The sequence below is a fragment of the Arthrobacter sp. UYCu723 genome (assembly GCF_054059215.1).
The window spans coordinates 3,401,744-3,858,483 of record NZ_JBSSBW010000001.1 but is presented as its reverse complement, the minus strand read 5'-3'; the positions used below and the strand labels follow the sequence as shown (position 1 = coordinate 3,858,483).

General features: G+C 65.6%; 417 protein-coding genes, 7 tRNA genes, 1 other RNA gene, 13 pseudogenes and 3 riboswitches (2 of these 441 running past the window's edge). Of the genes and pseudogenes, 154 read left to right on the top strand and 284 right to left on the bottom strand.

The features are described from left to right. A protein-coding gene (locus ACVWZ8_RS18045; RefSeq protein WP_426979919.1) for an FdhF/YdeP family oxidoreductase crosses the window boundary here: on the top strand, positions 1-1,423 show its 3' portion. 956 nt of this gene lie to the left of the window's left edge; 1,423 of the gene's 2,379 nt are visible here — the last part of the coding sequence; the start codon falls outside the window, past its left edge; the stop codon is at positions 1,421-1,423. Between the two features lie 272 nt (positions 1,424-1,695). Here the strand turns inward: ACVWZ8_RS18045 and ACVWZ8_RS18040 are convergent, their stop codons facing one another. After that, complete coding sequence (locus ACVWZ8_RS18040) at positions 1,696-3,873, bottom strand: elongation factor G-like protein EF-G2 (protein WP_456505390.1); 2,178 nt, start codon at positions 3,871-3,873, stop codon at positions 1,696-1,698. 139 nt (positions 3,874-4,012) lie between these two features. Further along, positions 4,013-4,489, bottom strand: coding sequence for a VOC family protein (locus ACVWZ8_RS18035; protein ID WP_456505389.1), 477 nt, complete (start codon positions 4,487-4,489; stop codon positions 4,013-4,015). 198 nt (positions 4,490-4,687) lie between these two features. Between ACVWZ8_RS18035 and ACVWZ8_RS18030 the strand changes: the two genes are divergently transcribed. After that, positions 4,688-5,116, top strand: a complete 429-nt coding sequence (locus ACVWZ8_RS18030; RefSeq protein ID WP_456505388.1) for a DUF3054 domain-containing protein — start codon at positions 4,688-4,690, stop codon at positions 5,114-5,116. 79 nt (positions 5,117-5,195) lie between these two features. Continuing rightward, on the top strand, positions 5,196-5,477 hold the full coding sequence (locus ACVWZ8_RS18025; RefSeq protein WP_144670379.1) for an Lrp/AsnC family transcriptional regulator: 282 nt from the start codon (positions 5,196-5,198) through the stop codon (positions 5,475-5,477). A gap of 48 nt (positions 5,478-5,525) precedes the next feature. On the opposite strand, the gene trpD is transcribed toward ACVWZ8_RS18025, so the two are convergent. After that, positions 5,526-6,584, bottom strand: coding sequence for an anthranilate phosphoribosyltransferase (trpD, locus tag ACVWZ8_RS18020; RefSeq protein ID WP_426978016.1), 1,059 nt, complete (start codon positions 6,582-6,584; stop codon positions 5,526-5,528). 147 nt (positions 6,585-6,731) lie between these two features. Between trpD and ctaE the strand changes: the two genes are divergently transcribed. The 4 genes from ctaE (at position 6,732) to qcrB (ending at position 11,091) form a co-directional block, all read left to right on the top strand. Further along, positions 6,732-7,370 (top strand): aa3-type cytochrome oxidase subunit III, encoded by a 639-nt coding sequence (gene ctaE / locus ACVWZ8_RS18015; protein ID WP_456505387.1) that lies wholly within the window; start codon positions 6,732-6,734, stop codon positions 7,368-7,370. Positions 7,371-7,472: 102 nt separating this feature from the next. Beyond that, positions 7,473-8,261: a cytochrome bc1 complex diheme cytochrome c subunit gene (gene qcrC / locus ACVWZ8_RS18010; protein WP_456505386.1), complete on the top strand. Its 789-nt coding sequence runs from the start codon at positions 7,473-7,475 to the stop codon at positions 8,259-8,261. Positions 8,262-8,363: 102 nt separating this feature from the next. Next, positions 8,364-9,434: a cytochrome bc1 complex Rieske iron-sulfur subunit gene (gene qcrA, locus ACVWZ8_RS18005; protein ID WP_426978021.1), complete on the top strand. Its 1,071-nt coding sequence runs from the start codon at positions 8,364-8,366 to the stop codon at positions 9,432-9,434. Continuing rightward, complete coding sequence (gene qcrB / locus ACVWZ8_RS18000; protein ID WP_456505385.1) at positions 9,412-11,091, top strand: cytochrome bc1 complex cytochrome b subunit; 1,680 nt, start codon at positions 9,412-9,414, stop codon at positions 11,089-11,091. The genes qcrA and qcrB overlap by 23 nt, the downstream gene beginning before the upstream one ends. Before the next feature lie 147 nt (positions 11,092-11,238). On the opposite strand, the gene ACVWZ8_RS17995 is transcribed toward qcrB, so the two are convergent. After that, entirely contained in the window at positions 11,239-12,027 is a 789-nt protein-coding gene (locus ACVWZ8_RS17995; protein WP_426978024.1) for a GntR family transcriptional regulator, read from the bottom strand. Positions 12,028-12,169: 142 nt separating this feature from the next. Between ACVWZ8_RS17995 and ACVWZ8_RS17990 the strand changes: the two genes are divergently transcribed. Next, complete coding sequence (locus ACVWZ8_RS17990) at positions 12,170-12,463, top strand: HPr family phosphocarrier protein (protein ID WP_456505384.1); 294 nt, start codon at positions 12,170-12,172, stop codon at positions 12,461-12,463. Between the two features lie 159 nt (positions 12,464-12,622). Here ACVWZ8_RS17990 and ACVWZ8_RS17985 read toward each other — a convergent pair whose 3' ends face one another. The 5 genes from ACVWZ8_RS17985 to ACVWZ8_RS17965 form a co-directional block, all read right to left on the bottom strand. Further along, the gene (locus ACVWZ8_RS17985; protein ID WP_426978026.1) at positions 12,623-13,024 is read right to left on the bottom strand and encodes a cytochrome c oxidase subunit 4; all 402 of its coding nucleotides are present in this window, start codon (positions 13,022-13,024) and stop codon (positions 12,623-12,625) included. Next, positions 13,021-14,745, bottom strand: coding sequence for an aa3-type cytochrome oxidase subunit I (gene ctaD / locus ACVWZ8_RS17980; RefSeq protein WP_426978028.1), 1,725 nt, complete (start codon positions 14,743-14,745; stop codon positions 13,021-13,023). The genes ACVWZ8_RS17985 and ctaD overlap by 4 nt, the downstream gene beginning before the upstream one ends. Positions 14,746-14,755: 10 nt before the next feature. After that, positions 14,756-15,628, bottom strand: a complete 873-nt coding sequence (gene ctaC / locus ACVWZ8_RS17975; RefSeq protein ID WP_426978029.1) for an aa3-type cytochrome oxidase subunit II — start codon at positions 15,626-15,628, stop codon at positions 14,756-14,758. A 197-nt stretch (positions 15,629-15,825) separates the two neighbouring features. Beyond that, positions 15,826-16,215 carry a HesB/IscA family protein gene (locus tag ACVWZ8_RS17970; RefSeq protein WP_354241172.1) on the bottom strand — a complete coding sequence of 130 codons (390 nt, stop codon included), beginning with the start codon at positions 16,213-16,215 and terminating at the stop codon, positions 15,826-15,828. A gap of 173 nt (positions 16,216-16,388) precedes the next feature. Next, entirely contained in the window at positions 16,389-17,819 is a 1,431-nt protein-coding gene (locus tag ACVWZ8_RS17965) for a M20/M25/M40 family metallo-hydrolase (protein ID WP_456505383.1), read from the bottom strand. Between the two features lie 105 nt (positions 17,820-17,924). On the opposite strand from ACVWZ8_RS17965, the gene ACVWZ8_RS17960 reads away from it, so the two are divergent. Continuing rightward, positions 17,925-18,524: a DUF3043 domain-containing protein gene (locus ACVWZ8_RS17960; RefSeq protein WP_426978031.1), complete on the top strand. Its 600-nt coding sequence runs from the start codon at positions 17,925-17,927 to the stop codon at positions 18,522-18,524. A gap of 81 nt (positions 18,525-18,605) precedes the next feature. Here ACVWZ8_RS17960 and ACVWZ8_RS17955 read toward each other — a convergent pair whose 3' ends face one another. Then, a complete protein-coding gene (locus ACVWZ8_RS17955) occupies positions 18,606-19,679 on the bottom strand; it encodes a quinone-dependent dihydroorotate dehydrogenase (protein ID WP_456505382.1) in 1,074 nt (357 codons plus the stop codon). Positions 19,680-19,746: 67 nt separating this feature from the next. On the opposite strand from ACVWZ8_RS17955, the gene ACVWZ8_RS17950 reads away from it, so the two are divergent. After that, positions 19,747-20,835: an alpha/beta hydrolase gene (locus tag ACVWZ8_RS17950; RefSeq protein ID WP_456505381.1), complete on the top strand. Its 1,089-nt coding sequence runs from the start codon at positions 19,747-19,749 to the stop codon at positions 20,833-20,835. A gap of 93 nt (positions 20,836-20,928) precedes the next feature. On the opposite strand, the gene ACVWZ8_RS17945 is transcribed toward ACVWZ8_RS17950, so the two are convergent. From ACVWZ8_RS17945 to leuA, 3 genes are all read right to left on the bottom strand, one after another. Next, positions 20,929-21,795 carry an isoprenyl transferase gene (locus ACVWZ8_RS17945; protein ID WP_456505380.1) on the bottom strand — a complete coding sequence of 289 codons (867 nt, stop codon included), beginning with the start codon at positions 21,793-21,795 and terminating at the stop codon, positions 20,929-20,931. A gap of 8 nt (positions 21,796-21,803) precedes the next feature. After that, entirely contained in the window at positions 21,804-22,559 is a 756-nt protein-coding gene (recO, locus tag ACVWZ8_RS17940) for a DNA repair protein RecO (protein WP_426978034.1), read from the bottom strand. 220 nt (positions 22,560-22,779) lie between these two features. Next, complete coding sequence (leuA, locus tag ACVWZ8_RS17935; RefSeq protein WP_456505379.1) at positions 22,780-24,519, bottom strand: 2-isopropylmalate synthase; 1,740 nt, start codon at positions 24,517-24,519, stop codon at positions 22,780-22,782. A 251-nt stretch (positions 24,520-24,770) separates the two neighbouring features. On the opposite strand from leuA, the gene ACVWZ8_RS17930 reads away from it, so the two are divergent. Then, positions 24,771-26,723 carry a M13 family metallopeptidase gene (locus ACVWZ8_RS17930; protein ID WP_456505378.1) on the top strand — a complete coding sequence of 651 codons (1,953 nt, stop codon included), beginning with the start codon at positions 24,771-24,773 and terminating at the stop codon, positions 26,721-26,723. Between the two features lie 29 nt (positions 26,724-26,752). On the opposite strand, the gene ACVWZ8_RS17925 is transcribed toward ACVWZ8_RS17930, so the two are convergent. From ACVWZ8_RS17925 to ACVWZ8_RS17880, 10 genes are all read right to left on the bottom strand, one after another. Further along, positions 26,753-27,757 (bottom strand): Rv1681 family radical SAM protein, encoded by a 1,005-nt coding sequence (locus tag ACVWZ8_RS17925; protein WP_456505377.1) that lies wholly within the window; start codon positions 27,755-27,757, stop codon positions 26,753-26,755. After that, positions 27,751-28,563: an Rv1680 family SBP-like protein gene (locus ACVWZ8_RS17920; RefSeq protein ID WP_456504270.1), complete on the bottom strand. Its 813-nt coding sequence runs from the start codon at positions 28,561-28,563 to the stop codon at positions 27,751-27,753. The genes ACVWZ8_RS17925 and ACVWZ8_RS17920 overlap by 7 nt, the downstream gene beginning before the upstream one ends. After that, entirely contained in the window at positions 28,560-29,711 is a 1,152-nt protein-coding gene (fadE16, locus tag ACVWZ8_RS17915) for an Rv1679 family acyl-CoA dehydrogenase (RefSeq protein WP_456505376.1), read from the bottom strand. Before fadE16 ends, ACVWZ8_RS17920 begins: the two co-directional genes overlap by 4 nt. Before the next feature lie 13 nt (positions 29,712-29,724). Next, positions 29,725-30,201, bottom strand: coding sequence for an Rv1678 family membrane protein (locus ACVWZ8_RS17910; protein ID WP_456505375.1), 477 nt, complete (start codon positions 30,199-30,201; stop codon positions 29,725-29,727). Then, positions 30,098-30,649 (bottom strand): DoxX family protein, encoded by a 552-nt coding sequence (locus ACVWZ8_RS17905; protein ID WP_426978043.1) that lies wholly within the window; start codon positions 30,647-30,649, stop codon positions 30,098-30,100. Before ACVWZ8_RS17905 ends, ACVWZ8_RS17910 begins: the two co-directional genes overlap by 104 nt. A 122-nt stretch (positions 30,650-30,771) precedes the next feature. Continuing rightward, a complete protein-coding gene (locus tag ACVWZ8_RS17900; RefSeq protein WP_456505374.1) occupies positions 30,772-32,325 on the bottom strand; it encodes an LCP family protein in 1,554 nt (517 codons plus the stop codon). Positions 32,326-32,446: 121 nt separating this feature from the next. Then, positions 32,447-33,406, bottom strand: a complete 960-nt coding sequence (gene era, locus ACVWZ8_RS17895) for a GTPase Era (protein ID WP_426978045.1) — start codon at positions 33,404-33,406, stop codon at positions 32,447-32,449. After that, positions 33,390-34,721 (bottom strand): hemolysin family protein, encoded by a 1,332-nt coding sequence (locus tag ACVWZ8_RS17890; protein WP_456505373.1) that lies wholly within the window; start codon positions 34,719-34,721, stop codon positions 33,390-33,392. The genes era and ACVWZ8_RS17890 overlap by 17 nt, the downstream gene beginning before the upstream one ends. Then, positions 34,718-35,191, bottom strand: a complete 474-nt coding sequence (gene ybeY / locus ACVWZ8_RS17885) for an rRNA maturation RNase YbeY (RefSeq protein WP_426978047.1) — start codon at positions 35,189-35,191, stop codon at positions 34,718-34,720. Before ybeY ends, ACVWZ8_RS17890 begins: the two co-directional genes overlap by 4 nt. Beyond that, entirely contained in the window at positions 35,188-36,276 is a 1,089-nt protein-coding gene (locus tag ACVWZ8_RS17880) for a PhoH family protein (protein WP_456505372.1), read from the bottom strand. The genes ybeY and ACVWZ8_RS17880 overlap by 4 nt, the downstream gene beginning before the upstream one ends. A gap of 478 nt (positions 36,277-36,754) precedes the next feature. On the opposite strand from ACVWZ8_RS17880, the gene ACVWZ8_RS17875 reads away from it, so the two are divergent. Then, positions 36,755-37,654: a GerMN domain-containing protein gene (locus tag ACVWZ8_RS17875; RefSeq protein WP_426978050.1), complete on the top strand. Its 900-nt coding sequence runs from the start codon at positions 36,755-36,757 to the stop codon at positions 37,652-37,654. 84 nt (positions 37,655-37,738) lie between these two features. Here ACVWZ8_RS17875 and ACVWZ8_RS17870 read toward each other — a convergent pair whose 3' ends face one another. The 3 genes from ACVWZ8_RS17870 to hrcA all read right to left on the bottom strand — a co-directional run bounded on the left by ACVWZ8_RS17870 (position 37,739) and on the right by hrcA (position 40,773). Beyond that, the gene (locus ACVWZ8_RS17870) at positions 37,739-38,545 is read right to left on the bottom strand and encodes a 16S rRNA (uracil(1498)-N(3))-methyltransferase (protein WP_426978051.1); all 807 of its coding nucleotides are present in this window, start codon (positions 38,543-38,545) and stop codon (positions 37,739-37,741) included. A 2-nt stretch (positions 38,546-38,547) separates the two neighbouring features. Beyond that, entirely contained in the window at positions 38,548-39,675 is a 1,128-nt protein-coding gene (gene dnaJ, locus ACVWZ8_RS17865) for a molecular chaperone DnaJ (RefSeq protein WP_426978052.1), read from the bottom strand. Between the two features lie 84 nt (positions 39,676-39,759). Continuing rightward, positions 39,760-40,773: a heat-inducible transcriptional repressor HrcA gene (hrcA, locus tag ACVWZ8_RS17860; protein WP_426978053.1), complete on the bottom strand. Its 1,014-nt coding sequence runs from the start codon at positions 40,771-40,773 to the stop codon at positions 39,760-39,762. Positions 40,774-40,998: 225 nt separating this feature from the next. On the opposite strand from hrcA, the gene ACVWZ8_RS17855 reads away from it, so the two are divergent. Together ACVWZ8_RS17855 and ACVWZ8_RS17850 are read left to right on the top strand one after the other, a co-directional pair. Then, entirely contained in the window at positions 40,999-41,850 is an 852-nt protein-coding gene (locus ACVWZ8_RS17855; protein WP_426978054.1) for a DUF3097 domain-containing protein, read from the top strand. Between the two features lie 129 nt (positions 41,851-41,979). Further along, positions 41,980-42,399 carry a DUF4870 domain-containing protein gene (locus tag ACVWZ8_RS17850; RefSeq protein ID WP_426978055.1) on the top strand — a complete coding sequence of 140 codons (420 nt, stop codon included), beginning with the start codon at positions 41,980-41,982 and terminating at the stop codon, positions 42,397-42,399. Positions 42,400-42,459: 60 nt separating this feature from the next. On the opposite strand, the gene hemW is transcribed toward ACVWZ8_RS17850, so the two are convergent. Further along, the gene (gene hemW / locus ACVWZ8_RS17845; protein WP_456505371.1) at positions 42,460-43,698 is read right to left on the bottom strand and encodes a radical SAM family heme chaperone HemW; all 1,239 of its coding nucleotides are present in this window, start codon (positions 43,696-43,698) and stop codon (positions 42,460-42,462) included. 42 nt (positions 43,699-43,740) lie between these two features. Then, positions 43,741-45,594, bottom strand: coding sequence for a translation elongation factor 4 (gene lepA / locus ACVWZ8_RS17840; RefSeq protein ID WP_426978057.1), 1,854 nt, complete (start codon positions 45,592-45,594; stop codon positions 43,741-43,743). 191 nt (positions 45,595-45,785) lie between these two features. On the opposite strand from lepA, the gene ACVWZ8_RS17835 reads away from it, so the two are divergent. Together ACVWZ8_RS17835 and rpsT are read left to right on the top strand one after the other, a co-directional pair. Beyond that, entirely contained in the window at positions 45,786-46,358 is a 573-nt protein-coding gene (locus ACVWZ8_RS17835; protein WP_426978058.1) for a type II toxin-antitoxin system PemK/MazF family toxin, read from the top strand. A gap of 181 nt (positions 46,359-46,539) precedes the next feature. Continuing rightward, entirely contained in the window at positions 46,540-46,800 is a 261-nt protein-coding gene (gene rpsT / locus ACVWZ8_RS17830) for a 30S ribosomal protein S20 (protein ID WP_090581023.1), read from the top strand. Between the two features lie 171 nt (positions 46,801-46,971). Here the strand turns inward: rpsT and holA are convergent, their stop codons facing one another. The 5 genes from holA to leuS all read right to left on the bottom strand — a co-directional run bounded on the left by holA (position 46,972) and on the right by leuS (position 54,635). Continuing rightward, a complete protein-coding gene (gene holA, locus ACVWZ8_RS17825) occupies positions 46,972-47,985 on the bottom strand; it encodes a DNA polymerase III subunit delta (protein ID WP_426978059.1) in 1,014 nt (337 codons plus the stop codon). Then, positions 47,919-50,090 carry a ComEC/Rec2 family competence protein gene (locus tag ACVWZ8_RS17820; RefSeq protein WP_456505370.1) on the bottom strand — a complete coding sequence of 724 codons (2,172 nt, stop codon included), beginning with the start codon at positions 50,088-50,090 and terminating at the stop codon, positions 47,919-47,921. Before ACVWZ8_RS17820 ends, holA begins: the two co-directional genes overlap by 67 nt. Before the next feature lies 1 nt (position 50,091). Next, complete coding sequence (locus tag ACVWZ8_RS17815; RefSeq protein WP_426978061.1) at positions 50,092-50,961, bottom strand: ComEA family DNA-binding protein; 870 nt, start codon at positions 50,959-50,961, stop codon at positions 50,092-50,094. A gap of 49 nt (positions 50,962-51,010) precedes the next feature. Continuing rightward, positions 51,011-52,024 (bottom strand): DegV family protein, encoded by a 1,014-nt coding sequence (locus tag ACVWZ8_RS17810; RefSeq protein ID WP_456505369.1) that lies wholly within the window; start codon positions 52,022-52,024, stop codon positions 51,011-51,013. 85 nt (positions 52,025-52,109) lie between these two features. After that, positions 52,110-54,635: a leucine--tRNA ligase gene (leuS, locus tag ACVWZ8_RS17805; RefSeq protein ID WP_456505368.1), complete on the bottom strand. Its 2,526-nt coding sequence runs from the start codon at positions 54,633-54,635 to the stop codon at positions 52,110-52,112. Between the two features lie 494 nt (positions 54,636-55,129). Here leuS and ACVWZ8_RS17800 point away from each other — a divergent pair, with 494 nt between their 5' ends. The 5 genes from ACVWZ8_RS17800 to ACVWZ8_RS17780 all read left to right on the top strand — a co-directional run bounded on the left by ACVWZ8_RS17800 (position 55,130) and on the right by ACVWZ8_RS17780 (position 64,509). Beyond that, positions 55,130-56,296, top strand: coding sequence for an ISAs1 family transposase (locus ACVWZ8_RS17800; RefSeq protein ID WP_456504820.1), 1,167 nt, complete (start codon positions 55,130-55,132; stop codon positions 56,294-56,296). A 458-nt stretch (positions 56,297-56,754) separates the two neighbouring features. Further along, entirely contained in the window at positions 56,755-59,931 is a 3,177-nt protein-coding gene (locus ACVWZ8_RS17795) for an efflux RND transporter permease subunit (RefSeq protein ID WP_456505367.1), read from the top strand. Further along, the gene (locus tag ACVWZ8_RS17790) at positions 59,928-60,380 is read left to right on the top strand and encodes a hypothetical protein (RefSeq protein WP_456505366.1); all 453 of its coding nucleotides are present in this window, start codon (positions 59,928-59,930) and stop codon (positions 60,378-60,380) included. Before ACVWZ8_RS17795 ends, ACVWZ8_RS17790 begins: the two co-directional genes overlap by 4 nt. 1 nt (position 60,381) lies before the next feature. Further along, entirely contained in the window at positions 60,382-63,525 is a 3,144-nt protein-coding gene (locus ACVWZ8_RS17785) for an efflux RND transporter permease subunit (protein WP_456505365.1), read from the top strand. A gap of 36 nt (positions 63,526-63,561) precedes the next feature. Then, positions 63,562-64,509 carry a hypothetical protein gene (locus tag ACVWZ8_RS17780; RefSeq protein WP_456505364.1) on the top strand — a complete coding sequence of 316 codons (948 nt, stop codon included), beginning with the start codon at positions 63,562-63,564 and terminating at the stop codon, positions 64,507-64,509. Between the two features lie 80 nt (positions 64,510-64,589). On the opposite strand, the gene glpK is transcribed toward ACVWZ8_RS17780, so the two are convergent. The 3 genes from glpK to ACVWZ8_RS17765 all read right to left on the bottom strand — a co-directional run bounded on the left by glpK (position 64,590) and on the right by ACVWZ8_RS17765 (position 68,819). Further along, the gene (gene glpK / locus ACVWZ8_RS17775; protein ID WP_456505363.1) at positions 64,590-66,104 is read right to left on the bottom strand and encodes a glycerol kinase GlpK; all 1,515 of its coding nucleotides are present in this window, start codon (positions 66,102-66,104) and stop codon (positions 64,590-64,592) included. A 54-nt stretch (positions 66,105-66,158) separates the two neighbouring features. Then, positions 66,159-66,908, bottom strand: coding sequence for an MIP/aquaporin family protein (locus ACVWZ8_RS17770; protein WP_426978070.1), 750 nt, complete (start codon positions 66,906-66,908; stop codon positions 66,159-66,161). A gap of 159 nt (positions 66,909-67,067) precedes the next feature. Next, the gene (locus ACVWZ8_RS17765; RefSeq protein ID WP_456505362.1) at positions 67,068-68,819 is read right to left on the bottom strand and encodes a glycerol-3-phosphate dehydrogenase/oxidase; all 1,752 of its coding nucleotides are present in this window, start codon (positions 68,817-68,819) and stop codon (positions 67,068-67,070) included. 172 nt (positions 68,820-68,991) lie between these two features. On the opposite strand from ACVWZ8_RS17765, the gene ACVWZ8_RS17760 reads away from it, so the two are divergent. The 4 genes from ACVWZ8_RS17760 (at position 68,992) to ACVWZ8_RS17745 (ending at position 72,984) form a co-directional block, all read left to right on the top strand. After that, complete coding sequence (locus tag ACVWZ8_RS17760; RefSeq protein ID WP_426979921.1) at positions 68,992-69,960, top strand: sugar-binding transcriptional regulator; 969 nt, start codon at positions 68,992-68,994, stop codon at positions 69,958-69,960. A 125-nt stretch (positions 69,961-70,085) separates the two neighbouring features. Continuing rightward, a complete protein-coding gene (locus ACVWZ8_RS17755; protein WP_456505361.1) occupies positions 70,086-70,955 on the top strand; it encodes an aldo/keto reductase in 870 nt (289 codons plus the stop codon). An 11-nt stretch (positions 70,956-70,966) separates the two neighbouring features. Further along, positions 70,967-71,893: an alpha/beta fold hydrolase gene (locus tag ACVWZ8_RS17750; RefSeq protein WP_456505360.1), complete on the top strand. Its 927-nt coding sequence runs from the start codon at positions 70,967-70,969 to the stop codon at positions 71,891-71,893. Further along, positions 71,890-72,984 carry a glycosyltransferase family 4 protein gene (locus ACVWZ8_RS17745; RefSeq protein WP_456505359.1) on the top strand — a complete coding sequence of 365 codons (1,095 nt, stop codon included), beginning with the start codon at positions 71,890-71,892 and terminating at the stop codon, positions 72,982-72,984. Before ACVWZ8_RS17750 ends, ACVWZ8_RS17745 begins: the two co-directional genes overlap by 4 nt. A gap of 316 nt (positions 72,985-73,300) precedes the next feature. On the opposite strand, the gene ACVWZ8_RS17740 is transcribed toward ACVWZ8_RS17745, so the two are convergent. From ACVWZ8_RS17740 to pyrR, 13 genes are all read right to left on the bottom strand, one after another. After that, positions 73,301-75,487, bottom strand: coding sequence for a primosomal protein N' (locus tag ACVWZ8_RS17740; protein ID WP_456505358.1), 2,187 nt, complete (start codon positions 75,485-75,487; stop codon positions 73,301-73,303). A 103-nt stretch (positions 75,488-75,590) separates the two neighbouring features. Continuing rightward, positions 75,591-76,826: a methionine adenosyltransferase gene (metK, locus tag ACVWZ8_RS17735; RefSeq protein ID WP_426978077.1), complete on the bottom strand. Its 1,236-nt coding sequence runs from the start codon at positions 76,824-76,826 to the stop codon at positions 75,591-75,593. A 79-nt stretch (positions 76,827-76,905) separates the two neighbouring features. Continuing rightward, positions 76,906-78,222: a bifunctional phosphopantothenoylcysteine decarboxylase/phosphopantothenate synthase gene (locus ACVWZ8_RS17730; protein ID WP_426978078.1), complete on the bottom strand. Its 1,317-nt coding sequence runs from the start codon at positions 78,220-78,222 to the stop codon at positions 76,906-76,908. Between the two features lie 25 nt (positions 78,223-78,247). Continuing rightward, positions 78,248-78,508: a DNA-directed RNA polymerase subunit omega gene (gene rpoZ / locus ACVWZ8_RS17725; protein WP_011692102.1), complete on the bottom strand. Its 261-nt coding sequence runs from the start codon at positions 78,506-78,508 to the stop codon at positions 78,248-78,250. A gap of 39 nt (positions 78,509-78,547) precedes the next feature. Beyond that, entirely contained in the window at positions 78,548-79,120 is a 573-nt protein-coding gene (gmk, locus tag ACVWZ8_RS17720) for a guanylate kinase (protein WP_426978080.1), read from the bottom strand. A gap of 41 nt (positions 79,121-79,161) precedes the next feature. After that, a complete protein-coding gene (mihF, locus tag ACVWZ8_RS17715) occupies positions 79,162-79,479 on the bottom strand; it encodes an integration host factor, actinobacterial type (RefSeq protein ID WP_426978081.1) in 318 nt (105 codons plus the stop codon). Between the two features lie 167 nt (positions 79,480-79,646). Then, positions 79,647-80,552, bottom strand: a complete 906-nt coding sequence (gene pyrF / locus ACVWZ8_RS17710; RefSeq protein WP_456505357.1) for an orotidine-5'-phosphate decarboxylase — start codon at positions 80,550-80,552, stop codon at positions 79,647-79,649. After that, a complete protein-coding gene (carB, locus tag ACVWZ8_RS17705) occupies positions 80,545-83,874 on the bottom strand; it encodes a carbamoyl-phosphate synthase large subunit (protein ID WP_426978083.1) in 3,330 nt (1,109 codons plus the stop codon). Before carB ends, pyrF begins: the two co-directional genes overlap by 8 nt. Continuing rightward, the gene (gene carA / locus ACVWZ8_RS17700) at positions 83,874-85,172 is read right to left on the bottom strand and encodes a glutamine-hydrolyzing carbamoyl-phosphate synthase small subunit (protein ID WP_426978084.1); all 1,299 of its coding nucleotides are present in this window, start codon (positions 85,170-85,172) and stop codon (positions 83,874-83,876) included. The genes carB and carA overlap by 1 nt, the downstream gene beginning before the upstream one ends. After that, positions 85,153-85,671: a PH-like domain-containing protein gene (locus ACVWZ8_RS17695; protein ID WP_456505356.1), complete on the bottom strand. Its 519-nt coding sequence runs from the start codon at positions 85,669-85,671 to the stop codon at positions 85,153-85,155. The genes carA and ACVWZ8_RS17695 overlap by 20 nt, the downstream gene beginning before the upstream one ends. Next, positions 85,671-87,041, bottom strand: coding sequence for a dihydroorotase (locus ACVWZ8_RS17690; RefSeq protein WP_456505355.1), 1,371 nt, complete (start codon positions 87,039-87,041; stop codon positions 85,671-85,673). Before ACVWZ8_RS17690 ends, ACVWZ8_RS17695 begins: the two co-directional genes overlap by 1 nt. Further along, entirely contained in the window at positions 87,041-88,099 is a 1,059-nt protein-coding gene (locus ACVWZ8_RS17685) for an aspartate carbamoyltransferase catalytic subunit (protein ID WP_456505354.1), read from the bottom strand. Before ACVWZ8_RS17685 ends, ACVWZ8_RS17690 begins: the two co-directional genes overlap by 1 nt. Next, the gene (gene pyrR, locus ACVWZ8_RS17680) at positions 88,096-88,695 is read right to left on the bottom strand and encodes a bifunctional pyr operon transcriptional regulator/uracil phosphoribosyltransferase PyrR (protein WP_426978088.1); all 600 of its coding nucleotides are present in this window, start codon (positions 88,693-88,695) and stop codon (positions 88,096-88,098) included. The genes ACVWZ8_RS17685 and pyrR overlap by 4 nt, the downstream gene beginning before the upstream one ends. A gap of 489 nt (positions 88,696-89,184) precedes the next feature. Between pyrR and ACVWZ8_RS17675 the strand changes: the two are divergent. Together ACVWZ8_RS17675 and ACVWZ8_RS17670 are read left to right on the top strand one after the other, a co-directional pair. After that, positions 89,185-90,920: pseudogene (locus ACVWZ8_RS17675) on the top strand (DUF222 domain-containing protein). Positions 90,921-91,564: 644 nt separating this feature from the next. Then, positions 91,565-92,821, top strand: coding sequence for a PrsW family intramembrane metalloprotease (locus ACVWZ8_RS17670; protein WP_426978089.1), 1,257 nt, complete (start codon positions 91,565-91,567; stop codon positions 92,819-92,821). An 82-nt stretch (positions 92,822-92,903) separates the two neighbouring features. On the opposite strand, the gene nusB is transcribed toward ACVWZ8_RS17670, so the two are convergent. The 15 genes and pseudogenes from nusB to ACVWZ8_RS17595 all read right to left on the bottom strand — a co-directional run bounded on the left by nusB (position 92,904) and on the right by ACVWZ8_RS17595 (position 107,263). After that, positions 92,904-93,314, bottom strand: a complete 411-nt coding sequence (gene nusB, locus ACVWZ8_RS17665) for a transcription antitermination factor NusB (RefSeq protein WP_426978091.1) — start codon at positions 93,312-93,314, stop codon at positions 92,904-92,906. Further along, positions 93,314-93,877, bottom strand: coding sequence for an elongation factor P (gene efp / locus ACVWZ8_RS17660; protein WP_136322650.1), 564 nt, complete (start codon positions 93,875-93,877; stop codon positions 93,314-93,316). The genes nusB and efp overlap by 1 nt, the downstream gene beginning before the upstream one ends. 167 nt (positions 93,878-94,044) lie before the next feature. Further along, the gene (locus tag ACVWZ8_RS17655) at positions 94,045-94,563 is read right to left on the bottom strand and encodes a tetratricopeptide repeat protein (RefSeq protein ID WP_426978092.1); all 519 of its coding nucleotides are present in this window, start codon (positions 94,561-94,563) and stop codon (positions 94,045-94,047) included. Continuing rightward, on the bottom strand, positions 94,563-95,654 hold the full coding sequence (aroB, locus tag ACVWZ8_RS17650; protein ID WP_426978093.1) for a 3-dehydroquinate synthase: 1,092 nt from the start codon (positions 95,652-95,654) through the stop codon (positions 94,563-94,565). Before aroB ends, ACVWZ8_RS17655 begins: the two co-directional genes overlap by 1 nt. Continuing rightward, on the bottom strand, positions 95,651-96,226 hold the full coding sequence (locus ACVWZ8_RS17645) for a shikimate kinase (protein WP_426979922.1): 576 nt from the start codon (positions 96,224-96,226) through the stop codon (positions 95,651-95,653). The genes aroB and ACVWZ8_RS17645 overlap by 4 nt, the downstream gene beginning before the upstream one ends. A gap of 29 nt (positions 96,227-96,255) precedes the next feature. Then, positions 96,256-97,455 (bottom strand): chorismate synthase, encoded by a 1,200-nt coding sequence (gene aroC / locus ACVWZ8_RS17640; RefSeq protein WP_426978094.1) that lies wholly within the window; start codon positions 97,453-97,455, stop codon positions 96,256-96,258. Between the two features lie 26 nt (positions 97,456-97,481). Beyond that, positions 97,482-98,474 carry a shikimate dehydrogenase family protein gene (locus ACVWZ8_RS17635; protein ID WP_426979923.1) on the bottom strand — a complete coding sequence of 331 codons (993 nt, stop codon included), beginning with the start codon at positions 98,472-98,474 and terminating at the stop codon, positions 97,482-97,484. Beyond that, positions 98,471-100,138 (bottom strand): endolytic transglycosylase MltG, encoded by a 1,668-nt coding sequence (gene mltG, locus ACVWZ8_RS17630; protein ID WP_456505353.1) that lies wholly within the window; start codon positions 100,136-100,138, stop codon positions 98,471-98,473. Before mltG ends, ACVWZ8_RS17635 begins: the two co-directional genes overlap by 4 nt. Continuing rightward, positions 100,119-100,733, bottom strand: coding sequence for a Holliday junction resolvase RuvX (ruvX, locus tag ACVWZ8_RS17625; RefSeq protein ID WP_456505352.1), 615 nt, complete (start codon positions 100,731-100,733; stop codon positions 100,119-100,121). The genes mltG and ruvX overlap by 20 nt, the downstream gene beginning before the upstream one ends. Before the next feature lie 10 nt (positions 100,734-100,743). Next, positions 100,744-103,422, bottom strand: a complete 2,679-nt coding sequence (gene alaS, locus ACVWZ8_RS17620; protein WP_456505351.1) for an alanine--tRNA ligase — start codon at positions 103,420-103,422, stop codon at positions 100,744-100,746. Positions 103,423-103,637: 215 nt separating this feature from the next. After that, positions 103,638-103,847: pseudogene (locus ACVWZ8_RS17615) on the bottom strand (hypothetical protein); the annotation flags it as partial. Between the two features lie 20 nt (positions 103,848-103,867). Further along, positions 103,868-104,242 (bottom strand): DUF948 domain-containing protein, encoded by a 375-nt coding sequence (locus ACVWZ8_RS17610; protein WP_354241058.1) that lies wholly within the window; start codon positions 104,240-104,242, stop codon positions 103,868-103,870. A gap of 145 nt (positions 104,243-104,387) precedes the next feature. Further along, on the bottom strand, positions 104,388-105,014 hold the full coding sequence (gene rpsD, locus ACVWZ8_RS17605) for a 30S ribosomal protein S4 (protein WP_354241056.1): 627 nt from the start codon (positions 105,012-105,014) through the stop codon (positions 104,388-104,390). A 196-nt stretch (positions 105,015-105,210) separates the two neighbouring features. Beyond that, the gene (locus ACVWZ8_RS17600) at positions 105,211-105,609 is read right to left on the bottom strand and encodes a cupin domain-containing protein (protein WP_426978098.1); all 399 of its coding nucleotides are present in this window, start codon (positions 105,607-105,609) and stop codon (positions 105,211-105,213) included. Between the two features lie 214 nt (positions 105,610-105,823). After that, positions 105,824-107,263, bottom strand: coding sequence for a replication-associated recombination protein A (locus ACVWZ8_RS17595; RefSeq protein ID WP_456505350.1), 1,440 nt, complete (start codon positions 107,261-107,263; stop codon positions 105,824-105,826). 64 nt (positions 107,264-107,327) lie between these two features. On the opposite strand from ACVWZ8_RS17595, the gene ACVWZ8_RS17590 reads away from it, so the two are divergent. Next, positions 107,328-107,975: an acVLRF1 family peptidyl-tRNA hydrolase gene (locus ACVWZ8_RS17590; protein WP_456505349.1), complete on the top strand. Its 648-nt coding sequence runs from the start codon at positions 107,328-107,330 to the stop codon at positions 107,973-107,975. Between the two features lie 69 nt (positions 107,976-108,044). Here ACVWZ8_RS17590 and ACVWZ8_RS17585 read toward each other — a convergent pair whose 3' ends face one another. The 3 genes from ACVWZ8_RS17585 to hisS form a co-directional block, all read right to left on the bottom strand. Further along, positions 108,045-108,851, bottom strand: coding sequence for a GNAT family N-acetyltransferase (locus tag ACVWZ8_RS17585; protein ID WP_456505348.1), 807 nt, complete (start codon positions 108,849-108,851; stop codon positions 108,045-108,047). Between the two features lie 79 nt (positions 108,852-108,930). Continuing rightward, the gene (gene aspS / locus ACVWZ8_RS17580; RefSeq protein ID WP_456505347.1) at positions 108,931-110,703 is read right to left on the bottom strand and encodes an aspartate--tRNA ligase; all 1,773 of its coding nucleotides are present in this window, start codon (positions 110,701-110,703) and stop codon (positions 108,931-108,933) included. A 159-nt stretch (positions 110,704-110,862) separates the two neighbouring features. Beyond that, positions 110,863-112,218 carry a histidine--tRNA ligase gene (gene hisS / locus ACVWZ8_RS17575; protein ID WP_426978104.1) on the bottom strand — a complete coding sequence of 452 codons (1,356 nt, stop codon included), beginning with the start codon at positions 112,216-112,218 and terminating at the stop codon, positions 110,863-110,865. 258 nt (positions 112,219-112,476) lie between these two features. Between hisS and ACVWZ8_RS17570 the strand changes: the two genes are divergently transcribed. The 3 genes from ACVWZ8_RS17570 to ACVWZ8_RS17560 all read left to right on the top strand — a co-directional run bounded on the left by ACVWZ8_RS17570 (position 112,477) and on the right by ACVWZ8_RS17560 (position 115,693). Then, positions 112,477-113,289, top strand: a complete 813-nt coding sequence (locus tag ACVWZ8_RS17570) for a peptidylprolyl isomerase (RefSeq protein ID WP_426978105.1) — start codon at positions 112,477-112,479, stop codon at positions 113,287-113,289. A gap of 61 nt (positions 113,290-113,350) precedes the next feature. Then, complete coding sequence (locus ACVWZ8_RS17565; protein WP_426978106.1) at positions 113,351-114,985, top strand: DUF349 domain-containing protein; 1,635 nt, start codon at positions 113,351-113,353, stop codon at positions 114,983-114,985. 96 nt (positions 114,986-115,081) lie between these two features. After that, positions 115,082-115,693, top strand: a complete 612-nt coding sequence (locus ACVWZ8_RS17560) for a hypothetical protein (RefSeq protein WP_456505346.1) — start codon at positions 115,082-115,084, stop codon at positions 115,691-115,693. Here ACVWZ8_RS17560 and ACVWZ8_RS17555 read toward each other — a convergent pair. The 9 genes from ACVWZ8_RS17555 to pdxT all read right to left on the bottom strand — a co-directional run bounded on the left by ACVWZ8_RS17555 (position 115,690) and on the right by pdxT (position 125,669). Then, positions 115,690-118,083: a RelA/SpoT family protein gene (locus ACVWZ8_RS17555; RefSeq protein WP_456505345.1), complete on the bottom strand. Its 2,394-nt coding sequence runs from the start codon at positions 118,081-118,083 to the stop codon at positions 115,690-115,692. The genes ACVWZ8_RS17560 and ACVWZ8_RS17555 overlap by 4 nt on opposite strands. Before the next feature lie 149 nt (positions 118,084-118,232). Beyond that, positions 118,233-119,243: a protein translocase subunit SecF gene (secF, locus tag ACVWZ8_RS17550; protein WP_456505344.1), complete on the bottom strand. Its 1,011-nt coding sequence runs from the start codon at positions 119,241-119,243 to the stop codon at positions 118,233-118,235. Continuing rightward, positions 119,244-121,019, bottom strand: coding sequence for a protein translocase subunit SecD (gene secD, locus ACVWZ8_RS17545; protein WP_456505343.1), 1,776 nt, complete (start codon positions 121,017-121,019; stop codon positions 119,244-119,246). 106 nt (positions 121,020-121,125) lie between these two features. Then, a complete protein-coding gene (gene yajC, locus ACVWZ8_RS17540) occupies positions 121,126-121,533 on the bottom strand; it encodes a preprotein translocase subunit YajC (RefSeq protein ID WP_426978112.1) in 408 nt (135 codons plus the stop codon). Between the two features lie 213 nt (positions 121,534-121,746). After that, positions 121,747-122,859: a Holliday junction branch migration DNA helicase RuvB gene (gene ruvB / locus ACVWZ8_RS17535; RefSeq protein ID WP_426978114.1), complete on the bottom strand. Its 1,113-nt coding sequence runs from the start codon at positions 122,857-122,859 to the stop codon at positions 121,747-121,749. After that, positions 122,852-123,496, bottom strand: coding sequence for a Holliday junction branch migration protein RuvA (gene ruvA, locus ACVWZ8_RS17530; RefSeq protein ID WP_426978116.1), 645 nt, complete (start codon positions 123,494-123,496; stop codon positions 122,852-122,854). Before ruvA ends, ruvB begins: the two co-directional genes overlap by 8 nt. 128 nt (positions 123,497-123,624) lie before the next feature. After that, positions 123,625-124,212, bottom strand: a complete 588-nt coding sequence (ruvC, locus tag ACVWZ8_RS17525) for a crossover junction endodeoxyribonuclease RuvC (RefSeq protein WP_426978118.1) — start codon at positions 124,210-124,212, stop codon at positions 123,625-123,627. Beyond that, entirely contained in the window at positions 124,209-124,964 is a 756-nt protein-coding gene (locus ACVWZ8_RS17520; protein WP_426978120.1) for a YebC/PmpR family DNA-binding transcriptional regulator, read from the bottom strand. Before ACVWZ8_RS17520 ends, ruvC begins: the two co-directional genes overlap by 4 nt. 3 nt (positions 124,965-124,967) lie before the next feature. Next, positions 124,968-125,669 carry a pyridoxal 5'-phosphate synthase glutaminase subunit PdxT gene (gene pdxT / locus ACVWZ8_RS17515; RefSeq protein WP_426978122.1) on the bottom strand — a complete coding sequence of 234 codons (702 nt, stop codon included), beginning with the start codon at positions 125,667-125,669 and terminating at the stop codon, positions 124,968-124,970. A 91-nt stretch (positions 125,670-125,760) separates the two neighbouring features. Between pdxT and ACVWZ8_RS17510 the strand changes: the two genes are divergently transcribed. The 3 genes from ACVWZ8_RS17510 to ACVWZ8_RS17500 are packed head-to-tail and all read left to right on the top strand — an operon-like array spanning position 125,761 to position 128,341. Continuing rightward, the gene (locus ACVWZ8_RS17510; RefSeq protein ID WP_456505342.1) at positions 125,761-127,110 is read left to right on the top strand and encodes a MurT ligase domain-containing protein; all 1,350 of its coding nucleotides are present in this window, start codon (positions 125,761-125,763) and stop codon (positions 127,108-127,110) included. Beyond that, positions 127,107-127,922: a type 1 glutamine amidotransferase gene (locus ACVWZ8_RS17505; RefSeq protein WP_456505341.1), complete on the top strand. Its 816-nt coding sequence runs from the start codon at positions 127,107-127,109 to the stop codon at positions 127,920-127,922. Before ACVWZ8_RS17510 ends, ACVWZ8_RS17505 begins: the two co-directional genes overlap by 4 nt. Before the next feature lie 14 nt (positions 127,923-127,936). Next, positions 127,937-128,341, top strand: coding sequence for a VOC family protein (locus tag ACVWZ8_RS17500; RefSeq protein ID WP_456505340.1), 405 nt, complete (start codon positions 127,937-127,939; stop codon positions 128,339-128,341). Positions 128,342-128,586: 245 nt separating this feature from the next. On the opposite strand, the gene ACVWZ8_RS17495 is transcribed toward ACVWZ8_RS17500, so the two are convergent. Further along, positions 128,587-129,456, bottom strand: coding sequence for a hypothetical protein (locus ACVWZ8_RS17495; protein WP_456505339.1), 870 nt, complete (start codon positions 129,454-129,456; stop codon positions 128,587-128,589). A 71-nt stretch (positions 129,457-129,527) separates the two neighbouring features. Here ACVWZ8_RS17495 and ACVWZ8_RS17490 point away from each other — a divergent pair. Continuing rightward, a pseudogene (locus tag ACVWZ8_RS17490) lies at positions 129,528-129,987 on the top strand (GNAT family N-acetyltransferase). 228 nt (positions 129,988-130,215) lie between these two features. On the opposite strand, the gene ACVWZ8_RS17485 reads toward ACVWZ8_RS17490, so the two are convergent. Then, positions 130,216-130,755 (bottom strand): alpha/beta fold hydrolase, encoded by a 540-nt coding sequence (locus ACVWZ8_RS17485; protein WP_456505973.1) that lies wholly within the window; start codon positions 130,753-130,755, stop codon positions 130,216-130,218. A gap of 44 nt (positions 130,756-130,799) precedes the next feature. Then, on the bottom strand, positions 130,800-131,651 hold the full coding sequence (locus tag ACVWZ8_RS17480; RefSeq protein ID WP_456505338.1) for an alpha/beta fold hydrolase: 852 nt from the start codon (positions 131,649-131,651) through the stop codon (positions 130,800-130,802). Positions 131,652-131,731: 80 nt separating this feature from the next. Between ACVWZ8_RS17480 and ACVWZ8_RS17475 the strand changes: the two genes are divergently transcribed. Next, complete coding sequence (locus ACVWZ8_RS17475) at positions 131,732-133,744, top strand: M3 family metallopeptidase (RefSeq protein ID WP_426978130.1); 2,013 nt, start codon at positions 131,732-131,734, stop codon at positions 133,742-133,744. 200 nt (positions 133,745-133,944) lie between these two features. On the opposite strand, the gene pdxS is transcribed toward ACVWZ8_RS17475, so the two are convergent. From pdxS to ACVWZ8_RS17445, 6 genes are all read right to left on the bottom strand, one after another. Beyond that, positions 133,945-134,871 (bottom strand): pyridoxal 5'-phosphate synthase lyase subunit PdxS, encoded by a 927-nt coding sequence (gene pdxS, locus ACVWZ8_RS17470; RefSeq protein ID WP_456505337.1) that lies wholly within the window; start codon positions 134,869-134,871, stop codon positions 133,945-133,947. A gap of 172 nt (positions 134,872-135,043) precedes the next feature. Then, entirely contained in the window at positions 135,044-135,682 is a 639-nt protein-coding gene (gene pgsA / locus ACVWZ8_RS17465) for a phosphatidylinositol phosphate synthase (RefSeq protein ID WP_426978134.1), read from the bottom strand. Further along, complete coding sequence (locus ACVWZ8_RS17460; protein WP_426978136.1) at positions 135,672-136,313, bottom strand: HIT family protein; 642 nt, start codon at positions 136,311-136,313, stop codon at positions 135,672-135,674. The genes pgsA and ACVWZ8_RS17460 overlap by 11 nt, the downstream gene beginning before the upstream one ends. Before the next feature lie 20 nt (positions 136,314-136,333). Beyond that, a complete protein-coding gene (gene thrS / locus ACVWZ8_RS17455; RefSeq protein WP_426978138.1) occupies positions 136,334-138,343 on the bottom strand; it encodes a threonine--tRNA ligase in 2,010 nt (669 codons plus the stop codon). 192 nt (positions 138,344-138,535) lie between these two features. Beyond that, on the bottom strand, positions 138,536-142,036 hold the full coding sequence (locus ACVWZ8_RS17450; RefSeq protein WP_456505336.1) for a DNA polymerase III subunit alpha: 3,501 nt from the start codon (positions 142,034-142,036) through the stop codon (positions 138,536-138,538). Further along, a complete protein-coding gene (locus ACVWZ8_RS17445) occupies positions 142,033-142,365 on the bottom strand; it encodes a DUF6504 family protein (RefSeq protein ID WP_456505335.1) in 333 nt (110 codons plus the stop codon). Before ACVWZ8_RS17445 ends, ACVWZ8_RS17450 begins: the two co-directional genes overlap by 4 nt. 136 nt (positions 142,366-142,501) lie before the next feature. Between ACVWZ8_RS17445 and ACVWZ8_RS17440 the strand changes: the two genes are divergently transcribed. After that, a complete protein-coding gene (locus ACVWZ8_RS17440) occupies positions 142,502-142,888 on the top strand; it encodes a hypothetical protein (RefSeq protein ID WP_456505334.1) in 387 nt (128 codons plus the stop codon). Between the two features lie 7 nt (positions 142,889-142,895). On the opposite strand, the gene ACVWZ8_RS17435 is transcribed toward ACVWZ8_RS17440, so the two are convergent. Then, a complete protein-coding gene (locus tag ACVWZ8_RS17435) occupies positions 142,896-143,222 on the bottom strand; it encodes a chorismate mutase (RefSeq protein WP_426978146.1) in 327 nt (108 codons plus the stop codon). Positions 143,223-143,236: 14 nt separating this feature from the next. Between ACVWZ8_RS17435 and ACVWZ8_RS17430 the strand changes: the two genes are divergently transcribed. Next, a complete protein-coding gene (locus tag ACVWZ8_RS17430; RefSeq protein ID WP_456505972.1) occupies positions 143,237-143,659 on the top strand; it encodes a VOC family protein in 423 nt (140 codons plus the stop codon). Positions 143,660-143,748: 89 nt separating this feature from the next. Here the strand turns inward: ACVWZ8_RS17430 and ACVWZ8_RS17425 are convergent, their stop codons facing one another. Further along, positions 143,749-144,495 carry an SOS response-associated peptidase gene (locus tag ACVWZ8_RS17425; RefSeq protein WP_426978147.1) on the bottom strand — a complete coding sequence of 249 codons (747 nt, stop codon included), beginning with the start codon at positions 144,493-144,495 and terminating at the stop codon, positions 143,749-143,751. 93 nt (positions 144,496-144,588) lie between these two features. Between ACVWZ8_RS17425 and ACVWZ8_RS17420 the strand changes: the two genes are divergently transcribed. The 4 genes from ACVWZ8_RS17420 (at position 144,589) to ACVWZ8_RS17405 (ending at position 147,324) form a co-directional block, all read left to right on the top strand. After that, the gene (locus ACVWZ8_RS17420) at positions 144,589-145,074 is read left to right on the top strand and encodes an AAA family ATPase (RefSeq protein ID WP_426978148.1); all 486 of its coding nucleotides are present in this window, start codon (positions 144,589-144,591) and stop codon (positions 145,072-145,074) included. Between the two features lie 120 nt (positions 145,075-145,194). Further along, the gene (locus tag ACVWZ8_RS17415; RefSeq protein WP_456505333.1) at positions 145,195-145,452 is read left to right on the top strand and encodes a mycoredoxin; all 258 of its coding nucleotides are present in this window, start codon (positions 145,195-145,197) and stop codon (positions 145,450-145,452) included. Between the two features lie 142 nt (positions 145,453-145,594). Beyond that, complete coding sequence (locus tag ACVWZ8_RS17410) at positions 145,595-146,680, top strand: S-(hydroxymethyl)mycothiol dehydrogenase (protein WP_456505332.1); 1,086 nt, start codon at positions 145,595-145,597, stop codon at positions 146,678-146,680. Further along, a complete protein-coding gene (locus tag ACVWZ8_RS17405) occupies positions 146,677-147,324 on the top strand; it encodes an MBL fold metallo-hydrolase (protein ID WP_456505331.1) in 648 nt (215 codons plus the stop codon). Before ACVWZ8_RS17410 ends, ACVWZ8_RS17405 begins: the two co-directional genes overlap by 4 nt. A 23-nt stretch (positions 147,325-147,347) precedes the next feature. Here the strand turns inward: ACVWZ8_RS17405 and ACVWZ8_RS17400 are convergent, their stop codons facing one another. Further along, entirely contained in the window at positions 147,348-148,097 is a 750-nt protein-coding gene (locus ACVWZ8_RS17400) for a lipoate--protein ligase family protein (RefSeq protein ID WP_456505971.1), read from the bottom strand. Between the two features lie 16 nt (positions 148,098-148,113). On the opposite strand from ACVWZ8_RS17400, the gene ACVWZ8_RS17395 reads away from it, so the two are divergent. After that, positions 148,114-148,497, top strand: a complete 384-nt coding sequence (locus tag ACVWZ8_RS17395; protein WP_456505330.1) for a DUF2177 family protein — start codon at positions 148,114-148,116, stop codon at positions 148,495-148,497. A gap of 100 nt (positions 148,498-148,597) precedes the next feature. Here ACVWZ8_RS17395 and ACVWZ8_RS17390 read toward each other — a convergent pair whose 3' ends face one another. Together ACVWZ8_RS17390 and ACVWZ8_RS17385 are read right to left on the bottom strand one after the other, a co-directional pair. Next, on the bottom strand, positions 148,598-149,401 hold the full coding sequence (locus ACVWZ8_RS17390) for a thioesterase family protein (protein WP_456505329.1): 804 nt from the start codon (positions 149,399-149,401) through the stop codon (positions 148,598-148,600). Between the two features lie 67 nt (positions 149,402-149,468). Beyond that, positions 149,469-149,669 (bottom strand): DUF427 domain-containing protein, encoded by a 201-nt coding sequence (locus ACVWZ8_RS17385; protein WP_456505328.1) that lies wholly within the window; start codon positions 149,667-149,669, stop codon positions 149,469-149,471. Between the two features lie 109 nt (positions 149,670-149,778). Here ACVWZ8_RS17385 and ACVWZ8_RS17380 point away from each other — a divergent pair, with 109 nt between their 5' ends. Continuing rightward, positions 149,779-150,489: an endonuclease/exonuclease/phosphatase family protein gene (locus ACVWZ8_RS17380; protein WP_426979926.1), complete on the top strand. Its 711-nt coding sequence runs from the start codon at positions 149,779-149,781 to the stop codon at positions 150,487-150,489. Positions 150,490-150,902: 413 nt separating this feature from the next. Here the strand turns inward: ACVWZ8_RS17380 and ACVWZ8_RS17375 are convergent, their stop codons facing one another. Continuing rightward, entirely contained in the window at positions 150,903-151,286 is a 384-nt protein-coding gene (locus ACVWZ8_RS17375) for a 2Fe-2S iron-sulfur cluster-binding protein (RefSeq protein ID WP_456505327.1), read from the bottom strand. A gap of 280 nt (positions 151,287-151,566) precedes the next feature. Here ACVWZ8_RS17375 and ACVWZ8_RS17370 point away from each other — a divergent pair, with 280 nt between their 5' ends. Next, the gene (locus tag ACVWZ8_RS17370) at positions 151,567-153,858 is read left to right on the top strand and encodes a putative transposase (protein ID WP_456504600.1); all 2,292 of its coding nucleotides are present in this window, start codon (positions 151,567-151,569) and stop codon (positions 153,856-153,858) included. Here ACVWZ8_RS17370 and ACVWZ8_RS17365 read toward each other — a convergent pair. Genes ACVWZ8_RS17365 through ACVWZ8_RS17355 form a run of 3 tightly spaced genes read right to left on the bottom strand, consistent with a single transcriptional unit; the run spans position 153,855 to position 156,850 of the window. Further along, positions 153,855-154,400 (bottom strand): ferredoxin reductase, encoded by a 546-nt coding sequence (locus tag ACVWZ8_RS17365; RefSeq protein ID WP_456505326.1) that lies wholly within the window; start codon positions 154,398-154,400, stop codon positions 153,855-153,857. The genes ACVWZ8_RS17370 and ACVWZ8_RS17365 overlap by 4 nt on opposite strands. Next, positions 154,381-156,081 (bottom strand): HAL/PAL/TAL family ammonia-lyase, encoded by a 1,701-nt coding sequence (locus tag ACVWZ8_RS17360; RefSeq protein ID WP_456505325.1) that lies wholly within the window; start codon positions 156,079-156,081, stop codon positions 154,381-154,383. Before ACVWZ8_RS17360 ends, ACVWZ8_RS17365 begins: the two co-directional genes overlap by 20 nt. Beyond that, positions 156,059-156,850: an IclR family transcriptional regulator gene (locus ACVWZ8_RS17355; RefSeq protein WP_456505324.1), complete on the bottom strand. Its 792-nt coding sequence runs from the start codon at positions 156,848-156,850 to the stop codon at positions 156,059-156,061. Before ACVWZ8_RS17355 ends, ACVWZ8_RS17360 begins: the two co-directional genes overlap by 23 nt. 228 nt (positions 156,851-157,078) lie before the next feature. Here ACVWZ8_RS17355 and ACVWZ8_RS17350 point away from each other — a divergent pair, with 228 nt between their 5' ends. Then, a complete protein-coding gene (locus tag ACVWZ8_RS17350; RefSeq protein ID WP_456505323.1) occupies positions 157,079-158,254 on the top strand; it encodes a cytochrome P450 in 1,176 nt (391 codons plus the stop codon). A 216-nt stretch (positions 158,255-158,470) separates the two neighbouring features. On the opposite strand, the gene ACVWZ8_RS17345 is transcribed toward ACVWZ8_RS17350, so the two are convergent. Further along, positions 158,471-158,938, bottom strand: coding sequence for an SRPBCC family protein (locus tag ACVWZ8_RS17345; RefSeq protein WP_456505322.1), 468 nt, complete (start codon positions 158,936-158,938; stop codon positions 158,471-158,473). Positions 158,939-158,955: 17 nt separating this feature from the next. On the opposite strand from ACVWZ8_RS17345, the gene ACVWZ8_RS17340 reads away from it, so the two are divergent. Continuing rightward, the gene (locus ACVWZ8_RS17340) at positions 158,956-159,195 is read left to right on the top strand and encodes a hypothetical protein (RefSeq protein ID WP_456505321.1); all 240 of its coding nucleotides are present in this window, start codon (positions 158,956-158,958) and stop codon (positions 159,193-159,195) included. A gap of 12 nt (positions 159,196-159,207) precedes the next feature. On the opposite strand, the gene ACVWZ8_RS17335 is transcribed toward ACVWZ8_RS17340, so the two are convergent. The 3 genes from ACVWZ8_RS17335 to ACVWZ8_RS17325 all read right to left on the bottom strand — a co-directional run bounded on the left by ACVWZ8_RS17335 (position 159,208) and on the right by ACVWZ8_RS17325 (position 161,736). Further along, positions 159,208-159,420 carry a YegP family protein gene (locus tag ACVWZ8_RS17335; RefSeq protein ID WP_456505320.1) on the bottom strand — a complete coding sequence of 71 codons (213 nt, stop codon included), beginning with the start codon at positions 159,418-159,420 and terminating at the stop codon, positions 159,208-159,210. A gap of 109 nt (positions 159,421-159,529) precedes the next feature. Next, on the bottom strand, positions 159,530-161,233 hold the full coding sequence (locus ACVWZ8_RS17330) for a DUF5671 domain-containing protein (protein WP_456505319.1): 1,704 nt from the start codon (positions 161,231-161,233) through the stop codon (positions 159,530-159,532). After that, on the bottom strand, positions 161,233-161,736 hold the full coding sequence (locus tag ACVWZ8_RS17325) for a hypothetical protein (protein ID WP_456505318.1): 504 nt from the start codon (positions 161,734-161,736) through the stop codon (positions 161,233-161,235). Before ACVWZ8_RS17325 ends, ACVWZ8_RS17330 begins: the two co-directional genes overlap by 1 nt. A gap of 88 nt (positions 161,737-161,824) precedes the next feature. On the opposite strand from ACVWZ8_RS17325, the gene ACVWZ8_RS17320 reads away from it, so the two are divergent. Beyond that, a complete protein-coding gene (locus tag ACVWZ8_RS17320) occupies positions 161,825-163,279 on the top strand; it encodes a DUF5129 domain-containing protein (RefSeq protein ID WP_456505317.1) in 1,455 nt (484 codons plus the stop codon). Between the two features lie 22 nt (positions 163,280-163,301). Here ACVWZ8_RS17320 and ACVWZ8_RS17315 read toward each other — a convergent pair whose 3' ends face one another. Both ACVWZ8_RS17315 and ACVWZ8_RS17310 read right to left on the bottom strand, forming a co-directional pair. After that, positions 163,302-163,493 (bottom strand): DUF1918 domain-containing protein, encoded by a 192-nt coding sequence (locus tag ACVWZ8_RS17315; protein WP_426978167.1) that lies wholly within the window; start codon positions 163,491-163,493, stop codon positions 163,302-163,304. Positions 163,494-163,582: 89 nt separating this feature from the next. Next, positions 163,583-164,710, bottom strand: coding sequence for a serine hydrolase (locus ACVWZ8_RS17310; protein ID WP_456505316.1), 1,128 nt, complete (start codon positions 164,708-164,710; stop codon positions 163,583-163,585). Positions 164,711-164,974: 264 nt separating this feature from the next. Here ACVWZ8_RS17310 and ACVWZ8_RS17305 point away from each other — a divergent pair, with 264 nt between their 5' ends. From ACVWZ8_RS17305 to ACVWZ8_RS17295, 3 genes are all read left to right on the top strand, one after another. Continuing rightward, the gene (locus ACVWZ8_RS17305) at positions 164,975-165,535 is read left to right on the top strand and encodes a dihydrofolate reductase family protein (RefSeq protein WP_456505315.1); all 561 of its coding nucleotides are present in this window, start codon (positions 164,975-164,977) and stop codon (positions 165,533-165,535) included. An 87-nt stretch (positions 165,536-165,622) separates the two neighbouring features. Further along, a complete protein-coding gene (locus tag ACVWZ8_RS17300; protein ID WP_456505314.1) occupies positions 165,623-166,888 on the top strand; it encodes an APC family permease in 1,266 nt (421 codons plus the stop codon). Between the two features lie 21 nt (positions 166,889-166,909). Then, positions 166,910-167,248 carry a YnfA family protein gene (locus tag ACVWZ8_RS17295; RefSeq protein WP_456505313.1) on the top strand — a complete coding sequence of 113 codons (339 nt, stop codon included), beginning with the start codon at positions 166,910-166,912 and terminating at the stop codon, positions 167,246-167,248. Between the two features lie 177 nt (positions 167,249-167,425). Here the strand turns inward: ACVWZ8_RS17295 and ACVWZ8_RS17290 are convergent, their stop codons facing one another. Further along, on the bottom strand, positions 167,426-168,175 hold the full coding sequence (locus tag ACVWZ8_RS17290; protein WP_456505312.1) for a hypothetical protein: 750 nt from the start codon (positions 168,173-168,175) through the stop codon (positions 167,426-167,428). A 4-nt stretch (positions 168,176-168,179) separates the two neighbouring features. Then, positions 168,180-168,378: riboswitch (cyclic di-AMP (ydaO/yuaA leader) on the bottom strand. Positions 168,379-168,545: 167 nt separating this feature from the next. Between ACVWZ8_RS17290 and ACVWZ8_RS17285 the strand changes: the two genes are divergently transcribed. Continuing rightward, on the top strand, positions 168,546-168,800 hold the full coding sequence (locus ACVWZ8_RS17285) for a hypothetical protein (RefSeq protein ID WP_456505311.1): 255 nt from the start codon (positions 168,546-168,548) through the stop codon (positions 168,798-168,800). A 15-nt stretch (positions 168,801-168,815) separates the two neighbouring features. On the opposite strand, the gene ACVWZ8_RS17280 is transcribed toward ACVWZ8_RS17285, so the two are convergent. Then, positions 168,816-169,490: a DNA alkylation repair protein gene (locus ACVWZ8_RS17280; protein WP_456505310.1), complete on the bottom strand. Its 675-nt coding sequence runs from the start codon at positions 169,488-169,490 to the stop codon at positions 168,816-168,818. A gap of 111 nt (positions 169,491-169,601) precedes the next feature. Between ACVWZ8_RS17280 and ACVWZ8_RS17275 the strand changes: the two are divergent. Next, positions 169,602-170,426, top strand: a pseudogene (locus ACVWZ8_RS17275) (DUF222 domain-containing protein); the annotation flags it as partial. A gap of 42 nt (positions 170,427-170,468) precedes the next feature. Here ACVWZ8_RS17275 and ACVWZ8_RS17270 read toward each other — a convergent pair. Further along, positions 170,469-171,679, bottom strand: a protein-coding gene (locus ACVWZ8_RS17270; RefSeq protein WP_456505309.1) for an IS3 family transposase whose coding sequence is annotated in 2 segments (ribosomal slippage) — positions 170,469-171,433 and positions 171,433-171,679 — 1,212 coding nt in all. Because the reading frame shifts where the segments join, the coding sequence is not laid out codon by codon here. Between the two features lie 49 nt (positions 171,680-171,728). Between ACVWZ8_RS17270 and ACVWZ8_RS17265 the strand changes: the two are divergent. From ACVWZ8_RS17265 to ACVWZ8_RS17255, 3 genes and pseudogenes are all read left to right on the top strand, one after another. After that, positions 171,729-172,373 (top strand): annotated as a pseudogene (locus tag ACVWZ8_RS17265) (HNH endonuclease); the annotation flags it as partial. A gap of 420 nt (positions 172,374-172,793) precedes the next feature. Further along, positions 172,794-173,876, top strand: a complete 1,083-nt coding sequence (locus ACVWZ8_RS17260) for a glycoside hydrolase family 16 protein (RefSeq protein ID WP_456505308.1) — start codon at positions 172,794-172,796, stop codon at positions 173,874-173,876. Between the two features lie 270 nt (positions 173,877-174,146). Further along, positions 174,147-174,323 carry a CsbD family protein gene (locus ACVWZ8_RS17255; RefSeq protein ID WP_426978179.1) on the top strand — a complete coding sequence of 59 codons (177 nt, stop codon included), beginning with the start codon at positions 174,147-174,149 and terminating at the stop codon, positions 174,321-174,323. Positions 174,324-174,410: 87 nt separating this feature from the next. Here ACVWZ8_RS17255 and ACVWZ8_RS17250 read toward each other — a convergent pair whose 3' ends face one another. Next, a complete protein-coding gene (locus ACVWZ8_RS17250; RefSeq protein WP_426978181.1) occupies positions 174,411-176,393 on the bottom strand; it encodes an aconitate hydratase in 1,983 nt (660 codons plus the stop codon). Between the two features lie 214 nt (positions 176,394-176,607). Between ACVWZ8_RS17250 and ACVWZ8_RS17245 the strand changes: the two genes are divergently transcribed. Further along, the gene (locus ACVWZ8_RS17245) at positions 176,608-177,078 is read left to right on the top strand and encodes a sensor histidine kinase (protein WP_426978183.1); all 471 of its coding nucleotides are present in this window, start codon (positions 176,608-176,610) and stop codon (positions 177,076-177,078) included. Here ACVWZ8_RS17245 and ACVWZ8_RS17240 read toward each other — a convergent pair. Next, a complete protein-coding gene (locus ACVWZ8_RS17240; RefSeq protein ID WP_456505307.1) occupies positions 177,075-177,599 on the bottom strand; it encodes a methyltransferase family protein in 525 nt (174 codons plus the stop codon). The two genes, ACVWZ8_RS17245 and ACVWZ8_RS17240, sit on opposite strands and share 4 nt — an antisense overlap. 106 nt (positions 177,600-177,705) lie before the next feature. Here ACVWZ8_RS17240 and ACVWZ8_RS17235 point away from each other — a divergent pair, with 106 nt between their 5' ends. After that, positions 177,706-178,620 carry a ribonuclease Z gene (locus ACVWZ8_RS17235; protein WP_426978186.1) on the top strand — a complete coding sequence of 305 codons (915 nt, stop codon included), beginning with the start codon at positions 177,706-177,708 and terminating at the stop codon, positions 178,618-178,620. Positions 178,621-178,632: 12 nt separating this feature from the next. Here ACVWZ8_RS17235 and ACVWZ8_RS17230 read toward each other — a convergent pair whose 3' ends face one another. Next, positions 178,633-179,427 carry a CPBP family glutamic-type intramembrane protease gene (locus ACVWZ8_RS17230; RefSeq protein WP_456505306.1) on the bottom strand — a complete coding sequence of 265 codons (795 nt, stop codon included), beginning with the start codon at positions 179,425-179,427 and terminating at the stop codon, positions 178,633-178,635. Between the two features lie 136 nt (positions 179,428-179,563). On the opposite strand from ACVWZ8_RS17230, the gene ACVWZ8_RS17225 reads away from it, so the two are divergent. Continuing rightward, positions 179,564-180,484 (top strand): hypothetical protein, encoded by a 921-nt coding sequence (locus ACVWZ8_RS17225; protein ID WP_456505305.1) that lies wholly within the window; start codon positions 179,564-179,566, stop codon positions 180,482-180,484. A 7-nt stretch (positions 180,485-180,491) separates the two neighbouring features. Here ACVWZ8_RS17225 and ACVWZ8_RS17220 read toward each other — a convergent pair whose 3' ends face one another. From ACVWZ8_RS17220 to ACVWZ8_RS17160, 13 genes and pseudogenes are all read right to left on the bottom strand, one after another. Next, on the bottom strand, positions 180,492-181,466 hold the full coding sequence (locus ACVWZ8_RS17220) for a dienelactone hydrolase family protein (protein ID WP_456505304.1): 975 nt from the start codon (positions 181,464-181,466) through the stop codon (positions 180,492-180,494). A gap of 82 nt (positions 181,467-181,548) precedes the next feature. After that, the gene (locus ACVWZ8_RS17215) at positions 181,549-181,836 is read right to left on the bottom strand and encodes a hypothetical protein (RefSeq protein ID WP_456505303.1); all 288 of its coding nucleotides are present in this window, start codon (positions 181,834-181,836) and stop codon (positions 181,549-181,551) included. A 105-nt stretch (positions 181,837-181,941) separates the two neighbouring features. Continuing rightward, a pseudogene (locus ACVWZ8_RS17210) lies at positions 181,942-182,259 on the bottom strand (aldo/keto reductase); the annotation flags it as partial. Between the two features lie 42 nt (positions 182,260-182,301). Beyond that, positions 182,302-183,087, bottom strand: a complete 786-nt coding sequence (locus ACVWZ8_RS17205; protein WP_456505302.1) for an amino acid ABC transporter ATP-binding protein — start codon at positions 183,085-183,087, stop codon at positions 182,302-182,304. Beyond that, positions 183,074-183,739 carry an amino acid ABC transporter permease gene (locus ACVWZ8_RS17200; protein WP_456505301.1) on the bottom strand — a complete coding sequence of 222 codons (666 nt, stop codon included), beginning with the start codon at positions 183,737-183,739 and terminating at the stop codon, positions 183,074-183,076. Before ACVWZ8_RS17200 ends, ACVWZ8_RS17205 begins: the two co-directional genes overlap by 14 nt. Before the next feature lie 34 nt (positions 183,740-183,773). Then, a complete protein-coding gene (locus tag ACVWZ8_RS17195) occupies positions 183,774-184,595 on the bottom strand; it encodes an amino acid ABC transporter substrate-binding protein (RefSeq protein WP_456505300.1) in 822 nt (273 codons plus the stop codon). Positions 184,596-184,725: 130 nt separating this feature from the next. Beyond that, positions 184,726-185,340, bottom strand: a complete 615-nt coding sequence (locus tag ACVWZ8_RS17190; RefSeq protein WP_456505299.1) for a hypothetical protein — start codon at positions 185,338-185,340, stop codon at positions 184,726-184,728. Between the two features lie 30 nt (positions 185,341-185,370). Further along, positions 185,371-187,347: an amino acid transporter gene (locus ACVWZ8_RS17185; protein WP_456505298.1), complete on the bottom strand. Its 1,977-nt coding sequence runs from the start codon at positions 187,345-187,347 to the stop codon at positions 185,371-185,373. 177 nt (positions 187,348-187,524) lie between these two features. Further along, positions 187,525-188,526, bottom strand: coding sequence for a carbohydrate kinase family protein (locus ACVWZ8_RS17180; protein WP_456505297.1), 1,002 nt, complete (start codon positions 188,524-188,526; stop codon positions 187,525-187,527). A gap of 56 nt (positions 188,527-188,582) precedes the next feature. Further along, positions 188,583-189,641 (bottom strand): NAD(P)-dependent alcohol dehydrogenase, encoded by a 1,059-nt coding sequence (locus ACVWZ8_RS17175; protein ID WP_426978205.1) that lies wholly within the window; start codon positions 189,639-189,641, stop codon positions 188,583-188,585. A gap of 42 nt (positions 189,642-189,683) precedes the next feature. Then, the gene (locus tag ACVWZ8_RS17170) at positions 189,684-190,601 is read right to left on the bottom strand and encodes a carbohydrate ABC transporter permease (protein WP_456505296.1); all 918 of its coding nucleotides are present in this window, start codon (positions 190,599-190,601) and stop codon (positions 189,684-189,686) included. Then, the gene (locus ACVWZ8_RS17165; RefSeq protein ID WP_456505295.1) at positions 190,598-191,566 is read right to left on the bottom strand and encodes a carbohydrate ABC transporter permease; all 969 of its coding nucleotides are present in this window, start codon (positions 191,564-191,566) and stop codon (positions 190,598-190,600) included. Before ACVWZ8_RS17165 ends, ACVWZ8_RS17170 begins: the two co-directional genes overlap by 4 nt. A gap of 62 nt (positions 191,567-191,628) precedes the next feature. Beyond that, entirely contained in the window at positions 191,629-192,978 is a 1,350-nt protein-coding gene (locus tag ACVWZ8_RS17160) for an ABC transporter substrate-binding protein (protein WP_456505294.1), read from the bottom strand. A gap of 274 nt (positions 192,979-193,252) precedes the next feature. Between ACVWZ8_RS17160 and ACVWZ8_RS17155 the strand changes: the two genes are divergently transcribed. After that, positions 193,253-194,176, top strand: a complete 924-nt coding sequence (locus tag ACVWZ8_RS17155) for an AraC family transcriptional regulator (RefSeq protein WP_456505293.1) — start codon at positions 193,253-193,255, stop codon at positions 194,174-194,176. Here ACVWZ8_RS17155 and ACVWZ8_RS17150 read toward each other — a convergent pair. Beyond that, positions 194,124-195,230 (bottom strand): hypothetical protein, encoded by a 1,107-nt coding sequence (locus ACVWZ8_RS17150; RefSeq protein WP_456505292.1) that lies wholly within the window; start codon positions 195,228-195,230, stop codon positions 194,124-194,126. The genes ACVWZ8_RS17155 and ACVWZ8_RS17150 overlap by 53 nt on opposite strands. A 203-nt stretch (positions 195,231-195,433) precedes the next feature. On the opposite strand from ACVWZ8_RS17150, the gene ACVWZ8_RS17145 reads away from it, so the two are divergent. Then, positions 195,434-197,581 carry a transglycosylase domain-containing protein gene (locus ACVWZ8_RS17145; protein ID WP_426978214.1) on the top strand — a complete coding sequence of 716 codons (2,148 nt, stop codon included), beginning with the start codon at positions 195,434-195,436 and terminating at the stop codon, positions 197,579-197,581. A gap of 38 nt (positions 197,582-197,619) precedes the next feature. On the opposite strand, the gene ACVWZ8_RS17140 is transcribed toward ACVWZ8_RS17145, so the two are convergent. Together ACVWZ8_RS17140 and ACVWZ8_RS17135 are read right to left on the bottom strand one after the other, a co-directional pair. Next, entirely contained in the window at positions 197,620-198,942 is a 1,323-nt protein-coding gene (locus tag ACVWZ8_RS17140; protein ID WP_426978216.1) for a hypothetical protein, read from the bottom strand. Between the two features lie 299 nt (positions 198,943-199,241). After that, the gene (locus ACVWZ8_RS17135; RefSeq protein ID WP_456505291.1) at positions 199,242-200,261 is read right to left on the bottom strand and encodes an LLM class flavin-dependent oxidoreductase; all 1,020 of its coding nucleotides are present in this window, start codon (positions 200,259-200,261) and stop codon (positions 199,242-199,244) included. Between the two features lie 208 nt (positions 200,262-200,469). Between ACVWZ8_RS17135 and ACVWZ8_RS17130 the strand changes: the two genes are divergently transcribed. Together ACVWZ8_RS17130 and ACVWZ8_RS17125 are read left to right on the top strand one after the other, a co-directional pair. Then, positions 200,470-201,027, top strand: coding sequence for a hypothetical protein (locus ACVWZ8_RS17130; protein ID WP_426978218.1), 558 nt, complete (start codon positions 200,470-200,472; stop codon positions 201,025-201,027). A 2-nt stretch (positions 201,028-201,029) separates the two neighbouring features. Beyond that, entirely contained in the window at positions 201,030-201,578 is a 549-nt protein-coding gene (locus ACVWZ8_RS17125; RefSeq protein ID WP_426978219.1) for a hypothetical protein, read from the top strand. A gap of 46 nt (positions 201,579-201,624) precedes the next feature. Here ACVWZ8_RS17125 and ACVWZ8_RS17120 read toward each other — a convergent pair whose 3' ends face one another. Further along, on the bottom strand, positions 201,625-202,137 hold the full coding sequence (locus tag ACVWZ8_RS17120; protein WP_456505970.1) for a mycothiol transferase: 513 nt from the start codon (positions 202,135-202,137) through the stop codon (positions 201,625-201,627). 147 nt (positions 202,138-202,284) lie between these two features. Between ACVWZ8_RS17120 and ACVWZ8_RS17115 the strand changes: the two genes are divergently transcribed. The 4 genes from ACVWZ8_RS17115 (at position 202,285) to ACVWZ8_RS17100 (ending at position 205,527) form a co-directional block, all read left to right on the top strand. Next, positions 202,285-203,214: a methionine ABC transporter ATP-binding protein gene (locus ACVWZ8_RS17115; RefSeq protein WP_456505290.1), complete on the top strand. Its 930-nt coding sequence runs from the start codon at positions 202,285-202,287 to the stop codon at positions 203,212-203,214. Further along, positions 203,211-203,912, top strand: coding sequence for a methionine ABC transporter permease (locus ACVWZ8_RS17110; RefSeq protein WP_456505289.1), 702 nt, complete (start codon positions 203,211-203,213; stop codon positions 203,910-203,912). Before ACVWZ8_RS17115 ends, ACVWZ8_RS17110 begins: the two co-directional genes overlap by 4 nt. Positions 203,913-203,970: 58 nt before the next feature. After that, positions 203,971-204,774: a MetQ/NlpA family ABC transporter substrate-binding protein gene (locus ACVWZ8_RS17105; protein ID WP_456505288.1), complete on the top strand. Its 804-nt coding sequence runs from the start codon at positions 203,971-203,973 to the stop codon at positions 204,772-204,774. 72 nt (positions 204,775-204,846) lie between these two features. Beyond that, complete coding sequence (locus ACVWZ8_RS17100) at positions 204,847-205,527, top strand: HAD-IA family hydrolase (RefSeq protein ID WP_456505287.1); 681 nt, start codon at positions 204,847-204,849, stop codon at positions 205,525-205,527. 270 nt (positions 205,528-205,797) lie between these two features. Here ACVWZ8_RS17100 and ACVWZ8_RS17095 read toward each other — a convergent pair whose 3' ends face one another. From ACVWZ8_RS17095 to ACVWZ8_RS17060, 8 genes are all read right to left on the bottom strand, one after another. Beyond that, complete coding sequence (locus tag ACVWZ8_RS17095; protein WP_456505286.1) at positions 205,798-206,766, bottom strand: GNAT family N-acetyltransferase; 969 nt, start codon at positions 206,764-206,766, stop codon at positions 205,798-205,800. A gap of 573 nt (positions 206,767-207,339) precedes the next feature. Beyond that, on the bottom strand, positions 207,340-208,278 hold the full coding sequence (locus ACVWZ8_RS17090; RefSeq protein ID WP_456505285.1) for a 5'-3' exonuclease: 939 nt from the start codon (positions 208,276-208,278) through the stop codon (positions 207,340-207,342). A gap of 15 nt (positions 208,279-208,293) precedes the next feature. Beyond that, positions 208,294-208,560: a hypothetical protein gene (locus ACVWZ8_RS17085; protein WP_426978229.1), complete on the bottom strand. Its 267-nt coding sequence runs from the start codon at positions 208,558-208,560 to the stop codon at positions 208,294-208,296. 113 nt (positions 208,561-208,673) lie between these two features. Then, the gene (locus ACVWZ8_RS17080) at positions 208,674-210,584 is read right to left on the bottom strand and encodes a plasmid pRiA4b ORF-3 family protein (protein ID WP_456505284.1); all 1,911 of its coding nucleotides are present in this window, start codon (positions 210,582-210,584) and stop codon (positions 208,674-208,676) included. Between the two features lie 347 nt (positions 210,585-210,931). Next, positions 210,932-212,338, bottom strand: a complete 1,407-nt coding sequence (locus tag ACVWZ8_RS17075) for an IS1380 family transposase (RefSeq protein ID WP_456503408.1) — start codon at positions 212,336-212,338, stop codon at positions 210,932-210,934. Between the two features lie 122 nt (positions 212,339-212,460). Continuing rightward, the gene (locus ACVWZ8_RS17070) at positions 212,461-212,859 is read right to left on the bottom strand and encodes a DUF898 family protein (protein WP_456505283.1); all 399 of its coding nucleotides are present in this window, start codon (positions 212,857-212,859) and stop codon (positions 212,461-212,463) included. A gap of 92 nt (positions 212,860-212,951) precedes the next feature. After that, positions 212,952-213,611, bottom strand: a complete 660-nt coding sequence (locus ACVWZ8_RS17065) for a DUF4352 domain-containing protein (protein WP_456505282.1) — start codon at positions 213,609-213,611, stop codon at positions 212,952-212,954. 45 nt (positions 213,612-213,656) lie between these two features. Further along, positions 213,657-214,316, bottom strand: coding sequence for a hypothetical protein (locus tag ACVWZ8_RS17060; RefSeq protein ID WP_456505281.1), 660 nt, complete (start codon positions 214,314-214,316; stop codon positions 213,657-213,659). Positions 214,317-214,552: 236 nt separating this feature from the next. Here ACVWZ8_RS17060 and ACVWZ8_RS17055 point away from each other — a divergent pair, with 236 nt between their 5' ends. From ACVWZ8_RS17055 to ACVWZ8_RS17045, 3 genes are read left to right on the top strand one after another with little or no spacing between them, the layout of a single operon-like run. Continuing rightward, complete coding sequence (locus ACVWZ8_RS17055) at positions 214,553-216,616, top strand: hypothetical protein (protein ID WP_456505280.1); 2,064 nt, start codon at positions 214,553-214,555, stop codon at positions 216,614-216,616. Continuing rightward, on the top strand, positions 216,616-218,247 hold the full coding sequence (locus ACVWZ8_RS17050; RefSeq protein WP_456505279.1) for a class I SAM-dependent DNA methyltransferase: 1,632 nt from the start codon (positions 216,616-216,618) through the stop codon (positions 218,245-218,247). The genes ACVWZ8_RS17055 and ACVWZ8_RS17050 overlap by 1 nt, the downstream gene beginning before the upstream one ends. A gap of 19 nt (positions 218,248-218,266) precedes the next feature. Beyond that, positions 218,267-219,121: a restriction endonuclease subunit S gene (locus tag ACVWZ8_RS17045; protein WP_456505278.1), complete on the top strand. Its 855-nt coding sequence runs from the start codon at positions 218,267-218,269 to the stop codon at positions 219,119-219,121. Here the strand turns inward: ACVWZ8_RS17045 and ACVWZ8_RS17040 are convergent. Next, positions 219,073-220,362, bottom strand: a complete 1,290-nt coding sequence (locus ACVWZ8_RS17040; protein ID WP_456505277.1) for an ISL3 family transposase — start codon at positions 220,360-220,362, stop codon at positions 219,073-219,075. The genes ACVWZ8_RS17045 and ACVWZ8_RS17040 overlap by 49 nt on opposite strands. Before the next feature lie 148 nt (positions 220,363-220,510). On the opposite strand from ACVWZ8_RS17040, the gene ACVWZ8_RS17035 reads away from it, so the two are divergent. From ACVWZ8_RS17035 to ACVWZ8_RS17025, 3 genes are all read left to right on the top strand, one after another. After that, entirely contained in the window at positions 220,511-220,858 is a 348-nt protein-coding gene (locus tag ACVWZ8_RS17035) for a hypothetical protein (protein WP_456505276.1), read from the top strand. Positions 220,859-221,140: 282 nt separating this feature from the next. Further along, a complete protein-coding gene (locus ACVWZ8_RS17030; protein ID WP_456505275.1) occupies positions 221,141-222,157 on the top strand; it encodes a PDDEXK nuclease domain-containing protein in 1,017 nt (338 codons plus the stop codon). A 27-nt stretch (positions 222,158-222,184) separates the two neighbouring features. Beyond that, positions 222,185-225,379, top strand: coding sequence for a type I restriction endonuclease subunit R (locus ACVWZ8_RS17025; protein ID WP_456505274.1), 3,195 nt, complete (start codon positions 222,185-222,187; stop codon positions 225,377-225,379). Between the two features lie 325 nt (positions 225,380-225,704). On the opposite strand, the gene ACVWZ8_RS17020 is transcribed toward ACVWZ8_RS17025, so the two are convergent. Both ACVWZ8_RS17020 and ACVWZ8_RS17015 read right to left on the bottom strand, forming a co-directional pair. After that, positions 225,705-225,965 carry a type II toxin-antitoxin system RelE family toxin gene (locus ACVWZ8_RS17020; protein ID WP_456505273.1) on the bottom strand — a complete coding sequence of 87 codons (261 nt, stop codon included), beginning with the start codon at positions 225,963-225,965 and terminating at the stop codon, positions 225,705-225,707. After that, on the bottom strand, positions 225,962-226,210 hold the full coding sequence (locus ACVWZ8_RS17015; RefSeq protein WP_354243501.1) for a type II toxin-antitoxin system Phd/YefM family antitoxin: 249 nt from the start codon (positions 226,208-226,210) through the stop codon (positions 225,962-225,964). Before ACVWZ8_RS17015 ends, ACVWZ8_RS17020 begins: the two co-directional genes overlap by 4 nt. A 600-nt stretch (positions 226,211-226,810) precedes the next feature. On the opposite strand from ACVWZ8_RS17015, the gene ACVWZ8_RS17010 reads away from it, so the two are divergent. From ACVWZ8_RS17010 to ACVWZ8_RS17000, 3 genes are all read left to right on the top strand, one after another. After that, positions 226,811-227,218, top strand: a complete 408-nt coding sequence (locus tag ACVWZ8_RS17010; protein WP_456505272.1) for a DUF2087 domain-containing protein — start codon at positions 226,811-226,813, stop codon at positions 227,216-227,218. Positions 227,219-227,854: 636 nt separating this feature from the next. Beyond that, on the top strand, positions 227,855-228,361 hold the full coding sequence (locus ACVWZ8_RS17005; protein ID WP_456505271.1) for a hypothetical protein: 507 nt from the start codon (positions 227,855-227,857) through the stop codon (positions 228,359-228,361). A 130-nt stretch (positions 228,362-228,491) separates the two neighbouring features. Then, on the top strand, positions 228,492-228,866 hold the full coding sequence (locus ACVWZ8_RS17000; RefSeq protein WP_354187900.1) for a hypothetical protein: 375 nt from the start codon (positions 228,492-228,494) through the stop codon (positions 228,864-228,866). A gap of 1,213 nt (positions 228,867-230,079) precedes the next feature. Here ACVWZ8_RS17000 and ACVWZ8_RS16995 read toward each other — a convergent pair. The 6 genes and pseudogenes from ACVWZ8_RS16995 to ACVWZ8_RS16970 all read right to left on the bottom strand — a co-directional run. Then, on the bottom strand, positions 230,080-230,352 hold the full coding sequence (locus tag ACVWZ8_RS16995) for a hypothetical protein (RefSeq protein ID WP_354243510.1): 273 nt from the start codon (positions 230,350-230,352) through the stop codon (positions 230,080-230,082). 89 nt (positions 230,353-230,441) lie between these two features. Then, the gene (locus tag ACVWZ8_RS16990; RefSeq protein ID WP_456505270.1) at positions 230,442-232,199 is read right to left on the bottom strand and encodes a thiamine pyrophosphate-dependent enzyme; all 1,758 of its coding nucleotides are present in this window, start codon (positions 232,197-232,199) and stop codon (positions 230,442-230,444) included. Between the two features lie 266 nt (positions 232,200-232,465). Next, complete coding sequence (locus tag ACVWZ8_RS16985; RefSeq protein ID WP_354243513.1) at positions 232,466-233,980, bottom strand: amino acid permease; 1,515 nt, start codon at positions 233,978-233,980, stop codon at positions 232,466-232,468. Positions 233,981-234,054: 74 nt separating this feature from the next. Continuing rightward, complete coding sequence (locus tag ACVWZ8_RS16980; RefSeq protein ID WP_354243516.1) at positions 234,055-234,999, bottom strand: glutaminase; 945 nt, start codon at positions 234,997-234,999, stop codon at positions 234,055-234,057. Further along, positions 234,996-236,594: a PucR family transcriptional regulator gene (locus tag ACVWZ8_RS16975; protein ID WP_354243517.1), complete on the bottom strand. Its 1,599-nt coding sequence runs from the start codon at positions 236,592-236,594 to the stop codon at positions 234,996-234,998. The genes ACVWZ8_RS16980 and ACVWZ8_RS16975 overlap by 4 nt, the downstream gene beginning before the upstream one ends. A 228-nt stretch (positions 236,595-236,822) precedes the next feature. Then, positions 236,823-237,128 (bottom strand): annotated as a pseudogene (locus tag ACVWZ8_RS16970) (fumarylacetoacetate hydrolase family protein); the annotation flags it as partial. Positions 237,129-237,351: 223 nt separating this feature from the next. Here ACVWZ8_RS16970 and ACVWZ8_RS16965 point away from each other — a divergent pair. From ACVWZ8_RS16965 to istB (ACVWZ8_RS16950), 4 genes and pseudogenes are all read left to right on the top strand, one after another. Continuing rightward, entirely contained in the window at positions 237,352-237,666 is a 315-nt protein-coding gene (locus ACVWZ8_RS16965) for a hypothetical protein (RefSeq protein ID WP_354243520.1), read from the top strand. 542 nt (positions 237,667-238,208) lie between these two features. Beyond that, on the top strand, positions 238,209-239,615 hold the full coding sequence (locus ACVWZ8_RS16960; RefSeq protein ID WP_456503408.1) for an IS1380 family transposase: 1,407 nt from the start codon (positions 238,209-238,211) through the stop codon (positions 239,613-239,615). 145 nt (positions 239,616-239,760) lie between these two features. Further along, positions 239,761-241,134: pseudogene (gene istA, locus ACVWZ8_RS16955) on the top strand (IS21 family transposase); the annotation flags it as partial. Continuing rightward, entirely contained in the window at positions 241,131-241,862 is a 732-nt protein-coding gene (gene istB, locus ACVWZ8_RS16950; protein ID WP_456505269.1) for an IS21-like element helper ATPase IstB, read from the top strand. The pseudogene istA (ACVWZ8_RS16955) and the gene istB (ACVWZ8_RS16950), both read left to right, overlap by 4 nt. A gap of 505 nt (positions 241,863-242,367) precedes the next feature. Here istB (ACVWZ8_RS16950) and ACVWZ8_RS16945 read toward each other — a convergent pair. From ACVWZ8_RS16945 to ACVWZ8_RS16895, 11 genes and pseudogenes are all read right to left on the bottom strand, one after another. Further along, on the bottom strand, positions 242,368-242,535 hold the full coding sequence (locus tag ACVWZ8_RS16945; protein ID WP_426978253.1) for a hypothetical protein: 168 nt from the start codon (positions 242,533-242,535) through the stop codon (positions 242,368-242,370). A 47-nt stretch (positions 242,536-242,582) separates the two neighbouring features. Then, complete coding sequence (locus ACVWZ8_RS16940) at positions 242,583-242,879, bottom strand: hypothetical protein (RefSeq protein ID WP_354243523.1); 297 nt, start codon at positions 242,877-242,879, stop codon at positions 242,583-242,585. Between the two features lie 177 nt (positions 242,880-243,056). Continuing rightward, on the bottom strand, positions 243,057-243,494 hold the full coding sequence (locus ACVWZ8_RS16935) for a DUF1003 domain-containing protein (protein ID WP_426978254.1): 438 nt from the start codon (positions 243,492-243,494) through the stop codon (positions 243,057-243,059). 288 nt (positions 243,495-243,782) lie between these two features. After that, positions 243,783-244,153 (bottom strand): annotated as a pseudogene (locus ACVWZ8_RS16930) (transposase); the annotation flags it as partial. 182 nt (positions 244,154-244,335) lie between these two features. After that, entirely contained in the window at positions 244,336-245,310 is a 975-nt protein-coding gene (gene nrdF / locus ACVWZ8_RS16925; RefSeq protein ID WP_354243525.1) for a class 1b ribonucleoside-diphosphate reductase subunit beta, read from the bottom strand. Positions 245,311-245,405: 95 nt separating this feature from the next. Beyond that, positions 245,406-247,526, bottom strand: a complete 2,121-nt coding sequence (gene nrdE, locus ACVWZ8_RS16920) for a class 1b ribonucleoside-diphosphate reductase subunit alpha (protein ID WP_426979699.1) — start codon at positions 247,524-247,526, stop codon at positions 245,406-245,408. Between the two features lie 56 nt (positions 247,527-247,582). After that, on the bottom strand, positions 247,583-248,059 hold the full coding sequence (gene nrdI, locus ACVWZ8_RS16915) for a class Ib ribonucleoside-diphosphate reductase assembly flavoprotein NrdI (RefSeq protein ID WP_456505268.1): 477 nt from the start codon (positions 248,057-248,059) through the stop codon (positions 247,583-247,585). Between the two features lie 27 nt (positions 248,060-248,086). Beyond that, positions 248,087-248,332 (bottom strand): glutaredoxin-like protein NrdH, encoded by a 246-nt coding sequence (gene nrdH / locus ACVWZ8_RS16910; RefSeq protein WP_456505267.1) that lies wholly within the window; start codon positions 248,330-248,332, stop codon positions 248,087-248,089. Positions 248,333-248,872: 540 nt separating this feature from the next. After that, a complete protein-coding gene (locus tag ACVWZ8_RS16905) occupies positions 248,873-250,267 on the bottom strand; it encodes a class I SAM-dependent methyltransferase (RefSeq protein WP_426978259.1) in 1,395 nt (464 codons plus the stop codon). After that, on the bottom strand, positions 250,264-250,995 hold the full coding sequence (locus tag ACVWZ8_RS16900; RefSeq protein ID WP_456505266.1) for a DUF1365 domain-containing protein: 732 nt from the start codon (positions 250,993-250,995) through the stop codon (positions 250,264-250,266). Before ACVWZ8_RS16900 ends, ACVWZ8_RS16905 begins: the two co-directional genes overlap by 4 nt. Further along, on the bottom strand, positions 250,992-252,455 hold the full coding sequence (locus ACVWZ8_RS16895; protein ID WP_456505265.1) for an NAD(P)/FAD-dependent oxidoreductase: 1,464 nt from the start codon (positions 252,453-252,455) through the stop codon (positions 250,992-250,994). The genes ACVWZ8_RS16900 and ACVWZ8_RS16895 overlap by 4 nt, the downstream gene beginning before the upstream one ends. 313 nt (positions 252,456-252,768) lie before the next feature. On the opposite strand from ACVWZ8_RS16895, the gene ACVWZ8_RS16890 reads away from it, so the two are divergent. Beyond that, complete coding sequence (locus ACVWZ8_RS16890) at positions 252,769-253,689, top strand: LysR family transcriptional regulator (protein ID WP_456505264.1); 921 nt, start codon at positions 252,769-252,771, stop codon at positions 253,687-253,689. On the opposite strand, the gene ACVWZ8_RS16885 is transcribed toward ACVWZ8_RS16890, so the two are convergent. Then, positions 253,676-255,082 (bottom strand): aldehyde dehydrogenase family protein, encoded by a 1,407-nt coding sequence (locus ACVWZ8_RS16885; protein ID WP_456505263.1) that lies wholly within the window; start codon positions 255,080-255,082, stop codon positions 253,676-253,678. The genes ACVWZ8_RS16890 and ACVWZ8_RS16885 overlap by 14 nt on opposite strands. Positions 255,083-255,181: 99 nt before the next feature. On the opposite strand from ACVWZ8_RS16885, the gene ACVWZ8_RS16880 reads away from it, so the two are divergent. Further along, complete coding sequence (locus ACVWZ8_RS16880) at positions 255,182-255,688, top strand: DUF2004 domain-containing protein (protein ID WP_426978266.1); 507 nt, start codon at positions 255,182-255,184, stop codon at positions 255,686-255,688. Between the two features lie 91 nt (positions 255,689-255,779). Here ACVWZ8_RS16880 and metE read toward each other — a convergent pair whose 3' ends face one another. Then, on the bottom strand, positions 255,780-258,110 hold the full coding sequence (gene metE, locus ACVWZ8_RS16875) for a 5-methyltetrahydropteroyltriglutamate--homocysteine S-methyltransferase (RefSeq protein ID WP_456505262.1): 2,331 nt from the start codon (positions 258,108-258,110) through the stop codon (positions 255,780-255,782). Between the two features lie 49 nt (positions 258,111-258,159). Further along, positions 258,160-259,146: a methylenetetrahydrofolate reductase gene (locus ACVWZ8_RS16870; RefSeq protein ID WP_426978268.1), complete on the bottom strand. Its 987-nt coding sequence runs from the start codon at positions 259,144-259,146 to the stop codon at positions 258,160-258,162. A gap of 476 nt (positions 259,147-259,622) precedes the next feature. Between ACVWZ8_RS16870 and ACVWZ8_RS16865 the strand changes: the two genes are divergently transcribed. Then, positions 259,623-260,363 (top strand): hypothetical protein, encoded by a 741-nt coding sequence (locus ACVWZ8_RS16865; protein WP_456505261.1) that lies wholly within the window; start codon positions 259,623-259,625, stop codon positions 260,361-260,363. 91 nt (positions 260,364-260,454) lie between these two features. Continuing rightward, the gene (locus tag ACVWZ8_RS16860; protein WP_426978270.1) at positions 260,455-260,658 is read left to right on the top strand and encodes a hypothetical protein; all 204 of its coding nucleotides are present in this window, start codon (positions 260,455-260,457) and stop codon (positions 260,656-260,658) included. Between the two features lie 61 nt (positions 260,659-260,719). Here ACVWZ8_RS16860 and ACVWZ8_RS16855 read toward each other — a convergent pair whose 3' ends face one another. From ACVWZ8_RS16855 to ACVWZ8_RS16830, 6 genes are all read right to left on the bottom strand, one after another. Next, the gene (locus ACVWZ8_RS16855) at positions 260,720-261,922 is read right to left on the bottom strand and encodes an ROK family transcriptional regulator (protein ID WP_426979700.1); all 1,203 of its coding nucleotides are present in this window, start codon (positions 261,920-261,922) and stop codon (positions 260,720-260,722) included. A 133-nt stretch (positions 261,923-262,055) separates the two neighbouring features. Further along, on the bottom strand, positions 262,056-263,216 hold the full coding sequence (locus ACVWZ8_RS16850) for a class I SAM-dependent methyltransferase (RefSeq protein WP_426978271.1): 1,161 nt from the start codon (positions 263,214-263,216) through the stop codon (positions 262,056-262,058). Between the two features lie 93 nt (positions 263,217-263,309). Beyond that, positions 263,310-264,476, bottom strand: a complete 1,167-nt coding sequence (locus ACVWZ8_RS16845; protein ID WP_456505260.1) for an NAD(P)-binding domain-containing protein — start codon at positions 264,474-264,476, stop codon at positions 263,310-263,312. A 33-nt stretch (positions 264,477-264,509) separates the two neighbouring features. Continuing rightward, on the bottom strand, positions 264,510-264,698 hold the full coding sequence (locus ACVWZ8_RS16840) for a PhnA domain-containing protein (RefSeq protein ID WP_426978273.1): 189 nt from the start codon (positions 264,696-264,698) through the stop codon (positions 264,510-264,512). A gap of 994 nt (positions 264,699-265,692) precedes the next feature. Next, entirely contained in the window at positions 265,693-266,763 is a 1,071-nt protein-coding gene (locus tag ACVWZ8_RS16835) for a restriction endonuclease (RefSeq protein WP_456505259.1), read from the bottom strand. A gap of 79 nt (positions 266,764-266,842) precedes the next feature. Next, positions 266,843-268,810, bottom strand: a complete 1,968-nt coding sequence (locus ACVWZ8_RS16830; protein WP_456505258.1) for an SIR2 family protein — start codon at positions 268,808-268,810, stop codon at positions 266,843-266,845. A 364-nt stretch (positions 268,811-269,174) separates the two neighbouring features. Between ACVWZ8_RS16830 and ACVWZ8_RS16825 the strand changes: the two genes are divergently transcribed. From ACVWZ8_RS16825 to ACVWZ8_RS16810, 4 genes are all read left to right on the top strand, one after another. Further along, a complete protein-coding gene (locus ACVWZ8_RS16825; RefSeq protein ID WP_456505257.1) occupies positions 269,175-269,477 on the top strand; it encodes a hypothetical protein in 303 nt (100 codons plus the stop codon). 193 nt (positions 269,478-269,670) lie between these two features. Further along, positions 269,671-270,951: a dsDNA nuclease domain-containing protein gene (locus tag ACVWZ8_RS16820; RefSeq protein WP_456505256.1), complete on the top strand. Its 1,281-nt coding sequence runs from the start codon at positions 269,671-269,673 to the stop codon at positions 270,949-270,951. Next, complete coding sequence (locus ACVWZ8_RS16815; protein ID WP_456505255.1) at positions 270,948-271,541, top strand: hypothetical protein; 594 nt, start codon at positions 270,948-270,950, stop codon at positions 271,539-271,541. The genes ACVWZ8_RS16820 and ACVWZ8_RS16815 overlap by 4 nt, the downstream gene beginning before the upstream one ends. Beyond that, a complete protein-coding gene (locus tag ACVWZ8_RS16810; protein WP_456505254.1) occupies positions 271,538-273,505 on the top strand; it encodes a hypothetical protein in 1,968 nt (655 codons plus the stop codon). Before ACVWZ8_RS16815 ends, ACVWZ8_RS16810 begins: the two co-directional genes overlap by 4 nt. Positions 273,506-273,604: 99 nt before the next feature. Here ACVWZ8_RS16810 and ACVWZ8_RS16805 read toward each other — a convergent pair whose 3' ends face one another. The 7 genes from ACVWZ8_RS16805 to ACVWZ8_RS16775 all read right to left on the bottom strand — a co-directional run bounded on the left by ACVWZ8_RS16805 (position 273,605) and on the right by ACVWZ8_RS16775 (position 288,094). Next, positions 273,605-275,215, bottom strand: coding sequence for an SIR2 family protein (locus ACVWZ8_RS16805; RefSeq protein WP_456505253.1), 1,611 nt, complete (start codon positions 275,213-275,215; stop codon positions 273,605-273,607). Positions 275,216-276,096: 881 nt separating this feature from the next. Beyond that, positions 276,097-278,673 (bottom strand): AAA family ATPase, encoded by a 2,577-nt coding sequence (locus ACVWZ8_RS16800; RefSeq protein WP_456505252.1) that lies wholly within the window; start codon positions 278,671-278,673, stop codon positions 276,097-276,099. Position 278,674: 1 nt separating this feature from the next. Then, the gene (locus ACVWZ8_RS16795) at positions 278,675-280,606 is read right to left on the bottom strand and encodes an AAA family ATPase (RefSeq protein WP_456505251.1); all 1,932 of its coding nucleotides are present in this window, start codon (positions 280,604-280,606) and stop codon (positions 278,675-278,677) included. After that, on the bottom strand, positions 280,603-281,331 hold the full coding sequence (locus ACVWZ8_RS16790; RefSeq protein ID WP_456505250.1) for a M48 family metallopeptidase: 729 nt from the start codon (positions 281,329-281,331) through the stop codon (positions 280,603-280,605). The genes ACVWZ8_RS16795 and ACVWZ8_RS16790 overlap by 4 nt, the downstream gene beginning before the upstream one ends. Beyond that, a complete protein-coding gene (locus ACVWZ8_RS16785; protein ID WP_456505249.1) occupies positions 281,318-284,404 on the bottom strand; it encodes a type I restriction endonuclease subunit R in 3,087 nt (1,028 codons plus the stop codon). The genes ACVWZ8_RS16790 and ACVWZ8_RS16785 overlap by 14 nt, the downstream gene beginning before the upstream one ends. Before the next feature lie 37 nt (positions 284,405-284,441). Next, on the bottom strand, positions 284,442-285,662 hold the full coding sequence (locus ACVWZ8_RS16780; protein WP_456505248.1) for a restriction endonuclease subunit S: 1,221 nt from the start codon (positions 285,660-285,662) through the stop codon (positions 284,442-284,444). After that, positions 285,659-288,094, bottom strand: coding sequence for an N-6 DNA methylase (locus tag ACVWZ8_RS16775; RefSeq protein WP_456505247.1), 2,436 nt, complete (start codon positions 288,092-288,094; stop codon positions 285,659-285,661). The genes ACVWZ8_RS16780 and ACVWZ8_RS16775 overlap by 4 nt, the downstream gene beginning before the upstream one ends. A gap of 497 nt (positions 288,095-288,591) precedes the next feature. On the opposite strand from ACVWZ8_RS16775, the gene ACVWZ8_RS16770 reads away from it, so the two are divergent. From ACVWZ8_RS16770 to ACVWZ8_RS16755, 4 genes are all read left to right on the top strand, one after another. Next, positions 288,592-288,936 carry a hypothetical protein gene (locus ACVWZ8_RS16770; protein ID WP_456505246.1) on the top strand — a complete coding sequence of 115 codons (345 nt, stop codon included), beginning with the start codon at positions 288,592-288,594 and terminating at the stop codon, positions 288,934-288,936. A 163-nt stretch (positions 288,937-289,099) separates the two neighbouring features. Next, positions 289,100-289,597, top strand: coding sequence for a DUF3846 domain-containing protein (locus ACVWZ8_RS16765; RefSeq protein ID WP_456505245.1), 498 nt, complete (start codon positions 289,100-289,102; stop codon positions 289,595-289,597). 192 nt (positions 289,598-289,789) lie between these two features. Beyond that, entirely contained in the window at positions 289,790-290,920 is a 1,131-nt protein-coding gene (locus ACVWZ8_RS16760) for an ImmA/IrrE family metallo-endopeptidase (RefSeq protein ID WP_456505244.1), read from the top strand. After that, positions 290,917-291,444, top strand: coding sequence for a DUF4411 family protein (locus tag ACVWZ8_RS16755; RefSeq protein ID WP_456505243.1), 528 nt, complete (start codon positions 290,917-290,919; stop codon positions 291,442-291,444). The genes ACVWZ8_RS16760 and ACVWZ8_RS16755 overlap by 4 nt, the downstream gene beginning before the upstream one ends. Before the next feature lie 68 nt (positions 291,445-291,512). Here the strand turns inward: ACVWZ8_RS16755 and ACVWZ8_RS16750 are convergent, their stop codons facing one another. Continuing rightward, positions 291,513-292,217: a DUF3223 domain-containing protein gene (locus ACVWZ8_RS16750; RefSeq protein ID WP_456505242.1), complete on the bottom strand. Its 705-nt coding sequence runs from the start codon at positions 292,215-292,217 to the stop codon at positions 291,513-291,515. Between the two features lie 233 nt (positions 292,218-292,450). On the opposite strand from ACVWZ8_RS16750, the gene ACVWZ8_RS16745 reads away from it, so the two are divergent. Next, the gene (locus ACVWZ8_RS16745; protein ID WP_456505241.1) at positions 292,451-292,669 is read left to right on the top strand and encodes a hypothetical protein; all 219 of its coding nucleotides are present in this window, start codon (positions 292,451-292,453) and stop codon (positions 292,667-292,669) included. 199 nt (positions 292,670-292,868) lie between these two features. On the opposite strand, the gene ACVWZ8_RS16740 is transcribed toward ACVWZ8_RS16745, so the two are convergent. From ACVWZ8_RS16740 to ACVWZ8_RS16720, 5 genes are all read right to left on the bottom strand, one after another. Beyond that, positions 292,869-293,297, bottom strand: a complete 429-nt coding sequence (locus tag ACVWZ8_RS16740) for a hypothetical protein (protein ID WP_456505240.1) — start codon at positions 293,295-293,297, stop codon at positions 292,869-292,871. Positions 293,298-293,352: 55 nt separating this feature from the next. Then, on the bottom strand, positions 293,353-294,597 hold the full coding sequence (locus ACVWZ8_RS16735; RefSeq protein WP_456503559.1) for an ISL3 family transposase: 1,245 nt from the start codon (positions 294,595-294,597) through the stop codon (positions 293,353-293,355). A 206-nt stretch (positions 294,598-294,803) separates the two neighbouring features. Further along, complete coding sequence (locus ACVWZ8_RS16730; protein ID WP_456505239.1) at positions 294,804-295,661, bottom strand: helix-turn-helix domain-containing protein; 858 nt, start codon at positions 295,659-295,661, stop codon at positions 294,804-294,806. Beyond that, complete coding sequence (locus ACVWZ8_RS16725) at positions 295,637-296,167, bottom strand: DUF6879 family protein (RefSeq protein ID WP_456505238.1); 531 nt, start codon at positions 296,165-296,167, stop codon at positions 295,637-295,639. The genes ACVWZ8_RS16730 and ACVWZ8_RS16725 overlap by 25 nt, the downstream gene beginning before the upstream one ends. Positions 296,168-296,242: 75 nt before the next feature. Then, complete coding sequence (locus tag ACVWZ8_RS16720) at positions 296,243-296,422, bottom strand: hypothetical protein (protein WP_456505237.1); 180 nt, start codon at positions 296,420-296,422, stop codon at positions 296,243-296,245. Positions 296,423-296,636: 214 nt separating this feature from the next. On the opposite strand from ACVWZ8_RS16720, the gene ACVWZ8_RS16715 reads away from it, so the two are divergent. The 16 genes and pseudogenes from ACVWZ8_RS16715 to ACVWZ8_RS16640 all read left to right on the top strand — a co-directional run. Beyond that, the gene (locus ACVWZ8_RS16715) at positions 296,637-296,846 is read left to right on the top strand and encodes a hypothetical protein (RefSeq protein WP_456505236.1); all 210 of its coding nucleotides are present in this window, start codon (positions 296,637-296,639) and stop codon (positions 296,844-296,846) included. Positions 296,847-296,931: 85 nt separating this feature from the next. Continuing rightward, complete coding sequence (locus tag ACVWZ8_RS16710; RefSeq protein WP_456505235.1) at positions 296,932-297,732, top strand: hypothetical protein; 801 nt, start codon at positions 296,932-296,934, stop codon at positions 297,730-297,732. 74 nt (positions 297,733-297,806) lie between these two features. After that, positions 297,807-298,904 carry a hypothetical protein gene (locus ACVWZ8_RS16705; protein ID WP_456505234.1) on the top strand — a complete coding sequence of 366 codons (1,098 nt, stop codon included), beginning with the start codon at positions 297,807-297,809 and terminating at the stop codon, positions 298,902-298,904. 296 nt (positions 298,905-299,200) lie between these two features. Next, on the top strand, positions 299,201-299,599 hold the full coding sequence (locus tag ACVWZ8_RS16700; RefSeq protein ID WP_456505233.1) for a hypothetical protein: 399 nt from the start codon (positions 299,201-299,203) through the stop codon (positions 299,597-299,599). Between the two features lie 267 nt (positions 299,600-299,866). Beyond that, the gene (locus ACVWZ8_RS16695) at positions 299,867-300,475 is read left to right on the top strand and encodes an MT-A70 family methyltransferase (protein ID WP_456505232.1); all 609 of its coding nucleotides are present in this window, start codon (positions 299,867-299,869) and stop codon (positions 300,473-300,475) included. Position 300,476: 1 nt separating this feature from the next. Further along, on the top strand, positions 300,477-300,680 hold the full coding sequence (locus tag ACVWZ8_RS16690; protein ID WP_456505231.1) for a hypothetical protein: 204 nt from the start codon (positions 300,477-300,479) through the stop codon (positions 300,678-300,680). A 60-nt stretch (positions 300,681-300,740) separates the two neighbouring features. Further along, the gene (locus tag ACVWZ8_RS16685) at positions 300,741-300,869 is read left to right on the top strand and encodes a hypothetical protein (protein WP_456505230.1); all 129 of its coding nucleotides are present in this window, start codon (positions 300,741-300,743) and stop codon (positions 300,867-300,869) included. A gap of 134 nt (positions 300,870-301,003) precedes the next feature. Beyond that, complete coding sequence (locus tag ACVWZ8_RS16680) at positions 301,004-303,187, top strand: type IV secretory system conjugative DNA transfer family protein (protein WP_456505229.1); 2,184 nt, start codon at positions 301,004-301,006, stop codon at positions 303,185-303,187. A gap of 178 nt (positions 303,188-303,365) precedes the next feature. Then, the gene (locus tag ACVWZ8_RS16675; protein WP_456505228.1) at positions 303,366-304,229 is read left to right on the top strand and encodes a replication-relaxation family protein; all 864 of its coding nucleotides are present in this window, start codon (positions 303,366-303,368) and stop codon (positions 304,227-304,229) included. Beyond that, a complete protein-coding gene (locus ACVWZ8_RS16670) occupies positions 304,226-304,588 on the top strand; it encodes a hypothetical protein (RefSeq protein WP_456505227.1) in 363 nt (120 codons plus the stop codon). Before ACVWZ8_RS16675 ends, ACVWZ8_RS16670 begins: the two co-directional genes overlap by 4 nt. Continuing rightward, entirely contained in the window at positions 304,563-305,324 is a 762-nt protein-coding gene (locus ACVWZ8_RS16665; RefSeq protein WP_456505226.1) for a hypothetical protein, read from the top strand. Before ACVWZ8_RS16670 ends, ACVWZ8_RS16665 begins: the two co-directional genes overlap by 26 nt. A 143-nt stretch (positions 305,325-305,467) precedes the next feature. Next, positions 305,468-305,857 carry a helix-turn-helix domain-containing protein gene (locus tag ACVWZ8_RS16660; protein ID WP_456505225.1) on the top strand — a complete coding sequence of 130 codons (390 nt, stop codon included), beginning with the start codon at positions 305,468-305,470 and terminating at the stop codon, positions 305,855-305,857. Between the two features lie 41 nt (positions 305,858-305,898). Continuing rightward, positions 305,899-306,510, top strand: coding sequence for an ImmA/IrrE family metallo-endopeptidase (locus ACVWZ8_RS16655; protein WP_456505224.1), 612 nt, complete (start codon positions 305,899-305,901; stop codon positions 306,508-306,510). Continuing rightward, complete coding sequence (locus ACVWZ8_RS16650) at positions 306,507-306,794, top strand: helix-turn-helix domain-containing protein (protein ID WP_456505223.1); 288 nt, start codon at positions 306,507-306,509, stop codon at positions 306,792-306,794. The genes ACVWZ8_RS16655 and ACVWZ8_RS16650 overlap by 4 nt, the downstream gene beginning before the upstream one ends. Beyond that, positions 306,775-308,328, top strand: coding sequence for a tyrosine-type recombinase/integrase (locus ACVWZ8_RS16645; RefSeq protein ID WP_456505222.1), 1,554 nt, complete (start codon positions 306,775-306,777; stop codon positions 308,326-308,328). The genes ACVWZ8_RS16650 and ACVWZ8_RS16645 overlap by 20 nt, the downstream gene beginning before the upstream one ends. After that, a pseudogene (locus tag ACVWZ8_RS16640) lies at positions 308,244-309,416 on the top strand (recombinase family protein); the annotation flags it as partial. The gene ACVWZ8_RS16645 and the pseudogene ACVWZ8_RS16640, both read left to right, overlap by 85 nt. 102 nt (positions 309,417-309,518) lie before the next feature. Here ACVWZ8_RS16640 and ACVWZ8_RS16635 read toward each other — a convergent pair. The 14 genes from ACVWZ8_RS16635 to ACVWZ8_RS16570 form a co-directional block, all read right to left on the bottom strand. After that, positions 309,519-309,929, bottom strand: coding sequence for a hypothetical protein (locus ACVWZ8_RS16635; protein WP_456505221.1), 411 nt, complete (start codon positions 309,927-309,929; stop codon positions 309,519-309,521). 190 nt (positions 309,930-310,119) lie between these two features. After that, a tRNA-Ala gene (locus ACVWZ8_RS16630) sits at positions 310,120-310,195 on the bottom strand. Between the two features lie 176 nt (positions 310,196-310,371). Further along, a tRNA-Ala gene (locus ACVWZ8_RS16625) sits at positions 310,372-310,444 on the bottom strand. 153 nt (positions 310,445-310,597) lie between these two features. Then, positions 310,598-310,999, bottom strand: coding sequence for a ribosome silencing factor (rsfS, locus tag ACVWZ8_RS16620; protein WP_426978274.1), 402 nt, complete (start codon positions 310,997-310,999; stop codon positions 310,598-310,600). A gap of 75 nt (positions 311,000-311,074) precedes the next feature. Next, positions 311,075-312,439, bottom strand: coding sequence for a hypothetical protein (locus ACVWZ8_RS16615; RefSeq protein ID WP_456505220.1), 1,365 nt, complete (start codon positions 312,437-312,439; stop codon positions 311,075-311,077). A 7-nt stretch (positions 312,440-312,446) separates the two neighbouring features. Continuing rightward, positions 312,447-313,127, bottom strand: a complete 681-nt coding sequence (gene nadD, locus ACVWZ8_RS16610) for a nicotinate-nucleotide adenylyltransferase (RefSeq protein WP_456505969.1) — start codon at positions 313,125-313,127, stop codon at positions 312,447-312,449. A gap of 55 nt (positions 313,128-313,182) precedes the next feature. Next, complete coding sequence (locus tag ACVWZ8_RS16605) at positions 313,183-313,422, bottom strand: hypothetical protein (protein WP_426978277.1); 240 nt, start codon at positions 313,420-313,422, stop codon at positions 313,183-313,185. Between the two features lie 78 nt (positions 313,423-313,500). Continuing rightward, entirely contained in the window at positions 313,501-314,913 is a 1,413-nt protein-coding gene (locus tag ACVWZ8_RS16600) for a glutamate-5-semialdehyde dehydrogenase (RefSeq protein ID WP_456505219.1), read from the bottom strand. Positions 314,914-314,939: 26 nt separating this feature from the next. Continuing rightward, on the bottom strand, positions 314,940-316,151 hold the full coding sequence (gene proB / locus ACVWZ8_RS16595; protein ID WP_456505218.1) for a glutamate 5-kinase: 1,212 nt from the start codon (positions 316,149-316,151) through the stop codon (positions 314,940-314,942). Then, positions 316,141-317,730 (bottom strand): GTPase ObgE, encoded by a 1,590-nt coding sequence (obgE, locus tag ACVWZ8_RS16590; RefSeq protein WP_426978280.1) that lies wholly within the window; start codon positions 317,728-317,730, stop codon positions 316,141-316,143. Before obgE ends, proB begins: the two co-directional genes overlap by 11 nt. 116 nt (positions 317,731-317,846) lie before the next feature. After that, entirely contained in the window at positions 317,847-318,110 is a 264-nt protein-coding gene (gene rpmA / locus ACVWZ8_RS16585) for a 50S ribosomal protein L27 (protein ID WP_354243581.1), read from the bottom strand. A 61-nt stretch (positions 318,111-318,171) separates the two neighbouring features. Continuing rightward, entirely contained in the window at positions 318,172-318,480 is a 309-nt protein-coding gene (rplU, locus tag ACVWZ8_RS16580; protein WP_018773353.1) for a 50S ribosomal protein L21, read from the bottom strand. Between the two features lie 386 nt (positions 318,481-318,866). Beyond that, positions 318,867-320,498, bottom strand: a complete 1,632-nt coding sequence (locus tag ACVWZ8_RS16575; RefSeq protein WP_456505217.1) for a bifunctional hydroxymethylpyrimidine kinase/phosphomethylpyrimidine kinase — start codon at positions 320,496-320,498, stop codon at positions 318,867-318,869. Next, a riboswitch (TPP riboswitch) is annotated at positions 320,481-320,578 on the bottom strand. Its footprint overlaps the gene before it by 18 nt. Before the next feature lie 119 nt (positions 320,579-320,697). Further along, entirely contained in the window at positions 320,698-323,970 is a 3,273-nt protein-coding gene (locus tag ACVWZ8_RS16570) for an Rne/Rng family ribonuclease (protein ID WP_456505216.1), read from the bottom strand. A gap of 473 nt (positions 323,971-324,443) precedes the next feature. Between ACVWZ8_RS16570 and ACVWZ8_RS16565 the strand changes: the two genes are divergently transcribed. Continuing rightward, on the top strand, positions 324,444-325,112 hold the full coding sequence (locus ACVWZ8_RS16565) for a vitamin K epoxide reductase family protein (protein ID WP_456505215.1): 669 nt from the start codon (positions 324,444-324,446) through the stop codon (positions 325,110-325,112). A 112-nt stretch (positions 325,113-325,224) separates the two neighbouring features. Here the strand turns inward: ACVWZ8_RS16565 and ndk are convergent, their stop codons facing one another. From ndk to ACVWZ8_RS16530, 7 genes and pseudogenes are all read right to left on the bottom strand, one after another. Beyond that, a complete protein-coding gene (gene ndk / locus ACVWZ8_RS16560) occupies positions 325,225-325,638 on the bottom strand; it encodes a nucleoside-diphosphate kinase (RefSeq protein ID WP_426978284.1) in 414 nt (137 codons plus the stop codon). Positions 325,639-325,676: 38 nt separating this feature from the next. Next, on the bottom strand, positions 325,677-326,153 hold the full coding sequence (locus ACVWZ8_RS16555; RefSeq protein WP_456505214.1) for a DUF4233 domain-containing protein: 477 nt from the start codon (positions 326,151-326,153) through the stop codon (positions 325,677-325,679). Positions 326,154-326,156: 3 nt separating this feature from the next. Continuing rightward, a pseudogene (locus ACVWZ8_RS16550) lies at positions 326,157-327,519 on the bottom strand (bifunctional folylpolyglutamate synthase/dihydrofolate synthase). A 3-nt stretch (positions 327,520-327,522) separates the two neighbouring features. Then, positions 327,523-330,888 carry an isoleucine--tRNA ligase gene (gene ileS, locus ACVWZ8_RS16545; RefSeq protein WP_456505213.1) on the bottom strand — a complete coding sequence of 1,122 codons (3,366 nt, stop codon included), beginning with the start codon at positions 330,886-330,888 and terminating at the stop codon, positions 327,523-327,525. A 347-nt stretch (positions 330,889-331,235) separates the two neighbouring features. Further along, the gene (locus tag ACVWZ8_RS16540) at positions 331,236-331,361 is read right to left on the bottom strand and encodes a hypothetical protein (protein ID WP_456505212.1); all 126 of its coding nucleotides are present in this window, start codon (positions 331,359-331,361) and stop codon (positions 331,236-331,238) included. Then, a complete protein-coding gene (locus ACVWZ8_RS16535; RefSeq protein WP_456505211.1) occupies positions 331,349-331,810 on the bottom strand; it encodes a hypothetical protein in 462 nt (153 codons plus the stop codon). The genes ACVWZ8_RS16540 and ACVWZ8_RS16535 overlap by 13 nt, the downstream gene beginning before the upstream one ends. Further along, a complete protein-coding gene (locus ACVWZ8_RS16530; RefSeq protein WP_456505210.1) occupies positions 331,811-332,299 on the bottom strand; it encodes a glycerophosphodiester phosphodiesterase family protein in 489 nt (162 codons plus the stop codon). 211 nt (positions 332,300-332,510) lie between these two features. Between ACVWZ8_RS16530 and ACVWZ8_RS16525 the strand changes: the two genes are divergently transcribed. Then, positions 332,511-333,548 carry an endonuclease/exonuclease/phosphatase family protein gene (locus ACVWZ8_RS16525; protein ID WP_426978292.1) on the top strand — a complete coding sequence of 346 codons (1,038 nt, stop codon included), beginning with the start codon at positions 332,511-332,513 and terminating at the stop codon, positions 333,546-333,548. 34 nt (positions 333,549-333,582) lie between these two features. Here ACVWZ8_RS16525 and ACVWZ8_RS16520 read toward each other — a convergent pair whose 3' ends face one another. After that, a complete protein-coding gene (locus ACVWZ8_RS16520) occupies positions 333,583-334,359 on the bottom strand; it encodes an SDR family oxidoreductase (protein WP_426978293.1) in 777 nt (258 codons plus the stop codon). An 83-nt stretch (positions 334,360-334,442) separates the two neighbouring features. After that, positions 334,443-334,802, bottom strand: a complete 360-nt coding sequence (locus tag ACVWZ8_RS16515) for a DUF488 domain-containing protein (protein WP_426978295.1) — start codon at positions 334,800-334,802, stop codon at positions 334,443-334,445. A gap of 96 nt (positions 334,803-334,898) precedes the next feature. Between ACVWZ8_RS16515 and valS the strand changes: the two genes are divergently transcribed. Further along, the gene (valS, locus tag ACVWZ8_RS16510; RefSeq protein ID WP_456505209.1) at positions 334,899-337,505 is read left to right on the top strand and encodes a valine--tRNA ligase; all 2,607 of its coding nucleotides are present in this window, start codon (positions 334,899-334,901) and stop codon (positions 337,503-337,505) included. A 524-nt stretch (positions 337,506-338,029) separates the two neighbouring features. Next, positions 338,030-339,232, top strand: a complete 1,203-nt coding sequence (locus tag ACVWZ8_RS16505; protein WP_456505968.1) for an IS30 family transposase — start codon at positions 338,030-338,032, stop codon at positions 339,230-339,232. Positions 339,233-339,339: 107 nt separating this feature from the next. Here the strand turns inward: ACVWZ8_RS16505 and ACVWZ8_RS16500 are convergent, their stop codons facing one another. The 7 genes from ACVWZ8_RS16500 to ACVWZ8_RS16470 all read right to left on the bottom strand — a co-directional run bounded on the left by ACVWZ8_RS16500 (position 339,340) and on the right by ACVWZ8_RS16470 (position 346,957). Next, complete coding sequence (locus ACVWZ8_RS16500; RefSeq protein ID WP_456505208.1) at positions 339,340-341,205, bottom strand: glycoside hydrolase family 15 protein; 1,866 nt, start codon at positions 341,203-341,205, stop codon at positions 339,340-339,342. Between the two features lie 381 nt (positions 341,206-341,586). Beyond that, positions 341,587-342,192 (bottom strand): mycothiol-dependent nitroreductase Rv2466c family protein, encoded by a 606-nt coding sequence (locus tag ACVWZ8_RS16495; RefSeq protein ID WP_426979702.1) that lies wholly within the window; start codon positions 342,190-342,192, stop codon positions 341,587-341,589. A 159-nt stretch (positions 342,193-342,351) separates the two neighbouring features. Beyond that, on the bottom strand, positions 342,352-343,632 hold the full coding sequence (clpX, locus tag ACVWZ8_RS16490; protein ID WP_456505207.1) for an ATP-dependent Clp protease ATP-binding subunit ClpX: 1,281 nt from the start codon (positions 343,630-343,632) through the stop codon (positions 342,352-342,354). A 129-nt stretch (positions 343,633-343,761) separates the two neighbouring features. Then, positions 343,762-344,427, bottom strand: coding sequence for an ATP-dependent Clp protease proteolytic subunit (locus tag ACVWZ8_RS16485; RefSeq protein ID WP_426978301.1), 666 nt, complete (start codon positions 344,425-344,427; stop codon positions 343,762-343,764). A gap of 38 nt (positions 344,428-344,465) precedes the next feature. Beyond that, positions 344,466-345,128, bottom strand: a complete 663-nt coding sequence (locus ACVWZ8_RS16480; RefSeq protein WP_426979703.1) for an ATP-dependent Clp protease proteolytic subunit — start codon at positions 345,126-345,128, stop codon at positions 344,466-344,468. A gap of 261 nt (positions 345,129-345,389) precedes the next feature. After that, positions 345,390-346,814: a trigger factor gene (gene tig, locus ACVWZ8_RS16475; protein WP_426978302.1), complete on the bottom strand. Its 1,425-nt coding sequence runs from the start codon at positions 346,812-346,814 to the stop codon at positions 345,390-345,392. Positions 346,815-346,882: 68 nt separating this feature from the next. After that, a tRNA-Pro gene (locus ACVWZ8_RS16470) sits at positions 346,883-346,957 on the bottom strand. Between the two features lie 131 nt (positions 346,958-347,088). Between ACVWZ8_RS16470 and ACVWZ8_RS16465 the strand changes: the two genes are divergently transcribed. Continuing rightward, positions 347,089-347,162, top strand: a tRNA-Gly gene (locus ACVWZ8_RS16465). Between the two features lie 95 nt (positions 347,163-347,257). On the opposite strand, the gene ACVWZ8_RS16460 is transcribed toward ACVWZ8_RS16465, so the two are convergent. The 3 genes from ACVWZ8_RS16460 to ACVWZ8_RS16450 form a co-directional block, all read right to left on the bottom strand. After that, positions 347,258-348,220, bottom strand: coding sequence for an Fpg/Nei family DNA glycosylase (locus ACVWZ8_RS16460; RefSeq protein ID WP_456505206.1), 963 nt, complete (start codon positions 348,218-348,220; stop codon positions 347,258-347,260). Then, positions 348,220-348,711, bottom strand: a complete 492-nt coding sequence (locus ACVWZ8_RS16455; RefSeq protein WP_456505205.1) for a ribose-5-phosphate isomerase — start codon at positions 348,709-348,711, stop codon at positions 348,220-348,222. Before ACVWZ8_RS16455 ends, ACVWZ8_RS16460 begins: the two co-directional genes overlap by 1 nt. 145 nt (positions 348,712-348,856) lie before the next feature. Beyond that, positions 348,857-349,858: a hypothetical protein gene (locus ACVWZ8_RS16450; protein ID WP_456505204.1), complete on the bottom strand. Its 1,002-nt coding sequence runs from the start codon at positions 349,856-349,858 to the stop codon at positions 348,857-348,859. 158 nt (positions 349,859-350,016) lie between these two features. Here ACVWZ8_RS16450 and pepN point away from each other — a divergent pair, with 158 nt between their 5' ends. Next, complete coding sequence (pepN, locus tag ACVWZ8_RS16445) at positions 350,017-352,575, top strand: aminopeptidase N (RefSeq protein ID WP_456505203.1); 2,559 nt, start codon at positions 350,017-350,019, stop codon at positions 352,573-352,575. Further along, the gene (locus ACVWZ8_RS16440) at positions 352,572-353,057 is read left to right on the top strand and encodes an OsmC family protein (RefSeq protein WP_426978307.1); all 486 of its coding nucleotides are present in this window, start codon (positions 352,572-352,574) and stop codon (positions 353,055-353,057) included. Before pepN ends, ACVWZ8_RS16440 begins: the two co-directional genes overlap by 4 nt. 5 nt (positions 353,058-353,062) lie before the next feature. Here ACVWZ8_RS16440 and ACVWZ8_RS16435 read toward each other — a convergent pair whose 3' ends face one another. After that, a complete protein-coding gene (locus ACVWZ8_RS16435; RefSeq protein ID WP_456505202.1) occupies positions 353,063-354,109 on the bottom strand; it encodes an NAD-dependent epimerase/dehydratase family protein in 1,047 nt (348 codons plus the stop codon). Between the two features lie 110 nt (positions 354,110-354,219). Here ACVWZ8_RS16435 and ACVWZ8_RS16430 point away from each other — a divergent pair, with 110 nt between their 5' ends. Further along, entirely contained in the window at positions 354,220-354,885 is a 666-nt protein-coding gene (locus ACVWZ8_RS16430; protein WP_426978309.1) for a mechanosensitive ion channel family protein, read from the top strand. Between the two features lies 1 nt (position 354,886). Beyond that, positions 354,887-355,345, top strand: a complete 459-nt coding sequence (locus tag ACVWZ8_RS16425) for a globin (protein WP_426978310.1) — start codon at positions 354,887-354,889, stop codon at positions 355,343-355,345. Between the two features lie 41 nt (positions 355,346-355,386). Here ACVWZ8_RS16425 and ACVWZ8_RS16420 read toward each other — a convergent pair. Beyond that, positions 355,387-356,047 (bottom strand): annotated as a pseudogene (locus tag ACVWZ8_RS16420) (hypothetical protein). A gap of 63 nt (positions 356,048-356,110) precedes the next feature. Here ACVWZ8_RS16420 and tesB point away from each other — a divergent pair. Beyond that, entirely contained in the window at positions 356,111-357,091 is a 981-nt protein-coding gene (gene tesB / locus ACVWZ8_RS16415) for an acyl-CoA thioesterase II (protein WP_456505201.1), read from the top strand. A gap of 100 nt (positions 357,092-357,191) precedes the next feature. Here the strand turns inward: tesB and ettA are convergent, their stop codons facing one another. The 3 genes from ettA to ACVWZ8_RS16400 all read right to left on the bottom strand — a co-directional run bounded on the left by ettA (position 357,192) and on the right by ACVWZ8_RS16400 (position 360,092). Beyond that, positions 357,192-358,874 carry an energy-dependent translational throttle protein EttA gene (ettA, locus tag ACVWZ8_RS16410; protein ID WP_426978316.1) on the bottom strand — a complete coding sequence of 561 codons (1,683 nt, stop codon included), beginning with the start codon at positions 358,872-358,874 and terminating at the stop codon, positions 357,192-357,194. A gap of 32 nt (positions 358,875-358,906) precedes the next feature. Continuing rightward, the gene (locus tag ACVWZ8_RS16405) at positions 358,907-359,227 is read right to left on the bottom strand and encodes a DUF6993 domain-containing protein (RefSeq protein ID WP_456505200.1); all 321 of its coding nucleotides are present in this window, start codon (positions 359,225-359,227) and stop codon (positions 358,907-358,909) included. Between the two features lie 304 nt (positions 359,228-359,531). Continuing rightward, a complete protein-coding gene (locus tag ACVWZ8_RS16400) occupies positions 359,532-360,092 on the bottom strand; it encodes a single-stranded DNA-binding protein (RefSeq protein ID WP_456505199.1) in 561 nt (186 codons plus the stop codon). Between the two features lie 234 nt (positions 360,093-360,326). On the opposite strand from ACVWZ8_RS16400, the gene ACVWZ8_RS16395 reads away from it, so the two are divergent. Then, positions 360,327-360,402, top strand: a tRNA-Arg gene (locus ACVWZ8_RS16395). Positions 360,403-360,454: 52 nt separating this feature from the next. On the opposite strand, the gene ACVWZ8_RS16390 is transcribed toward ACVWZ8_RS16395, so the two are convergent. After that, a complete protein-coding gene (locus ACVWZ8_RS16390; RefSeq protein ID WP_426978320.1) occupies positions 360,455-361,471 on the bottom strand; it encodes a magnesium and cobalt transport protein CorA in 1,017 nt (338 codons plus the stop codon). Between the two features lie 157 nt (positions 361,472-361,628). On the opposite strand from ACVWZ8_RS16390, the gene ACVWZ8_RS16385 reads away from it, so the two are divergent. After that, positions 361,629-362,006: a VOC family protein gene (locus ACVWZ8_RS16385; RefSeq protein ID WP_426978321.1), complete on the top strand. Its 378-nt coding sequence runs from the start codon at positions 361,629-361,631 to the stop codon at positions 362,004-362,006. A gap of 125 nt (positions 362,007-362,131) precedes the next feature. Then, on the top strand, positions 362,132-362,656 hold the full coding sequence (locus tag ACVWZ8_RS16380; protein WP_426978323.1) for a LapA family protein: 525 nt from the start codon (positions 362,132-362,134) through the stop codon (positions 362,654-362,656). 70 nt (positions 362,657-362,726) lie between these two features. Here the strand turns inward: ACVWZ8_RS16380 and map are convergent, their stop codons facing one another. Further along, complete coding sequence (gene map / locus ACVWZ8_RS16375) at positions 362,727-363,494, bottom strand: type I methionyl aminopeptidase (protein ID WP_426978324.1); 768 nt, start codon at positions 363,492-363,494, stop codon at positions 362,727-362,729. Positions 363,495-363,556: 62 nt separating this feature from the next. On the opposite strand from map, the gene ACVWZ8_RS16370 reads away from it, so the two are divergent. Next, a complete protein-coding gene (locus ACVWZ8_RS16370; protein ID WP_456505198.1) occupies positions 363,557-364,237 on the top strand; it encodes a DNA alkylation repair protein in 681 nt (226 codons plus the stop codon). A 17-nt stretch (positions 364,238-364,254) separates the two neighbouring features. Here ACVWZ8_RS16370 and mptB read toward each other — a convergent pair whose 3' ends face one another. Then, positions 364,255-365,820 carry a polyprenol phosphomannose-dependent alpha 1,6 mannosyltransferase MptB gene (gene mptB / locus ACVWZ8_RS16365; RefSeq protein ID WP_456505197.1) on the bottom strand — a complete coding sequence of 522 codons (1,566 nt, stop codon included), beginning with the start codon at positions 365,818-365,820 and terminating at the stop codon, positions 364,255-364,257. Positions 365,821-365,978: 158 nt separating this feature from the next. Here mptB and orn point away from each other — a divergent pair, with 158 nt between their 5' ends. From orn to def, 4 genes are all read left to right on the top strand, one after another. Further along, entirely contained in the window at positions 365,979-366,605 is a 627-nt protein-coding gene (gene orn / locus ACVWZ8_RS16360; protein ID WP_456505196.1) for an oligoribonuclease, read from the top strand. Positions 366,606-366,748: 143 nt separating this feature from the next. Beyond that, positions 366,749-366,821: transfer RNA gene (locus ACVWZ8_RS16355), tRNA-His, on the top strand. Between the two features lie 131 nt (positions 366,822-366,952). After that, positions 366,953-368,107 (top strand): acyl-CoA dehydrogenase family protein, encoded by a 1,155-nt coding sequence (locus tag ACVWZ8_RS16350; protein ID WP_426978327.1) that lies wholly within the window; start codon positions 366,953-366,955, stop codon positions 368,105-368,107. Between the two features lie 47 nt (positions 368,108-368,154). Next, on the top strand, positions 368,155-368,727 hold the full coding sequence (gene def / locus ACVWZ8_RS16345; RefSeq protein WP_456505195.1) for a peptide deformylase: 573 nt from the start codon (positions 368,155-368,157) through the stop codon (positions 368,725-368,727). A 58-nt stretch (positions 368,728-368,785) separates the two neighbouring features. On the opposite strand, the gene ACVWZ8_RS16340 is transcribed toward def, so the two are convergent. From ACVWZ8_RS16340 to ACVWZ8_RS16320, 5 genes are all read right to left on the bottom strand, one after another. After that, complete coding sequence (locus ACVWZ8_RS16340) at positions 368,786-369,490, bottom strand: alpha/beta fold hydrolase (RefSeq protein WP_426978330.1); 705 nt, start codon at positions 369,488-369,490, stop codon at positions 368,786-368,788. A 9-nt stretch (positions 369,491-369,499) separates the two neighbouring features. Beyond that, positions 369,500-369,844 carry a DUF1579 family protein gene (locus ACVWZ8_RS16335; protein WP_426978331.1) on the bottom strand — a complete coding sequence of 115 codons (345 nt, stop codon included), beginning with the start codon at positions 369,842-369,844 and terminating at the stop codon, positions 369,500-369,502. A gap of 169 nt (positions 369,845-370,013) precedes the next feature. Further along, complete coding sequence (locus ACVWZ8_RS16330) at positions 370,014-370,820, bottom strand: HNH endonuclease family protein (protein ID WP_426978332.1); 807 nt, start codon at positions 370,818-370,820, stop codon at positions 370,014-370,016. A gap of 114 nt (positions 370,821-370,934) precedes the next feature. Continuing rightward, entirely contained in the window at positions 370,935-371,144 is a 210-nt protein-coding gene (locus ACVWZ8_RS16325) for a hypothetical protein (RefSeq protein ID WP_426978333.1), read from the bottom strand. Positions 371,145-371,241: 97 nt separating this feature from the next. Next, positions 371,242-372,732, bottom strand: a complete 1,491-nt coding sequence (locus ACVWZ8_RS16320; protein WP_456505194.1) for a glyceraldehyde-3-phosphate dehydrogenase — start codon at positions 372,730-372,732, stop codon at positions 371,242-371,244. Positions 372,733-372,999: 267 nt separating this feature from the next. Here ACVWZ8_RS16320 and ACVWZ8_RS16315 point away from each other — a divergent pair, with 267 nt between their 5' ends. Further along, entirely contained in the window at positions 373,000-373,857 is an 858-nt protein-coding gene (locus tag ACVWZ8_RS16315) for a glycerophosphodiester phosphodiesterase (RefSeq protein ID WP_456505193.1), read from the top strand. A gap of 15 nt (positions 373,858-373,872) precedes the next feature. Here the strand turns inward: ACVWZ8_RS16315 and rnpB are convergent. Continuing rightward, an RNA gene (gene rnpB / locus ACVWZ8_RS16310) (RNase P RNA component class A) lies at positions 373,873-374,266 on the bottom strand. Between the two features lie 173 nt (positions 374,267-374,439). Here rnpB and ACVWZ8_RS16305 point away from each other — a divergent pair. The 3 genes from ACVWZ8_RS16305 to ACVWZ8_RS16295 are packed head-to-tail and all read left to right on the top strand — an operon-like array spanning position 374,440 to position 377,053. After that, the gene (locus tag ACVWZ8_RS16305) at positions 374,440-375,270 is read left to right on the top strand and encodes a slipin family protein (protein ID WP_426978336.1); all 831 of its coding nucleotides are present in this window, start codon (positions 374,440-374,442) and stop codon (positions 375,268-375,270) included. Between the two features lie 51 nt (positions 375,271-375,321). After that, positions 375,322-376,236 carry an alpha/beta hydrolase gene (locus ACVWZ8_RS16300; protein WP_426978337.1) on the top strand — a complete coding sequence of 305 codons (915 nt, stop codon included), beginning with the start codon at positions 375,322-375,324 and terminating at the stop codon, positions 376,234-376,236. A 52-nt stretch (positions 376,237-376,288) separates the two neighbouring features. Further along, positions 376,289-377,053, top strand: a complete 765-nt coding sequence (locus tag ACVWZ8_RS16295) for a YaaA family protein (protein ID WP_426978338.1) — start codon at positions 376,289-376,291, stop codon at positions 377,051-377,053. Between the two features lie 91 nt (positions 377,054-377,144). Here the strand turns inward: ACVWZ8_RS16295 and ACVWZ8_RS16290 are convergent, their stop codons facing one another. Then, positions 377,145-377,882, bottom strand: a complete 738-nt coding sequence (locus ACVWZ8_RS16290; RefSeq protein ID WP_426978339.1) for a zinc ribbon domain-containing protein — start codon at positions 377,880-377,882, stop codon at positions 377,145-377,147. A gap of 61 nt (positions 377,883-377,943) precedes the next feature. Further along, on the bottom strand, positions 377,944-378,777 hold the full coding sequence (locus ACVWZ8_RS16285) for a Nif3-like dinuclear metal center hexameric protein (RefSeq protein ID WP_456505967.1): 834 nt from the start codon (positions 378,775-378,777) through the stop codon (positions 377,944-377,946). A gap of 190 nt (positions 378,778-378,967) precedes the next feature. Between ACVWZ8_RS16285 and msrA the strand changes: the two genes are divergently transcribed. From msrA to epsC, 3 genes are all read left to right on the top strand, one after another. Further along, positions 378,968-379,492, top strand: a complete 525-nt coding sequence (gene msrA, locus ACVWZ8_RS16280; RefSeq protein WP_426978341.1) for a peptide-methionine (S)-S-oxide reductase MsrA — start codon at positions 378,968-378,970, stop codon at positions 379,490-379,492. Positions 379,493-379,560: 68 nt separating this feature from the next. After that, the gene (gene cysK / locus ACVWZ8_RS16275) at positions 379,561-380,496 is read left to right on the top strand and encodes a cysteine synthase A (protein WP_456505192.1); all 936 of its coding nucleotides are present in this window, start codon (positions 379,561-379,563) and stop codon (positions 380,494-380,496) included. A gap of 41 nt (positions 380,497-380,537) precedes the next feature. Then, complete coding sequence (gene epsC / locus ACVWZ8_RS16270; protein WP_426978343.1) at positions 380,538-381,122, top strand: serine O-acetyltransferase EpsC; 585 nt, start codon at positions 380,538-380,540, stop codon at positions 381,120-381,122. 27 nt (positions 381,123-381,149) lie between these two features. Here epsC and ACVWZ8_RS16265 read toward each other — a convergent pair whose 3' ends face one another. Continuing rightward, positions 381,150-381,983 carry an oxidoreductase gene (locus ACVWZ8_RS16265; RefSeq protein ID WP_426978344.1) on the bottom strand — a complete coding sequence of 278 codons (834 nt, stop codon included), beginning with the start codon at positions 381,981-381,983 and terminating at the stop codon, positions 381,150-381,152. 99 nt (positions 381,984-382,082) lie between these two features. Then, entirely contained in the window at positions 382,083-383,519 is a 1,437-nt protein-coding gene (gene gndA / locus ACVWZ8_RS16260; protein WP_426978345.1) for an NADP-dependent phosphogluconate dehydrogenase, read from the bottom strand. A 252-nt stretch (positions 383,520-383,771) separates the two neighbouring features. On the opposite strand from gndA, the gene ACVWZ8_RS16255 reads away from it, so the two are divergent. Continuing rightward, complete coding sequence (locus ACVWZ8_RS16255; RefSeq protein ID WP_426978346.1) at positions 383,772-384,500, top strand: FadR/GntR family transcriptional regulator; 729 nt, start codon at positions 383,772-383,774, stop codon at positions 384,498-384,500. A gap of 45 nt (positions 384,501-384,545) precedes the next feature. Here ACVWZ8_RS16255 and ACVWZ8_RS16250 read toward each other — a convergent pair whose 3' ends face one another. From ACVWZ8_RS16250 to ACVWZ8_RS16240, 3 genes are read right to left on the bottom strand one after another with little or no spacing between them, the layout of a single operon-like run. Beyond that, entirely contained in the window at positions 384,546-385,613 is a 1,068-nt protein-coding gene (locus ACVWZ8_RS16250) for an L-idonate 5-dehydrogenase (protein WP_456505191.1), read from the bottom strand. Next, entirely contained in the window at positions 385,613-386,383 is a 771-nt protein-coding gene (locus tag ACVWZ8_RS16245) for an SDR family oxidoreductase (protein ID WP_426978348.1), read from the bottom strand. The genes ACVWZ8_RS16250 and ACVWZ8_RS16245 overlap by 1 nt, the downstream gene beginning before the upstream one ends. Further along, the gene (locus tag ACVWZ8_RS16240) at positions 386,380-387,312 is read right to left on the bottom strand and encodes an NAD(P)-dependent oxidoreductase (RefSeq protein WP_426978349.1); all 933 of its coding nucleotides are present in this window, start codon (positions 387,310-387,312) and stop codon (positions 386,380-386,382) included. Before ACVWZ8_RS16240 ends, ACVWZ8_RS16245 begins: the two co-directional genes overlap by 4 nt. 72 nt (positions 387,313-387,384) lie before the next feature. Here ACVWZ8_RS16240 and ACVWZ8_RS16235 point away from each other — a divergent pair, with 72 nt between their 5' ends. Continuing rightward, a complete protein-coding gene (locus ACVWZ8_RS16235) occupies positions 387,385-388,449 on the top strand; it encodes a D-2-hydroxyacid dehydrogenase (protein WP_456505190.1) in 1,065 nt (354 codons plus the stop codon). Positions 388,450-388,599: 150 nt separating this feature from the next. Here ACVWZ8_RS16235 and ACVWZ8_RS16230 read toward each other — a convergent pair whose 3' ends face one another. From ACVWZ8_RS16230 to ACVWZ8_RS16210, 5 genes are all read right to left on the bottom strand, one after another. Then, on the bottom strand, positions 388,600-389,997 hold the full coding sequence (locus tag ACVWZ8_RS16230; RefSeq protein WP_456503753.1) for an IS1380 family transposase: 1,398 nt from the start codon (positions 389,995-389,997) through the stop codon (positions 388,600-388,602). A gap of 287 nt (positions 389,998-390,284) precedes the next feature. Further along, positions 390,285-391,634 carry an MFS transporter gene (locus ACVWZ8_RS16225; RefSeq protein ID WP_456505189.1) on the bottom strand — a complete coding sequence of 450 codons (1,350 nt, stop codon included), beginning with the start codon at positions 391,632-391,634 and terminating at the stop codon, positions 390,285-390,287. Positions 391,635-391,804: 170 nt separating this feature from the next. Then, positions 391,805-392,602: an IclR family transcriptional regulator gene (locus ACVWZ8_RS16220; protein WP_426978353.1), complete on the bottom strand. Its 798-nt coding sequence runs from the start codon at positions 392,600-392,602 to the stop codon at positions 391,805-391,807. A gap of 194 nt (positions 392,603-392,796) precedes the next feature. Beyond that, positions 392,797-393,627, bottom strand: coding sequence for a fumarylacetoacetate hydrolase family protein (locus ACVWZ8_RS16215; protein WP_426978354.1), 831 nt, complete (start codon positions 393,625-393,627; stop codon positions 392,797-392,799). A 291-nt stretch (positions 393,628-393,918) separates the two neighbouring features. Next, the gene (locus ACVWZ8_RS16210; RefSeq protein WP_426978355.1) at positions 393,919-394,197 is read right to left on the bottom strand and encodes a hypothetical protein; all 279 of its coding nucleotides are present in this window, start codon (positions 394,195-394,197) and stop codon (positions 393,919-393,921) included. 119 nt (positions 394,198-394,316) lie between these two features. On the opposite strand from ACVWZ8_RS16210, the gene ACVWZ8_RS16205 reads away from it, so the two are divergent. Then, positions 394,317-395,675, top strand: coding sequence for a hypothetical protein (locus ACVWZ8_RS16205; protein ID WP_456505188.1), 1,359 nt, complete (start codon positions 394,317-394,319; stop codon positions 395,673-395,675). A gap of 67 nt (positions 395,676-395,742) precedes the next feature. Here ACVWZ8_RS16205 and ACVWZ8_RS16200 read toward each other — a convergent pair. The 4 genes from ACVWZ8_RS16200 to ACVWZ8_RS16185 form a co-directional block, all read right to left on the bottom strand. Next, positions 395,743-395,818, bottom strand: a tRNA-Val gene (locus tag ACVWZ8_RS16200). A 113-nt stretch (positions 395,819-395,931) separates the two neighbouring features. Continuing rightward, entirely contained in the window at positions 395,932-396,852 is a 921-nt protein-coding gene (locus tag ACVWZ8_RS16195) for an NAD-dependent protein deacetylase (protein WP_456505187.1), read from the bottom strand. Positions 396,853-396,856: 4 nt separating this feature from the next. Then, the gene (locus ACVWZ8_RS16190) at positions 396,857-397,363 is read right to left on the bottom strand and encodes a peroxiredoxin (protein WP_426978359.1); all 507 of its coding nucleotides are present in this window, start codon (positions 397,361-397,363) and stop codon (positions 396,857-396,859) included. Then, positions 397,360-397,779, bottom strand: a complete 420-nt coding sequence (locus ACVWZ8_RS16185) for a DUF3052 domain-containing protein (protein WP_354248389.1) — start codon at positions 397,777-397,779, stop codon at positions 397,360-397,362. Before ACVWZ8_RS16185 ends, ACVWZ8_RS16190 begins: the two co-directional genes overlap by 4 nt. 397 nt (positions 397,780-398,176) lie before the next feature. Here ACVWZ8_RS16185 and aceE point away from each other — a divergent pair, with 397 nt between their 5' ends. The 6 genes from aceE to ACVWZ8_RS16155 all read left to right on the top strand — a co-directional run bounded on the left by aceE (position 398,177) and on the right by ACVWZ8_RS16155 (position 406,336). Beyond that, entirely contained in the window at positions 398,177-400,957 is a 2,781-nt protein-coding gene (aceE, locus tag ACVWZ8_RS16180; RefSeq protein WP_456505186.1) for a pyruvate dehydrogenase (acetyl-transferring), homodimeric type, read from the top strand. A 192-nt stretch (positions 400,958-401,149) separates the two neighbouring features. Beyond that, positions 401,150-402,394, top strand: a complete 1,245-nt coding sequence (locus ACVWZ8_RS16175; RefSeq protein ID WP_426978361.1) for a PucR family transcriptional regulator — start codon at positions 401,150-401,152, stop codon at positions 402,392-402,394. A gap of 87 nt (positions 402,395-402,481) precedes the next feature. Beyond that, positions 402,482-403,411: an ACP S-malonyltransferase gene (locus ACVWZ8_RS16170; RefSeq protein ID WP_426978362.1), complete on the top strand. Its 930-nt coding sequence runs from the start codon at positions 402,482-402,484 to the stop codon at positions 403,409-403,411. After that, positions 403,408-404,469 (top strand): beta-ketoacyl-ACP synthase III, encoded by a 1,062-nt coding sequence (locus tag ACVWZ8_RS16165; RefSeq protein WP_426978363.1) that lies wholly within the window; start codon positions 403,408-403,410, stop codon positions 404,467-404,469. The genes ACVWZ8_RS16170 and ACVWZ8_RS16165 overlap by 4 nt, the downstream gene beginning before the upstream one ends. A 143-nt stretch (positions 404,470-404,612) precedes the next feature. Next, complete coding sequence (locus ACVWZ8_RS16160) at positions 404,613-404,858, top strand: acyl carrier protein (protein ID WP_018773434.1); 246 nt, start codon at positions 404,613-404,615, stop codon at positions 404,856-404,858. A 242-nt stretch (positions 404,859-405,100) separates the two neighbouring features. Continuing rightward, entirely contained in the window at positions 405,101-406,336 is a 1,236-nt protein-coding gene (locus ACVWZ8_RS16155; protein WP_456505185.1) for a beta-ketoacyl-[acyl-carrier-protein] synthase family protein, read from the top strand. A 145-nt stretch (positions 406,337-406,481) separates the two neighbouring features. Here ACVWZ8_RS16155 and ACVWZ8_RS16150 read toward each other — a convergent pair whose 3' ends face one another. The 9 genes from ACVWZ8_RS16150 to ACVWZ8_RS16110 all read right to left on the bottom strand — a co-directional run bounded on the left by ACVWZ8_RS16150 (position 406,482) and on the right by ACVWZ8_RS16110 (position 415,195). Next, positions 406,482-406,985, bottom strand: coding sequence for a DUF3145 domain-containing protein (locus ACVWZ8_RS16150; protein WP_056426723.1), 504 nt, complete (start codon positions 406,983-406,985; stop codon positions 406,482-406,484). A 300-nt stretch (positions 406,986-407,285) separates the two neighbouring features. Beyond that, positions 407,286-408,212 (bottom strand): tyrosine recombinase XerC, encoded by a 927-nt coding sequence (locus ACVWZ8_RS16145; RefSeq protein ID WP_456505184.1) that lies wholly within the window; start codon positions 408,210-408,212, stop codon positions 407,286-407,288. Between the two features lie 101 nt (positions 408,213-408,313). Further along, positions 408,314-409,501, bottom strand: a complete 1,188-nt coding sequence (gene dprA / locus ACVWZ8_RS16140; RefSeq protein WP_456505183.1) for a DNA-processing protein DprA — start codon at positions 409,499-409,501, stop codon at positions 408,314-408,316. A gap of 86 nt (positions 409,502-409,587) precedes the next feature. Beyond that, positions 409,588-411,135, bottom strand: a complete 1,548-nt coding sequence (locus ACVWZ8_RS16135; protein WP_456505182.1) for a YifB family Mg chelatase-like AAA ATPase — start codon at positions 411,133-411,135, stop codon at positions 409,588-409,590. After that, positions 411,136-411,492: a YraN family protein gene (locus ACVWZ8_RS16130; RefSeq protein WP_456505181.1), complete on the bottom strand. Its 357-nt coding sequence runs from the start codon at positions 411,490-411,492 to the stop codon at positions 411,136-411,138. 588 nt (positions 411,493-412,080) lie between these two features. Then, positions 412,081-412,515 (bottom strand): arsenate-mycothiol transferase ArsC, encoded by a 435-nt coding sequence (locus ACVWZ8_RS16125; RefSeq protein ID WP_456505180.1) that lies wholly within the window; start codon positions 412,513-412,515, stop codon positions 412,081-412,083. Between the two features lie 300 nt (positions 412,516-412,815). Beyond that, positions 412,816-413,808, bottom strand: a complete 993-nt coding sequence (trxB, locus tag ACVWZ8_RS16120) for a thioredoxin-disulfide reductase (protein WP_456505179.1) — start codon at positions 413,806-413,808, stop codon at positions 412,816-412,818. A gap of 27 nt (positions 413,809-413,835) precedes the next feature. Beyond that, positions 413,836-414,258 carry an arsenate reductase ArsC gene (locus tag ACVWZ8_RS16115; protein ID WP_456505178.1) on the bottom strand — a complete coding sequence of 141 codons (423 nt, stop codon included), beginning with the start codon at positions 414,256-414,258 and terminating at the stop codon, positions 413,836-413,838. 262 nt (positions 414,259-414,520) lie between these two features. Continuing rightward, positions 414,521-415,195, bottom strand: coding sequence for an arsenate reductase/protein-tyrosine-phosphatase family protein (locus tag ACVWZ8_RS16110; RefSeq protein WP_456505177.1), 675 nt, complete (start codon positions 415,193-415,195; stop codon positions 414,521-414,523). A 45-nt stretch (positions 415,196-415,240) separates the two neighbouring features. Here ACVWZ8_RS16110 and ACVWZ8_RS16105 point away from each other — a divergent pair, with 45 nt between their 5' ends. The 4 genes from ACVWZ8_RS16105 (at position 415,241) to ACVWZ8_RS16090 (ending at position 417,686) form a co-directional block, all read left to right on the top strand. Then, positions 415,241-415,981: an aquaporin gene (locus ACVWZ8_RS16105; RefSeq protein ID WP_456505176.1), complete on the top strand. Its 741-nt coding sequence runs from the start codon at positions 415,241-415,243 to the stop codon at positions 415,979-415,981. A gap of 131 nt (positions 415,982-416,112) precedes the next feature. Continuing rightward, positions 416,113-416,463 (top strand): ArsR/SmtB family transcription factor, encoded by a 351-nt coding sequence (locus ACVWZ8_RS16100; RefSeq protein WP_456505175.1) that lies wholly within the window; start codon positions 416,113-416,115, stop codon positions 416,461-416,463. Then, complete coding sequence (locus ACVWZ8_RS16095; RefSeq protein ID WP_456505174.1) at positions 416,460-416,984, top strand: N-acetyltransferase family protein; 525 nt, start codon at positions 416,460-416,462, stop codon at positions 416,982-416,984. The genes ACVWZ8_RS16100 and ACVWZ8_RS16095 overlap by 4 nt, the downstream gene beginning before the upstream one ends. A gap of 498 nt (positions 416,985-417,482) precedes the next feature. Continuing rightward, complete coding sequence (locus ACVWZ8_RS16090) at positions 417,483-417,686, top strand: hypothetical protein (RefSeq protein WP_456505173.1); 204 nt, start codon at positions 417,483-417,485, stop codon at positions 417,684-417,686. Positions 417,687-417,748: 62 nt separating this feature from the next. Here ACVWZ8_RS16090 and istB (ACVWZ8_RS16085) read toward each other — a convergent pair whose 3' ends face one another. The 6 genes and pseudogenes from istB (ACVWZ8_RS16085) to merA all read right to left on the bottom strand — a co-directional run bounded on the left by istB (ACVWZ8_RS16085) (position 417,749) and on the right by merA (position 423,343). Next, a complete protein-coding gene (istB, locus tag ACVWZ8_RS16085; protein ID WP_456505172.1) occupies positions 417,749-418,579 on the bottom strand; it encodes an IS21-like element helper ATPase IstB in 831 nt (276 codons plus the stop codon). Beyond that, a complete protein-coding gene (gene istA, locus ACVWZ8_RS16080) occupies positions 418,576-419,832 on the bottom strand; it encodes an IS21 family transposase (protein ID WP_456505171.1) in 1,257 nt (418 codons plus the stop codon). Before istA (ACVWZ8_RS16080) ends, istB (ACVWZ8_RS16085) begins: the two co-directional genes overlap by 4 nt. Positions 419,833-420,041: 209 nt before the next feature. After that, a complete protein-coding gene (locus ACVWZ8_RS16075; protein ID WP_456505170.1) occupies positions 420,042-420,638 on the bottom strand; it encodes a hypothetical protein in 597 nt (198 codons plus the stop codon). Positions 420,639-420,782: 144 nt separating this feature from the next. Beyond that, positions 420,783-421,120, bottom strand: a pseudogene (locus ACVWZ8_RS16070) (YnfA family protein). A gap of 79 nt (positions 421,121-421,199) precedes the next feature. Continuing rightward, complete coding sequence (merB, locus tag ACVWZ8_RS16065) at positions 421,200-421,865, bottom strand: organomercurial lyase MerB (protein WP_456505169.1); 666 nt, start codon at positions 421,863-421,865, stop codon at positions 421,200-421,202. A gap of 35 nt (positions 421,866-421,900) precedes the next feature. Beyond that, positions 421,901-423,343, bottom strand: coding sequence for a mercury(II) reductase (gene merA, locus ACVWZ8_RS16060; RefSeq protein ID WP_456505168.1), 1,443 nt, complete (start codon positions 423,341-423,343; stop codon positions 421,901-421,903). Between the two features lie 136 nt (positions 423,344-423,479). Here merA and ACVWZ8_RS16055 point away from each other — a divergent pair, with 136 nt between their 5' ends. After that, a complete protein-coding gene (locus ACVWZ8_RS16055) occupies positions 423,480-423,869 on the top strand; it encodes a heavy metal-responsive transcriptional regulator (protein ID WP_456505167.1) in 390 nt (129 codons plus the stop codon). Positions 423,870-424,100: 231 nt separating this feature from the next. On the opposite strand, the gene ACVWZ8_RS16050 is transcribed toward ACVWZ8_RS16055, so the two are convergent. From ACVWZ8_RS16050 to ACVWZ8_RS15990, 13 genes are all read right to left on the bottom strand, one after another. Further along, complete coding sequence (locus tag ACVWZ8_RS16050; RefSeq protein WP_456505166.1) at positions 424,101-426,359, bottom strand: heavy metal translocating P-type ATPase; 2,259 nt, start codon at positions 426,357-426,359, stop codon at positions 424,101-424,103. Positions 426,360-426,393: 34 nt separating this feature from the next. After that, positions 426,394-426,615: a heavy-metal-associated domain-containing protein gene (locus ACVWZ8_RS16045; protein ID WP_456505165.1), complete on the bottom strand. Its 222-nt coding sequence runs from the start codon at positions 426,613-426,615 to the stop codon at positions 426,394-426,396. Between the two features lie 36 nt (positions 426,616-426,651). Continuing rightward, positions 426,652-426,972, bottom strand: a complete 321-nt coding sequence (locus ACVWZ8_RS16040) for a metal-sensitive transcriptional regulator (RefSeq protein ID WP_456505164.1) — start codon at positions 426,970-426,972, stop codon at positions 426,652-426,654. A 102-nt stretch (positions 426,973-427,074) separates the two neighbouring features. Then, complete coding sequence (locus ACVWZ8_RS16035; RefSeq protein ID WP_354243820.1) at positions 427,075-427,824, bottom strand: cytochrome c biogenesis CcdA family protein; 750 nt, start codon at positions 427,822-427,824, stop codon at positions 427,075-427,077. A gap of 78 nt (positions 427,825-427,902) precedes the next feature. After that, the gene (locus ACVWZ8_RS16030) at positions 427,903-429,885 is read right to left on the bottom strand and encodes a copper resistance CopC/CopD family protein (protein WP_456505163.1); all 1,983 of its coding nucleotides are present in this window, start codon (positions 429,883-429,885) and stop codon (positions 427,903-427,905) included. Further along, the gene (locus ACVWZ8_RS16025; protein ID WP_456505162.1) at positions 429,875-430,123 is read right to left on the bottom strand and encodes a hypothetical protein; all 249 of its coding nucleotides are present in this window, start codon (positions 430,121-430,123) and stop codon (positions 429,875-429,877) included. The genes ACVWZ8_RS16030 and ACVWZ8_RS16025 overlap by 11 nt, the downstream gene beginning before the upstream one ends. Then, the gene (locus tag ACVWZ8_RS16020; RefSeq protein WP_456505161.1) at positions 430,120-430,347 is read right to left on the bottom strand and encodes a hypothetical protein; all 228 of its coding nucleotides are present in this window, start codon (positions 430,345-430,347) and stop codon (positions 430,120-430,122) included. Before ACVWZ8_RS16020 ends, ACVWZ8_RS16025 begins: the two co-directional genes overlap by 4 nt. Positions 430,348-430,363: 16 nt before the next feature. Then, positions 430,364-430,624, bottom strand: a complete 261-nt coding sequence (locus tag ACVWZ8_RS16015; RefSeq protein ID WP_456505160.1) for a hypothetical protein — start codon at positions 430,622-430,624, stop codon at positions 430,364-430,366. Next, entirely contained in the window at positions 430,621-431,280 is a 660-nt protein-coding gene (locus tag ACVWZ8_RS16010) for a peroxiredoxin family protein (RefSeq protein WP_456505159.1), read from the bottom strand. The genes ACVWZ8_RS16015 and ACVWZ8_RS16010 overlap by 4 nt, the downstream gene beginning before the upstream one ends. Continuing rightward, complete coding sequence (locus tag ACVWZ8_RS16005; protein WP_456505158.1) at positions 431,277-431,846, bottom strand: hypothetical protein; 570 nt, start codon at positions 431,844-431,846, stop codon at positions 431,277-431,279. Before ACVWZ8_RS16005 ends, ACVWZ8_RS16010 begins: the two co-directional genes overlap by 4 nt. Then, positions 431,813-432,256, bottom strand: coding sequence for a cytochrome c biogenesis CcdA family protein (locus ACVWZ8_RS16000; RefSeq protein ID WP_456505157.1), 444 nt, complete (start codon positions 432,254-432,256; stop codon positions 431,813-431,815). The genes ACVWZ8_RS16005 and ACVWZ8_RS16000 overlap by 34 nt, the downstream gene beginning before the upstream one ends. A 114-nt stretch (positions 432,257-432,370) precedes the next feature. Then, on the bottom strand, positions 432,371-433,354 hold the full coding sequence (locus tag ACVWZ8_RS15995; protein ID WP_456505156.1) for a M56 family metallopeptidase: 984 nt from the start codon (positions 433,352-433,354) through the stop codon (positions 432,371-432,373). Next, entirely contained in the window at positions 433,351-433,716 is a 366-nt protein-coding gene (locus ACVWZ8_RS15990; protein WP_456505155.1) for a BlaI/MecI/CopY family transcriptional regulator, read from the bottom strand. The genes ACVWZ8_RS15995 and ACVWZ8_RS15990 overlap by 4 nt, the downstream gene beginning before the upstream one ends. Positions 433,717-433,877: 161 nt before the next feature. Here ACVWZ8_RS15990 and ACVWZ8_RS15985 point away from each other — a divergent pair, with 161 nt between their 5' ends. Further along, entirely contained in the window at positions 433,878-434,594 is a 717-nt protein-coding gene (locus tag ACVWZ8_RS15985) for a DUF3105 domain-containing protein (protein WP_456505154.1), read from the top strand. An 83-nt stretch (positions 434,595-434,677) separates the two neighbouring features. Further along, positions 434,678-434,914, top strand: coding sequence for an SHOCT domain-containing protein (locus ACVWZ8_RS15980; protein WP_456505153.1), 237 nt, complete (start codon positions 434,678-434,680; stop codon positions 434,912-434,914). 299 nt (positions 434,915-435,213) lie between these two features. Here the strand turns inward: ACVWZ8_RS15980 and ACVWZ8_RS15975 are convergent, their stop codons facing one another. After that, positions 435,214-436,101, bottom strand: coding sequence for a hypothetical protein (locus ACVWZ8_RS15975; RefSeq protein ID WP_456505152.1), 888 nt, complete (start codon positions 436,099-436,101; stop codon positions 435,214-435,216). A 474-nt stretch (positions 436,102-436,575) separates the two neighbouring features. Between ACVWZ8_RS15975 and ACVWZ8_RS15970 the strand changes: the two genes are divergently transcribed. Then, the gene (locus ACVWZ8_RS15970) at positions 436,576-436,977 is read left to right on the top strand and encodes a cation transporter (RefSeq protein ID WP_456505151.1); all 402 of its coding nucleotides are present in this window, start codon (positions 436,576-436,578) and stop codon (positions 436,975-436,977) included. Here the strand turns inward: ACVWZ8_RS15970 and ACVWZ8_RS15965 are convergent. From ACVWZ8_RS15965 to ACVWZ8_RS15895, 15 genes are all read right to left on the bottom strand, one after another. Continuing rightward, a complete protein-coding gene (locus tag ACVWZ8_RS15965; RefSeq protein WP_456505966.1) occupies positions 436,969-437,331 on the bottom strand; it encodes a YnfA family protein in 363 nt (120 codons plus the stop codon). The two genes, ACVWZ8_RS15970 and ACVWZ8_RS15965, sit on opposite strands and share 9 nt — an antisense overlap. Before the next feature lie 280 nt (positions 437,332-437,611). Further along, positions 437,612-438,562: an IS1595 family transposase gene (locus ACVWZ8_RS15960; protein WP_456505150.1), complete on the bottom strand. Its 951-nt coding sequence runs from the start codon at positions 438,560-438,562 to the stop codon at positions 437,612-437,614. 133 nt (positions 438,563-438,695) lie between these two features. After that, complete coding sequence (locus tag ACVWZ8_RS15955; RefSeq protein WP_456505149.1) at positions 438,696-439,061, bottom strand: hypothetical protein; 366 nt, start codon at positions 439,059-439,061, stop codon at positions 438,696-438,698. Next, a complete protein-coding gene (locus tag ACVWZ8_RS15950; RefSeq protein ID WP_426978373.1) occupies positions 439,058-439,384 on the bottom strand; it encodes a DUF2469 domain-containing protein in 327 nt (108 codons plus the stop codon). The genes ACVWZ8_RS15955 and ACVWZ8_RS15950 overlap by 4 nt, the downstream gene beginning before the upstream one ends. Positions 439,385-439,478: 94 nt before the next feature. Continuing rightward, a complete protein-coding gene (locus ACVWZ8_RS15945) occupies positions 439,479-440,141 on the bottom strand; it encodes a ribonuclease HII (RefSeq protein WP_456505148.1) in 663 nt (220 codons plus the stop codon). Between the two features lie 9 nt (positions 440,142-440,150). Beyond that, the gene (lepB, locus tag ACVWZ8_RS15940) at positions 440,151-441,059 is read right to left on the bottom strand and encodes a signal peptidase I (protein WP_456505147.1); all 909 of its coding nucleotides are present in this window, start codon (positions 441,057-441,059) and stop codon (positions 440,151-440,153) included. Positions 441,060-441,149: 90 nt separating this feature from the next. Continuing rightward, the gene (gene lepB, locus ACVWZ8_RS15935; RefSeq protein ID WP_456505146.1) at positions 441,150-441,827 is read right to left on the bottom strand and encodes a signal peptidase I; all 678 of its coding nucleotides are present in this window, start codon (positions 441,825-441,827) and stop codon (positions 441,150-441,152) included. A gap of 105 nt (positions 441,828-441,932) precedes the next feature. Next, a complete protein-coding gene (rplS, locus tag ACVWZ8_RS15930; protein ID WP_354246957.1) occupies positions 441,933-442,292 on the bottom strand; it encodes a 50S ribosomal protein L19 in 360 nt (119 codons plus the stop codon). A 242-nt stretch (positions 442,293-442,534) separates the two neighbouring features. Next, positions 442,535-443,374 (bottom strand): tRNA (guanosine(37)-N1)-methyltransferase TrmD, encoded by an 840-nt coding sequence (trmD, locus tag ACVWZ8_RS15925; RefSeq protein WP_456505145.1) that lies wholly within the window; start codon positions 443,372-443,374, stop codon positions 442,535-442,537. Next, entirely contained in the window at positions 443,371-443,961 is a 591-nt protein-coding gene (gene rimM / locus ACVWZ8_RS15920) for a ribosome maturation factor RimM (protein WP_456505144.1), read from the bottom strand. Before rimM ends, trmD begins: the two co-directional genes overlap by 4 nt. Before the next feature lie 125 nt (positions 443,962-444,086). Continuing rightward, entirely contained in the window at positions 444,087-444,329 is a 243-nt protein-coding gene (locus ACVWZ8_RS15915; protein ID WP_056426755.1) for an RNA-binding protein, read from the bottom strand. A 4-nt stretch (positions 444,330-444,333) separates the two neighbouring features. After that, the gene (gene rpsP / locus ACVWZ8_RS15910) at positions 444,334-444,753 is read right to left on the bottom strand and encodes a 30S ribosomal protein S16 (RefSeq protein ID WP_426979706.1); all 420 of its coding nucleotides are present in this window, start codon (positions 444,751-444,753) and stop codon (positions 444,334-444,336) included. Positions 444,754-445,008: 255 nt separating this feature from the next. Beyond that, positions 445,009-445,446 (bottom strand): hypothetical protein, encoded by a 438-nt coding sequence (locus ACVWZ8_RS15905; RefSeq protein WP_456505143.1) that lies wholly within the window; start codon positions 445,444-445,446, stop codon positions 445,009-445,011. A gap of 151 nt (positions 445,447-445,597) precedes the next feature. After that, complete coding sequence (locus ACVWZ8_RS15900; RefSeq protein ID WP_456505142.1) at positions 445,598-446,473, bottom strand: VOC family protein; 876 nt, start codon at positions 446,471-446,473, stop codon at positions 445,598-445,600. 69 nt (positions 446,474-446,542) lie between these two features. Next, positions 446,543-447,655, bottom strand: a complete 1,113-nt coding sequence (locus ACVWZ8_RS15895; protein ID WP_456505141.1) for an amidohydrolase family protein — start codon at positions 447,653-447,655, stop codon at positions 446,543-446,545. 118 nt (positions 447,656-447,773) lie between these two features. Beyond that, positions 447,774-447,881: riboswitch (TPP riboswitch) on the top strand. Here ACVWZ8_RS15895 and thiC point away from each other — a divergent pair. Continuing rightward, positions 447,877-449,676, top strand: coding sequence for a phosphomethylpyrimidine synthase ThiC (gene thiC, locus ACVWZ8_RS15890; RefSeq protein WP_426978382.1), 1,800 nt, complete (start codon positions 447,877-447,879; stop codon positions 449,674-449,676). (Overlaps the previous riboswitch by 5 nt.) Positions 449,677-449,759: 83 nt before the next feature. Here the strand turns inward: thiC and ACVWZ8_RS15885 are convergent, their stop codons facing one another. Both ACVWZ8_RS15885 and ffh read right to left on the bottom strand, forming a co-directional pair. Further along, positions 449,760-450,509 carry an alpha/beta fold hydrolase gene (locus ACVWZ8_RS15885; RefSeq protein ID WP_426978383.1) on the bottom strand — a complete coding sequence of 250 codons (750 nt, stop codon included), beginning with the start codon at positions 450,507-450,509 and terminating at the stop codon, positions 449,760-449,762. Positions 450,510-450,598: 89 nt separating this feature from the next. After that, positions 450,599-452,188: a signal recognition particle protein gene (ffh, locus tag ACVWZ8_RS15880; protein ID WP_426978384.1), complete on the bottom strand. Its 1,590-nt coding sequence runs from the start codon at positions 452,186-452,188 to the stop codon at positions 450,599-450,601. Between the two features lie 152 nt (positions 452,189-452,340). Between ffh and ACVWZ8_RS15875 the strand changes: the two genes are divergently transcribed. Then, a complete protein-coding gene (locus ACVWZ8_RS15875; protein WP_456505140.1) occupies positions 452,341-453,729 on the top strand; it encodes a glucose-6-phosphate dehydrogenase in 1,389 nt (462 codons plus the stop codon). Positions 453,730-453,827: 98 nt separating this feature from the next. Here ACVWZ8_RS15875 and ACVWZ8_RS15870 read toward each other — a convergent pair whose 3' ends face one another. Both ACVWZ8_RS15870 and ACVWZ8_RS15865 read right to left on the bottom strand, forming a co-directional pair. Beyond that, positions 453,828-454,166: a P-II family nitrogen regulator gene (locus tag ACVWZ8_RS15870; RefSeq protein WP_264354265.1), complete on the bottom strand. Its 339-nt coding sequence runs from the start codon at positions 454,164-454,166 to the stop codon at positions 453,828-453,830. Continuing rightward, entirely contained in the window at positions 454,163-455,548 is a 1,386-nt protein-coding gene (locus tag ACVWZ8_RS15865; RefSeq protein WP_426978386.1) for an ammonium transporter, read from the bottom strand. The genes ACVWZ8_RS15870 and ACVWZ8_RS15865 overlap by 4 nt, the downstream gene beginning before the upstream one ends. A gap of 244 nt (positions 455,549-455,792) precedes the next feature. Between ACVWZ8_RS15865 and ACVWZ8_RS15860 the strand changes: the two genes are divergently transcribed. Beyond that, positions 455,793-456,740, top strand: partial view of an MFS transporter gene (locus tag ACVWZ8_RS15860; RefSeq protein WP_456505139.1) — the 5' portion only. It continues 303 nt past the right edge of the window; 948 of the gene's 1,251 nt are visible here — the first part of the coding sequence; it begins with the start codon at positions 455,793-455,795; its stop codon lies off the right edge, out of view.

Sequence of the window (456,740 nt, the reverse complement as noted above, 5' to 3'; positions counted from 1 at the left end):
AGACCGGAATCCGGGGACCGTCCTGGACCACGCCTTCCTCTCCGAACACTGCGAGGGCTTGGCAGAGCTCAAGGAGCACCTCAGCGCGCTGGACGAGCAGGCGGTGCTGGAAGCGACGGGGCTTCGCACCGAGGAAATCGATGAGCTCGCCGCCCGGTATCTGAAGGCCGAGAAGGTGATCATCACCTGGGCCATGGGCATCACGCAGCAGAAGAAGGCCGTGGCCACGATCAAGGAGATGATCAACCTGCTCCTGCTGCGCGGCAATATGGGCAAGCCCGGGGCGGGTGCCTCCCCCATTCGAGGCCACAGCAATGTCCAGGGCGACCGCACCATGGGCATCTGGGAGCAGATGCCGCAGTCGTTCATGGAGGCCCTGGGCCAGGAGTTCGGTTTCGATCCGCCGCGCGAACACGGCGTGGACGCGGTGGAAACCATCAACAAAATGGCCGACGGCGGGATCAAGGCCTTCGTGGCGCTCGGCGGCAACTTCGTCGGTGCCATCTCGGACACCAACGCGGCTTGGTCGGCCATGCAGAACACCGAGCTCTCCGTCCAGATCTCCACGAAACTCAACAGGTCCCATACCGTGACCGGTGCGGAAGCACTGATCCTGCCCACGATGGGCCGCACCGAGATCGATATCCAGGAGTCGGGGGAGCAGTTCGTGTCCGTCGAGGACACCGTCTGCGCCGTTCACGCTTCCAGGGGCAGCGTGGAGCCGGTGTCCCACCATCTGTTGTCCGAGCCAGCGATCGTCAGCCGCCTCGGCAATGCGGTTGTCGGCAGCCGGATCAAGGCCGACTGGGATGGCTTTGAGAAGAACTACGACCTCATCCGGGACCACATCTCGCGCGTCGTGGGCGGCTGTGAGAACTACAACGAGCGGATCCGGCAGGAAGGCGGCTTCATCCTGGCGAACGGGCCGCGCGATTCCCGTACGTTCCCGACGCCCACCGGCAAGGCCGTGCTCACCGTCAACGAACTCGAGCACGTGGCGAGGCCGGAGGGCACGCTGATTCTGCAGAGCATGCGCTCACACGACCAGTTCAACACCACGATTTACGGCCACAACGACCGCTACCGCGGCATCAAGAAGGGCCGCCACGTGGTGTTTGTGAATCCGGACGACATTGCCGAGCTGGGCGTGGCCGACGGAATGTTCGTGGACATCCGCGGCGAGTACAAGGACGGCGTGGAACGCATACTCCGCAAGTTCCGGGTGGTCTCCTATCCCACCGCCCGTGGCTGCGCGGCAACTTACTACCCCGAAGCCAACGTGCTGGTGCCGCTCAACCATACGGCCGAAGGCAGCAACACCCCGGTTTCCAAGGCGGTGATTGTCCGGCTCGAGCCCAGCGAGGACCAGACCCCGGACGGTTCGGCCACCGTAACCGCCGGGACGGCGCCGGCGTCGTCCTGACGCTCCGCGGGACATGCCCAGTCCCGGCCGCCGGCACCGGACATAATGCCAACATGTCCATCCCCTCACCCGAGGGAAGGACATGTCCCACCTGGCCAGTCTGCGGCTCCGCGGGACATGCCCAGTCCCGGCCGCCGGCACCGGACATAATGCCAACATGCCCGTCCCCTCACCCGAGGGGAGGGCATGTCCCACCTGGCCAGCCTGCGGCGCCGCGGCGTGATTCGGATCGACTTCTCTAGTGCCCGGCTTCGCTCGCCGGTATGCCGGGTTCAGGCCTTCCCGGCGGCACGGGCTGTGGTTGCTGGCACCGGTTCGTGCCGCAGGTAGCTCCGGCTGAAGCGGCCGCTCCCGGACGTCAGGGCGCGTAACTCGATCGAGTACCGCAAGAGTTCCTGGTCCGGAACTTCGGCTCCGATCTCGGTGGCGTCTCCCCCGGCGGACGTTGTCCCGGTCAGGCGGGCACGGTGGGAGGACAAATCACTCATCACGGCACCCACGTGCTCGTCCGAAACGCTGATTGTCACGGCGGAGACGGGTTCCAGCAGTTGGATGCGCGCGGCCGCTGCGGCCTCCCGCAGGGCCAGCGCCCCGGCAGCCTGAAAGGCCGCATCCGAGGAGTCCACACTGTGTGTCTTGCCGCCGACCAGCGTCACCCGGATGTCGACGACCGGGAAGCCCGCGGAGACCCCTTTCTGCATCTGGGTCCGCACACCCTTTTCCACCGAGGCGATGAACGGTCCCGGAATCACCCCTCCCACGGTCTTGTCGACGAACTCGAAGCCGGCACCGCGTTCGAGCGGTTCGACTTCGATGTCGCAGACGGCATACTGGCCGTGGCCGCCGGATTGCTTGACGTACCGGCCGTGGCCCGCCGCCGGGGCGGCAAACGTCTCCCGCAGCGGTGTCACCACCTCGACCGTCTGCAGGTTGACACCCTGGTCCCGCAGCCTGCCGAGGACCACCTCCGCGTGCGCCTCGCCCATGCACCACAGGATCAGTTGATGGGTCTCGGAGTTGCGCTCCACCCGGAGCGTCGGGTCGCCGGCCGCGACCTTGCCCAGACTCTTGGCCAGGGCATCCTCGTCGCCGTGCGAGGCCGCCTCGACGGCAACGGGCAGCAATGGTGCGGGCATCTCCCACGGCTGGACCAGGAGCGGCATCTCCTTGGCCGAAATGGTGTCGCCGGTCTCGGCGACACCCAGCTTGGTGAGCGCGCAGATGTCTCCGGCCACGCAGTACGGCACCGGACGCAGGCTCGAACCCAGCGGAGAGTACAGGTGCGTGACGCGCTCGTCGCTGTCGTGGTCCTCGTGTCCCCGGTCCGCCAGGCCGCGCCCGCCCACATGGACGGCCGAATCTTCCCGCAGCGTGCCGCAGAAGAGGCGGACGAGGCAGACCCGGCCCAGGAACGCATCGGTGGTGGTGCGCACCACCTCGCCGGCCAGTGGCCCCGCAGGGTCACAGGCCAGGGGTCCCGCCGGGGCACCGTCAAGCTCCGTCACCGCCGGCAGTTCCCGCTCAGCCGGGGACGGAAACGCCCGCGTCACCACCTCCAGCACCTCTGCCAGTCCGACGCCGGTCTCTGCGGAGGTCGGCAGCACCGGGTGGAACGAGCCTCGGGCCACGGCCGTCTCCAAATCGCTGACCAGGGTTTCCGGAGGGATGTCCTCGCCCCCGAGATACCGGTCCATCAGCGTCTCATCCTCGCTCTCGGCGATGATGCCCTCAATGAGCGCGCTCCGCGCAGCCTCTGCGGCGGCGCGTTCGGCGTCGTCGGCGTTCCGGAATGCCGGCATCGGATTGTCCGGCCGCTGCTCCGACACGGTGCCGGAGAGCAGCCCCAGCAATCCGGTAACGGCAGCTCCGGTGCGGACCGGCAGGTAGAGGGGCACCACTGAGTCGCCGAAGGCTCTCCGGCACCGGGCGAGGGCAGCGTCGAAGTCCGCCCGGGGATGGTCCAGGCGGCTGATCACGACCGCCCGTGGCATCCGCGCCCGCTGGCACTCGGCCCAGAGCGCGGTGGTGGCCGCGTCGATATCGTCCAGCGCCGAGACGACAAAAAGCGCCGCGTCGGCGGCCCGCAGTCCGGCGCGCAACTCGCCGAGGAACTCCACATACCCGGGGGTGTCGAGCAGGTTCACTTTGACGCCGCCGGCCCCGACGGGCACCACGGAAAGCGCCACCGAGCGTTGCTGGTGGATCGCGGCCGGCTCCGAGTCGCTGACGGTGGTGCCGTCCGCAATCGAGCCCTTGCGTGAGATGGCACCGGTGGCGGCGAGCAGCGCCTCGGTCAGCATGGTCTTGCCTGATCCTGAGCGGCCTACAAGGGCGACGTTCCGGATTTGTTCGGGCCGGTCCGGTGGGAGGCCCTCGGATGCGTCGGCCCGCCGGAGGTCGGCGCTGCGGCCGGGATTCTTCGCCGGGACCTTTACGTCTTTCGTCGGCATGAGTACCTCCTGGCGTTGTATCCAGCGTCTGCGGGGTGGGGCCCCTCTAAAGGATTTGACACCCTGAGGGGCGCGGACAGCAAGATGCGCTGCCAATCTCCGGCCGTGGGAACCCCGGAAGTCCCGGTCCACCCGCGGCTCAGCGCCCGTCGTAGGCCTTCTGCAGCGCGGCGATGTCAAGTTTCCCCATCGCGAGCATGGCCTGCATTGCCCGTTGGGAGCCCTCCGGATCGGGGCCCCCGATGAGCTGAACCAGCTCAGACGGTATGACCTGCCACGAGACCCCGTACTTGTCCTTGAGCCAGCCGCATTGGCTTTCGGAGCCGCCCTGGCTCAGCTCCGCCCAGTAGCGGTCCACTTCCTCCTGCGAGGAACAATCGACGACGAATGACACAGCCTCGCTGAAGGTGAAGGCCGGTCCTCCGTTCAGTGCCGTGAACGTGCGGCCCTCGATCTCGAAGCGCACGGTTATCGCCTGGCCAGCCGGTCCCGGACCACCTTCGCCGTAGCGTGCCACGTCAAGGACCTTGCCGCCCTCAAAGACGGAAGCGTAGAACTCGGCGGCTTCCTCGGCCTGGTTGTCGAACCAGAGGCAGGTGGTGATTTTTTCGCTCACTGCACACTTCTTCCGTTCTGCCCGTGCCGCGAGGCGGTGTCCGGCGGCGATGCGGGTTTGAGCCCGAGCCTAGACCTGCCGGATTAACGGCACAACGGTTGCCCCATCCGGACGCCGCCCCTCCTGGTTTTTGCCGCGAAGATTGCGACGACGAAGAGCTGATCGATTCAACCCTCCCTGCCCGGCTAGGGTTGAACCATGACGTCGCCAACTCCCCCGCTCCCCCGTCCCGCCGCCAGGAACTCAAGCGTCAAACGGGCGGCCGTGCTGGCCGCTGTGGCCGACGTGGCGCTGATCCTCCTCTTTGCCGCCATCGGCCGGGACGCGCACCAACGCGGCGGGATCATCACGGGGGTCCTTGCCACGGCCTGGCCGTTCCTCGCCGGTGCCGCCGCAAGCTGGGCGGCGCTGCGCGTCTGGCGCGCGCCCCTGGCGGTGTGGCCGGCCGGCGTCGGCATCTGGCTCGGCACTGTGGCCGTGGGCATGCTGTTGCGCGCCCTCACCGGCCAGACGGTGGTCCTGCCGTTTGTGATCGTGGCCCTGCTCGCCCTGGGTGTTTTCCTGCTGGGATACCGGCTTCTGGCAGCAGGGGTACGCCGGTTGCGGGCACGCCGCCGGCAGGGCTGATGTACTAGGCTTGCAGGGATATGGCAGGGTCCGCACGGGCCGGCCCGCAACGGCGCAACAGATCCGGAAAGGAACAGATGTGGTCACCGCTTTCGTCCTGATCAAGACAGACGCTTCCCGCATCCCGGAAACCGCGGAAGAAATTTCCGCCATCCAAGGCATCAGCGAGGTCTATTCCGTGACCGGTGAATGGGATCTCATTGCCATCGCCAGGGTGCCGAAGCATGAGGACCTCGCCGACGCCATCGCGGACAAGCTGTCCAAGGTTCCCGGGGTTGTGCACACCACCACCCAGATCGCCTTCCGCGCCTACTCCCAGCACGACCTCGACGCGGCGTTCGCCCTCGGCTTCGAACAGTAGCCGCGGCCACAGCCCCGCGCCCGGCCTGCGGGTCCCGGCGCGTTAACGTCAGCTCTGCGAGAGGGCGACCCACCTGTCCAGCACGGCGGCCGCCGCACCGGACACGATGGACTCCTCGGCCCGCTTCAGCGCCGCGGCCATCCGGTCCTTGAGCGGGCCCACGGCGTCGAGGTCGAACGCCACCAGACCGGCGGCAGCGTTCAGCAGCGCGGCGTCGCGGGCCGGCCCCGGGGCTCCTGACAGGACAGCACGGACGACGGCGGCATTGGCCGCTGCGTCACCGCCGCGCAGCTCTTCCAGCGTCGCCTGACGGATGCCCAGCTCACGCGGATCGAACATCACCTCAGTAACCCCGCCGCTCCGGATTTCCCAGACGTGGGAAGGGCCGGTGGTGGTCAGTTCGTCCAGCCCGTCGCTGCCGCGGAACACCAGTCCGCGGCTGCCGCGCTTGGCCAGCACTCCGGCCACGAGGGGCGCCATCCGCTCATTGGCGACGCCGACGGCCGAGGCCTGGACGTGTGCGGGATTGATCATGGGGCCGAGGAAGTTGAAGGCCGTCGGCACGCCGAGTTCCCGGCGGGCGACGGCGGCATGCCGCATCGAGGGATGGAACACCTGGGCAAAGCAGAAGGTGATTCCGGCCTCGTCGGCGTTGAGCGCAACGCGCGGAATCGGCAGGTCCAGGCGGACGCCGAGGGCTTCCAGGACATCGGCGGACCCCGACGTCGAGGACGCCGCGCGGTTGCCGTGCTTGACCACCTTCGCACCGGCGCCGGCGGCGATCAGGGCAGCCATGGTCGAGATGTTGACAGTGTCCTGCTGGTCCCCGCCGGTACCGACGATGTCCAGCTTCTCGCCGGCAATGTCGATCGGGTTGGCGTTGGAGATCATCGCCTCAACGAGCCCGGCCAGCTCATCCACGGTCTCCCCTTTGGACCGCAGCGCAACGAGGAATCCCGCTACCTGCGCCGGCGTGGCCTCCCCGGACATGATCGAGTTCATCGCCCACTGCGTGCTGCCGGTCGTGAGGTCAGCGCCGTCTATGAGTGCGCCGATGAGCCGCGGCCAGGTGTTGCCTGCCGCCTGTGCGGATGCCTGAGAAGTCACCTGCTGATGCTATCGAGGTGCGTACTGCAATGACCAATGTGAACGGGCCGGGAACTTTTCCGCGCGAATTCGCGTCTTTGTAGAAAAAGTCCTCCGAAAACGCGGTTTGCGTTGGGCAGGACGGACTTTTATAGACATAATGTCTATGTGACATCTGCGACCCATGCCCCCAGTACCCCGGCGCACCCGACGCTGAATCGCCCGAATATGGTTTCCGTAGGAACCGTAGTCTGGCTGTCCAGTGAGTTGATGTTCTTCGCCGGTCTCTTTGCCATGTACTTCACGCTCCGTTCGACTTCCGGACAGATGTGGGCCGAGGAGACAGCCAAGCTCAACTTCCCCTTTGCGCTCGTTAACACGATCGTCCTCGTGGCAAGTTCCTTTACTTGCCAGATGGGCGTCTTCGCCGCTGAGCGGCTCCAGCCGCGCCGAAGCGGCGGACCCCTCAGCTTCACCCGCTGGGGAATGAACCAATGGTTCACCCTGACCTTCATCATGGGTGCCTTCTTCGTTGCCGGCCAGGCGACCGAGTACGCCATGCTCGTTTCCGAGCATGTCTCCCTCTCGTCCAACGCCTACGGTTCGGCTTTCTACATGACCACAGGCTTCCACGGCCTGCACGTCATCGGCGGCCTGGTTGCCTTCCTGCTCATCATCGGCCGCTCCTTCGCAGCGAAGAAGTTCGGCCACTTTGAGGCAACGTCCGCGATCGTCACCTCGTACTACTGGCACTTCGTCGACGTCGTGTGGATCGGCCTCTTCCTGGTCATCTACGTCCTCCAGTAGCCGCGACTTGACTGTTTTTATACAAAATCTTGGTCTACAAGAGGCAGAATTTCTAGAAGTGGCTCCCCGAGCCAACGCAGGATCGAATAAAGGAACCACCACGTGAAGGCACTCTCGCAGAAGCGACGTCACCCACTGGCAGCAATTGCACTGCTGCTGTTGGGCCTCCTGGTCACTGGTGGGCTGTACGCCGTTGCCACCACCGTCAATCAGGCCAAGGCCGACACCACAAGCTTCAGCGCAAGCGACGCAGAAGAAGGCGGCAAACTGTTCGCCGCCAACTGCGCCACCTGCCACGGCATGGGTGCCAGCGGGTCGCAGGCCGGACCGTCGCTCGTCGGCGTCGGCGCTGCCGCCGTTGACTTCCAGGTTGGCACCGGCCGTATGCCCATGCAGATGAACGGCCCGCAGGCCTACAAGAAGCCCGCCCAGTTCAACGACGAGCAGACCCGCCAGCTGGCTGCGTACGTTGCCTCCCTCGGCCCCGGCCCGTCCATCCCCGAGGAGGGTCTCCTCGATGAAAAGGGCGACGCCGCCAAGGGTGGCGAGCTGTTCCGGGTGAACTGCGCCATGTGCCACAACGCTGCCGCAGCCGGCGGTGCACTGACCCGCGGCAAGTTCGCCCCGGCCCTGGCGGACGTCTCCGGCAAGCACATCTACGAAGCGATGGTCTCCGGCCCGCAGAACATGCCGGTCTTCAATGACGCCAATGTGTCCCCCGAGGGCAAGCGCGACATCATCACCTTCCTGAAGCAGATTGAGGCCAACGGTTCACCCGGTGGCGCCGACCTTGGCGCAATCGGTCCGGTTTCGGAAGGCCTGTTCGTCTGGATCGCCGGCCTGGGCGTCATCATCGCCTTCACCATCTGGCTGACGTCCCGGACGTCCTAGCCGGACCTGTAGCACCTGTAAGAATTTTCTGCTGACGCGTCAGCAGTTTGAATTGAAAGCTAACCCGGCACTTGCCGGAACGAGAGAAGGATGAGGCGAATTATGGGCAACCATAGTGACGGCAGTCCGAGCCACTCGGGCACCGTAGCTACGGCTGGTCAGAATGAGGTGGAGAAGTTCCAGGATCCTGGAATTCCCCCGCATCGTTTGCGCCTGGCTGACACGGACCCGAGGGCCGCCAAGCGAGCAGAACGGCAGGTAGCCCTTCTTTTTGGGAGCTCGGTCGTTGGCACCCTGATATTCCTGGTGGCGTACTTCGCCATCGATCTGGGAGATGACTCCTCGATCGCCACCATCCGGCTGCAGAACGCGCTGCTGGGCATCGGCACCGCCTTCGCGATGCTGGGCATCGGCACCGGGATCGTCCACTGGGCGAAGGCCCTCATGCCGGACCATGAAGTCTCGGAAGAGCGCCATGCGATCCGCACCGAGGAAGACCGCCTGGCTGCCGTCCGCATTGTCGACGACATCGTGGAGGAAACCGGAATCAAGCGCCGCCCGCTGATCCGCAACACCCTCCTCGGCGCCGTCGCGCTGGCTCCGCTGCCGGCGCTGGCCGTCTTCGGCGATCTCGGTCCCCGTCCTGACGACAAGCTGGCACACACCATGTGGGCGCCTCAGGAGGGCAAGCTCAAGCGGCTTACCCGCGATCCTGACGGCACCCCCATCAAGGCCTCGGATGTCACCATCGGCTCCGCCTTCCATGTGATCCCGGAGGGCCTGAACGAGCTGCATGAAGGCAAACTGAACGAGAAGGCCAAGGCCGTCGTTCTGCTCATGCGCTTGAACCCCGAGTCCCTCAAGCCCTCCGCGGGCCGCGAGGACTGGAGCTACAACGGGATCGTCGCCTACTCCAAGATCTGCACCCACGTCGGTTGCCCTGTTGCCCTGTACGAGCAGCAGACCCACCACCTGCTGTGCCCGTGCCACCAGTCAACCTTCGACCTGACCCAGGAATGCAAGGTTATCTTCGGCCCGGCCAGCCGCCCTCTCCCCCAGCTGCCGATCGCGGTCGACGCCGAGGGCTACCTGGTCGCTACCAGCGACTTCCATGAACCTGTTGGACCTAGCTACTGGGAGCGTGATGAGCATGAGCGCAACAACAACGCCTAATGCCCCCACCTTCGTCGCCAAGACCAAGGGCGGCCGCATCACCGACTTCGTTGACGAGCGCGTTGGCGGATCCGGAATCCTTCGTGAATTTGGCCGCAAGGTCTTCCCGGACCATTGGTCATTCATGTTCGGCGAAGTAGCGCTCTACTCCTTCGTCATCCTGCTCCTGACAGGTACCTTCCTCACCTTCTTCTTCGATCCGTCAATGGTGGAGACTCACTATGCGGGCTCCTACACGCCGCTGAACAACGTCGAAATGTCTGCCGCGTTCAGCTCATCGCTGAACATCTCCTTTGATGTCCGTGGCGGGCTGTTCATGCGCCAGGTCCACCACTGGGCAGCTCTGCTCTTCGTGGCGTCCATCGGTGTTCACATGCTCCGCGTCTTCTTCACCGGCGCCTTCCGCAAACCCCGCGAAATGAACTGGGTAGTCGGCGGCGTCCTGCTGATCCTGGCCATGGCTGAAGGATTCACCGGCTACTCCCTTCCCGATGACCTGCTGTCGGGCAACGGCCTGCGCATCATCGACGGTGTCATCAAGGCCATTCCGGTCATTGGAACGTACATCTCCTTCTTCCTCTTCGGCGGAGAGTTCCCCGGAACCGCCATCATCGGCCGCCTCTACATGCTTCACATCCTGCTGGTTCCGGCGCTCATCCTGCTGATGATCGTGCTCCACCTGTTCATGGTGGTGGTGCACAAGCACACCCAGTACCCCGGCCCGGGACGCAATGACGGCAACGTCGTCGGCTACCCCCTGGGCCCGGTCTACGCGGCGAAGGCCGGCGGCTTCTTCTTTATCGTGTTCGGTGTCATTGCCCTCATGGCGGGCTTCTTCACCATCAACCCGATCTGGAACTACGGGCCTTACGACCCCTCCCCCGTGTCCGCAGGCACCCAGCCTGACTGGTACATCGGCTTCGTGGACGGTGCCCTGCGCCTGATGCCCGGTGTGATCGGCAACTTCCACTTCGAGTACGTGATCTTTGGCCATGTGCTGACGCTGAACGTGCTGCTGCCCGCGCTTGTCCCGGCCGGCATCATCTTCACCGTGCTGTTCATGTACCCGTGGCTCGAGCGCTGGATCACCAAAGACAACCGCGAGCACCACGTGTTGGACCGTCCCCGGAACGCTCCCACGCGCACTGCAATAGGTGCAGCCGGCTTCACCTGGTACTGCGTCATGTGGGCAGCCGCCGGCTCGGACCTCATCGCCACGCACTTCCATGTCGCCCTGAACGATGTCACCTACTGGCTTCGCGCGCTGTTCTTCCTCGGCCCGGTCATCGCGTTCGCGGTAACGAAGCGCATCGCCCTGGCCCTGCAGCGCAAGGACCGCGAGATCGCCCTTCACGGCCGCGAAACCGGCCGCATCGTCCGGCTGCCGCACGGTGAGTTCATCGAGGTTCACGCCCCGCTGGACGAGTACAAGCGGTACAAGCTGGTCGGTTTCGAGTCTCCGTCTCCGCTCCCCGCTGTGCCGAACGCCCACGGCGTCGTCGACGGCAAGGAGAAGCGCCGTGCGAAGCTCTCCCAGTGGTTCTTCGAGGACCGGGTTGCCCCGGCCACCCCAGCTGAGCTCGAGGCGGCCCATGGCCACCACGGCGGTCCCGAGGCAATCGAAGCGGCGGAGTCGCAGAAGACCCTCAGCCACTAGATCCACGGCATGACGCAGAAAGGCCCGGCCCGCCAGGACCGGGCCTTTCCTGTACCCCAAAACAGCACCCCGCAAACAGCAACGCTTAGTCACTTCCGGCCCATGGTCCCTACCGGCATGGGCGCGACGCGACCCCGCGTTGCACCTTTAGGGGCGGTACCCCGAGGCGTAGTTGCGCGTCGGCCGGACCCCGGGCCGCTGCAGGGGCACCCAGAGCTTGTAGCGGTCGGCCCGGTAGTAGGACACCGAGTAGTCCACCATGGCCCGTGCCACAAAGGCGTGGCGCTGGATCTTCAGCAGCGGTGAACCCACTTCGACATTCAGCAGCCTTGCCGTGGACGGTGAGGCCGCGGTTGCCTCGATCATGTCCTCGCCCCACTCCATCACGAGGCCGTAGCGCTCGCTCAGGACGTTGTAGAGCGAGGTGGGCGGTTCGCCGTCGAGCAGGCCGGGAACCCGGTGTGCCGGGATGAAGTTCTCGTCGACGCTCATCGGCTCGTTGTCGGCCAGCAGCAGGCGGCGGAACCGTACCAGCGGCGTCCCCTCCTCCAGCTGCAGTTCGCGGGCCAGGAAGGCGCTGGCCCCGATCTGTTCAAAGCTGAGCACCCTGGCCGCCGGGACCATGCCGCGGCGCTGCATTTCCTCGCTGTAGGAGGTCAGCTTGACCTGCAGGTCCAGCTTGGGCTTTCGGACAAAGGTACCCAGGCCCACGACGCGCTCAATGACCTCTTCCCCCACGAGGGCATCGATGGCCTGGCGCACCGTCATCCGGGCCAGCCCGAAGCGTTCGGCGAGGTCGCGCTCCGACGGCAACGCCGAGCCGGGCGGACACGCCTTCGCGATGTGGGCCCGGAGGATTTCCCGGAGCTGGACATAGATCGGGGAGCCGCTGTGACGGTCAATCTCACCGGCCATGGCCGATGCGTTAGATCCCATGGCTCAGCCGTCTGGTGCGTTCGTACATGCATTAAGCGTAGGCCACGCCGGTAGCAGGTCTAGACCACCGCACTCCCGGTTCGCCCGCTGCGGCACCCCCGGCTAGGCTTAAATCACACCCGCCAGAAACGAAGGAGTCCCGTTGCCAGTACGAAAGGCAATCGTCCAGGCGGCCATTGGCCTGCACGCCCGGCCGGCGGCAGTGTTTGTCCGGGCCGTGACGGAAACGGGGCTTCCGGTCACGATCAGCAAGAGCGGCAAGCCGGGCGTGGATGCCCGCTCACTGCTGGAGGTCATGACCGAGGATTTCTCCTGCGGCTGCGAAGTCGAACTCGCCGTTGCCGCGGAAGCGATCCCTGCCCGTTACAGCCTCGCCGAGGCCGAGGATGCCTTGGAGGGCTTGCGGCTCCTGCTCGAGTCTGCACAGGCGCGCTGAGCGCCTGCGGGACGCTCCATGCCCCTCGACCAGGCTGCCGGTCCCCCACCGGCCCGGCAGAGTCCCCCGCTGAACGCAAACGACGTGAACGCAAACGACGGCGGGCCCCACCAAAAGGTGGGGCCCGCCGTCGTTGTTCGCGGCAGTGCCTACACGGCGTTAGTGCGCGTGGTCACCGCGGCTGTACTCGTAGACCCAGCCGATCAGGGCCACGACTGCCATGCCTCCGGCGATGAACACGAGCCAAAACCCCAAGGCCAAGCCGAGGAAGCCGGTGGCGCAGGACAGGCCCAGGACCATCGGCCACCAGCTCCACGGGCTGAAGTGACCCTGTTCGCCGGCGCCCTCGTGGATCTCGGCGTCGCTGCGGTCTTCGGGGCGCATCCCGACACGTTTGCCGGTGAAGCCGAGGTACGCGCCGATCATGCCGGCGAGGCCGCCGACAAGCAACACACCGAGGATTCCAACCCATTCAGACCAGTGCGTCAGAAAGCCGTAAATCAGGGAGACCGGTACGAAGAAGAAGGCTCCGGCTCCAAAAATCCATGATTCGATCTTCACTGGGCAGCGTCCTTCTGATCGGCGTTGCCGAGCACGGCTGCTGCCGGTGCCGGTGACTCAACGGTGTGCGACTGGGCAAGCTCCGGATGGTGCAGATCCAGCGCAGGACGCTCCGAACGGATCCGGGGCAGGGACGTGAAGTTGTGGCGCGGCGGCGGGCAGGACGTAGCCCACTCGAGCGAGGCGCCGAAGCCCCACGGGTCATCGACTTCCACTCGTTCGTTGCTGCGCCAGGTGATGTAGACGTTCCAGAAGAACGGGATCAGCGAAGCGCCCAGGAGGAATGAACCGTAGGTGGAGAACTGGTTCATCCAGGTGAAGTTGTCCTGCGGCATGTAGTCCGCGTAGCGGCGGGGCATGCCGCTGACGCCGAGCCAGTGCTGGATCAGGAACGTGGCGTGGAAGCCCAGGAACAGCATCCAGAAGTGGATCTTGCCGAGGCGCTCGTTGAGCATCTTGCCGGTCCATTTGGGCCACCAGAAGTAGAAGCCTGCGAACATCGCGAACACCACGGTGCCGAACACGACGTAGTGGAAGTGGGCGACCACGAAGTAGGAGTCCGATACGTGGAAGTCCAGAGGCGGGGAGGCCAGGATGATGCCGGTCAGGCCGCCGAAGAGGAACGTCGCCAGGAAGCCGATGCTCCACAGCATCGGGGTTTCGAACGTGATTGAACCCCCCCACAGCGTACCGATCCAGTTGAAGAACTTCACACCGGTAGGAACGGCAATGAGCATGGTCATGAAGGAGAAGAACGGCAGCAGGACCGAACCGGTCACGTACATGTGGTGCGCCCATACGGTCACAGACAGCGCGGCAATGGCGATGGTTGCGTAGACGAGGCCCTTGTAGCCGAAGATCGGCTTGCGGCTGAAGACCGGGAAGATCTCGGACACGATGCCGAAGAACGGCAGGGCGATGATGTAGACCTCGGGGTGGCCGAAGAACCAGAAAAGGTGCTGCCACAGGACGGCGCCGCCGTTTTCGGGGTCGAAGATGTGCGCGCCGAAGCGGCGGTCCGCGCCGAGGGCGAAGAGGGCGGCGGCAAACGGCGGGAACGCCATCAGGACCAGAATGGACGTCACCAGCGCGTTCCAGGTGAAGATCGGCATCCGCCACATGGTCATGCCCGGGGCACGCATGCAGATGATCGTGGTGATGAAGTTGACCGCGCCGAGGATGGTGCCGAAACCGGAGAGCGCGAGGCCGAAGGTCCAGAGGTCACCGCCCACGCCGGGGCTGAAGGTCGTGTTGGACAGTGGCGCGTAGGCGGTCCAGCCGAACGACGCCGCACCCTGAGGGGTGATGAAGCCGGAGACGGCGATGGTGGAGCCGAAGAGGAAGAACCAGAAGGCCAGCGCGTTCAGCCGCGGGAAGGCGACGTCCGGTGCGCCGATCTGCAGCGGCATGATCACGTTGGTGAAGCCGGCGAACAGCGGCGTTGCGAACATGAGCAGCATGACGGTGCCGTGCATGGTGAAAAGCTGGTTGTACTGCTCCTTGGTCTGCAGGATCTGCATGCCGGGCTCGAACAGCTCGGCGCGGATCAGCAGTGCCATGACACCGCCGAAGCAGAAGAACACGAAGGACGCAATCAGGTACATGTACCCGATGGTCTTGTGGTCGGTGGAAGTGATCCAGTTGACGACGATGCGCCCCTTGGACTTCGGTACCACGGGAGCACCAAGGATCCCGGTGGGCTGAGAATAGGTGGTTGCCACGTCGCTCCCCTTACTTGGTTTCGGCCGGGGCCGGGTTGCGGTCGTACTCGTCACCGAGCAGGCCGGTGTTGCCGTCCTGGCGCAGCTTGACCAGATGCCCATTGAACTCCGACTCGGAGACAACCTTGACGCGGAACAGCATTTCGGAGTGGTATTCGCCACAGAGTTCGGCGCACTTGCCGTCGTAGGTCCCCTCCTTGGTGGGGGTGAACCTGATGTAGTTGGTCTTGCCGGGGATGATGTCCCGCTTCTGCAGGAAGGCAGGAACCCAGAAGGAGTGGATGACATCGCGTGCGTTGAGCTCGAGGTCAACCGACTTGTTCACCGGAAGGTACAGCGTGGGCAGCTTTTCCTTGTCCACATCGTTGCCCGTGAGGTGCGCCTGGACGCCGGCCTCGTGGACGTCTCCGGTGATGACGTCGCCCTTTTTGTAGTTGAAGTCCCACGCCCACTGCTTGCCGCGGACGTCCACTACGACGTCGGCGGGCTGGGCGCGGTTGTCGATCGCCTGCTGGTCGCGGTCGGTGAAGTAGAAGAACACCAGGACCATGAACAGCGGGATCGTCAGATAGAAGACCTCAAGCGGCAGGTTGAAGCTGGTCTGGCGGGGGAACCCTACGGTGCCCTTGCGCCGCCGGTAAGCGACGATGCACCAGATCATCAAACCCCAGGTAATGATGCCGACGACCAGCGCGGCAATCCATGAGTTGACCCAGAGGTCCATGATGCGGTCAGTGTGATTGGTGGTGCCACGCTCGGTGGGCAACCACCCTTTCTGTACCTCTGGTGAACATCCAGTCAAAGCCAACGCGCCGGCTAGTGCCAAGCCAGTGATCGTAGTGATCTGTTTGCGTCGGCTGCCGGTTCGGTTCTGCGAACTCACAGACGGCCCTTCCTACTTGTTGCTGTCGCCCGTCCGCCGATGGCGTCCCGGGCACACTAAAAGTTTTACTACTCGGTGTAGAGCTTACCGCTCCCCAGGAGTTTTCGCCCACATGCACGCGCCGTGCGTCGGGACCGTTTTTGCCGGCCCGGCCCACCACCATTGCGGCGGCATTAAGGCCGGGCAGATTGCCGGCCTTAGTGGAAGGAATCACCGCAGGCGCAGGAGCCGCCGGCATTCGGGTTGTCGATCGTGAAGCCCTGCTTGGAGATGGTGTCCTCGAAGTCGATGCTGGCCCCGCTGAGGTAGGGGACGCTCATTTTGTCCACGACAACTTCGACGCCGTCATAGTCACGGACGGCGTCTCCGTCCAGGAGCCGCTCGTCGAAGTAGAGCTGGTAGATCAGGCCGGAGCAACCGCCCGGCTGCACGGCAACGCGGAGGCGCAGATCGGTGCGGCCTTCCTGCTCGAGCAGGCTGCGGACCTTGCCGGCGGCAACGTCGGTCAGCTTGACCTCGTGGGCGGCCAGTTCCTGTCCCGCAATAGCGGTGGTGTCGGCGCTGTTTTCATTGGTTGTAGTGCTCATGGCCTACCTTCTTACGACGGTGGTGGCGGCTCCGCGTGCGCGGTGCCCGCCCCTAACTGAAACGGTACGGGCTATAGCTACATGCTACGTCGGTCAGACGTGTAGCTCTAACTCCTGACGTAACCGTCGGGGCTGGATGGATGTTCCCCGTGAGGGCTGAGAGGGCGGGCCGGTCAGGCCAGTCCCTCCTCATTCAGTCGGGCCAGCATGAACGCTTCGGCGATGACCGCGTTCCGGAAGTCTCCGAGGTGGAGGGATTCGTTGGCGCTGTGGGCGCGTGAGTCGGGATCCTCCACACCGGTGACCAGGATCTGCACGTCCGGGAAGAGCTCGGTCAGGTCCGCGATAAAGGGAATGGAGCCACCGATCCCCATTTCGACCGCCGGTACGCCCCAGGCCTCGCCAAGAGCCCACATGGCGACGCTGGCAGCCTTGGAGGAGGTGTCCGTCAGGAAGGCGTTGCCGCTCTCCCCCGGGGTGAAAACCACGTGGGCGCCGAAAGGCGCGTTGGCCTCAACGTGCTTCCGTACGGCGTCCATGGCTTCCGCAGGATCCTGGCCGGGGGCGAGCCGGAGGCTGAACTTGGCGCGGGCCCGCGGCAACAGGGTGTTGGAGGCGATGTCCACCGCGGGCGCATCGAAGCCGATGATGGACAGGGCGGGTTTGGTCCACATCCGGGAGGCGATACTGCCGGTACCGGCAAGCCTAACGCCGTCGAGCACGGAGGCGTCGGCACGGTATTCGGCTTCGGTAAGGTCCACGGTGACGTCGTCGCGGCTGACCAGGCCGGCGACCGCGACGGTCCCGTCGGCGTCGTGCAGGGTGGCGATCAGGCGGGCGAGCAGGGTCGGGGCGTCCAGCACGGGGCCGCCGAACATACCGGAGTGGACCGCGTGGTCCAGGACCTTGACCTCGATAGTGCCGTCCACAAGTCCACGCAGGCTCGTGGTGAGGGCGGGGATACCCACCTTCCAGTTGCTGGAGTCGGCCACGACGATCGCGTCGGCCCGCAGCAGTTCGCGGTGGGTCTCAAGGAAGGACCGGAACGTCGGGGAGCCGGCTTCCTCCTCGCCTTCAAAGAAGAACGTCACGCCCAGGCCCAGATCGTCACCCAGTACCCGGGTCACGGCCGAGTAGGCCGCGATGTGGGCCAGGATCCCGGCCTTGTCGTCCGCCGCGCCCCGGCCGTACAGCCGGCCCTCGCGTTCGACGGCGATGAACGGCTCCGTTTCCCACAGCGCCAGATCGCCCGTGGGCTGTACATCGTGGTGCGCGTACAGCAGGATGGTCGGCTTGCCCTCGGCGGCAGGACGGCGGGCGACGACCGCGGGGCCGCCGGGGGTGCCGTCCTCCTTGTCGCAGCGCAGGATCCGGACGTCGTCGAAGCCGGCCGCCCGGACCAGAGCGGCGACAGCGTCGGCGCTGGCGTTCAGCGGGGCCGGATCAAAACCGGGCCACGCGATGCCCGGGATGGCAACGAGTTCCTTCAGTTGGGTGATCGTGGCCTCGAACGATTCCGTGACGGCCTGACGGAGGGCCTCGGCGTCGAAGTTTCCGAGCGGGCCGATGGCGGTTTGCGGGTTCCCCGCGGGTGATGAAGTCATGGCGGAAACACTACCGGTGCCGAGGATCACCATAAACTGCGCCTCAGCCGTTCAGGGGCGTGTGGGCTGGGTCTCGCGCCTGCAACCGCGGGGTATTCTGTAGGGGTGTTTGGACGTAAAAAGGAAGCGCCTTCGGCGCAGCAGATAGTTGACCAGCAGGCGGCCGCGGCAACAGCCCGGGACGCCGCCATTGGCAAGGGCGCACCCACGCCCAAGCGCAGCGCGCAGGTGGCCGCCCGGAAGCGGCCGCTCGTGCCTGAGGACCGAAAGGCATCCAAGGCCGCCGAACGCGCGGCCATCCAGGACCAGCGGCTCAAGATGCGGCAGGCAATGGACACCGGCGACGAAAAGTTCCTGCCGCTGCGGGACAAGGGCCCGCAGAAGCGTTTTGCCCGCGACTACGTGGACGCGCGCTTCAGCCTCGGCGAGTACCTCATGTTCGGTGCCCTCGTGTTCGTTGTCGTCTCACTCCTCGTGCCCGCGTCCAGCGAGCAGATGATCTACGTCCTGGGCGGTTTTTGGGTGATGTTCCTGGCGGTCTTCGTGGACGTCTTCATCCTCTCCAGGAAGCTCAAGAAGCGGCTGTCCGAGAAGTTCGGCGAGGTCGAACGCGGCACGGTCTGGTACGGCTCCATGCGCTCCCTGCAGTTCCGCCGCCTGCGGCTGCCCAAGCCCCAGGTCAAGCGCGGCGAGTTCCCCGCCTGATATTCCTCAACAAGAAGCCCCGGCAGCCGGACTGCCGGGGCTTCTTCATGTCCGGACTCCGGACCACGACGTGCCAGGCGCCTAGCGCCGGGACGGATGCTTTGCAAGCAGCCGGTTGATGTGGGCGGCCCAGAAAGGACCTTCGTAGAGGAAGGCCGTGTAACCCTGGACGAGGGTGGCCCCGGCGTCGAGCCGCTGCTGGACGTCCTGCGCCGTTTCGACGCCGCCGACCGAGACCAGGGTCAGCGCCCCGCCGGTTGCTGCCTTGAGCCGTGCCAGCACTTCGAGCGAACGCGTCTTCAGCGGCGCCCCGGAGAGTCCGCCGGCGCCGCAGGCCCCGACCTTGTCGGGGCTCGAGGCCAGCCCGGTGCGGGCGATGGTCGTGTTGGTGGCGATGATGCCGTCCAGGTTCAGGTCCAGCGCCAGCTGGGCGACGTCGTCGATGTCCTCGTTGCTGAGGTCCGGCGCGATCTTGACGAGCAGCGGCACGTGGCGGCCGGCCGCCTTGTCCGCCTCCTCCCCCACCGCCGTCAGCAGCGGGCGCAGCGTCTCCACATCCTGCAGCAGGCGGAGGCCGGGGGTGTTCGGGGAACTGACGTTGACCACGAGGTAGTCCGCGGCGGGCGCGAGGCTGCGGGCGCTGACGAGGTAGTCGGCCACCGCATCCTCCAGCTCCATGGCCTTGCTCTTGCCGATGTTGACACCGATCACCGGGCGGGTGCCGGGATGGCGGCGCTGCAGGGCGGCCCGGGCGGACTTCAGGCGGGGCGCCACCGCGGCGGCGCCGTCGTTGTTGAAGCCCATCCGGTTGATCACCGCCCTGTCCTCGACGAGGCGGAAGAGCCGCGGAGCGGGGTTGCCGGGCTGGGGCTGGCCGGTGATGGTGCCGACTTCAATGTGGCCGAAGCCGAGCTCGGTGAGGGCCTCGATGCCGTGGCCTTCCTTGTCGAAGCCGGCGGCCAGCCCGAACGGCGAGGGGAAGGTCAGGCCGAACGCCTGGGTCCGCAGGGACGATGCCGGGGCGGTGAACTTCTGCAGCACCCGCCCGGCTCCGCAGCTGTGGACGAGGCGTATGGCCCGGAACCCGATTTTGTGGGCGCGTTCGGCGTCCATCCATGAGAAGGCCAGCCGGAAGAATGTCGGATATACGCGCATGGCTCTAGTTTTCCGGTTCCGGCGGTCCAGACCAAACCAGCACGCTTCCGGGCGCTAGCATGAAGCCATGACCAGCAACCATGACTGGCAAGCGGACATCCTCGGAGACGATTTCGAGGCCTGCACCTTCCAGACGGCAGGCGCGGACGGCGTCGAACGGACCGCCACGCTCGTGCGGCACGTCCCCCGCTGCGCCGTCGAACCCTGCGCCGGCCAGACCCGGCCCGGCCAGCCCCGGCAGGCCGGTCCAAAGCAGGCCGGACAGCAGATAACGGAGCCGCTGCAACCGGGCCGCCGTCCTGCACGGGCTGTGCTGTTCCTGCATGGCTGGAGCGACTACTTCTTCAACGAGGAGCTCGCTGAATTCTGGACCGGCAAAGGCTTCCAGTTTTTCGCGCTCGATATGCACAACCACGGACGGAGCCTGCGCCCGGACGCCCCTGGCGGCTATGTCGCCGACCTCGCGGACTACGACGCCGAGATCACCGCGGCGATCGGCATCATCGGATCGCTCCAGCCCGAGGGCGCGGACCCGCCGTCCGTGACGCTGATGGGGCACTCGACCGGCGGCCTGATTGCCGCGCTCTGGGCGAACCGTCACCCGGGACTGGCTTCGCAGTTGATCCTGGACAGCCCGTGGCTGGAGATGCATGGCAGCCCTGCCGTCCGGCGTGCGACCCGGACCATGGTGGGCCCGCTTGCCAGGTTCCGGCCGGAGTCCGTGATCCGGCTCCCCGAGCGGGCATTCTATTGGCGCAGCATCAGCAGCGCGGCCGAGGGCGAGTGGAGCCTGGATGACAAATACCGGCCTCCTCATGCTTTTCCCGTCCGCGCCGGCTGGCTCAGCGCCGTGCTCGCCGGCCAGGCCCGGGTGGCACGAGGCCTGAAGATCGAGATCCCCATCCTGGTTTTGATCTCCGGTGCCAGCGCCAACGGGATGTTCTGGAAAGAGTCCATGCGGAGCACCGATGCGGTCCTGGATGTCAACATGATCGCCCTCCGCGCGCTTGGCCTGGGCCGCACCGTGACGCTGGAGCGGATCGACGGGGCGCTGCACGATGTGTTCCTCTCCGCGCCACGCGTCCGCAAGGATGCGTACGCCCGGCTGGGCCGGTGGATCCAGGCCTACGTCCTGGACGACGGCCGGGCGGAATGATCGCACCGCGGGCTGCGTTCTGTTCCTGTCATTAAGGTGCCGACCCGGTCATTAAGGTGCCGACCGGGCTCCCGTCCCGGGCCGACCACGTCGTTAGGCGCCGGGGCCGCCCGGGCCGCCCGCCGCCGGGGCCGCGGCATCGACTGCTCCGCCGTAGCGGCGGTCCCGCTGGGCGTAGATCTCGACGGCGTCCCACAGCGTGCGCCGGTCCACGTCGGGCCAGAGCGTGTCCAGGAAGACGAACTCGGCGTAGGCCGACTGCCAGAGCATGAAGTTGGACAGCCGCTGTTCGCCGGAGCTGCGCAGGAACAGGTCGACGTCCGGGAGGTCGGGCTCGTCGAGGTACTTCTGGATGGTCTTCTCGGTAATGGCTCCCGGCCTGAGTCGTCCGGCGGCGACCTCCTCGGCAATGGCGGAAACGGCGTCGGCGATCTCGGCACGGCCGCCGTAGTTAACACACATGTTCAAAGTGCAGGTGCTGTTGCCGCGGGTGTAGTCCTCCGCCTCCTCAAGCTCCCGGATCACCGAGCCCCAGAGCCTCGGACGCCTGCCGGACCAGCGGATCCGGACGCCCCATGCATCCAGCTGGTTCCGCTGCCGGCGTAGCACGTCCTTGTTAAATCCCATCAGGAAGCGGACTTCCTCCGGGGAACGGCGCCAGTTTTCGGTGGAGAAGGCGTAGACGCTGACATGTTCGATGCCGAGCTCGATGGCCCCCGCCATCACGTCCAGCAGGGCCGGTTCCCCCGCCTTGTGGCCTTCGATCCGCGGCAGCCCACGCTGGTTCGCCCAGCGGCCGTTGCCGTCCATCACGATCGCGACGTGCCGCGGGATGAATTCCGCCGGGATGGCGGGAGGCGCCGCGCCCGAGGGGTGCGGGTACGGCGCCACCACCGGGGTGCTCCGCGGCCGGACCGGTCCGTTCTTCTTCGCCGCGTTCTTTCCGGCGCTCCTGCCCAACACCACAGTTAACTTCGCTCCACATGTTTGAGGGATTTCAGGACACGTTCCAGATGCCATTGCAGGTAGCCCGCCACCAGGCCGGCGGCTTCACGGCGGTGCAGCGGCAGGGATGCGTCCGCCGTCGTCCAGTCCCCGGTCAGCAGAGCGCCGAGCAGCAGGACAGTCTCCGCGGCGGGAGCCGGGGAACCCGGCGGCCGGCACTCGGCGCAGACCATGCCGCCGAGCGGTGCGGAGAACGCATTGTGCGGCCCGGGGGCGCCGCACCGTGCGCAGCCGGTGAAGCTCGGCGCCCAGCCGCCGGTGGACAGGGCGCGCAGCAGGTACGAATCCAGGATCAGTTCAGGGGTGTGGTCGCCGCGGCTCAGCGAGGCCAGGGCACCCACCAGCAGGTTGTACTGGGCGGTGCCGGATTCGCCGTCGACGTCGGTGAGCTTTTCCGCCGTCTCGGTCATCGCGGCGGCCACCGTGTAACGGCCGTAGTCCGCGGCGATGTTGCTGCCATACGCGCCCTTCGCGACGGCCTGGGTGACGATGTCCAGGCTGCGGCCGGAAATCAGCTGCAGGTCCGCCACCATGAAGGGCTCGAGCCGGGCACCGAAGCGGCTGCTGGTGCGGCGGACCCCCTTGGCCACGGCGCGGATCTGGCCGTGGTGCTTGGTCAGCAGGGTGATGATGCGGTCCGCCTCGCCCAGCTTGTGGGTACGCAGCACGACGGCGTCATCGCGGTAGGCGCGGGCTGCAAAGGAAGATGGTTGGGCCACGGTTAATCTTCGCACTCTATTTTGGTACCCGCCGACTTTCGGCAATGGCTGCTTTCGGCAATGACTGCCTTCGGTAACCGCCCACTTTCGGCAGTGACTGCTTTAGGTCACAACGGTCTTTCGCCAAACACGGCACCAATCGCAGCGCGGGCACGCACTGCGCCGCCGGACGGATCCGGCGGCGCAGGGTGGAACGGCGTGCAGAACCGTGTAGAACAGCCTAGGCGCGGGCGTCCCGGATGGCCCGGTTCACGGCCGAGATGACGGCCTTGAGCGAGGACGTGCTCGTGTTGGCGTCGATCCCGACGCCCCACAGCACGCGCTCCCCCACAGCGCACTCGACGTAGGCTGCGGCGAGGGCGCTGCCGCCTTCGGACAGCGCATGCTCGGTGTAGTCCAGCACGCGGACGTCGACGCCGTCTTCGCGCAGGATACTCAGCAGGGCCGCGATCGGTCCGTTGCCGGTGCCCGTCCGGCGGACCGGGGTGCCGTCCACCTTCAACGAAGCGTGCAGGGCCATGGTGCCGTCCTCGTCCGTCTCGGTGCTGAACGAGCCGAGAGCGTAGCGTCCCCACTGCGTGTCGGCAGCCGCGGAGGGCAGGTATTCGTCCTGGAAGACCTGCCACAGCTGGGCGCCGCTGACCTCGCCGCCGACGGTGTCCGTCTGCTTCTGGATGACACCGGAGAATTCGATCTGGGCGCGGCGCGGCAGGTCCAGATTGTGCTCATTCTTCAACAGATAGGCCACGCCGCCCTTGCCGGACTGGGAGTTGACCCGGATCACGGCTTCATAGCTGCGGCCGAGGTCCTTCGGATCGACCGGCAGGTACGGGACCTGCCAGGCGAAGTCGGCGACCTCCTTGCCGGCGGCGGCGGCATCCTTCTCGAGGGCTTCCAGGCCCTTCTTGATCGCGTCCTGGTGCGAGCCGGAGAAGGCCGTGAAGACGAGGTCGCCGCCGTAGGGGGCGCGCTCGGCCACCGGCAGCTGGTTGCAGTACTCCACGGTGCGGCGGATGTCGTCGATGTCGGAGAAATCGATCATCGGGTCGATGCCCTGGACGAACATGTTCAGGCCCAGCGTCACCAGGTCCACGTTGCCGGTCCGTTCGCCGTTGCCGAAGAGGCAGCCTTCGATCCGGTCGGCCCCGGCCAGGTAGCCCAGTTCGGCGGCCGCGACGCCGGTGCCGCGGTCATTGTGCGGGTGCAGTGACAGGATGATCCCCTCACGCGGGTGCAGGTTGCGGCTCATCCACTCGATGGAGTCGGCGTAGACGTTCGGTGTTGCCATTTCGACGGTGGCCGGCAGGTTGATGATGACCTGGCTGTCGGCGGACGCCTCAAACACGTCGGCGATGGCGTTGCAGACGCGGACGGCGTATTCGAGTTCGGTCCCGGTGAAGGATTCCGGCGAGTACTCATAGGTGATGCGCGTGTCGGCGAGGGTTTCCTCGTACTTCTTGCACAGCCGGGCCCCCTGGAGGGCGATGTCGAGGATGCCGTCCTCGTCCTGGTTGAAGACCACCCGGCGCTGCAGGACCGATGTCGAGTTGTACAGGTGCACGATGGCCTGCTTGGCACCGACCAGGGACTCGTAGGTCCGTTCGATCAGGTGCTCGCGGGCCTGGGTCAGCACCTGGATGGTGACGTCATCGGGGATGTGGTTGCCCTCGATCAGCTGCCGGACAAAATCGAAGTCGGTCTGCGAGGCGGACGGGAATCCGACTTCGATCTCCTTGTAGCCCATGCGGACCAGCAGGTCGAACATCTTCATCTTGCGGGCGGGGCTCATGGGGTCGATCAGGGCCTGGTTACCGTCGCGCAGGTCAACCGCGCACCAACGGGGGGCCTTCGTGATGACCTTGTCAGGCCAGGTGCGGTCCGGCAGTTCGACCGTGATCAGGTCCTGGAAAGGGACGTAGCGGTGGACCGGCATTCCTGAGGGTTTCTGTGCGTTTCGCATTACTATCGGGGCCTTTTCTGTGATTCCTGGTGAAAGGGTGGCCGGGCAACACAAACTCCGCAGCGAGGGTGGGCCTTGCGCTAGATAGCGTCTGAAGCCTCGCCGCGGCAGCTAAGAAGGAGCAGTTCTGCGCGCACCATTTCACAGTAACACGCGTGCGTAAGATGAAGGAGCCATACCTCCACAACGTCCACCATGCAGACTCTGTACCGGCGCCAACCCCGGACAGGCTGCCTCTCAAAGGAGCATCCGTGCCACTTTCGGGGATCGCCCTGTCCGATATCGACTCCACCGTACGGCCGCAGGACGACCTGTACCTGCACGTCAACGGCACTTGGCTGAAGAACACGGCTATTCCGGATGACCGGCCGCTGGAGGGCACATTCACGGCCCTGCGTGACGGTTCGGAGCTTGCAGTGAAGGAGATCATTGAGGACGCCGCCGCCCGCGGCGGGGAAGCCGCCGGGATCGAGCGGAAGATCGGCGGGCTGTACAACAGCTTCATGGACGAGGCCACGGTGGAGGCCAAAGGCCTGGACCCGATCCGGCAGCGGCTTGCCGAGGTGTTTGCCACGGAGTCCATCGCCGGCCTAGTGGCGCTGGCCGGACGCCTGTTCCGCGCCGATGTGGGCGGCCTCTTCTACATCTATCCCGCTCCCGACGCCGGCAACCCCGACCGGGTCCTGCTGTACACCGGCCAGGGCGGGCTGGGCCTGCCGGACGAGTCCTACTACCGCGAAGAGAAGTTCGCGCCGATGGTCCAGGCCTACCGCGGGCACGTGAAAACCATGTTCGATCTGGCCGGCGTCGCCGATCCGGAGGCTGCGTCCGGCCGGGTGGTGGAGCTGGAAACCGCCCTGGCGTCACACCACTGGGACAACGTCACCATGCGCGATCCGCAAAAGACGTACAACCTGAAGTCGGCCGAAGAGGCTGCACGGCTCTTCCCGCTGCTCGGGGACTGGTTCGATGCCGCCGGCATCGCGCCGGACAAGCGCGCCGAACTCGTGGTGAGCACCCCGGACTTTTTCGCCGGGGCGGCCTCCCTGCTGGAGACGGTGCCGTTGGCCAGCTGGCAGGAATGGCTCGCGCTGCGGGTCGTCAGCGCCGCCGCTCCGTTCCTGTCATCCGCGTTCGTCGACGCCAGCTTCGCCTTCTATGGGACCACCCTGAGCGGCACGCCGCGCAACAAGGACCGCTGGAAGCGCGGCGTCGCAGTCGTCGAGGCCGGACTCGGCGAGGCTGTCGGCCAGATCTACGTCGCCCGGCACTTCCCGGAGGCCCACAAGGCCCGCATGCAGTCGCTCGTCGCGAACCTGATCGAGGCGTACCGGCAGTCCATCACCGGGTTGGCCTGGATGGGCGAGGAAACGAAGCACGAGGCGCTCAAGAAGCTCGACTCCTTCCGGGCCAAGATCGGCTACCCGGACAAGTGGATTGACTACTCGGCGGTAGAAATCGATCCGGCCGACCTGCTGGGCAATGTGGAGCGCGCCCACAGCGCCGACGTCGACCGCCACTTGGACGAAGTGGGTAAACCCGTGGACCGCGAGAAGTGGCTCATGACGCCGCAGACCGTCAACGCCTACTACCACCCGCTGCTCAACGAGATCGTGTTCCCGGCCGCCATCCTGCAGCCGCCGTTCTTCACCGCCGAGGCCGACGATGCCGTCAATTACGGCGGCATCGGGGCGGTGATCGGCCACGAGATCGGCCACGGCTTCGATGACCAGGGCTCCCAGTACGACGGCTGCGGACTGCTCCGGAACTGGTGGACCGAGGATGACCGCAGCGCGTTCGAGGCGCTGACCTCGAAGCTCGTGGCCCAGTTCGAGGCGCTCTCCCCGGGCGCCGCTCCCGGCCACAACGTCAACGGAAAACTGACCCTGGGCGAGAACATCGGCGACCTGGGCGGCCTGACGATCGCCTACAAGGCGTACCTGATCAGCCTCGACGGCCAGGATCCGCCCGTGCTGGACGGCTTCACCGGGGCCCAGCGGTTCTTTGCGTCCTGGGCTGCGGGCTGGCGGCAGGTCATGCGGACCGAGGAAGCGATCCGCCGGCTCGCCACAGACCCGCACTCCCCCAACGAGTTCCGCACCAACCAGATCAGCAAGAACCTCGACGCGTTCCACGAGGCCTTCGGCACCGCGGAGCAGGACGGCATGTGGATGCCGCCGGCGGAGCGCGTCAGCATCTGGTGATGTCAGTTGCTGATTCGTGTCGGGGGCGTTCAGGCGCAGGGAAACCATTGGCTGGCGGCGTAGGCGCGGGCCCGCTGGTCTGCGTACCGCCGGCGGACCTCGGCGATGGCCGTGGCCAGGGGGAAGATCTCCGCAGTGACCAGCTGGTCTGAGTCGTCGGCTCCGATCGGGTGCCAATAGACGCCCTCGGCGGTCACAGTGACTTCGGGGATCAACGATTCAACCGTTAACTCGATGCCGGCGTCGGCGTTGCCGCGGTGGGCCAGTGCCCGGATGACCTGGTCAAAGGGGTCGATACCGAGCGAGTCGAGGAACTCGTGGAACGGCTCGAGTTCGTGGGTTTGGGCGGCGGGCAGCGTCGCCGCGACCTTCACCCGGAAGCCCTCGTCCTGGGCGATCCGGATCCCGGCGACGGCGCGCTCCCACGATCCTTTGCCGCGGTGGCTATCGTGACCCTCCGGAGTGGCGGAGTCAAGGCTGATTTGCAGCGTGAGCCTGGTGCGGTCCATCCGGCGCAGCCGTTCGAGCCGGTGCCCGCGGAAGAGCATCCCGTTCGTCAGTAACGTGGTCGGGAGCGCCGCCGTGCAGACGGCGACGAGCTCGTCGAGGTCCGGCAGCAGGAATGGCTCACCGCCGGTCAGGATGAGTTCGCTCACGCCCGATTCAACGGCCTCCGCCGCCAGCCGGCGGATGCGGTCGATTCCGAGGGCGCGCCGGGCGGTCTGTGGTGAGGATCTGGCGCAACAGTAGTCGCAGGCCAGGTTGCAATCGAAGTTCGTGTACATCCACAGCCGGGTCCCGGGCAGCCGCCCGTCCTCCACTCCCGCGAGCGGGTCGGGGGCGCGACCGCGCCGGACGGTGACCGCACCGTCGCGGATGCCAACGAGTTCGTTGCCGGTCCGTGCGCACCAGGCAGACAGAGTGGGCGTTGCCTCGTCGTGGCCGCCGGGGCCAAGGGGTACGGTGACGGTGGAGCCGGCGGGCACGGCGGCGATCCGTTCCAGGATTTCCAGTATGACGACGGGATTTACCATCGGGACCCGATCCTTTGCTCCTGGACGGCGTCGAACAATACCTCGTAGCCTTCCAACCGGGGGGCCACCCAGCGGCGGAGTCCTTCCAATTCCAGGATCGGACGGTGTGACGGGTTGCCCCAGTCCATCGCGAACAGGTGCCCGGCCCATGCCGTGGCACGTTCCTCCGAGAGCGCGGGCAACGCCGTGAAGTTGCAGTGGCTGTAAACGGGCGACGCCCACAACACCTCGAAGGCGCCGGGCATCAACTCGTCGCGTCCAATTGCCTCCCAGGTGTTGATGCCGATCGCGGCGGCGTCGGCGCTGTCATCCAACACCGCCCGCAGGGCATCCAGTTCGCTGCGGCCCGTGTCTCCGTGCTTTCCGACATCGCTGTCCAGGCGCAACAGGTCCACCGTTCCATCGCCGAGCCCGGCCTGGGTTAGGAAATGGACCGGCAGGATCGCAGCCTGGGCGGAGTCCCGCGAGCCCAGTGCCAGCCGCCGCCCTCGCAGGTCCGCCAGCCCTGACATGCCGGAACCGGCACGGGTCACGAAGACGGTCCGGAAGACGGCGTCAGTGTCCCGCATGGCCAACGCGCGGCACCCGCCCTGGGTCTGTGCGACGGTACGCACCCACGCCAGGTTGGTGTTCCAGGCGATGTCGATGGTGCCCTCCAGCAGTGCGTCCACCTGGCGTCCGTAGTTGGAGAACAGCACGAAATCCATCTCGGCCGGCGTCCCGGCGAAATAGTCCCGGATCCCCTCCCAGACGGTGACCACGGTAGGTGTGTAGGCCACCGAGCCCACCATCATTGGGGCGCTCACGCCCGCTCCTTCACCGCGGCGGAGGGACTGTCGAACAGCGGCTGGCCGGTAATCGCCCTCCCGTAGAAGTCGTACAGCACATCGGCCGTCGGGGCCATCACGTGGCCGGCCCTGGCATCGCGGAAGTAACGGTCAATCTGAAGATGCTCGGAGAACGCCGCACCGCCGCAGACGCGCATCGCGGCATCGGTGATACTGAGGGCCGCGTCGTTGGCCGCTGCCTTGACGCCCAGCACGTGCAGCATCGTGTCCTCCTGTGGCTCGGCAATCCGGCCCGCCGTCTGATGCAGGTAGGCCGTTGTGACGGCCAGTTCGATCGACATTTTCGCCAGCCGGGCGCGGATGGTCGGGAGCGCGGACAAGCTTTCGTCAAGGTGTTCGAGGCGGGCGGCGCTGGTGTGCCGGATTGCGGCTTCGACGGCGGCGCGTGCCAGCCCCACCGACACGGATGCGTTGCCAAGGTTGAACCACGGCAGCACAGTCTGCAGCATCAGGTCCATTCCGCCGCCTTCCCCGCCCAGCCGCGTGTCCTCGGGCACTTCGGCCGCGAAACGCATCGGCGTCGAGGCATTGCCCCGCAGCCCCATGCCCCGCCACGCGCCGGCCACCTCGACGCCGGGACAATCGGCGGGGACCGCGAACAAGTCCACGGTGTCCGCGCCGGGCGTCCGGGTCGAGGCGATGTACACATCGGCGTATCCTGCCGAGGTCACCCAGCTCTTACGCGCGTCGAGGACGATGCCGGCACTGTTCCGGCGTGCCCGCGAGACGGGGGCCCAGAAATGGGACCGGGACCCGGCTTCGGAAAATGCCAGCGATCCGAGGACCCGGCCGCTCGCCATGTCGGCCACCAGGCCCGGTGAACCCGGCGGCGGTGCGGCCGCCACGGGCATCGCGGCGCTAATGTGCATGAGGTAGATCATGGCTGTTGAACCGCAGGCACCGGCGAGGGCGCTCAGGACTTCGACCAGGTCGTGCGGGCCGCCGCCAAGGCCACCGGATTCCGGCGGCAGGGTCAGGCCGAGTAACCCGGATTCGCGCAGGGCCACCACGGCCTCGGCGGGGAACCGGGCGGCCGCGTCAACGTCGTGGGCGTTGGCGCCGGCAATGGCGATTACCGGTTCAAGCCGCTCGGTCAGATTGATCATTCGTAGTCCTGTCCTAGGCAGTAGAGGGATGCGCGGCAGATGAAGGGCGCGGCGTCAGCGTCACGGCAAGCAGTCCGATCCCCAGGCCTCCCATAAGTGCCACGGTGGAACCGTCGCCGGCGAGCCAGTTGACGCTCTGGCCAGCCTGCAGCAGCTGAAGCAACGCAGCCGCCACGAATCCTGCCCCGGACGCGACCGCCAGGACGCCCACGCGCAGGATCCCGGCGATCACCGCGGCAACTCCGAGGATAAGGAGCAGGACAAGTCCCGCCCCCGGATGTGGATGAACTCGACCTGAGCCGGTCCACCGCTGGAGAAGGTGAACGCAGAGCTCAGGAGTGCGGCCTCGCCCAGGGCGAGCACGGGTTGATCGAAGTGGCGCCCGGTCATGAGAGCCTCGCGAGGAGTTTTTCGAAGCGTCCGGTGGATTCCACCCAGCGGGGCCGGAGGACTCCGTCGACCCCGTAGGCGCGCCCGGCCGCAGTGGCAAAAATGGCTGTGTGGGCCAGGATCATCAGATAGTACGCCCAGTGCCATTCATTCGGGGCATTGAGGACGGACAGGGTGATCGCCAGCGACTGGACCACTCCGACGACCGCCCAGAAGCGGGTGGCGAGACCGATGAGCAGGAACGCGCCCAGGCCCGCTTCGACAAGAAGGGTCATCCACCCGAACAACGGGAAAGCGGGCAGCACTATCTGTTCAATGAACCATGTGAAAGGGGGAAACACGGGGTAGTCAACGGCGAAGCGGGTGAATAGATAGAGTCCGGTGTTCTCGCGTTCGCCGAAATCCGGCGGTACTTTCCAGGCGACGTTTTGGATCCACAGCAACGCCACCCCTGCCCGGAGCGCGAAGATCCCTCCGCGGGCCAGCCGGCCGTCCACCGTCTCAAATGGGGCAGACAATGCAGCCGTCGCAGAACGATCCCTGCTCATGGAACCCATTAAGGACCCATGGGCGGAGCGGCGCAAGACGAGAGTCCTTACGTTTCCGGAACGGTCCGGGGCACCTGCCGGCGGGATGACTGGCGCAGTCCGGGCCTTCGAGCGGGTGGGGATTAGCGGGTGATCAGCTCCGGATTGGCCTGCTGGCACACGGTGTCCCCGGCCGTCTGGTTGACGATGTCCGGCGGCAGTGCCACCTGGGCGTCCCCGCTCGCCGTGCCGCCGACGAGGTCACTGCCCAGGTAGACCTGGACGCCCGTGACGCCGGCGGCTGGAGCGACCTGGCTGGCCGGAATCCCCAGCAGCGCGGCAACGTCCGCGGCCACATCGGCGAACCCCGCGCCGTAGTAGACGCCGGTGGTGGCGACGGGCTTGGCCGCGAGCTGAGCCAGCTGGGTGAAGCCGCCGGCCGTCAGAGACTGCAGGATCTCCTGGGTCCGGGCCGGAACCCCCGAGCCGTTGGCTACCGCGACGGGCTGCAGAGTCTTGTCGTAGGCGGGTGCCGGCGTTGGGCTGGCGCTGGGATCCGCGGAACCGCCGGGCGTCGCCGTCGGGTCGGTGAGGTCCACGTTCTTGCGCATCGCGGCAAAGAGCTGGGACGCGCCAGGCTCCGCCAGCTGAAGCCGGTTCGGGTCGGCCGCCGCCGGGACGGTCGGCACGGCAACAAACGCGACCTTCCCGACGTCGATGTCCTTCAGGCGGTTGCCCACGGTCAGCAGCGTCGGGATGGAGGCCAGCCCGTCGTCGATCGTGAGGTTCTTGGTGATCGCATCGGCGATGCCCAGCATCCGGGAAGGGTTCGTGAGCGTGCCGTCCGCCTTGATCTTCCGGGTCAGCGAGGACAGGAAGCTCTGCTGCGCCTGAACGCGGCCGAGGTCGCCGCCGTCGCCAAAGGCGTGCCGGGTCCGCACGAAGGCCAGTGCCTGCTCGCCCTGCACCTTGGACGTTCCCTTGGGGAGCCGGAGCTTCGAATCGGGGTCGTACACCGCGTCGCTGATGCAGACATCGACGCCGCCGACGGCGTTGGAGAGTTCTTTGACCGCGTTGAAGTCGGCCATCATGAAGTGGTCAATCTCCAGGCCGGTGATCTTGTTGACCGTGTCCACGGCGCAGCCGATTCCGGCTTCCGACATCGCCGCGTTGATCATGACGTTCTTCTGCGCGGGATACACGGTCTTGGTCTTCTGGTCGGTGCATTTGGGGATGTCGACCAGCAGGTCACGGGGGAAGCTGACGACGTTCACGCGTTTGTTGTCGGCCGAGATGTCCATCAGCATCATGACGTCCGAGTGCCCGTAGCCCGTGGAGTCATCGGCGGTGCCGTACTGTGCGTTCTTGCCGTCGCGTGTGTCCGAGCCAAGGATCAGGATCTGCATCCTGTCGTTGGAATCGTTCACCGCTCCCTCGGTCTTGGAACTCCCCGCGCTCAGCGAGGCCTTCGAGATGTTTCCCTGCAACCGGATGACCCAGTAGGCGCCGAAGGCCAGGACACCGACCAGCAGGACCGAGACGACGGCGGTGCCGATTTTCAGCCAGGCCGGCAGCCGCCGGGGGGCACCGAGATGCCGGGCCGGGCCGACGGCGGGATCGTCCGAGTGCCGGGCAGCACCGGCTGACCGAACCGGCGGTTGGATGCCGTCTGCACGGTCTGGGCGGGGTCGAGCCACTTGTTGAGCCTTCCTTCACGAACGGGAGTCCGCCTATTTTAGTGTCCCTATCTGGGAAAACCCCGATGGCCGATGCCATGGGAGTGGCGGGCCCGGCAGGAGGCCCCCTCGGAAGCGCGGCTCAGAAACCGAGTTTCACCAGCTGCTTGGGATCCCGCTGCCAGTCTTTTGCGACCTTGACGTGCAGGTCGAGGTAGATCCGGGTACCCAGCAACGCCTCGATCCCCTTGCGCGCGGTGGTCCCCACTTCGCGCAGCCGGGCCCCGCCCTTGCCGATGATGATGGCCTTCTGCGACGGCCGTTCGACGTACAGGTTGACGCGGACGTCCAGGAACGGGCTGTCCTCGGGCCGGCCTTCACGGGGCACGATTTCGTCGACGACGACAGCCAGCGAGTGCGGCAGCTCGTCCCGGACGCCTTCGAGCGCGGCTTCGCGGATGAGTTCGGCAACCATGACCGCTTCCGGCTCGTCCGTCAGGTGCCCGTCGGGGTACAGCGGGGGCGACGGCGGCATGTGGCTGATCAGTACGTCGGCCACGGTTCCGACCTGGAAGCCGTCCGTCGCGGAGACCGGAACAATGTCCTTCCAGCCCTCCTCGCCCAGGACCTCACGGCCCAGGGCGGCGACTGCCAGCAGCTGCTCGGTGAGGCCCTGGCGGTCCACCGTGTCTGCCTTCGTCACAATCGCAATGATCGGCTTGTTGCCGACGGCGGCCAGCTGCGCGGCGATGAACTTGTCACCGGGGCCGATCTTCTCGTTGGCCGGAAGGCAGAAGCCGATCGCGTCGACCTCGGCGAGGGTGTCGGCGACGAGCTCGTTGAGGCGCTTGCCGAGCAGTGTGCGCGGCCGGTGCAGGCCCGGGGTGTCCACGAGGATCAGCTGGGCGTCATCCCGGTGGACAATGCCGCGGATGGTGTGGCGCGTCGTCTGAGGCTTGGCCGAGGTGATGGCGACCTTCTTGCCGACGAGGGCGTTCGTGAGCGTGGATTTGCCGGCGTTGGGCCGGCCGACCAGCACCGAGAAACCGGCGCGATAGCCGCCGTAAGCCGCTTCGCCGTCGGATTTATTCTGCTTGCTCACGTGGTACTCCCTGTTGGTTTGGTGCGGCCTTGTCGAGAAGCTCTTCAAGGTCAGTTTCTTCCTTTGGAACGGCGGCCGCAATGATGTGGCTGACCCGGTTCCGCCGGCCCTCGAGCCGGTCCGCGCGGAGGGACAGCCCGTGGACCTGGACGGTGCTGCCGACGATCGGCACCCGGCCGAGCGCCTTCGCGAGCAGCCCGCCCACGGTGTCCACCTCGTCGTCGTCGAGCTCGAGGTCGAACAGTTCGCCGAGGTCATCAATGCTCATGCGCGCGCTGACCCGGAAGCTGCCGTCGCCCAGCTCCACGGCCTCCGCGGCCTCGGTGTCGTACTCGTCCACGATCTCGCCGACGATCTCCTCGATGAGGTCCTCGAGGGTGACCAGACCTGCGGTTCCGCCGTATTCGTCGATCACGATCGCGACGTGCGTTGACTCCTTCTGGAGTTCGCGCAGCAGTTCGCTGACCGGCTTGGAATCCGGAACGTAGCGGACCTCGCGGGCGAGTCCGTCCACGACCGGGGGTTCCTCACCCGGGCCGAGGTTGTGGAGCACCGCGGCGACGTCCTTGAGATACACGATGCCGAGGATCTGGTCCGTGTTCTCGCCGATGACGGGGATCCGGGAATACCCCGACCGCAGGAACAACGACATTGCCCGGTGCAGGGTGGAGCCGGAGTCGATGCAGAGGATGTCGGTCCGCGGGACCATGACCGAGCGGACCAGGGTGTCGCCGAAGTCGAAGACCGACTGGATCAGTTCGGCCTCGTTGTCCTCGATGACGTCGGACTCGGAGGCGCGATCCACGAGTTCACGGAATTCCTCTTCGCTGAAGAAGGCCTCGTTGTCGGCCGGCGCCCCAGGGGCCACCGCGCTGCCCAGCGTGACCAGCCACCCCGGAATGGGGCCGAGCACACCGCAGAGCCAGCGGATCAGCGGGGCCGTGAAGCGGACCAGTGCGGCGGGGTGCACGCGTCCGAGCTGCCGCGGCGACACCCCGACGATCACGAAGCCGATGAGCGCCATGATGCCGGTGGCCGACAGGCCGGACAGCCAGACGTCGCCCAGCAGGCTGTGCAGCAGCACGGTCACGGCGACGGCGGAGGCCATTTCGAACCAGATCCGCCAGAACCTGAGGGCACGCATGTGCGCCACCGGCTGTGCCATTATGCGTCTCAGCGCCGTGCCGCGGCTCTGCAGGATGGCCGCTTCGGCGTCGTGCCGGGGGAGGTAACTGAAGGCAGACTCGGCGGCGGTGAGCAGAGCGGCAAAGCTGAGGAACGCCAGCGCCATGCCGGCAAGGATCAGTGGGGTCACTGAATCGTCTCTGACGGGGCCTCTTTGCCGGTGAAGGCGGAGAGCAGTTCGCGCTGGAGGCCGAACATTTCTTCCTTCTCCTCCGGTTCGGCGTGGTCATAGCCGAGCAGGTGCAGGATGCCGTGCGTAGTGAGCAGCAGCATTTCGTCCTGGGTGGAGTGGCCGGCGTCTTTCGCCTGGATCTCGGCCACCTGCGGGCAAATGGCAATGTCGCCGAGCATGCCCTGCGGCGTCGGCTTGTCCGGGGTGCCCGGGGTGAGTTCGTCCATGGGGACGGACAGCACGTCCGTGGGGCCGGATTCGTCCATCAGCTCGATGTGCAGCTTCTCCATGGCGGGCTCATCCACCAGCAGGATGGACAGCTCCGCCTGCGGGTGGATGAAGAGCCGTTCGAAGATGAATCGGGAGAGCGAGACCAGCTGGGATTCGTCGACGGCCACGCCGGATTCGTTGTTGACTTCGATGCTCATGCGTTCCCTCCCCGCTTTTCCCGGGCGACGGACTGCTTGACCCGGTGTCTCTGGATGTCGTCCCAGATGCTGTACGCATTGACGATGTCGCCCACCAGACGGTGGCGGACGACGTCGGACGCGTCCAGGACCGTGAAGTTGACGTCCTCGATGCCCTGCAGGATCTCTTCGACGATCCGCAGGCCGGAACGGGTCCCGAACGGCAGGTCCACCTGGGTGACGTCACCGGTGACCACCATCTTGGAGCCGAAGCCAAGCCGGGTGAGGAACATCTTCATCTGTTCGGGCGTCGTGTTTTGCGCCTCGTCCAGGATGATGAAGGCGTCGTTGAGGGTGCGCCCGCGCATGTAGGCCAGCGGGGCGACCTCGATGGTGCCGGCGGCCATCAGACGCGGGATGGACTCGGGGTCCATCATGTCGTGCAGGGCGTCGTAGAGCGGGCGCAGGTAAGGGTCGATCTTGTCACTGAGGGTGCCGGGCAGGAAGCCGAGCCGTTCCCCGGCCTCGACGGCCGGACGCGTCAGGATGATGCGGCTGACTTCCTTCTGCTGCAGCGCCTGGACGGCCTTGGCCATGGCCAGGTACGTCTTGCCGGTGCCGGCGGGACCGATCCCGAAGATCACAGTGTTCGCGTCGATGGCGTCCACGTAGTTCTTCTGGTTCAGGGTCTTCGGGCGGATGGTCTTTCCGCGGCTGGAGAGGATGTTGTGCGTGAGGACGTCAACCGGGTTCTGCAGGGACTGGCTCCGGAGCAGCGACACGAGCTGCTGCAGCACGGCGGGGGTGATAACCGTGCCCCGGGCGACGAGGCCGCGCACCTCGTTGAGCAGACGCATGATCCGGGGCACATCAACGGACGACCCGCTGATCGAGAGCTCGTTGCCACGGACGTGGAAGTCCACGGCCGGGAACTGGCTCTCGATGAAACGCAGGGCTTCGTCATGACTGCCGAGGGACTGAACCATCTGGTCGGAGTTGTCGAACAGGACCACCTCCGTCCGCAACCCTGGGAGGGAGTGTGGAAATTCGCCTGCGGAGCGCCCTGCGGCGCTGATCCGGGCTTTGCCGTTCGCTGCTTCAGTCATGGTGTTGGCCCGCGGGCCTCTGGTCCCCTCCAGTTCGGAATTGATCTGTCCCGCTGATCCGGCCCGACGGCGGTGCTCGCCTTCTGGTCCGGTCTCAGCGGGTCCTTCCATCTTACGCCAGCGCGCGCCGCCATCGCGGGCCGCCGTCGGGCCGCCGTCGGGCCGCCATGGCGCCGCAGTCAGGCCGCAGTCAGGCCGCCGTCGGGCCGCGATCGGGCCGCGATTTCCGACATTAGGTATCAACTTTGTATCGGCCTCATATCGTTCCCGTTGCAGTTCCGGCGCCCGGGCCCAAACCCCGGTCCTGCGCGCGGACCATATGCCATGCTGGGAATCGGCCGCCCCGGGAGCAGTGCTTCCGGCGGCATGGCGGACATGGCGAGGACGGGCCCCGGAGGCCATGAAACAGGAAAGGAAAGCAGCTATCAGGCAGCGCGGAACCAGCCAGAGGTCGACAACCGGGCGCATTCGCCCCGGCATGTTGCTGCTGGTGCTGCCCGCGGCGCTTGTCCTTTCCGGCTGCGTAGCCACCCCCCAACCCGGTATCACCAACTCGAATACCCCGTCGCAGCTGCTGTCCAGTCCGGCCTCCCCCGGCGCCCCAGCCACCAGCGCCCCGCTGGAGACAAGCCAGGCTTCCAACAAGGCTCCGGTCTACTGGATCGGCCGCAGCAATGACAACATGTTCCTTTACCGTGAGTTCCGTGACGTTCCGGACCAGGACAACCCCGTGACCCGTGCGCTCCGGGTGATGATGTCCGAGAAGCCGCTCGATCCGGACTTCTTCACCCCCTGGCAGAACCCGAAGAAACTGGCCACCTCCATTTCCGGGAAGAACGTCATCACCGTGGACCTCTCGGACGACGCCTTCAACAGCAACGTGGATGCGGCGATGGCCGAACGCGCCATCCAGCAGCTTGTCTACACCGCGACGGCAGCCGGTGCCAGCGCGGGCCTGATCGATTCCGGGCAGCAGATCCAGGTCGTGGTGCTCGTGGACGGCCACACCGACTATGTCGCCTTCAACCATGTCCGCCTCGGTTCCCCTACGTCCCGCAGCTCCGGCATGGTTGCCCCGGTGTGGATCATCAATCCCCAGGAGGGCACCTCGATGGAGGACGGCGCGGTCAAGGTCAGCGGCCGGAGCACCGTTCCGGGCGGGAAGCTCCGCTGGGAGATCCTGCGGATCGACGGCAGCGTCAAGACGACTTACCTGAACGGGAACACCCCAGCCTCCGCGGACGCCGGCCAGTCCGGACTGTTCAGCCTTTCGGTGAACCTGGGCCCCGGGAACTACGAGGTCAGGGTCTCCCAGCTGCAGGACGGCAACCCGTCCCAGGACCTGAATGTGGACACGCGCGGCTTCACAGTCAAATAAGAACGGTCAAATAAGAAGCAAATAGGAACACAGTCAAATAGGAAACAGCCAAGGAAGTCAGGCAGCCCGCCTGGCAGCCTGCCGCTACCAGCGGCCCAGGATGTCGCTCGCCAGCACGGTCGCGGCGGGGCCGGCGGTGGAGGATCGCAGCACGTGGTGGCCGAGCAGGGCGGTGACGGCGCCGGCGCCGCACAGCCTCGTCACTTCACGGGGGCTGATGCCGCCTTCCGGGCCTACGATCAGCAGCACTTCACGGGCGGCGTCCGGCGCGTCTGGAGCCGGCTGGCTGTCCAGCGTGCCCTGCGTGCCCAGCGTCGCCTGCCAGGACTCCAGCACCTGCCGCAGGGGACGCACGGCGTCCTCGTGCAGGATGATGGCGAGACCTGCTGCGGCGACAGCCGCCTGAAGTCCGGCGCTGTCGACGGCGGAGCGGACCTCCGGAATCCAGGCGCGGCGTGCCTGCTTGGCGGCTGCCGTCACGACGGACTGCCACTTTGCATGCGCCTTCGCCGCCCGCTCCGCCTTCCAGCGCACGATCGAGCGTTCCGCCTGCCAGGGGATGACAGCGTCGATCCCCAGCTCCGTGGCGGTTTCGGCCGCCAGCTCGTCCCGGTCGCCCTTGGCGAGGGCCTGCACCAGGACCAGCCGGATGTCCGGCCGCGCTTCCGCGGTCAGTTCGGCGCACTCCACGGTCAGTTCGCCGGGCGCGACGGCTGTCACTGTTCCCGTGAGCCGCTTCCCGGCGCCGTCGGCGATGTCCACCGGCTCGCCGAGGCTGAGGCGCTTCACCGTGACCGCGTGGCGGGCCTCGGCGCCGTCAAGGACGAAGGTGGAACCGGGGACCTGCTGGTCCAGTGTTCCCGGGGCGGTGAAGAAGACCGGATTGCTCACCGCTACAGGTTACCGAGCCGGTCCCGGAGCTTGGCGAAGACCCCGCCGCTCGCCGCGAGCTTCCCTTCGGTGAACTGTTCCCCGCGCAGCTTCGCGAGCTGACGGAGCAGGTCCTCCTGGGCGGCGTCGAGCTTGCCCGGGGTCTCCACCTGCAGGTGGACCTTGAGGTCCCCGCGGCCGTAGCCGCGCAGATGGGTGACGCCGAGTCCGCGCAGGGTGATGACCTCGCCCGACTGGGTGCCGGCCTTGACGTCGATCTCCTGCTGCCCGTCAAAGGTATCGAGGGTGAGCTCGGTGCCGAGCGCGGCGGCGGTCATCGGGATATTCAGGCTTGCGTGCAGGTCGTCGCCGTCGCGCACGTAGGTGGCGTCGTTGTTGACCCGGATCTCCACGTAGAGATCGCCCGCGGGGCCGCCGGCGGGACCCGCCTCGCCCTGGCCGGAGAGCTGGATGCGGGTGCCGGTGGCGACTCCGGCCGGGACCTTGACGGTCAGGGTCCGGCGGCTGCGGATCCGGCCCTGGCCGGCGCATTCGTTGCAGGGATCCTTGATCACTGTGCCGAAGCCTTCGCAGCTGCCGCAGGGAGCCGTGGTCATGACCTGGCCCAGGATGGACCGGACGGCGCGCTGGACCTGGCCGCTGCCGCCGCAGATGTCACAGCGCTCCGGGCGGGTGCCTGGCCGGCAGCAGGAGCCTTCACAGGTGGGGCAGGTGACGGCCGTGTCGACCTCGAGCTTCTTGTTCACGCCGAACACGGCGTCGCGGAGCTCGATCCGGACGCTGATCAGGGCGTCCTGGCCGCGGCGGACCCGGGACGCGGGACCGGCCTGGCCGCCGGCGCCGAAGAAGGTGTCGAAGATGTCCTGGAACGCGAAGCCCTGGCCGGCGTAGCTGCCGCCGCCGAAGCCGTTGTCGGTGCCGTTCTCATTGCCGGTGGTGTCGTAGACCCGGCGTTTCTGCGGGTCGGAGAGCACCTCGTAGGCGTGCGTGACGGCCTTGAAACGGTCTGACGCGTCATCGCCCGGGTTGACGTCCGGGTGCAGGGTCCGCGCAAGCTTGCGGTAGGCCTTCTTGATCTCTTCTCCCGTTGCTTCGCGGGAGACTCCAAGAACGTCGTAGTGGCTGCTCAAAGTTCGTATCTCTTCCTGGTTGTACTGCCTGTTAGGGGCATGAAGTCTGGTCAACAGCGGCGCGGCGGCCTGCCGCCCGGGCGGTCAGGGCCCGAGGATTCTGGAAAGGTAGCGGGCCACCGCACGGACGGCGGCCATGGTGGTCGGATAGTCCATCCGGGTGGGACCGAGCACACCGACCTTGGCCGTGGCGTCCGGGCCGTAGCCGGTAGCCACCACCGACGCCTCCGCGAGCCCGTCGTACGGGTTCTCCCGGCCGATGCTGACAGTCACTCCGCGCGGGTCCGCCGCCATGTCGCTGAGCAGGCGCAGCATGACCACCTGCTCTTCGAGTGCTTCCAGCACGGGACCGATGCTCAGCGGGAAGTCCACGTTGGACCGGGCGAGGTTGGCTGTCCCGGCCATGACCATGCGCTCTTCGCGGCTGCTTGCGGCGAGGGCTTCGAGCCCCCTGGCCAGTGCCTGCGCGGCGCTGCGCCGCGCAGGCGGGCAGCTGACGACCACGGCCTGCAGCGACTGCGGCAGCAGGTTCAGCGGCGTCCCGGAGAGGCTGCCCAGGAACCGCGACCGCAGTTCCGCGACGGCCTCCTCCGGAAGGTCCTGGACGACGTCGATCACCCGCTGCTCCACCTTGCCGGTGTCCGCGATCAGGACCGCCAGCACCTTCCGGGGCGCCAGCAGGACAAATTCGATATGCCGCACCTTGGCCCGGCTCAGATGCGGATACTGCACGACGGCGACCTGGTTGGTGAGCTGCGACAGGAGCCGCACCGTCCGGTCCAGGACGTCGTCGAGGTCATCGGACCCCTCCAGCAGTGCCTGAATGGCCCGGCGTTCCGCCGGGGAGAGCGGCTTGACGGCGGAGATCTGGTCCACGAACAGGCGGTAGCCCTTGTCCGTGGGAATCCTTCCGGAGCTCGTGTGCGGCGCCGTGATGAGGCCTTCATCTTCCAGTGCGGCCATGTCATTGCGGATGGTGGCGCTGGACACGCCCAGATGGTGCCGTTCCACGAGGGCTTTGGAGCCGACGGGTTCACGCGAATGGACGTAGTCCTCCACGATGGCGCGCAGCACTTCGAGTTTGCGTGGTTCGCTCACGCCCCACCTCCAATCGACTGTCCCGCATCCGGTGCCGCCCCTCCGGCCGCGCCGGGCAGGCGGTCCGCACTGGGCGTGGTTAGCACTCGACATGCCTAAGTGCTAACCAGTCTAATATGAGTCGCCGCGTTGTTAGCATTGGATTCGCTCCAGGCGTCGTTCCCGGGGCTGGTGTTTTCGGGCACAGCCCGCCGTATCATTCCGAGCGCAAAGCAGTGTGAACAGATGTCATACCAGAACTGGGGCCCGCAGGACCTGTCCGCCCCCGCCAAGCCCCAGCTGCCCGAAGTCCCCGTGGAACGCGGAATGGTGCTCGAGGACGTACAGTCCGGCTGGGTGGGGGCCGTCACCCGAGTGGAGAAGTCCGGCGGGATGCATGTGGTGGCCCTGGAGGACCGCCGCGGCAAGTCGAGGTCCTTCCGGCTCGGCTTCGGCTTCCTCCTGGCGGGCCAGCCGATCCGGCTGATGCCGCCGGCCCCGCGGCCCGCCCTTGCACCGGCGGGAGCCAGCCGCACCGCGTCCGGCTCGATCCGGGTCGAGGGCCAGCGCGCGCAGGTGGCCAAGGCCAGCCGGATCTGGGTGGAAGGCAAGCACGACGCCGAGCTGGTGGAGAAGGTCTGGGGTGACGATCTCCGGGTGGAGGGCATCGTCGTCGAGCCGCTGCACGGCATCGATGACCTCTCGGCCGCCGTCGCCGCGTTCCGGCCCGGCCCAGGACGCCGCCTCGGCGTCCTGGTGGACCACCTGGTGCCGGAGTCCAAGGAGTCCAGGATCGCCGACGCCGTGATGGCCTCCCCCGGCGCGGCTGGGAACGTGCTGATTGTCGGGCATCCGTACGTGGACGTGTGGCAGGCCATCCGTCCCTCGGTCCTGGGCATCGAGACGTGGCCGGTCATCCCCCGGGGCGTGGACTGGAAGACCGGCATCCTGATGGCCTTCGGCTGGCCGCACAGCACCAAGGAGGATATCGGCCTGGGCTGGCAGAAGCTCCTCGGCGCCGTCCGCAACTACGCCGATCTGGAAGCTTCACTGCTGGGCCGCGTGGAAGAGGTCATCGATTTCCTCACGGTTCCCTGAGGGCCCGATCCTCGATTCGGCGTCCGAGCAAGTATTCTTGGATCGGCGGCTGCGCACCCTGCGCGGCTCCGGCACTACTGGTAACAACTTCCAGCAACAACGCATCACAGCAATCCGAAGGACTAAACCGTGGCAGAAGACGCACGCGAACACACGGGCAATCAGGCCGGCCATGGCCAGCCCCCGTATCATGGCGTTCCCGCCAATGCGCTGCCCCTGACGGCCAGCGAGGACCGGCAGTGGGCCACGCTGGCGCATTTTGGCGGCATCCTCGGCTGCGTTCCTTCGTTGCTGATCTACCTGATCTTCAAGGACCGCGGCCCGTTCACGGCGCAGGAGTCCAAGGAAGCCCTCAACTTCACGCTGCCCCCGACGATCGCCGCTGTGGTCGCGAACCTGTTGGTCTTTGTGCCGGTGGTGGGAAACCTGTTCGCCGTGCTCGCCACCGTGATCTGGATTGCCGTCACGTGCTTCTCTGTCGCCGCAGGCATCCATGTCAACCGTGGCCAGCCGCACCGCTATGAGTTCAACCTGCGCTGGATCAAGTAGGGGCATCCCAGCCGGCTGGGCGTCAGGCTGTCAGGCCCGGCTGGGCCTCAGCTAGTCTGCTCAGTCCGGCAGGATCCGGCGGACCACGGCGTCGGCGAGCAGCCGTCCTTTGAGCGTCAACACCAGCCGGCCCTTGAAGGCCGCCACCGGATCAACCAGGCCGTCGGCAATCAGCCCCGCCACGGCGTGCCGCCCGGTGTCCCCCAGGCCGCCCAGGCTCGGGATGTCCAGCCCGGTACTCAGCCGGGCTTCCAGGATGATGCGCTCCACGTTCCGGGTCTCGGAGTCGAGGGTTTCCCGCCCGGCAGCAGGCGAGAGCCCTGAACCCAGCCGGTTCGCGTAGGCCGCGGGGTGCTTCACGTTCCACCAGCGGACGCCACCCACATGCGAGTGCGCCCCGGGACCGATCCCCCACCAGTCGTCCCCCCGCCAGTAGGCGAGGTTGTGGCGGCACGCCTGCTCCGGCGTGCGCGCCCAGTTGCTGACCTCGTACCAACCCAGGCCGGCAGCGGAGATGAGCTCGTCCGCGAGCTCGTACTTGGCGGCGTGGTCGTCGTCGTCGATTCCGGGCACCTCGCCACGGCGGATCTGGGCGGCGAGCTTGGTGCCTTCCTCGACGATCAGCGCATAGGCGCTGATGTGGTCGGGTCCGTAGGACAGCGCAGTCTCCAGCGAGTAGCGCCAGTCGTCGAGCGATTCCCCCGGGGTGCCGTAGATCAGGTCAAGGCTCACGGCGAGCCCCGCCTCCCGGGCCCACTGGACCACCTGCGGGACACGGCTGGGCGTGTGGGTGCGGTCCAGAACCTTCAGGACATGCGGGACGGCCGACTGCATGCCGAAGGAAACCCGGGTGAACCCGGCGTCGGCCAGGAGCTGCAGGGATTCGGGCGTGACGGAGTCCGGGTTCGCTTCGGTGGTGACCTCCGCCCCGGGCTGCAGTCCCCACGCCGCGACGGCGGCGGTCAGGATCCGGCCCAGATCCTCGGCGGGGAGCAGCGTCGGTGTTCCGCCGCCAAAAAAGACGGTCCCGAGGGTCCTTGCCGGCAGGCCACTGTTCTGGAGCGCCGCGGCGGCGAATTCGACCTCCGAGATGGCCGTGCTGGCGTAGGCGTCCTGCGAGGCCCCGCCGCCGAGCTCGGTGGCGGTGTAGGTGTTGAAGTCGCAGTAACCGCAGCGGACGGCGCAGAACGGGATGTGCACGTAGAGCCCGAAGGCCCGGCCGGCGGCGCCCTCCAGTGCCTGGGCAGGGAGGAGGCCGTCCGGCGGAGCCGGGTCGCCCAGGGGAAGAACGCTAGGCACGGGCCGGGCCCGCCTGCGTGGGGACAGTCATATCCGGCACCGCTACTTCTTGGCCTTGTCCTTGGACTCGTCCGTGGTCAGGGCGGCGATGAACGCTTCCTGCGGCACTTCCACACGGCCCACCATCTTCATGCGCTTCTTGCCTTCTTTCTGCTTTTCCAGCAGCTTGCGCTTTCGGGTGATGTCACCGCCGTAGCACTTGGCAAGGACGTCCTTGCGGATGGCGCGGATGCTTTCGCGGGCAATGATCCGCGAGCCGATAGCGGCCTGGATGGGCACCTCGAACTGCTGGCGCGGAATGAGTTCGCGCAGCTTGCCCGTCATCATCACACCGTAGGCGTAGGCCTTGTCACGGTGCGTGATGGCGGAGAAGGCATCCACCTGCTCGCCCTGGAGCATGATGTCCACCTTGACCAGATCGGCCACCTGCTCGCCGTCGGCCTTCCAGTCCAGCGACCCGTAGCCACGGGTCCTGGACTTGAGGATGTCGAAGAAATCGAAAACGATTTCGGCCAGCGGCAGGCGGTACCGGATTTCCACCCGGTCCTCGGAGAGATAGTCCATGCCGCCCATCACGCCGCGCCTGCTCTGGCACAGCTCCATGATGGCGCCGACAAACTCGTTCGGCGCAAGGATGGTGGCGGAAACCATCGGCTCGCGGACTTCAGCGATCTTGCCGCTCGGATACTCGCTGGGGTTCGTGACGTGGATGATCTTCTTGTCCTCCAGCGTCACCTCGTATTCCACGTTGGGGGCGGTGGAGATCAGGTCCAGGTTATATTCGCGTTCCAGGCGCTCACGGGTGATTTCCAGGTGCAGCAGGCCGAGGAATCCCACCCGGAAGCCGAATCCCAGCGCGGCAGACGTCTCAGGCTCATACACGAGCGCGGCATCGTTGAGCATCAGCTTCTCCAGCGCATCGCGGAGCGCCGGATAGTCCGTTCCGTCCAACGGATACAGGCCGGAGAAGACCATGGGCTTGGCATCCGCATAGCCGGCAAGGGATTCCGTGGCCGGCTTGGCCAGGTTGGTGACGGTGTCGCCGACCTTGGACAGGCGGACGTCCTTTACACCGGTGATGAGGTAGCCGACTTCGCCGACGCCGAGGCCCTTGGAAGGGGTGGGCTCCGGAGAGCTGACACCGATCTCGAGGAGTTCGTGGGTGGCGCGGGTGGACATCATCTGGATGCGTTCGCGGGGGTGCAGCATGCCGTCGACCACACGCACGTAGGTGACCACGCCGCGGTAGGTGTCATAGACCGAGTCGAAGATCATGGCACGTGCGGGGGCGTTGGGGTCGCCCACCGGGGCGGGCAGGTCGCGGACGATCTTGTCCAGCAGGACCTCGACTCCCGCGCCGGTCTTGCCGGAGACGCGCAGCACGTCCTCCGGATCGCCGCCGATCAGGCTGGCCAGTTCCGCCGCGTACTTCTCCGGCTGGGCGGCAGGGAGGTCGATCTTGTTCAGCACAGGGATGATCGTGAGGTTGTTTTCCATCGCCAGGTAGAGATTGGCGAGGGTCTGGGCCTCGATGCCCTGGGCCGCATCCACGAGCAGCACCGCGCCTTCGCAGGCCGCGAGCGAGCGGGAGACCTCATAGGTGAAGTCCACGTGTCCGGGGGTGTCGATCATGTTCAGTGCGTAACTGGTGCCGTCGAGTTCCCAGGGCATGCGGACAGCCTGGGACTTGATGGTGATGCCGCGTTCGCGCTCAATGTCCATGCGGTCCAGGTACTGGGCCTTCATGTCGCGGGACTGTACGACGCCGGTGTACTGGAGCATCCGGTCGGCCAGTGTGGATTTGCCGTGGTCAATGTGCGCAATGATGCAGAAGTTCCGGATGATGGCCGGATCTGTTGCGGCGGGCACCGGGGCGGTGCGGGCCATGGGAGACACGCAGGGTCCTTACTGTTGGCATTACGGTTGGCTTTACTGCTAGCCGTTCGCGGACCCGTGCGGATGGTGGTGCCATCCCGCGAGGTGCCGCATATCTGAACCTATAGTCTCCCACGTCCGGGGCCGTCGGAGCGCATTCCTGCCGTCGGCGAGCACCCCGCCGCGCCGGGCGCTGCCGGTATGGTTTCCCTATGGCCTTGAACTTTCGCTCGATCGGCAACGCGGTCCGTACCACCCTGCGCCTCCTGGACCGGCTTGGCGGCGCCGCGCCGCGGAGTCCGGGCAGGCCGGCGACGAAGGTGCGGCCGGAACGGCATGGCACCGGTCGCCCGTCTTCCGCCCGCACCGCCGTCGGCCTCTCCGGTACCTACCCCGGTGATTTCCGCGGAACCACGGCGGTCCGCTACGCCCCGTCCCCTAACGGACTTCCCGAGCCCGGCGAGATCGTCTGGACCTGGGTTCCGTATGAAGAGGACTATTCGCAGGGCAAAGACCGCCCGGTGCTGCTGGTGGGCAACACCGGCCGGTATTTGCTGGGACTCATGCTGACCAGCAAGGACCACGACGACGATGCGCGCCGCGCGGACGACTACGTGGACATCGGCACGGGACCGTGGGACCGCCAGTGGCGCCCCAGTGAGGCGAAACTGGACCGCATCCTGCAGATCAATCCCAAGGATGTCCGGCGGGAAGGAGCCATCCTCGACGCCGGGCGGTTCGCGTTGATCGCCACGGCCCTGCGGACCCGGCACGGCTGGTCCTAGGCACTGAGCCATTGGATCGCCACGGCGGCGGCGTCTCTTCTGCTATTATTGACAGCTGTGTGTCCGTGCAGGTCGACGGCCACATATGGTTGGTCGCCATAGGTATCCCCACGCCGCTCAGTCAATGGCCAATCTGAAAGCCCTCTAGACCATTTTCCGCATTGAAAAAGAGAGTTCACACGTGGCTAATATCAAGTCCCAGAAGAAGCGCATCCTCACCAACGAGAAGGCTCGCCTGCGCAACAATGCAGTCAAGTCAGAGCTGAAGACGGCCATCCGCGCCGTCAACACCGCCGTTGAGTCCACCGACAAGGATGCCGCCGCTGCCGCACTGGTTGCTGCCGGCCGCAAGCTGGACAAGGCTGTCAGCAAGGGTGTTCTTCACAAGAACAACGCAGCAAACCGCAAGTCCGCGATCTCCAAGAAGGTCAACGCGCTCTAAGGTTTCCAGTTCAACTGAACTGATGATTGTGGCCGGCACCCCAGGGTGCCGGCCACTTCCAGTTAAGCCCATTTCCGGTCAAGCACATTTCCGTTAGGGGCCCTGGCGGCCAGCGCCCAGTGACTTTCCCCGGCCAGCTGCCTGACGGGGATCGTCGCCGTGAATGAAGCGTCAGCGCCGGACCGACGTCGCTATCACCGTGACAGCGTGTTCCACGGCGTAGACCGGGTCCCGCGAGAGTCCCTTGACCTGAGCGTCCGCCTCGGCCGTGACCTGGATGGACCGGACCAGTCCCCCGGGGGTCCAGCGCCTGACCTCGCGCTGCGCCTGCTCGATCAGCCACGGCTGCATGCCCAGCTGCTTGGCAATCTGTGACGACGAGCCCTGGGCGCCGGCAACCTTGGCCAGGGTGCGCAGTTTTGACGCCAGCGCTGCCACGAGCGGAACGGGATCCGCACCGGTGGCCAGGGCATGCCGGAGCGTGGACAGCGCCAGCGGGGCATTCCCGGCAAGGGCAGCATCGGCAACTTTGAAGGCGGTGGCCTCGACGCGGCCTCCGTAGTAACGGTCCACCATGGCCGAGTCCACTCCCGTGGCGGCGTCGGCAATCAGCTGGCTGCAGGCTGCCGCCAGCTCCGCCAGGTGCGCTCCGACAGCATTGACCAGGGCGTGCACGGCATCGGGATCAATGCGTCGGGCCGCTGCCCTGAACTCACCGGTGACGAAGGCGACCTTGTCGGCGTCTTTCTTCAACGGCTGGCAGTCAACCACCGGCCAGCCGCCTGCCTTGATGGCGTCCAGCAGTTTCTTGCCGCGCACCCCGCCGCCATGCCGGAGGACCAGTACAGCGTCAGGCTCGGGCCGCGCCAGGTATTTCAGCGCGTCGGCCAGGAAGGCATCGTTCATGGCCTCGAGCCCCTCGACCTCGATCAGCTTCTGCTCCCCGAACAGGGACGGACTGACGTTCATGGCCAGGGAGCCCGGCTCGTAGCTGCCGGCGTTGAGCCGGGTGACTTCGACGTCGGGCGCGGCAGCGCGGACCTGTGACCGGATGCGGTCCATCGCACGGGCGCCCAGATAGTCCTCCGGACCGCCGACCAGCACCACGGCGGCCGGCTTCACATCGCGCCAGGTGGCGGTCCTCGACGCAGCGGTCGTGGTGCGTTGGGTCTGGGCAGCAGCCACTGAAGTTTCCTCCCGGAAGTTTGTTTGCAGACTCTAAGCGTGCCACGGCCTGACCGGTGCGCCAAGCCGCGGCGGCCCGGTGCGGACGGCCCCCGCCGGCGGTGCTGACCGGCCTGCCGCCGGGCGAGGACTGCCACAGTCCGCGCGTGCGCCGCCACTGCCAGCGTGACGACTGTTGCGGGATGCAGGACAAGCCAGACCGAGGTGAGGACGGCCGAGGAGAACATCACCATCGTCGTCATGCCAAAGAGACCTTCCGGCCACGGCAGGACGGCCCCGGGGAGTCCCGCGAAGAATCGGGCTATGCCGGCAACCCCGGCCGCGAAGGCCGCCGCAACCGCCAGCGGTACAGCTGCGAGCCCCGGGGCCAGCGGGACGAGCGGGACAGCGGCGGTGCCCAGCAGCGTAACCGGCGCCACCAACGCCGCGGCTGCCACATTGGCGGCAAACGCATAGCTGGAGAACTGTGGCTGCAGCAGCACGATCACCGGACCGCAGAACGTCTGCGCCGACAGCGGCACGGCAAGGCCGGCAGCCGCCCAGGGCGGCACGGCACGCGGCAGCCACGTCATGATAGGCCTGCCGGCCACCACAATGCCGAGCGTGGCAAGCACGGAAAGCAGGAACCCGAAACTCGTGGACAACGCGGGGTCCGCCAGTAACAGGCCAATGATGGCGAGGCACAGGAAGCTGAGGCCGCGTCCGGACCTGCCGCCTGCCAGAGAAACGAGGCCGATGGCACCCATCAAGGCGGCACGCAGGACGCTGGCGTCCGGCCCCACCATCAGGACGAACATTCCCAGTCCGGCCAGGCACACTACCGCGGCCGCAACCCTGCCAAGGCGGAGGCTGCGGGCACCCAGCAGGAGCGCACCCAGAATGAGGCTGCAGTTGGCCCCGCTGACGGCAGTGAGGTGGGTCATCCCGACCGTCTTCATCGCGATGTCCAGCTGAGGGTCGAGCCTGCTGGTGTCGCCCGTGACCATCCCGGGCAGCAGGCCGCGGGCATCCCCGCCGAAACGGCCGGCTGCGCTGGCCAGGCCTTCGCGGAGCGATCGGGCACCCTGCTGCAATGACCCCGGGACCTGTTGCGTGCGCGGGGCGGAGGAGGCCGAAAGTACGGCGGCCTCCGTCTGGCCCGGTCCGGCCGGCTTGAGTTTTCCGGTCGTCCTGATCCGCTGGCCCGGCGTGGCGTGTTCCCACTTCGGGCCGCCCATCACGAGCAGACTGGCGGCGGCCCGGACCCGGCGGGAATCGAAATTAATCGCGAGCAGCGTGGCCGGTACCGCCCACCGGTCGGCGAGTCCCGACCTCCCCGGCGTCTGGAGCCGCCGCGGAGCGCCGCTGACAACGAGCTCTGCCACGACAGCGGTGCGCGCGGCGACAGCTCCGGCCATGTCGGCGTCGTGGCGCTGGGCGGAAGCGACAGCAGAGTGGGCGCCCGCCACGGTGGAAAGCAGCAGCGCCACGGCGGCCGTCGCCAGCAAACTCCGTGGCGCGGTTCTGCCGTGGCCGGACGATTTCGGGGAGTTATCCCGGCGCCTGGTCTGTTCGGCAGCCCGGAGCAGTAGCGCTCCGGAGGTTGCCAGCAGGACGCTGCAGAGGGCCGCCAGCGCGGCGGGGTCCAGCCAGCCTGCGGCAGCCGCGGTGGCCCAGACCAGCAGCGCCGCCGGAACCAGGCGGAGGTCTGTCCGGCGTACCGCCGCCCCGGAACGGCCGGATCCAGAACGGCCCGGTCCGGACCGGACCGGAGCCGTGGCCGTGGCCGTGGCCGTGGCCGCAGAATACCGGTCCCTGAGCCGGGCGCGGTGTTCCGCCCGCCGGTCGGTCCGTGCCCGTGCCCGCGCCACCGCCGGAGCAGATCCGGGCGTTCCCGGAGCAGATCCGGGCGTTCCCGGAGCAGATCCGGGCGTTCCCGGAGCAGATCCGGGCGTTCCCGGAGCAGATCCGGGCGTTCCCGGAGCAGGTCCGGGCGTGTCAAAGGCAGACTCCGGCAGGACGCTCCGGCCGGCCGGAGCCGGGCCGGCGACGGCCGCGTCAATGTAGCGTTGCCAGCGGCCCGGCCGCACCACGTCCGGGTCTTCCTGCTTATCCGCCCTTCCCATGTCAGACCCTGACCAGCGGTAGCAGGGTCTCCAGCAGCTTGGGTCCCACTCCGTCGACGGCGTCCAGCTCCTCGACCGTCTGGAAGCGGCCGTGCTGCTTGCGCCAGTCCACAATCCGCTGGGCCAGGACCGGCCCGACCCGAGGGAGTGTTCCGAGTTCCTCGGCGCCTGCGGTGTTGAGGTTGATCTTGCCGCCGCCTGTTCCGGCACTCCCGTCGGCACTGTCTGCTCCGGCACTCCCGGACCCTTCCGGACCGGCGGCTTGGCCGGACGAAGCATCGGGCTGTCCCACTTCGGGCACGACGATTTTCTGGCCGTCTTCCAGCACAGCTGCGAGATTGAGCCGGTCCGGAGCCGCAGCCCCGGTGGGGCCACCCGCCGCGGCGATGGCTTCGTGCAGGCGGCTTCCCGCCGGCAGCTCGACCACGCCCGGTCTCGCCACGGCACCGGCCACATGGACCGTAATTCCTTTCGCTTCCCCGCCCGTTTCATTCTGTGACGGCGAAACCTCGATGCCGGGGCCGGTGTCCGGCTGTTGGACCCCGGCCGACGAGACCTCGCTGAGCGGGACCACCTCCGGCGCGCCGGTGGCCGCGCGCCACCAGAACCAGCCGCCGAGCACGGCAGCAACCGCGCCCAGCAGGGCAGCTGCCCTCAGCCCGGTCCGGCGCCGCAACCCGCTTCCGGCCGAAGGCATTTCGCCGCGCGGATCTTCGAAGGCGCCGTCCGCCGGTGGAAGGTTCAGCAGACCCGCCGGGCGCCCGGCGGCCTCAGGGCCGCCGAGCGTCGCGGACAGCCTGTGCCGGGCAGCCGTGACGCCTGCGGGCAGTTCAGCTCCCGGCTTCCGGCGTGGCAGGCTCCGGCGTGACATAGGAACAACGGTAGGAAGTCCCCGGTCGGGTGCCCACACCCTGCCGGCTCTATGTGGAAAGTGCCGGGGATATCGCCGGAGGAAGCGCCGGGGTGCTGCTCTCCCCCACGATCACGGCCAGCACACCGAGTCCCGCGTGGGCGGCCAGCACGGCCGGGAGGTCGCTGGCCTGCGCCGCCGGACAACCGGGCAGCGAGACGGCGAGGCGTGCCGCGAGCCGTTCGGCCTCGGCCTTGTTGCCGAAATAGTGGACGGCGATGCGGGCCTGCCCCTCCGGCCTGGCGGCAGCGTCGGCTGCGACGATTTCCTCCAGCCGGGCCACGGCTTTGGCCGCGGACCGGACCTTTTCCAGCGGAACGATCTTCCCTTCCTCGACCCCCAGGATGGGCTTGATCGAGAACACGGTGCCCCACAGCGAGGCCGCCGCGCCGATCCGCCCGCCATGGCGCAGCTGCTCCAGGCTGGGAACGTAGAAGTAGACCTTGGTGCGGGCCAGCCGTTCCTCGGCGAATACCCGGACCTCCGCCGCGTTCCTGCCGTCCGCAGCCGCGACGACGGCGCTCTGGACCCCCATCCCCTGGGCCATTCCGACCGTGCGCGAGTCCAGGACCTCCACCGGTATTCCGACCCGGGCGGCCGCGAGCCGGGCGGACTCGGCCGTGCCGGACAGCTCGCCGGAAATATGGATCGACACGACGGAGTCGTAGCCACGTTTCTGTGCGGCCAAGTACGCCTGTTCAAACTGTCCGGGGGACGGGCGTGAAGTTTTGACGGGCCTGCCGCTGGCCATGGCCACGGCGATGGTGTCGGCGATGTCGTCCTCGCCCTCACCGTAGATTTCCGCGCCCACCATGACGGGCATCGGGACAACCGTCAGCCGGCCGTCGGCGGTGAAGGCCCGCACCCAGTCGGCTGGCAGCGCGGCGGCGGAGTCCGTGACCACGGCGGTCCGCACGACGGCGGCCGGCGCAGTTTCGGGGGCAGCTCCGGGCCGCGTGGCCTGGCGGAGCCGGTGAAGGCGCTCCCGCAGCCACGGCCAGCCTGCCGGCTCACGGTCGGGCACGAAGCACCTCCTGCTGTGCTGGTGGGAGTTTGCACCGGCCGCCGGCTTGCACCGGCGGCCGGTTTACTTACAGTGGCCCGTCCGGCTATGCGGGCACGATATTGACCAGCTTAGGCGCCCGCACGATGACGGTGCGGATGCCGCGCCCTTCGAGGGCGCGCTGGACGTTCTCCGAGGCCAGCGCCAGTTCGCGCAGCTGGTCCTCACCGATGCCCGGCGGAACCTCCAGGCGGTCGCGCACCTTCCCCTGGACCTGGACGACGGCGGTGACAGTGTCATGCACGAGGAGTGCGTCGTCGTGGGTAGGCCAGCCGGCGTTGGCTACGGAAGCAGGGTGTCCCAGCATGTTCCACAGGTCCTCGGCCGTGTACGGCGCGAACAGGCTCAGGACCACCGCGACGGCCTCCACGGCCTCGCGCACTGCCGGGTCCGCCCCGCCCGCACCGGTGTCGATGGTCTTGCGGGTCGCGTTGACCAGCTCCATCAACTTCGCCACGACCACGTTGAACTTGTTGTGGTCCAGCAGTGCTGCGGCGTCGGCGATGGTGCGGTGGGTGACGGTGCGCAGGGCGCGGTCACCGGCGGAGAAGTCGACGCCGGGCTCGCTCGCGACGTCCTGCCCCAGCCGCCAGGCCCGGGCCAGGAACTTCGCCGAACCCGACGGCGAGACATCCGCCCAGTCGACGTCGTCCTCCGGCGGTGAGGCGAAAATCATGGTCAGGCGAACCGCGTCGACGCCGAACTTGTCCAGCTGTTCACTCAGGTCCACGCCGTTGCCGAGGGATTTGCTCATGGCCTTGCCGCCGTTGAGCACCTGTCCCTGGTTCAGCAGCGCGCTGAAGGGCTCGTCGGCCGCGATCATGCCCAGGTCGTGGATGACCTTGGTGAAGAACCGCGCGTACAGCAGGTGCAGGATGGCGTGTTCGACGCCGCCGACGTACTGGCCGACCGGCATCCAGTCGTTAATCCTCGCGGGATCGAAGGGGCCTTCGGTGTACTCCGGGGAGACGAAGCGCAGGAAGTACCACGAGGAATCCACGAAGGTGTCCATGGTGTCCGTGTCCCGCTTGGCCGGGCCGTGGCAGTTGGGGCACTCTACGTTGACCCAGCTTTCGACGGCGGCCAGCGGCGACGTGCCCTTCGGGGACAGGTCTTCGCCGCGCAGGTGGGCCGGCAGCGTGACGGGCAGCTGCTCGTCGGGAACCGGGACCTCGCCGCAGGCCGGGCAGTGAATGATCGGGATCGGCGTGCCCCAGAATCGCTGTCGGCTCAGCAGCCAGTCGCGCAGGCGGAAGTTCACGAACTTCTCGCCCGTGCCCTGCTCCTGCAGGATTTCGATGGCGGCCGGAATCGCTTCTGCCTTGGGCAGTCCGTCCAGTGCGCCGGAGTTGATCAGCGTGCCCTCGCCGGTGGTCGCGGTGCCGGTGACGGCGGGATCTTCCTCACCGGTATCCAGGACCGCCCGGACCGTCAGGCCAAAGGTGCGGGCGAAGTCGAGGTCGCGCTGGTCATGGGCCGGAACCGCCATGATGGCTCCGGTGCCGTAGTCGGCCAGCACGTAGTCGGCCGCCCAGACGGGCAGCTTTTCGCCGTTCAGCGGGTTGGTGGCGTAGCGGCCGGTGAAGACGCCGGTCTTCTCCCGCTCGGTGGACTGACGCTCGATTTCCGAGAGGGCCGTGACCTGCTCGCGGTACGAGGCCAGGGCCGCTGCGTGCTCTTCGGTCACCAGTTCGACGGCCAGCGGCGCATCGGCGGCGACGACGAAGAACGTGGCGCCGTGCAGGGTGTCCGGACGGGTGGTGAAGACCGTGACGTCCTTGGCGGGCTTGCCGCCGTCCGCCTCGATCTCGAAGCGGACGTGCGCGCCCTCGGAGCGGCCGATCCAGTTTTTCTGCATCGCCAGGACCCGTTCGGGCCAGTGGCCGCGCAGTTCGTCCATGTCATCCAGCAGGCGGTCGGCGTACTCGGTGATCTTGAAGTACCACTGGTTCAGGGACTTCTTGGTGACGGGGGTGCCGCACCGCTCGCAGGCTCCGTTCACCACCTGTTCGTTGGCCAGCACGGTCTGGTCCTTGGGGCACCAGTTGACGGGCGAATCCTTGCGGTACGCCAGGCCGCGCTCGTAGAAGCGCTTGAACAGCCACTGCGTCCAGCGGTAGTACTCCGGGTCCGAGGTGTGGATCCGGCGGGACCAGTCGGCGGAGATGGCGTAGCGCTTGAACGATGCCGCCTGGGTCTCGATATTGGCGTAGGTCCACTCGCTCGGGTGGGCGTTGCGCTTGATCGCGGCGTTTTCCGCGGGCAGCCCGAAGGAGTCCCAGCCGATCGGGTGCAGCACGTCGTAGCCCTGCTGGCGCAGGTAACGCGCGACGACGTCGCCCATCGCGAACGCTTCGGCGTGGCCCATGTGGAGGTCACCGGAAGGGTAGGGAAACATGTCCAGCACGTAGCGGCGTTCCTTGGAACCGTCGTCGACGGGCGTGAAGACCTTGAGGTCCTCCCAAACCTGCGGCCACTTGGCTTCCATCGCCGCAAAGCTGTAGGCACCCTCGCCGGGACCTTCCGCTCCGACTTCTGCTGTTCCGGTCTCTGTCTCCGGCTGAACGCTCACTGCTGGCCTCTTCTGTTCTTCACGCCTGATTACCGTCAAGTCTGTACTGCTCTTCAAGTCTGCACTGCTCTGTTGTGCTGCTGCCGATTGTCCCGCTCTGGCCCCTGATCCCTGTTGCCGGCCCGGAAAGGGCCCAGACACACAAAAGCCCCTCGACATGGAGGGGCTGCCGCTCGACAATCCGAGTTCTCCTCGGGATGCCGGGCGGCTAGCTAAGCAGAAGGATCGCACGCATAGAACTACTTTAGCGCCTCCGGCTGGTTCGCGGGCGGAATGCGCCGCCCCAGGGTGCGCTCCCGCCGCCTGTGCCGTGGGACAGCGGCCCGCCGGGAGGCACTGATGCGCCGGCGGCGGGTCCCGGCAGGGCTAATGCAAAGTCGTGGGGTGGGTCCGGCAGGCTGGCGGTGACACGCGCCCAGTGCGTGCTTTTAAAGTAGGGGAACTCCTGTTAAACAGGGTGATTGTCTAGATCACTGTGTACCAGGAGTTCCTTCATGCCATCTTCCCCTATCAATACCATTGCCCGCCAGTTGGAGGTCATTCCGGAGCCGGTGAAGTCATCGCTGACGCCGGGGACGATGCGGGAAGTCCTTGCTTCCGTTCCGGATCCTCGGAAGCGCCGGGGCATCAGGTACGGGCTGGCGGGAATCCTGATTTTGGCGGTTTGCGCCATGCTTGCCGGGGCGAAGTCGTTTGCCGAGATCGCTGAGTGGGCCGCCGACACGGGACGCAAACCCTTGGCCAGGGCCGGCGTCAGTGTCCCGCATGTGACGACCATCCAGCGGGTGCTGGCCCGGGTGGACGGAGATGCCTTCGACACCGCCCTGGGCGCCTGGGTCATGGGCCAAGTGAAACCACAGGCCATTGCCGTGGATGGGAAGGAAGTCCGCGGGGCGAAGAACGGTGGCGGTGACCGGGTCCACTTGATGGCCGCCGTTGACCACGGAGCCGGCACCGTTCTGGGACAGGTTGACGTCGGCATCAAGACTAATGAAATCACCCGCTTCGAGGACCTTCTGAACACCATCACGAACCTCAAGGACGTGGTGGTCACGGCCGACGCGATGCATACCCAACGCTCCCACGCGGAATACCTCCATGGCCGCGGAGCCCATTACGTGCTCACCGTGAAAGGCAACCAGTGTGCCCTGCAACGGCAATTGAAAGAACTGCCGTGGGAGGACGTCCCGGTTGGCAACAGGCAGCGGCACCGCGGCCATGGCCGCGCCGGTTCCCGGGCGATCAAGGTCGTCACCATCGATGCCGGCATCCTCTTTCCGCATGCCGCCCAGGCAGCCCAGATCACCCGCAGGTCCCGGAAACTCAAGGGTAAAAAGTGGAGTGCTGAGACGGTGTACATCATCACGTCCCTGCCGCTGGAGACCACCAGCGCCGCCGAGCTCAACACGCTTGTGCAAGGTCACTGGACCATCGAGAACCGGCTCCACTGGGTCCGTGACGTGGTCTTCCTGGAAGACAAGTCCATGGTCAGGTCCGGCAATGCTCCCCGGCTCATGGCGTCCCTGCGAAACCTCATCATCAGCCTCTACCGGATAGCGAAAATCACCAACATCGCCAAAGCCACCCGACACACCGCCAGAGACGCCAAACGAGCCCTCAAACTCGCCAGAATCAACCCACTACCCACGACTTTGCATTAGCCCTGCGGGTCCCGGACGTGGCGCGAATTCAAATTGTTACAAATGCATCACGTGGAAATTACCGTACTTACTCTATTATCCCCAAAAAGTCGGGCGAGTAATTATATGGCCTTCCAAGTAGTCACCTCACATTAGCAGGTATTAATTTGCAAGTAGCAATTAGCGTCGGCGTGAGTATCCGCCTGCTTCCCTTCGCGTAGTCCGCGGGGGGGCCGAAAAAAACAACACTTTGATGGACTCGGTGGCCCGAAAACCTGCCGGACACAGTAATTCCGACTGTCTTGCCAAACGTGGCAATTAGGAACACTATTCTCCCATGATCCCTGGGGGGATTCGCAAAAAAGGTCTCGGGTTGAGGAGCCTGTCATGTATCTATTGCGTGTTTCTGTCCTGCAACAATTATTTCGTCTGTCCGGGCGCAACGGCGCTCTCGGCAGCCACCAGGAAAAGGGTTAGCCATGTTTGGCTGGATAACCCGGTTCAGTTTGCAGTTCCGCATCCTGGTTCTCGCGCTCGCCGCCGGAGTCATCGCCTTCGGCGTCATAAACGTTCCCCACATCGCGGTGGACACCATGCCTGAGTTCGCACCCGCGCAGGTGGAGATCCAGACCGAGGCCCTTGGCCTCTCCGCTGCCGAAGTTGAGCAGCTCATTACCTCCCCAATGGAAGCCGACCTCCTCAATGGAGTGGCTTGGCTGGATGAAATCCGCTCGAAGTCTGTACCGGGGTTGTCATCAATCGAACTCGTGTTTGAGCCTGGCACGGATCTTCTGCGTGCCCGCCAGCTGGTGGCGGAAAGGATGACACAGGCCGTGGCCCTGCCGAACGTATCGGCCCCACCGCTGATCATGCAACCCATGTCATCCACCAGCCGCGTCCTGATGGTCCGGTTGAACTCCAAGCAGCTCTCCGGCATCGAGATGTCCGTCCTGGCACGGTGGAAGATTAAGCCGCGGCTGATCGGCATTCCGGGTGTGGCGAACGTGTCCATCTGGGGCCAGCGCGAGCAGCAGCTGCAGGTCGAAGTCACCCCTACGCAACTGCGCGACAAGGGCATCACCCTGGAGCAGGTCATTAAGACCACCGGCAATGCCGTCTGGGTCTCGCCGTTGAGCTTCCTCGAGGCGTCGACGCCGGGCACCGGCGGGTTCGTCGAGTCCCCCAGCCAGCGTTTGGGCATCCAGCATGTCCTGCCGATCCGCACCCCGGCGGATTTGGCCAAGGTCAGTGTGGAGGATGCGCCCCAGCCGATGCTGCTGGGTGATATCGCCCAGGTCAAGGAAGACCATCAGCCCCTGATCGGCGACGCCGTTGTCGGGCAGGACGCCGGCCTGATGTTGGTCGTTGAAAAGTTCCCCGGTACCAGCACCGTACAGGTCACCGAGGATATTGAAGCAGCCCTGAAGGACATGGAACCGGGCCTCACCGGAGTCCAGATCGACACCGGCGTCTTCCGCCCGGCGACGGCCGTCCAGGAAACCGTGGACGGTCTCGGCGTGGGGCTGCTGATCAGCCTGTTGGTCGCGGTGGCGCTTTTCTGGCTGCTCTTCCGCTCCTGGCGGGTCGCCGTGATCTCTCTTGTGGCGATCTCGACGACTGTCGTAGTGACAGCGGTGGTGTTGTTCGCGCAAAACGCCACGCTGAACGTCACCGTCCTCGTAGGCATCATCTTGGGGATGTCCGTCATCGTGGGCGACATTGTGGAGGACGTTCAAGCCCAGCGCCGCCGGCCCCTGGTCACCGAGGCCACGGAAACCGAGGCCACCCTGCGGTCACGCATCACTCGCGTCGTCCGGGGTATCCGCACCCCGCTCTTCCACGCCTCGCTCATCATGGTGATCACCCTCATCCCGACGCTGTTCCTGACCGGGGTGGGTGGCTCCTTCTTCCAGCCGCTCTTCTGGTCCCTGGCGCTGGCTCTCGCGGCCGGGCTGCTGGTCGGGATCTCTGCTACGCCGGTGCTGGCGCACATCCTGTTGCCGCGGGAGACCGCGCCGCGACGGGAGTCTCCTGCCGCCGGCCGCGCCCGGGCCTATTACGATCGCGCCCTGACAGGCGCCCGTTCCCGGAAGGCGCTCGGCCTTGTGGCTGTAGCCGTCATCGGGGTGCTGGGCCTCGCTGCCGGATCACAGTTGCTTGGTAACCGGCCGGTGGTCCCGACCCTGCCGGACAGAACCCTGCTCGTCCAGTGGGATTCCATGGCCGGCACTTCCAATGACGAGGTCCGCCGGATCGCTTCCAAAGCCTCCGACGAACTGCGCGCGTTGCCGGGCGTATCCGGGGTCGGCGGGCATATCGGCCGCGCCATCACCTCTGATCAGGTGGTCGGCAACAGCTCTGCCGAGCTGTGGGTGTCGGTTGCCCAGGACGCTGACTTCGGTGAGACGGAGCAGGCCATCCGGGACGTGGTCCAGGGCTACCCCGGCATCGCGCATAACGTCGTGAACTACTCGCAGCAGAAGATCGGCGACATGCGGACGAGCCTGGAACCGGGCTTTGCGGTCCGGGTCTACGGCACTGATATGTCCATCCTCCGCGAAAAGTCCGAAGAGGTCCGTAAGGCGCTGGAGAACATCAACGGCGTCAAGAACCCGACGATCAATGCCAGCGCCACCGCCCCCATCGTGGAAGTTGAGGTCAACCTCGAAGCCGCCCAGAAGGTCGGCATCAAACCCGGCGACGCCAGGCGCGCCTCAGCGGCACTCATGCAGGGCATAGTCGTCGGCAACCTTTTCGAACAGCAGAAGGTGTTTGAAGTCGTCGTGCGTGGTGCGGTAGACGTCAGGGATGATCTGACCAGCATCCGTGAACTGCTCCTCGACACCCCCAACGGAGGCCACGTCCAGCTGGGCGAGATCGCCGCCGTCCGCCTGGTCCCCAACGAAGTCGTCATCCAGCACGACGACACCTCGCGGCGGATCGACGTTGTGGCCGAAGTTAGCGGGAGGCCGCTGGCAGATGTCCAGCGCGACATCGAAGCTGCAGTCCAGCAGATCCAGTTCCCGCTCGAATACCACGCCGAGATGCCGAAGAAGTACAGCGAACTGCAGGCTGCCGACACACTCGTGCTGTGGCTGGCAGCGGCTGCCCTGCTCGGTGTGCTGTTGCTGCTCCAGACGACGGTCCGGAGCTGGAAGCTAGCCCTCGCCGTCTTCCTGGCCCTGCCGGCGGCGCTCGCCGGTGCTGCTCTGGCCGCCTGGATCGGCTCCGGCTCGCTCTCGTTGCTCTCACTGACGGCGCTGGCAGCGGTTCTGGCCATCGCTGCCCGCAACGCGGCAACGTTGTCCGCCCGGGTCGACGAACTGTGGCGCTCCGCGCCGCAGACGTCCCACGCCGAGGTTGTTCTGATGGCCGCCCGGGACCGGGTCGCACCGGTCCTCAAATCGGCCCTGATCACCATTGCGGTCCTGATCCCGCCCGCCCTGATCGGCGGCACCGTGGGCCAGGCCCTGATCGTCCCGATGCTCCTGATCATTGCGGGTGGCCTCGTCACCACAACGCTGGTGGCACTGTTGGTGCTGCCTCTACTGACCCTGTGGTTTGGTCCCCGCACCGCACCAGAAGAGTGGTCGGAAGTCTACGAATCGGAAATCCCCGTTCAGCCCGTTATGCAGGAAAAGGTGGAAGCAAAATGACCAGCCAAAAGCCCCAACGGCGCCTGCCCCTGGCGGCCGCTGTCTGTGCCGCCCTCGTGTTCGCCCTTCCGGCCTGCGCCCAGCCCGCGGCCGCCCCCGCATCCGTGGGCGAGGCCCCCGCCAAGGTGGAGAAGAATGCCACGACCGGCATCGCGAAACTGACCTTGACCGAGAACGGTTTGAAGCGGCTCGAGGTGAAGACCGAGCCTGCCGCTGCCGGCACGGGAACGGACGTGCTGCTGCCCTACGCCGCCCTGATGTATGACGCCAGCGGCAAGACCTGGGTGTACAGCAACCCGGCCCCGCGGGTTTTCGAGCGCCAGGCCGTCACCGTAACCAAGGTGGAAGCAGGCGTGGTTACGGCCAGCGCGGGCCCCGCCGTCGGGACTGCGGTGGTAACGGTAGGCGCGGCAGAACTGTTCGGCGCCGAGTTCAATACAGGTAAATGACATGCGCCGGATAGTCGCCGCCAGTCTACGGTTCAGATCGATCATCATCGCGATGGCGGCTGCGCTGATGATCGTGGGCGGCGCACAGCTCAGCAGTGCCTCGGTGGACGTGTTCCCTGAGTTTGCTCCGCCGAAGGTGGAAGTCCAGACAGCATGCCTGGGACTCACCGCCGCCGAAGTCGAACAACTTGTGTCCGTCCCTATGGAAGAGGCCTTCAACGGCATCGATGGCCTCAATCACATGCGGTCCAAGTCGGTATCTCAACTCTCGTCCATCGTGCTGGAATTTGAAAACGGCACCGATCTGCTGACAGCCCGGCAACTGGTGTCCGAGCGGATGGCCACGGTCATACCGACCCTCCCCACCTGGGCAGCGCCGCCGCTGATGCTGCAGCCGCTGTCCTCGACCAGCCGTGTCATGAAGATCGGCCTGTCCTCGGACACCCGCTCACTCATCGAGATGTCGATGATTTCCTACTGGAACATCAGGGCTCATCTGCTCCGCGTTCCGGGGGTGGCCAACGTCGCCATCTGGGGAGAACGCCTCCAGATGCTTCAGGTACAGGTTGATCCGGCCAAACTGGCCGCGAACAACGTGACACTGGACAGTGTGATGAACTCCACCTCCGACGCCTTGGACGCCGGGTTGCTCAAGTATTCGCCGGGTGCCCTGATCGGTACCGGCGGCGCCCTTGAGACGCCCAGCCAGACCATGGGGATCCGTCACGTGCAGCCCATCACTTCGCCGGCCGAACTGGCAAAGGTGGCCGTGGAGGACCGGGGGGACCAGCCGCCGCTGCGGCTCTCCGATGTGGCAAACGTGGTGGAAGACCATCAGCAACTGATCGGTGACGCTGTCATTAACGGCGGCCCCGGACTCATGCTGATCGTCGAAAAGCTCCCGTGGGGCAACACCCTCGAAGTGACGCGGGGGGTGGAAGAGGCGCTGCAGCAGCTCGCACCGGGGCTCACCGGGATCGCCGTGGACACGACCCTGTTCCGGCCGGCGACCTTCATCGAGGAATCCCTGGGCAATCTGAGCGTGGCTCTTCTGCTGGGTTGCCTTTTGGTCATCCTGGTGCTGAGCGTCTTCCTCTTCCAGTGGCGGACTGCGCTGGTCAGCGTGACAGCCATCCCGTTGTCACTGGTGGCTGCGGCGCTTGTGTTGTATTGGACCGGAGGCACAGTCAACACGATGGTGCTTGCGGGATTGGTGATTGCCGTCGGGGTGGTGGTCGACGATGCGATCATCGACGTCGAAAACATCGTCAGGCGGCTCCGCCATCACCGGGCAAGTGGCAGCACTGATAGTACTGCCAGAGTGGTGGTCAATGCCTCGCTTGAGGTCCGCGGACCGATTGTGTATGCCACCCTGATCATCGTCGCAGCGACTGTGCCGATTTTCTTCCTGGACGGGTTGACCGGCGCGTTCTTCCGGCCATTGGCCACCTCGTACACCCTTGCGGTCATGGCGTCCATGCTTGTCGCGCTTACCGTCACCCCGGCCATGGCCTACATCTTCCTTCGAAATGCCAAACTGGAGGACCGGGATCCGCCGGTGGTCAGGGTGCTAAAGCGCTGGTACGCCAGCGCGCTCCGGCCCATTGTCCGCCGGCCGGTCCCGGGGTACGTTGCCCTCGCCAGCCTGGGCGTCGTCGGGATCGTTCTGGCCCCGCTACTGGGCCAGTCGTTGTTGCCGTCCTTCAAGGAACGGGACTTCCTGATGCACTGGGTCACCACGCCCGGCACGTCAAACTCCGAGGAGGTCCGGGTCAGCCAGCTGGCCTGCAAGGAACTCATGACGATTCCGGGCGTGAACAATTGCGGGTCCCATATTGGACAGGCCTTCGCCGCCGATGAGGTGGTGGGCGTCAATTTCGGTGAGAACTGGATCAGCGTTGACCCCGCCGTCGACTATGACGAAACGCTGGCGTCAATCCAGTTGGTAGTTGACGGCTACCCGGGAATTACGCGGGACGTCCAGACCTACCTCAAGGAACGCATCCGCGAGGTACTTACGGGCACGGGTTACGCCGTTGTTGTCCGCGTGTACGGCGATGACCTGGCGGTTCTGCGCGAGCAGGCGGACAAGCTCAAAACCATCCTGGGCGGCATCGAGGGAGCCATCGGCGCGAAGGTTGCGCTCCAGGCCAACGTTCCGCAGATCGATGTGGAAGTGGACCTGGACGCCGCCAACCGTTACGGGCTGAAGCCAGGGGATGTCCGCCGCGCGGCGGCTACCTTGGTGTCTGGCGAGGAAGTCGGCGACGTGTACCGCGACGGCAAGGCCTACGATGTCCAGGTGTGGAGCGCGCCGGAAACCCGCACGAGTGTCACGAGTATTGAGAACCTCCCGCTCGATACACCGAGCGGCGAGAGGATCCGGATGGCGGATGTGGCCAAGATCTCGGTGAAGCCAACGCCGAACGTGATTGAGCGTTCGGAAGGCTCCCGGCGCATCGACGTCAGCGCCAACGTCAAGGAGGGCGATCTCGCCAAGGTCGTGGAGAAGCTGAAGTCCGAGATGGAGTCGGTTGAGTTCCCGGTCGGCTACGAAGCGGTCGTGCTCGGCGAATACGCGGAACGGCAGGCCGCCTCGCAGCGCCTGCTGCTCTACTCGATTGGCGCGGTCATCGTCGTCTTCCTCCTGCTCCAGGCGGCGTTCCGCAGTTGGCGGCTGGCGATCCTGGCCATCCTGACGCTGCCGGTCGCCCTGGTGGGTGGGGTGATCGCCGCGCACCTGAGCGGAGGCATCCTATCGCTGGGGTCCTTGGTCGGCTTCCTGACGCTGATGGGTATTGCGGCCCGCAATGGCATCCTGCTGATCAATCACTGCCAGCACCTCGAACAGTACGAGGGGATGCCCTTCGGCCGGGACCTGGTGCTGCGCGGAGCTGCAGAGCGGTTGTCCCCGATCCTGATGACCACCCTTGCTACCGCGTTGGCCCTCGTGCCTCTGGTGGTCATGGGCAACATTCCGGGCCATGAGATCGAACATCCCATGGCGGTGGTGATTCTGGGCGGTCTCGTCACGTCGACGCTGGTCAACCTGTTCATCGTCCCCTCGCTGTACTTGCGGTTTGCCAAGAAGGGCCCGGCACGTGAGCGCCGGCCCCGTCAGGCCGAGCCGGCCCCGGCCGTCTAGCCGCAACCAACCCACCACTACGAGAGGCTAAAACAGATGTCGAAGCGAAGAGAACGATTCACGGCGTACGGCTCCGCAGTTCTGCTCGTGCTGGGTACGCTGACGGTGACGTCGGCAGCCACGGCGACGGCGGCGGCGGCGCCCAATCCCCAGGACCTCTGCGGAAAAGGCACGGCGATCAAATTAGACCGCTCAGCCTTCCCACGCACCCCGGAGATTGAGAACAAGTGGTTCCCGCTCGAGCCCGGCATGCAGTTCACCACGACGGGCACGGTGGTCTCGGGCAAGGAGACGAGCAAGCGCACGGTCATCTCCACGGTGACCGGGCTGACCAAGATGATCGACGGCGTCAACACCCAGGTGGTGTGGGACCGGGACTTCACTGACGGTGAGCTCGCGGAATCAGAATTGGCCTTCTTTGCGGAGACGAAGAAAGGAACCGTGTGGCTGTTCGGCGAGTATCCCGAAGAGTATGAAAACGGGGAGCTCGCGGGCGCGCCGAGCACCTTCATCAGTGGAATCGACAAGGCCCAGGCGGGGATCGCCATGCTGGACCACCCCCGCCCGAAGGCCCCCGCTTACCCCCAGGCCTCCGCACCCAGCGTGGACTTCCTGGACTGCGCGAAGGTCCTGAACAAGGACCAACGCGTCTGCGTCAAGACAGGTTGCTACCACGATGTGGTGGAGATCGTTGAATCCAACCCGCTGGAGCCGCTAAGCAGCGCCGGCAAACAGCACAAGTTCTATTCCAAGAAGACCGGCCTGATCAAGGTCACGGCCGAGGGCGGGGATGACCAGGAGAATATGGAGCTGGTCAAGATCAAGAAGCTCAGCAGCTCGGAGCTGAAGCGCATCAACGAACAGGCATTGATGCAGGACAGCCGCGGCTACACCGTCAGCACGGACGTCTACGCCAAGACGCCCCGCGCGGTCGTGGCAAAGTCCTCAAGCCACAGCGGCCGGTCTCTGCACAACGACTGGTAGGCGGGGAAGCGCCGAAAGGCGGTCAGCAACAGAAGAGCTCCGGCCGGGTTTCCCCGGCCGGAGCTCTTCTGTGGACGGCCTTACTTCACGTCCTCGTCCACCCAGTCCATGGACTTGGTGATGGCCTTCTTCCAGAGGCGCATCTGACGGTCCCGCTCTGCCGCTTCCATCTTCGGTTCCCAGCGCTTGTCCTCGGACCAGTTGGCCGAGCACTCGCCCAGGTCCTTCCAGAAGCCGACGGCGAGGCCGGCGGCGTAGGCGGCGCCCAGGGCGGTGGTCTCGACGACCTTCGGCCGGATCACCGGCACGCCGAGGATGTCCGCCTGGAACTGCATGAGCGCGTCGTTGGCGACCATGCCGCCGTCGACCTTGAGCTCAGTAAGCGGCACGCCGGAGTCTGCGTTGACGGCGTCGAGGACTTCACGGGTCTGGAAGGCGGTCGCCTCCAGCGCGGCACGGGCGATGTGGCTCTTGTTCACGAAGCGGGTCAGGCCGACGATCGCACCGCGGGCATCGGAACGCCAGTACGGGGCAAAGAGGCCGGAGAACGCCGGGACGATGTACACGCCGCCGTTGTCCTTCACGGAAGCCGCCAGGGTCTCCACTTCCGGGGCACTGCTGATCATGCCGAGGTTGTCCCGCAGCCACTGAATGAGTGAACCGGTGACTGCAATCGAGCCCTCCAGCGCGTAGTGCGGCTTGGCGTCACCCAGCTTGTAGCCGAGGGTGGTCAGCAGTCCGTTTTTGGAGTGGACGATTTCCTCCCCCGTGTTGAAGATCAGGAAGCAGCCCGTGCCGTAGGTGTTCTTGGCTTCCCCGGCCTCGAACGCCGCCTGGCCGAACGTCGCCGCCTGCTGGTCGCCCAGGATGCCTGCGACCGGTACTTCGCGCAGCAGCTGGGAGGTGTGGACCGTGCCATAGACCTCGGAGGAGGACTTGATGGCCGGCATCATCGAGGCCGGCACCCCGAAGGCATCCATGATTTCCTGGTCCCAGGACAGCGTCTCCAGGTCCATGAACATGGTCCGGGAGGCGTTGGTGACGTCGGTGGCGTGCACGCCGCCGTCGGTCCCGCCGGTCAGGTTCCAGAGCACCCAGCAGTCGGTGTTGCCGAAGACCAGGTTGCCGGCTTCGGCCTTGGCGCGTGCGCCGTCGACGTTGTCCAGGATCCATTTGATCTTGGTGCCGGAGAAGTAGGTCGCGAGTGGCAGGCCCACCTTCTGTTTGAAGCGTTCCGGTCCCCCGTCCTTGGCCAGTTCGTCCACGATCGGCTGGGTGCGGGTGTCCTGCCACACGATCGCGTTGTAGATGGCCTTGCCGGTGGTCTTGTCCCAGACGACGGCGGTTTCGCGCTGGTTGGTGATGCCGACGGCGGCGATGTCGTGCCGGGTCAGGTTCGCCTTGGACAGGGCGGAGGCGATGACCTCGCGGGTGTTGTCCCAGATCTCGGCGGGGTCGTGCTCCACCCAGCCGGCCTGCGGGAAGATCTGCTCGTGCTCCATCTGCCCGGAGGAGACAATGTGGCCGCTGTGGTCAAACACGATGGCGCGGGTGCTGGTGGTGCCCTGGTCAATGGCGATTACGTACTGGTTCATGTTGACGTCCTTGTCTATCTGGCCTTGTTGGGTTTGCTCTGGCTGGGGTGGAAACTACTTGGCGACGGTGACAACGATCGGCACGACAGCTGCCACGAGACCGGCGAGTCCGCCGCCGATCAGGGGTCCCACGACCGGGATCCACGAGTAGCTCCAGTCGCTGGAGCCCTTGCCCTTGATCGGAAGCAGGGCGTGGGCGATGCGCGGGCCGAGGTCACGGGCCGGGTTGATGGCGTAACCGGTGGGGCCGCCGAGTGAGGCACCGATGCCGACAACCAGCAGGGCGACGGCCAGCGGGCCCAGTCCCGAAGGAATGCCGCCGAACATCAGGATGACGAAGACGAGGACAAAGGTGCCGATTATTTCCGTGATCAGGTTCCACGGGGTGGAGCGGATGGCCGGGCCGGTGGAGAAGACGGCAAGCTTGCTGGCGGGCTCGGGCTCGACGTCGAAGTGCTGCTTGTGGGCCAGCCACATCACGACGGCGCCCAGGAAGGCACCCAGCAGTTCACCGCCGAAGTAGGTCAATGTGGACGCAAATTCGACCTTGACGCCGGGAGCGTACTCCGCCTTGCCGTTGAGCAGCAGGCCCAGGGTGACAGCGGGGTTCAGGTGGGACCCGGACCTGGCGGCGACGTACACACCGGCGAAGACGGCGATGCCCCATCCCCAGGTGACCATCAGGAAGCCGCCGTTGTTGCCTTTCGTGCCTTTGAGGGCGACGTTGGCCACAACGCCGCAACCCAGCAGGGTCAGCATCCCGGTGCCGAATACTTCGGACAGGAAAACTATTCCAAGAGACATCTTTGACTCCTCTTTTTTCTGTTGTCAGCCCTTCGCGAGTTTGAAGGGCCGTTGGGCCGGCAGCGTGTTCGCGCTGCCGGCCGGCCACTGCGCCGGCCGCCGGGGCGGACCGCGCAGTCTTTGCGCCCGGGCATCCCTGCCCGGGCACGCAAGTATTTTTCAGGAGACCAGGCTGTGGACCCGGACGCCGTGGAACCGCTTGAGCACCTCCTGAGCGTGGCTGAACTCGGAGGACCGCGTTGCCGCGTCCCAGCCCAGCGGGCCGGACAGGATTTCGGCAACCTCGTTGAGGAGCTCGCCGGTCACCAGGCCCCGGAAGGCGAGGGAGGTGCGGCGGATCAGTACGTCGACCAGGTGCCCGATCTGTTCGTTCTGCGCCATGAACTCCAGTTCACGGACGCTGAGTTCGCGGGTGGATTGCAGCAGCCGGTCGGGGGCGCCGGCCGCGGATGCGTCCAGGAAGTTGATGACTTCCTCGGCGCGGGTTCCGTAGCGGGTCAGGAGTCCTGCGACCCGGTCGGCGTCGCGGCCGGCCGACATGTGGGCCTTGATCCACCGTTGGACGCCGTCAACACTGTCCGGGAAGCCGGCGCCGCCGCCGATGGCGAGCTGCGCCGTCGACACCTTCCGTTCCAGTCCGAGTTCCGCGAGAACGCGGTCGCTCAGGTGTTCCGCGAGGGCCCGGAAGGTGGTCCACTTTCCGCCCACCAGGCTGAGGACGACGGCGCCGCTGCCGCCGGCTCCACCGGCTGCCGGCACCGAGCCGCCGCGGCGCTCGATCCGGTAGTCGCGGCTGACGAAGCCCGGCTGGGTGGCGTCGTGCTTCGGAAGCGGACGCACACCGGAGAAGGTGTAGACGATCCGTTCCCGGTCCACGGCAATGTCGGGGAAAACGTGGCCGATCAGCTCAAGGAAGTAGTCAATCTCGGCCTCGGTGCAGACGGCGTCCTCGGTCATGTCCGCGTCGACGTCCGTGGTTCCAACGAGGACCCTGTCCCCCATGGGGTAGATCAGCACGATCCGGCCGTCGGTGTGCTCGAAGAAGATTTCCCTCCCGTTGCAGGCCGCGAGCAGCTCCGGGTGGTCCAGGACAATGTGCGAACCCTTGGTGCCGCCCATGAAGGAGGACGCCGCGCCCATGGCTTCGTTGGTCAGATCGACCCAGGCGCCGGTGGTGTTGACGATCACGTCGGCGGTGAAGTCGAAGAGCTCCCCGGTGAGTTCGTCGCGGAGCCGTACCCGGCTGCCGGTCCCGGAGCCCGCCGTTCCTTCCATCGAGACGAGCGAGACGTAGTTGCTGGCGCGGGCGGTGCCGCCCGGAGCGCCGGCTTTTTCGCCGTCCTGCAGCACGTCGAGGGTCAGCCGCTCCGGGTTATGGACCGACGCGTCGAAGTAGGTTGCCGCATATTTGATGCCCGGGTGCAGGCGCGGGAGCTCCGCCAGGGCGCGCTTGCGGCCGCGGAACTGGTGGCGCGGCACGCTGCCGCCGTCGCGGGAGAAGAAGTCATACATGCTCAGGCCAAGCTTGATCAGGAAGGCGCCGCGCTCCTGGGGGGCGCCCCGCTGTTTGTGGGTCAGGAAACGAAGCGGCGCCGCTAGGACGCCGGAAAAGGTGCTGAAGATAGGGATAGTAGTCTGCAGCGGTTTGACGTAGTGCGGAGCGATGCGCAGGAGCCGGTTGCGCTCGACCACGGACTCCTGGACGAGCCGGAACTCGCCGTTTTCGAGGTACCGGATTCCGCCGTGGATCATATGCGAGGAAGCCCCGCTGGCGCCCTGGCAGTAGTCGCCGCGTTCCACGAGGGCAACATCGACACCCTGCAGTGCCAGGTCCCGGAAAGTACCCACTCCATTGATTCCGCCGCCGATGATCAGCACCTGTGCGTTCCGCCGCGACCGCAGCTTCTGCACGGGTAAACGAGTGCCGGCCGGCTCCTGGTTGCGGGCTGATTCCTTAGATCCCAAAACTGCTCCCTGGGGTTTGGTTCTGTGCGGCGCGCCACGGGGCGCGTCGCCGTTCAACACTATTGTTTGGAATAATGGAAAATGGTGTCAAGCACTATGCACAAACGTGCAGAACGGAATGTGGGAATTGCCTTCACGCCAGTCCGACGCCCTCCGCGCGGCCCAGTTGTATTACCTCCAGGACCTGACCATGGACGCGATTGCCCGTGAACTCCGGACCTCCCGGTCGACCGTCTCCCGGCTGCTGTCCTCGGCACGGGAATCCGGCCTCGTGCAGATCCAGATCCGCAGCCCTCTCGATACCGGCCCCGAGCTGGAAAGCATGATCCGCGCCGAATACAAGGTGGACGTTCATGTCGTTCCCGTAGTGGACACGCTGAATGAGGCGGAAACACTGGACAGAGTGGCCATGCAGGCCGCCCGCACCATCGGCCCGCTGGTGGATTCCAACGCCATCATCGGCGTCGCCTGGGGCTCGACCCTCAGCGCCGTCAGCCGGCACCTGACCCGGAAGATCACCCATGACAGCGTGATCGTCCAGCTCAACGGCGCCGGAAACATGCAGACCACCGGCATCACCTACGCCTCGGACATCATGCGCCGCTTCGGAAGCGCGTACGGGGCGCGGGTGGAGCAGTTCCCGGTGCCCGCGTTTTTTGATCACGCCGCGACCAAGAAGGCGATGTGGAATGAGCGTAGTGTGCAGCGCGTCCTCGAGCTTCAGGCCCGGATGAGCATTGCCATTTTCGGGGTCGGATCGGTCGACGCCGACTACCCCAGCCACGTCTATGCCGGCGGCTACCTCGATGAGGACGATCTGAGCATCCTGGCCAGCTCGGACGTGGTCGGTGACGTGGCCACCGTGTTCTTCCGGGCGGACGGTTCCTCGGACGGAATCATCCTCAACGAGCGTTCCACCGGGCCGGACCTCGCGCAGCTGCGCCAGGTCCGGCGGCGGATCTGCGTGGTGTCCGGCGCGTCCAAGATCAACGGCCTGCGCGGTGCGCTCGCCTCCGGCCTGGCCACGGACCTGATCCTCGACGAGGCCAGTGCCCGGCGGCTGGTCCGGTTCGACGGCCTGTCCTGAGCGGTCCCAGGGGACCGGCAGGTGGCCGGCCGTCCCGGACGGCCTGCGCTGCGCGGCCTGTGCTGCGCGGCCTGTGCTGCGCGGCCTGACCGGCAGGTGCCGCGGCAATGGGTAAAGTCGTTGCTATGAGAATCTCCCCCCGGACGTCCCTGAACAACGGCGTGATGATCGACCGGCTGGGATTCGGGCTGTACAAAGTCCCTCCTGACGATGCCGCCTCGCTCGTAACCATGGCGCTGGAAGCCGGCTACCGCCACTTCGACACGGCAGCCATGTACGGGAACGAAACGGGCGTGGGCAAGGGCATCGGTGCCCTTGCCGGGTTCGAAGGCGCCGGCAGCGGGTCCGGTGAGCTGTCTCCCGCCCTGTCCCGCCAGGACCTCTTCGTCACAACCAAGGTCTGGAACGATGATCACGGCTACGACGCGACCATGCGGGCATTTCACACCTCGATGTCCAACCTGGGCCTGGAGTACATCGACCTCTACCTGATCCATTGGCCCTGCCCCAAGAAGGGCCTGTACGCGGAAAGCTACCGGGCCATGGAGACGCTCTACCGCGAGGGCAAGGTCCGGGCGATCGGAGTGTCGAATTTCCAGCCCGACCACCTGGACCGGCTCATGGAGACGGCCGAGGTGGTGCCGGCCGTCAACCAGATTGAACTCCACCCCTGGCTTCAGCAGGCCGAGCTGCGCAAGAAGCACGACGCGCTGGGCATCCGCACGGAGGCGTGGAGCCCGCTGGGCCGGGGACAGGTGCTGCGTGACCCGGTGATTCTGGCCCTGGCCGCGGAACACGAACGCACCCCGGCCCAGATCATCCTCCGCTGGCAGCTCCAGCTGGGCAACATCACCATCCCCAAGGCCAGCTCCTCGGACCGGATCCGGGAAAACCGGACGGTGTTCGGCTTCGAACTCTCCGCCACGGACCTTGCCGACATTGCGGCGCTGGACCGCGGTTTCCGGACCGGCTCCCACCCCGACAACGTCAGCTAGGACCCGAACGAATGGAAAACGTGGACACCGAGTCCTCCCCCACGCCCCTGTTCAGCCATGAACTCGAGGCGCGGACCGTACCCGCCGAGGTGGTCCTGGCCGGCGTGAAAGTGGCCTACTGGACCTACGAGCCGGTCCGGGTCACGCCGGAAACCCGCACGGTCCTGGTGATCCACGGCTTCCGCGGCGACCACCACGGCCTGCTCCGGGTGGCCGACCAGCTCCCCGGCCTGCGCCTCATCATGCCTGACCTCCCGGGTTTCGGCGGCTCCGCCGCCTTCACGGCAGACGAGCACAGTGTGGAACGCTACGGACGCTTCATCGCCGAATTCATGGCTGCCCTGGGCCTGGGCCGGGACACGGTCCTGCTCGGCCACTCCTTCGGCTCGATCGTGGCGAGCCACTTCGTCGCAGCCAACCCGGGCACGGTTGCCGAGCTGATCCTCATCAACCCCATCGCCGCCCCCGCCCTCGAAGGCAACAAGGGGCTCATGACGAAGCTCGCAATCCTGTACTACGAGGCCGCCGCCCGTCTCCCCCGTACACTCGGACACGCCCTGCTGCGCAGCCAGCTGATCGTCCGCGTGATGAGCGAAGCCATGGCCAAGACCCCGGACAAGGCGCTGCGGCGGTTCGTCCACGCCCAGCACAGCGCCTATTTCTCCGCCTTCGCGAACCGCGAGAGCCTGCTCGAGGCGTTCAAGGCCTCCGTCGGGAACAACGTCTCCGAGGTGGCGTGCCGGCTGACCCTGCCGGTCCTCCTCATCGCCGGCGAAAAGGACCAAATCGCCGCCCTGCCGGACCAGTACAAACTCCTCGCCCTGTTGCCTGACGGACACCTGGACGTGATTCCCGGCGTCGGGCACCTGATCCACTACGAAACCCCGGAGTCCGCCGCCGGCTTCATCCTCCGCTTCCTGAAGGACCACACCGCGTGAAAATCCTCATCGATGCCCGCTTCACCCGGCTGGACCACCACGACGGGATCAGCCGCTACGGGGCGAGCCTCATCGCGGCCACGGCCAGGCTCGCCGACGTCTCCATGTTGATCAGTGACGTCCGGCAACTGGCCCTGCTGCCGGATGTGCCGTACACCCTGATCAACAGCCCGCTGTCCCCGGCCGAACTGTTTGTCGCTGCGAAGGTCAACAGGCTCGGCGCCGACGCCGTCGTGTGCCCCATGCAGACGATGGGCAGCTGGGGCCGGAAATACGCCCTCGTGTTGACCCTGCACGACCTCATCTACTACGAGCACCCTGCCCCGCCCGGCTTCCTGCCCGCCCCGGTCCGGATCCTCTGGCGCCTGTACCACAAGGCGTACTGGCCGCAGCGGCTCCTGCTCAACCGGGCCGACGTCGTCGCGACCATCAGCTCCACGACGGCGGCCCTGATCTCGAAGTACCGGCTCACCAGCCGCCCCGTACGGATCGTGGGCAACGCCCCGCAACCCGGCCTCAGCCCCCGGGACCCCGGGGCCGGGGCGGACAAGACGCTTCTCTACATGGGATCGTTCATGCCCTACAAGAACGTGGAGACCATGATCCGGGGCATGGCGGAACTGCCCGATATGACCTTGCATCTGCTCAGCCGAATCACCCCGCAGCGCAAGGCGGAACTGGAAGCCCTGGCGCCGGCGGGCGCGGACATCGTCTTCCACAATGGCGTGACCGACGCCGAGTATGAGTCCATGCTGGCCCGCACGACGGCCTTGGTCAGCCTCTCCCGGGCCGAAGGTTATGGCCTCCCCCTCGTGGAGGCCATGTCCCACGGCACGCCGGTGATCGCCAGCGACATCCCGATCTTCCGCGAAGTCGGCGGCGACGCGGTCAGCTATGTCCATCCGGGGTCTCCGGCCGAGTTCGCCGGGGCCGTTCGGAAGCTCGAGGAACCGGAGCTATGGAAGGAACGCTCGCGCCGTTCGGTGGAGCGTGCCGCCGAGTTCAGCTGGGACGAGTCCGCGCGCAGGCTGCTGGAAGTTGCCGAGCAGGCCGTCGCACTTCGCCGAGGCCGGCCTGGTAACTCGAAATAGCCGGGACGGAGCTGGCCAGCCCCGAACCAATCCGTGCCGCACCCGCCGCGAGGCCGGATGACGCCGGACCACAGGTTGCGGAGCACCCATTTGCCACAGAGTACCGCAACAGGAGCCGCCATTCCGGCCGTCTGTGGCGAATGGCCGCCGGTGAGGGAGCCCGACCAGGCCAAGCCGACAGGTCCCGGTTTATCTCAGTGACGGGAAGACACAGATCGGGGTGTTCCAGCTCGGCTGAACTTAGATAACTCGACGTGCTGCGCCAACGCCGGAAAGAACCAGCCCGGAAGCAATGCTGACCGGCCGGGAACGTTCGCTAGAGGACGTCGACGCCGTCGAGGCGCAGCTGGACGGGGTCGTCACTGCGTTTCGCGGCAGCAGCGGCCTTGACCGCCCTCATCACCTTGGTGGCTTCCGCGGCCTGGGCGTACGGAATGAACAGCAGGGTCCGGACGTCGCCGGCCGCGCTCCGGGCCGGAGCTTTCCCGCCCGCGGTTCCTGGTCCCGGGGCGGCACCGGGCGCCAGCATCAGAGGCGCGGGCCCGGCGGTCCTCAGCACGGCACCCTCCGCGCCCAGCCGCTGCTCGACGGCCTGTGTGAAGTGTCCGACGGCGGTCCGGCCGCCCGTGACGGAGGCGATCCGGACGGCCGGCGGCAGCTGCAGCTCCTGCCGCAGTGCGAGCTCGCGATGCGCGTAGCCGGCGGGATCCCAACGCAGCAGGGCGCCCACGCCGGCCGTGTCGTCGGCGGTGATGACCACCAGGCCCCGGTCGGCGGCCGGGCGCACGAGGGCCGCGGCGTTGAACCAGCGGCGGACGGCGTCCTCCCCGGCCCGGAGGTTTTCGCGGCGCAGCAGCGAGTCGCCATCGAGCAGCAGCGCGGCAGCGTAACCGCCGGCGGCGACGGGTTCCGCCCCGACGGTCGCCACCACGAGCGCCTTGGCGTCGGGAACGGTGGCCAGCACCCTGTCGCCGGAGGAGGTGATGACCGGCTTGCCGGGAAAGGCGCGGCCGAGTTCTTCTGCCGTGCGCAGCGCCCCCGTGGCGCCCCGCCGGAGCCGGACACCGTTGCAGGTGCTGCAGCGCCAGGCGGGAGCCGGCGTCGAACACCAGCGGCATTGCGGCACGGCGGAACTCCCGGTAGACCCGGCAACGGCGAGCGGCCCGCTGCACGCGGCACAGCGGGCCGGTTCACGGCAGTTCTCGCAGGCCAGGGAGGGGGCGTAGCCGGCCCGGGCCACCTGCACCAGGACCGGGCCCCGTTCGAGGCCTTCCTTGGCGGCGCGCCAGGCCGCGGCGGGCAGCCGGGCCACCCTGGCCAGCGGATCGTGCTCCAGCTCGAAGCTGTCGGCGGTGTTCAGCACGCGCGGAACGGTCCGCCGCACCACGGTACGGTCCGCTTCGACGGGCCAGGCCCAGCCTGATTCGACCAGCCGCTGCGTCTCGGTGCTGCGCGCGTGTCCTGCGAGCAGGCAGGCTGCACGCTCCTGGCCGGCGCGGAGCAGCAGGACCTCGCGGGAGTGCGCATACGGGGAGCGCTGCTCGATGTGCAGGTCATCGCCGTCGTCCCAGCAGACCACGAGTCCGAGGTTGCGGACCGGAGCGTACGCGGCGGAGCGGGTGCCGACGGCGACGCCGGCTGCGCCGCTGAGGATCCGCAGGAAGCTCCGGTAGCGCGGTGTCTGGCCGTCGTCCGCAGTGAGCCGGGCGATGTCACCGGCTGGAAGGAGTTGAAGCAGGGCCGCCTCCACCCGGTCCAGGTCCCGGTAGTCAGGCACCACCACGACGGCGCCGCGGCCGGACAGGCGGACCGCGGCGACGGCTTCGGCGATCATCCGGGGCCAGCCTCCGGGACCGTAGCCCTGGAGCGCGCTGAGCACGGCCCGGGGCGCCTCCCCCGCACTGAGATGCTGGAGGAAGGCCGGACCGTTGCGGTAGCCCGACCAGCTTGAGGACTCCAGCCCGGCAGGAAGAGCCGCACCCGCATCGTCGTCGGCCCCGGCCTCCGCAAACAGGGCCGGATCCAGGTGCCCCTCCGGAGCGGCTTCTTTTTCCAGTTTCGCCATCCGCGGCGGCACCGCGACGCGCAGGACGTCGCTGACGGTTCCGGCATAGCGTGCCGCCACGCGCCCGGCGAGCTCCAGGACGGCAGGGGTGAGTACGGGAACCGGAGAAACGATCTTGTGCAGCGGCACGAGGGCGTGGCCGGCGTCGGAGTCGGCCACCCGCGCCACGAGGTAGCCGGGCAGTTCCTGGCCGTTGAACTTCACCTTCACGCGGGCGCCGGGCTGTGCCGCGGCGTCGAGGTCCGCGGGGACGCTGTAGTCGAACGGCCTGTCCAGGTGCGGGAGGGACGATTCAAGCTGGACCCGTGCCACCGGCAGCTCGGCCGCGAGGACAGGACCTGATGCCGCAGACGCAGCTGAGGAAGTGGGGAAGCCCTGGAGCAGCGAGAGCTGGCGGGGCCCGTCCGGCGCTGGCGCGCCGCCATGGACCGCGGTCATGGCGTTTCCCTCCCTTCAGCTCAACAAAAAAGTAGCCAGGCCCCCGGGACGGCGGCCTGGCTACAGCACATCACACGGCAGTGACATTTAACGGCACTGACATTTAAGCGTTGAAGAATGCCTTCAGCTCATCGACGCGGTCCAGCCGCTCCCAGGTGAAGTCCGGATCCTCGCGGCCGAAGTGGCCGTGGGCTGCAGTCTTGGCGTAGATCGGGCGCTTGAGGTCCAGGGCATCGATGATGGCGCGCGGGCGCAGGTCGAAGATCTCGGCGATCGCGGCGCTGATCCTGGCCGGATCCACCGTCTCGGTGCCGAAGGTCTCCACATAGGTGCCGACCGGACGGGCCTGTCCGATCGCGTAGGCGATCTGGATCTCGGCTCGCTTCGCGAGTCCGGCAGCCACCACGTTCTTCGCCACCCAGCGCATCGCGTAGGCCGCCGAGCGGTCCACCTTGGACGGATCCTTGCCGGAGAAGGCACCGCCGCCGTGGCGGGCCATGCCGCCGTAGGTGTCGACGATGATCTTTCGTCCCGTGAGGCCGGCGTCGCCGACCGGGCCGCCGATGACGAAGGCGCCGGCCGGGTTCAGGATGTTCTTGGTCCGCGAGATGTCCAAGTTGGACATCGCCATGACCGGATCGACCACATACGCGGCCAGGTCGGCGCGGAGCTGGTCCAGGCTGGCGCCTTCGGCGTGCTGGCTGGAGATGACGACCGTTTCGACCGAGACCGGGAGCTCGCCGTCGTAGCCCACGGTGACCTGGGTCTTGCCGTCGGGGCGGAGGTAGGACAGTTCGCCGTTCTTGCGGACCTCGGTGAGCCGCTCAGAGAGGCGGTGCGCGAGCCAGATCGGGACCGGCATGTAGGAGGGGGTCTCGTCGCTGGCGTAGCCGAACATGAGGCCCTGGTCGCCGGCGCCCTGGAGGTCGTAGTCGTCCTCCTGGCGTCCCTCGCGGGCTTCGAGCGAGTTGAACACGCCGCCCGCGATGTCGTTGGACTGCTGGCCGATCGAGACGGACACACCGCAGCGGGCGCCGTCGAAGCCGTTGGCCGAGGAGTCGTAGCCGATGCCGAGGATGGTCTCGCGGACGATCTGCGGGATCTCGACGTAGGCGTCGGTGGTGACCTCGCCGGCCACGTGGACCAGGCCGGTGGTGGCCAGTGTTTCCACGGCAACCCGGGACTCGGGGTCCTTGGCGAGCAGGGCGTCGAGGATCGCATCGCTGATCTGGTCACAGATCTTGTCTGGGTGCCCCTCGGTCACCGACTCGGACGTGAACAGCCGGAGCGAGGCGGGCGTGGACCCGTGGAAATCAGGGATGTGCAGCGGTAAAGTCACTCAACTACCTTACTGGTTGGAAAACGGACGTCCGGCGGCGTGTGTCCCCATGCTAAGGAGACCTTGATGACGCCAGGGCTCAGGCCGGCGGGACAACCCGGCTCAACTCGGCGCTGATGCGGTCAATGACGGCAGCCGCGACGTCGGATTTGGAACCCGACGCCTCTTGGGGTTCGGAGCCGGAGCGGGAAAGGATGACTACGGAGTTGGTGTCCTCGCCGAAGACCCGGTCCTTGCCCACCTGGTTGACCACGAGCAGGTCGCAGGCCTTGCGGCGCAGCTTGGCTTCGGCGTACTCCAGCACGTCGCCTTCGGCGTCCCCGGTCTCCGCCGCGAAGCCGACGATCAGCTGGTTCCGGGAGGCCGCGTAGCGGACTTCCACGAGTTCCTGCAGGATGTCCGGGTTGCGGACCAGGGAGATGACGGGATCGGCGACGTCGTCGCGCTTTTTGATTTTGGTGCCGGAGACGTCCGCCGGGCGGAAGTCGGCGACGGCGGCGGCCATGATGACGACGTCGGAGTCGGCGGCCGCGTGCAGGGCCGCCTTCCGCAACTCCAGGGCAGTCTCGACTTGGACAAGTTCGACGCCGGCGGGCGCCGGTACCTCCATGTGGGCGGCCAGCAGCCGTACCCTGGCGCCGGCGTCGCGGGCCGCGGCGGCCAGCGCCACGCCCTGCTTGCCGGAGGAACGGTTGCCGAGGAAACGTACCGGGTCCAGCGGTTCGCGGGTGCCGCCGGCGCTGATGGTAACGGTCAGTCCGGCCAGTGGCCTGGTGGCCGTAGGCCGGGAAGCCAACGCAGGCTCCGTCGGGGGCTCCGATACCAGCACGGCGTCCGGCGTCAGCGGGGCGGTGCCGGAAATCGCCGGCGCACCGGCGAGGGCCAGGGCCGCTTCGAAAATGGCCTCGGGTTCGGGCAGCCGGCCCGGTCCGGAGTCTGATCCGGTCAGCCTGCCGGAGGCGGGCTCCAGCACGGTGACGCCCCGGCTGCGGAGCGTCTCGACGTTGGCCTGGGTCGCCGGGTGCTGCCACATCTCGGTGTGCATGGCCGGGGCCATCAGCACCGGGCAGCCGCCGGCCACAAGCAGGGTGTTGGTGAGGAGGTCATTGGCCTGGCCGGTGGCGGCACGTGCCAGCAGGTCGGCGGTGGCGGGGGCGACGACGATCAGCTCGGCTTCGTGGCCGAGGCGGACGTGGTTGACGGTGTGCACCTCGTCGAAGACGCTGTTGCTGACCGGGTGCCCGGAGAGGGCTTCCCAGGTGGCGACGCCGACGAAGCGCGTGGCGGCCTCCGTGGGGATGACCGTGACGTCATGGCCGGCTTCAGTAAAAAGCCGGAGGAGCGACGCCACCTTGTAGGCGGCTATCCCTCCCCCGACTCCGAGGACTATGCGCACGTGGCCTCCGTCTGCGTCTGCGGAATTACTCTGCAGGTTCGATCGGCGTGGAAACGAGCTTGCCTTCGTTGATTTCGCGCAGCGCGATGGAGAGCGACTTCTCGTTCAGCTTGGTGTCGACCAGCGGGCCGACGTACTCGAACAGGCCCTCGTGCAGCTGGGCGTAGTAGGCGTTGATCTGACGTGCGCGCTTGGCGCCGAAGATCACCAGTCCGTACTTCGAATCGGCGGCCTTCAGCAGCTCGTCGATCGGCGGGTTGATGATGCCTTCAAGGTTCGTGGACACGAATTCTCCAAATTCTAACGGGCCGATACGTCCCGGCGCCTAGCGTGGGTTCGGGGTCAGCCCCATGAGTGAAACAAGCTCGTCCGCTGCCCGTCGAACGTCATCATTGATGACGGTGTGGTCAAACTCCGGTTCAGCGGCAAGTTCTAGTTTAGCGGTTTCCAGCCTCTGCTGCTGTTCTTCGGCTGTTTCCGTGCCGCGGCCCACCAGCCGGCGGACCATTTCGTCCCAGCTCGGCGGCGCCAGGAAGACGAACTGGGCCTCCGGTACGGCCCGCTTGACCTGCCGTGCGCCCTGCAGATCGATTTCCAGCAGCACGGACCGGCCATCGGTGATCGCGGCGTCCACGGTGCTGCGGAGGGTGCCGTAGCGGTTGCGTCCATGGACCACGGCCCACTCGAGGAGGTCACCGTTCTCGACCAGGCAGTCGAATTCCTCGGCGGACTTGAAGAAGTAGTGGACGCCGTCGACCTCGCCGGGACGCGGCGGGCGGGTGGTCGCTGATACGGAGAGCCAGACGCCGGGATAGTTGTCCCGGATGTAGGTGGACACGGTTCCTTTACCAACAGCCGTCGGGCCGGCGAGGACTGTCAGTCCCGGTTTCTTGCTCACATATTCCTTCGGGCGGTGTTTGGCATAGCTGGTGGAACGAGCTATTTGTCGTCTATGAAATCTACCAGCGCCCGGCGCTGGTGGATGCCCAGGCCGCGGACCCGGCGCGAGGCGGCAATGCCGAGCTGTTCCATGATCGCGGCGGCACGGACCCGCCCGATCCCCGGCAGGGCCTCGAGCAGTTCAATGATCCGCATCCGGGCGATGGCGTCGTCGGTATCCCCGGCGCTGAGGAGCTGCGCGATGGTGAGCTCCCCGGACTTAAGCCGCTCCTTGGCCGCGGCCCTGGTGGTCCTGGCGGCGGCAGCCTTGCCCAGGGCGTCGGCCCGCTCCTGCGGGGTGAGGGGTCGCAAACTCACTGAAGTCCTCCCTGCATTGTCTGCCGGGCCGCAGAAACGGCCCGGCCGGACGGGCCGAACAGCGCCCGGACCGGTGCCGCGGACGTGTCCTGAACCTACCGTCTGGATGAGGCAGAAATCAATGGACCAGTACAGCGGCGCTGCCCGCAGGGAAGCCTGCGCGATGCCTAGGCCGCGCGCAGTTCCTCCAGAGTGCGCCGGGCCGCGTCCTGCAGGTCCTGGATCCGCGGTCCGGCGGAGAGGATGTCCCGGCTGGACGTGCCCAGCACCTGGCCATAGGCGTCCCCGAAAGTGCGCCGCAGATCCGCGGCCGTGGCGCCCTGCGCGCCCAGGCCGGGGGCCAGGATCGGGCCCCGGACTGCGGCCAGATCCAGCCCCAGCTCGGTCAGTGCGGAACCGACCGTCGCGCCGACCACGAGGCCCACGGAGCCCAGCCAAACGGCCGGCTCCCCCGCGCCCTGAGCAGCCCAGTAGCGGCGGTTCTCCTCCGCTGCGGCCTGCACGATCCGGCGGGCCACGGAATCCGTACCGCCGACGTGCTGCACGGAGGCGCCCTCCGGGTTGGAGGTCAGGGCCAGGACGAATACGCCCCGTCCGGACTGCGCGGCGAGGTCCAGGGCCGGCCGGAGCGATTCGAAGCCGAGGTACGGGCTCAGCGTCACCGAATCCGCCGCCAGGGCGGAGCCGTCCCGGAGCCAGGCGTCGGCGTAGGCGGCCATGGTGGAGCCGATGTCGCCGCGTTTGGCGTCGGCGATGGTCAGCACAGAGGCCTCCGCGGCTGCTGCGAGGGTGCGTTCCAGCACCGCCATCCCGGCGGAGCCGTGGCGCTCGTACAGTGCCACCTGCGGCTTCACCGCGGCAGCGAGGGAACCCACGGCCTCCAGCACGGTGAGCGAGAAGCGCTCCAGCCCGGCGGCGTCGTCGTTCAGCCCCCAGCGCTGAAGCAGCGACGGGTGCGGATCGATCCCGACGCAGAGCGGACCACGCTCGGCCATGGCCCGGCCGAGCCGGGAGCCGAACGACTCCCGGCCGACACCGGCCGTGTCAGGGGTCCCGGCGCGAGACTCAGGCATTCTGAGAGATTGCATTCTGCGAAGCTGTGTTTTGCGAGACCGCGAGAGCAGCGGCATGCTCCTGCAGGCTCGTGACGGACCATTCATAGGTGCGCAGCGCCTCGATGGCCTGGACGGCGGCGTTGAACTCCGCCACGGTCGTGATGCACGGGATCCCGATCGACGTCGCCGCGGCACGCAGTTCGTAACCGTCGCTGCGGGCCTCGCCACCGGAGGGGGTGTTGAAGACCATGTCGATCTCACCGGCGATGATGAGGTCGGCGATAGTGCCCTCCCCTTCGGCGCTGGAGCCTTCGGCGACCTTCCGGACCGGGGTGGCCTGGATGCCGTTGCGGCGCAGCACATCCGCCGTGCCGCCGGTGGAGACAATCTCGAAGCCGAGGTCGGAGAGCCGCTTGACGCCCATGATGACCGAGCGCTTGTCCCGGTTGGCCACCGAGACGAAGATCTTGCCCTCGGTGGGCAGCGCGTTGTTGGCGGCCGCCTGGCTCTTGGCGAAGGCGGTGTCGAAGTGCTTGTCGATGCCCATGACCTCGCCCGTGGAGCGCATCTCGGGGCCGAGCAGGGAGTCCACCACCTTGCCCTCCGGGGTGCGGAAGCGGCTGAACGGCAGCACGGCTTCCTTGACCGAGACCGGGGCGTCCAGCGGCAGCGTGGAGCCGTCGCCGGTTTCCGGCAGCATCTTGTAGGCCGTGCGGAGCTGGTTGATGGTCACGCCGGTGCCGATCAGGGCCGCCGCCTTGGCCATCTGGACGCCGGTCGCCTTGGAGACGAACGGCACGGTGCGGGAGGCCCGCGGGTTGGCTTCCAGGACGTAGAGCACGTCGGAGGCAAGGGCGAACTGGATGTTGATCAGGCCGCGGACGCCCACGCCCTCGGCGATCGCCAGGGTGGCGGTCCGGACGCGGTCCAGCACGTTGTTGCCCAGGGTGATGGGCGGCAGCACGCAGGCGGAGTCGCCGGAGTGGATGCCGGCCTCCTCGATGTGCTCCATGATGCCGCCGAGGTACATCTCGGTGCCGTCGTAGAGGGCGTCGACGTCGATTTCGACGGCGTCCTCCAGGAACCGGTCGATCAGCACCGGGTGGTCCGGGGTGATCTCGGTGGCGTTGGCGATGTAGCGGGAGAGGTTGGGCTCGTCGTAGACGATCTCCATGCCGCGGCCGCCGAGCACGTAGGACGGGCGGACCAGGACCGGGTAGCCGATCTCGTCGGCGATCTTCTTGGCGTCCTCGAAGGACACGGCGGTGCCGTTCTTCGGCGAGATGAGGCCGGCCTTGTCGAGCACCCGGGAGAAGGCGCCGCGGTGCTCGGCGAGGTCGATAGCTTCCGGGGAGGTGCCGAGGATCGGCACGCCGGCGTCGGCGAGCTGCTGGGCGAGTTTGAGCGGGGTCTGGCCGCCGAGCTGGACGAAGACGCCCATCACGCCGCCGGTGCGCTCCTCGGCCGCGATGACCTCGAGGACGTCCTCGAGCGTGAGCGGCTCGAAGTACAGGCGGGTGGAGACGTCGTAGTCCGTGGAGACGGTTTCCGGGTTGCAGTTGACCATCACGGTCTCGTAGCCGGCCTTGCGCAGCGCCATCGAGGCGTGGACGCAGGAGTAGTCGAACTCGATGCCCTGGCCGATCCGGTTGGGTCCGGAGCCGAGGATGATGATGGACGGCTTGGCGTGCAGCGCAACCTCGTCCTCCTCGTCGTAGGAGGAGTAGTGGTACGGCGTATACGCGGCGAATTCCGCGGCGCAGGTGTCCACGGTCTTGTAGACCGGGCGGATGCCGAGGGCCTGCCGGACGCCGCGGACGACGTCCTCGGAATTGTGCGTCAGGGCACCGATCTGCTCGTCGGAGAAGCCGTGGCGCTTGGCGCGCTTCAGCATCTCCGGGGTCAGGGCGGCGGCCTGGCGGATTTCGAGCGAGATCTCGTTGAGCAGCTGGAGCTGGTCCAGGTACCAGGGGTCGATCTTAGTGGCTTCGAAGAGCTGTTCCAGGGTGGCGCCGCCGAGCAGCGCGCGCTGGACCTGGTGCAGGCGGTCCGTGGTGGGCCGCTTGGACTTCTCGATCAGCTCGGGGACTTCCCATTCCGGGACGTGGCTGAAGTCCAGCTGGGAGCCCTTCTGCTCGAGGGACCGCAGGGCCTTCTGCAGGGCCTCGGTGAAGTTGCGGCCCATGGCCATGGCCTCGCCCACCGACTTCATGGTGGTGGTCAGGGTGGGGTCCGCGGCCGGGAACTTCTCGAAGGCGAAGCGCGGGACCTTCACGACGACGTAGTCCAGGGTCGGCTCGAAAGAGGCCGGCGTCTTCTGCGTGATGTCGTTGGGGATCTCGTCCAGGGTGTAGCCCAGGGAGAGCTTGGTGGCGATTTTGGCGATCGCGAAGCCGGTGGCCTTGGAGGCGAGGGCGGAGGAGCGGGAGACGCGCGGGTTCATCTCGATCACGACGACGCGTCCCGTGTCAGGTTCGACGGCGAACTGGATGTTGCAGCCGCCGGTGTCGACGCCGACCTCGCGGATGACGGCGATGGAGATGTCGCGCAGCCGCTGGTATTCGCGGTCCGTCAGGGTCAGGGCCGGCGCGACGGTGATCGAGTCGCCGGTGTGCACGCCGACCGGGTCGAAGTTCTCGATGGAGCAGACGACCACGACGTTGTCGTTCTTGTCGCGCATCATCTCGAGCTCGTATTCCTTCCAGCCGAGGATGCTCTCTTCGAGCAGCACCTCGCTGGTGGGGCTGTACTGCAGGCCCTGGCCGACGATCCGGCGGAGGTCGTTTTCGTCGTAGGCGAGGCCGGAGCCGAGGCCGCCCATGGTGAAGGAGGGCCGGACCACCATCGGGTAGCCCAGGTCCTCGGCCGCGGTGAGGGCCTCGTCGATGGTGTGGATGATGTGGCTGCGGGCCGATTCGGCGCCGCAGCGCTCCACGACGCCCTTGAACTTCTCCCGGTCCTCGCCGAGTTCGATCGCGGCGATGTTGGCGCCGATCAGTTCGACGTTGTACTTCTCCAGCACGCCGTTCTTGTCCAGCGCGATGGCCGTGTTGAGTGCGGTCTGCCCGCCGAGGGTGGGCAGGATCGCGTCGGGGCGTTCCTTGGCGATGATCTTTTCGACCACTTCGGGGGTGATCGGCTCGATGTAGGTGGCGTCGGCGAACTCCGGGTCGGTCATGATGGTGGCCGGGTTGGAGTTGACGAGGATGACGCGGAGGCCTTCCTCCTTGAGGACGCGCAGTGCCTGGGTGCCGGAGTAGTCGAATTCGGCGGCCTGGCCGATCACGATCGGGCCGGAACCGATGACCAGGACGCTCTTAAGGTCAGTTCTCTTGGGCATTACTTCTTGTCCTCAGTCTTGGATTCGGTGGAAGTCTTCGTGTCGGACGCAGCAGCGGCCGCGGAGCCCGCGTTCTTCGTGTCCGTCATCAGCTCGATGAAACGGTCAAAGAGGTAGGCGGCGTCGTGCGGGCCGGCGGCGGCCTCGGGGTGGTACTGCACCGAGAAGGCCGGGATGTCGAGGCAGGCCAGGCCCTCCACGACGTCGTCGTTGAGGCTCACGTGGCTGACCTCGACGCGGCCGAAGCGCTCCTCGGGGGCCTGGGTGGCGCCGTTGAGCGGGGCGTCTACGGCGAAGCCGTGGTTCTGCGAGGTGATTTCCACCTTGCCGGTGCGCCGGTCCAGCACGGGCTGGTTGATGCCGCGGTGGCCGTAGCGGAGCTTGTAGGTGCCGAAGCCCAGGGCGCGGCCCAGGATCTGGTTGCCGAAGCAGATGCCGAAGTACGGGATCTTCTCGTCGAGCACCGAGCGGAGCAGTGTGACCTGGGTGTCGGCGGTGGCGGGGTCGCCCGGGCCGTTGGACATGAAGACGCCGTCCGGGTTGAGGGCGGTGATGTCTTCAATGGTCGCGGTGGCCGGCAGCACGTGCACGCGGACGCCGCGCTCGGCGAAGCGGATCGGGGTCATCCGCTTGATGCCGAGGTCGATCGCGGCGATGCTGAACCGCGGCTCGCCGTCCCAGCCCCAGTCCTTGGGGTCGACCGTGTAGGCCTTGTCCACACTGACTTCCTCGGCCAGGCGGGCGCCTTCCATCGGGGCACTGGCCAGGACGGCGTCCAGGAGTTCCTTGTCCGTGCCACGGATGGCTTCGCCGGAAAAGATCCCGGCGCGCATGGTCTTGTGTTCGCGCAGGTGGCGGGTGATGGCGCGGGTGTCCACGCCCTGGATGCCCACGATGCCCTGCTCGACGAGCTCGTCATCCAGGGAACGCTCAGAGCGCCAGTTGGAGGGGCGCCGGGCGGCGTCGCGGACGATGTAGCCGGCCACCCAGATCCGCCGGGACTCGGCGTCGTCCGTGTTCACGCCGGTGTTGCCGATGTGCGGTGCCGTCTGGACCACGAGCTGGCGGGCGTATGAGGGGTCCGTGATGGTCTCCTGGTAGCCGGTCATGCCGGTGGCGAACACCGCCTCGCCGAGGGCGGTGCCGGTGGCGCCGTAGCTGGTGCCGCGGAAGATCCGGCCATCCTCGAGCACGAGGGCCGCGGGCGTGGATGCAGCTGCAGCGGATTCTGTCACTGCTGTTACTGTTTCTGTCACTTCGTTAGTGTCCGTCACGTTGTTACTTTCCACTATCGGCATTGGCCTGGGGGGCCGCGGAGATCAAATCTTGCAGGGCGTTGAGGAGGGTTGTCTTGTCGCCGGCGTTCCGGGTGCGGAACCCGGAGTCCAGCTCACGGGTGCCCAGCATCCAGCTGATGACCAGCAGTCCGTCCCTTTCGACGAACTTCCCGGCCATGCCGCTTTCCTGCCGGACGCCGGTGAGCCGGGCGGCGGGGATGAAGACCGGGCCGGCGCCGGAGCGGTCGAAGAGCACACCTTCGGGGTGGACGCTGAGTCCGGCGTTGGTCCGGAGCCCGAGGTTGTGGACCGCGATGCGGTCCAGCCAGTCACCGGCGGTGGTGGAGGCCACGTACTGGCCGTCGGCCGCCGCCAGCGCAGCACCGAGTTCGGCGGGGACCGCGGGCAGGGGGTCGACGTCGGCCTGGCGGCGCAGGCGGTTCCGCCAGCCGAGCGCCAGAAGGGCGATGACGATGACGGCGAGTGAAAGCATCAACAGTCCGGGAAGCAGCCGGTCCATCAGTTGCGGCCCGCCGCTGCAGTCTCCGGTGCGTCTGCCGGATACCGGTACGGGGTGTTGAGCTTGCCGTCCAGGACGGTGGGGTGGCCCTTGAAGAACGTCGCCACCACCTTGCCGGGGAGTTCCCGGCCGGCAAACGGAGAGTTACGGCCCATGGTTGCCATCTTAGAAGGGTCCACGGTCCAGCGCGCAGCCGGGTCCACCAGTATGACGTTGGCGGGTTCGCCGGCGTCGAGCGGGCGGCCCTGGTCTTCCAGTCGGCCGATGGCGGCGGGGAGGGTGGAGGTGACGCGGGCGAAGTCCGCCCAGCCCATCAGGCCGGTTTCGATCATGGTGTGCTGCACCACGGAGAGCGCCGTTTCCAGCCCGGTCATGCCCATCGCTGCCTGCGCCCACTCGCATTCCTTGTGTTCGCTCGGGTGCGGGGCGTGGTCGGTGCCGACGACGTCGATCGTGCCGTCGGCCAGGGCGGCGCGCAGGGCCTGGACGTCGGCGTCGGTGCGCAGCGGGGGGTTGACCTTGTAGACCGGGTCGTAGCTGCGTGCCAGCTCGTCCGTGAGCCAGAGGTGGTGCGGGGTGACCTCTGCGGTGACGTTGACGCCGCGGGACTTGGCCCAGCGGACGATTTCCACCGAGCCGGCGGTCGAGACGTGGCAGACGTGCAGCCGGGAGCCGACGTGCTGGGCGAGCAGGACGTCGCGGGCGATGATGCTTTCCTCGGCGACGGCGGGCCAGCCGGTGAGGCCGAGGACGGCGGAGACTTCGCCCTCGTTCATCTGGGCGCCGGCGGTGAGCCGGGGTTCCTGCGCGTGCTGGGCCACGACGCCGTCGAACGCCTTGACGTATTCGAGGGCGCGGCGCATCAGGACGGGGTCGTGGACGCAGATTCCGTCGTCGGAGAAGACCCGGACCCGGGCGCGGGAATCGGCCATCGCGCCGAGTTCGGCCAGCTGCTCCCCCGCGAGGCCTACCGTGACGGCACCGACCGGGCGGACGTCCACCCAGCCGGCGGTGCGGCCCAGGGTCAGGACCTGTTCGACGACGCCGGCGGTGTCCGCCACCGGGGTGCTGTTGGCCATCGCGTGCACGGCCGTGTAGCCGCCCAGGGCCGCGGCGCGGGTGCCGGTCTCGACCGTTTCGGCGTCCTCGCGGCCGGGTTCGCGCAGGTGGGTGTGGATGTCCACCATGCCGGGCAGGGCGACCAGCCCGGCGGCCTCAAGGACGGTCGCGCCTTCGGCTGACAGGTTCTGACCGCGTTCGGCGATGACGCCGTTCCGGATCAGGAGGTCTTCGGGGGCTCCGCCGAGGATGGCGGCGCCGCGGATCAGGTAGGTGCCGGTGGTGTCTGCGTTCTGTTGCTGTTCGGCCATCAGTGGCTCTCCTGGTGGGAATAAGTGAGGTTCGGATTGGCGGCGTGGGACGCGGCCGCGGATACAGGTGCGGCAGCCGGTGCGGCGGCTGGTTCGCGGGTGTCGCCGGAGAGCAGCAGGTACAGGGCTGCCATGCGGACGGAGACGCCGTTGCGCACCTGGGCGAGCACGGTGGAGCGTGGCGAGTCCGCAGCGGCGGCGGAAATTTCCAGCCCGCGGTTCATCGGGCCGGGGTGCATGATGATGGTGTCCTTGAGGCCCAGGCTGTCCAGGGCGCGGAGCCGGTTGTCGTCGAATCCCCAGCGGCGGGAGTATTCGCGGGTGGTGGGGAAGAACGAGGCGTTCATCCGTTCGCCCTGCACCCGGAGCATCATCATCGCGTCCACGCCCCGGGCGAGGGTCTCGTCCAGGTCATAGCTGACCGTGCAGGGCCACTTCTCGACGCCGATCGGCAGCAGGGTGGGCGGCGCGACGAGGGTGACGTCGGCGCCCAGGGTGCGCAACAGCCAGACGTTGGAGCGGGCCACCCTCGAGTGCAGCACGTCCCCGGCGATCGCGACGCGCATGCCTTTCAGGTCTGCGCCGGCGGACGGCGTTCCAGCGAGATTCGACCAGTGCCGGCGCATCGTGAAGGCATCGAGCAGGGCCTGGGTGGGGTGTTCGTGGGTGCCGTCGCCGGCGTTGATGACGGCGGCGTCGATCCAGTCGGTGGCGGCCAGGCGGTGCGGGGCGCCCGAGGCCCAGTGCCGGATGACGACGGCGTCCGCCCCCATGGCGGCCAGGGTCTGGGCGGTGTCCTTGAGGGACTCGCCCTTGGAGACGGAGGAGCCCTTCGCGGCGAAGTTGATGACGTCCGCCGAGAGCCGCTTGGCCGCGGCTTCGAAGGAGATCCGGGTGCGGGTGGAGTCTTCGAAGAACAGGTTCACCACCGTGCGGCCGCGCAGCGCGGGGAGCTTCTTGACTTCGCGCTCCCCCACCGCCGCCATTTCCTCGGCGGTGTCAAGAATGCGGATGGCGTCGTGCAGGCTGAGGTCTTCGGTGGAGAGCAGGTGCCTCATGCGCTGGCCTCGATGACGACCTCGTTGACGGGGGTGCCGTCGACGGCGTCGGTTTCCTCGAGCCGGACGCGGACCTTTTCGGACGAGGAGGTGGGCAGGTTCTTGCCGACGTGGTCCGCGCGGATGGGCAGTTCCCGGTGGCCGCGGTCGATCAGCACGGCGAGGCGGACAATCCGCGGGCGGCCGAGGTCGATGATGGCGTCCAGAGCGGCCCGGATGGTACGGCCGGAGTAGAGGACGTCGTCGATCAGCACAACGACTTTGTTGTCGATCCCGGTGCGCGGAAGCTGCGTGGGGTACGGCGGCCGCGTCGGCTGGTGGGAGAGGTCATCGCGGAACATGGTCACATCCAGCTGGCCCACGATCGCAGCGGCGTCCACGGTGGGATCTGCGGCGGCGATCTTCTCGGCGAGCCGGACGGCGAGGGGGTAGCCCCGCCGCGGGATGCCCAGCAGGACCAGGTCCTGGGAGCCTTTGTTGGACTCGAGAATCTCATGGGCGATACGAGTGAGTGCACGGTCGATGTCCGCCTGGCTGAGTACCACTCGGGTAAGAACAACCTTGGCCGGAACCGGTGCTTCTGGAACAGAAGTCAACGCTCGTCTCCCCTTTCCCCGCCTCACGGGACGGAATTAAAAAAGGATCATTTGCCCTTTCAAATTACCACACGGGCCGCCGCGGACCTGCCCCGGTGCGGCCGTTGAGAGGCGGTGTGCGTCACAGCCGGAGCGCCTGGGGGCGGCGATGATCGACGTCGGGCCGCGGCGGCGGACGCTTCGGGGTCGGTGGGCACGTATCTGGCGCTGGCGGCGCTGAACCGTTTCGTCGCGCCGTGTTCGAAGCTGGCCTTCGGCAAATGGGGGCCGCCACCGCGGCGGACCGGTGGGTGAAACTCCCGGCCGGCCAAGGCCCTGGACCACCGCCGCTTCCGGGAAACGGAACCCCCTTGCTGACCAGGGCAAACGTCGCTGCCCCTGCCGCAACCCGGAAACTCGCGCTGGTCCTGGCCAGCGTGAACGGACGGCGACGACTAGTTGCCGCCGGCGCCGCCCTAAAATGTCGGTGCCTCCTGAGATGCTTTGGGTATGGAAAGCAGAACAGCCTGGAGTGCGGAAAGCAGGGAGGCCGTGGCGGCCGTCGCCGCGTCCGCTGCTGTGCTTGCTGCCTTCACCGGCGCCGGCGCGGACCGCACTGATCCGCCCGGCGCCGATCCGCTGCGAGACACCGATCCGCTGCGGAATCTGGCGGATGCCTGCCTGGACGGTCTCGCCGAGGTGGCCCGGCTGGAAGCCCGGACCGCCGCGCTGAAGGTGAGGCTGGCCGCCGAATACGTGCAGGCAACCAGGGCCCTGGCCTCACCCGCGGCGTCCCCGCAGGAACACACCGCCCAGGAGATGGCCCTGGTCGCGGAGGTCGCCTGTGTCCTGACCGTCAGCGAACGGACCGCCGGAGCCCTCCTGTCCGAATGCCAGGCCCTGACGACGGCGCTGCCGCTGACCCTGACGGCCCTTCAGGCCGGGACGATCTCCTGGGGCCACGCCCGGATCATCGTCGACGAAACCACCAGCCTGGATCCCGCCGGAGCGGCCGCGCTGGAAGCCCACTTCCTGGACCCCGGCGCCTCCAACCCCGCCCGCGGGTGCCAGGCCGGGGACCTCGTCCCGTCCCGGTTCCGCGCCAAAGCACGCGCCTGGCGGGAACGCCACCACCTGGTCAGCATCGAAAAACGCCACACCAAAAGCGCCGAGGACCGCCGGGTCGACTACACCCGGACCGGGACGGCATGGCCTGGCTCTCCGCCTACCTCCCGGCAGACACCGCCGCAGGGATCTGGGAACGGACCACCGCCGCCGCCCGCGCCCTCCAGGGCCCGGCCGAGGCCCGGCCGCTGCCCCAGCTCCGCGCCGACACCACCGCCACCTGGCTCCTCACCAGCCACACCACCGGCACCGGCACCACCAGCGGCGGAACGGCCGGCGGCGGAACCGGCACGGGCGCGGGTGTGGCCGGGGGCGTGGCCGGGGGTGTCCCGTCCCCGCGGGCGCAGGTCCTGATCACCGTCCCGGTCCTGTCCCTCCTGGGCGCCACCGACGAACCAGCCACCCTGGACGGGTACGGGCCGATCCCGCCGTCGATGGCCCGCCGCCTGATCGCCGACGGCGCCGACTCCTTCCACCGCGTCCTGACCGACCCCCGCGACGGCGCACCCCTGGAAATCGGACGGACCAGCTACCGCGTCACGAAGGCCCAGCGTCAATGGCTCCGGCTCCGCGACGGCAAGTGCCCCTTCCCCGGCTGCAGCAACCACTCCCTGGACAACGAAGCAGACCACCTCCTGGCCTGGGCCGACGGAGGCAACACCGGCATCTCCAACCTCGGCCAGCCCTGCCCCAGACACCACCGCCTCAAACACAGCTCCGCCTGGACACCAACCGAAGCCAGCAAAGACAACCCACCAGGGTGGACCTCACCCTCAGGCCGGCACCACCCCAGCGAACACCAGGACTGGGAACCACCCCACTGGCCACACCACACCCTGACCACGGACACAGGCACGGACACCGGCCCGGACCAAGGCCTGCCCGCGGATCCGGGACATCATCCGGACCCGGCGCCAACCGGGCACCCCGGCCCGGATCCCGAACCGGAACTGCCCCCGGACCCCTTCCCGGACTGGCACCAATTCACGGCCTGGGACTCATTCACGGCCTGGGACTCATTGCCCGCGGCAGACACGGACGATCCGGCGGGCTGGCCAGCGCCCCTCGACGACCCCGTCCCGGAATGGCTCCCGTTCCTGACGGCTTCGGTCAGCGCCTAGCCCGCCCATGCCGGGAAACGCCTGGGCAGGGGCAGGGCGGAATTGCACCCCCCGCACGTTCCGGAAGCCTTTGGCGAATCCCACCGCGGCTGGCGGCGTGGCGGATGTTTGTTTGGCCGGAATACTGCATGACCTAAAGTCATGGCTGGTTTGTATGAAGACGATCAACGGGAAGCCGTACTGGTACCTGCGTGAGATGGCACGGGTGGTGGCAAGCCGAATATGGTCCGGGAACGGTATCTGGGCACCGGGGCTGACATTGAGAAGCTGCCCGACGCCCACGAATCGGCCGTTTTACCGGCGCAGGCCCGGCCTCTGGGGGCCCGGCTGGCGGCGGAGGTCCTGGGCAAACGCATCCTTGTCACCACCCACGACCAGTGGCCAATCGCAGACGTCGTGGCCGCCTACCGGTCCCAGTCCGACGCCGAGTCAGCTTCCGCCAGCTCAAAGATCCCCACGTCGTCTCGTTCTCGCCCGCCGGGCCGAGCATGCCGGCCTCCACCTCTCCGTCCGCAAACTGCCTAGACCCCCACCAAGACAGCCCCTGGCCAGCACGTTTAGAAGCCTCACCCACGGAGGCCAGGGCAACCCGGCTTTGATCCGCCTCTTGGGTGCCGGGGCGCAGGCACCCTAGGCTCGTGTCCATGACAGGCCAAGATCCCCGTACCGGCGCGCCCGCGCCGTTGCCGCAACAGGCCAACCCCAGCTGGATGGGGCAAGTCCCGGAACAGCATTACCGCCCGGCGCCGGCCAATCACCGGGGCCAGCCCCAGGCCGCACTGCCTGCCGCGCTTCCGGCGGTCCGCGGCGGCCGACGCGCCCCCGGCAGAAGCGCTGCCGGCGTGGCCGGGCTCGTGGCGGCCGGTTGGGTGCTCGGCTTCATCGGCCTGTTCATGGTGCTGCCCTTTGTCCTGGGCAACACAGGCGTCGCGGGCTTTGTCATCGGCTTCGTGGCGTCGCTGCTGCCGCTGGGGGCCGTCCTGCTCGCCGTGCGCGTCATCGACCGCTGGGAGCCAGAGCCCCAGCGGCTGCTGCTCTTCGCCTTCATATGGGGTGCGGTCGTCTCGATTTCGGTGACCCTGCTGGTCCAGCCGGCCTTCTCGCTCGCCGTCGGGCCGGCTTCGGGCCTGGACTACCGGACTTTCGCCGTCACGGTCCAGGCCCCGGTGGTTGAGGAGTTCGCCAAGTCCCTCGGCCTGCTGCTGCTCCTGCTCTTCGCCCGCAGGCACTTCGACGGCCCGGTCGACGGCGTCGTGTTCGCCTTCACGATCGCCGGCGGCTTCGCCTTCACCGAGAACATCCTGTACTTCGGCCGCGCCATCGCCGAATCCAGCAGCCCGGGAACGGATCTCGCGGTGGTCATCTTCCTGCGCGGTGTCATGTCGCCCTTCGCCCACGCCATCTTCACCGGGACCACGGGACTCATCATGGGCTTCGCCGCGCGGCGCTGGCACACCGGCCTGTCCGTGGCCGCGTTCGCCGTGGGGCTGATCCCCGCGATGCTGCTGCACAGCGGGTGGAACAGCATGGGACAGGACTTCCTGGCCCGATACATCCTGGTCCAGGTGCCGATCTTCCTGCTGGCGGTCGTGGTCATTGTGCTGCTGCGGGTGGCGGAGCGGAGGCTCACCCGCCAGCGGCTCAAGGAGTACGCGGCGGCTGGCTGGTTCACGCCCGCGGAAGTGGCAATGCTGTCCACCGGGGCCGGTCGTCGTGCGGCCCTGCGCTGGGCCGCGTCCATCGGCCGGGGACCGCAGATGAAGGCCTTCCTGCACGCCGCCACGCAGCTTGCCTTCACCCGGCAGCGGATCCTCAGCGGCCGGGACGTGCCGGCACACCAACTCGAGGAACAACGGCAGCTGGCCGACGTCGTCGCCCTCCGCGCCGCCGTCCTCCGCTAGCGGAAGGGACGGCGGAAAGTGAAGCTTCCAACAAAAAGAACCCCGTCCGGTGTGCGCCGGACGGGGTTTCCTCTTGCCTGATTCAGGCGAGCAGCGAAGGCTTCAGCTGCTGCAGGCGGCCGAGCAGGCCGTTGATGAACGACGGCGACTCGTCCGTGGAGAGGGTCTTGGCCAGCGCCACGGCCTCGCTCACCGCGACTCCGTCCGGGACGTCGTCGTTGTAGATCAGCTCCCAGGTGCCGATCCGCAGGATGATGCGGTCCACCGAAGGCATCCGCTCCAGGGTCCAGCCCTGCGAATAGGTTTCCAGGAACTCGTCGATCGCAAGCTGGTGCGACACGACGCCCTCGACGATTTCGAGGGTGTACGGGTTGACGATCTGGTCCGTCTGTTCGCGACGGGACTTCAGCACATCGAACGCCGAGACGGAGCGCTGCTCTGCCTCGAAGAGTACCTCCAGGGCCCGGTTCCGGGCCTTACCGCGGGCACTCACTAGTCGTTGACCCGGCCGAGGTAGCTGCCGTCGCGGGTGTCGACCTTGACCTTGGTGTTGTTCTCGACGAACAGTGGCACCTGGATCTCGTAACCGGTCTCGAGGGTGGCGGGCTTGGTGCCGGCCGAGGAGCGGTCGCCCTGCAGGCCCGGCTCCGTGTAGGTGATCTCGAGCACGACGCTCGGGGGCAGCTCGATGTAGAGCGGGTTGCCCTCGTGGATGGCGATGTTGACCATCTGGTTTTCGAGCATGAAGTTGGTGGCGTCGCCCACCGTGGGACCGGGGACTGTGAGCTGGTCGAAGTCCTGCGTGTCCATGAACACGAAGTCGGCACCGTCCTGGTACAGGTACTGGTAGTCGCGGCGGTCAACCGTGGCGGTCTCGATCTTGAGCCCGGCGTTGAAGGTCTTGTCGACGACCTTGCCGGACATCACGTTGCGCATCTTGGTGCGCACGAACGCGCCACCCTTGCCGGGCTTGACGTGCTGGAACTCAATGATGTTCCACAGCTGGCCCTCAAGCTTAAGGACGGTTCCGTTCTTGATGTCGTTAGTGGTTGCCACTGTATCCTCTGGTTTCCTTTGTGACTGGTTCTAGCTGCCAGCCGCTTATGCCAGGCAGGCATGCCAAACGGCCCGCCAGCGCGTATTTATCAAAAATCCAAGATCCATTCTACCGGTTCCCGCGGCTGGCTGCCGGACGGGGTATCAGGAGGCCTCGGGGACGGCCCCTAGGAGGCGAGATCCAGCACGTCCCGGGCGCGCTGAAGTGCCACTGTGGACGCGTAGATCAGGGCCGCGTCGGCGGAGCCGGCCACGCGCAGGTCCAGGGCGTTGGCGAAGGATTCGACGGCGGCGGCAATGTTGCCGCCGGCGAAGTAGGAGCGCCCCAGGTGCTGGCGGATGACGGCCTCGTCCGGGGTGCCCCTGGTTTCAGCCAGCAGCTGGCGGAACAGCTCCACGGCCCGGTCGGCGCGGTGGGTCACCCTGAGCACGTCAGCCTCGAAGATGCGCAGGCGCAGGGAATCCGGGTTCTTGTACCGGGCCTCGGCGAGCAGTTCGGCGGCTTCCGCGGCGTGCCCTTCGACGAGGCGCACGAAGATCAGGTCGCCGGGATCCTGCGAGCCGGCAAGCGCCGCGGCGCAGGCGTCCTCGTTGACGATCTCCGGCATCAGGCTGACCGGGTTGATCTTGATCCCGAGGAAGCCGCCGTCAGGCCAGTCGCTGGTGCCGCCCCTGGTGCCGTTCATCAGGAGGCGATCTCCTGGTAGGCGGCGAACAGCAGCGAGGTGTCCGGGACGTCGAGGATGCCGGGACGCCCGACGCCGTCGAGCACCACGAAACGCAGCAGGTCGCCGCGCGATTTCTTGTCCCTGCGCATGCCGTCCAGCAGCGCCTGCCAGCGGTCCCGGCGGTAGGTGATGGGAAGCCCGAGGCTCTCCAGGATGGTGCGGTGCCTGTCGGCGTCGGCGTCGCTGAGCCGGCCGACGCTGCGGGCGAGCTCCGCCGCGAACATCATGCCGACGGAGACGGCCGCGCCGTGGCGCCAGGAGTAGCGCTCGGCCAGTTCGATCGCGTGCCCCAAGGTGTGGCCGTAGTTGAGGATCTCGCGCTGTCCGGTTTCCTTGAGGTCCGCCGATACCACCCTGGCCTTGACGGTGATGGCGCGTTCGATCAGTTCGCGCAGTACGTCCGAGCGGGGATCGGAGACGGCGGCAGGGTCCTGTTCGATCAGCTCGAGGATGGCAGGGTCGGCGATGAACCCGCACTTGATGACCTCGGCCATGCCGGAGATGATCTCGTTCTTCGGCAGGGTGTCCAGGGTGTCCAGGTCGGCGAGGACGCCGGCGGGCGGGTGGAATGCCCCGACGAGGTTCTTGCCCTCGGCGGTGTTGATGCCGGTCTTCCCGCCGACGGCGGCGTCCACCATGCCCAGCAGGCTGGTGGGCATGTGGATGACCTTGACCCCGCGCAGCCAGGTGGCTGCCACGAAGCCGGCGAGGTCGGTGACGGCTCCGCCGCCGACGGCGACGACGGCATCCGAGCGGGTGAAGTCGTTCTGTCCCAGCACCTGCCAGCAGAAGGACGCCACCTCGATATGCTTGCCTTCTTCGGCGTCCGGGATTTCGGCGGTCAGCGCGGTGAAGCCCGCCGAGGCGAGTTCCTCACGGACGGTGTCGCCGGTGAGCCGCAGGGCGCGGGGGTGGATGACCAGGACCCGTTTGACGCGCTCCCCCAGCAGGGCCGGGAGGCCCGACAGCAGGCCGCGGCCCACCACGACGTCGTAGTTCTCGCCGGGCGTCTGGCCGGTTACCTTGATGACGGTTGATTCGGTAATCACTTTTCAACTTCCTTTGTCGCTGCCGGCATGGATCCTGCCGCGGTTTTCGCGGTGACGGGCCCACCCAGCGCATCTTCCAGCCGGTGTGCGATGTCCGGAACTGATCCGCTCCGGACGTCGATGACAAGGTCGGCCAGCCGCTCGTAGACGGGCCGGCGGGTGGCGAACAGTGCCTTCCAGCGTTCCATGGCGTCGCCTGCCAGCAGCGGCCGGCCGGAGTTCCTGGCAATGCGCTCTGCTACCGTCTCCGCATCGCATTCGAGGTACACCACGGTGCAATGTTCGAGCAGCTGCTGCGTTCCGGAGTCCAGCACGGCACCGCCGCCAAGTGAGATGACAGTGTTGGTGCCCTGGGCGTCCTCGATGGCCTGCCCCACGGCCCGGGCTTCCAGTTCACGGAAGGCGTGCTCGCCCCGGCCCGCGAAGATTTCGGCGATGGACCCGTGGTTCGCGACAATCACGGCGTCGGTGTCCACGAACGCTGCCCCCAGCTGCTGGGCGAGCTGTTGTCCGATCGCCGATTTACCCACGGCCATCGGCCCGATCAGCGCAATGGGCCGGCCAGTCTGCATGGCCGGCACGGCACTGTTTCCGGCCGGCACTACTGGCCGATCGAGTCCAGGGACGCCGGAATATTGTCCAGGTAACCCTTGATGTTGCGGGCGGTTTCCTGCACCGAATCGCCGCCGAACTTTTCCGTGACCGCTTCGGCGAGGACGAGGGCCACCATGGCCTCGGCGACGACGCCGGCGGCCGGGACCGCACACACATCGGAGCGCTGGTGGTGCGCCTTGGCGGGCTCCCCCGTGCTGACGTCCACGGTCCTGAGGGCGCGCGGCACCGTGGCAATCGGCTTCATGGCCGCGCGGACGCGCAGCACGTCGCCGATGCTCATGCCGCCTTCGATGCCGCCGGCACGGTTGGACGTGCGGATGATCCTGCCGTCCGCATCCTTGACGATCTCGTCGTGGGCGGCCGAGCCGCGCCGGGAGGCTGTGAGGAAGCCGTCGCCGACCTCGACGCCCTTGATCGCCTGGATGCCCATCAGCGCGCCGGCAAGGCGCGAATCGAGGCGGCGGTCCCAGTGGACGTAGCTGCCCAGTCCCGGCGGCAGCCCATAGGCGAGCACCTCGACCACGCCGCCAAGGGTTTCGCCCTCCTTGTGGGCGACGTCAACCTCGGCCACCATGGCGTCCGAGGTTTCACGGTCGAAGCAGCGCAACGGGTCGGCGTCGAGGGCCAGGACGTTGCCCGGGACCGGCAGTGGACGGCCCTCGGGAACGGCGGTGCTGGCGATCGACACTGTGTGGGAGACCAGCTCGATGCCGAGTTGCTTGAGGAAGGCCGAAGCGACAGTGCCGAGGGCTACGCGGGTGGCGGTTTCACGGGCGCTGGCGCGCTCCAGGACCGGTCGCGCCTCATCGAAGCCGTACTTCTGCATGCCGGTGAAGTCCGCGTGTCCGGGCCGGGGGCGGGTCAGCGGGGCATTGCGCGCCTGGTCGGCGAGGATTTCGGGGTCCACGGGATCGGCAGACATGATCTGCTCCCACTTGGGCCATTCGGTGTTGCCGATCTGGATCGCGACCGGTCCGCCCTGGGTCAGGCCGTGCCGGACGCCGCCGAGGATGGTGACCACGTCCTGCTCGAATTTCATCCGGGCGCCGCGGCCGTAACCGAGCCGCCGGCGGGCCAGCGCATCGGCGATCCCGGCGCTGGTGAGTTCAACACCGGCGGGGACGCCTTCGATAATTCCGACCAGGGCCGGACCATGGGATTCTCCGGCAGTCAACCAACGCAACATAGATTCCATCCTGCCATGTAAGGAGCTCAGAACACCCGTCGGGGCGCCCCCACTGCGTCACACATCACATCTATGACTTCCTCCGGGACGGCGTCGCCGAGCCGGGTGAAATGGCGTACCTGTTCCAGCGCCTGGTAGATCAGCATCTCGAGTCCGGGGACCACGGTGCCGCCGGCATCCTGCCAGACCGCCGCGATCCGGCTGGGCCAGGGATCATAGGCCACGTCCAGCAGCACGCCGGGGCGGTTCCGGCCGGTTTCCGGGCTACGCTCCCCCGCCTGTGCCTGTCCAAATTCCGGCCCGAATTCCTGCCCAAATGACTCCGCCAGCTCCTCGGCCAGCTCCGCGGCCAGCGTGTCCGCGGCCCGCGGCGGCAGGGTGGAAATGACGACGTCTGCGGCGGCGACGGCGGCTGCCGCGCCGGCGATCGGAAGCACACGGACGGGCAGCCCGACGGCGGCGGAAGCGGCGCGTGCTTCGGCGGCGCGGCCCACGTCGCGCACGAAGACGTCTACGGCGGCGGCCCCCAGTTCCTTCAGCGCTGCGATTGCCGCTGCCGCTGTTCCGCCGCCGCCGAGGATGGCGGCAGCGGGTGCGGAGGCCGCGCCCGCGTGACGCAGGGCGTTAACAATGCCGGCGACGTCCGTGTTGTAGCCGATCAGCCGGGGGGATCCCGTGCTCTCCCGGAAAGGGCCGACGCCGGAAGGGTCTCCGCCGGGGGCGCCGGGTTCGAAGGCGACCGTATTGATGACGCCCAGGGCGCGGGCCACGCCGCGGACCTCATCCACCTCTGCGACCATTGCGGTCTTCAGCGGCATGGTGACCGACAGACCCCGCCAGCCAACGCCGCGCCGAACATCGTCCCGTAACCGGGCCATGAAGGCCGGCAGCTCCGCCTCCGTCACGTCGATCGCCGAGTAGCCGAGCTCAACCCCCAGATGGGCATAGGCAGCCCGGTGCAGCGCGGGCGACTTCGAATGGCTGATGGGATGCCCAAGGACGGCGGCCCGGAGCGTCATACGCAGCGGCCCGGGTTGGCCTCGCACCAGGCGTTGTACTTTTCCACGTAGCCGTTGTGCTCGGCGAGGGTCTTCGAGAACTTGGTCTCTTTGGTGTCCAGGTTGATGGTCACCCAGTAGAGGTAATCGTTGGACTTGGGCTTCGCAGCGGCGTCAATGGCCGTCTTCCCTGGTGAACCGATGGGCCCGGCCGGCAAGCCGGTGTTGGCGTAGGTGTTGTACGGGTTGGACTTGTCGGTCTTCTGCGCCTCATCGATGTGGAAGCTCCGGATCCCCAGCCCGTAGGTGACCGTCGCATCGGACTGGATCAGCCCGTTGGTTTCGGTGTTGTCGGGCTTGAGCCGGTTATAGACCGCACCGGCCACGTCCCCGTATTCAGCCTGGCCGCCTTCCGCCTGGACGATGCTGGCCACCGTGACGGCGTCGTACTGCTTGGCCTGGTCCGTGACGCCCTGTACCTTGAGTTCGTCCAGGGTCGCGGACACGAGCTTCTGCAGGATGTCCTTGGCGGGGGTGCCGAGCGGGAACCGGTATTCACCGGGGGCGAGGAAGCCTTCGAGGTTCTTTGACTTCGCCGGAAGGCCGAACTGGGCCGGGGAATCGCTGAGTTCCTTCAGCTGCGAGGCGGGAACTCCGGTGCCCTCGGAAATCGCCTGCAGGGATTCGCCGATCCTGAGGCCGGCGCTGAGGGCGAAGTACATGACCTTGCCCTTGTCCTTGTTCAACAGCACGTCCACGGCGTCGGAATTCTTCATTTCGGTGCGCAGGGAGAAGTCTCCCGGGCTCAGCGCGCCGCCGGAGGCCGCAAACTCCTTGAGGAAGGCGTCTGCGTTGGCGACGACCTTCTTGTCCTGGAGTTCCGTGGCGACGGATTTGGGGCCGGCACCTGGGGGCACGGTGATGGTCACCTCGCCGGTTCCCGGTCCCGGGTAGTCGGCCACCGTATCGCCGCCGAGGAGGGGTTTGACTAACTGTGCCCCCACGACGATCGCCACCACGAAGACCGTCAGGCTCAGCACGAGGGCGAGGAAACGGCGCCGGCGGCGGATCTTCTTGGAAGGGCCCTTGGCGGTCCGGATGGCGGAAGCTCCGGCCATCACCTCATGCCCGGCTTCCTCGTGGTGATAATCAGGGTCGCGGACAGCTTCATCGGCGTAGACAACATGGGCCTCGTCGTCGGGGTGGGCCTCGTTGCCGTGGTGTTCAGCCCCGTGGTGGGTCTGGTAGAAGTGCTGCTGATCAGCTGCGCGGTGCGGTTCAGCCTCAGGGGAGATGCCGCCGGCATACTCGTGCCCGGCGTCTTCGTCCACGGCGTCTTCGTGGGCCGCCTCTTCGTGCACGGTGGGCTCAGCGGCGGGGAGCTCCGGGGCGTCGGCCGTCCCGAGGGGCTCGGAATGCCGGGGAGGGCCGGGCGGCTGCGTTTGGGGCCGGGCTGCTTCCGGCTGCGGTTCGGGGCGGTTCGGGGCGGATTCGGCGTCCGGCGCCGGACGGGGCGGCGGCGCCGTCGGGCTGTCCTGCCCGGTCTCAAAGGCCTGCGGCGGGATGGCTTCGTGACCCTGGGTCAGAAGAGACTTTTCCCGGGCCCTGAGCTCTTTGCGCGTCAGCGGTCGGCCGGAGCCGCCGAAAGCGTCACCAGAGGAGTCGTCACTGTTGACCGGGCTCACTGTAGCCTTCCATTTGGTGCTGATTGCGTTGGGCAGATTGCGTGTGTATGTCCGGGGCGGCGTTCGCGCCATGCCCGGTTGGCCCCGGAGCGGTCTCCGCGTAGACGCGGCTTCCGATCTCCGTTCCCCTGGCCTTTTGCATATCGATCGCGTGTTGCAGGATACCTGCGGCCGCAACCTGATCAACTACCTTACGGTGATTCCTGCTGCCCACGCCAGCTTCGTGCAGGTTGCGGTGCGCGGTGACCGTGCTCAGCCGCTCGTCGACGAGCCGGACCGGGACCTCGGAACCGCGGTCCCGGAGGGCACCTGCCAGCAGCTTTGCGTAGTCCGTGGCCATCCGCGCGGAGGCGTGCTCTTCGCCTTTCATCGTCCGCGGCAGGCCCACGAAGATCTCGACGGCATGGAGCTCTTCGGCCAGGGCCGCGAGGATCCGCACGTCGGTGTTTTTCTTCGCGTTCCGTTCCAGCGTGCGCAACGGCGTCGCCAGGATGGCGTCGCGGTCACAGACCGCGACGCCGACCCTGACAGTGCCGACGTCCACCCCGAGTTTCACGCCCTGGGGGTAGACGGCGGGCACTGCAGCTCCAGTCACTGGTATTCCGCTAGCGCCGGGTGATGGCGTCCACGACGGCGGTGAGGGCCGCGCCGACCGTGGACGCGTCCGTGCCGCCGCCCTGGGCGACGTCGTCCTTGCCGCCGCCGCCGCCGCCGAGGATGCCGGCGGCGAGGCGCACCAGGGCGCCCGCCTTGACTCCGGCCGCGCGGGCGGCTTCGTTGGTGGCGATCAGGATGACGGGACGGTCGTTGCTGACACCGGCCACCGCGACGGCGGCAGGCGCGGAACCGAGCCGGGTCCGCAGGTCCAGGGCCAGGCCGCGCAGGTCATCCGCGCCGCTGACCTGGCCGGCGTCGTGGGCGATGACCTTAACGCCGGCGGCGTCCCTGGCGGTGCCGGCAAGCTGTGCGGCGGCCGCCGTGAGCTGCTCCCTGCGCAGCCGCTCAAGTTCCTTCTCGGCCGTCTTGAGCTTGGTCAGGGTGGTGGCGATCCGGTCCGCGAGCAGTCCGGAGGGAACCTTGAGCATTTCCGTGAGCTCTGTGACGAGTGCGCGTTCGGCGGCGAGGTGCCGGAAGGCGTCCATGCCCACGAAGGCCTCGACGCGGCGGTTTCCTGAACCGACGGACTGTTCCCCGAGCAGGGACAGGCTGCCGATCAGCGAGGTGTTCTCGACGTGGGTGCCACCGCAAAGCTCGCGGGACCAGGCGCCGTCGATCTCCACGACGCGGACCTCGTTGCCGTAGTTCTCACCGAAGAGCGCCATGGCGCCGAGGGCCTTGGCCTCGGCGAGGCCCATGACCTTGGTATCCACCCGGAAGTTGTTCCTGATGGCGATGTTGGAGACTTCCTCGATCTCGGAGCGGGTGGCGGCGCTGAGGCCCTCGCCCCAGGCGAAGTCGAAGCGCAGGTAGCCGGCTCGGTTGAAGGAGCCGCGCTGCAACGCGTCCGGGCCGAGGATCTGGTGCAGGGCCGCGTGCACGATGTGCGTTCCGGTGTGGGCCTGCTCGGCGGCGTGGCGGCGTTCCCGGTCCACCGCAGCCTGGACCAACGAGTCGGCACCGATTTCACCCTCACGGACGATGGCCTTGTGCACGCTGAGGCCCTTGATCGGGCGCTGGACGTCCAGGACCTCGACGACGAAGCCGTCACCGGTGATCAGGCCGGTGTCGGCTGCCTGCCCGCCGGCCTCGGCGTAGAACGGGGTTTCGGCGAGGACGAGTTCGATTTCATCGCCCGTGGAGGCCTGCGGGACCTTCCGGCCGCCAGCCAGGATGCCCCGGACCTTGGATTCGCCGGTGAGTTCGGCGTAGCCGGTGAAGACGGTCTCGCCGGCGGCCAGCAGCTCCTGGAACGCGCTGAGATCGGCGTGGGAGCCCTTCTTGCCCTTGGCGTCGGCCTGGGCGCGTTGGCGCTGTTCGAGCATGAGCTTGCGGAACTCGGGCTCGTCGACCTTCAGCCCGGCCTCCTCGGCCATTTCGAGCGTGAGGTCGATCGGGAAGCCGTAGGTGTCGTGCAGGGCGAAGGCGTCCGCGCCGGAGAGCGGCCGGCCGGCGGCCTTGGACTCCTGGACGGCGTCCTCGAGCCGGGCCGTGCCGGACGCGATGGTGCGCAGGAACGCCCTCTCTTCGGCGTAGGCGATCCGGCTGATCCGGTCGAAGTCGGTCTCCACGATCGGGTAGACGCCCTTCATGGCGTCGCGGGAGGCGGGCAGCAACTCCGGCAGGCAGGCCTTTTCGACGCCGAGCAGGCGCATGGAGCGCACGGCGCGGCGGATCAGGCGGCGCAGCACGTAGCCGCGGCCCTCGTTGGAGGGGGTGACGCCGTCGGCGATCAGCATCAGGGCCGAGCGGATGTGGTCGGCGACGACGCGCATCCGGACGTCGTCGGTGTGGTGCGGGTCCTCGGCGGACTCGGCGGAGGTGTATTCCCGGCCGGAGAGGGCGGCGGCCCTGTCGATCACGGGGCGGACCTGGTCCGTCTCGTACATGTTCTCGACGCCCTGCAGGATCATCGCCAGGCGCTCCATGCCGAGGCCGGTGTCGATGTTCTTCTTGGGCAGTTCGCCGGTGATGTCGAAGTCCACCTTGGAGCGGACGTTATCGATCTGGTACTGCATGAACACGAGGTTCCAGATCTCGACGTAGCGGTTCTCGTCAGCGATCGGGCCGCCCTCGACGCCGTACGACGGCCCGCGGTCGTAGTAGATCTCGGAGCAGGGGCCGGCCGGTCCGGGCTGGCCGGTGGACCAGTAGTTGTCCGCCTTGCCCATCCGCTGGATCCGCCCGGCCGGCATGCCGGTGTTCTTCAGCCACAGCTGCTCGGCCTCGTCGTCCTCTTCGTAGACGGTGACCCAGAGTAGCTCCGGCGCCAGGCCGTAGCCGCCGTCGTCAACGCTGCTGGTGAGCAGCTCCCAGGCGAACTTGATGGCGTCTTCCTTGAAGTAGTCGCCGAAGGAGAAGTTGCCGCACATCTGGAAGAAGGTGCCGTGCCGGGCGGTCTTGCCGACTTCCTCGATGTCGCCGGTCCGGATGCACTTCTGCACGCTGGTTGCCCGCTTGTAGGGGGCTTCCTCCCGCGCGGTCAGGTACGGAATGAACGGGACCATGCCGGCCACCGTGAACAGCAGGGAAGGGTCGCTGGAGACCAGGGAGGCGGAGGGAACCGCCGTGTGGCCATTGCTGACAAAAAAGTCGATCCAGCGCTTCGTGATCTCCTGCGACTTCATGAGCTGATTACTTACCCTTCAATATTCACTGCGTTCGTGGTCCACGCGTGTACTCCGCGGAACAATGTGGTTCCGGTCCGCGGACCGGCCTGGCCGCCCGTGGCAGGGTGCGGCCCTTACTAATTCTCTCCCGGCTAGCGCCGGACTGCATCCCGGCGGTCGGCGCCCTTGTCGGCGCCCTTGCCAACGACGCTGTCGGCGTCTCCGTCAATGCCGGTGTCAACGCCCAGGGCGCGGCGCAGCTCGGTCTCCCGTTCGTGCATGCCTTCACGCACGGCGCCGGCGAAGTCGTACAGGCCGTCGGCGAGCCGTCCGACGGCGCGGTTCAGGCCTGCGGGGCCGAGATTGGACTGGGCCTCGGTGACCTTGCGGAAGGCGATGACGCCGATGGCGACGCCGATTCCCATCCAGATGATTCTGTTCATGTCAGTTTCTCCAGCTGGGCTTAGCGGCTGCGGCGGCCGGTGGCGGGCTTTTTGCGGGCGGTGAAGGCGGAACGTACGCCGTAGCTGAAGGCCGCAACCTTGATCAGCGGCGACCCCACCGTGGCGGCCACGAGGGAGGACAGCGCCGAGATGTTGGCAGAGGCGTCCGAGACGTTGGAGGCGATCCCGTCGACCTTCTTCAGCTGCTCATTCGTGGTGGAGACGGTGGCGGTGACTTCGTCCATCAGCGGGGTGGCGCCGTCGCTGATCGAGCGGATGGACGTCCGCACCTCGTCAAACACTCCCCCGAGCTTCAGAATCGGCACGGCGAGCAGCAGGACCAGCAGTGCAAACACTCCGGCCGCGATCAGGCCGGCAATATCGCCACCAGACATAGACGTTCATCTCCTTGTTGCGTCGTATTCCTGCAGCGTGCTCCGACTGACACAGCCGGCAACCGCAGAACTCCCCCAAGTACCTTACATACAAAGAAGCCCGCGGCGCTTGCCACGGGCTTCCTTGTAAGGTGTTGCGTTGGATCTAGCGTGCGTAGAATTCCACGACGAGCTGCTCTTCGCAGGTCACGGGGATTTCGGTGCGCTTGGGGCGGCGCACGAGGCGGGCCTGCAGGGCGTCAAGCTTGACGTCCAGGTAGGCCGGAACCATCGGCAGGACGTCGCGGTGCGCGCCGGCCGCCGCAACCTGGAGCGGGACCATGGTTTCGCTGCGGCTGTGGACGTGGACCAGCTGGCCCTCGGAGACGCGGAAAGACGGGCGGTCAACGCGGATGCCGTCAACCAGGATGTGGCGGTGGACAACCAGCTGGCGGGCCTGGGCGATGGTGCGGGCGAAGCCTGCACGCAGCACGAGGGCGTCGAGACGCATTTCGAGCAGTTCGATCAGGTTTTCACCGGTCAGGCCCTTGGTGCGGCGTGCTTCTTCGAAGGCACGCGTCATCTGGGCTTCGCGGATGCCGTACTGGGCGCGCAGACGCTGCTTTTCGCGCAGACGTACGGCGTAGTCGGAGTCCTGCTTCTTGCGGGCACGGCCATGCTCACCGGGGCCGTACGGGCGGCGCTCCATGTACTTGGCGGCCTTGGGGGTCAGAGCGATGCCGAGCGCACGCGAAAGGCGGGCGGTACGGCGAGCACGAGTGTTGTTAGCCACTTGTGTCCTTCCAATATCTGCGGTGTGTCAGTGTTACTGGCCTCCACGATGGAGAGCATCGGCCAACCGCTGCCTTTTGCTACTGGGCACAGGGCAAACCCCATCAAATCAGCATCAGATACTGAATTCGGTGGGATTGTGCGTCCGTGCCTTGCCAGACAACGAATAAGCCTACCATGGCGGGGCTGGCGGGCCGTCAGGTCCTGGCGTGCACGCCCCGGCTGCTGCGCCGCCCGAACGAGGCCGCTCCGAGGAATTCCACGGCCACGAAGGATGTGGCCCCCACCACCCACTCATCATGGCCGGGCGGGATCGCGAACGTATCGTTGGCATGGATTGTGGAGCGCAGCCCGTCGGAGGACTCCACTTCCATCGCCCCGGAGACGCAGAATCCGAGATGGTGGTGCTGGCACAGTTCGGTCTGTTCGAAGGGTTTGATGCATTCGGACCACCGCCAGCCCGGACCGAGAATCAGCCGGGCCACGGAATAGTCATTCACGGTGACAAGATCGAATTCGGCTTTCTCCGGGCACCGCTTCTTGTCCGGGGCATCAAAGGACTTAACAGCCATGGTTGTGACGAAATTTACGGGCATTGGATACGACCTGTGAACTGGGACGGAGCAACCCGGTGTGGAACCAGGCGACTGACGTGCCGGCCGCCGACCTGAGGTCCGGGAAAGCGAAGAACCGGCAATATGTGCCGCTGTCCCCCCAGCAAGGCACGCACGTGCAGCAGATCCTTGCTCACGTAATTCCACGTTAGACCTCCCGGAGGGGAAGTCAACGGGCAGTTTCCGTGCCCGCCGGTCATTTGCCGCGGATGATCTTCCGCAGCCGCTCCAGCCGGGTGGAGATGTCGCGTTCCGCGCCGTTGGCGGTCGGCTCGTAGTAGTTGCGTCCCACCAGGTCGTCCGGCGGGTACTGCTGGGTGGCCACCGAGTGCGGTGCGTCATGGGCGTACTTGTAGCCCTTCCCGTGGCCCAGCTGTTTCGACCCCGGATAGTGGGCGTCGCGCAGGTGCGCAGGGATGCCGTTGCCCAGCCCGGCCCGGACATCGGCGATCGCCTGGTTGATGCCCAGATAGGCGGCATTGGACTTGGGCGCCGTGGCGAGGTGCACCACGGCCTCGGCCAGGATGATGCGGCCTTCCGGCATGCCGATCAGCTGCACGGCCTGCGCCGCGGCGACGGCGGTCTGCAGCGCCGTCGGATCGGCCATGCCGACGTCCTCGGCCGCAGAGATGACAATGCGCCGGGCCACGAACCGCGGGTCCTCCCCGGCTTCGAGCATCCGGGCCAGGTAGTGCAGGGCGGCGTCGACGTCGGAGCCCCGGATGGACTTGATGAAGGCGCTGGCGACGTCATAGTGCTGGTCGCCGGCGCGGTCGTAGCGCACGGAGGCGACGTCAAGGGCCCGTTCCGTGTGCTTGAGCTCGATCGTGACCGGAGCCGGTTCTCCCGTACCGGCCGTGCCGTCGGCGTCGTCCGCGTCGCCGAACGCGACGCCGGCGGCCGCCTCAAGCGCTGTCAGCGCCCGGCGGGCGTCCCCGCCGGAGAGCCGGACAAGATGTCCCAGGGCCTCGGCGCTGAGTTCGACCTTGCCGCCCAGCCCGCGGAGATCCGCTGCGGCCCGCAGCAGCAGCCCCTCGACGTCGGCGTCGGTGAGTGGCTTGAGGGTCAAGAGCAGGGACCGGGAGAGCAGCGGGGAGACGACGGAGAAGGACGGGTTTTCGGTGGTCGCGGCCACCAGCACCACCCAGCGGTTTTCGACGCCGGGCAGCAGCGCGTCCTGCTGGGCCTTGTTGAAGCGGTGGATCTCGTCCAGGAACAGCACGGTGGTGGTCTTGAAGAGGTCCCGGGCGGTCAGGGCCTCCTCCATGACACGCCGGACGTCCTTGACGCCGGCGGTGATGGCGGAGAGCTCCACGAACTTCCGGCCCGGACCCTTGGCGATCACGTGCGCGAGAGTGGTCTTGCCGGTGCCCGGGGGTCCCCAGAGGATCAGCGAGCTGGGGCCGGCGGGGCCGGTGGCGTCCGTGCCGGCAGCGAGCTGCCGCAGCGGTGATCCCTGGCCGAGGAGATGCTGCTGGCCCACCACGTCATCCAGCGTCCGGGGCCGCATCCGGACCGCGAGCGGGCTGCGCGGCGAGGAGGGGCCGCCTGCGGACTGCCCGTCGCCGGACTCCTCGGCATCGCCGTCGTTGTTTCCGCCGGCGTTGTCCTGCCCTGCGCCAAAGAGATCATCCACATAGATAGGCTACTTCTAGTTCCCGACCGCACTGCACCCACAACCCTGAACGGAGTCCCGAGCCATGGCCACCACCGACACCCGCCTGGCGTTCGTGTCCGGCACCCGCCTGCCTGGCTGGGTGGAGCGCTTCGCCGCGAGCCACGGCGCGGTGAACGGGGAAGAGCTCGACGGCGGCCTCCAGCTGCGCGCCGCGGACGGGGCCGCGGCCCTGCTGCAGGCACCGTGGCCGGTGGACGGGCGGCCCGGCCGCGGCAGCGACACCGTCTCCCGGCTGGCTTCCCTCGCCGGGCAGCCGAGGAGCATCGGGGCCGTACTGGTCCGCCGGGGCGGTTACTCCGTGGCCGTTATCAGCGCCGGCGCCGTGCTGGCGTCCAAGACCGGCACGCGCCATGTCCAGTCCCGGACAGCGGCCGGCGGCTGGTCCCAGCAGCGGTTTGCCCGGCGCCGGGCCAACCAGGCCGATGCCCTGGTGGAGGCCGTCGCCGGCCATGCCGCCCGGATCTTCGGGGCGCACCCCATCGAATACATCGCGCCTGGCGGCGACCGGACCCTCGCCGAACAGGTGCTCGACGAGCCGGTGCTGAAGCAGTACGGTGCGCTGGCGAGGCTGGCGTTCCTGGACGTCCCGGACCCGCGCGCTGCGGTGCTGAAGAAGGCCGCCGCGGACCTGTGCGCGGTGCGGATCCTGGTGACCGACCCGCCCGCTTGAAAGACCCGCGCCCCTGCAGGCGGGGGGACCGCCGGAATGGCGCGCGGGCGGCGCCCATGGCGGCAATCCTCAGCAGCCGGTCAGGTGCCGCTTCGGCCGCTCCTGCCGGTAGAGGTACCGGCAGGCTTCGCGGAAGCCGGCCCGGGCATAGAGGTCCCGGGCCCCGGCGTTGGAGGCCATCACGAGCAGCCAGCAGCCTTCCACGCCGCGGGATGACCCGGCGGCCAGCAGCGCCCGCAGGATCCTGGCGGCGTAGCCCCGCCGCCGGGCGTCCGGCCGGGTTGCCATGCAGTACAGGCCGGCCCAGCCGCCTGCCCCGACTGCCCCGCCGGGAGGAGGAGGAACGGCGAGCCGTCCGACGGCGGCCGGCACGCCGTCGTCGTCCCGCAGCAGCGCGTACAGCGAGGGGCAACCTTCGAGGATTTCGCGGGCGACGCCGAGCGCCGCCTCGTCTCCCCGGCCGTCAACGCTCCACCAGAGACGCATCCATTCCGCAGTGGGCTCAGCGGAGAGCTCGACGCCGGAGCCTGGCTCCGGCGACTCCGTGCCGCCGTCCCGGACCAGCACCAACGTTTCGGACTGCCGGGTGAAGCCCTCCTCGTCGAGCACGGCGTGCAGGCCGGCATGACGCGGGCCTTCGAACATCTGGAAAATCAGCGGCAGGCGGCGGCTCCGGTACCAGAGCCGCGCCTCCCGCAGCGCAGGGAGCTGCCGGTGCGGGTCTTCGCCAGGGTTCCGGGGCCAGACGGAGTTGGCACGCTGCGTCACGCCGGACGCGGCGCGGAGCACCCAGCCGCCGGACTCCTCCCGCTCGGCGGCGGGCCAGGCGGCATCCATCAGCGCCTCCAGATCGGGCAACTCGGCCGGCTCCGTCATTTCTTCCCTTCAACACCTTCAATGAGACGGCAGAGGCCCCCCGGTTTCCCGGGGAGCCTCTGCCGTTGAACCATTCAGGTTATTCGGCCTTCTTGGCTTCCGGCTTGAAGTCAACGCCGGCTTCCTTGCGCTGCAGCGCCGTGATCGGCGCGGGCGCCTGGGTCAGCGGGTCGAAGCCGCCGCCGGACTTCGGGAAGGCGATGACGTCGCGGATGGACTCAACGCCGGCCAGCAGTGCGACCACGCGGTCCCAGCCGAAGGCGATGCCGCCGTGCGGAGGCGCACCGAACTTGAAGCCCTCGAGGAGGAAGCCAAACTTGGTCTGGGCATCTGCCTTGTCCAGGCCCATGAGTTCGAAGACCCGTTCCTGGATGTCGCGCTCATGGATACGGATGGAGCCGCCACCGATTTCGTTGCCGTTGCAGACAATGTCGTACGCGTAGGACAATGCCGCTTCGGGATCCTTGTCGAAGCTGTCCATGAATTCGGGCTTGGGCGAGGTGAACGCGTGGTGCACGGCGGTCCACTGGCCGGCACCGACGGCGACGTCGCCGGAGGCGACGGCGGCTGCGGCCGGTTCGAACATCGGGGCGTCGACAACCCACACGAACGCCCAGTCCGACGGGTTGATCAGGCCGGTGCGGTGGCCGATCTCGACGCGGGCGGCACCCAGCAGGGCACGGGCCGCGGACTTCTCCCCTGCGGCGAAGAAGATGCAGTCGCCGGGCTTGGCACCGACGGCACCGGCCAGGCCGGCACGCTCAGTCTCAGTCAGGTTCTTGGCCACGGGGCCGGCCAGTTCACCGTCCTCCTTGAAGAGGACGTAGGCCAGTCCCTTGTGCCCGCGCTGCTTGGCGAACTCCTGCCAGCCGTCCAGGGTGCGGCGCGGCTGGGAGGCCCCGCCCGGCATGACGACGGCGCCGACGTAGGGGGCCTTGAAGACGCCGAAGCCGGTGTCCTTGAAGAACCCGGTCAGCTCGGTGAGCTCCACGCCGAAACGCAGGTCCGGCTTGTCCGAGCCGTAGCGGGCCATCGCGTCGTGGTAGGTGATGCGCTGGATCGGCGTCGGGATCTCGACGTCGATCAGCTTCCACAGTGCCTTCACGATGGATTCGCCGAGGCGGATGATGTCATCCTGCTCCACGAAGCTGGCTTCGATGTCGAGCTGGGTGAATTCCGGCTGGCGGTCCGCGCGGAAGTCCTCGTCGCGGTAGCAGCGGGCAATCTGGTAGTACTTTTCGAAACCGCCCACCTGCAGGAGCTGCTTGAACAGCTGCGGGGACTGCGGCAGCGCATACCAGGAACCGGGCGCGAGGCGGGCGGGGACCACGAAGTCGCGGGCGCCTTCCGGCGTCGAGCGCGTCAGCGTGGGGGTTTCGATCTCGACGAAGCCGTCCTGGTGCAGCAGTTCGCGGGCCACGCGGTTGGCCTCCGAGCGCAGCCGCAGGTTCCGGGCGGGGCCGGGGCGGCGCAGGTCCAGGTACCGGTGCTTGAGGCGTGCTTCCTCGCCCACTTCGACGTGCTCATCGATCTGGAACGGCAGCGGCTCGGAGGTGTTGAGGATGGTGACCTTCTCGGCCATGACCTCGATCTCGCCGGTGCCGAGCGCGGGGTTCTCGTTGCCCTCGGGGCGCCTGGACACGGTGCCCACGATCTGCAGCACGTACTCGTTGCGCAGACCGTGGAAAACCTCTTCCTCACGGACGACAACCTGGGCGACGCCCGAAGCGTCACGCAGGTCAACGAATGCGACACCACCGTGATCACGACGCCGGCCGACCCAGCCGGCCAGGGTTACGGTTTGTCCAATGTGCTCGGAGCGAAGTGATCCGAGGTCATGTGTGCGCAGCACAGCATACCTTTCAGAGGGAAGACAGAATCAAGTAAGTGAGGCCCGCTACTGGAACGGTCCCGTCCGAGTTTACCCGCTGGCCGGGGTTGTCCCGGAATGACAGCCGCCAGGCATGACTGCTGTCATTCCGGGACCAGCCCGGCCAGCGGGCAGGGGGTCCTAGGCTTTGGTGACCCGGACGTGCAGGTCGTCCTCGGCGGGGGCCCAGCTGGCCGGATCGGCGTCGGACTGTTCGCCGGAGCGGATGTCCTTGACCTGGTGCTTGCCGTCGTCATCGGTGAACCAGACAAACGGGATGCCGCGGTGGTCGGCAAACTTGATTTGCTTGCCGAATTTCTCGGCCTTCGCGGCGACCTCGGTGGCGATCCCCCGGCTGCGCAGCTGCGCGGCGACGTCCTGGGCCGCGCCCCAGCTGTCGTCGTTGGTGAGCGCCACGAGTACAGCGGTGGGCACGGAGCGCGAGGCTTTCGCGAGATCCTGGCTGAGGATCCGGGAGACCAGCCGGGTCACACCGATTGACAGTCCGACGCCGGGGAACTTGCGGTTGCCCTTGCTGGCCAGTGCGTCGTACCGGCCGCCGGAGCAGATCGAGCCGAGCTGTTCGTGGCCCACAAGGATGGTTTCCACCACGGTGCCGGTGTAATAGTCCAGGCCGCGGGCGATGCTGAGGTCCGCGACGACCCGGCCGGGGGCATGCTGAACGGCGGCCGCAATGACCTGTTCCAGCTCGTTCAGTCCTTCCTCCAGCAGTTCGCTGCTCACGCCCAGAGCCCGGACCTGCTCCACGAAGGACGTGTCCTCGGTGCGGATCGAGGCGAGCTTGAGCGCCAACTGTGCCTGCTCCTCGCTGGCGCCGAGTTCGGATTGCAGCAGCTCCGCCACCTTGGCGGGACCGATCTTCTCGAGCTTGTCGATGCTGCGCAGTACCCCGGCTGTGTCCATGAGCCCGATGCCGCTATAGAAGCCTTCGGCGAGCTTGCGGTTGTTGATCCGGAGCAGGAAATCCGGAATCGGCAGGGCGCCCAGGGCCTCGGCGATGACCAGGGCAATCTCGACGTCGTAGCGGAACGGCAGTTCGCCGTCGCCGACGATGTCGATGTCCGCCTGGGTGAACTCGCGGGCCCGGCCCTCCTGCGGGCGTTCGCCGCGCCAGACCTTCTGGATCTGGTAACGGCGGAAGGGGAAGGCGAGGTAGCCGGCGTTCTCCACGACGTAGCGGGCGAACGGCACCGTCAGGTCAAAGTGCAGGGCCAAGGCATGCGGATCACCCTTGCCCGCCCGGCTGTCCTGGTCCGCTTCGCCTTCCTCGTCCTGGAGCCGCCTCAGCCCGTAGACCTCTTTGTCGATCTCGCCCTTGCGCAGCAGCTGGCCCACCGTCTCCACGGCCCGGGTCTCGATCGAGGAGAAGCCATGGAGCTCAAAAGTCCGGCGCAGGGTATCCAACACATGGAGCTCCACCAGCCGTTCCTCGGGAAGCCACTCGGGGAATCCGGACAGGGAGGCGGTGCGTGCCATGGTGGAATTTTCTCCTCAGGTATCACCGGCCGGTTCGCTGGCGCCGCATCCCGGCCGAGACGGGTTGTCCGAAACGGCGAACAGATGGGCGGCAGACCGGCCAGTCGTGCATAAACTGTGTGCGGCAGTCAGTTTATGCTTTCGGCGCCGGCAACTCTAATGCGGCCGGGCACCACCGGGACTGCCGGCAGCTTTGCAGCTGAAACCGCGACGGCGCCACGGCCCGTCAAGGTTCCGGCCCGACAACCAGGAGGACTTTTGGCGGCCAGTTCACGGAGCGCCCGCGATGCCAAGCGGCGCGTCCAGCAGATGGAGGCGAAGCGCGGGCTTCGCCGGGAACAGGACAAGCGCCGGAAGCGCGACAACGTCCTCGCCGTTGGCGCGGGCACCGCGGCGGTGGCCCTCGCCCTCGTGCTCCAGCTGACGGTCTTCTCCTCCAACCCGACCGAGGAGGAATTCGCCGCCGCGCAGGCCGAACTGGCCTCACCGACCGCGACGCCGTCGGCCTCGGCCCCGGCCCCCGCCGGCAACGGCGAGAACATCCCCAAACCGGAGACCGCGGCCGGCAAGATCTTCACGGGCGAGCTCAAGCTCAATGCCGGGACGATGGGCGTCGAACTGGACGGCACCAAGGCACCGCAGGCTGCCGCCGTCTTCAAGTCCCTGGCGGACCAGAACTTCTACGCCGGCCTCAGCTGCCACCGGCTCACCACGGGCGAGACCTTCGGCGTGCTGCAGTGCGGCTCCAAATCCGGCGACGGCAGCGGCGATCCGGCCTACACCTGGGGTCCGCTGGAAAACACCCCGCCGGACAATGACTACCCGGCAGGCACCATCGCCGTGGCCAGGACGGGCGGGAACGCCAACGGCAACGGCACCCAGTTCTTCATTGTGTACAAAGACACCGTCATTCCGGCCGATGCTGCCGGTGGCTATACCGTCGTCGGCAAGGTGACGTCCGGACTCGACGTGGTTGCCGGGATCGCTGCCGCCGGCCTTAAACCGGGTGATAACGCCACCGACGGCGCACCTGTGGAACCAGTCACGATAGACTCGTTCTCACTGAAGTAACCAGCCGGGGCCCTTGCGGCCACGGTCCCGGTATTTCCCTCCAAGCGAAAGACTTCTAGCGGTGACAGACAGTCAGAAATCCGACGAAACAGTGTCAGCAGCAGCTGCCAACGAGACCGATGCCGAGGCAACGTCCGTAGGCCACGCCACTGGACACACCACAGCACAGGCGACAGACACTCCCCCGGACCCGGCAGCGGACACGGCAACAGAACCGCAGGTAACAGAGCCGCAGGCCGAGGTTCAGTCCGCCCCGGAAGCTCCCGAGGCAGCAGCACCAGCCGGGGAATCCGCCCCGGTCGCCGAAGCACCCGCCGCGGAAGCCGCCCCGGCTGCTGCGTCGCGCCCCGCGCCGTCCCCGGCGTCCTTCGCGGCCCGGCCCAAGGCAAAGCCTTCCCCGGCCGCTCCGGCCGCCGCACCGGCGTCGGTCTCCTCGGCGGCCTCGCTCGCCGAGGCCGCCCGCTGGGGCCGTGTCGAAGGCGACGGCCATGTCTTCCTGACCGTCGCCGGTGAGGAACACCCCGTCGGCCAGTACCCGGGCGTCAGCGATGACGAGGCCCTGGGCTATTTCGCCCGGAAGTACGACGACGTCGTCGCGCAGATTGTCCTGTTGGAACAGCGCGTCAGCTCCAAGGCAACCACCACGGACATGCAGAAGACCGTCACGCACCTGCGCGAGCAGCTTGCCGAGCGCAACATGGTGGGCGATCTCCGCGCCGCCGAGGCCCGCCTGGACGCCCTCGCCACGCAGATCAGCGAGCTCGAGAAGGCCGAGAAGGCCGAACACGACGCCGTCCGCGCCGCCGAACTGGCCGCCCGCGAAGCCATCGTGGCCGAAGCCGAGGAGATCGCCGGACACGACCCGGCGCAGATCCAGTGGAAGACTTCCAGCGCCCGGATGAACGAACTCTTCGAGGGCTGGAAGACGGCTCAGAAGAGCGGCGTCCGGCTCGGCCGGAGCAACGAGGACGCACTCTGGAAGCGCTTCCGGGCTGCCCGTACCGTCTTTGACCGGCACCGCCGCGCCTACTTCTCGCAGCTGGACAGCAACAACTCGGCAGCCAAGGCTGCCAAGGAGAACCTGATCGCCGAGGCGGAAGCTTTGTCCTCCTCGACCGACTGGGGCTTCGCAGCCGGCGAGTACCGCCGCCTCATGGACCAGTGGAAGGCCTCGCCCCGCGCCAGCCGCAAGGACGACGACGCCCTCTGGGCACGTTTCCGGGCCGCGCAGGATGTCTTCTTCACCCACCGCCAGGCAGCCAACGATGAGATCGATCAGGAATACGGCACGAACCTCGTGGTGAAGGAAGCCCTGCTGGTGGAAGCCAACGGGCTGCTGCCCGTCAAGGACCTCGCCGCCGCCAAGAAGGCACTCCAGTCCATCCGTGACCGCTGGGAAGAGGCCGGCAAGGTGCCGCGCGCCGATATGGGCCGCGTCGAAGCCGGGCTGCGGAAGGTGGAGGACGCCGTCCGCCAAGCCGAGGATGAGAACTGGAAACGGTCCAACCCGGAAACGAAGGCCCGCACCAACAGCGCGCTGAGCCAGCTTGAGTCCGCCATCGCCGGCCTCAAGGATGACCTTGCCAAGGCCGAGAAGGCAGGCGACGAGCGTAGGATCACGGTAGCCAAGGAAGCTCTCGAAGCCCGCCAGGCGTGGCTGGAACAGCTCGAGCGTTCAGCGAGCGAACTCTCCTAGCACCCCGGCTGGAATCTCGTCCAGGCCCCGTTTCGGTTATCCACATGACCGGGACGGGGCCTGTTTCGTGACCCGGACACCCGGCACGATTGCTGAATGGTCCACCCGCCCGGCGCTGATCCGGTTGCCCCTGTTGCTCTTCCGGCCGAACTGTACTCCCCCGGCACGCTCTTCTCGTGGCCGGAGCTGCAGGCCATGGCGGCCGACGGCGTCCTGACGCAGCTGTACCAGCGCGGCTACCTGCCGCCGGGCACCCGTGCGACCCCGCGGCTCCGGGCCCGCGCTCTCGCCACGATGATCCCGCCGCAGATCAGGCAGCGCGTGGTCGCAGGCAGGATGACGGCGGCCTGGGTTTACGGCTGCGCGCGGGAACCGGACCGCCTGGCGCTGCTGGTGGACGCCAACCGGAGACTTTCCAGCCTGAGATCCACGCGAGGCTGCACTTTCCATGAGGTGCGCCTGGGTCCGTTCGACGTCGTCAGCCTCGGCGGGCTGATGGTCTCCAGCCCGCTACGGACTGGCGTGGACATCGCCCTCCATGTGGAACCGGAACGGGCGCTGCCGGCCCTGAACGCGCTCCTGGCCCGGACTGAGCTGGGCGTGCGGCTGCGCCTGCTCCGGCTCGCCGTGGAAGCCACCCCGCGCGTGCCGCACAAAAAGGGGGCACTGGAGAAACTCGCTGCCCTGGAGAACGGGAAACCGCCCTAGCTGCGCCGCCGGTTCCCGGTGGTGCGGTAGACGTCAAAGACACCGTCGATCCGCCGGACCGCACTGAGCACGTGGCTCAGGTACTTGGGATCGCCCATTTCAAAGGCAAACTTGGAAATGGCCACCCGGTCCGTGGAGGTATGCACGCTCGCCGCCAGGATATTGACGTGGTTTTCCGACAGGATCCGCGTCACGTCCGAGAGCAGGGACTTGCGGTCCAAGGCCTCGACCTGGATTTCCACCAGGAACACGCTCGACTGCGTGGGCGCCCAGTCGACGTCGACGATCCGGTCCGGCTGGTCCATCAGGCCCGCGACGTTGGTGCAGTCGGTCCGGTGCACCGACACGCCCGAACCGCGCGTAACAAAGCCCAGAATCGGATCCGGCGGCACGGGTGTGCAGCACCGTGCCAGCTTCACCCAGACGTCGTCCACGCCGCGGACAACGACGCCGGAATCGGAGTACTTGGCTTTGCTGACCTGGGTGGGGATGGAGACCTCGGAGAGGTTATCGTCGGGCGTTTCCTTCCCGCCGAGGCTCTCGACAAGGCGTTCCATGACGGACTGGGCCGAGGTGTGGCCGTCGCCCACCCCGGCGTAGAGCCCGGAGATGTCCGCGTACTTGAAGTCCTCGGCGATTGCGGCGAGGGCGTCGTGCGTCATGAGCCGCTGCAGCGGGAGGTTCTGCTTGCGCATGGCCTTGGTCAGCAGTTCCTTGCCGCGGTCGATCGCCTCTTCGCGGCGTTCCTTGCTGAACCACTGCCGGATCTTGTTGCGGGCCCGGGCGCTCTTGACGAAGTGCTGCCAGTCCTGGCTGGGCCCGGCCCCTTCGGCCTTCGAGGTGAAAATCTCCACCCAGTCGCCGTGGTTCAGTTCGCTGTTGAGCGGCACCAGCTTGCCGTTGACCCGGGCACCGATGGTCCGGTGGCCCACCTCGGTATGCACGGCGTAGGCGAAGTCCACGGGTGTGGAGCCGGCGGGCAGGGCCATGACCTCGCCCTTGGGGGTGAAGACAAAAACCTCACGGGCGTTGATTTCAAAGCGCAACGAGTCCAGGAATTCGCCCGGATCGGAGGTCTCCTGCTGCCAGTCGACCAGGGAGCGGAGCCAGCCCATGTCGCCTTCGCGGGGGCTGCCCGGACCGGCTGCCGTGCGGTTCGGCTGGTCCTTGTACTTCCAGTGCGCGGCGACGCCATATTCGGCGCGGCGGTGCATCTCGTGCGTGCGGATCTGGATTTCGACCGGCTTGCCGCCCGGACCTATCACCGTGGTGTGCAGTGATTGGTACATGTTGAATTTGGGCATCGCGATATAGTCCTTGAACCGCCCCGGCAGGGGATTCCAGCGCGAGTGCATCGCGCCCAGGGCCGCGTAGCAGTCCCGGACAGAGTCGACGAGGACCCGGACGCCCATGAGGTCGTTGATGTCGTCAAAGTCTTTGTCCCGGACGATCATCTTCTGGTAGATCGAGTAGTAGTGCTTCGGCCGTCCGGTGATGGTGGCCTTGATCTTGGCCGCGCGCAGGTCCTCGGTGATCTGGTTGCGGATGACACTCAGGTTTTTCTCGCGCTCCGGGGTCCGGTCCCCCACCATGCGAACGATTTCCTCGTAGACCTTCGGGTAGAGGGCCGCGAAGGAGAGGTCCTCCAGTTCCCACTTGATCGTGTTCATGCCGAGCCGGTGGGCCAGCGGTGCAAAGATTTCCAGGGTTTCCCGGGCCTTCCGCGCCGAGGACTCGGCGGACACGAAGCGCCAGGTGCGGGCGTTGTGCAGCCGGTCAGCGAGTTTGATCATCAGCACCCGGATGTCTTTGGCCATCGCCACGACCATCTTGCGCACCGTTTCGGACTGGGCGGCCTCGCCGAAGCTGACCTTGTCCAGTTTCGTGACGCCATCAACCAGCATCGCGACTTCGGGCCCGAACTCGGCTTTGAGGTCCGCCAGGGTGTATGACGTGTCCTCGACCGTGTCATGCAGCAGTGCCGCGGCCAGCGTTGTGCCGCTGAGGCCCAGTTCGGCGAGGATCGTTGCCACCGCTACGGGGTGCGTGATGTACGGGTCGCCACTCTTACGTTTCTGCCCGCGATGGCAGCGCTCCGCCACGACGAAGGCACGCTGGATGAGGTCGAAGTCCTCTTTGGGGTTGTTGGCACGCACGGTGCGGAGCAGGGGCTCCAGGATGGGCGAGTAGGCCGGGGCACCGCGCCCTGTCAGCCGGGCGAGCCGGGAGCGGGTGCGTTCGCGGCGGCCGGGGAACGTGGGCCGCGCGCCCGAGCTGTCGACAGGGACAGACGGATCGGCGCCTACGGAAGCAACCACACCAGTCTGCGAACCCTGGCCGGTACCCTTGTCCGCTGGTGCTGCCGGCACCGGCGTCGAACGTTCTTCCAATGAAGCACCCCTCACAACCCGTTAATTATTCAAGTCTATTCCCGCGGCAGGATACTTCGATAACCGACCGGGATACGGCGACGGGCCGGAGAGCGTCACGGATGACGTTCTCCGGCCCGTCGGATCACACCGGGCGGACCGGCTGTAGGCTACGCCGTGGCCGGTGCGGAGGTTTTGGCCGCAGCCTCTGCCCGGCGCTGCTCCACGCGCTTGGCCTGCTTGACCAGCTCAGGTTCGTTCTGCCGCAGCCAGGCGTAGAGCGGCGCGGCGATGAAGATCGTCGCAGCCGTTCCGATCAGGATGCCAAAGAACAGCGCCAGCGAGAGGTCCCGCAGCGTTCCCGCCCCCAGCAGCCCGGCGCCGATGAAGAGGATTGCACCGACGGGAAGGATGGCCACCATCATCGTGTTGATGGAGCGGACCAGGGTCTGGTTGACGGCCAGGTTGACTTCCTCGCCGAAAGTCCGCCGGGTGGAAGCCTGCAGGTCCGCGGTGTTTTCACGGATCTTGTCGAATACCACCACGGTGTCGTAGAGCGAGTAGCTGAGCACAGTCAGGAAGCCGATGATGGCCGACGGCGTCACCTCGAAATCGCTGAGGGCGTAGACACCGGCGGTGATGAACATCGTCACGAGCATACCGGCGATGGCGGACAGTGACATCTTCCACGTGCGGAAGTACAGCGCCATCAGCACGGCGGCCAGGCCGACGAAGATCAGCAGTCCCAGCAGGGCCTGCTTGGTCACGTCTGCGCCCCAGGTGGGCCCGATGAACGTGGACGTCACCTCGTTCTCGGTCACGCCGTAGGCCTTCGTGAGGCCTTCTTTGATCTGCAGCGTCTCGTCGTCGGTGAGTTTGTCCGTCTGGATGCGCATCGTGCTGCCGGCGACATTCGCCACCCGCGGGATGCTGCCGGGGACAACGCCCTGGACGGCCTGCTCACCGGTAGTCGCGTCCGTGGTCTTCACATTGGAGACGGTGAATTCGGATCCGCCGCGGAACTCGATGCCGAGGTTGAAGCCGCCCTTGGCGACCGGGAGAAGGATCGAGAGCGCGACGGCGACCGCCGCGATCAGGAACCAGATCTTCTTGGAGCCGACGAAGTCGTACGAGCGCTTGCCCGTGTAAAGCTCGTTACCGAAATTGGCGAAGCTGGCCATTTACTTGCCCTCCTTTGAAGCGCTCTTGGAGGAACCGGCAAGCTGTCCCTGCTTTAGCTGTTCCTGACGTTCCGCGAGGCGGCGTTCTGCAATGGTCATGCGGCGCTCGGCTTCCGCCGCGGCGCCCGTGTTCTTGGCGCGGACCGCCACCGAGGGCTTGTCCTCCGGCGTGCGGATCCGGCCTGCACCCCGATACAGGGGCACGGCGCCGAGGCGCTTGGGGTCAAGTCCCGAGAACCGGTGGCCTTCACCGAAGAACCTGGTGCGGGACAGCACCTGCAGGGTCGGGTGGGTGAACATGAAGACGACGATCAGGTCAGCGATGGCGGTCAGGCCGAGGGTGAACGCGAAGCCGCGGACGTTGCCCACCGCCACGAAGTACAGCACGAGGGCGGCCAGGAGGTTGACTGCCTTGGATGCCAGGACGGTGCGCTTGGCACGTTTCCAGCCGTTCTGGACGGCCGAGACCAGGCCGCGGCCTTCACGGAGCTCATCGCGGATGCGTTCGAAGTAGACGATGAACGAGTCCGCCGTCTGGCCGATGGCGACGATGAGGCCTGCGACGCCGGCAAGGGATAGACGGTAGTTCTCCGTCCAGCCCAGGATCGCGATGGCCAGGTAGGTCAGCGCACCGGCCACCACGAGGGAGGCTACGGTGACGAAGCCGAGCGCCCGGTACTGGAACAGCGAGTAGACGACCACCAGCAGCAGGCCAATCAGGCCTGCCAGCATGCCCATGCGGAGCTGCTCACCGCCGAGGGTTGCCGAAATCTGCTGCTCGCTCTGGATCTCAAAGCTGATCGGCAGGGCGCCGAAACGCAGCTGGTCCGAGAGGGCCTTCGCGGACTTCTCCGTAAACCCGCCGGTGATCTGCGGGCGGCCGTCGGTAATGACGGCTAGGGAACGCGGCGCCGAAATGACCTGGTCATCGAGGACGATTGCGAACTGGGCCTTCGGATCCGAGCCGCCCTGGCCGCCGCCGGCGACGTAGAACTTGTACAGGCGCTCGGTGACTTCCTTGAACTTGGCCGTGCCCTGGTCGTCGAACTGGATGTTGACGGCCCACTCGTTGGTCACGGCGCCCTGGGCACCGCGCTGGAGCTGGAAGGTCGAACCCTTGATGTTCGAGCCCTTCACTTCAACCGGGCCAAGGACGTACTTGATGGCCGGCGAGTTGGCCGACGCCGGCTCGCAGGTGACCAGCGGCTTGGCCGGGTCGGAGCGTTCCTGCTTGTCCTGGGAGGGGTTGTCGCAGTCGAGCGTCTCAAATTTCTTGTAGACCTCAGGGGTGATCCAGTTCTCGTCACTGCTGTTGGCAGGCTCGGCCGTAGGCTTGGGCAGCTTGTCGTCCGGGGTCAGGGACGCCGCGGGAACTGCTGCGCCGGGGCCGGCCTGAAGGACCGGCCGGAAATTCATGTCGGCAGAGGCCTGGATCAGCGCACGGGTTTCCTTGGAAGGCGTGCCCGGAAGGCTGACCACGACGTTGCGGCCGGACTGCGTGCTGATTTCAGCTTCCGCAACGCCCGAGCCGTCCACGCGCTGGCGGATGATCGCCACGGCCTGGTTGAGCTGTTCTTCGTTGATGTCCGAGCCGCCCTCCACCTTGGGCGCCAGGATCATCTGGGTGCCGCCTTCAAGGTCCAGGGCGAGCTTGGGAGCCCAGCTCGCCTGGCCGGCAATCGTGCCGCCCGCCAGGACGGCAGTCAGGACGGCGAGAATTACGCCAAGCCAGACCAGCACCCTGAGGGCTGTGTTTTTGGGGCCAGTACGTGCCATTGTCGATCTTTCTATTATTTACGGAGGAACCGCCGGTGCGGGCCCGGAGGCCCGCACCGGCGGATGCCCGCAACCGTTACTTCGCGGGATAGCTCAGATAGGCAGACTAGCTGTCTTTCTTGCCTTCGTCATTGAGGCGGCGCAGAGTTTCATCAGGAGTTTCATTGCGGGGCGCTTCATTGACAGGAGCGGCACTGTCCGCCTTTTCAGTGGTCAGCGAGGAAGCGTCGTCGGGAATAACCGCCGGCTCCTCGGTTGCGACAACCGGCTCAACAATCTTGGTGACGGCCTGACGGTGCACGGTGGCGGTGTTTCCCGGGGAGAGTTCGAGCAGGACCTTGTTCTCTTCCTCATCGATTTCGACGATGCGGCCGTACAGGCCGAAACTCGTCATCACCTCGACGCCGGGGCCGAATTTCGACTGGAGCTGCGCCTGCTGCTGCTGCGTCTTCTTGTTCCGGCGGAACATCATGAAGACGAAGACGCCGAGCATGACGAACAGGAGAATTGTCATTGGATCCAAGGGGAAATTCCATTCTTTTACTTGCCTAGCTGGGTTTCAGCAACGTCCGCTTCGCTCCGGGCCGCCTGGCAAAATGCCTGGCAGTGAACCTGCCAGAAAACCATACCCGGCCAGGAGCGGCCAGATGCGCGCCGCCCACAGAAACAAAGACCCGAACGTGCCGAGCGTCATTCCAGTCTAAAGGGAAAAGGTCACGGGGCGGTGTTATTGACTGTTACGGATCCATTCCGGATCCGCTTCCTCACCCAGTTCTTCAACGTTTTCATCACCGGGGTCGGTGGCCCGGAACAACTCCAGGGGGTCCTGCGCGAAGACTCCGGCCGGCACGGCAAAGCCGAGGTGGGTCCAGGCCGGTGCCAGGGCAATCCGGCCCCGGGGTGTCCGCCCCAGCAGCCCCTCCCGGACGAGGTACGGCTCGGCCACGGTTTCCACGGTCTCCGTTTCCTCACCGACGGCGATCGCGAGGGTGGACAGGCCTACCGGTCCGCCGCCGAACTTCGTGATGAGCGCTTCGAGGACGGCACGGTCCAGCCGGTCCAGGCCGCGCTTGTCCACCTCGTACATGTCCAGCGCGGCGGAGGCTGCCCGGGCATCGATCTGCTCGATACCGTGCACCAGTGCCCAGTCGCGCACACGCCGCAGGAGCCGGTTGGCGATGCGGGGGGTGCCCCGGGAGCGTCCGGCAATCTCGCTGAAACCGGCGGAATTGACCTTGAGGTCCAGCAGCCCGGCAGAGCGCCGCAGCACCAGTTCGAGTTCCTCGACGGAGTAGAACTCGAGGTGTCCGGTGAAGCCGAAGCGGTCGCGGAGCGGCCCGGGCAGGAGGCCGGCGCGGGTAGTGGCGCCCACCAGGGTGAAAGGCGGCAGTTCGAGCGGGATGGCAGTGGCGCCGGCACCCTTGCCGACGACGATGTCGACGCGGAAGTCTTCCATCGCCATATAGAGCATTTCCTCGGCCGGCCGGGACATCCGGTGGATCTCGTCGAGGAAAAGGACCTCGCCCTCCGAGAGGGAGGACAGGATCGCGGCGAGGTCGCCGGCGTGCTGGATGGCAGGACCGCTGCTGATCCGCAGCGGGGCGTTCATTTCGGCCGCGATGATCATCGAAAGCGTGGTCTTGCCCAGCCCGGGAGGTCCGGAGAGCAGCACGTGGTCGGCGCTGCGTCCGCGCATGCGGGAGGCCTCCAGCACCAGGGAGAGCTGCTTGCGGACCCGGTGCTGGCCGACGAAGTCGTGCAGGTTCTTGGGCCGGAGCGCGGCCTCGATGACCCGCTCCTCCGGCTCCTCTCCCCCGGCGACGAGCGACGGCTCAGCCACGGGCGCCTACCCTGTTCCCGGCGCGGGCGCCGTCCTGGCCCAGCCAGCGGAGGGTGGCGCGAAGGATTTCCGCCACGTTGCCCTTGTCTGCCAGCTCGGGGGAATCCGCCAGGGATTTGTCGATGCTGGCGGTGGCGTCCTTTTCGGACCAGCCGAGGCTCGTCATGGCAGCGACGACCTGCGGCTTCCAGACCGCTTCCGCGGATACTGCCGGGGCCGTGGCGCCTGCGGTCCCGTGCGGCACCAGCTTGCCGGCCAGTTCCAGCACGATGCGCCCGGCGACCTTAGGCCCGATCCCGGGCACCTTGGTGAAGGACTTGCCATCGCCGGAGTGGGCGGCGACGCGGATGGCCTCGGGTTCGTGCACGGCCAGCACCGCCAACGCCAGCCGGGGCCCGACGCCGCTGACACTGAGCAGGACGTCAAACACCTCGCGTTCGTCGTCGCTGCCGAAACCGAACAGGGTGAGGGAGTCCTCCCTGACGATCAACGACGTGAAGAGCTTCCCCTCCTCACCCACCCGCAGGCTGCTGAGGGTCTGCGGTGTGGCGTTCACGCTCATACCGGCGCCGTTGAGGTCGATCACTGCCGAGGACAGGCCGACGTGCGCTACGGTTCCGCGGAGAAAACTGATCAAAGCCGGGCTCCTGGGTTTACAGCGAAAATACAGCTGACAATATAGCTGACAATATAAACCGGAAGAACCGGCTATCCGAACATATCTACGAATACCCTACCAAGCTCCACGCCGGCACAGTCGGACATTCAACGCGCACGGCGCGCTTTGGCCTCGGCGTCCGCCCAGGCACGCTGGGCCGGGGTCAACGACTGGCCGCCCGGTCCTGTGCTGACTGCGCCCTTGTTGGAAGTTCCGCTGCCGGCCCGCCACGCATGGGTGATGGCAAGCGCCAGGGCGTCGGCGGCGTCGGCCGGCCGCGGAGGGGCGTCAAGGCGGAGAATCTTCGTGACCAGTTTGGTGACGGCGTCCTTGTTGGACGTGCCGCTGCCGGTAACCGCGGCCTTGACCTCCGACGGCGTGTGCAGCGCCACCGGGATGCCGCGGCGTGCGGCCGCGGCGATCACCACACCGGAGGCCTGCGCGACCCCCATCACGGTGCTGACGTTGAGTTGGGAGAAGACGCGCTCGACGGCGAGGACGTGCGGTTCGTACTTGTCCAGCCAGTCATCGATCGAGGTGGCGATGACCAGCAGCCGCTGGTCGAGGCTTTCCTCCGGAGAGGTTCCGACGACGCCGAAGGCCACCATGGTGGCACGGCGGTTCTTCTCAACGTCCACGACGCCGATCCCGCAGCGGGTGAGGCCCGGATCGACGCCGAGGACGCGAAGGGTCACTCGGCTTCCAGTGCGGCCTGCACTTCGTCGCTGAGGTCGGCGTTGCTGTAGACGTTCTGGACGTCGTCGAGTTCCTCGAGGGCGTCCACGAGCTTCATGAATTTCTTGGCGGCGTCGAGGTCCAGCGGCACCTCCATCGACGGCACGAACTCGGCCTCATCGGTGTCGTACTCGATCCCGGCTTCCTTGAGGGCATCCCGGATGGCCTGGAGGTCGGTCGGCTCGGAGTGGATCTCGAAGCTGTCGCCGTTGTCCTTGACTTCCTCAGCGCCGGCGTCGAGGACGGCCATCAGCACGTCGTCTTCGCTCAGGCCGTTCTTCGGCAGGGACACGACGCCCTTGCGGGAGAAGAGGTAGCTGACCGAACCGGGATCGGCGATGGTGCCGCCGTTGCGGGAGATGGCGAGGCGGACTTCCGAGGCGGCGCGGTTCTTGTTGTCCGTGAGGCACTCGATCAGCAGCGCCGAGCCCTGCGGGCCGCGGCATTCGTACATGATTTCGGTGTAGTCCACGACTTCGCCGGTGAGGCCGGCGCCGCGCTTGATGGCGCGGTCGATGTTGTCAGCGGGGACCGAGGTCTTCTTGGCCTTGGTGACCGCCAACTCCAGGCTGGGGTTGCCGGCGAGGTCCGGTCCGCCCATGCGCGCTGCAACTTCGATGTTCTTGATCAGCTTGGCGAACGACTTGGCCCGGCGGCTGTCGAGGATGGCCTTTTTATGCTTGGTCGTCGCCCATTTGGAGTGGCCTGACATGCTTTACGCTTCTCCTCTGATCATTCGGATAAACAGTTCATGCACGCGCTTCTCCCCCGTCACTTCGGGGTGGAAGGAGGTGGCCAGCAGCTGGCCGGAACGCACAGCAACAATTCTAGCCGTCCCGTCCAGCGACTCGGGGTGGCCCGCCCTGGACGGTTCCACCATGGCGAGGACCTCCACACCATCCCCCACCCGCTCAACCCAGGGTCCGCGGATGAAGACGGCATGGACGGGGGGCACGCCGTGCTCCGTGGCGCTGAATTCCAGTCCCTTGAAATCGAGGTCCGTCTCGAAGGATTCCCGCTGCCGGCCAAAGGCGTTGCGGCGGACCGTGATATCCAGGCCGCCGAAGGTCTGCTGCGGATTCCCGGCGAGGTCCCTGGCCGGGTCGGCGATCTCGTTCGCCAGCAGGATCATGCCGGCGCAGGAACCGTAGACCGGCAGCCCGCCCCGGATGCTGTCACACAGCGGTTCCCGGAGGCCGAAAATCCTCGACAGTTTGTCAATGGTGGTCGATTCGCCGCCCGGAATGATGAGGCCGTCGAGGCCGTCGAGTTCGGACGGGCGGCGTACTCCGATGCCGGTGGCGCCGGCATCCTCCACCGCGTGCAGGTGTTCGCGGAAATCGCCCTGGAGGGAAAGGACACCTATCCGCAGGCCTGCACCCGCGCGGGAAGGAAGCGCAGAAGGGGGGTTGGTCATTCGACCAGCATAGTGCGCCGGGCTTTCCCGAACTGCACCGGCTCCGCCGCCCGGCAGGCTTTCATGCCGCCGCTGGGATATATTACAAAGCATGTTTTACTTCAGTGTTCCGCTCGGCAAGCTCGTCCGCCGGGTCTCCCGGCTCTGGGGCGGAGGCTCTGCCCTTCCCGGTCTGGTGGTCGAGAAAATCGACCCCGCTTTCATGCGGAGGACACTGTCCACGCTGCCTCTCGGCGTCGCCGTCGTTAGCGGTACCAACGGCAAGACGACCACCACAAAGATGGTCGTGGAGCTGCTGGAAAGCCAGGGCCTGACGGTTTTCACCAACCGCACCGGCAGCAACTTCACCCGCGGCGTCGCCGCGGCGCTGCTCGGCGAGGTGGACTGGCGCGGCCGGCTCAGGGCGGACGTCGCGGTGCTGGAACTGGACGAGGCCCACGCCGTGCACTTCGTCAACCAGGTGCCACCCCGCTACAGCCTCCTGCTGAATGTCCTGCGCGACCAGCTGGACCGCTTCGGGGAGATCGACAAGACCGCGGAGCTCTTGCAGCATGTTGCCTCCAAGACCACAGGGACCGTTGTGCTGAACCGGGAAGACCCCCGCGTGGCCCGAATCGCGGAAACGCTCAGCGAGGACACTCACAAAACAGACACGCACAAAACAGGCACCCTGAACGGCCCCGACGTCCTCTACTTCGGCCTCGATGATTCGCTGCTGAGCACTTTCCCGAACGACGACGAGCTGCGGGCGGCCCCCGGCAGCCCGGTGCCTCCTGCCCCCGCGAAGCCGCACGCCGACGTCGTGCTGCGCCGGGTCGGTGCCGATAATGCGGACTTTGAGTACGACGGCGTCACCGTCACCACCGCGATGTTGTTGCGCGGTGTCTACAACATCTTCAACGCGGCCGCCGCGTTGACCCTGGCCCGGGCCATCGCGGTCAGGGACGCCGGTCAAGGAAAGACGGCTGTGGCAGATAACGACGGCCTGCTCAGGGCGCTGTCCCGTGTAGCGCCGGCGTTCGGCCGCGGCGAAAGCCTCGTGGTCGACGGCCTGCCGCTGGAACTGGTGCTGGTGAAGAACCCCAGCGGCTTCCGGCTCGGCCTGAAGTCCTTCCCTGCCGCGGGCTACGCCACCATGATCGCGATCAACGACAACTATGCAGACGGCCGGGACATGTCCTGGCTCTGGGACGTCGAATTCGACACCCTCCGTGAGGAGGGCGCGGACCAGCTGAGCGGCTCGCGGGCCTACGACATGGCCCTCCGGCTGCAGTATGACGACGTCCCCATCGGCGCCGTCGATACCGACATCGCGCCCGCACTGGCTGCCTTCATCCGCGGCGCGAAGGGCAAACCGAAACGGATCTTCTGCACCTACACAGCCATGCTGGCCATCCGCCGCGAGCTAGCCAAAATCACCACAGTGGAGGTGGTCTCATGACCCCCCAGCCTTCGTCCGGGCAGACCGGACGGCAGTCCGGACACGGGCTCTCCTACGGACACGAACTGCCGCCCGAGGAACTGGCTGCGCCCAGCAAGGGAACCATCCGGGTCCTGCAGCTCTATCCGCGCGACATGAATATCTACGGAGACTGGGGCAACGCCTTGGTCCTCGCCCAGCGCCTGCGCTGGCACGGCTATACGCCGGAACTGCTCGAATACAACGTCGGCGACGACTTCCCCGCACACGTGGACCTGATCCTCGGCGGCGGCGGCCAGGACAGCGGACAGCTCGTGATCAAGGACGATCTGCTGTCCCGGGAATCCACCTTGCGGGAGCTGGCCGAGGACGGCACCCCCATGCTCGTGATCTGCGGGCTGTACCAGTTGTTCGGGAAGTTCTTCAAGACCCGGCTGGGTTCGGTCATTCCGGGAATCGGCATCCTGGATGTGGAAACGCACGGTACCGAAGTGCGGTTGATCGGCAACGTCGCGGTGTCCTCCCCGGAATTCGGCAGCATCCTCGGGTACGAGAACCACAGCGGCCAGACCACGCTCGGGCCAGGCGTCTCACCGCTGGGATCCACGGCCAAGGGCACCGGCAACAACAGCAACGACGGCCAGGAAGGCGCCCGCTACCGGAACATCGTGGCGAGCTACCTGCACGGCTCGCTGCTGCCCAAGAACCCGGCACTGGCAGACTTCCTGATCCGGACCGCCGTCGAACGCAAGTACGGCAGCTTCTCCCCCGGCACCCCTGATGACTCCTACGCGGTCCTCGCCCGCGAACACGCGGCCCGCCGGCCGCGCTGACAGCGACTCAGGACGTGAGTGGTGATTCCGAAGGTGCCTTGCACCATGTCGAGCTGTGGGTGCCAGACCTGGTGCGCGCCAAGGCGGAATTGGGATGGATCCTGACCAGCCTGGGATATGAGACCTTCCAGACCTGGTCCCACGGAATCAGCTGGCGCCGGGGCCAGACCTACATAGTGGTCGAAGAGTCACCGGACCTGAGCAGCCGTGAGCATCAACGCACCGCGCCCGGGCTCAATCACCTGGCATTCCACGCCGGGAGCCGACAGCGGGTTGACGACTTGGCGGACGCAGCCCCGCTGCAAGGCTGGAAACCGCTGTTTCCGGGGAAATATCCTAATGCCGGCGGTCCCGGACATTATGCTGCCTACCTGGTGAATTCCGACGGGTTCGAAATAGAGCTCGTCGCCGCCCCTTGAGCTGGTCTCCGTCCCGGCCCTGCTGCGATCGCTTCTGCGGCGCTGGGCTTTCCACCCAGGGGACTCATGGAATTGCTGATTGTAACTATTGCTGCCGGACTGATCATCGTCGCATCCCTGGAGCGTCATCTGTTGACGCGGGCCAGGCATTTACCCCTGGGCTCGAATCCGGAATCCGAGCGTGCCCGCCGCGATATCCAACGCGCGAAGACCCTGGCGACGCTTCATCGGCACGGAGAGCAACGTCAACAGGCATCCCAGGAAAGGTCCGCACCCTCAGGAATCTCAAAGGCCTCGATTTCCGGACTTGAGACTAGCCCGGCAACCAGCGCGGGGTTGCCGGCGATGATGGTCGAATCGAAGTCGATCTCCGTGACCATTACCCAGGCCCTGTCCTCGGGCCAGAGCAGGCTGGGTGATTGCGGCCAGCGCGGATCATGGTGCCACGGCGCGTTGAGGGCCCAGGCCGGGTCTGTGAATTCGGCCGGGGAAGACGAAAAAAGAAAGTGACTGCGGCCCGGAAGCTCAAGCCTCGGCCCGCGCACCACGCTGGCCGGCAGAAGCCCTGAACCGGCCCCGTCCTCGGCGCCAAGCGTTACGGTTCCCCGCCCTCCGCCGCCGTCCATGCCGAAGCTCAACTGGCTGTATCCGGCCGAGCTCGTGAGGCCGCCCCACCCTTCCCAGATCGCGGCGACGCCGTTGACCGGCGTCGTCGTGTGCCGGGAAAGGATCGACGCCGCCGCGGCCAGCACGTGGATGTCCAAGTTCCCCTGCCGCGGCTCGGAGTAGCGCCAGCCCGCGGCGTCGAGGACCTCACCGTACGGCCCCGCGGCCGGCCCGGACAGGCGGTGATACTGTGCCAGGGCGTGCATCGACGCGCCGAACGTCCGTGCCACCTCCGACCACGGAACGGATTCACTGTCGACGTCGACCAGGACTTCCTTGTCCTGCCTGTGCCAGGACAAGGTATCGGCCGGCCGGTCCCGGCTCACCGGATGGAGGACCCGGGCATACGCGGAAAAGCCGTGCGGCACGACGCAATGCATGTCCCTGGCCGCGGGATCGAGCAAAGGCCGGAGCCAACTGCCGGAGTCGGCGGCGTTGAAAGATTCCATGGCGTCAGCCTACTGAGGTGCCGCAAGCCGGTAGCCTGGGTGACAGGGAACAGATTCGGCGGAGGATTCAGATGATTCGGATTGAGCAGGATGACCCGGGGCGCTCGGATGTCCAGGAACTCTTGAGCGGGCACCTCGCGGACTTGTATGCCACGTCGCCCGCGGACAGCGTGCACGCGCTGGATCACGCGGCGCTTCCCGGTCCGGCGATCACGTTCTGGACCGCTCGGCAGGACTCCGAGGTCCTCGGCTGCGGTGCGCTCAAGCAGCTGCACCCCGGCCAGGGCGAAATCAAGTCAATGCGCACCCCGGCCCACGCCCGCGGCCGGGGCATAGCCAAGCTGCTGCTCGAACACATCCTTGAGGAGGCCCGGCGAAGCGGCTACGAACGATTGTTCCTTGAGACCGGAAGCCAGGAGTTCTTGGCCCGCCCGTCGGCTGTATCACCGGCACGGATTCATCGACTGCCCGCCGTTTGCCGGCTACGTACTTGATCCGAACAGTGTCTTCATGACCCTTGAACAGCACTAGTTGCCGCTGACGAACGCCAACACGTCGCGTGCCACCCGGCTGCTGGCCGCCACCCGGAGGTGACCGAGGCCTTCATACCAAATCAGTGTGCAGTCCTGGATCAGCCCGGCGGACTCGGTGGCAACATCCTTCGGGAAGAACCTGTCGCTGTCCCCGCAGATGAGCAGTACCGGCGGCCGGATCCTCGGCAGGACGTCCCGTGAATTATGGCTCAGCTCCGCCCGGACTTCAGTCTGTACGTCCTCCGGCGGGTAGTCGGAGCAGGCGACCGCCGATGAAGGGACCCAGCAGCCCGCGGAGCCACCGCAGCCGCGTCCCTGGAAACAGGTACTCGGCGAACACCGTCCCGGCCCGCCCGGCGTCGCCGCTGGCGAGGGCGCCCGCCATCCGCGCGTCGACGTCCTTGCCCCAGTCGCTGAGCTCAGCCGCGGCGATGACCACAACGATCCGGCCGAAAGCGTCGGCGTGCAGGGCCGCGAGATACTGGGCGATCATTCCGCCGAACGATTCGGCCACTACGACGTCGACGTGTCCGCCGAACTCCTCCGTGATCACGTGGGCGCAGTCGCCGGCCATGTCGGTAATCGTGTGCCCGGGGGGCATGTTCCTGCGGCGGGTGACAATCCAGACGGAAAACCCCGCGTTCAGATACGGCTCTAACTGCCGGCGGAACATCCGGCGCATCGTCCCTTGGGGCACCGTGCTCCCGGGTCCGCCCTGAATGAACAAGAGCGTCTTCGGGCCGATGCCCCAGCACAGGTACGCCATTCCATTCCGGAACGTCCCGCTCCTGGCGGTACGCTCGACCGCCGTCATCGGCCGACGTGGCTTCCCAAAAGCAGTTCTGCGAACTCCGCAGGCCGGGAGGCGGGCCACCAGTGGCCGCCGTTCACCCGGATCACCGTAAGGTCGTCCACCCACGAATCCAGCCCCTCCATGAGGTCCGGCGACAGGAAGGGATCCTTGAGCGGCACCACCACCTGGACGGGAATGGTCACCCGGCTCCCGGCCGGCCAGTTCCCGCCCGACAAGAAGTTGGTGCGGTAAAGTGCCAGCCCGCGGACGGGGTCACTGCCGACGTCGCGCTTGGCCGTCTGTTCGTAGCGCCGGGTGAGGAACAGGTGCCAGGCGGCCTCCGGCAGCTTCGGCACCAGGAAGCCGCCAATGTACCAGCTGCGCAACAGTTGTCCCGCCAGTTGCGGCCAGGCGCCTGGCCGCGAACGCCGGCTCCGCATCCAGCGGGCAAAATGCCGCAGATCCGGGCCGGAGATGCTGGTGTATCGGCCGATCCGGCCCCCGGCCCGCGGATCCTGCACGGTGGCCCAGCCCTGGATCGACCCCCAGTCATGGCCCACGAGATGCACGTCCGCAGCGCCCACGGCTGCCAGCACGGCGAACACGTCATCCACCAGCGTCTTCAGCGTGAAGTCACCTGGGGTCTCGACGACGACGGACGCGCCCGCGTTTCGGGTGTCGTAGGCAACCACATGGTGGGTCCGGGCGAGGTCCCGGATGGCCGGCAGGAACATCTGATGATTGTCCGGGTAGCCGTGTACCAGCAGCAGCGTCCGAACATCCGGGCCCGGTTCCGGGCCGTACTCAAACACTGCCAGTTCGGCTCGGTGCGTCGCGACGGTACGCCGTCGTTCTTTCAATGTCTCCATGCTGCCCAAGCTTAGGGCTCCATCACAAGAACGCCGCCGGCACCGTTGAGAACCCATCGCCCACATGAAAGAGTTATTTCATGACCAACCCCCTTTTGAGCCCCAGCACCCTGCCGTTCGGCCTGCCGCCGTTCGCGGTGATCGACGACGAGCACTACGCCGAAGCGGTCGAAGCCGGCCTCGCCGAGCACCTGGCGGAGATCCACGCGATCGTCGAGAGCCCCGGGCCGGCATCCTTCGAAAACACGGCCCTGGCGATGGAGCGGTCCGGCCAATTGCTGCAGCGGGCGGCGGCGTCGTTTTTCACTCTCGTTTCCGCCGACGCCTCGGACACGATCCGTGAGCTGGAGACCCGACTGTCCCCGCTCTTCTCGGCCCATCAGGACGCTGTCTACCTAAACCGGGGCCTATTCGAGCGCTTCGCCGCCATCAACACTGACAAGCTCGACCCCGAATCCAGCCGACTCGTCGACGAGTACCTCAAGGAGTTCCGCCAGTCCGGCATCCAACTGGACGCGGCGGGGCAGGAGCGCCTCAAGGCCGTCAACGCGGAGCTCTCCCGCCTTGGCACCGAGTTCGGCCAGCGCGTCAAGGAAGGAATGAAGTCCGCCTCCCTGCTCCTGGACGACGCGGCCGAGCTCGCCGGACTCCCTGCCGACGACGTCGCCAGCGCCGCGGAGGCAGCCCGGAACACCGGACACGAGGGCAAGTTCCTGCTTACCCTCATCCAGCCCAGCAACCAGCCGGCGCTGGCAGCCCTGGAAAACCGGGACGTCCGCCGGCGGCTCTACGAGGCCTCCATCGGCCGGGGCAGCGGCGGCGGCAGCCTCGATGTGCTGGACCTGGTCAAGGAGATGGTCAGGCTCCGCGCCGAGAAGGCCGCGCTCCTGGGCTTCGCCAACTATGCCGAGCTCACCGTGGACCGGCAGACCGCCCCCGATTTCGCGGCCGTGCAGGCCATGATAAACCGGCTGGCCCCCGCCGCCGTGCGGAACGCCGACGCCGAGGCCGAGGCACTGGCCGAGGTCGCCGGGCACCCGCTCGAGGCCTGGGACTGGGCCTTCTACTCGGCCAAGGTCAAGCGCGAACGGTATGCCGTGGACGAGCCGGCCCTGCGCCCCTACTTCGAGCTGGACCGCGTCCTTAACGACGGTGTGTTCTTCGCCGCCAACGCCCTCTACGGCATCACCTTCCACGAACGCAGCGACCTCACCGGCTACCACACGGACGTGCGGGTCTGGGAAGTCAGGAACTCGGACGGCACGGAACTGGGCCTGTTCCTGGGCGACTATTACACCCGCGAATCCAAGCGCGGCGGGGCCTGGATGAACTCCCTCGTGGAACAGTCCGGGCTGCTGAACGCCCGGCCCGTGGTGATCAACAACCTCAACATCTCCAAGCCGCCGGCCGGCGAGCCCACGCTCCTGACGCTCGACGAGCTCCGCACCACCTTCCACGAGTTCGGCCATGCCCTGCACGGGCTGTTCTCCTCCGTAACCTACCCGCGGTTCTCCGGCACGTCCGTGCCGCGGGACTTCGTGGAGTACCCCTCGCAGGTCAATGAGATGTGGATCATGTGGCCGGAGGTCCTGGCCAACTACGCGCGCCACTACGCCACCGGTGAAGCACTGCCGGAGGAGCTCGTGGACAAACTCGACGCTGCCCGGCTCTGGGGCGAGGGCTTCGGCACCACCGAATACCTGGGTGCGGCCCTGCTGGACCTCGCCTGGCATGTCCTTGACGGCTCCGAGGTTCCCGAAGACGCACTGGAATTCGAGGCTAAGGCGCTGGCAGCGGCCGGAGTGGCGCACAGCCTGATCCCGCCGCGCTACCGCACCGGCTACTTCCAGCACATCTTCGCCGGAGCCGGCTACGCCGCGGGCTACTACTCCTACATCTGGAGCGAAGTGCTGGACGCCGATACGGTGGAGTGGTTCAAGGAAAACGGCGGGCTCAGCCGGGCCAACGGTGATTTCTTCCGCGCCGAGCTGCTCTCCCGCGGCAACAGCCGCGACCCGCTGGAATCCTTCCGCACCTTCCGCGGCCGGGACGCGGATCTCGGGCCGCTGCTGAAGCGCCGCGGCCTCGACTGACCCAAAAAACGAGGCCGGCCCGCCACCTGGAGAGGTGACGGGCCGGACTCGTTCAATCAGGAGCGCAAGGCGAAGGACGGTGTGATCCGGCAGCGTGCGTAAAAGGGGCTCCGCGCCCCGAGCAGCCTCTCAGCTGTCAACAAGGCGCGGGGAATAGCACGCAGAGGATCAGCGCCGTCCGGCGCCCCCAAAGGCGCGAACTACCAGCCGCGCTCGGCGAGGCGGTGCGGCTGCGGGATCTCGTCCACGTTGATGCCGACCATGGCCTCGCCCAGGCCGCGGGAGGCCTTGGCGATCTCTTCCGGGTCGTCGAAGAAGGTGGTGGCCTTCACGACGGCGGCGGCACGCTGGGCCGGGTTGCCGGACTTGAAGATGCCGGAGCCGACGAACACACCGTCGGCGCCGAGCTGCATCATCATCGCGGCGTCGGCCGGGGTGGCGATGCCGCCCGCGGTGAACAGGACCACGGGGAGCTTGCCGGTGGCGGCAACTTCCTTGACCAGTTCGTACGGGGCCTGCAGTTCCTTGGCGGCAACGTAGAGCTCGTCCTCGGCCAGTCCGGCCAGCCTCTTGATCTCGGCGCGGATCTGGCGCATGTGGGTGGTGGCGTTGGAGACGTCACCGGTGCCCGCCTCGCCCTTGGAGCGGATCATGGCCGCGCCCTCGTTGATGCGGCGCAGGGCCTCACCGAGGTTGGTGGCGCCGCAGACGAAGGGAACCGTGAAGTTCCACTTGTCGATGTGGTTGGTGTAGTCAGCCGGGGTCAATACCTCGGACTCATCGATGTAGTCCACACCGAGCGACTGCAGGATCTGGGCCTCGACGAAGTGGCCGATCCTGGCCTTCGCCATGACCGGCACGGAGACGGCCGCGATGATCTTGTCGATCATGTCCGGATCGGACATGCGGGACACGCCGCCCTGGGCGCGGATATCGGCGGGAACGCGTTCCAGCGCCATGACGGCCACGGCACCGGCATCCTCGGCGATGCGGGCCTGCTCGACGTTGACGACGTCCATGATGACGCCGCCCTTGAGCATCTCAGCCATACCGCGCTTGACGCGGTTGCTGCCCGTGACGTTCTTGGCGGACGCGCCGGCTTCGCTGCTTACATCAGGTGTAGACACAAAAACCCCTATGGGTAGATAGATGACCTCGCCGGGGTGCAGGCGGCACACAGATGCCGTTCTCGCACACACCGGATTACCGGATCCATTGGCCGGTAGTGCTAATACTAGCCCCCGGCTGCGACACGTCTGAATTCCGGTTACACGCGCCGCGGCCGGGGCACAGAGGCCGTCAGGCGGCCTGTTCGGTGGCGGTGCCTTCGGTTTCGTCGAGCGACTGGCGGTGTACGGCAACGATCCGCTGCACCACCGTCATCAGGCTGGCCAATGCCAGCAGGCACAGCGTCACGAAGAGCACCACGCTTGGCAGGCCAAGGCCGGTGAACCCGGTGACCACGAGCACGGAGACGAGCCGCTCGGCGCGCTCGGCGACGCCGACGTTGGCGTGGAAGCCCAGGGCTTCGGCCTTGGCCCGGGCGTAGGAGACCACCATCCCCAGCACGAGGCAGACGAGGGCGGCAACCGCGATCGGCGTGTCCGCGCCGCCGGTGAAGAACCAGACGGCGACGCCGGCGAACAGCGCGCCGTCCGCCACCCGGTCCAGGGTGGAGTCCAGGAAGTTGCCCCAGCGCCCTTCGCGCTGCTGCATCCGCGCCATGATGCCGTCAATGACGTCGGAAAAGATGAACGCCGTGATGAAGAGGGTCCCCCACCAGAGCTGCCCCAGCGGGTAGAACACGAGGGCACCGACGACGACGCCGAGGGTGCCGACGACGGTGACGGCGTCCGGGGAGACACCGATCCTCAGCAGCCAGCGGGCGAGCGGGGAGAACAGCGCGGTGAAGAAGCCGCGCGCGTGCCTATTCAGCATCTGGCTCCCTGGCGGAAGTCTCCCGCGCGCTGTCAGTTGCCTGCGGATCCGACTCCTGGGGCCACGCCTCCGCCACCTGCTGGCGGACCTCGCCCAGAGTCTGCGTGATGGCCTTCGTCTGGGCAATGATGGGGAAGAAATTGCCGTCCCCGCCCCAGCGCGGCACCACGTGCTGGTGCAGGTGGCCTGCGATCCCGGCCCCGCCGGTCACGCCCTGGTTCATGCCGATGTTGAAGCCGGAAGGGTTGGCGACCTTGCGCAGCACGCGCATGGCCGTCTGGGTCAGCTCGGCAAATTCCGCCGTTTCCTCCACGGTCAGGTCCGTGTAGTCCGGCACGTGCCGGTACGGGCAGATGAGCAGGTGGCCGGGGTTGTATGGGAACAGGTTCAGCACCACGTAGCTGGTCCGGCCCCGGTACACGATCAGCGATTCATCATCGCTGCGCCCGGGCGCGACGCAGAACGGGCAATCGTCCGGGTTCTTGAACTGGTGCTGGCCGCCCTTGATGTACGCCATCCGGTGCGGGGTCCACAGGCGCTGGAAAGCGTCCGGAACTCCGGCCAGGCCGAAGTCGTCCGTCACTGCGTCGTCGCCCGGATATTCCGGACCGGCCCCTGTGGTCTCCTGCACGCCTTGCCCTTCCGTTTCCGCTAGCTGGTCCGGTTGCGGACGGCGTCGACGATCCGCTGGACAGCTTCGGCCACCGGCACGCCGTTGTCCTGGCTGCCGTCGCGGAAGCGGAAGGACACGGCGCCCGCCTCGGCGTCGTCTCCCCCGGCAATCAGCACGAACGGGATCTTGTCCTTGCTGGCCGTGCGGATCTTCTTCGGGAAACGGTCCGAGGAAATGTCCACCTCGGCGCGGATGCCCGCGGCCTTGAGCTGGTCCACGACGTCGAACATGTAATCGTTGAACGCCTCGGCCACCGGAATGCCGACCACCTGCACCGGGGACAGCCACGCCGGGAAGGCGCCGGCGTAGTGCTCGGTCAGGACCCCCATAAAACGTTCGATCGATCCGAACAGCGCGCGGTGGATCATGACCGGGCGCTGGCGGGTGCCGTCGGCGGCCTGGAACTCGAGTTCGAAGCGCTCGGGCAGGTTGAAGTCCAGCTGGATCGTCGACATCTGCCAAGTGCGTCCCAAGGCGTCTTTCGTCTGCACGGAGATCTTGGGGCCGTAGAACGCCGCTCCGCCCGGATCCGCCACCAGTTCCAGGCCCGAGGCTTCGGCCACCTCGGCCAGGGTGCGTGTGGCTTCGTCCCAGGCGGCATCCTCGCCTACGAACTTGTCCTCGTTCTTGGTGGACAGTTCCAGGTAGAAGTCGTCCAGGCCGTAGTCCTTGAGCAGGCCGAGGACAAAGTTCAGCGTGGTGGTGAGCTCATCCTTCATCTGCTCGCGGGTGCAGTAGATGTGGGCGTCGTCCTGTGTCATGCCCCGCACGCGCGTGAGGCCGTGCACCACGCCGGACTTTTCGTAGCGGTACACGGAGCCGAATTCGAAGAGGCGCAGCGGCAGCTCGCGGTAGGACCGTCCGCGGGCGCGGAAGATGAGGTTGTGCATGGGGCAGTTCATCGGCTTCAGGTAGTAGTCCTGGCCGGGCTTGCGGACCGTGCCGTCCTCGTTCAGTTCCGCATCGATGTGCATCGGCGGGAACATGCCGTCCCGGTACCAGTCCAGGTGGCCGGAGACCTCGTAGAGGTGGCCCTTGGTGATGTGCGGGGTGTAGACGAACTCATACCCGGCGTCGACGTGCCGCTGGCGGGAGTAGTCCTCCATGGCCTTGCGGATGATGCCGCCCTTGGGGTGGAACACTGGCAGGCCGGAGCCCAGTTCGTCCGGGAAGGAGAACAGGTCCAGTTCGGCGCCAAGCTTGCGGTGGTCGCGGCGCTCAGCCTCGGCGATCCGCTCCTGGTAGGCCTTGAGGGCTTCCTTGGTGGGCCAGGCAGTGCCGTAGATTCGCTGCAGCTGCTGGTTGCTCTGGTTGCCCAGCCAGTAGGCGGCCGATGACCGGGTCAGGGCGAAGGCGTTGGAGATGAGCTTGGTGTTGGGCAGGTGCGGGCCTCGGCACAGATCGCACCAGACGCTGTCGCCGCTCTTGCGGTCCACATTGTCGTAGATGGTGATGTCGCCGGCGCCCACCTCGACGTTGACGCCCTCCCCGGCATCGGCGGCGTTGTTCTTCTTGCCCAGCAGTTCGAGCTTGTAGGGCTCGTCCTTCATCGCCTCGCGGGCCTCGTCCTCGCTCACCACCCGGCGGACGAACTTCTGGTTCTGGTTGATGATCTTCTGCATCATCTTTTCCAGCTGGCGCAGGTCCTCCGGCGTGAACGGCTCCTCGACGTCGAAGTCGAAGTAGAAGCCGTCCGTGATGTAGGGGCCGATGCCGAGCTTGGCGTCGGGGCGCAGCTGCTGCACGGCTTGGGCCATGACGTGCGCCGTGGAGTGGCGCAGGACGTTGAGTCCGTCCGGGGAGCCGATGGTGACGCCCTCGATCGTGGCGTCTTCGGGCAGCGGCTGGTCCAGATCCAACAGAGCGCCGTTCACGCGGGCCACAACGACGTCGCGGCGCTCAAAAAAGAGTTCCGCGCCGGTGGTCCCGGTAGCCACCTTGGTCTCTTCGCCATCGACGAGAAGGGTGATCTGCTGGGCATCTGACACGGGTGTCTCCTATTCAAGGTTAAGGCTTCGTAGCTTGTGGCGTACGGGGACCACAGCCAGCCTCGTCCATGTTATCGGGTTCCGGATGGGCCAACCAACGCACGACGGCGGCGCGGCGCCGGGTGCAGCAGCCCGCCCGGCGCCAGCCGCGCGGTGCTCAGCCTCCCCGCGCGGCGCCGGCGGCGCCGCGCTTCAGCCACCCAGCCCGGTGATGGCAAGGTTCCGGCTGATTCCGTCCAGCGGGCCCGGCAGTTCCGGCCCGGTGTAGGCGGGGGCGCCGGAAACGGGCTCGGGGAACGGCAGCGTCCCGGTGCGGCTGAGGTCCCACGCCATGCTGGCACTGATGCTGATCCCCCGCGGCCCGGTCCGCCGGGTGGTGCCCCGGATCAGCAGCAGCCGGGTGCCGAACAGCAGCGGTCCTGCCAGCTCCTGGGCCTCATGGAAGAAGACCGAATCAACGCAGCCCGTGCCGTCGTCGACACTGATGAAGACCACCCGGCGGCCGCCCCGCATCGGCGGAGTCTGGGTGGCGACCCGGACTCCGGCGACCAGCACCTCGGTGCCGTTGCGCAGCCCCAGCAGCTTGTCCGCGGTGGTGACCCCGAGGCGGTCCAGCAGGGGACGGTGGCTGGTCATCAGGTGTTCGCTGACGTCAACGGCCATCAGGTCCAGCTCCGCCCGGACGTTATCCACCATGCTGGGCGCGGGCAGCTCCGCCTTCAGGTTTTTCAGCTCAATGTCCCCCAGCGGCAGCGCCAGCTGGCCCTCGATGATCTCCATGCCCTTCCGCTGGGGGCGGTGCTGCAGGTTCTGCAGGTGCCGCACCAGGTCGGCACGGTTGGCTGCTCCCCCGGAGGCCCGGTGCAGGGAATCGAAGGCACCCAGCTGGGCCAGCCGCTGGATGCTCGGCTTGCTGAGCCGGGACCGGGCGCGCAGGTCCGCCAGCGAGTCATACGGCTGTCCTGCCACGATCCGCTTCAGCTCGGTGCCGGAGAGCCCGAAGATGCCGTTCAGGCTCAGCCGGATGCCCAGCTTGCCGCGGTCCGGCCCCGCAGCCACGCGTTCCACCCGGTACTCGGCCTGGCTGCGGTTGATGTCCAGGGGCAGGATGGGGATCCCCAGCCGCCGGGCTTCGGCCACCAGGAGCCGCTTGGGATACATGCCCGGATCGTGCTCCCAGAGTCCGGCGAGGAATGCCTCCGGGTGGTGGGTCTTGAGCCAGGCGGACTGGTAGGTGGGCACGGCAAAGGCGGCACCGTGGGCCTTGCAGAAGCCGAAGCTGCCGAAGGCCTTCAGCGTCCCCCAGACCTTGTCCACCACCTCGGGGCTGTACCCCCGGGCACGGGCCTCCTTTCGGAAGAACTCCTCCACCTTGCCTTCCAGAACCTCGTTGCCGAGGGCGCGGCGGAATTCATCGGCCCGCGCCAGCCCGCATTCCGTCATGACGTCGAAGGTCTTCAGGATCTGCTCATGGAACACGGTGACCCCGTGCGTCTCCTTGAGGACCGGCTTGAGCTTCGGGTGCGGATAGACCTCCGGCGCGAAGCCGTGCCGGTGCTCCAGGAAGGGCCGCACCATGTCCGATTTCATCGGCCCCGGCCGGAAGAGGGAGATATCGATGATGAGGTCGTTGAAATCCCGGGGCGCCAGTTTACCGATGAGTTCGCGCTGGCCCGGGGATTCGATCTGGAAACACCCCAGGGTGTGGGTGCTGCGGATCAGCTCGTAGGTGGGTTCGTCGTCGAGCGGGACGGCGTTGAGGTCGATGCGCCCGTCCGCGGCGATGTAGTCCGGGCCGCTGCCGTCCGGGCCGGCCGGGTGCGCCCCTGCTGCCACCACCTCGGCTTTGGAGGGGTGCAGCCGGATGACCTCACGGACGGCGAAGGCCATGGCGCTCTGCATCCGGACCCCCAGCACATCGAGTTTGAGCATCCCCATGGGGTCCATGTCGTGTTTGTCGAACTGGCTCATCGGCAGCCCCAGGCCGCTGGGCTGAACGGGCGTGCGGTCCAGCAGGGTGGCGTCGCCCAGGATAACGCCGCACGGGTGCATGGAGATGTGGCGCGGCAGCCGGTCCAGCCGTTCCGTGAGGTCCACCAGCAGGTCCAGCTGCTGGTTCTCGGTGAAGTCGCGCTGCTCCACCCTCCCCGCGAATTCCCGCAGCTCCGGTTTCTCCACGAGGGCTTCCCGGAAGTTCCGGGCCGAGAACCGCCACAGCTGCTTGGCGATGTCCCCGATCTCGCCGTCGTCCATGCCCAGCGCCAGCCCGGCGTCCCGCACGGCACCGCGAGCGCGGTAGCCGTTCTGCATGCTCATCAGCGTGACGCGTTCGGACCCGAAGCGCTCAAAGATTTTCCGGTAGACGTTGTGCCGTTCGGCGCTTTCGACGTCGATGTCGATGTCCGGCAAGGTGGCGCGGTCACGGGAGAGGAAGCGTTCGAAGATGAGGTCGTGCTCGAGGGGGTTCACCTGGCTGACGTCGATCAGGTAATTGACCAGGCTGGACGCGCCCGAGCCGCGGGCGGCGGCACGGACGCCCATGTCCAGGATCATCCGTGAGACTTCGGCGACGGTCAGGAAGTAGGCGGCGAAGCCCAGGCTGTCGATGATCCGCAGCTCATGCCCCAGCCTGGCGCGCAGCTCCTCGGCGGGCTTCCCGGCGATCCCGGGGAAGCGGCGGCTGATGCCTGCCTCGCAACGCTGGCTGAGCTCCACGAGGGGATCCCCGGCGATTCCGATCACGGAGGCTTCGGGGACCACGGGCTGCTTCCATCCCATGTCCGTGACCGGGTCCACCCGGCAGCGGTCCGCGAGCGCCTCTGTCTGGGCCATCAGCCGTTTCAGGTCCGCGGCGCCGTACCCGGCGGCATGCATGATCTCTTTGCCCAGCTGCAGCATCTGCGCCGACGACTTGAGCCAGCCCTGCCCGTTGGGCTGGAGCAGCGGGGCAGCCGAGAGTTCGGGCAGGGATTTCAGCGCCCGGGCGGAGTCCAGCACATCCGCGGTGGCCGCGCCGTCCTCGGCGACGTACCGCACGGCATTGCTCAGCACGGCGGGCACGCCATGTTCCGCGGCGAGTTTGAGCATCCGCACAGCGTGGGCTGTGCTGAGCGGCTCACCGGGAGTGCTGAGTTGCGTGACCACCTCGGCGGCGAGGGTCCCCGGCGGCATGGCATCCAGCCAGCGCTTGAACAGGGTGCGGGGGCGCAGGTAGCGCCGCCCGCCCACCGCCCGGCCGACGTCGGAATCCGGACCGATCAGTACCGTCAGCACCGGCTGCAGGGTCTCCGGATGCAGAGTCCGGGAGGCGAGCTCCGCCCGGGTCACGGCCACTGGCACCGCTCCCCCGGCCTTACCGGTGGTGCGGGCGTGGGCGTCCGAGATCAGCCGGCAGAGCGCCCGGTAACCGGCGCCGTTGTTGTGTCCGTGGGCCAGGGCGACGACGCGTCCGCCCACCTGGGTGCGGAGGTCGCCGTCGTCGTCAAGGACCGCAAGGTCAACCCCGACAATCGGATCGAGTCCGGCAGCCATGCAGGCCAACAGGTGCTTGACCGTCCCGTAGAGGCCGTCGCGGTCAGTGCAGGCGAGCGCGGTGGCATCGTCGGCCGCGGCCGCGGCGGCCAGTTCATCCGGCCAGGAGACCCCGTAGTGGGCGCTGAAGGCGGTGGAGACGTGGAGATGGGTGAAGCTCATGCTGATTTCTGCGGACGGAGGCCGTCATGGATCCTCAGCAGCCGCCAGCGGCCGCTGCCGACGTGCCGGCTCAGGTCCAGGGTGAGGGTTTCCGCCTGGGCTCCATCAACCGGGGACGGATCAGCCGGGCGCACCTGGACCCGCCAGATCTCGTGGTCCACCAGCCCGGGGCCGCTCCCCAGCGGGGCCCGCGGTTCCTCCGCCCACCATTGGCGCCGCTCATACCAGCGGACCGGTTCGGCGCAGACGGTGTAGTGCCGGCCGGCCCAGTCAAGCTTCAGAGGCACGCCGGAGGGTGTGCAGACGACGTCTACCGACTCGCTGAACATGCCACAGTGCCTCCCGGGAAACCCCGACCGAATCCTTGTTCGAATATATCTTCGAATGATTCCAGTCTACGCCCGGCCCGGGACAAAACCTAGATCAGGGGTGGACGGACGCTGGCACACGTAGCAGGATTGAGCCATGAGCTCCCATAACGCACTCCTGAAGCATGTAAGCATCGCCGCCAAGGATCCAACCTTGGTGGCGACGTTCGATATAGACGGAAATATCCCGGGGCAAGGCGCCTACGTGGTGGGCCTCCTGGCGGCCGGGCCGGACTATTCCCATCAGCGCAGGCTGGGTATTGAGTTCATGAACGGCGAGGCCGTTTCCTTCTACTACTTCAACCATGACGGCACGGAAGAGAATTTCGACCTCAAGGGCGTGGAACACTCAGGGAACACCATCACCGGAAACTTCCCCATTGCGACTGTGCTTGGCCTCCCCAAGGGCCACCTCATGACGGCCTTCAGCGATTGTGACGGCCGGGACTACCAGGCCAACGTGCCTGTCGAAGAGTCCCTCTAAGCCCCTGCTAGGAGCTGGCTTTGTACACTTCCAGCTCAAGGGTGATGAAGGCATCGATCATGGCCTGGTAGGTCTTTTCGACGAGGTCGACGTCGATGTCCTTTTGTTTCGCAGTGGCGCGGACGTGTTCGATCACCCGCTCCACCCGGCCGGGAGCACGCACCTCGGCGCTGTCCGCCTTGAGGGTTCCGGCGATCCGGATCAGCCGCTCGCGGCGGCCGATCAGGGACACAATCTGCTCGTCCACCTCGTCAACAGCCACCCGCACGGCGGCGAGCTGTTCCCTGTCGGCCTGGGCGGTCTTGTCGTCTGCGTGATTTGTGGACATGTGCATGACAGTATCGAATGATGCAGCCACGAGTCGACTTAATTTCACTGGGTGTCCGCAGTGTTGACTCCGCCCGCAGCTTCTACGTTGACGGCCTCGGATGGCCGGTCCAGCGGGAAGTCCCCGGCGAGGTGCTCTTCATCCAGGCCAACCACGGCCTGGTCCTCTCGCTCTGGGACGCCGGGCAGATGCAGGCCGAAGCAGCCACCGATCCTCCTGCCGGCATTCCGTGCATCACGCTGAGCCACAATCTGGGCAGCGCGGCGGAAGTCGACTGGGTGATGGCCGAAGCGGAGTCTGCGGGGGCCACCATCGTCGCGGCGCCGCAGACCCAGCCCTGGGGCGGCTACACCGGCTATTTCGCCGATCCCGACGGCTACCGCTGGGAGGTCGCCTTCAACCCCAGCTGGGCGGTCGACGGCGGCGGCAAGGTGACGCTCTGACGCCCACCGTCACCACGGGAGTCCGCGCAGATCGATGGTTCCTTCCGGCCACGCCCCTACGGGCTGCGTTCCTGCGCTCCAGCGGCGCGCTAGAACAGGCTTCCCACCGGCTGGATGAGTTCCGGGGAGTCATTCTTCACGTTCCCGACGGCGGTGCCCACGGCGTCGATCGTCCAGCCCTCCGCGACGTCGTGCGCCCCGGCCCGGACCAGGTCCACGAGGGTGGCAGCGTCATCGGCCTGCGGATCCAGCCATGTCTCCATGGTCTGGCGGCCCATCGGCAGCGGGACCCTGTCGTGCAGCGCGGTCAGCTCGGCCAGCATTCCCCCGGCGTAGCCCTCCGGCGGCGAGTCAGTGGTCATGATCGACGTCGAAAGCATCCAGCGCTCCGGGTCCCCCTCGGCCTTGGAAGGGTCTTTCCACCACTCGAAGAGTCCGGCGAACACAATGGGGCGCCCGTCCCGGGGGTGAACGTAATAGGGCTGCTTGTTGCGGCCCTCGCCCTTCCATTCGTAGTAGCCGTCCGCCGGGACGGCGCAGCGCCGGGACCGGGTGGCCTTCCGGAACGCGGGCTTCTCGAGGACGCTCTCGCTGCGTGCATTGATCATCTTCGAACCGATGCCCGGGTCCTTGGCCCAGGACGGCACCAGCCCCCAGCGCGCGATATGCAGCTGCCGGACCGGGCTTCCGTCCACGAGCCGTTCCAGGATGATCGGCACGTCCGCGGTCGGGGCAACATTCCACGACGGCGGAATCGCGAACTCCTCCTCCAGCCCGGCATCGAATTCGGCCAGCAGGTCTCCGACGGCCCGGGCCATCACGTAGCGTCCACACATGGCACCAGCATGCCACCGCACGGATTCCGTGTCATCCGCCTGGCCGTCAGTCCGGGACACCCGCCGGCTGGCCGTATCCCCTAGACTCCCCGCATGGTCAAAACGTCAACGGTGGTCCTGATGTGCGGCGTGGCCGGCTCGGGAAAAACAAGCTACGCCAAGGCCCTTGAGGCCGAAGGTTACGTGCGGCTCTCGGTCGACGAGGAGATGTGGCGTCAGGACCGGGAGCTGGCGGCACGCTTCGGCACCCCCGAATACTTCGATTTCACCGTGGCGGTGGAACGGCAGCTCCGGATCCGGCTCGTGGAGCTCATGGCAGAGGGCCGGGACATCGTCGTCGATCTGTCCTTCTGGTCCAGACAGCGGCGCGAGGAATACAAAGAGCTCGTCACCGCCCACGGCGCTGCATGGCAGCTCGTGTATCTTGACGTGCCCAGGGATGAGCTCCTCCGGCGGCTGGAGCTGCGCCGGCTGCACGCGGGACCGAACTCGGCGCCGGTGGGACCTGCATACCTGGACAAGTTCCTCGCCGGCTTCGAGGCACCTGCTGATGAGGGCGAGACGGTAATACGCCCGTAGCGGCCGCCACCTCTGCGGGAATACCGGCCCCCGGGTTACGGTTAGTGACAATGACGTCCGACTTTTGTCGGCAACCGGCGCTGTCACCCGGCACCGTCAACCAGCTTTGAGGAGAACTTCGTGGACTTCACCCCCGAATCCGGCACCATCACCATGTTTTCGACCACCTGGTGCGGCTACTGCAACCGCCTGAAGAAGCAGTTGGACGCCCAGGGTATCGGCTACACCGAGATCAACATCGAAGAAGTTGAAGGCACCGCAGATCTCGTGGAGAGGCTCAACGGAGGCAACCGCACCGTCCCCACCGTGCTGTTCCCGGACGGCACCGCGGCCACCAACCCTTCCGCGGCACAGGTCAAGAGCAGGCTCGCCGCCTGAGTCTCGCCCGAGGGCCGTTTGTGCAACCTGTTGTACATTGCGCAACAACTTCTGGAATTTGGACTTGGCTGTGTGATAGACAGATCACAGTCACAAATAGCGCTGCCTCCATTTCCCGCACTGTACTCAAGGGAGCTTTTCCGTGGTCCACAAAGTCAAAGGTGTAGTAGCCCGCTCCAAGGGAGCACCCGTCACGGTGGAGACCATCCTGGTCCCCGATCCCGGCCCCGGTGAGGCGCTGGTGGACATCCTCACCAGCGGTGTCTGCCACACCGATCTGCACTACAAGCTCGGTGCCATCAACAACGACTTCCCGTTCCTGCTGGGCCATGAGGCCACCGGCGTCGTCAGCGCCGTGGGACCGGACGTCACCTCGGTGGCCGCCGGCGACCGCGTCGTGCTGAACTGGCGTGCCGTCTGCGGCGAGTGCCGGGCCTGCCGCCGCGGCGAGCCGCAGTACTGCTTCAACACCCACAACGCCACGCAGAAGATGACCCTCGAGGACGGCACCGAGCTCACCGCCGCCCTGGGCATCGGCGCGTTCGCCGCGAAGACCCTTGTGGCCGCCGGCCAGTGCACCAAGGTGGACCCTGAAGCCGACCCCGCCGCCATCGGGCTGCTGGGCTGTGGCGTCATGGCCGGCCTGGGTGCCGCCATCAACACCGGAAACGTCAAGCTCGGCGATTCCGTCGCCGTCATCGGCTGCGGCGGAGTGGGCATGGCGGCCGTCGCCGGCGCCGCGCTCGCGGGTGCCACCACGGTCATCGCCGTCGACATCGACGCCAAGAAGCTCGAACGCGCCAGGGAATTCGGTGCCACCCACACCGTGGACTCCTCCGCCGTCGATCCGGTCGAGGCGATCCGCGAACTCACCGGCGGTTTCGGCGCCGACGTCGTGATCGACGCCGTCGGACGCCCCGAGACGTACAAGCAGGCGTTCTACGCCCGCGACCTCGCCGGCACGGTGGTCCTGGTGGGCGTTCCCAGCCCGGAGATGACCCTGGAACTGCCGCTGCTGGATGTCTTCGGCCGGGGCGGCTCGCTGAAATCCTCCTGGTACGGCGACTGCCTGCCCTCGCGCGACTTCCCGATGCTCATCAGCCTCTACCGGCAGGGCAAGCTGGACCTCGACGCCTTCGTCACGGAGCGGATCACGATCGACCAGATCGAGGAAGCCTTCGACAAGATGCACGCCGGCGCGGTGCTGCGCTCGGTCGTTGAACTGTGAGCGCCGGAACCGGGGGCACACTGAAGATCGAGCAGCTGGTAACCTCGGGCACGTTCTCGCTCGACGGCGGCACCTGGGACGTCGACAACAACGTCTGGATCGTCGGCGACGACCAGGAATGCCTGATCATCGACCCGGCGCACGACCCGGCTGCGGTCAAGGCCGCCGTCGCGGGCCGGAAGGTCACCGCCATCCTGCTGACGCATGGGCACGATGACCACATCGGCGCCGTCGGCAAGGTCCGCGACCGCGTCGGCGCAGCGGTCCATCTGAACCGTGAGGACTGGATGCTTTGGGAGCGCGTGTTCCCGGGCACCGAACCGGACCACGCGATCGCGGACGGCGACACGTTCGACGTCGCCGGTGCGCGGCTGGTGGCCCTGCACACGCCGGGCCACTCGCCGGGTTCGACGTGCTTCTACCTGGAAAGCGAGGGCACCGTCTTCAGCGGCGACACGCTGTTCCAGGGCGGCCCGGGAGCCACCGGCCGGTCCTTCAGCGACTTCCCCACCATCATCGAGTCCATCCGGAGCCGTCTGCTGACGCTCCCGGCGGGCACCGTGGTGCGGACCGGCCACGGGAATACGACGACGGTCGGCGCCGAGGCGCCGCAGCTCGAGGAATGGATCGCGCGGGGGCACTGAGCCCGGACGGCCGGCCTGCGCGGTCAGCCGCGCAGGCTGGCGAAGTCTCCAAAGCCGAGCTGCGCGTAGCGGGCGTAGGTGTCGATCACGGCCGCCTCGATGGCGTCCACGTCCAGGTGCGGGACGAGGTCGTTGACGGCGCCGGCCGTGGCAGGGTCCCAGTCCAGGCCGAGCGCCGCGTAGCTGGCTTCCAGCACGGCGCGGATCGGGGCGGGGTTCTCCACCACGATCACCGAGCTGAACAGCCAGCCGCCGGCCACGACGCGCTGGGCGGTGCCGATCAGCTTCACCTGGTGGGCGGGATGCTCCGGATCCTGGCCGTGGACGCTGAATTCGCCGGGGCAGTACTCGCCGGGAATCTCCCCGACGGCGGCGTCGACTCCGGCGCTGCGCAGCGCCTGCGCCAGCAGTTCGCCGAAGAAGGAGAAGCGTCCTTTGGCGCCGGCGATAGCGTCCCGGTGCGGTTCCAGATGATCGATCACGAGGGTGCCCTCGTGGTAGGCAGCGGCACGCCCGCCGGCCTTGCGGACCAGCGGCTCAAAGCCCAGCTCGCGGCATGCCTGAGCGGCGGCGTCGAAGCCCGGAAGGTGTGTGTCCCGCTGCCCGAAGGCGACAGTGGGCACCGGGCGGTAGAGCCGCAGCATGGGTCTGACCTCACCGGCCTTGACCTTCTGCAGCAGTTCGATCGCGAAGTCGAGATCTCCGGCGGCACCGAGGGACTCCTCCTGCCGGACGATCGTCAGCGTGCGTGGTCCGCCCGGGGCCTCCGGCATCTTGTTATGCTCCCTTATGGTCATCTTGCAGTTCCTCGTCGTGGCCGCAGCGTTCGCCGTCATCGACGCCGTCTGGCTCAAGTCAATGAGCAAGTTCTACCGGCGGAGTCTGGGGCACGTCCTGGCGGACAAGCCCCATCTAGGGTACGCCGTTGTTTTCTACGTCTTGTACATCATCGGGATCGTCTTCTTCGCCCTCCAGCCGGCGCTCGACGGCGGAAGCTGGCTCAACGCGCTGGGCTACGGCGCCGCGCTGGGAACGTTCGCCTACGCCACCTATGACCTGACCAACGCCGCGACCCTGAAGAGCTGGCCGCTCGTCATCGTCGTGGTGGACATCGTCTGGGGTGCCTTCCTGACCGGCCTGGCCACGCTGGTCGGCTGGCTCGTCTTCCACTAGCATTTCCCGGCGAGCGGCGTCGGCGTCGGTCCCCAACTGACCCGCAGTTGTTGTCGTTTTGAGCACTGAAAACGACAACTATTGCGAGCCACTTGGGTGGTCAGGACTTCCGCAGCGTCAGGATCTGTTCCGCGCGGCCGAACGGACCGGTGAGGTCATGCAGCACGGTCGACGTGAGGCCGATTCCGTCCGTGCCGAAGGACACCTCGTTGTCCAGCCCCAGCCATTCCCCTTCGGGGCGCCGGTACATGTGGATCTGCAGGTCAAGGTTGGGAAAGGCGTAGCTGCCCTGGCCCGGCGGGACGCGCGCGGCGATCCCGTTGGCGGTGTCCACGAGGCCGACCAGCCGGGCCAGGTCGCTGCTGTCCGCCTGGTCCGTCAGCGGGTGTGTGGTGTGCAGCCAGACCGTGCCGGAGCCGGCGCGGTGCCCCTCGGCAATCCGCATCTGCAGCGAGGCGATGTACCCGCCCGGCCAGATGCTCGCGGCGTCGTAGGGTTCGCATCCTTCCGGCGCGGGGATCCGGGGATCCTCAAAGGCGGCGATGGCGGCGGTGTCGGACATGATCATCCGCCAGGCCGTGGCGCGGATCGCGACCCGCCCCTCCGCCACCAGCTCGGCCTGCAGCAGTTCGATGGTCCGGCCCGGGCGGAGCGTGGTGGTGGTGACTTCGAATTCGCCGCCGGGGATCAGTCCGAGGATTTCGTAGCTCAGGCGCGCCATCCGCATGTCGTCCCGCGGCTCGTGCCGGGCCAGGCAGTCCGCCATGATGCCGGACGCGGGTGCCATGTGCTGCTCCTGTTCGTTCCAGGCGCCCTGGGCGTGGATAGTGGAGCGGAAGCGCCCCTCCCCCAGCACCTCGTAATAGAAGTCGCCCTCGGCAAGCACCGGTAGTTCAGCAGTCAACGTCCGCCCTTTCGCAGCATCAATCGTAGAGAATCCCAAACCACCCTATCCCCTGCTGCGGCGTGCCTCAGGCCTCTACGCGGACGCCCCGCCAGAAGGCCGCATGGTCTTTGATGTGCTCGGCCTCGGACGTCGGCTCGGCGTAGAACCAGGCCGCATCCTGGTTCCGCTGGCCGTCCACCAGGAGGCTGTAATAGCCGGCCTGGCCCTTCCAGACGCAGACGCTGCTATGGCTGCTGTCCTCCAGGTACTCGGAGTCTGCAGGCATCCGGAGGAACCCGCGGACCCGCGCGGCCGGTGCTCCCACTCGTTCCGCCGGACTGGGTAGACTCGGAATCAGGTTTTTCACGACTATCCTCCGAAGAGGTGCTCCCCTGATTCGAGTCATCAGCTACAACCTCCGCAAGCACAAGGCCAGTGGTGAGCTGGTTGATCTGGCCCGCGATTTTGAGATTGATGCTTTGTGCCTCCAGGAGTGCGACACCAACGATCTCCCGGAAACCATCGGCAACCTGCACCTTGCCGACGCCACCAAGGGCAACCGGCTGGGCTTGGCGATCTATTACCGGATGGACCGGTTCACGGCCTATGAGACCAAGACATTCGCCCTGAAGAAGTCTCTGCATGACCGCGTCCTGTCGCCCGCGCACGAGCGCCTGATCGGCACCCGGGTGATCGACAAGGAGACGGACCATGATCTTGTCATCGCGTCCTTCCATGCGGCACCCCTGACCGCGTCGAACTCGCTGCGGCGGAACCAGATCCACGCCGCCCACGCGGAGCTGCTCAGCATGGGCGGGGGCCTGTCGCTGATGGTGGGCGACTTCAACTACCCGTTCTTCACCAAGTACCTGACCGCCCAGATGAAGGACGCCGGTTACGACCTGACGCTCAGCGACCGGCGGACGTACACGCGGTACAAGGTCTTCAAGGGCCACTTCGACTTCGCGACGTCGCAGGGGCTCGAGATCGAAAGCGTGGAAACCCTCCCCCGCGGCGCGTCGGACCACCTGCCCATCCTGATTTCGGCGGAATACGGTCAGGACGCACCGGAAGCTGACGACCCGGCGTCACCCACCGCAGAGTAGCCGTCGAAGCCGCAACAACTCCCGGTGAACAGGCCGTGAACGGACTGCCGAAAGCACCGTTGCCGTTGCCTTCCCGTGATCTACCTCTGGGCGTGACCCACTCCAGACGTACGTTCATGACCGCCGCAGGAACGGCCACCGCCACCGCGCTCCGCCGCCGGGAGCAGCTGGAGGGCCGCCGGCGCGCCCGCCACCCACAATGCCCTGTCCCTCAAATTATTCACCATGATTTCAAAGGAGCATTAAATGACAGACGCCGCATCCGGCCAATTCGGATACGGCATTCGAAAAAGGCCACGAAAATTATGGATCAATAGAATCCCGCCGGCAACCGAGAGGCGGGCAGGCCAGGCCACTGGGTCGGCAAACCCCTTGGTTCGGTCGATAACCACGGGCTTTGAGAACCTGACGGCCTAAAGGTCCAGCACCAGCCTGTCGCTTCGGCAGCGCGAAACACAAATCATCATTGTTTCATTTGCGGCCCGTTCCTCATCGTTGAGAATTTCATCACGGTGATCCGGAATCCCGCCTAAGACAACCGTTTCGCATGTTCCGCATGTGCCTTTCCGGCAGGAATTCAATGCGGGAATTCCGGCACGTTGCAGGGCGTCCAGAATTGTCTCATTTGCCTTAACTTCGATTTCCATTCCATCGGCGGTTTCCACTACGAACGGGGCATCGTCGTCAGCCGGGCCGCCGCCTGGCTCCGCGCCGCCGTCGTCTTCCGAACCGAAGTCCTCAAACAGCAGGTGAGGCACCAGACCGTCCGCGTGTGCCGCGCGAAGCTCGGCGAGCATCCGTTCCGGGCCGCACGTGAAGACAGTGGCATCCCCGGTCAGCCCCGCCCCGCGCAGATACTCCGTCAGGACCGTGCGGCCGGATTCCTCCAGGGCACGGATGCGGACCTTGTCTCCGGCAGAGTCAAGGACCAGGACTCTGGTCATGGTCGGGTGGCGGTTTTGCGGGTTTGTTGATTTTTCGGTGTTTTTGCTTGGTGAGGGCTGTTAACTTCACCCATTCTTCGATATAATAGATCATAGAATCTGTGTCGTTGAGAAGGGTGGAATGATGAGTCTTATGACTGCTCAGCCACCTCTTCCCGTGGCGATGGTTTCGGATGCCGTGCCGTTGGGGTTGGCGGGTTCGGTGGTGAAGGATGCCAGCGGTGGCGGGGCCGTGTACCTGCATGGCCAGATATCGTTTGCCTGGGATGGCGGCGACGAAACCGCACGCCGCTGGGCAGCAGTGAAGCTGGTACAGCTCAAGGCTGCCCCGCTGGGTGAGATCGCAGCAGCTTTCTCGGTCACGCCCGGCACGGTGTGGGCGTGGGGTCAGTTGCTGGCCGACGGCGGCATCGTGGCCCTGGTGCCGGAAAAGAAGGGCCCCAAGAAGGCATCCCGGCTCAGTGCCGATGTCATCAACCAGATCGTGGAACTGCGCGCCACCGGCCTGTCCCAGCAGGCCGTCGGGGATGCTGTGGGGGTCTCGGAATTCAGTGTCCGCCGGGCCCTGAAACTCGCCGCCGAACAAGCCATTGAACAGGCCACCAAAGACGCAATAGAAGCAACAGCACCCGGTGCCAGTGAGCCGGAAACGCCGGTGTCGGCTGTTGTGGTGCAGCCGGAATTGCCGATCCTGCCAGCCCCCGTGCCACGCACCAGTGAGCGCACCGCAGCCGGCCTGGCCGAATGCGCTGAACCGGTGTTTGCCCCGGCGGCACGGGTCCCGCATGCTGGGTTGTTCCTGGCCTTCCCCGCACTGGAGGCCACCGGCCTTCTGGCCTGTGCGAAAGCCACCTACGGGGCGTTGCCGAACGGGTTCTACGGTCTGGAAACGATCCTGATCGACTCGGTGTTGCGGGCCTTGGCCGGGGAGGCCCGGGCGGAGGGCGCCACCCGCTTCAACCCGGAGGACCTGGGCCGGGTCTTGGGGTTGGATCGGGCCCCGGAAGTGAAGACGATCCGCCGGCGCATCGCCCAACTCGCCGAGACAGGGAAGGCGCAGGATTTGATTGCGGCCCTGGCCGCCCACCACTTGGGCAACGTGGGCCCGGGCGGGGAGAATGGTGGAGAAAACTTGGCCGCGGTCCTCTATGTGGATGGGCATGTGCGCGCCTACCAGGGCACGAAGAAGATCGGGAAGCTCTACTCCACCCGGTTGAAGTTCCCGGTCCCGGCGACGGAGGAAACCTGGGTCTCTGACGCCAACGGATCCCCGGTGTTCCTGGTCATGGCGGCCCCCGGCGCTTCCCTGGCCGGGGAACTGCGCGCCCTGTTGCCGAAGCTGCGGGACATCATCGGCGATGAGCGGCGGGTGCTGGTCGGCTTTGACCGCGGCGGCTGGTCCCCGGCCCTCTTCCAACACATGAAGGAGCAGGGTTTTGATGTGTTGACCTGGCGGAAAGGCAAAACCGACGACGTTGACGAGGCCCTGTTTACCGAGATCACCCACGCCGACGAGCACGGGGAAACCCGCACCTTCTCCGCAGCGGACATGCTCGTTGACCTGCCCCTGACCACCACTGCGAAGACCGGGGAGGTGTTCCGGATCCGCCAGATCACCCGCATCGTGGCCGCGTCCGGTGGTGGCACCCGTCAGATTCATATCCTCACCACCGACCACACGGTCCCGGCCGGGGAGGCGATCCACCGGATGGGGAACCGGTGGCGGCAGGAAAACCAGTTCCGCTACGCCCGCATGCACTTCGACCTGGACTCCCACGACTCCTACACCAGCGCTGATGATGATCCGGAGCGGATGGTCCCCAACCCCGCCAAGGCCAAGGCCTACCAACGGGTTGTGGCAGCACGGAAACACCACGCCGAGGTCACCGCGACCGTTGATGCCGCCGAACTCGTGTTGAAGACCCCGCCGCCCGACACCGAGGAGCTCATGGTCACCAATGCGATGATCAACCAGCTGAAGGCACCCTTCTGGGACGCGGAAACAGCCCTCACCCAGGCCGAAACGGCCCACGCCGAGCTCCCTGCCAGGATCCGCCTCGGCGACCTCGCCCCCGGCCAACAGGTCCTGGACACCGAGACGAAATTCATCCACCACGGCATCCGCATGGGCGCCTACAACACGATGATGACCCTCGCCCGGGAGATCCGCACGAACACCGGCTACAAGCGCAGTGCCGATGAAGCCCACGCCCTCATCCGCCAGGCCTTCAGCCAGTCAGGAAACATTGACCCCACCGTCCCCGGCATCCTGACGATCAGCTTGGACCCGCTGCCCACGAAGGCAAAAACCACTGCGATCGCCGAACTCTGCGAACACCTCACCCAAACCGCGACGCGTTACCCCGGGACCGACCTCATCCTCAAATACGAGGTCAAATCCAAGGCGCCGGCTCCGAGGCATTAAATCGCGATATCCGGAGTCCTGAGGACGGCCAACTCGTCCACGAAAGCCATGGAGTGCAGGCCGCGCCCGAGGTACAGCAGACGCCAGGACTCCCCATTTTGGTGCGCCGTCCGGATCATGGGCAGCAGCGGTGTGATTCCGATGCCGCCGGCAATGAACACCTTCTCCCCGGAGCCCGGGGTGCCGCGGAAGTTGTTCTTCGGGCCGCGGATGTCGAGGACATCGCCCGCCTTCAGCGACTCGTGGACGTAGCGTGAGCCGCCCCGGCTGGACTGCTCCCGCAGCACCGCGATGCGCCATTCGTAGCGTTCGGCCGGATCGGAGCACAACGAGTACTGACGCAGGATCCCATTGGCGAACAGGACATCGATGTGGGCACCCGGCTCCCATGCCGGCAGCGCACCACCGTCGGGATCCGACAGAATCAATGAAAGGACGCCATCAGCTTCCCGCCGGACCTCGCTGACGGTGAGGCGGACGAAGCCTTTTCCGGCCGACGCGGGCACGCTGAGCCTGGCAGTGTCAGCGGTCTGGAGCGTCATCGCTGCCTCCGCTAAGCACAGCGTTCACGGCGGTGACCACCGCTCCGTCGTGGACCAGTTCGCCGGCTTTGCGCAGCCGTGGGTACAGGACCACATCCTGCTTGAGGTGGTCGATGGGGCGGCCATCGGCGGCGGCCGTGGAGCGCAGCAGAGCCAGTGCGGCCAGGCTCGCGGCCCCCGGCATGGCGCCGGCCGTGGCAGGAAGGCGCATGCGCAATTCCAAGGCCTGCGCGGCCATGAGGAGTTCGACTGCCACCACGGACTCGATGTTGGTGACGATCTGGCGCGCGTGCCGGCCGGCGTTGTTGGCCATGGACACATGGTCTTCCTGGTTCGCGCAGGTGGGGATGGAGTCCACGCTGTCCGGATGGGCGAGCGTCTTACAGTCGGAGACCAGGGCAGCCGCGAGGTACTGCGGCAGCATGTACCCGCAGTCCATCCCGATCTGTTCGCTCGCCACCAGCATGTCCGGCAGGCCGCGGTTCAGGGTGCCGTCGTCGAGCCGGAAAAGCCGGCGTTCGGTGATGTTGCCGATTTCCGTGACCACAATCGAAATGAAGTCCGCTACGAAGGCGACATATTCGGCGTGGAAGTTGCCGCCGGAGACGGCTTTAAGCGTGCGGGTGGACGGCAGTGACGGGAAGATCAGCGGGTTGTCGGTGGCGGCGTTGATCTCGTTGTCGATGATCCCGGCGGCGAACTCCAGCGTGTCCTTGACCGGGCCGAAGACCTGCGGGATGCAGCGCAGCGAGTAGGCGTCCTGGGGCGGCTGGCGCACGGGGTCGCTGCCGGCGTCGCCGTCCACCAGCCCGCTGCCGGCGAGGAGTTCGCGGAGCCGCGCGGCCACCTCGATCTGGCCGCGCTGGCCCCGGGCCTGGTGGAGTTCATCGATGAAGGCATCACCGAAGCCCATGAGGGCCTCGATGGTCATGGCCGCCGTGATCTGCGCCGTTTCCAGCAGGTTCTGCGCGTCGTAGAGCGCCAGGGCCGCCTGGGCGCAGGAGAAGGAGGTGCCGTTCAGGAGGGCCAGTCCGTCCTTCGCGCCAAGCGGAAGGCGCTCGATCCCGGCATGGGCCATGGCGGCGATCCCGGAAACCACGGCGCCGTCCACGAAGGCCTCGCCGGAATCCAGTTCCTCGTCCTCGCCGGTGTGGGAGCGGGACATAACGATGGCCACGTGGGCCAACGGGATGAGGTCGCCGGAGGCGCCGAGGGAACCGTATTCCGGGATGGCGGGGTACACGCCCCGGTTAAGCATCTGCGTCAGCGTCGTCACAATGTCCGCCCGAACGCCCGAATGGCCTTGGGTGAGGCTGACAATGCGGATGAACATGGTCGCCCGCACCACTTCCTCGTCCACGTACCGGCCCACGCCTGCCGCGTTGGAGAGAACCAGGCGGCGGGACAGCTCCGCGGCGTCAGACGGCTCATCGAAGGCCTGGCGGCCGGCGAGGGAACCGAACCCGGTGTTGATGCTGTAGATGGGTGCGGTCTTTTTACCGGCTTTCATTGCGTCCATGACGCCGTCCAACCACTCCTGGCTGGGCTTCATCCGTGCCAGTGCCTGCTCATCCACCACTACGGGGCGCCGGTGGCGGGCCACGTCGATCAGGTCCTGCAAGGTTGTGCGGTGCATTCCAAGGACCACCGGCGCGGTATCAAGCAGAGTTTCGAGCGTCATCGCGTACCTCTCGGGTTGTTCGGCGGCTAGCGAGGGAACCCAGCGATGCCGCCAGGTTCTCCGCTGCCTCATTCATTGTTTTTAGCGTCGAGTTCAGCCAGGCACGGGAGCCGCAGCGGCTCTCCGGTCCGGCCACGTTCAGGGCGCAGACAGCTTCACCGTCGAGCATCACCGGCACGGCGACGGAGACGGCACCCAGATCTAGTTCGCCGCGGGATACCACCCAACCGTTCGTCCGGATCTGCGCAAGGCTGAGTTGGATCTGCTCCGCCGACGGCGTGTTGTCCGTGAAGCGCGGCAGGTCCCCGTCCAACACCTGACGCACGACGTCGGACGGCGCCCACGCGAGCAGGGTCCGGGGTCCGGCTCCCGCCGTCAGCGGCAGGAGCTCATTGACCGCGAACGTGAACTTGAAGGCCTTGTCCGGTTCCGCGCGGCGCAGGCACAGGGCCTGTGTGCCGACCCGGATGATCAGGACGGAGGTCTCCCCCACGGCGTCCACGACGCTCCTAAGCACCGCCGTGCCGACTTCCGCAAGATGGCTCTGCGTCAGGTGCCGGCCCGACAGCGCCAGCAGGGCGCGCCCCGGCCGGTAGATGCCGGAGTCCTCCTGGACGAAGCCTTGTTCACGCAGTTGATGGAAGTAGCGGTAGGTGGTGCTGACCGGAATCCCGAGCTTCAGGGCCACACTCTCCACGGTGGAATCGCCGGCTTCCGCAACTTCGGAAAGGATCATGAGTCCCCTCTCGAAGGATGTATGTGTTGCCATGGCTTTGCCTCCTGTCTGATTCGGGCGCCTGTGTCGCCAGTCACGAAGTGATCGTGCAGGGCGCCCGGCCGGATGTACAAAACCCATTCTCACAGAGTGAGAACGGCATTTATCGGGTGCTTCCGTTTCTCGATACTTTGATGCCACGAATTGGCTGCCCCGCAGCAAAGCACTCCGACGGTTTCGAGGCCCACGATGTCAGTAAGCAGTCCCCGGAAGAACGTTCCCGTGTTGTCGGACGATCCCTACACGGACGAGAACCTCACAAACCCGTACCCTTTGTTCGATCGGATGCGGGCGGCAGGTCCGGCCGTGTGGCTCGAGAAGTACGGTGTCCTGGCCTTTGCCGGTTTCGAGGAATGCAAGGAGATCCTCGAGGACTACGCAACGTTCATCTCCAGCGCCGGCGTCGGCCCGAAGAACCTCCATCACGAGCCCGCGTGGCGCCCGCAAGGCATCCTGGAATCGGACCCGCCCGTCCACGGCCCCATGCGCGCCGCGATGGCCGGGGTCATCTCCCCGCGCGGTGTCCGGTCCCTGCGGGCACAGTTCGAGGTGTTTGCCGATGAACTCGTGGACCAACTCATCGCCCGGAGAACGTTCGACGGTGTCACAGACCTCGCCGAGCTATTCCCTATCCGCGTCTTCGGCGACGCCGTCGGAATCCCCCGCGAAGGCCGCGAAGCCAACCTGCTGCCCCACGGCGCCATGAATTTCAGCTCCTTCGGCCCCGACGATGAACGCTCCCGCGAATTCTTTGAAAAGGGCGGGCCGACGCACGAATGGGTCATGAACAATTGCGCCCGCGAAAACCTGTCCGCGGACGGCATGGGTGCCCAGATCTGGGAGTACGCCGACCGCGGCGAAATCACGGCAGAGCAGGCCGCGTTGCTGGTCAGGGCGATGCTGTCCGCAGGCCTCGACACCACCGTTTTCTCTATCGGCAATACCCTTCAGACGCTGGCCTCCCACCCCCAGGAGTGGGCCAGGCTTCACGCCAATCCGCGGCTGGCCAAGTTCGCCATTGATGAAGCACTCCGCTACGAGTCACCGTTCCAGTCATTCTTCCGGACCGTTGCGACTGACACGGTTTTTCGGGACATCCCGCTGCCGGCCGGGTCAAAGGTGCTGTTGTTCATGGGTTCGGCCAACCGCGACGCCGGCCAGTGGGGACCAACCGCGGACCAGTTCATGATCGGCCGGAACGCCGGGGGACATCTGGCCTTCGGCATGGGCATCCACCACTGCGTGGGCCAGCCTATATCCCGGCTCGAGATGGACGTCCTCTTCACAGCCCTGGCTAAGCGCATCAAAAGCCTGGAGCTGGTGGGCGAGCCCGTGCCGTACCTGCACAACACCCTCCGCGGCTGGCGCTCCGTCCCGCTCAAAATCGTGGCCGCCTGACCTGTGCTTTCCGTAAGGAGGTCTTGTCCAGCTTCGTTTCGCTCCCCGTGTTGACCAGTTACCGGTTATGAGACGGCTAGCCGGGTCAAAAAGACTGAACCATGCTGGTCGAGGACAGCACGGCATCGGGATCCTCAAACGGCGCTGGCTAGGTGATGAGGTCGGCACGGAGCAGCTGGGGCTGTCCATGAACGTACACGGCTGCCGTCCTCCGGCTCAGGCCCTGCGCTGCCTGACAGCGCCAGCGAGGGCGGCCAGGCCCTTTTCGAAGTCCGTACCGACCATTTTGTCCATGCTCATAAACAGGGCGAAGAGCTTGCCGACACCCTTGTTCTCTCCGGTCATGGTCCAGGTGACCTGTGTTCCGCTGCCGGACGGCGTAAACGTAAAGCTGGTCGGGTTAATGGCCTTGAAGGGCTTGGTGAATTCCAGGCGGATCTTGATGCTGTTCGGCTCGGAAGCTTCGACAATCTCCATGGTGCCGGAGCCCGCCTTGCGGTTGCCGCTCCAGGCGTACTTGGCGCCGACGCCGGAATCGCTCCCGGAGTAGCTGCGCTGCATTGCGGGATCCACGGACTCCCACGGCGACCATTTGGTCCATTCATGGAAGCTGTTGACCAGTGGGAAGATGGCTTCGGCCGGGCCCGGGATGACTGCATTTCGGGTGACTTCATAGGTGGACATGGGGCAATCCTAGACGGTTGCGGTCCGCCGGACCCCGGGCCGGCCGTCGCGGCGCGCTGGATTTCTGCGATGACCGTTTTCAGTTCCTTGAGCTGGGCAACTTCTGCCTGCGTCGTTTTAATGAGGCCGTCCAGCACCTTCATGAGGCCTGCCGTCTGATCCGCTTCGGCGTCAGCAGCCGGTTCGGCCCGGATCACTGCTTCCCCACCGTCAATACCGCGGTCCGGAGCTACAAGAAGACTTTCGGCCTCGTCTAGCCCTGGCCCGCCTCAGCCTGCCACGCCGGTGATGGTGCCCGCCGGCTCTTCGGTGAGATCGACGACGTCGGACGCTGCGTTCTTCTTGACGGACTCGACCCCACCCATGGCGCTGGCCTTGGACTTATAGGTCTGCGAGGACGCGATCACCTCGCCGTTGGCGGCCTTGAGCCGGAAGCGGAACCCGCCGGACTTGTCCTTGTAGACCTCGAATTTTCCCGCCATTTCGCACCCCTGATTTCGGTCCGCAGGGCCGGTCGGGTGGCCGGCACGCCATAGAATACCGCCGCCGCTGAAGCGTGCGCCAAAGTCTTGTGACCCGTGCTGCCGCCGTTCAGGCAAGCAGGGGAACCACGTCGATCCTGCCATCCGGGCTGATCGTGACGAGCACTCGTCTGGCGGTCACACCAACCAGCGCCGCCGCAACCCTGCCTGTGAGCTGCGCCGTGTCGACAGGCCCGGAACCAGCCCCGGCGGCAGCGCCGGAGCCCGCTCCCGTGCCGGCGGCAGCGCCGGCGTCGGCCCGCCGCCAGATGGTCACACTGGCACCAGTGGTCTCCTCGATCGCCCGATGCAGCGCCGCCGGATCGGTCCCAGTAACCAGGACAACGTGCCCGATCGTGCGTTTCCGGGCGGGCCCGGCGGCGAGGGCGGCGCGGTCATGACGCCACACCGCGAAGTGGTATCCGGAGGCCAGCCCCGTGGCCACGAGGAGACCGAGCGGGGCGCGGATCCGGTCCACGAGGCTCGCGCCCGTGACGTCGTCCAGGAAGTACTCGAAGACCCTGAACCCGATCACCAGCAGCGTGATGACAGCGACCACCGCGCTGAGGCCGAACACCACTATCAGGTAGACGCGGCGGGCGTTCAGCACGTTCCCGGATCCACCTGTGCCGGCCGCGGTATTCCAGCCGCGGGGTTGCCAGGCGAGCCACCAGACCGGGCCGCCGGCCAGGAGCGAACTGATCCCCGCCAGCAGGAGCGTGCGGACCCCGAAACCGGCCAGCGGCGTCGCCGCCATGGCGAGGGCAGCGTTGACGATCACCCCGATACCGGAGGCGGCCGCCACGAGGGCGACGCCGGTGGTCACGAGTCTGCCTCCTTGCCGGGTCGACTCAGCACGCCCCCGGGCCAGTCCTCGGTGGTAGACCCAGACAAGCGAGCCGACGGCGGCGGCGGCGAGCGCCGGGGCGAGCGGCTCCAGCAGGACGTCCACCGCTTCGGTGCGGTCAAACGCCAGCTGCAGCAGCACGAAGAGCGCCACTCCGGCGCCGCCCAGCGTGAGGATTCCCGCACCCAGGACGCCGGCGGTGATGAGGGCGACGTCGGCGAGCCCGGTGCGCAGCCGCTGCCCGCCGTCGTGCTTCCAGTGCCACCACCAGACCAGCCCGCCGCCCGCAGCCCAGACGAGGGACTGCAGGGCGGACAGCCACCACGGCCTGCCCACCGACCCCGCCTCGACAGCCCCCCGCAGGGCCGCATCGAACAGGGTGGACATGGCTCCGACGGTGCCGCCGACGCCAATCACCAGCCCCAGAATGGCACCGAGCACGGTGGGGGCGTCGGCCAGATCCGTGGGTCGCTTCCGGGCGTTCCCCGACATCCATCGGTGCCAGAGCCACACCGCCGCCCAGACCACACCTGTCGCGAGGGAGAGGCGCCACTGCAGCGACCGCCCGCCGATCAGGCTGGTGAGCGTGCCCAGCAGGTTGCTCGTGGCGATGACCAATGCCAGCATGTAGGCGCCGGCGAGGTACAGGCCCCAGCCGACGGAGGCGCGCTCCGGCTCCTCCCCCAGCCTCCGCCACACGGCCCACCACAGGACCGCCGCGAGCGGGCCGCCGATCACGGCAAAGGCCAGCGAGCGCGCCAGTCCGGCCACATCCCCGGTTGCCAGGGCGGTGCCGGCCACCAGCAGCCGCGCCAGCAGCCCGCTGAGGCCGACGGCGGCGACCACCACGAGCGCGAACAGCAAGGCACACACGATCAGGCGGCGCACGGTGCGCGGCGCGGAACCGACAGCGATGCCGGCACTCATTACTTCACCGCCGGGTTGGGGCAGACCGTCAGTTGCCAGGGGGCGTTGTCGATCAGCCACGTGTCTCCTGTCTTGACGAGGTCAAAGACGTCCGCCACCTGGTACTCGGCGCTGCCGAACGGGCCGCCGCCCTCCGAGACTGTGATCAGCACCCTCACATCCGCGGACCCGGCGCGTTCCGTCGTGGAGACGAGGGTGACGCGGAGGTTGTCTGCCGTCGTCCGTCCCACGTTGCTGCACCTGGTCCTGGCAGCCTCGCTCAGGTGGGCCGCCGCGGCGGCCTCATCGCCGGCGATGACGGCGGCGGAATACCGCTGCACCGCCCCGGCCGGCGTGGACTCGTCCAGCGGCGCCGGTTCTCCGCGGGTAAATACGACGGCCAGGGCCACGATCACGAGGACGGCGATCGCGGCCAGCATGGCGAGGAGGGTCCGGTCCGGCTTCCGCGGCGGCGTTTCGGCTGGTGCCGCGGGGGGTTGGTCCTCGCTCGCCTCTGCGCTCATGCCGCCAGTATGGACGAGCAGGATTGGCCCGTCACGGTGTCTTTAGGCCCCATTCCGCCCGGACGTCCGGTTGCACTACGCTCAGCAAATGGGAGTCATGCGGAAATTCTTTGGCGTCCTGGCCTTGGTCCTGATCGGGCTGGTAGGCACCGGGCCGGCCGCGCTCGCCGTCCGGCCCGTCGACGTCGTCGTGGAGGACCGGGCGGGGGTGCTGGACCGAAACACCCTCCTGCCCGCAGTGCAGTCCATTGACTTCTACCAGCCCACGAAAGTGGCCGTGTACACCTACAACGGAACGGCCTCGGCCAACCTCAATGAGGAAGTCCTGCGCTTTGCCCGCGCCGAGCACCCCGAATGGATCAGCGCGGACGGGCAGAAGTGGGCGGACGGGCTGTTCATCTTCGCGCTGGATCCGGTGGGCAGGCATGTCGGGACCTACCTGGGCGAGGACCGCAAGGTCTCCCCGGAGCAGCGCGATGACATCCAGAACGCGTCCAAGGAGCTGCTCCGTGACGCCCAGTGGACGGACGGCACGATTGCCGGCATCAGGCGCGGGGCCGAGCTGATCAACCAGCCGTGGTACCGGTCTGCGGCCTTCCTCATCACGGCCTGGGCGACGGCGGCGGCGGCCGTCGCCGGGGCTGGCACGTGGCTGATGGTGCGCTGGCGGACCCGGTTGATCAGCCGGAAGGAACTCGCCCGCGGGGACGCCAGTTATGCGAACGTCAGCATGGACCTGCAGGTCACCGAGCTCAACGCCGGCACCATTCCGGAGGCCTCGCGCTATGGAAGCACAGTGCTGGAGAAGCACCGCAGCTTCATGGCCAAGTACAACACCGCCACCGGACTCTCGAACCAGGCGCACGCGTTCTCTGCCAAGGAGCTGAGCCGGCGTCCGAACCTGGCGCTGGTGCGGAGCTACGCCGATGCCGCCGCCGAACTCGACGCCCTGGACGACGTGATTGCCGACACCAACGCCCTGCTCAACCGCGGATCGTCCTGGGCCCCGGCCTGGGACCGGCAGCTGGCCCCGTTCCGCAACGACCTCGCCGCCGTCGAGCTGATGCTCAGCAAACGCCACGCCCAGGGTGACTCCGCGACGGCCGCCGCCCTCCGGTCCTTCCGCGAGCAGAGTCATCGCGAGCTGGAGCGCTGGACCTCTGAACTGGCTGATGGCACCACCACGCCGGAGACTGCGCTCGACCGCCTGCGCGACGCCCGCACGCAGCTTTCCGAACTGCTGAAGAACCACGCCGACACCGTGATTAGTGGCTTCGCCAAGAGCGAGAAGGAAGCCAGCCTCATGCGCAAGGAAATGGAGAGTGCCCAAGCCGGGTCCAAGGCCAGGTACGGCCGCAGTTACGAGCCCAGCATCCTCGGCACGGTCTACCCGTCCTATTACTTTTTCTCGGTGCCCACCTTCAACTCCGGCTTCAACACAGGCGTCAGCAGTGTCAGCAGCGCCCGCGGCGGGAGCAGCACCACCGGCTACGGCAGCAGCGGGGGGAGCTTTTCCGGCTCCGGCAGTTCATCGAGTTTCTAGGGGCGGCTTCCAGTCGACGGCGTCAGCCTTTCTGGCTGCTTTCGACGACGAAGTCACCGCCCGGAAACAGGATCGTCTCGTGGCCGTCGTCGAACCTGACATGGTACGGCGGTGCCCCGTCGGCGCCCCTGACCTCGAGAATCTCACCGTGCCGGTCCGAAGACTCCACGGTGTGGCCCCGGATGATGATGCGGTCCCCTTGGGTTGCTTTCATTCCATTCACCTCCCTTGTCCAGCCTACGGTTGTCCGCCCCTCCATGGAACGGTCATCAGATCGGAACGGTCATCAGATCGGAACGGTCATCAGAACAGTCCGGCCGTGACGGCCTGCGTCAGCTCGTGGATGATCCGGGTTCGGGCCGCCATGTCCGACGTATTCTTGCCGAGGGTGTACACCACGAAAACGTAGGCCCTGTCCCCCTGGACGAGGATGCTGGCGTCATGCAGATTCCCGAAGAGCAGACCGTACTTGTGGAAGACATTAATGCCCGGCGGCACCGCGGCAGGGATGAGCGTTTCGTAGTTGGTGTGCTGCATGTATGAGAGCAGCTGGGCGGTGTGCTGCGGATTGAGCAGCTGGCCGGAGTAGAGCAAGGACAGCGTCTTTCCTGTTTCCGCCGGGGACAGGAGGTTTACGGTGCGGTCATAGCTGATGCCCAACGACGCCGCGTAGGCGGTCATCCCCTGGTTCCCGACGGCGCCCAGGATCAGCGCCCATGAGTCGTTGTTGCTCTGCTGGACCATCTGCCGGATCTGGACTGCGGCGGTGGACGAGCCCATCCGGGCCGTCAGGGAGGCACGATCGGTTTCCACCAGGTGGTAGTAGGCCGCCGCGGCCAGGATCTTGGCCGTGCTGGCGGCGACGAACTTGGTCTTATCCCCGTATTCGTGGACCACGCCGTCTTTCACATCGATGAGGGCCACCCCCACCTGGTACCGGCTGTTGGCCTCGATGATGGCGTTGATCGGGGCGTCGAAGGCGGGGCTGAAGGGCAGCGGACCCCGGTCCGGAGCCTCGACGACGAGCGGAGGCTCGCCGGCGGACGGAGACTCGACGGACGGAGCCTCGACGTCGGGCGGGGCCGCCGGGGAGACGGGCGCCTCCGCGGCCGGCGCCGGGGACGGCGCCGCAGCTGAAGCAGGGGCGGAAGGTGCCTGTTTTGCCGTAGCGGCCTCATTGGTCGCGGCGCTGGCCGTGCCCGGCGCGCCCGGGGCTGCGGTCACTGATGTTTCGGGCCGCGCGACCGCATCAGCGGGTACGCTGGACTGGATGGACACGTAGACGGCGGTCGCTGCAATCAGGGCCACGACCGCTGCGGCCGCCGTCAGGACCCGCGGAAGGAGCCTGCGGAAGTAACCGGGCGCAGGACTCTCTTCACCCTCGCTGTGGCGGGCTGAGCGGTAGTGCCGGCGCGGTTCCGTCGAATCCACCGCGTCTCATTCCCGGCACATGGAGGTTTGTCGGATATCGGGAAAGGGCCCCGTATCGGCTGACGCCACAAGTACGTTCGCAGGCATGCGTTCCCCCGAATGTAAAAGAATCTGCGGTGGACTTTAGATTTCCTGAATTGTGATGCAGGCTGGGCGGGAGCGCAAGGCGCAAACCTTGGAAAACCCTTGGGTCCGGCGGCTCACGCTCTGGACCGTTGCGGGGGTCAGCGGCGTACGCTGGGTCGGTGAACACGGAGGTCCGTAATGCGAAAAATCATCCTGATGATGCAGGTTTCCTTGGACGGGTACATGGAAGGGCCGGGCCGGGACATCAGCTGGCATATGGTCGACGACGAACTACACCGCCACGTCAACGACGAGCTCCGCACCATGGGTGCGTTCCTGAGCGGGCGGGTCACCCACGAGCTGATGGCCGGTTTCTGGCCGACGGCGGACAGTGACCCCGCAAACAGCGGCCCGATGAGCGAATTCGCCAGCATCTGGCGCGAAATGCCGAAAATCGTGTACTCCCGGACCCTGGAAACGGCGGGCTGGAACACCACGGTGGTGCATGACGTCGTCGTCGACGAGGTAACGGCGCTCAAGGCACAGCCCGGCGGTGACCTGGCGCTCGGCGGGGCGGACCTCGCCGCGACCTTCCGGCGCCTTGGCCTGATCGATGAGTACAGAATCTACGTGCACCCCGTGCTGATTGGCCGCGGCAAGCCCCTGTTCGGGCCCGCCGACGGCACCACCCGGCTCCGCCTGGACGAGAACCGCGGCTTCAGCAACGGCGTCGTGCTGCTTCGCTACACGACTACTTGAGGCCGAAAGGCCACGGTGCTCGCTAGATTTGGAACGCGCGGCCCGCTGGGCGGTCCGCCGTCGTCGTCCTCCAGGAAGGCCCCAGCGTTGAGTTCCCACCCCCGTCTTGCCCGCAGGCTGAACACCTTCGATGCGGTCGTCATAGGCCTCGGGTCGATGATCGGCGCGGGCGTGTTCGCCGCTTTCACGCCCGCGGCCCAGACGGCCGGGTCCGGACTCCTGATCGGCCTGCTGCTCGCCGCCATCGTCGCGTACTGCAACGCTACGGCTTCGGCCCAGCTTGCGGCGGAATACCCGACCTCCGGCGGGACATATCTCTACGGTCGGGAGCGGCTCGGCCCCTGGCCGGGGTTCCTGGCCGGGTGGGGTTTCGTTATCGGGAAGACGGCCAGCAGCGCAGCCATGGCCCTGACGTTTGCCGCCTATGCCGCGCCGGCCGGGTGGGAGCGGCCGGTGGCGATCGCCGCCGTCGTGTTGCTGGTTGCCGTGAATTACCGGGGCGTGACGCGCACGGCGGCCCTGACCCGGTTCATTGTGGTGGCTGTGCTGTTGGTCCTGGCTATCGTGGTGGCCGCCTGCTGGATCCCCGGCGCGGCTGATCCCCCGAAGCTGTTCGACGGCGGCGTCCTCACCCACGGCTGGTACGGAATCCTGCAGTCGGCAGGTCTGCTGTTCTTCGCCTTCGCCGGCTATGCCCGCATTGCCACGATGGGGGAGGAAGTCATCAACCCGCGCAGGACAATCCCGCGCGCCATCGTGATCGCGCTGGGGATCGCCGTCGCGGTTTATGCCGCCATCGCCGTCAGCATCCTCGCGGTCCTCGGCGCTGACGGAATTGCCGGCACGCCGGCCCCGCTTGCCGCCGCCGTCGCCGCCGGTTCCTGGCACTGGGCATCGCCGATCGTGCGGTTGGGTGCCGCACTGGCAGCGCTGGGCGCCTTGCTGGCCCTGATCGCGGGACTGGGCCGGACCAGCCTGGCCATGGCCCGCGAGGCCGATCTGCCCCGGTGGCTGGCCGCCGTCCACCCCCGCTTCAAAGTCCCGCACCGGGCCGAACTGGTCCTGGCGGCCGTTATCTGCGTCATCATCGGCGTCGCCGAGCTGCGCGGAGCCATCGGCTTCTCTTCCTTCGGCGTCCTCATCTACTACCTCGTAGCCAACGTCTCCGCCTACACCCAGAGCGGCGAAAACCGCCGGTACCCCAAGGCCCTGCAGCTCATCGGCGCCGTCGCGTGCGTGGTCCTGGTGGCAACCCTGCCGGTGGAGTCCGTGATCGCGGGGGTGCTGATGTTCGCGGCCGGCGTCGTGTACCGCGTGGTGCGCCTGCGCCTTGCGACAACCCGGAATCCCTGACCACGCTGCGATGATGAGTCGGTGACTATCGCAAAAACCGTCCTGTTGTTCGTGCTGGCCGCCGCGGCGGAGATCGGCGGCGCCTGGCTGGTGTGGCAGTCGGTGCGGGAGGGCAAGGACTGGTGGTGGGCCGGGTTCGGGGTGCTCGCATTGGGAATTTACGGTTTCGCCGCGACGCTCCAGCCGGACGCGCACTTCGGCCGGATCCTGGCCGCCTACGGAGGCGTGTTCGTCGCAGGGTCGCTGGCCTGGGGAATGGTTTTCGACGGCTTCCGGCCGGACCGCTGGGACATCGCGGGATCGGCGATCTGCCTGGTTGGAGTAGCGGTCATCATGTTCGCACCGCGCAACTCTGGTTAGGCGTGGTGCCGGGCCTGCAGCGCGGGTGCCGGGCCTGCAGCGCGGGTGCCGGTCTTGCAGCGCGGGCGGGCACGCAGAAGGCCGGTGATCCGCTGCCCCCAAGGCAACTGATCACCGGCCGCTTAAGCCGCTGGGCTCGTTATCCTACTGCGTAAAACCCTGCACGTTAGCCTTGCGTCAGACCCCGGCGCGGACGAACGTCACGGGGCCGGTGGCGGTGAGCCACGACAGCGGGTGCGCCATGGTTGCGTTGACACCGTTCATGCCACCGCTGACGGCCTGTCCGTTGCCGGCGTAGATGGCAACGTGGCCGGACTGGACGATCATGTCACCCGGCTGCGGAGTCGCCACCACCTTGCCGTACTTGAGGAACGCCGCCGGGCCGATGTCGCCTACCGGAATGCCGGCTGCGCCGAGGGCCTTTTCAACCATCGCGGTGCAGTCCTGCGTGATTCCAACCTGGCCGTAGGCGGCCGAAAGCAGCGCGCCGCTGACGCCGCCGGCCGCCGGGGCAGCGGCGGGGGCGGGGGCAGCTGCCTGGACCTGCACGGTAGCCTTAGGGGCTGCGGCAAGCTCCGGGGCGGCGGCGGGGACAGCTGCAGCCGGCTTGGGCTGTTCGACGACGGGCGCCGGAGTCGAGACCACGGCCGGACGCTCGAAGGCGATCTGAACAGTGGAATCCGCGTTGACCGGAGCGGAGACCTGATCCTTGACGTCAACGGACGACGCCGGTGCGGAGTTGCGCTCGGCGGGTGCCTGCGCCGCGTTGGCGGCCATGGCGCTGCTGAGTACCAGACCGGACGCTGCGGCGATCACGGCAGCCTGGCGGCCGATGGTGCCTGCATTGCCCGCAAATGCGGAGGAAATTGCCGAAAGCGGGCTCGTGGTGGCGCCACGATGGCGCGCGGAAGTATTGCTTGAAGTCATGAATGTAGCCTCTCCCAATGCCTGCGAGGTGAGCTGTCGGATTCGGATGGGAGGCACCCGGCCGCACTCGGGGCCCGCGTGGCGGGCCGTGCGGCTTCACCCCAAGACCTGCATATCAGCTGGTCAAAAAGTGGTTTCCCCGTCTCTGCCGGACGTTGATGCGAGTTACCCCGGGCCGCGGCAGAGTTAGGCAATCGGCTGGGGAGCGCCCGTATCGGAGACAACAGGCACCTAACAACGGTAACGGGATGATCACGGAATGTCACATTGAGGTAACGGGGCCGGGGTCCACCCGGGGCTTTTTCCCTCGGCATCGCCGGGCTCAGGCATAGGATGATGCCAGCAGCGATCCCTGAAGCGGAGGCCCGAAATGAACATCCACTCTGTCGCCATCTGCCAGCTGAGCGATCAGCCTCAGGAGGATTTTGACGTCAACACCGAGCTGCTGATCCTCGAAGGCCAGGAAGTCCGCGTCTCAACCTGGGACGCTGAGCCCCGCGACGGCGGTTTCGACGTCCATGTCCTGAACGACCGTGTGGATGCACTCGGCTTTATGGTGGTCACGGACTGGCAGTTCCTGGATGGCAAGGCCTACGCGGTTGTGGAGCGACGGTCCGACAGCTGATGCGGGACGCTTCCGTCACGTCCCGGTGGCCGTGAATTCCAGCTCTGGCCGGTGTTTCGCGACGTCGTCGAGCACCACGGCGACTGCCTCCCGGAGGAGGTCGGCGTCGGTATCGGCGTCCGCGTCCGCGTCGTGCCCCGGTGAGACGGCCAGCGCCGCCTTCGCATGGCCGACAAACTTGCGCCAGTCTCCCCCGCCGGCCCGGAGCGCCCGGAGCGGCGAGAGCAGGGCGGCGCGGCGCAGCCAGACGTCAGGTTCCCGGGCCCAGCGGTCCAGCACGCTGTCCGCTCGCACCCTGCCCAGCAGGTCCAGTCCCGAAACCAGTGGGCCGACGACGTCGACGGCGAGCGGATCGGCCAGCTCCCGCAATTGCGCGGTTCTCAGGAAGCCTTCAATCCGGGTCAGGTCCGCGTTGTCCAGCATGCGGACCTTGGACTGCAGCAGGACCACGGCCGCCAGCCGTCGCTCGAAAACCGGTACGGACCAAAGTTCTGAGCTCAGCGCGGTGATGTCATCATGCAGCAACTCGCGGTGGCGGCGCAGCGCGTCGCGGACAGTTCCGCGCACCGCTCCGACCGAGGCGCCATAGAAGCGCAGATCGCCGCCCACGCGTGCCTGCAACTCGTCCGCCCGGGGCCAGGACCCTTCGCGTTGCAGCGAGGAATCGATAAACTCGCCGGCGTCGCTCATGGGACCATTCTTTCGCATTGTTGTGGGGTCGCCGCGCCGGTTTCTCGGTGGCCTATCTCGCGGCTCATTCTGCCGGGTCTTTTTGTCTGACCCCGCTGGAAGACTGGGTTCATGGACGGCAAGCGGGAGCCCGAAGTGGTGGTTCCGGGAGGACATGGCGGCGCTGGAAGCGGCGTTACGGTCACGGATGTCGCCCGCCTTCTCGGTACTGTCCGCCCCTGTCACGCCCGCGCCTCCGACGACGACGGCGGTGCCGGGCTGATCGACCAGCTCCGGCAGCTGGAGGACCTGAAGTCCGCCGCGGCCGCACTGCAGGCCCGCATCGCGGTCGCCTTCGACCTGTCCCAGCGCCGCACCCAGCGCGCGCAGGGCGTTCCGGCGGCAGAGCTCGGCGCCGGGGTCGCGGCGCAGATCGCCCTGGCCCGGCGCGAATCCCCCGCCCGCGGCGGCCGGCTCCTGGGCCTGGCGAAAGCGCTCGTCACCGAGATGCCGCACACCCTCGCCGCCCTGCACACCGGCCAGCTCAACGAATGGCGCGCCACCCTCCTCGTGAAGGAAACCGCCTGCCTGAGTGCGGCGGACCGCTGCGACGTCGACGCCCGGCTCGCCGCCGACACCGGCACCTTCGCCGGCGCCGGGGACCGGGAGATCATCGCCGCCGCCCGGACCGCCGCCTACCGGCTGGACCCCCGCTCCACCACCCAACGCGCCAGCCACGCCGCCACCGAACGGCACGTCAGCCTCCGCCCCGCACCCGACACCATGGCCTACCTCACCGCACTGCTCCCCGTCGCCGAGGGCGTCGCCGCGTACACCGCCCTGAGCCGCCACGCTGACACGCTCCGCGCCGCCGTGGACCCCAGGGGCCGGGGCCAGCTCATGGCCGACGGCCTCGTCGAACGGACCACCGGCACCCCCGGCGGGATCACCGGCATTGCGGTCGTCAAGTTTTTGAGACAGTTTCGTAGTTGATTCGGGTTACGCGGCCAGGGTTTCCGGGTCGCAGGTTTGATGGGTAGCAAGGGCCGCTGTCGGAGGGATGCCGCCGGCCCTTCGGTTTGGCCGACGGCGGTTGTACCAGCCCTCGATGTATTCCATGACAGCGGTCCTCGCGGCAAGCCTGCTGCCGAAGGTGTGCTGGTGGTACATCTCGGTCTTCAGATGCGAGAAGAAATTTTCGGCGACAGCGTTGTCCCAGCACACCCCGACGGCTCCCATGGACTGGGTAACACGGTTCCCTCCACACCATTTCTGGAATTCGTCAGAGGTGTATTGGGAGCCGCGATCTGAATGAAAAACGACTGTTCCCCCGGCGAAGTACCCGTGGTCACGGGCCATTCCCAGCGCGTCGGTACACAGCCTGGCGCGCATGTGATCGGCCATGGCCCAGCCGATGACCATGCCCGTGCACAGGTCGATCACGGTGGCCAGGTAGAGCCAGCCCTCGCCGGTGCGCAGATACGTGATGTCCCCGCAGAGCCGGGTCCCGGGCACCAAGGAGGTGAAGTCCCGCTTCCCCTTTTGGTCGAGCATGTGATTGCGGATGTGCGCGGTCTTCGCCTGTGGGTCCTGCACGGTGGTCTGCTTCCACGCCCTGGTGCGTACGGCCCGCAGGCCCTGCTCGCGCATGATCGCCCCGACCGTCGGAGCGGCGACCTGCACGCCCTTGGCATTGAGCATCAGGGTCAGCTGGTCACGGCCGGCACGGCCCTTTTCCTGCTCGAACAGGTCAGTCACCTCGGCAACCAGGCGCTGGTGCCGGAGGGCCCGCGGAGACGGGCCCTCGGGGCTGCGCCACCGGTAGAACGAGGCCCGGGAGACCTTCAGGGCCCGGCACAACCAGACGATCGGGTGGTTCGCCTTCTCTGCTTCGATGAACTCGTAGAAATCCTCTACCGTTGCTTCGCTGCAAAGAAGGCGCTGACTTTTCCCAAAAAATCGACGTCCTGCTTCAGCTTGGCAATCTCAGCCAGCGCCTTCTGGTGCTCTTCCCAGGACACCGGCGCCTTCTCCTCGCCAGCGGTGAACCGTTCCGGATGATCCTCCCGGTACTTGCGCACCCAGTTCCCCAGCGTGCCTTCCAGGACGCCTATATCGAGGCACACCTGTGCGATCGGACGGCCCGAGGAGATCACCAGCTCAACGGCTTCGTCCTTGAACTGCTGCGTGTACTTCTTACGATCGGTCATGCGAGAAAGGGCTCCTAACAAGCTGTCTCACAAAACCATACGGCCGCACATCGAAATCCAGCTCATCATGACCGACCGGACCCTGTTCCAGGGCGACAGTGAACCCGCCCGCCTCCCCGGCTACGGCATCGTCCCCGCCGGCTGGGCCCGCGACCTGCTCAACGACACACGTGCCCAAAACGCGGCCGCCGGGGACGGCGGCACGCGGGACGGCGCAGGCGGAGGCCCGGCCGGTGACGGCACGCGGGACGGCAGCCGACGCGGGGACAGCGCAGGCGGCGACACAGAAGCAGGCGGAGACAAAGAATTGGACATCTGGCTCCGCTGGCTCTACACCGCCCCGGCAACCGGCGGCCTCATCGCGATGGACTCCCGCGCCCGGCTCTTCCCCGCCGGACTCCGCCGCTACATCCAGGCCCGCGACGACACCTGCCGCACCCCCTACTGCGACGCCCCGATACGCCACCTGGACCACATCATCCCCTGGCATCAAGCCGGCCCCACCACCAACAGCAACGGCGCCGGAACCTGTGAAGCCTGCAACCACACCAAAGAAACCCCCGGCTGGACCGCCAAACCGGCCCGAGGAGCCGACGGCACCAACAGGCACAGGCACACCCTCGAACTCCGCACCCCCACCGGCCACAGCTACCACTCCACTGCACCACCCCTGCCCGGGCACGGCGTTAGCTGATGCCTGCCAACGGCGCGAGCTCCGCCACGACGCCAAGGCCCTCAAAAACGCGCCCGTGCGAATGAGCCGACAGCGGCGTGCAGCATACCCCAGTCATCTTCATTCTGCCCGCACTTCGGTTTTACAATGAGGCCGTCTCCGCGACCCGATCCCGCTCCGGCGCGACCAGCTGCTGGACCAGCTGCTGGACCCGACGTCGGCGACTTGCGGGCGAAGGTTACGATCAGGTAACGTTGGCGCCTGGCCCTCAAGGTCTGGCCCGCACGCAGGGCCCCGGATGCCCCGCATGTCGGGCGCCGCTGCGCCGATCGGTGCCTGCTCGCTCCCGCCCAGTGCTGGGGGCTGAATGAAGCTTCGCGCATTCGTCATCGCCTTAGTTGCAGCTGTCGTTTGCGTCAGTCCTAAGCCCGGAGGGTTCCCTTGTTCAAGAAAATAGCCATCACGCTCACGATGGGCGCGCTGTCCCTGACGGGGTGCAGCATCGCTCCCGCAACAGATGGGGCTGGTGCTCCGCCAGCGGCTGGGCATGCTTCGGCGCCGGCCACCGCGCCGGCCAAGTCCGCCACTGCAGAGGCAAAGCCAGCGGCAACAACCCCAGCCCCGACGCAGACCGCTCCGGCCACCGACGCCGCCGTCGCACCCGGCACGGCCACCGCGGACGCGCCTGCTGCTGCTGCTACGGTCCCGGATGCGGCGCCAGCCGCGGCAGCGCCAGCTGTCGGTGCACCGGCCGCAGCAGCCCCGGCCGTGGCAGCGCCCGCCGTCGCCCCGGCCGCCCCAGCGCCCGCCGTTCCTGCCGCCCCAGCGCCCGCCATTCCTGCCGCCAACCAGGCAGCAGCTGCCACGCCGGGTAGCGGCACGCAGGCAGCCACCAACTTTGGTTGGGGCCCGGTTCTGGCTGGAGACGAGTTCTCCAACACCGGCGCCCCGGACTCCGCAAAGTGGAGTGTCTTCAAGGGTGCAGGACATTCGGGCAAGGGCGTCCGCAGCCCGCAGGCCTGGTCCATCGCCAACGGCTTGGCCACGGTAAATGGTGACGCCGCAGGTACCACAGGCGGCATGTCGGCGAAGTTTGCCCAGCAGAAGTACGGTCGCTGGGAAACGCGCATGAAGACCAACGCCCGGGACCCGAAGTACCATCCGGTCCTGATCCTTTGGCCCAACAACAACACGTCCGCTAACTGTGCCGAGATCGACTACGCCGAAGGCAGCACGGACACCGCCATGATGAAGTTCTTCCTGCATTACGCCTGTGACGGCAAGGATTTCCAGACCTACGCGGCTAAGCCGGTTGATAGCACGCAGTGGCACAACTATGCAGTCGAGTGGACCCCTGCCGGCATCACCGGATACGTCGACGGCGTGAAGACCTTCAGCGACACGAACCCGGCGCACCAGCCCACCGTGGGCATGCACCAGACCCTGCAGCTCGACTGGTTCCCTGACGGATCCGCCACCAAGGCTTCCCAGATGCAGGTCGACTGGGTCCGCGTTTACAAGTAACCCCAGCTTCGCCCCGCGCGAATTCCGGCTGCCCACCCCGTGAGTCCAACTTGCGGAGTGGGCAGCCGGTGGCGCTTCTTCTGGCCAGGCCAGTATTGCCCGACGGCAATTTCGCCCAGGGCACCCTTGTACCAGGGACGACTCTCCTCGCTCCGCGGGGGCTGTCGTCTTGAGGTCGGAAAGGGTGTTTTTGGGGCCGGTCCGTCCCTACAATTAATTGTCGGTTACTGCGGTGTTCACGCTGCGGGGCCGCTTACTAGGGAGGACATCATGGGTTGGGGTGACAAGATCCATAACGCTGCCGGGAAACTCCACGGTAGGGGCAAGGAAGCAGCCGGCGCGGCCACCGGTAATGACAGGCTCAAGGCCGAGGGCAAGGCCCGCCACTTCCGGGCCGATCTGAAGCAGGCCGGAGAAAAGATCAAGGACACGTTCAGGAAGCACTGATTCTTGAGCCGGAAAAGGGGTGCAGCCCGGACGGACTGCACCCTCCGCTGTGCTGCCGTCAACGCTGTGCTGCCGCCAACAGCGGGTTCAATCCGCGGCCTGTTGTGCAGCCCGCGCTCCCCGCTCGCGCAGCCACGGGATCAGGCCACCGGCAAGGAGCATCTCAACCTGACGCGTTGAGAGGGAATGCCGGACGGCGTATTGCTCGTCCCGGGTCTCGTTACGCACTTGGATCTCCGTACCGGTCAGGAGCGCGTCGCGCAGGCCTGTCAGCAGGAGCACATCTCCTTTCCGAATGCGGTGGCGATCGGCTGCGTCGGCGAACTCAAGCGCCAGCACCCCGAAATTGGCCAGGTTCTGCCAGTGGATTCGCGCGAAAGATACGGCCACCACCACGCGCAGCCCGAGGAACCGTGGGGTGATTGCGGCGTGCTCCCGCGAGGACCCCTGGCCGTAGTTCGTGCCGGCAACCACAATATGGCCGGAAGTCTCCCGGGTTTCCGCGGCCCGCGCAGGATAGGTTTCGTCTATTTGGGCAAAGGTGAATTCGGCTAGCTTCGGGATGTTGCTGCGATATGGCAATGCGCGCGCCCCGGCCTGCAGGATCTCATCCGTGGAGACATCATCACCCAGGACCAGGGCGACCGGTGCCTCTATGCGGTCGGCGAGCGGCCCGAACACCGGAAGCGAGGAGATGTTTTCGCCCTTGACCAGGGTCACTCCGGAGGCCTGCTCCGGAGGCAACGGCTCCTCCAGCATCGAGGTGTTCACGCTCGACACCGCGGGTATTTCGAGCCTGGGATACTCGAGACCGAACAGCCCCGTCAGGTCCCGCGGGTCGGTGATCGTTCCTGTCAATGCGGCCGCTGCCGCCGTCTCGGGCGAACACAGGTAGACCGAGTCTTCCTTGGTACCGGAACGGCCCGGAAAATTGCGCGGCATGGTGCGCAGGCTGTTGCTCCCATTCGCCGGCGCCTGGCCCATGCCTATGCAGCCCATGCATCCGGTCTGATGCAGCCGGGCGCCCGCGCGGATCAGATCCAAGGTGGCACCCATTTTCGTCAGGTCCTGCAGAATCTGACGCGAGCTCGGATTGACGTCGAAGGACAGGGCGGGCGGCGACTGGCGTCCCTTGACGATTGCGGCCACAATCGCGAAGTCCCGCAGCCCGGGATTCGCAGACGACCCGATCACCACCTGCGCCACCGGCCTCCCTGCGACCTCCCGCACAGGAACCACGTTGCCCGGCGAACTGGGGAGCGCTATGAGCGGCTCGATCGTGGCGAGGTCGATCTCCTCGGTCACGTCGTAGGTGGCATCGGCGTCGGCGAGGAGCTCGGTGAAATCGCCCTCCCGCTGCTCGGAACGCAGGAAGGCCCGAACCTGTTCATCGGCCGGGAAGACCGTGGTGGTCGCCCCCAGTTCAGCGCCCATATTGGCGATCACATGCCGGTCCATTGCGGTCAGCGTCGCCAGGCCGGGGCCGAAGTACTCAATGATCCGGTTGACGCCACCGTGGACCCCGTGCCGGCGCAGCATTTCGAGGATGACGTCCTTGGCGCTGGTCCACGGCGGCAGATTACCGGTGAGCTGCACACCCCAGATCTCCGGCATCTTGAGGTACAGCGGCTCACCCGCAATGGCCATGGCAACCTCGGTGCCCCCGACGCCGATGGCGAGCATCCCGAGCGATCCTGCGGCCGGGGTGTGGCTGTCCGAGCCGACCATGGTCTTGCCCGGGACGCCGAACCGCTGCATGTGGGTTGGATGTGACACCCCGTTGCCGGCTTTCGAGAACCACAGGCCAAACCGGCGGCAGGCCGAACGGAGAAAATCATGATCCTCGGCATTCTTGCTGTCGGCCTGCAAGAGGTTGTGGTCAACGTACTGCACGGACACTTCCGTGCGTGCCCTGTCGAGCGCCAGCGCCTCCAGCTCCAGCATCACCATGGTCCCTGTCGCGTCCTGAGTCAGGGTCTGATCTATATGCAGACCAATCTCGGACCCGGGAATCATCTCCCCCGCAACCAAATGGGAGGCGATGAGCTTCTGAGCCACACTGTATGCCACCGTGAGTTTCCTACTCGACTTCAGTGCCCGCCGGCGTCCGTCGGCAACGAGCCCACTAGGGCACTCCGCTCATTCCAAAGTAACCCACTCCGGGGACCGGGACCAGAGGCAAGAACGGACCCGATTACCCGGCGCCGCACCTTCTGGACGGCGGGCATGCACCGTCTCTGGCGGGCACCAGAAAATGCCAAGGGCGCAGGCGCACAGTGGAAGCATGAAATCACTACTCAGCGACGAAGTGGTGGCCGTACGTGGGGTCCTGACTGATACACATCCGGTCGATTTCCACACGCTCGGTGTCGCCGGAGCGATTGACCGAATTGCGCTTCCGCTGCGTGAACGCGGCACCGTGGTGCGCCTGGAGACTCCGCACCATGGGATGGAAGTGGACCGGAGGTCGGCAGTACTGCTGTACCGGGCGGCCCAGGAGCTCCTCAGCAACATCTACAAATTCGCAGATGCATCAGCGGTGACGGTCCGGCTGGGCTGCGTCAGCCACGCCGTGCAGCTGAAAGTGACCGACGACGGCGGCGGTTTCGATGTGCCGGCAGCCACCAGTGGAAGGCACTCCGGCATGGGGCTGCGCCTCATGCGCCTCGCCGTCGGCCTTGCCGGCGGTGAGATGACTATCGACTCGTCCGCCGCCACAGGAACGTGCGTGGTGATAACGCTGCCGCTGGATTAGCCTCGCCGCCATGGTGTCAGCCGCGGCACCCACCGCGGGACATTTTTACAGTAGACCTCATAGTCGACGCCGAATTTACGTGCCAGCGTCGGCTCCTCATACAACCTGACGAAGGCCACCACAGGAACGGCGCCCAGCGCCGCCAGGCCGAACAGCTTCGGCTGTCCCAGCAGGAGGCCCTGTCCGGTGACCACGGCCCCAATGGCCACGTACATGGGATTCCGCACGAACCTGTAAAACCCGCTAACCACTAAGTGTTTCGGCGGGGCAAAAGGGGCCGGGGTTCCGATTCCCTCAAGGGCGAACCGCACAAAGGAATTGGTGATCACCGCTGCGCCGGCGCCGATCAGAAGGACGCCTGCGCACTGGGCCACCAGTCCGCCCGGCACAGGCTGCTGCACTTTCCAGCGCGTCACCACCCACGGCAGCAGACCCGCAACGGTTGCGGGGGCGGCGGCGGACACAGCCGTGCCGATGGCCGCAAGCTTCTTGTCACGCGCTGCATCTCCGGACGCTGTCATGGTGACCATTCTGAACCGCCCAACGGTTGGCGACAAGGTAACCCGGAGCTGGGTATTGAGGGCGGACCGGTCGTGCATCCACCGAACGAGTGGGACACTCGGTTCCATGCGCGAACTCGTCGTCCTCGGCACCGCATCCCAGGTCCCGACGCGGACCCGCAACCACAACGGATACCTGCTTCGTTGGGACGGTGAGGGCCTGCTCTTCGACCCGGGGGAAGGCACCCAGCGGCAGATGATACACGCCGGCGTCGCGGCCTCGGAGATCACGCGTATCTGCGTCACCCATGTCCACGGTGACCACTGCTTTGGGCTGCCCGGCGTGCTTTCGCGGATGGCCCTCGACCGTGTGACGCATCCCGTCCGTCTGCACTATCCCGCCTCCGGGGAGGACATCATCTGGGCGCTAGTTGCCGTCGCCTCCCCCGGAATTGACCTGCGACTCTATCCGCACGGGGAGGCCGGCCCAATCGCGCCCGGCCTGGAAGTGCGGCCCCTGCACCACCGCATCGAGACATACGGCTATCGGCTCGTCGAGCCCGACGGCCGCACCCTCCTGCCGGACCGGCTGGCGGCCGCCGGGATCGCGGGGCCCGACGTCGGCCGCCTTCAGCACGAGGGAAGCCTGCGCGGCGTGCGCCTTGAGGACGTGAGCGTGCCGCGGCCCGGCCAGCGCTTCGCCTTCGTCATGGACACGGCGCCATGTCCCGGCGCCGAGGAACTCGCCGACGGCGTCGACCTGCTCGTGGCCGAGTCCACCTTCGGTGACGAGGACGCCCACCTCGCGGCGCAGTTCCGTCACCTGACGGCCGGACAGGCCGGCGCCATGGCGGCCGACGGCGGTGTGGGCACCCTCGTCCTCACCCACTTCTCGTCGCGCTATCCGGACGTGGGCCCTCTCGCCGAACAGGCCAGGGCCCGCGCCGGCGGGGCGGCCGTCGTGGCCGCGAACGACCTTGACCGGATCGCGTTCCCCAACCGGCGGCCAGGTTCCCAGCCTGGGGGCGAAGCCATTGGATAGTCGCCCCGTCCCTCAGTAGATGAAGATGTTGATCCAAGCCCGGTTGTGGGCGTGAATCAGGACCAGGAAAAGCACCAGGTCGAAGAGCAAGTGGACGCACACAATGTAGGACACGGATTTCGTCCGCGTGAAAAGGAGCGCCTGGACGAGGGCGAAGGGGAAGATGAACAACGGCGCCCACACGTGGAAACCCAGTTCCCACAGAAACGAGGTGAATAGCACGGCCTGCAGCACGTTGGCCTGTGCCGCGGGCAGATGCCGGCGCAGGAGCACAAAGACGGTGCAGACGAAAAACAGCTCGTCCCAGATCCCCAGCACATTGGTACCCAGAAAGAGCCGGATGATTCCTTCCGGGTCCGAGACCGCGGGCCAGTTGCGGTAGACGCCCGTATTGACCATGTACGCCGGAAGTAGCGCGTAGCCTATGACGACGACGGCCGGCAGGTACCATTTCTCCGCCCGCGTCCACGCCTGCCCGGTACGCACGGGGAACCTGACCGCACGGTCCTTGAAAACAAAGCGTGAAACCGAGTACGGAACTCCCACGGCCAGGATCATGGCCGAACCCATGACCAACATGTGCCCCGTGCTGATATCGGTTGTGATCGGGACAAGGCTGATCGCCACGAGCCCGGCCGCGATGAGGGCCAGATCCCGCAGGAGCCCCCAACTGCTGAACCCTGCCAGCAAGAGCGCCACGGCGAGAAGGCCAAAGCCGGCGATGTCCTGTTCCAGCACGAACAGGACAAAACCCGACAACGACACCAGCGCCGAGGAAATCAGCTCCAGGGTATTTCCGTGCCGCATTTGAGGGCCGTCCTGCCAGTCCGTGACGCTGCCAGTATGAGTGCCGATCCGGCAACAGGCAAGGAGCCCTGGAGCCCTGGAGCCCTGGAGCCCTGGAGCCCTGACCATGGAGGATCCTGGCGACTAAAATTTTGTTATGTCCCTGCACGCCTTGCGTAGGACTCTGCTGCTGATAGCCCTGGTCGCCGCATTCACGGCGCTGCCGTCAGCCGCCCACGGCGCAGCCCAGGAAACCTCACCGTGCGCAAAGCTGACGGCCCGCGAGGTGAAGTTTTCTACCGGTGACGCCAGCCGGGTTGTCTTCGTTACCGCCACGGACTTCACGCAGAACGCCGTACTGATCACAGGGTGTGTCAGGGGCACCGACGGGTACGCGCCGGAGTGGCAGGCGACGGGCTTTATCGGCGAGAACGGATTCGCCCCTGAGGGCATGCTGAGGGAACGTGAGTACCGGTCACCGACAGGCTCGTTCACGGCGACGGAGGCGCTCGGTCTTGCCGATCCGGGGACCAGGCTGACGTATCACGTGGTCAATCCGAGGTCGCGCTGGGGTGGCCCGGGAAGCCCCACCTACAACGACTACCTGGAGGGCGGGTCGCCCGCGGACGAGAACCTCTGGTACTGGGCGAATCAGGGCACCTACGCCCAGGCCGCCGTCATCAACTACAACCGCCTCCCGGACTCTCCTCCCGTGCCCGGTGCCGACTACGCAATCTTCTTCGGCGCGGGAAACAGGGTTTCGGCAGGGTGTGTGTCGACCACACTGGAAACGTCCACGCAGGTCGTGAAAACGCTGGTGCCGGGAGACAGATTCATCATGGGCGTGGTCAGCGACGTCTTCCTTCCTGCCGCGCCTAGCGTTGCGGCACCTCCCACATCTTCAACAGCCACACCGGTTGTTCCCTCCCCCGCGGCGTCCGAGGCCAGGAGCGCCCCGACGTCAGAAACGAGCGGCGCAGACCTCCTCCCCTTGGGGATACTGCTGGTCGCCGCTGGCGGCACTGCCGTGTTCGTCTTCTTCGTGCTGAGACGGCAGGAGAAAGGCCGGCGGTCGTAGGGCGCCGTCAGACGTACTGTCCGAACCAGGCCAGTGTGTCGTTCCAGGCTGCCGTGGCCTGCGCCTCAACGTAGCGGTCTCCAGTGTCATTGTGGAACGCGTGGTCGACGCCGGGATAAACGGTGAGCTTGTGGCGGACATTGGCGGCGGCCAGGTCCGCCTCGAGGGCCGGCATGGCGCTGGTGATCCGCTGGTCGAGTTCGGCGTACACGCCCAGGACCGCCGCTTTGATGGCCGGGACCTTGGACAGGTCGGGAGAGGGTCCGTAAAACGCCGATGTGGCCTTCAGCCCGGGCAGTTCCGTCGCCGCCTGCCAGGTGATGCCGCCGCCAAAGCAGTAGCCGTTCATCGCGATCCGCCCGGAGTCAACAAAGTCCTGGGACTTCAAGTAGTCGAAAGCAGCGGCGAAATCGGAAACGTGGCGGTCCGCTCCGGCCTTGGTCAGCGCCGCGGGGACGGCATCCCGGTCCAGGGCCTCCGTGCCGCCCTCCCTGCTCAGCAGGTCCAGCGCGAGGGCCGAATATCCTCTCTGGGCGAAGCGGCGTGCCACGTCCTTGATGTGCAGGGTCAGCCCGCGGTTCTCGTGGCAGACCAGCACGGCGGGGCCCTTGGTACTCCCCTCCGACCGTGCCAGGTAGGCGCTGATGTCGGCGCCGCTGGCGGGGAACTTTACCGTGGAAGTCACCAGCCCTGATGCGCCCTCGGGAATGGAAAGCGGGCTCTTGGCCCCCGGTACGGCGCCGCCGGTGGCCGCGGCGGTTGCGGCGGGCGAGGACGGATTGGCGGCCGGCATGGGTTCGGTGCCGCGCGGAACTTCATCCGGCGTGCAGCCGACCAGCAGCATCGCGGTCGCGGCTGCCGCCATGCTGCCGGTGATGAACGCGACGCGCCGCGTGAACGTGCGCTGGGTCATGGCGCCGGCGCGGTAATCGTCGAAGAATTCCTCGATCAGGTACTTCTCAAACTTGCCAAGCTGGGTCACGATGCCTCCTGGAGTTTGCCGCATATCCTCCTCCGAAGTCCGGCGAGCGGCAAGAGGCGCCGTGCGATCGGCAGACCCTGATTCAAACCAGGGTCTGTGTTGCCGCGCCCTGTGCTTCCTGGTAATTCTCCTCGTACCTTTCATCGCGCAGTTCGTCGTACGGCAGCCCTCCCGGGAGTGAGCCTTTGTCCAGCCCGAGCAGGATGAGGTGGCGCAACGGCGGCCGCCCGTCTGCAGCGGCAGCCGCCGCGGCCGGTGCCGGCTGCGTGATCCGGGCACTCGCCATCTCGTCAATCCCGGACGCGCCGGCCGCCCCAAGGAGGGCAATGGCCATGACCGCGAGTCCCGGCACCAGGAACTTGTTCCACATTTGCATCGATCTCCTCCCAACCTTCATCGACCAATCGTGGTCCACCCGCATTGGTACAGGGTCGGAGACTTCCAAGGATTGGCTGTGAAAGCCCGGCGGTGCCGGCTACATCTGGCTGAACGCGGCGACGGCGGGATCGGCGCCGACGCGGGCGCCGGACTCCAGAGCCGTGATTTCGGCGACTTCGGCCGGCGTGAGCGAGACGGCCACGGCGCCCAGGTTTTCCCGCATGCGTGCGGAGTCGGCCGACTTCGGGATGACGATGGTGCCCTGGGCGAGATGCCACGCGAGCACAATCTGGGCCGGTGTCGCACCGTACCTGGCGGCGAGGGATGCCACGGGGGCCGCACCCAGGTCGGCGCCCTGGCCCAGCGGGCTGTACGCCTCCACGGCAATGCCCACGGCCCGGCTCTTGGCGGCCAGCAGTTTGCTCGGGTTGGTCTGCTTGGAATATACCTGCACGGGTCAGAACGGGTTCAGCAGCCGGTCCACGAACTGCCGGGTGCGTTCCTCCCTCGGGTCGCGCAGCACGGTGTCAGGGTGGCCGCGTTCGACGACGACGCCTCCGTCCATGAAGATGACCTCGTCGGCAACCTCCCGGGCGAATGCAAGCTCGTGGGTGACCACCACCATGGTCCAGTCTTCGTCCGCCAGCTCCTTGATGACCGTCAGGACGTCACCCACCAACTCCGGGTCCAGTGCCGACGTCGGCTCGTCAAAAAGCAACAGCTGAGGGCGCAGGGCAAGTGCACGTACGATGCCGACACGCTGCTGTTGCCCACCCGAGAGCTCGAAGGGATAGCTGTTCTCCTTGTCGGCCAGGCCGACGCGGGCCAGTAGCTCCCTGGCCTCTTTCATAGCCTCCGCCTTGGGCCGCTTCTGCACCTGGACCGGGCCCTCGATGACGTTCTCCAGGGCGGTCTTGTGCGGAAAGAGATTGTAATGCTGAAATACCATGGCGCTGCGGTCCCTCAGTGCGGCCAGCTGCTTCTTCGACACCGGTGCGGAGAAGTCGGCGGTGAGTTCGCCTGCGAACGCCACCACGCCGGCGTCGGGCACTTCCAGCCCGTTGAGGCACCGCAGGACCGTCGTCTTGCCTGACCCCGACGGCCCGATCAGGGTGACGACCTCGCCCCGACGGACGTCCATGTCGATGGATTTCAGCACTTCATGCCGGCCAAACGCCTTGCGCAATCCCCGTACGGTGAGTATCGCGTCGGCGTCCGGGAGCGTGGAGTCAGTGAGCGACATAGCGGTCCAATCTCTTCTCCAGGACGGATTGTCCGCCGGCGAGGACCAGGCAGATTATCCAGTAAATGACGGCTGCCTCCAGATACAGCAGCATGAACTCCTGGCTGAAGGCCGCCACCTGCTGCGCCTGGCGGAACAGTTCGGTCACGAGGATCAGGGAAGCCAGCGACGTGTCCTTGACCAGGCTGATGAAGGTGTTGGACAGGGGCGGGACCGAGACGCGCGCGGCCTGCGGCAGGATGATCCGGACCAGTGACTGCCGGCGCGACATGCCGATGGTGTGTCCCGCCTCCCACTGCCCCTTGGGCACAGACAGGATGGCCGCCCGAATGACCTCTGCCGCGTAACCGCCCACGTTCAGTGAGAACGCGATGATCGCACTGGGCCAGGGGCTGATGGTCAGTCCGATGGAAGGCAGTCCATAGAAAATGACGAACAGTTGGACCAGGAGGGGTGTGCCGCGGATGACTGATATATACATGCGGGCGACCGCGGCGAAGACGGGATTATGGCTCAGCCGCATGAGGGCTATCAGTAGGGCCAGCAGCAGGCCAATTCCAAAGGACGCCAGCGCCAAGGGAACTGTGCCCGTGACCGCGCCAATCAGGATGGGTCCCAGCGACCCCCACACCAGATCCCAGTTGATGGTCATCTAACGCAGCCTTCTCCGACGGCCCGCCTTCCCGCTACTTCGTGACGTCCGCGTCGAAGTACTTCTGGGAAATTTTGGTCAGGGTGCCGTCGGTCTGCAACTCGCTGAGGGCCTTGTTGACGGCCTCCGCCAGGCTGGTTGATCCCTTGCGGAAGGCGAAGGCGCTCAGGGACTTGTCCGTGGTTTCGGCGGCAATCTTGATGCTGCTGTCATGTTCGGCCTTCTGGTGGTCCAGGTACGTCAGTTTGTCGTTGACGGTGGCGTCGACGCGCCCCTGCTTGAGCAGCGTGATCGCCTGCGCCCATCCCTCCACGGCCTCGACATTGGCGCCGCTTTGTTGCGCCAGCTTGTACCAGTTGCTGGTCAGCGACTGCGCAGTGGTCTTGCCCTTGAGGCTGTCGAAGGAGCTGACGCTGTTGTTGTCTGTCTTGGTGACAATCACGCCTGTGCTCACGGTGTAGGGCGCCGAGAATTGGTACTTCGCTTTGCGTTCGTCCGTGATCGAAACCTGGTTGGCGACGACGTCGAACCTCTTGGCGTCCAGGCCGGCAAAGATGGCGTCGAACTGCGTTTCCTGGAAGGCCGGCTTGACGCCCAGCTTGTCAGCGACGGCCGTGATGATCTCCACGTCATATCCGGTCAGTTCACCGCTGCCGTTGGCGTGGAATGTAAAAGGTTTGTACGTTCCCTCCGTGCCGATCTTGAGCGTGCCTGCGCTCGTGACGTCACTCAAAGACGTGTCCGCGCCGGCTGCCGGAGCCGAGGTGGACGGAGCGGTTGACCCCGACCCGCAGCCGGCCAAGGCCAGTGCTGCAGCTGCAATAAGACCGATAGCGGAAAGTCGTGTGCGCTTCATGATGGTCCTTCGTCGTGGAGCCGGAAGGGGCTCGCCCGCTGCGCCGCATGGCGGCAGTCCACTAGCGACGATAGCAAGATCTCCCCTCGGCGAATACTGCACGGTGCCTGCCCTTGTCCGTGGCTGGCATTCACCGGGTCCTGACAGGCACTTCTTCGTAGGTAATGTAACCGGTCCGGTCCGGCAGGAACCGGTGCCTGCGGCGCCTCACCGGGCGGTAGGTGTGGCCGAGGGGGTCCTTTACCCGGATGTCGTCCAGCTGGGCCTCGGCGGCCAGACGCTGATCAACGTCCCGCAGGCTTGACCGGCGGACGGTGATGCCGCCGATGTCAAAGGTCCACGGTCCGGGGGCCGGGCTGTAGCCCTGACTGAGTTCGAGGGTTTCGAACAGGCCGGACACCAACGCGTTGAGCGTAGCGGGGTACAGGCGCCTCAGCCGGTGTTCTTCCGGATGGATCTCCCACGCGTCCGTCAATGCCCGGAGCAGCCAGTGAAACTCGACCGGACCGTGGTCCTCCCCGAGAATCAGGTGACGGTCCCGGTCCAGGGCGAGATCATAGGACTTGCCGCTGCGGTCGAGGATGCACGCCGCTTCCGCCACGTACTCGAAGGCCGCGGCGAGGTCTTGTTCGGACGGATAATACGAAAACGCGCCGCTGTCGTCGACGGCGACGAAATCCCGGGGACCGTTGACAGGTGCCGGGCCGCCGGGCTGGTCCGGTTGCGATCGAGACGTGGCATCCATGACGGTTCCTGCTTCACTTCCGCGGGCGGCTCAGCCGACGTGGACCCAGGGCCGTTTGGTGACATCGGGTTCGGCTTCGCGCAGCACTTCGCGGGTGACGGGTGCGATCTCGCCTTCGCCCAGGAACAGGAAACGCAGCAGGTTGGTGACTGGGTTTCCCTCGGTCCAGCGGAAGTAGATGTGCGGCATCAGCCCGGTCACATCCCGGATGTGCAGCAGTACCGAGGCGATCGTGTTCGGCACCACGGGTCCGTGCACCTCCAGGATCTGGTAGCCGTGCCGGTGGATGCCGTGGACCTCCAGTGCCGTTTCAAAATCGGAGGAATCGTCCACGATGACTTCCAGGAACAGCGTCCGGTAATCCAGGGGCAGGTGGCCCACCTCGATGGCGGACGTCAGCTTGTCCCGGTAGGCCTGGGGACTCAGGCGCAGGGGTTCGTGAGCGATGATGGCGATGGGTCCGTCCAGGTTGGAGGACATGAATTCCAGCGCCTGCCGGTCGAGGTGGACGTGGGTGGCGTGCAGCTCGAAGGAACGCAGGATCCGGGAGAGCAGTGAGATCACAATGATGCCCACAATGAAGAAAGAGGCGATCCGGATGCCTTCGGGCCGTTCAAAGATGTTGGCCACGGTGGTGTAGATGAACACTACGGCTATCACCCCGAATCCGACGGTCCGCTTGGGTTGTTGCTGGCGGCGCGCCGAGAGGGTTACGGCCACTGCAGCCGAAGTCATGAGCACCAGGACGCCGGTGGCGTACGCGCCGCCCTGGGCATCGACGTCGGCGTTGAACAGGTAGGTGATCAGGAACCCGACGGCGGTGAACACGAGCACCAGAGGGCGCACTGCTCTGGCCCATTCAGGGGCCATGCCGTAACGGGGCAGGTACCGAGGGACGAGGTTCAGCAGTCCGGCCATCGCGGAGGCACCGGCGAACCAGAGAATGGCGATGGTGCTGATGTCATAGGCGGTTCCGAAACCGGGCCCAAGGTATTCGTGGGCCAGGAACGCCAGGGCGCGGCCGTTGGCTTGTCCGCCGGGCTGGAATTCCTGCTCCGGGATGAGCACCACGGTGGTGAAGCTGGTGGTTATCAGGAACGCACTCATGATGACGGCCGCCGTCGTCAGCAGCCTGCGGGCCCCGTGGATCCGGCCGGCCGGATTCTCCTCGGTGTCGCTGGGCCATCCCTTGATCTGCGGCATCACGGCCACGCCGGTCTCGAAGCCGGACAAGCCCAGGGCCAGCTTGGGGAAGACGAGCAGCGCGATGCCGACCACCATGAACGGATTCCCGTGTGAGGTGGACAGTGCGTGCCACCAGTCCCCCACGGCAAGCGGGTGGGCGAACACTTCAACGATGGTCGCGACGACCACCACCACATTCAACCCCAGGTAGATGCCGACCAGGACCACCGCTACCCCGATGGCCTCCTTGAATCCGCGGAGGAAAACGGCGGCAAGCATGGCGAGCAGGAACAGCGTAATCAGGACGTTTTGACCTTGCAGCCAGGCCGGGGCAAAGGGGTTCTGGATCGCGTGTGCCGTGGCGTCTGCGGCTGACAAGGTCATGGTGATCATAAAGTCGGTGGCGGCGAATCCCAGGAGGACCAGTACAAAGAGCTTGCCGCTCCAGCGCGGCAGGAGACGCTCAAGCATGGCGATGGACCCCTCGCCACGGTGGCTTTCGCCGGCAACCCTGCGGTAGACCGGCAGGGCGCCCAAGAGTGTGACGGCAACCAGCACCATGGTGGCCAGAGGGGAGATCACCCCCGCAGCCAGGGCCGCGATAGCCGGCTGGTACCCCAGAGTGGAGAAATAGTCGACGCCGGTCAGGCACATCACTTGCCACCACGAATGCCTCTTCAGATGGGCGTCGCCCACGGCACCGGGGCCTTGATGAGTCCCCTTGGCGTCCTGCAGGCCGAACAGGAGCCAGCTCCTGAACTTGTCCGCCGTCCCGGGGCGTGGTGCCGAGGGATCGGCCGGCGGCCTGCTGAGCGTGGTCATGAGTGCCTTTCACGCGCGGTGTCCGCCACCGCGATCACTACCCAAGGTAACAACGGCCAGCCGCTTTGCTCCCGCCCCCGCATCAATCCTTACGGATCCTTAACGGCCGTCACCGTGGCCGCGTCCAGCCGCGACAGCGCGGCGCGGCGACTGTGCTGTACGTAGCGTCTGCATGTTTCAGCGCTCCTGTGCCTGTGAGGGGGCGGGCAGCAGGCCGAGTTCCGCGGACCACGGTGGACTTGCACCCTGCCGGGAGCAGGTGATGGCCGCGGCACGGTTGGCGTAGGCGGCGAGAGCGTACAGCTGATCCAGTGTCAGGGTCTGTAATCGTTGCCTGCCCGTGGCCCCGAGGCCACCAAGTTGGGCCAGCCCGGAGATGAGCCCGGCCATGTACGAATCGCCCGCCCCCACGGTATCTGCAACCGTGATGGGTTCGGCTGCCATCTCCACCCGGCCCCTGGCGGAGAGGATGATCGGGCCGGCGTCTCCCCGTGTCAAGGCAACCATCGCCGGCCCGAGACCGAGCCAGGCTTCCAGGGTTTCGTCCGGTGTCCGGTTCGGGTAGAGCCAGTGCAGATCTTCGTCGCTGGCTTTGACGATGTCGCTGGCAGCCACGAAGAGTTCAACCTGCCTGCGTGCGGCGACCGAATCCGGGCTGATCGCCGGCCGGCAGTTAGGGTCGTAGCTGACGGTCGCGTGCCCATGGGCTGCCTTCACGAGGGCAAGAGTGACCTGATCGCCCGGCCCGAGCACGGTGGCGATTGATCCCGTGTGCACGTGCGTGGACCCTTCGACGGCGGCCAGGGCAGGAAGTGAGGCCCCATTGATATCCCACCTGATGGCGAAGGTGTACTCAGCAGCGCCGTCGGCATTCAGCGTAGCGACGGCAGTTGACGTCGGCGCGGTCCCGCCGTTGATCACGTCGACGCCGTTCGACTGCAGATGGTCTTCGATCATGAGGCCGTACGGATCTGCGGCGTAGTGGGTCACGAGGGTGGTCCGGAGGTCCAGGCGCGCGGCCCCGACAGCCACGTTAAGGGGGCTCCCGCCGGGGTGGGCCTGGGTTGCCGCCGCCCGCTGGCCATCAATGATGATATCGACTAGGGATTCGCCGATCACGGTCAGGACGGTGTTCCCGACAGCCCGGCTGGATGCGGATGTGGTGTCATGTGATGGCATGGCTGCTTCCTTGCAGTATGTCTTCGTGCCCGGCTGCCCGGTGTCCGTGACGTGCATCAGCGGCCGGGGTAAACAACGGTTTTCAGCTGTCCGGCCCGCTTGCCAGCCTTGAGCGCCTCCTCGGCGTCAGCAAGCGCAAATTTGCCGGTGACTAGGACGTCCAGATCCACCTTGCCGTCAGCGATCAGCTGGATGGCCAAAGGCCACGTGTTGGTATAGCGGAAGACGCCGGAGAGCCAGATTTCGCGGTTTTGGATGAAGGAGACCGGGAGTTCGACGTCGTCGGCCCCGAGGCCGACCAGAATGACCCGGCCCGCTGGCCCCACGGCCCTAATGCCGGCGCGGACGGCCTGTGGGGCGCCGGAGGCGTCGATGAAGGCGTCGACATCCAGCCCGTCCACGGAATCCGTCCTGGCGTTGAGGGCGTGGGTTGCGCCATGTTCCAGGGCGAAGGCCAGGCGGTCTTCGGCGATGTCCGTGATGTAGATTTCGGTTGCCCCAAAGGCCCGGGCGGCCTGGGCGGCGATGATGCCGATCGGGCCTGCGCCGGCAATCAGCACCCGGCTGCCAGGCTTGATGTCGGCGCGTTCACAGGCCCAGAGCCCGACCGAGAGCGGCTCGATGAGGGCCGCGGCCTCGTCGCTGACGCCGTCCGGGATGTCGTAGGCAAAGTCACTCTGGATGGTCACGTATTCGGCGAAGGCGCCGTCGACCGGCGGGGTGGCGTAGAACTCGATGTCGGGGCAAAGGTTGTAGCGTCCTGCCTTGCACTGCTTGCACTTGCGGCAGGGCCGCTGGGGTTCGACGGCGACCCGGTTGCCGATGCGGGACGGGTCAACGGAGCTTCCGACGGCGGCGATCCTCCCGGAGAGTTCGTGGCCCAGGATCAGCGGGTGGTCCACCATGTACTCGCCGATCCGGCCGTGCTCGTAGTAGTGAACGTCGCTGCCGCAGACTCCGACGGCGGCGACCTGTACGAGAACCTGGTCGGTCTCAAGCTGCGGGACAGGCAGGGTTTCCATGGCCATCTCCCCCTGGCGTTGGAGGACGGAGGCACGCATTGTCGTGGGGGGCGCGGAGAAGGCCGCGGTGGTCTGAGCGGTTGGTGTTGTCATCGGAGTGCTCCTCTGGGAAATGGTTGCTTGGTTGGTGACGGGTTACTTCACGGCGCCGAGGGAGAGACCCTGAACGAGTTTGTCCTGTGCGGCGAACCCGGCGAACAGCACGGGCAGGGAGATGACTACGGCAGCAGCGCAGACCTTCGCGAGGAACAGGCCCTGACTGCTCACGAAGCCGGTCAGGAATACCGGCGCGGTGCCGGCCATGACGCCGGTGAGGACCCGGGCCAGGAGCAGTTCGTTCCAGCTGAAGATGAAGCAGATCAGGGCGGTGGCGGCGATGCCGGGCATCGCCACGGGTGCGATGATCGCGCGGAGGGTCAGGAGCAGACCTGCTCCGTCGATCTCGGCAGCTTCGAGCATTTCCACCGGCACTTCGGCAAGGAACGAGCGCATCATCCAGACGGCGATGGGCAGGTTCATCGAGGTGTACATCAGGATCAGGAACCAGATGTTGTCCAGAGCGCCCACCGTCTTGGCGAAGAGGAAGAGGGGCAGGATCGCGGCGACCACAGGCATCATCTTCGTGGAGAGGAAGAAGAACATGACGTCCGTCCACTTCCGGACCGGCCGGATCGACAGCGCATAGGCGGCCGGGATGGCCAGCAGGAGGACCAGTACGGTGGAGAAGATCGAGGCTGTGGCGGAGTTGATCAGCGGTGGCCACGGGCTGACCCCGGAGCTTGCCCCGAAGAACTCCTTGTAAGCGTCCAGGGTGAGGCCGGCGGCGAGGGACGGCGGGTTCGTGGCGGCGTCCGTTTCCGAGTGGAACGACGTGAGGATCATCCACAGGACCGGCGTTGCGAAAAGCAGGGCAAGGAGCCAGGCCGCGATTCCGGCTGCGGTGTTGTTACGGGTGGGGTCCATGCGGGACTTGCCGCGCCGCCGTGAACCGGTGTTGACGGCGGCCGGTCGGGCTGCGGACTTGCGGTGTGCGGCAGGGGTGAGGGTGCTCATCGTGCTGCCTCCTTCTTGAAGAGCGAGAATACGGTGCGGAGGGCGAACGTGGCCACGATGATCGTGCCGATGACCACCACGACGCCGGCGGCGGACGCCAGGCCGTATTCGTTGGCGAAGTAGAACGTCTGGTAGATGGCATACGGCAGGTTGGCCGTGCCGAGGCCTCCTGAGGTGAGAGTGAAGACTGCGTCGAAGTTCTGCACGATGTAGATAGCGCCGAGCAGGCCGCCGAGTTCCAGGTACTGGCGCAGGTGCGGCAGGGTGAGGTGGCGGAAGATTTGCCATGGGCTGGCCCCGTCCATCTGGGCGGCTTCGACAGTGTCCATCGGCCGTGACTGCAGACCGGCGAGCAGGATGAGCATCATGAACGGTGTCCACTGCCAGACGAGCGAGACGATGACGGCCATCAGCGGTGCCTGGGACAGGAGGTCCGGCTGGGGCGGGGCGTCGCTGCCGAAGAGTGACCAGACCCAAGTCAGGGTGCCGTTGATCAGGCCGTAGGTGGGGTTGAGGAGGGCGTGCTTCCAGATGAGGGCCGCGGCAACGGGGACCACAAGGAACGGTGCGATCAGCAGCGTCCGGGCCAGTCCGCGGCCGAGGAACTTCTTGTCCAGGAGCAGGGCCAGTCCGAGGCCGATCACCAGGCTGGCCAGGACCACGGAGACGGTGAGGATGATGGTGGTGAAGATCGCCTGGCGAAGGTCGGCGTTGGTGAGGACTTGGATGTAGTTGTCGAAGCCAGCGAATCCGGTCTGGTCCGGGCGCAGGCTGTTCCAGTTCAGGAACGAAATGATCAGGGTCACCACGAACGGGAGCTGGGTGACGATGATGAGGAAAATCAGCGCCGGCAGCAGCGGCGCACGCCGTGCCCAGGCGAAAGCACGTTCACGGGCCTTGGCATTCTTGGAAGACTTTGGTGCGCTCGGCCCGGTACGGGCGGTGCGCGCTGTTGCTGTAGTCATGACGGTCTCCTTCGGTCCGGTGGCCCGCCCGGAAGCGGGCCACCGGACCGATTGGTGGGTTGTTACTTCTTGTACTTGTCGCCGATTTTTTGTGCGGCTTCCTGCCCCTTGGCCAGCGCATCGGATACTGAGCCCTGTCCGGCGATAGCGGAACTCACTCCTTGCGAGACAGTGGTGCCCAGATCGGCGAACTCGGGGATTCCAACGAACTGAATACCGATCACCGGGCGCTCCTGGACGCCGGGGTTCTTCGGATCAGCGTTTTCAATGGCCGAGCGTTCGGCCTTGAAGAACGGCGCGGCTTTCTGGAACTCGGCGTTCTCATAAGTGGAGATGCGTTTGCCGGACGGAACCTTGGCCCAGCCGAGCTTGGACGCCACCAGTTCTTCGTACTTCTTCGAACTGGCCCAGGCGATGAACTTCCCCGCAGCGTCCTGCTTCTTGGAGGCAGCCTGAACGCCCCAGGACCAGGTCCATAGCCAACCGGCGGATTTGGTTTCCTTCACCGGAGCCTGGGCATAGCCGATTTTCCCCTTCACCGGGGAAGCGTCGGCTTCCAACGCACCCGCTGCGGAGGTGGCGTCGTACCACATGGCGACCTTGCTCTGGCTCATGTTGTTGAGGCATTCGGTGAACCCGGCTTGGGCGGCGCCCGCTTCACCGTGCTCGCGTACCAGCTTGGTGTAGAACTCGGTCGCTGCGGTGAATTCGGGCGCGTTGACCTTGGCGTTCCAGTCCTTGTCGAACCAGGTCCCGCCGAAGGTGTTGACCACGGTGGTAAGCGGGGCGAAAACCTGACCCCAACCCGGCTGTCCGCGCAGGCAGATGCCCTTCATGCCCGGAGCTGCACCGTCGGCCTTGCCGGCAAGGTCGGCGACCTCGTCCCAGGTGGGCTGCTCCGGCATGGTCAGTCCCTTGGCGTCGAGAATGTCCTTGCGGTACATCAGGAAGGACGATTCGCCGTAAAACGGTTCGCCGTAGAGCTTGCCGTCCTTGCCCGTCAGCGACGCCGTGTAGGCCGGCAGGATGTCCGACTGCTTGAATTCGGCATCCTTGGCCACATTGTCCAGCGGTGCCAGCCAGCCGTTCGCGGAATAGAAGGGGATCTCGTAATTAGATAGCGATGCAATGTCGTACTGGCCAGCCTGGCTCGAGAACTCCTGGCTGATCTTGGCGCGGACATCGTTTTCCGGCAGGACCGTGTAGTTGACCTTGATGCCGGTGTCCTTGGTGAAGTTATCCGCCGTCAGCCTCTGCAGGTCTTCCATTTGCGGGTTGTTCACCATCAGGACGTTGATGCTGTTCGGGTCTCCTGCGGAATTGCCTCCGCCGGCACCTGAACAGGCCGAGGCGCTGAGGGCCACGCACAGGGCACCTGCGGCCAACGAGGCGACGCGTATTTTTGCGCGCATTAAGGACTCCTTTGTTCTTCATGGGGGGTGCAAAGCTGCCCTGCACCGGCTGCGGTGCCGAGGCGGGGCTGAAAGCGTGACGTGGGCTGGATGCCGGGGTGCCTCGCTGATGTGTTCCTCAAGATTAGGCCTGTGGGGTGGGGCACAACTAGCACGCTGCTTGCGTAGTTTTGATACTAATTTGCCGTGCGCACGGGATTGCAGGCGCTAACCTAAGGGAAAGCGCCAGGAGCGCTGTCCCGATTTCATAACCTCCGACGATGTGGAGAATCGCATGAGCACAGCGGACCTGAGCGAAGGCGCCGCGGCCAGGCTAGCCGAACGGCTTGTCGGCATGCGGGCCAACCGAGAAGTCATACCTGCCGACCCCAACCATTCGGTGCGGTGGAACGAGCATGACTATCCCAGCCCACTGGCCCGGTGGAACTACCATCCGGAATACGAGATCCATCTGATCCGGAAGGGCACCGGCAAATTCATTGTGGGAGACCACATCGGCACGTTCGAGGCCGGACACGTTTCGTTGGTGGGCTCGGGGCTTCCGCACGACTGGGTCAGCGACCTTGAACCCGGTGAAGTGCTGGAGCGGCGTGATGCCGTGGTTCAGTTCGACGGGAAATGGGTTCAGCAAGCAGCTTCCATGGTTCCGGAAATGGCTGAAATCGAACCCCTATTGGCACAGTCCGCGCGCGGCATCGAGTTTCTCGGGAGGTCAGCCGAGTTGGCCGCCGCGGCCATCGAGGCGATGGGCTCATCCACCGGACTGGAACGGCTGCACCACATGTTTCAACTCTTTGCCATTCTTGCGCACGCACCGGAGGACGAACGGCGTTACCTGGCGGAAGAATGGTTCAGGCCTCAGCTGGATGGCCAGGCAGCCGCCGTGGTGGACATTGTCCTGGAATACGTGTTCAGCAACCATGCCGGCACCGTCAAGATGTCCGAGGCAGCAGCACTTGTCGGGATGTCAGAGCCGACGTTTTCGAAGTACTTTAAGCGCGCAACCGGCCAGAACTTCAGCGATTTGGTCCGCAAACTGCGACTCGCACATGCCAGACGGCTGCTGGAGTGCAGCGACAAAGCCATCTCCGACATCTGCTATGAAGTGGGTTTTTCCAACCTGTCGAATTTCAATCGGCATTTCCTCAGCGACGCCGGCGAAACGCCGCGGCACCACCGGCAACGGGTAAAGGGCTGATCGGCGCGTGACTTTGGACGCTCCCCGAATTCCACGAGCTGACGAAGGCCAGGCCCGCAGCCAATCCCGCACTCAGCACAACTGCCCCCAGCCACATCGACACAGGCCATGCAATCCCTGACGTCATGGCGATGCCGACCAGCTGGCCCGTCCAGATAAGCGCCGCCAGTAGTGCGGTGACCGCCGCCAGCCGGCGCCCCAGCCACGGCCGCGCCCAGCGGGCGAGCAGCAGGTCCGCCACGACCGCGGCTATCGTGGCCCCTGCGGCCCCGGCAGCCGCCGCAGGGGGGAGCCCCGACATGGCCAGGGGCAGCCACGCAACCACAACGACCAGGATGGTGGCGATGCCGTGAGGCGGCCGTCGGGCTCCGGAGAGGGTGTATAGGAAGGGTGCGATGATCAGCGCTGTGGTCACGAGGTAGCTGGCCATTCCGAGTGCCGCGGGCATCTCCGCCTGGGTGCGGCCGGGGCTCCCGATCGGCGTCGGTATATATGGGACTGCCGGCGGGGTCCGGACGAACGCCGAGCAGTAGATGAGGAAGAAGGCGCCCAGCCCGGCCATCAGGACCACAGCGAGTACCGCCGGGGGTGTCCATTCGAAGGCGTCTGATCGGCCGGCGGCCCGTGCACTGCGGATGCCGGTTCCGAGGATGAGGAAGAGACTGAACCCCAGCAGCAGATGGGTAGGGCTCACCAAGGCGTCGAGCGAGGTTTCGATGCCCAGTATCTCGTGCCATGCCAGATCCAGAACGCCCGCGAGGGCGAAGAGGACGAGTCCAATGACCGTGCCCTTGTAGCCGGCTGGTATCGCCCGGGCCAGCGGCTGCCCGGGCTCACGGTTCGTCCAGATCACGCTGGCCGTCCACGCGGCTGAGGCCACGAGACCGGAATAAAGGGCGGCATGCCAGGGGGTGAAGAAGGTTTCCAGCCCGAGAAGGTGCAGGTGTGCCCAGCCGTCCAGGAAGACGGCCAGGAGGAGCCAGATACCCAGCAGTTCTGTCACCAGATCGCGTCCTGCGCCGGCCCTGCGAGTCCGTGCCGCCGTGTCAACCATGCTCGTTCTCCTCGCACTCCAGATGCCGCCGTCGGCGCTGCCGTACAGCCGGTACCGGCCGGGCGCCGACTAGTTAAAGCTTGGACCTCTGGGTGTTCAACCGCCAGTGCAACGCCTCGGAACCATCCACCCTGCCGTCTGGCCCATGGGGGTCTTCCGGCGTATTCTGAACACACGTTTCGAGCGTGATAGCTGGACAGAAAATGGCGTCGAAGAACCGAATAGGATCTCGTCTGGTCGCGGCCTTTTGGAGGGTCATCGGATTCTTTACGGTGAGCGCGATCTGCGGCGTTCTGGCCGCCAGCCTAGTGGTCCCCGGTGTGGCTGCTGCCGGCGTCGCCGTCCGTAATTCGATCATATTCTTCAACAGCCTCCCCTCTGAGCTGACGGTTGGTACGCCGTCACAGTCAACCAAGGTGCTGAGCGCGGACGGGAAGCCGATCGCCACCTTTTACGCGGAGAACCGCGTGAAAGTCGGGTTGGACCAGATGTCCCCGTTCATCAAGGACGCGATAGTCGCCATCGAGGACAGCCGCTTCTACGAGCACGGCGGTGTGGACCCGCAGGGGATTCTCCGGGCGCTGACGTCGAACCTGACCAGCGGCGGCCGGCAGGGCGCATCCACGCTGACCCAGCAATACGTCACCAATGTGCTCAACGAGTCGCTGTTGTCGGCGGACAGGGGCGATCAGGTCATCCTCAGCGGGCAGAAGAGTATCGGCGACAAAGTGCGCGAGATGAAGCTCGCCATCGAACTGGAGAAGAAGTACACCAAGGAGCAGATCCTCGAGGGCTACCTCAACATCGTGTTTTTCAACCGGGACGCCTACGGCATTGAGGCCGCGGCGCGCCACTTCTTCAGCACAACCGCCAAGGACCTCACCCTGCCGCAGGCTGCCCTGCTTGCCGGCTTGGTGAACAGCCCCAGCTTCTACGATCCCGCCGTCCACCCGGAAAACTCCATCCAGCGACGCAACCAGGTCCTGGACAATATGCTCAGCCAGGGCAAGATTCCGCAAGCTGAACATGACGCCGCCGTCGCCACCGGAGTGGACCTCAAGATCACCCAGGGGCAACAGGGTTGCGCCGCTGCGGAAATAGCACCGTATTTCTGCGACTATGTCTCGCACCTCTTCCTCAACAACCCGGCGTACGGCGTCGACCTGGCCGACCGCGAGAAGAAGCTGTACCGCGGCGGCCTGACCATCACCACCACGCTGGACAGTCGACTGCAGGTGGCCGCGCAGGCGCAGGTCGACGCCACGGCCGGGGCCAACCCGGACAAGTGGGGTGCGTCGCTGGTGTCCATCGGGCCGGGAACGGGCAAGATTCTCGCGATGGCGCAAAACACCGTGTATCTCACCGAACCCGGGAAATTCGATACCCAGTTGAACTTCAACGTCGATTCCAAGGACGCCAACGGCAATGACCTGAACGGCGCCGGCGGGTTCCAGCCCGGGTCCACCATGAAACCGTTCACGTTCGCGGAATGGCTCAATGAGGGCAAGTCCCTGACCACTGAAGTGGACGCCTCCCGGCGGTCGTATCCCCTCGATTTTCCATGGAAATCCAGCTGCGGCAAGGTGCTCGGTGCCTACGACTCGGCGCAAAAGAATCTCGGCGCCGCGGACGACCTCCAGAACAACGATGAGGGATACTACCGCCCCATGCCCGTCAACTACGGGCTCTACAACTCCATCAACACCGCAACCTTCGCTGAGGCCGCCCAACTGGATTTCTGCGGCATCCAGAAAATGGTGGACGCCGTGGGGCTCCACAGCGGCGTGGATAACGCCCCGGTGAACATGCACCAGCTGGGCAACCTGCTGGGTGCCATCGGCGTCGCGCCGCTCCACCTGGCCAACGCGTTTGCCACGTTCGCCAACGACGGCAGATACTGCGCGCCGATCGCCATTGTGGACGTGACCGATGCGGCGGGGCGAAAGCTTCCGGCCGAGACCAGCAACTGCCACACCGCCGTCAAGCCCGAGGTTGCCCGCGGCGTGAACTCCGTGCTCCAGGACGTGCTGAAACGGGGGTCCGGCGTCTACATCGACCCCAAGGTCCAGAGTAAGTTCCCGGTGGCGGCTAAGACCGGCACCTCCAACAACAACGGCGCGACCTGGGTGGTCGGCTACACCTCCGGACTCGCGACCGCTTCCTTCTTCGGGGACACCCTGGAAGGTCAGACACGGCCCGGCCAGAATGTCACCATCAACGGCAAGTTCTACAAGGGGATTGACGGTTACATGCTCGCGGGCCCGCAGTGGGCGAACTACATGCAGCAGGTCGCCGAACTCTACCCGGCCGCAGCGTTCCCGCCGCCGCCCGAGTCCATGACCAAGCCCTGATCCATCCGATGGTGACCGGGGGCGACGGCGGCAAGATTTCAGCAGTTGGGCGAGTCGTACTCGTAGGCCCCCGAATCGGCAGCGGCCGTTCCGGTGCAGTCCCCGTTCTGGGGCACTGCCCGTCCGTCAAGGTCCAGAGTGGAAAAGCTGGTTCCGGCGCGGTCGATTGCCGGGCTGCTGCCGGTTAAGTGGAGATCGGTGGGCGCGTTCACGAAAGCTGCCGGCGCGGTGGTGGACGTGCTGTTCGGCACGAAGTTGATCGGACCGTTGAGAACATTCTGCTTTTCGGTCCAGCCGGAGCCGTTGATCCACAGGGAGTTCTTGACGCCTGCCAGGATGTTGGCCCGGATCACCGTCGATGAAGGGCAGCTCGCATGGCAGACAATGGCCTGGGACTGCGGACCGTTCAGATACACGGTGTTGAACTCAAAAATGGTGCCGTTCGTGGGTCCGAACGAGGTCCCTGTCCCGCGGGCGATCAAGCCCTTGGCCTGGGTGCAGTTGGCACCACAGGTTGAACGGACCAGGTTGTAGCGGTACGTGTTGCCGTCCGCAGTTCCCGAGGACTTTCCGATCTCGGAGAAGTTGTTGTTGTCCAGGGCCACATTGTGATGAATGTTGTTCCGGTTGCCGTTGTAGATTTCGAACGAGCCGCCGTCGCGGTTGTAATCATAGGAAAACGCGTTGGATCCGCTGACCGTATTACCGGAAAGCTCATTGTCGTTGCCGTTGATCAGCACGCCGGAAGCACCAGAGTCGTCATTGCAGTTCACTGCCTGAGGCGTTCCGCAATTCGTGCCTTGCGTTAAGACATTCATGATGTTGTTGTTGGTCAGTACATTGCCGGTGTATTTCCCGAAGTCAGACCCGGAACCTGCCTTGATGCCCACAGCATTGTTGGAGGCGCTGGAGTTCCGGACCGTATTGCGGTCCCCTGTGATGCTGATGCCTGCATAGCCGCAGGAAACACCGCGTAGTCCGTCAACAATGGTGTAGTTGCCGTTAATCCTGATGCAGTTTCCCGACTTACCGCCGGTGATCGTCGGAGCGTTGCCGCTGCCGTAGCCATTCAAGGTGATCGGAGCGGCGTCTGTCCCGCTCTGGTTGGCCACAAGGCCTCCGGTCCAAGTATCGCCCCTGCGGAAACTGACGGTGTCGCCGGGTGTAAGGACGATGGAATTAACCTTTGACAAAGACTTCCACGGCGCCGAGCTTGAGGTTCCCGAATTGCTGTCGCTCCCCGCGGCACTGACGTAGTACGTGGTACCCGCAGCCGAGGCCGGAGCCGAGATTCCTGCAACCAACCCGCTGACCAAGAGGAACGTCATGAGTACGGCTGCGGTGGGCGACTTGATCAACATGTTATTCCTTGAGGTTGATGGTGAACGGAGGAGCCCCGCGACGTTGAGCTGTGCCTGCCTCCACTTCTGCGTAGCCGTTCGACGCACTCCACAGTTGGCGCACCGGCCGACAGGACCGCCCTGTCAAGGAGAAGGGCGATCAGTTTCCGTTTCTCCATCGCCAATGCTCCTTGAGTTGGAAGACCTGCGTTCAGTCCCGGCTTGTCGGCTGAATCTAGTGCGGGCCGGTTTCCATGTCCAGACCCAGGTCAAAGCTGCCGCGTCATTTTGGTTTCGCCCCTGCCGCCGTGGCGCCCGCGTCAATCCCATCCCAAGGAGGGGCGGAGGTCGCGAGAAATCGACTCGAGAAGCCGGACGTTGAAGTCCACGCCAAGCTGATTCGGGACGGTTACCAGCAATGTGTCCGCCGCGGCCACGGCCGCGTCCCGGGCGAGCTCCTCAACGAGCCGGTCGGGTTCACCGACGTAGCTACGCCCGAACCGGGCCAGCCCGCCGTCGATATAGCCCACCTGGTCCCGGGCGTCGGCCTGGGCGCGCAGTCCGAAGTAGCGACGGGAGTCGTCATCGATCAGCGGAACGATGCTTCGCGACACGGACACCCGGGGAGTGTGCCGGTGGCCAGCCGCTGCCCAGGCCTCCCGGTACCCGGCGATCTGTTCGGCCTGCAGCTGGTCGAAGGGGACCCCGGTGTCCTCTGTCAGCAGGGTCGAAGACATGAGGTTCATGCCCTGCTGTCCCGCCCAGCGGGCGCTGGCCCGATTTCCGGCACCCCACCAGATTCGCTCGGGGAGCGTTGGTGACAGGGGCTGAATCGGGACCAGTCCGGTGCGCCCGCCCATCTGCGGATTGGCGCCGGCTATGCCTGCGCCGGAGATGGCGGACCGGAAGCGCGCAGTGTGCCGGCGGGCCATGTCGGCGTCGGACTCGCCCTCGGCCGGGAGGTGCCCGAACGCCTCGTAGCCAGCCACCACTGACTCGGGGGAACCGCGGCTGACCCCCGACTGCAGACGGCCTCCGCTGATGAGGTCGACGGCGGCGGCCTCCTCAGCCATGTAGAGCGGGTTCTCATAGCGCATGTCAATAACGCCGGTGCCAATCTCGATACGAGAGGTGCGGGCGGCAATCGCCGCGAGCAGTGGGAACGGCGAGGCCTGCTGCTCGGCGAAGTGATGAACGCGGAAGTACGCTCCGTCGACGCCGACTTCCTCCGCGGCCACGGCCAGCTCAATCGCCTGCAGGAGGGAGTCCTGGGCGGAGCGCACGAGCGAACCGGGGACGTTGCGCCAGTGGCCGAAGGAGAGAAAACCGATCCGTTTCATAGGAACTCACACTTTCTCATAGGAACTCACACTTTTTCGTACGACACCATTGCCGCGCCGTCGTAAGCATCCACGTCGCTGCCGGCGCAGTTCGGCGGGGTTCAAGTCCGGACTCTATGCCATCGGGCTCGGAGCCTCTATTCTCTTGCCATGAGAGATGGGGGCAGTTTTTGGCGAGGGGAAGCGCGTTACCGCGTGCGAGTGGCTCATGACTACCAATAGCGCCCCTCCCCATGACAACTACGACGCATTCCTGGCGAGGCTGGACGCCGCCACGACAAGCCTGAGCACGCGGGCGGGGTCGCTGGATAAGGCGCTGGCTGCCGTCTCGTTGCTCTTAGGACCATACGAATCCGCCGTCCGGAAATGGGAACAACGGCGCCTCCACGTCAGCGAGCAGCTCGCCGGGCACTCCGGGTCGCCGCAGACGTACACCGCCCTCAGCGAACTCCACGACGTGGCACTAAAGATGGAATCGATGCTCCGCGGCCGTGCCCAGCGCGTCACGGAAAAGTTGTCGGTCATGCAGGGACGCCGGGAGGCAATCGACAAGTCACTTCTGGAGCTTGAGCTGAGCCGAGTCAAACTGAATTCGTCCCGGATGCTGTCACAGGACCGCGAAAAGCTGAGCGGCATCTTTTCTGAACTCGCCGGCTCCACCGTTGCCACCGGAGCCATTCCCGACATGGGTCTGCTGAGCGATCTCAAGGAAGCACGCGAGGCCATCATCCTGGCTGAAGCGCTCATGGAAGTGAAGGGGTACTAATCATGGAAATTTCAAGGCGCGATCAGCCCCGTAAGGACACCGTCGCTCTTGTTCGTTGGTCAAAGAAACCAGGCGAAAACCCCGTTATCAAGTTCATCATGTCCAGTCTCTTTGGATTGATCCTGTGCCTGATCCTGATGATCATCCTGCCCAGCCTCAGAAGTTTCGGCGCCGTGGTTTTGTTCACTTTCTTCTTCGCCGCGCTTCTCACGGCGCCCACGGTCTCGGCCCAGAGAAGATTCAGGCGGGGGCTGACCAAGAGGATAAATGACACCATCGCCGAGGTAACGAGTCGCCCTGGCGACCAATTGTCGGTCAAGCAATTTCGGCACATGGCCAAGAGCGGCGAGAAGCTTCCGCTCCTTGTCAGCGGGGTGCCCGGGTTGAACCTGCATGTGGCTCGGGCTTCAACACTGGAGAAAAATGCACCCGAGAAATGGATTGCGGTCTTTACCGTAGTCCCTCCAGAGAACGGGACTGCCAGCTTCGACCGCTTGGTCGCCGCGGCAATTAATGCCGGCCCCGGTACCACCAACACAAACGTTGCCTAACCTCCGGCCGGCGGAGTACTAGACAAGCAGAACGGCCCCGCACACGTCAGTCTGCCGATGCGGGGTTCAAGCCCTTGGCATACGCGGCCTGCCCCACGTGCTGGAGACAATCAGCAATGGTGCTGATAAGCCGCACCCCGAGCGTGACGGGCGGGTCCCAACGGGTGTCGACGATGCGGTCGAAGTCCTCATCGCCGAGGGTTATCAGGAACGCCACCGTCTGCCGGTGAACGGCGTCGTAGTATTCGAGCAAGAGCTCCGGCGGTGCCTTCACGGCGTCGACCTGGCCGGTCGAATGGCCGTAGCCGGTGTCGCGTTTGGGCAGCGGCAGGTCGAAGCGGCCGACAAACCCCTGCGAGGTCCAGACCTGTTCCAGGCCGGCGGCGGAGGCCAGTTGCGCGTCCTCCACCCGGCTGAGGTGCCAGATCAGCCACGCAATCGAGTTTCCGTTACCGGAGGGCCTACGGACCAGAGCCTCGCCGTCGGTTCCTTCAAGAGTGGTGCCCACGGTGTCTCGGATCCGGCCGAAGGCGTCCAGCAGCAGTTCGTTGGATTTAATCGGGTCCCCTCACGGTGCTTTGTCGGTGAGTCCCATGCTTGCACGGGGGCAACACGCCCGGATAGAAAGTGACGAAGCTCTCACTCTGCCGTGGATGCAGGCGGAGTTCCCGATTGGCCGGGCACTTCCGGCTCAGGGGCGACGGCGGTGCGGGCGCTTGACGATGTCTCGCTGTCCGTCGGGCGCGGCGAGGTTTTCGGCGTCGTCGGCCAGAGCGGCGCCGGTAAGAGCACACTGATCCGCACGATCAATTCACTGGAGCGTCCCGATTCGGGAAGCGTCAGCGTCGACGGCCGCGAGATGACCACCCTCGCCGGCACAGAGCTGCGCGAGGCACGCCACAACATCGGCATGATCTTCCAGCACTTCAACCTGCTCAGCAGCAGGACCGTGCAGGCCAATGTGGAGCTCTCCCTGGAGATCACCGGCGCGGGGCGCGCAGCGAGGCGGGCCCGGGCTCTCGAGATCCTTGAACTGGTAGCCCTCCACGGCAAGGCCACCGCCTATCCCGCACAATTGTCCGGCGGACAGAAACAGCGCGTCGGCATTGCCCGTGCACTGGCATCCAACCCTTCAGTCCTGCTCAGTGACGAGGCAACGTCGGCGCTGGATCCCGAAACGACCCGGCAGATTCTTGATCTCATCCGCCAGCTCAGCAAGGACCTGGGCCTGACGGTCCTGCCCATCACGCATGAGATGGACGTCGTCAAGCGGATTTGTGACCCCGCCGCCGTCATGAGCGGCGGACGGATCCTTGAACAGGGGCGCGTGGAACAGCTGCTCACAACGGAGAAATCCCTGTTGGGCCAGGCACTGTTCCCCCTGGGCGAGATCCCGGAGACGTCCAGCGCAATCGTTGAAATCACGTTCAACGGAGTCAAGACGGACCGGCCCGTGATCGCCCAGCTGGCGCGCAAGCACGGTATCGACGTCGGAATCCTGGGTGCTGCGGTCGAAACCATTCACGGGCACCAGACCGGACGCACCCGGCTGGAGCTGCCCGGTGACGAGCGGACCGTGGCCGCCGCCGTCGCCGATCTCCGTTCCCAGGGACTCTTCGTGGAGGTAATTAAGTGATCGACCGCAATGACCCGTACTTCTGGTCGGACCTCCTGGACACGATCCTCAAAGGTACGGGCGAGACGTTCTACACCGTGGGCCTGAGCCTGCTGTTCACGGTGGTTTTCGGCCTGGCCGCCGGCGTCCTGCTTGTGACCACCGAGTCCGGCGGCCTGCTGTCGAAGCTTTTCGGCAGCCGGGCGCTGGGGCTCGTTGTGAACCGGGTGCTGGACGTTGTGGTGAACTTCGGCAGGTCCATCCCGTTCATCATCCTCATGATCCTGCTCATTCCATTCACCCGCCTGCTGGTCGGGTCCTTTATCGGACCGACGGCGGCCATTGTCCCGCTGACCATCGCCGGTATTCCCTTCTTCGCCCGGCTGGTGGAGATCGGCATCCGCGAAGTGCCGGTGGGACTGGTCGAAGCCGCCCAGTCCCTGGGCGCCACCCGGTGGACCATCCTGACCAAGGTCATGGTTGCCGAGGCAGTACCGGCCCTGGCCCTCGGGCTATCCACCACCGTTGTCGGACTCATCGGCTACTCGGCCATGGTGGGCGCCGTGGGCGGCGGCGGACTCGGGGATGTCGCCTTCCGCTACGGCTACCAGCGTTACAGCCCCGAATACATGTTCGGCGTGGTCATCCTCCTGGTCCTGCTGGTGCAGGTGTTCCAGTCCCTGGGCAACTTCGCGGCGCGGCGCCTGTCCCACCGGTAGCCGCCGCCCCGCACCAGATTCCTTTCCACCACACATTCCATTCTGCGAAAGAGTTCCAATGTTCCGTTCACACATCCTGAAGGCCGCCGTCACCGGAGTGGCCGCCGTCCTCGCCCTGTCCGCCTGCGGCGCGAGCACCTCCAGCAGCCCGGCCGAGACCATCAAGGTGGGCGCCCTGGCCGTGCCGGCCGGGGACATGCTGAAGCATGTCCAGCGGGAGCTCGCCCCGAAGGAGGGCCTCACCGTGGAGTACAAGGAGTTCAGCGACTACAACACGCCGAACCCGGCCGTGAGTGACGGCGACATCGACGCCAACCTGTTCCAGAACACCACCTTCATGGAGACCTACAACAAGGCGTCCGGCAAGAACCTCGTCAGCGTGGGCAAGGTGTACCTGCCGCCGATGGCCCTGTACTCCAATGACGTGGCCACCCTGGAGGCCCTTCCCGACGGCGCGTCGGTCGCCATCCCGAACGACCCCACCAATGAGTCCCGCGCCCTGAAGCTGCTGGCATCCAAGGGACTCATCGAAGTCACCGACAACCCGATCACGCTCAAGGATGTCAAGGCCAACCCGAAGAACCTCAAGTTCACGGAGATCGAGAACGCCAGCCTGCCGCAGGCCCTCAACGACAAGGACGCGGCCATCGTGACGCTGGCGTTTGCCCTTCCCGCCGGCCTGAGCGCTGACAAGCAGCTGCTGGTCGAGGGCAAGGACAGCGCCTACTACAACGTCCTGGCTGTGAAGGCCGAGATGAAGGATGATCCGCGGGTGCAGAAGCTGTACAAGATCCTGACCTCGCAGGACATGAAGGATTTCATTGAAACCAAGTTCAAGGGCCTGGTGATCCCGGCCAGCTGACCGGGCACCGCGGGGGCGTTATCGGCGCGTAACACTCGTCTGTCCACCGGCGTGGTGGGCCATGATTGAATCATGCCTATCCCCGCCCCCGCTGTTCCACGCACTCTCGCCTGCCGTGCTGTCCTGTTTGATATGGACGGCACGCTGGTGGATTCCACGCCTGTTGTGGAGCAGGTGTGGAGTGAGTTCGCGGCCCGATACGGGCTGGACTCCGCCGAGATCCTGCGCACGTCCCATGGTGTGCAGGCCATCGACACTGTTCGCCGGTTCGCCCCGCCGGGCGCCGACGTCGAGGTGCTTGCTGCCGAGCTCGGTGCCATGGAACGCGTCCGGACCGAGGGGATCGTGCCGCTGCCCGGGGCCGCGGAACTCCTGGGCATTCTTCCCGGCGACGCCGTTGCCCTGGTGACGTCGGCCGATCGGGCCCTGGCTGACATCCGCATGGACGCGGCCGGCCTGGCAATGCCCGCGACGGTCGTCACCGCTGACCTGATCACCCACGGCAAGCCGCATCCCGAGGGGTATCTGCGGGCGGCCGAACTGCTGGGTGTGGAGCCTGCGGAGGCCCTCGTGTTCGAGGATGCGCCCGCCGGGATCGCGGCCGGCCTGGCTGCCGGCATCCGCACGGTGGCAGTAGGCCCGAATACCGGCCCGCTCCCCGACGGTGTGCTGCACATCAATGACTACTCTTCGGTCTCCGCCACGATGGAAACGGACGCCGCTGGCTCCCGGACCATTTCCTTCCTGCTATAGGATCGCCCACTACCTGCAGCGGGATGAGCGTACGGTGCGTTACATCTGCGATTGCTGCGCGGCGAATGTCACCGCGGAGTAGATCGTGGAGACCAGGGCAGAGGTCGCAATGGCCAAATGGACACGGCGGCCACCGCCAGGCCCCTCCCCCGTTCGTCCCGCAGCTTGATCCGATTGAGGGCCATGTGCCCCGCGGGATGAAGCGGAAGACGGCACCGGGGAACTGCACGTGCTGCAAGCAGTACGTGTGCACGGTAGGGGACGGGGATGTCAGCGCCAGTCGTCGATCACGTAGGCGCCGGGGTGGCTGTAGCCGGGCTCGTTGGGCCGGTGCATGGTCACGCCCTGCAAGCCGGTACGGAAACCGCGGGCGACCATGCGCTGATAGGCATCCGGGCGGCCCAGGTTCATCCCGGCGTCGAGCTGGCCCAGTCCGCGCTCGGCGGCCAGTTGCTCGCAGGCGTCGAGTAGTCGTTCGAATCTGTCACCGGCCTGCCGGCCGGGGCGTACGGCGCCGAACTTGACGAAGCACACATCCGCGCCGGCCTCCGATCCCGGTCCACAGTGACACACGGCCAGCCCGTCGAGCCCCGACTCCCCCGGCAGCAGCACGGTGTCGCCGAGTCCCTGCGCGTGCGCGGCCACGATCTCGCGTTCCAGGTCCAGACCCTCGTACACGGCGTCGGTCAGGGCGCGACACGCACTGAGGTAGTCGGGCCGCTCGGCGGCGGACAGCCCGGCATACGTCACACTGGCGGGCACCGCGCCACGGGCCGCGACCTGCTTATGCATGACGGCGGTCAGGAATCGGGGCCAGAAGCCGTACCGGCGGTAGAGCTCGAGGTGTTTAGGGCTGTGCGAGAAGGTGAACAGGCCGAGGTGGCTATTCCCCCAGGTCTCGAAGCAGCCCATGATCGGCTCCATCAGGCTTTTGCCGACGCCGTGGTCCCACAGGTCCGGACGTACCGTCAGCGGTCCGAAGAACCCGACGCTGCCCCAGTTGGCTGCGAAGTTTGATCCGGCAAGCTCGCCGTCGACCGTCGCGGCGAAGGCGGCGTGCGGATCGGCGGCAAAGCGGGTACGGACATAGTCGGCGGTCCCGAACGGATCGGGGACCCCGAGGAACGTCCCGAACGCCACCCTGACGATCTCGTCAGCGCGATCGAGGTCCGCCTCGCGCAGCGGGCGGACCGACACCCGCCCCCCGACACTCTTTCGCCCGGTTTCCTGTGCGGTCATGAGCCTCTCCCTCCACTTGCATCCAACCACCAGACGCAACCCCATCGCGAAGCGAATCCGACACCCCCGACGATAGAGTCCCGTGGGGTGGTGTAAATCGTTGTGCCCGTTGCTTTGTGGTGGTGTGCATTATGGCGTGAGTTGGGTGGTTTCGTCCAGCACCCGCGTGAACGAAGGTCTGCCTCGAAGACGATCGCTACCCGCTAAGCGCTGTCGGACAGGGCGGCGAAGAAGCTGATCCTGGACGAGCTACCCTTGAGCTCGTCTGGCGGCACCGGTCCCAGCCTGGGCACGTTCGGCCCGTAAAGTGCTCAGGGATTGGGGTGCAGAGGCCCTGGTCGAGTTTCTGGCGGATGCCGAGACCTTCCATGGGCACTTCGGACGGCCACGGGGCGCCGTGAACCGGTTTACGTAGCCACAGGCCCCCGCTGGCTGGCGGCCCAACGACCGACCATGATGATCAGCTCGACGTCCTCACCGCTTGTCGCGCCCGGCGCTGGAACTCATCGCCGTGTGGCGTGGCCACCACTCGACCAAAGGCAGGAAGCCGCCACGATGCAGGGATTCTCCTTCTCAATGACGTAGGTCGAGCGCTTCGAGCAGTCGCCTGACCGAGCCGCCGAGATTCCACTCCGTGGCGAGACGCTCGAGTTCGGCGCGCGCATCGCCGACCACAGGGTGCAGCTGCGCGCCCGCCTCCTCCAGCGTCGGCAGCTGGAGGTCGCGCACGATCTTCACGACGGTGGGCGCGACCGCGAGGTAATCCGCGGCCGCGGCGAGCCTCGACCGCGCGGATGCAGACAGCCCGCTTCCCGCATCCGATGCCGCCGCGAGCAGCCCGTCGAGCGTGCCGTACTCTCCGAGCAGCGACGCGGCGGTCTTCTCGCCGATGCCGGCGACGCCCGGGAGCCCGTCGGAGGCGTCGCCGCGGAGCGTCGCGTAGTCGGCATACTGCTCGGGCAGCACGCGGTACTTGCCGACGACGACGACGTCGGTAACGACTTCGAGGTTCTTCATGCCGCGCGCGGTGTAGATCACCCGCACCTGGCGGGCGTCGTCGACGACCTGGAAGAGATCGCGGTCGCCCGTCACCACGTCGACCGGAAGCTCGGCGTGGCTGGCGTAGGTGCCGACGACATCGTCGGCCTCATGGTCCGCAGCCCCCACAACGGCGATGCCGGCGAGGCTGAGCACCCGGCGGATCATCGGAATCTGCGCCTCGAGCGCGTCCGGCACAACCTCCACGTCGGGGGCGCCCGCCACCACCTCCGCGACTCGATGCGACTTGTAGCTCGGGATGAGGTCGACTCGCCACTGCGGACGCCAGTCGTCGTCCCAGCACGCAACGAGATGGGTCGCGTCGTAGTCGGTGGTGAGCCGCGCGATCATGTCGAGCAGCCCGCGAACGGCGTTCACCGGCGTGCCGTCGGCGCGGCGGATCGTGTCCGGTATGCCGTAGAAGGCGCGAAAGTACAGCGACGCAGTGTCGAGCAGCATCAGGCGGTGGGTCATGACTGATCCCGACAATTACATCTGCGCTTGCTGTGCGGCGAATGTAACCGCGTAGTAGATCGTGGTGGCCAGGGCAAACGTAGCAATGGCGTAGCCAATGGACACAGCGGCTACCGCTAAGACCCTGCCGCGTTCGCCTCGCAGCTTGATCTGGTTGAGGGCAACATGCCCTGCACCTACGGCGAAGACTGCTATCACGGCAACACTGGAAAGGACCAGGGCGGCCGCTGCCACGACTGCCATCACCAGTGACCCGACGGCCAACCGATTGAACGGCCTCACGGGTGTTTTACTGTGAGTGCTTTGCACGGACATGTTCTCCCCCAACTCTTGTTCGTGCCACCGAGTCTATAGCCGGGCTTTTGCTCCGCCCCTCGGGCCATGGTCTCTGTCGCTCAGAAAAGATCTGCCAGGTCCCCGTTGGCCTGGTCCACATCAAAGGCCTTGGGGTCCACCCTCTCACCCGGCTGCAATCCCAGCCACTCCCGGTATTCCTCGTGCTCCTCGTGGCCCGGATCGTTGACGGCCTGGACAATGTTCGCCCAGCCCCATGTGCCGCCGCTGTCCTCCGCCGGCGCGGCACCGCGCCCAGCGGTGCACCGCGGCAGCTGCCCGCCGCCGTCGTCCGCTAGGATTTTCTCCACCGTGATGGCGTGCTCCCAGTCGTCGCCGAAGTCATACGTATAGGTCATCGTGCTGCCGACGGCCGGCAGCAGTTCACCGACTGTCACCTTCGATTCGTCGCTGGAAGGTTCGCCGTAGGAATCATCTTCGCCGTCCGCGCTCACCGGCGCATACGTGGGGCCGCGGAATCCCCCGGTCTGGAACTGGTGCAGGTGGTAGTCCAGCCAGCCGAACAGTGCCTGGATCGCCTGGTGCAACTGAGTGAGCGGCATCCCGCCCGGAACCAGGACACGCCGCCAGATGGGCGGTTTTGACCCTTTGAGCATGATTTTCAGCTGCAGAGTTGATGTGGCAGCCGGCCGCGCCGCTGTCACGGGCGACTGAAGAGCGGCCGGCTCAGCAACTGTCGGCTCAATATCCGCATCGTCGGGGTCCTCCTCGAGGCCCAGGTCTGCCAGCACCCAGTCATGGTCGAACACTTCCGCCACGCATCCGATGAGCGCCGGCGGCATCCGGAAGTGAGAGTCGATGGTAAGCAGCCCCAGCTCGGCGAGCGCTTCCAGCCGGCCCACGGCCAGGCTGGTCATCAGGCCTGCCGTCTTCTTCTCGGCTTCCGGCGCAAAATCCGCGGCGGCCAGCACGCGTTCCAGCAAGGGCGGATCCGCCGTTGCCGCCGCGATCAGGATCGACGTCTGCAGCCCGGCGATCGGCCGTTCCCACGGCTGGTCCTGGTCGAACCCGAGCACAGCCTGCTCCAGGAAACACGCAGTGAAAGTGAAGAACTCCTCCAGCCGCTCAGAAGCACCGCCGGTCAGGAAGCCTTCGGCATCCTCGAACGGCACCACCTTGGTTGACTTGAGCTCAATCAGCTCGGAGGCTTCGAGCGCGGCCCACATCTGGGCCAGCAGCGGCACCTCATACATGCTCCGGACCGTCGGCACAGAATCCGCCGAAGCTGCAGTGCCCGGCAACGCGGATTCCGCCCGCTTAGTGCCACCCCTGACCGTCACCCCGACGCAGGCGGCTGCCGCTTCGATGTCCCGCAGGCGAAGCGCACCGGTTCCGGTGACGGGCCTCCCCTCTCCGATCCACTGCAGCAGCGCCGTGGCGCGCTGGATCAGCGGCAGCTCGGAGAATACCTCCAGGGTCTGTTCTTCGGAAATGTCCGGCACATCGATGTAACCCCGTCCGTCAGCCTCCTCCGCGATGGTGTCGAAGAAGTCCATGACTCCGGCCAGCTGCTCCGCGGATCCGCTCCATCGGCCCGTCTCGGAGAGAAAGTCGACGAAGGTGTGAACAGCATCGACGACGAAGACAGCGTTCTCGACGGCCGCCATCTCGCTGACAGCCATCTCACCCCCAGAAGCGTGGACCGTGGCAGCGACTTCGTCCGAGATCGCGATCGCCAAGGGAATAGGCTCGAAACCTGTCACCTCCGCCGCGGCCGTGCTGTCCATATACCGGCCGGCGACGGTTTTGACCTGCTCCAGGCATCGCAAGGCGGCAGCGGCGGCCCCGGGCGCGCCGTCGTCCAACCACTGGACAAATGCCGGCGTGAGAGCGTCCATGGCACGTTCGGCACGGAAAGTGCTCAAGGAAACGGAGCCAGTGGCCGGGGAACCGGGGCCGCTTTTCCCCGCGGGACCCGTGTTCTTGTGCCTGTTCTTGTTGTTCTTGCTCATGCCGCACCTGCCTGCTTGCGAATGTGTTGTTACGACGACGGTACTGACCTTGCGGGCAGCATGCCAGTTCTGCATGTGGCTGAGGCGGACACCGGACCGAATGAACGGCACCTTCCGCGGCAAGGAGAAAAGGTAGCGATTATGCCCAAGCGATAGCAAAAAAGCCCCGCACCCCGAAGGGTGCAGGGCCGTTCCGCTTAGCCTTGATCCACCGATCGGCAGCCGGTCCCGGGCGTAATTCCGGGCTGGCTGCGGTGAGGTGTTTGGGCATGGTGGATCATCCGGCCTCGCTGTCGGGGTGTTCCACTGGTGGTCCTGGTTGCGCCGTGTGGCTGGTTGGTGTGGGTTCAGGCCGGTTGCGGCGGCGGGTAGAGGTGCTCGAAGAGGCCCTGCCATGCTGTTTGCCAGGGCCAGGCTTCGGGGAGATGAAGCCGGATTTTCCGGGCGCTGGTGGCGATGCGGGCCGGGACGTGGATGAGTTTGCGGCGGATCGTGCCGGTCCGGGCCTTGCCGAAGGGGCCTGCGGCGAGGAGCCCGGCGGCGCGGGTGAGGTTATAGGCCATGACCGCGGCAACCAGCCAGGCGGAGTTCGCCGCGAAAACACCTGAGGGCATATGAGCCAGCGCACTGTCCTTCAGATCGGCGTTCACCTGCTCGATCTGAGCGTGTTTGCGGTGGGTTTGGTCCGCGGCGACAGTGTCCAGAACCTTGGCGTCCACGGTGGTGAAGAACGCGTGGTGCCGATGGGTTTCAAACAAGGTGGGTTGTCCGTCGCTGGCTTTCTTGTTCAGTTCCGGGATGCGGCGCACCACCAGCCGGCCGGTGACCTGCTCGGCCTTTTTCCGGGAGGAGAACGCGGTGAACACGGTTTCGGCGACCTCAGCCTTCGAGACCCAGGTGTTGGTGGTCTCGTCGAAGACCGCGTCGGTGTATTCGATCATTTCCCATGCCGTCTCCGGGATCCCGGCGATAGCCCGTTTGACGGCCGGGTCCATGCGCACGGTCACCGAGACCTCGGCCCCGCCGGCCAGCGCGGCGGAAACCGCTGCATGGCCATAGAAGGCCGAATCGAACCGGCAGAGCACCCGCCCGCGACTCTGCCCTCCGGTCTGGAGGCCTTTGAGCGTGGACAGGGCATCGGTGATCAGGCGTTTGGCTCCGCGGGCCGAGTTCGCCGCGCCCTTGCGCAGCCGCTGGGCCGCGATTACCGGGGCGGTGTCTTTGGTGGAGACCGTGGCCAGCAGGGCGTTCAGGCCGCGGACCCCGGAGTACCCGTAGCCGGAACCCTGCTTGGCGTAGCCGTGGACCTCGATGATCGTGTCGTCAACATCGACGAACACGAAGTCCTCCGCCCCGGGGCTCCCGAGCAGCGGGGCCCGGGTCCCCAGGCCGGCCAGGAAACGGGAGGCGACAGCGTCCAGTTGGCGCACGTGCCCGAACGTGAAGGACCGCAGGAACGAGCCCAGGGTCGAGGGCGCGTAGCAGGCGGTGAAGAGCCGCTTCATCCCGCCGTGGCGCAACAGGGTCATGTCATCAATCGAGTCTGCCCCGGCGACCATCCCGGCGACCAGGGAAGCGACTTTCAGCCCGGCGTTCGCGCCCTTATCCGTCGGCACCGTCAGCCAGTCCTGGGCGAGCTCGTGCAGCCCGGCGTCCCGGGCCAGCGTCATGACCGGCAGCAGCCCGGCAGCCGACACGAGATTGGGCTCGTCAAAGGAAACCGACACCGCGGATGGTTTGTGGGAAACTTGCATCTACGAGATGGCCTCTTTTCGGTGAAAAATGAGTTCTAGACAAACTTCATTTTCCTTGAAAAGGCGGCCATTCTCGGTTTAAAACGCCGACGTAGCCCCAATCAACATCGGTGGATCAAGGCTTAGGCGTAGACGGTCTTTTCGACCTTCCACTGCATCAGCCGCGGGTAGACCCAGAACGTGTAGATGCCCAGTGTGATGATGCTCAGGAGCAGCCACTTGATCCACAGTCCGAAGATGCCCCACCCGGTGCCGACAAACTGAAGCTGCCTACCGTGCAGGTAGGTGTTCTTGGCACGCCACCGTTCAACCAGAACGACGGCGAACGGGTAGCAGATCCCGATCGTGCAGATCGTGATCAAAACTCCGAGGATCTGGGTGCCGAACCACGTCGCGGCCCCACCGCGGAACTGGTAAATCTGGACACCGGGAACGGTGCCGACGCCGGCGGTCACCATGGTGCCGGGGCCTGCGGCAGGCGCCTGCCCATACGCCGAAACTTGCTCGTTGTTGATGCTCAAGGAATCCCCCAATTGATAATGCGATGCGTGAACAGTTGAACTGTAAAGCTTCACAATGGAGCCGGACGTTCCGACACGGCGCCGATGAAGCCCTACCCCGGGATCTGGATCCGTGCGGCTTCCTGCATCAGCGGGGTGGAGATCATCACGGTGGAAGCGCCGGGCGCGATATCGAAAGCAATGAATCCTCGGGCCTTGTCACCCGGCAGAACGTCGCCGGAGCCAAGCTGGTTGTCCGCGAAAAGGCTCAGATCGGCTTTGCGCCCATTGGAGTCCTTGGCCGAGAAGTAGAACGGGTTGGAGCTGGTCTTCCCCGTCTCCGTTTCCCACAGGACGTCCAGGAGCAAGTAGCTGCCGTTCTTCGCAGGGGTCGCGAAGGCCGTGGTGGTGACAGCGTCCGTGCGAACTGCGGATACGACGGTGATCCGTGCGACGTCGCCGTTGCGCATCTTGGCGCTGAACGGAGCGCCGACGGCGGGTCCGGCCGGTGCCGCCGGTGAAGCAGCCGGCGCAGCCGGCGCAGCGGCCGGTACAGCAGTTGCCGAAGAGGCAGGTGCTGCTGCCGCAGGAGCCGAGGCCGCCGCCGGGCTCGCATCGCTGGCCTGCTTGGACCCGCCGGAGCAGGAGCCGAGGGCGATTCCCAGCACCAGGACTCCGGCCGGAATGAGAAAGCGCTTCTTCTTGAAGAACGGCCGCGGCTGAGGCGCTGCAATCGCAGCGGTCAAGGGCTGTCCGGAGTTCTCATGTGACATGTGGTGCCTTTCTAAAGGTGGATGAATTGTGTGTGCGTGCGGCTGCTACTGCTTTTCCCATTTGCCGCACCGGCTGGACTTGAAGTCCTGCCCGCCGGACAGCGCAACTGAGGGCCGGCCACCGCCGGGGAGATCGTTGTCGATGATGTTGCTGCCGTTGCTTCCGGTCGCGTAGATGCCCCAGTAGCAGGACGAGCCGACGTCGGCTGCCGCCCGGTAGGTGCCGGCCTCGATGTCCTTGCCGACTGTCCAGGTGCCGTCGGCGATGGTGTTGGCTGCCTTTGTCTTCTCGGCGCCGGTCACCACCTCTTCGCGCTTCTTGACGGCCGCATCAGCAGTCTTCACGGCTGCATCTGCCTTGCCGACCTCTGCTTCGCGTGCCGTGACCTTCGCTTCGCGGGCGGCGATGCCGTTCTGGAGGGTGTCGTACTTCGATTTCATCGACTCGTAGCTGGATTTGGCAGCGTCGCGGTCCGACTCCACGGACGCTTTCTCCCCCGCCAGCGCCACGTAGGCGTCGCTGGACTTCGGGTCAGGCAGCGTCGTGCCGATGCCGAGTACGCCGACCAACAGCGCCAGTACGGCGACGGCAGCGAAGATCCGCCTCTTTCGTCCCGGCTTTGCCTTTTCCCTGGCCGGCTGCGCCTCCTCCAGTACTTCTTTGATCTGCGTTCCCGCCGGCTCGTTGGTTTCGGTGTTCAACATGTTCTCTTCCTCTGTTCACGGATAGCTGCTGAGCGGCGGCGGGATACCGATCCCCCAATGCGTGGTTCCCCGCCGCCGTCGCAGCTCCGGAGGATTCCTTCGTAGCTGCAGAACGAAGCTATGGCTCCCTTGGGTGCCGCAGGCCAAAGAACACTGATAACCCCCGTTATCAGCACCTGATCAGAAAAGACGCCCCACACAGCTAGGCTGAGGGTCGACGTCGTAAGGAGGCGCGAATGAACGAAGCAGAAGCCCTGCGCATGACCCTCTCGGACGTTGCCGCCCTCGCGCAGGTCCAGCGCCCCGTCGTTTCCATGTGGCGCAAACGCAGCGCCGGGACTGTCCACCCGTTTCCGGAGCCGGCAGCGCTCGACGACGGGCGGGAACTCTTCGACGCCGACCACATCGCCGCCTGGCTGACCGTCACTGGGCGGGGCAATAACCCGGAGGCCGCCAACGATGTCGCCGCCTTCGCCCGGATGCCCGGCACCGCTGCCGGTGGCGCCCCGGGAAACACATTCGACGCTCTCACGGCCCTGCTGACGCTCAAGGCAATGACCGGCAATTCGGTGGGGCAGCTGAGCCCGGACGAACTGCTGGACGTCGCGGACGAGTGCGATCCGGATGACACGTTCCTGTATTCGGAACTGGAAGCTCTGGGCGCGTCGCTTGCGTCCACGGCAGCATTCGCGGACCGGCTTGTGGACAGTGCCTACAACGCGGCCGCGGCCTTCGAGCAGCTGCTTGCCGCGAGGTTCCGGGCGGGGCTGCGGGAGCACTCGGAGACCGCCCTCGCCGACTCTGCCGTGGGGCTGGTGGCCGCTGCGGTCGTCGAACTGGCCGCGACGCTCGGCGGGAACTCCGTGTTTGCCGACTCCACACGCGGCGGGAGCGACCTTCTGATAGGCGTTGCGAACGCTGCCGGCGAGGGTGCCCCCGTCACCTTTCTGACGGCGGACGACGACGGCGGCGCGGGCCGCCTCGTGCGTCGCCGCCTGCGCGTCCACGGTGTCGACGGCGGGCAGATCCGTGTTGATCCGAGTGGCGAGTTCGCCGTCCATGGACCTGTAGTACATGTGGCGCAGTATCCGTCCCCCGGTGAACCTGGAATGGACGCGAGGCAGATTCTCTTGGCGGTGGAGCACCTTGTCCTGCAGATGGACGATCAGCAGCGGGCGGTCATCATCGCCCCGGCCCGGGTTCTGTGTGATGTGCCGCTGGCCGCCGGCGCCACTGGGCTCCGGTCGGGGCTGCTGCGAACGGGCCGGGTGCGTGCCATCGTGCGGCTGCCGCAGGGACTGCTGCGTTCCAAGCCACGCGAGGCCCAGGCACTGTGGATACTGGGACCGTCGTTCGCTGAGGTGCCCATTGCCGAGCGGTGGACCATGGTGGCCGACCTCAGCACCCGCGACCTCGCAGAAGACGTCAGCCAGGACCTCATCAGCGATATCGTCGCGTCGATGGGTGACCGCGCCACCATCCGCGCCCACTCCTTCCGCTTCGCCCGGCTGGTGCAGACCCGCCTCCTGCTGGCCAGCAGGAAGTCGTTGGTGGCAGCGCCTTCCCACGGCTTTACTCCGAGTTCCAGCGGCGCGGAGGCTGCCCTTCGGGTGGAAAAACTTGTGCGCATGCTGCAGACCGGCGGACCTCAACAATCCGCCGAGGTGGCAGTACTCCCGGGAGATCCGAACGCGAAGACTCAGCCCACCTCCGTCCAGGAACTCATCGCCGCCGGCAACCTCAAATACATCAAAGGGAACCGACTCGAGGATGCGGACCTGACGCCCAGCGGCGGGACACGAGTCCTGGGGCCGGCCGAGCTGATCCACCCGCATACCGCCCCGTCCCGCCACCTCAGCCTCCTGGACTTCGCCGCCAGCAATCCTTCCGGGCGCCTCACCGAACCCGGCGACGTCGTCTTCTGCACCAGCCCCCGTCCCGCCGCGCTGGTGGACACGCAAGGCGGATCCGCCGTCGTCTTCCCCGCCCGCGTGCTGCGGATCGACGCCGGGGACCCCGGCGGGCTGCTGCCCGTCGTCGTCGCCACGGACATCAACAGCCTCCCGGCGGCGGACAAGTCCTGGCGCCAGTGGCGCCTGCGCAGCACGCCGGATGCCCAGCGTAAGAATCTGGCGGAGTCCCTGGCCAGACTGCAACACCAGCAGCAAGAAGCCCGCGAACGCCTCGGGCGGCTCGAAGAACTCGCTACCCTGATTACGGACGGCGTCGCGGGCGGAAGCCTCACCCTGACAGACCCCAGCAGTAAGCTCGCCGAACCACAGACCGAAGGAATTTCTTAATGCCCCCGAAGACAAAGGTGGACCTCGCCCCGTCCACCATGAAGGAACTCAAGGACACCCTCTGGAAGGCCGCGGACAAACTGCGCGGTTCCATGGATGCCTCCCAGTACAAGGACGTGATCCTGGGCTTGGTCTTCCTAAAGTACGTCTCGGACGCCTTCGAGGAGCGCCGCGGGCAGATCCAGGCCGAGCTGGAGGCCGACGGGCTCAACGAGGAGCAGATCGCCCAGCTGATCGACGACGTGGACGAGTACACCGGCCGCGGCGTGTTCTGGGTGTCCGAGCGGGCCCGCTGGACCTACCTGGCCGATAACGCCAAGGGCCTTCCGGCAATGGACGGCGCCGAACCCAAGCAGATCGGCCAGCTCATCGATGACGCCATGGAGCTCATCATGGCGGACAACAAGAGCCTTGCCGCCACACTCCCCCGCATCTACAACCGCGACAACGTGGACCAGCGCCGCCTCGGCGAGCTGCTGGACCTGTTCAACTCGGCCCGCTTCACCGGCCAGGGCGCCAGCAAGGCCCGCGACCTGCTCGGCGAGGTCTACGAGTACTTCCTGGAGAAGTTCGCCAAGGCCGAGGGCAAGCGCGGCGGCGAGTTCTACACCCCCGCCGGCGTGGTCCGCGTCCTCGTCGAGGTCCTGGAACCGCACCGCGGCCGCGTCTACGATCCCTGCTGCGGTTCCGGCGGCATGTTCGTCCAGGCCGAGAAGTTCCTGGCAGCGCACAACATGGAGGGCTCGGACATTTCCGTCTACGGCCAGGAGCTCAACGAGCGCACCTGGCGGATGGCCAAGATGAACCTCGCCATCCACGGGCTCAACGCCAACCTCGCCTCCCGCTGGGGCGACACCTTCGCCCGGGACCAGCACCCGGAACTGAGCGGCAACAACGGTGCCGACTTCATCATGGCCAACCCGCCCTTCAACATCAAGGACTGGGCCCGCTCCGAATCCGATCCCCGCTGGAAATACGGCGTGCCGCCTGCCGGCAACGCCAACTACGCCTGGATCCAGCACATCATCTCCAAGCTGGCCCCTGGCGGCAGCGCGGGCGTGGTCATGGCCAACGGCTCCATGTCCTCCAACTCCGGCGGCGAGGGCGAGATCCGCGCCCAGCTGGTGGAAGCGGACCTGGTCTCTTGCATGGTGGCCCTGCCCACCCAGCTCTTCCGCAGCACCGGCATCCCCGTCTGCACCTGGTTCTTCGCCAAGGACAAGACCGCCGGTCCGCGCGGGTCCGTCGACCGCACCGGGCAGGTTCTGTTCATCGACGCCCGGAACCTCGGCTACATGGTGGACCGGGCTGAACGGGCTCTGTCCGACGAGGACATCGCCAAGATCGCCGACACCTATCACGCCTGGCGCGGCACCGCTTCGGCGGTCGAGGCGGGGCTGACGTACGACGACGAAGCCGGCTTCTGCTACTCTGCCAGCCTCGCTGAGGTCAAGGCTGCTGATTACGCGCTGACGCCCGGCCGGTATGTCGGCGCGGCTGATGTGGAGGACGACGGCGAGCCGATCGAGGAGAAGATCGCGCGGCTGTCCAAGGAGCTGTTCGAGCAGTTCGACGAGTCCGAGCGGCTGGCGGCGGTTGTGCGCGAGCAATTGGGGCGGGTCGATGTCTGAGTGGCCGAGCCTTCCGCTCATGGACCTTGTCCGCGATCGCCAGATTTCCTATGGCGTAGTCCAGCCGGGCAATGACTCGGAAAGTGGAATTCCGATCGTTCGGGTCAAAGATGTCCGCAATGGGACCATCGATACGTCATCGCCCATGCGCGTAGGAAAAGATATTGCCCTCAAGCACAGCCGAACTGCGCTCGTGGGGGGTGAATTGTTGCTTTCGCTGGTGGGCACTGTGGGCGAATCAGCGGTTGCCCCAAATACCCTGGCCGGTTGGAATGTTGCTCGCGCTATAGCGGTCATCCGCCCCATCCAAGTGAGTGCAAGATGGCTGCAGCTGTGTTTCGAGTCTGCGCCCATAAGATCGGAAATTCTCGGCCTCCTGAATACGACGGTGCAGTCAACGCTCAACCTGGCAGATCTCAAACGTCTCCGCATACCTGTGCCGCCAGCTGAAATTCGGGCGGGAATTGAAGACGTGCTGGGGGCCCTCGACGACAAGATCGCCGCCAACACCAAACTTTTGAGCGGAGTCGATGCTCTCGCACACGCAATCTTTCAGTCCATGATGGAAGAGGCTGAACTGCTTCCGCTCTCATCTACAGCCCAGTTCGTGAACGGCAAAGCCTTCACAAAGGGGGCTAGTGGGACTGGCCGCGTCGTCATCCGGATCGCCGAGCTGAATTCTGGCATCGGCGGATCGACCGTCTACAGCGATGCTGAGGTATCCGATCAGCACATTGCCAACCCCGGGGATCTACTCTTTGCCTGGTCCGGCTCACTAACGCGGCTCTTCAAGGTTCCCGGGGAATGTTCTGCTGAGATGATTGCTCATGCTGCCATCCGGGCTGCACTTCTCAAGAGGATACGCGATTTGTAGTTGTCCGGGTTCCGGTATCCGCGGCCGGTCCGTTTGATGTGTTTTATTGCGGTGTTGTTGGCCTCCACCTTGGCCGTGGTTGCCCCGGTGACGATGAGGACTTCGATCTCGGCCCACCAGCGGCACACGGTCCGGTAGAGCCTGTTTGCTTCGGGCAGCGCTGCCTGCGCCACGAGGTCGGCCAGGGTGGTTTTCGCGGCTGCGGCGTCCTCGAGGGAGCCGGTACGCAGCAGGGTCCGGAGCTGTTCCTTGACCTGCCACGCGGCCTTGAGCTTGCCGGTCGGGTCGTCGGTGTCGAAGACACCGGCCAGGCGGTGCTGTCCGCGTTCGGAGAGGTTTTCATCGGCTTTCAGCAGTAGCATGCGGTTCGCCCAGGCCGGGTCGGTGGCCCTGCCCCGCCGTCCCCGGACCTGCTGGGACAGGCCCTGCCGGACCGAGGTGAGCATGTCGTTGGCCAGCATGGTCATATGGAAAAGATCCACCGACACGGCGCTGCGCGGCAGCCACATCCGCAGCGCCTTCCTGAACGCCGCGGAGGGATCGATCGCGACGACCTGCACGCCGAGCCGCCATTCCAGCGGGCGGGCGAAGAGCCAGTCCCCGACGCCCTTGTGGTCCCGTCCGTCCACGATGCCCAGGACCTGGCCGGTTTCCAGGTCCACGATCGTGGTCATCCAGGGCTCGTACCGGGTCCAGGCCTTCGTGCCGGGGTCCTGGAAGAACCGCACGGACCGGTAGCGGTGCTCGTCGATGCCCAGCATCCTGGGTGCGAGGAGGTCCACGTCCGGCAGGCGGAGGGCGGCGTCGCCGATGGCCTGCTGGACCAGCCACCACGAGATCCCGAACGCCATGGCGGTCTCGGACACGGCCCGGCCGGAGGTGATGACCGCGTCCAGCACCGTCTTCCGCAGCCGCCGTGTGGACCGGGCCCGCCGCGGCACCTGCGGCGTCGCCTCGCAGAACGATTTCCGCCCGCACAGGTACTCGTCACAGAACCAGCGCCGTTTGTCCCAGAGGAGCACCACCGCGCCGGCGACCGGAATATCCCGCAGGCGCTGGCATCGGCGTTCCTTCACGCGGGAGGCGATGACCCCGCAGCTCGGGCACCCGGGCGGGAACGTGGATTCGACCGTGACATGGCGCACCCCGCCGGGGAGCAGCACGGTGCCGGTGACACGGTAATCGGGCAGGTTGAAGATCATGCTGGCAGCATCATGGCCAGCCACAGTAGGCTCTAACAAGGCTCGTGGTTCCTGTTCAGGTTGAATGCGTAGTAACACTCATCCCAGCAGAACCACGAGTCCTCTGCTATCTACAACACGAACCTATTTCCCCGGGAACCTTGAAGAGCCACTAACGCTCCATCGCTGGTATCGGCCCGCTGGCATAGTGAATCAGCACATTTTCAAGGTCATTCCCAACGAGGAATACCCCATGTGGCTGGTACATGAACTGCTCCGAGAAAAGCTGGCATACTTCAAGTCCGTGGCAGCCGACAAAGCAACCACTATGGGCCACATTCAGCGTAAGCATCTGGACGAACCGGTTGCCGTTCCGGCGCTCGAAGAGATTCACGAGCACGAAGAGCTGATGGCAGGGCTATGGGAGCGGTCCTTGGCAGCAGAGGTCGAAAACCTCAAGCTCGTCGCGACCCGCGACGCTCTCCTCCCCCAGCTCATGTCTGGAAAACTTCGCGTCAAGGATGCCGAATCCGAGTTGGCCAAGGTTGGCGTGTGACGGCGAGTAGCGTCAACGCAATTGTGCAAGCCGTTGCACAATTGCTGCCGAAGAACGGGGAGATGTTGCAAGCGCCGCTTTCAACTCTTGTTGGCCGGCCGTGTTCCGCCTCAATGTCGTACCCCTTCGGTAGCTTCGAGATAGCCAGACCGAAGACCGCGGAGGGGACCTGTCATGTCAACGCCAAGTAAACCGAACCCGGCACCCAAAATGGGGATTGGTCCAGGCACACGAAAGCACGCCGACCATGCCAGCTTCCCGGCAACGCCGGCAGCAAGCACCATGCCCCCGTGGTATCAGGACCTGCTCGAATCCGTGTCACAGCGCATCCAGCTTGGCCGGCTCAGCTCGACCACCGCAATTACCCGGGAGCTCATCTCGACAAACTGGACGATCGGCAGACTCATTCTGGACAGGCAGGACAGCGAAGGCTGGGGAGCGAAGGTCATCGATCGACTCGCTGCCGACTTAAAGACAACGTTTCCGGGGTCGACAGGATTTTCACCGCGGAACCTCAAGTACATGCGGTCATTCGCAGAAGCCTGGCCGGACCTTGCAATTGTGCAACGCGTTGCACAATTGCCCTGGCGCCACCAGATTGTCCTGATCGAGAAGCTCAGCGACGCCGACACCCGCCTGTGGTACGCAGCGGCCGCCGTCGAACAGGGCTGGTCCCGCGACGTGCTGGTTCACCAGATCGGGACCAAGCTACACGAGCGCTCGGGCAAAGCGATCAACAACTTCAAGGCGACCTTGCCGCCGTCGGACTCGGACCTGGCGCAGCAATCATTTAGTGACCCGTACGTCTTTGACTTCGTCGCCATGACGGACCGGCGGAACGAGCGCGAGCTCGAAAACCAACTTGTGGACCACATCCAGAAATTCCTGCTGGAACTGGGCCAAGGATTCGCGTTTGTCGGCCGGCAGGTCCGCCTGGTAATCGGCGACGACGAATTCTTCGCCGATCTCCTGTTCTACCATTTGAAGCTGCGCGCTTATGTGGTGGTGGAGCTCAAGGCCACAAAGTTCGATCCCGGCTACCTTGGCCAGTTGGGCATGTACATGGCGGCCGTGGATGACCTGCTGGCCCATACTGACGACAAGCCGACCATTGGCCTGCTGCTCTGCAAGTCCAAGAATGATCTGGTGGCCGAGTATGCGCTTCGGACCACCGCAATGCCGATCGGTGTCTCGGAGTGGAAAGCGGAAATCGTCGATTCGCTGCCCGAAGAATTCGCGTCGACTCTGCCCAGCATCAGCGAACTCGAAGCCGAACTTTCAGGCGATATTTCAGAATGACATTCCGGTCAACCAGGGGGAATCTCCGTGACGCTAGCACCCGCAGTAGCCTTTTCCGAAGCCGCTTGGGAAGGCGTGGCCTTGGAGCTCTTGGCCGAGCCGCTCTTGTGGCGGCCCGCTTCCGGGCAGGACATCGCGCCCGGCAGGGGTGAGCGGGACTCCTGGGACGAGCTGCTGATCCGGCCCCGGCTGCTCGCGGCCCTGCAGCGGTTCAACCCGACGGTTCCGGCCCAGTACCTGCAGCAGGCCCTCGCCGAAATCGCCGCGCCCAAGTCCAACGACGCCATCACCGAGAACCACCGCATCCACAACTACCTCGTGGACGGCTACCGGCTCAGCTACATCGACTCGGGCGGCAACGAGGCCAACCCCACCATCCACCTGCTCAGCGCCGAGCCGCACCAGAACGACTGGCTCGCCGTCAACCAGGTCACCCTGGTGCAGGGCGACTACAAACGCCGCTTCGACGTCGTGCTCTACTGCAACGGCATGCCGGTCAGCGTCATCGAACTCAAGAAGGCCGGCAGCGCCACGGCCGACGTCGCCTCCGCCCACGCCCAGCTGCAGACCTACCTGCGCGAGTTCCCCATGGCGTTCCGCTTCTGCGTGTTCACGCTCGCGTCGGACGGGATCCAGGCCAAGTACGGCACGCCGTTCACTCCCCTCAACCACTTCTCACCGTGGAACGTCGACGACGACGGCGTGCCAGTCGCGCCCGGGTACATGGAAGACGGCGAAGCTGTGACGGCTCTGGAGACCGCACTCCAGGGTCTCTTCAACCAGGAGCGCTTCCTGCAGCTGGTCCGCAACTTCACCGCGTTTGATGAAGGATCGGACGGGCTGAGCAAGCGCATCGCCAAACCGCACCAGTACTTCGCGGTAACCAAGGCCGTGGGCAGCACCGTCCAGGCAGTGGAAAGCAATGGCAAGGCCGGCGTCGTCTGGCACACGCAGGGTTCGGGCAAGTCCATGGAAATGGAGCTCTACGCCAACCTCGTGGCACGGCACCCCAAGCTCAAGAACCCGACGGTGGTGGTCATCACTGACCGCAACGAACTCGACGGGCAGCTGTTCGAGGGTTTCGACCGCAGCCTGCTGCTGGCAGAGTCCCCCAAGCAGATCAAGAAACGCTCCGAACTCCGGGACGAACTGAGCAACCGCACCACCGGCGGCATCTACTTCACCACCCTGCAGAAGTTCGGCCGCAGCAAGTCGGAGAAGGACGCCGGCGCCGAGCACCCGCTGCTGTCCGACCGGCGCAACATCATCGTGGTGGTGGACGAAGCGCACCGCTCGCACTACGACGACCTCGACGGCTACGCGCGGCATCTCCGCGACGCCCTGCCGCACGCCACACTGATCGCGTTCACCGGGACGCCGATCTCCTTCGACGACCGGAACACGCGGGACGTGTTCGGCGACTACATCGATATCTACGATCTCTCCCGGGCGGTGGAGGACGGCGCCACGGTCCCGGTGTACTTCGAGCCGCGCCTGATCAAAGTGGGGCTGGCCGCTGACGTCACGGAGGAGATCCTTGATCAGGCGGCCGACGAGGCCACGCTGGGGCTGGACGATACCGAGCGGGCGCGCATCGAGGCGAGCGTCGCCGTCGTGAACGCCGTCTACGGTGCGCCGCAGCGGATCGCGGCGCTGGCCGCCGACCTGGTGGCGCACTGGGAGAACCGCAGCGCCCGGATGGGCAAGTTCATCGAGGCGCCGGGCAAGGCGATGATCGTGGGCGGGACGCGGGAAATCTGCGCGAAGCTGTACACGGCGATCGTGGAGCTGCGGCCGGAATGGCATTCCGACGACCTGGGGAAGGGCAAGATCAAGGTGGTCTACTCCGGCACCGCGTCCGACGTGCCGCCGGTCTCCGATCACGTGCGCCGTGACTCGTTGAACGCCGTGGTGAAGGAACGGCTCAAGGACGTCGACGACGAGCTGGAACTGGTGATCGTGAAGGACATGATGCTCACCGGCTACGACTCCCCTCCGCTGCACACGCTGTACCTGGACCGGCCGCTCAAGGGCGCCCTGCTGATGCAGACCCTGGCGCGCGTGAACCGGACCTTCCGTGGCAAGAAGGACGGGCTGCTGGTGGCGTACGCGCCGCTGGCGGAGAACCTGGCCAAGGCGCTGGGCGAATACACGCAGTCGGACCGGGCGAACAAGCCGGTGGGCAAGAACATCGACGAGGCCGTAGATGCTGCTACTGGGCTGGTGGAGTCCCTGCGCGGGCTGCTCGCCGGGTACGACTGGCGGGACGTGCTGATGAAGGGCGGTCCGAAGGCGTTTGTGTCCGCTGCGACGGGCGCGGCCAACTACCTGCGCAGCCCGGAGACGCCCGGGAACCAGCCTGTCCCGGGCGAGGAGACGCTGGCCTCGAAGTACCGGCGGTTTTCCAGCCAGCTCTCCCGGGCGTGGGCGCTGTGCTCGGGGTCCGAGACCCTGGCGGAGCTGCGGCCGGAGATCCAGGTCTACGAAGAGACCCGCGTGTACATGGCCAAGTTCGACGCCGCCGACCGGCAGGCCAGCGGCGAGCCGGTGCCGGAGGAGATCCAGCGGCTGCTGGGCAATCTGATCGCTTCGGCAACATCCTCCGGCGAAGTCCTGGATATCTACGAGGCGGCCGGCATGCCCAAACCTTCGTTGGACGACCTGACACCGGAGTTCATCGCCAAGACCCAGCAGGCCCGCAACCCGCAGCTGGCCATCGAGGCCCTGCGAAAGCTGATTGCCGACGAGTCGGCCGCAACGACGCGGAACAATGTGATCCGCCAGCGCGCGTTTTCCGAGCGCATCACCGAGCTGATGCAAAAATACACCAACCAGCAGCTGACGTCGGCGGAGGTCATCGCTGAGCTGGTGGAACTGGCGCGCGAGGTTGCCGCCGAATCCCGGCGCGGTGAGCGCTTCACTCCCCCGCTGAATTCTGACGAGCTGGCGTTCTACGATGCTGTGGCGCAGAACGAATCGGCCGTGGAGGTCCAGGGCGAAGGCATCCTGGCGGACATCGCCCGCGAGCTGGTGTCCGTGATGCGGCGGGATGTGCGCACCGACTGGACCGTGCGCGACGATGTCCGGGCCAAGCTCCGCTCCTCGATCAAGAGGCTCCTGGTCCGTTTCGGGTATCCACCCGACCAGCAGCCCGAGGCGATCAAGCTGGTCATGGAACAGATGGAATCCATGGCGCCGCGGTTCGCGGAGGCGCGGGGCTAGGCAACGGAATGCTCCGCCGACGCCGGACCACGCACCCCAGCTCAAGGCCAAGCCGCGCAAGGTAGCAAGGGTCGAAGCGGCCAACGCCGCCCGCATCGTTCTAGGACTGTGTTGGCCGTGCTGCTTGCTCTGACGTGGATGGGCAGCAATCCCACTGGGAAACAAAGCCGGCAGTCCTTCCGATTGGACGTCCCGGCTCAGGGCAGCCGCGGCAAGAACGAACTCAATAATGGCGATACAAACGGCGACCCCCAGCAGTCGACCTCGGAGTTGCAGGCGATCTAGTCATCCGCGGTGCGGAGGGTGCACGCAGGCGCCGCGCTGCTTACTTGCTGTAGACGTCGCGGCGATGGCCAAGGGTCACCACGACCACCAGCAGGACATCGTCGTGGATTGTATAAATGATCCGATAATCGCCAACACGCACCCGAAAGCCCGGACGGCCACGCAAGGCGATGGCCTTGGGTGGCCTGGGATCGGATCCAAGGAGTGCGATAGCGCCTTGGATCCGATCGCGGTCGCTCGGGTGGACCTGTTTGAGCCCCCGAATTGCCGCAGGACGGACCTCAATCCGGTAGGTGGTCATGCCCAGCCAAGATCGGCTTTCACTTGGGCCCAGGGGATGTTTCCGCCCTCTTCGGCCATAGCCGCGTCGAACGCTGCGATGTCTTCGACTTCTTCCAGGGCATCGAGCATCTGCTCGTAGCGCTCCGGTGATACCAGAACGGCTGCCCGGCGCCCCCGGCGCTCAATGAATACCGGCTCGGATTCAGCCATGCTGAGGAGCTCGGGCAGATGAGCTCGCGCATCCGTGATGTTGATGGTCGACATTCGTTAAATGTACACCTAAGTGCACAAAGTGTACATGGGAGCCTTCGTGGAATAAAGAAGTGCCCGGAACCTCAACAGATGCCGGGAACTTCTTCGGCCGCAGCCGCCGTCCTTCATAAGTTATTCAGAAGCTGTGAGATGTAGATCTATTTGGAAGACCTTCCAACAGTTGACCGGGTAGAAATCTGCGACCAGCCGTCAAGCGAACTGGATCATGGTGGCCCGACTAATTGGAAGTTTGTGTCACCACTCCGTCGACCCGATCAGCAAGGGGCCGCGCTTAGCCGGACAGAGCCTAGTTCTCCTCTCGTTTGCGACCAAACGTCACCTCAACACCGCCAAGGCAACCTCAAGGTCCAGGCCGCCGGCCTGCCGCCCGCAGACCCTGTCCGTCACACCCGCGCAGGACTACGATTTTGCCTGTTGACCAAGCACACGGTGACCAGCACAGACGGGGGCAGACGCAGAGTGAGGAAAACGCTGTGACCGGAGGGACGAGGCTGAGCGGACCGCACTGGCGGCGAGTGGTGGCAGCCCTCGCCAACAACGACGCGCGGACCGCCTACGCGCAAATCGTGCTGGGCGCCAAGCCCCCCCGACGTGGTTGCTGATCTGAATGACCAACGGCGAAACCGGGCCATCGCCGCTCTGCTTGAGTCAGGGCTCGTCGAACGGAATGCTGCCAACGAACTGGAGGCGTCTGAGTCGATCTTCCGCGACCTGCTCACGCAGCAACCCCGCCGACAGGCGCAGACCGGATTGGCTCGCTTCATGCGCCTGGGCAGGATCGAGAGGTATCCAGCCAACATGGCGGAACGGCGGGAGCTCCTGGCCTGGATTGTCAGCGAAGCCATCGAGCCGGGCGAACACCTAACGGAAAAGCAGGTAAATCAACGGCTCCTCAGTTATACCGATGATGTCATTATGCTGCGCCGCTACATGATCGACTTCGGACTATTGGAACGGACGCCCTCCGGCTCCTCCTACTCGCGGCACGACGAACCATAGGCTTCGAACTTGGCGTTCTCATAGCGTCAAAACCTGTCCGAGCGCAACAGCTTGGAAGAAGGTTGTATCCGGGCCCACGACGATGCACCGATCCCGTATGCTTCCACGCCCTGACCTACCCGCGCTGAACGACGATTCAGCCCCGGCGACCCGACCTCGCCAGCCTCCCCGCCTGTCGGGAAGACCGGGATTACTACCGCCGTCTCCGAGCCGCGCGGGAGTCCTGCGCCAACTGCTGTCGAGTCAGCAAGCGCCACATTCCCGGACCCACTGGCCGCCGAAGGTCACCGGCCGCGGGAGTGTCTAACGGTGGATCCAGAGTGGCCTGACACGCCGGCCGGTGCCTGGCAGGAAGGACTGATCGTGAGCGGAACCATGGATCCCATGACGACTGAAGTGGATCAGCAAGAGTTGGCGGGCCGGGGACGGCGGCGGAGACTGGCAGGCGTCCATCGCGAAAGCGTCCGGCACAATATGGGGGGCCTGGATGACTGAAGCCTCAACATTCGCCAAGGTTCTGCCAAGCATCGGCGCTTCCGGTTGAACAGCGCTCTGCTTCCACTTTAGGCTGACGGCAACCGGCGAGCCGGATCCCCGCCCGCACTGCCCGGGCCACACATGATTGGAGCATTACGCATGTCGATTGCAAAGAAGCTGGGCGCTGTCGTCCTGACCGCCGCCGTTCTCACCGGAGCAGGTGCCGGTGTGGCCAACGCGGCCCCGACCAAGTCCGCACACTCGGTCTCCGCGAAGGCGTCCGCAAAGGCCATCGAGGCGAAGGCCAAGGCGGAGTTGAAGAAGCAGGCGGCCGCCGCGAAGCTTGCCGCGGTGAAGGCCAAGGTCACCGCCCTGAAGGCTGCCGCCGAGGCGAAGAAGGCTGCCACCGTTGCGGATGCCGCGCAGAAGCGCGCCGCCCAGGAGGCCAAGAAGATCACCAAGAAGGCCACCCAGGCGCAGAAGCGTGAAACCGCAGCAGCGAAGTCGGCAGCCGCAAAGGCAGCCGCTGACGCGAAGGCTGCAGAGGAAGCCGCCGCCGTAGCTGCGGAGGCCGCCGCCGAGGCTGACGCGGAAGCTGCCGAAAAGGCGGCAGAAGCCGCGGCAGAGACCTCTGTCGAGCCGGTGGAGGAGTCCGCCGACGCCTGATTCGTACACCACTGGTAACACCCCCTTCCGATGCACCGGCCGCCAGCAGGTGGCCTTCGGGAAGGGGGTGTTGCCGTGTCCCGACACTTTCGCCGCATCGCCACACACAGCGATTTGGAAGACCTTCCACGTGGCAGCACAGCAACTCCTGGGCTTGACCCTGCAGGAGCGTCGAGTAGGGGCCAGTACCTGGCACGAGTGGTTCTCCGGGCTCGAACTCGCGTCGCCGGGCGAGTGGCAAGAGATCGCAGCCTGGCTGGTGGAAACTGGACACCTCGATTCCGACCAAGGGATGCTCTTCATGGGGCCCGAAGCTGAGCGAAAGTACGGCGGCATCCACTACCGGGACCTCATGGCCGTTTTCACTGCGGACCCACAGGTAGCAATACTGCACGGTCGCGAGGAAATCGGCTCCGTTGACCCAATGGTGCTCCAGCGCAAAGTTGACGGTCCGCGGCTTCTTCCGCTCGGACGCATGGCCTGGCAGGTGAACTACGTCGATTGAAAGCGCCACCGCGCCTACGTTGAACCGTCTGCAAAGTCCGCCGACTCCAAATGGTCAAGCATGCCGCAGCCCGCGTCCTATGCCCTGAGCGATGCAACGCGGCGGGTGCTGCTCGGGGCCACTCCCGCCGGCGTGCTGCCGTCCAAAAGGGCCGTGACCAAGTTGGGCGAGCTGCGGGAAGAATGTGCACACCGGGTTTCCGGTAATTCCACTGTCATGATCCGTGAGCCGAACGGGAGGCTTCGCTGGTGGACATGGGCTGGAGCTCGTGCCAACGCCGTGCTAGTAGATCGACACCGCCCGGGTCGGCGAGGAATCCCCGGCACCCGAGGCGCAATAACCAGTCTGAAGCTCGTTAGTCAATCCCCGCGGCTAGGCTGTCCATATGAACGACACGGCTGCTCCGATCGCTATCCTCGAAGCATCAGCTGAGGGAGCTCGACGCGGATGCCGATTCGGTCAGGCAACACGAGCAGGAAGATGGCTACATGGCTGGAAGCTCACAAAGCGGGCCCTGCACGACTTCCCGTGCAGGGCCCGCTTTGGTGGCAGCCAAAGGACCAAAAGCCCAAATACGTTTGTCAAAGACTAAGTAATTGGCAGAAGGACCATGCGTTTGGCGATCTAAACCTCTGGTCGACCAGCCGTCCATTTGGAAGACATCCAACTAGACGATGCGTTTCTTCCAACTAGGTAGAGGTTCTTCCAACTAGGTCGACATCTCACAGAAGCTGTGAGATGTAGATCTAATTGGAAGCACTTGCAACAACGAATCCGCGGAATGCCGCGGGGCGCTTGCCCGATGGTCTGGTCATAGTGGGCCGTTTAGTTGAAAGTTTGTAGCGCCGGTTCGTAGTTCGCCGAGTTGGTCTGCTGTGCCAACTTTCTGGCCTATTTCGGCGCACAAACTCCGGCACGGCGCAGCGGCGGGGCTAGAGACCCCGTAATCCTTACTGCGCAGATCTTGGTGATCCCTTCAGGGACGAGTACGAAGAGTCGGGCATGCGGCCGGGTCTGGCGGCGTGTGTATGAGGGCTGGCGGGAATACTGGCCGGTATCCATGAGGCACGGGCGAAGGTCCTGAGCCGGGTCGAGGCCCTTGTGGAGGCCCGCCCTCTTCATCCCGTCCTGACATCCAGCACCCGCGGCTTGACGAAAGACAACTGCGAAATCAGCGCCAGTCCCGCGCTCCAACGCCGTCCGCTGAGGAATTTTACTGACGCTGACCGGCTCGGTAAGCTCTGAGCGCATCTTCTCTGATCCACTTTCTGGTCAAGAAGACATCCAGAACACAAGACACGGCGAAGGCGATCCAAAAAATCCACGCAGGTGCGAGGACCGCAAAAACCAATGCCATGACTACAAGGATCACGGCACCAGAGGCATAGTTGTAGATCCGCCGCCCGGGAGTAGCTCCCAGCGCTTCTTGCCGCTCGCGAAAGTAGTTCAGCATGGCGCCCCCAAAAATCCATTCGGAATATTCCATCAGCGTATCGTGCACCGGCCGTGGTTCTACTGGCACCTGCCCAGGGGAAGCGGCCGTCGGAGTCGGGACTCCGACGGCCGCTAGTCTAGTCAGTAGGCTTTGACGCGCTGTTCGACGATGAGGTGGATGAGGGCAAACACCCCGTCCTGGTCGATGGCCTGAAGCGCTGCGTCGAGGGCGGCCGGCACGTCCTTGTCCCGGGTGACCGTGATGCCGAAACCGCCGAAGGCCTGGGCCATGAGGCCGAAATCAGGGTTCTTCAGCTGCGTACCCGAAACCCGGGACGGGTAGTGGCGTTCCTGGTGGGTGCGGATGGTGCCGTACTCCTGGTTGTCCATCACGATGATGAGCGGCGTGGCTCCGTACTGGGCGGCGGTGGCCAGCTCCTGGCCGTTCATGAGGAATTCCCCGTCGCCGGCGATGGTGACCACCCGGCGCTGCGGGCTGGCCAGCGAGGAGGCGATGGCGGAGGGCACGGAGTAGCCCATGGATCCGTTTCTGGCGCTGATCATGGAGGCGTAGCGCCGGGTGGGGAAGTACCGGTGCGCCCAGTTGGTGTGCTCGCCGGCCCCGAACGTCACCATGGCGTCCTCGGGCAGCCGCGGGACGAGGTTCGCCATCAGGGTGTCCATCTTTGCGGGCCCTACGCCCGGTGTGGCCGGGGGCAGGCTTGCGAAGGACGTCTGCTCGGCGCGCATCCGGGCCGTCCATGCTTTCCACTCGTCTTTCACGGGCAGGTCGATTTCAAGGAGATCCCGGACGAAGGCGTCCGGTTTTGCCACAATCTGCCGTGAGACCGGGCCGGAGCGGCCGCGCAAAGAGGGATCTATGGTGACCAGGAAGTTCTGCTTGTTCCAGTCCTGCCTGCAGACAAAACCGTCCGTGATCACATCGCCCGGGACCGTCCCGACAAAAACGAGCAGGTCGGTTTCCTCAAACAGGTCGTACGTGGGGCGGGGGCGGCCGTAGCCGATCGGGCCCACATAGGACGGGGAGTCGAAGGGTACTGTTCCCTGCGTGCGCCATTCCGCGGCGGCCGGGATATGGTGCTTTTCGAGCCATCCGGTGAGCTGATCGGCCGCGTCCTGGGTCCAGTCGTTGCCGCCCGTGACAAAAAGGGGCTTCGAAGACTTTGCAAGGGCTGCGGCCAGTGCTGCGGCATCGGTGGTGCTCATGCCGCCCGTGGCCACCGGGATGGTGGGGTGCAGGGCAGGATCCACCAGTTGGCGGATGATGTCTTCCGGCAAGCCCACCACAACCGGGCCGGGCCGACCGCTCATTGCCGCGAACATGGCTTCGGCAACGATCTCGGACGCCCGCTCGGCGTGATCGAGGACCATGACGCGCTTGGCTCCTGTGTCGAACCAAGCCTTGATATCAAATTCCTGGAACGCTTCCCGGTCCCGGTGCGCAAACGGGATCAGCCCGACGAAGAGCAGCATCGGGGTGGAGTCCTGCCAGGCCGTGTGCAGGCCAACGTGGGCGTTTGCCGCGCCAGGCCCGCGGGTGACCATGGCCACGCCCGGACGCTGGTTCATCTTGCCGTCCGCTTCGGCCATGTAGGCGGCGCCGCCCTCATGGCGGCAGACCACGGTCTCGATGTCGGAACCGTGCATCCCGTCGAGGACGTCCAGGAAGCTCTCGCCGGGAACAACGAAGGTGCGTTCGACGCCGTGGGCCACGAGGGAGTCAACAATTACGTGCCCGGCGGATTTCAGGGTACCGCCGCCATTCAGGTTCGCCGGGATAGTCGATGGGACGGGCTGTACGGGGCCTTGGTCGATGGTGTCGCCTTCGAACGGCTGCGTGTCGGTTGCGGTCATGGTTGCTGCGGACTCCGTTGTCATCACTTCTTGTCTTCTCGGATTGGGTTGGGTTGGTTGCGTTGGGTGAGGGTGCAGGGCAGTTCCGCTGGAACCAGCGGAACGATTGGTGGTGCCTAGTCTGTTTCCGGTCCGGTGCAGAAGAAGCAGCCGTCCTCGCAACTGTCTGTCGCCTGGCTTTCCGTAGGCGAAGTGTTGGGACTCAGCGGATTTAGTAGCTTCATGGGGGCTTTCAGTCCTTTGGTGAGGGGATTGGGCAGCCGAACCGGGGGCGGTGGCAGGGTAATCGCTTAGCGGATTGGAGTCCGGTTGGCCACCACGGGGGCGGCGCCCGTATAGCCCTTCCGGGTCTCGGCGATCTCGTGGATCCGCTTCCGACAGGCATACCAGCCGGCCACCATCAGGGCAGAGGCCACGAGGGTCACCAGCAGCGTGAGCGGCGAATCGATGAAGACCATGATCAGCACGCCGAGCAGGAACAGAAGCGACAGATAGCCGGTGTAGGGCGCACCGAACATCCGGAAGGAGGGGCGTTCCACCCAGCCCCTGTCCGCCCAGCGCTTGAGCTGGATCTGGCACACCACGATGGTGGCCCACGTGACGATGATTCCCACCGAGGCCACGTTCAGCACGATCTCGAAGGCCTGCGCGGGCACCAGATAGTTCAGCGGCACACCCAGCAGCGAGACCACCGCCGTGAGGGCGATGCCGCCGTAAGGGACGCCTGCCCTGTTCATGCGCTGGGCGAACTTCGGCGCCGAGCCGGCCATGGACATGGAGCGGAGGATGCGGCCCGTGGAGTAGAGGCCCGCGTTGAGCGAAGACAGGGCGGCGGTGAGGACCACCAGGTTCATGATGACGTCCACGCCCTGGATCCCCAGCGAGCCGAAGAACGTCACGAAGGGACTCACACCCTTCTCGTAGGACGTGTACGGCAGCAGCAGCGCCAGCAGGATGACGGAGCCCACGTAGAACACGGCGATGCGGAACACCACCGAGTTGATGGCCTTGGGCATGATCTTTTCCGGGTTCTCGGTCTCACCCGCGGCCGTGCCCACCAGCTCAATCGAGGCGTAGGCGAACAGCACACCCTGCATCAGGATGATCATCGGAAGCAGGCCGTTGGGGAAGATGCCGCCGTTGTCGGAGAGCAGGCTCAGCCCGACATCCTGGCCGTCCACCGGCGTGCCGAAGATGACAAAGTACGTGCCGATGATGAGGAACGCCCCCAGCGCCGCCACCTTGATCAGGGCGAACCAGAACTCGAGTTCGCCGAAGACCTTGACCGAGACGAGGTTGAGGCAAAGAACCACCACCAGCGCGATCAGGGCCCAGGCCCACTGCGGCACCGCCCCCATCCAGGGGACGTACTTGCCGAAGAAGTTCATGTAGAGCGCGGCGGCCGTGATGTCCACAATGGTGGTGGTGGCCCAGTTGATCCAGTAGAACCAGCCGGAGATAAAAGCCGCCTTCTCCCCGAAGAACTCACGGGCGTAGGAGACAAATGAGCCCGACGACGGGCGGTGCAGCACCAGTTCGCCCAGCGCGCGGAGGATCAGGAAAGCGAAAAAGCCGCAGACGGCATAGGCGATCACCAGGGACGGCCCGGCGGCGTTGAGCCGGCCGCCGGCACCGAGGAACAGGCCGGTGCCGATCGCGCCGCCGATGGCGATCATCTGGATCTGCCGCGCCTTGAGGCCCTTGTGGTAGCCGGCGTCTTCGGCATGGATCAGGGCATCCGGGGCATGGGCGTGGCCGCCGTCGGCCTCGTACAAACCAACCTCGTCATTGGGGTTGCTGGGCATGGGTGTTCCTTTCGACCTGTCAAAGATCTAAATGGGGGTACTAGCGGGAAATTGTGGGGACAGCTGGGGTCAGGTCAGAAGACTGACCACCCGGTGCGGTCGGACAGATCAGCGAGGGCCGCTGTCCCGGCCAGGGAATTGCCTTTGGAATCCAGCCGGGGGCTCCAGACGCAGATGGCGCACTCGCCGGGGACGATGGCCAGGATGCCGCCGCCCACACCGCTTTTCCCCGGAAGGCCGACGCGGTAGGCAAACTCGCCGGCCGCGTCATACATGCCGCAGGTCAGCATGATGGAGCTGATGCGTTTCGCCTCGCTCCTGGAGACGACGGTTCCCTGTGCTCCGCGGCCGTCCTGTGCGAGGAAGAGGCCGGCCTTGGCCATCTCCACGCAGGTCATCATGATGGAGCACTGCCTGACGTAGTTCTCCACGACCGATTCGGCGGGCCGCCGCAGGTTGCCGAAGTCCTTCAGGAAGTGGGCGAGGGCCAGGTTGCGGCTGCTGTTGGCGAGCTCACTCTTTGCGGCCACCTCGTCGATGAACGGACTCTGTCTTCCATTCTGGTGACCCACCTGACCGGCGAGGAAGCGCAGGACCTGGCCGGCGGCGTCGGGAAATCTTTCCATCAGGTGGTCCGTGACCACCAGAGCGCCCGAATTGATGAACGGGTTCCGCGGAATCCCGTGCTCCACTTCAAGCTGCACAAGGGAGTTGAAGGACGTTCCTGACGGTTCGCGGAGCACCCGTGACCAGAGCGCATCGGGGTCATTGGCGCTGAGCGCCATGGCCAGGGTGAAGACTTTCGAGATGCTCTGGATGGAGAAGGGAAGATCGGCGTCACCGGAGCTGAACACGTCCCCGGACGTGGTGGCCACCGCAATTCCGAAACCGTCGAACGGCGGCGATGACAGGTGGGGGATGCTGGCGGGAACCGACCCTGCTTCACTCCGGGGCCGGTGGCTGCGGACAATGTCATCCAGGACCAGGCCAAGAGGCGGCGAATCGAGTGCTGTCATCATTTCTTGCCCAGATGCTCCTTATGCGTGCCGGCCCACTCCTGTATGTGAAGGAGGGCGACCAATGAATGGCGGGGATCGCTGAAGTTCAGGCCGGTAACCCGGCTGACCTTGCTGATCCTGTAGTAGACGGTATTCTTGTGCAGCTTCATCCGCTGGGCGCATGCGGCCACATCCAGCGACGCCTCGAAATAAGCCCGAAGGGTTTCGGCCAGCTCGCCATCGTCGCGGAGGAGAGCCCAGAGGCTGCGATGACGGAAGGCCGAGGCCGTGAAGTTCTCAACTGCTTCGTGGAAAAGGATGTCCGTTTCGAAATCGTCCACAGTGGCCACAGAGACGTCCCCGGACCGCCGCATGCAGCCGAGCAATGCCTCCGTTTTGCGGGTCACCGAATGAATCGACAGCAGATCGGGGGCGATTGGTCCCACTGCTGCGAATGGAGTGATGCCAAGATGCTTGCTGGCGTCCCTGACGATGGCCTCGGCAACGCTTCGAAGTCCGGCCTCGGCGTTGGTGGACTGGAGCGCCGGGATGATCACGGCGGTGTCGCCGTTGAACTGTCCCACTATGGCTGACGGTTTGTAGGCTGCCGCATGTATGGACGCGAGGTTGGCGAGCTCCCCATGTTTGAGGGCTGCATCGTCTGCCTGCGCTTCAGCGGCTGACATTCCTATCAGCATCAGCGCTGTTGGGCGGTCCGCGGGGATTTTCTCGCTGTGGGCGCTCGCCGCGGCTTCTGCCGGACCCGAAAGGATACGGACAATCCTGTCCTCGCGCATGTGCACCGACTGCTGGTTGCGGTAGCGGATGAGCTCGGCTGACACTCGCGCAGCTGATCCGGTCAATACATAGTCAACGTCCGCGCCGAAGCCATCCCCTGTTTCCTGGAGCCAGATGTACCCCATAACGCGATCGCCTGCGAACAAGGCGGTCGCGACGCGCTCCCTCAGACCGTCCTGGGGCCTGGCCGGAACCCTGACAGGCAGGCGGGTTCGATGCAGTTCGCGGTAGGCACCAAGATCCTTGAGGAGAAGTTCGTATTTGCGCGGACCACGCCGGGCCAGAATCGATGCCTTACGCAGCTCGTCGATGTCGTTCGACACCGTGGAGTAGGCCAGGACCTTGTTGGCAGCGTCCTCTATGACAACGTGGCTCGACGTCAGGCGGGCCGTCGTCTGAGCAATGGCGAACAGGTCTTCTTCCAACAGCGTCAGCACTTCGCTCTGGTAGCTGCGTGGCTGAATCCGGTCCTTGGCAATTGACAGGAGCCGGTCCCAGTCCGCGGCCGGGTCCACCAGAAAGAGACCCGTTCCGGCAGCCCGGAGCAGCTCTTCAGCTTCCCCTAATTCCTCGGGACTGCCCTTGACGGCCAGCACCAGGGGAGGATTCGTCAGAAGACGCCGCAGCGCCGGCAACGCAGAGCGTCCGCGAACCCCGATAAGCAAGACGAACGCAGCCCCGCCGTCGGAAGTCTCGTCGTCGGCGTCAACGATCAGGAAGCGCTCGATCGGAGAATCGGCGCGGGACGGTCGAAGAATGAGACTGGCGAAACCCAGAGGGAGATCCGACAGGATGTCGTCCACTGTAGCTGCGGCCATGTGCTTCCTTCTGACATTTGACACCCGTCCGGACGGCTCTGTCCGTACACCCAATGCTATCCAGAGCAAAGCCCGGAAAGTATGTATACGGGCCTAAAACCAGCGGTGCCTTTTCGGTCCCGGAACCAATGCCAACCCGCTAAGGACGACGGCGGGAGCTTCCCGCCGTCGTCCTCATCAGTTGCAGCCTTCCGCGGCCAGTCGGGCCGCCTTACCCCGTGTCGGATATCAAGCGGTGAGCGCGGATTCCTGGACCAAGCGCTGGTCATGCAGATAATCGAACAGCTGCCGCAGGCCGAACGACCATTCCGGCAGCTCTTCCGCAGAGCCCACCCAGTTGACGAGAGCCCCGAGATGGCTGCTGCGGATGGTCACAACGTCGCCCAACTGCTGCGTGAACCCCTGCCCCGGCTCGTCCCTGTCCTGGGTCGGGGCGAAAAGGGTGCCTGTGAACAGCGCGAACCCGTCCGGGTACTGGTGGTGCTTTCCGAACGTCGCCGCCACGAGCTCTTCGAACGGCCGGCTGATCCTGGCGGTGGGGAAGCTCAGCTCGGCCGATGCACTCAGCGCACTCAACCAGATCGTGGATGTTGTGCGCGAGTCGATCCAGATCCACCAGACGGAGAGCACGAAGCGCGAGAAACTCAAGACGTATCGAGAGATCGAGGTCGCGCGGATCAAGGCATCCGAGAAGAATCTGCGGGAGTGAACCGTGCCGGGTTTGATGCCGCTTCCTTTTTTGTGAAGGATAGCGATTATGCCCAAGCGATACCCCCAGGATCAGCGTGAGCGTGCCGTGCGGATGGTCCTGGACCACCTCGGTGAGTACGACTCCGTTTTTGCCGCCTGTTCTGCCATCGGCCCGAAGCTGAACATCGGCAGGGAGTCCCTGCGCCGGTGGGTTCTCCAGGCCCAGGTCGACGCGGACGAACGCCCCGGCGTCAGCAGTGCCGATCAGGCCCGGATCAGGGAGCCGGAGAGTGAGAACCGTGAGCTGCGGGAGGCAAACGAGATCCTGAAGAAGGCCTCGATTTTCTTCGCGAGGGAGCTCGACCCTCGCCGCCGCAAATAGCCGGATTCATCGACGAACTGCGTGCCGATGGCCACGGGGTCGAGCCGGTGTGTGTGATCGACTATCTGTAGGCCGTTTCATCCAGGAAATCCTGCCGAGTTGGTGGCCGGTTTCCGGCCAAAAGAGCGCTAAGAATCAGGCCAGGCAATTCCCCTCCAAATCATGGATTTGGGGATTGCGCAGAGATTGAGATCACCCGGTGGCACGGGGCGGTTCCCAGTGTGTTGGGAACATGGGCCCGCCACCCCAGATAGGTTCCTTACGGCGCTGCTATTGACAGAGCGATTGCGCCGGAAGGGCTGGAAAGCAGATGACGGTACCCATGTCCGTTCAAGAAAATATCAGAAGACTCGATTCCCAGGGAGTCCCGGGGCGTGAGATCGCCCGCACGCTGGGCATCAGCCGTGATTCGGTGGCTAAGCCTTGATCCACCGATGTTGATTGGGGCTACGTCGGCGTTTTAAACCGAGAATGGCCGCCTTTTCAAGGAAAATGAAGTTTGTCTAGAACTCATTTTTCACCGAAAAGAGGCCATCTCGTAGATGCAAGTTTCCCACAAACCATCCGCGGTGTCGGTTTCCTTTGACGAGCCCAATCTCGTGTCGGCTGCCGGGCTGCTGCCGGTCATGACGCTGGCCCGGGACGCCGGGCTGCACGAGCTCGCCCAGGACTGGCTGACGGTGCCGACGGATAAGGGCGCGAACGCCGGGCTGAAAGTCGCTTCCCTGGTCGCCGGGATGGTCGCCGGGGCAGACTCGATTGATGACATGACCCTGTTGCGCCACGGCGGGATGAAGCGGCTCTTCACCGCCTGCTACGCGCCCTCGACCCTGGGCTCGTTCCTGCGGTCCTTCACGTTCGGGCACGTGCGCCAACTGGACGCTGTCGCCTCCCGTTTCCTGGCCGGCCTGGGGACCCGGGCCCCGCTGCTCGGGAGCCCCGGGGCGGAGGACTTCGTGTTCGTCGATGTTGACGACACGATCATCGAGGTCCACGGCTACGCCAAGCAGGGTTCCGGCTACGGGTACTCCGGGGTCCGCGGCCTGAACGCCCTGCTGGCCACGGTCTCCACCAAAGACACCGCCCCGGTAATCGCGGCCCAGCGGCTGCGCAAGGGCGCGGCGAACTCGGCCCGCGGAGCCAAACGCCTGATCACCGATGCCCTGTCCACGCTCAAAGGCCTCCAGACCGGAGGGCAGAGTCGCGGGCGGGTGCTCTGCCGGTTCGATTCGGCCTTCTATGGCCATGCAGCGGTTTCCGCCGCGCTGGCCGGCGGGGCCGAGGTCTCGGTGACCGTGCGCATGGACCCGGCCGTCAAACGGGCTATCGCCGGGATCCCGGAGACGGCATGGGAAATGATCGAATACACCGACGCGGTCTTCGACGAGACCACCAACACCTGGGTCTCGAAGGCTGAGGTCGCCGAAACCGTGTTCACCGCGTTCTCCTCCCGGAAAAAGGCCGAGCAGGTCACCGGCCGGCTGGTGGTGCGCCGCATCCCGGAACTGAACAAGAAAGCCAGCGACGGACAACCCACCTTGTTTGAAACCCATCGGCACCACGCGTTCTTCACCACCGTGGACGCCAAGGTTCTGGACACTGTCGCCGCGGACCAAACCCACCGCAAACACGCTCAGATCGAGCAGGTGAACGCCGATCTGAAGGACAGTGCGCTGGCTCATATGCCCTCAGGTGTTTTCGCGGCGAACTCCGCCTGGCTGGTTGCCGCGGTCATGGCCTATAACCTCACCCGCGCCGCCGGGCTCCTCGCCGCAGGCCCCTTCGGCAAGGCCCGGACCGGCACGATCCGCCGCAAACTCATCCACGTCCCGGCCCGCATCGCCACCAGCGCCCGGAAAATCCGGCTTCATCTCCCCGAAGCCTGGCCCTGGCAAACAGCATGGCAGGGCCTCTTCGAGCACCTCTACCCGCCGCCGCAACCGGCCTGAACCCACACCAACCAGCCACACGGCGCAACCAGGACCACCAGTGGAACACCCCGACAGCGAGGCCGGATGATCCACCATGCCCAAACACCTCACCGCAGCCAGCCCGGAATTACGCCCGGGACCGGCTGCCGATCGGTGGATCAAGGCTAAGTACGCCGATCAGGAGGACTTTTCCCCGGCACCGCCGGCGCCTTCGGCCCGGCCCGGGGCCTCGGTGTTGACCGGGTTCGATCACATCATCGAGCAGTGGCTGGGCGAGGACCAGCGCCGGCCGCGCAAGCAACGGCATACGGCCAAACGAATCTTCGACCGGCTCGTGGATGAGCATGGTTTCACCGGTACCTATTCTCCGGTCCAACGGCACGTGAAGAAGTGGACGGCCCGGAACCGGCAGGCTGGTGAGGGCTTCACCGAGCTGGTGTGGCCCGCGGGCACGGTGCAGGTCGACTTTGGGCAGGCCGAGGCCATCATCGCCGGGATCCGGCAGGTCCTGCACATCCTGGTGGTGACTTTCCCGTTCTCGAACATGCGCTTCGTGCAGGCGTATCGGGGTGAGACTGCCGAGTGTGTCTGCCACGGGCTGCGGAGGGTGTTTGAACATATCGGGGCCGTGCCCCGGCACATGGTCTTTGACAATGCCACGGGCATTGGACGCCGGGTAGGGACCAAGGTCGTGGAGACGAAGCTGTTTGGTGCGTTCAAGCTGCACTACCGCGCCGAGTCCCGCTACTGCAACCCGTACTCGGGACATGAGAAAGGCAACGTGGAGAACGCGGTTGGATTTCTGCGCCGCAACCTCATGGTCCCCGAGCCCGAGGCCGCCACCTTGGCCGGACTCAACGAGGTTTTACTGGCGCGGTGCGATGCGTTGGCCGCAACGACGCATTACCGCAAGGGCCTGGCCTTGGGTGAGCTGTTCGTCCAGGACCGGGCGGCGTCCCTGGCGTTGCCGGGGGTCGGGTTCGACCCGGTGCGCTACGAATCGCGCAAGGCTGATAAGACCGGGAACCTGCTCATTGACGGGAACACCTACGCCGCCGGACCATCCTTCCATGGGCGGATGCTCACCGTCGGTTTGCGCCACGACGTGGTGCAGATCCTTGATGAACATTCCGAACCGGTCCGGTCCTTCCCGCGGGCCTTCGGCCGGCAGAGCGAGACGATCTTCGAACCCGCGTCCCTGCTGCCGTTGCTGGTGACCAAGCCCGGCGCCTGGGGCCATTCCCCGCTGCGGGCCCTGGTCACCGACCCGGTGCGCGACTGGCTCGACACAGCAACGGCCACCGACCGGCGCCGCCTGCTCAACGCGGTGGATGCCGCGTCCGGGTCCGCCGGCTTCGATGCCGCAGTCCAGGCCGCCGACACCCTGATCCAACGCGGGGACCAACCGGACATGGCAGCCCTGGGGATGCTCGCCCGCCGGCTGGCCCACGGCACCGAACCGGCCGCCGCCAACGTGGACTTGAGCGTCTATGACACCTTCACCACCGTCAACACGAGCACGGGAGAAGTCGCATGAACCCGATCACCGTCCAAGACATCCTCGAAGCCGGCCGGCAGGCGGCCCTGACCGGCACGGTGCTGGCCGAATGGGCAGAGAAAGGCACCCCGAAGCAACGCGAATACCTCCACGGCGTGCTGGTCGCCGAACACGAATCCCGGCAGGAATCACGCCGCCAACGACTGCTGAAATCCGCGAGGCTGCCGGCCCTGAAAACCCTGACGGGCTTCGACTACACCAGTGTCAGGTTCCCCGAAGACTACGGACGCGAAGCCCTGGCCTCCCTGGAATTCATCAACCACGCCCAAGACCTGGTCCTCTACGGAGACGTCGGCACCGGTAAAACCCACCTGGCGACCGCGCTGGCGGCAGCGGCCTGCCAGCAAGGCATCCAGGCACGCTTCTTCACCACCTCATCCCTGGTGATGGCTTTGCGCCGCGCCAAGGACGAAGACCGCCTGGATAAAGAACTGGCCTCATTGGCCAAAAACCAATTAATCGTAATTGACGAACTTGGATATTTGCCGATCGATACCGAAGGAGCAAGGCTCCTGTTCCAGGTCATCGCCGACGGCTACGAGAAACGCAGCCTCATCATCACCACCAACCTCGAGTTCTCCCGCTGGGGAACCGTGTTCGGGGACGACAACATGGCAGCAGCCGTCATCGACCGCATCGTGCACCACGGACGGCTCCTCCAGTTCCGCGGGGAGTCCTACAGAGTCAAAAATGCACTGATGAAATAGGCCAAACGCCGCCATGGCAGGAAACCGAGCCCACATGGCCGGATTCTTAGCGCTGAAATGGCCGACTTAAAGTTGACGAAACACAGCCGGCCTGCAAGGTCCTGCGTGAGCACGGCGTGCAGGTCGCCCCGCGGACCTACCGGTCCTGGAAAGCCAAAGCACCCGCCGCCCGGACCGTCACGGACGCCGCCATCGTCAAGGCGCTAAAGGACACGGCGTAGACACCGGAATCCCTGTACGGACGGCGGAAAATGACCGCCTGGTGAGAATGTCAATCAGACACGAGCCCAATTTGCCCTGGTATCGCAGTCTGACCGGGGACCAGCAGTGGCCTCATTCCCGCGTGGGTCAGGAACGTCAAACGGCCCTGGCCACAACTGGCCAGGCTTCAGCAGCCGATGAGCGACCGCGATTTCGAACAGTGACGGAGCGTTCCGGGAGCACCGCAGCTGAGGATTCCTAGCCAGGATTCCCGGGGGGCCCAGCGCGCAGGAGGGGGATAAAATTATCTCGCGATCGTGGTTGAAACCCATCCGAGGCAGTATCCGGCGAAGACCAACAGGAAGGGTTGCTCACCGGACGGTCCGCGAATGCTGAGAACCAGCATCAGGACCATAGCCCAAGTGATGGCCAGCGCGGTGCTGCAGTACCAGTAGCTCTTGACGCGGCTCATGAAGTTCTTCGTTCCGGTATCGATGGCCTGCTGGTGGTCCGGTGTTCTCAGGCCGGGGGACGTGGCTGGAAGTGGAGTGTTTCAAGATAGTTTTCGTCGTACTTGTCTTCCCGGGGTTCATCATTCGGGAAACCACCGGGAAGTGTGCCCTGGTTCAGGCCAGCCAGAAGGACATGCTCAAGCCCCGGCTCGGTGTTCATGGTCGTTGTCTGGACGGTTCCGGTGGCCAGACCCGGTATTTTGGCGTTGGCCATTTCATCGATTCCGGCCACGCCGGCTGCGACCAGGAGAAACCCCGCGACGGCTGCCAGCCCGGGAACTATTTTTCTTCTCCATGCGCTCATACCCTGATCATGGGCTCCCCACATGGGAACAGGGCACCGATTGCCTATGGGGAGGCTGTGAAAGCCAGTCCGCCCCGATGCTCATCCAGTGCCAGACACCGGCGGTGAGATCCACCGACCTCTGCGTTGTGCCCTGCGCACGGTGAAGTGCGCGGATATTGGGAGGGTAACGGCGTGTCAGGTGCCCGGGCTGCGGTCCAGGTCAAGGCCTTCCGCGGTCGCCAGCCTTCTTAGCTCGTGCAGGATTTCCAGTTGCTGGTTGTTGATGTCCATCAAAAGCTCGATCTCTTCTTTTGCTTTCACGTTGGTGTCGTAGTCGTGCTGCGCCATCGCCGCGGCGATCGCATCCTGGCGCTTGGCGGCGATAAGCAGGATGGCGCCTTGGAGCCCGGCCAGCATGGAGAGCAAGAGGTTCAAAAGAATATAGGGATACGGGTCCCAGGCGTTGTTCGCCAGCGCCCAGGTGTTGATGGCGGCCCAAATCAGCATGAAACCGATGAAGCTTCCCACGAAGGGCCAGCTTCCCATGCCGTTGCGCATGACATCGGCGGCCCGCTGGCCTCGTGTCAGGGATGCTTTGTGCTTGTCGTGCCAGGTCTGTACTCGATTATTCATGCCTCAGAGTAGTCCCGGCGGTTCAGGAATCTACGAGGGACTGAGACAGGCACTCTCAGGAACCGGTTGCCCAACCCGGTGTCAGCGACCGCCCAGTCGGCCAGCCCGACAAGGAGCTGACGGGCCCTACTACCGGGCGAAGCCAGCAGGGATGCCAGGAAGCGGATCCGGCTGCTGGAGCAGGAGAACGAGATCCTGCGCCGGGCCCCGTTTGTCGCATCAAAGCTTCATCGCGTGTTGTCAGCGAAACCCAGTAGGCAGCCCGGAGCACTTGTCCGGTCGGCCGGCCAACCAGCGGCACATTTTCACCACCGAATTCAGATTGGCGGGCTCAGCTTTTTGGGAATCGATGAATTCATACTTGCTCACTGCCGCTGCTCCCGCGCGAAGTAAGCGCTGGCCTTTTTCAAGAAGGCAGTCTCCGCCCGCAGCTCTTGAACTTCGCGCTCGAGCTCCTTCAGCCGGGCCCGTTCCGTCACCGTCAGCTCCGTCTCCGTGCCGCCGTTGGCCTCGCGGTACTTGATCAGCCAGTTGCGGAGCGTCTCGGGGCCGACACCGTACGCGGTGGCCACGTCCTTGATCGGCTTGGACGTGTTGATCACCTCGCGGCACAGCTCGTCCTTGAACTCCTGGGTAAATCGTCTGCGTGATGCTGTCATGCTGATCTCTACTTTCGGTAGACCCGCATTTTAAGAGGGCCCACTGTCCGAGATCTCCGCGGCAGCTCATACCGTGCAGGGGCGCCTTTAGTGACAGCTACTTGGAAGACTTCCAACTAGACGATGCGTTTCTTCCAAATAGGAAGCGATTCTTCCAAATAGGTCAACATCTCACAAAAGAACTAGAAGTCCCAGTCGTCATCCTCGGTATTAACAGCCTTGCCAATCACGTAAGAAGACCCGGACCCCGAGAAGAAGTCGTGGTTCTCGTCGGCATTGGGCGACAGCGCCGAGAGGATCGCCGGGTTCACGTCGGTGACGGATGCCGGGAACATGGCCTCGTAGCCCAGGTTCATGAGCGCCTTGTTGGCGTTGTAGTGCAGGAACTTCTTGACGTCCTCGGCCAGGCCGACGGAGTCGTACAGGTCGTGCGTGTACTGGACTTCGTTCTCGTACAGCTCAAAGAGCAGCTCGAACGTGTAGTCCTTGATCTCCTGCTTGCGCTCCTCGGTCAGGCCCTCGAGGCCCTTCTGGAACTTGTAGCCGATGTAGTAGCCGTGGACGGCCTCGTCGCGGATGATCAGGCGGATCAGGTCGGCCGTGTTCGTCAGTTTGGCCCGTGAGGACCAGTACATCGGCAGGTAGAAGCCCGAGTAGAAGAGGAAGCTCTCCAGCAGCGTGGAGGCCACCTTGCGCTTCAGGGGATCGTCGCCCTGGTAGTAGTCCATGACGATCTGGGCCTTCTTCTGAAGGTTTACGTTTTCGGTGGACCAGCGGAACGCCTCGTCGATCTCCTTGGTGGATGCCAGTGTGGAGAAGATGGAGGAGTAGCTCTTCGCGTGCACGGACTCCATGAAGGCAATGTTCGTGTAGACAGCCTCTTCGTGCGGGGTGATAGCGTCCGGAATCAACGAGACGGCACCGACGGTGCCCTGGATGGTGTCCAGCAGGGTCAGGCCGGTGAACACCCGCATGGTGAGCTGCTGCTCGTCCGGGGTCAGCGTCGCCCACGACTGCACGTCGTTGGACAGCGGGATCTTCTCCGGCAGCCAGAAGTTGTTGACCAGGCGGTTCCAGACGTCCACGTCCTTGTCGTCCTGGATGCGGTTCCAGTTAATGGCTTCAACGTGGCTAAGCAGCTTGACCTTCTCGGTCATGTCATCCCCTAAAAGTTGGGTTCTTCGTGAAGTTAAGCGTACGACGGCGGGCGGGCGCCCGCCGTCGTACCTCAACAGATATCAACCGATATCGGTTACAACATGCAGCTGACGCAGTTGTCCACCTCAGTCCCTTCCAGCGCGAGCTGGCGGAGACGGATGTAGTAGATGGTCTTGATGCCCTTCTTCCAGGCGTAGATCTGGGCCTTGTTGATGTCGCGCGTGGTGGCGGTGTCCTTGAAGAACAGCGTCAGGGACAGGCCCTGATCCACGTGCTGCGTGGCGGCGGCGTAGGTGTCGATGACCTTCTCGTAGCCGATCTCGTACGCGTCCTGGTAGTACTCCAGGTTGTCGTTCGTCAGGTACGGCGCCGGGTAGTACACGCGGCCCAGCTTGCCTTCCTTGCGGATCTCGATCTTGGACGCCACCGGGTGGATCGAGGAGGTGGAGTTGTTGATGTAGCTGATCGAGCCGGTGGGCGGGACGGCCTGCAGGTTCTGGTTGTAGATGCCGTGCTGCATGACGGAAGCCTTGAGCTGGCGCCAGTCATCCTGGGTGGGGATGTGGATGTTCTTGAACAGCTCCGCGACCTTCTCGGTCTGCGGGACCCATTCCTGCTCGGTGTACTTGTCGAAGAACTCGCCGGAGGCGTACTTGGACTTCTCGAAGCCGCCGAAGGTCTGCCCGGTCTGGATGGACAGCCTGTTGGAGGCCCGGATGGCGTGGTACACCACCGAGTAGAAGTACATGTTGGTGAAGTCCAGACCCTCTTCGGAGCCGTAGTGGACCCGCTCGCGGGCCAGGTAGCCGTGCAGGTTCATCTGGCCAAGGCCGATGGCGTGGCTCTGGTCATTGCCGCGGGCGATCGAGGGCACCGAGGTGATGTTGGACATGTCCGAAACGGCCGAGAGGGCGCGGATGGCGGTCTCGATGGTCAGGCCGAAGTCCGGCGAGTCCATGGCCTTGGCGATGTTCAGCGAACCCAGGTTGCAGGAGATGTCCTTGCCGGTCTGGTCGTAGGACAGGTCATCGTGGTACGTCGTGGGCTGGCTGACCTGGAGGATCTCGGAGCACAGGTTGGACATGATGATCTTGCCGTCGATCGGGTTTTCCCGGTTCACGGTGTCCTCGAACATGATGTACGGGTAGCCGGATTCGAACTGGATCTCGGCGAGCGTCTGGAAGAACTCGCGCGCCTTGATCTTGGTCTTCTTGATCCGGGAATCGTCCACCATCTCGTAGTACTTCTCGGTGACCGAGACGTCGGAGAACGGCATCCCATAGACGCGTTCGACGTCGTACGGGGAGAACAGGTACATGTCCTCGTCGCGCTTGGCCAGCTCGAAGGTGATGTCCGGGATCACGACGCCGAGCGAGAGGGTCTTGATGCGGATCTTCTCGTCCGCGTTCTCGCGCTTGGTGTCCAGGAAGCGGTAGATGTCCGGGTGGTGCGCGTGCAGGTACACCGCGCCGGCTCCCTGGCGGGCGCCGAGCTGGTTGGCGTACGAGAAGCTGTCCTCGAGGAGCTTCATCACGGGGATGACGCCGGAGGACTGGTTCTCGATCTGCTTGATCGGCGCGCCAACCTCGCGGATGTTGGTCAGCGCGAACGCCACGCCGCCGCCGCGCTTGGACAGCTGCAGGGCGGAGTTGATGGAACGGCCGATCGACTCCATGTTGTCTTCGATGCGGAGCAGGAAGCAGGAGACCAGCTCGCCGCGCTGGCGCTTGCCGGCGTTGAGGAAGGTGGGCGTGGCCGGCTGGAAGCGGCCTTCGATGATCTCGTCCACCATCTGCAGCGCGAGCTGCTCGTCGCCGCGGGCCAGGTGCAGGGCCACCATGCAGACGCGGTCCTCGTAGCGCTCCAGGAAGCGCTTTCCGTCGAACGTCTTCAGCGTGTAGGAGGTGTAGAACTTGAAGGCGCCCAGGAAGGTCTCGAAGCGGAACTTCTTCTTGTATGCGCGGTTGTAGAGCTCGCGGATGAAGTTCATCGTGTACTGGTCGAGGGTTTCACGCTCGTAGTACTCGTTCTTGACGAGGTAGTCGAGCTTTTCCTCGAGGTCGTGGAAGAACACGGTGTTGTTGTTCACGTGCTGCAGGAAGTACTGGTGCGCAGCCTCGCGGTCGGCCTCGAACTGGATCTCCCCGTTGGGGCCGTAGAGGTTCAGCATGGCGTTGAGCTCGTGGTAGCCCAGGCCCTTGTACGCGGCCGGCATCTCGTGCTTCTCGTGCTTCTCGACGGCGGTGGGCGCGTGCGAGCCCGGGCCCTCAGTTACTGCTGTGTCTGCGACAGTCGTGTCCAAAACTCTTCCAATCCTTCTAGTACCCGCTGGACGTCCTCTGGAGTGCCCATGAGTTCGAATCGATATAGATGGGGGACGTTGCACTTCGCGGCGATGATGTCCCCCGCCATGCAGTAGTTGTCCCCGAAATTCGTGTTTCCCGCGCCGACCACTCCGCGGAGCTGTTGCCGGTTCCTCGGATCGTTCAGGAAGCGGATCACCTGCTTCGGAACGGAGCCCTCTCCCCCGGTGCCTCCGTACGTGGGAAGCACCAGCACGTAGGGTTCGGCTGCCACGAGCGCGGATTCCCTCGCGTGGAGGGGGATCCGGGCGGCGTCGATGCCCAGCTTCCTGACGAAGCGTGCGGTGTTCTCCGAGGTGGAGGAGAAGTAGATGAGGTGGCTGTGGGTGGTCCGCGCAGCGTCCGACGCCGGTACGGCGGCGGGTGCGGTTGCAACCGGTGCCATGGGAGTCACCTCATTTTCAAGCAGTGCTCAGGCTACTGCGACGGCGGCGGCCTGCGCCAGTTCTTCGATCTTGTCCGGGCGGAAACCGGACCAGTGGTCCTGGTCCGTGACGACAACCGGGGCCTGCAGGTAGCCCAGGGCCTTCAGGCGCTCGAGGGCATCCGCATCCTGCGAGATGTCGACGCTCTGGTAGGTGATGCCCTTCTTGTCCAGCGCGCGGTATGTCGCGTTGCACTGAACACAGGCCGGCTTCGTGTAAACCGTAACGGTCATGGTTCCTGTCCCCTTAGTTGAAGTCTTTTTACTGCGAGATGTGTACTGCGTTTTGAACTGAGTCGTTTTGAGCTGAGTCTCTGGTGCGGGGCCTCTTGCTGGAGCCCCTGGTAAGCGTCTGGTGCCAGTAGTCCGGGCGGGCCGATCCGGGACAGGAATCCTTATCCGTTACTGGCCTTGCCTGGCGAGCACTGCTGCTCCGCTGGAACTGTATGTCGATACTACATGTAGTGCACGAGCCCGATATGGACCCCAAGATGATGTATTACAAGTATGTCATTTTATGCACCGCCAGTCCACAGGCAGGGGCCCTCAAAATGTCCGTATTTCCGCCATTTTGCAGGACGAAATCCACAGGCTGTGGAGTACCTATGCACAATTAATCCCCCCGCGTGTCGCGTTGTGGACGGCGTGTCGCGGGCGTGGGACACGGCGGCCAACCGTGCCGTACAACACTGGATCTGGTGTCCGGGAACACGAAAAAGGCGGGCACCGTGGGGTGTCCGCCTTCCGTCAGCCTGAGGCGTCCAACAGCTGCTGCTAGCTGCTGGCCTCGCCCGCTGTCCGGCTGTCCAGCACGATCTGCTGCACGTCGAGGTAGCCGGTCTCGAAGCCGGCGCGGGAGTAGCAGAGGTAGAACAGCCACATGCGCTGGAAGATCTCATCGAAGCCCAGGCCGCGGACTTCCTCGGCGCGGGCCATGAAGCGCTCCTCCCAGAGCCGCAGGGTCTGCGCGTAGTGCTCCCCCATCGCGAGGCGTTCGCGGACCCGGAGGCCGGTCTGCTTTTCGGTGATGTCCTCGATGGCGCGCACTGAGGGGATTACGCCGCCCGGGAAGATGTACTTGTGCACCCAGGTGTAGCTGGAGCGGGTGGCCAGTAGCCGGTCGTGCGCGATCGTGATGGCCTGGATGGCCACCTTCCCGCCCGGGGCCAGGACGCGTTCGATCGTCTGGAAGTAGGTGGCCCAGTACTCGAAGCCCACGGCCTCGATCATCTCCACGGAGAGGACGGCGTCGTACTCGCCTTCGACCGCGCGGTAGTCCTTGAGCTCGATCGTGACGGCGTCGGCGTAGCCGGCGTCCGCGACGCGCTTGCGGGCCAGTTCCTGCTGTTCGCTGGAGAGGGTCACGGAGTAGACCGTGGCGCCGCGCTGGGCGGCCCGGAGGGCGAGTTCGCCCCAGCCGGTGCCGATTTCCAGCACGCGGGACCCCTTGGTGACCCCGGCCTTGTCCAGCAGCCGGTCGATCTTGGCCTGCTGCGCGGCGGCGAAGCCGTCCCAGGCGACGTTCTTCAGGGCCGGTCCCGATTCGGGGAAGAGCGCGCTGGAATAGGTCATGGTGTCATCCAGGAAGGTGGCAAAGAGCTCATTGGAGAGGTCGTAGTGCCGCGAGATGTTGGAGCGCGTGTTCTGCTCGGTGTTGCGTTCCTTGCGCGGCTGGCGCGGCAGGTACAGCGCCCGCAGCTTCTGCAGCGGTTCCGGAACGAGCGATCCGACGCGGGCGGCAAAGACCTCCATGACGGCGGTGAGGTCGTCAGCGTCCCAGTCACCGGCCATGTAGGACTCGCCCAGGCCGATCAGGCCGCCGTCGCCGAGCCGGGCCGCGAAGGCCGCCGGACGGTTCATGGTCATGACGGGGTACGTGTGCCCCGGCATGGCGGCCTTGCCGAGGACGGTGCCGTCGGGGTACCGGACTTCGAGCGGAAGCCGGCGGACGGCGGCCTTGAAGATGGCGTCCGCGGCCCTGCCGGCCACCCGGGCCTTAAGACTTGAGGGCACCGTGGCGATGCTTGGCCAGATGGCGGCGTCGACGGTGCTGGGGGCCTGGGGAACGGTGTACGGCACAGGGCCCGCGGGGACAGCGACGGGGCGCGCAGCCGGTGTGGCCTCGTGTCCCCGTCCTGCGGCGGATCCGGTCGCTTCGGTAATAGTCACTGAACTGCCTCCTGTGAGGGGTCGTGTGGTTTTTTGATGACGGGCAGCCCACGCGCCCAAAGCTTGATGCCCTGCCAGCGGATCTGGGCGCTCACCCGCAGGGGCGCCAGCGGAACCGCGAGCGCGGCGGCGAGGATGTTCCGCACGGTCGCTTCCCGGCGTTCGCCGTCCACTGTGGCGATGAAGGGCTGGTGCCCTTCCCGCTCGAGGACGATCGACACTGCGAGCAGTTCGGCGGGTTCCGGAAGTTTCATCCGGTACTCGCCCGCGAGGTCGTTGAACGGTGAGACGTAGAAGGCCTTGGGCACGCTGGCCCGGCCGGCGTCGTCGGTTTCCAGCACGTAGCAGTGCCGTTCGCCGTAGGTGTTGTGGACCTCGGCGATGACGCAGCGCAGCTCCCCGGCCGCGTCATGGCACCAGAACAGGCTCAGCGGGTTGAAGACGTGCCCGAATACGCGGGCGCTGGCCAGCATGGTGATCCGGCCGCCGTCGAGCTCGATCCCCCGGGTGGAAAGGAACCGTTCAACGTTGCCCCGGAGGGTGCCGGCCGGGTCGCCCAGGTGGTCCGCAACGGAGAAGCCGGCGAGCGGCTTGAGGAACCGGGGCACCGGAGGGAGCCGGTCGACGTCGATGTACCAGCTGTAGCTGCGGTAGGTGAAGGCGTTGCGCAGCGGGGTGCGCCGCACATGCGCGATGGAGGTGCGGTAGATGGCTGCCGGCGCACTCATGCGCGCTCCGCGGAGACGGCGTGCAGATCCGGGTCGATGGCGACGGCACGGTACTGCCCGTTGAGCCCGGCTGCAGTCTCGGCTGCAGTATCGTCCGAGGACGCGTCCCAGTCGCGTCCGAGCCTTGCTGCGGCCCGGACACCGGACAGGGCGCCGTCCTCATGGAAACCCCAGCCGTGGTAGGCGCCGGCGAAGGCCAGCCGGCTGTCACCGAGCTCGAGGATCTGCTGCTGGGCCCTGAGGGACTCCGGGGTGTACTGCGGGTGCTCATAGACCATCCGGTCCAGCACGGTGCCGTCGGCGATGAGCCCGGATTCGCCCAGGCTCACGATGTAGGGCCGGCCGTCCGCCGGTTCCAGCCGCTGCAGCCGCGTCATGTCATAGCTGACCAAGACCTTGTCCGGCCGGGCGTCGCAGGACGGCAGCCGGTAGTTCCACGAGGCCTTGGCATTGTCGCTGGAGGGCAGCACGGCGGCGTCGCGGTGGAAGACGGTGTGGTTGACCGAGTACGGCATCCCGCCCAGGGCTGCCTGCTCCGCGGGCGAGGCATCGGAGAGCATGCGCAGCGCCTGCCCAGGGTGTGTGGCGATCACGACGGCGTCGAAGCTCTCGGTGTTGGATATGCCGCCGCCGTGCTCCGTGGTCAGCTCCACTCCCCCCGGATGGCGGCGGACTGCCGTGACCGGGCTCGCGAGCCGGATGTCCGGCAAGGTGGCGGCGAGCTTGTCCACGTAGCTGCGGGACCCCCCGGTGACCGTGCGCCACTGGGGTGAACCCGCGACGCCGAGCAGTCCGTGGTGGCCCAGGAAGGTGAACAGGTAGCGGGCCGGGTAGGCCAGCGCGGTGGCGGGGTCGCAGGACCAGACGGCGCTCACGATCGGGGTCATGAAGTGCGAGATGAAGTAGCCGCTGAACTTTTCACGGGACAGGAACTCGCCGAGGGTCGGTTCCGGACCGGTCGGTTCCGGACCGGCCAGTGCGGCCCGGTCCGTCTCCGTTGCGGCCATCCCCGTCTCCGCGAGCAGGGCACGGGCCCGGCGGTAGAAGCGCATGACCTCCACCAGCATCAACAGGTACCGGCCGCGCAGCAGGGTGGACGGCCGGGGAATGATGCCGCGGCCCTTGGCCCGGGCACCGGCGTATTCGAGGCCGCAGCCGTCGCAGCGGATGGACATGCTCATTTCCGAGTCCTGGGTTTCGACGCCCAGCTCGGCGAAGAGCCGCAGCAGCGTGGGGTAAGTCCGCTCGTTGTGGACGATGAAGCCGGTGTCGACGCCGAGGAAGGAGCCGTCGGCCTGCGGCATGTCGTGGGTGTGGGCGTGGCCGCCGAGCCGGGTATCAGCCTCGAAGAGGGTGACGCTGTCCTGCTGGTTCAGGACGTAGGCGGCGGTCAGTCCTGCCACGCCGCTGCCAATGACGGCGACGCGCCGGCCCTCCGGGATCCCTGCTGCTTGCGACACTGATCTGCTCCTGTTGGCTTGCCGAAAGTTGGCTTGCCGAATGTTGGCTTGCCGAAATCGTCCTGGTGAATCGTCTTATGGGCAATTCGTAACCAAGGGGCAGCCGGATGAGTGTGAATTCCCAGCGGCCGCCTTCCCAGGGATTCTCCGGCATGAACCGCGCCGCGCCGTGGAGGCATTCCGCACGTGTCCCGGCGCGGCCGGGCAGCGGCGGCGCACGGGACGGGTCCCGGCCCGGCCGGATCGGCACGGATATGCCAGAATGAAGCGGGATTCCAGCTCCCGCCTCACTGCAACCACTGAAGGGCAGCCCTTGATCAACCCCGTCCATCTGCGGACCCTCGTTGAAGTGATCCGGCTGGGCTCCTTCGCGGCGGCCGCCGGCAGGCTCGGCTACACGGCGTCGGCCGTCTCGCAGCAGATGTCCGCCCTCGAACGCGACACCGGGGTCACCCTGTTCCAGCGCTCGGCGCGCAGCATCCAGCCCACCGAAGCCGCCGTCGTCATGACGCGGCATGCGGCCAAGGTGCTCACCGACATCGAAGCGCTCATGGCCGCGGCCTCCCGGACCCAGGACTCCACGAGCCAGGAGCTCCGGCTCGGCATCTTCCCCAGCCTCGCCACCTATGTGCTGCCGCGTATCCTGCAGAACCCGGCGTGGAAGAAGCTCGGGATCGATCTCCGGGTCTCCGTGGCTGAACCCGCCCAGACCATCCAGGGCCTGCGCACCGGCGGCGAACTCGATGTGGCCCTGGTCTACCAGGTGGGCCAGTCCGGACTCGCCTGGCCGCACACCGTGAACCGGCAGTGGATCGGCGACGACGACTTCCGGGTGGTGCTGCCCGCGGCGTGGGGCATCGGCACGGATTCGAAGGTCGCCGCGGACCACCTGTCCGACATGCCCTGGATTGTGCACCACCCGGGCACGTCCGACGCGACCGTGATCGAGCGGCTCTTCGCCAGCTGCAATCTGCACCCGCGGGTGGTGGCCTACAGCGACGATTTCCACGCCAGCCTGGAGATGGCGGCGGCCGGGCTGGGCGCCGCCCTGGTTCCCGAACTTGCCCTGCTGCACCGCCCGGCCGGGGTGGTGGTCCTGGACGTCCCGGAGATCCGGCTGGCCCGCAACGTCTTCGCCCTGCTGATCAACGAGAAGCAGACGGCGAAGGTTCAGCTGTTTGTTGAGCTGCTCGCGGACACCATGCACAAGTTCGGACCAACTAGCGCTTCTTGAACAGCTTCCCCGCCGGCGCCACGAGGGCGCTGATGATGCTGATGATCCTTTGCTTCGTCTTGTTGTACGGCGGGTAGATCAGTTCCAGGGTGTCCGGCCAGTATGGTTTGGCCAGGCTGGCCCGCTCGTGTGAGAAGGTGCGCACCGAGTGCTCGCCGTGATAGGCGCCCGTGCCGCTGCCGCCCACGCCGCCGAACGGCAGGCCCGGAACGATCAGGTGCGCCGCGGGCACGTCGAAGCACAGTGCCCCCGAGCTCGTCCCCTCTGCGAACGCCCGGCGGGTTTCGGCGTCATTGCTGAACACGTACAGTGCCAGCGGCTTGGCCCGGCCGTTGATGATCCGGATCGCCTCCTCGCGGCCGCTGACCGGCACCAGCGGCAGCAGCGGGCCGAAGATCTCCTCGTCCATCACGGTGTCCCCCGGCGCCGGCCGCAGCAGCGTCGGGGCAAAGTACAGGCTGGCGGCGTCGCGCTGCCCGCCGTGGACCACGGTGCTGCCGTCCGCGAGCGCGGCGAGCCGTTCGAAGTGGCGGTCGTCGACGATCCGGCCGTAGGACGCGCTCAGGGCGGAGTCCGGCCCGAACAGGGAACGGATGGCCTTGACCAGCTCGCGCTGCAGGGGCTCCAGCACCTCGTCCGTGGCCAGCACGTAGTCCGGCGCCACGCAGGTTTGCCCGGCATTCATGAACCGCCCCCACGCAATCCGTTTGGCGGCCTTGGACAGGTCCGTGGACGAATCCACATACGCCGGAGACTTCCCGCCCAGCTCCAGGGTCACCGGGGTGAGGTTCTCGGCCGCCGCGCGCAGCACCACCCTGGCCGCGGCCTCACCCCCCGTGAAGAAGATGTGGTCAAAGCGTTCCGCCAGCAGGGCGGTGGTCTCGGGGATGCCTCCCTGCACCACCTCGGCCGCGCCGGGCAGATACTCCGGAAGCCAGCGCGCCAGCGCCGCGGAGGTAGCCGGAGCGTGTTCGCTGGGTTTGAGCACCACCGTGTTGCCCGCGGCGAGGGCACCGGCCAGCGGGGCGAGCAGCAGCTGCAGCGGGTAGTTCCACGTACCGATGACCAGCACCACGCCGAGCGGGGTGAGCTCGGTCCACGCCCGGGCGGGCCGGACCGCCAACGGCACCGGCACGGGCCGGGGCCGCAGCCAGGATGCCAGGTTCTTCTCCAAATGCGCGGCTTCGGCTGTGACAAACCCGATTTCCGTCAGCAGCGCCTCGGTGCCGTGCTTGCCAAGATCACTGCCGAGGGCCGCCACGATGTCCGCCCGCCGCTCGGTCAGCATCCGGCGCAGATTGCGGAGCTGCACCAGCCGCCAGGCCAGCGGGCGGGTGGCGCCGCTGTCAAAAAAGTTCCGGGCGCGGGCGGCGGCAGGGGCAACGGTTTGCATCCGCTCAATGTACCCGCCACGGGCCGCGGGGCCGGTCCGGTACCGGATAAAACCTTGGGGATGCTGGAACGGAGCGGTTTTCAGGACTATGTTGAAGATATGAACAAGGTAGCGAGCAAGCACTTCGGAGACGTCGAGCTCAACCACGGAAGGGACCACAACTTCACCGCCAAGCACGAACTGGCGGGTCATCCCGTGGAACTTGACCTGAATGTCAACGCGCATGACCGCTTCGACGAAGCAGCCATGCACAAGGTTGACTACCGGCTGCGCTTCCTGCCTGAACTCGTGGACCAGGTCCGCGAAATGATCGCCGAGGAACTCGAGCAGGAGGGCACCAGCCCGCAGGAGTACCGGCACTTCCATTGCAACGCGATCAAGGACGAGCACCTGAAGAAGGTGTTCGGCGTCCAGGACAAGAGCCAGCTCACCGACGAGGTCTTCCTCAAGGCGCTGAAGCTGGGCCACGTGGGCATCTTCCCCGGCCAGCCGGAACGCTATTTCGTGCTGGACTTCACCCTCGGAGTGCATTTCACCGATGAGGTCCTGGTGGCCTCGGCGGACGAGGACGGCGTCGTGGACGACGAGATCCTCTGGGAGTCCTGACTCCGCCGCCGTCGCAGGACACAGCGGAACGTACGACGCCGGCCGGTCACCTTGCGAGGTGACCGGCCGGCGTCGTACGTGGTTGAGCGTGCTACTTAGCCGCCTCCAGCAGTTGCGCGCGGACCGTCCGGGTGGCGTGGACCAGGTTGCGCAGGGACTCCTCAGTCTCGGCGTAGCCGCGGGTCTTCAGGCCGCAGTCCGGGTTGACCCAGAGCTGGCGGGACGGAACGTGTTTGACGGCGGTGCCGAGCAGTTCGGTGACTTCCTGCTCGCCCGGGACGCGCGGCGAGTGGATGTCGTAGACGCCCGGGCCCACGCCGCGGCCGAAACCGTGGGATTCGAGGTCGTGGACAACCTCCATGCGGGAGCGGGCGGCCTCGATCGAGGTGACGTCGGCGTCGAGGCCGTCGATCGCGTCGATGATGGCGCCGAACTCGGAGTAGCACAGGTGCGTGTGGATCTGGGTGCTGTCCCCGGCGCCGGCCGTGGACAGGCGGAAGGACTTCACGGACCAGTCCAGGTACGCGGCCTGGTCTGCCTGGCGCAGCGGCAGGAGTTCGCGCAGGGCGGGCTCGTCCACCTGGATGACCTTGATGCCGGCGGCTTCGAGGTCCGCGATCTCGTCCCGGAGGGCGAGGGCGACCTGGTTGGCGGTCTCGCCGAGGGGCTGGTCATCGCGGACGAAGGACCACGCCAGGATGGTGACCGGACCGGTGAGCATGCCCTTCATCGGCTTGTTCGTCAGGGACTGCGCGTACGTGGCCCATTCCACTGTGATCGGGGCGCTGCGGGTGACGTCGCCCCACAGGATGGAGGGACGGGTGCAGCGTGAGCCGTAGGACTGGACCCAGCCGTGCACGGTGACGTCGAAGCCTTCGAGGTTCTCGGCGAAGTACTGGACCATGTCGTTGCGCTCGGGCTCGCCGTGGACCAGGACGTCGAAGCCGAGCTCTTCCTGCAGCTCCACGACGCGCTTGATCTCGTCCTTCATGAGCTGCTTGTACTGCTCGGTGCTGAGCTCGCCCTTGTTGGCGCGGGCCCGTGCGGTGCGGATTTCGCCGGTCTGCGGGAAGGAGCCGATGGTGGTGGTGGGCAGCGGCGGCAGGTGCAGGGCCTCGGTCTGCGCGGTCTCGCGGACGCCGTACTCGGAGCGGCTGAAGTCGGCGTCGGTCAGCGCGCCGATGCGGGCCCGGACCTCGGCGCGGCGGACGCCCTCGGCGCCGGCGCGGTCGGCGATGATGCGGGTGGCTTCATCGATGGCCGGCTGGACATCTGCTTCGTCACTCAGCAGGCCGGCGAGGGTGACAACCTCGGTGGCCTTCTGGTCGGCGAAGGCCAGCCAGCTGCGCAGCTGCGCGGACAGCTGGACTTCCTCGTCGACGTCGTGCGGGACGTGCTGGGTGGAGGTGGAGGTGCTGACGGCCAGCCTGGCGACAGACTTCTTGAGCTCCGCGATCTTGTCCGCGGAGGCCTGGAGGTCGTTGCGCCAGATGTTGTGGCCGTCCACGACGCCGGCGACGAGGGTCTTGTTGCCCAGCGCGGCCAGGGCAGCGGCGGAGGGGACCTCGCCCTTGAAGACGTCAAGGTGCAGGGCGTCGATGCCGGTGGCGGCGAGGGTGCCGAGCTGGCCGTTGAGCGCGCCGTAGGGGGTGGAGACGAACAGCTGAGGGCGGCTCGCCGCGGCGGAGAGGACCTCGTAGGAACGGGCGACGGCGGCCTGGATCTCGACTGCGGGGATGTCCTGGTCCACCACGAGGGCGGGTTCGTCCAGCTGGACCCAGCTGGCGCCGGCGGCGGCGAGCTTCTCGAGCAGGGCGGCGTAGACGGGCAGGACGTCCTCGAGGCGGGACAGCGGGCTGAAGCCGGCCGGGGCGTCGTCGGAGGCCTTGCTCAGCAGCAGGAACGTGACCGGGCCGACGAGGTACGGGCGGGTCTCCACACCGTTGGCGAGGGCGTAGGCGAACTCCTCGACGATCCGGTTGGAGGTCAGCGCGAAGCTGGTCTCCGGACCGATCTCGGGGACGAGGTAGTGGTAGTTGGTGTCGAACCACTTGGTCATTTCGAGCGGCTGCTGATCCTTGGTGCCGCGGGCGAGGGTGAAGTAGCCGTCGATGTCGAGCTGGCCCTCGGCGTTGAGGAGCTTGCCGAAGCGGGCCGGCACGGCGCCGAGGTGGGCGGCGGCGTCGAGCACCTGGTCGTAGTAGGAGAAGGTGCCGGGAACGGCGGCGGCCTCGGTGAGGCCGAGTCCCTGGAGGCGCTTGGCGGTGCCGAGCTGGATTTCCTTGGCGGCGGCGTCCAGGGCTGCGGCGTCGATCTTGCCCGCCCAGTAGGCCTCGACGGCCTTCTTGAGTTCGCGGCGGCGGCCGATGCGCGGGTAGCCGAGGATCGAGGCGGAGGGGAAGGGGGTGTTCTCTTCAGTCATGGAAAGTCCTTGGTGTTGGTGGTTCGGTGCGGAGGGAAGCTGGTGGTGCCTAGCTGGCGAGCAGGCGGCTGGCAGTGCGCCGCGCGCTGTTGTGGCGTGATGCGCTTTGCCGGTGACCGCGGTGCGGGCGGGGCAGCGCGAGTTTGTCCAGCACCTCGAGGGCGCTGGCGTGTTCGTTGAAGGTGTAGAGGTGGATGCCGGGGGCGCCGGCCGCCAGGGCCGCGTTGGCCAGGTCCACGGTGGCGCTGACCCCGATCCGGTTGCGTTCGGCGTCCGTGTCCGCGGCGGCGAGGCGTTCGAGCAGTTCCGGAGCCGGTTCCACCCCGGTCAGTTCGCCCAGCCGGGTGAGCCGGCGGATGCTGGTGAGCGGCATGACGCCGGGAATGATCGGGATGGTGACGCCGGCCCGGCGGGCACGGGTCAGGAGGTCCGCGTACTGCTCGGTGTGGAAAAAGACCTGGGTGATGGCGAAGTCGGCGCCGGAGCGCTGCTTGGCGAGCAGCACCTCGACGTCGTGGGCCTCACTCGGGGATTCCGGATGCCGGGTGGGGTACGCGGCCACACCGACGGCCACCTTGCCGGCGCACAGCAGCGCCGATCGGCGCTGCTCCACGCGGCGGATGAGCTCGATCAGGTCCTGGGCGTAGCGCAGTGAGCCCTCCGGCGGCGTGCCGCCGTCCTTGGGCTGGTCGCCGCGCAGGGCAAGGATGCCGCGCACGCCGACGTCCAGCAGCTCGCCGATGATCTCGGCAAGCTCCTGCGGGGAGTTGCCCACGCACGTCAGGTGGGCCAAAGGCCGGAGCGTGGTTTCCTGCACGAGCCTGTTGATCAGTTCGACGGCGTTGTTGCGGTTGGAGCCGCTGGCGCCGTAGGTCACGGAGACGTAGTCCGGGTCCGTGGACTCCAGTTCGCCGATGGTGGTCCAGAGCGATTCCGCAGCCGCGGGCGACCGCGGCGGGAAGAGTTCGTAGGACAGCGCGACGGGTGCTGCGCCCGCCAGATTGGGATGGGTGTCGATAAGGCTTGGTGGAGACATTTGCGTCCTTGGCTGTGGACACTGACGCCAGGACGCCGAAAAACCGGATAACCGGAAGTCCGGAAAACACTGCCGTCAGTGAATTGAGTTTGGGGAACACGGAGAAAACTTCGGCAGGACGCAGCCGCGACTGTTACGCCTGACACGAAGTTATCCGTGAGCAAATGTCAGGCCCACATGGGGGCACCCACACCCTCCTTGGCCGCCGTGGGGCTGGCCTTCAGCGGAGGATCGCTGACACGTTACCTCGGTAACTTGTCTACAACTGTAGGGGCCCCCGCGGGGGCATTCAAGTCGACTGCCGAATTAAGACGCGGCTTTACGCGACATCGCGGGTCCGGACAGAATTTTGTTCGCAGTTTGGGCCGATTGTGTGGTTCCTCGCGGGGGCTTGACACGAGTGAACTCTCGATAAACGACCGAAGTCACGGACGACTGTTTGACCAACCTGTTTGACCAACCCGGAGGGCAGCTCAATGAAACAGCTACAAAGACTGGGGCTTATCGGCCTGCTTCTGGCGCCACTGCTGGGGGCCGGAATGGCCACCGCGGGGATCGCGTCTGCGGCCACCACAAGCTGCCAGCCCGCCACACCCGCACCGACTGACCCCTACCCCGGCACCACGGTCGTGGCCGACAACTTCGAATCAGGAAGCCTGGTTCCGTTCATCGTCCACAGCGCCGGAACCGGAACCGCCACGGTCTCGTCAGCACTGGCACACTCAGGCGGCTGCGCCGGCTACCTGCACGTAACCTCCGACCCCGGCGCCCTGGCTTACCTCTCCGCCCCTCTTCCCGCGGGCACCCCGGCCGCCTACGCAGATGGCTGGTTCAACATCACCACGGCCGGCCTGGCAGGCGGCAACGTACCCTATTTCCGGTTCTTCTCCGGAACCATCCGGGTCGCGGACGTCTACCGGTACAACAGCAACGGCCAGCTCTGGCTGCGCGTGACATCACCAACCGGCGCCTCCGTCTACACACGCCTGCTGGCCTCCAGCATCCCCCTCAGCTCCTGGCATCACGTCGTCACGCACGTCATTGCCAACACGAGCGCCACAACGATAGAGGTCTGGTTCGACAGCGTCATCGTCTATTCCAGCAACCAGGTCAGCACCGGATTCACCACCTTGTCGGCCGTGCAGCTCGGCGCCGAACACACCAGGCAGATGGGTGACAACTACCTCGACGACATCATCATCAAAAGCGGCTCGTAAAAGCAGGGCCGGGCCGGAGACTGCTGTGGAAGCGGAAACCGGGCCGATGGGAGCCCTCCCCATTGCGCGTGTGCGGGACTATCCTGTTGCCATGATCCAGCTTCCAGCCAGCTACCAGGAATATCTCGTCGGCAAGAGCGAGAGCTTCGTCAACACCGTACGGCCCATTCTGATGCAGTCCGCAGCGGACAAGTCACATGGCGTCCGCGTCTCCTACAACCGCGGCCCGACCGGCCACCAGGCGCACCTCGACGAATCCATCCCTTTCGGCACTGTCATCGAGGACATCGACTGATACCTACCCGGGAGGACGCCGGCCCCGGGAGGAGGCCTGCCCCGGCCTACCCCTCGAGCACCTACCCCTCGAGCAGGAGTCGCTGGGATCGCGGAGCGAGCGTGTGCTCGAGCACGAGGCAGGCCGCGCCGACTGCGCCGACGTCTTCGCCGACGCCGGTGCCCACCACCTCGATGGCGTGGATCTTCCGGGTGGCGCTGTTCTCCTCGACAAGCCCCGGGACCAGCGCCAGGTATGCCTGGGAGAGGCCGGTCCAGAACGGGCCGCCGAAGACCACACGGTCCACGTCCAGGGTATTGGTTACGGCCGAGACGGCGCGCGCAACAAGCACGGCGGATCGTTCGATGATGTCCGTGGCCAACTGATTCCCGGCGTAGGCGGCGGCGCAGAGTTCCGCGAAGCTCTCCTGGACCGCGGGGGCACTCCTGTCCTGCCGTGAGCCGTCCAGGACTCCGGCCGCTTCGGCCTGGGCCACCAGCACCTGCGGAATGCAGGAGGACTTGACGCAGCCGCGCTTGCCGCAATCGCAGGGCGGGCCGTCGGGGTCCACGGTGATGTGGCCGATCTCGCCGGCATTTCCGGAGGTGCCGCGCACTACTTCGTCGTTGAGGACGATGCCGCAGCCGATGCCTGTTCCCATGTACATGAACACGAAGCTGCCGGTACCGCTCGGGCCGCCTGCCCAGGTCTCGGCGACGGCCGCGCTGGTCACATCCTTATCCACCAGCGTGGACAGGCCGGTGGCCTCGGCCAGGGCGTCCCGCAGCGGGACCCGGTGCCAGCCAAGCAGGAGCGGCGGGTCAACGACGGTGCCCTCCTCAAGGTCAATGGGGCCGGGCGATGCGACGCCGAGCCCGGCGATCTTGGAGGGGTCCACGCCGGAGTCCTCGACGAGCTGCTTGATCTCCGCAGCAATGGTCTCAATGACGGCACCGGGGTCCGTGCCGGACGGCGTCGTGATCCTGGAGTGCTTGACCACGGCCCCCACCAGGTCCAACACAACGAACGTCACCACGGCAGGGTCAAGGTGCACGCCCACGGCGTACATGCCGGCCGGATTGAGCCGGAGCATGGTCCGGGGCTTCCCCGGGCCGGTGCCCTCCTTTCCGGCCTCGACGATCAGGCTCTGGTCCAGCAGCCGGCGGGAGATGTTGGAAATGGTCTGCGGCGACAGGCCGACGATCCGGGCCAGCTCCACGCGGCTCAGACCACCCGGGGAACGGCGGATGGCGTCGAGGATAACGGTGAGGTTGAAGTCGCCCATGCGGGGCAAATTTGTTCCGCGCCGTGGCGAGGTCTGGCGGATCTCAGTCACTGATTCCCCTCAACGTCTTCGGCTAAGCACTGCTTATCTCAGAATCGTACGTCACGCACCTGTTGCCGCCCACGCACCGGCTTCACACTCCGGCAGATTTCCGGACGCTCACCGTCACCGTGAATTTCGGGTTCCGCCCGACCTCGCGGGTGGGACCGATCAGCCGCTCCAGCGCGGGCCGGTAATGCAGATGGCTGTTGTACACCGTCCACAGCTCCCCGCCCGGCGCGAGGACCCGGCCCGCGGCCTCGATCAGCTTGATACCCGCACCGGCATGGATCGCGGCTCCGATGTGGAACGGCGGGTTCAACAGGACCAGTTCGGCGCTCCCGGCCGGGAGGGAACTCATGGCGTCGTCCTGGAGCGCCTCGATCTGCTGCTGGAGTCCGTTGGCACGGGCCGTGGCCCGGGCGGACTCGACGGCGGCCGCGGACTGGTCGGTGGCGATGACCCGGGCGCCTGGGTTGGCCCGGGCGTAAGTGGCCGCCAGGATCCCCGTGCCGCAGCCAAGATCAATGGCGTGAGCGGCGGACGGCATCCGGGGCAGGAAGTCCAACAGGAACCGGGTCCCGATATCCAGCCCCGTCCCGGCAAAGACGGCCCCGTGGGCGCAGACCGTCAGTCCCAGCTCCGCGTTGCCCGCGGTGACGGGGAAGGGCGGGCCGGCAGTGACCGGCCTCGGGCCGCTGGCCCGCAGGATGCGTGACTTCTGCCGGGCGAGCTGGGGCTGGACCTCGCCGAAATAGCGCTCCAGCACCGCGTTCATGCCCAGGCTCATGTGTTTGACGCGGCCGCCGGCCAGCAGCACGACGTCGGGAGCGGCGTACCGGGCCACGGCGTCGACGATTTCCTCGAGCTCGGCCAGGGACCTGGGCAGCTGGAGCAGCACGGCGGTGGCCCCTTCCAAGAGCGCGGCGCCGAGCGGGAGTTGTTCGAAGCCAGCCGTGATGCCCAGGGCATCGGCGTTGTTGCGCAGCGCGCGTTCGCCGGTGACGAGGTCCTGGTGGACGCGGACCGGCCAGGTTCCGGCTGAAGCGGCGACGGCGTCCAGGCCGAGCGCCCCAAGGGTCAGCGCACCGTAGCGGTCCCCCACGACCGCGAGCCGGCTGCCGGGCGTCAGCATTCCTGCCACGGTGTCCAGCAGGAGCTTGTCCGTCGCGTCCCAGGCCTGGAGGCTGGCTGCCTCAACGTCCGGGAACCTCCGCAGCTGAGAAAAGAGCGATTCGAGATTGTTGTCCGCCACGCGCGGGCTGCCGCCTTGTCTGTTCAGGATTGTCTGTTCAGGATTGTCTGTTCAGGATTGTCTGTTCAGGATTGTCTGTTCAGGATTGTCTGTTCAGGCCTGGGTCTTGAGGGGCCCCAAGGGTTCAGGGCCTGTACCAAACTTATCCTGCTCCGTCAGCATATTGAGGATGCCGGCCACGGCGGCCCGGCCTGCCCGGTTGGCGCCGATCGTGGAGGATGAGGGGCCGTAGCCGACCAGATGGACCCGCGGCTCCGAAGCCACCTGGGTGCCGTCCATCGCGATGCCGCCGCCCGGACCCCGCAGGTGCAGCGGCGCCAGGTGATCGAGCTCGGCGCGGAAGCCGGTGGCCCACAGGATCACGTCGGCGGCCAGGAAGCTTCCGTCGGCCAGCCGCACGCCGTCGGGTTCGATCGCGGTGAACATGGGACGCCGTTCCAGCCCGCCCCGGGCGGCCGCGGCGCGAAGGGCCGGGGTCAGGATCAGTCCGGTCACCGAGACGACGCTCTGCGGCGGGAGGCCCTGGCGGACGCGCTCTTCGACGAGGGCGACGGCGTCGCGGCCGGCCTGCCGGTCGAACCCGGCGTCCCGCCACACCGGTTCGCGCCGCGTGAACCACGTCGTCGCGGTGAGTTGCGAGATCTCGTCCAGCAAGCCGACGGCTGAAATGCCGCCGCCGACCACGATCACATGCTGTCCCCGGAACTCTTCGGCAGAAACGTAGTCCGCGACGTGCAGCTGACGTCCGCGAAAGCCGGAGCGCCCAGGGTAGATGGGCCAGAACGGCCGGGTCCAGGTGCCGGTGGCGTTGATCACTGCCCGAGCGGACCAGTCACCCCGGGAGGTTGAAATCCTGAGGCGTCCGGCCGGGTCGCCGTCCTCCCGGCGGACGGCATGCACCTTGACGGGCCGCAGGATGGCCAGTCCGAGCTCGTCCTCGTAGCCGCCGAAGTAGCGGCTCAGGAAGCTCGAGCTCGCCTCCTCCGGGTCGACGGACGGCTGCGGAATGCCGGGCAGGTCGCTGATGCTGTTTACGGTCGCCATCCGGAGGCTTTTCCAGCGGTGGCGCCACGCCCCGCCGGGGCCGTCCTCAGCGTCGAGCACGAGGTACGTCCGGGCCGGCGCTGCCAGTTCCCCAGCGGCGTCAATACCCGGGGCTTCCGTTCCCGCGGGGACGAAGCCGCGGCGCTGCAGGTGGTACGCAGCCGAGAGCCCGGCCTGGCCGGCGCCGATCACGACGACGTCGGCGGGCCGCGGCATTACTTCCGGCTGCTCAGGAATGGTGGGCCCCGCTCAGATTTTCTTGACGACGCTGGACTTGAGCTGCATGGGGCCGACGCCGTCGACCTTGCAGTCGATGTCGTGGTCCCCCACGCCGCTGGCGAGGCGGAGGCCGCGGACCTTCGTGCCGACCAGGAGCGCCCCCGGCTCGTAGGTGTAGTCGCTGGAGCATTCGGGGCACGGCGGCAGGGTCTCGTTCACGTGCCCAATATTAGCCGTTGCTACCGGGCCGGTCTGGCGGCGGGTCTGGCGGCGCGACGGCCGAAAAACGGTTGAGGCCCTACTCAATGAGTAGGGCCTCTTCGGTGGGCGTCTTGCAGGCGTACTCGAAGATGTCCCGGCAGTTGGACAAGCTAAAGAGCCTCATCGAGCTGCATGGCACGGCCAGCCGAGTCCCAGAACCGGCCCCGATGCCTCCGCGCAGAGCACGGAGGCTGACAGAGGAGCAAGTGGCCAAGATCGCCACGGAGTATGAATCCGGCAAGACCGTCTACGAGATCTCGAAGTCGCTGAAGGTGCCACGGACAATGGTCAGCACACACCTTGCGCGCGCCGGGGTGATCACGAGACATCGGCCGCTGACCGAGAGTCAAATCGACGAAGCAGTTCGCCTCTATGAAACCGGCCTATCACTGGCTCGGGTTGGAGACAGAATCGGAGCTGCGGCGAGAACTGTCCAATTGCGTTTGAGGGAACGGGGTGTTCAGATGAGGGATTCCTCAGGACAAGCGTGTGTCTAGCCTCGCAGATCATGCCCTGATGAAATCCGGCTAGGGGCTGTATTCTTGACACTCAAGTTCATAGAGCTAGGTGTGGGTCCGGGCAAGGGGGTGCAAGTCCTCTCTGGGTCACCGCTATCGGAGTCCTCTCAGCGTTGCTTCCTCTTTTCGCACGAACAAGCAAGCGATTCACGATCAACCGCAGAAATGAAAAGAAGAGAACAGCCAGAAAGGAGGCCACCATGGTCAAAAGCATTTTCCATGTGATTTCGGGTATTGGATGCGGTGTCGTGAGTGCAGTTCTCACCCAGACCTAGCGCTATGAACCGGGCCCTCCCTGATCGGTCCACGCCCAAGTACAGCACAACAAGATCGAGTTCTACGAAGGCCGTCGCCTCATCGTCGAGAACGGCAAGCTCCGTCGCCGACTCAAGTTCCGCAGCTGACCCCCAAAGCCCTACGGAAGAGATGTCGGGCTATCGACTGTCTTCGAGCAATACCCATGTCTTCTGCAAAGGAAGGCTGGCCTGCATGTCTTCAGGAAGCGCGTTGTAGTGCTTGAAGATCGCATCGATGAGATCGTCGGAGTTCCAAACAGCAATCTGAAAGTGCTGCCCAATTAGCTCGTCGCGCGCGGGTTTGGTGATGCCACCGAGGGCCACAAGCAGCCCTTGGTCAGCCTGATTGCGAGACACGGCACCGTGGAGCTTTTGAAGGATATCGTCGCCCACCGGAGTTGGCTGGGACTTGACTTGGACAACCAAGCGAGGCGCGTTCATACCGAAGACTCCAGTTCCAGCAAGGATGTCAATGCCCCCGTCCCGTCCTGGTGGGGAGACAGTACATTTGAAGCCCTCCTGCTCCAGGATCGCAGCGACTAGTTCGGTCAACCGGTGGCCGTCAAACGATTCGCGAACCCGTGAACTGATCCGATCCTTGGTATAGCGCAAGACATCGAATCCAACAGGATCAGCGGCCAGGTCCTCGTCAAGGGCAACAGCTGCGGCCTCCTCCTGCGTGTCACGCGGGGCGCCACGAGACGGACGAGCACCAGGGTCCGCAGCGCCTGTCAAGACCTTGGCTAGCCGCCAAGCGGCGTCATTTCGACGAATCTGACAGACGGTGAGAAACGCGCCGAGTGAATACAGCAAGTCCTGTCCGAGACTGGTTCGAGGCAGGTCCTTTTGAATCCAATCGACAGTCCGAATGTGGCGCCTCCCTGGATCGGGATTCGCAGAATCATATTTGTAGTCACCAGTGATTCGTCCGACCGCAAGATATGGCGTGCCCTTCAGCGGCTGCACCACAACGTCTCCGACCGTCATAGACATTGAGAATGCCATCAACTGGGCCGCATAGTTTATCGTCTGGGGTCTGGTCACTCCAGGAATATTGTCGCGGACCACTTCTCGCATGTGATCAGTATTCATCACCGCGCTGAGGTCCGGGATCTCATGAAATCCGAGTCCTGCGACACCTGAATCCAGAGCCCACTGGTCGCGCTCTCCCGCACGTCCTCCGCGAACCAACCACGCTTTTGCATCCAACGTAAGGCCTCTTGTCTCCAAATCAATCTGTCTACCAAATCGATGCCAACGTATCAGAATCAGTCGACAGACGCCGGACCTAAAGGTCCCCTATGCGGAAGTAGTCCGGGACAACGCCGCTGCCTCCCGGAAGACTTCGGATTGCCGCCGTGTGTCCCAAGCTTCCGACTGCGATATCCACGGCCTCACATGTGGCCACTAGTGAGGCCCAGTCGCCGCCACAAAAGCCTGCCTTCATCAGCACATGCAGATGGCCCTGTCGTTCAAGCTCCGCGAGTATCTTTTGCCCGAAGAGAGAGCTGTGTCCATAGCGGTTGCGGGCAGCTTGCGCGAACAAGTATGGCGACCACGCCGGAACGATGCTGGCATATTGGCCAAGAGCGCGATCAAATTGCTGACTACTTTGACGAAACGACGCCTCTGCATTTTCCAATCGGTCAACATCATTTGTGCCCATCGCTTCATCCACGGCACCCTTGGCCTCGAGTCGCGCTTGACGAATGGCCTCAATCTTTGTGATCTGCAGGTTGGAACCGCTCAGGCTGAAGGTAGCTTCAACCAAACGCAAGAATTCGAACGCATCCCAGGCTTCGTCGTATGCGCCGGCCCCAACATTTAGATGATCAACGAATAGAGGGGCCAAGTGCTCAAAGAGGCGTTTTCCTGCTTTGTCCGCACCACCATAAGAACGAACGGGCTCAAAGCCGAGACAGAACTTTGCAGGCCCCCGGTCAGGATCCTCTGCCACCGTGGTCAGCAATCTGTGAACCAGGTCAAAACGCCTTGCCGCGACCGCGGCGACACCGGAAGCATACAAGAGCTGTACGCCGCTCACTTTGGGCAGCTCAAGTACGTTGACTAGGCCGCTGCCGCGACTTCTCGTTGCCAGTCGAGGAATTTCATCCATCCACCACCGATCCGTCGAATCGTCGCCCCAGTAGGCAGATGTAGCAGCCAGGCCCGCAAGGATGGTTGTTGCCTCTTCGACGCGGTCCACCATGGCGCGATATCCACCGTTCGGCGATTCCTCGCCGGACATACAGGTCGCTAAGTCTTTCTGGGACTGAAGTGTGTCGACTTCCTGCTTGATCTGATCGTGCAGACCTATGGCAGTCGGGCGGCCGGCCAAATAGCGCTTGGCAGATGCCACTGTGGTCGCAAGCGTCAGAGGATGGCGGCTTTGCCTATCAGCCAGGGATGCCACGGCGTCGGAAAGTCTGCCCAGTGCGGTGTCAGCGTCCGCAGCTACGTGGACCGCGCCAATGCTCGATCGGAGGCTATCTGCAACTTCGCTGAATTGCCCCGGTTCGACCCAATACGGCTGGTAGACACGGCGTGAACTGGCCGCGATAGCGGACCTTAGGGCTGGATCGTAAGTTGCGGACCATCCTACGAACACCAACCCGTGGTCATATGTGATCCGGCTGAGAAAGTCCTTCGTCGTGGGGCAGTATGCTGCCAGCTCCGACTTTGTATTGAGCATTGCCGTTGGGTTCAAGTAGTCCCCGTGGAGGTGGATGACCACGGAAGACAGTGTATGTAAGGGAGCCATTCCTTCAATATCAGACGGCTGGCTGATCACGACCGGCTCAATGCCTTCGTCTTTCAACGCCGTCTCCATAAGGCGGTCGAAATTGAGCGTCAGAATGACTCTCACGACTCCCTCGGCCACTAGCCGGGCGATGGAGCGATGCGCGAGGGTCGGTTCCTTCAGCCGCTGCTCGCGTTCTTCCTCTGTCGGCTCGAAGAAGTGTTTGAGGAGGCTCTGGCGAGTATGTTGGGTCGGCGCCAAGTGCTCGAGCAGGCTCTCGTATGTGGGCTCGTTCCCGAACTTGTCTGCATACCAGGCCACGGTGTCGTCGGGCTGCTCGCCATAGACCGTTGCCAATTTGGCGAGCAACTCCGTTTGAACGCCCCATGCAGACGGCACACCGCTGGGAACTGAAATTCCAGCGCCAAGCACAAACGTGTAGGAGCCGGGTGATGAGTGCATCGAAAACGCTAAGCTGATCAGTTGGTCTAGCTGCGACTCATTTGTCGAAAGCACGTAATTCTCCCAGGAGGTTGGCGGAACATCCCCACTGTAGCCAACGGCAGCGACAACGAAGCCCAGGGACGAAAGCAGACACTAGCCGGGAAACCAAAGAGGGAAAGTGCACTAAGCAACCGCGTCCATGCGTTGTGTCCGAGGACCTACATAGGATGAATATGCCAATGGCGCACGTCATCGCAGGTCAGCAGGCTGCACTGGATTTCGAGTAAGACACTCAAGGTGGCGACGTGAGGGCGTTTTGCAGGCCTACTCGAAGCAATCCCGGCAGCTGGGCAAGATCCGAAATCTCGTCAGTATATATACAACCGCCAACAGGATCCCGGATCCAGACCCGGCGCCTCGGCGCAGAGCACGGAGGTTGACTGAAGAACAGGTGGCCAAGATCGGGTCAGAGTACGAATCTGGCAAGACCGTCTACGAGATTTCCGAGTCGCTGGAGGTGCCACGGACGATGGTCAGCACACATCTTGCGCGCGCCGGAGTGATCACCAGACGTCGGCCGCTGACCAATGGCCAGATCGATGAAGCAGTTCGGCTCTATGAATCCGGTCTCTCACTTTCTCGGGTTGGCGACCAGATCGGGGCGGCATCGAGAACGATTCAGTTGAGGCTGAGGGAGCGGGGGATCCAGACCCGGGACACGACGGGGCGCAACAGGTAACTCTAACCAATCCCAGATAGTGAACTCCGGGGAGATGCTGGAACATTGCACTCCGCTCACTTGTCTGGCCCACGGCCAGGCCAACGTAGGCTACTCGAGCTATAAGTGCTCGACTTTCTCGGCTGGCCAGTAGAGTCATCTTTAAGCCAAGAGATCGTCGACTTTGAGGGAGCAGATTTGAGGATGGGGGCCAATGTCTGAATTCCAGAACAGCGGGTCTGCGCATCAAGTGCCGGGTCTCCAGCAACCCACCCTCCTTTCGGGCAAGACGGACGCGCTCGCTGAACTCACGTCAGACAGATCTGGCTACGAGACATTTTCAAGATACCGCTGGCAAGCAAAACAGTCAGTGTGGCAATGGCTAACCTGCCTGAGTTCAGTTGATCCGCCCGCGGCAATTGTTTGTGAGCACGTCGAAGACATAGTGATCGTCTATAACTCCAAGCTTCGTTTCGCACAGCTCAAGACCCGTGACAAGGGATCGTGGAGCGCCAGTAGGGTGTGTTCAGAAGGGCACGGTATCGACGCCTTGATCCGTTCGTTTCTGGAAGCCGAAACGCACGGCCTACACGAGGTGAGTACCTTTGAGCTCTGGCTGGAGGGACCAATGGCCGAGGCACGGGAAACTGTCAGTTTCTTCTCCGCCCCGCCGGTGGCCGGCCTCAAGCTCCGTAGGAAGATCATGGAACTTGGAATGCCTTCCAAAAAACTGGATAGCTTCCTTGACCGACTCGTCATTAAGCCCCAGCAGCCAACTCGCCTTCACATCGATGCCGTGATCTTGCAGTACATTGGAGCCCTTTGGCCCGCGCTTACAACGCCCGAGCGAGAGAACCTGTTCAGCACGCTTCTTGTGGCCGCACAACAGGCTCAAGCTAACGAGCCAAGTCTGTCCAACGTCGTGGCTCGTCTTGCCGAACAGATCCATGATTTACCGGCGAATGCCCGCGACTCCGCGAGCATCGAAATGTTGGGGTTGGGAGCCCTCACTAATCAGACCTTAACAAGAACATCCCTGATGTCCATAGTTCCGCCTCTTCCGGACAGTTCTCGAGAGGACCTCCTGACAAGGATCAGAAACGGGGAAGTGACGTCTGCCCTGGAACTAAAAATGCGGGCTGCCGGTGTCTCCAAGGAAAAGATCGACATGGCCCAAGGACTACGCGCGGATGCTGAGATAGGTCGCCAAGAAATCCTTGGAAGTCGGCCGGACGCTGGTACTGTTCTGGCAGGTCTGGAGAAACGAGTTCTTCAAACAGCCGAAGCAACCGCTGCGCGCGCAAAGTTGATGGCCGGGGGCAATCCTGCAATCGCAGCACAGCCTGGAGAGTATGTGGTTGCCGAGCTCTTGAGTCAACCGATGCATCTCGCGTACCTCGACAGCGACAGGATTTTCCAATCGGACAGCAACTTAGTGTTCGGTTTTCTGTGCCACCTTTCTGATACCTGCAAGTACTGGTGGCAAGCTTCGTGACAGAAAACCAAGAAACACATCTCTATGAATCGCAGGCAGGCCCGGCGTCGAGGTGGCAGCAGTTCCGCGCTACCCCTGAAGCAGAAGCACGCCTCCTCTTGCTTATCGACGGATTCAGCAGGAAGACGACGGGCCCGCGGACACTCGAGGGACGCGTAAAACTCGCGAAGCTGGACTTCCTCCTTCGATATCCACACCACCTGGCACGAGTCCTGGAGCGACGAAACGTTGACTCGAGGACGCGAACGGAAGTTGTCGATATCGAGGACGCCGCACCAATAGACAGCCGAATGATGCGCTATCGGTACGGTCCATGGGACCCGGCCTACTACGCGCTATTGGGGGCGCTGATAGGACGGCGCCTGATTCAGGCCCTGCCCCTGTCGGGAAGCAGCGGATTTGGCTACCGTACGACGGCCGAAGGGGAAAGGGTAACCGCAAACCTCGCAGCAGATGATTGCTTCGGCGAGCTCAACGCTCGCATCAGGATTCTTCGTCGCCATCTCGACTTGTCCGGAACGGCCCTTAAGAACCTGCTCTATGACCTGCCCGAGGTTGCAGATGCCACATGGAAGGAGGACATACAGTGAACACGTCCCCAGGCGGTAACACTGGTGACTCGACGTCCACAGCAGTCTCCGCGCCGAAGGATCATCGTCTACGCATTGTCGAGGTCGAGTTGCTGGGCGGCGGCCGCAATATTCAGCTGTTTCCATCTTTGAACTTCGTTCGCGGAGATATCACAACCGGTAAGACAACCTTCGTTCGATTACTCCGGGCCCTGCTGGGCACAGTGCCCGACGTTCTGCCACCTGAAGTAGGACTTGTCCGGGCGCTGCGAGGGACAGTCCAGCTTCGCAGGAACACTTGGCACGTCTATCGTCCGCTAGTAACCACTCGGACCGCGCCTGTTGAGGTCGCTCGCTTTGATGCCGACGACGACACTCTCTCACAAGAGGCGGTCCGCCTGCCGGCTTCAGGCGCCGAAGCATCCTATAGCCGGTTTCTCCTTGATCAACTGACTCTGCCCGCTGTGAGCGTCCCCGAGGCTCGAACCGACCCCACCTCGAGGTTGTCTGCAGTCAGTATGACCGATTGGCTGGGGTACTGCATCGTCACCGGTGATGAACTGGATTCGGATGTATTCGGTCACAAGGACCGCTTCAAGAACCAAAAGCGACGGTGGATCTTCGAATTAGCCTACGGTTACTACGACGTCGAGCTGGCCGGCTTGATCGCCAGGCGCCGAGGGGTGGAACTCCGTCTGGACAGCCTTGATAGAGAGGCAGAAATCATCCGGCGTTTCCTGGAAGACACGCCTTTCTCCGACGCGACCGCGATTCAGGGGGAAATTTCAGACAAGGAACGAGTACGCAATTCTCTCGAGGAGCATCAGCGGACAGTGGCTCAGGAAACCGTGGACGCGGCCGAAGTCGGAGATCTCCGCAAAGCTGTTCTGGAACACCGGAAGACGCAAGATAACTTACAAGCTGAAGAGGCGTTCCTCACGACCCAACTTGCCGATCTGCAGGAACTGAGACGTCAACTTATCAGCCAATCAGCGCGATTGACCCGCGCCATTGTTGCCGACGAATGGCTGGTGGACTTCGACTTTGTCGTCTGTCCGAGATGTGGCAACAGCGTCGAATCGCACCGCGGTGGTGACGGCCATTGCTATCTGTGCTTGCAACCAGAAACCTCGACGACTTCGCGTGAATCGCTTCTAACCGAGCAAGACAGGGTTATTAGTCAGGTTTCTGAGACTGATCGCGTTCTGGAATTGCGTCAGCTGTCGCTCGAAAAAATAGGAGCACAGCTTCTATCCAACGAAGCGGTCTTGCATCGCTTGTCCGCTGAGTTGGACCAAAGAACCGCGGCATTTGTTTCGGACGGTGCTGCCATTATTCGTGCGCAAGCCCGAGACCTGGCTACGGTCAGTGCGGAGATCGAAAAACTCAACGACTACGCCTCACTCGTTTCGCGTCACCAAGATCACGCTCAAGTTCGTAGGGAACTGGAAGAGGAACGTGACGACATCAGCCATGCAATAGAGAGCCGGGAAGCCAGCCAGCACGAAGCCGACGAAAACCTGCAAGCGCTTGAGAAACGAATGCTCGACTATTTGGAACGACTACACATTCCACAGTTGGGAGACCTTCTCACGGTCAGGGTCAATCGAACGACATACCTACCCGAAATTAGCGGCAGATCGTTTGATGAGCTTTCCAGCCAGGGGCTTAAGACGCTGGTCAATGTTGCTCATGCACTCGCCCACCACACGGTCGCCATTGACAGAGGCCTACCTTTGCCCGGGTTGCTCGTACTCGATGGGATCTCAGCCAACGCCGGCCGCGAAGGGTTTGATCGCGACCGGATAAGCGACATGTATCGATTGCTAATTGAAGTCGGGGAGGAATACAAGGACCACCTTCAACTAATTGCCGTGGACAATGACATACCCGCATCAATAATCGAAGATGTCAGGGGTCTCATTGTTCTCGAACTCAGCCAGCAAGACAGGCTAATCCGTGTCATCCCAAGCAATGATGCCTGACCACATGGACTGCCCAAGACTCACGGCATATCTGGGCAGCCCCGCACTTAGCGCGTCCGGACATCCTGGGCACTATCTCACGCACAATAGTTCACAGCCTCAGGCGTCGTCCGGTTGAAGCAGTTCCTGGCCGATGACCGCCATGCCTCGGACGATCTGGGCCATCGTCTCATTGCGTCCTGACGGAAGACCGGAATGCCATACCGACCTGGTACTTGATAGGGTAATAACGCCCACCGGCAGGCTGCCTGCACTGCCTGTTTGGACCCGAATAGGAACGCACAAATACGATCTCCATCGGCTGGTTATTTCCTTTTTGCCATCCCGCAATAATCGACTGGCGTCCGTGTGTTGCACCCTACCGTCCTGGAACGCGCGCAGCGAAGCGTTTGCGGAGTAGAGGCTAAATTCTTCACGTCTAAGTACAGACTCATCAGTGAAATAGCCGGCCGAACTTGCAACGAGCGAAAGTCCTCGTCGTGCTGAGGGATCCTCTCGAACCCAGAGTTCCAGTCTGAGAGATTCATCCTCGCCGATATCGTCAGGGTTGTAAGTCAGAAAATCTCGTCGAAGTTCGTCTAGAAAACCGCGAGAGTCAGCCGCAAAGTTATTTAGAAAATCGACATCGATAAAGTTGTCTTTCCAGTCCGACCACCAGCCGAGGAGGCGTTGTCCATATCGATCTGACCATGCATCATAACTAACACTATCGACTGTCCGCACAAGGTCAGCCTCAAGACAAAACTGCGCAATTTGAAAGTAGAAATCAGGAATAAGAATATTAAGGCCCAGGAGCTCACCTCTGCGCATAATATGCTTCTTTGATCTACTCGTGTCCTGCCGAGTCAGAGTTTTCTGCGCATACTTTGTGGCCTGGATTGGCATTATTGCAAATTTGCTTATTCTGTTCTTTTTTCGGCTTATCGACAGAGCCTCGACGAGAGGAGGATCGGTAAGGCTCGACCCGAGAATTAATACTGCAGTGTTCGGTCTGCGGAAGCTGCTCGCCAAGAACTTGACTGACCTATCGTGAGTCTCCTGGTAATCGATCTCACTTAGGACTAGTCTCCCTCTGTGGCCACCGTCTTCATTGACTCGACCGTGAAGGTACGCCAGATTTATTCCGTCCGTAAGCTCCCTTGCCTGTAAGTTTGTGTCGATTACATTCAGCCCTATTGGCTCGGTGGGATGGCGACTCTTGTCGCCATCCAGAATTATCTTGACGGCGTCTTCGATAAGCGTGTCGTAGTTAGTCGTAATAACGGTGACTTGCTTGCCGGACATACTTGTCCCCGTGGCTAGGCGCGCAATGAATTCAACGAGCGACCCGCTAGACCAGTGCGATCTTTTGTAGAGACTTATTGCAAGTCGCGAGCCTAGCGTATTGGCGAGCGCGTCCATCGTGATTGCATCATCCATCGCATATTGAGTAAGGATGGAAGCGACTCGCATTGGGCTGTCTTCGCCACTGATAAGAAGATCGATCTCGTCGTCGGTAGGGTATTCTGGAGAGCGCTTATTGCCATTCTTGAATATTTCGGCGATGAGCGCACCCCATGAAAGTCCCGTACGATCTATTGTTGTTCCGGCTCCACAGTATATGATCAGGTTTCGACTGTTGGAAATTTTATCAATAGCGGATTTTGTTTGTCGAGAATGAAAGAATTCGACCGTGCTGCGTCTAAATAAAGGCTCATCAGGTGCGCTCAAGTACCTGTACCTTCCCAACTGCGTCCGAAAGTCTTACTATTCGAGATTGTGGCTTCGACGCGTTAGCAATACGCGCTGACCTATTTGGGCGATCCAGAAATGCCCCTAGTTCCTTGAGCTTCAGCAAGGCAGTCCGCTCGGCGACTTGGCGCACCCAAGGTATTGCTGCTTCGTTTGGGGCTCCGGCGATGGCGTCGCTCACGAATTTTTCGATGTAGGCTTTCCTGTATTGCTCCCAGGTCTCAGCTTCCGAACTCTCATTCGTCTGTTGTTTACCCACTTCAGTAACCCCTGACTGTGTTGAGAGCGCCGACCGACCAATTGCCTTGCGTGTGTGAGGACGAGAATGGGGTACACCTAAGTCGTGTCCGCAGTTTGGGCATTCGTGCAATATCTCGGGTGGGGGCGCATTTTGTTCCATGGCTGACCCTGATTATGAACATTCGCACGGCCATGTCAAGCCCTTTTCTCATTTTGCGTCCTGCGGATAGGGTCAGTCGTGACGTCCTAGGCACCATGAACCACAACCTTGTCGCTACCACGTGCAGCACGTCTTGCCGCAACGAACAACTGAAGCCTTCTAGTGCCGGGACCTTTGGACATCTGAAGCCACCAGTCTAGGCTCATTCCGGTTTGATCCTGTAGCCCATCACCCCATCTTAATCGTGGCACTCCCGTCCACGACGAGACACGCCGTGGACGGGAGTGCCACGCCTCTTCCACGGCCAAAGCCCGACTGAATCTGGTGGGCTGGGCGCGTGCGTTTCGACTGTGTGATTCTGTTGGATTGTGAAGTTCCAGGGTCCGTAGCCGGTCTTGCGCCCCGACCTTCTGCTTGTAAAGCAGGGAGTCGGCGCTTAGGGCAACAGCGAAGAGATCTCCTAGTCCGATTGAACGTAGGCTGTCCGGCACTGCTCCAATTCACTCCAGTGAGACTCCAGCATGGGCAACGTGGGCGCGACACCGAGTGTTATAAGTGGCTGCGAGTGCCCTGCGATGTATCGACACGCGTCCTCGAACACGCGGGTCACCACTTCGATTGCCGCAGGAAGCGCATTGGTCTTGATGTTTGGCAGCACCGTCATGCGGATGTTCGGTTGGTAGCGTTGCGAGACGCCCTGCAAGAGCTCCGTCTCTGTGAAGACTTCGCACCAGGACCGAATCCAGTCGTAGCCCTCGCGTACCAAGGCGGCACGGGCCTCTCCATCAACCGCCTTGGCTGCCGCGATCGTCTTGTTGATATTCCCTTTTAGGCTCGACAGCGTGTCCCAGCGGGGACCGCTCGCCCGCGTGACCTTGCCCTTACCTTCGTCATCGGTGATATGGAAGTAACTGCACCGCTTCGACTTCTCGAACAGGGCGAGCAGAGTCGTTGCAAAGAAAATATCATGAGTGAAGACGATGACTTGGTTGTCTTCCGCCAGCAGCGCTATACGCTGGGCGACCTCGTTGATCCGCCGGTGATCGAGGCTAGATACGGGGTCGTCGAAGATGACAGGCGCGGTGATGCCCGCAAGGCGTGCTTCAGCGAGGAAGTCTGCCATAGCGAGCACCTTCTGTTCGCCTTCCGAGAGCACCTTTGATGGCTTGTGTTTGCCGCCAAGGACCTTGCGACGTTGGGCCTTGCCCTGACGCCCGACAAACTCAACCTTGAGGCTCGGCGCACGCAGGGCCGTGCATTCCTCTACGAACAACTTGTCGAAGTTTTGATTGATTAGCTGATCGCTCGCTTGCTTTGCGAGCTCAGTGACGGCTCGACCGATGCCTGGTATCGGTCGGAGGAGAATCCGGAGCCGGTCTGCTTCCTTGGCACGCTCGACCTGCCCTTGGATAGAGTCCCATGACTTTGCCAGCTCCGCGGCTGTGATGAGTTCGGCAAGATCGCGCTTCTTTTTGCGGAGAGCGTCCGTCCGGTTGGCGACCTGTTCCCTGAGGTCCACAATCTCCGCGGTCGTCTCGGTGAGAGCCTTCTTGATGCCTCTGAGAGCGCCGTCCAATGCATCTTGACCGTCAAGTGGCGCCACCTCTTCAGCCGCAACTACACGTCGGGTCTCGCTCACGAGACCAACGATCTCACTGAGCTGACCGCAGTATGTAGCCTGGTCCTCACGCCCCTCCTGCTCAGCCAGTAGGGTAGAGATTTCGGTCGTTTCGAGCGGGCGCACCTTGCCCGTCAGGCCTGCCAGCAGGGTGGTCTGTTCAGTGATATCCTTGCTGATCTTGTCGACCAGATAGTCACCGTACTTCTGAACCAGTTGCTTCGCTGGGTCTGCCAGAGGTTGCCTGCAGTATAGACACCTATCTGCATCATGGACGTCCCGGCCATCTAGGTACTGGCGATACGCCTCACCACTTGAGACGAACGCCTCCCAGGTCGCCTCTGGTTCGGCTGGTAGATCGGCCGCTTGGAACAATTCCGATCGGAATGCCGTGTAGTCCGCCTGCAGCTCAGCGCGTTTTGCAAGCGCATCGTTGTACGCTTTGGCATCGAAGGCGGCAAGTGTTTCAGCCGCGATTCTCGCGAGCTTGAGTACCCGCTCTCCGCGCTGTCGCAACGCAATTTCAGCACCGAGCGTATTGGCTTCGAGCGCCGCTACGGCACGCCGAATCACGTCAATACGCTCGTCGATCTTCGGGTCGTTATCGGCGAGTGCCTTCAACGCGGTGAGATCAGTTGAGGCGCCCAGCGTCTCAACCAACGGGTAGACGCTGGAGTCTTTCGGGAAGCGGCTGAGAAGGGTCGACGAACCGGCACCGAGTTCCGTGACGGCAGTGTCAATCCGCGCCTGCGCCGACTTAACCCCGGCAATTACGTGTTTGAAAAGCGACAGCACCGTCGGGACGTAGACATACTCGAGATCATCGTCGACGTGGAAGTTCACCGACGGGCTGTCGAAGATAGACATACGTGTGAAGGGCGCGTGCCCACGCTGTCCTGACCAGACGAGGTTTTTCTCTTCAGCGCCAAGGGTGTAGGAGATCTTAGCCGACTGTGGTTTCTCGCTGTCAGCTGCAATGTCTCCCAATATGCGGTCGGCCGTCCGGCTATCCGCGATGGCCTTAAAGATCCGTGAGTAGCCAGTCTTTCCCGTGCCGTTCTCGCCGAACAGAATCGTTATCCCAGCATGGGGCTCGATGACTGATCCAGGAACGAGGGCATTGACTCCCATGACGTCCGCGACCTTGGTAATGGCCAGCGGAAGCTCGGCGTCGTCCTGAGTTGAGTCGACTGCCAAGTCCTGCTCAACTGGCAGCTCCCGATTGTCGAGCGCCTTCTCCTGACGGAAAAGGTCATACGTGTAGGTGAGATCGCTCTCGGGAAGGGAGCGTGCAGTGCTGAGCACCTGACGGACGATGTAGCGGATCCACTCGTCCTGTTGGTTCGCCCAAGTCGCGAGTGAGATACGTGGGTCAGTTGGCGGCTTTCTAGTGTCAGCAATCTGTTCGTCTTCTCGCATGTCAGATCTCTCCCCCGACGGCCTTCGTCAGCTTGCGATGTAGGGCGCGAAGCTGTTTCGCGCCTGCCGAGCTGGGCGTCGCTTTCTCGTTCTCGATCAGCCAGTTCGCCACTGCTACCTTGGATGGACTCTTCAATCCCTGACCTGCTACCCAGGCATCGAGCTGCTTGGCCCACGAATCGCCAGACGGGTCTCCCAATTCGGGAAGGCTTGAGAAAGTAGCTCCTGGGTTGCACTCGCTCAGCAGTGCACCCACGGCCACAAGATAGGCGTCTGGCTCGAGTACGTTCTCGACCCCGGGAGTCTCGAGTCGAACGATCAGGCTTTTTGGCACGCCGGCTCGCAGGAGTCCCTTTTCCAAGTCATCGCCACCACCATCTCCGTCGAGAAGGTAGGCCACCTTTGCACCCTCGAGGTCAAGTTTCGAATAGAAGTCCTTTGGTACCTCCGACAAGCCCGGCGCCACCTGGTATGCCAACGATGCCTCGCCCGTTGCTGCGCGCAGCAAGGTCGGAAGCAAGATCATTTCGGTCGCGCCCTCAGCGAGGACGACGCAACGCGCTGGAGTGAAGGCAGCCGCAGCCGCTCCCATCGCGAGCATTAGCGGCGAGTACCCAGCCGCGCCCTGCCAGAAGCTGTTCTTGACGTCGCTGACTTGCTGGTTGTCCTGGCGCGGAACCACTGATCGAATGCCAGACCCGAGATCCGGAGGTAAGCAGGCCGGACTATGAGTCGTGTACACCACCTTGATCGCCTGGTCCTGTGTCACAAACATGTTGACCAGGTCGGCCTGCGCATCAATGTGAAGATGGTTCTCGGCCTCGTCGATCAGCAGGATTGGCGGCCGCTCGGTGCCGTGAACCTTGAGAAACGCGGTCAAGGCCACGAACATCCTCAGTCCTGCACTGCGTTCGTCGAAGACCGTGATGTTGTCCCCGTCTTCCCAGATGACGATACGAAGGAAGGAACCGTCAACGGTGAATCGAACCGAGAGGCGCGATTGCTTCCAAGCCTCGGAGAAGAGCGCGTCGAGTCGTTTGTTGGCCTGGGCTATTGCGGTATCGCGTCGGGCAATGTCCCCGCTCTGGTCATACTGGAAGATCGCGGCCAGGTCGAGTTGGCCCACGCCTGTCAGGTTCCGCAACGCGGCTGGCACATTGGCCAGCAACTCGTCGCCGAGCGGATATGCAGACTGGATCGTTCGATCGCTTTCATCGAACATCAAGAGATCCGGGGTGCGCTTCCACAGCGCGGTACGCACAGCGGGCGCAGGATCCTGGCGCTCCATCCATTCAATGACCGCCGCAAGACCCTCTCGAAGTTCCCGCGCCCCCGACTCATCGAGCATCACGGACAAGAGTGACTTGGCTCGCTCGCCAAGATCGAAATGTTCTCCCGCGTAGGAGTCGACAAGTATCGCATCGACGTCATCGACCAGACTGGCAAGTTCCGATGGATAGTCCGGCGCAGCGTCGGAACCCGGGTCTCCGTATACAGTGTCCGGATCGATCCAGTCCGGCAGCGCCTTCGCGCTGGCACCGCGGCGCAGCTGCTTGACCGCCTGCGCCAGTGGGGCGCGCGCCTTCCGTGGCGCAGGCTCGAGTCCCACGGTGACAGTCCCGCCCTGAGCCTTCCGGCCAACGGTCATCGTCTGCGGAGGTTCGTCCAGTACGAGATCGGCGACTACTTCCCGGTCTTGGTCATCGAGGATGTACCTGAGCGACACGATGGTGGTGTCGTCGGCAACCTGGGTGGCTCGCGCTCTTTGCGGAAGCGGCACCGCCTGATCCGAGTCCACCTGAGCTAGCGCTTTGAGCAGGGTAGTTTTGCCGGCCTCATTCGGGCCGACGATGGCGATCACCTTGCTGTCCAGGTTGATCTTGGCGTCAACGAGTCGCCCGTAGCCCTTGATGTGCGCACTGATCAGCCTCATTGCGACCCCCACTTCTCATCGGCCAGCGGCGCCGCATTTAGCTCGTCGCGCCGTGACCGCCAATCGGGCAAGAACCTATCCATCAGTGCAACGAACGCATCATCGTGGGAGCGCTGCAGGTAGTGAGCCATCTCATGTACCACGATGTACTCAAGACACCGTGGACTCTTCTTTGCCAGTTCGAGGTTGAGCCAAATGTGCCCGGACTCGCGATTACAGGTGCCCCATTTGGTCTTCATCCGGCGAACTGTCCACTTTGGAACCTCCCGACCGATGATGGGTTCCCACCTCGCAATTACTTCCGGGATGGCTTCTTTCAGCTGAATCCGATGCCAACGGTCTAGAGCAGCCAGGCGCTGGTCCGTAGAACTAGTGGGCGACACCTTCATTTGCAAGCGTGCACCAGTGACTTCCAATTTGGTGTGTCCAGGTCTTTCCTCGACCTGCAGGCGGTAGCGTCTCCCCCATACATAGTGGGATTCGCCGGTCACCATTTCCCGTGCCGTCTGTCGTTCGGCGTCGCGCAGCTGTTGGCGCTGCTTCTTGATCCAGGGCAATCGCTGGACAATCGCCAAACGGATGGCTTCGTCGTCCAGCCGGTCGGGCGCAGCGACACGGACTCGGCCCATGGGAGGGTAGACGGCGATGTGCAAGTTCTTGATGTTCTTGTAAATCACGTCCACGTCGATGCCCGAAACGGTGAGGTAGGCGCTAGTGGTATTCATTCCGCGCCTTCACCAGGTCAAAGAGTTCATCGAATCGGTCAAAGTCGGCAGGCAAGACTCCACGTATTGCCCGGGCAACTACTTTCTCCTTCATCCGGCTGCCAACCCAATCGTGCGGTTTGCTGGTGTGGATAGCGGCGTCGACCCGTATCGGTGTCGCTGGATCGGCCCAGCCGAAGTCGACTATAGCCCGCTGCGCTCCGTTGCTTGCCCAGTCTGGATAGACAGTATCCGATTCCTTGGAGCCGATCTTCTGCGCATGACTAATCAGTTGCTCAAGATACTGCTTGTAGTCCAAAGCTCCTTGGCGGCGCTTCTCGATGATGGCGTCTAGTAAGCTCGACATTGTGTCGTAGTACTTCGGGTTTAGCGCGTGTTCGTCGACGATAACTTTGCGGATATTGTTGGCGATCGTCGCGGCCACGGCCTCGGGATCTTTCTTGATCCCGGCGGGGAGTTTGTCAATGGCGCCGGCGCCTTGCTGCACGATGAGCTGCACCAACCCGACATCGTCGAAGTCCGCCACAATTTCCGAAGGATCTGCCCGAATGTAGGTGTCTAACAAGAAACGCATTCCGGCTTCGTATTGCTTGAAGTCGAGGTTCTCACCAGCGCCAAGCTTCACCTCGTCACGGACGGCGACGTAGTGAGCCACCTCCTGGGCGATCAGCGTCGACTCGACTACAGAGTAGCCGGCATCCACCATATCGTTAGCGATGGCCCCGTAGGCCCGAACCAGCCCAGAGACAGACTTATACAGCTCGACTCGTTTGGCTTCGTTATTCTTGATCTGCTCCGCATTGCCATGATCAAGGGCGCAGAAATACTGCTGGTACTGCAGGGTGCCTTTGGGCCGTTCTACTGCTTCGCACAAAGCCCGAATCCGCTCTAGCGCTTCGTCGAGGTCTTCGCGCGCCTGCTCCACACGGTCCTTGAGCAACCCGTCGATATCCGATTTCTCGTACCCATCCAGAGCACCGGATGTGTAGTCCGTGATCGCGTCTTCCAGGGAGTTGAAGAGGTCCTGGTAATCGACGATATAGCCGTAGTCTTTGTCCTCGCCGTCGAGCCGATTGACCCGGCAGATGGCTTGGAATAGTCCGTGGTCCCGCATCGACTTGTCTATATACAGGTACGTCGCCGACGGTGCGTCAAAGCCAGTCAGAAGTTTGTCGACAACGATGAGCAGACGCATCTGGCCAGGTTGCTTGATGAACTTCTCTTTGACGTCCTTTTCGAACTGCTCAATTTTCGTCACTGCCAGATCGGCAGGCTCATCGAAGTGATCCGCCAGCATCTGCCGGTAGATATCGTACTGACGGAGCTTCTCGGTTGCGCCATGACCGGAGTCTTCGTTGGCGATATCGCTGGCCTGAGGGGCGTAACTGGTGACGATGGCGCATTTGCCCTTGAAACCGGCCTGGCTGAACATGTCATAGAACTTGCATGCCTGGTAGATACTGGCGCTGACCAGCATGGCATTGCCGCGACCATCCATCAGGCGCGGCTTGGTGTTCATGTCAAAGAGAATGTCACTGACGATCTGCTTGGATCGTGGTTCGGCGCTAACCACCTTTTGAATGGTGCCCCAGCGCTTCTTTAGTTCAGCTTTAGAAAGATCGGTCATGCCCTGAGTGTTGGCGTCGAACCACTGGTCGATCTTCGCCGGCGAGGTCAAGTCCTGGTCGATGCTGCGGGCTTCGTAGCGAAGGTCTAGGACAACGCCGTCCTCGACTGCCTCATTGAATTTGTACGTGTGGATGAAGCTGCCAAAGGTTTCGATGCTCGTGGCCTTGTCGGCCTTAAGCAGCGGCGTGCCCGTGAAGCCGATAAACATAGCCCCGGGAAGCAGTCGCTTCATGGCGGTGTGCATCTTGCCGGACTGAGTGCGATGGGCTTCGTCGACGAAGACGAAGAGGTTGCCCTTAGCCGCGAACCCGGCGGGGATCTTCGAGTTCAGTTCGGCAATGAAGTCACCATCGGCTTCGTTCTGGTCATTGTCGTCGTCACCGCCGCGGAACTTGTGGACTAGGGAACAGACCAACCAAGGTTCGTGCTTGTTGAGGACACCGATGAGGTCCGAGCCGGAGGTTGTGCGGTAGATGTTTTCGTTGACGCCGTTGAATACGTTCTTGATCTGATCATCGAGCTCGGTGCGGTCCGTGATCAGGAGAACTCGGGCTTCGTCCTGGTGCTCGCGAATCCACTTCGCCAGCCACACCATGGTCAGGGACTTACCTGATCCCTGGGTATGCCAGACGATGCCGCCCTCGCGTTTGGCAATGCGCTCCTGCGCAGCTTTGACGCCGAAGTATTGGTTGTGGCGGCAGGTTTTTTTCGTCCCTGCATCGAACACCATGAAGTCATGGATGATCTCCAGGAAACGGTCCTTGGCGCACATCTGCAGGAGGGCCCGATCAAGCGGCTCCTGAACGTCTGACGGCTCTTTCCACTCAAGCCAGTACTTTTCAGAGGTGTCAATCACCCCGTAGCGAAGACCTTCGACATCGTTGCCCGCTATGACCAGCTGGACGGTGGAGAAGAATGGGCGAATGAAGTCCTTCTTCTGGTTTCCAATGTTCTGTCGGATCCCCTCCGTCACGCTGACCTTGGACCGCTTGAGTTCAATGACTCCCAGAGCTAGGCCGTTGACGTAGAGGACGACGTCGGGGCGCTTGTTGTGCTCACCCTTGATAGAGACTTCCTGGGCCACCACAAAGTGGTTGGCTTCGGGATTGCGCCAGTCAACCAACCAGACTGTCTCAGTTTGCTCTCCGATTCCAGGTCGGACCTTTACTCCATAGCGCAGCAGATCGTAGACCTCTCGGTTCGCTTCATACAAGTTGCGGCCACCACCCAGGGAAGCCGACTTCTTCAGTTGATCAATCGCCCTGTTGGACAGATTGCTGTTGTAGCCACGAGCCAAGAGGTTCTGCTCGAGCAGACTGGTCTCTATGTGCGAGTTATCTGGGCGTTGCTCCCAGCTACCGAGATACTCGTAGCCAAGCTGCTTCTCAAACAGTTCCACGACTCGATCCTGCGTCCTACGTTCAATCTGTCCAACGGTGCTCATGATTCATTTCCCCCAAAAATACGTTCCTTATCCTGCCTCATGATGTGGCCTCCACGGGCTGCAATCGCGTGCGGCCCGTCAGGAGTTCTTGCATCATGCCTCGCTTAATGTTCTTTGTCTTGGCGAGCCGTTTTCGAAGCAATCGGATCTCGCCGTCAGAGTCCATAAGTACCGCAGCGATGGCATCCTGTTCGGGCCGAGGCGGCAGCGATACCTCGAGTTCGCCCAGTGCGCGACTACTGATATGCACCACTGCATCACCTTGGCCTCGTCGTGACTTTTGGCTTGCGACCAAAGGCGTGTTTGTCAGAGAAGCCAAGTAGACGGGATTGAAACCCTGTCCTCTCAATATCACAATGTCACCGCCAGCGACGGCCTTTGTGGATCCCGTATACGTCACGCACTTTCCAATCTCCTCGCGCGTCTCTCCGGACCCAGCGAAGAGTAAGTCGCCTGAGCGAATTGGCAGGGCAGTCGCAGCAATATCGTCGTCTACAAACGAAACTGTCGTTGACGTGTAGTCCGTGAACGCTGTATAGAGTTCTCCGTACCTGATGCAAGGCGTGCCAGCTCGACGCACATCGTCCCGCTTTATCCCACGGCCTTTGAGGAAAATACCAATATCATTTAAGCGAACGTGACTCCAGGGTTGGGAAAACCCAGGAAGTCGTGTTCTGCCGGTGAGCAGCTGCTGCAAGAGGCTAAGTTTGATAGATTGTTTTTTGGCAATGAAACGTTCAAGAGTGTCAATCATATTGTCGACGTCAGCCAGTCGGGATGCGATCTCCTCCTGCTCTGCGGTCGCAGGTAAGGAAACCATGAAACTGTTCAGGCTGCCATTAGTAATTTGATTGATTGTTGCACCAAGGTGCTCATCGATCTGACGCTTGAATTCATTGGACTGAAAGAAATATTGAACAAATCGATTTGCTTTTGAACGATAGACGGCCATGAAAGCGCCGAATGTCTCACCTGAGACGCGTTTATCAAGCATGGCGCTCTTGCCAATCAATCGACGGCTACCATTCCGAACGCAGATTAGTATATCGCCGTCTCGAACCCGAATCCGTTCTGGAACTGGACAATCTACGTATACGTTGTCATCAAACGCGAGCCGCCCATTCTGAACGTTTGAGGATCGCAGGACAAGCGTGCCCATTGGTTTCACCGAACTGGGTTCGTAGGTGAGCCCGATGATGCTCTGGCCAACTTCCCCCAGCCGGACTCGCGTCCAACCATCTATTTTAGTGCCAGTCACTTGATCCTCATCTCTGCCAGGTGCCGAACAACCTGCGATCCGAGCCTCTCAAGTTCCGCGTCAAGGTCATGTACCGTCTCGTCGTAACGCTCGCCGAGTTCCTTGATGCGGGCAACAAGATTGTGGGTCAACTTTGTAATTTCACCGGCAATGCCACTGGCGATGGACTTCTGCCACTTGTCGTCGAGAACGAGCCCCTTCACATCCTGTTCGGTGAGCTTGCCGTATTGCGCGAGGACAGTAATGTCCAGCTTGGATTGAGCGTCCTTGGCGAGTTTCTTGGCTGCCGCTTCACCGTTGTACAGCTTGATCAGATGTTCAAGGGCTTTGATCTCTTCGATATCGGCGTGTTCGCGTTGGGCGTCCTTCAGCCGGGCCGTAGCCAGTGCCTTGCTGATCTTGCCGTCGTCCATGGCATCGGCAAGGAGTCCTTCGTCGACGGCGTGCTCTTCGGAGTACTCTTCGATCTGACGGTCTGCATCGTCTGCGACAGATGTCAGATCATCAATGTGCTTCTGCTCAGACGAGAAGTACTTGGCAGCGATGAGCACCGGCGGAATGAGGTCCATCTTGTATTTTGTGGCGCTACGGCCCGAGCCGACGACGAGGTCAGGCGTCTCCGCGATCTTGCGGTCCTTGTCCTCAATAGTTTTCCGAGGTTTCGCCGCGCCATCCCAGCCCTCGTTCATGATCAGAAAGATGTCATCGTGCATAATCTCGTGCCAGTACGTCATGAGTTGTTCGTAGACGTCGTATTCGTCGACCAGAGGTGTCTGCTTGAACCGCCCCAATAAATCGTCGCCAATCGTGGCGATCAAGTCATTCGGTTTGGTATCCGGGTTAATGCCTTCAAGCACTGTCCGGTAGCCGGCGTACCATTCTCCAACCTGCGTCGTGGCGTTGTTTGAGAACTCCTTGAACTCTTCCGAGTCCAGGATCGCCTGCTGCACCTCGGATATGTCGACAGTCAGCTCGCTATAGCCGTCGCCTCCGTTGTTCTTGAACAGGTGCTGCCTGAGGGCCGGAAACGCGTCCCAGCTGACGCTCAATGCATCGATGTCGCGGTTTGGGATTCCACCGTGGATGTGCGCGTAGAGGTCTTGGACGTCCTCGGGCTCGGATGAGTCGATGTAGCGTGGGATGTTGAGGTTGAAGCCATTCGCGTCATTGCCGATCTCAGCAAGAGGGACCATCCTCGAGTACCGTTCGACTTCGACCTGCTTTGTGAACACGTCGACAATCTTGTGCATGTCTTGGGATCGCAGCCGGTTCTTGTTGCCGTCTTTGAGAAAGCCCTTGGACGCGTCGATCATGAAGACACCTGTGCGGCTTTGGGCGTTTTCCTTGTCCAGGATGATGATGCAGGCGGGAATGCCGGTTCCGTAGAAGAGGTTAGCTGGCAAGCCGATGATGCCCTTTATGAACCCGTTCTTGAGCAGGCGCTGGCGGATAGCGCCCTCGGCGTTGCCTCGAAACAGGACACCGTGGGGAAGAATGACAGCTGCCTTGCCCGTGCTCTTCATTGACTTCAAGATGTGTAGCAGGAAGGCGTAGTCGCCGTTCTTCTCCGGCGGCATGCCGAATTCGAAGCGACCATAGTCATTCTCGAGTCCGTTGTTCCACGACTTTATGGAGAACGGCGGGTTGGCCACGATGAAGTCGAAGTTGTCTAGGCGGTCGTTCTTGGTGAACTGCGGGCTAGTGATGGTGTCACCCTTGCGGATGTCGGCGTCCTCGTTGCCGTGCAAGATCATGTTCATCTTCGACAAGGCCCAGGTAGCATTGTCTTTTTCCTGACCATAAATGGTCAGGCCATTGCGAGACTCGGCAGCGACTTTCAGAAGCAGTGAACCGGATCCACAAGTGGGGTCATAGACAGTTGCCGACCGCGGCGTGCTGGCCGTTACGCCGATAAGTTTGGCCATGACGCGGGAGACTTCCGCCGGGGTGTAGAACTGGCCCTTGGACTTGCCAGATTCGGTGGCGAAATGTCGCATCAGATATTCGTAGGCGTCACCGAGAAGGTCGTCCCCTTCTGCTCGGGATCCGCTGAAGTTCAGGTCCTGGAAGATAGTCACCAGCTTCGAGAGCCGGTCAACCATCTCTTTGCCTTTGCCGAGCTTCTCGTCGTCATTGAAGCTCGCCAGGTCAATCACGTTCACCAGCTCATTGGCCTCGGCTAGCTTGCCGATGATCTTGTCGATCTTTTCGCCAATGTCCGGCTTTCCCTTGAGTGCGAGCATGTCGTCGAACGACCCGCCCTGGGGTACGTCGATCAGGCTGTTGGAATCCGCCGCAGCCTTGTCAGAGACGTACTTAACGAACAGCATCGTCAGGATGTAGTCCTTGTACTGAGAGGCATCCATGCCGCCGCGAAGCTCATCGCAGCTCTTCCAGAGGGAGCTGTAAAGGTCAGACTTTTTGAGCGCCACTACCACGCCACCGCCTTGCCGCGTCGGGTCGGGTTCGTTGTTGTGGAAGCTGCCAAGGGCAAGCCGGTTGGCTGATGCTCAGTATTCATGCCTGGAATTACTCCGTGTTCCTGGACCCTGAAGAGGGACCGAGATTTATGTGTTGATGCAAACGTACTAGTTGGGTCTGACTTTACTGGGAATATCCAGCTTTTGACGGTCGCCATCTGTCTCAGCCGGGAGGACGTCCTCTACCTAATGCTGGAGTACTGCCCCTATTTATACCACAAGAGGCATATATCTTGAAGGGCTGGAGTCTCCGTCCTCGACAGGGACAAACGTTGTAGTTTCGGCCGGAACATGTGTCAGGCTGTTGACTTTGGTCAGCACTCGGCTCATAACTAGTGATGCGCAAAGTCATCACCGAGCGCGCTTCGACAATCCTCGTCGGCATACTGCGGCCGTCACTATGATTCCAATCGGGATTCATCGGCCGCACTCCACCGAGGAGGCTCACAATGAGTGAGACGTCAGCCGCCGGCTCAACCGGCAGCAGCGGACAGCTACGCACCTTGGCTGTCCGTATCTCGGATGATCTGCGCGCCCAGCTGGACATCATCGCCCAGCTCACCGGCCGCAGCACAACCGAGGAAATCCGCCTCGCCTTGGAGCACTGGATCGATCGGACTAAATCCGATCCTGCAGTACTCAAGAAGGCAGAGGCCGTCCGAGCGGACATTGAGCGTGAAGCTCAAACCCGACGAAACGCTATCGCGGCGATCTTCAACGTCGATAGCGACCCCAAAGGGAAGTCCGCTCCCCCTCGCACAACGCCGGCCGCCGCAAAGGCTCCCAGCGCGTAGTGCGAACGCCGTCGACCCAGTCGGCACAACGGTGGGAATCCAACCCAGACGCGATCAACTCGTCGTCAGGGTCGGGTTCCCACCGCAACACCACCTTCCCGACTCCAATCGCGGCTGTGAATCTCTAGCCACCCGGCTAGGGAAAACACTCACGATTAGGAAGGTGATCAAAGTGGTCATTGGAGTGATCATTCCCCACGATGGGGAACTGGCGATTCGCCAGGAAACATTTGCAAGCCTGCACGACTACCAGAAGGCTGTCGGCGGCTACATCGAGGCCATCAGCATCGAGCAGCCAGCCATGACAATGTTCGCCAATGAGGAAGGCAAGCTCCAGGGTCTTCCAGTGAACCGACGAGCTACCCTGTTGTGGTGGTTGCTGATACCCAGTGCCAGGCACAGGGATGTGCTTTGCGGCGACGTCGTTCTGGTTGGGCCAGCTGCCGACGACGGCAAGACGCTGGATATCCCGGAAGACATGCACCGAATGCTGTTTCAAACGCGCGCCTTCAAGATCGAAGTCCAAACGGTTGATGACCCGAGCATCTGGAACGGCAACAGCCGAGTCTTCGACGACTACTTCGCCGCAGCCGCCAGTGGGTTGAATCTATCCGAACGCTGGACTGCCGTGGAAAGGGTACGAGTCAGCGCCATCGACTAGTTTCGGCTGCCCCTGCAGAGCAAATCTGCAGGGGCTTTTCTCAAGAGATCGATCGAGCAGCCAGCACCGGCATTGCCGTCAGAAGTGCTCCGGCCCGTATCGACTCCAGGCCTTCACGCACGGGTCGATCAATTCGGTTGTGCGCCACGCCGTCAAACGCTGAGTATCAGCCCAGTTGTATAGAGTCGGAACATGTCTAGGATCACCGTCAGCGCAGCGCGATTTCGCAGCATGCTGGCCAATCGGAACTGGACCGCGGATGGGGTGGCCGCCTCGGTTACCACGGAAGTCGATCTGCGTGTCCTTGCGTCGCAGGATCAAGAAGTCGGCTTCCAGGACCTGCAGACCATCGCGAAGCACTTCAAGCGCCCCTGGTCCTACCTACTCTGTGACGATGAAGAACAATTCCGCGATCTAGGCCAGGACAACCGCACGTTCGCCAATCAGCGTCTCCGCGTCACCGCAGACCTTATGACAGAGTTCGAGGCGGCTTCTCTCATGCTTGAAGCAGCCGCTGAGCTGTTCCCAGATGAGGCATACGAAGTGCCCCCCAATCGGATCAGTCGTGATCTGGCACCAATGCGTGCCGCTGCCGAAATTCGAGCCTTCCTCGAGGTCTCGCACGACGAGCAGTTGACGACCAAAGACGAGTTTTCGGCTCTGAGGCTTTGGGTAGATGCGTTGCATCGCCGGGGCGTATACGTCTCCCAGCGTCGACTACGCGACACCACTATCAGGGCATTCAGCAAGGTGCATGGCGGACACGCGTTGCTCGTCGTCGACACCGGTGACACGGCCTATGCTCGCATCTTTTCAGCCGTCCATGAGTACTGCCACATCGTCCTGCGCACTGCGGGCATTTGCGATCTGGACGAATTTAGCGACGTCGAGCGTTACTGCAACGACGTGGCCGCGGCGGTGCTGCTACCAGACAACCTTCTCGCGAAAGAGCTCCACGCGAGAACCCTAATGGCATCCTCGGAGTCAGAGGATGAACAACTGATAGCACTTAGCCACCGACTGCGCGTTAGCCAGGCAGCACTCCTGATCCGATTGCGAGATCGGGGCACCATCTCCCAGGATCGCTATGACGAGATTGAGAATCGACGACGGGCCCGCCGTCCTGGTAAGAAGCGGAGTGGGGGCAAGTTCTACACGAGTGCCATCAACCGCGTCGGACGCCGTTTCGCCCATAACGTGTTCGGTGCACTGAGCGATGGGACGCTGGACCGCCAGGATGCCGGGGCGCTACTTGGTGTGGGCGAACACCTCGTGGACCGATATCGGGTCGAGCTTTTCCAAGGTGACTCTGGATCCAAATGAGCCGCCAGCCGAGCCTCTTTGACGAGGAGCCGCGTTACTGCATTGATACGAATGTCATCGTCAGTTTTCTCAGAGGCACGGATGACGAGCACTATGGAGTTGACGTCTTCAGACCGCAGTGGGAACACATCCAGCGCCTCATAACTTCCGGTGCCATCGTGGCGCCCCGACAGGTGGAACACGAACTTGGGAAATGGTGCAAGACCATTCCCACAATGAAGGAATGGCTCAGAAAAAACAAAGACATGTTCAGAAGCGTCGAGACAGAGAAACAGTTGCTATCAGCCAAGAAAATCGTAAATGCCTATCCGGCCTACGGGGAGTCAATGAACTACTTGGGTGATCTTGAAGTTATGACGTTGGCAGATACTCTCGGGATCGCCGTCGTTAGCCTTGAGAGTCAGAACCCACAGAATAGTCGGCAACGCCCGAAGATCCCGAACATCTGCAAGGAGTTCGGTATCGATTGCGTCTCTCTCCCCGGATTCCTCCGCCGGGAGCAATTTGGAACGACGGCAATATAGCTTGGGCTACGTCCGGTCAGCTCTGAGGACCGAGAGCCATGCGGACTAGTGCTCGTGAATTGGATCATTCATTTTGAGGATCGAGGTCTGGCCGCATTCTCTTCAGGCGTCGCCAGCCCAAGAACGGCATGATCTTGGTGGTACTGGGCCCATGAAGCCCGAATATCTTCGCTTACAAGGATCTCACCCAGCGACTGGTCGAGACGCCGCGTCTCAATGTGTGAGAGCCCACCAACTAGGTCAGTAAACCCGCGCACGAGTTCACCCCAACGCGGCTTATCGTGAATGACGTCGATGGGTTCAGTGGAGTCCAAGGTCTTGCCGCTGAGACATGAAACGAGAGGTCGGCCCGATTCTCGCCAATCAGACAGGAACCTGTCCGTCATAGGGCGAATCGCAAGCCGTAAGGCTCTGTCGACTCGGGCGAGTTCTTGACGGGCCCCTCCAGTGTCAGCGATACCCGTGACGACTCCCCCATAGCCGAAGTCGATGAGGTCATCCACCCCGCGTTGCTTGATCCAGACGCCGTAGTTGCCCGCTCTTGCGCCCAAGGAGTTGTTCCGCCGAACCTGGAAGTACTCAATCCCGTTACCCACTTTTTCGTCGCGGTTACGGTGTTCCTCGACAAGTGCACGAAAGAAGGCATCGTCGGCAAGGTCAGACACTCGACGGTCCGGGACGTACTTGTCACGGATGCGCTTGCATTCTTCTTTGGCCTTATTTTCCGATGGATAGCTGTATATTCCGAACGTGACGGGGCGACTGGCGGCCATTAGGTTCCTTCTGACGGACAAGTGGTGATCGCATCCTACTCGCTCGATTACGTAGTAGTCAGTGTCGTGTGATTCATGCTCTCGTCCCCGGACATTGCTCCGGCTCGGTATCAACGCGATGCAAAAGCTCTGCTCCCTCATGACCGACGTTCACGGAGTGGATGCAGCCAAAGCATCGAAGGTCCTGCACTTTAAGCGCCCAGACCTTTACCCCAATCTTAGATTCACGTCCCATGGAGCTCTACCGGGACCCGGCGGTCGCTGCGGCGAAACACTACAAAAAACGCGGCTTCAAGCGGATGTATTGGGCGGCCATCCGCAATGACGTCATAGCTAACAAGGACGCCCTCAAGAAGCTTCGCCAAGGTCTGGCCAACGAGGATGCTGGGACTAACAGGCTGTCGGACCTGAGCGACTTGCGCATCCTGGACATTCTCAGCTGGTCCCGCTGAGGCCGGCATGCTCGGATGGGCGGTCAAGTACAAACTACAAGTTTCGCTCCACGAAGTATCGACAGTCAATATAATTCAAACCGGCAGAAGTGTCAGACGACTATGCCAATGCGATCGAGGAATCAGCCTCCAAGATAGTTAATTGTGGTCATTCCCCCGTAGTCGCTATTGGTTCCCTCGGGGCAGGCGCCCCCTTGAATCACGCATCCTCTCCGCCGCTATTGGGGGTGGGAGCCGAGAAACTGCGGAAATCCACGTCTTTCGGCATCTGGCCGTACAGCCACGAGCCCCAGGTGATCGTGGCTTCGGTCATGAAGTTGCGTTGGGTCTGGATCTTGGTGACTAGCCGGTTGTCGGCGAGCTGCGCGCCGAGCACCCATTGGGGCCAGACGGGCATGCGCCATTCAGCGTCGATCTTGAACAGCCATTGCGCATCCGGCTTCAGTTTGAACCCATCGATGTGCTGGACGGCGCGGACATATCCGGTAGCCGCACTCGGCTCTTCGAAGTTGAACATAAGGTCATCGATCGGCTCGTCGTTCACCCAGACGGCCGGTGGCCGGTACTCGGACTGCGGGTCAATGTGCAGGGCGACGGTAGCCAGGACACTGCTTCCGAACTGGTACATCGTCAGATGTCCCGAGGGACGAAAAAAGGCTCTCCTGACGTGAATGTGGGTTCGGTTATTTCTGGTATGGGAGTTCGATCTCGACGGGGCCGCAGGCGAGCATTATCAGGGCGAGGGCGGCTTCGGGTGTGTGGAATCCGTAGGAGCGGCGGGTCATGGTGCGGATCTTGTTGTTCAGTCCTTCGTGGCGGCCGTTGGAGAGTTTCCTGGTGACGGCGGCGTAGATCCCTTCGGTGTGGGATCGGATCGTGGCGGCGGCCCTGGCGAACTCGCGGATGTTGGATTTGGCGGCGAGGTCGCACCAGGTGGTGATCATCTCCATCACGTCATTGGGGTTGAGGTCGCCGGCGAAGACTTCCCGGAGGGATTCCTTGAGCTGGTAGGCGTCCCAGAGCAGCCCTCCGGTGCGTTCGAGCCCGGCCAAGGTGACTTGTTGCTTTTCGGTCAGGTTCTGCGGGTTTTTCAGCAGCACCCAGCGGGTTCCCTTGAACTTCTTCGCGATGTGCTGATCGGGCAGTTCACGGGCGCGTTGCCAGATGGAACGGCGGAAGGATTCCAGCGCGTTCGTGGCTAGCTGGATGACGTGGAACGGGTCGTAGCAGATGACCGCGTCCGGGGCGTTGGTCTTCACGGACTTGGCAAAAGCGGGCCCCATGTCCATGCTGACGGCCTCGATGGCCGTCGTGTTCACCGGTCCGATTTCTTTGAAGAATCCATCCAGTGTCGCCGCGTTTTTCCCCGGTGCACCCCAGACGATCTTCGAGGTGGAGTGGTCGGAGACGAGGGTGAGGTAGCGGTGGTGTTTGCGCCAGGAAATCTCATCCACCCCGATATTGAGCAGGCCTTCGAAGCGGCTCTCGTCGAGCTGTTCGGCCACGACGCGTTCACAGATCGCCCCGACGGTCCGCCACGCTATCCGGGCGAACTGGGAGACGGTGGTCTTGTCCGCCCGGATGACCAGCCAGGCGATCATGTCCTCAAAGTCCGTGCTGAACCGGGAGCCGGGCCGGGCGAACGGCACGCCCTGCACCACGACGCCGTGGCCGGGGCAGACCAGGCGCCGGCGGAGCATTGTGAGCACCAGGACCCTGCCGGAGAAATCCAGATGCCGCCACGTGGATTCCGCCCAGCGGGTGTCATATCCCGCCATCGTTGAGTAACTGCAGTGCGGGCAGTCAAGGCGCTTGCGGGCCTTCAACGCCACCCGCACCAGCATGGGACCACCGGAGCCGGGATCAACATCAACAACCCGGACCCCCGTCAGGTTCAAGACGCGGTTGAGTAGAGTAGTAGCACGCATGGGTAGCTCCGAAATTTGGACAGTGTGAGAACTCCCAAATCTACCGGGCTACCCATGCCCTCATAGCACACAAACCCTGACCCACACGTACGTCAGGAGAGCCCGAAAAAACAACTCTTCGTCGCGAAATAACGTCGTGAGTTTGTCCGCGCCTTGGTCGCTCCGGCGCAGCCCGGTTGGGGCATCTGGAGCAGTTCGACAGATAACTACCGGCCTATAGTCGCTGAATCGTCTAGAACGGACTGCAGGAGCGTCCGCGATTGGACATCATCTATGGCAGCCTCGTAGAGCCGCCGGAAAACACCATGATATTCAATGACTTCACCAGTGTTAGTGGTTTCTTGTTCACTGATCGCAGCCTCAGCACTCACATATCGATTATCAATAATCATGAACGGATTCGCTGCTACCGAGGGGGATCCGCCTCTGGTCGTCAAAATCCTGATATCAATATTTCGCTGCCATGAGATTCGAATCGCGTGAGAAATTTGATCCGTGAGAACTTGCTTGTCCGATGTCCCGTGAAGTGAGAACAGGGCAGCCTCGGACATCACAAATGTGAAATTCTTTGGTTGCGAGAGGATATATTGACGCTCCATCCTCGCCTGTGCCAACCGACCAGCGGCCGCCGCCGCATGACCAATATCTCGAAACAGTGCTTCGGAATAAGTACGAGTTTGAAGCAGCCCAGGAAAGACAGCACATTCGTAGACGTAGATCCTTGAGGCCGTTGATTCCAGACTCGCGAGGCGTCGCTGAGCGGCGTCAGGCCCATGCTTCAGCATAAACGCAAAGCTTGAGGGATCGAGTTGCGCCAGACTCCACTGCTGTCTGAGCTGCTGTGCCATCTCTTCACCACACGTCAAAGCCAGGATCAGTTGTTTAAGCTCGCTCGGTTCAAGAATTCTGTATTTGCCCGTTTCGATCTTCGATATCGTGGCCTGCGAAAGGTACGTGGCTTTCGCCAAGTCTTGACCACGCATCTTCGATTCGAGGCGGACCGATCGGACCATAGCGCCAAAGTGAACCAGCGCCGGATTTAGTCCAACTGATTCGGCGGCCACCCGAGCTCCCGTTGCTGTCGAAACTGCTCGACCGTAGGCATCTCCTCGAACAACTTCCGGGCCGCCGTAAGAGCCGGCTCATTATCGGCCGAGACGCGCATTGTCCGTGAACCTACGAACACGCCCGTTCGAGAATAATCAAGCCTTTCGAGAAGCTCTTGGTCGTAAAGCCAAAAATCAGACGCTGGGATTCGGTCATCGGACCCACGAATAGCCACTCTGATATCTTCTCCGACCTCAATGCCTGGCGCGAATGCAGCCAGCAACTCGAAAAGTTCATACTCTGTAGGTGGATCCGAGACTATTCGCAGTCGCCGCACCACGCCGCCTCTTTGCCGAACTTCCTCCAGCATCCCCACCCATTCGTGATTGAACCCGCTGGGTAGGGTTCCGGACTCCTTAAACGACTCGAAGGCAGCTGCCTCATCTGTCACGTCGTAAACGGGAAGCCGTTCGACACGGAAGGCTTCGCGTCGGAATGAATCGAACGGGTCGTCGTCAGGCATGTTTGGTTCCCTCGAAGATACGAATCAGGTGGTGGGCTGGCGCCCCTGTTGCCCGGCGCCAGCCCACCACGGCCTTCACAGTTTTAGACCCACGAGCAAGCTCACTGGAATGGCCACCGCTTGCTCACCCTCGGGCAACGGTTCGCCGAAAAGGTCTTCCGCGACGTAGCCCTGAACGATGATCGTGTCTTCGTCCTTTCTGTAGATGGTCGGACAGTTCTTGCCACTGCAGTTGATTTTCGCGATAACTTCCATCTTCGTCTCCTCCGTATTGACTGAATACATCCTTATATTTACATGATCTGCGGAGTGCGTCAATGATATTCCTACTACTGGAATATTTCATCATGCGTGGCGTGAGAAATAATTTCTTCCAACAATATTCTGTTAGTCGCAGAAGGCTGGCGCTGAGAAGGCAAGCAATTTCTAATTGGAATTGCAATCGATTCATTCCGAACATGGAGGCGAAATGCCAATCTCTCGTCAAGACCCCGCACAAGATCCCCGGACCGTTACGTCGTCCGGCATCTCTCAGGCAACATTGCTGTACTTTGCCAATCCGGGCTTTGGCCCCGAAAGCAGCCGCTGGCGTGAATTCATTGACCAGATCATCGAAGACAAGATGAGTAGCCTGTTCGACGAACAGGCCGCCGCTGAATTCCACACAAGCAAACAGTAGTCGCCTTTCTTCCGAATTCGTGGGGCGGTATTTCTGCCCCAGACATCGCAAAGAATCCCAAAACAGATCGAGCTTAGGACTCCCAATGGTTGCAATAACTATTCATCGGAAGAAGAACGGCGCCGTCATCACTGGCACCATCCTCGTTATCGCCGCACTCGCTGCATGCTCGAGCGGCTCCGGCAGCGGCGGCCTCACTGTCAACAAACAGACGCTGGCATCTTGCCCGGCTAGCCCCTTGGCCAGCCGCGCGTCGATCGATGTCAGCGGCACCGTCCGCTCCGACGCCATACCCGAATCGTATGCGGCGGCACTCCAGGATCTCGTCCGCCGGACGGCCGTTTGCGGAGGCCACCTCAGCGTGGTGGTGTTCTCGGCCAGCAGCGCCGCAACAGTCAGCTTGTATGACGGAGACTTGCAGATGCCCGGCTCGACCGAGAACGCGCGGCTGCGCCGTGTCCCGCAGGCCACAGAGGAGGTCATGACAGCGGTGAGCGAGGCCTATACAGAGAAGGCACGCACTCTGACGCCCGGCGGGACGGATATCGTCGCCCAGTACCAGCTGGGACACGAGTACCTCCAGCAGCTGGGCGGCAACCGGCACCTGAACCTGGTGCTGCTGACCGATGGCTACCAGAACGCTGGCTTCGTGCTGGGCGACCGGGCGCTGACGGAGGCGGAGGCCACCGCACTGGCGGCGCAGGTGGATATTCCCCAGCTGCCCGGGGCCACAATCACGGTCGCTGGGATTGGGAAGACAGCAGGCCAGGACAGCGCCCCCACGAATGTCATTACCGGCATGAAAGCCTTCTACGATGCCCTCTGCTCGCGCACCGGGGCCACCACCTGCGTCAGCGTCACCGACTACACCCCGGCTGGGGGCTGATGACCATGGCGATCCTGCATCGCTTTCTCCCCGGTACATCCGGTCGTCCCGTCGCTGGCGACCCTGCCCGCGTCATGGCCAGTCCGGCAGCTGTTGTTAACCTGCAGCGCGTGGACGAGGCCGCAGCAGTCACAACCCCGGAGACGATCTCCGCCGGAACATGGATGGAGCGCGGCTTCGACGAGCTCGCGTCCGAGCAAGAACACCTGTGGCCCGCCAAAGGCGAAGAGGCGAGCCGCGCGCACGCTGCGGCCGCCCTGGGTCTAGGCACTGCCGCCGAGACCCAACAGTTCCTCCTCCACGAGTCAGCCAGCCTGCTCACCACCAGCAAGCAGTCCTACGAACACTGCCAAAAGACGCTGCTCCCCTGGGTGCAACGCGGCCCGCACCACAACTTCCGTTACTGGATCGGGTGGACCGTGCTGGGTCTCGGCGATGCGGTCGGTGTCGCCGGGGCGGCCATCCTCCTCGGTGAGGAGATCTGGATCGCCGTCGGCCAGGCCATGGCCACCGGCCTCGCCGCCTTGACGGCCGGTTCGGCCGGGCACGACCTCAAAGAGTTGCGTATGGCCCGGCAGCGCCGGCGTGACCCGGACGATCTGACCGACGATGAAAAACACTACCGGCGCTTCTTCGACGACACCTCGGCTGGGGACTCGCTCCTCAAGGTCGTGGCCTGGTTGGCAGGAACCATCGTTTTCCTGGTCGCCTTAGGGGTTTTCGGGCTCCGTGCGAGTATCGAGGGCGGCCTGGCGGGGCTCCTGTTCGGTACCCTGGCCGCCGCCACCGCGCTGGCCTCGTTCATTAACAGCTACTCCCATGCCGACGAAGTGGCTGACCTCATCTCCGTCGCACAGAGGACCTTTCGCCAGGCCGTGCGGCGGCACCGCCGCTTGGGCCGGGCCGCGCCGTTACGCCGCCGGGCACACTCCCAAGAGATGGTCAGCTCCCTGACCGAGGAACACACGCTTCGCGGTCAGGCCGCCGCCCACCACGTCCGGGCCATGAAATACCAATCCCTGACCGCCAACCCGGGAGTCGTCGGGCATGGACAGAGCACCAGCAAGCGCCCACTTACCACAGCTCGCCCCGAAGACGGCGTAGCCGCCGCTGTTGGCCCGGTGTCCCGACACCGGCGCCAGCCAAAGGCAACGCCAGGGGAAGCAACGTGAAAGCCTCGCCCACGCTGCCCAGCAGCCTCCGTCCACCGGCGATACTCGCCACGGCCCCAACAGCAGAAAGCACTCGTAGGGCTGGTCGGATCCGGCTCGGTTATCCCGGGCGCTGCCCGAAGGCGCCCACGCTCAACCTGTTTGTCTTTGACGACTCGGGAAGTCTGTCTGGTCCGGTCGGCAACGATCCGCTCAGCAACCGCTACGAGGAAGCACGGCGGGCGCTCGAAGTCGTTGGGCGGCATTGCAGCTGCAGGGAATGCCTGGCGGCGATCATCCACTTCGATACTCCCACCATGGGATGCGTCCAACCGACGCCGCTCACCCGGGCCGGACGCCGGCAATTAGCTACCGGTCTCCGCCTCCCCCCGGATGCGGCCGGAGCCAGTCTGCTCGGAGCCAGCCTCGCTAAGGCTGAATCCCTGGCCGAACAGTACCCGGATCACGGCCTCTCCCTGACCGTCCTGACCGACTGGAAACTCTTCGACAACAACGTACTTGAACTGTTCTCTAAGCTGGACAGCTTCCCCGGCACCGTTCGCGCCGTCGGGCTCCGCAATACTCCGCCAGCGGACGTACTCGATCCGGCCATCCAGACGGTGACCATTACTCCGAACTCGCCGAGAGGCAGCCTGGCCCGGACCGTGTTCGACAGCCTGACGCTCCACCGGCAAGGCCGGGAGCTGGTCAGCTGATACGACTATCCATGCTGGACGCGTTGTGAATTCCACACCAGTCACAACACCGCCAGCTATCTGTCACGAAGCGAGTGCCTGCCCCTCGTCGTACCCGTCCGGTCGCGCGACGCGTCGCCCGGCAGGTCAAGCGACCGGACGATTTACCAGCCACGGCATCTGGTCTTAAGTACAGCCAGAGCCCACGCCAAACTTCTGGCAAACCAAGTCCTCCACCCCACGCCGTGGATGACTGCACCGAAAAGCAGGCTCAGAAAGGACACAACCATGAACACCGATCACAGCGCCAGCCCGATAGCACCCTATGAGGGGCCGAAGTTCCGGACCATCCTCGCCGACTGCCCGTGGGACGTCGAGCAGAAGGGTGCCCGCGGCGCCATTGCCCACTACGACCTCATGACCTTGGACCAGCTCGAGGCGATGCCCGTTGCCGAAATAGCGGAAGACGACGCTCACCTGTGGTTCTGGGTAACCAACGCCACGCTGCGTGCTGGCTATGACGTCATCGAGTCCTGGGGCTTCACGCCGAGGTCGCCGCTCACGTGGATCAAACCACGGTTCACCCTCGGTGTGTACCTCCGTAACGCGACCGAGCACCTCATATTTGCAACGCGCGGCAAAGCTCCGGTGCAGTTCCGTTCACAGCCGACCTGGATGTTCGCACCACTGCAGGATCACAGCCACAAGCCAGAAGAGCAGTTCGCGGTCATCGAACGGGTATCCCCGGGGCCTTACCTTGAACTGTTTGCCCGACGTCAGCCGCCGAGCGACAAACCGTGGAGCGTGTGGGGAAATGAAGTCGACTCTGACATCTCCATTCCGGGTTACCCGGTGCCCTCAGATTTCAGCCATGACAGCGCCCAGCAGGCGGTCTGAGATGGCCGGCAAGAAGGACCCGGCACGCGGACCGTTCGAATGGCTCTGGCACATCAGCCTGCTCATCTTCGGTTCCGTCATTCTCCTCAACCTTGCCTGGGGGTTCATCCAGCAGGCCCTGCCGTACATTTTCGCCGCCATTCTGCTCGGCGCCATTGTCTGGATCGCACTCTCCATTCTTCGCCTTCGCAAAGACCGGTGGTGAATTGTGCATCCGATATTTCCAGGCAGGATCGTTGTGCTTTTTACAAACCATATTGACCTGATGCCCGAAATCATCAATAACTATCTGCACCGCCTGCTGACGACAATCAGCAAACGGCAGAATTCATTCACCCGAAAGGAGGAATCCCATGCCTCGAAAAAACCGAACACGCAGCCGTACACAGCGTGAACCACGCCGGTTCGTCGTACGCAGCCTGCGCCGGGATCCCCCGGAACTGACCCACTTCTGCCAAGCACTACTCAGCCTGGCCAGGGCACAACGTGAAGCCCAAGCCCAGCAATCTCATGAGGGAGAAGATCAGAATGACCAGTAACGACGGGGTGGTCTTCTCAGAGCTCTACTTGCCACGTCCGCTCGCCCCGGCCGCCGTTGGACAGTTCATCTCGCGGCTGGCGAGTGACCAGGACGCCGCCCGCGTTGTATTCGAAGCGCGGGGAGAACAGGAGTGTGTGCGCTTCCTACTGGGCTGCCGTGCAACGGACATGCATCGCATACGCAAATTGCTCGCGGACTTCATACCCGGTGCGCTCCTGAACGGTCTAAGCCAACCCAGGCTCGGGCTTGAGAAAGCTCGCCGGCTTGTGCTCCGCCCGAGCGGGCTGCCACTTCACACCGGCACCACCGGTGAAGCCACCCGAGCCATCCTCTCCGCGTTGTCCGCCCAGATAGGTAAAGACGAAGCCCTCGTCCTGCAGGTCGTCATCGGGCCTCGGACGGCACCCCGTGTTCTGCCCGAGAAGGCCCCTTCGATCATGACCCCTTGGTGGCAGCCCCTGCTGGGTGAAGTGCCCGGTGCGCCGGCAGATGAGCGCAGCCGTCGCCGACAACGGGACGAACAGCACGGCGTCCACGCAACGATTCGCATCGGGGTGCGCTCCGCTGATCCCACAAGACGCCGCCGCCTGGCAATTGGCTTGTTCAGCGCACTTCGCATCCTTCAAGGACCCGGCCAGCACATGGACCTCAAATTCGAGCAGCCCGATCGCATCGATGGCGGCAAGCTACCTTGGCGCTGGCCGCTACGGCTGTCAGGCCAAGAACTCGCTGCCTTGCTCGCATGGCCAATAGTCGAGGACGAACTGCCGGGTGTCGCGTCTGCCCACCCGAAACAATTGCCAGCGGCGAAGGCAATGCATACCGGCGAACGCGTCTTCGCTACCAGCACGCTTCCCGGCGACACCCGAAAGCTGGGTGTGTCGAGTGCCGATGCTTTGATGCACACGATCGCCTATGGCCCGACGGGCTCTGGCAAGTCGACGGCCCTCGAAAACCTAATTGCTGCCGACGTCACGGCTGGATTGGCCGTCGTCGTTATTGATCCCAAGAAGCAGCTCGCCATCGACAGCGTGACTAGGCACATTCCGGCGGACCGGCTGAACGATGTTGTGGCGCTGGATGCCAGCAGCACCAACCCTGTGGGGTTCAATCCGCTGGCGGTGAGCGACGGTCGAGATCCGGATGTTATCGCCGACGGTCTGTTGGCTGTATTCAAGGCGGTCTTTCATGAGGGCTGGGGCCCCCGCACCGAGGACATTTACTCGGCGTGTCTTCGGACCCTGACTCGCACCAGCACGTCCGGGCAGCCATCCACCCTCATGGATATCCCGCGGTTGCTGACTGATACGGCATTTCGTCGTGCCCTGGTCGGCAGGCTGCAATCCGACGTCGGTCTGGCCGGATTCTGGGCCTGGTACGAAAACCTTTCACCGGCTGCCCAAGCCTCTGCCGTGGCCGCACCATTCAACAAGCTGCGCCAGTTGCTGCTGCGGCCCTCGCTTGTGCGCATGTTGGGTCAGCCCCATCCCCCGGTCAATCTACGCAACGTCTTCCGGGAGAAGAAGATCGTCCTGGTACCTCTAAACGAGGGCCTGATCGGGGAAGGGACCGCATCCCTGCTGGGGTCATTGGTCATTGCTGAGCTGTGGCAGGCCACGCAGGAACGGGCAGCAGAAAAAGACCCTCACAAGCGTCCAGGCATGATCTTCGTCGATGAAGCCCACAGATTCTTGCACCTCCCGGTATCACTTGCGGATGCACTCAACCAGAGCAGGTCACTCGGCGTCGGATGGCATCTGGCCACGCAGTACCCGACCCAATTCCCAACCGAAATCCGTGACGCCGTCTCAACCAATGCCAGGAACAAAATCGTCTTCGCCCAGGAGCCCGACGATGCCAAATATTTCGCCCGCAAAGCGCGGCAGCTGACCGAAGACGATTTCGTCGAGCTACCCAAGTACCACGCCTACGTGAATCTGGTCGCGAACGGGAGTCCTTCCGGCTGGGCATCAGTGGCCACTCTCCCAGCACGTGCGGCCATCTCCGATTCGGCAGCAGTGCTGGCAGCCAGCGTACGAAATTACCAGCCCGCTCCGCTGCCGGATCCTGCCGTAGCTCGACCATCGATACTGCCGACCCAAACGCCCGAAGCAATGCCCGAAGCAGCCTCTCCCGCTGGCCCCGTCGGCCGGAAACGGAGGCGACCATGAGAGCCCACCGTTGCATCCCGGACGCTCCGGTCACCCGTCCAGCCGCCCATCCAGCCACGATGCCGACGTTGACGCCAGTTTGCCCCGTGGTGGCCGTTGTCCGCTCCCTGTTGGATGGGACTGACCCCTGTAACAGGGGTCAGGTTGGCCGCCGGGCGCTGACCCGAGGAGCCGCCGTATGAGCGCCCGCACAGCAGCAGGCCTGATCGACAGCCTCTCTGACCGCGATCTGGCCATCCTGCGCTCCCTGCACGCTCATCGGCTCCTCACCACCCGTCTGATCCAGCGCTTGCACTTCGCCAACGGCCACGCCACTCTCTCGGCCGCCACCCGAGCCACCACGAGGGTGATGAACAGGCTCCAGCAGCGCGGGCTGGTGACAAAGATCCGGCAACGCGTCGGTGGGGTGCGCCAGGGGTCGGCCGGAATGGCGTACCACCTCGGCCCGGGCGGTGAGTCGCTCCTGCGGTCACTCAGCGGCGGGCCTCGTCGACGCTACGTCGAACCCTCGATGGCCTTCATCACCCACACGCTCACTGTTGCGGAACTCGCCGTTCGCCTACATGAGGCGTCCACCACTGGCCGCTTCGAGGTGGCCCGGTTACAAACTGAGCCGTCTTGCTGGAGGACATTCCTTGGCCGCCACGGAGCGCGGGAATGGTTGAAACCCGATCTCTATGCCGTCACCGCCTCCGGCGACTTCGAAGATGAATGGTTTCTTGAAGCGGATCTCGCCAGTGAACATATTCCTGCCGTCATCCGAAAGGCCCACGTCTACCAGCGCTACGCCGCCACTGGCGCCCACCAGGCCGAGCACGAGGTCTTTCCGGCCGTCATCTGGGTTGTTCCCGACGCCAGCCGCGAGACAGCGATCAGGTCGGCGTTGGCTTCCGATAAGGCCCTGGCCCCGGAACTGTTCCGCGTCGTCACCGTCGCAGCCTTCGACGACTTCATCGCTGCTGGCAATGAGGTCCACGGACCACCGCCACCAGCCGAAACCACTGACGCTCACCAATTTCATTCTGAAAGGAGACACCAATGACTACCCAATTCACCAACACCCAGAGTCGTCCGGCGGGGGTCCGCAACCCGTTCATCGTCCACCGGCTCGACGCACACATTGCCGAAGCACTCACCACCGGCAAGCCCGTTCCCCTCAACGCCGCCCGGCTACTCGCTGCCTGCTACCACCACGGCATCGACTCCGCCCTCTGCACCTTCGCAGCAACCGGGCGCCTCGACGCCCAAACCGCAGCCAAGGAACTCTTGAAAACTTCGTCATCGTCTCGCGGGGAGTCCGGCTGCCAAGCCCTGATCGACTACGTCAACGCCCGAATTGAAGCTACAACTGCAACAGCGAAAGGAGCCACCACCCATGGAACACTCACAAACCCCCGATGACAACGAAGCCAAAGCCGCTGAAGAATACTTGGCAGCCGAGGCAACCATCGAACAAGGCATTGCCGAGGCAAAGGAAAAAGGGACGGAAGTAGACCCGGAAACGGCACGAACGATTGCCGCGTACCTCACGTCAAGCAGCCCGGCCGAGACGCCCGCCCTGCAGGAATTTGCCGAAAACGGCGTTGTCAACCGGCCCCTGATGCGAACCGAATACATGAGCATTTACTCCACGCAGGATTGTCCGATCGGCGTCCGGGAATGGATCATCTGGCTCGGCACCTTCCTCGCAGCCGACGAGCTGAGCCGGGACGAACCCGTCGAACACAGCGAGCACCTGACTATCATCCAGCAGACCCCGGAGGGCGGATTCTCCGTCAAGATTTCCACCGCAGATTCGCCTGACACCGTCGACGCAGCGATAGCCAAGTCCCGGGAGCTCATCAACTACTTCGGCACGGCCTTCCGGGCCTACCTGACCCTGGCTGGCGTCTACGCCACTGATCCGAAGCTCGAAGAGAACTTCCATGAGTTCTATGTGGCGTCCTATCCGGACATGACCCGTGTCATCGACGAGCTCACCGAGGTTCTCGAGTGGGAGTCCGACCTCCAGGCGTTCGCCGCCGAACGCGGCATCGAAGAGCTGGTCAGCCTCGACCGCGTGCAGGTCGAACGCATCGCACGCAACACCTGGGACATCGTCAAGATGGGAGGACAATTCCATGTATTTATCAAATAGAATCAAATGGCATAAATTGTCACCGCCGTTGAAATCGAATAATTCACGATGGGCGAACAGCTGGGTGTTGCGGAATGGTCTACAATTGCTGACTTTAACCATCAATTTAGGTAAAATGGGGTTACAAGAGGAGCACCCCATAAATGGACCAAATTCGCGCACAACAATTCGGACAATATATCCAGGACGAGCGAAAGCAAGCAAGGCTTTCAGCACGTGGACTATGTCGAGCCGCCGGTATCGACATAGCAACCTTGGTGCGGCTCGAGCAGGGCAAGCTCAAATCACCCCGCCCGACAACCCTGACCTCAATGGCCGATGCCTTGGGGCTGCCTCATGCCGATGTCTTCGCCATGGCCGGCTACACCGTGCCATACGATCTGCCGAGCCTGACGGCGTTCCTTCGCAGCAAATACACTGCGCTTCCGGAATACGCAGTCGCGGAAATCGACAACTACTTCCAACAGACCGTGGACAAGCATGGCATCGACCTCAACGGGCCACTTCCCGGAGAGGACGAGGAAACCGCATAACAAGCGGCAGACCTCGGGAGGAACGGATGAAGACATCGGCGATGAACAGCCAGCAACGCCGCCCACCCAACCGTTCTTCTCATTCCGAAAACCAAACTGAACCAATCCTGAAATCACTCCGGTCATTGGCCCTGCCAGCCATCTGCGGCACCGAGACCATCATGCAGCTGGCAGTAACGCAGGCTACCTGCTTGCGCGAACTGCTGCAGTCAGCCGAGGGGCGCTTTGACATCGGCCTACTTGTCCAGATCCCGAGGGTGGACGTTCACATCAACGACGTGTTGCCTGTCGCAGGCACGGTCTACTGGGGCGCAGGCTCCTGGCATATTGAGCTCAACGGCAACGACTTCGAAGCAGACCGGCGATTCGCCGTGCTGCACGAGCTCAAGCACATCATTGACCATCCGCTCGCGGGCCAGCTGTACACCGGGAGTCCCGCCGAGGCAGCAAAACAGCAGGAACAATCGGCAGACTACTTTGCTGCTTGTTCTCTCGTTCCCGAGGATCAATTGCGGCAAGCCGCAGCGCGTCTTCCCAGCGTCGCCGTGATGAGCGCATATTTCGGGGCCAGCGAAACCTGCATCGAACAGAGACTCCGCGACACCGGGTTGACCCCCTCAACGACGAGCAGATCGGTCAGGGGGACGTCATGACCACGCCCCGGACTCCGAAATCCGTCAGCTACGAAATACCCGACAAGGCTCCAAGCGGGATCAAAGCCCAGGGCAATAACGGGCTTCCTCGGCTCCTGACCATTCCGGAAGTGGCCTTGGCACTCCGCGTGAGCAAGTGGTCGGTCTACTCACTCATCCATTCGAAGCAGCTCGGCTCCGTCTTCGTGCGCACCCGGCATCTGGTGCCAGCGGACGAAGTCGAGCGATTTGTCCGCAGTCAATATGAACCGGAAGGAGGAAAACATGGCCAAGAGAAACGGTAACGGCGAAGGAAGTATCTACCAGAGGAAAGACGGACGATGGGAGGCCTGTGCCTACCAAAAGACAGTGTCCGGTCAGACGAAACGGTTCAGGGTGGTAAGTACCGGTCGAGCCACAGCACGCCGAAAACTGGTGGAGCGCCTGGCCGAAGCACAAAAGGGCATCCTCATGGCCGACAAGAGCTGGACGGTTAGCGACTATCTGGACTACTGGATGACCGAAGTCGTCGCCCATAAAAATCGTCCCCGCACCATCGAACTCTACGAGATGGCTGTCCGAGTCCACCTCAAGCCCCACATCGGCACAACGCATCTTCGCGACCTCAGCGTCCGGCAGTTTCAAGCCGTGATCAACCACATGCAGGCCGAAGGGAAATCAAGCCGAACTATCCAACTATCCAGATCCGTACTGCGCGCCGCCCTGAACCGGGCCATCCGCGAAGAGCTCATCCCCCGAAATGTCGCCAGCCTTGTGGACATGCCCCGCTGGGAGCGCAAGGAGATCAGCACCTGGGGACCGGAGCAGGTCACTCAATTCCTGGAAACAGCAAAAGACTCGCCCTGGTTCGGCGCCTACCTCATCCTCTGCGTCTACGGGATGCGCCGGGGTGAAGTCCTCGGACTCCGCTGGCGCGACGTGGACTTCGACAAGAATCGGCTTCATGTCCGCCAACAGCTGCAAAGAGTCAGCGGCGTCCTCACCCAAGGACCAGTGAAGACTGCTGCCGGTCGCCGGGATCTGCCCCTCATCGCCCCTGTGTGGGCCGCTCTGGCCAAAGCCGCCCAAAGGGCCGGATTTGATCCAGAGGCCGGTACCGTGGCCCCGGACGGGCCACTGGCCAACACTCTGGTTTTCACCAGCCAAGCAGGGACACCAATCGATCCCAAGAACTTCGTCCGGACGTTTCATCAGATCCGTGAAGACGCCGGGTTGCCGTGGATAACGGTTCATCACATCCGGCACAGCGCCGCGACGCTGCTGAAGAATCTGGGCGTTCCCGCCCGGGATGCCCAGCTGATTCTCGGACACTCCAACGTCACCACCACGCAACAGCTCTACCAGCACGCCGACATTGAAGGCCAAAAAATCGCCCTCGAAGAAGTAGGACGATCGCTGGTGTTTGGGGATGACGGCAACGGTAGCCGTCAAAACTATCCGTCAAAAATGAATTCTGTTGGTGAAAACTTGCGTTTCACCCCTGGAGGGCCAGGAGGGACTCGAACCCTCGACACCCTGCTTAAGAGTTTGATGTTTCTCATCAGCACACCGTCGGCGACCCCCGTTATTGGGGCGCTGAGCACGCGCATCAGTACGCAGATATTGGGAGCGGTTGCCGTCAAAACTAGCCACCAAAGAGTCGGGCCACTGACACCCTGCATGCTCGGCAGGTGGGAGCAGCTGACGGCCCTGCGGCATGGTCTGCGGAATGCCGTGAACCAGCTCCGTAATCCATGGCCAGACACACAGCCTGTGCCATCACCCACGGGACCGACCGTAGCCAACCACCCACTCAAAATAGAGGAGAAACGGCCATGACCGCCGAACTAAACGACGAACTCTACGAGGAACCGCTGCTGGGCTATGCCGACCCCATGCGCGACAAGCTGCCGGACGACCCGCTGACAGGGAAACGCGCGGTTCTGTACCTACGGGTGTCCAGCATGGGCCAGGTCAATACCGACTACGATCCCGAGGGCATCTCGATCCCCGCCCAAAGAGTCGCCTGCCAGAAGAAAGCGGAACAGCTCGGCCTGACCGTCATCGATGAATACGTCGAACCAGGCAAGTCCGGCACCACCATGGTCAACCGGATTTCGTTTCAGCAGATGCTCGAGCGCGTCAGACATGAAAAAGACATCGATTACATCATCGTCCACAAACTCTCGCGCCTGTCCCGAAACCGCTACGACGACGCCGTCGTGATGGCCGACCTGCGCAAGCGAGGCGTGACTCTGATCAGCGCCACCGAGTCTATCGATGAAACACCGGTGGGCCAGCTGATGCACGGCATCCTGGCCGCGTTCAACGAATACCGGTCACGTGAGGATGGTGCCGACATCGCCTACAAAATGGGCGAAAAGGCAAAAAAGGGCGGCACCGTCAGCCGTGCTCCCCTGGGCTACACCAACTCCATCGACCGCGTCGAAGGCCGCGAAATCCGTGCAGTGGAAATCGACGAGGTACGCGCACCGCTCGTAAAGCTCGCCTTTGAGCTATACGCGACCGGCGACTACACGCTGGCCGACCTCGCCGACGAGCTGGGCGACCGAGGCCTGTTCAGCCGTCCCACCGCTCGGCGGCCCAGCCAGCAGGTCTCCGTCAGTAAAATCGCCCAGATGTTCCGCAATCGCTACTACCTCGGTTACATCACCTACAAGGGGCAGGAGTATGACGGACGCCACGAGGCGATCATCGACGACGAGACGTTCGCCGAAGTACAGCGTGTTATGGCCACCCGGACGGCTGCCGGCGAACGCCGCCGCATCCATCACCATTACCTCAAAGGCACTCTCTACTGCGGCCGCTGCCACCGAAAAGGCGACAGCCGTCGCATGATCATCCAGAAAACCCGCACCAAAGGCAACGAATACACCTACTTCTTCTGCCGCGGAGCCCAGGAAGGAACCTGCAAGGAGCCCTACATCAATACCCGCATTGCCGAAGACGCCGTCCTCCGGCACTACTCACAGGTGAGATTCACACGCGAGTTCATTGCCAGCGTCCGGTCACACATCTACGACGTCCTCGGCGACAGCGAAGGATCCGCGCGCCTGCTCAAGAAGCAACTGAATGAGCAGATCGAGAGCCTCAACGTCAAGGAAGGAAACCTCATCGATCTGGCCGCCGACGGCACTCTCCCCCGCGATCAAGTCCGCACAAGACTCCGGGACATCGCCGGACAGCGCGAGAAGCTCACAGAGCGCATGAACGGCGTCGTGGAAGACCTCGGCGTCGGCGTCGCCCTCATCGACGCCTGCCTGGAACTCCTGGAGGAACCGCAGGAGCTCTACAGCCGCTGTGACGATGAACAACGGCGATCGCTCAACCAGGCCCTGTTCGTCAAGCTCCTGATCGAAGAAGACAATGTCAGCGCTCACGTGCTGCACGAGCCGTTCGCCGAGCTCCTGACCGTCCAAAGAACCCAGAACCTGATTGCGAGCGGATTGAAAGACCCGGACAAGATCCGCGAACACGCCCGGCAGATCTACGCCGAGAACACCGGAGAAAACAAAAGAGCCACCCAACCGGGTGGCTCTTCTCATTTCCAAACAGTCGAGGCCTTACTCGATGCCATGAACTTGGTCCATGTTTCGAGTAAGGCCTCTATGGTGGAGCTGAGGGGACTCGAACCCCTGACCCCCTGCATGCCATGCAGGTGCGCTACCAGCTGCGCCACAGCCCCGAAGTGTGCTGGGAAGAACCGTCTTCCCGGAAGCAACCTGATTATCTTAAACCACATTTCCCGCTGACGCGAATCGGCGCGCCGGGCTGCCAGAAAAGCCCGGACCGGCCGGAACTATCCGGATCCGGGCACAAAAATATCCGCCGGAATCTTTACGATTCCGGCGGATCATCTTGTGGAGCTGAGGGGACTCGAACCCCTGACCCCCTGCATGCCATGCAGGTGCGCTACCAGCTGCGCCACAGCCCCGAATTTTCGCTGCTCCGACTCCGTCAGCTTACGCTGCCGGCTCCGGCTTTTCGTCCGGATCTCTCCGAAGCAACTCAAATATCTTAGAACAGCCTCTCGGAAAATTCCAAATCGGGCATATTCACGCTTTGGTCTGAAGGCTGCGCCAAACTGTTACTCCGTTTCGGAGGCGGCAGTGGCTTTGGCTGACGCGTCGTCGCCCAGCTGCAGGTCCACGACGGGGCAGTCCTTCCAGAGTCGCTCCAGGGCGTAGAACACGCGGTCTTCCTCGTGCTGGACGTGGATGACGATGTCGCCGTAGTCCAGCAGGACCCAGCGGCCACCGGAGCGGCCTTCGCGGCGGGTCGGCTTGAGGTCGAACTTGGTGAGTTCTTCTTCGATGCCGTCAACGATGGCGTTGACCTGGCGTTCGGACGGTGCCGAGGCGATCAGGAAGACGTCGGCCAGGGCCAGCCGCTCGCTGACGTCAAGGGCGACAATGTCGTCGGCGAGTTTCTCCGAGGCAGCTCGGGCTGCGTGGCGGGCTGTGGCGATGGATGATTCTGTTGCAGTCACGGGACTCCTTGTTGGGGTGAAAAAGCTCTTGTGAAAATGCTTGGGGGTGAGGCTGAGCGGCCGCAGCTTGCGGGACTAGCTTGCGAGACCGGAGATGATCAGCGTGATTCCGACGATCAGCGCGAGAACGCCCAGGGCCAGCACGCCCAGCTGCAGCATGCGGAGGCGCCGGGCCCGGCCAAGGCCGGCCGTGGCCGCGTCGAGGGGATCGAGGCCGTAGGCAGTGTTTGCGGCCACCGGGGCCCTGCCGGCGAACTCCTCCTCCGACGCCGGCGGGACCGGACTGGCTGCGGCCGGATTCGCCCGCGGAGCTGCTCCGGACGCGGCACTCGCGGCAGCCTCTGCACGGGCCAGCACACCGGCGCGGCCGGTCGCCGGGACTGAGCGCTGCCGGGACGAACCGGGACGGCGGCTGCCGGACTTCCGGCGATCTTCAACCCGGGGACCTGGATTCGTGACGACCGGAACGTAGGACGTGGCAGGGCGTTTCATGATGGGCCGCTCCACGCCGGGGACCTGCTCAAATTCCAAGGGTGTGACCATGGCCAGGTTGCTGGCGGTCGAGGGATCGTTCCGCGGCGGTGCCGGCTGGTTGTTCTGTTCGGCCAGCTTCTGCTTGGCGGCGGCCCGGCGGTTGAGCACCGCGGCCCGCTCGGCCAGGGCGATCTGCTCAGCCAGCACATCAGGATCGACCGCCCCCGGGTCAGTGGCCTCGATGTGCTCCATCTTGGCCAGCTGGTTCTGAGCCTGCTGGGCCAGGAGTTCGCGAGCGGCCAAGGCCTGCTCGACGGTCATCCCCTGAGGCAGCTGGTCCGCGGCACCGGGCCTGCCGGTGCCGTCCTTCTTACCGGTGTCCTTCTTACCGGTGTCCTTCGCGCCCTTGGCGGGGGCCGGTGGGGCTGCCTGGTCTGTGGCTGCCTGCTCCTTGGCTCCGGCAGCCTCGGCGGCGGCGGGCTTGGACGCAGGCTGGCCGACTACCGGGGTGGCCCGGGTCCGCGGTGACGCGGGGACAATCAGGTTGGCCGCGGTGGCGGGCGCGGTTTCGGCTGCCAGCTGCAGAAGCCTCAGCTGGCGCCGGGTGGGCGGACCGCCGCCGGCGAGGTGACCCTCTTTTTCGGCGAGCTCCTTGATCGTGCGGAGCGCGGCGCGGTCCCGCGCGCGGGCCTGCGAGGACCGTTCGGAGCCGCCGGGGTTCCGCACCGAATCCACGGGCCCGTCAGCTACCCTCCGGCTCCGTCCCGCGACGTCGGCCGGCGTCGGTTCGCCGGGGTCAACTGGGGTAGCCGGTCTGGGCGTTGCAGCCTTCGCGGCCGGCTTTTTTGTGGCAGGGTCAACCTCGCCGGGAGCCGCGGTACCCGGCTCCTGGCCCGCTTCCGGGCGTTCATCTCTAGCCTGTCGCAATTCGCGACGGCTGCGGACGGGAGGCTGTTCCTGACTCATTGCAAACTCATTCAGTGCTGGCTGGTTGGCTTATTTCGGTAGCCCGGCTGTACCGGGCGGCTTCGTTCTCCGCTTCGATGCCGGCAGCACTTCCCTCCGGGTCCGCCGCTGCGTCGGCCACGGGGTCCGTGTCGCCGTCGTACAGTCCATATTTGGCGATGTACTGGACCACGCCGTCGGGCACGAGGTACCAGACCGGATTTCCGGCCGCCACCCTCGTGCGGCAGTCCGTGGAGGAGATGGCCATGGCCGGGACTTCGAGCAGGCTGACGTCCTTCCGGCCCATGCCGTCCAGCACGTGCCCGGGCCGGGTGACCCCGACGAAGTGCGCGAGCGACCACAGCTCGTCGATGTCTTTCCAGGAAAGAATCTGGGCCAGGGCGTCCGCGCCGGTGATGAAGAAGAGATCGGCGTCGGGGCGGAGCGTACGCAGGTCTCGCAGCGTATCGATCGTGTAGGTGGGTCCGGGCCGGTCCACGTCCACCCTGCTGACGGTGAAGCGGGGGTTCGAAGCCGTGGCGATGACGGTCATGAGGTACCTGTGCTCGGCCTCGCTGACCTTTCTCGCCGTCTTCTGCCACGGCTGGCCGGTCGGCACAAACACCACTTCGTCCAGGTTGAACTTGGCCGCGACCTCACTGGCCGCGACAAGGTGGCCGTGATGGATCGGATCGAACGTGCCGCCCATCACACCCAGACGCAGGCGGCGTTTGGCGCCGCGCTGCTTCACGGTGGCGGAAATATCAGTGGCCTTGGCCGTGATCGTGCTTGTTCGGGTGCTGGCGGTGCGGATCCGAGTGCTCGTCGACGGCCTCGTGGCGCCTGCCCAGACTGGAGTAGGACAGCGTGATGAACATCAGCACGAGGAGGATAGCGAACATCGAGCCGCCGATGACGAACGGCGGTGCAATGAGCGGCGCGAGTTCCTCGTGCCCGGATTCGCCAGCGGCGGCGATGATTGTGGCGATCTGCTGCGACAGCATGTTCTCCCCTAGACTTTAAAATTTGACGACGGCGCTTGTCCCCGCCGTTCCGGACTTCTGTTCCATGTTACAGCGTTGCTACGCCCTGATCTGGCCCTCGCCCTGCACGATCCACTTGGTGGTGGTCAGTTCGGTCAATCCCATCGGGCCGCGTGCGTGCAGCTTCTGGGTGGATATCCCCACCTCGGCCCCCAGGCCCAGCTCGCCGCCGTCGGTGAAGCGGGTGGAAGCATTCACGATCACGGCGGCCGAATCGACCTCCGCGATGAAGCGCTCGGCGTTGGCGAGGTCGTTGGTCAGGATGGCCTCAGTGTGTCCGGTGGACCACGCGCGGATGTGCCTGACGGCGTCGTCCAGGCTGTCCACCATGGCCACGGCCAGGTCCAGGTCCAAGTATTCGGTGGCCCAGTCCACGTCCGTGGCGGGCACTGAGTCGACGGACGCCGGCAGCGCTGCGCGGATCCGCTCGTCGGTGTGCAGGGTGACGCCCGCGGCGCGCAGGGCCGCGGCCACGGCGGGCAGCGCGGTGGAGCCGGAGTGCACCAGCAGGGTTTCCACGGTGTTGCAGACGCTGGGCCGCTGGGTCTTGGCGTTCAGCAGGATCTCCACGGCCATGTCCTCGTTCGCTGAGGCGTCCAAAAAGATGTGGACATTGCCCTCCCCCGTCTCGATGACCGGCACCGAGGCATTCATCACAACGGACTGGATCAGTTCGCGGCCGCCGCGGGGAATCAGGACGTCCACCCTGCCCCGGGCGCGCATCAGGACGTTCGCGCCTTCGCGGCCGTACTGGTCCACCGTCTGCACGGCGTCGGCCGGCAGGCCCACGGATTCCAGCGCGTCGCGGAGGATGGTGACCAGGGCGGCGTTGGTGGCGGCCGCGGCGGTTCCGCCGCGCAGGATGACGGCGTTGCCGCTCTTGAGGCCCAGCCCGGCGATATCCACCGTCACGTTGGGCCGCGCCTCATAGATGGCGGCGACGACGCCCATCGGCACGTTGATCTGGCGCAGCCGCAGCCCGTTGGGCAGCGTCTGGCCGCGCACCACATTCCCCACCGGATCCGGAAGGGTGGCGAGGTTCTCCAGGGCGGCGGCGAGGGCCTTAACCCGGGCGTCGGTGAGGGTGAGCCGGTCCAGCAGGGCAGCGGAGGTGCCGTTGGCCCGCCCCGCGGCAACGTCCTTGGCGTTGGCGGCCAGGACCTGGCTCGTGCGCTCCAGCAGCGCGGTGGCGATTGCCCGCAAGCCACGGTCCTTCCAGGCGCGGTTGGCGCGGGCCATCCGGCGGGCGGCGTGGCGGGAGCGGTCGGCGATTGCGTGGACGGCGGCCTCGACGTCGGCTGCCCCGCCTGCACCAGAAGTCTGCTCCGAAGTCGCCTCCAGGGCTGCCGGAACCTCGCGGGCGCCTGCCGACGGTCCGTCCGCAGGGATCAGACCTTCGGCAAACAGCTTCTCGGCGAGCACGGCAGATCGGGGGGTCAGGGCCTCAGTCATGCTTCCAGTTTAGGCGAGCGGGAGGCTTAGACCAGCACCAGATCGTCAACATGAACAACTACGCGGTCATATCCGCGGCCCAGGGTCTTGCCAAGTTCCCTGGTGGACCGGCCGAGCATCTGCGGAAGCTCGTCGGCGGCGTAGTTGACCAGCCCGCGGGCGATCACGGTGCCGTCCGGGGATACCATCTCGACGGCGTCGCCGGCTTCGAAGGAGCCCTGGACGGCGGTGATGCCAGCTGGCAGCAGGGACGTGTGGCGGTCGCGCACGGCCCTGACGGCGCCGTCGTCGAGCACGAGGGTGCCCTGCACCGACGCCAGGTGCGCCAGCCAGAGGAGGCGGATCGGCTTACGGGAGCCGTTGACCGAGAACCAGGTTCCCACATCCTGGCCCGCCAACGCGGCGGCCGCATTGGACGTGGAGGTCACGAGGGCATGGATTCCGGAGCCTGCGGCGATCATGGCCGCCTCCACCTTGGTGACCATTCCGCCGGTGCCCACCCCGGCCTTGCCGGGGCTGCCGATGGAGACGCCGTCGAGGTCGTGCGGGCCCGTGACGTGCGGGATCCGCTTGGCGCCGTGCGAGGGTGGACCGTCGTACAGCGAGTCGACGTCGGAGAGGAGCACCAGCGCGTCGGCGCGCACGAGGTGCGCCACGAGGGCTGCGAGGCGGTCGTTGTCGCCGAACCGGATCTCGTGGGTGGCCACGGTGTCGTTTTCGTTGACCACGGGCACGACGCCGAGGTTCAGCAGCCGGTTCAGGGCCCGGAAGGCGTTGGTGTGCTGGCTGCGGCGCATGAAGTCGTCGGCCGTCAGCAGCACCTGGCTGACCGTGACGCCGTGGGCGCCGAAGGCGTGCGTGTACCGGGCCATCAGGAGACCCTGGCCCACGCTCGCCGCGGCCTGCTGGGTGGCGAGGTCGCGGGGGCGCTTGTCCAGCCCGAGCGGGGCGAGCCCGGCGGCGATCGCACCGGAGGACACCAGGATGATCTCCGCGCCTTCGTTGTGTTTGTGCGCCAAGGCATCGGCGAGGTCCGTCAGGGCCTCTTCCGAGATGCCGCCCTTGATGCTGGTCAGCGAGGAGGAACCGACCTTGACCACGATCCGGCTGGCTCCGGACAGCACTGCACGGTCCGGAGCCGGACGGTCCGGGGCTGAACGGTCCGGAGCCGGACGGTCCGGGGCTGCACGCTCCGGGGTGACGGATGAACCGGGCACGATGACGGTCTTACTCGTCATCTGCTGCGCCCAGTCCACTCTCCTTGAGCGGCTTGGCGGCCCGGCGTCCGCTGACGGATTCGGTCCAGATGCCGGCCTTGCGCTCGGCTTCGAGCTCGGCGCGGGCTGCGGCCTTGGCCTCGCGGCGTTCGACCTGCTCGTCGCGCTTCTGCCCACGGGTCGGGCGGTCACCGATATCGGCGAAACGCACGTCCGTGCCGCGCGGGGATGCCAGCAGTTCGGCACCTGCCATCATGGTCGGCTCCCAGTCGAAGACGACGCCGTCGTCCTCGCCGATGACCACGGTGTCGCCGGGCAGGGCGCCCTGCTTGAACAGTTCGTTTTCGACGCCCAGCTTGGCAAGGCGGTCGGCGAGGTAGCCGATCGCTTCCTCGTTGGTGAAGTCGGTCTGCTTGACCCAGCGCACGGGCTTGTCGCCGAGCACGCGGAACAGCGGTTCCAGGTTCTTCTCCTCGCGGCGGATCTTGAAGCCGGATTCGTTCACCGCGCGGGGCTTGAGCACAGGGGCATGTACCTTCGGCGGCGCTGCGGCGAGAGCGTCGCGGGCGGCCTGGACGATTTCCGCCATGGCGAAGCCGAGCTGGCGCAGGCCCTCGTGGCTCGTGGCCGAGATCTCGAAGACGCTGTAGCCGCGGGATTCGAGTTCCGGGCGGACGAACTCGGCCATGTCCTTGCCGTCCGGCAGGTCCACCTTGTTCAGGGCGACGAGGCGGGGGCGGTGGTTCAGCGGAACGACTTCGCCGTCGGCTCCGCTGTAGCTCATGTCCACGGCGTACTTCTCAAGCTCCGCTTCGATGATGGCGAGGTCGGACAGCGGATCGCGGTCCGATTCGAGCGTGCCGCAGTCCAGCACGTGGACGAGGGCGGCACAGCGCTCAACGTGGCGGAGGAAGTGGTGGCCGAGGCCCTTGCCCTCGCTGGCACCCTCGATCAGGCCCGGGACGTCTGCGATGGTAAAGCGGACCTCGCCGGCCTGCACGACGCCCAGGTTCGGGATCAGGGTGGTGAAGGGGTAGTCGGCGATCTTGGGCCGGGCCGCGGACATGGCGGCGATCAGGCTGGATTTGCCGGCGGAGGGGAAGCCGACGAGCGCGATGTCAGCAATGGACTTCAGTTCCAGGACGACGTCGCTGGATTCGCCTTCGATGCCGAGCAGCGCGAAGCCGGGGGCGCGGCGCTTCTGGGAGGAGAGCGAGGCATTGCCGAGGCCCCCGATGCCGCCGGCGGCAGCGATGTATTCGGCGCCTTCGCCCACGAGGTCGGCGAGGACTTCGCCGGACTTGGACTTCACCACGGTGCCCACGGGCACCGGCAGGATCAGGGTTTCGCCGTTCTTGCCGCCGCGCCAGTCGCCCATGCCGGGGCCGCCGTTGGTGGCGTGCCGGTGCGGGGCGTGGTGGTAGTCGAGCAGGGTGGTCGTCTGGGGGTCAACGCGCAGGATGACGTCGCCGCCGTTGCCGCCGTTGCCGCCGTCGGGACCGCCGAGGGGCTTGAACTTCTCGCGGTGAACGGAGACACAGCCGTGGCCGCCGGTACCGCCGGATACGTGCAGTACTACCCGGTCTACAAAGCTCGCCACGTGGATCTCCTCAGTGCTGTTTCCTGGACGTCCAAAGACACCAAGATGATTGTAATGCGGTTAAAAGAACAGTGGAGCGGACCAAATGGCCCGCCCCACCGATTTAGAACTTGTAGCTACTCTGCAGCTGCAGCAGTCACGATGTTCACAACGCGACGACCACGGCGGGTGCCGAACTGGACTGCACCGGGGGCCAGGGCGAACAGGGTGTCGTCCCCGCCGCGGCCGACGCCGGCGCCCGGGTGGAAGTGGGTGCCGCGCTGGCGGACGATGATCTCGCCTGCGGAAACTACCTGGCCGCCGAAGCGCTTGACGCCGAGGTACTGGGCGTTGGAGTCACGACCGTTGCGAGTGGAACTCGCGCCTTTTTTATGTGCCATCTGAAATGCCTGCCTTCAAAAATTCTGGGGAATCTGCTGGAACCTGAACAGTAACGAAGAGTTACTTGATACCGGTGATCTTGACCTTGGTCAATTCCTGACGGTGGCCCTGGCGCTTCTTGTAACCGGTCTTGTTCTTGAACTTCTGGATGACGATCTTCGGACCACGAAGGTCTTCGAGGATCTCAGCCGTAACCGTTACCTTGGCCAGGTCCGCAGCAGCAGACGTGACCTTGTCACCGTCTACCAGGAGCAGTGCGGGCAACTCAAAGGTGCTGCCGGCTCCACCGGGGACGCGGTTCAGGGTAACGAAGTCTCCAACGGAAACCTTCTCTTGGCGGCCGCCTGCGCGGACAATCGCGTACACCACTGGGGAACTCACTTCTCTCGACGTTTATTACTAGATTTGCGTGCGGAACCTGGTCCAAATTGTTTGGCTGGCTCACGCTGTGCCTCTACGCCGGTGGATTCCCCGGGGGAACCCATGAGCTATCCCGTGGACAATGCCATTCGATATCGAATGACGTGATCCTCAAGGTCATAACCCAAGTGTTGGCGTAAGCACCGAAGACCTAGACTACGCTAATTTTGCCTTCGGCCGCAAATGAGGCTGGTTCCGGAGGGGCCGTGCGTGATGAACGCAACTCGATCAAGACTTCATTCAATCAAGACTTCATTCAATCAGGACAGAGCGGTCCTGCAACGACTCCCGGAACCGTGCCTCACCATCGTACAGGCTGGCCGGGGAGGCCGTGCTCAGGCGTGCAGCCTCGGCGCGTCGAAGAACTCGACCTCGTAGCGGGCCGACTGCCTGAAGGCCGCCGCCATGGCGTCCCGCTCGCTGGCGGAAGCGCGCCGCGCCGCCTGATCCGTCAGTGCGATGGCCTGCCGCGTCGCCGCGGCAAAGTCCTCGTCGGCGTAGGTCCGCAGCCATTCGGCGTAGGGATGACCTTCCGGGGCGCCGGCCGCCAGGAACTGCGCATGGAGTGTTGCGCCGACCTCGGCATACAGCCAGAAGCACGGCAGGGCGGCTGCGACCAGGACGCCGTAGCTGCCGGAGACCGTGGCGGCCAGCAGATGGTCCACGTAGGATTTCGTGACGGGGCCCAGCTTCACCTCCACGGCCCGTGTGCTGAGCCAGTTCCGGTGCAGCTCCGATTCGACTTCAAGGCACTGCTGCGCGGAGCGGGCCCAGAAAAGCTGTTCGGCTTCGGAAGGTGCGATGGCTGCCGCCCGGGCCAGCACCCGCGAGTAGCCATTGAGATAGAGGGCGTCCTGGGCCAGATAGTAGGCGAAATCCTTCTCGGCCAGCGTGCCGTCGGCCAGGCCCTGGATGAACGCCAGGCCATAGATCGCGTCAAGGTCCGCCGCGGCACTGTTCCCGAGGGCAGCGGCGAACTCCCCCTCGTCCGGAACGCGGTGCCCGGTATTCATCTGGTCTGTGCCGCCCTGGTCTTCGGTCAGATGCTGCACGTGGTGGAAATGGTGCACCGGACCGTTGCCCGTTCCGACGTCGAGGCGGTCCGAGGCACGCAGCGCACCCGTCAGCCAGGGCTTGACCTCGCGCAGCGCCGCCTCCCAGTCCCCCACCCGGGCCTGCACCGTGGCCAGCGCCGAGGACAAGGAGCATCCGGTGCCGTGGCTGTTGCCGGTGGGCACGCGTGCGCCGGTCACCACCACCGTCTCCTGGTCCAGGAGCCCCACTGTGTTGACGAGCGCATCGGGGCAGCCGTCGTCGTCGTTGTGGTCATCTCCACCGGCGCTGCGGCCCAGATGGCCGCCCTTCACGAGTACCGTCGTGCCGGTCAGGGCGGCGAGCCGTTTGCCCTGGTCAAGGGCCTCGGCCCAGTCGGCTGCGACGGGTTCCCGGAGGAGGATGGCCAGTTCGGCGAGATTGGGTGTGACCAGGTCCGCGAGGGGCAGCAGCGCGTGCAGGGCGGCCTCCGCCGTTTCCTGCAGGAGCCGGTCGCCGCTCGTCGCCACCATCACCGGATCCAGGACCACGACGCCGGGCCGGGCCTGTTCAAGCCAGCCGCGGACGGCAGCGATCACGGTGGCGTCCCCCAGCATGCCGATTTTGACGGCGTCGATGCCGATGTCCCCGCTCAGCGCGTCCAGCTGGGCGGTCAGGAACGACGCCGGCGGAACGTGGACGGCGCTGACGCCGCGGGTGTTCTGGGCCGTGAGGGCCGTGATCGCGGCCATGCCGTAGCCGCCGTGCGCGGCAATGCTTTTCAGGTCGGCCTGGATCCCGGCGCCGCCGGAGGGGTCCGAACCTGCAATAGCCAGCACCCGCGGGATCCGGCGCCCGGCGCGACGCGGCACGGAGGGCAGAAACGGTGAAGTCAGAACAGGTGAAAGCAGAACAGGTGAAGCCACGAGAGACATCCCTTCGCCGGTGCTAACCGGACAGGTTCGACGGGTTTGGATCTCAGCCGGCTCGATGCGCGGCACCCCGTGTCAGTCCTACAGCCTAGTCCGAATCGCTTAACGAAGTCACGGGGGCGGCCCGGGCCTCAGCGTATTGCTACGCCGAGTCCCGGATCGCCCCCGCGGTCACGCGGAACTGTCCCGTACTGCCGGGTTGTCAGAGCTCCGAAGCCGGGACGCCGACGCCGAGGATGATCGGCTCGTTCGCTGCCGGCCTGGCTGCTGCCTTGCCCACTGGCTTGCCCGCGGACGCGGCCGGGGCGGGCGCTTTGGCCACGTGCACCGATCCGGCCGCGGCGGAGGCCGCTGCCTCGCGGTGTTCAGCCGCCTCGTGGTGTTCAATGGTCGTCTCGTTCGCTGCACCCTGGGCGCGGCTGGCGCTCCGGTTGCGGCGGACTCGGCGGCCCCGGGAGGTGCCGGCTTCGAGCTCCGTCCTTGCCGGGACCACGGCCGGGGCAGGGGCCTTGGCAGCCTGAGTCCGGTCCACGGCGGGCCTGGCTTCATCGGCTTCGCCCAGGTTGGCGAAGGCCTCGGTCAGCAGGTCGAGGGTGAGGGCAGGAGACGGTGTCTCGTCGGCGTGCTCAACGAACGGCAGGGCGACCTGCTCGCCGCCGAAGGTCAGCACGGCCGCGGGACGTCCGGCTGCCTCCTCTGTCGCGGCAAGCCGCGCGGCTGCCTCGACGGCGGCCTGGCGGGCCTCCGCCGCGTGAGCGGATACCGTCTCGCCGTCGTGGAGGTGCGCGGCATGCGCGGCGGCTGCGATGTTTGCCAGTGCGGCACGGGTCGCCTCTGCCTTGGCATGACGCTCGGCCTCGGTAGGCTCCGGATGGACGGCTGAGGCTGCCGATGGGGCGGACTCCGGCATTCCCTGGCCGCCCTTGCCGCGGCGGCGGCTCTTGCGTTCGGTCCGGGGTGCCGGCAGGTTCTCGGTCCGCGGGACATGGTGCTCGGCGGCCACGACGTTGGCGCGGCGGTGCTCCACCGGCTCGTCGTGCGTGACGATGCCGCGGCCGTCGCAGGCTTCACACTGTTCGCCGAAGACTTCCAGAAGCCCGGTGCCCATCCGCTTGCGGGTCATCTGCACCAGACCCAGGGAGGTCACCTCGGCCACCTGGTGCTTGGTACGGTCGCGGCCCAGGCACTCCACCATGCGGCGCAGCACGAGGTCTCGGTTCGATTCCAGCACCATGTCGATGAAGTCGATCACGATAATGCCGCCGATATCGCGCAGCCGGAGCTGCCGGACGACTTCCTCTGCCGCTTCCAGGTTGTTCTTGGTGACGGTTTCCTCGAGGTTCCCGCCGCTGCCGGTGAACTTGCCGGTGTTGACGTCCACCACGGTCATGGCCTCGGTCCGGTCGATGACGAGGGAGCCGCCGGAAGGCAGGAACACTTTGCGGTCCAGCGCCTTGTGGATCTGCTCGTCGATGCGCCAGGCCGAGAAGATGTCCGCGTCTTTGGTCCACTTCTCGAGCCGGCCCACCAGGTCGGGTGCCACGTAGGTGACGTAGGCCTCGATGGTGTCCCAGGCTTCCTCGCCGGAGACGATCAGCTTCGAGAAGTCCTCGTTGAAGACGTCACGGACCACCTTGATGGTCAGGTCCGGTTCGCCGTAGAGCACCTCGGGGGCGAGGACCTTGGTCGACGTCGACTGGCTCTCGATTCCTTCCCACTGCGCGCGCAGCCGGTTGATATCGTGCGTCAGCTCCTCCTCCGAGGCGCCTTCCGCCGCGGTGCGGACAATGACGCCGGCATTCTCCGGCAGGCGGTCCTTGAGGATCCGCTTAAGGCGGTTGCGTTCGACGTCGGGCAGCTTGCGCGAGATGCCCGTCATGGAACCGCCGGGCACGTACACAAGGTAGCGGCCGGGCAGCGAGATCTGGCTGGTGAGGCGGGCGCCCTTGTGGCCGACCGGGTCCTTCGTGACCTGGACCAGGACGGAGTCGCCGGACTTCAGTGCATTCTCGATCCGGCGCTGCTTGCCTTCAAGGTTGACGGATTCCCAGTTCACTTCACCGGCGTAGAGCACGGCGTTGCGGCCGCGTCCGATATCCACGAAGGCAGCTTCCATGGAGGGCAGCACGTTCTGGACCTTGCCCAGGTAGACGTTGCCGATCAGGGAATCCTGCTGGGTCTTGGACACGAAGTGCTCGGCCAGGACCCCGTCTTCGAGGACGCCGATCTGGATTCTGTCGTCGCGCTGGCGGACGATCATCTGGCGGTCCACGGATTCACGGCGGGCCAGGAACTCGGCCTCGGTGATGACGGTGCGGCGCCGGCCGGTGTCGCGGGACTCACGGCGGCGCTGCTTCTTGGCCTCAAGGCGGGTGGAACCCTTGAGGGACGTGACGCGGTTGTTGACCGGCGCCTCGGTCTGGGCACGCGGTGCACGGACGCGGGTCACTGTGTTGGGCGGATCGTCGCCTTCCCCGCCGGTCAGCTCCAGGTCCTGGTCACCGCGACGGCGGCGGCGGCGCCGCCGCGAGGTCACACCGTCCTCCAGCGTCCCCTCGGAGCCTTCGTCTGTTTCCTGGGCTTCCTCGGCTGCCTCGCCGGAGACCTCGGTTTCGGTCTCGGCACCCGGCTCGCTGTCGGCTCCCCGGCTGCTCCGTCCGCGGCGTCCGCGGCTGCGGCGGCGACGGCGGCCGCTGGCGTCTTCGCCCTCGCCCTCTTCGCCTTCTTCATCTTCGGACTCTGCGGGCGCGGCGGCAGCCGGAACCGGGCGCACGACGGCGCTCAAATCCGGAGCCTGGAAGATCATCGAGGTGACCGCTCCCGGCTCAAGGAAGAGCGAGGAGGCTGCGGACGATGCTTCGGCAGGGGTTTCTGCGGCGGCCGGGGTTTCCGCGGCGGGGGCTGCTTCGGCAGGGGTTTCCGCGGCGGCCGGCGTGCCGGCGGGCTCTGCCGGGGACACGGCAACTGCTTCGGGGGCCGTGGCGGGGGCCTCGGCTACTGGCCCTGCTTCGGCCACCGGGGCGGCGGCCTTGGCTCGGCTGGCACGACGCCGGACGGGCTTTTCTGCAGGCGCTTCGGCGGCGGGCGTTTCCGCCGCGGCCGTCTCAACTACTGCGGGGACGTCCGCCACCGCAGCGCCGACTGCGCCAGATGTTTCGGTCTCTTCGGCGAAGGCCGGCAGTGGCTCGGGCACCTCGGCGACCTTGCGGGCGCGGCTCCGGCGGGCGGGGGCCTTGGCCTTGGTTTCGGGAGCCGGCGCTTCCGGAGCCTGCTCGGCGGCCGCGGCATCAGCTGCCTCTGCCACGACAGCGGCCTCCATGGCCTCTGCCTTGGTTGGGGCCTTGCGTCGGGTCCTGACGGGCCTCTTGGGCGGTGCTGCTGCGGTCTCTACTGCTTCCGCTGTTTCCGCAGTTTCTGCTGTTTCTTTGGTAACAAGCGCGTCTTCGTTACCGGATACAACCTGGTCATTATCCATATGTGGTGACACTCCTGCCCCTGCGTACCGCCACATCCGGCACCCGTTGGGGCAATTATTTGTCAACACCCGCAGGCATTGACAGAAGTCAATTGGATACCCTCAGGTTCGCACCGGCAGTGGGGTGCGGCAGCCCTGGAGGGCCGGCGAGATTGTTCTGGAACCCGTTGATCTACACGCCACAACCAGGTGCCGTCCAATGGCATTGCGGGACAGCCTGGATCAGAGGATCCGCAGCTCCCTGCTCATCATTGGCGGTCTTGGGAACAAAGTCGCCGGACCGGGACCCGGATGTGGATCGGGTTCCAGCCACGATCATTGTCTCACAGGAGCCGTCAAAGCAGGCGTAGGTCCGGGTTCCAATCGCAGGGCGTGCGCCCGGTCCGGGCCGCTGAAGGCAATTCCCCGGCTTCCCCCAGCCGCCGGCGATACAATCGGGGCCAGAAGCACCCGACGCAAAGGACCGACATTCCATGCCCAGCATCTCCAGTGCCACCGGCAGTTCAACCCAGCAGCAGCGATCCGGCCCGGCGGTAGCGGAACGGCCGTTGCCGCCCATGACCCGTGACCGTCCGTTCGCCTGGCTCCTGCTGATCACCGGCGTCGTCGGCTGGCTTGCCTCCGGGACCCTGGTGCTGGAGAAACTGGAGGTCCTCAAGGATCCCAGCCACGTGACCGTCTGCGACGTGAACCCGTGGATCTCCTGCGGCCAGGTGATGCAGACCTGGCAGAGTTCGCTCTTCGGCTTCCCCAACATGTTCATCGGCATCGTGGCGTTCGCCGTCGTCATCACCACGGCCATGGGCATCCTGGCCGGCGCCCAGTTTGCCCGCTGGTACTGGCTCGGGCTGCAGGCCGGTGTGACACTGGGTTTCATCTTCGTGGTGTGGCTCTGGTCCCAGGCGCTGTATTCCATCCACATCCTGTGCCCGTTCTGCATGATCGTCTGGGCCGCCATGATTCCGCTGTTCGTCTGGGTCACCGTCCGCAACGTGTCCCAGGGCGTGATCCGGCTGCCCGCCGGCCCCACCCGCATCCTGGGCGACTCGGGCTGGATCCTCACGGCACTGCTCTACGTCGCCGTGATCGCGACGATCTTCTTCGCCTTCATCCAGGTCTTCATCGGGACGTCCGGCTACTGAGCCCGGACCTACAGGGAGCGCGAACTACGAGGAGCCCGAACGTACACTTGAGGCCCCAAATCGGCATGATTTGGGGCCTCAAGTGTACGTTCGCGCTAGTAAGGGACGCTGGTCAGAACCAGATCTTGATCTCGCGCTCGGCGGACTCCACCGAGTCCGAGCCGTGGACCAGGTTCTGCTGCACCTTCAGGCCCCAGTCGCGGCCAAAGTCGCCGCGGATGGTGCCGGGGGCCGCCGTCGTCGGGTCCGTGGTGCCGGCGAGCAAGCGGAAGCCCTCGATCACCCGGTGGCCCTCGAAGATCGCGGCGACCACGGGGCCGCTGAGCATGAATTCGACCAGCGGCTCGTAGAACGGCTTGCCCACGTGCTCCTCATAGTGCTGCTCCAGCAGCTCTCGGCTCGCATCGACCTTCTTGAGCTCGGCCAGGGTGTAGCCCTTGGCTTCGATCCGGCCGAGGATGCTGCCGCTCAGGTTGCGGGCGACGCCGTCGGGCTTGATCAGGACGAGGGTGCGCTCAATGCTCACAGTTGCTCCAATGATGTGGGGTGGGGTTTGGAATAAGTCTACGGGTTCTGGTCGCCGGTATCCGGCGCCGGTTCCGGGCCGGGGCCCCTCGGATGCGCCGCCTCCCAGGCGGCCTGTTCGCGTTCCCGCTTGGCTGCCTCACGGTCGATCCGGATGCCGGTGCGGATGCCGTACCACCAGGAAATCGCGAAGAGCAAGCCCACCACGTACATCGTGGGCTCCACGATTCCGCCCAGGATCAGCACCAGCTGCAGGATCCAGCCCAAGCCCACTCCCCACGGCTTGGAGAGGACCGCGCAGGTGAACACAAACACGAGGAACAGTGCGATCCCCACCGAGAAGATCAGAACGGGAGGGAACTCGTTCCGGCGGAGGCCGAAGACCGCCAGCATGCCGAAGAGCACCACAAAGGCTTCCAGCAGCAGGACCGTGGAAGCGAACATGACCTTGGTGGAGCGGCGTTTTTTGGGCATGCCCGGGCGCCATTCGCGCTGGGCTTTGGTGAGTCTGGCCATCGCTTAGGCATCCGCCTTGCCGAGCAGGATGCGGGCTTCCGCCACGAGCGTGATGGAGCCGGTGACGAGGACGCCGCCGGCGAGGTCGTCGTTGGCCTCGGCGCGTTCAACGGCCCACTCCAGGGCGTCGTCGAGCTTGTCGGCCACGTGCAGATTGTCCTCACCGAAGCCCAGGTCCAGCGCGATTTCCGCAAGGTCCTCGGCCGGGACGGCCCTGGGCGAATTGGACTGGGTGAAGCAGTATTCGGCCGCGAGATCGCCCAGGGATTCCTTGAGCTGCCGAAGGATCTCCTCGGCGTCCTTTTCCCGCAGGACGCCCACAACTACCACGAGCTTCGTGAAGCTGAAGGCCTCGTGGATGGCCTCGGCCGAGACCCGGACCCCCTCGGGGTTGTGGGCCGCATCCACGATGATTGTCGGCGCCGTGCGGACCACCTCGAGCCGCCCCGGGGAGGTGACAGAGGCGAACGCCTCCTGCAGGATCCCGGCGTCGAGCGGCTTCTCCCCGCCGAAGAACGCCTCGAGGGCGGCAATCGCGACGGCGGCATTCTCGGCCTGGTGCGCACCGTGCAGGGGAACCAGCAGCTCCTCGTAGCGGCCGGCGATGCCCTGGATGCTCACCACCTGGCCGCCGACGGCGACGGTGCGGGATTCGACGCCGAACTCGACGCCTTCAAAGCGGAACGGGACGTTGACTTCCTTGGCCTTCTCCAGCAGCACCTGCGCCGCGTCACGGGGTTGCTCGGCGCTGATCAGGAAACCGCCGGGCTTGATGATTCCCGCCTTCTCGTGGGCGATGTCCTCGGTGGTGTCGCCCAGCAGATCCGTGTGGTCCAGCGAGATCGGGGTGACCACGAAAACCTGCCCGTCGCCGACGTTGGTCGCGTCCGTGATGCCGCCCAGGCCCACCTCGATGACGGCGACGTTGACGGGCTGGTCCGCGAAGACTGCGAAGCCGAGGATGGTCAGGCACTCGAAGTAGGTCAGCCGGGGCTGGCCCTCCGCCTCGAGTTCGCCGTCCACGATGGCCAGGTACGGGCGGATCTCGTCCCAGATCCGGACGAAGGTCTCGTCCGACACGGGCTCGCCGTCTATGCTGATGCGCTCGGTGACTTTGGACAGGTGCGGGCTTGTGTACCGCCCGGTGCTCAGCCCGTGGGCGCGCAGCCCGGCCTCGATCATGCGGGCCGTGGAGGTCTTGCCGTTGGTGCCGGTGACGTGGATGATCGGGAAGGCCTTGTTCGGCTCCCCCAGGATGGCGGTCCATCGCCCGGTACAGGGGAGCCAGCCGGGGCTCCATCTTGTTTTCCGGCGCCCGTCCCAGCAGCTCGGCGTAGACGCTTTCTACGGAGAATTCGTCGGTCATGGCTTAGGCCTCTACTTCTGCGGTTACTCTTGCAACGCTGATTTGGGGTTCCTTTACGTCGGCCACAACGGTGTCCAGCTGGACCGTGAGGGTTTCGGTCTTGACGAGCCCGGCGTTGGCCAGGAGCGCGTCAATGATGTCCTGCTTCGCGGTGACGGTGGTGCGGATCCGGTCGCTGACGTTGAGTCCGGCGTCCTTGCGGGCCTGCTGGATGGCGCGGACCATGTCGCGGGCCGCGCCTTCGGCTTCGAGTTCCGGGGTGACCTCGGTGTTGAGGACCACGAAACCGCCGCCGGGCAGGACGGCCGCGGCGCGGGATCCCTCACCTTCCGCGGCTTCCGCCACGACGGTTTCCAGGGTGTATTCCTGCGGCTCCAGGGCGAGCCCGCCCGCGGTGACCACACCGGCGTCGTTGACACTCCAGTCGCCGGACTTGGCTCCCTTGATGGCCTGCTGGACGTTTTTGCCCAAGCGCGGGCCGGCGGCGCGGGCGTTGACCACGAGCTTCTGTTCGATGCCGAACTCCTCCGGGGAGGCGCTTTCGGCGTCGAGCAGGCGTACTGAGCGCAAGTTCAGTTCATCGGCGACGACGGCGGCGAAGCCTTCCAGCGCATCGGCGCCGGGTGCCACGACGGTGAGTTCCTGCAGCGGCAGGCGCACCCGGAGGTTGGCGGCCTTGCGCAGCGAGGATCCGGTGGAGCAGATCTGCTGGATGCGTTCCATTGCCTCGACAAGTTCGGCATTGGCCGGGAACAGTTCCGCGTCCGGCCAGTCGGCCAGGTGCACGGAGCGCCCGCCGGTGAGGCCGCGCCAGATCTCCTCGGAGACCAGCGGCAGCAGCGAGGCGGCCACGCGGGAGACGGTCTCCAGCGCGGTGTAGAGGGCGTCAAAGGCGTCCACGCTTTCGTCGAAGAAGCGCTGGCGGCTGCGGCGGACGTACCAGTTGGTGAGCATGTCCAGGTAGCTGCGGAGTTCGTCGCAGGCGCCGGAGATGTCGTAGCCGTCCAGCTGCGCGGTCATGTTGCGGACCAGCGCGCCGGTGTTGGCCAGCAGGTACTGGTCCAGGGTGTCGGCGTAGCCGTCGTAACGGAGCTTGGCGTCGTAGCCCTTCGCTGTCCCTCCGACTGCGTTGGCCGCGTTGGTGTACAGCGTGAAGAAGCTGTACACGTTCCACAGCGGCAGGATGACCTGCCGGACGCCGTCGCGGATTCCCTGTTCGGTGACGACGAGGTTGCCGCCGCGCAGGATGGGGCTGGACATCAGGAACCAGCGCATGGCGTCGGAGCCGTCGCGGTCCAGAACCTCGGAGACGTCCGGGTAGTTACGCAGGCTCTTGGACATCTTCTGCCCGTCGGAGCCCAGCACGATGCCGTGGCTGATGACGTTGCGGAAGGCCGGCCGGTCGAACAGCGCGGTGGAGAGGATGTGCAGCATGTAGAACCAGCCGCGAGTCTGCCCGATGTACTCGACGATGAAGTCCGCCGGGTTGTGCGTCTCGAACCATTCCTCGTTCTGGAACGGGTAGTGGACCTGGCCGTAGGGCATGGAACCGGAGTCGAACCAGACGTCCAGCACGTCCTCGACGCGGCGCATGACCGACTGGCCTTCCGCCGGGGTGCGCGGGTCATCCGGGTTCGGGCGGGTGAGCTCGTCGATGAAGGGCCGGTGCAGGTCCACCTCGCCGGCCTTGTTCAGCGGCAGGCGGCCGAAGTCGGCCTCGATCTCGGCGAGTGAGCCGTAGACGTCGGTGCGCGGGTATTCCGGGTCGCTGGACTGCCAGACCGGGATGGGGCTGCCCCAGTAGCGGTTGCGGCTGATGGACCAGTCGCGGGCGTTGGCTAGCCACTTGCCGAACTGGCCGTCCTTGACGTTGCCCGGGATCCAGTTGATGTCCTGGTTGAGCTCGGACATGCGGTCCTTGAACTTGGTGACCTCGACGTACCAGGAGGACACGGCGCGGTAGATCAGCGGGTTGCGGCAGCGCCAGCAGTGCGGGTAGCTGTGTTCGTAGCTTGCCTGCCGGACCATGCGGCCCTGGGCGCGGAGCACCTGGGTGATGGGCTTGTTGGCCTCGAAGACCTGCAGGCCGGCGATCCCGGCGAGGTCGCCGTGGCCGAACAGCGGGAGGAACTTCGCGCCCTCGTCCACGGAGAGGACGACGGGGATGCCGGCTTCTTCACAGACCTGCTGGTCGTCTTCACCGTAGGCGGGTGCCTGGTGGACGATGCCGGTGCCCTCGGTGGTGGTGACGTAGTCGGCCACCAGGAAGCGCCAGGCGTTTTCGGTGCCGTACTTCTCGGCGTCGTTGAAGTAGTCCCACAGCGGTTTGTACGTCAGGCCGGCAAGTTCGGTGCCGGTGTGGCTGGAGGTGACCGCGGCCTCGGCGGCGGCGGCACCCTCGGCGCCGTCGCCGTAGCCCAGGTCCTTGGCGTAAGTGCCCAGCAGCTCGGCGGCGAGCAGGAAGCTGCCGGTGACGGGTGCGTCCGTGGAGGCGGCCTTGATGCCGTGGGGCCCGGCCGGCAGGACGACGTAGTGGATGGCGGGCCCGACGGCGAGCGCCAGGTTGGTGGGCAGGGTCCAGGGTGTGGTGGTCCAGGCAAGGGCCTGCACGCCGGCGAGCTGCCTGGACAGCTCCGACTCCCCCGCCGTGATGGGGAAGGTCACCGTGACGGTCTGGTCCTGGCGGTTCTTGTAGACGTCGTCGTCCATGCGCAGTTCATGGTTGGACAGCGGCGTCTCGTCTTTCCAGCAGTACGGCAGGACGCGGTAGCCGTTGTACGTCAGGCCCTTTTCGTGCAGCTGCTTGAAGGCCCAGAGCACGGATTCCATGTACTCGACGTTGAGCGTCTTGTAGTCGTTCTCGAAGTCCACCCAGCGGGCCTGGCGGGTGACGTAGCTCTTCCACTCGTCGGCGTACTTCATCACGGAGGCGCGGCAGGCGTCGTTGAACTTGTCGATGCCCATGGCCTCGATCTGGGTCTTGTCCGTCATGCCCAGCTGCTTCATGGCTTCCAGCTCGGCGGGCAGGCCGTGGGTGTCCCAGCCGAAGCGGCGCTCCACCCGGCGGCCGCGCTGGGTCTGGTAACGGCCCACGAGGTCCTTGGCGTAGCCGGTCAGCAGGTGGCCGTAGTGCGGCAGGCCGTTGGCGAAGGGAGGGCCGTCGTAGAAGACGAACTCGTTGGACCCGTCTTTGCCCGCATCGCGCTGGTCGATGCTGGCCTGGAAGGTGCCGTCCTCATCCCAGTACTTGAGGATCCGCTCTTCGATTTCCGGGAACTTCACGGAGGCCGACACACCGGAGGTGTTGGACGCAGCGGTGAGGGCGCCTGCGCCGGAGAGCGCGGCGGAGGCCTTCGGGTAATAAGTCATCTCGACATCCTGGCTTGAGCTGGTGAACAACGGATCATTCAGGATGCGAGGACGGCCCGTGCACTGTTTCCAGCACCGGCACCGCGGTACCACCTCACTTACCGCCACCGGTCCTGCTCCTTCTTGGCAAAGAAGCTGCTCCGGCGTCGGCCGCTCATTACTGCTGTGACGGGCTTACCCGTCCGGTTCTACCGGCCCTGGCGCGTGCTGACGTTGCGCCGGGGCGTTCTTCCGGAAGCTCACCGGTGATGGCCGGGTCAAAGCTGATATGTCGATGTTACCGGAGAAGTCAGTGCGTTTCACTGCCAAGCCCACTCCGCCGGGCAGTGGAACGCAGCGACGGCGTCTTATCGCCCGGGCTGGAGTTCGAAGCTTTGCGGAAGTCTCATGCCGGCACCGGCCATGACCTCGCGGAGCCGGTCCGGGTAGTCGGTGATGATCCCGTCGACGCCGGCGTCGATCAGCGCCCGCATGGTCGGCTGGTCATCGACCGTCCACGGGATGACCTGCAGTCGTGGGCACGCTGCACCATGTCCGCGGTGACGTAGGGGACGTAGCCGGGGTCCGTCACCTTGCCGTTCTGCGGAGTACCGTGCACGGGAGAGACGGCGTCGAAACCGAGGGAGGCCGCTGCCGCGATGAGGTCGCCGCCAAAGTCGTCGGCGTCAATGCCGCCCAGCCACGGAGAGCTGCCCGGCAGGCCGGCCTGGAGGAAGTCCTTGTTGGTCAGGGCCACGGTGCGGATGTGCGGATCGCGCTGCTGGACGAGGCGCAAGGAGCCCCAGTCGAAGCTCTGGATGGAGACGCGGCTCTGCATGTGGGCGGCCTTGATTTCCCGGAGTGCGACGTCGACGAACTGCTCGCGCGGGGCGGTTTCCTCCGGCGCGCCGGCCTCGACCTTCGTTTCGATGTTGAACTTCACCTAACTGGCCCGGTGGGAGTCGGCGAGCGCAAAGACTTCGGCAAGGGTCGGCATCTTGGCTCCGGGAGATGCCGTCTGGCCCGGGAACTGCGGCTGGGTGAGCGAACCGCAGTCCAGGCTGCGGACCTGCTCGAAGGTCAGGTCCTTGATGTATTTGCCCACATAGGGAAACTCCGGGTCGCTGGGCGTGACCGGCGCCGTATCGAGGCACTTCTTGTCGCTGACCTTGCGGTCGTGCGTAATGACTTCGCGGCCGTCCTTCGTGATCTGGAGGTCAAGCTCCAGGGTCGACACCCCGGTCTCGAGGCCCTTGGCGAAGGAAGCCAGTGTGGATTCGACGGTCAGGCCGATTCCGCCGCGGTGGGCTTCAAGATCGAAATGGTTGTCCGTGCCGTTGGCGTTCGTGTCGGCGGCCTGGGCCTGGGCAGAGGTGGCGAGGAGCGGGGCTGCGCTGAGTACGGCAGCGCCAAGCTTAGTCGGGGTTCGCATGGGAAAAGGGTCTCCACTCTGGTGGTGTGCAGTTGCGCCTGCCACGGTTCCGTTCCGCGGCCAACTGCCGGCCACCGCGGGCTGGCCGACGCACCACGGGATGGTGAATGTTGGGCGTCACGGCCACGGCGAATAAATCAACAACGACGCCGCGGGCGGGGACTGCCTAGACTCGTGCCATGACAGTCCCCCGGGCGATTCGGGCCGCTGCGTGACGGGCCGCCGTGCGCGCCGCCGCTGGCTGCTGTCGGCTGCCCTGGTTGCCGCACCCGTGGCGGTGCTGTCCTTCTTCCGGGCCGTTCCGGCACCGTGGCCGACCCCCGTGGTACAGCTGGTCGCCTTCACTCCCTGGCTTGTGTTCCCCGCCGCGGCGGGCCTGTTGCTGGCACTGCCGAGCCGCCGTTCCTGGGCTGTCCTGCCTGCGGCAGTTCTCCTGGCCGTCCAGCTCGTGTGGCTGTTCCCGCCGGACGTGCTCCTGGCGCGGCACACGGGCCAGCTCCAGGGACGGGGGCCGGATGCTTCAGCAGCGGCGCCGGCGGCGGAGCTGAAAGTCATGAGCCTCAACGCCGGAGTGGGGGGTGCGGATGCCGCCGCCATAGTCCGGCTGGTCCGGGACAACGGCGTGGCGTTGCTGGCGGTCCAGGAACTTTCGCCGGCCCTGGAGCAGCGGCTGGACGCCGAGGGGCTGGGCGGGCTGCTTCCGCACCGGATCAGCAACCCCCGGGACGGCGCAGGCGGCAGCGGCGTGTATTCCACCCGTCCGCTGGCTCCGATGGACGCCGTGCACGGTTCCGCTTTCCACATCCCGACCCTGCGGCTGAGCCTTGATGCGGGTGGCCGGCGGGTGGCGCTGGCGGTGACGAACGTGCACAGCCAGGCTCCCGTGGAGGGGCAGGCGCCGCGGTGGCGGAGCGATCTGGCCCTGCTGGGCAGCGTCGCTTCCCGTCCGGGAAACGTGCTGCTGCTGGGCGATTTCAATGCCACCTTCGACCACGCCGAGTTCCGCCAGTTGTTGGCCGGCGGCCCGGAGGAGGCTGCCGGCGCCGGCAGCCTTGTGGATGCGGGGGTCGCGGCACTGGGCCGTTTTGTTCCCACCTGGCCCAAGGACGGCCAATGGCTGCCCGGCGTGGTGATCGACCACGTCGTCACCAGCCCGCACGTGCGCAGCAGCGGCTATTCCGTGCAGTCCGTGGCCGGCACGGACCACGCGGCCGTCCTGGCCACGCTGTCCGTCCCGGCCGGAGGCTGAGCACCGCACTGGTGCGGGCCGCGCCGCGCCAGGCTCAGCCCTTGCGGATCGTCTTGTAGTTGGAGGCCTGTGCCACCGGGCGGATCACGATCTGGTCCAGGTTGACGTGGTGCGGTGCCACGACGGCGTAGCGGACCACGTCGGCGACGTCCGCGGCGGTCAGGGGTTTCTCGACGCCGGCGTAGACCTTAGCGGCGGCATCGGAATTGCCGCCGAGCCGGTTCAGGGCGAACTCGTCCGTCTGGACCAGGCCGGGAGCCACCTCGATCACGCGGACGTTGTGCTCGGCCTCTTCCAGCCGCAGCGCGCCGGTCAGGGCATGCTGGGCGAACTTCGCAGCGTTGTAGCCGCCGCCGCCCTCATAGGCGGACAGTCCCGCCGTCGAGGTGAGGTTCAGGACGGTACCTTCACCGCAGGCGCGCAGCATGGGCAGGAAGGCCCGGGTCAGCTTCATGGTGCCCAGCACGTTGACCCGGTACATCCACTCCCAGTCCTCGGTCTTGGTCTCGCCCACCCTGTCGGCGCCGCGGGCGCCGCCGGCAACGTTGATGAGCGTGTCGATGCCGCCGCCGCGGGTCACCTCCTCGAGCAGCCGCGCGACGTCGGCATCCTCGGTCACGTCGGCTGGCAGCGCGACGGCGCCGGTTTCGGCGGCGAGCGCTTCCAGCCGGTCCGCGCGGCGGGCGACGGCGTAGACCGTCCAGCCCTCGGTCCGGAGTGCACGCACTGTGGCCTCGCCGATTCCGGTGCTGGCGCCGGTGACGACTGCTGCTTTGACTACTGTTGCCTTGTTGTCGATTCCCTCGGTCATGGCTCCACAGTAACGGCACGGCCACGCTCGCCGCGCCCGGCGGCCCGCAGGACGAACCACCCCGCAGGACGACGCCGGATGGATCAGCGCTGCAGGAACGCCAGCAGCACCCGGGCGTGGTTGACCTCGGGGTCACGCGCACCATAAAGCAGCGTCACTTTCCCGTGCTCGGCGGCTAGGTCCAGCAGCGTTTGTACGGCGGGGTTCGTGTCCAGCTCGGCTTCGTAGGCGGCGCGGAAACCGTCGAACCGCTCCAGCATGTGCGCGAATTCTTTCCGCAGCGGCGGCGACGGCGCCACCTCCTTGAGCCACAGCTCCAGTTGCGCGCGTTCCTTGCTGACCCCGCGTGGCCAGAGCCGGTCGACCAGGACCCGGCAGCCGTCGTCGTCGGCGGGTTCGTCATGGACGCGCTTGATGGCAAAATGTCCGGCAGACTTCTCCATGTGCGCATGCTACCGCAGGTCCCGAAACGGGGTGCCGGAGTGCGGCCTGCAGGACACCGTGCCGTGGGATGAAAGACGCCGTGAAAGAATTGCCCCATGGCTGAAGACACTCAGGGTACAGACACGCCCACCACCGCCCCCATCAACGTTCCGGACAAGCCCGCCCTGGAGGGGCTGGAAGACGCCCTCACCAAGCGCTGGCTTGACGAAGGAACCTACAAGTTCAACCGGGACACCACCCGGGAGCAGGTCTACTCGATCGACACTCCCCCGCCCACCGCGTCGGGATCCCTGCATGTGGGGCACATGTTCTCCTACACCCAGACCGACGTCCTGGCCCGCTACCAGCGCATGACCGGGAAAAACGTCTTCTACCCGATGGGCTGGGACGACAACGGCCTGCCCACCGAGCGCCGGGTGCAGAACTACTACGGCGTGCGCTGCGATCCCACCGTCCGCTACGACGCCGGCTACCGGCCTCCCGCCGAGCCCGCGAAGAACCAGCGCGACTTTGACGTCGTTTCACGCCGGAACTTCATTGAGCTGTGCGAGGAGCTCGCCGTCGAGGATGAGTTGGTCTTCGAGAACCTCTTCCAGAAGCTCGGCCTGTCCGTTGACTGGGATCTGACGTACCGCACCATCGACGACAAGTCGCGGGCCATCTCGCAGCGGGCCTTCTTGGCCAACCTCGCCGCGGGCGATGCCTACATGGCCGAGGCGCCCACCCTGTGGGACGTCACCTTCCGCACCGCGGTGGCCCAGGCCGAGCTGGAGGACCGTGAGGTCGCGGGTGCCTATTACCGCTACCCGTTCTTCACCGCCGAGGGCGAGAAGATCTACATCGAGACCACCCGCCCGGAGCTGCTGGCTGCCTGCGCCGCCCTCGTGGCGAATCCTGACGACGAACGGTACCAGCCGCTGTTCGGCAAGAAGCTCACCTCCCCGCTGTTCGGCGTCGAGGTGGAGGTCATGGCCCACCCGCTCGCGAAGGCGGACAAGGGATCCGGCGCCGCCATGGTCTGCACCTTCGGCGACCTCACCGACGTCACCTGGTGGCGCGAACTCCAGCTTCCGACGCGCGCGATCGTGGGCCGTGACGGCCGCATCATCGGCGAAACCCCGGACTGGATCACCACGGACGAGGGCAGGGCCAGCTTCGCGGCGATCGCCGGCAAAACGGTCTTCAGCGCCAAGGAAGCCGTGGTGGAGCTCCTGGCCTCCGCCGGGCTCCTCGACGGCGAGCCGAAGAAGATCATGCACCCGGTCAACTTCTTCGAGAAGGGCGACAAGCCCCTCGAAGTGGTCACCTCCCGCCAGTGGTACATCCGCAACGGCGGCCGCGACGCTGACCGCCGCGAGCGGCTGATCGGCCGCGGCAACGAAGTGGAATTCCACCCGGCCTTCATGCGTTCCCGGTATGAGAACTGGATCTCCGGACTGAACGGTGACTGGCTGGTCTCCCGCCAGCGCTTCTTCGGCGTGCCCGTGCCCGTCTGGTACCCGCTCGATTCCGACGGCAATCCCGAATACGGCGCACCGATCGTGCCCTCCGACGCGCAGCTCCCGGTGGACCCCGCCGCGGACGCGGCTCCCGGCTTCGAAGAAGGACAGCGCGATGTGCCGGGCGGTTTCACCGGCGACGCTGACGTGCTGGACACCTGGGCCACTTCCTCGCTGACGCCGCAGATTGTGGGCGGCTGGAGCACCGACGAGGCACTCTTCGCTAACGTCTTCCCGTTCGACGTGCGCCCGCAGGCCCATGACATCATCCGGACCTGGCTGTTCTCCACCGCCGTCCGCGCCGACGCCCTGCAGGACACCGCACCGTGGAAGCACGCCGCCATCTCCGGCTGGATCCTGGACCCGGACCGCAAGAAGATGTCCAAGTCCAAGGGCAATGTCATTGTGCCCACTGATGTCCTCGAGGAGTACGGCTCGGACGCCGTGCGCTACTGGGCAGCCTCGGCCAAGCTCGGCGCGGACACCGCCTACGAGATCGCGCAGATGAAAATCGGCCGCCGCCTGGCGATCAAGCTGCTCAACGCGTCCAAGTTTGTGTTGAACCTCGGCGCCACGGAGGACTCTGTGGTTTCCGAAGACCTTTCCGTGCTGATCAATCCCCTGGACCGGGCCGTGCTGGCCCAACTGTCGGACGTTGTCCTGCAGGCCACGAAGGCGTTCGAGAACTATGACTACGCCCGGGCCCTGCAGATCGCGGAGAGCTTCTTCTGGCACTTCACGGACGACTACGTGGAGCTCATCAAGGACCGCGCGTACGGCGCCGCCGGCGAGTCCCAGCAGGCGTCCGTGCTGGCCGCACTGGCGACCAGCCTGGACACGCTGCTGCGCCTGTTCGCCCCGTTCCTGCCGTTCGCCACGGAGGAAGTCTGGGGCTGGTGGCGTGCCGGATCCGTGCACCGTGCGCCGTGGCCCTCAGCCCTCGAGATCGACGGCGACACCACGCTCCTGTCCACCGTGGGGACCGCGCTGAGCGGCATCCGCAAGGCCAAGTCCGAGGCGAAGGTCAAGCAGCGCACCGAGGTGCTGTCCGCGACCATCACGGCCTCGGAATCGCTCACGACGCAGCTGAAGGCCGGCCTCGCCGATTTGAAGGCCGCGGCCAACGCGCGTGAGCTGGCGCTGGTAGCCGGCGACGGCGAACTGACCGTCAGCAACGTCGTCCTGGCACCTGCCGAGGCGTAACGCCCAGGCTCAGTCCGCCGCGTCGGCAAAGCGACACGACAGGAAAAGGGGCCCTCCGCCGGGCTGGCGGGTTCTAGCGGTCGTTGCAACACCCAGAATTTTTGGGAGTTGCAACGACCGTGTCGTCTTTAACGAAGGAAGCTGCCAGCCGGAGGAAATACACGCCGGAGCAGAAGGCTCAGTTCTTTTCGGTGTTGGACCGGTGTGGGAGTGTGAGCGCGGCCGCGGCGGAGCTCGGCTTCAATCAGATGACGTGCTACCAATGGGTCCATAAATCTCGGCTCCCTGAGCGGGTCCCACGGAATCGGGAAGCTGGGCAGAGGAAATACACGCCTGCGCAGAAGGCTGAGTTCTTCGTCGTGTTCGACCGCGTCAAGAGCACGACGCAGGCCGCACGGGAGTTGGGACTGAATCCCGCAACTTGCGCCGGTTGGGTCCGTAAAGCCGGGCTGAAAAGCCATGGCAAAACGGGGACGGGTCCTCACCCAGGCCGGGATGAGTACTTCCGGCTGCGCAAGACCGGCGTGAGTCGGCGCAAAGCTGCCGCAGCGGTCGGGATACATCTCCGGACCGCCGAAGAGTGGGACCAGGGAATCCGTAAGTCCGGCGGCCGACGCATTTACCCGGATGGCCGAATCGTCGACTACAAACGTGGTGTGACCACCATGACCCCTCCCGCCGGCACGACCGGAACGACCCTGGTCCCCGTACCGGTATCAGCGTTGGAGAAATCTATCGATCCGCGGTTCCTGACCGTGCAGGAACGGGAGCTGATCCGGGACCTGCAGGCCGCCGGCTCTTCGATCAGGGCGATCGCCCAGGCGCTTGAACGTTCCCCTTCTACGATCAGTCGTGAGTTTCGCCGAAATGCCGATGCACGGATGGGCTACCTGCCGCACGGGGCGCATCGGAAGGCCGCTGCCCGGCGGGCGCGGCCCAAGACGGCCAAGCTCGCTGCGGAGTCGGAGCTGCGTGACTATGTGAAGGACAAGCTGCTCCTACGCTGGTCTCCGGAGCAGATCAGCCACACGCTGGTCGAAGAGTTCCCCGACAACCCGGAGATGCGTGTGAGCCCAGAGACGATTTATCAAGCCCTCTACGTCCAGGCGAGAGGCGGCCTCAAACGCGAGATACAGGCAGCGCTGCGCACCGGCCGGACCCGCCGCAAACCGCACCGCACCGGCGAGCAACGCACCCCCAGGTTCGTGGACCCGATGGTCATGATTTCCGAGCGCCCGCCCGAGATCGAGGACCGCGCCGTGCCAGGCCATTGGGAAGGGGACCTCATTACCGGCGCCTATAACCAGTCAGCGATTGCGACCTTGGTCGAACGGACCACCCGCTACGTGATGCTCGTCCACCTGCCACATGACCACACCGCCGAAACCGTCCGCGACGGCCTCGTCAAGACCATGGCCACCCTGCCCGCGCACCTGCGAGGATCCCTGACCTGGGACCAGGGCGCGGAAATGGCCACCCACAAATCCTTCACCCTTGCCACCGACATGCCCGTCTATTTCTGCGATCCCGCCAGCCCCTGGCAACGCGGCTCGAACGAGAACACCAACGGGCTGCTGCGCCAGTACTTCCCGAAGGGCACCGACCTGTCCGTCTACGGGCCTGAAGACCTCGAACACGTCGCGCAGGAACTCAACGGACGCCCACGCAAAACGCTCGGCTGGAATACTCCAGCCGAGCGTTTACGTGATTTACTACTAACCACCTAACCAACAGGTGTTGCAACGATCCCTAGAATCCAAGGCTTAGGCCGGCCGGAGGGCCCCTTCTTGCTTCCCGGAGGGGCCCCAGATCCCCAAGCCCGTCTCAAAATGCGTCAGCCGCCGGCAGCGTTCCTCGCCTCGACACCAGCGCCGGGACCTGCGCTACCGGCCCGGGCCTCCGCTTCGCTGATCGCCCAGGCGGCGTTGACGAGGCCGATGTGGCTGAACGCCTGCGGGAAGTTCCCCAGGAGCTCGTTGCTGTCCGGCGCGACTTCCTCCGCCATCAGGCCCAGGTCCGTGGCGAACCCGGCGGCCCGCTCGAAGACTGCCCGGGCGCGCTGTGTGCGTCCGGCCAAGGCCAGGGCATGGGCCAGCCAGAAGGTGCACAGGAGGAAAGTGCCCTCCTCCCCCGGAAGACCGTCGTCGGCGAGGTAGCGGTACACGAGGCCGCGCGAGTCCGTGAGACGCTCCTCGATGGCCTCGATTGTGGCGAGGATACCGGGATCGTCCGCCGGGAGGAAGCCCACGATCGCGAGCATCAGCGCCGAAGCGTCGAGGTCCTCGGAGCCGTACGCCTGGGTATAGGCATTCGCCGCTTCGCTCCAGCCGTAGGTCCGGATGGACGCGGCAATCTGGTCCCGCGCCTCCTCCCAGTGCCGGACCCGCTCGGGCGCCTGCAGGAGCTCGGAAAGGGTGATGGCCCGGTCGACGGCGACCCAGCACATGAGCTTGGAGTAGAGGAAGTGGCGCGGCTCCCCGCGAACCTCCCAGATGCCGTGGTCGGCGGAGCGCCAACGGGAGGCCGCGGCGTCCGCTGCGTCGGCGAGGAACCTTCTCGTTGCCGGTGCCAGCTCCGCGAGATACTCCGGCAGCGTGGCGGCGGCGTCGAGCAGTTCGCCGTAGACGTCGAGCTGCCGCTGGTTCCAGGCACCGTTGCCGACCCGGACCGGGGAGCTGGCACGCCAGCCCGGCAGGTGGGCAAGTTCGCGTTCGGGCAGCTCGCGTTCCCCGCCGATGCCGAACATGATCTGCAGTTCCTCGCCCGCGGCCAGCTGGCTTGCGGCTGCAGTCGCAAGGAACTGGAAGAAATTTCCCGCTTCGTCCGGGCAGGCCGCCACCCAGAGTGCCTGCAGGGTCATGCTCGCATCCCGGATCCAGCTGTACCGGTAGTCCCAGTTGCGCGTGCCGCCGGCCACTTCCGGCAGGGACGTCGTCGGGGCGGCCACGATGGCCCCGGATGGGTAGTACGTGAGGGCCTGCAGAATCCGTCCGCTGCCGGCGACGAGCTCCTGCCACGGGCCGTTGTAGGTCTGGTGCAGCTCCGACCAGCTGGTCCAGCCCTGCACGGTGTCCTCAAGCCGGCGCGCGATGTCCGCCTGGCCCCAGAAGACCGGTTCCCCGCTCCCGCTGGCCTGGAAGTGGAGAGCGAAGCCAAGGACGTCTCCGGCCTGGAGGGTCAGCCGGGCGTGCGCCGTGTCCGCGCCGAGCTGGAAGGCTGCCGCAGTCGAGAATGACAGCACCACTTCCCCCGCTCGGACCACGATACCGCCGTCCACCGCGCTCAGCACCGGCCGGCCCAGCCCGTATTCCGGGCGGGGGCTGAAGACCATGTCGACCTCGACCGGCCCCTCGGTACAGGACAGCTGGCGGAGCAAGGTGCCGGGGGAATCCGCGCCGAGGTCATGGCCCCTCCTGCCGTCACCGAGGACCAGGGCGTCCGTGACGGTCACACAACCTGCAGGGGCCGTGTGGGTGGTTTCCAGAACCATCGTGGGTCCGAGGTAGCGCCGGGTTGAGGAGTATTCTCCGGCGGGACGGATCGACCAGAACCCCGCGTCCTGGCCCAAAAGGCGTCCGAACACGGAGGGGCTGTCAAAGCGCGGAAAGCACAGCCAGTCCACGGAGCCGGCGGCACTGACCAGTGCGGCGGAGGCGCAGTCTGAGAGCAGTGCATAGTCCGCAATCGGCTTACTGCTCATTGGCACACCCTGACCGCGCTGTTTCGGACCCGTCTTCTGCAGGTCTTTCCGTACAGGTCTTTCCGGACTGGCCTTCCGGGCAAGTCTTGCCCGGCGTGTCTCTTAGGGCAAAGGGGAAGCCCCATCAGCGTTTTGCCGTCGGTGGGGCTTCGACTTTCGATTATCACGTGACGTCTTAGATAATCTGGCAAGATCCTTGGATTTTCAGGTCTTCCTACCTCGTCACTGGTAGCCATCATCTAACTTTGCCGAAGGCTGCGTCGGATGAGTGTCACTGAATCTTTGGTTCCTGCGTCCCACTTCTCGCGAAGTGGGTAAGTCCTATTGTTCTCCCCCGGGTTCCCCTGCACAAGGGCCCCGGGAGAACTACATCAGAGTAGTTCAGTTGAAGACCGGGCTTTCGGTCCGGCTGCGCTTGATTTCGAAGAAGTACGGGAAGGAAGCCAGCGTCACGGTGGCGTCCCACAGCCGTCCGGCATCCTCGCCGCGCGGGATGCGGGTCAGGACAGGGCCGAAGAAGGCGGTGCCGTTGAAGGCGACGACGGGCGTGCCCACGTCCTGGCCGACCAGGGAGATGCCCACCTCGTGGCTGGTGCGGAGCTGCGCATCGAATTCATCGCTCTGGCCGGCGGCAGCCAGTTCCGCCGGCAGGCCCACCTCCGCAAGGGACTTGGAGATGACTTCGGCGATGTCGCCGTTGCCCTCGTTGTGGATCTTGGTGCCCATGGCGTCGTAGAGCGGCTTGACGTACTCGGCGCCGTGCTTTTCTGCGGCAGCAACGATGACCCGCACCGGCGCCCACGCCTTGGCCATGAACTCCTTATACTGCTCCGGGAGCTCGTCGCGGCCCTCGTTGAGCACGGCGAGGCTCATGACGTGCCAGTCGGTGCTGATATCGCGGACGTCTTCCACTTCACCGATCCAGCGGGAGGTGACCCAGGCGAAGGGGCACATCGGGTCGAACCAGAAATCGGCTTTGGTGGTCATGGTTTCAGACACAGGTGTTCTCCTTAGGGAAGTCAGGGGAAGTTGCACCGCGGCACATCAACCTTCAACGGCACCTCAATTGCACAGGCGCATCAACACATGACAGCGGCCCGTGGCGCTAAATTATTCCGAATCAGGCAGTGTGTTCAGGCAGGTATGTCAGGCGGACTTGCGGCGCTTGACGTCGTGGCCGATCATCGTGGGCGCGGTCTTCTTGGAGACGACCTCTTCAGTGATCACGACGCTCGCGACGTCGTCGCGGCTGGGCAGATCGAACATCACGGGCAGCAGGACTTCCTCCATGATGGCACGGAGCCCGCGTGCTCCGGTGCCGCGCTCGAGTGCCTGCTCGGCAATCGTGTTGAGCGCCTCGTCCTCAAAGACCAGCTCGACGCCGTCGAGCTGAAACATCTTCTGGTACTGCTTCACGAGGGCGTTCTTCGGCGTGGACAGGATCTGGATCAGCGCCGCACGGTCCAGGTTGGAGACTGTGGTGATCACCGGAAGGCGGCCGATGAATTCCGGAATGAGCCCAAACTTCAGCAGATCCTCCGGCATGACCTCGCCGTAGGAGTCCGCGTTGTTCTTGGCCTCGTGGAGCGGGGCGCCGAAGCCGATGCCCTTCCGTCCGGAGCGTGAACCGATGATCTCCTCGAGCCCGGCAAAGGCGCCGGCCACGATGAAGAGCACATTGGTGGTGTCGATCTGGATGAATTCCTGGTGCGGGTGCTTGCGTCCGCCCTGCGGCGGGACCGAGGCGACAGTGCCTTCGAGGATCTTCAGCAGCGCCTGCTGTACGCCCTCGCCCGAAACGTCCCGGGTGATGGAGGGGTTCTCGCTCTTGCGCGAGATCTTGTCGATCTCGTCGATGTAGATGATGCCCTGCTCGGCCTTCTTGACGTCGTAGTCGGCAGCCTGGATGAGTTTCAGGAGGATGTTCTCCACGTCCTCGCCCACGTAGCCGGCTTCGGTCAGGGCCGTCGCATCGGCGACGGCGAAGGGGACGTTGAGGCGCCGGGCCAGGGTCTGGGCCAGGTACGTCTTGCCGCAGCCGGTGGGGCCGATCAGGAGGATGTTGGACTTGGCGATCTCGACGTCGTCGTGGTGACCGCCCTCGGCGAGGCTTCCGCTTTTGGGGGCGTGCCCGGCCTGGATGCGCTTGTAGTGGTTGTAGACCGCCACGGCGAGCGAACGCTTGGCGGGCTCCTGGCCGATCACGTACTCCTGCAGGAAGTCAAAGATTTCGCGGGGCTTGGGCAGTTCGAAACTGCCCAGATCGGCGACTTCCGCGAGTTCTTCTTCAATGATCTCGTTGCAGAGTTCAATGCACTCATCGCAGATGTAGACGCCGGGCCCGGCAATGAGCTTCCGGACCTGCTTCTGGCTCTTCCCGCAGAAAGAACACTTCAGCAGATCGGTGCTCTCGCCAATCCGAGCCATATGTGAACCCCTTTAGTATCGTGCTGGTGCCTGTGACAGGTTCCACTCTAGGTCACTTTCGGCCTGTTGGGTGGATACCCGACGCCGGTGCGGCCATTTGTGGTGAGCCGCACCGGCGTCGTGGATTGCCTATTGCCTGGCGGTGATCGCCTGGGGCTTCATCTTGCGTGAATCGAGGACCTGGTCAATCAGGCCGTACTGCATGGCCTCGGCTGCGGTGAGGATCTTGTCCCGCTCGATGTCGTTATTGACCTGCTCGGGGGTCCGGCCGGAGTGCTTGGCCAGGGTGTCTTCGAGCCAGGACCGCATCCGCATGACCTCGGCGGCCTGGATCTCCAGGTCGGAGGCCTGTCCGCCCTGTCCGCCGGACAATGAGGGCTGGTGGATCAGCACACGGGCATTGGGCAGGGCCAGGCGCTTGCCCGGCGTGCCGGCCGCAAGGAGCACGGCGGCGGCGCTGGCGGCCTGGCCGAGGCACACGGTCTGGATCTCCGGCCGGATGTACGTCATGGTGTCGTAGATCGCTGTCATGGCGGTGAAGGAACCACCCGGGGAGTTGATGTAGAGCGTGATGTCGCGGTCCGGGTCCGTGGACTCGAGCACCAGCAGCTGCGCCATGACGTCGTCAGCCGAGGCGTCGTCGACCTGGACGCCCAGGAAAATGATGCGGTCCTCGAACAGCTTGGTGTACGGGTCCTGGCGCTTGAAGCCGTAGGGGGTGCGCTCTTCGAACTGCGGCAGCACGTAACGGCTGCTCGGCAGGTTACCGGCAGTCGATCCGAAATTGTAGTTCATGTTCATTGCTCCTGAATTCATTTCTGTCTACGTGCCGGTCAGTTCTCGGTGGCTGCGTCAATGCCCGTGGCAGTGTCAATGCCAGTGCCGGCGCCGGCGCTATTGCCGTTGGCGTTGGTTCCGCCGCCGCCGGCCACGGAGCCCGCGTGCGCGGCGATCTTGTCGAAGAAGCCGTAATCGAGGGCGTCCTTCGCGGTGAACCACTTGTCGCGGTCGTTGTCCTTGAGGATGGTCTCAACCGTCTGGCCGGTCTGGTCTGCGGTCAGTTCGGCCATGACCTTCTTCATGTGCAGGATCAGCTCGGCCTGAATCTTGATGTCCGAGGCCGTGCCGCCGATGCCGCCGGAGGGCTGGTGCATCAGGATGCGGGCATTGGGGGTGGCGTAGCGCTTGCCCTTGGTGCCGGAGGAGAGCAGGAACTGACCCATGGAGGCTGCGAGGCCGGTGGCTACGGTGACGACGTCATTCGGGATGAATTGCATGGTGTCGTAGATGGCCATGCCGGCGGTGACGGAGCCGCCGGGTGAGTTGATGTAAAGGTAGATGTCCTTTTCGGGATTCTCCGCCGAGAGCAGCAGCAGCTGCGAGCAGATCGCGTTGGCGTTCTCGTCGCGGACCTCGGAGCCGAGCCAGATGATGCGCTCTTTCAGCAGGCGGTTGTAAATGTAGTTATCCTGGGCTGCCGGATCGACGGTCGCCATCCGGGGTGCCCCTGCTTGCTGTGACATATGTACTTACCTCTCGCTGGCGACGGTGACGCCACTGGACGACGTCACTGAACTTTCCTACAGCGACACTAACCGTTTTCGCGCCTGCTTTGTTCGCAGGCGCAGGGCTGTTCGCTGACGGCGCACGATTGCCGGGGGCGGGTCCGCGGAGTCCCGCAGGCGTGAAGCGCAGGGCTTAAATGCGGCAGCCCCCGGATCGCTGATCCAGGGGCTGCCAGTACTGCCTGGCTGCTGTTAGAACTTCACAGCTGCCGGGTCGTCGTTCTTCGCGGTCTCGGTGGCCGCTGCTTCCTCGGAAGCCTCGTTCGCGACCTCGGCTTCGGCCTCTGCGTCAGTCCCGGCAGCTGCCTCAACAGGGACCTCCTCGCCGCCGGGGCGGACGAAGTCGCTGAGGTCAACCTTGTTGCCCTCGGAGTCGGTGACCTCGGCCTGGCCCAGGACCACGGCCAATGCCTTGCGGCGGCGGACCTCGGAAACCATCATGGGGACCTGGCCGCTCTGATCGATGATCTGGGCGAACTGGTTCGGGTCCATGCCGTACTGGCTGGCGGTGGTGACGATGTAGTCGATCAGCTCGTTCTGGCTGACATTGACTTCTTCCTTTTCGGCGATGGCGTCAAGGATGATCTCGTTCTGGAAGGCACGCTCGGTGTTGGCCTTGACCTCGGCGCGGTGCTCCTCGGTGTCGTGCTCGCCTTCACCGTGGGCGTTCTCGGCGTTGAAGTGCTGCTCGAGCTGCTCGTCGACGACGGAGGCCGGAACGGGGACCTCGACGAGCTCAACGAGCTTGTCCAGGACCTTGTCGCGGGCCTCTACGCCCTGCTCGACAACCTTCGATTCGGAGGCCTGCTTGGCGAGGTCTTCGCGGAGCTCGGCGAGCGTGTCGAACTCGGACGCCAGCTGGGCGAAGTCATCGTCAGCTTCGGGCAGCTCGCGCTCCTTGACGGACTTGACGACCACCTTCACCTGTGCGGACTCACCGGCGTGGTCGCCGCCGACGAGGGTGGTGTCGAAGATGGCGTCATCGTCGGCGCTCAGGCCGGTGACGGCCTCATCGAGGCCTTCCAGCATGGTGCCGGCGCCGACCTGGTAGGACAGGCCCGAGGCGGAGTCAACCTCGGCTCCGTCGATGGTGGCGGTGATGTCGATGGTGAGGAAGTCCTTGTCGGCCGCCGGGCGGTCGACGGACTTCAGCGTGCCGAAGCGGCCGCGGAGCTCGTCCAGGGCCGTGTCGACGTCGGAGTCGGTGGACTCGGCGGCGGCAACCTCAACCTTGATGCCGGCGTAGTCAGGCAGTTCGATCTCGGGGCGGATGTCGACCTCGGCGTGGAACTTGAGTTCACCGTCGGTGGCGGTGGGGTCCGGGACCTCGGTGATTTCAACCTCGGGACGGCTCAGCGGGCGGATGCCGGTTTCCTGCACGGCGGCCTGGTACCAGCCGTTGAGGCCTTCGTTGATGGCAGTCTCCAGCACATAGCCGCGGCCGACGCGCTGGTCGATGAGCTTGGAGGGGACCTTGCCCTTGCGGAAACCCGGGACCTGGATCTGGGAAGCAACAGTCTTGTATGCCTCTGCGATGCTGGGCTTCAATTCCTCAAAGGGGACCTCAACATTGAGCTTGACCCGCGTGGGGGTGAGGTTCTCGACAGCGCTCTTCACAGTCTAAGTACTCCTGGTTTTAGGGGGTGGGGATCTGCCTTTGCCACGTTCTGGCGGTTCCTGCAGAGTCGGGGTGACAGGATTTGAACCTGCGACTTCCTGCTCCCAAAGCAGGTGCTCTAGCCAAGCTGAGCTACACCCCGTAATGCACAGAACAGTCTACGGTCATACTGTGCTGATTTGCACATTTGACACCGGGGCCCTGAATTAGGTTTAGTTGTATCCGGCTTCAACAGCCGCCCGGAAAGTTGCAGGATGGCTCAGGCAAGTTCCCGGGGACGTAGCTTAGTGGTAAAGCCTCAGTCTTCCAAACTGATGATGCGGGTTCGATTCCCGTCGTCCCCTCCAATGCAGGACGCAAATCCACCGCAGGATCCTCAAGAGCCCCTCTCCGGAGGGGCTCTTTTGTGCCTGCTGGCCTGGCCTTCTGGCCCGGCTGCTGGTCAGGCCTGCTGGCAGCCGGGGCACCAGTAGAGTTTCCGGGCGCCGAGTTCCGTGATTGCCACCGGGGTCCCGCAGTCGCGGCAGTCGAGGCCCTGCCGCCGGTAGACGAAGTGTGATACCTCCGGGGCCGGCAGTCCGCCGGCCGGTTCTGTGGCGCCGCTCCCGCTCCAGCCGGTCCCGCCCCAATAGCGCGGCGGTGTGGTGATGATCCGGCCGTCGCGGACGCCGTCGGACATCATGGCGACGGTGTCATCCCAGAGCAGCTCCGCGGCCTCCGCGGGCAGCGCCTTTCCGGTCAGCCAGGGGTCAAGGCGCTGGCGGAAGAGCAGTTCGGCACGGTAGACGTTGCCGACGCCGGCAATCACCTTCTGGTCCATCAGCAGCGCCGCCAGGGGCGTGCGCCTGGCAAGAATCCCGGCGACGAAGGCGTCCCGGTCGCCGGACCGGTTGCGCAGCGGGTCCGGGCCCAGCCGCGCCATCACGGCCTCGGCCTCCGCCTCGATGATCGTCTCGCAGGTGGTCGCTCCCCGGAGGTCGGCCCAGCCATGGGTGCCGGCGAGCCGCACGCGCACGGCACCGACAGGGTCTGGGGGACCGTCGTAGCTGTCAGGCCCGGAGCCGGCGGGTGCGTCCGCACCGGCAGCGTCCCCACCGACGGCGGAGTAGACTTCCCGCTCCCCCACCTTCCGGGGTGCGCCGATGCTGGAGGCGCCGCGGAAGGTGGCGTCCCCGCCGAAGTCCCAGGCGCCGTAGAGGCCCAGATGGACGTGGAGCAGCAGACCGTGCTCGAACGCCAGGAAGAGGTGCTTCCCGTGCGCGACTGAACCGGTCAGGACGTGGCCGTCCAGCAGCGCCGCGCCCTGCACGAACCTTCCCTGCGGGCTCGAGACGGCGAGCCGCTCCCCCGTGAAGACGTCCCCGAACTGGCGCGCCAGCCGGTGGACGGAGTGCCCTTCCGGCACTACTCGAGGACCTCGCCCGTGCGCTCGTACGTGGCGATCTTGCCGATCCGGCGGACGTGGCGCTGGTCGTTACTGAAGGGCTCCGCCAGGAAAGCCTCGATGATGGCCGTGGCCTCCTCGACGCTGTGCTGGCGGCCGCCGACGGCGACGACGTTGGCGTCGTTGTGTTCCCGGGCCAGTTTGGCGGTGGATAGGTTCCAGGCCAGCGCGGCCCGGATGCCCTTGACCTTGTTGGCGGCGATCTGCTCCCCGTTGCCGGATCCGCCGAGGACGATCCCGAGGGCGTTGTTCCCGGCTTCCTGGTCGGCCACGACGGCGAGCGCGGCGTTGATGCAGAAGGAGGGGTAGTCATCCTGGGCGTCGTAGGCCTCGGGGCCGTGGTCGATCACGTCGTATCCCTTGGCACTGAGGTGGCTCACCAGGTGGGCGCTGAGTTCCATTCCGGCGTGGTCCGTGGCGATGTGCACGCGCGGGAGATCAGTTGGGGTCACGGCGTATCCGTTCAGTTGGGGGCAGGTCGGTGAGGGAAAACGAGCTGCCGGAGCGGGTCTTGGGGCTGCTTCCTAGCCTACTAGGGCGCCGGAGGCCGGCAGGCCCGGCGGCCCGCAGGCCGGGAGACCGGTCTTCACAAACCGGTCATAGCTCGGCGGTTTCGCCACCGCGGCGCGCCCGTGCCGCCACCCTGGACAGGGCTTGCGCGACGTTATCCGCCGTCGCGGCGCTGCCGCCGCTGACCGTCAGTTTCCGTCCGTCGGAGCGGACGACGACGACGGCGGGGCCGCTGCTGACCAGCAGTGCCGTGGTGGTGCCTTGGCTCCGGTAGCCCAGGCCGCCATAGTCGGCGGCCCTGACCTCTTTCGGCGTTGCTGCGTCGATGGCGGCGGCGGGAACGTCCATGACCCGCACGAATCCCGCGGCGAAGACCCGGAGGCCGCTGCGGTCCACCCGGATGCGGGCGAACAGGAATGCGGCGGCGAACAGGGCCAGCGCCACGAGAACCGCGGCCAGCCAAGGCACTGCGATGGTCAGGAGGGCGGCGGGCAGCAGGGTGGCAATCCCGAGCATCACGAAGACCGAACTGCGGGCGTGGACCCACAGGCTCAGGGAGTCCCGGGCCAGTTCAGGGTCAACTTCACGCTGCAGGGCCTCCCGCATGGCACGGTCATCATCCGTGGACCAGCGTTCGTCCGCCTTGAAGACGAAGCCCATCACAAAGCCCAGGCCCAGGGCCGCACCGCTGCCCATGGCCAGCACGGCGACGTCCACCCGGGACTCCCTCGCGTCCGCCAGGCCAAGCTGGCCGACGAGCACGGCGGCGAGGACTGTGGTGACGAAGAGGCTCATCGACAGGCCAGCTCCCATCATGATCCGGCGCATCACCGCCGGACGGGAGAGCGGCACCGCCTGCACCAGCACGGCCCAGCCGATCAGCACGATCATCGCCGCACCGACCCCCACGACAGCTACGAAGGGGGCAAAGTCCGCGGCGCCGCCCTGGTCCCAGCGGACGGCCAGCGGATCGGGCAAATCGGAGCGGATCAGGAAGGCGCAGACCACAAACGCGGCTGCGAGCATCAAGGGAAAGCCCACTGCGAAGCGCAGTGCCCTGGCGTCGACGGAATCCCGGAGCTTTCCCATATCCCCAACGCTACCGCTCCCCGAGGCTACCGCTCCCCAACGCTACCGCGGGGGCTGCAGGCAGACATGTGATTCACGCAACTTGCCAAGCGGCGCTGACGTGAAAGAATAATTTCACGTTAACGCTGATACTTTCTGGAGGCCCCACTTTGCCCGGTATGAACCTGACGCGCGCCGAAGCACGCGAGCGCGCCGAACTGATCGCCGTCGAATCCTACGAGGTCAGCCTTGACCTGACGCGCGGCGAGAAGTTCTTCGGCTCCACCACCGCCGTGAAGTTCTCGGCCACGCCAGGGTCCTCGACCTTCATCGACGCCGTGACGCACGCCGTGCACAGCGTGACCCTCAACGGGCGCGAGCTTGATCCGGCGGAGGTCTCGGACGGCATCCGGATCCAACTGCCCGAGCTGGCCGCCGAGAACAATCTGCTGGTCGTGGCGGACGCCCCGTACATGAACACCGGCGAGGGCCTGCACCGCTTCGTGGACCCGGTGGACAACGAGGTCTACCTCTACACCCAGTTCGAGGTCCCCGATTCCAGGCGGATGTTCGCCGTCTTCGAGCAGCCCGACCTCAAGGCAAGCTTCACCTTCACCGTTACAGCGCCCTCGCACTGGGACCTCATCTCCAACTCCCCCACCCCGGTGCCGGTCGAGACCATTCCCGGCGTGGACGGCGGCGCGCGGTCCGTCTGGGAATTCACCCCGACGCCGCCGCTCTCCTCCTACGTCACGGCCCTGATCGCCGGGCCGTACCAGTCGGTCCGCAGCGAGGTCACCTCCGCCAACGGCAAGGTCACCCCGCTGGGCATCTTCGCCCGCAAGTCCCTCATGAAGTACCTGGATGCGGACAACATTTTCGAGCTCACCCGCCAGGGCTTCGAGTTCTTCGAGGCGCAGTTCGGCTGCCCGTACCCGTTCGAGAAGTACGACCAGCTTTTCGTGCCGGAGTTCAACGCCGGGGCCATGGAGAACGCCGGAGCCGTCACCATCCTGGAGGGGTACGTGTTCCGCAGCAAGGTCACCGATGCGCAGGTGGAGCGACGCGCCATCACGGTGCTGCACGAGCTCGCGCACATGTGGTTCGGGGACCTCGTGACGATGCGCTGGTGGAACGACCTCTGGCTGAACGAATCCTTTGCCGAGTACATGTCCCACCTGGCCGCCGTGGAGAACACAACGTTCGACCACGCATGGACCACGTTCGCCTCGGTGGAGAAGTCCTGGGCCTACCGGCAGGACCAGCTGCCCACAACGCACCCGATCTTTGCCGAGATCAACGACCTGCAGGACGTCGAGGTGAACTTCGACGGCATCACCTACGCCAAGGGCGCGTCGGTGCTGCGCCAGCTCGTTGCCTGGGTGGGCCCGGAAGAATTCATGGCCGGCGTCCGCGAATACTTCAGCAAGCACGCCTGGCAGAACACCGAGCTGAGCGACCTGATGGCCGAACTCGAGAAGGCCAGCGGCCGGGATCTGGACCAGTGGGGCCGGCTCTGGCTGGAGACCGCCGGTGTCAACACCCTCGAGCCAGAACTGGCCGTGGGCGAGGACGGGAGGATCTCCTCCTTCACCATCGTGCAGTCCGCCACGGAAGACCAGCCCACCATCCGCCCGCACCGCCTCGCCGTCGGCTTCTACAACCTCACCGCCGCGGGGAAGCTGGAGCGCGTCCACCGCGAGGAGCTCGACGTCGACGGCGAGCGCACTCTAGTCCCGGCGCTGGCCGGACTCTCGCAGCCGGACCTGATCCTGCTCAACGACGACGATCTCGCCTACGCCAAGGTCCGGCTGGACCCGAAGTCGCTCGCGACGGCCACGGCGCACCTCAAGGACTTCAGCCAGAGCCTCCCCCGCACCCTCGTGTGGGGCTCGGCCTGGGATGCGGCCCGGGACGGCGAAACCCCGGCCCGCGGCTACGTGGAACTGATCCTGGCCAACATTGCCGAGGAATCCGATTCCTCCGTGATCCTGGTCCAGCTCCGCCAGCTCGCCACCACACTGAACTTCTATGTGGCCGAGGCGCACAAGGAAGCCACCGCGGCCGCCGCGGCCGACCGGCTCTGGGAGCTCGCCTCCAGTGTCCCGGCCGGCTCCGACGCGCAGCTGCAGTTCGTGAAGTCTTACGCCCTGCTGGCCCGCAGCGCCGGGCAGCTGGACACCGTGTCCGGCCTGCTGGAGGGCACCCTGACCCTGGGTGGCCTCACCGTGGACCAGGACCTCCGCTGGGAACTGATCGCATCCCTCGTCACCGGGGGCCGTGCCGGCCGGGACCGGATCGACGCGGAACTGGAACACGACAACACCGCCACCGGACAGAACGCGGCCGCCCTTGCCAAGGCTGCCATCCCCACCGCCGAGGCCAAGGCCGCGGCCTGGGAGTCGATTGTGGTCAAGGGCGAGCTGTCCAACGCCCTCCAGGGCTCGGCCGTCACCGGCTTCACCCGGGTGCTGGACACCGCCCTGCTGGCGCCCTATGCCGAGAAGTACTTCGAGGCCGTCCCGGGCATCGTCAGGGGCCGCACGCACGCGCTGGCGCAGCAGATCGTCGTCGGGCTCTACCCGGCGCAGCTGACCACGCAGGCCACCGTGGACCGCACGGATGAGTTCCTGGCCTCGCTGCCGGAAGACAGCACGGCGCTGCGGCGGATGATGCTGGAGAACCGCGACGGCGTGGCCCGCGCCCTGCGGGCCCGCCAGGCGGACGTCGACGCATGAGCCTCGACGAGCACCGTTATGCGTTAACGGTCCGCTGGACCGGCAACCTGGGCAAGGGGACAGCGTCGTACCGGGGCTATTCCAGGGACCACGACGTCGAGATCCCGGGTCTCCCGGTCCTGCCGGGCTCCGCGGATCCGACGTTCCACGGCGACCGGAACCGCTATAACCCGGAGCAGCTGCTCCTGGCGGCGCTCTCCCAGTGCCACATGTTGTCCTTCCTGCATGTGGCGGTGAAGCACGGCGTGGTGGTCACCGCGTACGAGGACCGGGCCGAGGGGCTGATGCGGACCAGCCGGGACGGAAGCGGCCAGTTCGAGTCGGTCACGCTCAAGCCCCGGGTGACGACTGCCGCCCCGGTCTCCGATGAGCTGCTGGGGCAGCTGCACACCGAAGCCAACAAGGTCTGCTTCATCGCCAGGAGCGTGAACTTCCCGGTGCTCCATGAGCCCACCGCCGCGGTTCAGAACCCGGAGGGCTGAGCCCTTCAGCCGAACTCTGCCCGGTACTCGGTCAGGAGCCGGCGCTCGGCCTCCGGGCTGAGCCCGGCCCTGCGCTCCCGGCCGAGCCCGCGGCTGCGTTCATCCGCCAGGGTGTCCCGCAGGGTGTCCATCCACGGGCGGATTTGAAGCCCGGCCGCGCGGGCGGCGTCATTGCCGCGGGCCATAAAGCCGTCCTGTCCGGGCGGCAGCCAGAGGGGCAGCGAGTCCGGTCCGGCCCAGTAGTTGGCGCCGTGCTCGGCCAGCCACTCGCCCGGGACGGCCACTACCTCCGCTTCACCGTCGGTGAGCTGCCGGGCTTCTTCGAGGTACGCGGCAAACGGCACTATCTCGCCCACGGCGTTGAGCGCTCCGGTGACGCCGGTCTCCGCTGCAGCCAGGACCCAGCCTGCAAGGTCGCGGACGTCGATGATCTGGGTGGCGTCGGTGGGGATGTCCGGGACCAGGACGGGCTCCGCGTCCCGGGCGAAGCGGGCCGGCCAGTAGCCGTAGCGGTCCGAGCCGTCACCGGGTCCGCCGATCAGCCCGGCGCGGCAGATGTGGGCCTTGTCCCCGGCCAGTTCCTGGGTCCATTGTTCGATTGCGGACTTGGCTTCGCCGTAGGTGTCCATGGTCAGCACGGCGCCGGCAGCCAGCGGGGGCAATACCGCGGCGTCCTCCGCCGCGCCGGCCACCGAGTGGTCGGCATACACGGAGCAGCTGGAGATGAAGGTCCAGTGCCGGGCGGAGCCAGCCAGCACCTCAAGCGCCTCGCGCGCCTGCCCGGGATCCCGGGAGACCTCGACGACGGCGTCCCACCCCGCTGTATCCCTCCCAGCTGTGTCCCTCCCAGCGGTGTCCCTCCCAGCGGCGGCCGCTGCCCCCGCATAGGCGGTCTTCCCCTGGGCGCGGTCTGCCCGCAGCCAGGCCGCGCCGTCCGGCGGCGCGGAAACAGTCCCGCGCGCCAGGCAGGTGACGTCGTGCCCGGCCACAAGGGCCTGCCGGGCTATTTCAGCAGAGAGGAAGGCCGTACCGCCAAGGACCAGAATGCGCATGCGGCTACGCTACGGCGCTAATGTTGAAAGTGAACAGAGCGTTATGCGCCCGGCGAACGCCGAACGGCAGCAGAGCGCCCCAGCGCAGCAGCAAGGAGCACCCCCAGACGATGTACGGCCTGTCCACGACCACCCCCATCACCCCTCCGGATATCTCGGCCATCAACCTGCCCGGAGTCCTCATCAGCATCGGGCTCGGCGTCGCCATCTGGCTGGGGGCGTCCTTTGTCATCGTGGGCATCACCAAACGCGTCGCCGCCGGAACCACTTTCTTCAAGAAACCGCACTTCCGCTGGGTGGCACCGGCACTGCGTGCCCTGGACCACGAACGCCGGGTCCAGCGGGCCAACACCATCGGCTCGCTGCTCAACAGTGTGGTCGGCGTCCTGGTCGCGGTCATCACCATCATGTACGTACTCAAGAACCTGAATGTGGACATCGCGCCGCTGCTCACCAGCGTCGGAATCCTTGGTATCGCCATCGGCTTCGGCGCCCAGCAGCTGATCCGCGACTTCCTGGCCGGCATCTTCATCACCCTTGAGGACCAGTACGGGATCGGCGACGTCATCGAGACCAGCGAAGTCGTCGGCGAGGTGGAGGCCATGGGCCTCCGGATCACCCGCGTCCGCGCGGAGGACGGCGCCATCTGGTACCTGCGCAACGGCGAGATCCTGCGTGTGGGCAACCGTTCCCAGGGCACCTATGTCCCTCCCGCCGAGGAACAGGCGGACGCTCCCGACGCCGGGGCGGCACCCCAGCAGAAAGCCGGAGAATGAAATGACGATCCCCATCGCCGGCGAACCCCGGCAGCCCAAGCAGCTGATGCAGAACGACCCGTTCAGCCAGCCCGGGTACACCGACAACTTCTATGACGCCGTCGGCGGGCACGAGACCTTCGTGAAGCTGATCGACGTGTTCTACGACGGCGTCGCGACGGATCCGCTGTTACGGGAAATGTACCCGGAAGAGGATCTCGGCCCCGCCAAGCGGCGGTTCCTGATGTTCCTCGAGCAATACTGGGGCGGGCCGACGACATACGGCGAGGAACGCGGGCACCCGCGGCTGCGGATGCGGCACCAGCCCTTCCGGGTGACGCCTGAGGCCAAGGAGCGCTGGCTGCATCATATGCGGACCGCGGTGGACGCGTTGGAACTCCCGCCGCTGTACGAGGGGACGCTCTGGGACTACATGGAGCGGGCTGCCCTTTCCATGGTGAACAGCCCGTCCGGCCCCTGACCAGGGCCCGCTGCCCGGCGGCGGGTTAACGCGATTCCGGGTCAGAGCCCGGAGCCGGTCCGGGCCAGGACGTGCCCGCGGCTGCCGCTGAGCCGGAACCAGCGTCCGGCACGGTACAGCTGCTGTTCGCCGTCGGCCAGGAAACCCAGGGTGAGCGCCGCGAACGCAGCACCTGCCGGGAGTCCGGCCCCGCCGGGGAGTTCCCTGCCCCAGACCGCGGCGCGGGCGTTGTTGACGATCAGTGCGCCGGGCTTGTCCGGCATGATGGCGGCGACCTCGGTGATGCCGGCCTCGGCCGACTGCCGCAGGGCCGAATCCTGCAGGGTGCCCACCAGCTCCCAGCCGCCCCGGGGTGCGCCCACGCCCGCCCAGGACTCGGTGACGGTCACCGGCGGCAGCGGCAGCTCGACGTCGTTCTCCCCCGCCCGCGCCAGCCGGTCCAGCACCGCCGACAGCGGCACCGTCATGTCGGTCTCGGCAGGCTGCGCCAGCGCCATGGTCCGCAGGCCAAGGATGGTGGGGGTGGATTCCCCCAGCAGCCGCGGCCGCAGCACACACACGTAGGCGGCCCAGCACCGGGCCGGAAGCCTGGAGCCGGATGGCGCCGTCGTCGATCGACTTGGCACGGGCGGCGAAGGTGCGCAGGTCGGCAAGGTCTCGGGGATCGGTGAACTGCAGGGGCTGGGTTAGGACGTCAGACACAATATGGACTCTACCGGCTGTGCCTCTTTTGAGCGGTGCCGGGGTGACGTCTAGAGTCAGACCATGACTGACGCCGACGCCGGATTGCAGGGGCTGCCCACCCAGGACCCCACCTCCTCGCTCATCCAGCTCCTGGACCTTGGTGAGCTGGAGGGTGCCCGGACCGACGAGGACATCTTCATGGGACCCTCGCAGCAGCAGCCACGGCAGCGCGTCTTCGGCGGGCAGGTGCTGGCGCAGTCCCTGGTGGCAGGGAGCCGCACCGTTGAGCCGGGACGCGGCGTGCACTCCATGCACGGCTACTTCCTGCGCCCGGGCGATGCCAACAAACCGATCACCTTCGGTGTCCAGCGGTTGCGGGACGGGCGGTCCTTTTCGGCGCGGCGGGTCCACGCCTACCAGGAGGGCATGCCCATCCTGTCGATGATCGCGTCGTTCCAGACCGAGGACGAGGGCATCGAGCACCAGTCCGAAATGCCGTCGGGGATTCCGGACCCGGAGTCGCTGCCCAGCACGGCCGACCTGCTCGGCAAGTATGACCACCCGGTGGCCCGGCACTGGGCCTATGAGCGCCCCTTCGACATCCGCCACGTCGATCCGGCCCTCTACGTCTCGGCCAAGGGGGACAAGGAGCCGCGCAACGCCGTCTGGATGAAGACGTTCGGCCCGATGCCTGATGACCCGGAACTGCACCGCTCGGCCCTGGCCTACGCGAGCGACTACACCATCCTGGAGTCCGTCCTCCGCCAGCACGGCATGAGCTGGATTACGCCGGGGATGTCCGTGGCCAGCCTGGATCACGCCATGTGGTGGCACCGCCCCGTCCGCGTTGACGAGTGGCTGCTGTACGTCCAGGAGTCCCCCAGCGCCCAGGGTGCCCGCGGACTGGCGACGGGCAAAATCTTCAGCCGCGACGGCCGGCACGTGGCCACGGTGGCGCAGGAGGGCATGATCAGGGTCCCGACCGACCTGAAGAACAAGGTCAAGGGCGCCGTGCAGTCCAAGGTGCTGCAGCACCAGATGCGGAAGGCCGAGCGCGGCTAAGGCGCACTGCTCCCCTGGGACCCTGGGACCCTGGGACCCAGGGATACACGAAAGGCCGGCTCCCCCGGGGAGCCGGCCTTTCTGCGTACTGCCGCGGCGCTTAGTCGCGGGTGAGGCGGCGGTGCGTCACGCGGTGCGGCTTGGCGGCATCCGGGCCGAGGCGCTCGACCTTGTTCTCCTCGTAGGACTCGAAGTTGCCCTCGAACCAGTACCACTTGGAGGGGTTCTCCTCGTCGCCTTCGTAGGAGAGGATGTGGGTGGCAACCCGGTCCAGGAACCAGCGGTCGTGCGAGACCACGACGGCGCAGCCCGGGAATTCGAGCAGGGCGTTTTCGAGGCTGCTGAGCGTCTCGACGTCGAGGTCGTTGGTCGGCTCATCGAGAAGCAGCAGGTTGCCACCCTGTTTGAGGGTCAGTGCCAGGTTCAGTCGGTTGCGCTCACCACCGGAAAGCACCCCGGCCTTCTTCTGCTGGTCCGGGCCCTTGAAGCCGAAAGCGGCCACGTAGGCGCGGGACGGCATTTCGACGTGGCCGACCTGGATGTAGTCGAGACCGTCGGAGACTACCTCCCACAGCGTCTTGTTCGGGTCGATGCCGCCGCGGCTCTGGTCGGCGTAAGAGATCTTGACGGAGTCACCGATCTTCAGCTCGCCGCCGTCGAGGGGCTCCAGCCCGACGATGGTCTTGAAGAGGGTGGTCTTGCCGACGCCGTTGGGGCCGATGACGCCCACGATGCCGTTGCGGGGCAGCGTGAAGGACAATCCGTCGATCAGAGTGCGGTCCTCGAAGCCCTTCTGCAGGTTCTTCGCCTCCAGCACGAGACCGCCCAGGCGCGGTCCCGGCGGGATCTGGATCTCTTCGAAGTCGAGCTTGCGGGTCCGGTCCGCCTCGGCAGCCATCTCCTCGTAGCGGGCCAAACGCGCCTTGGACTTGGTCTGGCGGCCCTTGGCGTTGGAGCGGACCCATTCGAGTTCCTCGGTGAGTCGCTTGGCCTGCTTGGCGTCCTTCTTGCCCTGGACTTCCAGGCGGGCGCGCTTCTTCTCCAGGTAGGTGGAGTAGTTGCCCTCGTACGGGTAGAGGTGGCCGCGGTCCACTTCGGCGATCCATTCGGCGACGTGGTCAAGGAAATACCGGTCGTGGGTGACGGCCAGGACTGCGCCGGCGTAGCTGGAGAGGTGCTGCTCAAGCCACAGCACGCTTTCGGCGTCCAGGTGGTTAGTGGGCTCGTCGAGCAGCAGCAGGTCCGGCTTCTGGAGCAGGAGCTTGCAGAGGGCGACGCGGCGGCGCTCACCACCGGAGAGCAGCGTGACATCCGCATCGGCCGGCGGGCAGCGGAGGGCGTCCATTGCCTGCTCGAGCTGGGAATCGAGGTCCCAGGCATCGGCGGCATCGATCGCCTCCTGCAGCTGGCCCATTTCCTCGAGGAGGGCATCGTAGTCAGCGTCCGGGCTGGCCATTTCCTCGGAGATCGCGTTGAAACGCTGGATCTTCCCGTAAATCTCGCCCACGCCTTCCTGGACGTTGCCAAGAACGGTCTTGTCTTCGTTCAGCGGCGGCTCCTGCAGCAGGATGCCGACCGTGTAACCGGGGCTGAGCCGGGCTTCTCCGTTGGAGGGAGTGTCCAGGCCCGCCATGATCTTGAGAATGGTGGATTTACCGGCACCATTCGGGCCAACGACGCCAATTTTTGCCCCAGGGAAGAAGGACATGCTGACGTCGTCGAGGATAAGTTTTTCGCCAACAGCCTTACGGGCCTTGGTCATTGTGTAGATAAATTCCGCCATGCCTACAAATCTAGTGGCTCGGCTCGGATATCTCACATTCCGGGTACGCCCGCGCCGACAAGGCACCGTCCGTCCGCCAGTACGGGAAGGACGGTGACGTTGACTGTGCCGTTCCGGACCTGGCCGACGATGCAGTCATCGCCTTCCCTCACCGCGATTTCGACCGCGTCGGCGTCGAGACCCGTGGGCGTGCGGATTGCGGTGACTTGAATGTCCCCGGCAGGGAAGCCCGCCGCAGTCACCGCGTCTCGGAGTTGTTTCGTGCCGGGTTTTCCGCCGCCGGCAACCTGTCGCAGGGCCGCGTCCAGCCTGGTCTTCGCAGCCGGCGTGGCCGGGGACATGGACCCGGCCATTGACCCAGCGCTGGGGTTTGGGGCGGACGCCGGCGCGCCGCCCACCGGGGCCGGCACCTCCGGCGCGGAGGCCGCCCCGGCCGCGGGCGGCGTGGCACTGCTCGTGCCTGCGCCCTTGCCCGCCGAGCAGCCCGCCGCTGACAGAAGGCACAGCGCGAAAATTCCGAGAGATGCCGCGAGCCAGTACCCCGGGGATGCGTCCCAAGCGTCCGTCAGGGAAAATCGGCATCCCTCCCCTGGGCGCCGTCTCCCGCATGTTCACGCTGGCCCACATCACCCGGCAATTCTGCCATGCGGCCCGGGATCAGGCTGCGGCCGCTTTCAGTTCGCCGGTCTCCTCGTCCACCTCCTCCGCCTCGCCGCTCGCGTTGTCAATGAACATGGTGTGGGAGTCAGCCCCTTCATCAGCCCCGTGATCGTCCGCGCCGTCCTCCGGCAGATGCTGGTTGTGGCTCTCGTCATCGACCGCGGACGCTGCGACTGGGGCGGCGGCGGCTTGGCCACCGGCCCCGGCCATGCGGGTGAAGTTCGCGGATCCCCACATGAGGTCATGGCCGACGGATTCGGCGTCGATTTCCGCCACATGGTAGATCCGCCCATCTTTTTCCCAACTCCGCATCTTCAGCCGCCCCACAACGACGACGCGCTGGCCCTTCTTGATGCTGCAGCCGATGTTCCCCGCCAACTGCCGGTACCCCTGGACCGTAAACCAATTCGTGTTCCCGTCGATCCATGCGTTGGAGGCGCGGTCGTAGCGCCGCTCGGTGGAACCCAGCCGGAATGACGCTGTGGCCACGCCGCCAGGCGTGGTCGAACTTCTGATCTCCGAGGCAACGAAGCCACGGACCGTGATGTTGTCACTCATTCTCATGTCCTGTCTCGAATTGTCGTGCCCTAGCAGGCAACTTCAGCTTCGGACAGCGAACGCGCTGCGGGGAGGCCGCACAGACGCTATGTGGAAAACCAGCGCCCGTCGAGGTTGTTGGGGACGAGTCGGGCCACGCTGGACAAGCCGCCCGGTGGACTTGACCACCTTCCGGGGCAGGGCACTGTAAACTTTTTGAGGCGCCCCCGGCAGCAGCCGGACGGCGCCGACAGTGCCCCAGTAGCTCAGGGGATAGAGCAGCGGCCTTCTAATCCGCCGGTCGGGGGTTCGATTCCCTCCTGGGGCACCAGAGCGCGGCTCTGGCCTGCCGGATTTTTTCCGCACAGGTCAGGGCCGCGACACTAGATCCACTTGTTGTGCTTGAACGTCCAAAACAGCACCAGGCCCATCGCCACCATGAGTCCCAGCGCCATCGGGTAGCCGAAAACCCAGTCGAGTTCGGGCATGGCGCGGAAGTTCATTCCGTAGATGGTGCCGATCAGCGTCGGAGCGAACAGGATCGCCGCCCACGAGGAAATCCGCTTGACCTGCTCGTTCTGGGCGTAGCTGGACTCGGTCAGCAATCGCATTTCGTCATTCTGCCGCTGCGCCACCAGGGCCGCGTTGACGGCGAGCGCATTCTGAAGCAGTGCCCGGAAGGCCGTGATCCGTTCACTCAGCCGCAGGACGTGGTCCAGGACGTCCCGGAAGTGGTCCTGCAGCTCCGGGTCCGGATGATGGTCCGATGACTCCACCATCAATGACTGCAGGATCCCTGTCAGAGGGGCCGTCGCGCGCTGGAACATGATGACTTGGCGCGAGAGTTCGTAGATCCGGCGCGACACGCCCGGGTCTGCTGCGAAGAGGTCGTCTTCGATTTCATCGACGTCGTTCTCCAAGCCGGCAGCAACCGGCTCGTACTCATCGACCACCTGGTCCAGAATCGCGTAAAGCACAGCGTGCGGCCCGAGGGCCAGGAACTCCGGTTCGGATTCCATCCGCCGGCGCACCCGCGCGAGGTCCGGTGCTTCGGCACGGCGGACCGTGACAACAAAGTCCAGACCGGTAAAGACATGGATCTCGCCGAACTCAACCTTCTCCACGTCGTCGAGGTAACGCGCCGGCCGCAGCACCAGGAAGAGGGTCTCGCCGTAGTGTTCCAGCTTCGCCCGCTGGTGACCGGCGAGCGCATCCTCCACAGCCAGATGGCTGAGGTCGAATTCATCGGCGACCGAACGGAGTTCCTCCGCATCCGGCCGGTAGAGCCCGATCCAGGCCATTCCCTGGCGCTGCCGTAAGACGAAGAACGTCTCGTCCAAACCCTCCGGGTCCGCAGTCCGGTAACCGTCCACGTACACGGCGTTGTCCACGATGGTCACGGCCGCGCCTCTTCCGCCAGACATCCCTTGGCTGCGACGTTATACCGTGGCATCACGGGTGCCAACAGCTGCAAGATTCGCTACCGGTGCAGGCCGCCCGAGACTAAAATGCGCCATAGGCCGATCGGCCGAGTTCCTTCCACTATGGAGGCGAAAAATGTTGGGTGAATCCTTGGTCCATACGACCTTGCCAGCGCTGGATCTGGAACGGGCGAAACAGTGGTATCAGGAGAAGCTGGGATTAAAGCCAGTCGAGGAAACCAGCGGCGGATTCCGTTATGAGGCTGCCGGCGGGTCCGGCTTCGTCCTGTACGCCACCCCCAACCCGGACCGCGGCGGGCACACGCAGATGGGATTCCAGGTGTCCGACCTGACCGCGGAGATGGCGGCGCTCCGGGGCAACGGGCTCGTGTTCGAGGAATACGACCGTCCTGGGTTCAAAACCGTCGACGGGGTTGCCGAGGTTGATGGCCGGCAAGCGGCATTCTTCAAAGACAGCGAAGGCAACATCATTGGGATCGTGCAGTCCGCCTGATCCGGAGGCGCGCGAGGGTGCGGCAGGGGCCGGAGGAGCCCGGGCACCTTGTCACAACCGACGCCGCATCGGTGTCGAGCCGCTCTTCCCGCCAGGCGGGAAGACTCGTGAAAGGTAAGGCCGCCATGACCGAGACACCCCGGGGATTCGACCCCAATGAACCAGCGACGGCCCGGCAGCCTGAAACCGCCGGCGCCTCCGGATACCCCGAGGATGGCCACCCTACGCAGCCTCCGGCCGACGGCGCCCCGATGGTCCCGGACCGGTCGCCGGCCACCGTCGGAACGCCGCGCCCGGCCAGGGCAGGCAGGACGGCCAGGGCAGACAGGACTGACAGCGCGGACAGGGCAGCACCGGCGCGCCGTGCCGGCGGAACAGAACCCCGCCAGGTCACCCGCGCGGGAATGGTCTGGGCCGCCGTCGCCAGCGCCCTGGTGGTGCTGATCCTGCTGATCGCGTTCATCCTGCAGAACCAGGACTATGTCCAGGTGAGGTTCTTTGGCCTGCAGGGAGCTGTAGCGCTCGGCGTCGCCCTGTTCATCGCGGCGGTCGGCGGGGGCGTGCTTGTCGCCATTGCCGGCGCCGCCCGCATCATCCAGCTCCGGCTCGCCGCCCACCGCCGGCGCGTCAGGCCCAAGGGACGCCGCTGAGGCATCGCCGTGCGGCCGCCACTCCGACGGGCTGGCGGCCAGGCGCGGTGCCCTGGGCCGTCGGCAAACCCTACGGCAGGGTCAGGATGACCGGTCCGTCCGCCGTGATCGCCACGGTGTGCTCGCTGTGGGCGGCGCGGCGGCCGTTCGCCGAGCGGAGGGTCCACTCGTCGTCGTCGTGGAAGTAGTCGTCCTGGCCGCCCAGGATCAGCATCGGCTCGATCGCGATGACCAGCCCCTCGGTCAGCTTGATGCCCCGGCCCGGCCTGCCGTCGTTGGGAACGTGCGGTTCGGCGTGCATGGTCTTGCCGATCCCGTGGCCGCCGTGGTCGGCGAGCAGCCCGTAGCCTGCGCGGCGTGACGCCCCGCCGATCGCGTAGCCCAGGTCCCCCATCTTGTTCCCGGTCCGGGCGGCGTCAATGCCCCGCGCCAGGGCGGCGTCCGTGGCATCGATCAGGGCCTGGTCCACCGGATCGGCCGCGCCCACGATGAAACTGACGGCCGCGTCCCCGCACCAGCCCTCGAGGAAGGCGCCGCAGTCGACGCTGAGCAGGTCGCCGTCCTGCAGCCGGTAATCGTTGGGAATGCCGTGCACCACGGCATCATTGACGCTCGTGCAGATCACACCGGGAAACGGCACGGAGGCCCAGCGCGGCTTGTAGTTCAGGAACGCCGGGGTCGCTCCGGCACCGGCGATCGTCGCCGCGGCCACCGAATCCAGTTCCTTCAGGGACACTCCGACGGCGGCAGCTTCCCGGACCGTCGCCAGCGTGTTCGCCACCACCCGGCCGGCTTCGCGCATCAGGGCAATCTCGGCGGGACTCTTGATCATCGACATGGCTTCAACTCTAGAGCCACCGGGAACTCGAGAGCCACGGTGGCCGTGGCTAAAGTGGGCTCATGGCCAACGCTGAACTGACCGACGCCATCCGCTCCCGGCTGCGGGCCGCCGCCGATCCCGTCCGGGCCGCCGGGCCGCAGGCCTACATGAAATCGGAGATGCCTTCCCTCGGCGTGCGGGTGCCGGAAGTCCGCCGGATCGTCAAGGCCGCCGCCGCGGAGCTGCCGCCCGGCCCCCTTGGGGAGCTGAAATCGACGGTGCTGGAACTGTGGCGCGGCGCGAGCTGGCGTGAGGAACGGTATGCCGCCATCGACCTGACCGGGCTCAGGCTGGCCGCCGGCGAGCTCAGCATGTTGCCGGTGTACGAGGAAATCATCCGCAGCGGGGCGTGGTGGGATCTCGTGGACGGGGTTTCCCACCGGCTGTGCGCCCTGCTGCAGGCACACCGGGAAGACCTCACCCCGGTGCTCCGCCGCTGGAGTACGGACGAGGACTTCTGGATCCGGCGGGCGTCGATCACGGCGCAGCTGGGCGCGAAAGCCGCGACCGACGCCGCCCTGCTCCGGGACGTCATCGAGGCGAACCTGGTAGACCGGGAATTCTTCATCCGGAAGGCGATCGGCTGGGCGCTGCGCGACTACTCCGGAACGGAACCGGACTGGGTCCGAACGTTCGTTGAGCGGCACGGGCAGAAGCTCAGCGCACTCTCGCGCAAGGAAGCCCTCCGGAACCTGCCCTGAGGTAAGTTGCCGGCGGATTAGATGACGGGCCGGGTGGTGACAGGTTCCTCCTGCTTGCTGAACAGCATCTTGGTCTTCGGGTCCAGGAAGATCAGGTACAGGGCAAAGAGCAGCGCGATGATGGCCGCGGCGTTGCGTGCCAGTGCGAGGGCCAGTCCCAGGTCAGCGGTCTGCAGGTACGGGAAGACTTCCAGCTGGTCCGAGATCGCGTACACCATGAAGAAGGACACGATGAAGTACAGTGCCTTGACCTGCCAGTCATCCCGGATGCCGGTGACGGCAAACAGCGGAATGAGCCAGACGACATACCAGGACTGGATCATCGGGGCCAGGACGACGACGGCGGCGAACGCCAGCGTGAGCCGGCGCATCAGGCGGTCGTGGTCCCCGCGGAAGATCTGCCAGGCGACGATCCCGAGCGCAAGCAGTTTGCCGGCGTCGTACACCCACTTGGCCAGCCCCCAGCCATCGAGCCCGACAGCGTTGAAGATGGAGGCGACGACGAGGCCGAGCAGGCCGATCGGGGCGTACCAGATCCAGATGCTGCCCGGCGCGGACAGTCCGTTGATCCAGCCGAAGCCGAAGCCGTTGACCAGGCTCATGGCGTAGAGCAGCGCCAGGCTGATCCCGGCCGTGAGTCCCCAGAAGACGACCTTCCGCGGCCAGCTGGCGTTCTTACCCGCCCACAGCAGGCCGATGAACGGCAGGAAGACGATGGTGATCGGCTTGACCGAGATGGACAGCGTCACGAGGACCAGTCCGAAGATGACCCGTCGGGTGGCGCAGTAGTAGAGGCCTGCGAGGGCCAGGCCGATCATCAGGGCGTCGTTGTGGACGCTGGCGATGAAGTTGGTGAGGAACAGCGGGTTGGCGGCGGTCAACCACAGCGCACGGTGCGGGTTGACGCCATGAAGTTCCGCGAGCTTGGGCACGTAGATGATGCAGAGCACGATCCCGACCAGCGCCGCGAGCCGGAACAGCATGATGCTGGCTTCCGGGTGCACGTTCGTGGACCAGACGACGAACTGCTCGATCCAGAGGAAAAGCTGGCCGTACGGGACGGGCGCCTCGGTCCACATCCTGTCGGCACCGAGCTGGAAGTAGTTGGACAGCGCCGAGATGCCGTTTTCGTAGGGGTTGAAGCCCTCCACCATCAGGCGGCCCTGGCCGATGTAGGCGTACACGTCCCGGCTGAAGAGCGGCACGGAGAACATCAGGGGAAGCCCCCAGGCCACCACTGCCTGCAGCGTCGCCGTGCGGGCATCCGCCCCCCAGACGCGCACCCGCTGGCCCAGCCGCAGCCAGGCCCGGACCAGCAGCATCCCGCCGATGGCAAGGAGGACGATGCTCAGGGCGACGCCGACTGACTCCGTCCGCAGCCAGATGAACAGCAGAACCCTGCGGAGTTCGGAGGCCGGCGCGAGCCAGCCGACGCCGAGCGAACCGATCGCCATGAACACTGATCCGACGAATCCGGCCAGGAGGGGGGAACGGGCGTTGTCCACGTCGGCAACAGCTGCCGTTTGGGCGGTGCGGGACGTACCGGCGGCCGTTTTCCCCGCCGCAGGTACAGGCGCCGTCATCTCAGGATCGTCCAATCTCTTGTGGGGCTGAAATCCGCCCGCAGCCGGCCGTTTGAAATGGCCCGGGGCACGCCGCGATGACGAAAAAATTCGACGGCCGCGTACCCGAAATCCTAGCACCGGACGGCTCTACGGCGACGAAACGGTAGGCTGGGCGCGTGCCTATAACTAACGAACGCATCGTCTGGATCGACTGCGAAATGACCGGCCTGGACACCAGGAACGATGCCCTCATCGAGGTGGCCGCCCTGGTGACCGACTCCGAGCTCAACATCCTGGGGGACGGCGTCGACGTCGTCATCAAGCCGGACGACGCCGCGCTTGCCCAGATGAGCGACTTCGTGCGCGACATGCATACCCGCTCCGGGCTGCTGGAGGAGCTGCCGCACGGCAAGACGATGGCCGAAGCCCAGGCCATGGTGCTGGACTACATCAAGCAGTGGGTGCCGGACCCCAAGAAGGCGCCGCTGGGCGGCAACTCGGTGGGAACCGACCGCGTCTTCCTGGTCCGGGACATGCCGGAGCTGGTGGAACACCTGCATTACCGGGTCATCGACGTAAGCACCATCAAGGAGCTGTCCCGGCGCTGGTATGCGCGGTCCTACTTCCAGTCCCCCGCCAAGCTTGGCGGCCACCGCGCCCTCGGGGACATCCAGGATTCCATCGACGAGCTGCGCTACTACCGCGAGGCCGTCTTTGTTCCCGCCCCCGGACCGGACAGCGCCACCGCGCAGCGGATCGCCAGGAAGGTCATGGGAACGGCAGAATCAGCCGCCGCGGAGTAGCCCCGGAGTAATCTGCGCCACGTTTGACGGAAAATTTTGCCGAAAACCCCAAAAATGGCGAAAGCAGCCCCGAACAGCAGGTAAGCTATTTGTCGTTGCCTTTTCAGCCAGCCGGTTCGCCGGAGGGCATGGCCGGGCACATGGTGGGCGTAGCTCAGTTGGCAGAGCGCCTGGTTGTGGTCCAGGAGGTCGCGGGTTCAACCCCCGTCGCTCACCCTCATGAAGGACGGCAGAATTGTCCGACCTTAGACAAAGGCCGCACCGGATAACCGGTGCGGCCTTTGTCGTCTGTGCAGTTGTTTGCCTGTGCAGTGGCATCCCAGGATCTGTCAACGGAAGGACCCGCAATGAGGCGCAAGCTCTTTGAAGAAGACCACGAGATGTTCCGGGAAATGGCCGCCGAATTCAACGCGCGCGCGGTCGCCCCGCACTACGCCCAGTGGGACAAGGACCACATGATGTCCCGGGAGCTGTGGACTGCGGCCGGCGAGCAGGGCCTGCTGGGCCTCGCGGTCCCGGAGGAATTCGGCGGCCTGGGCATGGACGACTACCGCTACCGGGCTGTACTCGACGAGGAATTCGCCAAGAGCAACCACCTCGCCGTGGGCCTGGCCTTCCACCTGCACGACGACATGGTCCTCCCCCATCTACTGGCCTATGGTTCCGATGATCTCAAGGGCCGGTGGCTGCCCGGCATGGTGTCCGGCGAGATCATCACCTCCATCGCCTGGACCGAACCCGGCGCCGGCTCGGACCTGCGCGGCATCCGCACCAAGGCCGTGCGCGACGGCGGCGACTGGCTGATCAGCGGCCAGAAGACCTTCATCGGCAACGGCATTTCCGGCGACGCGTCCCTGGTCCTGGCCCGGACCGACGGCGGCACCGGACGGGGAAACCGCGACTCGTTCTCCCTGTTCATGGTCCAGAAGGGCGAGGGCTACAACACCGGCAAGCAGCTGGACAAGATGGGCCTCAAGGCCTCGGATACCGCGGAACTGTTCTTCGACAACGTCCGGGTCCCGCACGCGGATCTCGTGGGTGAGGAAGGCAAGGGCCTGCAGTACGCCGCCGAACAGCTCCCCCAGGGCCGGCTCGCCATCGCCACCGCCAGCTCCGCCGTCGTCCGCGCCATGTACGAGGCGACCGTCCGCTACACGAAGGAACGCAACGCCTTCGGTGAGCGGATCATCGACTTCCAGAACAGCCGCTTCGAGCTCGCCGATATCCTCACCGAGGTCGAGGTCACCGAAGCCTACGTCGACCAGGCGATCCTTGCCTTCAACGCCGGAGAACTCGACGCAGCTTCCGCCGCCCGCGCAAAGCTGTGGGCCTCCGAGCGCGCCAAGTCCATCACGGACCGCTGCCTCCAGCTGCACGGCGGGTACGGCTACATCCTGGAATACCCCGTGGCCCAGGCCTACCTCGCCGCCCGGCTGCTGACCATTTTCGGCGGCACCAACGAAATCATGCGCGACGTCGTCGGCCGCACCATCGCCGGCTGACGTTCCGGAAGCGACCAGCCAGCAAGCATTAGAGGAAAACACCTGAGATGACCGTTCTGCCAATCACGATCTGGGGCGAGCCCGTGCTGCACCGCCGGGCCGCGGAAGTCGCCGCCTTCGACGACGAACTCCGCACCCTGATCGCGGACATGTTCGAGACCAACGACGCCGCCAACGGCGTCGGTCTGGCTGCGCCCCAGGTCGGGGTGGGCAAGCGGCTCTTCGTGTACAGGTTCGAGAACGACGACGGCGCGCCGCCATCCGGCGTCGTGGTCAACCCGGTGCTGACCCTCTCCAAGATCTCCGGCGCACTGCCGGACCCTGACGAGGAAGAAGAGGGCTGCCTGTCCTTTCCCGGCGGGCAGTACCCGCTGAAGCGCGCCGAGTGGGCCCGGGTGCAGGGCTTCGACGGCGACGGCAGACCGGTCGACTTCGAGGCAACAGGCTGGTTCGCCCGGCTGATCCAGCACGAGTACGACCACCTCGACGGCAAGCTGTATGTCAACCGGCTGATCGACCGCTACGCCCGCAAGGCCATGAAGCAGGCCAAGAAAAGCGGCTGGGGCGTCCCCGGGCTGATCTGGATGCCTGGCGTGGATCCGGACCCGTTCGGGCACTGAGAGCCGACGACGGCCGGCCAGCTAGCGCGGCCCTGCAGCTCCGTGGGTCTGAACCCCTTCACGACGAGCGGTCGACGGCGGCAAGAATCGCGGCGCCGAGCTCCGCCGGCCGGGTGAACTGGGGCCAGTGTCCCGTGGGCAGATCCACGTATTCGACGTCGCGGATCCTCCCGAGTTCAGCCACGTACGGGTGGCCCCCGGCGATCATTTCCGACAGCAGGGAGGACGGAAATTCGCAGGCGATGACGGTGGCCGGAACCTCGAAGCGGTGTTCATCCCTGAGCTGCTGCCGGTCCTGGGCTACGCCGCGAGGCTGCGGGATGGCGCGGGCGCGGAACATGGCCCGCAGCTCGTCGGTCAGGTCGACAAGGTCGTCGTCGTCGAACAGCTCCCACGGCGGCAGCGGAATTCCGTCGCCGTCGGCCGGCAGCTCGTCATTGATGAGACCGCCGTCGGCGAGCGGGCCGCTGTCCACGTAGATTGCCCGGGCCACCCGGTGCGGGCGGGCATCGACGGCGCCGTGGATGATGGCGCCGCCGCCGGAGTGGCCCACAAGGACCACAGGTGCATCGAAGGAATCGATCTTCGCCACGACGGCGTCGATGTGGGTGCGCAGGCCGATGCCGGCGCGCGGCGCATCGGCCGACTCCAGGCCCGGCAGCGTCAGCGGGTAGACCTTGTGCCCGGCCGCGGTGAGCGGCGGGGTGACCTCCTCCCACGACGAGGCGTCCAACCAGAATCCGGGTACGAGGATGATGTCCATGCCGGTACCCTACCGTTCGAGTACCAGCTCCACCACCTGATAGGGGTCCTCACCTGGGACGACGTTGTGCATGGTGAGGCGTCCGCCCCGGCCCTCCCCCGGGTGGATGTGGATCTGCCAGCCCCAGTCCGGGCCGGTCGGCGCCGCGTAGGAGCCGTTGAGCCGGAGGACACCGTCCCCGCCCACGGTCCCGGAGAACTGCATCAGTGCCCGGCCCGTGTGCCAGGAGTCCACCCACACGGCGGTGGCCGGCTCCGCGTCGGACGGTCCGCCGGCCAGGAGCAGCAGACCTTCCTGTGGGCTCTCACCGTCTGACCAGGTGTAGGCGGCGCTCGCGAAGTGCGCCGCGGTCACCCTCACTGTGGCGGTGGCCGCCGAGTCCTAGTAGTCGTCCGTCGGCATGATCCGGGAGCGGTTTTCTCCCTGCCAGGTGCCAAGCAACGGCGTAACGTATCTCACAATGTCCATGCTGCAGTCTACTGAGCAAGTCAATTGAGTACCGTCAACCCCGCTTCCCGGCCCCTCAGCGGACCCGGCGAGGAACGATCGTCTGTTGCTCAGGGCACGACGTGAGGATCCGTTTCATCGCCTCCTTCTCCGCCGGCGTGACCCACAGCCGGTAGGCCGCCTTGACCGAAATCTGCCGGGCGACGTAATGGCAGCGGATGGCCTTGTTCGGGGGCAGCCAGGTGGCGGCGTCGGACGCACTCTTGTCCTGGTTCGCCTGGCCGTCCACGGCGATGAGGTTCAGCGGATCATTCGCGAGGTGCTCGCGCTGCTGGGCCGTCAGCTGTTGCGCGCCTTTCTGCCAGGCGTCGCCAAGTGCCACGACATGGTCGATCTGCACGGCCTTGCTGCTCTCGGCGCCCCTGCGGAAGGCGATGAGCTGTCCGGTGTACGGTTCCTGCAATGTCCCGGCGGCCACCCGGCAGCGGGAGGCTTCGGTGAATTGAGCGTCCGGCAGGTCGCGGCGGAGGATGTCGTTGCGGGTGTCGCAGCCGTTGCGGTCCACGTCCAGCCAGGCCTGGCCGAAGGCGGCGCGGTCGTAGTTGCCGCTCGCCGCCCGGCCCTTGACCGGCAGCGTGTCCAGCGCAGCAGCCGCAGCGCCCGGCGGAACAGGGTGCACGGAGTGCACGGCCGTCATCCAGCCCTTCGCCAGGACCGGCGCCTCGCTGGGTCCGGCGGCCGGCGGCTCCATGGCGGCGAACTGTCCGCTGGTGAAGAACCAGCCCAATCCACCGGCCAGAACGATAGCCACGGCGGCCAGCAGGGCCCAGGCCTGGCGGGACCGGCGTCGCGCCCGGCGGAAATCCGCCCAGGTGACCGTCATGACCCGGCGCGGTCATTGAGCTCCGGAGCGGTTCGTTCTTGCTGCACCCCAGAATCCTAGGGCAGACCCCCGACGCTCAGGGCGTTCTCCACAATGTGGAGGACAAGTGCCCTGCTAGTTCTCCTTCATCACCCGCACGAGGTCCTCGTTGGCCAGGTCCATCAGCTCCTCGAGCTGCTTGACCCTTGCGTCGTCGATCTCGCCGGCATTGTGCTTGGCGAGGGCATCATCAAGGAGACGCTTTGCTTCCTTGACGTTCCGGCGGGCGATATCCAGCGCGCGTTCCAGGGTGGTTTCGTGCTCCACAGCCGAGTTCTGTTCCATGGCTCCATTGTGGTTCCCTTTCCCGGCCGATTCCAGAGCATCGGCCGGGAAAGGAACAATAAGTCCCGGTCAGGGGCGTGCAGCGAAGCCGCCGGCGTCAGACGCCGGCAGGCAGACCGGCGGCGGCAAGGATCGAAGCCGCATCCTTGGCGGGGAACGACGGCGGGTTCACACCGGCCATTTCCTCCATGACGCGGACAACCTGGCAGCTGTAGCCGAACTCGTTGTCGTACCAGACGTAGACGACGAGGTTCTTGTCGTTGGAGATGGTGGCCAGTCCGTCGACGATGCCTGCCCGGCGGGAACCGACGAAGTCCGTGGAGACAACCTCAGGAGAATCGATGTAGTCGAGCTGCTTGCGCAGCCCCGAATGCAGCGACATTTCCCGCAGGTAGTCGTTGACCTCATCCTTGGTGGTGCCGTTTTCCAGGCTCAGGTTGAGGATGGCCAGGGACACGTCCGGGGTGGGGACGCGGATGGAGCTGCCCGTGAGCTTGCCGAGCAGTTCGGGCAGGGCCTTCGCAACGGCCTTGGCGGCACCGGTTTCGGTGATGACCATGTTCAGCGCGGCCGAGCGTCCGCGGCGGTCGCCCTTGTGGAAGTTGTCGATCAGGTTCTGGTCGTTGGTGAAGGAGTGGACAGTTTCCACGTGGCCGTGCACCACGCCGTAACGGTCGTTGATCGCCTTCAGGACCGGGGTGATGGCGTTGGTGGTGCAGGAAGCGGCCGAGACGATCCTGTCCGAGTCGGTGATGGTGCCCTGGTTGATGCCGTGCACGATGTTCTTCAGCTCGCCCTTGCCCGGAGCGGTGAGGAGCACGCGGGAGGCGCCTTTGCTCTGCAGGTGCTGGGACAGGCCCTCCGCGTCGCGCCAGCGTCCCGTGTTGTCGACGATGAGTGCGTCATGGATGCCGTAGGCGGTGTAGTCCACCGTGGCGGGGTTGTCCGAGTAAATGACCTGGATCTGGACGCCGTTGGCCGTGATGGTGTCGTTCTCGAGGTCCACCTTGATGGTGCCTTCGAAAGAGCCGTGGACGGAGTCTCGGCGCAGCAGGCTGGCGCGCTTGGCCAGGTCGTTGTCCGAACCGCGGCGGACCACGATCGCGCGCAGACGCAGGCCGTGCCCGCCGCCTGCCTTTTCGATCAGGAGGCGGGCCAGGAGCCGGCCGATGCGGCCGAATCCGTAGAGGACGACGTCGGTGCTGGTGCGGTCGTCGCCGCCGCGCTTCCCGACGACCTCGGCGAGTTCCTCGCGCAGGAACTCATCCAAGCTGACGCCATCGCCCTCGGCACGGTACTTCTCGGTGAGGCGGGCGATGTCGATAGCCGCCGCGCCGAGATCAAGCTTCGTCAGGGCGTCCAGCAGCGGGGCGGTCTCCTCGAGGCGGAGTTCTTCCTTGCTCATCCGGCGGGCGAAGCGGTGCGCCTTGAGGATATTCATGGTGGACTTGTTGATCAGGCTCCGACCATGGATGCTCGTCACCACGTTGTTCTCGCGGTACAGCCGGCCAATCACCGGGATCATGGCCTCGGCGAGCGCCTCGCGGCCCATCCACGTATCAAGACAAGAATCTGACGTCTGGCTCACAGAACTACCTTCCTAAAATCCACCACATACGTCCTCGTATGTGGAAGTCGGCCGCCGGAGGGTGTCCGGAACCTGGGTTTCGCCGGGGATTCGGTCCACCCCGGGCGCCTGCGTGTGGCGCAAAGAAAAACCACCGGCCGCAAACGCAGACCCGGTGGCAGAACTTCTACGTTCGCTATCCATTCTAAGTCGGCAACGCGGCGGCCGGTGCCCCGTTACGCGTGAAATCACTCACACGGGAAGGGCGCAACCCGCTACGCTGAGGCGATGGTCAAGCGTTGGGCCCTTTGGCTCGCGTTGCTGCTGTGTACCGGCTGCGCCGCGCAACAGCCGGCGGCAACGCCGTCGTCGTCCGCGGCTGCAGAGCCGACGCCGTCCGCCTCGTCGTCCTCCGCCCCAGCCTCTTCCGCTAGGGACCAGGCCGCGGCCGGCTTCACGCTGGTGGCGCACCGCGGCGGCTCACTGGTGTATCCGGAATCGTCCGCGGAAGCCTTCGAAGCCGTCAGCAAGACGGCGTTCCCGATCGAGACGGATCTGCGGCCGCTGAGGGACGGGACCCTCGTGCCGCTGCATGACGACACCGTGGACCGGACCATGTACGGCGTGACCGGCAGCCCGGCGGACATCACCCTGGAGCAATGGAAGGCGGCGCACATCAAGAACCCGCGGGGAGGCGCCGAGGGTTCTCCCACCACCTGGGAAGCCATGCTGGACGAGTACGGCGGACGCAGTGTCCTGGTGCCGGAAGTGAAGGATCCGGCTATCGACCTGGCAGCGTTTGCCGACTCGATCCTCAGGCGCGGCGTCCAGGACACAGTGATTGTCCAGTCGTTCAGCTACCCGGTTGCCCAGACCCTGGCCAAGTCCGGGCTGCAGGTCCTGTACCTGCTGCGCGAGGGCGAGGAGCCTGATCCGGCCGAGGTCCGCGCTGCCGGGATAGACCATGTGGGACCGAACAAAAGCATCAGGGCCGACTACCTGCGCAAGCTCAAGGATGCCGGGCTGACGGTGTGGCCCTATACGGTCAACGACGACGCCACCGCGTCCCGCCTGCGCAGCGACGGCGCCGACGGTGTCTTCACCGACGACCCCTGGGAGCTTTCGAAGCAGCTGCACCTGGGCTAGCCCTGCGGCGGTGGATGGATGGGTTGACCGATACGCCGGGTTCTGTGTTCCCGCGCTGTTACCGGCGCGGGAATAGCGGCCATCCATCTACGGACGCCGTTGCCGACGCCCTCCAGCAGCCTACCCGGACACTCGGGCGAGCAGCCCTCAAACGTGCCCTGTCTGGCCTTGCTCCGGGTGGGGTTTACCTAGCCTTCCCGGTCACCCGGGAAGCTGGTGGTCTCTTACACCACCGTTTCACCCTTACCTGCCCTGCCGCCTGTGCAGGCACACACGGCACGCAGGCGGTCTGTTCTCTGTGGCACTGGCCTGCGGGTTACCCCGAGTGGGCGTTACCCACCACCCTGCTCTGCGGAGCCCGGACGTTCCTCGAGCCACTTGCGTGACGCGCGGCCGCCTGGTCAACCCATCCGCTGTCCATTCTACTGGGACCGGGGACCGCTGATCGCCGGGGCTTGGGAGGACAGCCATGGTCCCGATTCCGGGGCCTTTTCCAAGCCGCGGTGGGACAATTGAACCAAGGTGAGCGACCTAGGGAAACTCCACAACGCAGGCACTTCAGGCAATCAGGAGGGGATCCGCATGGACCTCACCGGCATCGTCGTTCTCATCGTCGTCGTCGTGCTCGTGCTGACGCTGGCCCGGATGTCCATCCGGATTGTGCGCCAGTACGAGAAGGGCGTCCTCTTCCGGCTGGGCAGGGTCATCGGGGTGAGAATGCCCGGGCTGCGCTTCATCATTCCCGTGATCGACAAGCTCCAGCTCGTCAGCCTGCGGATCGTGACGATGCCGATCCAGTCGCAGGGCATCATCACCCAGGACAATGTGAGCGTCGATATCTCCGCGGTGGCGTACTACCGGGTGATCGACGCCGTGAAATCCGTGGTGGCGATCGAAAACGTGGCGGCGGCCATCAACCAGATCGCCCAGACCACGTTGCGGAAAGTTGTCGGCCGGCACAGCCTGGACCAGACGCTGTCCGAGACCGAGCGCATCAACAGCGATATCCGGGAAATCCTGGATGCCCTCACCCTGGAATGGGGCGTCCAAGTCACCCTGGTGGAGCTGAAGGACATCCAGCTCCCGGAGAGCATGAAGCGCGCCATGGCCCGCCAGGCGGAGGCTGAGCGGGAGAAGCGGGCGAAGATCATCGCCGCCGAGGGCGAGTCCATCGCCGCCGCCGCCCTCGGAGACGCCTCGGACACCATGATGGCCCACCCGCTTGCCCTGCAGCTGCGGAATCTGCAGTCCCTGGTGGAAATCGCGGTGGACAAGAATTCGACTGTAGTCTTCCCTGCACCCATGATGAGCACCATTGCAGAGCTCGCTGCTTTCCTGGCGCGCGAAAACAAGGCAGCCCAGGCGGCCCAAACCTCGGCATCTGCGTCCGCCACCCCGATTAAGGCGGCGTAGGAGGGTAGAACTACTCGTGTGCCGGGTAGCCTCCATGCCTATGATCAGACTATGGACTGGCCGTTGCTTGGACGCCGGCGGATGCTGGAGCTCGGAGCCGGCTTGCTGGGCGCCACCGCGCTGGCGTCATGCGCTGCTGCGGCCAAGCCTACGGCAGACCCGGCGACCGACGGGCTGACCGCAAAGCCGACGGCGGCCAATCCGGGAGACCCGGCGACGGCGACCGTCGACCCGCGTCCGCAGGTGGAGGTCACATCCGGTTCCTTCGTCTCAGGCTTCCGGCCGGGCACCTCCACCGGGTGGTCGGTGGCCGCGCCGGTGCCGTCCGGCTTGGCCGGGCAACAAAAGCTCCCCGTGGCCGTGTTCCTGCACGGCACCGGCAGCAGCAACCGTTTCATCTTCGATGTCCTCGGCGCCCAGGCGGTACTGCAGCGGCACCTCGCTGATGGCGGCCCGCCCTTCGCTATAGCCTCCGTGGATGGCGGCGACACCTGGTGGCACGCGCGCGCGGACGGTACGGATACCCAGGCGATGCTGCTGGCGGAGTTCATCCCGCTCCTGGCAAGCCAAGGGTTCGACACCGGCAAGCTCGGCCTTTTCGGCCTGTCCATGGGAGGACTCGGCGTGCTGCTCCTCGCCTCACAGGGGAAGGTCGCCGGACTCCGGGGCGTAGCCGCCATGAGCCCCGCCGTCTGGAGCGAGTACGACGTCGGCCTGGACGGTGCCTTCGACAGCCCGGAGGATTTCGCGGCAAATGACGTCTTCGCTCTCCGGCCGCAGCTGGAGGCATTGCCCAAGAGGATCGACTGCGGTACCGACGATGATCTTCTCCCCACAGTCCAGGCCTACGTCAGCGCCCTCCCCGGCCGGATCGAGGGCGGCTTCCAGCCCGGCGGGCACGACGAAGACTACTGGCGGTCCATCCTGCCGGACGTGGTCTCCTTCCTGGGCCGGCACCTCGGCTGAGCCGGCGCCTTTGGAGGGTCTGCGGACGTCCAGCCACCGGTAAGATTGGACGGTGCTGATTCTGCTGCCGCCCTCCGAAGGCAAGACCCCCGCCGTGGGCGGCGACGCCGTCGAGTGGGCCTCCCTGAGTTTTCCCGGACTCAATACGTACCGTGCGAAGGTCCTCGAAGCCCTCGGCACGGTCAGCGCTCACGAGGACGCCCTCGCGCTCCTGGGCGTCGGCGCCTCACTGCGGGCCGACGTCGAACGCAACACGCGGCTGCATGCCGAACCGGCGGCGCCGGCACACCAGGTCTATTCCGGGGTGCTGTACGACGCCTTGGGCTATGACTCCCTGACCGCGGCGCAGCGCCGCAAGGCGGACGAGTCCGTGCTGGTCATTTCAGCACTCTGGGGTGCCATCCGCTTCGCCGACCGGGTGCCCGCGTACCGTCTGTCGATGGGCACCGCACTTCCCGACGTCGGACGGCTGGCCTCGTTCTGGAAACCGCAGCTCAACGAGGCACTGCTGGCCGCAACGGAAGGTGAGCTGTTGGTGGATTGCCGCTCCAGCACCTACGCCGCCGCGTGGACTCCCCCGCCGCCGCAGACCGTCGCGGTCAACGTCTTCACCGAGGTCAACGGCGTGCGCAAGGTGGTCAGCCACTTCGCCAAGCACACCCGCGGGGAGCTGGCGCGGCACCTGCTGAGCCGCCGGGGCAAGGCTCCGGGGACGCCCGCGCAGCTGCAGAAGGCCGCGGCCGAGAAGTGGGCCGCGGAACTCGTCGAAGGCACGGCCCGGAAGCCGCATACCCTCAACATCGTCCTGCCCAACTAGTTCCATAAGCCCCAACTAGCTCGCATTTGTTGTCGTTTGGAGCGCTCCAAACGACAACAAATGCGGGTCAGTTGGGCTGACGAGGCGGCGGCTAGACCCACTCGGCGGAGCGGACCAGGATGCAGCCGGAATCGGGGCAGAACACGATGTCGTCCTCGGCCGCGGCTTTGATCTCGGCAAGGTCGCCCGGGCTGAGGTGCATGCCGGAGCCTTCCGAGGTGCCGTGGAAGAGCCGGGCGGCGCCGACACCCCGCTTGGCCAGGGTCTTCTCGTAAATCGCCAGCATCCCGGCGTCCAGTCCTTCGGCGAACTCGGCTCGCTTGGCGCGTACCACCGTGGCCTCGGTGGCGATCTCGGCCAGCTGCTCGTCCAGTTCGGCGCGGATGACGCCGAAGGAACCCTGGATGTCATCGACGATCTGCTGCTGCGTTGCCTGGCGGAGGCGCAGCGAGTCCAGGCGTTCCAGGACTTCCAGCTCGACATCTTCGAGGTCGGAGCGGCGCTTGTTGAGGGACACGAGGTCCTTCTGCAGGGCAACGAGGTCCTTGGAGAGGCCGGTGCCGCTGTTCAGCCTCGCCTCGTCGCGTTCAATCCGGGAGGCAACCTGCTCCACGTCGGCCTCGGCGCGCTTGAGCTCGAGTTCGGCGTCGTGGACGGCCACTTTCGCGGCACCGAGTTCGCCGTTGGCCACGCCGAGGGCAGCCTCGAGATCGGTGATCCGGGAGTCGCTTTCAAGGCTTCGGCGGCGGTTGGACAAGGACTTGAGCTTGGCGTCAAGTCCCTGCAATTCGAGCAACTTCAACTGTTCCGCCGGTGCTGCCTTGGCCACTATTACCTCCGCTTGTTCCCTTCCGGCCGGAGCCGGGCACCTTGTCGGCGCTCCCTAGACTCTAGTCCCCGCCCGGAGTCAGAATGAAGTCCCACGGGTCGCTGTTGGTGGTGCTGACCCGGATCTCAACGTCATGGCCCTGATCGTTCAGCACATTGCCGAGGGCTTCGGCGGCGGCCGGCAGCCACAGCCACTCGCTGGCGAAGTGCGAAACGTCGATCAGGTAGGGCCGGTCGTTGACTGCCGCCTCGCGGGCTTCCGACGCCGGATGATGCCGGAGATCGGCAGTCAGGTAGACGTCGGCGTTGCTGGCCCGCACCGCGCCGAACAGGGAGTCACCGGCCCCGCCGCAGAGGGCGACGCGCCGGACGAGTCCGTCCCGGTCCCCGGAAACCCGGACCCCACCGGCGACCGCCGGCAGGATGCCGAAGACGCGGGCGGCGAATTCACCCAGCGTGAGGACTTCCTTGAGGTCCCCGACCCGTCCTATCCCCTCTTCGGGCAAGCCATCCGCTGCCGGGGTCAGCGGGGCGACGTTTTGCAGGCCGAGTGCGTCCGCCAGGACATCGGACACCCCACCGACGGCGGAGTCACCGTTCGTGTGCACCGTCAGCAGCGCAGTTCCGGACTCGATCAGCCGGTGCACCGCCCGGCCCTTGGCGGTGGTCGCGGCGACCGAGGTCACGCCCTTGAGCAGCAGGGGATGGTGCGTAATCAACAGCTCCGCGCCCCATTCGATGGCCTCCTCGATCACCTCGAGGGTCGGATCGACGGCGAAGAGGATCCTGCTCACCTCAGCCGAAGGATGGCCTGCCACGAGGCCCACTTCGTCCCAGTCCTCGGCCAGCGATTCCGGCCAGAGCTCCTCGACGGCAAGCAGGATCATGCCCAGCATGGGCGGGCCGGACGCTTCTCCGGCCCCGGCTCCGGCATGTGAATCAGTGTTGGTGGCAGCGTCGTTTCCTTCGGAAGAGCCGGCTGAAACAACGGCGTTTACAGGTTCCATAACCTCATTTTTACCCTACTCGGCGCGCCGGGCCACCGGCGTCGGGAATCATCGGGGCTCTTCAACCATTGAAGAGGACATGAGAACTTTTGTCCTCGGCGGAGGCTGCTTCTGGTGCCTCGACGCCGTCTACCAGAAAACCAAGGGTGTCAGCTCTGTTGTTTCGGGCTACACCGGAGGCCATGACCGTGACCCCGACTACTACACCGTGTGCTCCGGAACCACCGGCCATGCGGAGGTGGTGGCGGTGACATTCGACGAGGACGTGGTTCCGGCGGAAGTCATCCTGGACATGTTCTTCGCGCTGCACGACCCCACCACGCTCAACCGCCAGGGCTACGACGTCGGCACGCAGTACCGCTCCTCGATGTTCTACGAGACCACGGAGGAGAAGGTCCTTTTCGAGGAGGCGATCGAACGGAACCAGCAACTGTGGGCCGACCCGATCGTGACCGAGGTCAGCCGGCTGCCGGTGTTCCACGTCGCGGAAGCGATGCACCAGGACTTCTACGCCAAGTACCCGGGAGAGGGCTACTGCCGGGTGATCATCAACCCGAAGCTCGCCAAGGCCAGGAAATATTACTCTGCATGGCTTAATGCTTAGCTAGGCCCTGCAGGCCCTCGTTAGGCTGACCTCAGTATTCCCCCTTCAACAGACAGGCGCTTATACCCATGGCACGGATCTATGACGATGTTACCCAGTTGGTTGGCGGCACCCCGCTGGTCCGGCTGAACCGGCTCACCGAAGGGCTGGACGCCACGGTTGCCGTCAAGCTGGAGTTCTACAACCCGGCCAACAGCGTCAAGGACCGGATCGGCGTCGCCATTATCGATGCAGCCGAGAAGTCCGGTGCCCTCAAGGCCGGCGGCACCATCGTCGAAGGCACCTCCGGCAACACCGGCATCGCCCTGGCCATGGTCGGCGCGGCGCGCGGGTACAAAGTCATCCTGACCATGCCGGAAACCATGTCCACGGAGCGCCGCGTCATGCTCCGTGCCTACGGTGCCGAGATCGTGCTGACCCCCGGTTCCGAGGGGATGCGCGGCGCCGTCGAGAAGGCCCAGGAGATCGTGGCCAACACGGAGAACTCCATCTGGGCGCAGCAGTTCGCCAACGAGGCCAACCCGGAGATCCACCGCCAGACCACCGCGGAGGAAATCTGGTCCGACACCGACGGCAAGGTGGACATCTTTGTCTCCGGCGTCGGCACCGGCGGCACCATCACCGGCGTCGGCCAGGTCCTCAAGGAGCGCAATCCCGGCGTCCAGATCGTTGCCGTCGAGCCCAAGGATTCCGCGATCCTCAACGGCGGAGCCCCGGGCCCGCACAAAATCCAGGGCCTCGGCGCCAACTTCGTCCCGGAAATCCTGGACACCAACGTCTACGACGAGGTCATTGACGCCACCCTGGAGGATTCCGTCCGCGTCGCGCGCGAGCTCGGCAACAAGGAAGGCATCCTGGGCGGCATTTCCTCCGGCGCGATCGTCTGGGCGGCCGTGGAGCTCGCCAAGCGCCCGGAGAACGCCGGTAAACTCATTGTTGCCGTAGTCTGCGACTTCGGTGAGCGCTACATCTCCACCGTGCTGTACGACGACATCCGCGGCTGAGTCCCAGCCCACTGTCCCACCATCGCTGTAGAAAGGTCTTTGTGAGCTTCTTCGCAAGACTTAAGGAAGACCTCGACGCCGCCCGGTCACACGACCCGGCGGCTCGGGGTTCTTTTGAGAACTTCTTTGCCTACTCCGGCCTGCACGCGATCTGGTTCCACCGCCTGACGCACCGGCTGTGGCAGAACCCCGCCCTGCGTTTCCCGGCGCGGCTGATTTCCCAGCTGGCCCGGTTCCTCACGGGCATCGAGATCCACCCGGGGGCGACCATCGGCCGGCGCTTCTTCATCGACCACGGCATGGGCGTCGTCATCGGCGAGACCGCCGAGATCGGCGAGGACGTCATGATCTATCACGGTGTGACCCTCGGCGGACGCTCGCTGGCGAAGGTCAAGCGGCACCCGACCATCGAGGACCGCGTCGTGATCGGCGCCGGGGCCAAGATCCTGGGACCCATCACCATCGGGCGGGACAGCGCCGTGGGCGCCAATGCCGTGGTGGTGAAGGACGCCCCGGCCGAATCGATCATCACGGGTGTGCCGGCCACCTGGCGCCACCGGGACGCGCAGCGGGAGACCAAGCCCGCCGTCGACCCGGCCGAATACCTCATCGATTACCACATCTAGCCAACCCTGAAGCCAACCGGCCGGCCGCTAGACGGGGAACCGCTTGTAGATGTTCCAGATCACGACGTCGAACACCCGGTCCGGCAGCAGGCGCCGCAGCAGCAGAAGAGCCCGCGCACTCCCGCCCACCGGATAACGGGTTTTGGGCCGCAGAGCGGTGGCGGCCTGAACGATCACGTCGGCAACCACCTCGGGCCGCGTGGAGAGCGCAGCCTTGTCTGTGGTGGCCAGCACCGCCGCCATGACCTTGGCCTGCGCCGCGTACGGCCCATCCCCGGAGCTGGCCAGCAGGCCCTGCGCGGAAATGGCACCCCATTCGGTCTGGGTGCCTCCCGGCTCGATGATGGACACGCCGATGCCGTGCGGCTTGAGCTCCATCCGCAGGGAATCGCTGAGGCCCTCCACGGCGAACTTCGTGGCGTGGTACCAGGCGCCGAGCGGCTCATACATCTTCCCGCCCATGGAGGACACATTGATGATCCTCCCCCGGCCCGCGGCCCGCATGGCAGGAATCACCAGCTGCGTCATCCGGGCCAGGCCGAAAACGTTGACGTCGAACTGCCGCCTGCCTTCGGCGAGCTCCACCTCCTCGAGCGAGCCGTAGGACCCGTAGCCGGCGTTGTTCACCAGGACATCGATCCGCCCGTGCGCGGCAATCACCGCTCCGACGGCGGCGCCCATGGACGCCTCGTCCGTCACGTCCAGCGCCACGACCTTTACGCCGTAGGCCTTCAGCGGCTCCATCTTCTCCACCCGGCGGGCCCCGGCATAGACCGTGAACCCGGACGCCGCAAGCTTCCTGGCGGTTTCAAAGCCGATCCCGGTGGACGCACCGGTGACGAACGCTACGGGCTGGGGCATGAGCTGAACTCCTTGGACAGGTTGCGGCCGGAAACACGAACGACCGGCGCCCCCAGAGTATCGGGAAGCGCCGGCCGCTGTGTCAGACGGTGGCCGGGACTAGTGGGTGTCCACGGCCTCGATCTCGGACTTGTCTTCGCCCCAGAGGGTGTGGAAGGTGCCTTCGGCGTCGATGCGGCCATAGGTGTGGGCGCCGAAGAGGTCGCGCTGGCCCTGGATCACGGCGGCCGGGAGGCGCTTGCGGCGAAGGCCGTCGTAGTAGGCCAGCGAGGAGGAGAACACCGGCACCGGGATGCCGAGCTGGACAGCCGTGGAAACAACCCGGCGCCAGGCCGGAAGGACCTCGGCGATCGCCTTGGTGAAGGCGGGCGCGAAGAGCAGGTTGGCCGGCTTCTCCGTTGCGGCGTAGGCCTTGGTGATCTCCTTGAGCAGCTCCGCCCGGATGATGCAGCCGCCGCGCCACAGCGAGGCGATCTCGTCCAGCTTCAGGTCCCAGCCGTATTCCTTCGCGGCCGAGGTGAGCATGTCCAGTCCCTGCGCGTAGGAAACCAGCTTGGAGGCGTACAGCGCCTGGCGCACGTCTTCGACGAAGCCCTCGGGGACCTCGACTGCGGCTTCTCCGCCGGCCAGGAGTTCCTGGGCCAGCACACGCTGCTCCGACTGGGAGGACAGGGCCCGGGCGAAGACCGATTCGGCGATGCCCGACGTCGGCGATCCCAGTTCGAGCGCGGAGATGACCGTCCAGCGGCCGGTGCCCTTCTGGCCCGCGGCGTCCACCACGACGTCGACGAACGGCTTGCCGGTCCTGGCGTCGACGTGGCCGAGGACCTCGGCGGAGATTTCGATCAGGAAGGAGGCGAGCTCGCCCTGGTTCCACTCCTCAAAGATCTGCGCCTGCTCGGCCGGTTCGATCCCCGCGCCGGAGCGCAGCAGGTCGAAGGCTTCGCCGATGACCTGCATGTCCGCGTATTCGATGCCGTTGTGGACCATCTTGACGAAGTGGCCGGCGCCGTCGGTGCCGATCCAGGCGCAGCACGGCTTGCCGTCCACGTGGGCGGCAATTTTTTCCAGCAGCGGGCCGAGGGCGTCGTAGGACTCCCTGGAGCCGCCGGGCATGATCGAGGGGCCGTTCAGGGCGCCCTCCTCGCCGCCGGAGACGCCGATGCCGACGAAGTGCAGGTCCTTCTTGGCCAGCGCGGCCTCGCGGCGGCGGGTGTCCTCGTAGTGCGAGTTGCCGGCGTCGATGATGATGTCGCCCGCCTCCAGGAGCGGCTCGAGCTGCTCGATCACGGAGTCCACCGGCTTGCCGGCCTTGACCATGATCAGCACGCGGCGCGGCTTCTCCAGCGAGTCGACGAGTTCCTGGAGCGTCTCCGTGCGGACGAAGTCTCCGTCCTGGCCGTGCTTTTCCAGGAGCGCGTCGGTTTTCTCCACGGACCGGTTGTGCAGGGCAACGGTGAAGCCGTTCCGGGCCAGGTTGCGGGCGAGGTTGGCCCCCATCACCGCAAGGCCGGTGACACCGATGTGTGCTGACATCAAAACTCCAATTCATTTCTGTGCAACGAGTGCAGTTCGTCCCGCATTTCATGCGGAACACGCTTCTGGGAACAGTGGCTGTCAATCAACCATATGTATTTCCGCGGTCTACGGGAAAGCAGCGCCCACGTGGCGGAATAACGGCGCGTCATAAACAGTCTATGATTTCCGGCACCCGCTCCACCGGTCCGGACCGGAACGGCGGCTGGATGCCGCCGCTGGGTCCCCGTGCTGCGCACTATGCTTACGACTATGTCAACCAGCCTCCACCACCGTGCCATCGAGCATCTGGGCGCCCGCATCGTCGCGGGAGAACTCCCCGCCGGCCACGTCATGCTGGCCGAGCACCTTGAAGCCGAGCTCAAAGTCTCCCGCTCGGTAGTCCGTGAGGCCGTGCGCGTCCTGCAGTCCCTGGGCCTGGTCGAGACCATCAAGCGGGTGGGAATCCGGGTCCTGCCGGCCAACCGGTGGAACCCCTTCGATCCTCTCGTGATCCGCTGGCGGCTGGCCGGCGCCGGACGCGGAGCCCAGCTGCGCTCCCTCGCCGAGCTGCGCACCGCCGTCGAGCCCGTTGCCGCGGAACTGGCGGCGGTCAATGCCCCCGAAGAGCTGCGGCGCGAGCTGGTGGACATTTCCCTCGCCATGCGCGACGCCGGCCAGGCCGGCGACGTGCCGCGGTTCCTGGAGCTGGACATCCACTTCCACTCCCTGCTGCTGACCGGCTCCGGCAACGAGATGTTCGCCAACATGGTTGGCCAGGTGGCCGAAACCCTGACCGGGCGCACCGTGCACGGCCTGATGCCGGACCACCCGAGGGAAACGGCACTCCGGTGGCATGTCGAGCTGGCCGAAGCGATTGCCGCCGGAGAGGCCACCGCCGCCAGGGACGCTTCGAACCGGATCATGCGGGAGACCATCTCCGAGATGGAGCCCAGCTGGAAGAACCAGCCCCGGGTGTTCGTGCCGCTCCAGCGGCTTTAAGGCAAGCGGCCCCGCCACGGACGGGTGCCGTTCACTCCCCGCCGTTCACCCTTCAGCGGCCGGCCTGAAGTCCAGCAGCACCTTTTCGGAGACAGCCGAGTTTTTGGCGACCTCGAAGGCCTCCAGTCCTTGGTCCAGCGTGAAGGTGTGGGTGACCACCGGATCCACGAACAGCGATCCGTCGGCGAGTGCTGCAATGACCTCATCAATTTCGTTGTTGAAGCGGAACGAGCCCAGCAGCTCCAGCTCGCGGGTAATCGCCAGCGAGATCGGGACGGGCTGCGGGCCGGAGGGCAGGAGCCCAACCATCACGACTTTGCCGCCGCGCACCGCTCCCTTGATGGCCGAGGCCAGGCCGTGATGGCTGCCGGAGGACTCGATGACAACGTCTGCCTCCACCGCCGCGATGGCCTCGGCGTCGTCGCCCTGGAGGACCTCGTCCGCTCCCACGGCGCGGGCTATTTCCAGCGGCCTGGCGTGCATGTCCACGGCCACGATCCGCTGCGCGCCCGCTCGTTTGAGGACAGCCACCGCCAGCGCGCCGATGGGGCCGCTGCCGATCACCAGGGCCGTCTTTCCCGCGACGTCGCCGGCACGCGAGACGGCGTGCCAGGCGACACTGGCCGGTTCCACCAGCGCGGCGGTCCTTAGCGGCAGGCCTGCTGGCAAGGGCCGGAGCATCCGGGCCGGCAGCGTGGCGAAGCGGCTGAAGGCCCCGTCGGTGTGCGGGAAGCGTGCGGCGCTGCCCAGGTAGGTGCAGCCCGGTGACAGGTTCGGACGGTCTTCGGGGTACCGGGCCGCGCCCGGGCCGGGCGTGGCGGGATGCACCGTGACGGCCGTGCCGGCCGCAGGCCCGGTGCCGTCCGCGGCGGGCAGGAGCACGGTGCCCACGATTTCGTGGCCCAGGATCATGGGCGCCTTGAGGACCGACTCGCCGGCGGCACCGTGCATCCAGTAGTGCAGGTCCGAGCCGCAGATGCCGCCGAACGCCACTTCGACAACAGCTTCATCGGACGCCGGTGCGGACACTGGAATGTCCTCGATCCGGAGATCGCCCGCTGCGTGAGCCACCACCGCGGCCGCCGTGGCCGGCAGTTCTGTTACGGCGCCCATCAGACCACCACAGTCATTCCGCCGTCGATGAAGATCGTCTGGCCGTTGACGAAGTTCGAGCCGTCGGACGCGAGCCAGACCGCCGGGCCGGCCAGGTCCTGCACGGTCCCCCACCGGTGTGCCGGCGTCCGGCCGAGGATCCAGGAATTGAACTCCGCATCGTCCACGAGGTTCTGCGTCATTTCGGTGTGGATGTAGCCAGGTGCGATGCCGTTGATCTGCAGGCCGGAACCCGCCCATTCCGCCGTCATGGCCCGGGTCAGGTTCCGGAGTCCGCCCTTGGCCGCAACATAGGGAGCGATGGTGGGCCGGGCGAGGTCCGTCTGGACGGAGCAGATGTTGATGATCTTGCCCCGGCCGCGCGGGATCATGTGCCGCGCGGCCTCACGCCCCACGAGGAACGCGCTGGTCAGGTCGGTGGAGATCACCCGTTCCCAGTCGGCCACGTCCAGTTCCAGCATGGGGACACGGTGCTGGATGCCTGCGTTGTTCACCAGGATTTCCAGGGGTCCGACGTTTTCTTCCACCCAGGCGACGCCGCGGGCCGCCTCGGTGTCGCGCGTGACGTCGAAGGCGCAGCTGTGAACCCGCCCTGGCGGGTATTCCGCGGCCATTGCGGCTTCTGCGGCCTTCAGCCGTTCGGGGTTGATGCCGTTGAGCACCACCGTCGCGCCGGCGTCCGCCAGCGCGCGCGCCAGGGCATTGCCTATCCCCCGGCTGGAGCCCGTGATCAGTGCGGTCCGGCCTGTCAGGTCAAAAAGTGCACTCATGGTTTGCTGATCCTCAATTGGTCTTGGCTGCTGTGGTCGCTGAGATTCGAGATGGTCTGCCGGACGACGGCGAGGTCCTGGTCCCCCAGTCCCTGGCGCTCTAGTTCCGCGTAGAGTTCGACGCCGGCGCCCGCCATCGGCACGGCGGCGTTGACGGCGGCGGCGCTCTCGAGCACAAACGTAAGGTCCTTGTGCATGAACTTGGCGGGGCCGGTGGGAGCGTAGTCCTTGGCGGCGAGCCGTGGCCCCACGATGTCCAGGACCCGGCTTCCGGCCAGGCCGCCGGCGAGCACCTCGTAGAGCGCCGCGACGTCCATGCCGGAGCGTTCGGCGAGCTCGGCGGCTTCTGCGAGTGCCGCCGTCGTGGTTCCCACGATGAGCTGGTTGCACGCCTTGGCGAGGGATCCCGAACCGAGCGGTCCCAGCCTCCGCACCGTGGTGCCCATCGCGCTGAACAGCGGCAGGAGCCGCCGGAAGTCCTCGTCGCCTGCGCCCGCCATGATGGCCAGGGTCCCGTCCACGGCACCTTTGGTGCCGCCGCTCACGGGAGCATCGACGACGACGGCGTTACCGCCGCTCGCCCGGGCGACCCGGGCCCCAAATTCCTGCACCCCGGCCGGCGAGACGCTGCTCATGACCACAACGGCGGTTCCGGCGGCCGGCGGCTGCACGGACCAGCTGGCCAGGAGGCCCACGGCTGAGTCCTCGATGTAGGAGAGGTCAGGGAGCATGAAGATGATGACCGGCGCGTCCCGGAGGTCCTCCACCGCGGCCACGCGTCCGCCCCCGAGGGCGTCGAACGCGTCGAGTGCTGCCGGTGAGCGGTTCCAGGCGCTGACGGCCCAGCCTGCTTTGAGCAGGTTTGCCGCCATCGGCGCACCCATCAGCCCCAGGCCGACAAAGCCGGCTTCCTTCCGGTCCCTCTCCATGCTGCCTCACTTCGTCGTGACTGATCCTGGTCAATCTTCGAAATCTGTTCAATATCCTAACCTTCATTCAGTATGATGAACACCATGACGACTCAAACCACAGTCGCGATCGCCGTCCCGCTCGAAGCAGAGTTTGTGGAGCGCATCCGTGCAGTAGATCCTTCCGTTACTGTCCTTTACGAACCAGAGCTGTTGCCGCCGGAACGCTTTCCCGCGGACCACTCCGGAGATCCGGACTTCCGCCGGACGCCGGAGCAGGAGGAGCGCTACTGGGACATGCTGAACAGCGCGCAGGTCCTGTACGGATTCCCCAACGAAAGCCCGGCAGGCCTCGCCAGGATCGCCGGCAGCAACCCCCACCTTGAGTGGATCCATGCCATGGCGGCCGGCGCCGGCGGTGCCGTGAAGGCATCGGGACTCGACGCCGGAACGCTGCAGAAGTTCAAGGTAACCACCTCGGCGGGCGTTCACGCCCTGCCGCTGGCGGAGTTCGCCGCCCTCGGCATCCTCAACGGCTTTAAGCGCAGCGCAGAACTGGCGCAGGACCAGGCGGCAAAGGTCTGGCCCGAGCTCCGCACCCCCACGCGCCTGGTCAACGGCTCCCGCCTGGCGATCACCGGACTGGGCGAGATCGGGCTTGAGACTGCTCGGATCGCCCGCGCCCTGGGCATGACCGTCAGCGGCACCAAGAGGACCGTGGAGCCCATCGACGGCATCGAGGAAGTCGCGGACAATGCCGGCCTCGCCGGCCTGCTGGCCACGGCGGACGCCGTCGTCAATACACTTCCCGGCACGCCGTACACCGAGCGGCTCTTCAACCGCGAAGTTTTCGCGGCCATGAAGCCCGGGACTGTCTTTGTGAATGTGGGCCGCGGCACCGTGGTGGACGAGGAGGCCCTGCTGGAGGCGCTCGGGAACGGCCAGGTCTCGTATGCGTGCCTCGATGTGTTTGCCGTGGAGCCGCTCCCCCAGGACAGCCCGCTGTGGAACCACCCCAGGGTGATGGTGTCCCCTCATACCTCTGCCCTCAGCGCAGCCGAAAACCGCCTGATCTCGGAGCGCTTCTGCACCAACCTGCGCACGTTCCTCGACGGCGGCGAACTCCCGCACCTCGTGGACACGGTCCACTTCTACTAAGCCTGAATCCACCGGTCGGCTGTCGCTGATGGCCGGATTCTGATTCAGTCTTGTTTTCGGGCCGGGGGCAGGGTGGATGGCAGGACCTCGCTGTCCGGTGGTGTTCCACTGTTTCTTTCGGTTGCGCCGTATCGGCTGGATTGACAGGGTTCAGGCCGGTTTGGGCGGCGGGAAGATCGTGTCGAAGAGCTTTTCCCAACCGTCCTGCCACGGCCAGTTTTCGGGCAGATGCAGTCTGATACGCCGGGCCGAAGATGCGGTCCGGGCGGCGACGTTGATGATTTTGGTCCGGATCGTCACGGTGGTGGCTTTGGCGAAATGCCCTCCGGCGAGGGTGCCCGCGGCGCGGGTGAGGTTGAACGCCATGGCCGCGGCGGCGAGCCAGGCGGCGTTGGCGTTGAACTTTCCTGAGGGTAGGTGGGCCAGCGGACCGGCGCGCAGATCGGAATGGACCTGCTCGATCACCGCGTGGGCGCGGTGGGTCTTATCCGCCTTGACGGTGTCCAGGACGTCTGCGGCGACGGTGGTGAAGAACGCGTGAAACCGGTGGGTGTCGAACAGGGTTTCCTGACCCGTGACGGCCTTGGGGTTCAGTTCCGGAACCCTGCGGACCACCAGCCTGCCGGCAACGCGGTCTTCCTTTTTCTTGGAAATGAACGCGGTGAACCCGATTTCGGCGACCTCGGCATCGGAGATCCAGGTGTTGGATTCCTCGTCGAAGATCGCATTGGTGTATTTGATCTTCTCCCACGCGGAGTCCGGGATCTTCGCGATGGCTTTCTTCACGTGCGGGTCCATCCGGGCCGTGATCGAGACTTTCGCGCCGGCCCGTGCCGCGGCGGTGACAACCGCGTGGTTGTAGAACGCGCTGTCCGCGCGCAGCAGCACCATGCCGTCCGCGTCCGCCGAACGCAGCCGATTCACGGTGGCGAGGGTGTCGGCCACGAATTTGCCGGCCCCGCGCGCCGAACTGGTGGCGCCTTTGCGCAGCCGCGCCCCGGTGATGACCGGTGCGGCCTCGTTGGTGGTGACGGTCCCGATCAGCGCGTTCAGGCCCTTGACGCCGTTGTACCCGTAACCGGCGCCCTGCTTCTGATAGCCGTAGGTCGCCTTGACCGTGTCGTCGATATCGACCAGTGCCAGAGCGTCGATCCCGGCCGTGACCGGGGCGGCCCTGGCCAATGCGGGCAGCCAGCGGGAGGCGACCGCGTCGAGCTGGCGGACATGGCCGAAAGTGAACGTCCGCAGAAACGAGCCCAGCGTCGAAGGCGCGTAGGCGCCCTTGAACAGTTTCCCCATCCCACCGTGGCGCAGCAGTCCCATATCATCGATGGAATCGGCGCCGGCAACCATCCCGGCGACCAGGGCCGTGACCTTCAACCCCGCGTTGGCACCGAAATAGTCCGGCAGTTTCAGATGCTCATCGACCAGTTCCCCGAGCCCGGTTTTCCCGGCCAGACCCATGACCGGGACCAGCCCCGCGGCCGACACGAGATTCGGATCATCAAAAGCGCTGGAAATAGCCGACGGGGTATGGAAAAGTTGCATCTACGGAATGCTCCTCTGCAAGGCGAAAACGGAACTCTAGACAAGTCCTATTTTCCCTGATCAGAAGGGCATTTCCGGTTTAAAACGCCGGACCGGCCCAAACCCAACCGGTGGATTCAGGCTAAGCCCGGCAGCCTGTTCGGCACCAACCAAACAAGGCGGCCCGCCGGAAACGGAGGGCCGCCTTTTGCGTTGGTGCCGTGCCGCACAAACGGCCGCGGCCCCTTCCTGAAGGGAGGGGCCGCGGCCTCAGGTTGTGCCGACGTCGGGCTGGGAGCGAGGAGCGCCTAGCTCGCGTCTTCTGTGAGGAGGAGGTCGCGTCCCACCGTCTCGGGGGTGAAGAAGGTGGTCACAAACGAGATGAGCGCAAGAACCAGCGAGTAGATGGCGAGCACCAGCCAGGAGTGATCCGTGGCCGCCAGGAGCGCGGCACCCACCAGGGGAACGAGTCCGCCAGCCATGACGGCAGAGAGTTCACGGCTCATGGCCACGCCGGTGAACCGGTACTGCGAACCGAAGAGTTCGGGCAGGAGCGGGCACTGCGGGCCGAGCATGGACTGAACGCCGAGGGCGATGCCCACCACCATGACTATCCAGACGAGCGTGACGTTGCCGAGCGTCACCAGATAGAACGCCGGCAGCGCGATGATCGCTTGGAAGAGTGCACCGTAACGGTAGACGGGCACCCGGCCGAACCTGTCCGACAACGCACCAAAGGTGACCACCATAACGGCGGCGAAGCCGGCGGCAATGAGCAGGCCCACCGGACCAATGAACTTGTCGCCCGGGAAGACCCCGTCCTTTGACGCCAGGAAGGCGATGAGGAGGGCGGAATAGATCGAGGAATTCCCGTTCTCGCCCATCCGCAGGCCAATGCCGATCAGCACGTTCTTCTTCGAGTGCTTCCACAGCTGGCCGATGGGGTTCTTGGCCACACTCTTGTGCTTCTCCAGCTCCTGGAATACGGGCGTTTCCCTCAGCCTCAGCCGGATGAAGATGGCCACCGCAATCAGGATCACACTCGCCAGGAACGGCACCCGCCACAGCCAGCCTTCCAGGACGGCCTTGTCAGCCATTGCAATCAGGGCGAAGGTTCCCGCACCGAGCAGGGTGCCCAGCTGGATACCGACAAACGGCAGCGAGGCGAAGAAGCCACGGCGCCGGCGCGGTGCGACTTCGGAAATCAATGTGGTGGCGCCTGCCTGCTCCGCGCCGGCGCCCAGACCCTGAAGAATGCGCAGGGTCACCAGGAGAACGGCGCCCAGCATGCCGGCCTGTTCAAACGTCGGCAGCAGACCGATGGCGAAGCTTGCTGTTCCCATCAGGCCGATAGTGAGGATCAGGACCATTTTGCGGCCGAACCTGTCGCCGATGTAGCCGAAGATCAGGCCGCCAAAAGGCCGGGCCGCGAAACCCACGCCGTACGTGGCAAACGATGCGATCAGGGCTCCATCCTCGCCGAGCGGCTTGAAGAAGAGCGGGCCGAAGATCAGGGCCGACGCCAGTCCGTAGATGTAGAAGTCGTAGTACTCCAGAGCGGAGCCCACGGAGCTGGCAAGAGTTGCCCTTCGCAGCTGTTCCGGATCGACGACGGCGCCGTCCGCTTCGGCCAGCGGTGTATTAGTACTAGTTGTCACAAGCACTCCCTCAAGATCACTCCAGACCCCCGTTGGCCTGGTGGGATAGGAGCAACCCCCTGAGGGGTTGATCACCATGTTGAACAGCGTACAACATGGTGATCAATGCGCCAATGTGTAATCAGATTTAGTTTTCGGGGAACCCACTTGCCTGGCTGACGCCGCCAGCCCTACCCCATGGGATTGCCCAGGGACCGGGCCAGTTCCTGCAGTTCTTTAACCATCATGGCGCCTTGTTCTTCCGAGTACGTGGCCTTCAGCGCGGTTACCGACAGGCCCAGGCTGGGCCCGTGCGCCCCCCGCGTTGGGACCGCGACGGCCAGGCAGACGACCCCCGTGGTCGATTCTTCATCCTCGAAAGCGAAACCCTTGTCCCGGATGACGGCGAGCTGGGCCTTGAGCTCGGCCCCGGTGCGCAGCGACTTCGGGGTGAGGACGGGCAGTTGGGCGTCGTCCGGGAACATCTCGGCGATGTCGTGGTCATGCAGCCGCGCCAGCAGCGCCTTGCCCACGGCACAGAGTGACACCGGCATCTTGTCCCCGACGTTGGAGGTCAGGCGAACTGCAGGGTGGCCTTCATAGCGGGCCAGATAGATGACGTTTGCTCCATCCAGCATGGCGATGCGGACGGTTTCCCCCGAAAGCGTTGGAGCCTGTTCACAGAACAGGTAGAACTCCTGGACCTCATCCAGGCGGCTGAGGTACGCCGCGCCGAGCTCAACCAACTTCCGTCCGAGAGTGAACTCGGCGCCTTTGCGATTGATGAGCCTGGCCTCCTCGAGCGCAAGCAGGAGGTTCGACGTCGAAGACTTCGGAATTCCCAGCTCCCTGGCGAGGTCACTCAGCGTGAGGCGCCCGGTCGCAGAGGCAGCCAGGGCCTCCAGCACAGCGGCGGCGCGGGTGACCGCCGGTGCGGGTGAGGCGCTCCCCAGCCCGTCGGAGATTCGGGGAACTCGGGAATCGGCCATGATTCTCCTTCAGGTTTCGCGCGTATGTCGCCGGCGCCATTCGAGTGCTGTTCATTCAGCTGAACAGTAACCATCATAATGGCTAGAGCCGGAAACCGTGCTGCCGCTGCCGCTGCCTCGTCGCATTGGTCCCCGAAGAGTGCTGCGTTGTGATTTCAGCGGTCAAGCCTGACACGCGATGCAAACGAACGCAGTCAGTCCGCGGCCACCACGGGATTCGTCAGCTCCCCGATGCCCTCAATGTGGCAGGTGACGGTGTCGCCGGGAACGATGCGCGCGCACTCGGCGGGGAAGCCCGTGAGCACCAGATCGCCAGGGTGAAGCGTCATGAAGGATGTCACGTAGACCAGGATTTCCTCCACTCCCCAGCCGAGATCAGCGGAGCCGGCCGCCCTGAGTTCCGTGCCGTTGTGTTTGATTCCGATCGCCAGGTTGGCGCCACTCAGCTCCGTGACGATCCACGGCCCCATCGGAGTGAACGTGTCCCGGCTCTTGGCGCTGATCCACAGCTCGTCGGTCATCTGCAAGTCCCGCGCGGAGACGTCATTTCCGATGGTGAACCCCAGAACTGCGGTCAGCGCGTTGCTGAGCGTCAGTCCGCGGACTTTGCTCCCGACGACGATCGTCAGTTCCGCTTCCGGGTCGACGCGGCCCACGTCTGGCCCCAGTTCTATGGCGTCTCCCGGACCGACCACGCTGGTCGCTGCCTTGTGGAAGGCCTGCGGCGGGAGATCGCGTCCCGCTTGGCCGGTGTTGTGCGCCATACCCAGGACATTGGCCGGGACACTTGGCGCCAGAAAGGTGAACGAGCTTTCTTCGACCGTGTCACCGCTTTCCCAACCACTGCGGGGTGCGCTGCCGGCGTTGGCCACGGATCCAGGGAAGGGCGTGTTGATCACCGTCCACGCCTTTCCTGCTTCACTGCCGAAGCCCGGGGCGTCGTTTGCGACGAAAAAATGCTCGGCCTCCGAAACATGGGCGAGGGGGCGGACTCGGGCGATTCGGCGGGCACTCGTGGCAGTCATGAAGACATCCTAGATCCCGGGCCGGCGTGTCCCGCGGCCGGAGTGTCGCAGGGCCGGGGCGTCGGCGGATGGAACCAGGCCCGGATTCACCCCAGCGGCAGCAGGCCCTGCCGGAAGCCATCGACGATGGCCCCATTACGCCACCGAATGGGCCATTCCAGTGGCTGGCAACTGTGGCCTTGGGTTTAACATTTCCGGACTTTCACGGTATATTCGTAACAAGCCTTCCACCGCAGCATCCCCCAATAGTCGCGGTGGAAGGCTTTTCCATTGCCTCTTTCCCGCGCCTCCCTAGGCGGCGTCCGCGACGGCGTCCCGCAGCCGCCACCCACCGCCCAGCCCATCCCGGATGAGTTCCATTGTGGTCAGCGCCGAGCCCCGGTTGCGGCCAAGAGTCGCCTGGACCTGCCACACCTCCACGTCGACGCGGCTCAGCCCCTTCGGCATCCGCCGTTCGGACTCCCACCAGCTCACCCGCTCAAACCAGCGGACCGGCTCGGCGCCGACAATCCATTCCCGGCCGCCGCGGACCACCGCCCAGGGCTTCCCGTCCGGGCCTGATTTCACCATCACATGTTCCATGCCGACAAAGCTATTGCGAGGGTATGACACTCCCTCGCGCGGGTCCCGTGGCTGCTGCGCTGGAGACAAACCCGTGGATCGCTCTGGACTATATTTGATCCCTGGGCATGCCAGCAGCGACTCCGCGCCATACTACGGAGGATGATGTTCACAGCATGCAAAAAACAGGGAGCATCCGATTGAGAGCCACCGCCACTCGCGCGGCCATCGCCGTTGTAGCCATCGCAATCACCACCTTCATCTCGATCGTCAGACTCCCTAAAACTGCCTTGGATACCGTTTGGGCCGAAGATGGTCCGGTGTTCCTGCAGCAGGCAATGTCTGGCGGGGGACCCGGCGCAATCTTCGCTCCCTACGAGGGTTATCTGCACGTCCTTCCACGGCTCGCCGCAGAGGCGGTTGTGGACTTCGTTCCGGTCGAGAACTTCGCCGCAAGCCTGGCCTTTGTCTCCTGCCTTGTCGTCGCCGTGGTTGCCTACCTGACGTTCCACTGCGCCTCGGCCCTGACTGACAGTCTCTGGGTCAGACTCGCCTGGGCGGCAATCCCGATTTTGGTCAGCGTCGGGCCATACGAAATCCTCGGCAACACGGCCAACCTCCACTGGTATCTGCTGTGGCTCGTTCCGTGGCTGCTACTGAAGCCTGCGCAAAGCCGCCCCGAAGCTGTCATCCTCTGCCTCGCGACCGTTTCGTCCGGGCTCACCGAGGTGATTTCCGTGCTGTTCCTTCCCCTGGTTCTGCTGCACGTTCGTGACAAGGCGTACTGGCCGGCGCGCGCCGGCCTGGTGGCCGGCGCCGGCATCCAGATCTACACCACCCTTCTCTATCCCCGAGTTCCCAGCAGCGGGCAGGCCTGGGACCCGTTGTCAGTGGTGGCGGGCTGGTTCATCAACATGGCGGGCGTCATCTTCTTTGGTTCGTCGCGCAACATGGGGATCAACATCCTGAATTTCGGGGCGGCCCCGGTGATCCTCGGGTTTCTTCCGATCGCCGCCGCCCTGGTGTATCTCCTCGTCAGGGGCAAGCGCGAGCATCGTCTTCTGGCCCTGTTTTTTCTGGCCGCCTCGTTCGGGGTGTGGGCGGCCTGTCTCGTGGCAAATCCCCGGGCGCAGTTCGACTATCTCCACCTCACGGATGACCAGTGGGCGCACTTCACGCTCACCAGATATTCGGCGGCACCGGCCATGTTCATGCTGGCCTTGTTTCCGCTGCTGGCAATATCCATCCGTCGTGAGTCGGTCCGGGCACCTGCCGCAGTCCTGGCATCCTTCGCAGTCCTGTTGGCCGTCTCTTACTTTCCTACTCAAGTGGGCCGGGAACAGGGACCGTCCTGGAGTGCAGGCGTGGCCGGCGCCCGCGCGGCGTGCCTCGGGGCACGCGATGATGAGACTCGTCCTGTCCAGGTGGCACCCACCGGCTGGTCTATCTCAGGCGTAGCGATGCCCTGCTCCCGCTTAAGAGGATAGTTTCCCTCCAGACGACTAAAAAACCCCGTCGTTGCCGGCCTCTCGGCCTGCAATGACGGGGTTCTGCTGGTGGGTCCTACCGGGATCGAACCGATGACATCCACGGTGTAAACGTGGCGCTCTACCAGCTGAGCTAAAGACCCAAACCGTGGTCTTGGCGCTTCAGCGCTTCAACCAACGAACAGCTACTGTACCGGATGAAGCAGGCAGTACGCCAATCGTCCCACCACCCGAGGCCCGGCCGGCGATGGACCGGTCAGAGCGGCGGGAGCTCCTCGGCGAGCCAGGTCAGGGCCCCGCTGACACCGGCGTCGAACTTGATCGTGGCGAGGGCATCCCCCCGGGTCTGGCCCCTGTTGATGATGACGACGGGCTTGCCCTGCCTCGCCGCATGCCGGACGAACCGCAGCCCGCTCATCACCGACAGTGAAGAGCCCGCCACCACCAGCGCCCCGGCCTCGTCCACCATGGCATAGGAGCGCTCCACCCGGTCCTTGGGAACATTCTCGCCGAAGTAGACGAAGTCGGGCTTGAGCGTTCCGCCACAGGCCGGGCACTGCGCCACGACGAAACTCTCGATCAGGACGGAATCCTCCACCGTGGCGTCGGCGTCGGGCGCCATCTCCACCACACCAGCGGCCAGTGCCCGTTCCAGGAAGCTGGGGTTCAGCTCCTCCAGCACGCCAGCCAGCAGGCTGCGGCTGTAGCGGCGGTGGCAGTCCAGGCAGACCACCTGATCGAACCGTCCATGCAGGTCCACCACGTTGACGCTGCCGGCGTCCTCGTGCAGACGGTCCACATTCTGGGTGATGAGTCCTGTGAGCAGCCCGCGCTGTTCCAGCCGGGCGACGGCGGCGTGGCCGCCGTTGGGGTCCGCGCGCCGCAGATGCGACCAGCCGATGTGGTTCCGGGCCCAGTAGCGCCGCCGGTTTTCCGCTTCGCCGATGAATTCCTGGTACGTCATCGGCGCACGGGGCGCGGCGCCGGGTCCGCGGTAATCGGGTATTCCGGAGTCAGTGCTCAGGCCGGCGCCGGTCAACACGGCGAAGCGGCCGCCGGCAAGGATGCCGTGGATTTCCCGCAACACCTCGAGTTCATCCCGGGCGGGTTCGGCGGCGGCGACGGGCGGCAGACTGGCGAAGCCAGTCATGCCGATGCCGGGGCGCCGCTGCCTCACTGGATCAGCTCCCGGCGAGTCCCGACAGGGCGGCGCGGTATTCAGCAAAGTCCCTGGCCTGGCCGCGGGGATTCACCACCACATAGCGCACGATTCCACTCGCATCGACGATGAAGGTGCCGCGCTGGGCCATGCCGCTCCCGGCGTCGAACACCCCATACTGTGAGGCGACGGCGCCGTGCGGCCAGAAGTCGGCGAGGAGGTCGAAGGTGTAGCCCTCCTTCTCCGCGTAGGCCCGTTGGGCGAACTTGCTGTCCACAGATACGCCCAGCACAGCGGCGTCGGCATCCTCGAAAAGCGCCAGGTTGTCCCGGATTTCGCACAGCTCTCCGGTGCAGATGCCCGAGAACGCGAAGGGGAAGAACACCACAACCACGGTCCGGCCCCGTAGTCCGGAGAGCCTGATCGGTTCGCCGAACTGGTTAACCAGTTCGAAGTCGGGAGCCTGCTCCCCGACGGCGGGCACGGTGCCGGTTACAGTGCCGGTTACGGTGCCACTGGCTGAGGTCACTTGTTCTTCCGCGTGACCAACCGGGTGGCGCTCCAGTCCTGGGAAACGCCCGCGGAAGTTGTGACGTGGAGACCGGCAGTGGGGGCCGCGTCCTGGATGTCAGAGGGAGACACGTAGCCGCCCCGTCCGGACTTCGGCGTCAGGACCCAGACGACGCCGCCCTCGCTGAGGGTGGTCAGCGAGTCGACAAGCGTGTCAACGAGGTCGCCGTCGCCGGCCCTCCACCAGAGAATGGCGGCATCGACTACTTCGTGGTCGTCCTCATCAAAGAGTTCCGAGCCCGTGAGATCTTCGATGTCGTCACGCAAGTCGAAGTCGACGTCGTCGTCATAACCGAATTCCTGAATCAGATCCCCGGTTTTGAAACCCAGTTTTTCCGCCACATTTACCGAAGTGGCGGCGTCGGCCTCGCTCACGTGTTGCTCCTATGCTTAGTCATTTTATTGAACCTAGTGATTTCCATTACTCCAAGCCAACACCCTTTGAGCCTCCGCTTCAAGCTGTTGGCCCCGCGATCCGCCATATTCTGCGTCACACACGGCGATCCGAGCACCGCCGGGCGGCACTTCGTCACACAACCAGTATGCCGGTCAAATACGACGGGACCCCCACTCGACAGCTACGCATCCCCGAGCTGTCAGAGCTAGAGTGGCTGATGACGACTACGCCTGCGAGGGCGAACGCCCCGCTGACGCAGGCGGGCATAGTTGTGATTGGACCTTGCCCGGCGCACATGACCGGGCAGTTGTAACCGATACGTCGCACACGTCGCGTTCACGCCAGGCAGTTACCCTGCCGGAGCTGAGGGTGCCGATGAATGCGCTCAAAGAGAGGTTGGACGTGGCTGCAGGAGAAGATACCTCCCATATCCTCAGCGGGTTGACAAACCAGCTGCCTGATCGTGATCCGGAAGAGACCGCCGAATGGCTGGAGTCCCTGGATGACCTGATTCAGGAACAGGGCACCGAGCGTGCCCAGTACATCATGCGCAGTCTGCTCCAGCGGGCCGGCGCACAGAGTGTGGGCGTTCCGATGGTCACCACCACGGACTACGTCAACACGATCCCGGTCGACCAGGAAGCCCCGTTCCCCGGCGACGAGGAGATCGAGCGGAAGTACCGGGCCTGGCTGCGCTGGAACGCCGCGGTCATGGTGCACCGGGCGCAGCGCGCGGATATCGGCGTCGGCGGCCACATCTCGACCTACGCGGGCGCGGCGACCCTCTACGAGGTCGGCTTCAACCACTTCTTCCGCGGCAAGGACCACCCCGGCGGCGGGGACCAGGTCTTCTTCCAGGGCCACGCCTCCCCCGGCATGTACGCGCGGGCCTTCATGGAAGGCCGGCTCTCCGAGGAGGACCTGGACGGCTTCCGGCAGGAGAAGTCCAAGGAAGGACATGCCCTCTCCTCCTACCCGCACCCGCGCCTCATGCCGGAGTTCTGGGAATTCCCCACCGTGTCCATGGGCATCGGCCCGATGAACGCGATCTACCAGGCGCAGTCCAACCGCTACCTGCAGAACCGCGGCATCAAGGACACCTCGGACCAGCAGGTCTGGGCGTTCCTGGGCGACGGCGAAATGGACGAGCCCGAGTCCCGCGGCCTGCTCCAGCTCGCCGCGAACGACAAGCTGGACAACCTCAACTTCGTCATCAACTGCAACCTCCAGCGCCTCGACGGACCGGTCCGCGGCAACGGCAAGATCATGCAGGAACTCGAGGCCTTCTTCCGCGGCGCCGGCTGGAACGTCATCAAGGTCGTCTGGGGCCGGGAGTGGGACACGCTCCTGGCCAAGGACGAGGACGGCTCGCTCGTCAAGATCATGAACGAGACCGTCGACGGCGACTACCAGACGTACAAGGCCGAATCCGGCGCGTTCGTCCGCGAGCACTTCTTCGGCCAGACCCCGCAGACCAAGGAAATGGTCCAGGACCTCACCGACGACGAGATCTGGAACCTCAAGCGCGGCGGCCACGACTACAACAAGGTCTACGCCGCGTACAAGGCCGCCACCGAGTTCAAGGGCAAGCCCACCGTCATCCTGGCCCACACGGTCAAGGGCTACGGCCTGGGCACCCACTTCGAGGGCCGCAACGCGACCCACCAGATGAAGAAGCTCACCCTCGCGGACCTCAAGGCCTTCCGCGACCACCTCCGCATCCCGGTCACCGACGAACAGCTCGAAGCCGACCTCTACCGGCCGCCCTACTACCACCCCGGCATGGACTCCCCGGAGATCCAGTACCTGATGGGCCGCCGGAAGGAACTCGGCGGCTTTGTCCCCGAGCGCCGCTCCCGCCACACCGAGGTCACCCTGCCGGAGGAGAAGGTCTACGAGGTCGCCAACCGCGGCTCCGGCAAGCAGCAGGCAGCCACCACCATGGCCTTCGTCCGGCTGCTCAAGGACCTGATGCGGGACAAGGAGTTCGGCCAGCGGATCGTGCCGATCATCCCGGACGAGGCACGGACCTTCGGGATGGACGCGTTCTTCCCGACCGCGAAGATCTACAACCCGAACGGCCAGAACTACCTCTCCGTGGACCGCGAACTCGTCCTGGCCTACAAGGAGTCCATCTCCGGGCAGATCGTGCACGCCGGCATCAACGAGGCCGGTTCCGTGGCAGCCTTCACCGCCGCGGGCACCTCCTACTCCACGCACGGCGAACCGCTGATCCCGATCTACGTCTTCTACTCCATGTTCGGGTTCCAGCGCACCGGCGATTCCTTCTGGGCCGCGGCGGACCAGATGACCCGCGGCTTCATCATCGGCGCCACCGCCGGCCGCACCACGCTGACCGGCGAGGGCCTGCAGCACGCCGACGGGCACTCCCCCATCCTGGCCGCCACCAACCCGGCCGTTGTCTCCTACGACCCGGCGTACGGCTACGAGATCGGCGTCATCATGCGCGACGGCCTCAACCGCATGTACGGCCCCGGCCCCGCCGACAACGACCCGTCCAGGAACGTGATGTACTACCTCACCGTCTACAACGAGCCGATCTTCCAGCCGCCGGCGCCGGCGGAACTCGACACCGAGGGCATCATCAAGGGCATCTACCTGCTGGCACCGGCCAAGATCGACGGCCCGCGCACGCAGATCCTCGCCTCCGGCGTGTCCGTCCCCTGGGCCCTCGAAGCCCAGAAGGTCCTCGCCGAGGACTGGGGCGTCTCCGCCGACGTCTGGTCCGTGACGTCCTGGACCGAACTGCGCCGCGACGCCATGGCCGCCGAGGAAGACGCCTTCCTCAACCCCGGCCAGCCCGCCCGCGTCCCGTTCGTCACCGAACAGCTCGCCGGCGCCACCGGGCCGATCGTGGCAGTCACCGACTACATGAAGGCCGTCCCGGACCAGATCCGCCAGTTCCTCCCGAACGAGTTCGCCTCGCTCGGCGCTGACGGCTTCGGTTTCTCCGACACCCGCGCCGCCGCGCGCCGCTTCTTCAAGAACGACATCCACTCCATCGTGGTCCGATCCCTGCAGATGCTGGCCCGCCGCGGCGAAGTGGACGCCCAGGCTCCGGCCCAGGCGATCGAGAAGTACAAGCTGCACAACGTGAACGCCGGCACCACCGGCAACGCCGGGGGCGACTCCTAGGCAGGGCCGCCAGGCCAGGCAACCCGTGTACGACGGCGGTTCCCTCCGGTTGGTGGGGGCCGCCGTCGGGCGTTTAACCCGGTGATCCAGAACTGTGATCTAGGGCGGTGATTTAGGGCTGTGGTCCAGACAGGGCGCGTTGTAGCCTTTGCACAAATGGAGCTTGGGCGGCGGGCACCGTATGCTCGATGCATGGCAGAGCCGATCACCACTCCCGTAAAACGCAAGCCGGCTTCGAAGGCGATGACGCCGGAGAAGGCCGAGACCCTCAAAAAGCTGCGGGCGAGCGTGGGCCAGCTGTCCACCACGACGCTTCGCCAGCTGGAGAAGTCCCTGCCGTGGTACAGCCGCCTGAACTCCGACGAGCGCTCCGCCCTCGGCATGGTTGCCCAGAACGGCATCGCGGCGTTCGTTACCTGGTACGAGCGTCCCAGTTCGCCGTCGTGGATCCTTTCCGATGTCTTTGGCACCGCACCGACAGAGCTGACCCGCTCCATCAGCCTGCAGAAGGCGCTCCAACTCATCCGGATCGTGGTCGAGGTGGTCGAGGACCAGGTCCCCGTGATCGCCCCTGAAGCAGATCAGTCCGCCCTGCGCGAGGCCGTGCTGCGGTATTCACGCGAGGTCGCGTTCGCCGCCGCCGACGTCTATGCCCGGGCCGCGGAGTCCCGCGGCTCCTGGGACACGCGGCTGGAAGCCCTGATCGTGGACGCCATCCTGCGCGGCGAAAACACCGACGCCCTGCGCTCCCGGATCGCCGCCCTGGGCTGGAAGGCGCAGGAACGCTTCACCGTCATGGTGGGGAATTCACCGTCCGAGCCCAGCGCCAGCTACGTCAGCGAACTCCGCCGAACGGCCGGCCGCTTCGCCGAGGACGCGCTGGTGGGAATCCAGGGCGACCGGCTGATCCTGATTCTCGGCGGTGTCCATGACCAGGAGACGGCCTATCTGAAACTCAGCGAACTCTTCGCCCCGGGCCCCGTGGTCTACGGTGCCGAGGCGGGGTCACTGCTTGAGGCCAGCGGCTCCGCCCAGTCGGCCTTCGCCGGCCTGACCGCCGCCCGCGCCTGGCCCTCCGCCCCTCGCCCGGTGGCGGCCGACGACCTCCTGCCGGAACGGGTGATCTCGGGCGATGACGCCGCCCGGCGGTCCCTCGTCAAGAACATCTACCGCCCCCTGCTGGCGGCCTCCAACGGGCTCGTGGAGACCCTCGGCACCTATATCGAGCTGGGCCACTCACTCGAAGCCACAGCCCGGGAGCTCTTCGTCCACGCCAACACCGTCCGTTACCGGCTCAAGCGGGTCTGCGACGTCACCGGCTGGGATCCGCTCCTGCCGCGGGAGGCCTTCGTGCTGCAGACGGCCCTCGTCGTGGGCCGTCTTTCGGCCCCGCCGAAGCCCGCCACGGAACGCCAGCCGTCCCGCAACAACCCCTGACCCGTTGTAGACTTCCTACAAACTGACCCTGTGAGCTTGGTGCATGAAAACACCATTGATCACGCAGTAATTTGGAAAGCTGGATACGTGCTTGCAATCGTCTGCCCTGGACAGGGCTCCCAGACCCCTGGTTTTCTGGCCCCCTGGCTGGAACTGCCACCCGTCGCAGGCCAATTGGCCTCCCTCAGCGAGATAGCAGGTATCGACCTCACCGCCCACGGCACCACCTCTGATGAGGAGACCATCAAGGACACTGCCGTCGCGCAGCCCCTCATCGTTGCCGCCGGGCTGGTCGCCGCCAAGTCCCTGTTCGACGTCGAACTCGGCACTCTTCCGGTGATCCTCGCCGGTCACTCCGTCGGAGAAATCACGGCATCGGCCCTGGCCGGGGTCCTGACCGAAACCGAAGCCATGACGTTTGTCCGCGAACGCGCCAACGGCATGGCCGCCGCCGCTGCTGCCACTCCGACCGGCATGAGCGCCGTGGTGGGCGGAGACCCCGCCGAGGTCCTGACCGCCATCGAGGCCTGCGGCGCCACCGCTGCGAACGTCAACGGTGCCGGCCAGATTGTCGCCGCAGGCACCCTGGACCAGCTCAAAGCCCTCGCGGACAATCCACCGGCCAAGGCCCGGGTGATTCCGCTGAAGGTTGCCGGTGCCTTCCACACCTCGCACATGTCCCCGGCCGTCGCGGCGCTGCAGGCCCTGCGGCCCTCGCTCCACCCGCGGAATCCGCAGGTCCCCCTCCTGTCCAACTACGACGGCGCAGCAGTCACCGACGGCGGCGCCGCCGTCGACAGCCTCATCGCCCAGGTGTCCCGCCCGGTCCGCTGGGACCTGTGCATGGAGGCGATGGTGCAGCGCGGCGTGACCGGAGTCATTGAGCTGGCCCCGGCCGGAACGCTTGCCGGGCTCGCGAAGCGCGGCATGCCCGGCCTGAAGACCGTAGCTGTCAAGACCCCGGACGACCTCTCAGCCGCCCTGGCCCTATTCGCAGAACTGGAAGGACAGGCATGAGCGTTCCCGCCCTGAAGCAGTTGCCCGTGCACGAGAACACCCGCATCATGGGGGTCGGCGCCTACCGGCCGAGCGTGATCGTCACCAACGAGGATGTCTGCCAGTGGATCGACTCCTCCGATGAGTGGATCCGCCAGCGTACCGGCATCATCACCCGGCACCGCGCCCCGGCCGATGTCAGCGTGATCGACATGGCCGAAGGCGCCGCCCGCGAGGCGCTGGATAAGGCCGGGATCGCCGCCTCCCAGCTCGGCGCCGTGATCGTCTCCACCGTGACGCATCCCTACGCGACACCTTCCGCCGCCGCAAGCCTCGCCGACCGCCTGGGTGCGACGCCGGCACCGGCCTTCGACATCTCGGCCGCCTGCGCGGGCTACTGCTACGGCATCGCCCAGGGCGACGCCCTGGTCCGCTCCGGTACGGCCGACTACGTCCTCGTGGTCGGCGCGGAAAAGCTTTCCGACGTCATCGACAACACCGAGCGGACCATCTCCTTCCTGCTCGGCGACGGTGCCGGCGCCGTCGTGATCGGCCCCTCCGACACCCCCGGCATCGGCCCGTCGGTGTGGGGCTCGGACGGCAGCAAGTGGGATGCGATCGGCATGACCCACTCGATGCTGGACATCCGCGAACTGGCACTGACCGGCAAGCGGAGCACTGCCCTCAGCGAAGAAGAAGCCGCAGTCACGGACGCCGCGCTGTGGCCGACGCTGCGCCAGGACGGCCAGACGGTCTTCCGCTGGGCAGTCTGGGAGATGGCCAAAGTGGCCGAGCAGGCGCTGGAGGCTGCCGGCATCACGGCCGATGACCTCGCGGCCTTCATCCCGCACCAGGCCAACATGCGGATCATCGATGAGATGGCCAAGAAACTGAAACTTCCCGAGACGGTCACGATCGCCCGGGACATCGCCGAAGCGGGCAACACCTCGGCGGCCTCCATCCCCCTCGCCACCCACCGCCTGCTGCAGGAAAACCCTGAGCTGAGCGGCGGGCTTGCACTGCAGATCGGCTTCGGTGCCGGACTGGTGTTCGGTGCCCAAGTGATCGTGCTTCCGTAGGCGCCCGCGCCCTCCCCTGAACTGAATACGTTCTTCCACAGTACGGATTCCCACACCAAGCCGAATTCTCGGTTTGAATCATTTCCGTCCGAAGCAGCCGGAGCACCGGCTGCGGAGGGCAACTACAAGAAAAGGAGCCATCAATGGCTAGCAACGAAGAGATCCTGGCCGGCCTGGCTGAAATCGTCAACGAAGAGACCGGCCTGGCCACGGAAGCTGTCGAAATGGACAAGTCCTTCACCGAGGACCTGGACATCGACTCCATCTCCATGATGACGATCGTGGTCAACGCTGAAGAAAAGTTCGGCGTGCGCATCCCGGACGAAGAGGTCAAGAACCTCAAGACCGTCGGCGACGCCGTCAGCTTCATCGCCAACGCCCAGGCCTGATCCTGACCGTTTTGGCTCCTGCCGGCAACGGCTGAGATCCGTGGCCGGTCCGGGGCGCTGCAGCAGCACCCCGGACCGGACCACTTTGCCTGTTGCTTTTTTGAAGCACAGATTTTGCAGCACCATTTCGCATGACAAGTTCGCATAACAAGTTCGCATGACCACAGAGTTTTCCCCACGCAGGCCCCGGCAGTCCTTTCCAGAATCCGGACCCGGCAGGCGCACCGACAGAGAGTGATCCCATGGCACGCAAAGTAGTCATTACCGGTCTGGGTGCCACCACACCCATTGGCGGCGATGTCCCCACGATGTGGAAGAACGCGCTGAAGGGCGTCTCCGGCGCGCACACGCTCGAGGACGACTGGGTGGCCAAGTTCGAGCTGCCCGTGCATTTTGCAGCACGCGCCTCCACCCCCGCGCTTGAGGTCCTGGGCCGGGTCGAAGCCAAGCGGATGGACCCGTCCACGCAGTTCGCCGTTGTCGCCTCCCGCGAGGCCTGGGCCGACTCCGGCATCACGGAGATCGACCACGACCGCCTCGCCGTGGCCTTCGCCACCGGCATCGGCGGCGTCTGGACCCTGCTCGATGCCTGGGACACCCTGCGTGAAAAGGGCCCCCGCCGCGTCCTGCCCATGACCGTGCCGATGCTGATGCCCAACGGACCCGCGGCGGCGGTCAGCCTTGACCTGGGCGCCCGCGCCGGCGCCCACACCCCGGTCTCCGCCTGCGCCTCCGGTACCGAGGCCGTGCACATGGGCCTGGAACTGATCCGCTCCGGCAAGGCCGACGTCGTGGTCTGCGGCGGCGCCGAAGCCGCCATCCACCCGATGCCGATCGCAGCGTTCGCCTCCATGCAGGCCCTCTCACGCCGGAACGATGAGCCCGAGCGCGCCTCGCGCCCCTACGACCTCGGCCGCGACGGCTTCGTCATGGGTGAAGGCGCCGGCGCGCTGGTCCTCGAGGCCGAGGAACACGCCCTCGCCCGCGGCGCGCGGATCTACGCCGAGCTCGCAGGCACCTCGGTGACGGCCGACGCCTACCACATCACCGCGCCCGATCCCCAGGGCCTGGGCGCCACTCGCGCGCTCAAGGCTGCCATGTTCGACGGCCGGATCCAGGCCGAGGACGTGGTGCACATCAACGCGCACGCCACCTCCACACCGGTGGGCGACAAGCCCGAGTACACGGCCCTCAAGGCCGCCCTGGGCGCCCAGCTGGACAGCGTGGCGGTCTCCGCGACGAAGTCCCAGATGGGCCATCTGCTGGGTGCCTCCGGTGCGGTGGAAGCCGTGCTGACCGTGCTGGCAGTGCACGAACGCAAGGCGCCGGTGACCATCAACCTGGAGAACCAGGATCCGGAGATCCCGCTCGACGTCGTCACTTCCGAGCGCGAGCTGCCCTCCGGCAGCATCGTGGCACTGAGCAACTCCTTCGGCTTCGGCGGCCACAACGCCGTCATCGCGGTGCGGAGCATCTAGCGGTCCCGTCCCTCCGCCGAGATGACAGATGGCGGCAATGTTCTTCGTGAACATTGCCGCCATCTGTCTCTTGGCATAGCTATGGGGTGTGTTGCGGTGATCCGCCGCGCCGGCACTCAGTCCGAGCAGTTCCAGCCGAGGAGTTCTAGCCGACCTGGTGGAGCCAGCGCACCGGGGCGCCTTCGGCGGCGTGCCGGAAGGGTTCCAGTTCCTCGTCCCAGGCTTCGCCGAGGGCGAGGGAGAGCTCGTGGTAGACCGCAGAGGGGTCGCCGGCGCCGGATTCGTAGGCGTAGCGGATGCGGTCCTCGGAGACCATGATGTTGCCGTGCACGTCGGTGACGGCGTGGAAGATGCCGAGCTCGGGGGTGTGCGACCAACGTCCGCCGTCGACGCCCTGGCTGGGCTCCTCGGTGACTTCGTAGCGCAAGTGCGCCCAGCCCCGGAGAGCGGACGCCAATTGAGCCCCCGTGCCCGGATTTCCGGTCCACGACAGCTCGGCCCGGAACATTCCGGGCGCAGCCGGCTGAGCGGTCCACTCAAGGTCGGTCCGCTTGTCCACGACAGATCCTATGGCCCACTCAACGTGGGGGCACAGGGCCGTCGGGGCCGAGTGAACAAACAACACACCGCGGGTCAGTGCAACAGACATTCCATCCTCCATAGCTGTAGGTACGTCTTCCCCAACGACCTCTGCCTGGATGTCTGTCTGTTGCGCGGGTCCGTAGTTGTGCGGGTGGTCCCTGCCAGACTATTAAGTTACTGCCCGGTTTCTGGGTGGAGCTCGAGGCAAAGAGCTTCAAGCAACACTTGAAAGTTGGTGGGCGTGCGTCTTATTCTGCCGTACCCCACCTAATTACGCCAGTGAAATTCGGCGCGTCTTTCCCGGCGCGCCGTGCGGGGTGGTGCAGACCGCCATCCAAGGCGCCGGGTACGGCTTTATGGCGAGCTGTCAGGCGCGCGGGTGGGCCTGCTGGTAGCTCTTCCGGAGCCGGTCCACGGAGACGTGGGTGTAGATCTGTGTGGTGGCGAGGCTGCTGTGGCCGAGAATTTCCTGCACCGCGCGGAGGTCAGCTCCGCCGTCGAGCAGGTGCGTGGCGGCCGAGTGGCGCAGCGCGTGCGGCCCGGTGGCCGCGGTGTCCCCCAGCGCCCCCAGCAGATCGTGGACTACGCTGCGGACCTGGCGCTGGTCCACCCGTTTGCCTCGGGCACCGAGGAACAGGGCTGGTCCCGAGGCGCCCGTGGCAAGGGCCGGGCGGCCGCGGCGGAGCCAGTCGTCCACGGCGAGTGCCGCCGGAAGCCCGTAGGGCACGGTGCGTTCCTTGTTGCCCTTGCCGAGCACGCGCAGGGTCCGGCGGTCCGGATCGAGGTCATCGACATCCAGGCCGGCAAGCTCGCCCACCCGGACGCCGGTGGCATACAGCAGTTCCACCATGGCCCGGTTGCGCAGCGGCATCGGCCCACCCTCGGCGGCGGCAGATTCGGCCCCTTCCACCAGCCGGAGGACCTGGCCCTGGTGCAGCACGCCGGGCAGGGAATTCTCCCGTTTGGGCGCTCTCAGCCGGAGGGCCGGGTCGGTTTCGATCAGTTCCTCGCGGACCGCCCAGGCGGTGAAGGCCCGGGCGGTGGCGGAGCGGCGGCCCAGGGTGGCGCGGGACATGCCCGCTTCGCTCTGGGCACCGAGCCAGCGCCGCAGGGTGCCGAGCTCCAGCCCGGCAAGGTCTTCCACGCCCTCGGACGCGGCATGGGCGAGCAGGCTGCCGACGTCGGAAACGTAGGCGCGGACAGTGTGGATGGAGCATCCCCGCTCCGCCACGAGGTAGCGGCTGAAGCCGTCGGCGGCGGTGGCCAGCGCGGCCGGGATCTGCGGAGTAGACACTCCCCTACTCTCGCAGGATTCACACGGCAATCAAGAAGCCCGTCGGCGAGCCGCCGCCGAGCCTGACCGCCCGCCGCTGCAGCCTGCCCGCCGGTCATCGCTCACCCCGCCTTCCCGGCGCGTTTCCAGCCTCCCCGATGGGACTCGGCCAGACCCAGCAGCCCGAGCCGGCCGAGTCCGGCACGGACCGAGTCCACACTCAGCCCCGCCACTGCAGTGAGCTTTTCGACGGAGCTGGTGGTCCGCAGCGGAAGGGCGTCAAGAAGGATGAGGTCCTCCAGGGTCAGGCCGTCCTGGACTTCCATCCTGCCCGTCTTTGTCTCCGGCAACGATTCCCCGCTTGGGGCGGCGAGCTCCGCGATCTCCCCCGCGTCCGTGACGCAAACCGCGCCGCCTTCCCGGAGCAGACGGTGGCAGCCCGCTGAATTGGCGCTGTGCACCGACCCGGGCACGGCCCCGACGGCCCGGCCCAGGGTTTCGGCATGGTGTGCCGTGTTGAGGGCACCCGATCTCCAGCGGGCTTCGACGACAACCGTGACGGATGCCAGGGCCGCGATAAGCCTGTTCCGCTGGAGAAACCTGTACCGGGTGGGCGCGGAGCCTGGCGGAACCTCGGCGAGGACAGCGCCCTGGTTGGCGACCGCCCGCAGCAGCTCCTCATTGCCGGAGGGATAAAACCGGTCCACTCCTCCTGCCATCACGGCGATCGTGGGCATGCCCCCGGCGCCGCCGGCCAGAGCCGCCCGGTGAGCGTGCGCATCGATGCCGTACGCGCCGCCCGAGATGATCGTGAAGCCCCGCTGCGCCAGCGAGTAGGCGAGGTCGCCGGTCACGGCAGAGCCGTATGCGGTGCTGTCACGGGAGCCCACCAGAGCAATGGATTTGGCGCCGGGAGGCAGCGGCTGCTCGACGCCGCGCCACCAGAGGCAGATCGGTTCCTGCAGGCCGAGGTCCGCGAGCTGTCGGGGCCACAGTTCGTCCGACGGGATGATCAGGCGTCCGCCCAGTCGTTGCATCGTGGCCAGGTCCCTTGCGGGCGCCAGATCGGGAACGCGGGGCGCCCAGCGCTTCCGTGCGGCTGCCAGGCCTGTCCAGCCGCCACCGGAGCTGTTGTCTTCCAGTACCCGGGACATTTCCTGTTCCAGCTCCGGGCCTGGCGCGACCTCGCCGGTAGCGATTCGCAACGCGTCCTCCGCCCCGGCGACGTGCACGAGCGCCAGGCCTGCGGCGTCCTGGGGCTCGAACAGGCGGGACAACGCCGCCCGGGCTGTCATTTCGTTCATCATCATGGTGTCCTTTCGCAGGCTCATCGAGCGTTCGCCCGGCGTTTGGTGCTGTCCAGGTGTGGGGGCAGTGCGTGGCGCGGCGCCGACCCTTAGGCGGCAGCGGCTGCCTGCCGAAGGCCGAGTGCCTGGCCGATGTCGTCGGCACCGGGGGTGTCCCGCGCGGCCAGGTCTGCCAACGTCCAGGCCAGACGCAGCACGCGGTCGTAACCGCGGGCCGTAAGCACGCCACGCTCCAGGGCGAGATCCAGGATCCGCGTGGTGGGTGGCCCCAGCCGCAAGGCACCCCTGAGGAGCCGTCCGGGGACCTGTGCGTTGGTCTCGAATCCGAACGGCATGAGCCTCTCCGACTGACGGTTCCTTGCTGTCCGGACCCGTTCGGCGATCGTGGCGGTGTCCTCCTCAGAACCCGTCTGACCGAAATCGGCCAATGAAACCCGCTCGACTTCAAGCTGGATGTCTACCCGGTCCAGCAGCGGACCGGACAGACGGGAAAGATAGCGCCGCCGCATGGTGGGGGTGCAGGTGCAATCAACCCCCTTTCCTGACGCCTTGCCGCAAGGACACGGGTTGGCGGCGAGGACGAGCTGGAACCTGGCTGGATAAGCAGCCGTGCCAGCCGAACGATGGATCACCAGCTCCCCGCTCTCCAGCGGCTGCCGGAGTGCGTCCAGCACCCGGCGTTCGTATTCGGGTGCCTCGTCCAGGAACAGCACGCCGCGGTGTGCCCGGGAGGCGGCGCCCGGACGGGGCAGCCCTGACCCGCCGCCGATGATGGCGGCCGAGGTGGCAGTGTGGTGTGGATTCTCATAGGGCGGCCGGCGCAGCAGTTGCACGGACGCGGAGGTGAGGGCGCAGAGGGAGTGGATGGCGGTAACTTCCATCGCCTCTGTGTCTCCCAGGTCCGGCAGGAGTCCCGGAAGCCGCTCGGCCAGCATCGTTTTCCCCGCTCCTGGCGGTCCGGTCAGCAGGAGATGGTGGGCGCCGGCGGCCGCGACTTCCACGGCCTTGCGGGCATCGGCCTGCCCCGAGACGTCACGCATGTCGGGCGGGATGGCTGAACCTGCCTCCGGTTCGGTTTCCCCGTCACGGTCCTCAGGCCCGGGCTCGAAGCCGAGGGCCAAATCCTGCGGATCGGCACCGAAGTCAAAAGCCAGCCGCGCCAGCGTCGAGTAACCCTGCACACGCGCGCCGGGCACAAGCTCGGCTTCGGCGGCGTTGGAGTGCGCCACTACAATATCCGGGTATCCCGCCCGAACCGCAGCCATGACCGCGGGCAGGACGCCGCGGACCGGCCGCAGCCTGCCGTCGAGGCCCAGTTCGGCAATGAAGACGGTGCGCCCCGTGGATCTGATGTCGTTCGAAGCCAACAGCGCGGCCATCGCGATGGCCAGGTCGAAGCCGGAACCGCGTTTCGGCAGCGAAGCCGGGATGAGGTTGGCTGTGATCTTTCGGCGGCTCAGCGGGATACCCGAGTTCTGGGCCGCAGACCGGATCCTCTCCTTGGCCTCGTTGAGCGAGGCGTCCGGCAGACCCAGGATGATGAACGCCGGCAGCGTCTGGCCGATGTCAGCCTCGACTTCGACGATGTAACCGTTGAGTCCGACGAGGGCCACCGAGTAGGTCCGGCCCAACGCCATCTAGCCCACCCCTTTGAGGTGTTCCACCGCCGGGTCGCCGATGCCGTCGTCGAGCACGGCAATCACATCGACGCGGCGCAACGGCATTCTTAGCTCGTGGTCACGGCACCAGGCGGACGCCAGACGGTGCAGCCGGGCCAGCTTGTCCACGCCGACAGCCTCGAAGGGATGCCCGTAGTCAAGGGACTTCCTGGTCTTCACTTCCGCAATGACCAGCGCGTCGCCGTCGAGCGCGACGATGTCTATTTCGCCTTCCGGGCACCGCCAGTTGCGGTCCACGACACGCATGCCTTGGGCTTCAAGGTATTCCGCCGCGAGTTCCTCCCCGCGCCGGCCCAGCACATCTTTTGCTCTCATGACACCAGACTGGGGTGCCACGCAGGAGCGGCACAGGGCTCCCTGCCCCTATGTGGGAAACTCCGGGCTGTCGTCTATCGGTGGAGGACTAGACGAGTCCGCTGATTGTCGTAGCCAGGTTCTAATTATCTACCCTCGGGTGGGGTTCACAGCCATGTGTGTGTTGAACTAGCGTCGTCTCGGAACGCACGGATTATCTACCTCTGACGAGGTACGTTCGTATGGCGCAGTCCCTGATTCCGTTTCCCTCGACCAACCACCCGAACGTCCCGATTTCACGGCGCTGGATCGCGTTCAGGGTCATCCACAAAGCTGGAGGCCCGTCCTGGGCAGTCGTGGACGCCTCCACCTACGAGCTGCATCCTGAGGCCAGCGCGTACCTTCACTACCTTCTTGGTTCTGCCGTCCACGAACACCATCAAGGCCTACGCGCACCGCCTGGCCGCTTTCTTCACCTGGCTCGGTCCGGCCGGGTTGGACTGGGCGGACGGCGTGCCTCGGTGGTCTGGGTGATGCACAGCGCGGCAAGGCCGCCGCGTGGTGCACCCTCCGCGACCAGTGCCCGGGATACCGCGGGGGTGGGCATGCCTAGTTCCCGGTCAGCTCCGCGTAGAGCTTCTCGACCCGGGCTTTGATGTCATCCCGGACCAGGCGCATGCGTTCCATGCCTTCGATGCCGCGTTCGGAGGGCTCATCCGTTTCCCAGACCTCAAAGCGGGTGCCTTCGTGCGGCTGGAGTTTGGCTTCGGTGCCGAGGATGATGACGGCGTCCACGGCGGCCAGGACCTCTTCCGTGACGGGCTTGGGGTGTTCGCCGGTGATGTCGATGCCGAGTTCGGTCAGGGACTCCACGGCCTGGGGGTTGAGGGACTTGCCCGGTTTGGTGCCTGCGGAGTAGACCATGACGGCCCCGCCGGCGAGTTGGTTCATCAGGCCGGCGGCCAGTTGGGACTTGCCGCCGTTCTTGCTGCAGACGAAGAGCACGGCAGGGGTCTTGTGCGCGTCGGATGTTTCCTGGGTCATGAGTGCGTTGTTTCCTTTGTGAGTGAGCCGACCAGGGTTTTGACCCGGTCGTGCCGCGGCGGCCAGGCCCACGGGCCCGGCGCCGATCACGGCAACGGGAAGGGTCTTCGCTGAATCCATGGTGTCCTCTGTTTCATCCGTAGGTGTGGCGGTTCTTGCCGGAGGTGCCTGCCGGTCCACTCTGGGGCCGGCAGGCGGGAAGGTGTCAGCAGCAGTCCTGCATGTCATCCGGGCAGTCGTCGCAGCAACCGTCGCCGCTGCATCCTGTGTTCATTCAGCTCACCCCCTCTCCGTTCGAAGTCAGGCGTGGGTGGGTTCTTCCACCAGGGCCGTGGCGATGCTGTCGGCGTCCTCTAACGCGGCGAGGTAGCGTTCGGCGTCCAGGGCCGCGGCGCAGCCGGTGCCGGCCGCGGTGATGGCCTGGCGGTAGCGGTGGTCCACGGCGTCACCGCACGCGAACACACCGGATAGGTTGGTGACCGTGGCGGGCGCATCGACCTTGATGTAGCCCTCCGCGTCCAGGTCCACCTGCCCGGCCAAGAGTTCGGTCCGCGGCACGTGCCCGATGGCCACGAAGATGCCGGTGGCTGCCTGCTCGCGGGTTTCCCCGGTGCGGGTGTCCGTCAGCGTCACGCCGGTGACCTTGCCATCGCCGTGGATCTTCGTGATGGCGGAGTTCCAGGCGAAGCGGATCTTGGGATTGTCCTTGGCGCGCTGGGCCATGATCCGCGAGGCCCGGAGTTCGCCCTTGCGGACCACCACGGTTACGGACTTCCCGAAGCGGGTCAGGAAGGTCGCTTCCTCCATCGCGGAATCCCCGCCGCCGACAACGATGATGTCCTGCTCCCGGAAGAAGAAACCGTCGCAGGTGGCGCACCACGAGACACCGTGCCCGCTGAACTTCTTCTCCTCGGCCAGGCCCAGTTCCTTGTAGGCGGAGCCGGTGGCGAGGATGACAGCGGACGCCTCATGGGTCTCGCCGGCGCCGGTGACCACGCGCTTGAGGTGGCCGGTCAGCGTGACTTCGGTGACGTCGTCGAAGACCACCTGGGCGCCGAACCTTTCGGCCTGCTGCTGCAGGCCATCCATGAGCTCAGGACCCTGGATCCCGCCGGGGAACCCGGGGAAGTTCTCCACCTCGGTGGTGTTCATCAGGGCACCTCCCGCGGTGACCGATCCGGCCAGGACCAGGGGCTTGAGGCCCGCACGGGCGGCGTAGATCGCCGCGGTGTAGCCGGCCGGGCCGGACCCGATGATAATCAACTGTTCAGTGTTTCGGGTGGCGGTGCTCACGAAATGACTCCTAATGCTTGGAACGGGTTACTTGGCGGCCGGGGTGAGGGATTCGATCAGGGCCTCGATGCGGGTCTTGATCTCGTCGCGGATCGGGCGGACGGAGTCCACGCCCTGCCCGGCCGGATCCTCCAGGACCCAGTCCTCGTAGCGCTTGCCGGGAAAGTACGGACACTCATCGCCGCAGCCCATCGTGATCACCACGTCCGATTCCTTCACTGCCTCAGTGGTAAGGACCTTCGGGATCTCGGAGGACATGTCGATGCCGAGCTCGGCCATCGCCGCGACGGCGGCCGGGTTCACCTTGTCAGCGGGCTGGGAGCCGGCGGAGCGGACCTCGATCCGGCCTTCGCCGAGGGTGGTGAGGAACGCGGCGGCCATCTGGGAGCGTCCCGCGTTGTGCACGCAGACGAACAGGACGGACGGCTTCTCGGCGATTTCGGTGCTCACGGGGTTTCTCCTGGAATCAGTTGGGTGACGGGTGCATTGTGCGGCCCGGTTGAGGTCCTGCGCCCTGCACATGCTGCGCTCAGCGGAACATTGATAAAGATCGATGTAAAAAGTATTGGACCATAGATTGATGATTGTCAATATTTAGATGATGCCGACTTCACCGCCCCTTCGGGAATCCCTGACGGCTCTAAATGGGGCCCGCGGGATAGGCCCCTTGTCCGTAGCGGGAAGCAGTGAACGGGGCATTGTCGGGGGCGAGTTAGGCGGCGAGCACGCGGGGTGCGAGGTCATTGATCCGGTGGGCAATGTCGTCGAAGGCCTTCTCGAAGGCGTCCTCGGTGCCCAGCCGCAACGGATCCGGCACCGACCAGTGCACGCCGCCAAGGTCGGTTAGCTCCTCATGGGCGTTATCGCATACGGTAACCACGAAGTCCCCCTCCCCCGCCACCTGCTCCAGCCTGCGCGGAGGGAGGTCTGCGAGGTCCACGCCGTGACGGCGGGCGACGTCGATGGCGCCCTGAGCGATGCGGTCCGCGGGATGCGTTCCCGCCGACGTCGAGGGGATTTCGCTGACCTGCTGCCAGAGCGCGGCGGCCAGCTGGGACCGTGCACTGTTTCGCGTGCAGACGAAAAGCACGCGGCTGGCCCCATGTTCGGCCCCCGGGACCAGGCCCCCCAGAGCGCCGGCAGCAAGCCGGATATAGCTCCGGCGCCGATCGGCTTCGGAGCGGTGGCGGGTTGCCAGCCCGGCCTCTTCCAGCGCGCGCAGATGATGGGAGAGCAGATTCGACGGCATTCCCAGCTCCGCCTGAAGCTCCGTCGGGGAGAAGTCCCCCAGGGTCAGCAGGTCAACGATGCGCAGACGCGCAGGATCGGCGAGGGCCGCGTGCTTGGCTACCCGCGCCTGGAATCCGGTGATTGCCTCAGTATTCATTGATTCAATTTTGACTGAGTTAATTCTTTGGGTCAAGCTGTTGGCATGACTTCTAACCAGCCGCCACTGTGGCGTCGTGCCGTTGCCGAACTGCTGGGCACCAGCCTGCTCGTGATGATCGTCGTCGGCTCCGGGATCGCCGCACAGCAGCTCTCCCCCAATGACTTTGGCCTGCAGCTGCTCCAGAACAGCACCGCCACGGTGCTGGGCCTGACGGCGCTGATCCTGGTGCTCGGGCCCGTCAGCGGCGCGCACTTCAATCCCGCGGTGTCCCTCGCCGACTGGATACTGGGTCGACGCAGCGGCTCCGGGCTGACCCTGCCGGAGCTCGGCACATATGTCATTGCGCAGACCGTCGGTGCCATCAGCGGCAGTGTGGTCGCGAACGCCATGTTTGAGGTGGGCACCTCCATCTCGACCAAGGAGCGCGCAACCACGGGGCATCTGCTCGGCGAGGTTATCGCGACCGCCGGGCTCATCCTGCTCATCTTCGCCCTGGCTGCCACCAAGCGTGGCATCCTCGCCGCTCCGGCGGTGGGCGCCTACATCGGGGCCGCGTACTGGTTCACGTCCTCGACCTCGTTCGCGAACCCTGCCGTGACGGTGGGCCGCATCTTCAGTGACACCTTCGCCGGCATCGCACCGGCCTCCGTTCCCGGCTTCGTCGTGGCGCAGCTGGTCGGCGCGGCCGTAGGCCTTGGCCTCCTCCTCACCCTGTTCCCCTCCGCGGCCCGCACCGCTGACGACGTCGTTCTCCGGCACAGTGCCGAAACGGCCAGTTCATAGCCATCGCCGGCATCTGGCGGGCCGACCAGGGTGCGTCTCCGCATGAACAGGGCCTGCGCCGGGGTCGCCCCCGACCCGAGGCCTTGCGGCTCATACATTGATGATTGTCAATATCAGGGCATAATGAGTACATGAACTCGCTGCCTATCCTCGAACCGGCCACGGATGAAGCCTGCTGCGCCCCGGCAGGAATGCCTGCCCTGGGCGCTGAGGAGGCTAAGCAGAAGGCCCTGGTCTTCAAGGCGCTGGCCGATCCGAACCGGCTGCGGCTGCTCTCCATGGTCAAGGCGGAGGCCTCCGGTGAATCCTGCGTCTGTGACCTGACCGGTCCGCTGGACCTGGGCCAGCCCACCGTCTCCCACCACCTGAAGATCCTGGTTGAGGCCGGGCTGCTGCACCGCGAGAAGCGTGGCACGTGGGCCTATTACTCCCTGGTCCCCGGGGCCCTGGAACAGACGGCCGGACTCCTGGCGACCCTGTGACCGCGCCGGAACAGTCCGCGGTCACGATCCGTCCCATGCGCGACGACGACTGGCCGGCCGTCCAACGGATCTACCGTGAAGGAATCGCCACCGGCCACGCCACCTTCGAATCGGAGGCGCCCGACTGGGAACGGTTCAACAACTCGAGACTGCCCCGCCACCGGCTCGTCGCCGAAACCGCAGAAGGCAGGATCCTTGGCTGGGCTGCCGTCTCCCCCGTCTCCGCCCGCCCCGTCTACTCCGGCGTGGTCGAACACTCCGTCTACATCGCAGCCGTTGCACGCGGGCTCGGCCTGGGCGCAGCGCTGCTGCGGGCCCTGGCAAAATCCACAGAGGGTGACGGGATCTGGACCATCCAGGCCAGCGTCTTCCCCGAAAACGAAGCCAGCCTCAAACTCCACCTCGCCAACGGCTACGTCGTCGTCGGGCGCAGGCACCGCATCGCCAGGATGACCCACGGGCCGCTCAACGGGCACTGGCGCGACACAGTCCTGATCGAACGCCGGTCCCCCGCCACCTGAACAGCCACGTGTCCGGCCCCGCCTCTCAAGTGACCGGCGAATACTGTCTTTGCCCCTATTGCAGTCAAACGCTCCGGCGCCGCCCTGTCGCGACCCATAATGAAGACATGTGCAGCGAATCGCCGACACACCCGGACCGCAGCGGGATCCAGGCCTGAAGAAGGGGACGGCAAGACGTGGAACCAGCCAAGGCCGAAATCCAGGCCGGATACAGCCGCGCCCGCCACGCCCTCGACGCCTGGCTGGAGAGCGCGACGGCCGCGGATCTTCGGCGCAGGAGTAACGGAACCCGGTGGACCAACGAAGAACTGCTCTTCCACATGGTTTTCGGATACATGGTCGTCCGCACCCTGCTTCCGATGGTCCATGTCATCAGCGGGCTCCCCAAGCCAGTCGGCAGAGCCTTCGCCGCCGGCCTGAACGCCGGAACGCGCCCGTTTGACGTCGTGAACTACTGGGGGATCCCGGGCCGCATCCCTCGTCTACAACAGGCAACGGATGGGCCGGAAACTCGAAAAAACCATCACCGCCATCACCCGCCGGCTGGAACGCGAGAGCCCCACGTCGCTATCAAGATCGATGCCGTTCCCGGACCGGTGGGATCCGTTCTTCGCCCCGACCATGACACTCAACGACGTCTACGCCTACCCCACACTTCACTTCGACTTCCACGCCCGACAGCTAATGTCAATGCTTGGCTAAAATTGACCCCTTTTTGCTGTTCTAAAATTGACCCCTTGACGGGGCCAGGGTCTGTAGTTTTGTTAGTCCTTGATGGTTGTACTGGCGAGCTGATCGCGCCGGTTCTTAGTCCGGTAGGAGTCCCCTTTCAGGGGCACGACCTCGGCGTGATGGACAAGGCGGTCAATCATCGCGGCGGCGATGATGTCGTCATTGAAAACCTCTCCCCACCGGGAAAACGTCATATTCGAGGTCAGAATCAGGGACGCATGCTCATAGCGGGAAGAGACAAGCTGGAAGAACAGATTCGCGGCATCGGCGTCGAACGGGATGTAACCTACTTCGTCGATTATGAGTAGCGGGTAGCGGGCGAGCCTGGCCAGTTCGGTCGGGAGTTCACCCGTGGCGTGAGCCTGCTGCAGTCGGCTGATCCAGCCTGCGGCCGTATCGAAAAGCACCCGGTGCCCGGCGTGGGCGGCCTTGATGCCGAGCCCGATGGCCAGGTGTGTTTTCCCGGTTCCCGGCGGCCCTAGCAAGATCACGTTCTCCGCCGCATCGATGAAGGACGTGGTGCCCAGATGGGCTATCGTCTGCCTGGCCAGTCCAACGTTGTGGGTGTAGTCATACTCCTCCAGGGACTTCCGTGCGGGGAAATGCGCGGCGTTGATCCGCAGCTGGGTGCCGTTGGCCGCCCGGGCACTGACCTGGCGGTCCAGCACGGCGGCCAGGTACTCCTCGTAGGCCCAGCCTTCCGCCCTGGCACGTTCGGCGAGACGTTCATAGACCTCCGCGACCACCGGCGCCCGCAGCGCCCTGGCCAGGTACGCCAACTGCGCCGATGGCTTGACGGCTCCCGCAGTTCCTGGGCCCGGCTGTCCGGCCGCCGGGGCGGACAGTTCGGCAGTGGTCGTCATGACAGCGCCGGAACGCTCGAAGCGGCGCCGGTGCGGTGGCTGAAATCTATCCCGTAGAGCGCGTCGTAGTCCGGCAGTGCCCGGGCGCTGACATCGGTGGGCGGCGGGGCAGGACGGGCGTGGTTCGCCTTCCAGTACTCGGTGCGCAGCCTGCCCGCCGATTCCTTATGGGCCGGGTCCGTGATGGTCTGATGCACCGCCCAGGACCGCGGATGATCGGCCACCAGCCGGCCCTCGAGGCGGACCTGGATCCGCTCCAGCGTCCCGGCGACATCGACCATCCGTCCGACCGCCACCGGGTCAACGGAGTAATCGTTGGCGTGGACCCGGACGTAGTAATCCCGCGGCAGCCGCACGCGGTCGGCAAACCCCAGATGAGGTGCAACCGGAGGCAGGACGGCCATGGCCAACCGGTCCGCGGGCAGCCGGTCAACGGGCCTGGCCCCTGTCCGGCGCACCAGCCGGGAATTGGCCCCGGGTAGCCAGGCACCGAGCTGGGTGTTGAAGTCCGCCGGGGAGGCAAGGGCACGCCCGGGCATGAACGAGGTCTCGTAAAAGTTGTTGCCGCGCTCAACGATGCCTTTATGTTCGGGCTCCCGCACGGCGACCTGGTAGATCCTGGTCCCCAGGATCCCGGCGAAGGACCGGGCCGGTTCGGTGAGTTTGTTCCTCCGTCCGATACCGCTCTCGCTGTCCCATACAAGTTCCTTGGGCACGCCGCCGAAAACACTCAACAGTGCCCACATTCCGCAGAGCAGATCAACGGTCTGCCGGGACGGGATCATCATCGCCGCGAGCATCCGGGAGAACCCGAGCACCATCACCAGTACCGGTGGCGTTCCTGTCTGCCCCGCACCAAGGGGAATCACTGCCGGCGGGAACCACAGATCACACTGCACCCGTTCCCCGGCCACGTACTCGGTCCGGTCAGTCGGATCGACACCACGGTACTCCGGCCTAAGCAACGCGACCTTCGCGCGCAGAATCGCTGATGAATGTTCCCATCCGATGCGTTCAGCGATCACCGTCGCCGGCATCGTCGGCACGTCCTTGAGCAACGCCCTGATCCGCGGTTCCGCCGCGTCCGTCAGGGAACCCCTGCCCGGCCGTTCATAGCGTGGAGGCGTAGCGGCCGCCAACGCCGCCCGGACCGTGTTCCTCGCCAAACCCAGCCGACGCGCGATGGTCTTGATCCCCAGATGCTCGCTGCGGTGCAGCCGCCGGATCTCTGCCCAATCTTCCATGATGATCATCCTCAATCCAACCCCGGAGGGGTCAAGATTCAAACGGCGCTATGGGGTCAGTTTTCACTAAGCAGCGACAGCTAAGTCTCAGCCAACCGCTCCGATAGGTGGGCAAAGCGCAAGGAACGATGGGCGACCCAGCCGTGCGGCCGCCGGCCCGGCAGTTCCCGGGCGTGCGCGGCCGGCCCCTGCGAACCGGTTCCGGCCTTCCCGTCTGGCTACTCTTCGAACTGGCGGCTGATGAAGCCCGACATGCCGGGAACTGTGAAGCGGACGGCACCATGATCCGGGGCGTAGATCAGGCCTTTGGAGATGAGGCTGGATCGGGCGACGGTCAGTTGGTTCGCTGCCCGGTTAAGCCGTGAGGCCACCTGGGCGGTGGACGAGGCTTCGTCATGGTCTTCGGCCATGGCGCGCAGATACTGGCGTTCCGCCGGTGTCGCCCTTTGCCAGCGTGCCCTGAAGAAGCCTGCGTCGAGTTGTTCGGTCCCTATTTCGATGGCCAGTCGGGCGTCGTCAATGTTCACTGTCCTCCTGGAAGATACGTCCCAAACGGCCTTGCCGTAGGCCTGCAGGAAGAAGGGATACCCGTCGGCTGCCGTCACGAGAGCCCGAAGGGCATCTGCATCCACGTGCGCACCCAGCCGATTCATCGGGAGGCTGATGGCGTCAGCTGCCGACGCGTGGTCAAGGGCTCCGATGGTGCGGTAGTCGAAGAGGCGCTCTGAGTATGACCTCGTGGCGCTGAGTTGTCCAGGGAGGTTGGGCAGTCCAGCCCCGATGATGAACAACGGCCAGCCTTTCTGGCCGGCCATGTTCTGGACCGAAATCAGGCGGGATCCAAGTCCAGAGCTGCTCCGCGACAGGCGGCCGGTCAGATGATGTTCACCGGACAGGTGCCTTGAGGCTGGTGCGCCGTCCTCGGAGCGTGAGGCACTTGTCCTGCAGCTCGTCGCATTTCATCCGGCGTTCCGCGGTGCGAACATAATGATGGCGACACCAGCAAGGCAGACTACAGAGCCGACTACATCCCACCGGTCCGGGCGGAAACCGTCAAAACCATCCCCCATGCAAGAGACCCGGCCACGAACACTCCGCCGTAGGCGGCCAAGATACGGCCAAAGTGCGCGTCAGGCTGAAGCGTTGCAACAAATCCATATATGCCAAGGGCGATGACCCCGAACCCTGCTCACCACCACGACTTGTCCTCCCGCACGGCCTGCCAGACCAGCCAGGCGCCACCAATCTCGGCAACGTCGGCCAGAATGAAAAGCAGTACAGATTTTGCGATGGTCATGGGGGCGGAGGCCTTTCAGGTCAGTGGCCGGGGCGGGCCCGGGACGGGTGGCTGCCCGCTGCTGGAGCCGGGCGGGTCCTCAGCAGGCGCATCCGTGTGCGCCCTTTCCGGGCGCGGCAGGCTGTGCGGGCAGGATTTCATCGAGCAGGGACCCGGCCATGGCCGTGCCGATCCGGTGGGCTTCGGCGACGGGAACGACGGAGCCGCCCGGGTGGGCGTCGAGCCAGGGTTGTGCGGCCTCGACTGAGGCGACGAAGTGGACCTGGTTGCAGAACGCCGACCGTACCGAACTCATGTCCTCGGGGTTGACCAGGGAGACCACGGCCGTGGCCGGCTCCACGCCGGTCACGCCGGACGCGCCGACGCTGAGCCGGACCGGGACTCCGGTGGCGTGGCATGTTGATTCGATCCGTGCGGTTGTGCCGAGCAGGGCCGGGAAGATCAGGGTGTCCGGGGCGCACCAGGTGTAGAGCTGTTCGCCGGCGAGTTCCAGGCGGTGCGGGGTGGGGCGCAGGGTCAGGCCCTGCCCGATGATGCGTCCGTCCCCGTCGTACTCGGTGTCCGGCACCGCGGCCAGCGCGGCGCTGACTTCCGGCACGGTCCGGCCGGTGACGGCGGCCAGGTCCCCGATGCCCACGGGCTCGCCCTGTGCCAGCAGGTGCAGGAGGGGCAGCCAGAGGGCGGGTTCGATGCCGGTGTCCGGTGAGGTCAGACGGTCGGTGAGGTCGATGAAGTTATTGCTCATGGCGGGTCTTCTTCCAGTGTGAAAAGGGGCAGGGATCAGGAGGCGCAGCAGGAGAGTTTGGAGATGTCGGTGGTGAAGGACTGGGCGGCGATCTTGATCCCTTCGGCCATGGTCAGGTACGGGCTCCAAAGGTTTGCCACCTGCTCCACGGTCATCCCGGCTTCCAGGATGTAGACCCCGGCGGCGGCGAGGTCCCCGGCGTCCTTCGCGACGGCGGTGATTCCCACAATCCGCCCGGTGTCGGCGTCGGCGACGATCTTGATGAAGCCGCGGGTGTCCCTGTTCACCAGGGCCCGGGGCACATACTCCAGGGGCAGGACCCGGCATTCGCAGCGGATGCCGGCCTCGTTGGCTTCCTGGTCGGTCATCCCGACCGCGGCCAGGGCCGGGCTGGTGAAGGTGACCCGGGGCAGGTGCCGGTAGTCGACCTCGCGGCCGGCGTTGTTGAAGGCGTTCTCCACCACCAGGGAACCGTGGGAGGCTGCGACGTAGACGAATTCGCGGTGTCCGGTCACGTCCCCGGCGGCCCAGATGCGTGCGTTGGAGCTGGCCAGCCGGCTGTTGACCAGGATCTCGCCGCCGTCCCCGGTCTTGACGCCGACCGCGGCCAGGTTCAGGCCGTCCGTGACCGGCCGGCGTCCGGTGGCGACCAGCAGCCTGGCGGCCCGGAAGTCCTCCTGCCCGCCGGAGACGGCCGCGGTCGCGACGATCCCGCCGGAGGCCGGGTCGGTGCGCACCGCGGACACGCTCGCCCGGCGGACGACGCGGATGCCCTCGTCGGCGAAGACGCCCATCAGGGCGCGCGAGGCGTCGGGTTCCTCGGCCGAGGCCAGGCGGGCTCGGACCAGCATGGTGATCTTGGACCCGAGCCGGGCGAAGAGCTGGGCCTGTTCCAGTGCCACGTACCCGCCGCCGATGACCAGCAGGGACTCGGGGACCTCGTGGAGTTCCATCGCGGTCGTGGAGGTCAGGTAGCCCGTGTCCTGCAGCCCTTCGATCGGGGGCGCCCACGGGGCGGACCCGGTGGCGACCAGATAGTGCGCGGCCCTCACGGATTCCCGGGTCCCGTCGCCTCCGGTGATTTCCAGGACCGGATCGTCCTGGGTGCCGGCGAACACCGCGTTGCCCTGGCGCAGCTCCCAGCCGTAGTCCGCGATCAGGTCCACGTATTTATCCGAACGCATCGTCTCCACCAGGGAACGCTTCCCGCCGATCAGCCCGGCCATGTCCACTTCCCCGGCGGAGGTGCTGATGCCGGGGAACCGGCCGGACGCGTCCAGGGCAACATGCCTGGCCTCTGCCGCGGCGAGGAGTGCCTTGGAGGGAACACAGCCGGTGTTCACGCAGGTCCCGCCGACGGTGGAACGCTCGATCATCAGGACCCGTTTGCCCAGGCTGGTCGCCCGGATCGCGGCCGCGAACGCTCCGCCGCCGGAGCCGATGACGGCCAGATCAAAATCAGGTGTTGGTTCAGACATGAATTCCTCCAAAGTCGTACGGCGGCGCCGTCCTGCAAAGCCCGCGACGGTGCCTCGTGTATGGGCCTGCCCCCAGTCTGCACCTTCCACCACGGGGGAAGGTCAAGGGGGAATTCCCCGGGACAAGAAGTGCATGATGCGTATTGGCGAAACCGCCGCAGCCGCCGGCATGACGGCCAAGACACTGCGGTTCTACGAGGACCGCGGCCTGCTGCCGGCCGCCCACAGGACACCGAACGGATACCGCGACTACACCCACGAGACGGTCAGCCGGCTGGAATTCATCCGCCGCGGCCGCACCGCCGGACTGACCCTGGCCCAGATCGGTGGCATCCTCTCCGTCCGGGACATCGGCCAGGCCCCCTGCGTACACGTGAAGGATCTGCTGGCCAAACAGCTCCGCGACCTCGATACCCGGATCGCAGAACTCACCGCACTGCGCGCAACCGTCGCCGAATTCCATCACGCCACGGCCGCCTGGTACCCCGCCTCCTGCGAACCCGAACGCATCTGCAGCTACCTCTAACCAGAACCCAGGCCAATGCAAGTTCTCCGCTGAATTCCCCCAGGCCCAAGGAGCGCATCAGCATCGGGGCAACCCCGGGGAGGAGCGTCCCTTGGCCCTCTTGATATCGAACTATTCCGAGAAGGCCCGGAATCGAGCAGCGGGGCGTTTTCAGAAGCCGATGTCCGTATGTTTCTTTAGGTGTGTTTCCAGCGTTGAGGTTTGGACGCAACGAGTGAACCGGACCGCGCCTCAGCGTGCAAAGTTGCGCAGGCGCAGCGAGTTGGCCACCACGAGCACTGAGCTCGCTGCCATCGCGGCTCCGGCGATCATGGGGTTCAGGAGCCCCAGTGCGGCCACGGGGATGCCGATGGCGTTGTAGAAGAAGGCCCAGAACAGGTTCATTTTGATTGTGGCCAGGGTGCGGCGGGAGAGTTCGATGGCCTGGACGACCTGGCCCAGGCTGTTTCCCATCACGGTCAGGTCGGCTGCCTCGATTGCCACGTCTGTGCCGGATCCCATGGCAATGCCCAGGTCCGCCTGGGCCAGTGCTGCGGCGTCGTTCACGCCGTCTCCGGCCATCGCGACGGTGGCCCCGGACGTCTGCAGCTGTTTGACCTGTTCGACCTTCTCGTGCGGCAGGACATCGGCAATCACGTCGTCGGGATCGATGCCGACGGCGGCGGCGACCTGAGCCGCGACGGGAAGATTGTCGCCGGTGAGCAGGATGGGACGAAGCCCGAGTTCCCGGAGGCGCCGGATGGCTGCCGGTGATCCGTCCTTGACGGTGTCGCGGAGGCTGATCAGTCCGGCCGGGTCACCGTCGACGGCGACCCAGACGGCCGTGGCTCCGGCGTTCTGTCCTTCTCTGAGGAGGGCCAGCTGGCGTGGTGACGGGTTTATGCCGTTCTCTTCCAGCCAGGCGGTGCGGCCGACGGTGATCGTCTGGCCGTTGACTGTGCCCCGTACGCCGCCTCCCGGGGAGCTGGCGAAGGCGGTCACTTCGGCAAGCGTTCCTGCGGCGGAGGCCGCGGTCACGACGGCGCGGGCCAGCGGGTGCTCGCTGCCTGCTTCAACGCCGCCGGCCAGGGCAAGCACGTCTTCCTTGGCGAGCCCGGACAGGGGCGTCACGGTGCTGACGGACAGCCGGCCGGTGGTGACGGTTCCGGTTTTGTCCAGCAGGATGGTGTCGACGGTGCGGGTGTCCTCGAGTACCTGCGGGCCTTTGATCAGGATGCCCAGCTGCGCCCCGCGGCCGGTGCCGGTGAGCAGGCCCACGGGGGTCGCCAGGCCCAGGGCGCAGGGGCAGGCGATCACGAGGACGGCCACGGCGGCGGTAAAGGCCGCCTGGGTGTCGCCGGTGAGAACCGACCACAGGATGTAGGTGGTTATTGCGATGCCCAGGACGATGGGGACGAACACGGCACTGATGCGGTCCGCGAGCCTGGCGATCGGTGCCTTGCCGCTCTGGGCCTGGCTGACGAGCCTGCCCATCTGCGCCAGGATGGTCTCGCTGCCCACACGGGTGGCGGTGACGAACAGGCGGCCGCTGGTGTTGATCGTGGCTCCGGTGACTTTGTCGCCCGGGCCGACTTCCACCGGCAGGGATTCGCCCGTTATCAGCGAGGTGTCGACGGCGCTTTGCCCGCCGGTGACGACGCCGTCGGTGGCGATCTTCTCGCCGGGGCGGACGACGAAGATGTCTCCGGTGACCAGGGCGTCAACGGGGACGGTCGTTTCGACCCCGTCGCGCAGCACGGTGGCGTCCTTCGCGCCGAGGTTCAGCAGCGCCTTCAGGGCATCGCCTGCCCGCTGTTTGGCGCGGGCTTCCAGATGACGGCCCAGCAGCAGGAACGTCACGATGACGGTGGCGACTTCAAAGTAGACTTCGGGGCCTTCGCCGTGGGTACCCGGGTCTGCGGTGAGCCCGGGATTGGTGATGAGCTCCCACGCCGAGTAGAGAAACGCGGCCGAGATCCCGATGGAGACCAGGGTGTCCATCGTCGAGGCCAGGTGCCGGGCATTGACTGCCGTTGCCCGGTGGAACGGCCACGCCGCCCAGGTGACGACCGGCAGGGCAAGTACCAGGGCCCACCACCCCCAGTGGGGGAACCGGGCGGCAGGGATCATGGAGATGACCACCACGGGGACGCTCAGGGCTGCCGCGACGACAAGGCGCGGAAGCAGGCCGGCGGGCCGGGCGGCCGGGGCATTGTCGGTGGCTGGCGGGGTCGGGGTCTGGGCGGACCTGGTGGCCGGTCGGCCCGGCGCTGTCCTGAGTGTTGCCTTGTATCCGGTGGCGTTGACGGTGTCGACGATCTGTTCGTCGGTGACGTCCGCAGGGGCGGTGACCCGGGCGGTTTCCAGTGCCAGGTTCACGGTGGCGGTGACACCGCCGATTTTGCCGAGTTTGCGTTCAACCCGGCTGACACAGGATGCGCAGGTCATCCCTTCGACGTCGAGGTCCACGATCCGGGTCTCCGGTGTGGTGAACACGGTCTCGGTATCCATGCTGTGGCTGCTTTCCTGGTGCGTGGGTGTCCGGTCAGGCGTCGGCGGAGACCACGGTGTAGCCGGCCTGGGCGACGGCTTCGCTGACCTCGGCCGGGTCGACGGTTTCCGATGATGTGACGACAGCCCGGGAGATGCCGCCCTTGTTCAGCGCGACGTCGACGCCGTCGATCCCCTCGACGGCTGTGAGCTCCTCGATGACAGAGGCGACGCAGTGTCCGCAGGTCATGCCCGAGATGTTGACAGTGGTTTCCATGATCATTCCTTCTTCTTTGTGCAGGCAGCTCCGGCGTCAGCGCAGCAGCCGGCCGATGGCGTCGGTGGCTTCCTTGACCTTGTCGCCCACGATGGCGGGGTTACCGGTATCCCTGGACTCGTTGGCGGCTCCGACGACGCAGTGGGCGATGTGCTCTTCAAGCAATCCGATGCTCACCGCATGCAGGGCCTTGGTGACGGCGGAGACCTGGGTAAGGACGTCGATGCAGTACTGGTCTTCGTCGATCATGCGGGCGATGCCGCGCACCTGGCCTTCGATGCGTTTGAGCCGGCGCTGGTACGCCTCCTTGTCCGAGGTGTAGCCGTGGCCCAGGTGTTCATCAGTCTGTTCGCTCATGATCCTCCTTTTCACTCAACGATACCCTACCCCCCTAGGGTATACACAGCGGTTCAGGCCACCCCGTGGATAGGTTCGCAGCCGTCTGGACGGGATTGCCTTTCAGACGGGTGTCCTGAAGGTTCCGGCCAGGTTCTGCAGCTGGTAGATCCATGAGGTCCACACTCCCAGGACCATCAGCACGCCCAGCAGCGCCAGGAGCAGGCCGCCGGCGATGTTGAACGCCCGGATGTGGCGCCGGACGAAGGCCAGGGCGCGCGTGACCCAGCTGACGCCCAGGGCGACCAGGGCGAAGGGAATGCCCAGACCCATGCAGTATGCGAAGGCCAGCAGCGCTCCCCGCCACGGGTCGCCGGTGGTGGTGCTCAGGGCCAGGACCGCGGCCAGGGTCGGGCCCATGCAGGGGGTCCAGCCCAGACCGAAAACGACTCCCAGGACGGGTGCGCCGGCCAGGCCCGACGCGGGCTTCCACGACATCTTCGCGGAGCGCTGAAGGAAGGGCAGCTTCCCGGCCAGTGCCAGGCCCATGAGGATCACGACGATGCCCAGGACACGGATCAGCGTGTCCTGCCAGCGGGCCATCCATGTGCCGATGGCGCCGAAGGCGGCCCCATAGAGGGTGAAGACGGCGGCGAAGCCAAGGACGAAGAGCCCGACTCCTGTCAGCACGCGCCGGCGGTTGCCTTGCTGTGTCGGGTTGGTCAGGCCCGAGACGTATCCGAGATATCCGGGCACCAGTGGCAGGATGCAGGGCGACAGGAAGGAGACGAGGCCTGCGATCATTGCCAGCGGAAGCGCAATCAGCAGGATGCCGCTCTGCACGGTTTCCGCGAAATAGCCGCCGATCGTCATGCCGGGACCCCCGTCTGTGGTTTGCGGGGTGCGCCGCCGAGGTGTCGTGCCGGCGAACGCCTGTCAGGTGCGGGGCGCTTAGTCATGATGGGCCTCGGGTTCGGGGTAGATGAGCGTGCGGGTGACCAGGTGGTGGGGTGCGGTTTGCGTCTCGTGCAGGATCCGTCCGTCCGGGGCCAGGGTGAGTTCGAGGACCGCGTTCTCGGCCGGGTAGGACAGGACGAGGCGGCGGTTGCCGTCCTCGTCGGGAAGCCGGGTGGCCGTGGTGGCGAGGCCGCTGGCGTAGAGGGCGCGCCGGATGAAGTCCGTGCCGGTGGTCTGGAAGGACCGCGGTGTTCCTAGGCCGCGGGCGGTGTCGCTGGTGACCAGTTCGTGCAGGGTGAAGGCCGGGACGGCCTTCACCGCCGTCACCGCTTCGCGCAGCAGGTCCTCTGCAGGGACGGCCGGCCAGGTGATGGCCAGCGCGGCGGGTTTCGCGTTCCAGATGCCGGATGTCGGGGTGACGGTGAGGCGGCTAGTGCCGTCGTGCCACGTTGCGGGGCTGAAAAAGCAGCCTTCCCCGCAGCTTCGGAACGTCAGGTCGGTGGTCTCGCCGGCGGGTCCGGCGAGGGAGCCGGAGAGTCCAAGCTGTGTGGAGGCGGTTGTTCCTGAGGCGTCGGTGAGCTCGGGGGTCAGCAGTTGGATGACGAGTTGGCCGGAGCTGGCACGGGCGTTGACGCCGATCTCCCCGGCCAGGGCCGCCGCCGGGACGACCGGGCCCGTGGCGGGCGGCGGAAACGCCAGGGGCGCGTCCGCGCTGCCGGGCACTGGCAGCACGGTCAGCACCGCGGACACGATCAGGACGGCGGACAGGGCGGCTGCTTCGGCCCGTGCGGGGCGCCCGATTTTTTCCAGGGCGGACTTCCGGCCCAGGAGCCGGCGGGCGGCCAGGGCAAGCCCGGCTGCCGCTGCGACCAGTCCCGTTTTGGCCAGCAGGACCCGTCCGTAGTCGGTGGTGAGGAGGCTGTCAGGCGGGACGAGCATCAGGGCGGAGCCAAGGCCGGTGAGGACGACGGCGGTGAACAGCCACACGGCAGTCCGTGAATAGGCGCCGAGTGCATCCCGGGCCAGGTCCCGTTGCTGGCGCCAGCGGATGAGGGTGCGCAGGATGTGGACGAGCATCCCGGTCCAGAGGGTGGCCGCGGCCAGGTGCAGTACCGTCAGCGGGATGCCCAGGAACGGGTCGGCCAGCTGCGGGTGCGCGCGCAGGGCCTCGGCGCCGATCACGGCTGCCAGCGGCAGCCAAAGCCAGGCCGGGCGGCGTGCAACGGCCGCGGTTGCTGCCAGGGCGAATCCGCTGATCTGGACAAGGGTCAGGATCCCGGGGCGGCTGCCGGTCAGGGCGTCCGGGACGGGACGGGTGAGGCCTGCTGTCAGGGAGCCGTTGCCCAGCAGCAACACGGCCAGCCCGGCGGCGGCGGCCAGACCCGCCAGGCAGGCCCACGCCGTGACCGGCCGCGGACCGGGCGGGGCGCCGCGAAGCCGGGCAAGCAGCCGGGTTCCGGCTTGTTCGCCCATTGCCAGGGCGAGGGCGGCGAAAAGCAGTGCACGAAGGACGGTAGTCTGCCACGAGCCCTGGGTGTCGGTGGTCTGCCCGCCGCCGAGGGCCGCGGCGGAGGGCCCCACGGCGTAGCGGTAGCTGCCGCTCATGACGTCCCCGTCGCCTGCGGTGACCTGCCATTGGACGGTATAGATGCCCGGGCCGCCCGGGCCGGGAACGGGTATTTCCAGGGCACGGTTCTCATGGGTGAGCCGGGAAGCGCCCGGGCTCCGGCTGCCGCCCGGGCCAACCAGTGTCACCGGCGTCCCGGCGGTGGTGACCGGTTCGTCGAATAGCAGCGTCAGGGTCTCGGGGGCCGTGGCCACGGTCGAGTCGGCGGCCGGTGCGGTGAAGAGCAGGTTGGAGTGCGCGGAAGCAGGGACCGCCGACAGCAGTCCGGCAAAGACGAGCCCCGCCGTGGCTGCGAGCAGTGCGGCGGCACGGCCGAGACGGTGCGTTCGCCGGGGGGCCCTACGCTTCACGCCGGGGAGGGGGGATGACGTCGCCGCCGGTGCCGGGGCGGTCCCTCTGCAGTTGTGCGAGTTCTTCCCGGGCGGCCAGGATCCGGTCATCGATGCCCTGCGCCGGGCCGGCGCAGCACCCTGCGCCCGTCGTGCCGCCCGTGGTACCGGCCTGGCGGCGCATGGGGCGCAGGCAGAAGAACCAGGTCAGGGCGATGGCCGCCGCGGTGGCCGCCAGTCCGATCAGGACCGTGTTCATGCGGCGGGGTTCCCGCCGGGACGCGGTGCCGGGTGGCGCCCGTCGAAGTCTGCCGGCGCCGGGCGGAGGGCCTCGATCTGGGCCCGCAGTCTGGCCAGTTCCTGTTCCTGATCGGGTGTGGCGGGCTGTTCGCTGCGGCCGCGGCCGCGCATCATGAGCCACATCATCAGGCCCATACCGACGGGGCAGACCAGGGCGGGAAGGATGAGGAAAAACTGTTCCATGGGATGTCCTTAGCGGTCAGGGGGTGGGGCGGAGTCGGGTGAGGTCGCGCCGGAGCGCGCGTGCGGAGAGCCGGCCGTGGGCGATGAGCCTGCCGTCGGCGATGAGTCCGGGGGCGAAGAGGAGGCGGTGCTCGGCCGCGAGGGCGCGCCCCTGGTCGCTGTTCAGGTCGACCTCGTCAACGCTGAGCGGGAACTCGCGGGAAAGCCCTGCCAGCAGCTGCTTGCCGTCGCTGCACCAGGTGCAGTCGGCCCGGGTCAGCAGGGTGAGTGTGATCATGGCCTGCTTCCGTCCTTGAGGTCACCGAGCAGCTTGTCGACCGGAACGAACATCGTGTAGTCCGGGGCGCCGCCGTAGTCGGCCCGCCACCGGATGGTGCCGTCCGGGCCGACGAGGATGAAGCTGTGCCCGTCCCTCATGGCGCCCATCATCCCGAACCGGTTCGCACTGTATTTCTCCGACACCGTGAGGCTGGGATCGGAAAGGACAGGTGTGGTCAGGCCCATGTCCCGGGTTTTGCGGGCAACGAGGTTGGCAGGATCGGTCGTGATGGACAGGACCGCGTCGATGCCGGCGGCCTTGACCTTGGTGCTGTCCTTTTCAAGGCTGCTCAGCTGGTCCCAGCAGGGCTGGCAGGTCAGGCCCTCCTGGAAGTACAGGAGGACATTCTTTCCCTTGTAGTCACCCAGGGACACCTGCCGGCCGCTGTTGTCCTCCAGGGTGAATGCGGGCGCGGCCTGGCCGGGGCCCGGCTGGCCGACACCGTAGTTCTTCCCGGACCCGGCGTTCCTCGGGGCGGTGGATCCGGAGAAGATGGCGTAGAGGGCGACGAGGATGACGACAAGGGCTGCCGCCGCCAGGGTCCAGAGGAGCCAGCGGCGGTTCGTTCCCCGGACCCGGTGGGCCTTGGGGTCGCGGCCTTTGGTGGTGGTCATGATCGGCTGTCCTTTGCGGGAATGGGCTCGGCGGTCGTGTCGGGGGCGCAGCAGTCGTTTCCGGGGCCGGCTTCAGTGTCATCGACGGGGGCGTCATCGACGGGTTTTTGCGGGCCGGCCGGGGGTCCGGCGTGCCGCCGTGCCTGGGAGATCAGGTAGAGGAGGCCCGCCGTGAGCATCGCGGCGAGGACCCAGCCGGGCAGCCAGCCCAGTGCTGCGGCGATGACGGCGGCGGCGTGCTGCAGCCCGGCGGTGATCTGCAGGAATACCCCGTCAGATCCCATGCCCGGGCCCAGGGTGGCCTGGACGTAGGTGAGTACGGCCATCGCGATGAGCAGGAAGGCCGAAGCGGCCGTCCCGAACGCCATCGTGCGGCGCAGGCGGCCGAGCCGGAGGGTTACCTGCCGGCCCTGCAGCCACCGGCTCCTGCTCCAGTCCCTGCGGTCCCACACCAGGGCCAGGACAGCCAGCGGCGCGACCATGCCCAGAACGTAGGTCAGCGCCACCGCCAGCGCCGCGGGAAACGAGGCGGTCACCCCGGAGAGCACCGCGACGCCGGCCAGCACCGGGGCGCAACAGGAACTGGCGGCCCCCGAAAACACTCCGAGCCCGTACACCGAACCGAACCCTGCCCCGGGGTGGGCGCCCGGCCCGGCAGCATCGGAAGCCGCGGCTTCCACCCAAACAGCATCGCGGTCCCGCCGGCCAGCATGGCCGTGGCGGCGGCCGAAAACACCAGCACGTGCTGGCCCGAGACCAGACTGACGAGGAAGGTTGCCCCCAGCCCGATCGGGACGATGACGGTGGCCACCCCTGCGGCGAAGACGAAGGTTGCGGCCAGAATGCCGGTGCGGCGGCGGAAGCCGGTGGCCAGATACGCGGGCAGCATCACCGAGACGCAGCACGGGGCCAGCAGGGCCACGAGACCGCCAAGGAACGCGGTCAGCAGCGTCCCGCCGAACAGCAGATCTTCCATGGACATTCGCCCTTCACCACTCGACGCATCTAAAACTATACTCCTAAGGAGTTTAGGAGAATGGGCCGGCGGTGTCCAGCGGCGGGACCGGGCGGCTGGCTTTAGCGGTTGGCTTTAGAGGGCGGAACTGCTGACGGAGACGTTCGCGTCGGGACAGAGGTTGTGGCCGGCCGCGGCAGCTGCCGGACCGCCCAGCAGGAGCACCGGCAGGGCGAACAGCGCGGCCACGGCAAAGGAGCCGGCGGCGGTCCTGGCACTGCCCAGGGGTTGGTGCGGCGGGATGAGCCGGCGCACGCGGGCCGCGGCCCCGTGGCCTCCTGCCGCCAGCGCCACGGCAGGGGCCAGTGCAATGCCGCCGGAGGCGACGGCCAGCAGCGCACCGGCCACGGTGAGCCGGCCGGACCGGGCGGCGGCGGCGTCATCGGCACGCAGTTCGATCAGCCGGGCCGTCTCGTCGGCGGCGGTCCGGAAGAGCGCAACGGCGGGGAAGGCCGACGCCAGCGCACGGGCGAGGCCCAGGATCAGGTCGTGCCGCTCGGCGAGGTGGGCGTGTTCGTGGGCCAGGACCGCGTCCAGCTGCGCCTCATCCAGTGCCTGCAGTGCCCCTGTTGTCACGACGGTGCGCCGCCGCCGGCCGGGGAGGCAGTAGACGGCCAGTTCAGCCGAGTCCAGGACCACAACGCCGCGGTCTGTGTCGGTGTGGCCGACGATGTCAAGAATGCTGTTGTGGCGGGCGCGTTCCCGGGCCATGCCGGCAAGTCCCGCACCGATGCACCACACGGTGCGGCCGAGGATGGCCAGGGACAGGACGGCGCCGGTGGCACCGGCCGCTGCCCCGCCGGGGGAAGCGTACTGCTCGCGGATGGCCATGACGCAGGCCCGCAGCAGCTCGGCGAGGTCGCCGCTGACGGTCACGGTCGGGAAGGTCAGGGCCAGACCGGCGAGGGCGACGGAGGCCAGGACAGTGACGGTGAGGGCCTGCCACGCCGCGATGGCCAGCCTGGGTGCCCTGTCGGCCCAGGACGCCGCCTGCAGCAGCCGGGGTCCGGCAACGGCAAGGGCCAGGGCGTAACCGAGGAGGGACAACGCGGCGATCATGCCTGCACGTCCTGTTCCCTCGCCGCGCTGAGCAGGCGGTGCAGTTCGTCGGCCTCCTCGGGCCGCATCCCCTCGACGAAGCCGACCAGGGCTGCCGTCCGGTCATCGGTGAGGGAGAGGGCTTCCGTCACGAGTCCGGCAACGTACTTTTCCCGGCCCGCGGCTGCTCCATAACGGAAGGCCCGGCCCTCGCGTTCCTTCGTTAGCCAGCCCTTGCGGTGCAGAATCTCCGTCACGGTGTGCACCGTGTTGTAGGCAAGCCCCCGGTCCAGGCCCTCGAGGACCTCCCGGACCAGCAGCGGGCCGTCCGCGCGCCAGATCTGCTCCATGATGGCACTCTCCAGATCGCCAAACTTTGGCATGCTGCCTCCTCGGCCGTGTGGTGTCCTATCAAGGATAGGAGATAGGCCCCGGCATTGCACCTAATTACCTAAGTACGTTAGGTTTGGTGCAGGAATGCCGGCCCGCCGGCGTTGACCGCAGCGCCGGATGCCCGGTGCCCGTCAAGCAAAGGATTCAGGGAATGTCCCGATCAAAGAACCCTGACCGGCCGGTCGGGACGGCCGGCCAGAAATCCGAGCAGGCGGAGCCGGCCGCCGCCAGCAATCCCACGCTCAAGCAGCAGCGGGCGGCGCAGATCGAACAGAAGCTGGCCGGCTTCAAACTCCAGCACCGCAGATCCCGGCGCAACCGGCTCCTCCTCATTATCACCGCCTGGACTGTCGGGATTGCCCTGGCGGCGGGCCTGGTCGTCTTCGCCGTGATCAGCACGCTGCCGAAAAGCCCGCCGGCCGCCATCAATGGGGTCCAGACCTTTTCGGGGCTGAGCTCCAACCATGTGACGGCCCCGGTCAAGTACGCCCAGAGCCCGCCCGTGGGCGGGGATCATTCGGCGGTTCCGCTCAACTGCGCCGTCTACAGCGAACCGGTGCCCAACGAAAACGCGGTCCACTCACTGGAGCACGGGGCGGTCTGGGTGACCTATGATCCGCAGGCGGTCAGCGGCACACAACTGGACACACTGCGCAAGGACATCCCCTCGACCTACGCGATTCTCTCCCCGTACACCGGGCTTGCCTCACCGGTCGTCGCGTCCGCCTGGGGCGTGCAGCTGAAGGCCGCGGGCGCTGATGACCCGCGGGTCAAAGAATTCATCGCCAAATACCGGAGCGCGAAGACAGCCCCGGAGCCCGGCGCACCCTGCACCGGCGGACTCGACGGACCAGGCAAGGTCAAGTAGCTGCCGGGGGCCGGGGAAACGGGCAGCTCTGAACCGGCCGACCGGGCCACACGCCCCCGCACCACGGAGAAAGGACAAAACCAATGATGGGTTACGGATACGGCGACATGGGGCCTATGTGGCTGTGGATGCTGGGATGGTCGGTGCTGCTGCTCGCCGGCCTGGCAGCACTCGTCTGGGTGATCGTCCGCCTCGCCCTCGGCGGCGGACAGTCACCGGATAACCGGTCCGGCTCTGCCCGCAGCATCCTCGATGAGCGGTACGCGCGCGGGGAAATCGGCGACGAGGAATACCGCACCCGCCGCGACACACTTGGATAGGACGGCGGCCGGGAACCGGCAGGCCGGTCACGGACGCTCACGGTGTACGGGCGCCGTGGATCAGTCAGTTGGCCAGGGTGTCACCGATGAGCGATTTCAGTGTGGATTTGTCCGCGACTCCCCGGATCCGGGCCGCGACGCGGCCCTGCCTGTCGAGCACGATGGTGGTCGGAACGGCCTGAGGGGCACAAAGCTGGCCATGGCCAGCAGGACGCCGCCGTTTCTGTCATAGAAACTCGGATACGTCACTCCGAAGGTACGTTCATAGGCGGCGGCCGTCGGGGCCTCATCCCGGATGTTCACGCCACTTCCTCCAGCGAAGCGCCCGCGTTGATTGTTGCAGTGGCAACCGTGTGGCGCAGCCGGTGTGCGCCCACTGCACCCAACCCTGCCCGCCGCCCCGCATGCCGGACGATCCCCTGAATTCCCGAGACACTCAACGCCGTGAAAGGGGCCCGGCTGCGGCAGAACACCGCCCGCAACGCCACGCGAGACAGCACCGCCAACACCGCACGATCCCGCCGCCGCACCACCGAATCCCCGCCCGTGGCCGCGACCATCATCGCGACCTGCTCCGCAGTGACACCGCGCGGCAGGCCCGCGTCGCGGTAGCCGGCCCGGCCCGGCACCACCGCATCCAACCGGTCGGCCACCACCCCGATGCTGAACTTCGGGATCGTCGCCGCCACAAACCCAGCGACTACAGTCGCGTCGACCGTGTCCCCTTCCAACACCGACCCGCGCAGCCGCGAGGTCACGAATGGTTCCGCTAACGCGCGGTAATTGTTCACAGTTGACGGCACCAACGCCTGCTCGCTGAGAAGGAAAGCACCCCACCGATCCAGCAGAGCCTCTTCCGCACCGACTGCACCATCCTGCGGTTCCGGCGCTGGCGGAACCGCGCCGATCGACCGCAAAAAAGAGACCACCGGAGCCAACGTCACCGGTGAAGACAAATCGACATGAGACGCTCTCCGCGCCACGAGAAACCGGTCGATCGCCGCCGCATCCAGCACCGTCGGCAGCAGTGTCTCAGCGTCGCACCACCGGCTCAGATGGGCGAATAATCGCACCCGCAACACAATCGAGGTCGGCGCATACCCGGCCACAGCCAGATACCCAGCGATTCCCGTCGCCCACTCCTCCAACCGTCCTGATACTGGAACTTTCATCACAACAACGGCCACTGCGCCCACCTTCGCTCAACGAAGGACCAGCGTGCACCCGATGCCTGATTATGCCGACAACATCCACACCGAGACCAGCAAAGACAAGGGCTCCACCGTCAACATCGGCATAATCCGGACATCGGCATAATGCCGAAGGCACCACCACACTCAGAGACAACGGCCTGCTGCTGCGCCGGGGGCTGCGTCCTGAATACGCGACCCTGGGCTGGAACCTGTTTGGCCTCGGTGTCCTGGCCGCCGCCCCCATCGGCGCCGGGTCCCCGGCCCTGGCCCTGGCCGGATTCGGCTTGGATTCCCTGATCGAGGTCTTCGCCTCCCTGGCCGTGGTCTGGCAGCTCAAAGGCACCCAAAAAGACCGCGAGGCCCGGGCGATGCGCCTGATCGGGGCGGCCTTCGCGGTCCTCGCCGCCTACCTGGTGATCCAGCTGGCCGTCGTGTTCGCCGCCGGAAACCCGGCCCGCCCCCTCCGGTTTGGGCACCGTCTGGACAGCCCTGACCTTCGCGGTCATGCTCGCCCTGGCCTGGGGCAAGATCCGCACCGGGCGCCCCCTGGGCAATCCGGTGCTGCGCGTCGAAGGGAAAGTGACCCTGGTCGATGCCGGCCTGGCAGGTGCGGTCCTTGCCGGCCTGGTCCTGAACTCCCTCCTCGGATGGTGGTGGGCCGACCCGCTCGCCGGTTCCGTCATCATCTACTACATCTACTACGCCGTCCGCGAGGCATGCCACGCCTTCAAGCACACCGCCGAAAGAGGCCGCGGCATGAACTGGTGGGACGTGGCGTTGGACGTCGTCGGCGGTGTGGTCCTGATCTACGCCGTGCTGCTTGTCCTTCTGGCCCTCTATGCCCGAAACACTCGAAAACGGTCAGCATGAGAGAAGCCGCTCGGCTGCTGCCGGACCTGCTGAGCCTGCGCCTGGAGCGAACATGATCACGGCCACTCCCGCAACACAGATCAGAGATCCGATGACGTCCCAGCGGTCGGGCCGGAATCCATCGAAGGCTACTCCCCAGGCCAGGGATCCCGCGACGAATACGCCGCCATAAGCGGCCCGGATCCTTCTGAAGTGCGCGTCGGGCTGCAAGGTCGCAACGAAACCGTATCCGCCCAGGGCGATGATCCCGATCCCGGCCCACCACCAGGCACGGCCCTCCCGAACGGCCTGCCACACCAACCAAACGCCGCCTATCTCGGCGCCAGGGGCCAGGGGCCAGGGGCCAGGGGCCAGGGGCCAGGGGCCAGGGGCCAGGGGCCAGGGGCCAGGGGCCAGGGGCCAGGGGCCAGGGGCCAGGGGCCAGGATGAAACAGCAGCACAGACTTTGCAATGGTCATGATTCTCATCATGCCGCGCTTGTAGACATCTCACGATGGCCCAAGACCTTGGAACTGAGACGACGTCGCCGCAACAGCTCCGTACGTGCCCAACATGGCTTTCGACTGCATCCGTCACTGACCGGCCCAAACGATCCCAGAGGGCAGATAACCCGGATAGTGGGTATCCGGTTAGCTCAGGTTGTGCTTTTCGATCCCGGACCGTGGGCGACGATTTGGCGATAGGTGGCTGGCGCCTGCTGCGCGCCGAGACCGAGCAGGGATTGGAAGGCCGCCATGGGTGTGCTGCGCCGGTTGTAGCGGAACGTGAACTCGTCGAGGTACACCTGCAGGTGTTCATTGCCCACGGAGCGGTGGGTTCCCCGCAGCCATGTCTTGAAGTTGCTGATGGCGCGGTGCACGCGGGGAAGGACAGGGTCGGGGTCGCCGGCTCTTTTGGCGGCCCGCTGGGATCGCGGGCGGTGGTCGTAGCCTTTGTTCCTCAACGGGACGTACCCCATCCAGCCGTCGGTGTGCACGATGGCGCCGGGAGCCACAGTGTCTGTCACGAAAGTGCCCAAGGTGTCGCCGGACGCGTTGGGGATCACCTTCATCCGGACGCGTCCGGAGCCCTGACCACGCACCTCCACCGCCACGACTATCTGCCCGGCCCGGGCCGTGAGATTTCTGCCGCCGCGCCGGCCCACCTCCGGGCCGCCGACTTCGCATTCGTCCACCTCTACCTCGCCGGTCAGCAGGGTGCGTTCGGGGTTGACCATGGCGCGGCGCAGTTTGTGGAGCATGGTCCAGGCCGTCTCGTAGCGGCTGAGTCCGAGCTGGCGCTGCAGCTGCCTGGCCGAGATCCCCGGAGTTCCCGTCGTCATCAGGTAGGCCGCCCAGAACCACAAATGCAGTGCAGTGTGGGTCTTGTGGAGCACGGTACCGGCTGTCAGCGAAACCTGGTAACGGCATGCGGCGCATTCCCACAGCCCCCGCGCCGCCACGGGCCAGGCGGACTCCCCCTTGCACCGGGGACACGAATAGCCATCCGGCCAGCGGCACTCAAACAGATAGCCCAGGCAAGCCTGCTCGTCGCCGAATCTCGCCTGGAACTCCAGAATCGTCTTCGGAAAGTCCGGTCTCGACATTTACGCAGTCTACCTGAGCTAACCGGATACCCACTACCCGGATTATGTACCCTCGGGTGGGGGTTCGCAGCCATGTACGGCTGCCGGAACACACCAATGAACGACTACGAGGAGGACCTACATTCCAACAAATTCAGCGTGTCAGCCGTGGTGCGATGAACACAATGACGCCGCTGCCGAGTGCCTGACCCTGCGTTGCCTTTACTCTGATCGCGAGGATCCTCCCGCGCCGCCCGGCAGTCCGAAAACCGCAACCCTGGCTGCGCAGTTCAAGGCTTTGGGCGGGTTCCCTGATGAGATCGACACCATCTTCACCGAAGTGAGTTTTATCCCGGACGAAGAGGATAGCCCGGAGATAGTCCTGAGGTTTCGGGACATTGCCAAGGACCAGGACTCTGCCATTCTCGGCACCACAATCGCCGGCCTTAAAGAGCTGTACGCAAATCTTGGCCAATTCATTCGGGAGTTCGAACAGACCAACTAATTTGCCGGGCGTCAATTCCCCAGGTCCTCGACCTTCGGCAGGGCGAGTTCCTCGCCGTGCGGGAGTTCTTCGACGTTGACGTCCTTGAAGGTGATGACGCGGACGCTCTTGACGAAGCGGGCGGAACGGTAGACGTCCCACACCCAGGCATCCTGAAGCGTCAGGTCGAAGTAGACCTCGCCGTCAGCGCTGCGGGCCTGCAGGTCCACGTGGTTGGCCAGATAGAAACGCCGCTCGGTCTCGACCACATAGCTGAACAGCCCGACGACGTCGCGGTATTCGCGGTAGAGCTGGAGCTCCATGTCGGTCTCATAGTTTTCAAGGTCCTCGGCACTCATGGTTCCATCTTGCACCATCCGGCGCCGGGCGCGCGCCACGAGGTGCGCCACAACGGTCCGCTACCGGGCCCGGACCGTCGAGGCCGGCCGCAAGCTAGAGCAGCTGCCAGCTGACCCGGTGGTACGGCGTGGGCCCGGCCGCGCGGAGGGCGTTCTTGTGCTCGGCGGTCCCGTAGCCCTTGTTCTCGTCCCAGCCGAAGGCCGGGTACTCCGTGTGCAGCTCGCGCATCAGCCCGTCGCGTTCCACCTTGGCCAGGATGCTGGCCGCGGCGACGCTCAGGCACTGCATGTCCGCTTTGACGAGGGTGTGCACCGGCGCGTCGCAGCCGGGCTCCGCCGGGCCGTCGTCAAACAGCGAGGGCTGGGCCTCCGGCGACAGCCAGTTGTGGCTGCCGTCCAGCAGCACCACGTCCGGGACCACGCCGCCGGCCAGGACCGAGAGCCAGGCCCGCGTTCCGGCGAGCCGGAGCGCCCCCACAATGCCGAGGGTGTCGATTTCGTTGGCCGAGGCATGTCCGACGGCCGAGGCAACGCTCCAGCTCCGGACGAGTGGCACCAGGCGTTCCCGGTCTGCCACCTTTAGCAGCTTGCTGTCCCGCACATCCGCCAGAAGCTGCTGCTGTTCGAGGTCGATGACGGCGATCCCCACGCTGACCGGCCCGGCCAGGGCGCCGCGGCCCACCTCGTCGATACCGGCGAGGAGCCGGGCGGAGCTGCGGAAGCGGCGTTCGTAGTCAAGAGTGGGTGCGTCAGACATCGCTGCCCGTTACTGTCCGGCCGGGGCGGGAACGCCGCGGAAGACGTCCGGGTAGTTATCCAGGGACGTGATCCGGTTCAGCGGCCAGGCGATGACGGCAGCCTTGCCCTCGATATCGGCCACGTCCACGAAGCCGCCGTTGCTCTCCAGATGGGCGCGGGAGTCGGCGGAATGGTTCCGGTTGTCTCCCATGACCCAGACCTTGCCCTCGGGGACCACAACGTCGAAGTCGCGCACCTGCGGCACTTCCGCGGCGTTGATGTACTTCTCGGCCAGGGGCGCGCCGTTGACGGTGAGCTGGCCGCCGGCGTCGCAACAGACGACATGGTCGCCGGGCAGCCCGATGACCCGCTTGACGAGGTGCTGTTCGGAGTTGTCCGGCAGCAGGCCGACAAAGGTCAGCCCGTCCTGCACCCAGGTGAAGGGGCCGTCGACCTTCTCCGCCGCGGGGACCAGCCAGCCCTTGGTGTCCTTAAACACCACGACGTCGCCGCGCTGAAGCGCGAACGGTTCGGGGACAAGGAGGTTCACGAAGATGCGGTCGTTCACGTCCAAGGTGTTGACCATGGATTCGGACGGGATGTAAAACGCGCGGAACAGGAATGTCTTGATCAGGAAGGACAGCACAATGGCGACGACCACCACGGTGGCCACTTCCTTCACCCAAAGGAAGAACGGGTTGCGTCCTTCTTTCGCCTTGGCCCTCCTGGCCCGCTTTGACGTGGGTCCGGCGTGAGACGGACCGGTGTGAGATGCCCCCGCCCCCGCACGCTGAGCACGCTGCGCCTGCGGCACCGCCGCCGTCGGGTCCTGCGCCTGCGGCACCGCCGCCGTCGGGTCCTGCGCCTGCGGCACCGCCGCCGTCGGGTACTGAGGTGCCACCGCGAGCTCCGGGTCAGCCTGGAAATCAGGGCTCACCGGCTGAACAGAGGTGGGGATCGCTGAGGAGGTAACCCGGGGCTGGTGCTGCCCCCGCGGATCAGGAGTCCGGGGTCCGGTCTCGGGCATCTACTGTCCGTTCGTTGTTTTGTTGGCGGCCGCAGTGGGCCGTGTTACTGCTGTAAATCTATCAAGGGGCCAGATGATCTGTACCGGCCGGCCGACCACGCGGTCCAGCGGCACCATTCCCCCGCCGGGGGCGCCGAGCAGGCTCCGGGAATCGGCCGACATGGAGCGGTGGTCGCCCATCAGCCACAGCCGTCCGGCGGGCACGGTCACGCTGAACGTCTGCACGCTGGGGGCATCGCCAGCATTTAGGTATGGTTCCGCAACTTGCTGGCCATTGACTGTGAGCCGTCCCGGCGCGTCGCAACATACCACGTGGTCACCCGGAAGCCCGATGACGCGTTTGACGTAGGTGTCTTCACTGCCGGCCAGGCCAAGCCAGCGCCCGGCGGCGGCGAGGAAATCGTGCACCGGGCCCTTGCCGCTGTTCAGCGGGGCGAAGGAGCCACGGCCGTCGAAGACGACGACGTCGCCGTGCCGCACCGGCCCGGCCTGGAAGTCCGTCCGGGACACCACGATCCTGTCACCCTCGCGGAACAGCGGCTCCATCGAGGCGGAGGGGATGAAGTAGACGTCGAGCCAGACCGAACGGACCACCCCGCTGATGACGAAGGCGAGAGCCAGCGCCAGCAACGCAAAACGCCAGCCGAGTTTCCTGGGCTGGCGTTTTGTCTGTTCCATGATCCGTATCCTCTAACGCTTTTCTGAATTGAACGGCGCTGTTGCGGATGCTCCGGCGACAAGCCGGATACGGTCCGTGGACCCGCGGTGAAGTCCGGAAGGGACTTACTTTTTGGTCTGGAAGTCGCGCTTTTCCTTGATCTTCGCGGCCTTACCGCGCAGATCACGCATGTAGTACAGCTTGGCGCGGCGCACGTCACCCTTGGAGACAACCTCGATCTTGTCGATGATCGGGGAGTGCACCGGGAAGGTACGCTCCACGCCGACGCCGAAGGAGACCTTGCGGATGGTGAAGGTTTCGCGGAGACCGTCGCCGTGGCGGCCCAGGACGAAGCCCTGGAAGACCTGGACACGGGAGTTCTTGCCTTCGATGATGTTCACGTGAACCTTGAGGGTGTCACCCGCGCGGAAGACGGGAACATCGGTGCGCAGCGAGGCTGCATCTACGGAATCGAGGATATGCATTGATCCACTCCTGGTGAACGCCACAGGTCATTCACGTTGGGTCACGGCGGCGAAGCCCGGGCGCAAATGCGGTCCGGAAATTCCCGCCGAAAATTTTCAGTCCGGCTCCGCCAGGAATTGACAGGGCCGGGGTGCCGGGCTGTTGATAACGATCCCCACTGTGGCAGGTTCGTACCCAGCAGGCACAAGGACTAATTTTGCCACATCCGGGGGCTTCCGGCCAATCCCGCGCGACGCGGACTCTAGGACTGCTCCGCACCGGCGTCGGGGCGGCGCCTGAGGTGCCCGTCGACGACGTCGTACCCGAGGTCCGAGAAGGCCGTACGGTCCGCGCGCGGCAGCTTGGCGGCGTCGAACTCCGTGAGCAGGTCCGGGCGGCGTTCGGCAGTGCGCCGGTACTGCTGGTGCCGGCGCCATTGGGCGATTTTGCCGTGGTTGCCGCTCAGCAGCACCGCCGGCACCTCGCGGTCCCGCCAGCTGGAGGGCTTGGTGTAGACAGGGTATTCCAACAGCCCGTCCGAGTGGGATTCCTCGACCAGGGACTCGGGGTTGCCGACGACGCCGGGCAGCAGCCGCCCGATGGCCTCCACCATGGCCAGCACGGCCACCTCGCCGCCGTTGAGCACATAGTCCCCGAGGCTCATGGGCCGCACGGTGAAGTGATCGGCCGCCCATTCCATCACGCGCTCGTCGATGCCTTCATAGCGTCCGCAGGCGAACACCAGCCGGTCCTCCTCGGCGAGTTCGTGGGCCGTGGCCTGGGTGAACCGCTCCCCCGCCGGCGACGGCACAATCAGGACCGGCCTGGCCGCCGCTTCAGACGCCTCGGTCTCCGCGCTGGCGGCTTCGGGTCGGGCGGCGGCCACGGCGGCCAGCGCCTGGGCCCACGGCTCCGGCTTCATGACCATGCCGGCACCGCCGCCGTACGGGGTGTCATCCACTGTCCGGTGCCGGTCCGTGGTGAAGTCCCGGAGGTCGTGGACGTTGAGCTCCAGCAGCCCGTCCTGGCGCGCCTTTCCGATCAGCGAGAGTTCCAGCGGCGCCAGGTACTCGGGAAAGATGCTGACGACGTCGATCCTCATTTAGGCGTTTCTCCAGTGGCGTCGTCGGACTCGGCAGCGTCCTCGGACCCGGCGTCGTCGGACTCGGCGCCCTCTTCGGCGTTGACCTCAAAGAGTCCAGGCGGCGGGGTGACGAGGACAAAGCCTTCGCCGACGTTGACCTCGGGGACAATCTGCTCCACGAAGGGGATCAGGATTTCCCTGCCGTCCTGCGACGTGACCACGAGCAGGTCCTGGACCGGGAGGGTGTTCAGTCCGGAGACCTTGCCGACCACCTTGTCGCCGACGCGGACGTCCAGGCCGACGAGCTCGTGTTCGTACCAGCCCTCGTCGTCGTCGTCCTCGTCCAGTTCCTCGGTTTCGATGAACAGCTTGGCGCCGCGGACGGTTTCCGCCTCGTTGCGCGTCTCGATCTCCTCGAATGCGAGCAGCAGGATGTCCTTGTTCCAGCGGGCGCTGAGGATGGTGAGCGGGCCGGCCGAGGCGGGCTCCACCACGAACTGGGTGCCCGGGACGAAGCGGTCGCCGGGCGCGTCGGTGAGCACCTGGACGGTTACTTCGCCGCGGATGCCGTGGGGCTTGCCGATTCGTGCCACCTGAAGCTGCATCTGTTCCTCTGTTCGGGGTTGGTTTGCTCGGGGTTGGTGATTCTGTGGATCAAGGGAAAACAGTCCGGCCCCTCCACCATTATCTGGTGAAGGGGCCGGACTCAAAACAAGTGTTGCTGAAAGCGTTACCGGCGGCGGTCGGTGTCGACGACGTCGACCCTGACCGGTTCGCCATCCGCCAGCGCTGCAACCACAGTGCGCAGTGCGCGTGCGGTGCGGCCCTGCCGGCCGATCACCCGTCCGAGGTCGTCCTGATGAACGCGCACTTCGAGGGTGTCCCCGCGGCGGTTGTTCTTCGCACTGACCTTGACATCCTCAGGGCTGTCAACGATCCCGCGGACGAGGTGTTCGAGCGCTTCTGCCAGCAATGTACTAAGCCTCAGTGGTCTCTGCTGCGGCGTCGGCGGGGGCCTCGGCTGCGTCGTCCTTCTTGGCCTTCTTGGTGATGGCTTCCGGGATGATCACGGAACCCTTTTCCGGGGTAACGAAGGCAGCCTTGGGAGCCTTGGTCTTCAAGGTGCCCTCCTGGCCCGGGAGGCCCTTGAACTTCTGCCAGTCACCGGTGATCTTGAGGATCGCGGCAACCTGCTCGGACGGCTGTGCGCCGACGCCGAGCCAGTACTGGGCACGGTCCGTGTCGACCTCGATGTACGAGGGCTCTTCGGTCGGGTGGTACTTGCCGATCTCTTCGATGGCACGGCCATCACGCTTGGAGCGTGCGTCCATGACGACGATGCGGTAGTACGGTGCGCGCATCTTACCGAAGCGCTTAAGGCGAATCTTTACGGCCACTTTTGTGGTCACTCCTGTTTCTGAAACGGGGTCGAGCCCGGCGTTCTGCACCCGTGGGGCGGGCCGTACTAGGGGGTTCTAAAAGGACAAGATCCGGACGCGGAGAGAGGGGCCACGCAGATCGAGTACCTGTTCATTGTGCCAGATCAACGCACGGATTTCGACTTGACACTCTCACTGCGGGAAAATAACAGTGCAAATAAGAGGGCAAATCTGCAGACAATTCACCGGGCCAGGCGGGTCCGGCCTGCGGCGTCAGCGGGTCCAGACGTAGAGCCCGGACCGGGTGGCGGGATCGACGCCGGCAGCCAGTTCCGCCAGCTGGCGGACATAACGGGCGGCCTGGTCCGCACCGAAGGGCATGTCCTCCTCGGCGGCCCAGCTGAGGGCCACCTCCGCCAGGACGTCGCCCTCCCCCTCGGTCTCATAACTGAGCAGGTCCGCGAGCGCCCTGACCATGGCCGGCGGGACGCCGAGCAGGGAGTCGCTGGCCACGTCCACCATGGCGAGCTCGTAGTCGGCGCCGGCGGAGTGCACGGCCGTCCCGGCCAGATCGCCGAGGCGTTCGACTTCGAAGTCGCTGATGTCCGGGATCCGGAGGGCCCCGGCGGCCGCGGCTCCGCCGCCCTCGAGCGCAGCCGCGCGTTTGAGGGCTTCATCGTGGGTGGAGACAAAGATTTCGGTGAATCCCATGGGTGATCCTTAGTGGCTCGGCGCTGATCGCGCGGCGGAAAGTCCGGCTCCAGCCTAGCCCAGCCGCGCGGTCCGGACGGCGTGCTGTCAGCGCCGCAACCAGCGTGCCGTCAGCGCCGCAGCGCACCGTCGGCGCGCAGCCGGCGTGCCGTCAGCGCACGGCGACGCGGATTTGGTTCCGCCACGGGTCGTCGAAGCGCAGTTCGGCTCCCGTGTGGTGCGAGGGGACGCCGGCGGTCTTGAGACGGTCGGCGAGGGCTCCGACGTCGTCGCCTGACGGTACTTCGATCAGCACCTCGCCCAGGCCGAGGGTGTCCCGGCGGGGGCCGGCGCCGCGGCTGTTCCAGACGTTCATCGCCATGTGGTGGTGGTAGCCGCCCGCGGACACGAACAGCGCCTGGCCGTGCCAGCCTGCGGTCTTCTCGAAGCCGAGGGTCCCGACGTAGAACTCCTGCGCGGAGTGCACGTCACCCACCTGCAGATGGACATGCCCGATGCCGGCCTCCGCCTTACGCTGTCCGCTGACGGATTCCTCGGTGAGGAACTGTTCGAGGTAGCGCTGCGGCGGCAGGGCCAGGCTGTCCATCACAACGTTCTTGCCCTCCCAGGACCACGCCTCGCGCGGACGGTCCCAGTACAGCTCGATGCCGTTGCCCTCGGGATCGTTGAAGTAGAAGGCCTCGCTCACGAGGTGGTCCGCGCTGCCGGTGAAGGACTGCGGCTCGAACTGGGCGGCGCTGGCCACGGTGGCGGCGAGGGACGGCTGGTCGTCGAACAGCAGGGCGGTGTGGAAGAGGCCGGCCTCGCCGCGCGAGGGGAGGCTGAGTCCGGGCGCCGGGGCGAGGTGGACCAGCGGCTTCTGCCGGCGTCCAAGGTAGAGCCCGCCGTCCTGCTCGGCCACGATGTCGAGGCCGAGGGCGCGCTGGTAGTAGTCGGTCATGAGCTTCATATCGCCGACCTTGAGCATCACTGTGCCCATGGTGAGTGCGGCGGGAAGAAGATCCTGGGTGCTGGCTTCTGCAGTCATTTGATCGCTCCGGTGCTTCAGCGGCCACCGACCTTCGATGACCTTACATAGAGTAAATTACTTGAAGCTTCAATTTATTCCTAATGGCCTGGTTTGTCCCTGCCGGACCGGCTCTCCGCGCAGCACGATGTGTTTCAGCTGCCGCAGCGTGTCCAGGCCGCTCCGCGGATCGTCGGCGCAGACCAGGACATCGGCGCTGGCACCTTCGCTGATCGCGTCGGCACCCAGCCAGGCGCGGGCGGCCCAGGCACCGGCGTCGAGGGCTGCCCGGGCCGGAAGACCGGCATCGTGCAGGGCCTGGATCTCGTCAACGATCCGCCCGTGCTTGATGACGCTGCCGGCGTCCGTGCCGGCATAGATGGCCACCCCTGCTTCGAAGGCCTCCAGGATGCGTTCGCCGCGGCGTTCCCAGAGTGAGCGCATGTGCGCGGCGTAGCGGGGGAACTTTGTGTCCGCCCGCGCCGCGATGGCCGGGAACGTCGCGATGTTGATGAGGGTGGGGACGATCGGCACGCCCTGTTCGACGAAACGAGGCAGGTGCCGCGGAAGCAGGCCGGTGCCGTGTTCGATGCAGTCGATCCCGGCGTCGAGCATGTCATCCAGGGTGTCCTCGGCGAAGCAGTGCGCCGTCACCCGGACGCCTTCATCATGGGCGGCCTGCACGGCGTCCTTGAGCTCCCGGCCCGGGAAGCCCGGGGCGAGGTCACCGGCGTCGCGGTCAATCCAGTCCCCCACGAGCTTGACCCAGCCGTCGCCGGCGCGGGCCTGCTTGCGTACGGCCTCCACCAGCCCCTCCGGCTCGACTTCGACGGCGAAGCCGTGCAGGTAGCGCCGGGTCCTCGCGATGTGCCGGCCGGAGCGGATGATGCGTGGCACGTCGGCACGCCGCTGCAGCCAGCGGGTGTCGTGCACGGCGCCGGCATCGCGCACCAGCAGGGCGCCGGCGTCTCGGTCGGTGATGGCCTGCGCCTCCGCCACCTGTTCCGCGACATCCCCGCCGGGGCCGAGACCGATGTGGCAGTGCGCGTCGACCAGCCCGGGGATGACCCACCCGTCCAGCACGAGGTCCGGCGTGTCGGCGGGCCGGCGGAAAGTCAGCAGACCGTCGACGGACCACAGGCCGTGGTGTTCCCGGTCCGGCCCGGTGAGGATGGGGCCGCTGAACTCGATGATGCTGGTCATGGCTTAAAGCCTAATCCTCATGGCGATCCGCCGGCCCAGGTGGTCCAGTCCGAGTTGCGCTTCGTGGGCGCGGGGGGCCGCCAACTCCGGTCCCCGTCAACACCTGTGGTAGCTTCGTCTACGACCACACGGGTGCCCTTGCAGGGGCTGAGATCGGGCTGATGCAGCCTGCGACCGTTGAACCTGTCCGGGTAATGCCGGCGAAGGAAGTGAGTATTCCCGTGAATACGCAAGAAACACAGTTGATCCCTGCCAAATATGAGACTGTCCAGGAAACACAGTCGCTGAAGTCCCATTCTTTGGCTTTCACCACGGACGAGGAACACGGCATCCGCGTTCCGGTGACCGAAATTGCCCTGGAGGATTCCCCCGGCGGGGTGAAGAATCCGCCGTTCACGATATACCGGACGGCCGGCCCCGGAAGCGATCCAGTGGTCGGCCTGGAGCCGTTCCGGTCCGAATGGATAGAATCCCGGGGCGATACCGAGCCCTACGGCGGCCGGGAACGAAACCTGCTCGACGACGGCAAGTCCGCGGTGCGCAGGGGCGCCGCGTCTGCTGAGTGGAAGGGTGCACAGCCGGTGCCCCGCCGCGCCGTCGACGGCAAGACGGTCACCCAGATGCACTACGCCCGCCAGGGGCACATCACGCCTGAGATGCGGTTCGTGGCTGTGCGGGAGAACTGCGATGTGGAGCTGGTCCGCAGCGAAGTGGCCGCAGGCCGCGCCATCATTCCCAACAGCATCAACCACCCCGAATCCGAGCCCATGATCATCGGCAAGGCCTTCCTCGTGAAGATCAACGCCAACATCGGCAACTCGGCGGTCACCAGCTCCATCGCCGAGGAAGTGGACAAGCTGCAGTGGGCCGCCCAGTGGGGCGCGGACACGGTGATGGACCTTTCCACCGGGGATGACATCCACACCACCCGTGAATGGATCATCCGCAACTCCCCCGTCCCGATCGGGACGGTGCCGATCTACCAGGCGCTGGAGAAGGTCAACGGCGAGGCCAATGACCTGACCTGGGAGATCTACCGGGACACGGTGATCGAGCAGTGTGAGCAAGGCGTGGACTACATGACCGTCCACGCCGGTGTGCTGCTGCGCTATGTGCCGTTGACCGCCAACCGGGTCACCGGGATCGTGTCCCGCGGCGGAGCGATCATGGCAGGCTGGTGCCTGGCCCACCACGAGGAAAACTTCCTGTATACGCACTTTGACGAGCTGTGCGAAATTTTCGCCAAGTACGACGTCGCGTTCTCCCTCGGTGACGGTCTGCGGCCAGGGTCGACGGCGGACGCCAACGACGCCGCCCAGTTCGCCGAACTGGACACCCTGGCCGAACTTACCAAGCGGGCGTGGAAATACGACGTGCAGGTCATGGTCGAAGGCCCGGGGCACATCCCCTTCCACCTGGTCCGTGAAAATGTGGAACGCCAGCAGGAGCTGTGCGACGGCGCCCCGTTCTACACGCTCGGGCCGCTGGTCACGGATATTGCGCCCGGGTATGACCACATCACCTCGGCGATCGGCGCCACGGAGATTGCCCGCTACGGAACCGCGATGCTCTGCTACGTCACACCCAAGGAACACCTCGGACTGCCCAACAAGGACGATGTGAAGACCGGCGTGATCACCTACAAGATCGCCGCCCATGCCGCCGACCTCGCCAAGGGCCATCCCGGAGCGCACGAACGCGACGACGCCCTGTCCAAGGCCCGGTTTGAGTTCCGCTGGCGGGACCAGTTCGCGCTGTCGCTGGACCCGGTCACGGCCGAGGCCTTCCACGATGAGACGCTCCCCGCGGAGCCGGCCAAGACGGCCCACTTCTGCTCGATGTGCGGGCCCAAGTTCTGCTCCATGCGCATCAGCCAGGACATCCGGGACGAGTACGGCTCCGCGGATTCACAGGCCGCACTCGCCGACATGGCGGCGGGAATGCGTGCGAAGAGCAGCGAGTTCCTGGCCTCGGGCGGCAAGGTCTACCTGCCTGAGCCGCAGCTTCCCGCTCAGCGCTAGCGGACCCGCCCAACTAGGTCGCAGTTAACGTCGTTTTGGGCGCCCATAACGACATTAACTGCGACCCAGTTGGGCCAGCGGGCTCAAGAGGCGTGGGCGTGCTGGCTCCGGCCGACGTCGGCGATGAAGGCCCGGATGACCCGGTCACCCTCTGCTGAATCCTGGGGCCGGTGCCCGCCCGCCGCAATGCGGTGCAGGGCGCCGGTCTCGCGGAGGTAGCCGGCGATTTCCTCGTAGAGCGGCTCCCAGCCACCGGTCAGCACCAGGGTGGGGACGCCGGGGACGATCTGCAGCGGGGCTTCCCAGGGCGGTGCCTGCAGCCGCAGCCTGCGGGCTTCACGCTGCTCTTCGGGTCCCGGGACTTCGGCCGTTCCGGCGCCGGGGCTGTGGGCGGCGAACGCCCGGCGGATGAACTCGCGCCGGAAGTCGTCATCGCTGAGGTGGTGCCGCACATCGAAGAGCGGCTGCATCAGGGCCCGGTGCGCCGCCGTCGCGGGCAGTTCCGCCGTCAGCGAGAGGCAGGCCGGTTCAACCAGGGTCAGGGACTGCACCAGGTCGGGGCGCTCGACGGCGGCCATCATCGCCGCTATGGCGCCCTGCGAATGCGCCACGACGTGGCCGCCCGACTCGCCGCGGCCGTCGTCGGCCAAGGCCCGCAGCACAATGACGGCGTCCGCGGCGAAGTCCGATTCAAGGGGTTCCGCGACGGCGTCGAAGCCGTGCCGGCGCAGGAACAGCGCGTCGTAGCCCAGCGCCATCCCGTGCTGTTTCGGCCACGCCGCGGCGCCGAAGCTGCCGGCCCCGTGGACGAAAACTACCCGCTGCTTGAACATGATCCAACCCTATGGCACCGGCCCGGCAATCAGCCCCGGCGACATAACGGTCCCGGCGTCTGGTTTGCCTGGTCGGCTACTTAATGCCGTTACTTGCTGCCGCCGAGGAACTTATCGAAGCCCTTGGGCAGGTTCAGCTGGGAGGGATCGAAATCCTCACCCTGCTGGCCGAAGGATGCCCCGGTGGGCAGTGGCTTGGGTCCGGCGGCACGCCGGGCCTCGGCCTCGCGGAGTTCCTGCGCGGCCTTGGCCGGGTTCCCGGAGCGGGCCTTTTTCTTGGGCGCGTTCTTGGCACCCTTGCGGGCACCGCCGCCGCCGCCCATGCCCGGCATACCGGGCATTCCGGGCATGCCGCCGCCGGCAGCCATCTTCTTCATCATCTTCTGCGCCTGGGCAAAGCGCTCCAGCAGGCCGTTCACCTCGGAGACGTGCACACCGGAACCACGGGCAATACGGGCGCGGCGGGAGCCATTGATGATCTTGGGCGCAACCCGTTCGTGAGGGGTCATGGACCGGACGATCGCCTCGACGCGGTCGATCTCCCGTTCATCGAACTGCTCGAGCTGCTGCCGGATGTTCTGCGCGCCGGGCATCATCATGAGCATTTTCTTCATGGAGCCCATGTTGCGGATCTGCTGCATCTGGGCGAGGAAGTCGTCCAGGGTGAAGTCTTCCTGGTCGGCGAACTTCTTCGCCATCCGGGCGGCCTCGTCCTTGTCCCAGTTCTGCTCGGCCTGCTCGATCAGGGTGAGCACGTCACCGAGGTCGAGGATACGCGAGGCCATCCGGTCCGGGTGGAAGAGCTCGAAGTCGTCCAGGCCTTCGCCGGTGGACGCGAACATGACGGGCTTGCCGGTTACGGACGCGACGGAGAGCGCGGCACCGCCGCGGGCGTCGCCGTCGAGCTTGGAGAGCACGATGCCGGTGAAGTTGACGCCTTCGTCGAAGGCCAAGGCCGTGTTGACGGCGTCCTGGCCGATCATCGAGTCGATCACGAACAGGACTTCATTCGGGACGATGGCCCGGCGGATCTGGCGCGCCTGTTCCATCATGTCCGCGTCGACGCCGGTCCGGCCGGCGGTGTCCACGATCACGACGTCGTGCAGGGTGCGGCGGGCTTCCTCGACGCCGGCGCGGGCGACGGCGACCGGGTCGCCGGCGGGGTGATCGAGCTCGGTGGAGGTGGCGCCCGGGTGCGGGGCAAACACCGGCACGCCAGCGCGCTGGCCGACGATCTGGAGCTGGTTGACGGCGTTGGGGCGCTGCAGGTCGGAGGCGACCAGCATGGGGCTGTGGCCCTGGGCCTTGAGGTACTTGGCGAGCTTGCCGGCGAGGGTGGTCTTGCCGGCACCCTGGAGGCCGGCGAGCATGATGACGGTGGGGCCGGTCTTGGCGAGGCGGATCCGGCGGGTTTCGCCGCCGAGGATCTCGACGAGTTCCTCGTTGACGATCTTCACGATCTGCTGGCCCGGATTCAGCGCGGCGTTGACCTCGGCGCCGAGGGCACGCTCGCGCACGCGGCCGGTGAATTCGCGGACCACGGGCACGGCAACGTCGGCGTCCAGCAGGGCACGCCGGATCTCGCGGACCGTGCCGTCAACGTCCGCCTCGGTCAGGCGGCCTTTGCCACGGAGGTTCTTGAAGGTTGCTGTCAACCGGTCAGAGAGTGAATTGAACACGCGCCGTGCACTTCTTTCAGTGGATCTACGGATGGCGGCCGGTCCGGCACGCCAGCGTCGCGACTGATGTTCGCCTGAACGAACCGCCTCGACAACGGGACTCGACTATCTAGGGTACCAAGACGCGCCTCCAAGATGGCATGCTGGCTTAGGTGACCAGCCAAACAACCGTGAAAACCCTGCTCATCCTCGGCGCCTCGGGCGACCTGACCGGAAGGCTGCTGCTGCCGGGGCTGGCCCGGCTGGTGGCCCGCGGGCATGCCGAGGGCCTGACGCTCGTGGGTGCAGGCTCCGATCCGTGGACGCCGGAACAGTGGCTGGACCGCGTCGAGGAGTCCTTTGCCGACGCCAATTCCCAGGCCGAGGCCCACGGCAGGCGGGAACTGAAGCGGATCCGCGAAACCACCAGCTACCACCAGCTGGACGTCACCGCCGAAGGGCAGCTCGCCGGGCTGCTGGCGCAGCTCAAGGGTCCCGTGGCCGTGTACTTCGCCCTGCCGCCGCGGATCAGCCAGCTGGCCTGCGAGGCCCTGACGCCGGAGCAGGTGCCGCCCGGAACCCGGCTGGTGATGGAGAAACCGTTCGGCTCCGATGAGGACTCTGCCCGCCACCTGAACAAGATCCTGGCCACCCTGGTCCCGGAGGACCACATCCACCGGGTGGACCACTTCCTGGGCAAGGCGACGGTGCTGAACATCCTGGGCCTGCGCTTCGCGAACACGTTCCTGGAACCCGTCTGGAACCGGCAGCACATCGAAAAAGTGGAAATCATCTTCGACGAGGACCTCGCACTGGAAGGGCGTGCGCGCTATTACGACGGCGCCGGCGCCCTCCGCGACATGATCCAGAGCCACCTGCTCCAGATCATGGCCCTGATGGCGATCGAGCCTCCGGCGTCCGTGGACGAGCGGGATCTCCGGGACGCGGTGGCCACCGTACTGCGCGCCAGCAGCATCAAGGCACCTTATGCCAAGAGCACACGCCGCGCCCGGTACACGGCAGGCACCACCGGCGGCCGCAAGGTCCCGGACTACGCCAAGGAGCACGGCGTGGACCCCGACCGGGGCACCGAAACCCTCGCCGAGGTCCAGGTGGAGATCGACAACTGGCGCTGGCAGGGCGTGCCGTTCATCCTCCGCTCGGGCAAGGCCCTGGGCGACAAGCGCAAGGAAGCCGTGGTCACCTTCCGGCCCGTGCCGCACCTGCCGCAAGGGTTCACCGGGGTGGACTCCCCCAACCAGCTGCGGATCGGATTCGGCCCGGACACGCTGCAGTTCGACGTCGATGTGAACGGCCCCGGCAACGTCCTCGCCCTGGACCGCGTCACCCTTGCGGCCGAGCTGAGCGCCTCCGAGCTGCTCCCCTACGGCGAAGTCCTGGAAGGCGTCCTCGCCGGCGATCCCCTGCTGTCCGTCCGTGCCGACACCGCGGAGGACTGCTGGCGGATGGTCGACCCCGTCCTGAAGTCGTGGGCCCGGGGAAGTGTCCCGCTGGAGGAGTACGCCGCCGGGACATCCGGTCCGGAGGGCTGGCCCACGTAAGCCATAAAATACCCGGGCACAGAAAAGCGGGCCGGCTACCTCTTCAGGCAGCCGGCCCGCTTTTGCTGGTGACGCTCTGCTAGATGGCGGCGCTAGAGCTAGATGGCGGCCGATCCGCGTTCCCCGGTGCGGACCCGCACGGCCTCAAACACATCCATCGTCCAGACCTTGCCGTCCCCGGCCCGGCCGGTGTTCGAACTGGCGATGATGACATCCAGGATGTCGTCCGCCTGTTCGTCCGTGGCCAGGACCTCTACCCGGATCTTGGGCAGCAGGTCCACGTTGTATTCGGCTCCGCGGTACACCTCGGTGTAGCCGCGCTGCCGGCCGTAGCCGCTGGCCGCGCTGACCGTGAGGCCCTGCACCCCGTAGGCCTCAAGGCCTTCCCGGATTGCATCGAGCTTTTCCGGCCGGACGATTGCTGTGATCAGTTTCATGCCCCCACACTTTCCTTGCCTGCTGCGGTCTTCTTGCCATTGGACGCCGGGTCCGCCGGGGCGGCGGCCGCGGCGGCTGTTTCTTCCGGGATCCCGGCTTCGCCCTGCGGCTTGCCGGTGATCAGTTCATGCAGCGGCTGGAAGCTTCCGCCGTGGCCGCCGACACCGAATTCGTAGGCCGTCTCTGCGTGCAGGCTGAGGTCCACGCCCACCACTTCCTGTTCCTGGGAAACCCGGAAGCCCATCGTCTTGTGGATGGCCAGGGCGATCACGGTGGTCAGGACTGCCGAGTAGGCGATGGCCGTGCCGGCCACTGCGAGCTGGGCCCACAGCTGGGTGAAGCCGCCGCCGTAGAAGAGGCCGCCGCCGACGCCCTCGACGGGGAGCGCGATGAAGCCCAGCGCGACGGTGCCGATGATGCCCGAGACCAGGTGGACGCCGACGACGTCGAGCGAGTCGTCAAAGCCCCAGCGGAACTTGAGTCCGACGGCGAGCGCGGAGGCCACACCGGCCACGACGCCGAGGCACAGTGCACCGACCGGGCTGACGTTCGCGCAGGCCGGGGTGATCGCCACGAGGCCAGCAACCACACCGGAAGCTGCACCGAGCGAGGTCGGGTGTCCGTCGCGGATGCGCTCCGTGACGAGCCAGCCGAGCATGGCCGCGGCGGGGGCCGCCAGGGTGTTGACCCAGATCAGGCCGCCCTGCTCCGCCGTCGTGGCTGCGCCGCCGTTGAAGCCGAACCAGCCGAACCAGAGGATGGCAGCGCCGAGCATCACGAACGGGATGTTGTGCGGGCGGTGGTTCGGGTCCTTCCCGAAGCCCTTGCGGTTGCCGATGATCAGCACGAGGATCAGTGCGGCGACGCCGGCGTTGATGTGCACCACCGTACCGCCGGCGAAGTCAATCGCGGGGCCCAGGGCCTTGCCGATGGCGCCTTCCGGGCCGAACAGCCCGCCGCCCCAGACCATGTAGGCCAGCGGGCAGTAGACCAGCGTGACCCAGACCGGCACGAAGACCGTCCACGCGCCGAACTTTGCGCGGTCCGCGATTGCTCCGCTGATCAGTGCCACGGTGATGATGGCGAAGGTGGCTGCGTAGCCGACCTTGATGAGTCCGTCAGGGGTGGTGACGCCCTCCAGCCCGAAGGTGGCGAACGGGTTCCCTACCATCTGGAGGAAGCCCTCGCCGGAGCTCATCGAGGCGCCCCAGAGCACCCACACGACACCGACCATGCCGATGGAGATGAAGCTCATCATCATCATGTTCAGTGCAGCCTTGGCGCGCGTCATGCCGCCGTAGAAAAATGCGAGTCCTGGTGTCATGAACAGCACGAGTGCCGCCGCCACCATCAGCCATACGTGACCTGCGGTAAGTTCCATGGTGCACGTCCTCCTTGCTTGGATGCGATCTAAGGTTTGTTCCTGCGGATTGCTCCGCCTGCCCCAACGCGTTTTGCGTTCTAAGAAGAGTTTTGCCGGGCAGTGTTTCACCGGCAGAGGATTTACATTGCCGGGTTGTTACAAGAACCTCCCGGAAGTAAATGGTGCGTCTCCGCCTTGTTACGGTTATGTTTCACGCCTTTAGTTCCGCCTTCCGCGTTCCGTGATCGAGGACCACAGCATCATGAGCAAGACCCCCCGCCCCGCCGGTGAAACCCGGTCCCAGGCCGCCGGCCGCCCATCGGGCCGCGCCCGGCTCCCCCGGGACATCAAGGTGATGTTGGTTGCCGCCTTCCTGATTGCGCTCGGCTTCGGGCTGGTGGCGCCGGTCCTTCCGCAGTTCGCCACCACGTTCGACGTCGGCGCGACGGCCGCCGCCGTGATTGTGAGCATCTTCGCGTTCATGCGGCTCGTGTTCGCCCCGGCCGGCGGGGCACTGATTGTGCGGCTGGGCGAACGGCCGGTGTATGTGGCCGGTCTGCTCATTGTGGCGGCCTCCACCGCGGCCTGCGCCTTCGCCCAGGACTACTGGCAGCTGCTGGTCTTCCGCGGCCTCGGCGGTGCGGGTTCGGTGATGTTCACGGTGGCATCGATGGCCCTCGTGATCCGGCTGGCGCCACCGGAAAGCCGCGGTCGTGTCTCCGGCGCCTATGCCTCGGCTTTCCTGATCGGAAACGTCTGCGGCCCGATTGTGGGTGGCCTTCTCGCCGGCTTTGGTCTCCGCGTCCCGTTCCTCGCGTACGCGGCAGCGCTGGTCCTGGCGGCCCTCGTGGTGCAGACCCAGCTCAGCCATGTTCCGGCCGCGTCCCGGCCGGAGGGCGGGGTGGCCCCGGCGATGGAACTCCGGGAAGCCCTGCGGGACAGCGCCTACCGCGCCGCCCTGGTCTCCAGCTTCGCGAACGGCTGGGCCACCTTCGGCGTGCGGATGGCCACCGTGCCCTTGTTCGCCGTCGCGGCACTAGGGGCGGGACCGGAGGCCGCCGGCTGGGCGCTGGCCGTGTTCGCGGCAGGAAACGCGGCGGCACTGACGTTTTCCGGCCGGCTCGCCGACAACCTGGGCCGGAAACCCCTGATGCTGGCTGGCCTGCTCGTCACCGGCACCGCCACGGCCGCCATCGGCTTCACCGAGCAG

Bases quoted from the DNA above. Each gene is read 5' to 3' on its own strand.
- ACVWZ8_RS18040 (WP_456505390.1), bottom strand. From the start codon at position 3,873: ATGCCGACGAAAGACGTAAAGGTCCCGGCGAAGAATCCCGGCCGCAGC.
- ACVWZ8_RS18030 (WP_456505388.1), top strand. From the start codon at position 4,688: ATGACGTCGCCAACTCCCCCGCTCCCCCGTCCCGCCGCCAGGAACTCA.
- qcrA (WP_426978021.1), top strand. From the start codon at position 8,364: ATGGGCAACCATAGTGACGGCAGTCCGAGCCACTCGGGCACCGTAGCT.
- qcrB (WP_456505385.1), top strand. From the start codon at position 9,412: ATGAGCGCAACAACAACGCCTAATGCCCCCACCTTCGTCGCCAAGACC.
- ACVWZ8_RS17995 (WP_426978024.1), bottom strand. From the start codon at position 12,027: ATGGGATCTAACGCATCGGCCATGGCCGGTGAGATTGACCGTCACAGC.
- ACVWZ8_RS17970 (WP_354241172.1), bottom strand. From the start codon at position 16,215: ATGAGCACTACAACCAATGAAAACAGCGCCGACACCACCGCTATTGCG.
- ACVWZ8_RS17965 (WP_456505383.1), bottom strand. From the start codon at position 17,819: ATGACTTCATCACCCGCGGGGAACCCGCAAACCGCCATCGGCCCGCTC.
- ACVWZ8_RS17955 (WP_456505382.1), bottom strand. From the start codon at position 19,679: ATGCGCGTATATCCGACATTCTTCCGGCTGGCCTTCTCATGGATGGAC.
- ACVWZ8_RS17950 (WP_456505381.1), top strand. From the start codon at position 19,747: ATGACCAGCAACCATGACTGGCAAGCGGACATCCTCGGAGACGATTTC.
- leuA (WP_456505379.1), bottom strand. From the start codon at position 24,519: ATGCGAAACGCACAGAAACCCTCAGGAATGCCGGTCCACCGCTACGTC.
- ACVWZ8_RS17925 (WP_456505377.1), bottom strand. From the start codon at position 27,757: ATGGTAAATCCCGTCGTCATACTGGAAATCCTGGAACGGATCGCCGCC.
- fadE16 (WP_456505376.1), bottom strand. From the start codon at position 29,711: ATGATCAATCTGACCGAGCGGCTTGAACCGGTAATCGCCATTGCCGGC.
- ACVWZ8_RS17905 (WP_426978043.1), bottom strand. From the start codon at position 30,649: ATGAGCAGGGATCGTTCTGCGACGGCTGCATTGTCTGCCCCATTTGAG.
- ybeY (WP_426978047.1), bottom strand. From the start codon at position 35,191: ATGAGCATCGAAGTCAACAACGAATCCGGCGTGGCCGTCGACGAATCC.
- ACVWZ8_RS17880 (WP_456505372.1), bottom strand. From the start codon at position 36,276: ATGACTGAAGCAGCGAACGGCAAAGCCCGGATCAGCGCCGCAGGGCGC.
- ACVWZ8_RS17875 (WP_426978050.1), top strand. From the start codon at position 36,755: ATGTTGCTGCTGGTGCTGCCCGCGGCGCTTGTCCTTTCCGGCTGCGTA.
- ACVWZ8_RS17855 (WP_426978054.1), top strand. From the start codon at position 40,999: ATGTCATACCAGAACTGGGGCCCGCAGGACCTGTCCGCCCCCGCCAAG.
- ACVWZ8_RS17835 (WP_426978058.1), top strand. From the start codon at position 45,786: ATGGCCTTGAACTTTCGCTCGATCGGCAACGCGGTCCGTACCACCCTG.
- ACVWZ8_RS17820 (WP_456505370.1), bottom strand. From the start codon at position 50,090: ATGGGAAGGGCGGATAAGCAGGAAGACCCGGACGTGGTGCGGCCGGGC.
- ACVWZ8_RS17815 (WP_426978061.1), bottom strand. From the start codon at position 50,961: ATGTCACGCCGGAGCCTGCCACGCCGGAAGCCGGGAGCTGAACTGCCC.
- ACVWZ8_RS17800 (WP_456504820.1), top strand. From the start codon at position 55,130: ATGCCATCTTCCCCTATCAATACCATTGCCCGCCAGTTGGAGGTCATT.
- ACVWZ8_RS17795 (WP_456505367.1), top strand. From the start codon at position 56,755: ATGTTTGGCTGGATAACCCGGTTCAGTTTGCAGTTCCGCATCCTGGTT.
- ACVWZ8_RS17790 (WP_456505366.1), top strand. From the start codon at position 59,928: ATGACCAGCCAAAAGCCCCAACGGCGCCTGCCCCTGGCGGCCGCTGTC.
- ACVWZ8_RS17785 (WP_456505365.1), top strand. From the start codon at position 60,382: ATGCGCCGGATAGTCGCCGCCAGTCTACGGTTCAGATCGATCATCATC.
- ACVWZ8_RS17780 (WP_456505364.1), top strand. From the start codon at position 63,562: ATGTCGAAGCGAAGAGAACGATTCACGGCGTACGGCTCCGCAGTTCTG.
- glpK (WP_456505363.1), bottom strand. From the start codon at position 66,104: ATGAACCAGTACGTAATCGCCATTGACCAGGGCACCACCAGCACCCGC.
- ACVWZ8_RS17770 (WP_426978070.1), bottom strand. From the start codon at position 66,908: ATGTCTCTTGGAATAGTTTTCCTGTCCGAAGTATTCGGCACCGGGATG.
- ACVWZ8_RS17760 (WP_426979921.1), top strand. From the start codon at position 68,992: ATGTGGGAATTGCCTTCACGCCAGTCCGACGCCCTCCGCGCGGCCCAG.
- ACVWZ8_RS17755 (WP_456505361.1), top strand. From the start codon at position 70,086: ATGAGAATCTCCCCCCGGACGTCCCTGAACAACGGCGTGATGATCGAC.
- ACVWZ8_RS17750 (WP_456505360.1), top strand. From the start codon at position 70,967: ATGGAAAACGTGGACACCGAGTCCTCCCCCACGCCCCTGTTCAGCCAT.
- ACVWZ8_RS17740 (WP_456505358.1), bottom strand. From the start codon at position 75,487: ATGACCGCGGTCCATGGCGGCGCGCCAGCGCCGGACGGGCCCCGCCAG.
- pyrF (WP_456505357.1), bottom strand. From the start codon at position 80,552: ATGCCTGAGTCTCGCGCCGGGACCCCTGACACGGCCGGTGTCGGCCGG.
- carB (WP_426978083.1), bottom strand. From the start codon at position 83,874: ATGCCCAAGAGAACTGACCTTAAGAGCGTCCTGGTCATCGGTTCCGGC.
- carA (WP_426978084.1), bottom strand. From the start codon at position 85,172: ATGCCGATAGTGGAAAGTAACAACGTGACGGACACTAACGAAGTGACA.
- ACVWZ8_RS17695 (WP_456505356.1), bottom strand. From the start codon at position 85,671: ATGGACCGGCTGCTTCCCGGACTGTTGATGCTTTCACTCGCCGTCATC.
- ACVWZ8_RS17690 (WP_456505355.1), bottom strand. From the start codon at position 87,041: ATGGCCGAACAGCAACAGAACGCAGACACCACCGGCACCTACCTGATC.
- ACVWZ8_RS17685 (WP_456505354.1), bottom strand. From the start codon at position 88,099: ATGAGGCACCTGCTCTCCACCGAAGACCTCAGCCTGCACGACGCCATC.
- ACVWZ8_RS17670 (WP_426978089.1), top strand. From the start codon at position 91,565: ATGACAGGCCAAGATCCCCGTACCGGCGCGCCCGCGCCGTTGCCGCAA.
- ACVWZ8_RS17655 (WP_426978092.1), bottom strand. From the start codon at position 94,563: ATGAACGGCACCAGGGGCGGCACCAGCGACTGGCCTGACGGCGGCTTC.
- ACVWZ8_RS17645 (WP_426979922.1), bottom strand. From the start codon at position 96,226: ATGCAGACTGGCCGGCCCATTGCGCTGATCGGGCCGATGGCCGTGGGT.
- aroC (WP_426978094.1), bottom strand. From the start codon at position 97,455: ATGTTGCGTTGGTTGACTGCCGGAGAATCCCATGGTCCGGCCCTGGTC.
- ACVWZ8_RS17635 (WP_426979923.1), bottom strand. From the start codon at position 98,474: ATGACGCTCCGGGCCGCCGTCCTTGGGCATCCCATCAGCCATTCGAAG.
- alaS (WP_456505351.1), bottom strand. From the start codon at position 103,422: ATGAAGTCGCAGGAGATCACGAAGCGCTGGATCGACTTTTTTGTCAGC.
- ACVWZ8_RS17610 (WP_354241058.1), bottom strand. From the start codon at position 104,242: ATGTCTGGTGGCGATATTGCCGGCCTGATCGCGGCCGGAGTGTTTGCA.
- ACVWZ8_RS17600 (WP_426978098.1), bottom strand. From the start codon at position 105,609: ATGCCCGTAAATTTCGTCACAACCATGGCTGTTAAGTCCTTTGATGCC.
- ACVWZ8_RS17590 (WP_456505349.1), top strand. From the start codon at position 107,328: ATGGCCACCACCGACACCCGCCTGGCGTTCGTGTCCGGCACCCGCCTG.
- ACVWZ8_RS17585 (WP_456505348.1), bottom strand. From the start codon at position 108,851: ATGACGGAGCCGGCCGAGTTGCCCGATCTGGAGGCGCTGATGGATGCC.
- hisS (WP_426978104.1), bottom strand. From the start codon at position 112,218: ATGGCACGCACCGCCTCCCTGTCCGGATTCCCCGAGTGGCTTCCCGAG.
- ACVWZ8_RS17560 (WP_456505346.1), top strand. From the start codon at position 115,082: ATGGTCCACCCGCCCGGCGCTGATCCGGTTGCCCCTGTTGCTCTTCCG.
- secF (WP_456505344.1), bottom strand. From the start codon at position 119,243: ATGGCCAGCTTCGCCAATTTCGGTAACGAGCTTTACACGGGCAAGCGC.
- secD (WP_456505343.1), bottom strand. From the start codon at position 121,019: ATGGCACGTACTGGCCCCAAAAACACAGCCCTCAGGGTGCTGGTCTGG.
- yajC (WP_426978112.1), bottom strand. From the start codon at position 121,533: ATGACAATTCTCCTGTTCGTCATGCTCGGCGTCTTCGTCTTCATGATG.
- ACVWZ8_RS17520 (WP_426978120.1), bottom strand. From the start codon at position 124,964: ATGTCAGGCCACTCCAAATGGGCGACGACCAAGCATAAAAAGGCCATC.
- pdxT (WP_426978122.1), bottom strand. From the start codon at position 125,669: ATGACCAACCCCCCTTCTGCGCTTCCTTCCCGCGCGGGTGCAGGCCTG.
- ACVWZ8_RS17510 (WP_456505342.1), top strand. From the start codon at position 125,761: ATGTTTTACTTCAGTGTTCCGCTCGGCAAGCTCGTCCGCCGGGTCTCC.
- ACVWZ8_RS17505 (WP_456505341.1), top strand. From the start codon at position 127,107: ATGACCCCCCAGCCTTCGTCCGGGCAGACCGGACGGCAGTCCGGACAC.
- ACVWZ8_RS17495 (WP_456505339.1), bottom strand. From the start codon at position 129,456: ATGGAATCTTTCAACGCCGCCGACTCCGGCAGTTGGCTCCGGCCTTTG.
- ACVWZ8_RS17485 (WP_456505973.1), bottom strand. From the start codon at position 130,755: ATGGCGTACCTGTGCTGGGGCATCGGCCCGAAGACGCTCTTGTTCATT.
- ACVWZ8_RS17480 (WP_456505338.1), bottom strand. From the start codon at position 131,651: ATGGAGACATTGAAAGAACGACGGCGTACCGTCGCGACGCACCGAGCC.
- ACVWZ8_RS17475 (WP_426978130.1), top strand. From the start codon at position 131,732: ATGACCAACCCCCTTTTGAGCCCCAGCACCCTGCCGTTCGGCCTGCCG.
- pgsA (WP_426978134.1), bottom strand. From the start codon at position 135,682: ATGCTGAATAGGCACGCGCGCGGCTTCTTCACCGCGCTGTTCTCCCCG.
- ACVWZ8_RS17450 (WP_456505336.1), bottom strand. From the start codon at position 142,036: ATGAGCTTCACCCATCTCCACGTCTCCACCGCCTTCAGCGCCCACTAC.
- ACVWZ8_RS17445 (WP_456505335.1), bottom strand. From the start codon at position 142,365: ATGTTCAGCGAGTCGGTAGACGTCGTCTGCACACCCTCCGGCGTGCCT.
- ACVWZ8_RS17440 (WP_456505334.1), top strand. From the start codon at position 142,502: ATGAGCTCCCATAACGCACTCCTGAAGCATGTAAGCATCGCCGCCAAG.
- ACVWZ8_RS17435 (WP_426978146.1), bottom strand. From the start codon at position 143,222: ATGCACATGTCCACAAATCACGCAGACGACAAGACCGCCCAGGCCGAC.
- ACVWZ8_RS17430 (WP_456505972.1), top strand. From the start codon at position 143,237: ATGCAGCCACGAGTCGACTTAATTTCACTGGGTGTCCGCAGTGTTGAC.
- ACVWZ8_RS17425 (WP_426978147.1), bottom strand. From the start codon at position 144,495: ATGTGTGGACGCTACGTGATGGCCCGGGCCGTCGGAGACCTGCTGGCC.
- ACVWZ8_RS17420 (WP_426978148.1), top strand. From the start codon at position 144,589: ATGGTCAAAACGTCAACGGTGGTCCTGATGTGCGGCGTGGCCGGCTCG.
- ACVWZ8_RS17400 (WP_456505971.1), bottom strand. From the start codon at position 148,097: ATGCCGGAGGCCCCGGGCGGACCACGCACGCTGACGATCGTCCGGCAG.
- ACVWZ8_RS17395 (WP_456505330.1), top strand. From the start codon at position 148,114: ATGGTCATCTTGCAGTTCCTCGTCGTGGCCGCAGCGTTCGCCGTCATC.
- ACVWZ8_RS17385 (WP_456505328.1), bottom strand. From the start codon at position 149,669: ATGCCTGCAGACTCCGAGTACCTGGAGGACAGCAGCCATAGCAGCGTC.
- ACVWZ8_RS17375 (WP_456505327.1), bottom strand. From the start codon at position 151,286: ATGCTCGCCGAGCTTCGCGCGGCACACGCGGACGGTCTGGTGCCTCAC.
- ACVWZ8_RS17370 (WP_456504600.1), top strand. From the start codon at position 151,567: ATGACTGCTCAGCCACCTCTTCCCGTGGCGATGGTTTCGGATGCCGTG.
- ACVWZ8_RS17365 (WP_456505326.1), bottom strand. From the start codon at position 154,400: ATGACGCTCCAGACCGCTGACACTGCCAGGCTCAGCGTGCCCGCGTCG.
- ACVWZ8_RS17360 (WP_456505325.1), bottom strand. From the start codon at position 156,081: ATGACGCTCGAAACTCTGCTTGATACCGCGCCGGTGGTCCTTGGAATG.
- ACVWZ8_RS17355 (WP_456505324.1), bottom strand. From the start codon at position 156,850: ATGGCAACACATACATCCTTCGAGAGGGGACTCATGATCCTTTCCGAA.
- ACVWZ8_RS17345 (WP_456505322.1), bottom strand. From the start codon at position 158,938: ATGTCCACCTATGAAGTCACCCGAAATGCAGTCATCCCGGGCCCGGCC.
- ACVWZ8_RS17335 (WP_456505320.1), bottom strand. From the start codon at position 159,420: ATGGCGGGAAAATTCGAGGTCTACAAGGACAAGTCCGGCGGGTTCCGC.
- ACVWZ8_RS17330 (WP_456505319.1), bottom strand. From the start codon at position 161,233: ATGAGTGCCGGCATCGCTGTCGGTTCCGCGCCGCGCACCGTGCGCCGC.
- ACVWZ8_RS17325 (WP_456505318.1), bottom strand. From the start codon at position 161,736: ATGAGCGCAGAGGCGAGCGAGGACCAACCCCCCGCGGCACCAGCCGAA.
- ACVWZ8_RS17320 (WP_456505317.1), top strand. From the start codon at position 161,825: ATGGGAGTCATGCGGAAATTCTTTGGCGTCCTGGCCTTGGTCCTGATC.
- ACVWZ8_RS17315 (WP_426978167.1), bottom strand. From the start codon at position 163,493: ATGAAAGCAACCCAAGGGGACCGCATCATCATCCGGGGCCACACCGTG.
- ACVWZ8_RS17305 (WP_456505315.1), top strand. From the start codon at position 164,975: ATGCGAAAAATCATCCTGATGATGCAGGTTTCCTTGGACGGGTACATG.
- ACVWZ8_RS17290 (WP_456505312.1), bottom strand. From the start codon at position 168,175: ATGACTTCAAGCAATACTTCCGCGCGCCATCGTGGCGCCACCACGAGC.
- ACVWZ8_RS17285 (WP_456505311.1), top strand. From the start codon at position 168,546: ATGAACATCCACTCTGTCGCCATCTGCCAGCTGAGCGATCAGCCTCAG.
- ACVWZ8_RS17280 (WP_456505310.1), bottom strand. From the start codon at position 169,490: ATGAGCGACGCCGGCGAGTTTATCGATTCCTCGCTGCAACGCGAAGGG.
- ACVWZ8_RS17255 (WP_426978179.1), top strand. From the start codon at position 174,147: ATGGGTTGGGGTGACAAGATCCATAACGCTGCCGGGAAACTCCACGGT.
- ACVWZ8_RS17245 (WP_426978183.1), top strand. From the start codon at position 176,608: ATGAAATCACTACTCAGCGACGAAGTGGTGGCCGTACGTGGGGTCCTG.
- ACVWZ8_RS17240 (WP_456505307.1), bottom strand. From the start codon at position 177,599: ATGACAGCGTCCGGAGATGCAGCGCGTGACAAGAAGCTTGCGGCCATC.
- ACVWZ8_RS17235 (WP_426978186.1), top strand. From the start codon at position 177,706: ATGCGCGAACTCGTCGTCCTCGGCACCGCATCCCAGGTCCCGACGCGG.
- ACVWZ8_RS17230 (WP_456505306.1), bottom strand. From the start codon at position 179,427: ATGCGGCACGGAAATACCCTGGAGCTGATTTCCTCGGCGCTGGTGTCG.
- ACVWZ8_RS17225 (WP_456505305.1), top strand. From the start codon at position 179,564: ATGTCCCTGCACGCCTTGCGTAGGACTCTGCTGCTGATAGCCCTGGTC.
- ACVWZ8_RS17215 (WP_456505303.1), bottom strand. From the start codon at position 181,836: ATGTGGAACAAGTTCCTGGTGCCGGGACTCGCGGTCATGGCCATTGCC.
- ACVWZ8_RS17205 (WP_456505302.1), bottom strand. From the start codon at position 183,087: ATGTCGCTCACTGACTCCACGCTCCCGGACGCCGACGCGATACTCACC.
- ACVWZ8_RS17200 (WP_456505301.1), bottom strand. From the start codon at position 183,739: ATGACCATCAACTGGGATCTGGTGTGGGGGTCGCTGGGACCCATCCTG.
- ACVWZ8_RS17195 (WP_456505300.1), bottom strand. From the start codon at position 184,595: ATGAAGCGCACACGACTTTCCGCTATCGGTCTTATTGCAGCTGCAGCA.
- ACVWZ8_RS17190 (WP_456505299.1), bottom strand. From the start codon at position 185,340: ATGGATGCCACGTCTCGATCGCAACCGGACCAGCCCGGCGGCCCGGCA.
- ACVWZ8_RS17185 (WP_456505298.1), bottom strand. From the start codon at position 187,347: ATGACCACGCTCAGCAGGCCGCCGGCCGATCCCTCGGCACCACGCCCC.
- ACVWZ8_RS17180 (WP_456505297.1), bottom strand. From the start codon at position 188,526: ATGCCATCACATGACACCACATCCGCATCCAGCCGGGCTGTCGGGAAC.
- ACVWZ8_RS17175 (WP_426978205.1), bottom strand. From the start codon at position 189,641: ATGACAACACCAACCGCTCAGACCACCGCGGCCTTCTCCGCGCCCCCC.
- ACVWZ8_RS17170 (WP_456505296.1), bottom strand. From the start codon at position 190,601: ATGAGCACCCTCACCCCTGCCGCACACCGCAAGTCCGCAGCCCGACCG.
- ACVWZ8_RS17165 (WP_456505295.1), bottom strand. From the start codon at position 191,566: ATGACTACAGCAACAGCGCGCACCGCCCGTACCGGGCCGAGCGCACCA.
- ACVWZ8_RS17160 (WP_456505294.1), bottom strand. From the start codon at position 192,978: ATGCGCGCAAAAATACGCGTCGCCTCGTTGGCCGCAGGTGCCCTGTGC.
- ACVWZ8_RS17155 (WP_456505293.1), top strand. From the start codon at position 193,253: ATGAGCACAGCGGACCTGAGCGAAGGCGCCGCGGCCAGGCTAGCCGAA.
- ACVWZ8_RS17150 (WP_456505292.1), bottom strand. From the start codon at position 195,230: ATGGTTGACACGGCGGCACGGACTCGCAGGGCCGGCGCAGGACGCGAT.
- ACVWZ8_RS17145 (WP_426978214.1), top strand. From the start codon at position 195,434: ATGGCGTCGAAGAACCGAATAGGATCTCGTCTGGTCGCGGCCTTTTGG.
- ACVWZ8_RS17140 (WP_426978216.1), bottom strand. From the start codon at position 198,942: ATGTTGATCAAGTCGCCCACCGCAGCCGTACTCATGACGTTCCTCTTG.
- ACVWZ8_RS17135 (WP_456505291.1), bottom strand. From the start codon at position 200,261: ATGAAACGGATCGGTTTTCTCTCCTTCGGCCACTGGCGCAACGTCCCC.
- ACVWZ8_RS17130 (WP_426978218.1), top strand. From the start codon at position 200,470: ATGACTACCAATAGCGCCCCTCCCCATGACAACTACGACGCATTCCTG.
- ACVWZ8_RS17125 (WP_426978219.1), top strand. From the start codon at position 201,030: ATGGAAATTTCAAGGCGCGATCAGCCCCGTAAGGACACCGTCGCTCTT.
- ACVWZ8_RS17105 (WP_456505288.1), top strand. From the start codon at position 203,971: ATGTTCCGTTCACACATCCTGAAGGCCGCCGTCACCGGAGTGGCCGCC.
- ACVWZ8_RS17100 (WP_456505287.1), top strand. From the start codon at position 204,847: ATGCCTATCCCCGCCCCCGCTGTTCCACGCACTCTCGCCTGCCGTGCT.
- ACVWZ8_RS17095 (WP_456505286.1), bottom strand. From the start codon at position 206,766: ATGACCGCACAGGAAACCGGGCGAAAGAGTGTCGGGGGGCGGGTGTCG.
- ACVWZ8_RS17090 (WP_456505285.1), bottom strand. From the start codon at position 208,278: ATGACCCACCGCCTGATGCTGCTCGACACTGCGTCGCTGTACTTTCGC.
- ACVWZ8_RS17080 (WP_456505284.1), bottom strand. From the start codon at position 210,584: ATGAGCAAGAACAACAAGAACAGGCACAAGAACACGGGTCCCGCGGGG.
- ACVWZ8_RS17075 (WP_456503408.1), bottom strand. From the start codon at position 212,338: ATGCAAGTTTCCCACAAACCATCCGCGGTGTCGGTTTCCTTTGACGAG.
- ACVWZ8_RS17065 (WP_456505282.1), bottom strand. From the start codon at position 213,611: ATGTCACATGAGAACTCCGGACAGCCCTTGACCGCTGCGATTGCAGCG.
- ACVWZ8_RS17060 (WP_456505281.1), bottom strand. From the start codon at position 214,316: ATGTTGAACACCGAAACCAACGAGCCGGCGGGAACGCAGATCAAAGAA.
- ACVWZ8_RS17055 (WP_456505280.1), top strand. From the start codon at position 214,553: ATGAACGAAGCAGAAGCCCTGCGCATGACCCTCTCGGACGTTGCCGCC.
- ACVWZ8_RS17050 (WP_456505279.1), top strand. From the start codon at position 216,616: ATGCCCCCGAAGACAAAGGTGGACCTCGCCCCGTCCACCATGAAGGAA.
- ACVWZ8_RS17045 (WP_456505278.1), top strand. From the start codon at position 218,267: ATGGACCTTGTCCGCGATCGCCAGATTTCCTATGGCGTAGTCCAGCCG.
- ACVWZ8_RS17030 (WP_456505275.1), top strand. From the start codon at position 221,141: ATGCCCCCGTGGTATCAGGACCTGCTCGAATCCGTGTCACAGCGCATC.
- ACVWZ8_RS17020 (WP_456505273.1), bottom strand. From the start codon at position 225,965: ATGACCACCTACCGGATTGAGGTCCGTCCTGCGGCAATTCGGGGGCTC.
- ACVWZ8_RS17015 (WP_354243501.1), bottom strand. From the start codon at position 226,210: ATGTCGACCATCAACATCACGGATGCGCGAGCTCATCTGCCCGAGCTC.
- ACVWZ8_RS17005 (WP_456505271.1), top strand. From the start codon at position 227,855: ATGTCGATTGCAAAGAAGCTGGGCGCTGTCGTCCTGACCGCCGCCGTT.
- ACVWZ8_RS16995 (WP_354243510.1), bottom strand. From the start codon at position 230,352: ATGGAATATTCCGAATGGATTTTTGGGGGCGCCATGCTGAACTACTTT.
- ACVWZ8_RS16990 (WP_456505270.1), bottom strand. From the start codon at position 232,199: ATGACAACGGAGTCCGCAGCAACCATGACCGCAACCGACACGCAGCCG.
- ACVWZ8_RS16985 (WP_354243513.1), bottom strand. From the start codon at position 233,980: ATGCCCAGCAACCCCAATGACGAGGTTGGTTTGTACGAGGCCGACGGC.
- ACVWZ8_RS16980 (WP_354243516.1), bottom strand. From the start codon at position 234,999: ATGATGACAGCACTCGATTCGCCGCCTCTTGGCCTGGTCCTGGATGAC.
- ACVWZ8_RS16975 (WP_354243517.1), bottom strand. From the start codon at position 236,594: ATGGCCGCAGCTACAGTGGACGACATCCTGTCGGATCTCCCTCTGGGT.
- ACVWZ8_RS16965 (WP_354243520.1), top strand. From the start codon at position 237,352: ATGCCCAAGCGATACCCCCAGGATCAGCGTGAGCGTGCCGTGCGGATG.
- ACVWZ8_RS16960 (WP_456503408.1), top strand. From the start codon at position 238,209: ATGCAAGTTTCCCACAAACCATCCGCGGTGTCGGTTTCCTTTGACGAG.
- istB (WP_456505269.1), top strand. From the start codon at position 241,131: ATGAACCCGATCACCGTCCAAGACATCCTCGAAGCCGGCCGGCAGGCG.
- ACVWZ8_RS16945 (WP_426978253.1), bottom strand. From the start codon at position 242,535: ATGAGCCGCGTCAAGAGCTACTGGTACTGCAGCACCGCGCTGGCCATC.
- ACVWZ8_RS16940 (WP_354243523.1), bottom strand. From the start codon at position 242,879: ATGAGCGCATGGAGAAGAAAAATAGTTCCCGGGCTGGCAGCCGTCGCG.
- ACVWZ8_RS16935 (WP_426978254.1), bottom strand. From the start codon at position 243,494: ATGAATAATCGAGTACAGACCTGGCACGACAAGCACAAAGCATCCCTG.
- nrdF (WP_354243525.1), bottom strand. From the start codon at position 245,310: ATGACCGAGAAGGTCAAGCTGCTTAGCCACGTTGAAGCCATTAACTGG.
- nrdE (WP_426979699.1), bottom strand. From the start codon at position 247,526: ATGCCGGCCGCGTACAAGGGCCTGGGCTACCACGAGCTCAACGCCATG.
- nrdI (WP_456505268.1), bottom strand. From the start codon at position 248,059: ATGGCACCGGTTGCAACCGCACCCGCCGCCGTACCGGCGTCGGACGCT.
- nrdH (WP_456505267.1), bottom strand. From the start codon at position 248,332: ATGACCGTTACGGTTTACACGAAGCCGGCCTGTGTTCAGTGCAACGCG.
- ACVWZ8_RS16900 (WP_456505266.1), bottom strand. From the start codon at position 250,995: ATGAGTGCGCCGGCAGCCATCTACCGCACCTCCATCGCGCATGTGCGG.
- ACVWZ8_RS16885 (WP_456505263.1), bottom strand. From the start codon at position 255,082: ATGCAAACCGTTGCCCCTGCCGCCGCCCGCGCCCGGAACTTTTTTGAC.
- ACVWZ8_RS16880 (WP_426978266.1), top strand. From the start codon at position 255,182: ATGAACAAGGTAGCGAGCAAGCACTTCGGAGACGTCGAGCTCAACCAC.
- metE (WP_456505262.1), bottom strand. From the start codon at position 258,110: ATGACTGAAGAGAACACCCCCTTCCCCTCCGCCTCGATCCTCGGCTAC.
- ACVWZ8_RS16870 (WP_426978268.1), bottom strand. From the start codon at position 259,146: ATGTCTCCACCAAGCCTTATCGACACCCATCCCAATCTGGCGGGCGCA.
- ACVWZ8_RS16865 (WP_456505261.1), top strand. From the start codon at position 259,623: ATGAAACAGCTACAAAGACTGGGGCTTATCGGCCTGCTTCTGGCGCCA.
- ACVWZ8_RS16860 (WP_426978270.1), top strand. From the start codon at position 260,455: ATGATCCAGCTTCCAGCCAGCTACCAGGAATATCTCGTCGGCAAGAGC.
- ACVWZ8_RS16855 (WP_426979700.1), bottom strand. From the start codon at position 261,922: ATGGGCGACTTCAACCTCACCGTTATCCTCGACGCCATCCGCCGTTCC.
- ACVWZ8_RS16845 (WP_456505260.1), bottom strand. From the start codon at position 264,476: ATGCCGCGGCCCGCCGACGTCGTCGTGATCGGCGCCGGCCAGGCCGGG.
- ACVWZ8_RS16820 (WP_456505256.1), top strand. From the start codon at position 269,671: ATGTCTGAATTCCAGAACAGCGGGTCTGCGCATCAAGTGCCGGGTCTC.
- ACVWZ8_RS16800 (WP_456505252.1), bottom strand. From the start codon at position 278,673: ATGCGAGAAGACGAACAGATTGCTGACACTAGAAAGCCGCCAACTGAC.
- ACVWZ8_RS16795 (WP_456505251.1), bottom strand. From the start codon at position 280,606: ATGAGGCTGATCAGTGCGCACATCAAGGGCTACGGGCGACTCGTTGAC.
- ACVWZ8_RS16790 (WP_456505250.1), bottom strand. From the start codon at position 281,331: ATGAATACCACTAGCGCCTACCTCACCGTTTCGGGCATCGACGTGGAC.
- ACVWZ8_RS16785 (WP_456505249.1), bottom strand. From the start codon at position 284,404: ATGAGCACCGTTGGACAGATTGAACGTAGGACGCAGGATCGAGTCGTG.
- ACVWZ8_RS16770 (WP_456505246.1), top strand. From the start codon at position 288,592: ATGAGTGAGACGTCAGCCGCCGGCTCAACCGGCAGCAGCGGACAGCTA.
- ACVWZ8_RS16760 (WP_456505244.1), top strand. From the start codon at position 289,790: ATGTCTAGGATCACCGTCAGCGCAGCGCGATTTCGCAGCATGCTGGCC.
- ACVWZ8_RS16755 (WP_456505243.1), top strand. From the start codon at position 290,917: ATGAGCCGCCAGCCGAGCCTCTTTGACGAGGAGCCGCGTTACTGCATT.
- ACVWZ8_RS16750 (WP_456505242.1), bottom strand. From the start codon at position 292,217: ATGGCCGCCAGTCGCCCCGTCACGTTCGGAATATACAGCTATCCATCG.
- ACVWZ8_RS16745 (WP_456505241.1), top strand. From the start codon at position 292,451: ATGGAGCTCTACCGGGACCCGGCGGTCGCTGCGGCGAAACACTACAAA.
- ACVWZ8_RS16740 (WP_456505240.1), bottom strand. From the start codon at position 293,297: ATGTACCAGTTCGGAAGCAGTGTCCTGGCTACCGTCGCCCTGCACATT.
- ACVWZ8_RS16735 (WP_456503559.1), bottom strand. From the start codon at position 294,597: ATGCGTGCTACTACTCTACTCAACCGCGTCTTGAACCTGACGGGGGTC.
- ACVWZ8_RS16725 (WP_456505238.1), bottom strand. From the start codon at position 296,167: ATGCCTGACGACGACCCGTTCGATTCATTCCGACGCGAAGCCTTCCGT.
- ACVWZ8_RS16720 (WP_456505237.1), bottom strand. From the start codon at position 296,422: ATGGAAGTTATCGCGAAAATCAACTGCAGTGGCAAGAACTGTCCGACC.
- ACVWZ8_RS16715 (WP_456505236.1), top strand. From the start codon at position 296,637: ATGCCAATCTCTCGTCAAGACCCCGCACAAGATCCCCGGACCGTTACG.
- ACVWZ8_RS16710 (WP_456505235.1), top strand. From the start codon at position 296,932: ATGGTTGCAATAACTATTCATCGGAAGAAGAACGGCGCCGTCATCACT.
- ACVWZ8_RS16705 (WP_456505234.1), top strand. From the start codon at position 297,807: ATGGCCAGTCCGGCAGCTGTTGTTAACCTGCAGCGCGTGGACGAGGCC.
- ACVWZ8_RS16700 (WP_456505233.1), top strand. From the start codon at position 299,201: ATGGGATGCGTCCAACCGACGCCGCTCACCCGGGCCGGACGCCGGCAA.
- ACVWZ8_RS16695 (WP_456505232.1), top strand. From the start codon at position 299,867: ATGAACACCGATCACAGCGCCAGCCCGATAGCACCCTATGAGGGGCCG.
- ACVWZ8_RS16690 (WP_456505231.1), top strand. From the start codon at position 300,477: ATGGCCGGCAAGAAGGACCCGGCACGCGGACCGTTCGAATGGCTCTGG.
- ACVWZ8_RS16685 (WP_456505230.1), top strand. From the start codon at position 300,741: ATGCCCGAAATCATCAATAACTATCTGCACCGCCTGCTGACGACAATC.
- ACVWZ8_RS16680 (WP_456505229.1), top strand. From the start codon at position 301,004: ATGACCAGTAACGACGGGGTGGTCTTCTCAGAGCTCTACTTGCCACGT.
- ACVWZ8_RS16675 (WP_456505228.1), top strand. From the start codon at position 303,366: ATGAGCGCCCGCACAGCAGCAGGCCTGATCGACAGCCTCTCTGACCGC.
- ACVWZ8_RS16670 (WP_456505227.1), top strand. From the start codon at position 304,226: ATGACTACCCAATTCACCAACACCCAGAGTCGTCCGGCGGGGGTCCGC.
- ACVWZ8_RS16665 (WP_456505226.1), top strand. From the start codon at position 304,563: ATGGAACACTCACAAACCCCCGATGACAACGAAGCCAAAGCCGCTGAA.
- ACVWZ8_RS16660 (WP_456505225.1), top strand. From the start codon at position 305,468: ATGGACCAAATTCGCGCACAACAATTCGGACAATATATCCAGGACGAG.
- ACVWZ8_RS16655 (WP_456505224.1), top strand. From the start codon at position 305,899: ATGAACAGCCAGCAACGCCGCCCACCCAACCGTTCTTCTCATTCCGAA.
- ACVWZ8_RS16650 (WP_456505223.1), top strand. From the start codon at position 306,507: ATGACCACGCCCCGGACTCCGAAATCCGTCAGCTACGAAATACCCGAC.
- ACVWZ8_RS16645 (WP_456505222.1), top strand. From the start codon at position 306,775: ATGGCCAAGAGAAACGGTAACGGCGAAGGAAGTATCTACCAGAGGAAA.
- ACVWZ8_RS16615 (WP_456505220.1), bottom strand. From the start codon at position 312,439: ATGAGTCAGGAACAGCCTCCCGTCCGCAGCCGTCGCGAATTGCGACAG.
- nadD (WP_456505969.1), bottom strand. From the start codon at position 313,127: ATGGGCGGCACGTTCGATCCGATCCATCACGGCCACCTTGTCGCGGCC.
- ACVWZ8_RS16605 (WP_426978277.1), bottom strand. From the start codon at position 313,422: ATGCTGTCGCAGCAGATCGCCACAATCATCGCCGCCGCTGGCGAATCC.
- ACVWZ8_RS16600 (WP_456505219.1), bottom strand. From the start codon at position 314,913: ATGACTGAGGCCCTGACCCCCCGATCTGCCGTGCTCGCCGAGAAGCTG.
- proB (WP_456505218.1), bottom strand. From the start codon at position 316,151: ATGACGAGTAAGACCGTCATCGTGCCCGGTTCATCCGTCACCCCGGAG.
- rpmA (WP_354243581.1), bottom strand. From the start codon at position 318,110: ATGGCACATAAAAAAGGCGCGAGTTCCACTCGCAACGGTCGTGACTCC.
- ACVWZ8_RS16575 (WP_456505217.1), bottom strand. From the start codon at position 320,498: ATGTCTCTCGTGGCTTCACCTGTTCTGCTTTCACCTGTTCTGACTTCA.
- ACVWZ8_RS16570 (WP_456505216.1), bottom strand. From the start codon at position 323,970: ATGGATAATGACCAGGTTGTATCCGGTAACGAAGACGCGCTTGTTACC.
- ACVWZ8_RS16565 (WP_456505215.1), top strand. From the start codon at position 324,444: ATGCCCAGCATCTCCAGTGCCACCGGCAGTTCAACCCAGCAGCAGCGA.
- ACVWZ8_RS16555 (WP_456505214.1), bottom strand. From the start codon at position 326,153: ATGGCCAGACTCACCAAAGCCCAGCGCGAATGGCGCCCGGGCATGCCC.
- ileS (WP_456505213.1), bottom strand. From the start codon at position 330,888: ATGACTTATTACCCGAAGGCCTCCGCCGCGCTCTCCGGCGCAGGCGCC.
- ACVWZ8_RS16540 (WP_456505212.1), bottom strand. From the start codon at position 331,361: ATGCGGGCGCTGATCGACGCCGGCGTCGACGGGATCATCACCGACTAC.
- ACVWZ8_RS16530 (WP_456505210.1), bottom strand. From the start codon at position 332,299: ATGCGAACCCCGACTAAGCTTGGCGCTGCCGTACTCAGCGCAGCCCCG.
- ACVWZ8_RS16520 (WP_426978293.1), bottom strand. From the start codon at position 334,359: ATGACCGAGGGAATCGACAACAAGGCAACAGTAGTCAAAGCAGCAGTC.
- ACVWZ8_RS16515 (WP_426978295.1), bottom strand. From the start codon at position 334,802: ATGGAGAAGTCTGCCGGACATTTTGCCATCAAGCGCGTCCATGACGAA.
- valS (WP_456505209.1), top strand. From the start codon at position 334,899: ATGGCTGAAGACACTCAGGGTACAGACACGCCCACCACCGCCCCCATC.
- ACVWZ8_RS16500 (WP_456505208.1), bottom strand. From the start codon at position 341,205: ATGAGCAGTAAGCCGATTGCGGACTATGCACTGCTCTCAGACTGCGCC.
- ACVWZ8_RS16495 (WP_426979702.1), bottom strand. From the start codon at position 342,192: ATGACCACCAAAGCCGATTTCTGGTTCGACCCGATGTGCCCCTTCGCC.
- clpX (WP_456505207.1), bottom strand. From the start codon at position 343,632: ATGGCTCGGATTGGCGAGAGCACCGATCTGCTGAAGTGTTCTTTCTGC.
- ACVWZ8_RS16485 (WP_426978301.1), bottom strand. From the start codon at position 344,427: ATGAACTACAATTTCGGATCGACTGCCGGTAACCTGCCGAGCAGCCGT.
- ACVWZ8_RS16480 (WP_426979703.1), bottom strand. From the start codon at position 345,128: ATGGCGACCGTCGATCCGGCAGCCCAGGATAACTACATTTACAACCGC.
- ACVWZ8_RS16450 (WP_456505204.1), bottom strand. From the start codon at position 349,858: ATGGGAAAGCTCCGGGATTCCGTCGACGCCAGGGCACTGCGCTTCGCA.
- pepN (WP_456505203.1), top strand. From the start codon at position 350,017: ATGAACCTGACGCGCGCCGAAGCACGCGAGCGCGCCGAACTGATCGCC.
- ACVWZ8_RS16440 (WP_426978307.1), top strand. From the start codon at position 352,572: ATGAGCCTCGACGAGCACCGTTATGCGTTAACGGTCCGCTGGACCGGC.
- ACVWZ8_RS16435 (WP_456505202.1), bottom strand. From the start codon at position 354,109: ATGCGCATTCTGGTCCTTGGCGGTACGGCCTTCCTCTCTGCTGAAATA.
- ACVWZ8_RS16430 (WP_426978309.1), top strand. From the start codon at position 354,220: ATGTACGGCCTGTCCACGACCACCCCCATCACCCCTCCGGATATCTCG.
- ACVWZ8_RS16425 (WP_426978310.1), top strand. From the start codon at position 354,887: ATGACGATCCCCATCGCCGGCGAACCCCGGCAGCCCAAGCAGCTGATG.
- tesB (WP_456505201.1), top strand. From the start codon at position 356,111: ATGACTGACGCCGACGCCGGATTGCAGGGGCTGCCCACCCAGGACCCC.
- ettA (WP_426978316.1), bottom strand. From the start codon at position 358,874: ATGGCGGAATTTATCTACACAATGACCAAGGCCCGTAAGGCTGTTGGC.
- ACVWZ8_RS16405 (WP_456505200.1), bottom strand. From the start codon at position 359,227: ATGGCCGGGTCCATGTCCCCGGCCACGCCGGCTGCGAAGACCAGGCTG.
- ACVWZ8_RS16400 (WP_456505199.1), bottom strand. From the start codon at position 360,092: ATGAGTGACAACATCACGGTCCGTGGCTTCGTTGCCTCGGAGATCAGA.
- ACVWZ8_RS16385 (WP_426978321.1), top strand. From the start codon at position 361,629: ATGTTGGGTGAATCCTTGGTCCATACGACCTTGCCAGCGCTGGATCTG.
- ACVWZ8_RS16380 (WP_426978323.1), top strand. From the start codon at position 362,132: ATGACCGAGACACCCCGGGGATTCGACCCCAATGAACCAGCGACGGCC.
- map (WP_426978324.1), bottom strand. From the start codon at position 363,494: ATGTCGATGATCAAGAGTCCCGCCGAGATTGCCCTGATGCGCGAAGCC.
- ACVWZ8_RS16370 (WP_456505198.1), top strand. From the start codon at position 363,557: ATGGCCAACGCTGAACTGACCGACGCCATCCGCTCCCGGCTGCGGGCC.
- mptB (WP_456505197.1), bottom strand. From the start codon at position 365,820: ATGACGGCGCCTGTACCTGCGGCGGGGAAAACGGCCGCCGGTACGTCC.
- ACVWZ8_RS16350 (WP_426978327.1), top strand. From the start codon at position 366,953: ATGAGGCGCAAGCTCTTTGAAGAAGACCACGAGATGTTCCGGGAAATG.
- def (WP_456505195.1), top strand. From the start codon at position 368,155: ATGACCGTTCTGCCAATCACGATCTGGGGCGAGCCCGTGCTGCACCGC.
- ACVWZ8_RS16340 (WP_426978330.1), bottom strand. From the start codon at position 369,490: ATGGACATCATCCTCGTACCCGGATTCTGGTTGGACGCCTCGTCGTGG.
- ACVWZ8_RS16330 (WP_426978332.1), bottom strand. From the start codon at position 370,820: ATGACGGTCACCTGGGCGGATTTCCGCCGGGCGCGACGCCGGTCCCGC.
- ACVWZ8_RS16325 (WP_426978333.1), bottom strand. From the start codon at position 371,144: ATGGAACAGAACTCGGCTGTGGAGCACGAAACCACCCTGGAACGCGCG.
- ACVWZ8_RS16315 (WP_456505193.1), top strand. From the start codon at position 373,000: ATGGTCAAGCGTTGGGCCCTTTGGCTCGCGTTGCTGCTGTGTACCGGC.
- ACVWZ8_RS16305 (WP_426978336.1), top strand. From the start codon at position 374,440: ATGGACCTCACCGGCATCGTCGTTCTCATCGTCGTCGTCGTGCTCGTG.
- ACVWZ8_RS16300 (WP_426978337.1), top strand. From the start codon at position 375,322: ATGGACTGGCCGTTGCTTGGACGCCGGCGGATGCTGGAGCTCGGAGCC.
- ACVWZ8_RS16285 (WP_456505967.1), bottom strand. From the start codon at position 378,777: ATGCTGGGCATGATCCTGCTTGCCGTCGAGGAGCTCTGGCCGGAATCG.
- msrA (WP_426978341.1), top strand. From the start codon at position 378,968: ATGAGAACTTTTGTCCTCGGCGGAGGCTGCTTCTGGTGCCTCGACGCC.
- cysK (WP_456505192.1), top strand. From the start codon at position 379,561: ATGGCACGGATCTATGACGATGTTACCCAGTTGGTTGGCGGCACCCCG.
- ACVWZ8_RS16265 (WP_426978344.1), bottom strand. From the start codon at position 381,983: ATGCCCCAGCCCGTAGCGTTCGTCACCGGTGCGTCCACCGGGATCGGC.
- gndA (WP_426978345.1), bottom strand. From the start codon at position 383,519: ATGTCAGCACACATCGGTGTCACCGGCCTTGCGGTGATGGGGGCCAAC.
- ACVWZ8_RS16255 (WP_426978346.1), top strand. From the start codon at position 383,772: ATGTCAACCAGCCTCCACCACCGTGCCATCGAGCATCTGGGCGCCCGC.
- ACVWZ8_RS16250 (WP_456505191.1), bottom strand. From the start codon at position 385,613: ATGGGCGCCGTAACAGAACTGCCGGCCACGGCGGCCGCGGTGGTGGCT.
- ACVWZ8_RS16245 (WP_426978348.1), bottom strand. From the start codon at position 386,383: ATGAGTGCACTTTTTGACCTGACAGGCCGGACCGCACTGATCACGGGC.
- ACVWZ8_RS16240 (WP_426978349.1), bottom strand. From the start codon at position 387,312: ATGGAGAGGGACCGGAAGGAAGCCGGCTTTGTCGGCCTGGGGCTGATG.
- ACVWZ8_RS16235 (WP_456505190.1), top strand. From the start codon at position 387,385: ATGATGAACACCATGACGACTCAAACCACAGTCGCGATCGCCGTCCCG.
- ACVWZ8_RS16230 (WP_456503753.1), bottom strand. From the start codon at position 389,997: ATGCAACTTTTCCATACCCCGTCGGCTATTTCCAGCGCTTTTGATGAT.
- ACVWZ8_RS16220 (WP_426978353.1), bottom strand. From the start codon at position 392,602: ATGGCCGATTCCCGAGTTCCCCGAATCTCCGACGGGCTGGGGAGCGCC.
- ACVWZ8_RS16215 (WP_426978354.1), bottom strand. From the start codon at position 393,627: ATGACTGCCACGAGTGCCCGCCGAATCGCCCGAGTCCGCCCCCTCGCC.
- ACVWZ8_RS16210 (WP_426978355.1), bottom strand. From the start codon at position 394,197: ATGGTGAAATCAGGCCCGGACGGGAAGCCCTGGGCGGTGGTCCGCGGC.
- ACVWZ8_RS16205 (WP_456505188.1), top strand. From the start codon at position 394,317: ATGCCAGCAGCGACTCCGCGCCATACTACGGAGGATGATGTTCACAGC.
- aceE (WP_456505186.1), top strand. From the start codon at position 398,177: ATGAATGCGCTCAAAGAGAGGTTGGACGTGGCTGCAGGAGAAGATACC.
- ACVWZ8_RS16175 (WP_426978361.1), top strand. From the start codon at position 401,150: ATGGCAGAGCCGATCACCACTCCCGTAAAACGCAAGCCGGCTTCGAAG.
- ACVWZ8_RS16165 (WP_426978363.1), top strand. From the start codon at position 403,408: ATGAGCGTTCCCGCCCTGAAGCAGTTGCCCGTGCACGAGAACACCCGC.
- ACVWZ8_RS16160 (WP_018773434.1), top strand. From the start codon at position 404,613: ATGGCTAGCAACGAAGAGATCCTGGCCGGCCTGGCTGAAATCGTCAAC.
- ACVWZ8_RS16155 (WP_456505185.1), top strand. From the start codon at position 405,101: ATGGCACGCAAAGTAGTCATTACCGGTCTGGGTGCCACCACACCCATT.
- ACVWZ8_RS16150 (WP_056426723.1), bottom strand. From the start codon at position 406,985: ATGTCTGTTGCACTGACCCGCGGTGTGTTGTTTGTTCACTCGGCCCCG.
- dprA (WP_456505183.1), bottom strand. From the start codon at position 409,501: ATGATGATGAACGAAATGACAGCCCGGGCGGCGTTGTCCCGCCTGTTC.
- ACVWZ8_RS16135 (WP_456505182.1), bottom strand. From the start codon at position 411,135: ATGGCGTTGGGCCGGACCTACTCGGTGGCCCTCGTCGGACTCAACGGT.
- ACVWZ8_RS16130 (WP_456505181.1), bottom strand. From the start codon at position 411,492: ATGAGAGCAAAAGATGTGCTGGGCCGGCGCGGGGAGGAACTCGCGGCG.
- ACVWZ8_RS16125 (WP_456505180.1), bottom strand. From the start codon at position 412,515: ATGACCCAGGAAACATCCGACGCGCACAAGACCCCTGCCGTGCTCTTC.
- ACVWZ8_RS16110 (WP_456505177.1), bottom strand. From the start codon at position 415,195: ATGAATACTGAGGCAATCACCGGATTCCAGGCGCGGGTAGCCAAGCAC.
- ACVWZ8_RS16105 (WP_456505176.1), top strand. From the start codon at position 415,241: ATGACTTCTAACCAGCCGCCACTGTGGCGTCGTGCCGTTGCCGAACTG.
- ACVWZ8_RS16100 (WP_456505175.1), top strand. From the start codon at position 416,113: ATGAACTCGCTGCCTATCCTCGAACCGGCCACGGATGAAGCCTGCTGC.
- ACVWZ8_RS16090 (WP_456505173.1), top strand. From the start codon at position 417,483: ATGGGCCGGAAACTCGAAAAAACCATCACCGCCATCACCCGCCGGCTG.
- istB (WP_456505172.1), bottom strand. From the start codon at position 418,579: ATGACGACCACTGCCGAACTGTCCGCCCCGGCGGCCGGACAGCCGGGC.
- istA (WP_456505171.1), bottom strand. From the start codon at position 419,832: ATGATCATCATGGAAGATTGGGCAGAGATCCGGCGGCTGCACCGCAGC.
- ACVWZ8_RS16075 (WP_456505170.1), bottom strand. From the start codon at position 420,638: ATGGCCGGCCAGAAAGGCTGGCCGTTGTTCATCATCGGGGCTGGACTG.
- merB (WP_456505169.1), bottom strand. From the start codon at position 421,865: ATGAGCAATAACTTCATCGACCTCACCGACCGTCTGACCTCACCGGAC.
- merA (WP_456505168.1), bottom strand. From the start codon at position 423,343: ATGTCTGAACCAACACCTGATTTTGATCTGGCCGTCATCGGCTCCGGC.
- ACVWZ8_RS16055 (WP_456505167.1), top strand. From the start codon at position 423,480: ATGCGTATTGGCGAAACCGCCGCAGCCGCCGGCATGACGGCCAAGACA.
- ACVWZ8_RS16050 (WP_456505166.1), bottom strand. From the start codon at position 426,359: ATGGATACCGAGACCGTGTTCACCACACCGGAGACCCGGATCGTGGAC.
- ACVWZ8_RS16045 (WP_456505165.1), bottom strand. From the start codon at position 426,615: ATGGAAACCACTGTCAACATCTCGGGCATGACCTGCGGACACTGCGTC.
- ACVWZ8_RS16040 (WP_456505164.1), bottom strand. From the start codon at position 426,972: ATGAGCGAACAGACTGATGAACACCTGGGCCACGGCTACACCTCGGAC.
- ACVWZ8_RS16035 (WP_354243820.1), bottom strand. From the start codon at position 427,824: ATGACGATCGGCGGCTATTTCGCGGAAACCGTGCAGAGCGGCATCCTG.
- ACVWZ8_RS16025 (WP_456505162.1), bottom strand. From the start codon at position 430,123: ATGAACACGGTCCTGATCGGACTGGCGGCCACCGCGGCGGCCATCGCC.
- ACVWZ8_RS16020 (WP_456505161.1), bottom strand. From the start codon at position 430,347: ATGGAACAGTTTTTCCTCATCCTTCCCGCCCTGGTCTGCCCCGTCGGT.
- ACVWZ8_RS16015 (WP_456505160.1), bottom strand. From the start codon at position 430,624: ATGATCACACTCACCCTGCTGACCCGGGCCGACTGCACCTGGTGCAGC.
- ACVWZ8_RS16010 (WP_456505159.1), bottom strand. From the start codon at position 431,280: ATGACCACCACCAAAGGCCGCGACCCCAAGGCCCACCGGGTCCGGGGA.
- ACVWZ8_RS16000 (WP_456505157.1), bottom strand. From the start codon at position 432,256: ATGGAAGATCTGCTGTTCGGCGGGACGCTGCTGACCGCGTTCCTTGGC.
- ACVWZ8_RS15995 (WP_456505156.1), bottom strand. From the start codon at position 433,354: ATGATCGCCGCGTTGTCCCTCCTCGGTTACGCCCTGGCCCTTGCCGTT.
- ACVWZ8_RS15990 (WP_456505155.1), bottom strand. From the start codon at position 433,716: ATGCCAAAGTTTGGCGATCTGGAGAGTGCCATCATGGAGCAGATCTGG.
- ACVWZ8_RS15985 (WP_456505154.1), top strand. From the start codon at position 433,878: ATGTCCCGATCAAAGAACCCTGACCGGCCGGTCGGGACGGCCGGCCAG.
- ACVWZ8_RS15980 (WP_456505153.1), top strand. From the start codon at position 434,678: ATGATGGGTTACGGATACGGCGACATGGGGCCTATGTGGCTGTGGATG.
- ACVWZ8_RS15960 (WP_456505150.1), bottom strand. From the start codon at position 438,562: ATGTCGAGACCGGACTTTCCGAAGACGATTCTGGAGTTCCAGGCGAGA.
- ACVWZ8_RS15950 (WP_426978373.1), bottom strand. From the start codon at position 439,384: ATGAGTGCCGAGGACCTTGAAAACTATGAGACCGACATGGAGCTCCAG.
- ACVWZ8_RS15945 (WP_456505148.1), bottom strand. From the start codon at position 440,141: ATGTCTGACGCACCCACTCTTGACTACGAACGCCGCTTCCGCAGCTCC.
- lepB (WP_456505146.1), bottom strand. From the start codon at position 441,827: ATGGAACAGACAAAACGCCAGCCCAGGAAACTCGGCTGGCGTTTTGCG.
- rplS (WP_354246957.1), bottom strand. From the start codon at position 442,292: ATGCATATCCTCGATTCCGTAGATGCAGCCTCGCTGCGCACCGATGTT.
- trmD (WP_456505145.1), bottom strand. From the start codon at position 443,374: ATGAGGATCGACGTCGTCAGCATCTTTCCCGAGTACCTGGCGCCGCTG.
- rimM (WP_456505144.1), bottom strand. From the start codon at position 443,961: ATGCAGCTTCAGGTGGCACGAATCGGCAAGCCCCACGGCATCCGCGGC.
- ACVWZ8_RS15905 (WP_456505143.1), bottom strand. From the start codon at position 445,446: ATGGGATTCACCGAAATCTTTGTCTCCACCCACGATGAAGCCCTCAAA.
- ACVWZ8_RS15900 (WP_456505142.1), bottom strand. From the start codon at position 446,473: ATGACTGCAGAAGCCAGCACCCAGGATCTTCTTCCCGCCGCACTCACC.
- ACVWZ8_RS15895 (WP_456505141.1), bottom strand. From the start codon at position 447,655: ATGACCAGCATCATCGAGTTCAGCGGCCCCATCCTCACCGGGCCGGAC.
- ACVWZ8_RS15885 (WP_426978383.1), bottom strand. From the start codon at position 450,509: ATGTTCAAGCAGCGGGTAGTTTTCGTCCACGGGGCCGGCAGCTTCGGC.
- ACVWZ8_RS15870 (WP_264354265.1), bottom strand. From the start codon at position 454,166: ATGAAACTGATCACAGCAATCGTCCGGCCGGAAAAGCTCGATGCAATC.
- ACVWZ8_RS15865 (WP_426978386.1), bottom strand. From the start codon at position 455,548: ATGGAACTTACCGCAGGTCACGTATGGCTGATGGTGGCGGCGGCACTC.